The sequence below is a fragment of the Candidatus Saccharimonas aalborgensis genome, assembly GCF_000392435.1.
In the GTDB taxonomy this organism is placed as follows: domain Bacteria; phylum Patescibacteriota; class Saccharimonadia; order Saccharimonadales; family Saccharimonadaceae; genus Saccharimonas; species Saccharimonas aalborgensis.
In genome coordinates, this window is record NC_021219.1 from 288358 (window position 1) to 749730 (window position 461373).

The 461373-nt window shown below is 47.8% G+C and carries 458 protein-coding genes, 26 tRNA genes, 3 rRNA genes, 2 other RNA genes and 1 pseudogene (1 of these 490 only partly in view); 271 read left to right on the top strand and 219 right to left on the bottom strand.

The window, feature by feature from the left end:
- Window positions 1-1681, top strand: partial view of a DUF11 domain-containing protein gene (locus L336_RS01465; RefSeq protein WP_015641441.1) — the 3' portion only. The gene continues 182 nt to the left of window position 1, outside the view; the window shows 1681 of its 1863 coding nt (coding positions 183-1863); its start codon lies off the left edge, out of view; its stop codon occupies window positions 1679-1681.
- 66 nt (window positions 1682-1747) lie between these two features.
- Here the strand turns inward: L336_RS01465 and L336_RS01470 are convergent, their stop codons facing one another.
- Together L336_RS01470 and L336_RS01475 are read right to left on the bottom strand one after the other, a co-directional pair.
- Window positions 1748-3874 carry a sensor histidine kinase gene (locus L336_RS01470; RefSeq protein ID WP_015641442.1) on the bottom strand — a complete coding sequence of 709 codons (2127 nt, stop codon included), beginning with the start codon at window positions 3872-3874 and terminating at the stop codon, window positions 1748-1750.
- Between the two features lie 27 nt (window positions 3875-3901).
- Complete coding sequence (locus L336_RS01475; protein ID WP_128817264.1) at window positions 3902-4600, bottom strand: hypothetical protein; 699 nt, start codon at window positions 4598-4600, stop codon at window positions 3902-3904.
- Window positions 4601-4750: 150 nt separating this feature from the next.
- On the opposite strand from L336_RS01475, the gene L336_RS01480 reads away from it, so the two are divergent.
- Window positions 4751-5125 (top strand): response regulator transcription factor, encoded by a 375-nt coding sequence (locus L336_RS01480; protein ID WP_041191167.1) that lies wholly within the window; start codon window positions 4751-4753, stop codon window positions 5123-5125.
- On the opposite strand, the gene L336_RS01485 is transcribed toward L336_RS01480, so the two are convergent.
- The 3 genes from L336_RS01485 to L336_RS01495 form a co-directional block, all read right to left on the bottom strand.
- On the bottom strand, window positions 5122-5946 hold the full coding sequence (locus tag L336_RS01485; protein WP_015641445.1) for a bifunctional 5,10-methylenetetrahydrofolate dehydrogenase/5,10-methenyltetrahydrofolate cyclohydrolase: 825 nt from the start codon (window positions 5944-5946) through the stop codon (window positions 5122-5124). The two genes, L336_RS01480 and L336_RS01485, sit on opposite strands and share 4 nt — an antisense overlap.
- Entirely contained in the window at window positions 5947-7515 is a 1569-nt protein-coding gene (locus tag L336_RS01490; protein WP_015641446.1) for a hypothetical protein, read from the bottom strand.
- A 267-nt stretch (window positions 7516-7782) separates the two neighbouring features.
- Window positions 7783-7859: transfer RNA gene (locus tag L336_RS01495), tRNA-Lys, on the bottom strand.
- 288 nt (window positions 7860-8147) lie between these two features.
- Between L336_RS01495 and L336_RS01500 the strand changes: the two genes are divergently transcribed.
- Entirely contained in the window at window positions 8148-9506 is a 1359-nt protein-coding gene (locus L336_RS01500; RefSeq protein ID WP_015641447.1) for a hypothetical protein, read from the top strand.
- Window positions 9507-10049: 543 nt separating this feature from the next.
- On the opposite strand, the gene L336_RS01505 is transcribed toward L336_RS01500, so the two are convergent.
- The 3 genes from L336_RS01505 to L336_RS01515 are packed head-to-tail and all read right to left on the bottom strand — an operon-like array spanning window position 10050 to window position 12507.
- On the bottom strand, window positions 10050-10823 hold the full coding sequence (locus L336_RS01505; protein ID WP_015641448.1) for a hypothetical protein: 774 nt from the start codon (window positions 10821-10823) through the stop codon (window positions 10050-10052).
- Between the two features lie 17 nt (window positions 10824-10840).
- A complete protein-coding gene (locus tag L336_RS01510; protein ID WP_015641449.1) occupies window positions 10841-11494 on the bottom strand; it encodes a hypothetical protein in 654 nt (217 codons plus the stop codon).
- Between the two features lie 5 nt (window positions 11495-11499).
- Complete coding sequence (locus L336_RS01515) at window positions 11500-12507, bottom strand: hypothetical protein (RefSeq protein ID WP_041191169.1); 1008 nt, start codon at window positions 12505-12507, stop codon at window positions 11500-11502.
- Between the two features lie 945 nt (window positions 12508-13452).
- Between L336_RS01515 and L336_RS06030 the strand changes: the two are divergent.
- Window positions 13453-14256: pseudogene (locus L336_RS06030) on the top strand (recombinase family protein); the annotation flags it as partial.
- 732 nt (window positions 14257-14988) lie between these two features.
- Here the strand turns inward: L336_RS06030 and L336_RS01520 are convergent.
- Window positions 14989-15065 (bottom strand) — tRNA-Arg (locus tag L336_RS01520).
- Window positions 15066-15115: 50 nt separating this feature from the next.
- Between L336_RS01520 and murB the strand changes: the two genes are divergently transcribed.
- The 6 genes from murB (at window position 15116) to L336_RS05540 (ending at window position 18975) form a co-directional block, all read left to right on the top strand.
- Window positions 15116-16135 (top strand): UDP-N-acetylmuramate dehydrogenase, encoded by a 1020-nt coding sequence (murB, locus tag L336_RS01525; RefSeq protein ID WP_015641453.1) that lies wholly within the window; start codon window positions 15116-15118, stop codon window positions 16133-16135.
- 41 nt (window positions 16136-16176) lie between these two features.
- Complete coding sequence (locus L336_RS01530) at window positions 16177-16725, top strand: type II secretion system protein (RefSeq protein ID WP_160142755.1); 549 nt, start codon at window positions 16177-16179, stop codon at window positions 16723-16725.
- Window positions 16722-17102 (top strand): type IV pilus modification PilV family protein, encoded by a 381-nt coding sequence (locus L336_RS01535; RefSeq protein WP_015641455.1) that lies wholly within the window; start codon window positions 16722-16724, stop codon window positions 17100-17102. Before L336_RS01530 ends, L336_RS01535 begins: the two co-directional genes overlap by 4 nt.
- A complete protein-coding gene (locus L336_RS01540; RefSeq protein ID WP_015641456.1) occupies window positions 17080-17847 on the top strand; it encodes a PulJ/GspJ family protein in 768 nt (255 codons plus the stop codon). Before L336_RS01535 ends, L336_RS01540 begins: the two co-directional genes overlap by 23 nt.
- A gap of 78 nt (window positions 17848-17925) precedes the next feature.
- Entirely contained in the window at window positions 17926-18390 is a 465-nt protein-coding gene (locus L336_RS05535; RefSeq protein ID WP_015641457.1) for a prepilin-type N-terminal cleavage/methylation domain-containing protein, read from the top strand.
- Window positions 18391-18489: 99 nt separating this feature from the next.
- Window positions 18490-18975, top strand: a complete 486-nt coding sequence (locus tag L336_RS05540) for a type IV pilin protein (RefSeq protein WP_015641458.1) — start codon at window positions 18490-18492, stop codon at window positions 18973-18975.
- On the opposite strand, the gene L336_RS01555 is transcribed toward L336_RS05540, so the two are convergent.
- The 3 genes from L336_RS01555 to L336_RS01565 all read right to left on the bottom strand — a co-directional run bounded on the left by L336_RS01555 (window position 18962) and on the right by L336_RS01565 (window position 23369).
- Window positions 18962-20668: a GDSL-type esterase/lipase family protein gene (locus tag L336_RS01555; protein ID WP_015641459.1), complete on the bottom strand. Its 1707-nt coding sequence runs from the start codon at window positions 20666-20668 to the stop codon at window positions 18962-18964. The two genes, L336_RS05540 and L336_RS01555, sit on opposite strands and share 14 nt — an antisense overlap.
- Before the next feature lie 18 nt (window positions 20669-20686).
- Window positions 20687-21943, bottom strand: a complete 1257-nt coding sequence (locus tag L336_RS01560) for an SGNH/GDSL hydrolase family protein (protein ID WP_015641460.1) — start codon at window positions 21941-21943, stop codon at window positions 20687-20689.
- A 163-nt stretch (window positions 21944-22106) separates the two neighbouring features.
- Window positions 22107-23369, bottom strand: a complete 1263-nt coding sequence (locus L336_RS01565) for a serine hydroxymethyltransferase (protein WP_015641461.1) — start codon at window positions 23367-23369, stop codon at window positions 22107-22109.
- A gap of 107 nt (window positions 23370-23476) precedes the next feature.
- Here L336_RS01565 and L336_RS01570 point away from each other — a divergent pair, with 107 nt between their 5' ends.
- Entirely contained in the window at window positions 23477-25000 is a 1524-nt protein-coding gene (locus tag L336_RS01570) for a helix-turn-helix domain-containing protein (protein WP_015641462.1), read from the top strand.
- Between the two features lie 37 nt (window positions 25001-25037).
- On the opposite strand, the gene L336_RS01575 is transcribed toward L336_RS01570, so the two are convergent.
- Window positions 25038-25112, bottom strand: a tRNA-Gly gene (locus tag L336_RS01575).
- Between the two features lie 42 nt (window positions 25113-25154).
- Between L336_RS01575 and L336_RS01580 the strand changes: the two genes are divergently transcribed.
- The 4 genes from L336_RS01580 (at window position 25155) to L336_RS01595 (ending at window position 26054) form a co-directional block, all read left to right on the top strand.
- The gene (locus tag L336_RS01580) at window positions 25155-25595 is read left to right on the top strand and encodes a hypothetical protein (protein WP_041191177.1); all 441 of its coding nucleotides are present in this window, start codon (window positions 25155-25157) and stop codon (window positions 25593-25595) included.
- Between the two features lie 63 nt (window positions 25596-25658).
- Window positions 25659-25735, top strand: a tRNA-His gene (locus L336_RS01585).
- A gap of 150 nt (window positions 25736-25885) precedes the next feature.
- Window positions 25886-25962 (top strand) — tRNA-Arg (locus L336_RS01590).
- A gap of 15 nt (window positions 25963-25977) precedes the next feature.
- Window positions 25978-26054: transfer RNA gene (locus tag L336_RS01595), tRNA-Arg, on the top strand.
- A 95-nt stretch (window positions 26055-26149) separates the two neighbouring features.
- Here the strand turns inward: L336_RS01595 and L336_RS01600 are convergent.
- Both L336_RS01600 and L336_RS01605 read right to left on the bottom strand, forming a co-directional pair.
- On the bottom strand, window positions 26150-26500 hold the full coding sequence (locus L336_RS01600; RefSeq protein ID WP_015641464.1) for an HIT domain-containing protein: 351 nt from the start codon (window positions 26498-26500) through the stop codon (window positions 26150-26152).
- Window positions 26484-27533: a P1 family peptidase gene (locus tag L336_RS01605; RefSeq protein WP_015641465.1), complete on the bottom strand. Its 1050-nt coding sequence runs from the start codon at window positions 27531-27533 to the stop codon at window positions 26484-26486. Before L336_RS01605 ends, L336_RS01600 begins: the two co-directional genes overlap by 17 nt.
- 139 nt (window positions 27534-27672) lie before the next feature.
- Between L336_RS01605 and L336_RS01610 the strand changes: the two genes are divergently transcribed.
- On the top strand, window positions 27673-28266 hold the full coding sequence (locus L336_RS01610; RefSeq protein ID WP_041191179.1) for a hypothetical protein: 594 nt from the start codon (window positions 27673-27675) through the stop codon (window positions 28264-28266).
- A 6-nt stretch (window positions 28267-28272) separates the two neighbouring features.
- Here L336_RS01610 and ypfJ read toward each other — a convergent pair whose 3' ends face one another.
- The 4 genes from ypfJ to L336_RS01630 are packed head-to-tail and all read right to left on the bottom strand — an operon-like array spanning window position 28273 to window position 33810.
- The gene (gene ypfJ / locus L336_RS01615; protein ID WP_015641467.1) at window positions 28273-29115 is read right to left on the bottom strand and encodes a KPN_02809 family neutral zinc metallopeptidase; all 843 of its coding nucleotides are present in this window, start codon (window positions 29113-29115) and stop codon (window positions 28273-28275) included.
- Window positions 29116-29147: 32 nt separating this feature from the next.
- Window positions 29148-30989: a heavy metal translocating P-type ATPase gene (locus L336_RS01620; RefSeq protein ID WP_015641468.1), complete on the bottom strand. Its 1842-nt coding sequence runs from the start codon at window positions 30987-30989 to the stop codon at window positions 29148-29150.
- Complete coding sequence (locus tag L336_RS01625) at window positions 30986-33445, bottom strand: AAA family ATPase (RefSeq protein ID WP_015641469.1); 2460 nt, start codon at window positions 33443-33445, stop codon at window positions 30986-30988. Before L336_RS01625 ends, L336_RS01620 begins: the two co-directional genes overlap by 4 nt.
- Window positions 33433-33810: a hypothetical protein gene (locus L336_RS01630; RefSeq protein ID WP_128817266.1), complete on the bottom strand. Its 378-nt coding sequence runs from the start codon at window positions 33808-33810 to the stop codon at window positions 33433-33435. Before L336_RS01630 ends, L336_RS01625 begins: the two co-directional genes overlap by 13 nt.
- 51 nt (window positions 33811-33861) lie before the next feature.
- On the opposite strand from L336_RS01630, the gene L336_RS01635 reads away from it, so the two are divergent.
- From L336_RS01635 to opgC, 3 genes are read left to right on the top strand one after another with little or no spacing between them, the layout of a single operon-like run.
- Entirely contained in the window at window positions 33862-35139 is a 1278-nt protein-coding gene (locus L336_RS01635) for a Mur ligase family protein (RefSeq protein ID WP_015641471.1), read from the top strand.
- A complete protein-coding gene (locus L336_RS01640; RefSeq protein WP_015641472.1) occupies window positions 35136-35858 on the top strand; it encodes a type 1 glutamine amidotransferase in 723 nt (240 codons plus the stop codon). Before L336_RS01635 ends, L336_RS01640 begins: the two co-directional genes overlap by 4 nt.
- Before the next feature lie 59 nt (window positions 35859-35917).
- A complete protein-coding gene (gene opgC / locus L336_RS01645; RefSeq protein WP_015641473.1) occupies window positions 35918-37000 on the top strand; it encodes an OpgC domain-containing protein in 1083 nt (360 codons plus the stop codon).
- On the opposite strand, the gene L336_RS01650 is transcribed toward opgC, so the two are convergent.
- Complete coding sequence (locus L336_RS01650) at window positions 36997-38577, bottom strand: glycosyltransferase family 39 protein (RefSeq protein ID WP_015641474.1); 1581 nt, start codon at window positions 38575-38577, stop codon at window positions 36997-36999. The two genes, opgC and L336_RS01650, sit on opposite strands and share 4 nt — an antisense overlap.
- 85 nt (window positions 38578-38662) lie before the next feature.
- Between L336_RS01650 and L336_RS01655 the strand changes: the two genes are divergently transcribed.
- From L336_RS01655 to L336_RS01670, 4 genes are all read left to right on the top strand, one after another.
- Window positions 38663-38738: transfer RNA gene (locus L336_RS01655), tRNA-Pro, on the top strand.
- Window positions 38739-38794: 56 nt separating this feature from the next.
- Complete coding sequence (locus L336_RS01660) at window positions 38795-39382, top strand: hypothetical protein (protein WP_041191182.1); 588 nt, start codon at window positions 38795-38797, stop codon at window positions 39380-39382.
- 63 nt (window positions 39383-39445) lie between these two features.
- On the top strand, window positions 39446-41149 hold the full coding sequence (locus L336_RS05545) for a S8 family serine peptidase (RefSeq protein ID WP_015641476.1): 1704 nt from the start codon (window positions 39446-39448) through the stop codon (window positions 41147-41149).
- Between the two features lie 50 nt (window positions 41150-41199).
- A complete protein-coding gene (locus tag L336_RS01670; protein WP_015641477.1) occupies window positions 41200-41796 on the top strand; it encodes a sortase in 597 nt (198 codons plus the stop codon).
- Here L336_RS01670 and L336_RS05550 read toward each other — a convergent pair whose 3' ends face one another.
- The 4 genes from L336_RS05550 to tsaE all read right to left on the bottom strand — a co-directional run bounded on the left by L336_RS05550 (window position 41797) and on the right by tsaE (window position 44788).
- Window positions 41797-42282 carry an NUDIX domain-containing protein gene (locus L336_RS05550; RefSeq protein WP_015641478.1) on the bottom strand — a complete coding sequence of 162 codons (486 nt, stop codon included), beginning with the start codon at window positions 42280-42282 and terminating at the stop codon, window positions 41797-41799. It lies immediately after the preceding gene.
- 1 nt (window position 42283) lies between these two features.
- The gene (gene rny, locus L336_RS01680) at window positions 42284-43774 is read right to left on the bottom strand and encodes a ribonuclease Y (protein ID WP_015641479.1); all 1491 of its coding nucleotides are present in this window, start codon (window positions 43772-43774) and stop codon (window positions 42284-42286) included.
- Window positions 43775-43946: 172 nt separating this feature from the next.
- A complete protein-coding gene (gene tsaB / locus L336_RS01685) occupies window positions 43947-44336 on the bottom strand; it encodes a tRNA (adenosine(37)-N6)-threonylcarbamoyltransferase complex dimerization subunit type 1 TsaB (protein WP_015641480.1) in 390 nt (129 codons plus the stop codon).
- Entirely contained in the window at window positions 44333-44788 is a 456-nt protein-coding gene (gene tsaE / locus L336_RS01690; protein WP_015641481.1) for a tRNA (adenosine(37)-N6)-threonylcarbamoyltransferase complex ATPase subunit type 1 TsaE, read from the bottom strand. Before tsaE ends, tsaB begins: the two co-directional genes overlap by 4 nt.
- Window positions 44789-44856: 68 nt before the next feature.
- On the opposite strand from tsaE, the gene L336_RS01695 reads away from it, so the two are divergent.
- The 7 genes from L336_RS01695 to L336_RS01725 are packed head-to-tail and all read left to right on the top strand — an operon-like array spanning window position 44857 to window position 51054.
- Window positions 44857-46638 (top strand): GspE/PulE family protein, encoded by a 1782-nt coding sequence (locus L336_RS01695; protein ID WP_015641482.1) that lies wholly within the window; start codon window positions 44857-44859, stop codon window positions 46636-46638.
- 2 nt (window positions 46639-46640) lie between these two features.
- Window positions 46641-47870: a type II secretion system F family protein gene (locus L336_RS01700; RefSeq protein WP_015641483.1), complete on the top strand. Its 1230-nt coding sequence runs from the start codon at window positions 46641-46643 to the stop codon at window positions 47868-47870.
- A 54-nt stretch (window positions 47871-47924) separates the two neighbouring features.
- Window positions 47925-48983 (top strand): pilus assembly protein PilM, encoded by a 1059-nt coding sequence (pilM, locus tag L336_RS01705; RefSeq protein WP_015641484.1) that lies wholly within the window; start codon window positions 47925-47927, stop codon window positions 48981-48983.
- Window positions 48980-49549, top strand: a complete 570-nt coding sequence (locus L336_RS01710) for a PilN domain-containing protein (RefSeq protein WP_015641485.1) — start codon at window positions 48980-48982, stop codon at window positions 49547-49549. The genes pilM (L336_RS01705) and L336_RS01710 overlap by 4 nt, the downstream gene beginning before the upstream one ends.
- On the top strand, window positions 49550-50152 hold the full coding sequence (locus L336_RS01715; RefSeq protein WP_015641486.1) for a hypothetical protein: 603 nt from the start codon (window positions 49550-49552) through the stop codon (window positions 50150-50152). It abuts the gene before it with no gap.
- Window positions 50152-50445, top strand: coding sequence for a hypothetical protein (locus L336_RS01720; protein WP_015641487.1), 294 nt, complete (start codon window positions 50152-50154; stop codon window positions 50443-50445). Before L336_RS01715 ends, L336_RS01720 begins: the two co-directional genes overlap by 1 nt.
- Before the next feature lie 21 nt (window positions 50446-50466).
- Window positions 50467-51054: a PRC-barrel domain-containing protein gene (locus L336_RS01725; protein WP_041191185.1), complete on the top strand. Its 588-nt coding sequence runs from the start codon at window positions 50467-50469 to the stop codon at window positions 51052-51054.
- On the opposite strand, the gene L336_RS01730 is transcribed toward L336_RS01725, so the two are convergent.
- Window positions 51031-51678, bottom strand: a complete 648-nt coding sequence (locus tag L336_RS01730; protein WP_015641489.1) for a RecX family transcriptional regulator — start codon at window positions 51676-51678, stop codon at window positions 51031-51033. The genes L336_RS01725 and L336_RS01730 overlap by 24 nt on opposite strands.
- Window positions 51679-51716: 38 nt before the next feature.
- Window positions 51717-52754, bottom strand: coding sequence for a recombinase RecA (gene recA, locus L336_RS01735; protein WP_015641490.1), 1038 nt, complete (start codon window positions 52752-52754; stop codon window positions 51717-51719).
- Window positions 52755-52820: 66 nt separating this feature from the next.
- Here recA and L336_RS01740 point away from each other — a divergent pair, with 66 nt between their 5' ends.
- Window positions 52821-53228 (top strand): type II secretion system protein, encoded by a 408-nt coding sequence (locus L336_RS01740; protein ID WP_041191189.1) that lies wholly within the window; start codon window positions 52821-52823, stop codon window positions 53226-53228.
- A 20-nt stretch (window positions 53229-53248) separates the two neighbouring features.
- On the opposite strand, the gene L336_RS01745 is transcribed toward L336_RS01740, so the two are convergent.
- Window positions 53249-53998, bottom strand: coding sequence for a YdbT family protein (locus L336_RS01745; RefSeq protein ID WP_015641492.1), 750 nt, complete (start codon window positions 53996-53998; stop codon window positions 53249-53251).
- A gap of 20 nt (window positions 53999-54018) precedes the next feature.
- Window positions 54019-55029, bottom strand: a complete 1011-nt coding sequence (gene ruvB / locus L336_RS01750) for a Holliday junction branch migration DNA helicase RuvB (RefSeq protein ID WP_015641493.1) — start codon at window positions 55027-55029, stop codon at window positions 54019-54021.
- 40 nt (window positions 55030-55069) lie between these two features.
- Here ruvB and L336_RS01755 point away from each other — a divergent pair, with 40 nt between their 5' ends.
- Entirely contained in the window at window positions 55070-55549 is a 480-nt protein-coding gene (locus tag L336_RS01755; RefSeq protein ID WP_041191191.1) for a hypothetical protein, read from the top strand.
- Here L336_RS01755 and ruvA read toward each other — a convergent pair.
- The 6 genes from ruvA to L336_RS01785 all read right to left on the bottom strand — a co-directional run bounded on the left by ruvA (window position 55546) and on the right by L336_RS01785 (window position 63043).
- Window positions 55546-56121, bottom strand: a complete 576-nt coding sequence (gene ruvA, locus L336_RS01760) for a Holliday junction branch migration protein RuvA (RefSeq protein ID WP_015641495.1) — start codon at window positions 56119-56121, stop codon at window positions 55546-55548. The genes L336_RS01755 and ruvA overlap by 4 nt on opposite strands.
- A 13-nt stretch (window positions 56122-56134) precedes the next feature.
- Window positions 56135-58522 (bottom strand): transglycosylase domain-containing protein, encoded by a 2388-nt coding sequence (locus tag L336_RS01765; RefSeq protein ID WP_015641496.1) that lies wholly within the window; start codon window positions 58520-58522, stop codon window positions 56135-56137.
- A gap of 18 nt (window positions 58523-58540) precedes the next feature.
- Window positions 58541-59167 (bottom strand): crossover junction endodeoxyribonuclease RuvC, encoded by a 627-nt coding sequence (ruvC, locus tag L336_RS01770; RefSeq protein ID WP_015641497.1) that lies wholly within the window; start codon window positions 59165-59167, stop codon window positions 58541-58543.
- Window positions 59091-60716, bottom strand: coding sequence for a hypothetical protein (locus tag L336_RS01775; RefSeq protein WP_015641498.1), 1626 nt, complete (start codon window positions 60714-60716; stop codon window positions 59091-59093). The genes ruvC and L336_RS01775 overlap by 77 nt, the downstream gene beginning before the upstream one ends.
- A gap of 91 nt (window positions 60717-60807) precedes the next feature.
- On the bottom strand, window positions 60808-61539 hold the full coding sequence (locus L336_RS01780; RefSeq protein ID WP_041191558.1) for a YebC/PmpR family DNA-binding transcriptional regulator: 732 nt from the start codon (window positions 61537-61539) through the stop codon (window positions 60808-60810).
- A 58-nt stretch (window positions 61540-61597) separates the two neighbouring features.
- Complete coding sequence (locus L336_RS01785; RefSeq protein WP_015641500.1) at window positions 61598-63043, bottom strand: ComEC/Rec2 family competence protein; 1446 nt, start codon at window positions 63041-63043, stop codon at window positions 61598-61600.
- Between the two features lie 209 nt (window positions 63044-63252).
- Between L336_RS01785 and L336_RS01790 the strand changes: the two genes are divergently transcribed.
- A tRNA-Lys gene (locus L336_RS01790) sits at window positions 63253-63329 on the top strand.
- Window positions 63330-63364: 35 nt separating this feature from the next.
- On the opposite strand, the gene L336_RS01795 is transcribed toward L336_RS01790, so the two are convergent.
- From L336_RS01795 to L336_RS01840, 11 genes are all read right to left on the bottom strand, one after another.
- The gene (locus tag L336_RS01795; protein WP_015641501.1) at window positions 63365-63856 is read right to left on the bottom strand and encodes a hypothetical protein; all 492 of its coding nucleotides are present in this window, start codon (window positions 63854-63856) and stop codon (window positions 63365-63367) included.
- A 39-nt stretch (window positions 63857-63895) separates the two neighbouring features.
- On the bottom strand, window positions 63896-64801 hold the full coding sequence (gene rimK, locus L336_RS01800; RefSeq protein WP_015641502.1) for a 30S ribosomal protein S6--L-glutamate ligase: 906 nt from the start codon (window positions 64799-64801) through the stop codon (window positions 63896-63898).
- Window positions 64798-65229, bottom strand: coding sequence for an ATP-dependent zinc protease family protein (locus L336_RS01805; protein WP_015641503.1), 432 nt, complete (start codon window positions 65227-65229; stop codon window positions 64798-64800). The genes rimK and L336_RS01805 overlap by 4 nt, the downstream gene beginning before the upstream one ends.
- Window positions 65226-66209 (bottom strand): ATP-grasp domain-containing protein, encoded by a 984-nt coding sequence (locus L336_RS01810; protein WP_015641504.1) that lies wholly within the window; start codon window positions 66207-66209, stop codon window positions 65226-65228. The genes L336_RS01805 and L336_RS01810 overlap by 4 nt, the downstream gene beginning before the upstream one ends.
- Window positions 66210-66319: 110 nt before the next feature.
- Window positions 66320-67426, bottom strand: a complete 1107-nt coding sequence (gene dnaJ, locus L336_RS01815) for a molecular chaperone DnaJ (RefSeq protein ID WP_015641505.1) — start codon at window positions 67424-67426, stop codon at window positions 66320-66322.
- 47 nt (window positions 67427-67473) lie between these two features.
- Window positions 67474-69120 (bottom strand): FAD-binding oxidoreductase, encoded by a 1647-nt coding sequence (locus L336_RS01820; RefSeq protein WP_015641506.1) that lies wholly within the window; start codon window positions 69118-69120, stop codon window positions 67474-67476.
- A 48-nt stretch (window positions 69121-69168) separates the two neighbouring features.
- On the bottom strand, window positions 69169-70149 hold the full coding sequence (locus tag L336_RS01825) for a CNNM domain-containing protein (RefSeq protein WP_015641507.1): 981 nt from the start codon (window positions 70147-70149) through the stop codon (window positions 69169-69171).
- Between the two features lie 131 nt (window positions 70150-70280).
- The gene (gene dnaK / locus L336_RS01830) at window positions 70281-72176 is read right to left on the bottom strand and encodes a molecular chaperone DnaK (RefSeq protein ID WP_015641508.1); all 1896 of its coding nucleotides are present in this window, start codon (window positions 72174-72176) and stop codon (window positions 70281-70283) included.
- Between the two features lie 151 nt (window positions 72177-72327).
- On the bottom strand, window positions 72328-72783 hold the full coding sequence (locus L336_RS01835) for a nucleotide exchange factor GrpE (RefSeq protein WP_015641509.1): 456 nt from the start codon (window positions 72781-72783) through the stop codon (window positions 72328-72330).
- On the bottom strand, window positions 72764-73018 hold the full coding sequence (locus tag L336_RS05555; RefSeq protein WP_015641510.1) for a hypothetical protein: 255 nt from the start codon (window positions 73016-73018) through the stop codon (window positions 72764-72766). The genes L336_RS01835 and L336_RS05555 overlap by 20 nt, the downstream gene beginning before the upstream one ends.
- Before the next feature lie 4 nt (window positions 73019-73022).
- A complete protein-coding gene (locus tag L336_RS01840) occupies window positions 73023-73739 on the bottom strand; it encodes a hypothetical protein (protein WP_015641511.1) in 717 nt (238 codons plus the stop codon).
- Between the two features lie 119 nt (window positions 73740-73858).
- Here L336_RS01840 and L336_RS01845 point away from each other — a divergent pair, with 119 nt between their 5' ends.
- A complete protein-coding gene (locus L336_RS01845) occupies window positions 73859-74488 on the top strand; it encodes an adenylate kinase family protein (RefSeq protein WP_015641512.1) in 630 nt (209 codons plus the stop codon).
- Here L336_RS01845 and lepA read toward each other — a convergent pair.
- From lepA to L336_RS01870, 5 genes are read right to left on the bottom strand one after another with little or no spacing between them, the layout of a single operon-like run.
- Window positions 74485-76272: a translation elongation factor 4 gene (gene lepA / locus L336_RS01850; protein WP_015641513.1), complete on the bottom strand. Its 1788-nt coding sequence runs from the start codon at window positions 76270-76272 to the stop codon at window positions 74485-74487. The two genes, L336_RS01845 and lepA, sit on opposite strands and share 4 nt — an antisense overlap.
- The gene (gene murJ / locus L336_RS01855; RefSeq protein WP_015641514.1) at window positions 76269-77900 is read right to left on the bottom strand and encodes a murein biosynthesis integral membrane protein MurJ; all 1632 of its coding nucleotides are present in this window, start codon (window positions 77898-77900) and stop codon (window positions 76269-76271) included. The genes lepA and murJ overlap by 4 nt, the downstream gene beginning before the upstream one ends.
- Before the next feature lie 18 nt (window positions 77901-77918).
- Window positions 77919-79775: an ATP-dependent zinc metalloprotease FtsH gene (gene ftsH / locus L336_RS01860; RefSeq protein ID WP_015641515.1), complete on the bottom strand. Its 1857-nt coding sequence runs from the start codon at window positions 79773-79775 to the stop codon at window positions 77919-77921.
- 56 nt (window positions 79776-79831) lie between these two features.
- Entirely contained in the window at window positions 79832-80701 is an 870-nt protein-coding gene (gene tilS, locus L336_RS01865) for a tRNA lysidine(34) synthetase TilS (protein WP_015641516.1), read from the bottom strand.
- A gap of 8 nt (window positions 80702-80709) precedes the next feature.
- A complete protein-coding gene (locus L336_RS01870) occupies window positions 80710-81291 on the bottom strand; it encodes an MCP four helix bundle domain-containing protein (protein WP_015641517.1) in 582 nt (193 codons plus the stop codon).
- A 128-nt stretch (window positions 81292-81419) separates the two neighbouring features.
- On the opposite strand from L336_RS01870, the gene L336_RS01875 reads away from it, so the two are divergent.
- Window positions 81420-82097 (top strand): hypothetical protein, encoded by a 678-nt coding sequence (locus L336_RS01875; protein WP_237738788.1) that lies wholly within the window; start codon window positions 81420-81422, stop codon window positions 82095-82097.
- A gap of 52 nt (window positions 82098-82149) precedes the next feature.
- Here L336_RS01875 and L336_RS01880 read toward each other — a convergent pair whose 3' ends face one another.
- The 3 genes from L336_RS01880 to L336_RS01890 are packed head-to-tail and all read right to left on the bottom strand — an operon-like array spanning window position 82150 to window position 84901.
- Window positions 82150-83328 carry a hypothetical protein gene (locus L336_RS01880; protein ID WP_015641519.1) on the bottom strand — a complete coding sequence of 393 codons (1179 nt, stop codon included), beginning with the start codon at window positions 83326-83328 and terminating at the stop codon, window positions 82150-82152.
- 36 nt (window positions 83329-83364) lie between these two features.
- A complete protein-coding gene (locus L336_RS05560; RefSeq protein WP_015641520.1) occupies window positions 83365-84642 on the bottom strand; it encodes a DNA polymerase Y family protein in 1278 nt (425 codons plus the stop codon).
- Window positions 84635-84901, bottom strand: coding sequence for a hypothetical protein (locus L336_RS01890; RefSeq protein ID WP_015641521.1), 267 nt, complete (start codon window positions 84899-84901; stop codon window positions 84635-84637). The genes L336_RS05560 and L336_RS01890 overlap by 8 nt, the downstream gene beginning before the upstream one ends.
- A 237-nt stretch (window positions 84902-85138) precedes the next feature.
- Between L336_RS01890 and L336_RS01895 the strand changes: the two genes are divergently transcribed.
- Window positions 85139-86119, top strand: coding sequence for a YunG family protein (locus tag L336_RS01895; RefSeq protein ID WP_015641523.1), 981 nt, complete (start codon window positions 85139-85141; stop codon window positions 86117-86119).
- A gap of 56 nt (window positions 86120-86175) precedes the next feature.
- Here L336_RS01895 and L336_RS01900 read toward each other — a convergent pair whose 3' ends face one another.
- The 4 genes from L336_RS01900 to L336_RS01915 all read right to left on the bottom strand — a co-directional run bounded on the left by L336_RS01900 (window position 86176) and on the right by L336_RS01915 (window position 89089).
- Window positions 86176-87399: a tyrosine-type recombinase/integrase gene (locus L336_RS01900; RefSeq protein ID WP_015641524.1), complete on the bottom strand. Its 1224-nt coding sequence runs from the start codon at window positions 87397-87399 to the stop codon at window positions 86176-86178.
- Entirely contained in the window at window positions 87377-87679 is a 303-nt protein-coding gene (locus L336_RS06035; RefSeq protein WP_041191199.1) for a helix-turn-helix domain-containing protein, read from the bottom strand. The genes L336_RS01900 and L336_RS06035 overlap by 23 nt, the downstream gene beginning before the upstream one ends.
- Window positions 87680-87828: 149 nt before the next feature.
- On the bottom strand, window positions 87829-88170 hold the full coding sequence (locus L336_RS01910) for a hypothetical protein (RefSeq protein ID WP_015641525.1): 342 nt from the start codon (window positions 88168-88170) through the stop codon (window positions 87829-87831).
- A gap of 160 nt (window positions 88171-88330) precedes the next feature.
- Window positions 88331-89089 (bottom strand): hypothetical protein, encoded by a 759-nt coding sequence (locus L336_RS01915; protein ID WP_041191201.1) that lies wholly within the window; start codon window positions 89087-89089, stop codon window positions 88331-88333.
- A 365-nt stretch (window positions 89090-89454) separates the two neighbouring features.
- On the opposite strand from L336_RS01915, the gene L336_RS01920 reads away from it, so the two are divergent.
- The 4 genes from L336_RS01920 to L336_RS05890 all read left to right on the top strand — a co-directional run bounded on the left by L336_RS01920 (window position 89455) and on the right by L336_RS05890 (window position 90784).
- Window positions 89455-90063: a DUF4352 domain-containing protein gene (locus L336_RS01920; RefSeq protein ID WP_015641527.1), complete on the top strand. Its 609-nt coding sequence runs from the start codon at window positions 89455-89457 to the stop codon at window positions 90061-90063.
- Window positions 90063-90383 carry a hypothetical protein gene (locus L336_RS01925; RefSeq protein ID WP_015641528.1) on the top strand — a complete coding sequence of 107 codons (321 nt, stop codon included), beginning with the start codon at window positions 90063-90065 and terminating at the stop codon, window positions 90381-90383. Before L336_RS01920 ends, L336_RS01925 begins: the two co-directional genes overlap by 1 nt.
- A 150-nt stretch (window positions 90384-90533) precedes the next feature.
- Window positions 90534-90610: transfer RNA gene (locus L336_RS01930), tRNA-Met, on the top strand.
- Between the two features lie 69 nt (window positions 90611-90679).
- Window positions 90680-90784: transfer RNA gene (locus L336_RS05890), tRNA-OTHER, on the top strand.
- A gap of 58 nt (window positions 90785-90842) precedes the next feature.
- Here the strand turns inward: L336_RS05890 and L336_RS01935 are convergent.
- Entirely contained in the window at window positions 90843-91241 is a 399-nt protein-coding gene (locus tag L336_RS01935; protein WP_015641529.1) for a hypothetical protein, read from the bottom strand.
- An 84-nt stretch (window positions 91242-91325) separates the two neighbouring features.
- Window positions 91326-91469, bottom strand: a complete 144-nt coding sequence (locus L336_RS05895; protein ID WP_015641530.1) for a hypothetical protein — start codon at window positions 91467-91469, stop codon at window positions 91326-91328.
- 153 nt (window positions 91470-91622) lie between these two features.
- On the opposite strand from L336_RS05895, the gene L336_RS01940 reads away from it, so the two are divergent.
- The 3 genes from L336_RS01940 to L336_RS01950 are packed head-to-tail and all read left to right on the top strand — an operon-like array spanning window position 91623 to window position 94023.
- Entirely contained in the window at window positions 91623-92345 is a 723-nt protein-coding gene (locus L336_RS01940; RefSeq protein ID WP_015641531.1) for a hypothetical protein, read from the top strand.
- Window positions 92342-92632 (top strand): hypothetical protein, encoded by a 291-nt coding sequence (locus L336_RS01945; RefSeq protein WP_015641532.1) that lies wholly within the window; start codon window positions 92342-92344, stop codon window positions 92630-92632. Before L336_RS01940 ends, L336_RS01945 begins: the two co-directional genes overlap by 4 nt.
- 11 nt (window positions 92633-92643) lie before the next feature.
- Window positions 92644-94023 (top strand): dihydrolipoyl dehydrogenase family protein, encoded by a 1380-nt coding sequence (locus tag L336_RS01950; RefSeq protein WP_015641533.1) that lies wholly within the window; start codon window positions 92644-92646, stop codon window positions 94021-94023.
- Between the two features lie 253 nt (window positions 94024-94276).
- Here L336_RS01950 and L336_RS01955 read toward each other — a convergent pair.
- Both L336_RS01955 and L336_RS01960 read right to left on the bottom strand, forming a co-directional pair.
- A tRNA-Met gene (locus L336_RS01955) sits at window positions 94277-94354 on the bottom strand.
- A 28-nt stretch (window positions 94355-94382) separates the two neighbouring features.
- The gene (locus L336_RS01960; protein ID WP_015641534.1) at window positions 94383-94823 is read right to left on the bottom strand and encodes an FtsB family cell division protein; all 441 of its coding nucleotides are present in this window, start codon (window positions 94821-94823) and stop codon (window positions 94383-94385) included.
- Between the two features lie 61 nt (window positions 94824-94884).
- Between L336_RS01960 and L336_RS01965 the strand changes: the two genes are divergently transcribed.
- A tRNA-Ile gene (locus L336_RS01965) sits at window positions 94885-94960 on the top strand.
- Window positions 94961-95012: 52 nt separating this feature from the next.
- On the opposite strand, the gene L336_RS01970 is transcribed toward L336_RS01965, so the two are convergent.
- The 7 genes from L336_RS01970 to L336_RS02000 form a co-directional block, all read right to left on the bottom strand.
- Window positions 95013-95552, bottom strand: coding sequence for a hypothetical protein (locus L336_RS01970; RefSeq protein WP_015641535.1), 540 nt, complete (start codon window positions 95550-95552; stop codon window positions 95013-95015).
- A 45-nt stretch (window positions 95553-95597) separates the two neighbouring features.
- Window positions 95598-96095, bottom strand: coding sequence for a DNA-processing protein DprA (locus L336_RS01975; protein WP_015641536.1), 498 nt, complete (start codon window positions 96093-96095; stop codon window positions 95598-95600).
- Window positions 96096-96101: 6 nt separating this feature from the next.
- Window positions 96102-97205, bottom strand: coding sequence for an ABC transporter permease (locus tag L336_RS01980; protein ID WP_015641537.1), 1104 nt, complete (start codon window positions 97203-97205; stop codon window positions 96102-96104).
- A 1-nt stretch (window position 97206) separates the two neighbouring features.
- The gene (locus tag L336_RS01985) at window positions 97207-97962 is read right to left on the bottom strand and encodes an ABC transporter ATP-binding protein (RefSeq protein WP_015641538.1); all 756 of its coding nucleotides are present in this window, start codon (window positions 97960-97962) and stop codon (window positions 97207-97209) included.
- Between the two features lie 211 nt (window positions 97963-98173).
- Window positions 98174-98380, bottom strand: a complete 207-nt coding sequence (locus L336_RS01990) for a hypothetical protein (RefSeq protein WP_015641539.1) — start codon at window positions 98378-98380, stop codon at window positions 98174-98176.
- 93 nt (window positions 98381-98473) lie between these two features.
- A complete protein-coding gene (locus L336_RS01995; RefSeq protein ID WP_015641540.1) occupies window positions 98474-99100 on the bottom strand; it encodes a hypothetical protein in 627 nt (208 codons plus the stop codon).
- A 55-nt stretch (window positions 99101-99155) separates the two neighbouring features.
- On the bottom strand, window positions 99156-100376 hold the full coding sequence (locus L336_RS02000; protein ID WP_015641541.1) for an MFS transporter: 1221 nt from the start codon (window positions 100374-100376) through the stop codon (window positions 99156-99158).
- A 67-nt stretch (window positions 100377-100443) separates the two neighbouring features.
- Between L336_RS02000 and L336_RS02005 the strand changes: the two genes are divergently transcribed.
- Window positions 100444-101703, top strand: coding sequence for a UDP-N-acetylmuramate--L-alanine ligase (locus L336_RS02005; protein ID WP_015641542.1), 1260 nt, complete (start codon window positions 100444-100446; stop codon window positions 101701-101703).
- On the opposite strand, the gene L336_RS02010 is transcribed toward L336_RS02005, so the two are convergent.
- Genes L336_RS02010 through trmB form a run of 3 tightly spaced genes read right to left on the bottom strand, consistent with a single transcriptional unit; the run spans window position 101700 to window position 103775 of the window.
- A complete protein-coding gene (locus L336_RS02010; protein WP_015641543.1) occupies window positions 101700-102491 on the bottom strand; it encodes a hypothetical protein in 792 nt (263 codons plus the stop codon). The two genes, L336_RS02005 and L336_RS02010, sit on opposite strands and share 4 nt — an antisense overlap.
- A gap of 56 nt (window positions 102492-102547) precedes the next feature.
- Window positions 102548-103108: an NUDIX domain-containing protein gene (locus L336_RS02015; protein ID WP_015641544.1), complete on the bottom strand. Its 561-nt coding sequence runs from the start codon at window positions 103106-103108 to the stop codon at window positions 102548-102550.
- 4 nt (window positions 103109-103112) lie between these two features.
- The gene (gene trmB / locus L336_RS02020; RefSeq protein WP_015641545.1) at window positions 103113-103775 is read right to left on the bottom strand and encodes a tRNA (guanosine(46)-N7)-methyltransferase TrmB; all 663 of its coding nucleotides are present in this window, start codon (window positions 103773-103775) and stop codon (window positions 103113-103115) included.
- 42 nt (window positions 103776-103817) lie between these two features.
- Between trmB and L336_RS02025 the strand changes: the two genes are divergently transcribed.
- The gene (locus L336_RS02025) at window positions 103818-105503 is read left to right on the top strand and encodes a cation:proton antiporter (RefSeq protein WP_015641546.1); all 1686 of its coding nucleotides are present in this window, start codon (window positions 103818-103820) and stop codon (window positions 105501-105503) included.
- A 24-nt stretch (window positions 105504-105527) separates the two neighbouring features.
- Here the strand turns inward: L336_RS02025 and L336_RS02030 are convergent, their stop codons facing one another.
- The 4 genes from L336_RS02030 to L336_RS02045 are packed head-to-tail and all read right to left on the bottom strand — an operon-like array spanning window position 105528 to window position 107516.
- Window positions 105528-105917 carry a hypothetical protein gene (locus tag L336_RS02030; protein WP_015641547.1) on the bottom strand — a complete coding sequence of 130 codons (390 nt, stop codon included), beginning with the start codon at window positions 105915-105917 and terminating at the stop codon, window positions 105528-105530.
- Window positions 105918-106445, bottom strand: a complete 528-nt coding sequence (locus L336_RS02035; protein WP_015641548.1) for a hypothetical protein — start codon at window positions 106443-106445, stop codon at window positions 105918-105920.
- Between the two features lie 24 nt (window positions 106446-106469).
- Complete coding sequence (locus L336_RS02040; RefSeq protein WP_015641549.1) at window positions 106470-107264, bottom strand: HhH-GPD family protein; 795 nt, start codon at window positions 107262-107264, stop codon at window positions 106470-106472.
- Window positions 107265-107516, bottom strand: a complete 252-nt coding sequence (locus L336_RS02045; RefSeq protein WP_041191208.1) for a hypothetical protein — start codon at window positions 107514-107516, stop codon at window positions 107265-107267.
- A 23-nt stretch (window positions 107517-107539) separates the two neighbouring features.
- Between L336_RS02045 and L336_RS02050 the strand changes: the two genes are divergently transcribed.
- Window positions 107540-108148, top strand: a complete 609-nt coding sequence (locus L336_RS02050; RefSeq protein WP_015641551.1) for an MBL fold metallo-hydrolase — start codon at window positions 107540-107542, stop codon at window positions 108146-108148.
- Window positions 108135-108680 (top strand): NUDIX hydrolase, encoded by a 546-nt coding sequence (locus L336_RS05565; protein ID WP_015641552.1) that lies wholly within the window; start codon window positions 108135-108137, stop codon window positions 108678-108680. Before L336_RS02050 ends, L336_RS05565 begins: the two co-directional genes overlap by 14 nt.
- Before the next feature lie 153 nt (window positions 108681-108833).
- Here L336_RS05565 and L336_RS02060 read toward each other — a convergent pair whose 3' ends face one another.
- The 3 genes from L336_RS02060 to L336_RS05570 are packed head-to-tail and all read right to left on the bottom strand — an operon-like array spanning window position 108834 to window position 112610.
- A complete protein-coding gene (locus tag L336_RS02060; protein WP_015641553.1) occupies window positions 108834-109745 on the bottom strand; it encodes a DMT family transporter in 912 nt (303 codons plus the stop codon).
- Window positions 109746-109773: 28 nt separating this feature from the next.
- Complete coding sequence (aspS, locus tag L336_RS02065) at window positions 109774-111558, bottom strand: aspartate--tRNA ligase (protein ID WP_015641554.1); 1785 nt, start codon at window positions 111556-111558, stop codon at window positions 109774-109776.
- Between the two features lie 38 nt (window positions 111559-111596).
- Window positions 111597-112610, bottom strand: coding sequence for a CBS domain-containing protein (locus tag L336_RS05570; protein ID WP_015641555.1), 1014 nt, complete (start codon window positions 112608-112610; stop codon window positions 111597-111599).
- 89 nt (window positions 112611-112699) lie between these two features.
- On the opposite strand from L336_RS05570, the gene L336_RS05575 reads away from it, so the two are divergent.
- Window positions 112700-113446 carry a DsbA family protein gene (locus L336_RS05575; RefSeq protein ID WP_015641556.1) on the top strand — a complete coding sequence of 249 codons (747 nt, stop codon included), beginning with the start codon at window positions 112700-112702 and terminating at the stop codon, window positions 113444-113446.
- Window positions 113447-113787: 341 nt separating this feature from the next.
- On the opposite strand, the gene L336_RS02080 is transcribed toward L336_RS05575, so the two are convergent.
- Genes L336_RS02080 through L336_RS02090 form a run of 3 tightly spaced genes read right to left on the bottom strand, consistent with a single transcriptional unit; the run spans window position 113788 to window position 116480 of the window.
- Entirely contained in the window at window positions 113788-115470 is a 1683-nt protein-coding gene (locus L336_RS02080) for an MDR family MFS transporter (protein ID WP_015641557.1), read from the bottom strand.
- Window positions 115471-115475: 5 nt separating this feature from the next.
- The gene (locus L336_RS02085; RefSeq protein WP_015641558.1) at window positions 115476-115718 is read right to left on the bottom strand and encodes an AbrB/MazE/SpoVT family DNA-binding domain-containing protein; all 243 of its coding nucleotides are present in this window, start codon (window positions 115716-115718) and stop codon (window positions 115476-115478) included.
- Window positions 115719-115739: 21 nt separating this feature from the next.
- Window positions 115740-116480: a phosphatase PAP2 family protein gene (locus L336_RS02090; protein ID WP_015641559.1), complete on the bottom strand. Its 741-nt coding sequence runs from the start codon at window positions 116478-116480 to the stop codon at window positions 115740-115742.
- Between the two features lie 51 nt (window positions 116481-116531).
- On the opposite strand from L336_RS02090, the gene L336_RS02095 reads away from it, so the two are divergent.
- Window positions 116532-117566: a DUF475 domain-containing protein gene (locus tag L336_RS02095; protein ID WP_015641560.1), complete on the top strand. Its 1035-nt coding sequence runs from the start codon at window positions 116532-116534 to the stop codon at window positions 117564-117566.
- A 36-nt stretch (window positions 117567-117602) separates the two neighbouring features.
- On the opposite strand, the gene L336_RS02100 is transcribed toward L336_RS02095, so the two are convergent.
- The 7 genes from L336_RS02100 to L336_RS02130 form a co-directional block, all read right to left on the bottom strand.
- Window positions 117603-118586, bottom strand: coding sequence for a sensor histidine kinase (locus tag L336_RS02100; protein ID WP_015641561.1), 984 nt, complete (start codon window positions 118584-118586; stop codon window positions 117603-117605).
- The gene (locus L336_RS02105; RefSeq protein WP_041191210.1) at window positions 118583-119263 is read right to left on the bottom strand and encodes a response regulator transcription factor; all 681 of its coding nucleotides are present in this window, start codon (window positions 119261-119263) and stop codon (window positions 118583-118585) included. Before L336_RS02105 ends, L336_RS02100 begins: the two co-directional genes overlap by 4 nt.
- Before the next feature lie 8 nt (window positions 119264-119271).
- Window positions 119272-119541, bottom strand: a complete 270-nt coding sequence (locus L336_RS02110) for a MarR family transcriptional regulator (protein ID WP_015641563.1) — start codon at window positions 119539-119541, stop codon at window positions 119272-119274.
- A gap of 165 nt (window positions 119542-119706) precedes the next feature.
- Window positions 119707-120045: a peptidoglycan-binding domain-containing protein gene (locus L336_RS05900; RefSeq protein WP_160142757.1), complete on the bottom strand. Its 339-nt coding sequence runs from the start codon at window positions 120043-120045 to the stop codon at window positions 119707-119709.
- A 336-nt stretch (window positions 120046-120381) separates the two neighbouring features.
- Window positions 120382-121689: a hypothetical protein gene (locus L336_RS02120; protein ID WP_041191212.1), complete on the bottom strand. Its 1308-nt coding sequence runs from the start codon at window positions 121687-121689 to the stop codon at window positions 120382-120384.
- A 60-nt stretch (window positions 121690-121749) separates the two neighbouring features.
- A complete protein-coding gene (locus L336_RS02125; RefSeq protein ID WP_015641567.1) occupies window positions 121750-123321 on the bottom strand; it encodes a PspC domain-containing protein in 1572 nt (523 codons plus the stop codon).
- An 8-nt stretch (window positions 123322-123329) separates the two neighbouring features.
- Entirely contained in the window at window positions 123330-123662 is a 333-nt protein-coding gene (locus L336_RS02130; protein ID WP_015641568.1) for a PadR family transcriptional regulator, read from the bottom strand.
- A 139-nt stretch (window positions 123663-123801) separates the two neighbouring features.
- On the opposite strand from L336_RS02130, the gene L336_RS02135 reads away from it, so the two are divergent.
- Window positions 123802-124803: a MurR/RpiR family transcriptional regulator gene (locus L336_RS02135; RefSeq protein ID WP_015641569.1), complete on the top strand. Its 1002-nt coding sequence runs from the start codon at window positions 123802-123804 to the stop codon at window positions 124801-124803.
- Here L336_RS02135 and L336_RS05580 read toward each other — a convergent pair.
- Complete coding sequence (locus L336_RS05580) at window positions 124787-125563, bottom strand: TylF/MycF/NovP-related O-methyltransferase (protein ID WP_015641570.1); 777 nt, start codon at window positions 125561-125563, stop codon at window positions 124787-124789. The genes L336_RS02135 and L336_RS05580 overlap by 17 nt on opposite strands.
- A 43-nt stretch (window positions 125564-125606) precedes the next feature.
- On the opposite strand from L336_RS05580, the gene L336_RS02145 reads away from it, so the two are divergent.
- Genes L336_RS02145 through L336_RS02175 form a run of 7 tightly spaced genes read left to right on the top strand, consistent with a single transcriptional unit; the run spans window position 125607 to window position 131867 of the window.
- A complete protein-coding gene (locus tag L336_RS02145) occupies window positions 125607-126437 on the top strand; it encodes a membrane protein of unknown function (protein WP_015641571.1) in 831 nt (276 codons plus the stop codon).
- 7 nt (window positions 126438-126444) lie between these two features.
- Entirely contained in the window at window positions 126445-127341 is an 897-nt protein-coding gene (locus L336_RS02150) for a hypothetical protein (protein ID WP_128817274.1), read from the top strand.
- On the top strand, window positions 127331-127816 hold the full coding sequence (locus tag L336_RS02155; protein WP_015641573.1) for a F0F1 ATP synthase subunit delta: 486 nt from the start codon (window positions 127331-127333) through the stop codon (window positions 127814-127816). The genes L336_RS02150 and L336_RS02155 overlap by 11 nt, the downstream gene beginning before the upstream one ends.
- Window positions 127809-129308 carry a sodium-transporting two-sector ATPase gene (locus tag L336_RS02160; protein WP_237738790.1) on the top strand — a complete coding sequence of 500 codons (1500 nt, stop codon included), beginning with the start codon at window positions 127809-127811 and terminating at the stop codon, window positions 129306-129308. The genes L336_RS02155 and L336_RS02160 overlap by 8 nt, the downstream gene beginning before the upstream one ends.
- Window positions 129308-130168 (top strand): F0F1 ATP synthase subunit gamma, encoded by an 861-nt coding sequence (locus tag L336_RS02165; protein WP_015641575.1) that lies wholly within the window; start codon window positions 129308-129310, stop codon window positions 130166-130168. Before L336_RS02160 ends, L336_RS02165 begins: the two co-directional genes overlap by 1 nt.
- Complete coding sequence (locus L336_RS02170; RefSeq protein WP_015641576.1) at window positions 130168-131607, top strand: ATP synthase beta subunit C-terminal domain-containing protein; 1440 nt, start codon at window positions 130168-130170, stop codon at window positions 131605-131607. Before L336_RS02165 ends, L336_RS02170 begins: the two co-directional genes overlap by 1 nt.
- Window positions 131604-131867 carry an ATP synthase epsilon chain gene (locus L336_RS02175; RefSeq protein ID WP_015641577.1) on the top strand — a complete coding sequence of 88 codons (264 nt, stop codon included), beginning with the start codon at window positions 131604-131606 and terminating at the stop codon, window positions 131865-131867. Before L336_RS02170 ends, L336_RS02175 begins: the two co-directional genes overlap by 4 nt.
- A 1-nt stretch (window position 131868) precedes the next feature.
- Here the strand turns inward: L336_RS02175 and L336_RS02180 are convergent, their stop codons facing one another.
- Window positions 131869-132882, bottom strand: coding sequence for a hypothetical protein (locus tag L336_RS02180; protein ID WP_015641578.1), 1014 nt, complete (start codon window positions 132880-132882; stop codon window positions 131869-131871).
- A 111-nt stretch (window positions 132883-132993) separates the two neighbouring features.
- Between L336_RS02180 and L336_RS02185 the strand changes: the two genes are divergently transcribed.
- The 8 genes from L336_RS02185 to L336_RS02220 all read left to right on the top strand — a co-directional run bounded on the left by L336_RS02185 (window position 132994) and on the right by L336_RS02220 (window position 148663).
- Window positions 132994-133737: a hypothetical protein gene (locus L336_RS02185; RefSeq protein ID WP_015641579.1), complete on the top strand. Its 744-nt coding sequence runs from the start codon at window positions 132994-132996 to the stop codon at window positions 133735-133737.
- 84 nt (window positions 133738-133821) lie between these two features.
- A complete protein-coding gene (locus tag L336_RS02190; RefSeq protein ID WP_015641580.1) occupies window positions 133822-134991 on the top strand; it encodes a hypothetical protein in 1170 nt (389 codons plus the stop codon).
- Window positions 134992-135105: 114 nt separating this feature from the next.
- Window positions 135106-136206, top strand: a complete 1101-nt coding sequence (locus tag L336_RS02195; protein WP_015641581.1) for a hypothetical protein — start codon at window positions 135106-135108, stop codon at window positions 136204-136206.
- 4 nt (window positions 136207-136210) lie between these two features.
- Entirely contained in the window at window positions 136211-137209 is a 999-nt protein-coding gene (locus L336_RS02200; RefSeq protein ID WP_015641582.1) for a hypothetical protein, read from the top strand.
- Window positions 137210-137248: 39 nt separating this feature from the next.
- Complete coding sequence (locus L336_RS02205) at window positions 137249-138211, top strand: PKD domain-containing protein (protein ID WP_015641583.1); 963 nt, start codon at window positions 137249-137251, stop codon at window positions 138209-138211.
- Window positions 138212-138424: 213 nt separating this feature from the next.
- A complete protein-coding gene (locus L336_RS02210) occupies window positions 138425-142324 on the top strand; it encodes a beta strand repeat-containing protein (protein WP_015641584.1) in 3900 nt (1299 codons plus the stop codon).
- A 59-nt stretch (window positions 142325-142383) separates the two neighbouring features.
- The gene (locus L336_RS05905; protein ID WP_160142758.1) at window positions 142384-148026 is read left to right on the top strand and encodes a glycine-rich domain-containing protein; all 5643 of its coding nucleotides are present in this window, start codon (window positions 142384-142386) and stop codon (window positions 148024-148026) included.
- Between the two features lie 106 nt (window positions 148027-148132).
- The gene (locus L336_RS02220; RefSeq protein ID WP_128817276.1) at window positions 148133-148663 is read left to right on the top strand and encodes a hypothetical protein; all 531 of its coding nucleotides are present in this window, start codon (window positions 148133-148135) and stop codon (window positions 148661-148663) included.
- Between the two features lie 2 nt (window positions 148664-148665).
- On the opposite strand, the gene L336_RS02225 is transcribed toward L336_RS02220, so the two are convergent.
- The 13 genes from L336_RS02225 to L336_RS02285 form a co-directional block, all read right to left on the bottom strand.
- Complete coding sequence (locus L336_RS02225) at window positions 148666-149187, bottom strand: hypothetical protein (protein ID WP_015641587.1); 522 nt, start codon at window positions 149185-149187, stop codon at window positions 148666-148668.
- 5 nt (window positions 149188-149192) lie between these two features.
- A complete protein-coding gene (locus tag L336_RS02230) occupies window positions 149193-149756 on the bottom strand; it encodes a hypothetical protein (protein ID WP_015641588.1) in 564 nt (187 codons plus the stop codon).
- Between the two features lie 72 nt (window positions 149757-149828).
- Window positions 149829-151046 (bottom strand): S1C family serine protease, encoded by a 1218-nt coding sequence (locus tag L336_RS02235; protein ID WP_015641589.1) that lies wholly within the window; start codon window positions 151044-151046, stop codon window positions 149829-149831.
- Complete coding sequence (locus tag L336_RS02240) at window positions 151027-152163, bottom strand: DUF5305 family protein (RefSeq protein ID WP_015641590.1); 1137 nt, start codon at window positions 152161-152163, stop codon at window positions 151027-151029. The genes L336_RS02235 and L336_RS02240 overlap by 20 nt, the downstream gene beginning before the upstream one ends.
- Window positions 152164-152178: 15 nt before the next feature.
- Window positions 152179-153342, bottom strand: a complete 1164-nt coding sequence (locus tag L336_RS05600) for a signal peptidase I (protein WP_015641591.1) — start codon at window positions 153340-153342, stop codon at window positions 152179-152181.
- Complete coding sequence (locus tag L336_RS02250; protein WP_128817278.1) at window positions 153342-154154, bottom strand: hypothetical protein; 813 nt, start codon at window positions 154152-154154, stop codon at window positions 153342-153344. Before L336_RS02250 ends, L336_RS05600 begins: the two co-directional genes overlap by 1 nt.
- A 14-nt stretch (window positions 154155-154168) precedes the next feature.
- A complete protein-coding gene (locus L336_RS02255) occupies window positions 154169-154666 on the bottom strand; it encodes a hypothetical protein (protein ID WP_015641592.1) in 498 nt (165 codons plus the stop codon).
- A gap of 133 nt (window positions 154667-154799) precedes the next feature.
- Window positions 154800-155303 carry a hypothetical protein gene (locus tag L336_RS02260; RefSeq protein WP_015641593.1) on the bottom strand — a complete coding sequence of 168 codons (504 nt, stop codon included), beginning with the start codon at window positions 155301-155303 and terminating at the stop codon, window positions 154800-154802.
- Between the two features lie 107 nt (window positions 155304-155410).
- Window positions 155411-156214: a TspO/MBR family protein gene (locus L336_RS02265; RefSeq protein WP_015641594.1), complete on the bottom strand. Its 804-nt coding sequence runs from the start codon at window positions 156212-156214 to the stop codon at window positions 155411-155413.
- A 25-nt stretch (window positions 156215-156239) separates the two neighbouring features.
- Window positions 156240-156722: a glutathione peroxidase gene (locus L336_RS02270; protein WP_015641595.1), complete on the bottom strand. Its 483-nt coding sequence runs from the start codon at window positions 156720-156722 to the stop codon at window positions 156240-156242.
- Between the two features lies 1 nt (window position 156723).
- Complete coding sequence (locus tag L336_RS05605; RefSeq protein WP_015641596.1) at window positions 156724-157227, bottom strand: LemA family protein; 504 nt, start codon at window positions 157225-157227, stop codon at window positions 156724-156726.
- Complete coding sequence (locus L336_RS02280) at window positions 157221-158327, bottom strand: hypothetical protein (protein ID WP_015641597.1); 1107 nt, start codon at window positions 158325-158327, stop codon at window positions 157221-157223. The genes L336_RS05605 and L336_RS02280 overlap by 7 nt, the downstream gene beginning before the upstream one ends.
- On the bottom strand, window positions 158320-158982 hold the full coding sequence (locus L336_RS02285) for a hypothetical protein (RefSeq protein WP_041191220.1): 663 nt from the start codon (window positions 158980-158982) through the stop codon (window positions 158320-158322). Before L336_RS02285 ends, L336_RS02280 begins: the two co-directional genes overlap by 8 nt.
- Window positions 158983-159065: 83 nt before the next feature.
- Here L336_RS02285 and L336_RS02290 point away from each other — a divergent pair, with 83 nt between their 5' ends.
- Window positions 159066-159317, top strand: a complete 252-nt coding sequence (locus L336_RS02290; protein ID WP_015641599.1) for a G protein-coupled receptor family protein — start codon at window positions 159066-159068, stop codon at window positions 159315-159317.
- Window positions 159318-159395: 78 nt separating this feature from the next.
- Here L336_RS02290 and L336_RS02295 read toward each other — a convergent pair whose 3' ends face one another.
- Window positions 159396-159758 (bottom strand): hypothetical protein, encoded by a 363-nt coding sequence (locus tag L336_RS02295; RefSeq protein WP_015641600.1) that lies wholly within the window; start codon window positions 159756-159758, stop codon window positions 159396-159398.
- Window positions 159748-160530: a type II toxin-antitoxin system antitoxin SocA domain-containing protein gene (locus tag L336_RS02300; protein WP_128569608.1), complete on the bottom strand. Its 783-nt coding sequence runs from the start codon at window positions 160528-160530 to the stop codon at window positions 159748-159750. The genes L336_RS02295 and L336_RS02300 overlap by 11 nt, the downstream gene beginning before the upstream one ends.
- Before the next feature lie 218 nt (window positions 160531-160748).
- On the opposite strand from L336_RS02300, the gene L336_RS02305 reads away from it, so the two are divergent.
- Entirely contained in the window at window positions 160749-161036 is a 288-nt protein-coding gene (locus L336_RS02305; RefSeq protein ID WP_128817280.1) for a hypothetical protein, read from the top strand.
- A gap of 124 nt (window positions 161037-161160) precedes the next feature.
- Here the strand turns inward: L336_RS02305 and L336_RS02310 are convergent, their stop codons facing one another.
- The 5 genes from L336_RS02310 to L336_RS02330 are packed head-to-tail and all read right to left on the bottom strand — an operon-like array spanning window position 161161 to window position 165070.
- Window positions 161161-162351 carry an HNH endonuclease family protein gene (locus L336_RS02310; protein WP_015641603.1) on the bottom strand — a complete coding sequence of 397 codons (1191 nt, stop codon included), beginning with the start codon at window positions 162349-162351 and terminating at the stop codon, window positions 161161-161163.
- Entirely contained in the window at window positions 162348-163532 is a 1185-nt protein-coding gene (locus tag L336_RS02315) for an adenine-specific methyltransferase EcoRI family protein (RefSeq protein ID WP_015641604.1), read from the bottom strand. Before L336_RS02315 ends, L336_RS02310 begins: the two co-directional genes overlap by 4 nt.
- Window positions 163533-163580: 48 nt before the next feature.
- Window positions 163581-163850, bottom strand: a complete 270-nt coding sequence (locus L336_RS06040) for a DUF2188 domain-containing protein (RefSeq protein WP_015641605.1) — start codon at window positions 163848-163850, stop codon at window positions 163581-163583.
- On the bottom strand, window positions 163813-164493 hold the full coding sequence (locus tag L336_RS02325; RefSeq protein ID WP_015641606.1) for a hypothetical protein: 681 nt from the start codon (window positions 164491-164493) through the stop codon (window positions 163813-163815). Before L336_RS02325 ends, L336_RS06040 begins: the two co-directional genes overlap by 38 nt.
- Window positions 164459-165070 (bottom strand): GIY-YIG nuclease family protein, encoded by a 612-nt coding sequence (locus tag L336_RS02330; protein ID WP_015641607.1) that lies wholly within the window; start codon window positions 165068-165070, stop codon window positions 164459-164461. The genes L336_RS02325 and L336_RS02330 overlap by 35 nt, the downstream gene beginning before the upstream one ends.
- An 84-nt stretch (window positions 165071-165154) precedes the next feature.
- Between L336_RS02330 and L336_RS02335 the strand changes: the two genes are divergently transcribed.
- Entirely contained in the window at window positions 165155-165469 is a 315-nt protein-coding gene (locus L336_RS02335) for a YdeI/OmpD-associated family protein (protein WP_128569641.1), read from the top strand.
- A gap of 23 nt (window positions 165470-165492) precedes the next feature.
- Here the strand turns inward: L336_RS02335 and L336_RS02340 are convergent, their stop codons facing one another.
- From L336_RS02340 to L336_RS02410, 15 genes are all read right to left on the bottom strand, one after another.
- Complete coding sequence (locus tag L336_RS02340) at window positions 165493-166317, bottom strand: YitT family protein (RefSeq protein ID WP_408605452.1); 825 nt, start codon at window positions 166315-166317, stop codon at window positions 165493-165495.
- A gap of 98 nt (window positions 166318-166415) precedes the next feature.
- Entirely contained in the window at window positions 166416-166910 is a 495-nt protein-coding gene (locus L336_RS02345) for a hypothetical protein (RefSeq protein ID WP_015641609.1), read from the bottom strand.
- A 14-nt stretch (window positions 166911-166924) separates the two neighbouring features.
- Window positions 166925-167716: an ATP-grasp domain-containing protein gene (locus tag L336_RS02350; RefSeq protein ID WP_015641610.1), complete on the bottom strand. Its 792-nt coding sequence runs from the start codon at window positions 167714-167716 to the stop codon at window positions 166925-166927.
- Window positions 167717-167733: 17 nt separating this feature from the next.
- Window positions 167734-168039 (bottom strand): RNA recognition motif domain-containing protein, encoded by a 306-nt coding sequence (locus L336_RS02355; protein WP_015641611.1) that lies wholly within the window; start codon window positions 168037-168039, stop codon window positions 167734-167736.
- 176 nt (window positions 168040-168215) lie between these two features.
- Window positions 168216-168986 (bottom strand): heliorhodopsin HeR, encoded by a 771-nt coding sequence (gene heR, locus L336_RS02360; RefSeq protein WP_015641612.1) that lies wholly within the window; start codon window positions 168984-168986, stop codon window positions 168216-168218.
- Window positions 168987-169145: 159 nt separating this feature from the next.
- Complete coding sequence (locus L336_RS02365; protein WP_015641613.1) at window positions 169146-169772, bottom strand: AAA family ATPase; 627 nt, start codon at window positions 169770-169772, stop codon at window positions 169146-169148.
- Entirely contained in the window at window positions 169769-170383 is a 615-nt protein-coding gene (locus tag L336_RS02370; RefSeq protein WP_015641614.1) for an HAD family hydrolase, read from the bottom strand. The genes L336_RS02365 and L336_RS02370 overlap by 4 nt, the downstream gene beginning before the upstream one ends.
- Window positions 170367-170903: an adenine phosphoribosyltransferase gene (locus tag L336_RS02375; protein WP_015641615.1), complete on the bottom strand. Its 537-nt coding sequence runs from the start codon at window positions 170901-170903 to the stop codon at window positions 170367-170369. The genes L336_RS02370 and L336_RS02375 overlap by 17 nt, the downstream gene beginning before the upstream one ends.
- Window positions 170900-171523 carry a cyclase family protein gene (locus L336_RS02380; protein ID WP_041191229.1) on the bottom strand — a complete coding sequence of 208 codons (624 nt, stop codon included), beginning with the start codon at window positions 171521-171523 and terminating at the stop codon, window positions 170900-170902. The genes L336_RS02375 and L336_RS02380 overlap by 4 nt, the downstream gene beginning before the upstream one ends.
- Window positions 171520-172779 carry a hypothetical protein gene (locus L336_RS02385; protein ID WP_015641617.1) on the bottom strand — a complete coding sequence of 420 codons (1260 nt, stop codon included), beginning with the start codon at window positions 172777-172779 and terminating at the stop codon, window positions 171520-171522. Before L336_RS02385 ends, L336_RS02380 begins: the two co-directional genes overlap by 4 nt.
- Complete coding sequence (locus tag L336_RS05610) at window positions 172769-173437, bottom strand: phosphoribosylanthranilate isomerase (RefSeq protein WP_015641618.1); 669 nt, start codon at window positions 173435-173437, stop codon at window positions 172769-172771. Before L336_RS05610 ends, L336_RS02385 begins: the two co-directional genes overlap by 11 nt.
- Window positions 173428-174546 (bottom strand): GTP cyclohydrolase II, encoded by a 1119-nt coding sequence (locus L336_RS02395; RefSeq protein WP_015641619.1) that lies wholly within the window; start codon window positions 174544-174546, stop codon window positions 173428-173430. The genes L336_RS05610 and L336_RS02395 overlap by 10 nt, the downstream gene beginning before the upstream one ends.
- On the bottom strand, window positions 174543-175346 hold the full coding sequence (locus L336_RS02400; RefSeq protein ID WP_015641620.1) for an NUDIX hydrolase: 804 nt from the start codon (window positions 175344-175346) through the stop codon (window positions 174543-174545). Before L336_RS02400 ends, L336_RS02395 begins: the two co-directional genes overlap by 4 nt.
- A gap of 147 nt (window positions 175347-175493) precedes the next feature.
- Window positions 175494-176012 carry an AAA family ATPase gene (locus L336_RS02405; RefSeq protein WP_015641621.1) on the bottom strand — a complete coding sequence of 173 codons (519 nt, stop codon included), beginning with the start codon at window positions 176010-176012 and terminating at the stop codon, window positions 175494-175496.
- A gap of 27 nt (window positions 176013-176039) precedes the next feature.
- Window positions 176040-176474 carry a hypothetical protein gene (locus L336_RS02410; RefSeq protein ID WP_015641622.1) on the bottom strand — a complete coding sequence of 145 codons (435 nt, stop codon included), beginning with the start codon at window positions 176472-176474 and terminating at the stop codon, window positions 176040-176042.
- Window positions 176475-176687: 213 nt separating this feature from the next.
- Here L336_RS02410 and L336_RS02415 point away from each other — a divergent pair, with 213 nt between their 5' ends.
- The gene (locus L336_RS02415; RefSeq protein ID WP_041191231.1) at window positions 176688-177422 is read left to right on the top strand and encodes an endonuclease/exonuclease/phosphatase family protein; all 735 of its coding nucleotides are present in this window, start codon (window positions 176688-176690) and stop codon (window positions 177420-177422) included.
- Window positions 177423-177778: 356 nt separating this feature from the next.
- On the top strand, window positions 177779-178729 hold the full coding sequence (locus L336_RS02420; protein ID WP_015641624.1) for a DUF4238 domain-containing protein: 951 nt from the start codon (window positions 177779-177781) through the stop codon (window positions 178727-178729).
- Window positions 178730-178741: 12 nt separating this feature from the next.
- On the opposite strand, the gene L336_RS05820 is transcribed toward L336_RS02420, so the two are convergent.
- From L336_RS05820 to L336_RS02435, 4 genes are all read right to left on the bottom strand, one after another.
- Entirely contained in the window at window positions 178742-178933 is a 192-nt protein-coding gene (locus L336_RS05820) for a hypothetical protein (RefSeq protein ID WP_015641625.1), read from the bottom strand.
- Window positions 178934-178939: 6 nt separating this feature from the next.
- A complete protein-coding gene (locus L336_RS02425; protein WP_015641626.1) occupies window positions 178940-179794 on the bottom strand; it encodes an aldo/keto reductase in 855 nt (284 codons plus the stop codon).
- Between the two features lie 136 nt (window positions 179795-179930).
- Window positions 179931-182759, bottom strand: coding sequence for a DEAD/DEAH box helicase family protein (locus L336_RS02430; protein WP_015641627.1), 2829 nt, complete (start codon window positions 182757-182759; stop codon window positions 179931-179933).
- A complete protein-coding gene (locus tag L336_RS02435) occupies window positions 182740-184449 on the bottom strand; it encodes a site-specific DNA-methyltransferase (RefSeq protein ID WP_015641628.1) in 1710 nt (569 codons plus the stop codon). Before L336_RS02435 ends, L336_RS02430 begins: the two co-directional genes overlap by 20 nt.
- 129 nt (window positions 184450-184578) lie before the next feature.
- Between L336_RS02435 and L336_RS02440 the strand changes: the two genes are divergently transcribed.
- On the top strand, window positions 184579-184815 hold the full coding sequence (locus L336_RS02440; RefSeq protein ID WP_015641629.1) for a helix-turn-helix domain-containing protein: 237 nt from the start codon (window positions 184579-184581) through the stop codon (window positions 184813-184815).
- A gap of 7 nt (window positions 184816-184822) precedes the next feature.
- Here L336_RS02440 and L336_RS02445 read toward each other — a convergent pair whose 3' ends face one another.
- Window positions 184823-185011, bottom strand: a complete 189-nt coding sequence (locus L336_RS02445) for a helix-turn-helix domain-containing protein (protein ID WP_015641630.1) — start codon at window positions 185009-185011, stop codon at window positions 184823-184825.
- Window positions 185012-185071: 60 nt separating this feature from the next.
- Here L336_RS02445 and L336_RS02450 point away from each other — a divergent pair, with 60 nt between their 5' ends.
- The 6 genes from L336_RS02450 to L336_RS05620 all read left to right on the top strand — a co-directional run bounded on the left by L336_RS02450 (window position 185072) and on the right by L336_RS05620 (window position 192611).
- Window positions 185072-185821, top strand: a complete 750-nt coding sequence (locus L336_RS02450) for a hypothetical protein (protein WP_015641631.1) — start codon at window positions 185072-185074, stop codon at window positions 185819-185821.
- 36 nt (window positions 185822-185857) lie between these two features.
- Window positions 185858-186070 carry a hypothetical protein gene (locus L336_RS02455; protein ID WP_015641632.1) on the top strand — a complete coding sequence of 71 codons (213 nt, stop codon included), beginning with the start codon at window positions 185858-185860 and terminating at the stop codon, window positions 186068-186070.
- Between the two features lie 84 nt (window positions 186071-186154).
- On the top strand, window positions 186155-186454 hold the full coding sequence (locus tag L336_RS05615; protein ID WP_015641634.1) for a septation protein SpoVG family protein: 300 nt from the start codon (window positions 186155-186157) through the stop codon (window positions 186452-186454).
- Window positions 186420-187544 carry a hypothetical protein gene (locus tag L336_RS02460; protein ID WP_015641635.1) on the top strand — a complete coding sequence of 375 codons (1125 nt, stop codon included), beginning with the start codon at window positions 186420-186422 and terminating at the stop codon, window positions 187542-187544. Before L336_RS05615 ends, L336_RS02460 begins: the two co-directional genes overlap by 35 nt.
- A 69-nt stretch (window positions 187545-187613) precedes the next feature.
- Window positions 187614-189137 carry a recombinase family protein gene (locus L336_RS02465; RefSeq protein ID WP_015641636.1) on the top strand — a complete coding sequence of 508 codons (1524 nt, stop codon included), beginning with the start codon at window positions 187614-187616 and terminating at the stop codon, window positions 189135-189137.
- 213 nt (window positions 189138-189350) lie between these two features.
- Complete coding sequence (locus L336_RS05620; protein WP_015641637.1) at window positions 189351-192611, top strand: Ig-like domain-containing protein; 3261 nt, start codon at window positions 189351-189353, stop codon at window positions 192609-192611.
- Between the two features lie 78 nt (window positions 192612-192689).
- Here the strand turns inward: L336_RS05620 and L336_RS02475 are convergent, their stop codons facing one another.
- The 4 genes from L336_RS02475 to L336_RS02490 form a co-directional block, all read right to left on the bottom strand.
- Window positions 192690-193085 carry a hypothetical protein gene (locus L336_RS02475; protein WP_015641638.1) on the bottom strand — a complete coding sequence of 132 codons (396 nt, stop codon included), beginning with the start codon at window positions 193083-193085 and terminating at the stop codon, window positions 192690-192692.
- Between the two features lie 12 nt (window positions 193086-193097).
- Entirely contained in the window at window positions 193098-194498 is a 1401-nt protein-coding gene (locus L336_RS02480; RefSeq protein ID WP_015641639.1) for a ferredoxin reductase family protein, read from the bottom strand.
- A 24-nt stretch (window positions 194499-194522) separates the two neighbouring features.
- The gene (locus L336_RS05910; protein ID WP_160142760.1) at window positions 194523-194891 is read right to left on the bottom strand and encodes a DUF4352 domain-containing protein; all 369 of its coding nucleotides are present in this window, start codon (window positions 194889-194891) and stop codon (window positions 194523-194525) included.
- Window positions 194892-195128: 237 nt separating this feature from the next.
- Window positions 195129-196448, bottom strand: a complete 1320-nt coding sequence (locus tag L336_RS02490; protein ID WP_128817282.1) for a hypothetical protein — start codon at window positions 196446-196448, stop codon at window positions 195129-195131.
- 817 nt (window positions 196449-197265) lie between these two features.
- Between L336_RS02490 and L336_RS05625 the strand changes: the two genes are divergently transcribed.
- Together L336_RS05625 and L336_RS05915 are read left to right on the top strand one after the other, a co-directional pair.
- A complete protein-coding gene (locus tag L336_RS05625) occupies window positions 197266-199245 on the top strand; it encodes an Ig-like domain-containing protein (protein ID WP_015641643.1) in 1980 nt (659 codons plus the stop codon).
- Window positions 199246-199730: 485 nt separating this feature from the next.
- Window positions 199731-200165, top strand: a complete 435-nt coding sequence (locus tag L336_RS05915; protein ID WP_015641644.1) for a hypothetical protein — start codon at window positions 199731-199733, stop codon at window positions 200163-200165.
- A gap of 61 nt (window positions 200166-200226) precedes the next feature.
- Here L336_RS05915 and L336_RS02505 read toward each other — a convergent pair.
- From L336_RS02505 to L336_RS02520, 4 genes are all read right to left on the bottom strand, one after another.
- Window positions 200227-200301, bottom strand: a tRNA-Asn gene (locus L336_RS02505).
- Window positions 200302-200343: 42 nt separating this feature from the next.
- Window positions 200344-202056: a serine hydrolase gene (locus L336_RS02510; protein ID WP_041191238.1), complete on the bottom strand. Its 1713-nt coding sequence runs from the start codon at window positions 202054-202056 to the stop codon at window positions 200344-200346.
- 26 nt (window positions 202057-202082) lie between these two features.
- Window positions 202083-202466, bottom strand: a complete 384-nt coding sequence (locus L336_RS05630) for a LexA family protein (RefSeq protein WP_015641646.1) — start codon at window positions 202464-202466, stop codon at window positions 202083-202085.
- Window positions 202429-203751, bottom strand: a complete 1323-nt coding sequence (locus tag L336_RS02520) for an O-antigen ligase family protein (RefSeq protein WP_015641647.1) — start codon at window positions 203749-203751, stop codon at window positions 202429-202431. The genes L336_RS05630 and L336_RS02520 overlap by 38 nt, the downstream gene beginning before the upstream one ends.
- Window positions 203752-203791: 40 nt before the next feature.
- Here L336_RS02520 and L336_RS02525 point away from each other — a divergent pair, with 40 nt between their 5' ends.
- Window positions 203792-205228, top strand: a complete 1437-nt coding sequence (locus tag L336_RS02525) for a sugar transferase (protein WP_015641648.1) — start codon at window positions 203792-203794, stop codon at window positions 205226-205228.
- A 9-nt stretch (window positions 205229-205237) separates the two neighbouring features.
- Here L336_RS02525 and L336_RS02530 read toward each other — a convergent pair whose 3' ends face one another.
- Both L336_RS02530 and L336_RS02540 read right to left on the bottom strand, forming a co-directional pair.
- On the bottom strand, window positions 205238-205582 hold the full coding sequence (locus tag L336_RS02530) for a hypothetical protein (protein WP_015641649.1): 345 nt from the start codon (window positions 205580-205582) through the stop codon (window positions 205238-205240).
- Between the two features lie 335 nt (window positions 205583-205917).
- Window positions 205918-209322, bottom strand: a complete 3405-nt coding sequence (locus tag L336_RS02540) for a GDSL-type esterase/lipase family protein (protein WP_015641651.1) — start codon at window positions 209320-209322, stop codon at window positions 205918-205920.
- A 71-nt stretch (window positions 209323-209393) separates the two neighbouring features.
- On the opposite strand from L336_RS02540, the gene L336_RS02545 reads away from it, so the two are divergent.
- Together L336_RS02545 and L336_RS02550 are read left to right on the top strand one after the other, a co-directional pair.
- The gene (locus tag L336_RS02545) at window positions 209394-210518 is read left to right on the top strand and encodes a glycosyltransferase (protein WP_015641652.1); all 1125 of its coding nucleotides are present in this window, start codon (window positions 209394-209396) and stop codon (window positions 210516-210518) included.
- A 7-nt stretch (window positions 210519-210525) separates the two neighbouring features.
- On the top strand, window positions 210526-211077 hold the full coding sequence (locus L336_RS02550; RefSeq protein ID WP_015641653.1) for an NUDIX domain-containing protein: 552 nt from the start codon (window positions 210526-210528) through the stop codon (window positions 211075-211077).
- Here L336_RS02550 and glmS read toward each other — a convergent pair whose 3' ends face one another.
- Both glmS and L336_RS02560 read right to left on the bottom strand, forming a co-directional pair.
- On the bottom strand, window positions 211078-212904 hold the full coding sequence (gene glmS, locus L336_RS02555; protein ID WP_015641654.1) for a glutamine--fructose-6-phosphate transaminase (isomerizing): 1827 nt from the start codon (window positions 212902-212904) through the stop codon (window positions 211078-211080). It abuts the gene before it with no gap.
- Window positions 212905-213008: 104 nt separating this feature from the next.
- Window positions 213009-214040 (bottom strand): mannose-1-phosphate guanylyltransferase, encoded by a 1032-nt coding sequence (locus L336_RS02560; protein WP_015641655.1) that lies wholly within the window; start codon window positions 214038-214040, stop codon window positions 213009-213011.
- A 105-nt stretch (window positions 214041-214145) separates the two neighbouring features.
- Between L336_RS02560 and L336_RS05825 the strand changes: the two genes are divergently transcribed.
- The 3 genes from L336_RS05825 to L336_RS05635 all read left to right on the top strand — a co-directional run bounded on the left by L336_RS05825 (window position 214146) and on the right by L336_RS05635 (window position 216285).
- The gene (locus tag L336_RS05825) at window positions 214146-214400 is read left to right on the top strand and encodes a hypothetical protein (protein ID WP_015641656.1); all 255 of its coding nucleotides are present in this window, start codon (window positions 214146-214148) and stop codon (window positions 214398-214400) included.
- 89 nt (window positions 214401-214489) lie between these two features.
- Window positions 214490-215032, top strand: coding sequence for a hypothetical protein (locus L336_RS02565; RefSeq protein ID WP_015641657.1), 543 nt, complete (start codon window positions 214490-214492; stop codon window positions 215030-215032).
- Window positions 215029-216285, top strand: a complete 1257-nt coding sequence (locus L336_RS05635) for an FG-GAP repeat protein (RefSeq protein WP_015641658.1) — start codon at window positions 215029-215031, stop codon at window positions 216283-216285. The genes L336_RS02565 and L336_RS05635 overlap by 4 nt, the downstream gene beginning before the upstream one ends.
- 57 nt (window positions 216286-216342) lie before the next feature.
- On the opposite strand, the gene wecB is transcribed toward L336_RS05635, so the two are convergent.
- From wecB to L336_RS02600, 6 genes are all read right to left on the bottom strand, one after another.
- On the bottom strand, window positions 216343-217455 hold the full coding sequence (gene wecB, locus L336_RS02575) for a non-hydrolyzing UDP-N-acetylglucosamine 2-epimerase (RefSeq protein ID WP_015641659.1): 1113 nt from the start codon (window positions 217453-217455) through the stop codon (window positions 216343-216345).
- A 3-nt stretch (window positions 217456-217458) separates the two neighbouring features.
- Window positions 217459-219552: a methyltransferase domain-containing protein gene (locus tag L336_RS02580; RefSeq protein ID WP_015641660.1), complete on the bottom strand. Its 2094-nt coding sequence runs from the start codon at window positions 219550-219552 to the stop codon at window positions 217459-217461.
- Window positions 219536-219790, bottom strand: coding sequence for a hypothetical protein (locus L336_RS02585; RefSeq protein ID WP_128817284.1), 255 nt, complete (start codon window positions 219788-219790; stop codon window positions 219536-219538). Before L336_RS02585 ends, L336_RS02580 begins: the two co-directional genes overlap by 17 nt.
- Before the next feature lie 74 nt (window positions 219791-219864).
- Window positions 219865-221097, bottom strand: a complete 1233-nt coding sequence (locus L336_RS02590; protein ID WP_015641662.1) for a glycosyltransferase family protein — start codon at window positions 221095-221097, stop codon at window positions 219865-219867.
- Complete coding sequence (locus L336_RS05640; RefSeq protein ID WP_015641663.1) at window positions 221094-222308, bottom strand: ABC transporter ATP-binding protein; 1215 nt, start codon at window positions 222306-222308, stop codon at window positions 221094-221096. Before L336_RS05640 ends, L336_RS02590 begins: the two co-directional genes overlap by 4 nt.
- A gap of 1 nt (window position 222309) precedes the next feature.
- Window positions 222310-223137: an ABC transporter permease gene (locus tag L336_RS02600; protein ID WP_128569611.1), complete on the bottom strand. Its 828-nt coding sequence runs from the start codon at window positions 223135-223137 to the stop codon at window positions 222310-222312.
- A 41-nt stretch (window positions 223138-223178) separates the two neighbouring features.
- On the opposite strand from L336_RS02600, the gene L336_RS02605 reads away from it, so the two are divergent.
- The 5 genes from L336_RS02605 (at window position 223179) to L336_RS02625 (ending at window position 227647) form a co-directional block, all read left to right on the top strand.
- On the top strand, window positions 223179-224276 hold the full coding sequence (locus tag L336_RS02605) for a glycosyltransferase family 4 protein (RefSeq protein WP_015641665.1): 1098 nt from the start codon (window positions 223179-223181) through the stop codon (window positions 224274-224276).
- A gap of 81 nt (window positions 224277-224357) precedes the next feature.
- Window positions 224358-225422: an ATP-grasp domain-containing protein gene (locus L336_RS02610; protein WP_015641666.1), complete on the top strand. Its 1065-nt coding sequence runs from the start codon at window positions 224358-224360 to the stop codon at window positions 225420-225422.
- Window positions 225415-226281: a succinate--CoA ligase subunit alpha gene (locus tag L336_RS02615; protein ID WP_015641667.1), complete on the top strand. Its 867-nt coding sequence runs from the start codon at window positions 225415-225417 to the stop codon at window positions 226279-226281. Before L336_RS02610 ends, L336_RS02615 begins: the two co-directional genes overlap by 8 nt.
- 15 nt (window positions 226282-226296) lie before the next feature.
- Entirely contained in the window at window positions 226297-227247 is a 951-nt protein-coding gene (locus L336_RS02620; protein ID WP_015641668.1) for a glycosyltransferase family 2 protein, read from the top strand.
- Window positions 227248-227272: 25 nt separating this feature from the next.
- Entirely contained in the window at window positions 227273-227647 is a 375-nt protein-coding gene (locus L336_RS02625; protein ID WP_015641669.1) for a GtrA family protein, read from the top strand.
- 1 nt (window position 227648) lies between these two features.
- On the opposite strand, the gene L336_RS02630 is transcribed toward L336_RS02625, so the two are convergent.
- Window positions 227649-228050, bottom strand: coding sequence for an adenylyltransferase/cytidyltransferase family protein (locus tag L336_RS02630; protein WP_015641670.1), 402 nt, complete (start codon window positions 228048-228050; stop codon window positions 227649-227651).
- A 132-nt stretch (window positions 228051-228182) separates the two neighbouring features.
- Here L336_RS02630 and L336_RS02635 point away from each other — a divergent pair, with 132 nt between their 5' ends.
- Together L336_RS02635 and L336_RS02640 are read left to right on the top strand one after the other, a co-directional pair.
- On the top strand, window positions 228183-229529 hold the full coding sequence (locus L336_RS02635) for a UDP-N-acetyl glucosamine 2-epimerase (RefSeq protein WP_015641671.1): 1347 nt from the start codon (window positions 228183-228185) through the stop codon (window positions 229527-229529).
- 11 nt (window positions 229530-229540) lie between these two features.
- A complete protein-coding gene (locus tag L336_RS02640) occupies window positions 229541-230635 on the top strand; it encodes a glycosyltransferase family 4 protein (protein WP_015641672.1) in 1095 nt (364 codons plus the stop codon).
- Here the strand turns inward: L336_RS02640 and L336_RS02645 are convergent.
- From L336_RS02645 to rpmH, 4 genes are all read right to left on the bottom strand, one after another.
- Window positions 230632-231093: a Jag family protein gene (locus L336_RS02645; protein WP_015641673.1), complete on the bottom strand. Its 462-nt coding sequence runs from the start codon at window positions 231091-231093 to the stop codon at window positions 230632-230634. The two genes, L336_RS02640 and L336_RS02645, sit on opposite strands and share 4 nt — an antisense overlap.
- Before the next feature lies 1 nt (window position 231094).
- On the bottom strand, window positions 231095-232033 hold the full coding sequence (locus L336_RS02650; protein WP_015641674.1) for a YidC/Oxa1 family membrane protein insertase: 939 nt from the start codon (window positions 232031-232033) through the stop codon (window positions 231095-231097).
- Between the two features lie 32 nt (window positions 232034-232065).
- Window positions 232066-232425: a ribonuclease P protein component gene (rnpA, locus tag L336_RS02655; RefSeq protein ID WP_015641675.1), complete on the bottom strand. Its 360-nt coding sequence runs from the start codon at window positions 232423-232425 to the stop codon at window positions 232066-232068.
- 70 nt (window positions 232426-232495) lie between these two features.
- Window positions 232496-232633 (bottom strand): 50S ribosomal protein L34, encoded by a 138-nt coding sequence (gene rpmH, locus L336_RS02660; protein WP_041191248.1) that lies wholly within the window; start codon window positions 232631-232633, stop codon window positions 232496-232498.
- Window positions 232634-232885: 252 nt separating this feature from the next.
- On the opposite strand from rpmH, the gene dnaA reads away from it, so the two are divergent.
- The 3 genes from dnaA (at window position 232886) to recF (ending at window position 236684) form a co-directional block, all read left to right on the top strand.
- Complete coding sequence (gene dnaA / locus L336_RS02665) at window positions 232886-234244, top strand: chromosomal replication initiator protein DnaA (RefSeq protein WP_015641676.1); 1359 nt, start codon at window positions 232886-232888, stop codon at window positions 234242-234244.
- A 273-nt stretch (window positions 234245-234517) separates the two neighbouring features.
- Window positions 234518-235618: a DNA polymerase III subunit beta gene (gene dnaN, locus L336_RS02670; protein WP_015641677.1), complete on the top strand. Its 1101-nt coding sequence runs from the start codon at window positions 234518-234520 to the stop codon at window positions 235616-235618.
- Between the two features lie 4 nt (window positions 235619-235622).
- Window positions 235623-236684 carry a DNA replication/repair protein RecF gene (gene recF / locus L336_RS02675; protein ID WP_015641678.1) on the top strand — a complete coding sequence of 354 codons (1062 nt, stop codon included), beginning with the start codon at window positions 235623-235625 and terminating at the stop codon, window positions 236682-236684.
- Here recF and L336_RS02680 read toward each other — a convergent pair.
- The 11 genes from L336_RS02680 to L336_RS02730 all read right to left on the bottom strand — a co-directional run bounded on the left by L336_RS02680 (window position 236646) and on the right by L336_RS02730 (window position 253662).
- Window positions 236646-237278 (bottom strand): hypothetical protein, encoded by a 633-nt coding sequence (locus tag L336_RS02680; protein ID WP_015641679.1) that lies wholly within the window; start codon window positions 237276-237278, stop codon window positions 236646-236648. The two genes, recF and L336_RS02680, sit on opposite strands and share 39 nt — an antisense overlap.
- Window positions 237275-237916: a peptidase associated/transthyretin-like domain-containing protein gene (locus L336_RS02685; RefSeq protein WP_015641680.1), complete on the bottom strand. Its 642-nt coding sequence runs from the start codon at window positions 237914-237916 to the stop codon at window positions 237275-237277. The genes L336_RS02680 and L336_RS02685 overlap by 4 nt, the downstream gene beginning before the upstream one ends.
- 9 nt (window positions 237917-237925) lie before the next feature.
- Window positions 237926-239296 carry a phage tail tip lysozyme gene (locus tag L336_RS02690; protein ID WP_015641681.1) on the bottom strand — a complete coding sequence of 457 codons (1371 nt, stop codon included), beginning with the start codon at window positions 239294-239296 and terminating at the stop codon, window positions 237926-237928.
- Window positions 239271-239678, bottom strand: a complete 408-nt coding sequence (locus tag L336_RS02695) for a hypothetical protein (protein ID WP_015641682.1) — start codon at window positions 239676-239678, stop codon at window positions 239271-239273. The genes L336_RS02690 and L336_RS02695 overlap by 26 nt, the downstream gene beginning before the upstream one ends.
- Window positions 239679-242762, bottom strand: a complete 3084-nt coding sequence (locus tag L336_RS02700; protein ID WP_015641683.1) for a hypothetical protein — start codon at window positions 242760-242762, stop codon at window positions 239679-239681.
- Between the two features lie 26 nt (window positions 242763-242788).
- Window positions 242789-244624, bottom strand: a complete 1836-nt coding sequence (locus L336_RS02705) for a VirB4-like conjugal transfer ATPase, CD1110 family (protein ID WP_015641684.1) — start codon at window positions 244622-244624, stop codon at window positions 242789-242791.
- Window positions 244624-245496, bottom strand: coding sequence for a hypothetical protein (locus tag L336_RS05995; RefSeq protein ID WP_015641685.1), 873 nt, complete (start codon window positions 245494-245496; stop codon window positions 244624-244626). The genes L336_RS02705 and L336_RS05995 overlap by 1 nt, the downstream gene beginning before the upstream one ends.
- 29 nt (window positions 245497-245525) lie before the next feature.
- Window positions 245526-246563 (bottom strand): PrgI family protein, encoded by a 1038-nt coding sequence (locus L336_RS02715; RefSeq protein WP_015641686.1) that lies wholly within the window; start codon window positions 246561-246563, stop codon window positions 245526-245528.
- 8 nt (window positions 246564-246571) lie between these two features.
- Window positions 246572-249751, bottom strand: coding sequence for a membrane protein of unknown function (locus L336_RS02720; RefSeq protein ID WP_015641687.1), 3180 nt, complete (start codon window positions 249749-249751; stop codon window positions 246572-246574).
- A gap of 102 nt (window positions 249752-249853) precedes the next feature.
- A complete protein-coding gene (locus tag L336_RS02725) occupies window positions 249854-250735 on the bottom strand; it encodes a hypothetical protein (RefSeq protein ID WP_015641688.1) in 882 nt (293 codons plus the stop codon).
- 92 nt (window positions 250736-250827) lie between these two features.
- The gene (locus L336_RS02730; protein ID WP_128817290.1) at window positions 250828-253662 is read right to left on the bottom strand and encodes an oligosaccharide repeat unit polymerase; all 2835 of its coding nucleotides are present in this window, start codon (window positions 253660-253662) and stop codon (window positions 250828-250830) included.
- 161 nt (window positions 253663-253823) lie between these two features.
- Between L336_RS02730 and L336_RS02735 the strand changes: the two genes are divergently transcribed.
- The 6 genes from L336_RS02735 to L336_RS02760 all read left to right on the top strand — a co-directional run bounded on the left by L336_RS02735 (window position 253824) and on the right by L336_RS02760 (window position 256194).
- Window positions 253824-254177 (top strand): hypothetical protein, encoded by a 354-nt coding sequence (locus tag L336_RS02735; RefSeq protein ID WP_015641690.1) that lies wholly within the window; start codon window positions 253824-253826, stop codon window positions 254175-254177.
- Window positions 254174-254596: a pilin gene (locus L336_RS02740; RefSeq protein WP_015641691.1), complete on the top strand. Its 423-nt coding sequence runs from the start codon at window positions 254174-254176 to the stop codon at window positions 254594-254596. The genes L336_RS02735 and L336_RS02740 overlap by 4 nt, the downstream gene beginning before the upstream one ends.
- 2 nt (window positions 254597-254598) lie before the next feature.
- Entirely contained in the window at window positions 254599-254883 is a 285-nt protein-coding gene (locus L336_RS02745) for a hypothetical protein (RefSeq protein WP_015641692.1), read from the top strand.
- Between the two features lie 3 nt (window positions 254884-254886).
- The gene (locus L336_RS05645) at window positions 254887-255285 is read left to right on the top strand and encodes a pilin (RefSeq protein ID WP_015641693.1); all 399 of its coding nucleotides are present in this window, start codon (window positions 254887-254889) and stop codon (window positions 255283-255285) included.
- A 23-nt stretch (window positions 255286-255308) separates the two neighbouring features.
- Complete coding sequence (locus L336_RS02755; RefSeq protein ID WP_015641694.1) at window positions 255309-255686, top strand: pilin; 378 nt, start codon at window positions 255309-255311, stop codon at window positions 255684-255686.
- An 82-nt stretch (window positions 255687-255768) separates the two neighbouring features.
- Window positions 255769-256194, top strand: a complete 426-nt coding sequence (locus tag L336_RS02760; RefSeq protein WP_015641695.1) for a pilin — start codon at window positions 255769-255771, stop codon at window positions 256192-256194.
- A 140-nt stretch (window positions 256195-256334) separates the two neighbouring features.
- On the opposite strand, the gene L336_RS02765 is transcribed toward L336_RS02760, so the two are convergent.
- Window positions 256335-256811, bottom strand: coding sequence for an Hsp20/alpha crystallin family protein (locus tag L336_RS02765; protein WP_041191605.1), 477 nt, complete (start codon window positions 256809-256811; stop codon window positions 256335-256337).
- 231 nt (window positions 256812-257042) lie between these two features.
- Between L336_RS02765 and L336_RS02770 the strand changes: the two genes are divergently transcribed.
- The 3 genes from L336_RS02770 to L336_RS02780 all read left to right on the top strand — a co-directional run bounded on the left by L336_RS02770 (window position 257043) and on the right by L336_RS02780 (window position 258569).
- Window positions 257043-257600, top strand: coding sequence for a ComF family protein (locus L336_RS02770; protein ID WP_160142762.1), 558 nt, complete (start codon window positions 257043-257045; stop codon window positions 257598-257600).
- Between the two features lie 17 nt (window positions 257601-257617).
- Window positions 257618-257705: transfer RNA gene (locus L336_RS02775), tRNA-Ser, on the top strand.
- Window positions 257706-257969: 264 nt separating this feature from the next.
- Window positions 257970-258569 carry a hypothetical protein gene (locus tag L336_RS02780; RefSeq protein ID WP_015641698.1) on the top strand — a complete coding sequence of 200 codons (600 nt, stop codon included), beginning with the start codon at window positions 257970-257972 and terminating at the stop codon, window positions 258567-258569.
- Between the two features lie 50 nt (window positions 258570-258619).
- Here the strand turns inward: L336_RS02780 and L336_RS02785 are convergent, their stop codons facing one another.
- Window positions 258620-259003 (bottom strand): hypothetical protein, encoded by a 384-nt coding sequence (locus L336_RS02785; RefSeq protein ID WP_015641699.1) that lies wholly within the window; start codon window positions 259001-259003, stop codon window positions 258620-258622.
- 122 nt (window positions 259004-259125) lie between these two features.
- Here L336_RS02785 and L336_RS02790 point away from each other — a divergent pair.
- A tRNA-Arg gene (locus L336_RS02790) sits at window positions 259126-259202 on the top strand.
- 96 nt (window positions 259203-259298) lie between these two features.
- Window positions 259299-260024 (top strand): bestrophin-like domain, encoded by a 726-nt coding sequence (locus L336_RS02795; RefSeq protein ID WP_237738773.1) that lies wholly within the window; start codon window positions 259299-259301, stop codon window positions 260022-260024.
- Between the two features lie 43 nt (window positions 260025-260067).
- Here the strand turns inward: L336_RS02795 and L336_RS02800 are convergent.
- A tRNA-Ser gene (locus tag L336_RS02800) sits at window positions 260068-260160 on the bottom strand.
- 107 nt (window positions 260161-260267) lie between these two features.
- Here L336_RS02800 and L336_RS02805 point away from each other — a divergent pair.
- Window positions 260268-261626: a hypothetical protein gene (locus L336_RS02805; protein ID WP_015641701.1), complete on the top strand. Its 1359-nt coding sequence runs from the start codon at window positions 260268-260270 to the stop codon at window positions 261624-261626.
- 59 nt (window positions 261627-261685) lie between these two features.
- Window positions 261686-262108, top strand: a complete 423-nt coding sequence (locus L336_RS02810) for a pilin (protein ID WP_015641702.1) — start codon at window positions 261686-261688, stop codon at window positions 262106-262108.
- Between the two features lie 52 nt (window positions 262109-262160).
- Here L336_RS02810 and L336_RS02815 read toward each other — a convergent pair.
- Window positions 262161-262250, bottom strand: a tRNA-Ser gene (locus L336_RS02815).
- A gap of 43 nt (window positions 262251-262293) precedes the next feature.
- On the opposite strand from L336_RS02815, the gene L336_RS02820 reads away from it, so the two are divergent.
- The 3 genes from L336_RS02820 (at window position 262294) to L336_RS02830 (ending at window position 263566) form a co-directional block, all read left to right on the top strand.
- Window positions 262294-262692, top strand: a complete 399-nt coding sequence (locus tag L336_RS02820) for an HIT family protein (RefSeq protein WP_015641703.1) — start codon at window positions 262294-262296, stop codon at window positions 262690-262692.
- Window positions 262689-263144, top strand: coding sequence for a 23S rRNA (pseudouridine(1915)-N(3))-methyltransferase RlmH (locus L336_RS02825; RefSeq protein ID WP_015641704.1), 456 nt, complete (start codon window positions 262689-262691; stop codon window positions 263142-263144). The genes L336_RS02820 and L336_RS02825 overlap by 4 nt, the downstream gene beginning before the upstream one ends.
- 68 nt (window positions 263145-263212) lie before the next feature.
- Window positions 263213-263566, top strand: a complete 354-nt coding sequence (locus L336_RS02830; protein WP_015641705.1) for a hypothetical protein — start codon at window positions 263213-263215, stop codon at window positions 263564-263566.
- Here L336_RS02830 and L336_RS02835 read toward each other — a convergent pair.
- Complete coding sequence (locus L336_RS02835; RefSeq protein WP_128817292.1) at window positions 263553-266144, bottom strand: valine--tRNA ligase; 2592 nt, start codon at window positions 266142-266144, stop codon at window positions 263553-263555. The two genes, L336_RS02830 and L336_RS02835, sit on opposite strands and share 14 nt — an antisense overlap.
- A gap of 151 nt (window positions 266145-266295) precedes the next feature.
- Between L336_RS02835 and L336_RS02840 the strand changes: the two genes are divergently transcribed.
- Complete coding sequence (locus tag L336_RS02840; RefSeq protein WP_015641707.1) at window positions 266296-267285, top strand: lipid II:glycine glycyltransferase FemX; 990 nt, start codon at window positions 266296-266298, stop codon at window positions 267283-267285.
- A gap of 19 nt (window positions 267286-267304) precedes the next feature.
- Here the strand turns inward: L336_RS02840 and L336_RS02845 are convergent, their stop codons facing one another.
- The gene (locus L336_RS02845; protein ID WP_041191261.1) at window positions 267305-267886 is read right to left on the bottom strand and encodes an L-threonylcarbamoyladenylate synthase; all 582 of its coding nucleotides are present in this window, start codon (window positions 267884-267886) and stop codon (window positions 267305-267307) included.
- Between the two features lie 2 nt (window positions 267887-267888).
- The gene (tsaD, locus tag L336_RS02850) at window positions 267889-268983 is read right to left on the bottom strand and encodes a tRNA (adenosine(37)-N6)-threonylcarbamoyltransferase complex transferase subunit TsaD (RefSeq protein WP_041191262.1); all 1095 of its coding nucleotides are present in this window, start codon (window positions 268981-268983) and stop codon (window positions 267889-267891) included.
- Between the two features lie 52 nt (window positions 268984-269035).
- Here tsaD and L336_RS02855 point away from each other — a divergent pair, with 52 nt between their 5' ends.
- Window positions 269036-270328 carry a UDP-N-acetylmuramoyl-L-alanyl-D-glutamate--2,6-diaminopimelate ligase gene (locus tag L336_RS02855; RefSeq protein ID WP_015641710.1) on the top strand — a complete coding sequence of 431 codons (1293 nt, stop codon included), beginning with the start codon at window positions 269036-269038 and terminating at the stop codon, window positions 270326-270328.
- A gap of 16 nt (window positions 270329-270344) precedes the next feature.
- On the opposite strand, the gene L336_RS02860 is transcribed toward L336_RS02855, so the two are convergent.
- Together L336_RS02860 and L336_RS02865 are read right to left on the bottom strand one after the other, a co-directional pair.
- Window positions 270345-270620, bottom strand: coding sequence for a hypothetical protein (locus L336_RS02860; protein ID WP_015641711.1), 276 nt, complete (start codon window positions 270618-270620; stop codon window positions 270345-270347).
- Between the two features lie 53 nt (window positions 270621-270673).
- Window positions 270674-271720, bottom strand: a complete 1047-nt coding sequence (locus L336_RS02865) for a lipid II:glycine glycyltransferase FemX (protein WP_041191263.1) — start codon at window positions 271718-271720, stop codon at window positions 270674-270676.
- A gap of 106 nt (window positions 271721-271826) precedes the next feature.
- On the opposite strand from L336_RS02865, the gene L336_RS02870 reads away from it, so the two are divergent.
- On the top strand, window positions 271827-272309 hold the full coding sequence (locus L336_RS02870) for a hypothetical protein (RefSeq protein ID WP_015641713.1): 483 nt from the start codon (window positions 271827-271829) through the stop codon (window positions 272307-272309).
- 60 nt (window positions 272310-272369) lie between these two features.
- Here L336_RS02870 and L336_RS05650 read toward each other — a convergent pair whose 3' ends face one another.
- Window positions 272370-272840 carry a hypothetical protein gene (locus L336_RS05650; RefSeq protein WP_015641714.1) on the bottom strand — a complete coding sequence of 157 codons (471 nt, stop codon included), beginning with the start codon at window positions 272838-272840 and terminating at the stop codon, window positions 272370-272372.
- 91 nt (window positions 272841-272931) lie between these two features.
- On the opposite strand from L336_RS05650, the gene L336_RS02885 reads away from it, so the two are divergent.
- Window positions 272932-273981 (top strand): SIS domain-containing protein, encoded by a 1050-nt coding sequence (locus L336_RS02885; protein WP_015641716.1) that lies wholly within the window; start codon window positions 272932-272934, stop codon window positions 273979-273981.
- Here L336_RS02885 and L336_RS02890 read toward each other — a convergent pair.
- On the bottom strand, window positions 273978-275204 hold the full coding sequence (locus L336_RS02890) for an ABC transporter permease (RefSeq protein WP_015641717.1): 1227 nt from the start codon (window positions 275202-275204) through the stop codon (window positions 273978-273980). The genes L336_RS02885 and L336_RS02890 overlap by 4 nt on opposite strands.
- The gene (locus tag L336_RS02895) at window positions 275201-276064 is read right to left on the bottom strand and encodes an ABC transporter ATP-binding protein (RefSeq protein ID WP_015641718.1); all 864 of its coding nucleotides are present in this window, start codon (window positions 276062-276064) and stop codon (window positions 275201-275203) included. The genes L336_RS02890 and L336_RS02895 overlap by 4 nt, the downstream gene beginning before the upstream one ends.
- Window positions 276065-276319: 255 nt before the next feature.
- On the opposite strand from L336_RS02895, the gene L336_RS02900 reads away from it, so the two are divergent.
- Window positions 276320-276411 (top strand) — tRNA-Ser (locus L336_RS02900).
- Between the two features lie 120 nt (window positions 276412-276531).
- Here L336_RS02900 and L336_RS05655 read toward each other — a convergent pair.
- The 4 genes from L336_RS05655 to L336_RS02920 all read right to left on the bottom strand — a co-directional run bounded on the left by L336_RS05655 (window position 276532) and on the right by L336_RS02920 (window position 279991).
- A complete protein-coding gene (locus L336_RS05655; RefSeq protein WP_128817294.1) occupies window positions 276532-277182 on the bottom strand; it encodes a L,D-transpeptidase in 651 nt (216 codons plus the stop codon).
- Between the two features lie 144 nt (window positions 277183-277326).
- The gene (locus L336_RS02910; RefSeq protein ID WP_015641721.1) at window positions 277327-277926 is read right to left on the bottom strand and encodes a hypothetical protein; all 600 of its coding nucleotides are present in this window, start codon (window positions 277924-277926) and stop codon (window positions 277327-277329) included.
- A gap of 117 nt (window positions 277927-278043) precedes the next feature.
- A complete protein-coding gene (locus tag L336_RS02915) occupies window positions 278044-279252 on the bottom strand; it encodes an ABC transporter permease (protein ID WP_015641722.1) in 1209 nt (402 codons plus the stop codon).
- Window positions 279245-279991, bottom strand: a complete 747-nt coding sequence (locus L336_RS02920) for an ABC transporter ATP-binding protein (protein WP_015641723.1) — start codon at window positions 279989-279991, stop codon at window positions 279245-279247. The genes L336_RS02915 and L336_RS02920 overlap by 8 nt, the downstream gene beginning before the upstream one ends.
- 330 nt (window positions 279992-280321) lie before the next feature.
- Between L336_RS02920 and L336_RS02925 the strand changes: the two genes are divergently transcribed.
- The 4 genes from L336_RS02925 (at window position 280322) to L336_RS02935 (ending at window position 285441) form a co-directional block, all read left to right on the top strand.
- Complete coding sequence (locus L336_RS02925) at window positions 280322-282733, top strand: ribonucleoside-diphosphate reductase subunit alpha (protein WP_015641724.1); 2412 nt, start codon at window positions 280322-280324, stop codon at window positions 282731-282733.
- A gap of 65 nt (window positions 282734-282798) precedes the next feature.
- A complete protein-coding gene (locus tag L336_RS05920; RefSeq protein ID WP_015641725.1) occupies window positions 282799-282972 on the top strand; it encodes a hypothetical protein in 174 nt (57 codons plus the stop codon).
- 107 nt (window positions 282973-283079) lie between these two features.
- Window positions 283080-284126, top strand: a complete 1047-nt coding sequence (locus tag L336_RS02930) for a ribonucleotide-diphosphate reductase subunit beta (RefSeq protein ID WP_015641726.1) — start codon at window positions 283080-283082, stop codon at window positions 284124-284126.
- Between the two features lie 94 nt (window positions 284127-284220).
- Complete coding sequence (locus L336_RS02935) at window positions 284221-285441, top strand: Nramp family divalent metal transporter (protein WP_015641727.1); 1221 nt, start codon at window positions 284221-284223, stop codon at window positions 285439-285441.
- On the opposite strand, the gene L336_RS02940 is transcribed toward L336_RS02935, so the two are convergent.
- A complete protein-coding gene (locus tag L336_RS02940; protein WP_015641728.1) occupies window positions 285442-286158 on the bottom strand; it encodes a cytochrome c biogenesis CcdA family protein in 717 nt (238 codons plus the stop codon). It lies immediately after the preceding gene.
- Complete coding sequence (locus tag L336_RS05660) at window positions 286159-286626, bottom strand: thioredoxin family protein (protein ID WP_015641729.1); 468 nt, start codon at window positions 286624-286626, stop codon at window positions 286159-286161.
- A 174-nt stretch (window positions 286627-286800) separates the two neighbouring features.
- On the opposite strand from L336_RS05660, the gene L336_RS02950 reads away from it, so the two are divergent.
- The 3 genes from L336_RS02950 (at window position 286801) to argS (ending at window position 290418) form a co-directional block, all read left to right on the top strand.
- On the top strand, window positions 286801-288438 hold the full coding sequence (locus L336_RS02950) for a CTP synthase (RefSeq protein ID WP_015641730.1): 1638 nt from the start codon (window positions 286801-286803) through the stop codon (window positions 288436-288438).
- A gap of 115 nt (window positions 288439-288553) precedes the next feature.
- Complete coding sequence (locus L336_RS05925) at window positions 288554-288712, top strand: hypothetical protein (protein ID WP_015641731.1); 159 nt, start codon at window positions 288554-288556, stop codon at window positions 288710-288712.
- 26 nt (window positions 288713-288738) lie between these two features.
- A complete protein-coding gene (argS, locus tag L336_RS02955; protein WP_041191271.1) occupies window positions 288739-290418 on the top strand; it encodes an arginine--tRNA ligase in 1680 nt (559 codons plus the stop codon).
- Between the two features lie 6 nt (window positions 290419-290424).
- On the opposite strand, the gene L336_RS02960 is transcribed toward argS, so the two are convergent.
- The 3 genes from L336_RS02960 to L336_RS02970 are packed head-to-tail and all read right to left on the bottom strand — an operon-like array spanning window position 290425 to window position 293204.
- The gene (locus L336_RS02960) at window positions 290425-290706 is read right to left on the bottom strand and encodes a hypothetical protein (protein WP_015641733.1); all 282 of its coding nucleotides are present in this window, start codon (window positions 290704-290706) and stop codon (window positions 290425-290427) included.
- Window positions 290707-290761: 55 nt separating this feature from the next.
- Window positions 290762-291952: an argininosuccinate lyase gene (gene argH / locus L336_RS02965; protein WP_015641734.1), complete on the bottom strand. Its 1191-nt coding sequence runs from the start codon at window positions 291950-291952 to the stop codon at window positions 290762-290764.
- Window positions 291939-293204, bottom strand: coding sequence for an argininosuccinate synthase (locus L336_RS02970; protein ID WP_041191273.1), 1266 nt, complete (start codon window positions 293202-293204; stop codon window positions 291939-291941). The genes argH and L336_RS02970 overlap by 14 nt, the downstream gene beginning before the upstream one ends.
- 255 nt (window positions 293205-293459) lie before the next feature.
- Here L336_RS02970 and L336_RS02975 point away from each other — a divergent pair, with 255 nt between their 5' ends.
- Genes L336_RS02975 through arcA form a run of 3 tightly spaced genes read left to right on the top strand, consistent with a single transcriptional unit; the run spans window position 293460 to window position 296421 of the window.
- Window positions 293460-294026 carry a GNAT family N-acetyltransferase gene (locus L336_RS02975; RefSeq protein ID WP_015641737.1) on the top strand — a complete coding sequence of 189 codons (567 nt, stop codon included), beginning with the start codon at window positions 293460-293462 and terminating at the stop codon, window positions 294024-294026.
- On the top strand, window positions 294016-295125 hold the full coding sequence (locus L336_RS02980; RefSeq protein ID WP_015641738.1) for a M20 family metallopeptidase: 1110 nt from the start codon (window positions 294016-294018) through the stop codon (window positions 295123-295125). Before L336_RS02975 ends, L336_RS02980 begins: the two co-directional genes overlap by 11 nt.
- 51 nt (window positions 295126-295176) lie before the next feature.
- Entirely contained in the window at window positions 295177-296421 is a 1245-nt protein-coding gene (arcA, locus tag L336_RS02985; protein WP_015641739.1) for an arginine deiminase, read from the top strand.
- 8 nt (window positions 296422-296429) lie between these two features.
- Here the strand turns inward: arcA and L336_RS02990 are convergent, their stop codons facing one another.
- Window positions 296430-296729, bottom strand: a complete 300-nt coding sequence (locus tag L336_RS02990) for a hypothetical protein (RefSeq protein ID WP_015641740.1) — start codon at window positions 296727-296729, stop codon at window positions 296430-296432.
- 125 nt (window positions 296730-296854) lie between these two features.
- Here L336_RS02990 and L336_RS02995 point away from each other — a divergent pair, with 125 nt between their 5' ends.
- The 4 genes from L336_RS02995 (at window position 296855) to L336_RS03010 (ending at window position 299466) form a co-directional block, all read left to right on the top strand.
- Window positions 296855-297208, top strand: coding sequence for an MscL family protein (locus L336_RS02995; RefSeq protein WP_015641741.1), 354 nt, complete (start codon window positions 296855-296857; stop codon window positions 297206-297208).
- A gap of 49 nt (window positions 297209-297257) precedes the next feature.
- Complete coding sequence (locus L336_RS03000) at window positions 297258-298493, top strand: CapA family protein (protein WP_015641742.1); 1236 nt, start codon at window positions 297258-297260, stop codon at window positions 298491-298493.
- Between the two features lie 74 nt (window positions 298494-298567).
- Window positions 298568-299125: an oligoribonuclease gene (gene orn, locus L336_RS03005; RefSeq protein ID WP_015641743.1), complete on the top strand. Its 558-nt coding sequence runs from the start codon at window positions 298568-298570 to the stop codon at window positions 299123-299125.
- Window positions 299125-299466, top strand: a complete 342-nt coding sequence (locus L336_RS03010) for an MmcQ/YjbR family DNA-binding protein (RefSeq protein WP_015641744.1) — start codon at window positions 299125-299127, stop codon at window positions 299464-299466. Before orn ends, L336_RS03010 begins: the two co-directional genes overlap by 1 nt.
- Here the strand turns inward: L336_RS03010 and L336_RS03015 are convergent, their stop codons facing one another.
- Window positions 299467-300195, bottom strand: a complete 729-nt coding sequence (locus L336_RS03015) for a hypothetical protein (protein WP_015641745.1) — start codon at window positions 300193-300195, stop codon at window positions 299467-299469.
- Window positions 300196-300248: 53 nt separating this feature from the next.
- Here L336_RS03015 and dnaG point away from each other — a divergent pair, with 53 nt between their 5' ends.
- Together dnaG and rpoD are read left to right on the top strand one after the other, a co-directional pair.
- Complete coding sequence (gene dnaG, locus L336_RS03020; RefSeq protein ID WP_015641746.1) at window positions 300249-301994, top strand: DNA primase; 1746 nt, start codon at window positions 300249-300251, stop codon at window positions 301992-301994.
- Entirely contained in the window at window positions 301981-302964 is a 984-nt protein-coding gene (gene rpoD, locus L336_RS03025) for an RNA polymerase sigma factor RpoD (protein ID WP_015641747.1), read from the top strand. The genes dnaG and rpoD overlap by 14 nt, the downstream gene beginning before the upstream one ends.
- Before the next feature lie 6 nt (window positions 302965-302970).
- Here rpoD and L336_RS03030 read toward each other — a convergent pair whose 3' ends face one another.
- Window positions 302971-303540, bottom strand: coding sequence for an AAA family ATPase (locus L336_RS03030; protein ID WP_015641748.1), 570 nt, complete (start codon window positions 303538-303540; stop codon window positions 302971-302973).
- Between the two features lie 27 nt (window positions 303541-303567).
- Here L336_RS03030 and polA point away from each other — a divergent pair, with 27 nt between their 5' ends.
- On the top strand, window positions 303568-306102 hold the full coding sequence (gene polA, locus L336_RS03035) for a DNA polymerase I (protein WP_015641749.1): 2535 nt from the start codon (window positions 303568-303570) through the stop codon (window positions 306100-306102).
- Window positions 306103-306762, top strand: a complete 660-nt coding sequence (locus L336_RS05665) for a peptide deformylase (RefSeq protein ID WP_015641750.1) — start codon at window positions 306103-306105, stop codon at window positions 306760-306762.
- Here the strand turns inward: L336_RS05665 and L336_RS03045 are convergent.
- A complete protein-coding gene (locus L336_RS03045; protein ID WP_015641751.1) occupies window positions 306759-307091 on the bottom strand; it encodes a MazG nucleotide pyrophosphohydrolase domain-containing protein in 333 nt (110 codons plus the stop codon). The genes L336_RS05665 and L336_RS03045 overlap by 4 nt on opposite strands.
- A 21-nt stretch (window positions 307092-307112) precedes the next feature.
- On the opposite strand from L336_RS03045, the gene dut reads away from it, so the two are divergent.
- The 19 genes from dut to holA all read left to right on the top strand — a co-directional run bounded on the left by dut (window position 307113) and on the right by holA (window position 326443).
- Window positions 307113-307556 carry a dUTP diphosphatase gene (gene dut, locus L336_RS03050; RefSeq protein WP_015641752.1) on the top strand — a complete coding sequence of 148 codons (444 nt, stop codon included), beginning with the start codon at window positions 307113-307115 and terminating at the stop codon, window positions 307554-307556.
- The gene (locus L336_RS03055) at window positions 307553-307933 is read left to right on the top strand and encodes a pyridoxamine 5'-phosphate oxidase family protein (protein WP_015641753.1); all 381 of its coding nucleotides are present in this window, start codon (window positions 307553-307555) and stop codon (window positions 307931-307933) included. Before dut ends, L336_RS03055 begins: the two co-directional genes overlap by 4 nt.
- A 3-nt stretch (window positions 307934-307936) precedes the next feature.
- A complete protein-coding gene (locus tag L336_RS03060; RefSeq protein ID WP_015641754.1) occupies window positions 307937-308902 on the top strand; it encodes a hypothetical protein in 966 nt (321 codons plus the stop codon).
- Between the two features lie 98 nt (window positions 308903-309000).
- Window positions 309001-309771, top strand: a complete 771-nt coding sequence (locus tag L336_RS03065; protein ID WP_015641755.1) for a hypothetical protein — start codon at window positions 309001-309003, stop codon at window positions 309769-309771.
- A 40-nt stretch (window positions 309772-309811) separates the two neighbouring features.
- Complete coding sequence (locus L336_RS03070; RefSeq protein ID WP_015641756.1) at window positions 309812-310423, top strand: hypothetical protein; 612 nt, start codon at window positions 309812-309814, stop codon at window positions 310421-310423.
- A gap of 30 nt (window positions 310424-310453) precedes the next feature.
- Window positions 310454-311029 (top strand): HAD family hydrolase, encoded by a 576-nt coding sequence (locus L336_RS05670; RefSeq protein WP_015641757.1) that lies wholly within the window; start codon window positions 310454-310456, stop codon window positions 311027-311029.
- Window positions 311030-311095: 66 nt separating this feature from the next.
- Window positions 311096-311704 carry a hypothetical protein gene (locus tag L336_RS03080; protein ID WP_015641758.1) on the top strand — a complete coding sequence of 203 codons (609 nt, stop codon included), beginning with the start codon at window positions 311096-311098 and terminating at the stop codon, window positions 311702-311704.
- Between the two features lie 99 nt (window positions 311705-311803).
- Window positions 311804-312709, top strand: coding sequence for a hypothetical protein (locus L336_RS03085; protein WP_015641759.1), 906 nt, complete (start codon window positions 311804-311806; stop codon window positions 312707-312709).
- Entirely contained in the window at window positions 312675-313493 is an 819-nt protein-coding gene (locus tag L336_RS03090) for a hypothetical protein (RefSeq protein WP_015641760.1), read from the top strand. Before L336_RS03085 ends, L336_RS03090 begins: the two co-directional genes overlap by 35 nt.
- Window positions 313494-313520: 27 nt before the next feature.
- The gene (locus L336_RS03095) at window positions 313521-314906 is read left to right on the top strand and encodes a LamG domain-containing protein (protein ID WP_015641761.1); all 1386 of its coding nucleotides are present in this window, start codon (window positions 313521-313523) and stop codon (window positions 314904-314906) included.
- Window positions 314903-315787 (top strand): hypothetical protein, encoded by an 885-nt coding sequence (locus L336_RS03100; protein ID WP_015641762.1) that lies wholly within the window; start codon window positions 314903-314905, stop codon window positions 315785-315787. Before L336_RS03095 ends, L336_RS03100 begins: the two co-directional genes overlap by 4 nt.
- Window positions 315788-315894: 107 nt before the next feature.
- Window positions 315895-316404 (top strand): hypothetical protein, encoded by a 510-nt coding sequence (locus tag L336_RS03105; RefSeq protein ID WP_015641763.1) that lies wholly within the window; start codon window positions 315895-315897, stop codon window positions 316402-316404.
- A 47-nt stretch (window positions 316405-316451) separates the two neighbouring features.
- Window positions 316452-317789, top strand: coding sequence for a hypothetical protein (locus tag L336_RS03110; protein WP_015641764.1), 1338 nt, complete (start codon window positions 316452-316454; stop codon window positions 317787-317789).
- Window positions 317790-317806: 17 nt separating this feature from the next.
- Window positions 317807-318295 (top strand): hypothetical protein, encoded by a 489-nt coding sequence (locus tag L336_RS03115; RefSeq protein WP_015641765.1) that lies wholly within the window; start codon window positions 317807-317809, stop codon window positions 318293-318295.
- A gap of 176 nt (window positions 318296-318471) precedes the next feature.
- Window positions 318472-321222, top strand: coding sequence for an LVIVD repeat-containing protein (locus L336_RS05675; RefSeq protein WP_128817298.1), 2751 nt, complete (start codon window positions 318472-318474; stop codon window positions 321220-321222).
- Between the two features lie 39 nt (window positions 321223-321261).
- Entirely contained in the window at window positions 321262-323625 is a 2364-nt protein-coding gene (locus L336_RS03125; protein ID WP_041191283.1) for a hypothetical protein, read from the top strand.
- A gap of 52 nt (window positions 323626-323677) precedes the next feature.
- A complete protein-coding gene (locus L336_RS03130) occupies window positions 323678-324598 on the top strand; it encodes a hypothetical protein (protein ID WP_015641768.1) in 921 nt (306 codons plus the stop codon).
- Window positions 324599-324614: 16 nt separating this feature from the next.
- A complete protein-coding gene (gene mutM / locus L336_RS03135) occupies window positions 324615-325499 on the top strand; it encodes a bifunctional DNA-formamidopyrimidine glycosylase/DNA-(apurinic or apyrimidinic site) lyase (protein ID WP_041191285.1) in 885 nt (294 codons plus the stop codon).
- Complete coding sequence (holA, locus tag L336_RS03140) at window positions 325499-326443, top strand: DNA polymerase III subunit delta (protein ID WP_015641770.1); 945 nt, start codon at window positions 325499-325501, stop codon at window positions 326441-326443. Before mutM ends, holA begins: the two co-directional genes overlap by 1 nt.
- Window positions 326444-326472: 29 nt before the next feature.
- Here the strand turns inward: holA and rpsT are convergent, their stop codons facing one another.
- On the bottom strand, window positions 326473-326856 hold the full coding sequence (gene rpsT / locus L336_RS05680) for a 30S ribosomal protein S20 (RefSeq protein ID WP_015641771.1): 384 nt from the start codon (window positions 326854-326856) through the stop codon (window positions 326473-326475).
- 166 nt (window positions 326857-327022) lie between these two features.
- On the opposite strand from rpsT, the gene L336_RS03155 reads away from it, so the two are divergent.
- From L336_RS03155 to L336_RS03190, 8 genes are all read left to right on the top strand, one after another.
- The gene (locus L336_RS03155; protein ID WP_015641772.1) at window positions 327023-328798 is read left to right on the top strand and encodes a DHH family phosphoesterase; all 1776 of its coding nucleotides are present in this window, start codon (window positions 327023-327025) and stop codon (window positions 328796-328798) included.
- Window positions 328799-328819: 21 nt separating this feature from the next.
- On the top strand, window positions 328820-329488 hold the full coding sequence (gene truB / locus L336_RS03160) for a tRNA pseudouridine(55) synthase TruB (protein ID WP_015641773.1): 669 nt from the start codon (window positions 328820-328822) through the stop codon (window positions 329486-329488).
- A gap of 29 nt (window positions 329489-329517) precedes the next feature.
- Window positions 329518-329898 carry an ion transporter gene (locus L336_RS03165; RefSeq protein ID WP_015641774.1) on the top strand — a complete coding sequence of 127 codons (381 nt, stop codon included), beginning with the start codon at window positions 329518-329520 and terminating at the stop codon, window positions 329896-329898.
- A gap of 72 nt (window positions 329899-329970) precedes the next feature.
- The gene (locus L336_RS03170; RefSeq protein ID WP_015641775.1) at window positions 329971-330390 is read left to right on the top strand and encodes a hypothetical protein; all 420 of its coding nucleotides are present in this window, start codon (window positions 329971-329973) and stop codon (window positions 330388-330390) included.
- On the top strand, window positions 330288-331541 hold the full coding sequence (locus tag L336_RS03175; RefSeq protein WP_015641776.1) for a hypothetical protein: 1254 nt from the start codon (window positions 330288-330290) through the stop codon (window positions 331539-331541). Before L336_RS03170 ends, L336_RS03175 begins: the two co-directional genes overlap by 103 nt.
- 46 nt (window positions 331542-331587) lie before the next feature.
- Window positions 331588-331854 (top strand): 30S ribosomal protein S15, encoded by a 267-nt coding sequence (rpsO, locus tag L336_RS03180; RefSeq protein WP_015641777.1) that lies wholly within the window; start codon window positions 331588-331590, stop codon window positions 331852-331854.
- A 54-nt stretch (window positions 331855-331908) separates the two neighbouring features.
- A complete protein-coding gene (locus L336_RS03185) occupies window positions 331909-332517 on the top strand; it encodes a non-canonical purine NTP pyrophosphatase (RefSeq protein WP_160142765.1) in 609 nt (202 codons plus the stop codon).
- Between the two features lie 246 nt (window positions 332518-332763).
- Window positions 332764-333270: a hypothetical protein gene (locus tag L336_RS03190; protein ID WP_015641780.1), complete on the top strand. Its 507-nt coding sequence runs from the start codon at window positions 332764-332766 to the stop codon at window positions 333268-333270.
- A gap of 494 nt (window positions 333271-333764) precedes the next feature.
- Here L336_RS03190 and L336_RS03195 read toward each other — a convergent pair whose 3' ends face one another.
- Window positions 333765-334754, bottom strand: a complete 990-nt coding sequence (locus tag L336_RS03195; RefSeq protein ID WP_015641781.1) for an IS30 family transposase — start codon at window positions 334752-334754, stop codon at window positions 333765-333767.
- Window positions 334755-334844: 90 nt separating this feature from the next.
- Between L336_RS03195 and L336_RS03200 the strand changes: the two genes are divergently transcribed.
- The 4 genes from L336_RS03200 to L336_RS03215 all read left to right on the top strand — a co-directional run bounded on the left by L336_RS03200 (window position 334845) and on the right by L336_RS03215 (window position 340281).
- The gene (locus tag L336_RS03200) at window positions 334845-336416 is read left to right on the top strand and encodes a hypothetical protein (RefSeq protein ID WP_015641782.1); all 1572 of its coding nucleotides are present in this window, start codon (window positions 334845-334847) and stop codon (window positions 336414-336416) included.
- A gap of 254 nt (window positions 336417-336670) precedes the next feature.
- Window positions 336671-338794, top strand: coding sequence for a polyribonucleotide nucleotidyltransferase (pnp, locus tag L336_RS03205; RefSeq protein ID WP_015641783.1), 2124 nt, complete (start codon window positions 336671-336673; stop codon window positions 338792-338794).
- Between the two features lie 54 nt (window positions 338795-338848).
- A complete protein-coding gene (locus L336_RS03210; RefSeq protein WP_015641784.1) occupies window positions 338849-339637 on the top strand; it encodes a hypothetical protein in 789 nt (262 codons plus the stop codon).
- A gap of 62 nt (window positions 339638-339699) precedes the next feature.
- Entirely contained in the window at window positions 339700-340281 is a 582-nt protein-coding gene (locus tag L336_RS03215) for a uracil-DNA glycosylase (RefSeq protein WP_015641785.1), read from the top strand.
- A 20-nt stretch (window positions 340282-340301) separates the two neighbouring features.
- Here L336_RS03215 and L336_RS03220 read toward each other — a convergent pair whose 3' ends face one another.
- The gene (locus L336_RS03220; protein ID WP_015641786.1) at window positions 340302-341084 is read right to left on the bottom strand and encodes a hypothetical protein; all 783 of its coding nucleotides are present in this window, start codon (window positions 341082-341084) and stop codon (window positions 340302-340304) included.
- The gene (locus L336_RS03225) at window positions 341068-341532 is read right to left on the bottom strand and encodes a hypothetical protein (RefSeq protein ID WP_015641787.1); all 465 of its coding nucleotides are present in this window, start codon (window positions 341530-341532) and stop codon (window positions 341068-341070) included. Before L336_RS03225 ends, L336_RS03220 begins: the two co-directional genes overlap by 17 nt.
- Before the next feature lie 93 nt (window positions 341533-341625).
- Here L336_RS03225 and L336_RS03230 point away from each other — a divergent pair, with 93 nt between their 5' ends.
- From L336_RS03230 to L336_RS03245, 4 genes are all read left to right on the top strand, one after another.
- On the top strand, window positions 341626-342381 hold the full coding sequence (locus L336_RS03230; RefSeq protein ID WP_128817300.1) for a hypothetical protein: 756 nt from the start codon (window positions 341626-341628) through the stop codon (window positions 342379-342381).
- 137 nt (window positions 342382-342518) lie between these two features.
- Window positions 342519-344648, top strand: a complete 2130-nt coding sequence (locus tag L336_RS03235; protein ID WP_015641789.1) for a ribonuclease J — start codon at window positions 342519-342521, stop codon at window positions 344646-344648.
- Window positions 344649-344747: 99 nt separating this feature from the next.
- Window positions 344748-346979 (top strand): FtsK/SpoIIIE family DNA translocase, encoded by a 2232-nt coding sequence (locus tag L336_RS03240; protein WP_015641790.1) that lies wholly within the window; start codon window positions 344748-344750, stop codon window positions 346977-346979.
- A 101-nt stretch (window positions 346980-347080) separates the two neighbouring features.
- Window positions 347081-348691 (top strand): sialidase family protein, encoded by a 1611-nt coding sequence (locus L336_RS03245; protein ID WP_128817302.1) that lies wholly within the window; start codon window positions 347081-347083, stop codon window positions 348689-348691.
- 31 nt (window positions 348692-348722) lie between these two features.
- Here L336_RS03245 and L336_RS03250 read toward each other — a convergent pair whose 3' ends face one another.
- Entirely contained in the window at window positions 348723-349574 is an 852-nt protein-coding gene (locus L336_RS03250; protein ID WP_015641792.1) for a prephenate dehydratase, read from the bottom strand.
- Between the two features lie 121 nt (window positions 349575-349695).
- Here L336_RS03250 and rpsF point away from each other — a divergent pair, with 121 nt between their 5' ends.
- From rpsF to L336_RS03290, 9 genes are all read left to right on the top strand, one after another.
- Window positions 349696-350049, top strand: coding sequence for a 30S ribosomal protein S6 (rpsF, locus tag L336_RS05930; RefSeq protein ID WP_015641793.1), 354 nt, complete (start codon window positions 349696-349698; stop codon window positions 350047-350049).
- A 28-nt stretch (window positions 350050-350077) separates the two neighbouring features.
- The gene (locus L336_RS03260; RefSeq protein ID WP_041191294.1) at window positions 350078-350530 is read left to right on the top strand and encodes a single-stranded DNA-binding protein; all 453 of its coding nucleotides are present in this window, start codon (window positions 350078-350080) and stop codon (window positions 350528-350530) included.
- 12 nt (window positions 350531-350542) lie between these two features.
- Window positions 350543-350740, top strand: a complete 198-nt coding sequence (rpsR, locus tag L336_RS03265) for a 30S ribosomal protein S18 (protein ID WP_015641795.1) — start codon at window positions 350543-350545, stop codon at window positions 350738-350740.
- A gap of 6 nt (window positions 350741-350746) precedes the next feature.
- Window positions 350747-350914 carry a hypothetical protein gene (locus L336_RS05935; protein WP_015641796.1) on the top strand — a complete coding sequence of 56 codons (168 nt, stop codon included), beginning with the start codon at window positions 350747-350749 and terminating at the stop codon, window positions 350912-350914.
- Window positions 350914-352191, top strand: a complete 1278-nt coding sequence (locus tag L336_RS03270; RefSeq protein ID WP_015641797.1) for a diaminopimelate decarboxylase family protein — start codon at window positions 350914-350916, stop codon at window positions 352189-352191. The genes L336_RS05935 and L336_RS03270 overlap by 1 nt, the downstream gene beginning before the upstream one ends.
- The gene (gene efp / locus L336_RS03275) at window positions 352175-352735 is read left to right on the top strand and encodes an elongation factor P (RefSeq protein WP_015641798.1); all 561 of its coding nucleotides are present in this window, start codon (window positions 352175-352177) and stop codon (window positions 352733-352735) included. The genes L336_RS03270 and efp overlap by 17 nt, the downstream gene beginning before the upstream one ends.
- 3 nt (window positions 352736-352738) lie before the next feature.
- Window positions 352739-353467 (top strand): TlyA family RNA methyltransferase, encoded by a 729-nt coding sequence (locus L336_RS03280; protein WP_015641799.1) that lies wholly within the window; start codon window positions 352739-352741, stop codon window positions 353465-353467.
- A 205-nt stretch (window positions 353468-353672) separates the two neighbouring features.
- Window positions 353673-355187, top strand: coding sequence for a hypothetical protein (locus L336_RS03285; protein WP_128817304.1), 1515 nt, complete (start codon window positions 353673-353675; stop codon window positions 355185-355187).
- Between the two features lie 224 nt (window positions 355188-355411).
- The gene (locus L336_RS03290) at window positions 355412-356119 is read left to right on the top strand and encodes a sortase family protein (protein WP_128569620.1); all 708 of its coding nucleotides are present in this window, start codon (window positions 355412-355414) and stop codon (window positions 356117-356119) included.
- Between the two features lie 75 nt (window positions 356120-356194).
- Here the strand turns inward: L336_RS03290 and ychF are convergent, their stop codons facing one another.
- Entirely contained in the window at window positions 356195-357277 is a 1083-nt protein-coding gene (gene ychF / locus L336_RS03295; protein WP_015641802.1) for a redox-regulated ATPase YchF, read from the bottom strand.
- A 64-nt stretch (window positions 357278-357341) separates the two neighbouring features.
- On the opposite strand from ychF, the gene L336_RS03300 reads away from it, so the two are divergent.
- The 16 genes from L336_RS03300 (at window position 357342) to L336_RS03375 (ending at window position 372700) form a co-directional block, all read left to right on the top strand.
- A complete protein-coding gene (locus tag L336_RS03300) occupies window positions 357342-357815 on the top strand; it encodes a 2'-5' RNA ligase family protein (RefSeq protein ID WP_015641803.1) in 474 nt (157 codons plus the stop codon).
- Between the two features lie 273 nt (window positions 357816-358088).
- Window positions 358089-358568, top strand: a complete 480-nt coding sequence (locus tag L336_RS03305; RefSeq protein ID WP_015641804.1) for a hypothetical protein — start codon at window positions 358089-358091, stop codon at window positions 358566-358568.
- 7 nt (window positions 358569-358575) lie between these two features.
- Window positions 358576-361062: a hypothetical protein gene (locus L336_RS03310; protein WP_015641805.1), complete on the top strand. Its 2487-nt coding sequence runs from the start codon at window positions 358576-358578 to the stop codon at window positions 361060-361062.
- 60 nt (window positions 361063-361122) lie between these two features.
- On the top strand, window positions 361123-362175 hold the full coding sequence (gene pilM, locus L336_RS03315) for a type IV pilus assembly protein PilM (protein ID WP_015641806.1): 1053 nt from the start codon (window positions 361123-361125) through the stop codon (window positions 362173-362175).
- Complete coding sequence (locus L336_RS03320; RefSeq protein ID WP_015641807.1) at window positions 362172-362897, top strand: hypothetical protein; 726 nt, start codon at window positions 362172-362174, stop codon at window positions 362895-362897. Before pilM (L336_RS03315) ends, L336_RS03320 begins: the two co-directional genes overlap by 4 nt.
- Window positions 362897-363580 carry a hypothetical protein gene (locus L336_RS03325; RefSeq protein ID WP_015641808.1) on the top strand — a complete coding sequence of 228 codons (684 nt, stop codon included), beginning with the start codon at window positions 362897-362899 and terminating at the stop codon, window positions 363578-363580. The genes L336_RS03320 and L336_RS03325 overlap by 1 nt, the downstream gene beginning before the upstream one ends.
- Window positions 363580-363813 carry a hypothetical protein gene (locus tag L336_RS03330; protein ID WP_015641809.1) on the top strand — a complete coding sequence of 78 codons (234 nt, stop codon included), beginning with the start codon at window positions 363580-363582 and terminating at the stop codon, window positions 363811-363813. Before L336_RS03325 ends, L336_RS03330 begins: the two co-directional genes overlap by 1 nt.
- Before the next feature lie 11 nt (window positions 363814-363824).
- Complete coding sequence (locus tag L336_RS03335) at window positions 363825-365588, top strand: GspE/PulE family protein (RefSeq protein WP_015641810.1); 1764 nt, start codon at window positions 363825-363827, stop codon at window positions 365586-365588.
- Window positions 365589-365600: 12 nt separating this feature from the next.
- Window positions 365601-366671 (top strand): type IV pilus twitching motility protein PilT, encoded by a 1071-nt coding sequence (locus L336_RS03340; protein WP_015641811.1) that lies wholly within the window; start codon window positions 365601-365603, stop codon window positions 366669-366671.
- 6 nt (window positions 366672-366677) lie between these two features.
- A complete protein-coding gene (locus L336_RS03345) occupies window positions 366678-367883 on the top strand; it encodes a type II secretion system F family protein (RefSeq protein WP_015641812.1) in 1206 nt (401 codons plus the stop codon).
- A 79-nt stretch (window positions 367884-367962) separates the two neighbouring features.
- Complete coding sequence (locus L336_RS03350) at window positions 367963-368469, top strand: type II secretion system protein (protein ID WP_015641813.1); 507 nt, start codon at window positions 367963-367965, stop codon at window positions 368467-368469.
- A 73-nt stretch (window positions 368470-368542) separates the two neighbouring features.
- Window positions 368543-369415, top strand: a complete 873-nt coding sequence (locus L336_RS03355; protein ID WP_015641814.1) for a prepilin peptidase — start codon at window positions 368543-368545, stop codon at window positions 369413-369415.
- A 37-nt stretch (window positions 369416-369452) separates the two neighbouring features.
- On the top strand, window positions 369453-370172 hold the full coding sequence (locus tag L336_RS03360) for a pilus assembly FimT family protein (protein ID WP_015641815.1): 720 nt from the start codon (window positions 369453-369455) through the stop codon (window positions 370170-370172).
- Window positions 370172-370765 (top strand): PulJ/GspJ family protein, encoded by a 594-nt coding sequence (locus tag L336_RS03365; RefSeq protein ID WP_015641816.1) that lies wholly within the window; start codon window positions 370172-370174, stop codon window positions 370763-370765. The genes L336_RS03360 and L336_RS03365 overlap by 1 nt, the downstream gene beginning before the upstream one ends.
- The gene (locus tag L336_RS03370; RefSeq protein WP_015641817.1) at window positions 370755-371465 is read left to right on the top strand and encodes a PilW family protein; all 711 of its coding nucleotides are present in this window, start codon (window positions 370755-370757) and stop codon (window positions 371463-371465) included. The genes L336_RS03365 and L336_RS03370 overlap by 11 nt, the downstream gene beginning before the upstream one ends.
- An 8-nt stretch (window positions 371466-371473) precedes the next feature.
- Window positions 371474-372700, top strand: coding sequence for a hypothetical protein (locus L336_RS03375; RefSeq protein WP_041191302.1), 1227 nt, complete (start codon window positions 371474-371476; stop codon window positions 372698-372700).
- On the opposite strand, the gene xerA is transcribed toward L336_RS03375, so the two are convergent.
- Entirely contained in the window at window positions 372690-373619 is a 930-nt protein-coding gene (gene xerA, locus L336_RS03380) for a site-specific tyrosine recombinase/integron integrase (protein WP_041191303.1), read from the bottom strand. The genes L336_RS03375 and xerA overlap by 11 nt on opposite strands.
- Window positions 373620-373665: 46 nt before the next feature.
- Here xerA and L336_RS03385 point away from each other — a divergent pair, with 46 nt between their 5' ends.
- The 7 genes from L336_RS03385 (at window position 373666) to L336_RS03415 (ending at window position 377803) form a co-directional block, all read left to right on the top strand.
- Window positions 373666-374460 carry an undecaprenyl-diphosphate phosphatase gene (locus L336_RS03385; RefSeq protein ID WP_015641820.1) on the top strand — a complete coding sequence of 265 codons (795 nt, stop codon included), beginning with the start codon at window positions 373666-373668 and terminating at the stop codon, window positions 374458-374460.
- A 34-nt stretch (window positions 374461-374494) separates the two neighbouring features.
- The gene (locus L336_RS03390; RefSeq protein ID WP_041191643.1) at window positions 374495-375073 is read left to right on the top strand and encodes a nucleoside-diphosphate kinase; all 579 of its coding nucleotides are present in this window, start codon (window positions 374495-374497) and stop codon (window positions 375071-375073) included.
- Window positions 375074-375112: 39 nt separating this feature from the next.
- Window positions 375113-375189, top strand: a tRNA-Arg gene (locus tag L336_RS03395).
- Between the two features lie 10 nt (window positions 375190-375199).
- Entirely contained in the window at window positions 375200-375736 is a 537-nt protein-coding gene (locus L336_RS03400; protein ID WP_041191305.1) for a PH domain-containing protein, read from the top strand.
- Entirely contained in the window at window positions 375717-376766 is a 1050-nt protein-coding gene (locus L336_RS03405) for a SurA N-terminal domain-containing protein (protein ID WP_015641823.1), read from the top strand. Before L336_RS03400 ends, L336_RS03405 begins: the two co-directional genes overlap by 20 nt.
- Before the next feature lie 25 nt (window positions 376767-376791).
- Window positions 376792-377385: a superoxide dismutase gene (locus tag L336_RS03410; protein WP_015641824.1), complete on the top strand. Its 594-nt coding sequence runs from the start codon at window positions 376792-376794 to the stop codon at window positions 377383-377385.
- A gap of 1 nt (window position 377386) precedes the next feature.
- A complete protein-coding gene (locus L336_RS03415; RefSeq protein WP_041191307.1) occupies window positions 377387-377803 on the top strand; it encodes an NUDIX domain-containing protein in 417 nt (138 codons plus the stop codon).
- A 142-nt stretch (window positions 377804-377945) separates the two neighbouring features.
- On the opposite strand, the gene L336_RS03420 is transcribed toward L336_RS03415, so the two are convergent.
- Window positions 377946-378023: transfer RNA gene (locus L336_RS03420), tRNA-Asp, on the bottom strand.
- A gap of 109 nt (window positions 378024-378132) precedes the next feature.
- Here L336_RS03420 and L336_RS03425 point away from each other — a divergent pair.
- The 3 genes from L336_RS03425 (at window position 378133) to L336_RS03435 (ending at window position 380261) form a co-directional block, all read left to right on the top strand.
- A tRNA-Thr gene (locus L336_RS03425) sits at window positions 378133-378208 on the top strand.
- Window positions 378209-378216: 8 nt separating this feature from the next.
- Window positions 378217-378594, top strand: coding sequence for a hypothetical protein (locus L336_RS03430; protein WP_015641826.1), 378 nt, complete (start codon window positions 378217-378219; stop codon window positions 378592-378594).
- Window positions 378595-378596: 2 nt separating this feature from the next.
- Window positions 378597-380261 carry a glycosyltransferase gene (locus tag L336_RS03435; protein ID WP_015641827.1) on the top strand — a complete coding sequence of 555 codons (1665 nt, stop codon included), beginning with the start codon at window positions 378597-378599 and terminating at the stop codon, window positions 380259-380261.
- A 400-nt stretch (window positions 380262-380661) separates the two neighbouring features.
- Here L336_RS03435 and L336_RS03440 read toward each other — a convergent pair.
- Window positions 380662-380738: transfer RNA gene (locus L336_RS03440), tRNA-Val, on the bottom strand.
- A gap of 251 nt (window positions 380739-380989) precedes the next feature.
- Here L336_RS03440 and thrS point away from each other — a divergent pair.
- From thrS to L336_RS03465, 5 genes are read left to right on the top strand one after another with little or no spacing between them, the layout of a single operon-like run.
- Window positions 380990-382810 (top strand): threonine--tRNA ligase, encoded by a 1821-nt coding sequence (gene thrS / locus L336_RS03445; protein ID WP_015641828.1) that lies wholly within the window; start codon window positions 380990-380992, stop codon window positions 382808-382810.
- On the top strand, window positions 382811-383128 hold the full coding sequence (locus tag L336_RS03450) for an MGMT family protein (RefSeq protein WP_015641829.1): 318 nt from the start codon (window positions 382811-382813) through the stop codon (window positions 383126-383128).
- On the top strand, window positions 383125-384021 hold the full coding sequence (gene miaA, locus L336_RS03455) for a tRNA (adenosine(37)-N6)-dimethylallyltransferase MiaA (RefSeq protein ID WP_015641830.1): 897 nt from the start codon (window positions 383125-383127) through the stop codon (window positions 384019-384021). Before L336_RS03450 ends, miaA begins: the two co-directional genes overlap by 4 nt.
- Before the next feature lie 36 nt (window positions 384022-384057).
- Entirely contained in the window at window positions 384058-384651 is a 594-nt protein-coding gene (locus L336_RS03460) for a hypothetical protein (RefSeq protein ID WP_015641831.1), read from the top strand.
- 14 nt (window positions 384652-384665) lie between these two features.
- Window positions 384666-385301, top strand: a complete 636-nt coding sequence (locus tag L336_RS03465) for an MBL fold metallo-hydrolase (protein WP_015641832.1) — start codon at window positions 384666-384668, stop codon at window positions 385299-385301.
- 88 nt (window positions 385302-385389) lie between these two features.
- Here the strand turns inward: L336_RS03465 and rpmB are convergent, their stop codons facing one another.
- The gene (rpmB, locus tag L336_RS03470) at window positions 385390-385596 is read right to left on the bottom strand and encodes a 50S ribosomal protein L28 (protein WP_015641833.1); all 207 of its coding nucleotides are present in this window, start codon (window positions 385594-385596) and stop codon (window positions 385390-385392) included.
- A gap of 99 nt (window positions 385597-385695) precedes the next feature.
- Here rpmB and L336_RS03475 point away from each other — a divergent pair, with 99 nt between their 5' ends.
- The 3 genes from L336_RS03475 to rnpB all read left to right on the top strand — a co-directional run bounded on the left by L336_RS03475 (window position 385696) and on the right by rnpB (window position 386993).
- Window positions 385696-386328 carry a site-2 protease family protein gene (locus L336_RS03475; RefSeq protein WP_015641834.1) on the top strand — a complete coding sequence of 211 codons (633 nt, stop codon included), beginning with the start codon at window positions 385696-385698 and terminating at the stop codon, window positions 386326-386328.
- A 176-nt stretch (window positions 386329-386504) separates the two neighbouring features.
- A tRNA-Pro gene (locus L336_RS03480) sits at window positions 386505-386581 on the top strand.
- Between the two features lie 54 nt (window positions 386582-386635).
- An RNA gene (gene rnpB / locus L336_RS05380) (RNase P RNA component class A) lies at window positions 386636-386993 on the top strand.
- 50 nt (window positions 386994-387043) lie between these two features.
- On the opposite strand, the gene rplT is transcribed toward rnpB, so the two are convergent.
- The 4 genes from rplT to L336_RS03495 form a co-directional block, all read right to left on the bottom strand.
- Window positions 387044-387388, bottom strand: coding sequence for a 50S ribosomal protein L20 (gene rplT / locus L336_RS03485; protein WP_015641835.1), 345 nt, complete (start codon window positions 387386-387388; stop codon window positions 387044-387046).
- A gap of 4 nt (window positions 387389-387392) precedes the next feature.
- On the bottom strand, window positions 387393-387587 hold the full coding sequence (gene rpmI / locus L336_RS05690; protein WP_015641836.1) for a 50S ribosomal protein L35: 195 nt from the start codon (window positions 387585-387587) through the stop codon (window positions 387393-387395).
- Window positions 387587-388093, bottom strand: a complete 507-nt coding sequence (gene infC, locus L336_RS03490) for a translation initiation factor IF-3 (RefSeq protein WP_041191312.1) — start codon at window positions 388091-388093, stop codon at window positions 387587-387589. The genes rpmI and infC overlap by 1 nt, the downstream gene beginning before the upstream one ends.
- Window positions 388094-388177: 84 nt before the next feature.
- Window positions 388178-389665, bottom strand: a complete 1488-nt coding sequence (locus tag L336_RS03495; RefSeq protein ID WP_237738775.1) for a YifB family Mg chelatase-like AAA ATPase — start codon at window positions 389663-389665, stop codon at window positions 388178-388180.
- Window positions 389666-389758: 93 nt separating this feature from the next.
- Between L336_RS03495 and ssrA the strand changes: the two genes are divergently transcribed.
- The 4 genes from ssrA (at window position 389759) to L336_RS03510 (ending at window position 395060) form a co-directional block, all read left to right on the top strand.
- Window positions 389759-390142: a transfer-messenger RNA gene (gene ssrA / locus L336_RS05375) on the top strand.
- Window positions 390143-390995: 853 nt separating this feature from the next.
- On the top strand, window positions 390996-391751 hold the full coding sequence (locus L336_RS03500; protein WP_015641839.1) for a hypothetical protein: 756 nt from the start codon (window positions 390996-390998) through the stop codon (window positions 391749-391751).
- A 43-nt stretch (window positions 391752-391794) separates the two neighbouring features.
- The gene (locus tag L336_RS03505; protein ID WP_015641840.1) at window positions 391795-392232 is read left to right on the top strand and encodes a hypothetical protein; all 438 of its coding nucleotides are present in this window, start codon (window positions 391795-391797) and stop codon (window positions 392230-392232) included.
- Window positions 392232-395060, top strand: a complete 2829-nt coding sequence (locus L336_RS03510) for a type IV secretory system conjugative DNA transfer family protein (RefSeq protein ID WP_015641841.1) — start codon at window positions 392232-392234, stop codon at window positions 395058-395060. Before L336_RS03505 ends, L336_RS03510 begins: the two co-directional genes overlap by 1 nt.
- Before the next feature lie 29 nt (window positions 395061-395089).
- Here the strand turns inward: L336_RS03510 and L336_RS03515 are convergent, their stop codons facing one another.
- Window positions 395090-395659, bottom strand: coding sequence for a hypothetical protein (locus L336_RS03515; protein WP_015641842.1), 570 nt, complete (start codon window positions 395657-395659; stop codon window positions 395090-395092).
- A 34-nt stretch (window positions 395660-395693) separates the two neighbouring features.
- Complete coding sequence (locus L336_RS03520) at window positions 395694-397352, bottom strand: hypothetical protein (RefSeq protein WP_237738776.1); 1659 nt, start codon at window positions 397350-397352, stop codon at window positions 395694-395696.
- Window positions 397353-397512: 160 nt separating this feature from the next.
- On the opposite strand from L336_RS03520, the gene gyrB reads away from it, so the two are divergent.
- From gyrB to L336_RS03540, 4 genes are all read left to right on the top strand, one after another.
- Window positions 397513-399489 (top strand): DNA topoisomerase (ATP-hydrolyzing) subunit B, encoded by a 1977-nt coding sequence (gene gyrB / locus L336_RS03525; protein WP_015641844.1) that lies wholly within the window; start codon window positions 397513-397515, stop codon window positions 399487-399489.
- A 9-nt stretch (window positions 399490-399498) separates the two neighbouring features.
- The gene (gene gyrA, locus L336_RS03530; RefSeq protein ID WP_015641845.1) at window positions 399499-402030 is read left to right on the top strand and encodes a DNA gyrase subunit A; all 2532 of its coding nucleotides are present in this window, start codon (window positions 399499-399501) and stop codon (window positions 402028-402030) included.
- Window positions 402031-402036: 6 nt separating this feature from the next.
- Window positions 402037-402471, top strand: a complete 435-nt coding sequence (locus L336_RS03535; RefSeq protein ID WP_015641846.1) for a divergent PAP2 family protein — start codon at window positions 402037-402039, stop codon at window positions 402469-402471.
- 191 nt (window positions 402472-402662) lie between these two features.
- A 16S ribosomal RNA gene (locus L336_RS03540) occupies window positions 402663-404165 on the top strand.
- Window positions 404166-404379: 214 nt separating this feature from the next.
- On the opposite strand, the gene L336_RS03545 is transcribed toward L336_RS03540, so the two are convergent.
- Window positions 404380-404613 (bottom strand): hypothetical protein, encoded by a 234-nt coding sequence (locus L336_RS03545; protein WP_015641847.1) that lies wholly within the window; start codon window positions 404611-404613, stop codon window positions 404380-404382.
- A gap of 67 nt (window positions 404614-404680) precedes the next feature.
- On the opposite strand from L336_RS03545, the gene L336_RS03550 reads away from it, so the two are divergent.
- From L336_RS03550 to L336_RS03590, 8 genes are all read left to right on the top strand, one after another.
- A tRNA-Ala gene (locus L336_RS03550) sits at window positions 404681-404757 on the top strand.
- Window positions 404758-404887: 130 nt separating this feature from the next.
- Window positions 404888-404964: transfer RNA gene (locus L336_RS03555), tRNA-Ile, on the top strand.
- Window positions 404965-404995: 31 nt separating this feature from the next.
- A tRNA-Val gene (locus L336_RS03560) sits at window positions 404996-405072 on the top strand.
- Window positions 405073-405354: 282 nt separating this feature from the next.
- On the top strand, window positions 405355-405936 hold the full coding sequence (locus tag L336_RS03565; RefSeq protein ID WP_015641848.1) for a hypothetical protein: 582 nt from the start codon (window positions 405355-405357) through the stop codon (window positions 405934-405936).
- 394 nt (window positions 405937-406330) lie between these two features.
- Window positions 406331-409539 (top strand): 23S ribosomal RNA (locus tag L336_RS03575).
- 183 nt (window positions 409540-409722) lie between these two features.
- A 5S ribosomal RNA gene (gene rrf / locus L336_RS03580) occupies window positions 409723-409832 on the top strand.
- 420 nt (window positions 409833-410252) lie between these two features.
- Window positions 410253-410924, top strand: a complete 672-nt coding sequence (locus L336_RS03585; RefSeq protein ID WP_015641849.1) for a hypothetical protein — start codon at window positions 410253-410255, stop codon at window positions 410922-410924.
- Window positions 410925-411266: 342 nt separating this feature from the next.
- Entirely contained in the window at window positions 411267-411473 is a 207-nt protein-coding gene (locus L336_RS03590) for a con-10 family general stress protein (RefSeq protein ID WP_015641850.1), read from the top strand.
- A gap of 43 nt (window positions 411474-411516) precedes the next feature.
- Here L336_RS03590 and L336_RS03595 read toward each other — a convergent pair whose 3' ends face one another.
- Both L336_RS03595 and L336_RS03600 read right to left on the bottom strand, forming a co-directional pair.
- Window positions 411517-411990, bottom strand: coding sequence for a hypothetical protein (locus tag L336_RS03595; RefSeq protein ID WP_015641851.1), 474 nt, complete (start codon window positions 411988-411990; stop codon window positions 411517-411519).
- Entirely contained in the window at window positions 411947-412783 is an 837-nt protein-coding gene (locus L336_RS03600; RefSeq protein ID WP_015641852.1) for an ROK family protein, read from the bottom strand. Before L336_RS03600 ends, L336_RS03595 begins: the two co-directional genes overlap by 44 nt.
- An 81-nt stretch (window positions 412784-412864) precedes the next feature.
- Between L336_RS03600 and L336_RS03605 the strand changes: the two genes are divergently transcribed.
- The 3 genes from L336_RS03605 (at window position 412865) to infB (ending at window position 416377) form a co-directional block, all read left to right on the top strand.
- Window positions 412865-413326 (top strand): LPXTG cell wall anchor domain-containing protein, encoded by a 462-nt coding sequence (locus L336_RS03605; protein WP_015641853.1) that lies wholly within the window; start codon window positions 412865-412867, stop codon window positions 413324-413326.
- 151 nt (window positions 413327-413477) lie between these two features.
- Window positions 413478-414548: a 30S ribosomal protein S1 gene (locus L336_RS03610; RefSeq protein ID WP_128817308.1), complete on the top strand. Its 1071-nt coding sequence runs from the start codon at window positions 413478-413480 to the stop codon at window positions 414546-414548.
- Window positions 414549-414598: 50 nt separating this feature from the next.
- Window positions 414599-416377, top strand: coding sequence for a translation initiation factor IF-2 (gene infB, locus L336_RS03615; RefSeq protein WP_015641855.1), 1779 nt, complete (start codon window positions 414599-414601; stop codon window positions 416375-416377).
- Between the two features lie 34 nt (window positions 416378-416411).
- Here the strand turns inward: infB and L336_RS03620 are convergent, their stop codons facing one another.
- Both L336_RS03620 and L336_RS03625 read right to left on the bottom strand, forming a co-directional pair.
- Window positions 416412-416723 (bottom strand): hypothetical protein, encoded by a 312-nt coding sequence (locus L336_RS03620; protein WP_015641856.1) that lies wholly within the window; start codon window positions 416721-416723, stop codon window positions 416412-416414.
- Window positions 416724-416782: 59 nt separating this feature from the next.
- A complete protein-coding gene (locus L336_RS03625) occupies window positions 416783-417619 on the bottom strand; it encodes a hypothetical protein (protein WP_015641857.1) in 837 nt (278 codons plus the stop codon).
- Window positions 417620-417834: 215 nt separating this feature from the next.
- Here L336_RS03625 and L336_RS03635 point away from each other — a divergent pair, with 215 nt between their 5' ends.
- From L336_RS03635 to L336_RS03650, 4 genes are read left to right on the top strand one after another with little or no spacing between them, the layout of a single operon-like run.
- Window positions 417835-418146, top strand: coding sequence for a hypothetical protein (locus L336_RS03635; protein WP_015641858.1), 312 nt, complete (start codon window positions 417835-417837; stop codon window positions 418144-418146).
- 9 nt (window positions 418147-418155) lie between these two features.
- A complete protein-coding gene (locus L336_RS03640; RefSeq protein WP_015641859.1) occupies window positions 418156-422688 on the top strand; it encodes a hypothetical protein in 4533 nt (1510 codons plus the stop codon).
- A 41-nt stretch (window positions 422689-422729) separates the two neighbouring features.
- Window positions 422730-423047: a hypothetical protein gene (locus tag L336_RS03645; RefSeq protein WP_015641860.1), complete on the top strand. Its 318-nt coding sequence runs from the start codon at window positions 422730-422732 to the stop codon at window positions 423045-423047.
- Window positions 423048-423086: 39 nt separating this feature from the next.
- Window positions 423087-423536, top strand: coding sequence for a DUF5663 domain-containing protein (locus L336_RS03650; protein ID WP_015641861.1), 450 nt, complete (start codon window positions 423087-423089; stop codon window positions 423534-423536).
- Here L336_RS03650 and fmt read toward each other — a convergent pair.
- The 3 genes from fmt to priA are packed head-to-tail and all read right to left on the bottom strand — an operon-like array spanning window position 423533 to window position 426922.
- A complete protein-coding gene (gene fmt / locus L336_RS03655) occupies window positions 423533-424417 on the bottom strand; it encodes a methionyl-tRNA formyltransferase (RefSeq protein WP_015641862.1) in 885 nt (294 codons plus the stop codon). The genes L336_RS03650 and fmt overlap by 4 nt on opposite strands.
- Window positions 424380-424952 carry a peptide deformylase gene (gene def, locus L336_RS03660; RefSeq protein WP_015641863.1) on the bottom strand — a complete coding sequence of 191 codons (573 nt, stop codon included), beginning with the start codon at window positions 424950-424952 and terminating at the stop codon, window positions 424380-424382. The genes fmt and def overlap by 38 nt, the downstream gene beginning before the upstream one ends.
- A gap of 32 nt (window positions 424953-424984) precedes the next feature.
- Window positions 424985-426922 carry a replication restart helicase PriA gene (gene priA, locus L336_RS03665; RefSeq protein ID WP_015641864.1) on the bottom strand — a complete coding sequence of 646 codons (1938 nt, stop codon included), beginning with the start codon at window positions 426920-426922 and terminating at the stop codon, window positions 424985-424987.
- Window positions 426923-426973: 51 nt separating this feature from the next.
- Between priA and L336_RS03670 the strand changes: the two genes are divergently transcribed.
- The 3 genes from L336_RS03670 (at window position 426974) to L336_RS03680 (ending at window position 429722) form a co-directional block, all read left to right on the top strand.
- On the top strand, window positions 426974-427630 hold the full coding sequence (locus L336_RS03670) for a phosphoribosyltransferase (RefSeq protein ID WP_015641865.1): 657 nt from the start codon (window positions 426974-426976) through the stop codon (window positions 427628-427630).
- Between the two features lie 77 nt (window positions 427631-427707).
- Window positions 427708-428019 carry a winged helix-turn-helix domain-containing protein gene (locus L336_RS03675; protein ID WP_015641866.1) on the top strand — a complete coding sequence of 104 codons (312 nt, stop codon included), beginning with the start codon at window positions 427708-427710 and terminating at the stop codon, window positions 428017-428019.
- The gene (locus tag L336_RS03680; protein WP_015641867.1) at window positions 428019-429722 is read left to right on the top strand and encodes a single-stranded-DNA-specific exonuclease RecJ; all 1704 of its coding nucleotides are present in this window, start codon (window positions 428019-428021) and stop codon (window positions 429720-429722) included. Before L336_RS03675 ends, L336_RS03680 begins: the two co-directional genes overlap by 1 nt.
- A 13-nt stretch (window positions 429723-429735) precedes the next feature.
- Here L336_RS03680 and L336_RS03685 read toward each other — a convergent pair whose 3' ends face one another.
- Window positions 429736-430386, bottom strand: coding sequence for a hypothetical protein (locus L336_RS03685; RefSeq protein WP_015641868.1), 651 nt, complete (start codon window positions 430384-430386; stop codon window positions 429736-429738).
- A 108-nt stretch (window positions 430387-430494) separates the two neighbouring features.
- Here L336_RS03685 and L336_RS03690 point away from each other — a divergent pair, with 108 nt between their 5' ends.
- From L336_RS03690 to rplU, 15 genes are all read left to right on the top strand, one after another.
- Entirely contained in the window at window positions 430495-430710 is a 216-nt protein-coding gene (locus tag L336_RS03690) for a small ribosomal subunit protein bS21 (protein WP_015641869.1), read from the top strand.
- A gap of 6 nt (window positions 430711-430716) precedes the next feature.
- A complete protein-coding gene (locus L336_RS03695) occupies window positions 430717-431172 on the top strand; it encodes a GatB/YqeY domain-containing protein (RefSeq protein WP_015641870.1) in 456 nt (151 codons plus the stop codon).
- A 21-nt stretch (window positions 431173-431193) separates the two neighbouring features.
- Window positions 431194-431745, top strand: a complete 552-nt coding sequence (locus L336_RS03700) for an adenylate kinase family protein (RefSeq protein WP_015641871.1) — start codon at window positions 431194-431196, stop codon at window positions 431743-431745.
- Window positions 431733-432500: a type I methionyl aminopeptidase gene (gene map, locus L336_RS03705; protein ID WP_015641872.1), complete on the top strand. Its 768-nt coding sequence runs from the start codon at window positions 431733-431735 to the stop codon at window positions 432498-432500. The genes L336_RS03700 and map overlap by 13 nt, the downstream gene beginning before the upstream one ends.
- A 34-nt stretch (window positions 432501-432534) precedes the next feature.
- A complete protein-coding gene (ftsA, locus tag L336_RS03710; protein WP_015641873.1) occupies window positions 432535-433776 on the top strand; it encodes a cell division protein FtsA in 1242 nt (413 codons plus the stop codon).
- 81 nt (window positions 433777-433857) lie between these two features.
- The gene (gene ftsZ / locus L336_RS03715; protein ID WP_015641874.1) at window positions 433858-435060 is read left to right on the top strand and encodes a cell division protein FtsZ; all 1203 of its coding nucleotides are present in this window, start codon (window positions 433858-433860) and stop codon (window positions 435058-435060) included.
- Window positions 435061-435074: 14 nt separating this feature from the next.
- Window positions 435075-435530: a transcriptional regulator NrdR gene (gene nrdR / locus L336_RS03720; protein WP_015641875.1), complete on the top strand. Its 456-nt coding sequence runs from the start codon at window positions 435075-435077 to the stop codon at window positions 435528-435530.
- Window positions 435531-435532: 2 nt separating this feature from the next.
- Window positions 435533-435799 (top strand): hypothetical protein, encoded by a 267-nt coding sequence (locus tag L336_RS03725; protein WP_015641876.1) that lies wholly within the window; start codon window positions 435533-435535, stop codon window positions 435797-435799.
- Window positions 435783-436412, top strand: a complete 630-nt coding sequence (locus L336_RS03730) for a vitamin K epoxide reductase family protein (protein ID WP_015641877.1) — start codon at window positions 435783-435785, stop codon at window positions 436410-436412. The genes L336_RS03725 and L336_RS03730 overlap by 17 nt, the downstream gene beginning before the upstream one ends.
- A 74-nt stretch (window positions 436413-436486) precedes the next feature.
- Window positions 436487-436999: a DoxX family membrane protein gene (locus L336_RS03735; RefSeq protein WP_015641878.1), complete on the top strand. Its 513-nt coding sequence runs from the start codon at window positions 436487-436489 to the stop codon at window positions 436997-436999.
- 273 nt (window positions 437000-437272) lie between these two features.
- Complete coding sequence (ileS, locus tag L336_RS03740; protein WP_015641879.1) at window positions 437273-440137, top strand: isoleucine--tRNA ligase; 2865 nt, start codon at window positions 437273-437275, stop codon at window positions 440135-440137.
- A 6-nt stretch (window positions 440138-440143) separates the two neighbouring features.
- The gene (locus L336_RS03745) at window positions 440144-440413 is read left to right on the top strand and encodes a rhodanese-like domain-containing protein (RefSeq protein WP_015641880.1); all 270 of its coding nucleotides are present in this window, start codon (window positions 440144-440146) and stop codon (window positions 440411-440413) included.
- An 83-nt stretch (window positions 440414-440496) separates the two neighbouring features.
- Window positions 440497-440742, top strand: coding sequence for a hypothetical protein (locus L336_RS03750; RefSeq protein ID WP_041191325.1), 246 nt, complete (start codon window positions 440497-440499; stop codon window positions 440740-440742).
- 14 nt (window positions 440743-440756) lie between these two features.
- Entirely contained in the window at window positions 440757-441563 is an 807-nt protein-coding gene (locus tag L336_RS03755) for a sugar phosphate nucleotidyltransferase (protein ID WP_015641882.1), read from the top strand.
- A 59-nt stretch (window positions 441564-441622) separates the two neighbouring features.
- A complete protein-coding gene (gene rplU / locus L336_RS03760) occupies window positions 441623-441928 on the top strand; it encodes a 50S ribosomal protein L21 (RefSeq protein ID WP_015641883.1) in 306 nt (101 codons plus the stop codon).
- Window positions 441929-441961: 33 nt separating this feature from the next.
- On the opposite strand, the gene L336_RS03765 is transcribed toward rplU, so the two are convergent.
- Window positions 441962-443035: a mannosyltransferase family protein gene (locus tag L336_RS03765; RefSeq protein WP_160142766.1), complete on the bottom strand. Its 1074-nt coding sequence runs from the start codon at window positions 443033-443035 to the stop codon at window positions 441962-441964.
- 187 nt (window positions 443036-443222) lie between these two features.
- On the opposite strand from L336_RS03765, the gene L336_RS03770 reads away from it, so the two are divergent.
- A complete protein-coding gene (locus tag L336_RS03770; RefSeq protein ID WP_015641885.1) occupies window positions 443223-443984 on the top strand; it encodes a ParA family protein in 762 nt (253 codons plus the stop codon).
- Window positions 443974-444876, top strand: coding sequence for a ParB/RepB/Spo0J family partition protein (locus L336_RS03775; protein WP_015641886.1), 903 nt, complete (start codon window positions 443974-443976; stop codon window positions 444874-444876). Before L336_RS03770 ends, L336_RS03775 begins: the two co-directional genes overlap by 11 nt.
- Here L336_RS03775 and lepB read toward each other — a convergent pair.
- Window positions 444873-445490, bottom strand: a complete 618-nt coding sequence (lepB, locus tag L336_RS03780) for a signal peptidase I (RefSeq protein ID WP_015641887.1) — start codon at window positions 445488-445490, stop codon at window positions 444873-444875. The two genes, L336_RS03775 and lepB, sit on opposite strands and share 4 nt — an antisense overlap.
- Window positions 445491-445568: 78 nt before the next feature.
- Here lepB and L336_RS03785 point away from each other — a divergent pair, with 78 nt between their 5' ends.
- The gene (locus tag L336_RS03785) at window positions 445569-447227 is read left to right on the top strand and encodes an LCP family protein (protein ID WP_015641888.1); all 1659 of its coding nucleotides are present in this window, start codon (window positions 445569-445571) and stop codon (window positions 447225-447227) included.
- A 25-nt stretch (window positions 447228-447252) separates the two neighbouring features.
- Window positions 447253-448035: a hypothetical protein gene (locus L336_RS03790; RefSeq protein WP_015641889.1), complete on the top strand. Its 783-nt coding sequence runs from the start codon at window positions 447253-447255 to the stop codon at window positions 448033-448035.
- On the opposite strand, the gene L336_RS03795 is transcribed toward L336_RS03790, so the two are convergent.
- Complete coding sequence (locus L336_RS03795) at window positions 448036-448872, bottom strand: N5-glutamine methyltransferase family protein (RefSeq protein WP_237738777.1); 837 nt, start codon at window positions 448870-448872, stop codon at window positions 448036-448038.
- Between the two features lie 95 nt (window positions 448873-448967).
- Between L336_RS03795 and L336_RS03800 the strand changes: the two genes are divergently transcribed.
- The gene (locus L336_RS03800; protein ID WP_015641891.1) at window positions 448968-449516 is read left to right on the top strand and encodes a membrane protein of unknown function; all 549 of its coding nucleotides are present in this window, start codon (window positions 448968-448970) and stop codon (window positions 449514-449516) included.
- 54 nt (window positions 449517-449570) lie between these two features.
- Here L336_RS03800 and prfA read toward each other — a convergent pair whose 3' ends face one another.
- Entirely contained in the window at window positions 449571-450647 is a 1077-nt protein-coding gene (gene prfA / locus L336_RS03805; protein WP_015641892.1) for a peptide chain release factor 1, read from the bottom strand.
- 61 nt (window positions 450648-450708) lie between these two features.
- The gene (locus tag L336_RS03810) at window positions 450709-451029 is read right to left on the bottom strand and encodes a type B 50S ribosomal protein L31 (protein ID WP_041191326.1); all 321 of its coding nucleotides are present in this window, start codon (window positions 451027-451029) and stop codon (window positions 450709-450711) included.
- Window positions 451030-451136: 107 nt separating this feature from the next.
- On the opposite strand from L336_RS03810, the gene L336_RS03815 reads away from it, so the two are divergent.
- From L336_RS03815 to greA, 12 genes are all read left to right on the top strand, one after another.
- A complete protein-coding gene (locus L336_RS03815; protein WP_015641894.1) occupies window positions 451137-452816 on the top strand; it encodes a hypothetical protein in 1680 nt (559 codons plus the stop codon).
- Window positions 452813-453250 carry a hypothetical protein gene (locus L336_RS03820; protein ID WP_015641895.1) on the top strand — a complete coding sequence of 146 codons (438 nt, stop codon included), beginning with the start codon at window positions 452813-452815 and terminating at the stop codon, window positions 453248-453250. The genes L336_RS03815 and L336_RS03820 overlap by 4 nt, the downstream gene beginning before the upstream one ends.
- A gap of 115 nt (window positions 453251-453365) precedes the next feature.
- A complete protein-coding gene (rpsB, locus tag L336_RS03825; protein ID WP_015641897.1) occupies window positions 453366-454070 on the top strand; it encodes a 30S ribosomal protein S2 in 705 nt (234 codons plus the stop codon).
- A 1-nt stretch (window position 454071) separates the two neighbouring features.
- Entirely contained in the window at window positions 454072-454668 is a 597-nt protein-coding gene (gene tsf / locus L336_RS03830; protein ID WP_015641898.1) for an elongation factor Ts, read from the top strand.
- A gap of 75 nt (window positions 454669-454743) precedes the next feature.
- Window positions 454744-455448 carry a hypothetical protein gene (locus L336_RS03835; RefSeq protein WP_015641899.1) on the top strand — a complete coding sequence of 235 codons (705 nt, stop codon included), beginning with the start codon at window positions 454744-454746 and terminating at the stop codon, window positions 455446-455448.
- Window positions 455449-455489: 41 nt separating this feature from the next.
- Window positions 455490-456044, top strand: coding sequence for a ribosome recycling factor (gene frr, locus L336_RS03840; protein WP_015641900.1), 555 nt, complete (start codon window positions 455490-455492; stop codon window positions 456042-456044).
- A gap of 1 nt (window position 456045) precedes the next feature.
- On the top strand, window positions 456046-456732 hold the full coding sequence (uppS, locus tag L336_RS03845; protein ID WP_015641901.1) for a polyprenyl diphosphate synthase: 687 nt from the start codon (window positions 456046-456048) through the stop codon (window positions 456730-456732).
- Window positions 456733-456744: 12 nt separating this feature from the next.
- Window positions 456745-457908, top strand: coding sequence for a M50 family metallopeptidase (locus L336_RS03850; protein ID WP_015641902.1), 1164 nt, complete (start codon window positions 456745-456747; stop codon window positions 457906-457908).
- The gene (locus L336_RS03855; protein WP_015641903.1) at window positions 457905-458639 is read left to right on the top strand and encodes a CPBP family intramembrane glutamic endopeptidase; all 735 of its coding nucleotides are present in this window, start codon (window positions 457905-457907) and stop codon (window positions 458637-458639) included. The genes L336_RS03850 and L336_RS03855 overlap by 4 nt, the downstream gene beginning before the upstream one ends.
- A gap of 6 nt (window positions 458640-458645) precedes the next feature.
- Entirely contained in the window at window positions 458646-459386 is a 741-nt protein-coding gene (gene proB, locus L336_RS03860) for a glutamate 5-kinase (RefSeq protein WP_015641904.1), read from the top strand.
- Between the two features lie 9 nt (window positions 459387-459395).
- Window positions 459396-460637 carry an aminoacyl--tRNA ligase-related protein gene (locus tag L336_RS03865; protein WP_015641905.1) on the top strand — a complete coding sequence of 414 codons (1242 nt, stop codon included), beginning with the start codon at window positions 459396-459398 and terminating at the stop codon, window positions 460635-460637.
- 86 nt (window positions 460638-460723) lie between these two features.
- Window positions 460724-461179, top strand: a complete 456-nt coding sequence (greA, locus tag L336_RS03870) for a transcription elongation factor GreA (RefSeq protein WP_015641906.1) — start codon at window positions 460724-460726, stop codon at window positions 461177-461179.
- Window positions 461180-461373 lie beyond the last annotated feature (194 nt).

Consider the following 461373-nt stretch of genomic DNA (forward strand, 5'->3'; position numbering starts at 1 on the left):
TCTCGGTGATGAGCGTAATTTCACGAGTGTTCGCGAGGTCGGTTCGACTGGTGACTGGCAAGATGCCGTCACTGTCCAACCTGGCAAAGAGTATGAGGTTCGCGTCTATGTACACAATAATGCCGCAAGCAACCTCGGACTTGTCGCTAACGATGTAAAAGCAAAGGTAAACGTGCCAACAACGACCGGTAACTCAGTTCGTGTGATGGCATATGTAAACTCAAGTAACGCTACCCCTACAGAGGTATATGATCAGGCTGATTTCAACAGCACCCAGACATTTAACCTCGCCTACATTGCGGGCAGCGCCAAATATTACAACAACGTGTTTGGTAAGTACGGTGTCGGTAGCGGCGTCAGCTTGCCTGACAGTCTTGTCACCAGTACTGGTGCAACACTTGGTTACGACAAACTTGATGGACACATCCCTGGCTGTATGCAATACGCCGGCGTTGTTGTCTTTCATGTCAAACCACAGTTTGCCGGTACGCAAAACTTCACGATGAGCAAGCTCGTCAGCAAGCATGGTGCCAATACCTGGGTTGAGAACTATACTGCTCAGCCTGGCGAAACCGTTGATTATCTGCTCCAGTACCAAAACACTGGTACGCTGCAGCAAGACAATGTCACCTTTCGTGACACGTTGCCTGCACACATGACCTACGTTGCCGGTAGCACCATCTATGGTAATTCGCAGCACCCAAGTGGTACCCCCGCAAGTGACAATGTCACTGGCGCTGGTATCAATGTTGGTTCGTATGCCGCTGGTGCCAACGCATGGGCTATCTTTAGCGCCAAGGTTGATGCCGAAAGTGCGCTTGCCTGCGGCGTAAACTCACTGCACAACGTTGCTTCTGTCACCCCTCAGGGTGTTGGTGTGAAGTCTGACGGTGCAGATGTGACGGTAACACGTACTTGCGTGCAGCCAAAACCAATCGAAGTCTGTCGTTTGGCCGATAAGCAAATCGTCACTATCGACGAAAAAGATTTTGACAGTGCGAAGTACTCGAAGAATCTTGATGATTGTAAATCGCCCGTTACGATCAAGGTCTGTGACCTGACAACAAATCAGGTAGTAACAATCAACGAAAAAGACTTCAACTCTACCAAATATTCAAAGAATCTTGATGATTGTGCACCCATAAAGGTGTGTGAACTATCAAGCAGTACAGTAATCACCATTGCTGCGCATCAATTTGATAGCACAATGCATTCAAAGAATCTTGATGATTGTGTCAAGATGCAAGTATGCCGCCTCGATGACAAGCAAATTGTCACGATCAAAAAGAGTGAATTTGATAGCAAGAAGTATTCGGAGAACCTCGACAACTGTCGCGAAATCAAGGTATGTCGACTTGCCGATAAGCAAGTTGTGACTATCGTGAAGAGCCAGTTTGACAGCAAGAAGTATTCGATGAATCTCGATGATTGTAAAGAAACTCCAAAACCAGTCATGATCGACGTTTGCCGCTTAAGCGACAAAAAGATCGTATCGATTGATGAGAAAGACTTTACGACCAGCAAGTACTCGAAAACACTTGATGACTGCAAGGAAGTACCTCAGCCTCCGAAAGAGCTTCCACACACCGGTGTCGTTGATGGCATCGCTTCAGTAGTTGGCCTTGGCTCACTTGTAGCTGCAGGTGGATACTACCTAGCAAGCCGACGCGTACTGCGCTAACGTACCTGAGACTGACCGCTCCAAATCTGACGGCCGTTGCCTCAGAGTCTCCCATGACCACCCCTCTCAATTTGATGGGTGGTCTTTGGGTTGGCGACTCATTTCTGTAGGTGGTGCGCTACTCAGTTTCTTGATGGGTAGGCTAAATCCAAAGGTGCTTCCCTTACCGGGCAGAGACTCAAACACCAGTGCCCCCCCATGAGCGTCAACCACTTTCTTGGCGAGAAACAGTCCGATACCCGTGCCATCGGGGCGTTGCTTGCGGGCGTTTTCGGCCCGGAAAAACTTAGTAAACAGATGCTTTTGCTCGGATTTTGGTACTCCCATGCCACTATCTTTGACAGTGAGAACTGCTGCTCCAGCCTCAACTTTGAGCCGAATCGCAATCGTCGATCCCTCGGGAGAATAATAGATAGCATTGTCGATAAAGTTCATGATAACTTGCCGCATTTTTCCTTCATCGAGATACAGTATGGGAAAACGTGCGGGTTTGCGGTAGGCAATTACTATCGAATGTGAAGCAGCTATCTTTTTGATGCCGTCCACCTCCTGCTCAACGATCTTCGCGAGATTGCATTCCCTGCGCTCAACCATGAACTTACCCGTTTGTAGCCGCGACACATTGAGAAAGTCGCCGATAAGATGTACCATGCGCTCACTACTCACAAATGCCTCCATGAGTAGTTTTCGTTGGACTGGTGAAATCTCTCCCGCGTCCCCCTCCAATACCATACTGAGATATCCCTTTATGCTCGTCAGCGGCGTTCGTAATTGGTGACTTGCCATACTAACAAACTCATCCTTGGTCGCATCCATCTCGAGAAGCTTTTTGTTTGATGCGCGTAGCTCTTTTGTCGCATCGCTGACTTCAGTCTCAAGTGTACGAGCAAATGAACGAATTTCCTCGAGACGGAAAATATTTTGAACAGCGATGGATAATTCATCAGTTACCACTGCGAGCATGCGCATATCTTCACGCAAATAGCGGCTACTATTGAGCCTCTCTCCTAGAAGCAAACAACCGATATGTTGCGACGGGGTTTCGAGCTGCAATACCTGCCCCCCACCGCTGCCGAGATGACCGCGCTTGAGGTCCCTCAGCGCTGGCAATGTGCGGGGTGACTTACCGATCGCAATAGTATCGATACGCTCACTATCAAAGACAACCGCTAAATACTCAGGATGAAGCGCCGACTCAAGCGTCTGAAGGACGGCAGTTGTTAACGTAGTCAGGTCGGACTGTTCCACGCACAGCGCACTCACTCGATCGAGTATCGCCTGAGAGTCGTATCGATCTCGATAAAATATTCTGTCTGTCACACGATCAAAAAACCGACGCAATGGACCAAATAACAGAGAAATAAGGATAATCAATGCAACATTGGCAACAAGCTCAAAACCAGTGAGACGGATGGCAACGCCAACCACAGACGAAACACCCGCCGCAATCAAGTAATACAGTGCCGTAACAGTCAGAATAGCTACGATGTATGCGGCACTCCGTATGAGAGCTAGTCGTATACCAAGGAACCCCCTGCGAATAACTGTGTAAGCGAGGGTGACGGTCCAAATTGTCGTCGCAATCCAGGCCCATCGTGATGATTGCCAGGATGGTAAGAGATTAGCGAGTACTACGTTGCTCATCACTCCTACCACGACGCCAAGAAGTGAGCCACAAAAGATAATGAATGCTCTTTTTTTGGCACGCGATGTGCCGACCTCACGATAATGCGCATACAGGATAGTGAGTCCTGCAACAAGTTGGGCGCAAATCAAGGAGATGACGAGGTAGTAGAGAGGCTGGCGTTGAAAAACAATAGCTGGTTCAGTTGATACAATTTGCGATAAAACAAGCGGTGTCATACTCAGAACACTGAGGATAACCGATGAGCCAAGTAAAAGCCTTGTGAGGTGAGGATACTGGTGAGCTGCAATCGCACAGGCAAACCGGTATAACGCATACGACAGACAAATAGCTGCGACAAATGCGAGCCGCCCTAAGACAAGATTCACTTCCGATGGAAAGGCAGGTTGCGCGACACCAGCCGCCAGTGCCCACACGCCTATCGAAAGGAGAAAAACCGAAAGGTAGATATGTGTAGCCGTGAGGGGTCTGCTGACAAACACTACGACAGTCGCCGCAAAGGTCACGATAACACTCACGAGCATTATGCCCATCACCACTGCATCCATATCTTCTATACTAAGCGCTTATGCTTCTTAGCGCAATTGTGATAGAGGAATGAGGGAGTGAAATGAGGGAACTCGCTGAGCATAATATTCGATAACGAGTAGCCGAGCAACACGATCGGCGAGGCTGCCGACAAGGGTATCGTGCCGGTATTCTTGGTAGGCATTTGTGATATCCATATAGATCCCTACTTGATCACTATTAAATCCTTTGTATTTGAGAAGCACATCTTCGGGGTGCATACGCTCGATCCCCGAACCGAACAATTGTTTGTATCTCGGCCAAGCATGAAATTCAAGTCCTGCGACCATCGCCTCGATACCCCGCTCCTCAGCCAAACGATACACCTCTCTTAGCACACCGAGCGTCGCTACTTGTGATACTCCGCGCTCCTTTGCGAGTGAACCCAGCTCACCGAGAGTTCCTGGTGCGTGCGCAAACAAACGCTCCCTCGATGCCGGGTATAGATCGGCGAGAGGTGTGCGCAAATCAGCCGCTTCAACCCCTGGTTCCCAAAGTAATTTACCGACAGAAACAAGCCTGCCGCCATAGTGGGAATCATAGGTGCTGATATAGGTGGCAAGTCCTGCATCATGGATAGCGTCCACCTTTGGTAGACCATCGCTTCCTACCGTCTCAGGATCAATCTTGCCTACATCGAGATAGCGGCGCGTGGCTAGACGGCGGTTCTCCGCAATCTCCTCCTCGGTTGTCGCAATCTTTGTCATATAGCGTCCTCTCCCTACGAGCCGTTCTCTCGTAACTTCGAGAGCAAGTTCGACGGCAGCAGGTACACGGAGCGAATTGTGATGTCGAGTCGGGACAGTCAAGATGCTTGTGGTCTTTCTATTTATTGTTCACCCTATTATACTGTAGGTATGACAAAGATTGCCATTATCGAGGACGATCAAGTTATCAACCAGATGTACCGAATGAAGTTTGAGGCGGCAGGATTTGAAGTGTCAACTGCGGGCGACGGTGAAACTGGTGTTGCGCTCGTCAAAAAGGTGACACCTGATATCATTTTGCTTGATCTCCAAATGCCTCATATGAACGGCGCGGAGGCCCTCACAGCCATACGCGGTAATGCTGCTAGTAGCAAAACCCCGGTGATTATCCTCACCAACCTTGGCGAAGAAGAAGCTCCAAAAAACCTACGCTCACTGGGCATCCATAGCTATATCGTCAAGGCAGAGCTCACACCAAGTCAGGTTGTCGAGCGAGTCAAAGACGCGCTCGCTGCTTCTGCCTAATCCCCACGAGCTGCTACTTGTGCGAGGGCAACTCGGATCACATGATCAAACATGAGGACGATCGTGAGTGGACCAACGCCACCCTTTTCGGGAGTGATATCGATATCGGTCCGATTGCGTAGTTCGGGGTCTACATCGCCGACGATCACACCACTCTCGCTCGCCGTGCCTGCATCGATGATGATTGTGCCTGCCGATACCATATCAGTCGTCAGGATTCTAGGCACTCCTGTCGCCGCTACGACGACATTACTCCTGCGTAGTAGCTTTTTTTGATCAAGTGAATCTGAATTGATAACAGTAACATCATAGCCTCTGGACCGCCACAGCATGTCCAGTGGACGACCGACAAGCTTGCCATGTCCTATGAGTGCGATATGCTTATCTGACAATTCGATGTTGTAGCCAGCGAGCAACCAATCAATCGCCTCGGCTGTCGCACTGACAAACTCAGCCTTCGGGCCCAAGCCGTCGACATCTTTATGGGGATCAATTAGTGAGACAATCTCGTCTGTCTGTTCCGGTCGATCTATCGGTAGCTGCACCACAATGCCGTGTACCAGCGGATCGTTATTTGCGTCGCGAATTGCCTGTATCATTTCCTCTTGCGAGCACTCAACCACAGTCACTTCAATCAGAATATCAGCCGCATAGCGCATCTTCATTCGTACATAGGTGTTGATGACCTCCCCCGCCATCACACTTTTTATGATTACCAAACGAGGTATCACGCCATACGCTTGACGTAGCATCCTGACCTGTTTCGCTTGCCGCTCCTTAATATATCCGGCTAGCTCTATCCCGCTCAATTCTTTTGCCACTTACGTGATACGGTCCTTTCGATCGTCGATAAAGGCACCCCATTGACGAACAAGGCGAAGGACAGTCTTGAGCGGCAACTCTATCAACATATCAAGAATGATAGTGACAATATTTAGCTTCGAATATTTGTCACTCATCCATCGTCCCACCACCACAAATGGCAGATAGATGAGATCGCGTACAAATGTCATTCCGTTACTACTACTGCGGACCACTTCGAGTTCTCTGATGAGGCGACTAAGGCGAAAACCTAAGAAGCTTGCTGCTGAGATAAATACGAGGAAGATCGCGATATGAACAAGTGAGAATCCTAGCAGGAGCAACACCCACATAACTGCTCCAAAGATGACCAAGCTCGTCACTGCATATATCGCCGAGAATATAGGTCCATAGCCGCGATCGGCCAACTGCTTCTTCATGAGCACCACCCGCTCACCATAGAGCATGGTATCGGCGCGATCAATCAGCGCAGAAGTATTAGCAAAGCCAGGAAGCGTATGTGTCAGGCGCAGAGCAATCATGTAAAATGGCGGGAATAACAAGTTGATTAGGAGCGGCTGCCATCCGATCTTGCCATGAGCCCATATATCGTAAGGAACCTCGATGGCAATGCCGATGAGAAATTTGGTAATGATCAGGAAAATAACGGAGCGAATGATGGCACGGTTGATACGCTTACCGATGCGTGAATACTCAGTATTGACTTGTTTTTCGAAGGCATCCAAAAAAGCTTCTCGTCGAGGCAACAGCTCGGCAAAATCTGCCCTATCTTCGATCATGCGCCGAATGATGCGTAGCGGCGCACCCTGACGATCAACAATATGCAGCAGCGTATCAACTTGCGGAGATACCAAGAGGTTGTCAATTTGTTTGTTGTATGTCACATACTCCTCAAGGTGCTTAATACTCACTCCGTAGCGCATGAGTAACGTGGTACGAATAACGGCCGTGTCGGATTTGAGCAATGATTTGTGAATCGCAGCATAGAGAGCAGCACTGTAGTCCTCGGTTCGCATCCGACTGGTGATTGCCTCCTCGGGGATCAACATCATGAGATATGAATAGGCGAAGTCGATAAATGCTGTATCGCGGCGATGATCGTTAAGGATTGACTCAACTTGGACCGCAAGCGTATCCAGCACCCAACTTGTGGTTTTGTCGGAGGCAAGTGAGCGACGCTTTTGGAGCAACTCATACGCCTTATAATGTTCAACCGCGAGCCCAGATATTGTATCTAACTGTGAGCGGAGCAGACTGTCGTTTGGGATGTAGCCCGCGAGTGTCAGCTCGACAGCAAGCTCATTTCCGCTCGTTCGAATAAGCGCATCATCACGAGTCACAAACAGCTGTCGATAGAATCGCTTTATGGCGTTTTGGAGAAGTAGATGCTCCTCTGTGTTTTCGGCAGCGTTACGGAGTTGCTCATATGCTGCCGTCAGGGCCCCCCCAGCACCAACTATATTCACTTTTTGGGCATGGAGAAGCTCTCTGTTGTTCGCGGTTTCCCACTGTTTTGCGGCCAAGAGACTCGCAGCAAGCCGCTGACCAATATGATTCAAGGTTGTCATTACTAGTGGTTATCATACCATAATTTCGCCGCCAACTCTATAGAAAAACCACCCCATAGCGGGTGGATTTTCTATAGAGGGCCAGGAGAGACTTGGCCACGTTCCGCGGCCCCGAAACTTCACCTATGAAAGCATAGCTTTCAAGGGAAGGTTTCCTTGCGAACTGCCGACTGGCAGTTCTCACTCTCTCCACCCCACGGGTGTGGAGAATTCAAGCCGCCCAAACTCCAAGTAAATTCACCGACCACAGGGATCGGTGAATTTACTTGGAGGGCCAGGAGAGACTTGAACTCTCGACACCCTGCTTAAGAGGCAGGTGCTCTAACCAGCTGAGCTACTGGCCCATAATATTAATTATACCGAAATGTGCGATGAACGATATAGCAAGCGGAGCTTGCAAGAGGCAGGGTCACATTCTGCGACCCCCGAACTTCGCGATTGACAGCGTAGCTGTCATCGGAAGGTTCGTTTCCGAACTGCCACTGGCAGTTCTCACTCTAACCAGCTGAGCTACTGGCCCATACCTCGGAAAAGTATAGCAAACAGAGGCCAATTTGTAAATATTACCTCTCGCCTTGTATCCAAAGATGCTCAGGGTTATACTCTATACATAGCTAGTGAGGAGAGTAGCCATGTTAAAAAAACTTTTACTGTTCGTTGCAATTATTATTGGTTCGTTTGTTCAAAGCTCTCCTTCACAAGCCCTCTCGCTCATTAACGGTCAAACGCATTTCTACACTGTCCAGTTCCGTAGCGATAGCCGTGCGATTGTGTATGCAAAGTTCGTGTTCCAAAATAGTAGTATGACCGTCAGTCGCGATACCTACACATTCACCTTGCCTGACGGCATATCAGTAGAAAACCTCACTACAGACCAAATCCTTGTCAAGTCGAACCCGGTTGTTGTTCGTTGCATCAAGGAGCCGTGTCCCGAATCTCTTCCTGCGGATGACACATACAGTGACAATACGGACTTCCTGAGTTCATCATCCGCAAATTATTACGATTACTACTCCCCAAGTTACCGCTACACATCTGCCTACACTTACCAACCACTTAGCTACGATACGTCCGGTACAACCTATACACTAAAACTCGCTCATCCCATCAAACCCGGCAAACAGGGAGCAATTCTGGTCACATTCACAACCGATAGCTATGCCAAAAGCATGTTTGGCCGTTTCTCGTACACCTTCAAAACTCTCAAAACTGATGAGTTGATCGATAACGCTAATGTTGCGATCGTGTTTGACCAAGAGCTCTACTCCAGAGATGTTACCCAAAAACGGACGACAGATTCCTCAAGCACACCCACAATCAACAGCGGAGCCTCGACGTCCTCTACGGGTAAATCACTCGACTCTCTCATCGGTACGATTGGACGGGGCGGAGCCTACACTAGGGTACAGAGCAGACTGTTACCAGGTGACATTATGTCTGTTTCGGGGGTATACGCTACAACTCCATTTATGCTCTATTTCACTGAGATTATCGTCTGGTGTCTCGTGCTAATTGCCGTCATTGCTGCTGCATGGGTTGGTCGACAGATGTGGCATTTACGTCACCCCAAGTCTGTCAGTTCCGACCATACTCATGATACTCAGCATGCAGCAGTATCGGCTTCTTCACCGCAGCGACACCTCACAAGCCTGCATCTTTTGGCTGTTTCTGCAGCCAGCGCAGCAGGCTCCATCATTACCGTCATTATCATTATCGGTCTGGCATCACTCCACGGAAATAGTTGGTCGTGGAGCATAGGTGAGCAAATTGTCTTGACGCTGTATAGCCTATCTGCATTCTTTATGACAATGTTTGCATTCCCCTATAGCTACCTGTCGAGGATAAATAGACAGCAGCTATTTAGCTGGTTCATCATTCATTTTGTTGTTATCACGATACTCACACTCTGCGCCATGCTCATCCTAAGTGCGATCAATCAACATTCGGCGCCTATTCCTGCCATTGGCACAATCGACGATCGTGTTTACTAAAAAACTCCCTTGCTGAGGGAGCACCCGGAAGGATATCGCTGCGCTCCTTCGCTCAAAAGGGACACGTGCGAGCACGAGTTTCTTTTTTCGCTACGCCGAACCTTGACGGTTCTCGCATTCTTGCAGAATGCTACCAAGAGAATAGACCCATCGTTGATGAGTCTATTCTCTTGGTACACCACTGATAAGAAAGTTTACACACAACTCAAGCAAGAAGGTAGACGCTGGCGAGAGATATTAGACCCTATGTACAGAGAGTATAAATTACAGATACACAGTCGTGATTAGTATATTCCCAGCCTGAATGTACACCTAGTAATAGAAGTATAAGTAAGTGTCTAAGTTTTTAGATGTTTGTTTGTGTTTCTATTGTTTGTTGCATACGTGGGGTGGCGTAGGGGCAGCCAAGCCTAGCAGTGCAAGTCCTGTTTATGGGCTACTACTGTATGCCATAAGCATAACATAAGCAAAAAACTAAAACTCAATACTTCTACCCCTGTAAATCGGCGGATTCCTAGCGGTTTTGGGTATCTACGTGCATATTCATTTGACGGTGTTAGCTTTCAGTGCCGTAACAATACCCTGAGTTTCTATAGCCTGATTGAGATTGGTTATAACTGAGGTATTCTCCATCAATAATATGAGGTCATTTTTATCCTTACCCATCGTTTCATTCATCAACTTCGAGTATTCCCACAGCAGTGTACCGCCTAGGTTCCCTGAATTGGCATTTGAAAGAGGTAAACTTCCATATTTTCTAGACAGTTCACCTATTAGTCTATTAAGTTCAGTGTATGCTTTTTGCTCAAGTTCTGGGGGATTGCTGTTTTTTGCTATTGTTCGCAATACCTCACTAATAAACTCTCGGCTTTTGCGAGGCTCAACAGATGCGTCTTGAAGCTCTCGCATGAGCATTATAATGCAGAATCCCATGATCCGAACTACAAGGGTGTTCGCTTGAGCCTCTGTTAGATGGTGTTTTTCTTGTAAATCATTAACTATTCTTATTGTTACGCCTTGCAAAATTGTGCCATAAGCATCAGGATTTTTCGTTCTTGCTGTGGTTTTTGTCTGTTCTTTCGTGGGATTAGATTTACTATGCCTAGAGATAGTGCGTTGCTTGGTGCTACTGTGTCGCTCATTTTTTCGTGTCCACGATAAACCAAATCCACGCAGTATGATAACTAATGCACAAGCCTGAATAATGCTAACCATTAGACCACCGCCAATCTGTGAGCGTAGTGATGTTATGGCAACTAATAAGATTATGCCTACAATAATGAGGGGTATGTTCTTAGTTCTGTTCTTGGTCTTCATTTGCTTGCCTTCTCCTACTATGGGTTACAGTTTATTGATGATAGATTCTGGTAATACTGAGTCTGTAGCTGTGCAAGCCTCGCATCGTGAGCAGGCTTGTTTTCGTTAATCATACTCTGGACATAGCCGCTAAATGCTCCGCCGACACCGTTTCCAGCAGCGTAGTTGTTCCAAGCCTCTATCTGGTTATACCAAATAGCATTTTCTGCATTCACCTTTGAATTGTAGAGGCTTGTATATGATGACTTCATAGTCTCGTTACACGTTGGAGCAGTGACGGGGGTCGGGGCTATAGTCGTAGTTGTAGTTTGCTGTGGGGTTGTAGGAGTTTGCGTTGGCTGAGTCGTGGTAGTCTCGGTATTTTGTGTCGTTTTCTTTATTGGATTAGTGGCGACCGGTTCATTAGCTGTCTGCTCTGCTGGCGTTGTGTCTATCTGTTCGCTATCGCTAGACGTAAACGGCTTGCTATCAGTATCACCTGCAACATTGCCACTTTCGCTAGTCGTACTATGAGTTGATGTCTCGTTCTTGTTTGGCGTTGCCACCATTACCGCAACTGTCGCAGTACCTGCAATTATGCCAATAGCAGAAGCTACAATTACTAGCTGTATGACAAGGCTGCTCTCCTTGAAGAATGTAGTGAATCGTCCTAAATGGTGTGTGATTTTCATATTGTTTATCTGCTAACACGCACTAAACGTGTCTCACCATTATAAGTGACTTTTAAATCAATGTTCTTTTCGTCATTTCTAACATCTGCTTTAATCTCGCCCTGTCTGGTTATGCCTTTGTTTATATCACCGCCTAGGTCAGATTGACTGTATGGCTTATAGGCATAATTAAAAGGTGGAACATAGCGGTCGCTTAATAATGAATCATAATCGAAGTGTGTTTCATCCGTCTTAAGTTCTCTCCCGCTATCGGGTAGCAGAGAGATACTAATCTTTGAACTGTCCACATTACTATTAGCGGTCAATTCATAGTTGAGAGTTAATCGTTGATTATTTGCAATGTATTTATTAATAGAGGTGCGTGAATCGTTTCTCCACTCACAATACCGCCTAGTGGGGTGGTCTTTTTCCCACTTTTCTTCATCATGGAACACCCATTTGCCAGTAGCCTCATTGAAATAATCTTCTGGTTGATTGTTATCTTCTGGGTATTTAGAACAATCCTCACTTACGCCCAAGTCTCCGTATCTGCTGACCTTATCTTGTGGAACATTAATCTCTACAGTTTTAAACGAAGGTTCTTTTATAGATAGCGTAAAGTCTGAAAAATTAATTACATCACTAGTGCTATAAATCTTATCGTTTAGATGTTGCTGGTACTTGTTGTAGGTAAAGAATCCGCCAGATACTAGCAGGAGTAGCAGGACTGGTAATACAAGCCATTTAATGGACTTCTTGCCCTTAGACCTAACTACGTTTACTGCAAAAAACGTATAAGCAGATAGTAAGATAATTGAACCCATAATCAGAGACAAGCCAATAGTGCTAGATGGGTCAATGAAGAAAGATGGTATCAGAATACCTAATACAAGAATAGTTAATCCTATAACTACTAGGTGTACGGGTTTGATGCTTAGTTTTTTACTCATTTGTTTTGACTCCTTAAATAAAAAGCGACAACTCGCTAGGTTGTCTAGGCCAAACACAAAGAGCTGAGCTCCTGAGTCTTTCACGAGTTGCCGCATTTATAGCTCAACTACGTGTGAGAACTCACACCATTCTTTGTGTATAACCTAGACAATTACAATTGTACAACATACCCCTCAAAACGCAAAACAGGCGTTCTAAAATAAAAGATGACTATCTACCCATTTCAACAATAAAAACGTCTAATTCGATTCAGGCTCAGGGGTGTTTCTTGCAATGTTGGGTATTCTAGCAGGGTCTATTTACTAGCATGAAAACATTGACAATTCAATACTATTGTTGTCTATACTACAACATATTTTAGCATAAGCCTATTGACTTTTAGCCTCAAGTTTGATATAATACCAGCATAGTAAACGAAGCAATTTCGTAGACCACTCGGTCAAGTTCTATACTCACAATTAGCCCATCTAGGTGAATCACCTCGAATCGGGCATTTTTTATTTTCAGCGAGTTTGCGTCTCGTTTGTGGGATTTGCTATATCAAAATATCTAATAACAACCATAAAGCATGCCTCAATATGCAGGTGTCAATTTGGTGTGGTCGAAAGGAATAAGAATGACCAACCAACAACCAGAAGATGAGCGTATAACACTCACAGAGATGTTAGAGATTATCTTCACAACCATACGGGAATACGAAGGCGAAACTGGTATTTTCCGAAACCATAATAAGAAGCAGTAGCTCGCATGAATGGTGATATAGTGAGCCGTTATTTTGACGGTAATGTGCAGGATTTGAAGAAGTCCAAGCCTAGCCAAGAAGCACTGGAACAAGCTAGGTTTTTTCTCTCACTTTTTAAGCATCAAAAGTTGATTTTACAGGGGTGAAAGAGTACAATTAGAAGTGCTACAATATAATGACATTAGTTGAAGATACAGACGGCGGTTTCTGGTTTCCTGTCATTAGGATGTAGCACTAGGAGCCGCCGTTTGTGTATCTAAAACTAATTACAAGGAGTATTAAAATAATGAAAAACGACAATCAAAAAGTAAAGGCTATAGCACTCTGTCGAGTGTCTACGGTCAAGCAAGGTATTGAGGGGTCAAGCCTTGAAGCACAAGAAACACGAGTTTATGACGCAGCAGCGTATTTTAACGCTGAGATAGTGAAGTTATGGAGCATTAAACAGTCTAGTCGCAAGGGTAAAAACTACCAACGCAAAGACCTTGTAGAGATGCTAGCCTACGCCAGAGCCGACAAGAAAGTACAGTACATTATCGTGGACGAACCAGACCGCTTTATGCGTGATATTGAGATGTATTATCACTGGAAGGTAGAGTTTAGGGAAAAGGCTGGAGCAAAGCTGGTATACGCTAAGAAGCCTCATCTTGCTGACGATACGAGTTTAGTCGGTACGATGGAAGAAATGATTGATGTGTTTCGTGGTGAAGCAGCCAACCTAGAGCGTATTACTAAAACTACTAGCAACATGCAAGCTAGAGTTGCAGCTGGTTATTACCCTAGCAACCCCAAGACTGGCTACATGCGTTCAGAAACACCAGGTCTACATGTACCCAAAGAACCAGAATGGTCAATTTTACGTTCTGGATTCTTACAGGTACTTGAGGGCATACCGATTAAAGATGTAGTGGCTGGTATTAACGCAGCTGGATACAGGCAAAAGACAGGTAAGTTTTTAGATACGCATCGTTTTAAGATTATGCTCAATGACCCGTTCTATGCTGGCATAATTCAAATGTCTAGCTGGACGGTGAATCCTAACGGCTTACATAAGGCTATGATTACACCAGAACAGCACGAGCAGCTAAAGAACATCGTTAAGGGTGTAGTTTATACGCCTCACAAGCAATACAATCCAGAGTTCCCCTTGTCTAAGATAATGACCTGCAAAGAATGTCTAGAAGAAGGTGCTAAGAACCCTAAAATAGTGGGCTATGTGAATAATAACGGCAGAGGCAACTATTACCAGCGATACAGGTGTAGGACTTGCAAGAAGAACTACATACTACGCGATGACTTGCATGACGAGTTGGGCGATATACTAGCAGGCTTACGACTTGCAGAAGATAAGGTCAAAGACTTTTTAGCGGGTTTACGGCATGTCTGGGAGCAGGAGCAAGCTACATCATTCAACACAACTGAAGGTCTAAAAACTCGCCTATCCTCGTTAGAGAATGACAAGAAAACTGTAGTGTTAAAGCAAGCCCGTGGACAACTAGCAGATGACAGAGCTGATATAGCCATAGAAGCATTAGATGAAGATATTGCCACCATAAAACAGCAGATAGAATCTATAGCAACTGTTGAACAGGATTTTGTAGAGTTCGTAGAGTTTGCCCTTAATACAGTAGAGGGTTTTAGAGATAAGTTTTGGCAATTAGACCAAGAACATCAGGTCTGGTGTAAACAATTACTATTTCCTGATGGTTTTTCTGTTTCACGAACCAAAAAAGTTTACACTCCGAGCATTAGTGACTTCTACCTCTGTATAAATACAGAAAAGAGCCACGAAAATGACTCTTTTACTGCTGATTCTTCAATATGGTACACCCGGAAGGATTCGAACCTACGACCCTCTGTTCCGAAGACAGATGCTCTAATCCACTGAGCTACGGGTGCATACACTTGCTTTATTCTACCACAATTCTCTAGTGATATAATCAGACTGTATGGAAATCCACACCAACATTCCGCTCAAAAATTTTGTCACCATGAGACTGGGCGGCAATGCACGTTTTATGACCGACGTGCGGTCAATTGACGAGATTATTGCCATTATCGATAGGGCAGCCGCCCAAAATTTGCCATTTTACATTCTCGGTGGCGGGAGCAATACAATTGTGCATGATGAGGGCTTCGATGGCATCGTCATTCGAAACCGTATCATGGGTCAAGAAATACTCTCGGAGACACCATCTGAGGTCTCTATCAGGGTCGGTGCGGGCGAACAATGGGACGAGTTTGTCAAAAAAACCGTCGACATGCGCCTGACTGGTATTGAAGCTTTGTCGGGTATTCCCGGGACGGTTGGCGCCGCACCGGTGCAAAATATTGGGGCCTACGGCCAAGAGGTCGCCGAGACGATCGTGTCGCTTGATGCCTACGATACGCAATCAAAAACACTCGTCTCGCTCTCAAACGATGATTGCCGTTTTTCGTACCGCAACAGCATCTTTCGCGATACCGAAATGGTTCGCTACATCATCACATTTGTCACTTTCCGTCTCTATAAGAGCGCTCCGCAACCTCCCTTTTATGAGGCTGTTCAACGCTACCTTGATGAACACACCATCACTATCTATACTCCCCAGGTCATTAGAGACGCCGTGCTCGCCATTCGAACGGATAAATTACCTGATCCGAAGCTAAAACCAAATAACGGTTCATTTTTCAAAAATGCTATCATCGAAGACTGGCAGCTCACCGACTTGCGTGAAACGTACCCCGATATCCCTACCTATAATATGCCCGACGGTCGTTACAAGGTGCCGACGGGGTGGCTTATCGAACAGGCCGGCTTTAAAGGAAAATTACTCCACGGTATTCGCGTCCACGACAAAAACGCACTTGTTCTCATCAACGAATCCGCGACGAGTTTTGCGGACCTCGCCAGCGCACGCGACGAAATTGCCGGAAAAATTCGTGATACCTTTCGTATTCTTATCGAGCAAGAACCTCTCGAAATCTAGCCATGCTTGCGTTCACCGCTCAAACCACTTATGCTAGTCATATGGCAGAGCGCCGTGGCTTTACTATTGTGGAATTGGTGATCGTGATGGTTATCATGGCGATCTTATTGACCTTAACTATCAGCGGTGTTACAAGCGGTCAAGTCTCTGCACGTGATTCTGAGCGCAAGGCCGACGCCGAAAATATCGCCCGGGGCCTTGAGCGATATTACAACGAAGTTGCTAAACCCTCTGTTGGGCGTACGGGTCGATATCCTGATCGCGCGACAGCGGTCACCGATATTGTGGCAAATAATGCACTTCCTGATGTACCGAGTACCTCATTCGTTTTCTCTTTTAACCCCTCTGTCACTACCTTTCAAGTAGATCCAGACGCAACCGGTACAACGCCCGCAGAGGACACAGCCGATCTCAGTCGAATCGACACCATGACGACGATTAATTACATTACCTACGTCCCCATTACCTGGTCAACGGCAAACAGTCGCTGGGAAATCTGCGGTTCAGACGAAGAATGTACACGTTTCAATCTCTACTATAGAACCGAAAAAGATGGCGTGCTTCAAAAGATCGTGAGTAAACATCAATGACAAAAAAAAATACTGGGGGCTTTACTGCCATTGAGGCACTTATCACGCTCATGGTTGCTTCTGTATTTCTATTTGCGTTTTATCAACTATACTCAGTCGTTATCAACGATGCGGGAGCTTCTCGCAACCGAGCAAAGGCGAGCAATGCGGCCTATGAGCAGGTACGAAAAGCTGGTTATCAGACCTCTCGACCTTGTGTCGCCGTGGCATCATCAAATGTTAGCATCCCCTCCGACCTTTCACTCCCCGCACCAGCGACAATGACCTCGGCAATTGACTGTCCTTACGGAGCGAGTGGTGTATCGCGTATCACCGTCACAGTAACTTATGGAAGCCCCCAGGAGACAATTAAACATGTCGTATTCAAAAACAGCTAGCCAGCCTGGCTTCACGCTCGTTGAAATGCTCGTTGTTGCTCCGATTGTTATTTTGGTAGTAGGGGGAATTGTCGCACTCCTTATAGCTTTGGTTGGTGATGTATTGATAGCCCGTGAGCGAAACAGTATGGCTTACAATACCCAAGACGCACTCAACCTCATTGAGCAAGATGTTAGATTATCTTCAAATATTCAAGCAACCACCGGCACACTCCCTAGTCCACAAGGCTCCGATAGCAACGTAAGTGGCACGGCAGCGTTTCAGAGCAATTCCGCGCTGATACTTACCCTCTATGCAACAAATCTCAGCCCCACAGATCCAAATCGCCTTATTATAACCCTCAATACACCCTCGGCTTGCGGATCACCCAATGCAACTGCCAATACGCCCTTTACTTACACGGTAGTGTATTTTGTGTACAACAACTCTCTCTGGCGTCGTGTTATTGTGCCAGATTACAATACGAATAGTAGCAATACCATCTGCAACTCACCACCGTGGCAAAAAAACTCATGTCAGCCAGGCTATTCAGCCGCTCGATGTAGCGTAGCCGATTCTAAGATTACTGAAAATGTCAGCTCGATCACATTAAGCTACTACAACGGATCAAGCACTACCGCTAATAGCACCGCTACCTCTGGTACTACTACAGCAACTCGCGTTACAATCAACTCATCCAAGACAGTGGCGGGACAATCAATTAGTCATAGCGTTGTTATGCGGGCGCTACGTATTAATAATTAATGCTTGTGTTTATTTTTTTCTTGTAGTATCATACGTGGTATACAAGATAATTTATTACAAATTAGGGGGCAACTACCAATGACTCAAAACATCAACACTAAGAATCGTGGTTTCACCATCGTCGAGCTTTTGATCGTGATCGTGATTATTGCTATTTTAGCGGCTATTACGATTGTTGCTTACAACGGTATTCAGACTCGAGCAAAAGCTAGCGCCGTACAGGCAACTGTAAATACTGTCATCAAAAAGGCTGAATCAGCAAACGCTGTAGCAAATTCCTACCCACAAAATGCTGCGGGCTTCACAGCACAAAAAGACTCAGACATGACTGGATCTGGAGTAACTTTTGTGACTGCTGCTCCAACTTCCACTACAAATAGCCCAACATCTGTTGTTTATACACCGTGTACGGGTACTGCTGGTACTGGTGCCGTAATCACTTACTGGGACTATAACGCAAATGCAACTGCTACTAAATCAATAGGCCAGCCGACTGCAGCGGGTACTTGTGCAGCCGGTACTGCCTTTGCTCAGGTCTGGTAAAGACAATGTACATTTTGGAAGGACTCATCATTGAGTCCTTCCAACTCCTTTTTTAAAAGACAATGATTCAAGACTAGTACGAAAGGTTGCGGTTAATATATGATCATGAAAAAAAGCTCGGGGTTCACTATCGTCGAGCTTCTTATAGTAATAGTCGTGATTGCTATACTAGCTACAATTACTATAGTTGTCTATGGTAGCGTACAGAACCGAGCAAGATCATCTGCTGGACAATCCCAAGTAAACCATCTTGCAAAAAAGGTAGAATCATTTAACACCGTTAATAATACCTACCCGACCTACTGTCAACTTATCACGAATAGCTTATCGCCTACAGGAGCAGGCTCGGGAGTTGGCGTAGGTACCTGTGCTGCTGGTGGGTCCTCGGCTGGCCTTGAGTCAAAGATTGACACTCCTAATAGTATGAGTTCGACAGACGTCACCTCAACTACCGCAGCAAACGGTAGTGTTGTTACCTACAAGCGCTGTACAACCAATGGCGCAAAGGTTCGTTACTGGGACTATGCAGCTACTACGCCAGCACTTGTAGACAAGAATCTCGGTAATGTTACTACTTGTCCGTAGCAGATAGTCGTTTACCGACATATACGAGTACCGATAAGCCAAATAACAATATAAGAAGTCTCCAAATTCCTTCCCGACTCGTTGAGTCCGGCGTGATACCTATACGGCTGTCCCCGCCATCCCGGACACCAGCAACATGAGATATCGGTAGGTTTCTCGATATAACACCGCTAGCAGTTGTACTACTGTCTTGATCGCTCTCGATAGCCCATTCAGTCCCATGATATTGCTTCATTGGAACAACATTATTGCTCGGCTCGTCATTCCGTGGCAAGGTTGCAAAAACCGATAGATCACATGAGTCATCGATACTATTTCGGTTTACATCCCGACCGCTAGGTGTTGCAAACGCGCATGTATCCTGGGCGTCCAAGATACCATCGTCATCATAATCACCCTCGGGACCTTCGACAAATACCTCATGATACAGATTGTAAACTCTTCCACTGGTAAGCATTCCGTTGAGATGAATCGTATGCCAACCAGCAGCTAGTGAGGGAGATAGGTGGTCAATTTCAAGCCGATAATCTCCATTAGGTTGTTTTGTCATCCTGCCTAGCTCGTACGGCAGGGAGTGGATACTAACTACCGGCGCAGATACCGAGTCGGGGACAAGTTCATTGTATGTTTCAGCGGACAAGACAATGCTTCCTGGCTGATCTTGCTGCAAGCTGTCGTTTACTGTCTGACCACTGGCCGCCACGTGCGTAACACCCAAGCCCTGTCCTATTCGTCCGTACACAACATCTGGTAGGTCGGCGACGCCCGTTATATAATCACCTGCTCGTGGCACGCCCATATCTGGCCCACCTGGGCAAATAACTATCGTATTACACGAGGAGCTATAGAGTAGGTCACTGCCAAGTCCTGCAACCATCTGATCGTACATGAGTTGGTGCCCCTTCGCATTTGGATGGAGGATTTCCTGGAGGCGGTTTGTCAGCGCAGTTGTTGGGCTAACAAAAAACGGCGCAAGTTGTTGGCCCATTCGTTCTGACTCGTACTTGCTCAAAAAACTAAAGTCGGCGGTATTGTGTAATGTACCCAATATCTCACCATACTTCTTTATATTCTCATCTGCGTGTACTTTATCCTTCATATATTCGGTCATGATTCCTTTGATGATGATTGCATTCACTCCATTGACCGCAGTCCCATCTCCACATAACCTGCTTGCCCCTATCGCATTAGATACATCAATATAGGTGATGTTTGCATCATGCGCAGCACTCTTGATCACGGCATTCAAATACATGACGAACTGATTTATTGCGACTCGGTCATCACGCGTCATCGATCCAACAATGAGTTCACTCCCACAACTATCGGCTTGATCATCTATAAAGGTCGGATAGCCGATAGCGTATATCTTTGTACTTGGTGAAGCAGTTTGCAATTGACGATACATCGCCTTTAGACGCGGATAGAGGTTGGATATATCTTTTGCCGTTGCAGCTTTTCCCTCGACTGTTGCTAGATGGCAATCCGCCGTAGCAGTCACGGCTGATAACTGGATACTCTCTAGAATGCATGTCGTGAGTGCCGGAGCAAAACCCGCATCGTTTCCACCGATCGACACCGTTAGTACTGCAGGTTTAACACTATGAACAAAGTTAATCTGCTGAATCCTTCCTGGTGTATATGTGCTGTACGCCGACGCTTGAAGCTGCGTAGCATTTGCTATTCCCTCCAACCTAGGTTTTGGCTTTAATTACCATGCAGCGGCATTGGTGGATTGGCCCATATATTCTAGTAAGACGTCGTTTGATGGATCTTCGGACCAAACATCACGTATGACCGCCCCGGAACATGCAACTGACTGGCTATCTTGGGTATACACGAGTGACATTCCCGCAGCGAGCAGCATAGGATACGAATTTTTGCTGATATGACAGTTTTCTCTGGGGATATTTGCAGAATAATCACCAAATATATTTGTACCTTCGATGTAATTCCCATCATTGAGATCGCCCTCACCGCTTGAGAAAGAATCACCTAATGCAAGGTACTGTAGGACAGGCTGCGGTTGATAGAAAATCTGGTGCCAGACATGGTTGTCATAGTATATTAAAGCTGCTTTGTCCTGGGATAATAAGGGATGATCGTAAATCCTAATACCGCCAGACTGTGGTGAAGCCGGTTCAGAGAAACCATATACGTAGTCTCTTAGATCTCTATAGGGACACGGGGTTACCATTATACCAGGCGAATTTTCTGAAAAATTATAATCTTCTGCCGCCGCTACACATCCCGCATTAGCTTCAAGAACCCAAACAGCCTCAGTCCTACCAACAGCCCCCATCGTATATCCGTCGTTTGAGATAAAACCGTGCATATTTGGGCTTGGATCAGTATGACCAACTGTAAAATCCTTGTGCGCCAGGACAATGCTCGTATTTGTTTCAAGATCATAGCGAACTAATCTATCAGAGTCAAACAGTATCAACCAGCGACCATTGGGGGACACGCCATACCCATATGTCCCGATGATACTTCCATCCTTTTGCTTTAGAGTATCAACTATTCCCAATACCCTATAGGTACGCGTGCTACTTTCATACTCGAGTTGTGACGGGAAATCCATAAAACGATATATGTTATAGCCATAGAATGAGGGTGTCGTAATCGGTACTAATAAATCTTTTGATCTAGACTGGTGAATAATTGCGCTTGGCTTAAAGTTACTCACAGGAGTCAATATACCTTTTGATATATTATCGCCAATAGCGACGGCTATTCCCGACTCACCATATATTATTGGATAGGTACCGTAGGATCTCTCGAAATGAACGTATACATAGCCATTTCCATGATAGACACACATCTCGTGTGGATCACTCTCGGTAGGGTCTGGATACTGTTGATGTGGATCTGTTTCAATAGACCATATTGACTTGATGCACGGCTCTGGCTGCTGCTCGGTCATATACTCGTGAGAAATTTGTGGCGACGTGACCCAGTTTGTCATAACCCTGTTAGCACTTGCGGGAACTTACGAAACAAACAACGCGGCCACACTGACAGCAACCAGCAATAGACCAGAGCCCCGTCTTATTTGACTAGGTTTAGTAAAAACTCTCTTCATAACTACTGTTATTGTACGAAAAGAGCCCCCCAATACAAAGCGTAATCTAGTTGAACTGGACGAGGAACGCTTTTACTTCCTCACGCATATGCGCAAGTGCCGTTTCGTCGTCTCGACTTTCGACCGCTTGCTTCATCCACTCTGCGATCTGTGACATGTGGTTTTCCTTCAACCCTCTTGTTGTCATTGCGGGTGTACCAAGTCTGATACCGCTAGGACGAAATGGCGGCAGCGGGTCATCTGGTACGGCATTTTTATTGAGTGTTAGTCCGATCTTGTCGAGAGCTTCCTCGACAACGCCTCCATCGACACCAAAACTTTTATATACATCAGCCAAAATTAGGTGGTTACTCGTGCCGCCCGTGACCAATTTGAAGCCGCGCGCTTGAAGTTCACTTGCCAATACTACCGCGTTCTTAACGATTTGGGCCGCGTAGTCACGAAACTCTGGTCGAAGAGCCTCACCAAACGCGACTGCCTTGGCCGCAATTACGTGCATGAGAGGGCCGCCCTGAGTACCTGGAAACACCGCCCGATCAATCAATGTCGGAATATTTTCGATCGTTTTTTCGGGTGCACGCAGAGGATTGCCTACCACACCACGGCTCAAAATCATCCCGCCGCGCGGACCACGTAGTGTTTTGTGAGTAGTCGTTGTAATTACGTGAAAGCCATAGTCAAATGGGTTTTTTGCGACTCCTCCGACAATTAAGCCAGCAATGTGCGACATGTCCGCCACCATCAAGGCACCAACTTCAGCCCCAATCTCTGCAAACTTTGCATAATCTAGTTCTCTTGGATATGCGCTAAAACCCGCCATAATCAGTTTTGGCTTATGCTCACGCGCAAGACGGCGCAACTCATCATAATCAATTTCGCCAGTTTCTACATTTTTCATCTTATAGCGGACAAAATTGTACTGCTTGGCACTCCGAGTGACAGGAGCTCCGTGGGTCAGGTGTCCCCCATGGCTCAAATCCATAGCCAGAACGGTATCACCGGGCTCTAGCCACGCGAAATACACGGCTTCGTTTGCCTGCGCGCCGCTATGCGGTTGAACATTTGCGTGGTCAGCACCAAACAATTTTTTTGCCCTCTCGATAGCAAGCAATTCAACTTTGTCGGTATACTCCTGGCCACCATAGTAGCGCTTACCCGGATACCCTTCCGAGTATTTATTTGTGAACACGCTCCCCATTGCATGTAGGACGTCTTGGCTGACGTAATTTTCACTAGGTATAAGTTCGAGTCCGTCCTTTTGACGCTGTTCCTCTGCGGCAATAAGTGCGGCAACAATATCATCTTGCATTGGTTTATCTCCCTTTAGATTGATGTTATTTGAAGAGATTTGTTGCTATATCATGCCTATATTGTATCACTATTGTATATATATCATGTGTGATATATGCTGATGACATGGGTACCGCAAAATATCTCCGGAATATCGGTAAGCTTATCCAGGAAACTCGCCAAGCGAGAGGTTTGACACAAGCAGAATTGGCTACTGAGCTAGGGACCAGTCAAAGTGCCATCAACCGGATAGAAAAAGGTGGGCAAAATATCAGTCTTGAGATGATTGCACGGATTGGCGAAGTACTTTCAAGCGAAATTGTGCGCATCAATAATTCAGGGAAAACGAATTTTTATATTACGGGTGGCCACACACTAAAGGGTACGATAGAGGTAAAAACCAGCAAGAATGCTGCAGTGGCCCTCCTCTGTGCTACACTTCTCAATAAAGGTAAGACCACCCTACGTCGAGTTGCGCGCATCGAAGAAGTCAACCGTATCATTGAAGTCTTAGAGAGTATTGGAGTAAAGTGTCGTTGGCTCGAGAATAACGATCTTGAAGTTACACCGCCAAAACGACTCAAGCTCGAAAACATGGATGTAGAAGCGGCCAAAAGAACGCGTACTGTTATCATGTTTCTCGGCCCACTCCTTCATCAGTATTCGCACTTTAGTCTACCATTTGCTGGCGGGTGCAGCATTGGGACCAGGACTGTCGAGCCACACATGACCGGACTGGCACCATTCGGCCTCCATGTCGTCGCCACTTCTGATGCGTATCTCGCCACGACACATAAAAGGGAGGTGGGAAAAACGATCGTTCTCACCGAGCGTGGTGACACCGTAACGGAAAATGTCATTATGGCCGCAGCCCTCTACGATGGCGAGGTGACTATCCGGAATGCGAGTCCTAACTATATGGTGCAAGATGTATGCTTTTTCCTTCAGAAACTTGGTGTCAAAATCGATGGGATCGGTACTACTGTCTTAAAGATTCGTGGCCTAAAATCTATTAATAAAGCAGTTGAATACTACCCTTCCGAGGATCCGATCGAAGCGATGAGCTTCGTCGCTGCAGGTGTCGTCACAAACTCAGAAATAACTATCAAACGCGTCCCGATTGAGTTTATGGAACTTGAATTAGCAATGTTAGAGGGAATGGGGTTAAACTTCTCTACTACCGAAGAGTATCCCGCTCGAAATGGACACACACGACTTGTCGACGTATCACTCAAAAAATCAGTCTTACATGCTCCAAAAGATAAAATGCACTGCATGCCATTCCCGGGTATAAACATCGACAATCTTCCATTTCTTGGCTTATGCGCAACTGTGGCAGAGGGCCGAACACTTGTCCATGACTGGACATATGAAAACCGCGCTATTTACTTCACCGAGCTCAGTAAACTCAACGCAGTGATCGAGATGGTTGACCCCCACCGTGTCTACATCACTGGTCCCACCAAATGGAAACCTGCTGATATCACCGCTCCGGCTGCACTTCGTCCGAGCGTTGTCATATTACTCGCCATGCTTGCCGCCCCTGGAAAATCTGTGCTACGTGATGTATATAGCATAAACCGCGGCTATGAAGATATTGCAAACCGTCTGAATAAAATTGGTGCTGAAATCGAAACAATTTGGGAATAGGCACATAAAAACCGGACGACATGTCCGGTGCTTATCATGGTGCGAGTGGCGAGAATCGAACTCGCGTCTCGAGCTTGGAAGGCTTGCATACTAGCCACTGTACGACACTCGCAACAGTACTCAGTATACCAGTCGAATGTCGTATAATAAAGACATGGTACGGTTTGCATCATTTCTAGGATCAGACGATAGCTCTCATTTTCATAGCAATACCATGGCAGATACCTCTTCTGCCCAGGAATCTTTTGGAACTACTCGCAATCTTACTTTCAACGAAAGACAGGTGATCAACAAGAATCGTCAACACATTCGAAGCTATAGAGATGCGGGTATCCTGCATACATATCGCTCGGAAGCTCACGACAAAAAGGTTTCTGCCCAGGAGCAATCTGTTGAACAAACGGTGTCGAATGATCAATACAGCGAGCGACCACTCCCAAAACAGATGACCCCGCAGAGTAGCCGCATCGATATCGTCAGACCAACTCGCCAAGGATTTAATGCAACAAAACCACCCGCCGCTCCCGCAAAACTCCCCTATCAACGTCAGAGTTTCATTGAACCAACGTCTCGAAAATACAATCCCTTTGCCTAGAAACATAACAGATGACAAAACTGGGTTTCTTTGCTACAATAGCAACCGCTGCATATAGATATGGCGGATGTAGCTCAGTCGGTTAGAGCGCTGGATTGTGGCTCCGGAGGCCGTGGGTTCGACCCCCATCATTCGCCCCAAAGAAAGTATGTATCTCACGATATGTGCTTTCTTTTGTTATAATGACCCTATGCCCCGATAGCTCAGTTGGGGAGCCATCAGCAAAGATAGTGCAACTCTGCTCTATCCAACTGGTGATGATCAATCTTTGTCAGATTTTGAGCATTTTTGCCCCGGTAGCTCAGTTGGATAGAGCAGAGGACTTCTAAGCCTAAGGTCGCAGGTTCGACCCCTGCCCGGGGTACCACAAAAAATTGTCTATGCCCCGTTAGCTCAACTGGATAGAGCATTGGTTTCCGGTACCAAAGGTTGCAGGTTCGACTCCCGTGCGGGGTACCAAAAACTCTTTGGTTATTTTTTGAAATTTCCCCCACCGAGATTTTCTGGATTTGGAAAAGAGTATTTCTTTTCGGGTGAGCTGTTGGTTTGCGACACTAGCTGAGTTTTTCTCCACTACTGATATGAAAGTGTAAGTGTTTTGAGTCTTGGTATTTACCTAGATTTGTAAGTATTCTTGCTGCGCCTTGCTCTTGTTCAACTTTTGAGGCGATAGACTTCAGCACAGAAATTAATTCTTGCAGAATCACCTCGTCATGCTCTGAAAGTGTCGTAAATGAATCAATGTGTTTTTTCGGTACGACCACAATATGAACAGGCCAGAACGGTTTAGTGTGGTAAAAAGCGAGTACATTATCGCTTTCGTATTCTTTTGTTAGCTCAACATTACCCGCGATAGCGACATCACAGTAAAAATCGTTGCCTGTGTAGTTAGTTGCTGCCTTCATAATCTCTCACCGCTGGTATTACGCCCTTATACGCCTGCTCGAACTGTATGCTTTCTGCACTATACACCGCGTCATAAATACTCTCTTGCACGGCACGCGCTGCGGCGTGCCCAATGATATCGACTTGGGTATATAAACTGTCTTCCGTTTCTTGGAAGTATTGCAACTTGTCATTGAACGGATTTTTCAGCTCACCAGTACGAAATACAAAAACAGTGTCGCCGTCAGACGAAGTATGCACAGGATTTATCGCGCGAACTTGTCCATGCGAGGCAAGGTGCGCGACTTTTTCTAGATGCAATTTGCTGCCCAAATCAACGTTTATGCCAACAACAGATATTGTCGTGTTTGACCTGTCCTGCGTTACGAAATCTATCAACTCCTCATACGACTTAAACTTGGTGTTTTCATCTCTATTACCAGCAATAATTTCACCGTTAGGCGCAACTATGTTTCCTATTGCGTTCACAACTGACAGAGCAACGACAATTATGCCGTTACCCAAGTCTACACGAGCCGAGCCAACACCCGCTTTCATAGCACCAGTTTTAGTGCCGCCCTCAACCCAACGGAACTTGCCGACAGATGTACCCGTACCAGCTCCGACATTACCACTTGTAATCGGTTTATTCGTTGCGTTTTCGTAGGCTTCGCGTCCATAGACGGGATCGTATGGCGCAATTTGCATACCTTGGTCATACACTACCGCGCCAGTAATGGACGGATTAAAGATTCGGTTATCGCTACCAGAACGTGAGCCCTTTTGGTCGCGGCACAAACATTCCATAATCTCACTTGCCGACATAAGTCCTGTATAGCTACCACCAGCGATGAAGATACCATTTTCTCGGTAGCTCGTTTTATCTGCACGTATTGCTTCGGTATTGTACGCACCGACGCTTCCTCCACATGCTTTATACGCAACTTGGTAAGGTTTATCAAAAAGGATTACCGTACAACCCGTCAATTTGTCTAAGTGAGTAGCGTGTCCAACGCGAACACCGTTAAGAACAGTCAAAGTTTTGTTATCCATAACTAAATAATAACAGATATCCCCTCTACTTTGGACTGCGTACAGCGGCCCCGCCCTCGCTAGATGGCTCAGTATTTTGTACTAAAAGGTTCTAGCGGAGTTGTAAAACTCTACCATGATTTTGTGATACACTATGCTTATGGTTAGAAAAAAATCTCTTCATCCAAAGAAGCATGTCCAGACAACACCAACGCATTTTGTCTTGCGACGCAGCCTCTTGGTGTATGTCATATTGGTATTTGTACTGTTTTCGACACTTGCTATGAGCATTTATTTGATTGATCGTCTGGTTATTTCAAAACAACATACTGACCGCCTCAATCAAATCACTGCAATTTATGATAGTCTTGGCCTCGATAGCTCCTATCGAGCCGTCCGAAGCGACTTATTTGGCGATAAGCGTGTCTATAGCTGGGACAAGGGCAGGACATTCGCATCTACCATCGAATATGGACACAACGATACGCCGACAAATACGGCGAGTGATCTGAGAAAAAAGGTTGAAAATGCTGGCTTCACCTACATACAAACTGAGTATGAGGGTTCTATTAACCCCACCCAAGAATATAAAAATGCAAAAGGCAACTACCTACGCGTTAGCACGATGAGTGGTACCATTCACAATTCAATTGTCTACGGAGATGTTGACAGTAAAGCGCCGCTCATTCAGCATGCAAACGAAGCTCCTACCTACGTCACCATCAAAGTCAATCTTGACGACAATAACGAGTAGTCACACCTATTGTAGATTAGTACATTGCGAGGGTTGACCACTCGTATAGCCCTTTTTGAAGGCGTTGACGCGCTCTGTACTACTTCCGTGTGTCCACGTCTCGGGGTTGATTTGTACACCCTCCACTTTTTGAATATGGTCATCGCCAACTGCAGAAGCCGCGCTGATGGCCTGATCAATTTCTCCATTCTCAAAGATGCCATTTTTCGCTTGTGAATAGGCCCATATACCAGCATAACAATCGGCTTGTAATTCGACATCGATACTACCACTACGGGTCTTTGATGCCTTGGTGTTAAAGACGCCGAGTTGGCTTTGGACATTATGGCCAACCTCATGGGCGATCACATATGCCTGCGCCACGTCACCTGTATCGGCTCCAAACCGCGTGCGTAATTCATCAAAAAATGTCTCATCAAGATAGATTGTTTGATCTTGCGGACAAAAATGTGGCCCCATATCGGTTGTCGCTATTCCACACCCAGACTGAGTCGCCTGGCGAAACAGCACTAGTCTCGGTTTTTTGTAGGTCGAATTATTTTGGGAGAATAGCCCACTCCACACATCATTTGTCGAACCCAGCACCTTGCGCGTAAACACTTCGTAGCTATCGTTTCCTCTAAACTGCTCGGGTTGGGTTGTCTGCTTTGCTTGACCAGCTCTCATTGTTTGGACAGTGCCAATAGCAGATTCCACTGTCGACTGAGACACGTTAAGCCCCATATAGTTGAGACCAAGTGTGAGGAGTAGGGCGACGAGACCACCTCCACCGCCCAGCAACAAACCAGACGATACCCCCCTCCTATCCTCTACATCACCAGTGCTGACAATCTCATCCCATCGCGCCATAGTATAAATCTATCTCCTGCCTATTAGTAAGATTATACCATCACCTTGGTATTTAGTGAGCCGGCACGTGCCCGTAGTGCATACAAGATGACAATTATATCGACGACTTCCTGAAGAGATGCTCCGACGACAGCGGGTATCCTCCCAGTTGCCGCCAATAGCATCAAAAAGATGCTGAGGCCAATACCAATCAATACACTTCTCTTGGCAACTGATACGGTATGACGTGCAATTTTTATTGCGCTAACGAGACGCGATAATTGGTCGACCATGATGACGACATCGGCTGATTCACTCGCTGCAGTTGCCCCCCGTGCACCCATCGCGATACCGACATCACTCGCCGCTAGTACCGGTGCATCATTGACGCCATCTCCTGTCATCATAATTGGCCGAGGCTCAAAATCTCTTACAGCGGCAACCTTATCCTTGGGTAGACAATCCGCTCGTACATCGGTCATCCCCAGTTCAGCTGCAATAGCATACGCCGTTTCTGGGTGATCTCCCGTCAACATTACCACGTGCTTAACACCAAGCTGCCTTAATTGACGCAGCGTCTCGGCAGCATCCTGTCTCACTGTATCCTTATAGATAATCACTCCGAGGAGCTTATTGCTGCGAGCAACATAGGTCGCCGTACCTGGATATTCTGGTAATGAACATGCCGGCACGCCATGCTCTACTAGGAAGTTACGCCTACCAACCACAATCTTTTGATGACCAATGGTGCACAAAATCCCGCCGCCACTCACCTCTGAGATACCAGTTGCTGGTCTAATTTCGACCAAACGACGTGTTGCTTCAATTTGTATGGCACGCGCCGTGACGTGGCCAGACTGTTGTTCAGCACTTGCCGCGATCGCCAGCACCTCCTCTTTGTTTGTTGTTTTCTGCGGAATGATTTCTACCAACTCTAGCTCACCTTTTGTCAATGTACCGGTTTTGTCAAATGCCGCAGATCGAACTGTACTCAGCCGCTCAATACTGCTACCATTCTTCATAATTATTCCTTGTTTGGCGGCCCTGCTCATGCCACTAATGAAGGCAACCGGTGCCGCAAGGAGCAGTGGACAGGGTGTCGCAACTACCAAAACTTCTGCAAAACGGCGAGCATCTCCCGATAGCATCCAAGCAATCAAGGCAATCCCAATAGCGGCAAAGGTGAAGGGAACGGCATACCTATCGGCGAGCCGTACAAAAGGAGCCTTTGATTCGCTGGCCGCTTGCACTAGTGCTACGATCTGTGCATACTGACTATCGCTCGCACTCCGCTCGACCCTAATAGTGATGGGTGATTCGCCATTTACTGAACCGCTCAGCACGTTCTCTCCCTTTCCCATAGCAACAGGCTCACTTTCGCCAGTGATAGACGACTCATCAAGCATTGAGTTCCCCGATACAATAACTCCATCGACCGGTACAACCTCACCTGGACGCACTACAATCGTATCATTGGGTTGGACAGTCGTGACTGCGACATCACCGGTTGAACCATCAACCATTTGTTTGTGCGCGACCGTAGGCGCTCGAGTAATCAATGCCGATAGTTCACTTCGAGCTCTGGCGTTCGCAAAGGACTCAAGCGCCTCTCCGCCGACCATCATAATAACAATAACGATAGTTGCCCAATACTCACCGACTATAAGGGTACTCACGATCGCCATGACAGCAAGAATATCTACACCATAGCGACCTGCCATGATGTCTCTTATCATTCCCACGGCGAGAACGAGCGCTACCCCTAGGCTATACCATGTAATTGCCGCTTCACCAAGCGCAGCACGGCCAGCTAGATGAAGAAATCCGGCCGCAACAAGCACGCTAAGTGCGGCAATCAGAGCTGCCTGACGTCGGAATTCTGTAAGCAGCGTCATTCTTTCTCGCCTTGCGTTTCGGCTTGAGACTCTCCCCGCATCGCAATCACTTCGTTTTCTGACCGAAATACCTCTTCAACCTGACTGAGAGAGAGGCTAATGGTGCTCCCCGGTCCGACCAAACCACTCAACATTTGCTTGGCGACAGTACTCTCTACGGCCTTTTGAACAACTCGGCGCATCGGTCGGGCCCCAAGACGGGGATCGTATCCTTTTTCCACCAGAAATCGTTTTGCCTCATCACTCACTTCAACGCTTATTTTTTGTAAGGCAAGTGTTTTATTTACGTTTGCGAGGATGAGGTCAAATACTTGGAGCAACTCGTCTTTTGTGAACGGTCGAAATACGACGATCTCATCGAAACGGTTGAGAAACTCAGGCCGGAATTGTCGCGTATTTATTAGCTCATCGATAAGTTGTTCTTCAAACTGCTCAAGTTGATAGCCACGCCCAATATATTCCCTAATGCGCTCTGCTCCTGCGTTGCTAGTAGCAATGATGATGGCATCGCGGAAGCTCACCTCGCGATTCTTAATGTCACGGAGTATTCCTTCATCAAGTAGCTGTAGTAATGTCGTGAGTACTTCGGGCGCAGCTTTTTCGATCTCGTCAAGTAAAACGACGCTAAATGGTTGTTTCATGACTTCTGCGGTGAGACTGCTCGGATCATCGGCGCCGTCGGCGATCAGTCGGCTAACGTCTTCGGCTCTGACATATTCATTGAGATCAATTCGAATCATCCGCTCCTCGCCATTGAAATACACTGCCGCCAGGGCTTTGCTCAACTCAGTTTTACCAACTCCGGTTGGTCCCAAAAACAAGAATGTTCCGATGGGTCTATTTTGATTACGCACACCCGCTCTCGCCCGCCTCAGTGCATCACTTACTACAGAAACAGCACGTGATTGATTCACCATACGTTCATGGATGAGGGTCTCCATATGTAGCAATCGCTCTCGATCTTCCGTATCGCTTGCTACGCTTATCTTTACACCGATAGTTTTTTCGATGGCTTGCTGGACCGAGTTGATGGTTACGATACCTGATTCACTGTATGCTGCAGCGGATTCGAGTAGCTTGAGAGCGCGACCAGGCATGGCGAGATCGTGTACATAGCGCTCGCTCAGTCGATATGCCTCTTTCAATGCCTGGTACATATACGTGACATTACGCTGTATCTCCGTAAGTATTAGCTGCTCCTGCATAACGACAAGTGTTTCGTCCTCATCGGCAGGTTCAACGTTGATTCGATTGAGAGCATTGATAAGTGAGGGATTTCGCTGGCCTATCTTCAGGAATCGCTGCTCATCCATCGACAATATCACCCGCAGACGTCCTGCATCAAGGATCGGCAACAAGACATTTGTAAGATCAACCGATCCCATGCCCTCCTCAAAAAATAACTGTGCGTTATCGAGGCAGACAATAATGTTTTTTGCGTTATAAGCCTCACCAAGAACACGCATGATAAGGCTTTCCAGCTCGCCCCTCCCCGGAGCTGCAGCTATCAACGAAGCCGAATCAAGGATAAATACCTGCCTAAACTTGAGGGTATCTGGCAGTTTCGCCGACGCATCAAGCAGCCGCTCAGCAAAGGCATGAATGATCGTTGTTTTTCCTGCCCCGGCGACGCCGACAAGTGCTGCGTTTTGTCGACCCCCCGTGCCAAATGTTTCTATAAGCTGATCGATAGCCCGCGTATGAGAGTCGATGTCAACTGTCAATAGCCCGCTGCCGTTTCCTATTTGCTCACTGATATTCTGCCCAAACTTTGTAAGGAGTGGAATATAGCCAAACGTCCAGTCTCGCCCGATGCCGCCCGTTCGCCTTGCGCGTGAATGCTTCTGGACCAGTTTCCGCAAATGATCTTGCCAGCGTACGCCATCATCGAGATCCTCATCATCAAGATGAATCTGTGCAAGAATATCCTGGTACGCCGGGAACGATCTTATCAAGGCTACCGCAAGTACGCTGCCACTTAAATGATCAATGCTATTTTGTTTTCTTACTGACTCTGCTTGCTTCCAAAATTCAGCGGTATCCTTCTCTTCTTTTGAGGCAATCTGCTGAAGTAATCTTGGCGTCAGCCCAAGGCGTACCCCCATAAAGAGGCCGCTGTTGACTTGGCCCACCGCCGTCGCTATATCGAGAGGGGTGGGACGTTTTGGGAGACGACCCAAGATATCTGAGGAAAGCCAGGCTTCTACTCCCCCGTGGTGTGCTGAGGGAATATGACGGAGACCGTGAAGATACCACCAAACTAGCATGGCTGGCACGGCTACTAAACCAATGCACGTCCATCCTAGTGGAGTCGCGAGAAATAGAAGTAATACACCGAGGGCAAAGAGGATAGTTCCGATGACTATAATAACGATAATGGGCGCGCCTTCAAGCCGCACTCTAAGACGAGCTTCAGCGGCACGCGAGTGATAATAATCAAACGTCAGGTCTTCCATGGAATCCACCCTGCTAGTGTCATCACGAGCCCAACTGCTGGTAATAATGGGATGATCGACCATATCAACACTATTATCAACCCAGATAACGCCGCTATCAGAAGTGCAATTGCGCCAACGACAATCATGACGAGACGTACAATGGCACCAATGATACGTGACAGGAGGCGATCAAACCAAGCACGAATTTGTACGCCGAGCGGACCGCGTATTGAGCCTGCTGAAATCTGCCGGAACGGCGAGAATAAGGTGCGAACCAAAAGATCAATCGAAAAATAATCATAGGTGCTGGCAATTCGTTCTCGCAACAAAAGAAGCTGCTGCTTCCACCCAGCCCCATACCACCATGTGAGAAAGCTCACCATAAGCATATCCTCATTGTACCGTAATCTGGTAGCTTAGGCTATAATGAACCTATGTCTACTCCACTTGTCACCTTCCTGGGAAAAGGAGTCCAGCGACTTGCTCGCCTTCGGGGGGGTGGTTCAGCGCTACCTGGACTTTTCATGGAAAAGATTGATCCGACGTTCATTCGCCGAACCCTCGCCCAACTACCGATGGGTGTTGTGCTCGTGAGCGGCACAAACGGAAAAACGACAACGACAAAAATGGTGGTGGAGCTCCTCGAAAGTCAAGGTCTGCGCGTGTTTACCAACCGTACAGGCAGTAATTTCATGAGGGGCGTCGCAGCCGCTCTCCTGCCCGAAGTAGATCATCGAGGAAGATTATCCGCCGATATTGCCGTGCTAGAACTCGACGAAGCACACGCTGTTCGATTTGTTGACTCAATCGCACCAGAATACTGCCTGCTGTTGAATGTGATGCGAGACCAACTTGACCGTTTCGGCGAAATTGATAGCACCGCACAATTACTAAAGCAGATTGCTCAAAGAACGACTCACGGTATTGTGCTCAACCGTGATGATCCTCGTCTCGCTAGTGAGACGTTCAGAAAAGACCTTGTCGTCCCCATCACAACCTATGGGGTAAGCCCGTCGCTGTCACACCTTTTTCCTTCTGATGATGCATTACGCCAAGATTCTACTCATGCTGGTTCCCATCTCCAGTTAGATGATACCTGTCTCTTGAAAGTCGACAAGCAAATAGCGACAATTGCCTATGCGAAACAAGAGCGGACAGTCACACTCAAACTAAAAGGAATCTACAACGTCCTGAACTCAGTTGCCGCTATCGCGCTTGTACGGAGCGTAATGGGTATATCGCTGAATGAAAAAGCGATGTTAAGCTCGTTGGAGCACGTCCTGCCAGCGTTTGGACGTGGCGAAAGTGTCTTTGTAGACGGAACAGAGTGCGAGTTGGTACTCGTAAAGAACCCCGGAGGGTTTCGGCTAAGCCTTTCGTCATTTGATCCAAATGGCTACAAGACTATGATCGCCGTAAACGATAATTACGCGGACGGACGCGATATGAGCTGGCTATGGGACGTTGACTTTGATAGCCTCAGGCAGCATGGAGTCGCGATGGTCAGTGGTATCCGCGCCTACGACATGGCGCTTCGGCTCCAATACGATGAGGTAGAGCCGTCGCGGGTTGAACCAAATCTTGCGCTCGCGCTCGACGCATTTCTCGCAAATCACAAAACCTTACCAAAACGCATTTACTGCACCTATACAGCGATGCTCTCGCTCCGAAAAGAACTGGCAAAACATACTGCCGTGGAGAAGGTTCTATGAGTAAAGGCACGCTTGTAATCGTCCAACTTTACCCAAAAAACATGAACATATACGGGGACTGGGGAAACACACTTACCCTTAAGCGTCGAATTGAATGGCATGGCTACGATGCTAAACTTGTCGCCTATAACCCCGGTGACACATTTCCCGAAGAAGTTGACGTCATCGTTGGTGGTGGTGGGCAAGATAGCGGACAAGCTGCAATCGGCGATGATCTGAGATCAGTTGGGCCAGAGCTGATTCGGCTCGCAGATGATAACGTACCCATGCTTATGATATGCGGCCTCTACCAACTTTTTGGGCATTTTTTCAAAACGCGTGAAGGAGTGATCATCAAGGGCATAGGACTACTCGATATCGAGACGGTAGGTGGAGACGAACGAATGATTGGTAATATCATCACTTCGAGTGACGAGTTTGGCGACATCGTTGGGTATGAAAACCATAGCGGAAAAACCACACTAGGTCCTTTGGCTCAACCGCTCGGTACTGTTCGTAAAGGTGCTGGCAACAACGGACAGGATGCACTTGAAGGTGCGCGCTATAAGAATGTTATCGGTACGTATTTACACGGTTCGCTGCTGCCAAAGAACCCCGCTGTCGCTGATTGGCTCATCGAGCAAGCTGCCTGCCGCAGGTTTGGCTTGTTTTCTCCATCTGTCATTGATGACCGTTTTGCATCTGAGGCACGACGCATTGCAATCAACCGCCCACGATAGTGTTTGCTCCATTTTCAGCCAAATCTGTTTGGTTATAGCACCTTTGTTATAATGATGAGATGGCTAATTCAGTATCACAGAAGTCTGGGAGGTTAGTCGCACTCGACTACATGCGTGGCTACTTCGTCATCGTCATTATCCTCGATCACCTGTGGCGCTATCCAAGCGCGTTTTCATTGGTGACCGGCGAAGCATCGCTTTGGGTAACTGCTGCAGAAGGATTTGTTATTATCAGTGGATTTCTCATCGGGTATATTCGTGGGTTCAAGGGGTTGAAACTTTCATTCCTTACCGTTGCATTAAAGCTTATTTCAAGGGCTGCAGTTCTCTACCTCTCTATGATTGCTGCCAGTCTACTGTATATCTATATCGAGTGGTCCGACAAGGTACCGTCTATGCCCTACACCCCCATTGGCACTGAGACAAAACGGAACTGGAATATTGTCTTAGAACAGACAATCAATCTCTCCCACCCCCACACTTGGGTTCATTTCTTAGCACTGTATACAATATTTCTGCTTGCCTCAGTTATCATGGTCGGATTGCTGCGTCGTCGCATGCCATGGCTTGTTGGTGGACTAACGATTTTACTCTACATTTTTGGTCAGATAACAGAAATTGAGTGGTTAAAATGGCAAATTATATTCTTTGTACCAAGCATTGCTGGATTTTATTTTGAGTCAATAAAAAAGTGGTGGAAAACATTATTGAGCGAACAAAAACAAACGTGGAATATTTTACTCTATGTTGCGGGATGTTCTACACTCGTGACATCAATCGCTTTTATAAACTTTCATTCACTCCTGCCAACATCAATAAGCGAGCCGATAGCACAGCTCTTTGCCATTGAATCTTTTTCACCTGCTCGTGTTATCCTAGCATTACTTTGGTTTGTTATGTTCGCAATGCTGTTTTCGCGTTTTAGCGCAGCTATTCCTCGTTCGACACACGGCGTGCTAGCGTACATAGGCACCCATTCTCTCAGCGCCTACCTCGTTCACGGATTGATTATTTGTGCTATCAACTTCTTCCTGCCACCATCTAGTGGTATTCTCGCAAATACTCTCTATGGTATTATCGCGGTCGCTGCCGTCACCTTATTCATCCGACTTCCCGTCATGCGGTCGCTTCTGCCACGCTAAGGCTCAAGTTGTATCTTGGCGGCACGAAGTCCTGATTTGTCGTTAGGAAGAGCGGGTGCGTGTAACTCCTCGATCACTCTCCATTTACCGCTGACGGGTAGGTCGGGTTTTCCGTAGACGCTCCAGTCGCTTAGCCACCAGATAACACCTCCGTGTTCCTGGGCAAATGTTGCGACATTTTGGAGCTTGCGATAGTCGCTGGCACGCATCATGTCAAACGAGCCCCAAGGAACCTTGTCGACTTCTTGATAATACATAGGATGCTCCTCTGTTTGATAGTAGTGGGCTTCATAATATCGAAATCCAGAGACTACAACTGGTGCGCTACCCGCCTTTGATTGTGCCTCCTGAATAGTCCACCTCAGCTGTAGCAGATCGCCATTGTTCTTGTTATAATTTCCCGTCTGATACACACTGACAATGCCAAATATCATCGCACCCATGGTCAACACAGACACGATAACTGTTTGCTTCAACGCAATCTTGGATTGTAACAATACTCCTAGCGTTACGCCTATTAGCGCCGACCAGTAAAGAATTGCGACTAGTAGGTATCGTTCAACATATGAAGGACGTAGCGGTGGAAGTGAGAGTAAAAGAAGCATGATCGTTGGAACAAATGCCAAGGAGGCAATCAACCAAAAAAGTTGTTTTTGATACGGGCTAAGCACCCGGTAGGCTTTCGGTGTGAGCCAGCAGAGACCGGCTGCGATCAGGATGGCGACAGCAGCAAGAAGCGGCGTCATCTCCCACGTCTCACGGTAATACAACAGATTTGTATAAAGATTTACGGGGGACAGTAGCGTGATAGGCTTTATCCAAAAACCGCCGCCTTGTATCCCGAACATCTGATGAAGCATGGTGGGAAGCCATGGCAAAAAGAGCACGATTGCTAATGCATGCGCCCATAACCATTCTTTGGAGAAAAACCGCCGCACTCTGTCTTTATGCGACTCGCTCCGTATAATGTTACTGCGCCAGATCCAGTGGGCAATCCACGCAAGTGCCGTGTAATAGTGGGTCCACATGCCCAACGAAACGAGAACTCCGTAATACACCCACCGTTTCTTTGTCGGTTTTTTAAGTTGAAGAGCGAGCGCGTAGGTAGCAGAAGCAACAATTGCCATAACCATTCCGTACATGCGCGCTTCCTCGCTATAGCGAATCAACATCGGGGAAAGGCTGGCGACAACGATTGCAGAACCGGCAACCCATCGACTAAATCCCTGGCGTACAAGCAAATAGACAAACACAAGCGCAATACCAATGCACACGAGACTAAAACTCCTGAGTCCTATTTCGGACGTACCAAACACTGTGGTCCAGGCCTTGAGGAGCCAGTAGTAAAGGGGTGGATGCACATCTGTCGCTGTAAACTGCGCAACTTCACTGTAGCTGTATCGAATTAAATAGGCGCTAAACGCCTCATCAAACCATATTGACCAGCGCGTGATATTACCAAGCGCAAGTACCGAAAATCCCGCGAGAATACTTCCTAAAAGCCACCAGTCTCTCTTGGTAAATGATTCGCTATTTCGTGCTGTACGACGAGAAAGAAATGCTTTTAGTTGTTTCATAGTACGTATTCTAGTGATATTATCCGATATATTCAACTAACTCCTAGGAAATCCTCACTTTTTCCGCTATAATACCTGTACACATCGGGGTGTGGCGCAGTTGATAGCGCGCTCGGTTTGGGACCGAGAGGTCGAAGGTTTGAGTCCTTTCACCCCGACCACAAGTAGTTGAGTTCGTCCTTTGGACGTGCTTTTTTTATCTGCTATCATACATGCTATGGGGACAACCGAAAAACGACCCGTATATGCCAATGCGTTCGGCGCCTTTGGGTACGTATTTCTCGTATTTTCTTGGCTATGGTCGACGCTCATCGTTGGATATTCATCGCTATCGACACAAAATATCACCTGGCTCATCCCCAAGAATGCCGATCAGCCTATAGGTACCTCTGAGCCTTCGTCCCTGGTATCCGGCCCAGTCGCCATAACAATCGGTCTTGTCGTTACGATTTTTATCGTACTAACTACTCTCTATGTATTTATCGCTCTCCCAAAATCTATCGGGAAAAGAGGCTCGACGGTCACCCGCAAAGCTGCTTCGCTCATTGTTCCGATCGTAACCCACCATCAGCCACTGCCGGAAACGCGCCGTGTCTTTCTTACCTCACGCATTATCATGGTGCTCAAATCAATTGCGTGTCTCTTACCGGTAACCACGTTACTTGTATTTCCAAACACAACGACATTGTCTTATGAGGTCGTGCTCATATGCTCATTATTTTTTAGTCTTTTTACAGTAGCTCTCTTTACTGTCCAATACGCTCTCGCGCGCCTATTACATATTCCTCGTGAACTCTTATGGTAGAAGACTAGTAACCATACTGCATCTGCGCTACAATACGCAGTATAAACAGTAAAAATAAATACTATGAATAATAAACAATTTACTCGACAGCTCATAGGCCTTACGGCTGTTTCTGTTGCTATCATGAGTGGACTGGTTATTCATTTTCAACTGTTCCCGGGAATACAATCAAAATACCCCCTTGTCCCTACAAAACCGATCGACAAAAGCCAATCTATTGGTGGACAGCCAGAGAAAAGGGTAACGCAGCACATACCCCCCGCACCATCCGCAGCCGCACCAGAGACTACTCCCCAATCTCAATCAAAAACAATACTCCCGTCAGGTGATGTCTCACCTCGACAGACGGCGATTGCTGCTACCGTTACCCATGAATACACCTATCACGCGCTTGCGTCTCCGAATGACCCTTATTACCCATCATCGTGGGCATTGCAACATACGGGAGCAACTGGTGCTTGGGCAATTTCGACCGGCACGCCTATGGTTATTGCTATCATCGATACGGGATTTGCACTTTCTCATGAAGACCTCCAGACTCAGTGGTATCAAAATCAAGGTGAAAATGGCTTTACACAGTCTGGGGACCGTTGCTGGACCGGCGTCTCCCAGAATAAATCTACAAATTCCTGCGACGACGATGCGAATGGCTACATTGATGATTGGCGCGGCTGGAATTTCGTAAACAAAAGTAATTTGCCTCAAGCAGGTACCACTAATCCAACAGGCAGTGGTGTATCACATGGAACCGCAGTCGCCGGCATCGCTGGCGCCGCTACCAATAATGGTATCGGGGTAGCATCATACAACTGGAATGTAAAACTAATGCCCTTGCAGGCCCTTTCTGATAACGGCTCTGGGGTGACCAGCGATATTGCTGCAGCTATCTACTACGCAGTCGATAATGGTGCATCAGTCATCAATCTCAGTCTCGGCGGAAGCGCGGACGATCCCGCACTAAAAGCCGCAGTACTCTACGCCTACCAGCACAATGTCGTCATCGTTGCAGCTGCGGGTAACTGCGGAACTGGTACAGAATCCGGCTGTGACCCCTCAAAACCTGGACAGATGCTTTATCCCGCCCTTTATGACCATGTTATTAGTGTGGGAGCGACAGACGTCAACGATGCTCGGGCGAGTTTTAGCAGTTATGGTCCAGCTCTTGATGTTATAGCACCCGGATCCGGCAACATCACCTCAACGCTTATCGATACTTCGTCGTCCCCTATCAATATGACAAATGCCTATTCAGCTAGCCTCTACGGAACATCATTTGCATCGCCGATGGTAGCGAGCATTGTATCGCTTATAAAATCAATCCGCCCCAACGCAACAGTAGAGGATATTACCGCCCTTGTTGATGGTTCAGCGCAAAAAGTCAGCGGTATGTCGGGATCGATCTACACCCTCCAATACGGTCACGGCCTTATCAACGCAACAAGCGCCTCAACAATCGCGGCTAGCCTGAGTCCCACCGCGACTACAGTCAAACTTGGTCAAACAGGAAGTGTTCACTCAGAGCATAGTTTTAATACCGCCGATACCCTCGCTAGCTCCTGTACCGTCTCGCCTTTCAGCTACTGTACCGTGCGTATTCATAGTGTATCGCTTGGGTATGACCGCTACCTCCCCTATACCAAGACTGACTCAAGTGGAATAACGAGTTGGTCGTGGCCAGGTAATATTATATCGGCCTCCGAAGCCTGGGATGTATCTAGCCAGCAGGGCGGATCGTTTTCTCCCTACTATCCTCTCGTGGCAAAATAGCTTTTCTTGCTCATGCTTGTTATACTAAAAAAGATAACTTGGATTTTTGAATGTTAAAGATAAAGAAACGCCGCTCAATCGGTATACCCCGTATTGCCCTACTGGGCACGGCCCTTCTTCTGCTGAGTGGTGGTCTGTACCTCTTGCTACTTGTTGCTTCGCCCTCACTCGCACCACTTATCACGATGAAACCCATAGAGGTACGCTCTCTCCCCGCTCCCCAAGCGACCGACAATCGTGTCATCATCCCAAAAATTGGAGTAAATATTCCCTATGACAAGGGGGCGGCTTCTCTTGACCGAGGCGCAGAATGGCGTTACCCAGAGCGAGGGAATCCTGAAAAGGGTGGAAACTTCATTATCGCTGCTCATCGCTTTAGCATTCAACCTACACCTCAGGGAACGATCGAGAAATCACCTTTCTATCATATTGATAAGCTTGCCGTTGGGGACAAAATTGTTATCGACTATATCGGGACACGATACGGCTACGAAATTGAAAAAATATTTACTGTCAAACCAACGCAAGTCGAAATTGAAGCACCCTCAACCGACGCAAAGTTAACGCTCTATACCTGTGAGCTCGATGGTTCAGATGCGGGCAGGGTCGTGGTAGTCGCCAAGCCTCTCGGCAAAGTCGCTCTCTAGCTATTCTCTCGCGCCGGCACCAAACACCTGCTCCCTATAACCACGCTCACCGCGAGCCCAGGCGAGAGTGGTTTGTGAATAATGACGGTTACCTGCAACTATCATATCTGCCATCACTACATCAAACATCTCAATCTCTCGTTTATCTATCTTGGCACCTTCTAGTACTTCAGCTGCTACAGTTGCCTGAAACACAAACTGATAGGTGTGGGCATACTCACTTACTCGATCAACAACCATGACAAACTCAAGCTCATCTTCGCTCAGTTGTATGTTTACTTCCTCAAGGCATTCACGAACTGCTGCAGCCCGCGGAGTCTCCCGTGTATCAATAATTCCGCCAGGAAATGACCAATAGTCCTTGTAAGTTGCTTTCAAAACCAGCACTTTACCATCTACGGTGCGAAGGGCGACTGTCGCGCTCGAAACACGATGCTCCAGTGAGGTAAACCACTGTCTGGTTTCTTCGTCTGAGTAGGAATGCATATTACTTTGCAAACTCGATAGCGCGTGTCTCACGAATAACGTTTACCTTAATCGTGCCCGGATATTGCATAGTGCTTTCGATTTTTGTCGCAATGTCACGTGCCAATTTGATTGCGCTTAGGTCGTCAATACTTTCTGGCCTGACGATGACACGAACTTCCCGTCCTGCGCTAATTGCATACGCTTTATCAATCCCCTTAAATCCAGTGGCAATATTCTCAAGATCACGCATGCGCTCAGCAAAGTTTTCAGCACTGATATTTCGCGCACCTGGCCGCGCCGCGCTGATTGCGTCGCAAACACGCACCACAAGTGCTTCAGCAGTTGTGGCTTCGATATCGTCGTGATGGGCTTCGATGGCGTGAACAATCTCATCACTCATACCTGCCTTACGAGCTAACTCGGCGCCAATGTGATGGTGCTTGCCTTCAACCTTATGCGTCACAGCCTTGCCGATATCGTGAAGTAGTGTAGCAATCTTAGTTACGCGTACATTTGCGCCGATTTCGTCTGCAATTAAGCCAGCCATATGCGCCATTTCAGTGCTGTGCATTAGAACGTTTTGGCCATAGCTGGTACGGAACTTCAGTTCACCGAGAAGCTTGAGAAGATCTTTTGGTATTCCGGCAACACCTACTTCACGAGCAGCATCCTCGCCGGCACGAATAACTTCTTTTTCAATCTGTTTTTCGGCTTTTTCAAAGACTTCCTCGATGCGACCCGGATGGATACGACCATCTTTCATCAGCATTTCAAGGCCCATACGAGCAACTTGGCGACGAATCGGATCAAAGCTGGATAAGATTACCATGCCAGGCGTGTCATCGACCAAAAAGTCAACTCCAGTGGCGCGTTGCATAGCCTGAATATTCCGGCCTTCCTTGCCGATGATGCGCCCTTTCATCTCGTCATCAGTCAATTTCACGGCGGTGACAGTTCGCTCAGCAGTCACTTCACTCGCCATTCGTTCCATGGCAGAAAGTATCACTAGTTGAGCCTTTTCCTCGGCATCATCGGTGGCTTCCTTTTGTAGCTTTGCAACAAGTCCAAGCAAATCATCCTTTATATCTCGCTCCGTCATCTGGAGCAGCTTCTCCGCTGCATCTTTCTTTTTGAGCCCAGCGATCTTTTCAAGCTTCTCTTGCTGTTTTGTACGAATCTCACGAATCTCGGTCTTAAGAGATTCGACTTCATCCTCTTGTTTGCGTAATCTCTCGCTACGCTTGTCTAGCTCATCAAGTTTGTTGTCAAGTGAGCTCTCCCTATCAGCCAACCGCGACTCTACCTTCTGTATTTCACGTCGCCGTTCTTGCTCAATTTTAAGCGCCTCGTCTTTTGCCTGCAGAACAATCTCGCTGGCCTTGCGTTCGGCACGAGCAATCTCCTTCTCTGCTTTGTGTTTACTACTGGTTGCTTGGGATTTATCGTACACAAACTTACCGCCCACACCAGCAAGTACGCCTACGGCAGCCATGATGATTTCTATCACCATAATAGGTCCTTTCTTTCAGGCTAGCTTAGTACGGGTATCAATGTATAAAAACGTCAATGTCGAATCAAACTAGTCTGTAAATTCAAACGTTAAAAAATAATCAGTGAGCTATGGTAAAAACCTAGCTATTCTTTATTGTACCGCCTTGACTCCTGCTTCGGCAAGAATGAGTTTACTTTCGCGGTGAAGTGACGCGCGCTTCGCTGCCGTACTCTGGCAGAACGATACCATCATTTTCACCACTCGCCAATCTCTTTCGACAGGTAGCCTGCCAGGCATCGCCAGTCGCCCCCACAATGGGGATGTTCTTGCTATGCGCCAGTGTGTTGAGCACCGTCAAACCAATGCGTAGCCCAGTAAAACTACCTGGACCCCTATAGACGCCAATGCCTGTGATATCATCCCAGTCCTTTGAGTGTGTCCTGAGAGTTGACTGAAGGTAGCCAAGCATTTGCTTTGCTAATTCGTGTCCTGCATCCCAATAAGTGTCTGAGACAATCGTCTCACCCTCAAGCAGCAGAAGTTGACAGGTAAACCCAGCACTATTCCACAGCACTATCATGTCAATCTCTCGATGATATTCTCGCTATGTGGTCCGCTTGCTTTGATAATTACCTCACGCTCCTCACCCATGAGCGTATTAAGTGTTATTTGCAATCTATCAGAGGGAAGTACGTCACTAATAATTTCAGACCACTCAATGATCGTAATTGTTTGGGGGTCGTTAATTGAGTCTTGAAGCTCGCTTCTCATTACACCAGCATCACTGAGTCGATAAAAATCATAATGCGCAAGTAATCTGCCGGATTCCGTCACATACACTCGACTAATGGTATAAGAGGGGCTTTGAACCTCTTCCTCAATCCCAAGTGCATGCGCAAATCCTTTTGCGAAGGTAGTTTTACCAGCTCCAATGTCGCCTATCAACTCAATTACTTCACCACCACTGCAAAGCGCACCGATACGTGCTCCTAATTTTTCCATAGCCTCCGATGTGGGGATCTCGAGTTCCATATGTCGCTCAGTATACCATATTGACACTAGCGCATGGTGTCATTATCAGATACAATAACATAAGCGATATGCGTATTTCTGATGATACATTAGATAAGATATTGAGCGGCGATACGAAGGTAAGTGCCGAGCAACTTGCGCCCCTTAAAGAAGAGGCGATCCGTTCCGCGCGACCCCTTCAAGAGCTTGTGCTTGAGGCAAAGCTCGTCGATGAGCCAACTCTTACGCAATTATTCGCCGAGTATGCAGATATTCCGTACGTCGTTATCGATCCAAAAGAAATTAGTTCTGAGATACTGGCAAAGATACCTGAACGTATCGCTAGACAATACAATGCTGTCATATTCAAGATTGATCCCGATGGTCTCGTGCATCTGGCCATGGACGACCCCGATGACGTCCAAGCAATTAGCTTTATTCAAAAAGAGATCGGCGAAAACGTAAAGATATACGTCGCGTCTCACGATAATATCCTTCAGTGCCTCGAGAACTACCGCGGTGATGTCAATGAAGAATTGAACGAGGTTATCGATGTGCAGCGTGAAGATGATGGCTCAAGCCAGCAGGTCACTGAAGCTGAGGTGGCCGAGGATTCTCCTATCGCCCAGACGGTCAACCTCCTTCTCGAGTACGCTATCCGCTCGCAAGCATCCGACATTCATATCGAACCACGCGAGGAGTATGTCCAGATCCGCTACCGTATCGACGGAGTTCTCAAAGAAGTTAACCGTTTGCCGCGAAATGTTCTAGGTGCCCTCGTGAGCCGAATTAAGATTCTGTCAAACCTAAAAATCGATGAGCGACGCGTCCCCCAGGATGGCCGTTTCAAGATCAAGATCGCAGGTAAGCAATACGCCCTGCGTGTCAGCACCCTCCCTATCGCTGATGGCGAGAAGGTAGTGATGCGTATTCTCGACGAATCAAACCAAGCCGTGACATTGAAAGACCTTGGCTACTGGGGTCATTCCCTTGATGTCATCAACGAGGCGCTGACTGAACCAAATGGTATGGTACTCGTCACTGGTCCAACGGGAAGTGGTAAATCAACCAGTCTTTTTAGTATCCTCACCTACCTCAATAAACCTGATGTAAACATTTCGACTATTGAAGACCCGGTAGAATACAAGATCCCAGGAGTCAACCAGACTCAAACCAATCCAAAAGCCGGTATGACCTTTGCAAATGGACTACGTGCACTACTTCGCCAAGACCCCAATGTAATTATGGTGGGAGAGATTCGAGATGGCGAAACAGCCAATCTTGCGGTACAGGCGGCATTGACTGGTCACCTTGTATTTAGCACCCTTCATACCAACAATGCAGCCACCTGCTTGCCCCGTTTACTCGATATGGAGATCGAACCCTTTCTGATTGCCAGTACAGTTAAGGCAGTCGTGGGGCAACGTCTTGTACGCAAACTTTGTCTCTTTTGCCGACAACAGTACGTTCCAGAGAAACAAGAGGTTTCCCAATTTGTCGAACTATTTAACCTGCGGGATGATCAATCATTTTCACATATCAATGAGTTGGAGGAGCAAGCAATTGCTCAGGAGCTTGGTGGTGATACTCCAGCCGGAACTGCCAAGACAACTATCACAGCGCTCTGGCGCGCCAATCCAAAGGGATGCGATGAGTGTGACCACACTGGTTATAAAGGCCGTATCGGTATCTATGAGGTACTTGGCAACACTATCCCGATTCAAAAAATGATCGTCAACAACGCCACAAGTGCGCAGATTCAGGATCAGGCCATACTTGAAGGGATGACCACGATGCAGACCGATGGTCTCATCAAGGCGATCAGGGGCTGCACCACACTTCAAGAAGTACTGAGAGTGACGAAGGAATAATCATGTCACGCTATCAGTATGTTGCCGTTAATCAACAGGGGGAAACTTCCTCGGGGTCGTTTGAGGCAGCTGATCGCTCAGCCGCCCTGGCAATTTTAGCAAAGCAGCAACTTCACCCCATTAGTCTCAAGCAATCTGATACCAAGGAAGCATCATTTGGGTTTGGTAATTTCTTTGGTAAAAACAAGGTCAAGAGTGATGATCTGGTAATTTTTACTCGTCAGTTAAGCGCCATGGTAAGCGCAGGTGTACCACTGCTTCGCGCCATCGCGTCGCTCAATCAACATACGGCAAGTAAACCACTGAGAAAAGTCACGGGTGGCATTATAAAAGATGTCGAAGGTGGCGCGCAGCTTGCCGATGCCCTGGCAAAATATCCAAACACTTTTAGTGATGTCTACGTCAATATGGTCAGAGCAGGGGAGTCGGCGGGTATTCTCGACGATATTCTCAAGCGACTTGCGATGCAACAAGAAAAAAATGCCTCTATTCGAAAGAAGATCAAGAGTGCTATGACCTACCCTATGGTTCTGGTGTTTATCACGATAGGGGCCTTCTTTGGCTTAATGCTTTTTGTTATTCCACAGATCGGTAAAATTCTCAAAGACCTAGGAGGTCCGGATGCTAAGCTACCCGAGCTTACCCAGTTAATGCTCGGCATTAGTGACTTTATCATAAACTATTGGTATATCGTGTTCCCTGCCCTTATCGGTGGCATCATATTTTTGATCAGATTTATCAAGACGCCAAAGGGTCGGACCATGTTCCACCGTTTTATCCTCAAGGTTCCACTAGTAAATCCAATTATTCGCAAAGTCGCTATCGCCCGCTTCACCCGAACCTTCTCTGCTCTCATGGGGGCTGGAGTAGCGGTACTAGAAGCAATTACCGTTACCTCGCATGCTGTTGGCAATGTCGTTTACGAAAAAGCCTTGCTTGACGCTGCAGAGGAGGTAAAAAATGGCAGGCAACTTTCGGCTGTTATAGAAAAAAACGAGCTATTCCCTCCGATTGTTGCTCAGATGCTCTCTGTCGGTGAGGAAACTGGACAAACCGACACTGTCCTCGTGAAAGTTGCGGACTTTTACGAAGAAGAGGTCGATGTTGCGATTGATGGTATCAGCGCCATTATTGAGCCGGTGATGATTGTTGTTATGGGTTCTATGGTAGGGCTAATTGCTGCAAGCGTTATGGGCCCCATCGCAAGTCTTTCTCAAAATATCAAGGGTTAATTAGATACCGCTCATGCTATACTGGTAGGAGAGTTACCAAAGTAGTGGGCTACGATGACAAAATTACTGCATAAAGATAAGCCAATCATTGGTCTTGACATTAGTCAGACTGGTATAAAAGTGATGTCGATTGATCCCAAAAAGTGGCTTGTGTTGGGGTACGGATCACTCGACCTTGATCCAGCGCGTGTACAGACTTCTTTCGAAAATCCCGATGATACCTATTTATCCGAAAACATTACAAATCTTCTGAAAGAAAATATCATTGGCCAGCTGGAGTCAAATCACGCCGTAGTTGGCCTGCCGACCGGGAGAACATATTCACGTACCTTTACTCTTCCTGCTAATCAAGAAAAAGCCCTTGCCAGCGCTGTTGAAGTTGAAGTCGAGCAGTACATTTCAATTCCTATTGGCTCACTCTATGTTGACTATGAGGTAATCGAACGCACAAAGGATATTATTACTGTCGTGATGGCCGCTGTTCCTCGCACCCTTGTCGATAGCTGCCTCCGTGCCGCACAACAAGCCGGTCTTGAGCCACTCCTGGTCGAACCAAGCATCAATGCTGTTGCACGCGTTATTGAGGCGACCGAAGAAGGTCATCTATCCACCTTGATCGTCGATATTGGCCCCGCGAGTACTGATATCGCGGTCTTGGACGGTGGCGCCATCCGTGTTACTGGCGGTATCGGTATCGGTGGAAATACCTTTACTCTCGATATCGCAAAGAAACTTGATGTTGCTCTCGAGAATGCACATCAACTCAAGGTCCTCAATGGATTGAATGCGGGACCCCGGCAAGCAAAAATAACTGCTGCTCTTAAACCAAATCTCAACCGCATTGCGATCGAAATTCGCCGTGTTGTCCGTTATTACAACGAACGTATCAACGACAATCGAAAAATCGAACAGGTTTTAATTGTGGGCGGCGGGAGCAACGTACCGGGAATCGGCGAGTATTTCACTAACGAGCTCGTCATGCCCGCTCGCGTTGCTAGTCCCTGGCAGAAACTTGACTTTGCTAGCCTCCAGCAACCAAACAAGCAGTTCAGGCCACGTTATATATCGGTGGCAGGTCTTGCCAGTGTAAACAAGGAAAGTATTTGGCGATGATAAACCTTCTTCCTCCACTTTATCACCGTCAACTCATTGCTTCACGCGCCAATACCCTGCTCGCTCGATATGTTGTGCTATCACTGCTTCTCATCATCGTTATGATTGCCGAGATGACTGCAGTTTACCTGTTTTTATCAAGCTCGAAGGCACAGAGTGAGGCCGCTATCAGCGAAAATGATCAAAAAACAGCGAAATATAGCGAAGTGCAAAAACAAGCTGAACAATTTAGAACTGATCTTGTGACGGCAAAGACTATTCTTGACAAGCAGGTACCCTACACAAAGATTTTCCGCACGGTAGCTGATCTAATGCCAGACGGTGTTATCCTCAATCACCTAACCATCGATCCGTCAACCTTTGGCACACCCACGAACCTTGATATTCGGGCTCGTACCTACCAAGCAGCGATTGCCTTCCACACGACCCTCAACAATTCAAACGTACTATCAAATGTTAGTTTTCAGACGGTCTCATTTGATGCGCAAGATAAGACTGGGTACCCCTACTCTTCTACACTCAGTGTTACCTTCAAAAAAGAAGCGCTGACTGAAGGAGTCGAGTAGATGATTAAGCGTTTGTCAGCAACCCAATTACGTGCAACACTGATCGCCGTGCTTGTACTGCTGGCTGGTGCAGGTATTGGTATATTTATGTTTGGATATGGACTACTCGGCACGGTCGCACAAGAGAGTAGCGACGCAAATCAAAAAGTAAACGAGACCAGCAAAAATCTCGAGAACATCATACAAGTACAGCGCGACCTATCAACCAATAAGGTTGCAATACAGCGCGCTTCACTCATCGCCGCCGAGAGCCACAACTATAATTATCAAAACCAGATCATCCAAGATCTTAGTACCTATGCTAGCAAGTCAGGCGTCATCATATCAGACTTCAACTTTATGAGCGGAAAAACGACGAGCGGTGGTACTATTCAGGGAAGTGCAGTAGGCTCAAGCGGGGGGTCACTTAAGTCGATCATGGTAGCAGTCACTATTAAGAGTCCAGTGGAGTACAACAAGCTACTTGACTTTATCTATCTTATCGAAAAAAGCCTCACAAAGATGCGTATATCGACCATTAGTCTTTCTCGCTCGACAGATGGAAACTCTCCTCCCGGAAGCGTGTCGTGTGATGTCTTTAATATTGAGGTGTACGTACGCTGATGAAAAACTCTCTTTCTTTTACTGGACTCGCTAGTACGATTACTCGGCTTCTTCATCGTTTTCACGTCATACTTTTTGCACTTGTCTCGATAGGTAGCTTAGCAGCGGCAACGCTTTTTCTCAACGAGCTCATCTCAAGGCCCACTACGAACTCCGATAATACAGCAGCGGGGAAATTTGACGATGCAACGATCAAGCGCATTTTGCTCTACCGCACCGCCGAAGAACAGGTGTCACAGGCATCAATTCCACTTAACAAAGGAAAACGGAATCCTATTGTTGAAACACCATGATTACAAAGGATGATAACTGAAATGATTCTTCTCGGCTCCACACTCCTCAACGCTCCCGTAATGAGTATCCAGACGGGTGGCGAACTGGCCCGTACATCAACTGCAATTATTGATCCAAGCAATCTTAGTGTCATAGCGTATGCGGTAACGGGGCCTCTTGTCCATCACTCAAATCAGCTGATCAGAGTTGCAGACGTAAGAGAGTTGAGCAGCATCGGGTTGATCATTGACTCCAGTGATGAGTTTGTGATTCCGGAAGACATCATTAAACTGCAAAGTATCTATGAACTTCACTTTGATATTCTGGGGATGCCCGTCATCGATCAAAAGAAAAAGAAACTGGGCAAAGTAATCGACTATACGGTCGAAACCGGTGGGTTTGTTGTCCAGCAGCTGACGGTTAAACGGCCACTCCTTCGTAGCCTCAATGATACAGAACTACTCATCCATCGTTCTCAGATTGTTGAGATTAACAATCATGAGATTGTTGTCCACTCGGAAGTGTCGGTTCCGGAGCCAAAACGACACGAAGTTTCCGGTAGTTATGTCAATCCGTTTCGTGGTAGTGCGAAACCAGCTCCAGAATCAGTCAACCAATCCAATCGCTAAACGTATATCATCATAGCGGAACCCCTGTCTTAGCAGATATTGTGCTAGTTTTTGATCGTCAGCGTACCGAGAGCGTTTTTTTGCAATGAGCTTTTGTAACTCCGTAGCATCATCACGAAGGTTCTCTGCTATCATCCGCTCAACAATGTCTGGTTCTACCCCCTTTGACCTTAGTTCTACTTTAAGTTTGCGTAGGGAAGTACCTTTCCCTACGTTCCTATTCTCGAACCACCAACGCGCAAATTGTTCATCATCAAGGTAACGCTTATGTTGTAGTTTTTTCAACACCCTTGGCACGAGGGCAGGGGAGTAGCCGAGACGCTCCCTCAATTCTCCGCTTCTACTTTTGTATCTCGTAGCGATCGTTTTACGACGTAGGTAATCACGGACTTCGCGCACACTGTGCGGTCGCATCAGGCAATATTCTAATGCCCGAGCATAGAGCTTGCCAAATTGACTCTCGATCTCGAGTTCAGCTACTTCGTCATTCTCTAGCTCCCTGCCAACTCTGACATTCAGATCGGTGATCTGCGAGACATCCAAACTAAACCGATACTTGCCGTCAATACTTACATTGACTCGATCAGGATTTCTCACCTGAGACGAAAGGCTTGTTACTTTCAATTTCCCTTTTCTCCCGCTATTTCAACGCAAGGAAACCACTATTCTTGCTCGCTCGAAACCTTTTCACGTACTTTCTTCTCGATTTCAGCAAGTACAGCAGGATTTTCTTTGAGGTATTTTTTTGTTTGTTCCCGCCCCTGGCCAATCTTTGCGTCGGCATAATCGAACCACGCTCCGGATTTGCCAACAATACCGTGCTGGACACCCAGATCTAATACATCGCCAGTTTTTGAGATACCCTCGTTATACATGATGTCAAACTCTGCAACACGAAATGGCGGTGCAATCTTGTTCTTGACGATCTTTACTTTAGTACGATTACCAATGATCTCTTCGCCCTCTTTGATCTGACCGGTTCGACGAATGTCAGCTCGAACCGACGCATAAAACTTGAGTGCATTACCACCTGTCGTCGTCTCTGGGTTACCAAACATAACGCCGATTTTCATGCGAATTTGGTTGATAAAGATAACCGTCGCCTTTGACTTATTGATGATGCCTGTTAGCTTTCGAAGCGCCTGACTCATGAGCCGCGCCTGGAGGCCCATATGACTGTCGCCCATATCGCCGTCAATCTCAGCCTGCGGCACAAGAGCTGCGACGGAATCAACGACAATGAGATCAACGGCGTTTGAGCGCACGAGCGTCTCGACGATCTCGAGCGCCTGCTCACCGTTATCGGGCTGGCTGACGAGTAGGTTATCGGTGTCCACTCCAAGCTTCTTTGCATAGGAGGGATCGAGTGCATGCTCGGCATCAATAAATGCCGCAGTGCCGCCTTGTTTTTGAATTTCAGCGATAGCGTGCAGCGTCAGCGTGGTCTTGCCCGAGCTTTCAGGACCATATACCTCAATAATACGGCCCTTTGGATAGCCGCCGCCAAGAGCAATGTCAAGGCTGAGACTACCGCTCGACAATAGTTCAACGTCAACTTTCTTTGCCTCACCCAATTTCATAATTGACCCATCACCAAATTGCTTAGTGATCTGATCCATCGCGAGACCAAGCGCCTTTAACTTACCCTCGTTGGCAACTGGTTTTTCGGCCAATGTTTTACTGTCAGACTGTTTTGCCATAAAACTCCCTCTTTTTACTCTCCTAATTATACCTCAGCAACCAAAGAGTTTGCTATAATGAAGTCAATGAAATCGATCAGACAAACCAGAGGGTTTACCGTCATTGAGCTGATAGTCGCTATCGTGCTCATTGGTATTGCTGGCTGGCTTTTTTATAGTGAGCGATTGAATGCCGATGCTATTCAACGCGACTCTGCCCGTAAAATTGCCATCAATGCAATGTACTATAATCTTGAGGAAGTCTACTACGCAAAAAATAACTACTACCCTACCTCCATTGACAGTAAGGTTCTGCGGGCTATGGATCCAGGGCTATTCACTGACCCCACCGGAACTTCAGTCGGCGAACTGGGCGCTAATTATACGTACGATGGGGCCAATTGCACGCCCGATGGCAAGTGTTCAGGATACACGCTACGATCAATCATGGAGCGCGAGGCAGATTACGTCAAAAAGAATCGCGCAACCAAATAATAAAATTCTCCTTGCCGTCTCTATTTTCCGACCGGTCGACCGTTTTTGAAAGCTTCTACAGCATCTTTTAGGCTTGATGCGGCCTCTTTTGGAGCATGTACGTAGCTAAATATGTAGGGTACTTCGTCGTCCTTTGTGCCTACCTGCACGACACCATAGTTGAATATCTCTTGTATAATTCCCGTCTGACGATAGCTTACTTCTACGACATCACCTAGTCCCACCGATTTAACATTACTTGAGAAAAGCGATAGTTGCGTTTTTTCTATGATACTTTCGTTGGTCAAGAAAAAAAGATTGTTGACGTATACCCAGTAAAGAATGTAAAGTCCCGTTGCTATACCGACACAGAGTAGTACGCCGATAAGCAGTATAATGTTGTAATCAATGCTAGTAGGTAAGCGCATGCTGCTCGATACCTGAGGATAAAGAATTGCCCCTGCAACAACCAGCGAAATAAAGATGACTGACATGATAACTGGGGCAAGCATTCCTATCATATTCCGCCGAACCGAGAGAATAACGAATTCGTGTTCACTTAGATCAAGCTGCGGGTACCGCCTGACTGACTTATCGTGCTTCTCCTGTAACTCTGGTGAAATCTCCTGCTTAAGCGGTTCAAGAGGTCGAGTAAGGTGAACAATGGTTGGCGGCACGACAGGTTGGCTTGTAACGTCCGTCTCCTCATCTGCTACTGGATGAGCGTAGAGAGGCTGACCGTCGGCATCATAGGCAACTGGCTTATCATAGTTCACCGGCTCGTCATTCATGAGCTTATTATACTATATGGTCACGTATTTTTTACTTGTTTGCCAAGGTGCCGATAGGCGCGCTGCGTAACCCTTCTCCCCCTTGGAGTTCGTTCGATAAAACCAATTTTTAGTAAGTACGGTTCATAGAAATCCTCAATTGTCGTGGGCTCGTCGCCCGTAAGCGCCGCGATAGTGCTAAGGCCGACGGGGTTATCGCCATAGGCATCAATGATGGTTGAGATCATGTGGCGATCGGCTGGATCAAGCCCTTGTTCGTCAATCTCTAATAGCTCGAGTGCTTGGGTGGTCATAGAAAGGTCGATTATTCCATCACCATTCACGTCGGCATAGTCGCGGACACGTTTGAGCAAACGGTTGGCAATTCGCGGTGTGAGGCGTGCACGAGTACTTAATAGTACTGCTGCTTCCTCCTCGATCTTGCTACCAAGGATACCCGCAGAGCGTCTGAGGATCTCAGTAATTTCCTGGTGATTATAGAACTCAAGCCGATAGAGATGCCCGAAGCGGTCACGAAGTGGTGCGGCAAGCGCTCCCGTCCTTGTAGTGGCGCCGATGACGGTAAATCGAGGTAAATCGAGCCGAATACTTCGAGCGGCCGGGCCTTTTCCAATAACAATATCGAGTTTGAAATCCTCCATCGCCGCATAGAGAACTTCCTCAACGGTACGACTAAGGCGGTGAATCTCATCAATAAACAAAATATCTCCATCCTGTAAATTAGTGAGAATGCTCGCGAGGTCACCAGCCCGTTCAATAGCCGGCCCAGAACTTATGCGTATCGTTGCTCCCATCTCGTTAGCAATCACTGTTGCCATCGTTGTTTTCCCAAGACCCGGAGGGCCATAGAGCAAAATATGGTCGATAGGCTCACCGCGCTTTTTTGCTGCCGCGATACTGAGTTTGAGATTCTTTTTTAGCCGCTCTTGACCGATATATTCAGAAAACCGCTGCGGGCGCAGTGTCACTTCGATTTGCTGATCATCGTCATTATCACTTAGAGTTGTCTCTACAATTCGCTCAATAGCCATGTATCTATAGTAACAGGTCTCGTGAAGGCTTTGTGGTATTATGGGAGTCGATATGGTCAATATATACGACCCGGCTCCGATCTATGACTCCCTGACACCGGGAATTACTGAGTGGAATGATGCTCGACCCGAGATTGCTCAGGCATTGGGGTTGTCACCAAAAAAATATTCAGATAAATATGCAATCAACCAAGTTATGCTTGCGCTGGCGGAACAGGAGATCCCATACCGAGACTGGAGAGAAATAGGACAGCATGTCATCGACATGATTCGGCGATATCCGTTTCTCATGAACAGTTACTATCGTGTTGGCGATACCCTACTACCATCAGGGATAGCTTTTGATAATCTGGTGGGCAATCATCACATCGACGACTTTCCTGCTTTATTTGGCCTTGGTGAATACGAAGGCCACGGGTTACGCGGCGCGATCAATGGACGACAAACTCGTGATCCACGTAAGTCTTACCGCGGATTTTGCAGATCAGTTGGTCTCCCAAAGCCCTGGCCCGATAACTAGTGACCCTTGAGAGCCTCCCTCACGCGCTCGCTCGTGGGCAGTGTAGTATCGATCCCTTCAAGTGCCCGAGTCGCATCACTCAATGTGTAGCCGAGTGCGATGAGCGCCTCTAGTGCTTCATCACTCGTAGGCAATTCAGTCTGTACTCCACCGCGTTTTGCGTACACAATTGGCATCCCGACTTTATCTGATAAGTCGACCACCACGCGTTCTGCGGTTTTTTTGCCGACACCACTTGCGCCTGATATATAGGAGCTATCCGCGTTAGCAATTGCATTGCGCACGTGTTCGGCCTCACCAAGACTAAGAATTGCTAATGCGGCTTTTGGCCCGACTCCCTGCACAGTGATCAACATCTCAAACAACTTTTTTGCCGTCAGGCTACTAAATCCAAAGAGTTCTTCGGCCTGCTCACGAATATGGTGGTAGGTATAGAGCTTTGCTCGTTGATTGAGCGTAAAGGCGTCAAAATCAGCTAGCGTCACCGTTACTTCATACCCCACTCCCCCGACATCAACAATCAGAGCATTCCCAAACTTCTCAGCGACAGTTCCCTCGACATGTGCAATCATACGATCAATTATGTCACACTTTGTTGCAGTTTGCTGTATCGCTGGTATATCTTGTTCCGTCAAGTTGGGATTGATATATCGTGACAACCTGTCCAATTGATGTGTCGCAGGCCTGTATTTTATTAGCGCCGGGTTCCTGATGACAGTTTGCAGTGTCGGTCGAGTATTGGTAGGTCGTATAGGTCGCTGCGTCAATCGATACGATGGTGCCATTTGATAAATCACAGACCTGCATCTTTGGCGCTATGCAGTTTGTCGTATCTTTAGACTGTTTGGTCGTATCAAGTGCCGTCTCATTAATACTAATCACTTTCCCACTGCTAAGTTCGCAGACACTGATCATGGTTGGTTCAACATTACACGTCTCAGTCGGAAGGGCGCCTGACATAAAGTATTCCGTATAGGTATTTGGACCAGACTTTTCGGCTAAGCCACCATTCTTTGTACAAACCGACTTCTGGACGATACTCCTCGGCATGGTAAATGCTTTGTCGGGGATGGTTGCCAGGAGTTTTTTCATGGTATTTCTCCAAATCGGTCCCGCCATGTCTGACCCGCCGCTACGCATCACCGAGTTATCGTTGTTGCCCACCCACACGCCGACAACGTAGTCTTCTGTATAGCCAATCGTCCAGGCATCACGATTATCGTTCGTGGTTCCCGTCTTGACCGCAACGGTACGACCTGGCACTGTGAGGCTTGACCCAAATATAGGTGCACGAGCCGAATTGTCAGAGAGGATGCTCGATATCAAGTACGCACCTTCCTTGCTGATCGCCTGACGTACCACTGCGGGGCTAGACTCTACCTTACCACCAAACTTATCGTTTATTTCTTTGATGAGAGTTAGCTTACTGTATTGCTTACCACCATTAGCAAACGCTGCATAGGCATTTGCCATTTGCGCGAGAGGCACCTCAGCCGAACCAAGCGCAAGAGAAAGACCATAGTTTTTATCCTTGCTGACTGCTGAGACACCTAAGTTATTTGCTGCAACAATCGATTTGTCAATTGAATATTTTTGCATCACCTCAACACTTGGAATGTTGAGCGACTGGCTAATTGCTCTGCGTACCGAAATATCACCACGCTCTTTTTTGTCAGCATCGAGTGGTGTATAGTCACCACCAAATGTCGTCTTTACATCGTGAAGAATTGTCGCCGGAGTGATAACGCCATCAGCAAGTGCATACGCATAATAGATTGACTTAAATGTCGATGCGGGTTGACGTGCAGTCGTCACCATATTGACCTTACCCCACTGGGGATTATTGTAGTCTGCGCTCCCGATCAGTGCACGAACTTCTCCCGTTTTTGGATCAATGACAATACCACTTGCATTGCTTCCTCCCATAGCAGTGATGTGACCCATCCCCGCGTTGAGACTTTCCTGTAGTGTCTGCTGGGTTGATAGATCAAGGGTTGTTTTTACCTGGTAGCCTGAGCGCATTACCTTTTCGTAGCCGTATTTTTCACTTAATTCAGCGATGACCATTTCTGCAAAATGCGGTGCTACTGAGTTGACTTGGCTCGCACCCGCCCCATACTTGAGCTCCTCGGCCAGAGCGGCAGACTTTTGCTCCTCGGTGATATAACCGTTCGTTACCATACGACTTAATACAGTCGTTTGTTGACGTTTTGCATACTGCGCGTTCCCGCTGATGGGCGAATACGCACTTGGCGCAGGCAGTAGGCCTATAAGCATCGCGCTTTCGGCAAGATCGAGGTCATTAGGCGACTTGTTGAAATAAACTCGAGCAGCTTCCTCGATACCAAACGCATTCTCACCGAAATACACTGAGTTAAGATACATGTCAAGGATTTGATCCTTGGTATAGGTCTGCTCAATGGCAATTGACATGGTCAACTCTTGATATTTACGAAATATACTTCGCTCATCACTGAGGAGAGTATTTTTTGCGAGCTGTTGGGTGATCGTGGACCCGCCACCAACTCCGGTAAACAAGGCCCGAACTGTACTGAGCAAATTGAAGCCGCCGTGTTTATAGAAATCCTTGTCTTCACTCGCTATCAGGGCATGTTTAACGTTATCTGATATTTGTGATAACGGTACCAAGGCACGATGCTCGGCTCGGCCGACACTATAAAACGTCTTACCGTTGATATCAGTGAGAACGATACCGGTGTTGTTTCGGTTCATGAGCCGTTCCTGGTCGGCGATATCATGAGCATACATAACGTACGTAATGATCGGCGTCGCGATCAAAAAAATAAGTAGCGGGGAGAGCAAGACTAAGGTTTTCTTGCGCCAGCTTAAGTTACGAAACCAGACAAAGCGACCCTTATGGTGCGCTCCTGACCGCTTAGGACGAGATGCTCTCTTCATAGTTGAAAGGTTGGCATACCGACCCATCCGCGCTGGTGGTTTTTTTGTTTGCATACTTCCATTATACGCGGTTTATAGTCGATTCATAACCGCACACATGAGGGCTGCGGCGAGAGCATCTGCGCAGTCGTCAGGCTTTGGCGCCTCAACAAGATTGAGGTGCAGACGCACCATTTCCTGCATTTGCTTTTTTGTTGCGCGGCCATACCCCGTTATGGTCTGTTTTATCTGGAGAGGGGTGTACTCCTCGATACTTAGGCCTGCCTGTTGTCCAGCCAACATGGCGACACCACGTGCATGTGAGACGCTCATCGCTGTCGTCACATTTTGATTAAAAAACAGTTTCTCTATCGCCATTAGTTGCGGTTTAGTCTCTTCAATAATTCCTTGTAGGCTCGTATATATTTCCTCGAGCCGCTCAGCGAGCGGAGTATGCGGAGGAGTTGTGATAGCCCCGGCGGTAACAAGCACGGTCTTTCCTGCGGTAACTTCGATAACTCCAAAGCCCATGATTCCTGTACCAGGGTCGATACCAATTATTCTCATAGTGAGGCTATCCTTGTCTTTATTAGTTACAGCGAAATGACGGTTGCCGTTACTCTCGTACTCAGTATAGCGCGTATCACCGTCGATGACGAAGGGTGAGTCGGACGCGCTGTACCGCACTGCCAATTTCCTGACGCCATTCCCACAGTCCATACCCAAGTGCAATGGTAGCAATACCAGCAATCGTAACCCACGTTGTCCATGCTGTGGAAATAGCCTGAATCGGCTGTACAGCAAAGGGTACCACGGGCATCTCTGTGACCTTTATTTTTCGGCATCGGTTTGTTTCAGGATTTCTTTCCCACCCTTCGTCACATGCTTGAAGTATGTCGTCGGTACTTGCAATCTTCTTACACCGGCCAGTTTCTGGATTACGGAACTGATCATCTGCGCAAGGTTTCAGCGCACTTGAAACCGTTGCGACAATCGACCGACAACGTCCCGTCTCCTCACTACGATACTGACCGTCTCTACAGGGGGAAGGGACAGTCGCCTGGATGAGATTGCGACATCGGTTTGTCTCTGTACTGCGATACTGGTTGTCGCTACACGGTACAAGTCCGGTATCGGGTGCCGGAACATCGATCGTGACTTCCGGCGGTAGTTGGTTATTTCTCTGGGTTGGCGATGGCATCATCGCCTTCCACATGTGGTCACTTGAGTCGATTCCCCACGAGAGACCATTGTATTTCGCGAGAGTCATATCGGGATACTGGATTACGTCATACTGCACGGTACCAAAATAATCCTCAATCCACACGTACTTCCCTGTTGCAACAAGCGAAAGTGGGTGCAGATCATCACGTAGATGTACCGTAAGAAAGTCGTGAGCATTGAGAATCAACTCATCGTCAGGAGTCATGACTGACTGTTGCCAGTTGAAGGCATTTGTGAGCGACGCCATGTCGCCATAGCTGCCAACGCGAAGCCGATACTGATTGAGGTTGAGGGGTTTATCAGAGGTGTTTTCAACTTTTATATAGTCGCCGCATCGTAGGTCTATATCGGAAGCGACGCCCGGAGCGCAATCGACTGGGTTGGGATGTATCTCTGTAATGCTAAGCCCGCCCGCATCGCGTGGTGGCCGGTAGAGAACTGTTCCCTCAACAACAAGCGCCGATGTTTTCTTCACAAAATCAGTCGCAAAATCGCCCGTTTGCTTCAATGTTACATTGCCTCGCTGCTTGTGTTGCGCCCACAGGTAGTTGTCTTTTGGATTACTATTCCCCGCCATGGGCGGAATGTTTATTGACTGGGTGATGGTTTGCTGTCTCGATACGACAAGTGTTGAGATGTTTCCTGGCGTCGCCGTTTGGGATGTCGTAAAGGGAACTGCTCCTCTGATGAGTGTCGTATCGTACGCAAACGTAATGTAATGTCGTGACAGTAGCCAACCAGATGGCAAGCTGATTTCCCTCTGTCCTCCCACGGAGTCAATCGTCGTTATCGTGACCGCCCCCATATCGACCGCAACGCTTGACTGGTTAAACAACTCTGCGACCTCAAGTCGATCGCCCGTCGAAAAAGCGGTTAGTATCACATCTGGTGTTGACGTTACAGCTAGTGGTGGTGTTTGGGTTACAACGCTCGGAACAGTAATCGAGGCCGTATCTATACTGGCCTCCGCAAATGTAACACCAGGTAACATCACTACTGCACAAAGTATCACCAGCAACATGCGTGGTATATTCTTTCTCCCCACAATACCCCTCCAACAACTAATTCTCACTTAGGTATAGCGGAGAGGTATCGCACCATGCAACCATGAGCACGATAAAAATGTATATTTTACATCAACTCTCGTCGTCAATATCTACTTGGATATCGGCATTGGTATGAACGTTAACAACATCATCCAGCTCTTCGAGAGCGTCCAACACTTTCAGTAATTTACGTGCGATATCCGGGTCGACAATAGGCACGGTGGCATTTGGCACATACTGCAGTTCTGCATCAAGCACTGGCAAACCACTCTGAGCTATCGTTGCTCTACTATGTGCCAAGTCTTTCATGTCAGTATAGACAAGTATTTCGTCGTCTTCCTCAACGGCATCCTCTGCACCCGCGTCGAGCACCGTCATGAGGGCCGACTCATCGCTCGCCCCAACCCGAATTACGCCTTTTCGGGTAAACTGAAACGCAACACTGCCCGCATCAGCCATAGTGCCACCATTCTTTGTTATTGCTGTTCTGACTTCGGGGTAAGTACGGTTTTTGTTATCAGTTGCCGTTTCCACAATAATACCGACGCCACCAGGACCATAGCCCTCATAAGTGACCTCTTCAAGCGCCGCTGCGCTCTTGTCGGCAACACGATCTATCGCACGTTGGATATTGCTCATTGGCATATTGGCTGCCTTTGCCTTTTCGATAGCAAGTGCGAGCGCCGCATTCATCGTCGGGTCAACACCCGCGCGAGCAGCAATGGCAATTTGGTTACCAATACGCGTAAAAATAGCGCCGCGTTTCGCATCATTTGCTCCTTTATCGCGTTTGATTTTTGACCATTTGCTGTGACCGGACATCGCACCTCTCCACACTTTTTTAGTAGCTGATTTACCTACTATAACAGATGTAGCGCTTCTATTCTACTACTGATGCCTTGCGTAATTGATAACCGGTACGTCTCTGCATATACCAACATCCCACAGCGATAACCGTATACCACACACCGACCAGCCACCACGATATGACTCCACTTACCTGTGCCCACGGCAATGCTGCAAAGTAATGTATAAACCAAATCATCGTGTCGAGAAGGGCCTGAGCAGGATAGCCGACGAAACTTCCTATACCAGGGACCCATGCCCCAATACCCGCAACAGCCGTCAGTAGCATGGCAAGTGGCACAAACGGCAAAATAAGCAGATTCGAGAGAGGCGCAACGACAGAGAACTGCCCAAACAGTACACCGATAATCGGTGCGGTCATTAGCTGGGCAGCGACCGATTCGCCGACAATTTGCCGGATTGTTCCTGGTCGTTTGGTACCAAAAAAATATGCCTGCAACAGTGGCGCAACAAGCATTACGCCGCCAAAGGCAGCAAAACTCAACTCCCAGCCGATATTCCCCCACGCATAGCTAGGGTCGATCATCACCGTAATTGCCGCCGCGATCACGAGCAGCGTGAAAGGATGAAATGTCCTCCCCACATACCACGCCCAGAGAGCAAGTAGGGATACAATGCCAGCGCGCATCATACTCGGGCTTAATCCGGCAATCCCCGCGAACCCTAGTACTAGTGCAACACCCGTCATCCCAGCAAGATATTTTGATATTTTCTCAAACAGCCTTCTGCCAAGACGCACCAATATCGTGAGATTATACCCGCTCGCAACCACAATATGTGTCAAGCCAGCAATCTTTAGCGCCTCTGCCAAATCACTAGGCAAGCTATTCTTTTGTCCAAGTAGATACCCACTTCCCAGACTGGCCGCAGGCTCGGAAATCGTCTCGCGAATATTGGTTGCAACCGTATCTCGAACGACGAGAAATGGATCGCCTCCACTACGCCGCGACACGGTATCGAGGCGTGCATCATTTAGTGATGCTGCGAAACTACCAAATCCAGGTGTTAATTTGCCATCGACTGTTATCAAGTCACCTCGCTGAAGTGTAACGTTACCCTTTGTTGTTACCCACACATGCCCTACCAGGGCTGTATTGCCAGTCCCAAGCTCACTCAAGTGAATATTCGTCTGACCAAAATGGTTCAGCTCAACATCTTCGGCAATCACTCCACTGACTTTGATATGCTGCCCAAAGAGCGCAGTATAGGTTTCGACAACTGCTCGATCGACACTCCCCCGCCATAAACCGATCATAGCTCCGGCACCAAAGGCGATGATCACAAAGTAGCGTCGATGCTTCCACATACAAAGAGCCAACACCCCCATACCAGCCACATACCAATACCAATCTGATGCATGAGGCCACCAAAACGCAGTGGTAGCACCAACAACCATCCCCACACACGCTGCCGTGAGATGCCAAGTCGGATGGACTGTATCGCGTAGCCGTTGAAACATACCAGTATACTATCACACCACATTGGTTCGGGAGATGGCGCTGCCACTATCATTTGCTATGGCTAGCCTATACTAGTTGACAATCGCCTCTGTAAAATGGTATATTCTTGAAGACCACGAGACCCGTAGCTCAGCCCGATTGAGCAGTCGAGTACCTGCCTTTTGAAAGCAGTCCGGGCCGCGCGCACCTTCCGTACCCCCATATATATGGGCCCATAGCTCAGCCGGTTAGAGCACCTGCCTTTTAAGCAGGGTGTCGTGAGTTCAAGCCTCACTGGGCCCTCCATAGTAAAACGACCTACGTATTTGTAGGTCGTTTTACTATTTGCCTTTAGTATTCTCGCCTCGCCCGTGATTTACTTTGTGAGAGAGTAGGATGTCGACAATGGCAAGTACCAGACACACTGTGATAATAATTTTTTCATAGGAAATTAACTGCGTTATATACTGCTTGCTTGATTCATCGAGGACCACTGCGTTAGCAAATGCACCATACGTCAGCATAACTGCCAGGAGCGCAAATATACTACTTCCAACCACACGACGATGATGAGCGTGAACTCTCGGTGAGCGTGACATAACAAGAACTGCGGGTAATAACGTTAATACAATTGCCACGATACTCTCCAGCGGCGGACGAATAATAATGACTCCCGCACCCGCAACAAGTGGCGTCAAGCTGTCGGTCCATAGTTTTGCCAACACTGCACCGGCGGCGAGTGTTACAGCAGCAACACCGAATCGCCGACGAAATAGATATGCGGTCATAAATATAAAGAGAAAGTAGAGAACTAGGACGATGATGAAGCTCATGCCATCAGTATAGCACTAGCATAACCCTGAAGGCTGCCCTTACGCTCCTACTTTGTCTTTTTTGGGACGGCGTTTGGCATTTTGCTCGATATATTCGAGGATACGCTCAGCGACATTGCGGCCAGTAATCTGTTCTGGAGTTTTGATACTAGCACTTGAGTTGACCTCAAGAACGAGCGGACCACGCTCACTTCGCATCATATCGACGCCACAGACCGCCAGTCCCATTGACTTTGCTGCTTTCACCGCCGTTTTTCGCTCTTCGTCAGTTAACTTTACTGCCTTGCCGACACCGCCTTGATGTGTGTTGCTCCTGAAATCATCGTCAAGACTCTGGCGTTTAATGCTTGCAACGACACGCCCGCCAACCACAAGAGCACGGATATCAGTTCCGGCTGATTCTTTGACAAACTCCTGCACCAAAAAGTTTACACCCTCGACATAAAAGGCCTGCATTACGGCTTTGGCAGCTTTTTGCGTTTCAGCCAGTACCACACCATTGCCATGCGTGCCGCGAGCCACCTTGATAATCAGTGGCGCACCGCCCGCAAGCTCAACGACATCTTCAAAATTAGAGGTATCACGCGCAAAAACTGTCTTTGGAATACCAACCCCCGCCCTTGCCATAACCTGATAGGCGCGCAGTTTGTCGCGCGATCGATTGATTGCGATCGAACTCGCCGTCGTGAACGATCCTTGATTTTCAAACTGACGCAAAATTGCCGTACCGTATTTTGTGACGCTTTGGGCAATTCTCGGTATCACTGCATCATAATGATCCAGTGTCTTTCCTTCGTAACGAATAACTGGGTGGTCTTTTTCGATCGACACATAGCATTGGCTATAGGAAATAATATCGACGTCATGCCCTCGCTTCCGAGCCTCTTCAAAGAGACGCTGTGTCGAGTAGTTGGTTGGTTCATTGGACAAAATAGCAATTTTCATAAGTTTCGCTCCTCTTCGTCATCGGGCAATCCCTTGCCAATACGCACATCCACAGTATACTCTCCTTCACGCAAAAAACGTCGTCCTATCAGCACCGGATACCGTAGCTTACTTCGATCAGCAAGTGTCAACCGACAGCGACGCGTTTCACCGTTGATAGTCATCTGAGGAAAGATGACGTAGCGCAGTTGTACCCCATTGGCATTCTTTACTTCGGTCGTATCAAACTCTTGAGTGTGATGTAGTTCGCCAGTGTATCCTTTAACACTAGGGTGAAAAAGGATAAATTCCAATTCACCGTTACGGAGTTCTACCTTACTGCAGTCAATCGAGGAGCTATAGGCACCGGTGTCGACCTTTGCCGGAATGTCGTGGAGACCATAGTCAGCAAAGTCGACTCGTTCCGCTCTTCCCAATACTTTCGTCATTGTTTTCTCCTCTCTCTTTTAGCGATATCGACTAAAAACGCTGCGAGAGTTTCCTGGTAATAGATCGCCTCCTCGCCCCGCGCTCGGTCAAGTGTACCCGGCAGAGCATTGACTTCAAATAATACCCATCCGTTCTCTGTCAGCCCGAAATCTGCCGAATAAAAACGCTCAGAACCCAACGATGATAGCCGTGCATCAATTTGGCGGCTGAGCTGGACTAAGGCTTCCGGTATGTTAGATCGGTCAATCAGACACGTCTCGCCACCATAGCCAATATTTGATTTGTACTCTCCGTCGGGCGGAGTTCGAACCGTTGCGATGACAGGCTCACCGTTTTTGAGCACCACGCGAAAATCATGTCTACCTGTGGCAATGCCAGGAATGCCGCGTTCTGTTTCAACATATTGCTGAACCTGCCAAGGAAAATCTTTCCCATATTTCGTCACACTAAACTCATTTTTTGGCCCTACATACACGCCAGTTCCTGAGTTGCCGTAGAGTGTCTTAACGACAATGTGCGTACCAGGTATATCATCGAATGCTTCTTTCGACTCAGCGACTGTGTAGACAAGCCGTGATTTTGGATGGAAGTCTTCGAGTACCTGGTATGCTGCGTGTTTATCACTGCAGAGTTGACGAAATGCGAGTGTATTTACCTGGAGCAAACGATCGCCTTCGGGCACATCAAAAAAATCTTTGACATACAGCATATCAACCTTGATACGACCACGTTTCTCAAAACGATACCCACTACCATCATGCACCTGTACCCAGTGTTTCGTAAAAACACCATTTCCTTTATACGTCGACTGACCCATCAAAATCGCGACATAGCCGCCCAGCTCATTTATGCGGTCAATCAGTTCATGATATGCCTGTTTGTAATGAGCTGCCTTAAATACAAAAGTTTCGATATCGCGATGCTCACGAAAAAGCCCGATAACAGGTTGGTTATTCTGGCTCGCTGGTACTTGTTTCATATCGCAATAGTTTCCTGATAGCAATTTACCAAATTATAGCATTTTTTCATCTATAAGTCAATATTTGTATCTCTGTTTTTATTGGCTTTAGTGGCAATCATACCAATGGCTCAACTAAACAAGCCTCGTTTGGCCGCTCCATCAAATTGCTCGAGCAACTCACGCTGTTTTTTGCTTAACTTGGTTGGAGTGTCCACTACGATACTGACAATGTGTGCGCCGCGTGATTCACTCCGTAGGTGTGGCACGCCGTGTCCCGAGAGTTTAAAGTCTGTCCCGCTCTGTGTCCCAGCGGGTATTTTCATGGTGACCGTCCCGTCCACGGTCTCAATATCAATTTCACAGCCAAGTGTTGCCTGTACAAAACTAATGTGCTCTTCGCTCAAGATGAGGTTACCTTCACGCGTGAACTTCTTGTGAGCTTTGACTCGAATATGCACATACAGATCGCCCTTACTACCACCGCCAATTGCCTCACCATGACCTTTCAGACGAATGGTAGCCCCATCGTCAATTCCCGCTGGTATTTTTACGGTGATCATTTGTTCACGTCGCTCAGTGCCGGTACCACGACAGCGCGTGCAGGCTTTCTCCGGTACCTTGCCTTTACCTTTACAATCATTACAGGTAACCGCCTGCTGGATAGCACCGAACATGGTGTTGACAACGCGAATCTGTTGTCCAGCGCCCTTACATGTCTCGCAATTTTTCACACTATAGCCGGGTTCGACCGTGGATCCCTTACAATGAGTACATTCGTCGTCAAGAACAAGGTTTATTTTTTCTTCTTTACCAAACACTGCCTCCTCAAAGGAAAGTGTTAGCCTAGTCTCCACATCTCGCCCGCGCGATGGACCATACGTTTGTTGCGGACCGCCCCCGAAGAACTGACTAAAGATATCACCAAATGCACCGTTACCTCCAAAATCAAAGTGAACATCCTGACCGTTGAAATTGAATCCCTCAAACGGATTACCGCCGTTCCCACCGCCACCCGCGCCACCAACGCCAGCGTGACCAAACTGATCGTAGCGTTGGCGTTTTTGTTTATCTTTGAGCACCTCGTAGGCTTCATTGATTTCTTTGAACTTCGCCTCGTCACCACCCTCTTTGTCTGGGTGGTGCTTTACGGCAGCCTTACGGAAGGCTTTCTTGATCTCATCATCACTAGCGCTTTTGTCGACGCCAAGAACTTCATAATAATCACGTTTTGTCATACTGTATGTAGTATACGAAATTAGCACTCAGTATGCAAGAGTGCTAATTAGAAATGTTCACGGATATGTTTAAAACTATATTCCCACGTAGCATCTGTCTTCTTGTGAGGATTGAATATGTTTTGGGGATCAAACAACTCTTTGACCTCTCGCATATACCGAAGTACAGTCGGTGTATACATCTGCTCCAGCCATGGACCACGTACCAAACCGTCGTTATGCTCACCACTTACACTCCCACCGTAACTAATTACGAGAGTATTCACTTCCTTCATCGCTGGCTCGAACTTCGCTCGCTCCGCAGGATCTTCGATTTTCATGAGGGGAATTACGTGGAAATTACCATCGCCTAAGTGTCCGGCAATGGTTGCAAGGAGATTGTACTTCTTTATGATCCCGCGCAGCTGAGGCAGAAATTCACTCAGTCGAGCTGGCGGCACGACGAGATCATCAATGAAGGGTGCTGTATGTTTTTCCTTTACCTTGCTACGAAGCAGGTTAAAGCTCTCACGACGCATGAGCCAAAACTTACGACTCGCTGCTTCGGTATCATCCTCCTCCATATAGCTAAACTTGAAGCGTGAGAGATCTTTTTTTGCGGTATGGATTTTTTGTTTTACTTCGTCAACACTATCCCCAGTAAACTCGATGAGTAGTATCATCTTTGGCACACCGCGTAGCAGTGCGAGTCCATCTGGGATAAGCTGCAAACACATAATTACCCAGGTGATGAAACCAAGTCGCTTGATAAACGCAAAAATAAACTTAAAACTAAGCCACAACGTGTTGTCGTCGAAGCATTCAAACGTAGCAGGCTTGTGAGCCAGTACGGCGGGAATAAGCTCACCTAGATTGTCAATATCTCGCATATAACAAACCAGTGTACCGGCATGGGTTGGCTTTGGCACTAATTTAATGGTCGCCTCAGTCATAATGCCCAGCGTTCCCTGCGCCCCCACAAACAGCTTTGTCATATCAAATATGCCGGTGTCTCTATTCCATACATTCCAGAGGTGATAGCCCGTGGCATCTTTTGTCACTTTTGGAGCTGCTGCCTGTATCTCATCGTAGTGCTGATCAAGCAACTCAAACGTCCTCTGATATAAGTGCGCTTCGTAGTCACCCTGATTCATTTTTGCGTTTAGCTCATCTCGGTTAAGGGGACGCATCGTGTACTCATTACCGTCACCGAGCACTACTTTCATTTCTGATACATAGCGATCGGTCTTACCAAACTGAAGCGACTTCTCGCCACCTGAGTTGTTGTTTACTATTCCACCCATGCCTGCCAACTCGCGACTAGCCGGGTAACTTGGCAAAATACTTCCATATTTGAGCGTCTCTACTTCAAAATCTTTATACATCATACCCGGCTCAACACGTGCCGACTCGGCTGAAACATCGTAGACGTTTACCATATATTTGCTGGTATCGATGATAATAGAGTCATTGATAGCGGCGCCCGACATGTCAGTACCGCGAGACCTTGCAGTGACACTCAAACTGAGATCATCTGCTTTGTACTGGGCAACAAAAGAAACAACTGATTTTATATCGCCCGCATGCTTTGGGAAAACAATTACTTCTGGTCGTAGCTCAAATAAGCTGGCATCATGACTATAAAACTCTCTGGCCTGATCGCTGGCATCAACATCACCCTCAATAATACTCGAAAGCTCACCCTTTAGGTCCATATCTGTATGGTACTGGTTTACGCCTAAAAGCACAAGTGAATTGGGGTACTATTGTCGCTCCAGCATGCGATCAGTCTCATCGGCAATCTCATGACCAATAATCTCCTCGATCAGGTCTTCGATAGTAACGATACCGATAATGTGATCGTCTTTTTCAACTGGTATCAGATGTGACCGCACTGAAAAGAAGTGCCGCAATAGCGTATCGAGCGCTGTTCGGCTACCGACCATTTTTGTCTTGTGTAAACGAAACGCGTGAACCGGTAGCGGATTCTCATCAAAATCAACGTCTACCATGTCTTTCATAAGGAGTACGCCAAAACAATGTGTTCGCTCGCGATCAAAAATAGGGATACGGCTATAGCCGTGCGCTTTGATATCGTCAACAGTATCAGCATCAAGGATTGCATCGTAGCGAAGCCAATACACGTCCTTGATTGGTCTCATAATGTCTTTAATTTGCTTCTCGCTCATGAGCAGGGCACTCTTGATAATCTCTACCTCATCGTCGTCGAGCTCACTTGCCCCATCGTCAGCGTGCTCACCGATCAGAAGCCCAAGCTCATCCCTCGAATGAAGGTGAAGTTGTTCGTGACCCACCAATTTGTCCAAGAGCATCTGCAAAGGTTTTGAGACCGGGTACGTAAGCCAAATCGTAAACCACAAGAAGGGTGACAGAAACGAACAAAACTTGAGTGCGCGTTTCACGAAAATAGCTTGCGGCACAACCTCGCCAAAGATGACGATGAGAAGTGTGCTGACTATACCGGCAATCAATCCCCCTGTATGATGCTCGAGGATAAGAGCGCTCGTAGAAACAACGGCAACGTTAGCAAGCAAAATAGCAGATAAGGAAAGATGGCTGTTTTTCCTGAGCGGGTATACCCTCGCTGCGTCGACATTACCGAGCCGTCGTTTTCGACCCAAGTCAGTCCGCGAAAGCGACATAAGCGCAATATTGAGTCCCGAGTAAATGCCCGAGAGACCAACAAGGAGTAATACCTCAAGAACGATGATGAACGTGTCCATTTGTATAGTAATGAATTATACCATACATTGCCAATCAGCTCTATTCTTTTCCCATAGGCTCGCTTCATTATCTCTATACAAACGTGAGGTGTTGCATGCAACACCTCACCCGACTATCTTTCACACAACAACTACTTTTCGTCGACAACTTCGCCTTCGACTGGCTCTTCCTTGTTCGACTTCTTACTATCCGAAGATGTAGCCTCGTCCTCGTTTTTATCCTCAGCAGCTTGCTGATACATTTTGGCACCGATCGGCATGATAGCATCGTTCAAGGCTTTTGTTGCAGCCTCTAGTTCATCTTTATCGGTTGCTTCCTTGTGCTTTTCAGCCTCTGCGACAGCTTCCTCGATGGCTTTTTTGTCATCATCGGAAATCTTGTCTTTGAACTCATCGGGCATTTTCTTCGCTTGGTAAATAGCGTTTTCAAGCTGATTTTTTGCGTCGATTGTCTCACGCTTTTTCTTATCTTCGTCAGCGTGCAATTCTGCCTCTTTTTGCGCCTTCTCGATATCTTCTTTGCTCATGTTACCGGAGTTTTGAATGGTGATGGACTGCTCTTTACCCGTGCCCTTGTCCTTTGCGGTGACATTAAGGATACCGTTGGCATCAATGTTGAAGGTAACTTCAATCTGTGGCATCCCGCGAGGTGCAGGTGCAATTCCATCGAGGATGAATCGTCCGAGACTCTTGTTGTCCTGAGCAAACTCCCGCTCACCCTGCAACACATGGATTTCTACCTGTGGCTGATTGTCGCTGGCTGTCGAGAATACCTCGCTCTTACTCGTTGGAACTGTGGTATTTCGTTCGATCAACTTTGTTGACACCCCGCCCATGGTTTCAATACCGAGGCTAAGCGGTGTCACGTCGAGGAGTAGTACGTCCTTGACATCTCCGGCAAGAACTCCACCCTGAATAGCAGCTCCAATAGCGACCACTTCATCAGGATTAACACCCTGCATTGGGTCTTTACCAAATAGTTTTTTGACCCTCTCCACGACAGCGGGCATGCGAGTCATACCACCTACCATCACCACTTCATTAATATCACCCTTTGATAATTTGGCGTCTTTGAGAGCTTTTTCAACTGGCCCATCAAGCCGATCAAGCAGTGAAGCCACAAGCTCTTCGAGCTTAGCACGGCTCAGCTTGAGCTCAAAGTGCTTTGGACCGTCAGCATCTGCCGTGATGAATGGGATATTGACTTCGTACTCTGTGACAGTCGAGAGCTCTTTCTTGGCCTTCTCAGCCTCATCCTTGAGACGCTGCATTGCAGCGTTATCTTTGCGTAGATCAATGCCGTCAGTCTTTTTAAATTCGTCGAGGAAGTAATTGACGATCGTGTTGTCGAAATCTTCACCCCCGAGGTGAGTATCACCGTTGGTTGACTTTACTTCAAATACACCGTCACCGAGCTCGAGAATTGATACATCGAACGTACCGCCGCCGAGATCGAAGACGACAATCTTTTCTTCTTTACCTTTTTCGAGACCATAGGCGAGTGCCGCTGCAGTTGGCTCGTTGATGATGCGCTTAACCTCAAGTCCGGCAATCTTGCCCGCGTCTTTCGTCGCCTGACGCTGTGAGTCGTCAAAATAAGCAGGAACGGTAATAACAGCCTCGGTGACTTTCTCGCCCAAAAATGCCTCGGCGTCTGCTTTAATCTTGCTAAGGATCATCGCCGAAACTTCTTCAGGAGTATACTCCTTGCCTGCCATTTTCACGCCAACACCACTTTGATGCTTCACAATCTCAAACGGCATGATATCAATGTCTTTTTGTACCTCCTTGTCGCTGAACTTGCGGCCAATCAGACGCTTGATACCGTAGATTGTATTCTTAGCATTCGTTACACGTTGACGTTGCGCGACTTGCCCTACAAGACGCTCACCAGATTTATTAACTGCCACAACACTTGGTGTCGTACGATTACCTTCGGCGTTCGCAATAACCTCTGGTTTGCCAGCTACTAGGTAAGCAAACGCGCTGTTAGTTGTTCCAAGATCAATCCCTATAATTTTTCCCATTTCGTGTTTTCCTCCTTTGTTACATAGCTTGTTCTGGTAACTTAGCACTCCTCGCAGGATAGTGCTAATTTATATCTCAATCATAGTAAGTTAGCACTCTCATGTCAAGAGTGCTAACATTGTGTTATTAACATCATTTTAGCTAAAGCTATCACTGACGCGTGACTTTTACCATGGCGGGTCGGATGACACTATCTGCCAGCATATACCCAGCCTGAAGTTCAGCCGCGATAACTTCGTTCTCACCCTCTGCTTCATCAAACTGCACTGCTTGATGAAAATGAGGGTTGAACTGCACACCGGGCGCAGCGTCTATGCGGGTAACACCCAGCTCCGCGAGAGTTGCACTGAGCTGCTTTGCCAGACCAACTACTCCCTGAACCCACTGGTTTTCAGAAAGCTCGCCTGGTGCATGCGAAATTGCCCGTTCAATCGTGTCAATAATGGGAAGGAGCTTGAGAACCATTTTCTCTTCCCCTCGCTCCATCATCTGCTGCTTCTCCATTTCGGCGCGTTTACGATAATTTTCAAAATCAGCGCGGGTACGCTGCAAGTCTCTCGTTAACTCAAGCAAATGATCTATCTCGTCAGTTTGCTTTTTTTTCATTAGTTATCTCCTTTGCTTTGGCCAGTGTGTCGTGTTTGTGCTTGCCTTGTTGTGTACGATGCGCATAAAAATAATACGTCAACGAGCCACTCACGCCAAATATCCCAAACATGATGCAAAAAATAACAAACGAGCGAACGTCACCACCGGTGATATCGACGGAATACTTCAGTAGTAAACCGCCCGAAACAATAGCTACCACAAAACTCACAAGATAAAAATGATAACGACTCATTTTTTTATAATACCTCCTCCAGCATTGCACCAGTTCGCTTCACGAGCTGCATGGTACGTGCATAGTTTTGCCTAGTCGGGCCAATAACACCGATATAGCTACGATCGCTATAGGGGGATCGAAACTTACTAATAATCAATGTCGCGCCGCTTGTCTTACCAATTGGGTTCTCGCTCCCGATGAAAACATTTAGTGGCTGGTTGGGTGAAGCCTCTCGAAGCCAGGGCTCGATATTATCGAGCAAGCTTGCGATCTTCTGCACATGTCCCCCAACCAAAAACTCCGGCTGACTGAAGAGATTACTGATACCGTTCATGTACAGCTCACTACCTATCGTTGCAAATCCTAAGTTCCCCGTAAGTTCCACTAGACTATCAACTGCACTGCGAATAGCCCTGTCGCTATGAGCAATCTGAGCGGTGACGTGGGCCTCAATCGCTCGTGTACTACGATCAATTCCGCTAGGCAACTCTGACATCTGTGCATCAGTGATGCTGTTAACATAAAGACGATAGCCCCTATCGGTCGGGATACGTCCCGCACTAGTATGCGGCGCCGTGATGAGCCCGAGATCTTCAAGCCGTGCCATTTCAGATCGAATAGTTGCGCTGCTGACTCCAAAGAGTTTCGCCAGCGTCACACTACCTACCGGCACCGCTATCTCAGCATACTGCTCAATAATCGCCCCAAGTATCGCTTTTTGTCGTTCAGTGAGACTCATTACAAACAGTATAGCAAGATCTAGCACTCGAAGTCAATGAGTGCCAATAAACTTGATGGCGATTTTAAACTCAAGGAGTTATTGTTATTAGTCTGTATATACGCTATACTAAATCACCTATGCAACAGGTTTCAGAAGCGGACCTCACCACCATCAAGGCGTGGCTCGGTGCAGGTTCTATTAATATATTTGGACGGCAATACGCCGGTAAAGATACGCAGTGTGAAAAACTTGCAGAGATTTTTGGCGGAGTGGTGCTAGGTGGAGGTGACATTCTCCGGCATGGCCAAACGCCACAGCACGTTCTCGATGCTATCAACTCAGGCGCGCTTTCTCCTACCGAGGAGTACAAAGCGATTGTCACACCATACCTTTCTCGGGATGAATTCGCCGGAAAACCACTCTTTCTGAGCAGCGTTGGACGCATGCAGGGCGAAGAGGAAGCTATTCTGGCTGCCACCGCACAAAGCGGACATGAGATTAAGGCAGTTATTTTCCTCGATATTGATGAGTCAACCACCTGGAAACGTTTTCATGAGGCAAAAATTCACGGTACACGCGAAGATCGCACTGATGATGATGAGGAGGGTCTCAGGAAACGACTTGACCTCTATGAGAAGTTTACTATTCCTGTCATCAATAGGTATCGCGACTTAGGTCTGCTGATTCATATCGATGGCACTCCTAGTATTGAGCAAGTCGATGCCGCCATCCTACGAGCACTCTTCGAGCGCGCCACAAACTCTTAGTCGCGTTTTAGCATCACCATAAAGGCCTCGCTTGGTATATCAACCTTCCCAAAGCGCTTCATACGTTTTTTGCCTCGTGCCTGTTTGGCGAGTAGCTTCTTTTTTCGACTTACATCACCGCCATAGAGGTATCCGGTCACGTCTTTGCGATACGCCCCCAGTGTTTCGCGTGCAATGAAGCGAGCGCCGATAGCTGCTTGCAGTGCAACTTCAAAGCTTTGACGAGGCACAACATCTTTTAGTTTTGCTACTATTTCCCTGCCAAGGGTCTGAGCCTCGCTGCGGTGTGCCATCACTGACAATGAGTCGACTATTTCTCCTGCAATGTAGAAATCAACGCGCACCAAGTCCTCTACGCGATAATTGGCAAGTTCATAATTAAAACTGCCATAGCCACTAGTAACGCTTTTGAGCTGATCATAAAAATCAGTCAGGAGGTTTGCTAGTGGTGCCTCAAAACTAACAAGCGCTCTTTCGTCGATATAGCTCAGATTTGTTTGTCTACCACGTTTTGTCACTATTAGCTGGATGACCGTTCCTACAAACTCCTGTGGGACGACAATCTCTCCCTTTATCCACGGCTCACGAATTTCACGAATCTTTGCAGGGTCTGGCAGACTACTAGCGCTCTTTATGTCAAGTTCTTCACCACTTGTCAGTGTTACCTGATAGTCGGTACTCGGATTTGTTACGACAAGATCCAGATCATATTCTCGCTCAAGACGCTCGCGGATGATATCCATATGAAGCAAGCCCAGAAACCCGATACGCACACCGTAGCCGAGAACCGGTGAATTCTCCGGCTCGAACTGAAGGGCACTATCACTCAGACTCAATTTCTCAATCGCGTCTTTGAGATCCTGATAGTCCTCGTTACTCACCGGGAAGAAGCCAGCGTAGACAAACGGTTTAACGTGTTTATATCCCGGCAGTGCAATAACTGTTTCGGGGAACTCTCGTTTTTCGATGACGATCGTATCCCCTACCCGTGCATCACGCGTTGTTTTGAGGTTAGTCACGATATAGCCGATTTGACCTGTAGAGAGCGTGCTATCTGCAACCATCGTCGGACTCAAGTGACCAACCTCCAGTGCTATGCCCTGCGCAGATGTACCAAGCATACTGATCTTATCGTTTTTTTGTATCTCGCCGTCAACAACGCGTACGTATAAAATAACCCCTCTATAGTCATCGTAGTAACTATCAAAAATCAGCGCGCGAGTCCCAGTATCTACCGACCCTATCGGTGGTGGCACACGATCTATTACCGCCCGCAACACTTGATCAACATTTTCACCGGTTTTGGCACTGATCTTGATAATATCTGATTCGTTGCAACCCAGCAGGTTTATCACCTCCTTGGAAACTCGTGTCACGTCGGCCGCCGGCAAATCGACTTTATTGAGAACTGGTATAATAACCAGTTCTTGTTCGAGCGCAAGATAAACGTTTGCGAGCGTTTGCGCTTGTATTCCCTGACTTGCATCGACAACCAAAATTGCACCTTCACACGCCTGTAAACTCCGTGACACCTCGTAGCTAAAGTCGACGTGCCCTGGCGTATCGATCAGATTGAGATCATGCCCCTCCCACTTCATCCTAACGGGAGCAAGCTTGATCGTAATCCCTTTTTCGCGCTCGAGTTCCATACTATCGAGCAGCTGGCTCTTCATTTCGCGTTTGGTTACGGTGCTGGTAAGCTCCATCATGCGATCAGCAAGTGTGGACTTTCCATGGTCAATATGCGCAATGATACAGAAATTACGAATGCTATCAGTATTCATTTCCTGCGTACCGAACCAAAGAAAATCTGTTGTAAACGCCGTACTACTGGATCGGCTTCAACCAAATGAAACCATTTGCTTACCCATATATATATGCTAAAACTGACAAAAGCAATTATCATAAACTTTGGGAAGGTTGAGATAAAGTTTTGATCGTTATTGCGAAGTGGTAAGAGCGTGACGGTAAGGTAGGTTATAAGTGACATACTACCCGTCGCAATAGACATCTTACCCACCGCACCCACAAATGCACGCGTAAAAAACCCGGGCATGCGCCGCCCAATGATACAAAATAAAATAACAACCTCAATAAGTGCCATAAGCGACTGTGCATATGCGAGACCATATACACCCCACCCAAATACTTGCGTAAATACGACGGCTAAGATAATGTTGAGACCAATCGAAAAAATTGACACGTAAAGTGGCGTCTTGGTGTCTTGCTGTGCATAAAACGCCCTAGCGGCAATGTGGTAAATTGTCCGAAACAAAATCGCCACAACGAGAACACCAAGCAAGCCTGATATCAGCGGAAAACCACCATTTTTGATAAAGTTGACGACGTACCCTCGAGCAAAAAAGGTGATTGCGGCAGTCGGCAGTGCTAACCATATGATGACACGCAGAATAGATCGCAGCTCTGACATAAAGAGGTCATTTCTGCCTTGGTTGAGACGTTCAGCCATTTTTGGAAACGCCGCGTTACTAATGGCAACACCAATGAGATTGACCGGCATAAGCGATAGTGCCGATGCCTGTTGATACGCACGGATCGTTCCGTCAGCCATATGTGATGCAAGATTAGTCTCGACAAAGCCGTTGACATAATCAATCCCTTGGTCAAGCGATCGTGCTGGCAACAGTCTCAGTACCTGACGAAACCCTTTGTTTTTCCAGCTGATCTTAAAGTGATAATCAAATCCAACCCCTAATAGACCAATGGCACTTACGACAAGCTGCATAATAGCTCCGAGTACAACTCCGAGCGCAACCCCCATGATTCCCCCCTCAAACACTTGATAGCCAAAGATGGTAATGCCATTCGTAAAGAACAGCGCACCGATAATAATTCCTATATTGTAAATAGTGGGTGCAAGCGCATAAAACATATAGCGTCCCACTGCTTGCTGCATGCTGGCAATCACCGTTGCAATCGCAAATAGGAAGGGGTTGACCGCGATCACGCGCATCATACTGACCGCCAGCGCATGGCCCGACTCATCGAGTCCTGGACTGATAATGTACACCAGCTGACTGGCAAATATCATAATGAGAATACTCGCTACAAGAGTAATGAGGGCCATGAAGTTGATCATCGAGGAGCTCAACTCCCACGCAGATTTTTTGTTACCTGTATCAAGCCGCTGGTTAAACACTGGTATAAATGAAACGCCGAGCGCTCCGGAAACAAGGATGAAAAACATGAAGTCAGGAATAGTAAATGCAACAGTATAGGCGTCGATTCCTACGCGGTAACTATCGAGGTACAGCCCATTCAATAAACGATCACGGTAGAGACCAAGGAGTGACGAGAGGAGTGTTGAGCTTGCAAGCAAAATTGCAGCCCACTTTACAGACATTTTGCGATTGGCAAGATTGACCATTGAGCGCATTCGGTTTTGTGCCATAGGCCATCTTTCAAACTCCTAGTGGAGTTTTGCCTCCGCAGGCAACGTAGCATCTGCCATCAATTTGGTTGCCTCGTCTTCTTCCAATGTTTCAGATTCAATCAGCGCGTCTTTTAGTTTTTCAAGGATATCGCGATTAGTGCGAAGCACCGCCTCGGCACGGTGGCTTGCCTCCTTGATAAGTATTTCCACTTCACGATCGATTTGCTGGGCTGTCGCATCGCTATACGGACGTTCGTGAGTAATCTTATCAAACACCATGCCACCGGCGTCTTCATGAAAAACCTGGTCACGCAGTGTGGTCCCCATCCCTTGCTCGATCACCATGTCACGCGCAATCTCAGTCGCTTTGCGAAGATCGCTCCCCGCTCCGGTCGTCACACCATCAGCTCCATAAATAAGCTTTTCGGCAACCCGACCGCCCATAGCACGAGCGAGGATATCCTTAAACTCATACACATTCGTATAGCTCTTGTCTTCTGGGGGTAGAAACCACGTCACTCCTCCGGTTCCACCACGCGGAATGATCGTCACTTTGTGGACAGGGTCGCTATCCGGAAGCACATGCCCGACAATTGCATGACCGGCTTCATGATACGCGGTCATCTCTTTTTCTTGCTCGTTCATCACCTTTGCCTTGCGTTCAGGACCGATAGCAACCTTTTCAAACGCTTCAGTGAGGTCTTTGTTGCTAACACGTTTGGCATTGCGTCGTGCCGCAATAATCGCTGCCTCGTTGGCGATGTTTGCCAAGTCCGCGCCCGAAGAACCCGCCGTCTTTGCTGCAAGTTTATCGAGGTTTACCGTATCGTCAGCGGGCTTATTTTTGAAATGCACCTTCAAGATAGCCTCGCGGTCTTTTCGCTCCGGCAAACTAATGGTTGTGCGGCGGTCAAAGCGACCAGGACGGAGAAGTGCCGGGTCGAGAACATCAGCACGGTTAGTGGCCGCCAAAACGATGACGTTCGTTCCTGTCTCAAACCCATCCATTTCGACGAGGATTTGATTGAGTGTTTGCTCACGCTCATCGTGACCACCGCCCATGCCACTACCGCGTTTTCGTCCTACTGCATCAATTTCATCAATAAAGATGATCGAAGGAGCGTTCTTTTTGGCTTTTTGGAACAGATCGCGCACCCTGCTCGCACCAACACCGACAAACATTTCCACAAACTCACTTCCTGAGATACTAAAGAACGGTACATTCGCCTCACCCGCTACTGCACGCGCTAGCATTGTTTTTCCCGTTCCAGGGTTGCCTATCAGCAAAACTCCTTTTGGAATCTTGGCACCGAGACTCTCGTATTTCTTTGGGTGCTTCAAAAAATCAACCACTTCTTCCAAATCTTGCTTGGCATTGTCATTTCCAGCGATATCACTGAAGACAACTCGTTCTTTATCGAGACCGTATAGTTTTGCCTTACTCTTTCCAAAGCCCATGGCTTGGTTATTTTGGCCCTGTGCTTGACGCATCATGAACATAAAGAAGGCTGCAATCAAGATAATCGGCACGACAAGTGTCGCAATATTCCAAAGTGTATTACCAGTCTCAGATGCAGGTGAATCACTGAGCGTCGTCTTGGTAGTATCGACTTTATTCTCCTTGATGAGCGTGCTGATACCACCAGTGAGATAGGATTTTTCGGTTGGCTTATCTTGCCCCTTCAGGGTGATTTGTAGTTCATTGCCCGAACCTTGGATTTTTGTAACATCACCATTATTTGCACGCCGAATCACGTCAGATATATCAACATCTTTCATGCCGGTGTGTGGCGAAGTGATGGCCCAGACGGTCAATACGCCAAGGATCATGAGAGACCAAAAAAGTCCCAGCCGGACCAAATTACTTACTTTACCTGTAGGGGGTTTTGCCATGAATTAACTCATCCTTTTTACTGTCTGATTAAACTTATGTGAGTATCTCTGGTCAATTATACTACCCGGACTTCAAAATATCGAGTCTTGCACACAATTTCCACCCCCTTTGCTACTTGGTGACATGATCCCGACCTGGCTGTCTTTACAAACAGAAGCGCGGCCTCAGCCTGCGGTCGTGTCGGTCTATAGCCGCTTAATCGCTCAACTACCGTTGCTATCAGCTCTCCTGCCGTAGCATTATCAAGTTGAATCATAAAATGACGTGACGTGAGATCAGTTGTATGATAGCGCCTTTCCTCACTTTCAACGTCTTTCTTCAACTGAATCTGCTTTGCTCGCAAGCCCATCAGCGCAACTTTGTCCAGTTTTTTCCCCTGTGCCGCAAGCATACGACGAAGGCGATTTCTCTGGTAAATACTACTAGCGTTGGTTGAGTCCTCTACCCACTCTAATCGATGCTTGAGCGCATAGCGGTACAGCTGCGACTTTGAGAGTTCGATAAAAGGCCGCAAGATAGTAGGGCGATTCAATACTGCCAACCCCCTCCAGCCAGTGCCGCGCCATAGATTTAGTGCGATAGTCTCTATCGCATCATCTTGGTGGTGTGCCGTAACAATCGTTGCTTGATGGGTAGCGGCTTGTTGCAGTAGAAAATCATAGCGGGCATTCCTCGCCTCCTCCTCGCTCGCGTTCGGACCGAGCGAAAGCTGAGTCGATACATACGGCAAGTGATATTGCTTAGCGAGCTCGCTTACAAAACGTTCATCGGCTGCGCTGTCTGAACGTATTCCATGATCGACATGCGCAACAATCAGCGTTTCCGTCTGTCGCGCTACCATCATATGAAGCAGGCAAACGCTATCTATACCACCGCTGATTGCCAACAAAAGCGGGGAAGTGATTGGCACGGCTGCAATCGCCATACATCCCCCTAGTAGGTATCGACTCTGAGTTCGAGGAGATCAATCAGATCGCTAAGCCGAGTCGCGTAAAAGTAGCGTGCGACATCTTTGCTTTCAACCGTATAACTATTGTCACTTCCTGCCTCTTTTAGACGCTTATTGTAATCTTTAAGCGCGGGTACGAAGTGGCGTTCTTTATTTTTATAGAAATCAAAGGCCAACTTTGCATCCCGATCCTTCCACACAGTTAGTTTCTCTAACTCGGTAGTTTTGTCTTCAAGCTTCTGGATTGCTTTGTCAACTTTTGACTGATTGTCGCTATAGACTAGTTCATCGGTAGCGATAGTATTGATATCTTTTGCTATATCTAGTGCTTTCTGATACTCAGCTTTCGATGGGCGGCTATTGAGCAACGCATAACTCACACCACCCGCAATCGCCAGCAACAGTACTAAACTGCCAGCAACGATACTGATAATGAGCTTTCTCCGTGAATAGCCCTTTTGTGGCTGTTCCCCTTTGGTTGTATTTACTTGTGGCAATACATCTTTACTTGCCGCTTGTTTCTTTTTAGCTGTCGGACGAGTTGACTTCACCGCACTATCATCCATGGTAACTCCTTTTGCTTAGCATGATCATGTCGCTTCGCGCATCAGTATAGCAGAGTTAGGCATCCTTTTGCATACATATAGCAGCAAGTGCTACAATACAACCAGAAGTTCTAATGGAGGTTATTATCATGAGTGAATCGACGAAACCACAGGGGCATATTACGCTCACCTATTTAGGTGCGGTCGTGTCTGTGCTATTGGCGCTCGCAGCATCAAGTAGTGTTATCGCAAGTCTCATGCTCATGTGGTCAAACACGGGAATGGGGATGTACATGGCAGCACTAGGTTCATCATTGCTTATGGGAACCGACGTATTCACGGGCACCATTTCAAGTGCCGTTGCAGCCGGCGTCTTTGCATTCCTGGCTTTCTGGCTGTACAAAAAGACAACCAAAGACATTGCCTCGCAACCCGAGTACGTTCACCGAGCACCCTACGCATTTGTGACTAATACCTTTGTTGGTACCCTTGCGCTGATCGTTATCCTACTTGCGAGCAGCCTCGTATCTATCTTGATCTCTTCGCTGATGCTGATTGGTACGAGTGCCGACATTGGTCAGATGTACCTGCAAAGATTTTTGCCACAGCTCATTGGACTTGGATTTGTTGGGTTTATTGGTTATTGCGCTTACAATATCTACCGCGGCAAAAACATGAGCAAGCTCATGACGCTGGTTCTCATGGGTGTTGCCGGTGCGCTACTTGTCGCGACACTCATCACCGTTCCTATCAAGGCACATACTGGCTCAAGCAACTCTTCGTCGAGTAGCCGCAGCAGCAACTACAGTAGCCTTTACGACTACTAGTTGTTGGGAGACTCTCAAACCAATACGCCGCTATAACAAGTGCGGCGTATTGTTATAGTTGCTTAATCGCACGTTCAACGCTATCCCAGTAGCGAATTGTCGCCCTTGTACCGTCACTCCGTACCCACGCACGGCGTTTTGTGAAAGGATCATCTCCGTGTAGTTGATTATACGCTGTCTCAGTCAGACCAACTGTTACACCAGGCTTAAATATCATGCTCCGACCCGAGTGTGCCGGCGCTGCCATGCCAAGTTGGCGGAGAAACGTATCGGATGTCCAACGATCGCCACCTTTTGCTGGGAAAAGTGCTGTCGCATGCGAGACGGCATATTCATACTGACCCTCCCCTTCATGAAGTCCATACGAGAATGGCCCTCCATGATAGTCCTCATGTGACGGATCGTACGCAAGTATATCGAATTCAATACCCTCTGCTGGTGTCACGCCACGCACATACAAGATACTCTCCTGCGAGTTTGTGACAGCAAATTCGGCAATCTGCCGAGGACGGGTGGGAAGCGCCTGGAGAAATACCGGCTCTGTCTCACCGTCATATGCACACTCTACGATATGAGCAACCGACGCATCAAACGGTGCCGCGCCCACCACTTGCTCATAGTACCCCATAAGTTCCTGGACCGGCGGATCGTTCTCGCCTGTATACGAAGCAGGGCGATTGATCTCTCCTTCATCAACGACATAGAACTCTTGCTCATCCACTCTCCCGATATAGAATCGATCCTCCCGCCCATTATCCGGCACCAGGAAATAATTTGCACCTTTTGCTGCCTGCCAATACGACAAACTAGCATCTCGCAGTACTTCGGTATCAAAACCGTGTGATGATTTACCGGTCAATAGCCGATGCCAAGTCGCCACGTGTCCGTAGTGTGCACCAGCCATCCTGGCAATCCTACGAAGTGTCCAATAGGTGCGGTCTGGGTCGTCGATTCCCTTTTGGACCGCCTCGATTTCCTCGCTATGCATTCCCTCGCTATCATACGACATGCCAAGTCCTGAATAATACAGCTCACCGGGATGTTCAGACCAAGCAAAGAATCGATCCCCACATGAAACGGCATCCTCATACGTATCGAAGATACGGGGGACACGAAACCCCAGTGCCGCCATAGCTTGACCAATTTCCTGCTTGGGGCGCATGGGATGACGGCCGAGATGCTCAATAATAGAGGGAACGCCAGGAGTAGACTCTGCGGGATATTGAATCATTGTTTTACATATTATAAATTATAATGGTTATTTTGTCTATAGATAACGCGTACTCCCAAAGGGTATCTTTTGTTTGACATAGATACCCGTCCCCAGGGTATCGGCACTGTGAATCGTACGCTCACCCCATCGATTGTTGACTTCATCGATCGCCCACGTTACCTGCTGTTCACGCACAAATTGATCGCCAAATAATACCAACTGACGATCTGCGCCATCATGAAGATGATAACAATGGACGCCGATTTCACGTATATCACCATTCGGCACGTGCTCAAAGAGTCGGCGTGCTATCTCCCAAATCGCTTGATTGGTATAAAAGGGCAGGGGAGCGAGGTATGTTTCATGCCAATAATTCCCCCGTCTTCCCCAGCGGCCATTTGTGGCTTCTCCTGGTGTGCTGGCCGCGTAGAGTCGCGCATACACCCCTACTCCCCGCGCGCTTTTTCCCTGTGAGCGTAGCTTTGTTCCCACCGATTCGACGAGATGATGAAGTCTCTGGAGTACATCCGAGCGAGGCAGCTCTCGTCGTTCGATGACATACTGACGGCCGCAACTCTTCATATCGTACTGGACGTCGTCTACTTCCCAACCCCTCAACCGTTGATACCACCAATCGCCGACAACGCTCTTAAAGGCAAGCCTGAGCGTTGCCCTATCGGCGTCGAGCATCTGGAGTGGCGTATAGATACCAACTGCGTTGAGACGATGTTCGTTGCGTGAGGCGATGCCCGTCAGGTCTTGAAGCGAGAGGTCTAGTAGGGTGGCCCTTAGATTTTCGTGAGTGATGATATCAAGCCCATCAGGTTTATGCAGACTAGCGGCTGTCTTTGCGAGGAATCGATTTGGGGCAATCCCGATATTACAGCGCATCGCTCTGCCTATTTCTTCACGTAATCGACGTTTAATCTCCTGCCCCACTTCTACCAAATTCCGCTCCCGTATCGAGGCAGGGGATTGGGCAAAATCAATCACACCCTCATCGATACTCTTCATCGTGAAGTGAGGGCTATAGTCGCTCATGATCGCCATTAGTTTGTGATAGACATAGCGATACTTCGGCGGATCACTTTCGATACCTACGAGTGTCGGGCACAGTTTTCTTGCATCGCGTAGCTTCATACCAAGTTTTACCCCCATCGCTTTTGCTTCGTAACTCGCGGTCACGATCGATGTCTGGTCGGTTGCTCGATTGACAATCCCCACCGGCCTACCGCGTAACTGTGGTCGAGCTTGTTGCTCAACAGTCGCAAAACAACTATTGAGATCGATATGCATCACAAGTGGACGCGCCGTATTACAGTCATTATTCATAGTGATCCGCCTCCCTTGTCAGCATCCAGGTGAGTCGCTCAGCGTCAAACTCTAGTCGGTAGTCACTCCCCCCGTCAGTCACTTCAAAAACATGAATCAAGCGCCTTCCCTTCATAACTGGGTGGCGAAGTCCGAGCTCGGTGACCGCGATCTCCTTGCCGTTTGAACGGCGTATCCGCCTTGGAACACACAAGTCCAGACCATCAGCAAATGTCGCTATCACCTGAACGCGTTCATTGAGATAAAGTTCATCATTCATTTCACTAACTCCTCTTAGTTGCACATAAGAGAAACGATCTACTGAAATGTGTTGCCCGTTTTCCCCGCCCGTTTCTAGCGACGTATCCGAAGACAACTGATGATCCAGTGGTGAGGGACGCTTACCAAAGAGGCAGTGAGTATCACCCGGAGATACTCACTATTATATACCATACTGTCGCCGCTATTAATGCTATACTTGAATACACAGCTAACGGGCGGGAGATGAGAGGAACGAATGCGAACTCGTGCCGAACGACTTACCACAGCCATAGAAGGCAGTTGGTCGCTAGAAACTACTAGTACCCCTGATACATGGTATGATGATGTCCCTACCAGGGGACAGTGCGTTCCCACATCGCTCGTGATCCAAGACTACCTTGGTGGCGACATCGAGCGCCTCAGAACACTTTATGCGGGAGCTTCCGAAACCCACTACCGCAATCGTATTGATGGCAACGTACTAGACTTAACGCGCAGCCAATACCCCCCAGAGCAGTCATTTGAACAAGCGCCGGTTGATGGTGATACCAGAGAATACGTTTTTGCGAACCCAGCAACTCGTGCCCGGTACCAACTACTGACGACGCGGGTTCAACGCCTGATGTACCTCCAGAGTATGGCAGAACACCCCGAAGATTCGGCTAAGCCGGTCGCTCTATTTGACCTAGACGGTGTCATCCTCGACTTTGATGCCCGTGTTGAGGCAGAGCTAAAGCGACATGGCATTACCGTACCACCACGCTCAGACTTCTATATGACTAAGCGCCTTACCGACCCTGAGCATATTGCTCTCGTAAGAGACCTTCAGCACTCGAAAGGCTTTTTTGAATCACTGGAACCCATACCGGGTGCTATAGAAGCCTGGCACTTCGTGAGATCACTCGGTTTTCATGCTCGTATCTGTTCTGCGCCCATCTCTGGCAATCCGTGGAGTATTCGCGAAAAGCTAGTGACAGTTGAACGATACCTCGGCCCGCGTGCTGCCGATGAAGCATATATCGGCAAACGAAAATCGGAGTGTTCGGGAGTAATGCTTTTTGATGATCGCCCTACGATAGCCGATGCCGCAAACGCCGATTGGCTTCATGCGCACTACACACAGGACTACAACCAGCATGTTGAAACACCTCTCCGAGTTCGTGATTGGACCGAACTCGACAAAGTAGCCGAATTTCTCGGTTGCGCCTTGAAACGCTCGCGCAGTGTTCATCTCTAGAAATTAGCACTCTCCTCTGCTATAATTGGCTGCACTCGGCACTGTAGCTCAGTCGGTTAGAGCGTAGGACTCATAAGCCTGAGGTCTTTGATTGGAACCCGACCCACTGTCGCACTGTTAATTTTGATATATTCCGCCAAGATTTTGTCGCCTGACGGCTTAATTTGACGGCTAGAAGCACTTTTTTCACTGATTTGAAGCTCATATTTTTGTAATGCTTCTGACGTGTCGTTAATGTCGGCATGTTGATAAATCTGTAGGGTTGTTGAGATATGCGAATGACCCAAAATTGCCTGAACATCTCTGGGCGCAACGCACAGATTCTTGAGGTTTGTAGCTGCGGTGTGCCTTAAATGGTGGAGCGTAATAATCGGCAGACCCGCTTCTTTACTTATGCGCTTGAAAGACCTTCGTAAATTATTAGGGTCAACTGGAAGTCCGTTTGATGTCTTAAATATAAGGTCGGGCAGCGGTCCCGCAGTTGTGGACTTAAGATTGTTAAGCACAGCTAGAGTTGCGTCAAGTATAGGAAGATTGCGTTTTGAAGCACGTGTCTTTAACTCCACATAGCTATACGTGTGATTCGAGTAGTCTACTTGCCTCCTTACACGAATAATCTTGTTGGTGAAATCTATGTCAGACCATGATAAGCCTAACGCCTCACCCCTACGAAGCCCATAAAAGCCCATTAGAAAGTAAATTGGATAATACTGATGGTCAGAAGCAGCGCGTAAAAAGGCAGTTAACTCATCTACGCTCCATGGCTCGGCTTCTTTTGGTTTATACATCGGTATGGTAACAAGCCGTGCCACATTGCGCGATATACGCTCCTCCTTCGCAGCCCTCTGCAATACTGCGGAAAGAATACAGCGCATTTTCTGTACAGTGCGGTGCGATTGACCCGTCCTTAGCTGGTTGTCGATAAATGTCTGGACATCTGCCACACTCAACTTCGTGAGATACTTATTGCCAAGCCCTGGCTTTAGATAAATACGAACGAGCGACTCATAACCAGCTAAAGTACTCCTACGAATCGAAGGTTGCACTACTAAAAGCCAATAATCCATATATGCACCAAGCCTTTCCTCCCTCGGATTTGCCTTGAGACCGCTATCATTCTTGTTGCGCATCTCCACTAAAATCGCCTCGGCATCTTTGCGTGTTGTGGCATAGCGTCTTATTCGCCTAATCCCTAGAGGCGTGTTTACGTAGCAAGCAGCTTCATACCGACCTTCTTTACGCTTGTAGACCGTTCCTTCACCCCGACGTCGTCTGCTCATATTGCTTCCTTTTGCTCTGTTTTATAAAGTCCGTTAAGTCCTCGTATGCGATTAATCGTCTGCTGGCAATTGTTAGGGTTCTTAGTTCGTTGTGTCTCATCAGTTTGTAAATCATCCATCTACTCACCCTCAAGTACTCCGCAGCTTCTTCGACTGTGTACAAAGCTGGATGGTTCGGTTGCTCAGTTGCGCTACCCATGTCTAATCCTTTTCTGGCTTCTCGCCCAGCAGGCTGTTTACTGTTCAGTTTCAATAGGGTGGCTAGGTTACTGGACAACATTCAGCTTTAATTATATAATATTTTTCAATTAATCGAAACCCTTTTGTTCCCTGAGTCCTGTCTTTACCCGTATTAAACAGACTCTCACCATAGAGGTAATCTTTACTTTTAGAGATTATCTTTATATATAAGGGTTTTCTTTTTAAGGGTTACATGAACCCCATATCATCTGATTTTCGTGTAGGCTGTGTGTTCGAAGTAGAGTCATCCTCATCACTTAAACCTGTAGCTGATTTAACCGCTTCAATACATGCCTGACGTATCTCCTCCCATAGTGGAAACTGCATGTTGAACTCCACTGTGTACCTATACTTGCCGCGTCCCGCTCGACCGAGCAGAGGTGGATATACTGCCCAGTCTTGTTCACCGTTTGGCGGGAACACCATAAAGCCATTGATGTATATACCTATGTCAGGTATCAGCACCTTAACTCGATACCCAGCACCGACGGGCTTGTGAACTTCCGCTTCAACCTCAAATTCATTTTCCATTTTTTCTTACATTCCGTTTTATGTGAGCGCTGCCTTGGTGGACGGTATTATATTGACCTTAGCAGCGCTGTTTCGAACCGTCGTGTGCCTAGAATAAGGAAAACAAGGGACGCATTGAACAGATGTACTAGAACAATACTAGATGTAAGGAGAGGCGATACTACTTGATACTATTTTCCTGTATCGTGGCGAGCTGTTTGAGTGTCAGTTGGGGTCGATTTTTGAGCGTGAAGGTCTTGGCTGTTATATCAGCAAAGGGGCTTAGTACGTTGCCTGAATGAAACGGGCTGTCATTACGGTAAATCTGGGTCAATTGTTTTCGTTCCGAGAAAGCGTCTGGCTTATTAAGCCATCGTCGTAAATCGTCAAATGTCGTAGGTTCATTAAAGTGTCGCTTAGCGTATATTAGCTCGATAATGTCTAGTGTTGAGCCTGTCGATAAGGTTTTGAGCGTATATGTTTTACCCTTGGCGCGGACAATCGGCGTTTGATTGACTATCTCTAAAGTCGCTGGTATTCCGTCGCCCTTGTAGTTAATGCCATGCTCCTCGCAAAACCCGATAAACTTGTCATAGTCCACGTCATCAATAAACCGTATGTAATCGTATTCTCGATGAGCTTGATCGGTCTTGTCCCATTTATCGCCCCATGCACCGCGTCCCAGATTTTCCATAGCCTCAAGCTGTTGGTCGCGGAAGTAGTTTGGCTTCGAGCCACTTTTTATAGCACCTACTTGTTTTAATGCCATGAGGGCTTTATCTTCTGCGGCAACATTTGCCAGATTCTCGTCAGTGTTCAGGCTATCGTCCCAGTCAAAAATCCAGCGGTGTTCATTGTGTTCAAAATCCATACCAGAATGAATATCCCTGTATAGCTTTGTCGCAACAACATCTAACCAAAAACGAGCATTTTCATTCATCTTACGACTATTATCGTACATCTTACTTATATTCGGTAGCTTAACCGTCATCGTGGCGTGTTGAGAGGCGTTTTAAGAGGTTTTATCGGGCGAAACGGGTATTGGGGTCACTTTGACTGTTTAGTTGATTCTAGGGGTATGTTTTTCGAGAAAATAACCTTATAATTGACCCCAGATAGCTTCGCTATTCCGATCTAGAGCCACCGCAAGGAAGGTATGGTCATCAAAACTACGTCAATGTTAATCCGATCATCGGTAACTATTGACGTAGTCGCAACTCGAAAGGGTTGTGGGGCGAAAGCTCAGCCGGTGGTCGGTTTTAGTTTCCATCGGTTTTAACACGCAAAAGGAGCGTAGAGAACCCAATGAGAAACAAGAAAACTATCGAGCAACGAACGGGACAAGAGTTAAGTGTAAAAAGACAGAAGCGTCAGCATCGACCGATGGGTATCGGCGGTGCGCTATTTTTGATTTTAGTAATTTTCTGTGGGATCGGAATAATTAGTGCCATGATTGCAAATTCGCCTGCACAGAAAAACTCGAAAGCCGTCAAGCAATCGTCGAAGATTGGTCAGGTATCGAGTGATGCTGGTTTTAACTTCGTAGTGAATTCTTTTAAGTGTGGCGAAAAACAAATAGGTTTCGACAATGGCGTATTACATTACTCTACAGATGCACAGGGTCAGTTCTGTCGCCTCAACATTACCGTAACTAATGCTGGCAATAACTCAAACAGTATTCGCCCGTATAACCAATACATCTTCAACGACAAGGGACAGCGCTACGATTATGACCCTGCTGGAACAGGTCGTGCAGCACAGTACGAACTCGGCGACCCGTTTAGCGATGACATTAACCCTGGCAATAGTATTACGGGCGACATCGTCTTTGATGTGCCTGTGAATGTAACGCCTATTACAGCCGAACTACACGGTGATAAGGATAGTTCAGGCATACGAGTAAATCTACAGTAGTGTCTCGAAATCCCCAAAGCCACATTAGTGCAACTGACATCGACAAAGGTGCGCAAGATATTAAGATGTTTCTTTGGGAGAAGTACGATCCCAATGACGACCTTATATACCCGATAATTGCCGACTGGGACGACCTGCTGGCGCGGACAATCGACAAGGCGAGCTACAGCTCACTTTCCCGCGATGAAGTCCTCAGTATTCTGTTTGGACTGATTCATCGCAATCGGGTTGTTGAAGGTCTGTGGTGGTCGATGTTTGAGCGTGGTGTAATACAAAAGCTGCTACATCAATTACAGACTCTAGATACTGATAGATACTGAAATACTCGGTTTTTGCTCCGTTTAAAGGTACTGATATCGTTCAGGTTTATTCGAGTAAATACGAGTAGTATATTAAGTCCTCATAGCTGACGACAATAGCACAGGCTACAGTAGCCAACAGGGACAAATCATGCTATATTAGCTTAGCATGGCAGCGTAGCTCAGTTGGTTAGAGCGCGAGACTCATAAGCTCGAGGTCACAGGATCATTCCCTGTCGCTGCTACCATTTTGATTTTAGTGAATAGATTGACGGCTTAAAAAGACGGCTATAGCGCCAATCATAAGCCGTCTATAGCGCACTTGTGCAAGCCTGTACGTCTGGGCAAAGTCTCCAATATTAGCGTCAATTGCAAGCCTCATAAGCCTAAGGTCACTAGTTCGATCCTAGTCAGTGCTACCACAGAAAAACGACCACACTCAGGTGGTCGTTTTTCTGTGGTAGGGCGGTAGGTCCTAGTTTAGCTACTTACTGGCTTACTTATAGTAAAGAGTTTTGCAATACCCCAGGCGATCAATGCATAGACGACCATTGCTACCAAACTTGCGCTATCAAGCGCATGCGACCCGTCAGCAGGGGTCAGGAATATACCCGTGAAGGGTGCTGAGAACACTCCAGAGAGTGCATACACAAATCCGACGAAACTTGATGATTGGCTCGCGCCAAGCAAAAAGAAGAGCACTCTGAGTGCCAAAAGTACAATGATAAATCCGGCGATATACCACATGACACGAGACATAACCACCGAGCTACTGGTTGTGGTTGAAGTTGCAACTGTTTGACGTTGGACAGAGGTGGCACCATCACGCACATTTGTCTCTCGAACTTCGGTTGTTTGTTGCTGATCATCTTGTAACATACTGTTCTCTCCGTTTACACGTTTCTTGTTTCAGTATGCGAGATACGACAGGATAGCCGGTATGATAATTTTCACGATTTCGCTTTATTCCAAAACGATGTCGGCTAGTCGCTCGTCATGATGCGACTCCACAAATGTCCGCAGCTCCTCGCTGCTCCGCTGACGGCTCCAAGTGGCAAGGCCAAAGACGTCGCCTGTGCCGACAGATTCTTGATCGATTGTGTTCATGGTGTTTGTTGCGCCTTTTTGTTATGTGTTGTCTTATAGGTTTAATATAGCACAAAATTAACAAAAAAGCAATAGCATTTTGCTGATTTTTTGACCTCATTGACACGCTTATGGTATAAATGGTCTTGAGAGGAATCTTATTTATACACAAACATGGATACTTACACTTCATTCGCCATCATAGCGCTCGCGGCGTTGATTCACGCAAGTTTCCAACTAAGCGTTAGTATGCTTACACTACTAGGTGGTCACAGTCTCAGTCGCAACGTATCACGGCGGCGTCTCCTGCATCTCAGTAGTAGCTTTGTCGTGGGTACTCTGGTCATGACAACGTTACTGCTAATTATGGCAAGCTATGTCTCGGGTACCTTCGCAAGACACGGCATGTCACCTTTTGCCTGGTCAATCGTGTCTGGACTAATGATGGGGCTTGGCGTCGCAGTATGGCTATTTTATTATCGACCCGGGCAAGGCACTGCGCTTTGGATTCCAAGAGGAATGTCGCGTTTTTTGTCCGATCGTACAAAAACAACGACTTCGGGAACAGAAGCATTTAGTCTGGGGCTGGTGAGTGGTATTTCTGAGCTCGTCTTTATAGCGGCGTCCCTCGTAGGAGCAGCGTTCGCTATCATTACACTCCCTAGCTCGTTCCAGCTACTGGGCGTTGCGCTGTATGTTCTCATCAGTATTGCTCCCCTTGTGACAGTCTACTCATTGATTAGCAGTGGCACTCAGATAAGCCGTATTCAGCGCTGGCGCGAATCAAATAAACAGTTTTTGCAATATGCCGCCGGAAGTGGACTACTCATACTAGGGTTCTTTACCTTCGTCAACGAAGCGATCGCGGCGAGCGTCATCCTGCGGGGAGGGTTATGATGGTAGTAGTGACGGATGTTATAAAACAGTACCATCGCCGCCGCTCTTCGCAACCGTATGACCCAGAGAAACTAGCTGCAAGTATTTATGCTACCTGCCTCAGCCTCCATACGCCCGCGAGACAGGCCGAGCTAACTGCCAAACAGGTAAGTGACAACGTCTCGCTATGGCTTCAGGACAAGGCAGAAGTGACCAGCGAAGACCTTCGCCAGCGGGCGGCAAGCGCATTAAACGCACTGCATCCTGAAGCAGCATATTTATATCGACACCATAACGTTATCATGTAGAGGAGAGCACCGTGCCACGAAAATCACAGTTTGACTACGATCTCATTGTCATCGGCAGCGGCGCAGCGGGAAGCGCTGCAGCAACCATTGCCTCACGCGAGGGGAAACGGGTCGCAATCATCGAGGCCGATACGCTCGGTGGTGACTCGCCCAACTGGAGTGACGTCCCCATAAAAGCGCTGCTCCATGCTGCACAGCTCTATGATGAAGCCCGCCATGGAGCCCGCTTTGGTCTGCGATCTGCTACGCTCGGATACAATTACCCGTCACTTCGCGCCTGGAAAGAGCTCGCAGTAAAACGCACAGGCGCTAGTGGCAATCGAAAATTTTATGAATCTCAAGGCATTGACGTTTATCTCGGTGTAGCTCGTTTCCTTACCCCCAATGAGGTGTCAGTTAATCGCAAACATCTTTCGTCTGCGCATTTTTTGATTGCCACCGGTTCGCAGTGGACTCTGCCGGATATACAAGGCCTCCCCGAGGCGGGCTACCTAACACCACGAACCATTCTGGAATCACTTCGCCCGCCCAAAAGCCTCTATATCGTTGGCGCCGGTACAGTTGGTGTAGAAATCGCTCAGTTGATGGCGACATTTGGTACAAAAGTCTACTTAGCAGAGGTTGCAAGCCGAATCCTACCAGATGAAGACGAAGAGGTAGGGGAGTTGATGTCGCGCTTACTAGAAGAACAAAAAGGTGTTACTTCCCTCACCCACACTCGCACTCTTTCCGTGGTAAAAGACGGTCTTGGAAAGCGGGTCGTGTACTCGCGTGGTGGCATCGAAAAATCAGTTCGTGTCGATGAAGTTCTCGTGGCAGTCGGTCGTACTCCAGTCGTCGATATAGGTCTCGAGAATGCACACGTCGAATATACCGCCAAAGGTATAGAGGTGAATGAGTTCTTGCAGACGACAGCCAAACATATTTACGCAGCGGGCGACGTGCTCGGGTATAACCGTCCGACACACAGCGCACTTCTCGAAAGTCGTGTCGTAGCACACAACGTTGTGTTAAAAAACAAGATTTCCCCTGACTATACTGCAACTCCCCGACTCACTTTTTCCTATCCAGGTGTTGCATCTGTCGGTCTTACCGAGGATGACTGTCTGAGACGAGATCTCCGAATCGAAAAAACAATCGCTCCACTCACTATCGTCGCCCGGAGCAATACTAGTGACTTTCGTGATGGGTTCGTCAAAGTTATCACTGACAAGCGCGGAGTGGTGCTTGGCGGAACTGTGGTTGCGCCGCACGCAGCAGAGATCATCCACGAGCTCACGCTGGCCGTCAAATATGAATTAACTGCTCACCAAGTTGCCGATACCCCGCACGCATTCTTGAGTTGGAGCGAAGCAGTGCGAGTCGCCTGCGGAAAGTTAGCAAAAAACTAACTTTATCATACCAATACGTATTCTCATAAGGAAAACTCGTTAACAAACGAGTTTTTCCCTGGTTGCGGGGGCAGGATTATCGGCTAAAGCCTCTTCCGCTTGCTTATTCTGGCAGAATCAAGCTCTTCTATAATTGCACTGCGCTACACGAAGCAGCGACTACGCACGCTTTGCGTGCTGTCACAGAACCAAATCCCGTCGCCGCAAGGCCTAAAGAAAAATACCCTACCCATGAGGGGTACGGCATTTTTCTTGGTTGCGGGGGCAGGATTTGAACCTGCGACCTGTTGGTTATGAGCCAACCGAGCTGACCGGGCTGCTCCACCCCGCGGCACATTCATCATCCTAACAGATGTAGCCTAGTTTTGCAAGCGAGCAGCTGAGCCGCCGAACAGGAATAGCATCCATTGCTCAAAATTTGTGAGTGTGCGAGTAGTAGCTGTTGGTGATTTCTCGGTAATGTTTGTTGCCTTCGCGGCAGCACTGTTGGGCGGCAATAGTAGTACCTTTTCTCCGGGCGCAGCCAAGCCTAGCCGTTCGCGAGCAGCTAGCTCCTTGTATTCATCACTTGCGTAGTAGTTTTTTTGGAGCTGCATAGTATCGACTTCAAGCTGGGTCAATGCAAGTTTGCGCTCACGGGCATCAACTTCTTTCTGCAGGGCATAGTTACGTTGCATCGTCGTAATAGAACCCCACACCCAACCCGACACAACAATTGCCCCAATCAGTATCACAACGGTATTGAGCGTCGTATAACGCTTCAATCGATATATAACCTTTCTGAGTGTTTGGTCTGTCATCTTACTGTTCGTATTATATCCTAGCGGCGAGCAAGTGCGCTATAATGGACAGTATAGCCTCGGGGGTGTAGCTCAGGGGTTAGAGCAGCGGGCTCATAACCTGTTGGTCGATGGTTCGATCCCATCCACCCCCACCAATCAAAAAACACCATGCTTTTTGGCTGGTGTTTTTTGAGAGAAACATTATGGCTATTTTTGACGAACATCTGCACGTTGTGCCGAGATCTCATCTTTGCCTGTTTTTTGCTGAAGTGCCAGAAGTGTATGAAAGTTATTGCGCTGAGGCTTTTTATCTGGCCCATTGAACTGCCGTTTCATTGCAATGCGCGTCGGCGCCGATTCTGCACGAAGATCACGGGCTGTCAGTGTACCATTGGCAACAAGATAGTGTAAACCAGCTGCACGCGCAATATGCTCATCGGCTAATTGCGTGTGTACTAAGGCATTTTCAGCCGTCTGTGCTGGATACGGCGCCTTCCCTCCCCTGAGCCTTCCATCACGCATATGTGCTTGCGAAAGATGAGATAACGCCCTATCAAGATGATAGGCTCGCTCAGCATGAGTCACAAATTCCTCACTTGGCACTGTGTCAATAAAACCCAGTGCTACTCCTTGTATTCCGAGACATTCTCGAGTTTCTGCGGAAAGAGCAAGCTCTCCCCCGTACGGTATACGAAGCGAGTCAGGAGTTGCGGTAGTATTCTTTTTGTCTGTGCGTAAACGATTCACATAGAGAAATATAGCATAAACTTTATTATATGTCAATATATGTTTCTAATATTCAAATACTCGGACCGATATCCCTTTTTGTCGAGCGCGTTCGATCGAATAGGTAGTGCCCCTACTCTGCCCTAGCCGAAACGCGACGAGTTCATCGGCGCAGGAGACGATACGTCGATTTCGCGCATGAAAGGCTCTTGCATCTATCGTCTCGATATCCCCTGAGTAGAAGAGTGTGTCCAGAGTGTTGCTTGCGAGGCTATGCAACTGCCGTATGGTCTCCTCGGCATCATCGCTTTTACATTTTCCCTCAAGCGCTCGCCGACGTAATTCGTCGCTGTATTTTTCAACAGAGCCAGGGAGAAATAGCTTTACACGGCTAATATCAATTCCTGCTTCCAGAGCCATCCGTACTGCATAGGTGTCAGTGCCAGTACCACCCCCCGATACGATACCATACCCATCGGCTACCTTCTGAGTCACATAACGCTTGATATCACGACGCATCTCTGGCGTTACATAGCGAGAACCGACAACGGCCAGCCACTTCATTTCGTCTTATTCCCAGGTGAAAAATTTGATCGCGATGATGTAAGCGATAAACATCCACGCGGCAATGAGACCGATCTCGGGCAAGAGACTTATTAGGCTTGCATTCTCGGTCATAATACGACGGAAGCCATCGATAACCGGTGTAAGCGGTACGTAGCTCGATACACCCTGAAGCCATTCGGGATACATGAAACGGGGGAAGAAGCTGCCCGAGAGAAACATCATCGGAAATGAAATGAGGTTAGCAAGCGGTGCCGCTTGGTCTTCATTTTTTGCAAGCGAGCCAATAAGCAAGCCAAAGCCGACTGTCATCGCGCCCGATAACAGTGCAAATAGCCAGAAACTCATCCAGTCACCGCGCATATTGAACTTAAATACGAGAAGTCCCATGATAATGACGGTTGCTAAGCTAAGCATGGCAATCAAGATAAAGTGAATCGCGTTAGCAAGAATCAATTGTCCGGAGGTAAAGGGTGCGGCAAAGAGTCGTTTATATGAACCTCGCTGCTTTTGCTGAGGCATAGCATTTGCCAGGCCAAAAATACCCATACTCATCAGGCTAAAGCCAAGCAAGCCCGAAAAAGTATAGTCAAAATTGTTGAGGCCGGCCGTGTCTGTTGCCTTTTCGCTCACCTTAAGCGCGGCATCTGGCCTGCCAAGTTTGCGGTTTATCTCATCAAGGATTTGCTGCATCACCGCACTAACTGTCTTGCCTGATTGGTCAGAACCTTTTTGATAGTAGACGTTCATGGTGCCCGAGGGAACGCGAGCTTCATTTATCGCCCCGAAGCTCTCGGGGAGCTCAACGATACTATCAATTTCTCCACGACTCATTTTTTGCTTGGCGCTTTCGATGGTTGTTATATCTTTGTTTACTTTAAACGCACTGTTCTCGCCTACTGATGTTGTAAACTCCTTTGAGAAACTATTGTTCGCATGGTCGAGAATCGCAATGCGAAAACTAACAGAGTCATTGTTAAAAATCACACCAAATATAAACAGAAATATGAGTGGGAAAAGAAAGGTGAAGAAGAGTGAGACTTTATCACGCATAAACCGCTTCTGAAATGCAACAAAGAGACCAAAGACAGCTTGCATATATCGTTTCATGTTATTCCCGTATATCCTTTCCAGTGAGATCGATAAAGACGTCTTCGAGATTTGCCTGCTGGACAATCTGTTCCTTCTTAAAACCACGTCCCAGAAGTTTCTTAATCAAACCCTTTGGGGTATCTATCGTTATGATGTTACCCTCATCCATAATGGCAATACGATCACACAGAAGCTCTGCCTCATCCATATAGTGCGTCGTTAGTACCACGGTAATACCCCTACCCTTAATTGATTCGACCAGCTCCCAGAGATTTCGCCTTGCTTGCGGATCGAGGCCAGTCGTTGGCTCGTCAAGAAAGAGAACTTTTGGTTCATTCACAAGTGCAGCTGCGATACTAAACCGCTGCTTTTGACCACCTGAGAGATTCTCGACGTACTCCTTTGCCTTATCGGTGAGCTGTACATCAGCAAGCAAAGCATCAACATCGGTGGTGACCCCATAGAGGCCACAAAACATCTTGAGTTGTTCTCGTAATGTCAGTTTGTCAAAGAAACTTGTCGACTGTAGCTGGATGCCTATGATTTCCTTAACCTCGTCAGGATGTGCCGACACATCGATGTCGGCGACCGTTATGTTGCCACTATCAATTTCTCTCAATGCTTCGATCATCTCGAGAGTAGTTGTCTTACCGGCACCGTTCGGGCCAAGTATGCCAAATATCTCTCCTTTTTTGACGTCAAAACTGATGGCGTTGACGACTGTCTTGTCCCCATACCGCTTGGTTAAGTTGTTCACTGAAATAATATGATTCATTTTCTCAGTATAGCAGTAAGAGACACAAAAATACCTCGGTAGCGCATCCGACACGGAGAGCAACCGAGGTATTTTGGCACCTGTTTGTTTGTAACTCTAGTATATGGTGTTCATATAAAAAGCGCAAGCAATTTTATCCATGGATCTTTTCCACAGCAAACCCCCGATCATCGATAGACCGGGGGCAAGTTATTCTTTTCTAGGATTGAGACTATTTCTTCTTTGAAACAGTCAAGAAACCATTGCGTGGGTTCTCTTTAACAACGCGATCTGCGGGCAGATCAACTGGAGTACCTTTTGCATTTTTCTCTACCTTCGCAAAGAAGTAGATGGTTTGTGGTTTACCACCGCGAAGAGTAACTTCCGTCTTGTGCAGGTAGTATGTTACGCCCTTTGAATTCGTGTGCTTGTAAGCCATGTAGTTATACCTCCTATTAGCGTCTTACTCTAGTAGCTTAGCGCGTCTCGCCAACAGTGTCAACACTTTTCACCCCTATTAGGGATGGATCGTTTATGCTTCCCTGTACCGTCTCTTGAGGAGAAGTCGTAGAAATATGATACCAGCTAATCTGAGTACAATCACAATCAAGAGAGTAACTGCAAGCACTAGTGACCAACCGCCAAAATCGGGCGACCAAAGGGGAGACGAAAAATTGTACTTATACAGTGTAGGATTTGGCAACGATACTTCTGGCAAGCCTGAGCTTGCAGGATGTTTGGCAAGTTCATTCATAAAACACTGCATATAGGCCGATGAATACCCGTGAAACTGCGGATGGCACACCGCCTCTGCCTCAGCGTTGATCGTAGCACTTGCCGATGAAGCACGGGAGGCGGCATCGATGGCGGCTTTTGAGTCACGAGAGTACTGTTCTTGCAGATAAAAATCACCCGTATCAGCGTTCATATGAGACGCTGCATATCGCTGTAAATCGTAAATCCGTGCTCTTATCTCGTTTGGATCACCAGTCCTGTCGGCAGCGAATACTGCCTCTCGCCGTTGAATCATGCCGACATTATTGAGTCTCAAGAATGACGCGACAAGGAATACAAATAAAAAGAGTGCGATGGCTAACTGCCATGTTTTTATCATCTGTAGCTGTTTGACAGTCTTTCTGACTTGACGTGTATCAGACATGTAATTTTCCCACCTTGCACAGTATGCTCTCAGTATACCATGCGTCTAGACGATCTTACCGTGCAGAGCGCCACACGAACAGCATGATGAGTTCGTAGACGGCAGCAACTACAAACATACACTCCATACCGTGGCGATCACCAAGCCCAGACACAAATAGGGCAAACAACGTACTACCTAGTGCTGCGCCGAAATTGAGCATCATTTCGATATACATCAAGTAGGTGATGCGAAAGCCCGAGTCATCGGCCACGTCAAAGACTGCCCTAGTAAACGGCATTGCGTAGGCGCTCGTCGCAATCTCATTTGCAATATTCACCCCCATGACCGCTGAAGGAGAGGCTGTAAAGGGACGGAAGAGATGGATCATACTATTTGCGATGGTGCCCGCTGTGAGCAATATGCCACCTTTATGCCTATCGACAATCTGACCGAATGTCCAAGAGGCAACCAGTGAGATGAGAACGCCAAGAGAAGCAAGACTACCAAGCGTCGCATAAATCCCCTCCCCCATTCCCGAAAATATTACTGTGGTCGTAAACAACAGCCACACTGTACCGCTAACGACAAAGTCAAAGCCGACCACAGTTTCTGCTATAAGTGTTGGCAGGGCGAGACGCCACGGGAAACCCGATAGTCGAAGCGTGGTGCGTGTTCGGGTCGGTTCAACTGATCGAAAGAGTGGAAAAGCAGCCAAGATAAACAGTACGCAAGCAACAATAATCGTAGCCTGAGGAGAATAAAGACTAGCAATAGTTCCACCAACCACTGGACTAATAATCTTGGCTGTTTTCTCCATGATCTGCATCGTACCGATTTCTTTGCCGGCGTGCTCGCTATGTTTTACCTTGCTGAAATCGATGGTATAGCAGAGATCATAAAGTGTTGCCGCCATCTGCTGGAAAAACCCAAACAATACGATGGCGACAATTGCTTGCTGAGATGGCAAGACGGCGACAAGAGCAAAAGCAATCAGCGAAGGGATGCGTAATATATTCGCCAACAGAATACCATGCTTTGGTCCGAAATAAGCAGCATATTTGGCTGCAATAACTGCGAATGGAACCTTAAAGGCATACCATGCGGCATAAAACCACGCAATAAACTGAATGGAGTAACCTAACTTATAGAGGTAGACGGCAGCAAAGAGATTGACGATGTTGACAGCAAAGACCATGATGAGTCGCGACGTATACAGTTCTGCAATCTCATCAAATGAAACGCTGCGCCAATAGTGACGCGGCCTAAAGAAACGATGGATAAAACGCTGTAACATATGGTCTGTTTATTTGATCAATGGTTGTCGTCAGTATATCACAATCAGCTCATGCTATACTACCTGCATGAACATCTACTTTTCGGGCATCGGCGGCGTTGGGCTAGGACCGCTCGCAGAAATCGCTCGCGATGCTGGACATGGAGTATTCGGCTCGGACACGACCGAAAGTCTTACGACTGACGAATTGCTGCGTCAAAATATCCCATTTAGTACTGACCAATCTGGCGATTTCCTCACGCGGTGTCACGAACAAAAAAAGATTGACTGGTTTGTCTATACGGCAGCGCTCGCTGATGACCACCCTGAGCTCATCATGGCCCGAAAGCTAGGTATCCCAATGAGCAAACGTGATGAGCTACTGACACAAATCATAAAGGAAAAAAATCTCAAACTTATTGCAGTCGCGGGAACACACGGAAAAACGTCGACTACCGCATTGATGGTGTGGGTTTTGAACCAGCTAGGTGTCCCTATCAGCTATTCTGCCGGGAGCACGATTAGTTTTGGTCCAAGCGGGTTTTTTGATCCAGCGAGTTCCTATTTTGTCTACGAATGTGACGAGTATGATCGAAACTTTTTGCACTTTCGCCCCTTCCTTACCCTGCTTACCTCTGTCGATTTCGATCATCCAGATACCTATCCCACCCAACGCGACTATGTAGATGCCTTCTCGACATTTCTCGCTCAGTCGAATCAAGCTATCATGTGGCGGCGCGACACAGTTATCAATATTGTCCCGACTAAACGCTCCTGGATACTTGATGACCGCGAAATTATTCCTTTTCAGGTGGCTGGCGAACACAACCGTGCAAACTCAACGCTCGTAGCGAAGGCCTGTGAGTTTTTGGGGCTAGGGGACGCTGAACAGGTCAAAAGTGCTATAGAATCCTTCCCCGGCGCTTCCAGGCGATTTGAGAAACTGGCAGATAATCTCTATAGCGATTACGGCCACCACCCCGTCGAAGTTGCAGCGACACTCCAGCTTGCGAGAGAGCTTAACGATCACGTAGTGCTTGTCTATCAGCCGCATCAGAATACTCGCCAACATCAAGTGAGAAGCGGCTATACCACTTGTATGCAGTTGGCAGAAACAATTTTCTGGCTCCCCACCTACCAATCGAGAGAAAATATGCTTCTCCCCATTCTCACTCCCGAGCAGCTCACTGGGCGGCTCGTCAACCGAGGTGCTGTCCATTATGCTTCGCTTGATGAAACGTTATGGGGTCATATACAGCAGGCACGACAATTAAACAAACTCGTTCTTTGCATGGGAGCGGGCACTATCGATCACTGGGTGAGAGAGATGCTCGCTAGCTCTCCTTAAGTCGCCTGCTCAGTGAACTCCTCAAAAAAGAAATCATCACCAAAAAACGCTCTTGTCACTATCTGTTCAACAGCCGGCGCTAGTGGAATCTGTGACATGGCAAGTGGTTCGATCCATTGTAAGTTGCTGGTTGCAACAATGGCGTCAGTTTCGATACGGATAACGTGTAAAAGTATTTTTGATTCTACTATCTGTCTCTTTCCACCGTTAATCTTGATTAATTCACCTTCGACCATGTGACCTCCGGGAGGTTCATCGCGATGTTCGTCAGTTTCTGCAAGTACCGTCACATAGCAATCACCAACATGTCGCAAAACATGCGGGTCAAATCTAAAAGAATCATAACAAATACGACGCGCCGCTAACTCAATAGAATAGTCATCCGCTAAGATGTCTCCCGACGGCAACTCCCACCGATTGATACCTGGCTGTATATCACGTTTGCGAACAAGAAGCTTCCCGTAGCCATCTTGTATAATAAACGCCGCCTTGGTGATAGCCCTTGCAGATAATTCAGGATGATTTTGACTTGCTCGGAAAATATAGCCACATCCTTTTTGAGTCAAATAGTACGTATTTCTGTTTTTTCTTATAAAATCGTTTTCGACGAGAACTTTCAGATGATACGTAAAGAGATTGGTAGCAACTTTTTGAGGTTTCATATCTATAAAGTGAGCTGATTCGTGCGTCGATAAGTACGTAACAATATAGTGTTGAATAGGGTGTTTTGGAGAGACTAACTTACTCATAGATTGACTCAAAATTATTTCATTACTAATTTTTATCATACGTAAACACACTCATTTTGAAAAGCATTTGATAGAAATATACGGAATAACTGCTCCTAGCGAGCTATTTTTTCGGTACTAAAGTGCCCCGCCGGTACTGGTTCCCATGCGGTCAAAAACTCATCGAAGGCCTTTAGGTGGGTCGTGCGAATATTTGAAAAAACTTGTGAGTCAGAGAGCTGTTCAATCTCGCTACGAGATAGCCAGCGAATGTCTTGTGATTCATCTGCGGCCAACGGAAGTGTTGGCTCCGAATGTGTCGTAAAAAGATATACCGTATCGGTGTGCCAATGATCTGGAGTATTTGCGTTCATATGTGTATCTAGGAAAAACGGTTGCGGATGAATGGTGATGTCATCGATCCCTTCCTGATGTATTCTTAGCGGTGGCTGGAGGACATACAGATCCTTAATATCATAGCCAGCTTCCTCTGCAATCTCATGAATAACTGCATCCCATGGTGATTCATCCAGCTCAACATGACCACCGACACAAATGAGTGTGGCAAGTTTTTTGTGCATATGCAGGAGAGCCTTTGGCTCCTTGCCATCGACTCGAATGATATGTGCGGCGACTGTCATGTCATGCTGACCAGGATTGGTATGTATATGGGCCATATAGCTATTGTACCTCACCGTGTACCAACCTAGCGGAGAGATAGTGCACCTTTCTTCCCTCTCCCAGCCAGCGCTGCTCGTAGGTTGTCATAGTATAAGCATCGTCGTCGGACAATGAAGCATGAAGATCATTAGTTTCAGTAACAATACGCCAACCATTGTCAACGAGCTGCTGCTTACTCCATTCGAAAAACTCTTGATTGTCATGCTTAAGATGGAGTAGGCCCGTCGGGATGAGAAGCCGTTGGTAGCATTTCAGAAATGTGGCGTGCGTAAGTCGACGCCCCTCACTACGTTTTTTTGGAAATGGATCAGGGAAGGTTATCCATAACTCCCTCACGCTGTGTGCATTCAGTAGGTCGCCGATTTGATCAGCTCTCGCACGAATGAAACTGACGTTTGGGATGTTATTTTCGAGTGCATAGTACGCGCCTTTTTGAAGTCGATCACCCTTGACATCAATTGCAATTACTCTTGCCCTAGGATGGCGACGAGCAATTTGCGCACTAAACAGTCCGGTACCTGCACCCACCTCAATAACATCTGCTGGTGCTTTTTTCCATTCAGCGACCTCATAGCAGTTGCGTGCATTGCAAAATTTTGCAAAGCGATATTTCTTTCGCTTACGGGTTATAATGTAGTTCCTCGGATCAACTCTCTCGGTCATATGCATCCATTATAACTTTTCTCTCTGTTATAATAAGCATAAGTGGACTCAACCATTTTTACCCAACTCAGCTACGTGATTGCTATCGTTGTGATAGTATCTGTTATCATGCGCTGGCTGAGACAGCCGTTGATTATGGGATACATCATCACCGGTGTCATAGTCGGGCCGAGTTTCCTTCATATCGTAAGAAACCAAAATGCTTTTGACTCGTTTAGTTCTATTGGCATTACGCTCCTGCTCTTTATTATTGGGCTCGGTCTCAACACTAGTGTCATCAGAAGCGTTGGTCGTGTCTCATTCATCACGAGCATGTCAATCCTGCCAATCCTTGGCCTAACGGTGTATGGTATCTCAAGCTGGCTGGGCTTTACGCCAGCTAGCAGCGCGGTGCTTGCTGTGGCTCTGTTCTTTAGCAGTACCATCATCGTCCTAAAGATCCTCTCGGATAAAAAAGAGATGTCTCGGTTGTACGGACAAATTACCCTTGGGATCCTCTTGATTGAAGATGTTGTCGCAACTATTGCAGTGGTATTGCTCACGATGATTGCAAATCCAAGTGAGATGACGCTTTCTAGTATTGGTATAATCTTGCTAAAAGCAGTTGGTCTCGGCGTGGGCCTCACCGTTGCTGGTGCTTTTGTCATGCCGCGCCTTAGTAAGTTTTTTGCAAAGACGCAGGAACTTCTGTTCCTTTTTGCTATTGGCTGGGGCCTTATCGTCGCAACGGCCTTCGATCTTGCGGGCTTTTCGCACGAAGTTGGCGCACTCTTTGCGGGTGTATCGATCGCTGGCGTCCCCTATGCAATCGAAATGGCGGCAAAGTTAAAACCACTCCGAGATTTCTTTATCGTGATATTTTTTGTCACCCTTGGTGAATCGTTCACCCTCGAGAGTATCATGAAAAACCTCGTCGTCGCCCACTTGCTCGCTCTCGTCGTGGTAGTAGGAAAACCACTTCTTGTGCTGACTATTCTTGGCATACAACGCTACACAAAACTGACAAGCTTCAAAGCAGCCGTCCACCTTTCACAGGTAAGTGAGTTCTCGATTATTTTTGTTACACTTGCTGCCACAAAAAATGTTGTTGATAAAGACTTTGTCTCTCTTATCACATTGGTCGCATTTATTACGATCGGCATCTCATCATACCTCACCAAGCATGCAGATGGTCTGTACAGATTACTCGAAAGACCCCTGAGACACTTCGAGCGAGCGAGCGTTAGCGAGCCGCGGAAACGTCAAGTACTCTATCCTGTTATTCTTGTGGGGTACCATAAAGGTGGACATGAATTTCTCAAGACATTTCGCGACATGCGTCAACGATATTTGGTCGTCGACTATGACCCAGAAATAATCGACAGTTTAGAGGAACAAGGCATCCGGCATGCCTATGGAGATGCGACGGACGAAGAGTTTTTGGATGATATTAATGCCGACCATGCACAACTCATTGTAAGCACCATGACCGACCTCATGACGAATCGGGCGTTGTTGCTCTATATCAGGAGACATAACCAAAAGACAAGCTTTATCTGCCACGCGAACAACTACACAGAAGCTGCTGAGCTCTACGAACATGGAGCAAGCTACGTCAGTCTTCCCCACTACATTGGCTCAGAACGTGTCAGCAGCTTTATTAAACGACATGGACTCGACCACAATGCGCTTGCCAGCTACCGTGATAAGCACTTGATTACGATTGGCCGTCAAGCTATTGGATCGTAATAAACGGTAGGTCTACTAATTCATTTAATTCGTAGTAGTAGTAACGCTCTGCGGCAACACCAGCAATTGTAATGTGTCCTCACTCAGTACAGTTGGGTCGAAGCTATTTACACCAGTTACTTTTTTTGCTCGTTCTGCGTAGAGCTGCCTAAACGTATCGTACGCTGCAGCGTCAAACGGACCATTGGCCGGATAGCTGGTACTTACTTCTTCTTTTGTCACCTGCTTTTGGATATCCCTATAGCGCGGCTGGCTCAAGTCTAACTGCGCTGCACCGCTGGTGTTATAAAGGTCCATGGCGATGATCACCATGACAAGTGACAGGGCTATAACGCTACAGATGAGTCCCAAAAAGCGATACCGCTGAAGAGACGTCATTGCCCTCAATTCGAAGCTTGTCGAGTCGTTTCTCATTTAGCGCTCCCTAGGTGAATTACGTGTGGCAAATAGCTCAAACTGATCACTATATTGTTTTATGTAAGCATTTAGCTTTTGAATAGAATTCCTTAGCTGTGTCCGCAAGTCTTTTGCCCTAACAACCGTATCGTAAAACATAACAGGTTGATCCTGGCAGTTTGTCTGGATCGCGCTGGTGACTGTCTGTTCATACACCTTGTAGGCCTCGACAAACACGGCACGCTCGGCATTGTAGTCTACAGTGGTCTTAGCGAGATCAAGTCCGTCCAGCTTATTAAGCGCAATCCGACTGTTAAGAGGTGCCATCAACCGCGCCGCAATAACATCGTATTGTTGTGCCAAGTTGATGCGCAACAGGGCATCGTTTGAGTGAAGCCTGGTCAGTGTTGACTGTACTTCTTGGCAATTAGCACGAATAGCACTCACCTGGTCGTCATTTAACAAAAGACCGGTACCCTCAGCTCTCACGCATGGACTAACGACGATCGCACAGACAAGGGCCGAAATGATAAGTTTTTTATACATCTCTTTTATTATCTATGAGCGCAGTTATTTGGTCAATTCAATATTACCAGCAGAATCGTATTGGATCAGCCCGTCTTTTAGTAGGCCATCGAGCGCGATTTGAAATCGTTTATCGGCATGGAGTATTATGGCAAGGCTCTCTTTTGATTGGCTGTCTTTTGTAAGCTGATGAATTATTTGCCCGCGTACCTGCCGGACGCTGCCCGCTAGGGCGTTTTGTTTTTTGTAGTGAATACTCTTGTCAAGCCGCGCCGAGCGTTGCTGTTTTAGTTCGGCGCCATAGTCCATGAGCGCCCAAAACCACTCACGTGGGTGTTCCCCGTCCATTGTCTGCTCAACCATCGCGGTGAGCTCCGTATCAGATACGTACTGCTGATCGAAAAAGAAGTGATTGAAATAGACAGTGCGAATATTTGTCTCAATGTAGGCGGTAGGTATTTGATAAACGTAGTTCATAATTGCCCCAGCAGTACCGGCACCGACACCTGGCAAGGCAAGCAGTTCTTTCATCGAAGCGGGCTGACCATGATGCATCACTACCCGCGATGCCTCGTGAAGATATTTTGCACGACGATTATAGCCAAGACCTTGCCAGACTCGCAGTACATCAGCAAGCGGGGCAGACGCGAGATCGGCGATGGTCGGAAACCTATCCATGAACTCATTGTACTTACCGAGTACCCTCGACACCTGGGTCTGTTGCAACATTAATTCACTTACAAGCACGTGGTAAAATGTGGGCTCATCACGCCAAGGCATATCTCGATATAGCTCACGGCCTTTTGCCCACACTAGCTCTCGAAATAACCCTACATCCATTTAGCTCTTTTGTTTTGCTACCCAGTGCATAATGATGATTCCAGCTACCCAATACGGTACCAAAAACAAGATCGTGTCGAGAAGTGAGCGGTTTGGCACCAGCAGCATGTAGGTGAGATACAGATACGCCACATAGGGTACGTACATCAGCCAGCCCTTCCAGTGCACCGGAATATAGCTGCCGCGCAGCGGGCGGAACCATGCATGTGTTGTGTTTGATGAACGTTTTTTCGATGTTTTTCGTGCTACCATGCTCTGCATTATATAATAGCTGTATGGAAATTACGAAATACGCCCATGCCTGTTTTGTCGCAATCAAAGATGGTCAATCGGTGGTTGTCGACCCGGGTGAGCTATCTAGCAACTTTACTGTTCCTAAAAACCCTGTCGCCGTGGTTGTCACGCATATTCATGGTGACCACTGGAGTGCTGATCACCTTACCCAGATGCCAAATGTACCGGTATTTGCTCCTGACGATGCGGCCAATCGGCTACGCGAACTCAACCTTAACGTGATAGTTGTTGCGCCAGGGGAAACAAAACAAGTAGGTAATTTCAAACTCACTTTCACTGGCGGCCAGCATGCGCTCATTCACCCTGACACACCTATGTGTCGCAACGTCGGCGTGCTGATAAATGACGGTGAAGTGTACTACCCTGGTGACTCATTTGCGTCGGCTGGTATGCCAATAGAAACACTTGCCGTTCCCATAGCAGCACCATGGATGAAAACTGCAGAAGCCATGGATTATCTTACACAAGTTCGACCGAAACGCGCCTTCCCCACACATGATGCCGTGCTGAGCGAAGCTGGTAAACAATTCGCCGACAACTGGATGAAGCAGGCTGCCGAAAAATCCGGAACAATATATGAACGAATTTAGTTTTCCTATTATCCTTTCGCAAGACCAGCACGAAATGGGACTTGCCGAAACAAACGATGGGCCGATTCACTTTACGCGGCTCGCCGCTCGCGCTGTTCTCACGAATGACAAAGGCCAAGTGGCCGTGATGCACTTCACCAAAACCGGATCGTATAAACTACCGGGCGGTGGAATTGATGAAGGCGAAGAGATCATCGCTGCACTTGAGCGCGAAGTACTAGAAGAAACCGGTTATACGATAACTGACATTCGGCCGCTCGGCACGGTAGACGAAAACCGGTATTTTTGCGGTATGCACCAAGTGTCGTATTGCTTTACGGCACGGGTGGTCGACTTTGTGGGCACGCAGCTCACCGAAAAAGAAGCGAGTGAAGGCATGAACCTACGCTGGGCCAGCTCAATCGACGAGGCCATAGCCTGGATACAGAGTGGTAATACTGTCGACGAAGATGGCAGCGCCAGCGGCCTTGCCATGATGAAAACACGCGATATCGCAATACTCAATGCCGCCCGTACCCAGCAATCTACTTAGAACAATATACTACCTAATGCATGGGTCGTCCCAGCTATTTTCAGTTTTTACTAACCAATACTCATTGTCGTAGCGTTGTGAACTTTCAACAAAATATACTTGTAACCTCCGCAAACGTTTCGGTGTCTTCGCCAGATAATAATAGTCAGCAGTTTATTCAGGTGAGGGACAAACTACGGTCTTACGTGACTCAAGATATGTCATAGTAATGGTAGCGATGAGAATGATTATCGTGCCCACAAACTGCTGCGGCGTAAGCCACTCCCGGTAAAATAAATAGCCGAATATAAGCCCAAAAACCAACTCCATATCGAGGATAATACTTGCAGTCGTCGCCTTGACATGCTCAAATCCGTAATTACTAAGTAGGCTCATCCCAACACTCAATACCCCTGCCCCCAGAAGCAATACCCATAGCATCGGTGAAATGGAGTTGCTTGGTAGGACACTATGAGTTATCAAAACCGCCATAATATAATTACCCATTACGCCATAGGCTGTCGTGGCAAATGCAAGTTCATGGTTATTTAGCTCGCCCGTCTGCAATTTACGGAAAACGAATGTCAAAGAAAATAATGCTCCAGACGCGAGCGAAAGCAGTTCGCCATACCCAAATGAGAGACTCACTCCTGATCGTGATGCGACCAATAGTGCGCCGACAAATGCAAGAAAGATAAGACTGAACTTACGCGTTGTCATCGTTTCGCGTAGTATTAACCACCCGAATAGCGCCGTGGTTGGAATGACTTGCATTACCGCTACTGATGCAATCGACGCATACTGAGTGGAAAGTGCATACAATCCTGCCGCAACAACAAAACCGAGTAACCCGCGTACTGCCACAAGAATATGCTCGCGTCGACTAACTTGAAATAAATATGCAAAGCGAATCTTTCGATGAAAAACAACTACCATCAACACAAGCGCAATACTAAACCGGATATACCACTGTTCAAATAGTCCAATGCTGTCACTAAAGAAACGTGCCATTACTGCCGTGATACCGTAGATCGCTGTCAATACGATCAATGCCAATATGCCCCTTCTTACCCTATTCGTCTGCACGGCCAAGATTATCTGGTTTTGTCACGAGCTACAAACCGAGTTCTTTGAGCTGCACTGAGTCAACGGCCGAGGGGCTATTCATCATGACATCGACGCCACTCCCATTCTTTGGAAATGCGACAACTTCACGGATATTATCTTCACCAATCAATACCATGAAGATACGATCAAGGCCGAAGGCACAGCCAGCGTGTGGCGGTGCACCAAATTTGAATGCGTTTAACATCGCGCCAAACTTTTCTTCCACATATTCGGGTGAGAAATCAAGCAGGCCGAAAACTTTGTACAGCACGTCTGGGTTGTGGTTACGCACGCCACCGCTACAAATCTCGTAGCCGTTCATCACCATGTCGTACTGGTCGGCCACAATGTCGAGCTTGTTTTCGGTGTGTTCGAGTGCGTCCATGCCGCCCTTTGGCATACTAAATGGATTGTGGCCAAAGTCCATTTTGCCCGTTTTGGCATCGAGTTCGTAGAACGGAAAATCAACTATCCAGGCAAGTGCTACGATGCTCGGGTCTTTCAGGTTGAAATGGGCCGCAAATTCACTGCGCAGTTTACCGAGCACGGTATTCACCACGCTTCGTTTGTCGGCGCCGAAGAAAATTGCATCGCCGTCTTCAACGTCCATTTTCTCGACGATTGCGTTAAGCTCATCCTGGTTCATGTGCTTCACAATTGGCGAAAATGCAGTAATTGCTTTGCCATATTTGCGACACACGGCACCTTCTGCGGTCCCATCACTCCCAAAGCGAACGTATGCTAGGCCGCCAGCGCCCTCGCCCTTGGCAGTTTCCGTGAAGCTATCGATCTGCGAGCGACTAAGGCTCGCGCCGTTTTTGACACAAATCGCTTTGACACACTCGGCACTACGGAACACACCAAATTCGGTGTTGACAAATACGTCAGTCAACTCGACTAATTTCATGTCGAAACGCAGGTCTGGCTTGTCACTACCATAGGTTTCCATGGCTTCCGCATACGGAATACGCGGCACATCATCACCGAACTTGAGTGACAATCCGGCGAAGTCTGTGACAAGCGTTTTGATGAGTGGCTCGACGGTACTGCGCACTTCTTCGCCGTCTTCGACAAAACTCATCTCAAGATCAAGCTGGTAAAAGTCGCCATACAGCCTGTCGGCCCGCGGGTCTTCATCGCGGAAACACGTAGCGATTTGATAGTAGCGCGGTACACCGCCAACCATCAGTAGCTGCTTGAACTGCTGTGGCGCCTGAGGCAAAGCATAGAACTTGCCTTCGTGCACACGACTTGGTACCAAAAAGTCGCGCGCGCCTTCGGGGCTGCTGTTGGCAAGAATTGGCGTGGTAACTTCAGTAAAATCACGTGCTTCCATGTAGTCACGAATGACTTTGTAGTAGCGAGCGCGTTTTTTTAGGTTCTCCTGCATTTTCGGACGACGTAGGTCAAGGTAACGGTATTTAAGTCGTAAGTCTTCGCCAGCCTGGGCTTCAGCGAATGGCTGAATGGGTAAGGCTTGAGAACGATTCAATATAGTAAGTGTCGCGACGTATAACTCAACCTCGCCAGTCGGGATTTTTTCGTTCTTTAGTTCAGCCGTGCGTTCTTTCAACTCACCTTGGGCTTTGATGACAAACTCATCTCGTAACTCCTCGGCGACAGCAAAAGCATCTGTATTCTCAGGATTGATGACTAATTGTAAGATGCCGCTATGATCACGAACGTCGACAAAAATTAGTCCACCGTGGTCGCGACGGGCATGTACCCAACCGGAGACTGAGAGAGTTTTACCAATACAGTGCGGGGCTTCTTGGACGAGTGTTCGTTGCATATCCTTGGTATTCTACCACTGTTAGCGTATTTCGTCCACTACACGTTCGTGGCGTGAGGTGGGTTATTGTTTGAACCCGCGCTACGTTCGGCGACCACCCGCAAGTCATCATGCCGATCAAATTCGTCGACAATTTTGCGACCGATCAATGCTTCAATCACATCTTCGAGCGTCAGTATACCAGCAGTTTCGCGGTAGCCATTCACGACGATGAAAAGATGTCTACGTGTTTTTATAAACGCAGCGAGAGCATGCTTGAGAGTCTGATCCTGGTTGATATAAAATACGTGGTTATCCATAAGCTGCGAGGCCTTCTTTGAGTCCTTGCTATGGAGTGTTAGTAGATCTTGTATATGGAGAACGCCGATGACATGATCGATATCCACATCGGTAACAGGGAACCGACTATGTCCGGTCTTGTGAAGTTCGCTCAGCACGAGCGGTCCAATGATTTCACTCCCCTTTATGCTCTCAATCACTCCGCGCGGCGTCATCACTTCCTCCACCTTTTTGTCTTCAAAGTGGAGACTTGTCACAATCAATTTCTTTTCATCTTCGCTCAGTATACCTACTGACGAAGTCACCAGATGCTCTATTTCCTCACGCGAGCTTGGAACACCTGGTGGGGTATCATCAGTGACCGATCGTATCATGCGTCCGACATTTGGATTATGCTCTACGAAGCGTAAGAATCGCGGTTCAAGCTGCTCATAGAGACGATTCGCGATATCGTGTACCTGATCGATACGACTAATGCGTCCGTAGCTTAGTGCAATGAATGTGCCAAATAGCACACCGAATAACAGGTCGAATGCCATTGTCCCGATAACAACGACAAGAACAAGTGTAACCGCCTCCATTACTCGCTTGAGCGCTACTACGTCCTCAAGTAATACCTCTCTGTGGAGCTCCTCGCCGGCACTTGTATTGCCTGCAGCTTTTCGCCGCTGAAGTTCATATGAAGAAAGCATGCTGCGCCGAGGTAATGCCGCCGCTACTAAAATGAGGAAGGCGGTTACAATCAACAATATGATGATAAAAAACGTCTGCATAATTAGTATTGTATCGTACTGAGGCTTGCTTCGCTACGAGACTCAGCGCTATACTAAGAAAGATAAGAGCATAAGGAGTTTTTCTGATTATGACGACAAAAAGCTGGATCATATTTTCTGTTCTGTGCATAGCAATCTTGGGGGGACTTATCTGGGTATCACGAGGCGACCGTATCGATGTCACTGATATCGATCCGACGGTAGTCCAAATTGCATCAAACAAAAATGGTCAAATCGCCGACCATACCTATGGAAATATGAATAGCAAAGTGGTGCTGATTGAGTATGGCGACTACCAGTGTCCGGGCTGCGGGTCAGCTGCACCTGTCATAAAAAAAGTCGTTGATAAATATAAAGACAAGATTGGATTTGTATTCCGGAACTTCCCCCTGTACGAAAAACACCCTAATGCCTTTGCTGCGTCAGCCACTGCCGAGGCGGCAGGACTCCAGGGAAAATATTGGGAAATGCACGAAAAGCTCTATGCAAACCAAGACGCTTGGAGTCAGCTTTCGGGGGTAGATCGTACTAATTATTTCGCATCCCTTGCTGATCAGATCGGCCTCAAAGGCAGTGATCTTACATCGCGTCTTGACGATGCTTCGATCAAGAAGAAGATCGACTTCGATACAGCACTTGGCAAAAAAGCGGGGATTACTGGCACCCCCTCGTTTTATCTCAATGGAAAAGAAGTTGGCAATCAGGATGTCAAAGATGGTAAGCTGATCCCTTCTGATAATGACACCACGACACCTCCGGTTTGGAGCGATGAAACCGCCTTTGAGACGCTCGTACTCAACCCCGTTCTCCAGCAAAATGGTGTCTCACTCCCGTAATTAACTGTACAAAAACAAAAAAACACCCCGGTGCCTTGGGGTGTTTTTTATTTGTTAGCGTACACGCTATTTATTGTGCGATATACAGCTGCCACTTGGCAGGCACCACATCCACCGCGATCTTTTTGCCCCGACTGGGTGCAAATTCGATTGCTATTGGCATGTGTTTTTTACTCCTTGTACTCTACCGTACAAATCTCGTCACCTCGTTTAACGAAAGCACATTCGACCTTTACAATTACTGTTATTTGTTTCAGGTGCTTTTTTGAGGTGCTTGACCATCGTAACAACCTGCCTGCTCGGAGGCAAGCATGGCCGTTTTCAAAAAACCACCCACCTCTTTAGTCTGCTGGTGTAGCTTTTACATCGCCACGTAGCTGGCGCTCACGGACAAAGGAAACGAGGATGAGACCAAGTGCCATAAGTGCAGCGCTAACCATAAAGATTCGGTGGAGAGATGAGGTAAATGCATCGATAATGGTTCGACTGAAATCATCTTGTTGTTCAATAAATTGCTGTGAAGCTTTTGCACGAACCTCGGGCATCGGAATTTTTTGGAATCCCTGTTCTGCGCCATCACGAATTGTTTGCTTCTGTGTATTGAGCTGGAGGAGTGTATCAGCGGTGATGTCGTCCTGCAAAAACGTTGATGCGGCAGGCGATTTTTTGAGTGTCTGTATATAGGCCAGGTCATCCGGATGACCTACTGCTGATATGATACCGGCCGTCAAAATGCCGCTCATAAACGCCGTACCGACTGTCGAGCCGAGCCCACGAAACAACTGGACACTCGAGGTCGCGGCACCTAAATCTTTTTGTTCAAATTCATTTTGGACAGCAAGATTTAATATCGGCATGGCCATACCCATACCAATCCCAATAAACACCATACTCACTGCCTCGTGCCAATAGGGACTGTCGGGCTGAAGCGTTACAAGCGATAGAATACTAAGCGTTGCGATAACAAAACCAGCTACAATGAAAGCTTTGTAACGACCAGTACGTGAAACTATTTGGCCGATAGCGATTGACGCCACCATTAGACCCCCCACCATAGGGAGCAGCATAAGTCCTGATTGCGATGGAGTGGCAGCAAAAACCTGTTGATTAAACTGGGTCAAATATAGTATGGCTCCAAGGAACGCCGCTCCAAATAGTAGAATGACGCTGCTCATCAGGGCGTAGGTACGATTCTTGAAAAATCGCAGCGGTAATATTGGTTCTTTTGCTCGCCGCTCAGTGGCAATAAATAGAGCTGCGAAGACGACAGCGGTTAACCAGAGTACCGTTTTTACGACCCCTACAGTTAGTATGTCATTGATAATATTTGCAAATACCATCTCTGTGTTATCGACCGCTAGAACGATTGATGCTAGGGCGACCGATATGAAAGCTGCGCCAAGATAATCGGGACGATGCCTACTGCCAGAGCGAATCGTCGGCAGGTGAGTGGCAATCATATAGAGCGCAACGATACCTACTGGTACGTTTATCCAAAAAGTCCAACGCCAGTCCGTTACTGCGCCGAAGATGTGCTGACCGTCAGTCAGCCAACCACCAAGAAGCGGCCCAATTACACTACTCATACCAAAGACTGCACCGATCATACCCTGCCACTTGCCTCTTTCTCGCGGCTTAAACAAGTCTCCGATAATGGTAAAGGCATTGGCGGTGATGATGCCACCACCAATTCCCTGCAAGGCACGCCAGGCAATCAACCATCCCATAGAGGGAGAGAAGCCAGCAAGCAGCGAGCCCACCGTAAACACTGAGGCGCCTATCAAAAGCATAATACGACGCCCGTACATATCAGATAACTTACCAGCGATCGGCACGGTCATAGTGGTCGTCAACATATAGGCGGTAACTACAAACCCAAGGCTCGAGAAACTATCAAACTCTTTAACAATTGCACCAAGTGCTGTTGCAACGATCGTCTGATCAAGTGCTACAAGCAACAGTGAGCTCATAACAGCGATCATGACGATTATTTTATCCCGGGTTGTGAAATGCTGCATCGACATACTGACTACTTTTTGACTCCTCGTTTTGCTTTGAATTCTGTGAACTGTTCACCCATCTCAATGACATATTGTTGTGCTTGCTGCTCGGTGACAAATGCAACCGACTTCTTTTCTTCGAGGTAGAGCGCGATCAACTTATCGCCCGGCACAATTGCCATGCTCTCTCGAACATCAGAAGGAATAACGACCTGTCCTTTGGGACCAACGGTAACTACGCCTGCAAGATGGATACGTTTGTGATATGACATGTATTATATGTTATACAAGTATTACTTACGAATCAAGGGTTTCTGGTATTGCTCAAGCCGTCGCGAGAACGCACGGCCGACCGACGAATAGAACAAAAGACTTAGTAGTGTTACCCAGCCAAGCGCCACGAGCCACCCAGCGATGATATCGGTAGGATAATGAACACCGAGATATAGCCGTGAGTAACTCACAAAAAGGCTATAGATGCCCATCACACTAACTGCCCACCATCGCCACCGCGAGTCCCACAGTGCTACGCAGACTGCAAGTGAGAGTGCGACGGCAACTGTTGCATGAGCACTCGGAAACGAATGGCCTGTTTCATGGACAAGCTGCATCCAGAGGTCAGGCCGGTCACGCATGAAGATGCTCTTGAATACAATATCGAGTACCAGCGCACCACTGACATTAAACAATATGATGCATGCCCGCCTATACTCATTTTTGTAGACAAATAATCCTGCAGTTACGAGAGCCAGGACACAGACAATGAGTGGCGCACCAATGTCGGTCAATATCGGCATGCCGACGTCTAAGAAGTGGTTCGCGCCGCTATGAATACTCGTCAGCACCTGCCGGTCCCACACCAGCGTCTCTTTCTCCTGAACCTCACGTGCTACCTTAGCAAAAAGTACTGCTGCTGCTACAAAAAGGGAGAGTAAGATAACAAACCATGATGAAAAACGAAATTGGATGTCATGCTGCTTGATATACTGGACTATCGTACGCTTCTTTGGATGTTGTCTTGCTGCTTGCTTCATCTTTTTTAGTATATCGCGCAACTAGTTGGTTTGCTATACTAGGACTACCCTATGCATCGATCACACCCTTTAAGAATATTCGCTTTTTCGGCTATCGCCTCACTTGCATTGGCATGGTTCGTCGGAGCGCGCCTTGGGTCTGAAGCACTGTGGCTTTTTGCTATTCTCGTCATCCTCGAGGTTACCTTCAGCTTCGATAACGCTGTCATTAACAGCAAAATACTTGAGCGGATGTCGCCCTATTGGCAACAACTTTTTTTGACGGTTGGTATCTTTTTTGCCGTATTTATCGTGCGATTTGTCCTTCCTATCATCATTGTGATGCTCTCGGCAGGACTCAGCTTTATGAGCGTCTACGACTTAGCGATCAATCATCCCGAAGAATACGCTCATACGCTTCACCAAGCAGCCCCAATGATCAACGCTTTCGGTGGAACATTTCTGATGATGATTGGAGTAAATTATTTCCTTGACCGAAAAAAAGATGTGCACTGGCTGGGCCGAATCGAACAGTGGCTATCGCGCTTTGGGCAGTACGAGACATTCAAGGTTCTCATCATGCTCAGTACGGCTCTTGGTCTCTATTACACGGTAGACCAGCGCTACCAAACAACGGTTCTGGTTGCGTCTATTGTCGGCACGATGTTACATATCGCCCTTGATCTTTTTGGACGCTATTTCTCACATAAACAATCAGGCACGACCAAGCTAGTGGGTATGGCGGCCTTTGCTTCGTTCGTATACCTCAATGTTCTCGATGCTTCATTTTCGCTGGACGGAGTTATCGGTGCTTTTGCTATTACAAATGATGTGCTCTTGATCATGGCTGGATTAGGCGCGGGAGCTCTGTGGGTGCGTTCTCTCACAATCTACTTAGTGCGTGCTAAAGCTCTCGGCAAGTACCAATACCTCGAACATGGGGCACACTGGGCTATTCTGGCACTTGGTATCATAATGTTCGTCAAACTTTATCATATCGAACCCCCCGAATGGTTGACAGGCTCAATCGGACTTATCTTTATCGGAACTGCTGTATTCTCAAGCATCATGGAGCGAAGACGAGAAAGCACTTCTTGCTTGGCATAACTAGTAAAAACTAGAAACAATATGTCAATCGTATAGCTATGCCTTGAGAAGTGCCAGGGTGACATGAAAGGCAGATCCCTTGCCTACCTCACTTGTCACCGATAGCTTGCCACCATGAGCTTGAACTAATTTCTTTGCAATTGATAACCCCAACCCATATCCAGTTGTTTGACTTCGAGACTCATCAGCCCGATAAAATCGTGTAAACAGGTGGCGCTGTGTCTCGGCGCTCATGCCCATCCCCTCATCCCGTACCGTGATTGTAAGATTTCTACCACGCTGCGTGCTGGTGAGCCACACAGTTGAGGCGTTGGGGCTGTACTTTATGGCATTATCAAGAAAGATAGTCAGTAATTGCACCAATGCTTGGTGATTGCCCCGAACTATTACTTGCGGTATCTCATTAATAATAGCGATACCTTTCTCAAGCGCTTGGTTAACAACAGTCGTTACAGCATCGTCTACCGCCCGAACAAGCTCAACGTGATGTCTGTATTGATCAGCATCTTCTTCCTTCAGTAAGCCAAGCATTGAGTTTGTAAGGTGCTGAAGTCGCACCACGTCCTCGATATTTTCAGCTATCACTTTTTTTGCTTCCTTGAGCGTAAGTTTGGGATTTCTGAGAGCAACTTCATTTGCTGTTGCTAGCGCTGTCAGCGGTGTACGAAGCTCATGGCTGGCATCGCTGACAAAGCGTAGCTGCGCCTCCATATTGTCTTCAATCGGCCTGAGAGAACGTTCGGCAAGCAAGTAACTCAGCAGCCCGCCGATAATGAACGTTATCACATTGATGCTCAGTAGTTGCGCACTGAGTGATTGACGAGCACTTGCAGTTCGCTCGTCAAAAAACGCTTCTATATCTCCATCTCTTTCGGGCAGAGGAGCCGCTGAGCGCGGACGACGATCAAACTCATGAAGTGACGTCGTATAAAAAACAATACTAAAGCCGACACTCATCACCATAATGATGGTCAGATAGGTCGCAGCAAGGCGCACTACATCTTTTTTTAAGTGCTTCATCTCGGGTCCTTAATGATGTATCCAAAGCCCCTTACCGTATGGATGAGAGCGGGTGATGGGAGAAATGGTCGATCAATCTTCGCGCGTAAGTAGTTGATAAATACTTCTACATTGTTGGGGAGTATGGTGGAATCAAAGTCCCACACATGTGTCATGATTGATTGTTTACTGACAATTCGGTTTTTGTTTCTCATCAGGTACTCGAGAATTGCGAACTCTTTTGCCGACAGACTAAGTGGTTGTTTTGTCCGAGACACCGTACGATTAACGCTATCGAGAAGGAGATCATCTACCTCGAGAATATTGGCAATTGCCTCCTGTGGACGGCGTAGCAGGGCCCGGATGCGAGCGGTGAGAACATCAAACGAAAACGGCTTGGCAAGATAATCATCGGCACCACTATCGAGACCCTTGACGATATCCCTGCCTTGGTCCTTAGCGGTGAGCATAATAATTGGTGTTTTACAGCCGTCGCTTCGTAACTTTTGCGTCACTTCATAACCATTCATTTCAGGCATCATGACATCGAGGATGATAACGTCGTAGTCATCGGCGCGGGCGGCATTGTAGCCATCCTCGCCGTCAAAGGCGAGGTCAACCGCGTAACCATCTTGTTCAAGCCCCTGCTTGATGGCTCTGGCGATACGCATTTCGTCGTCGACGACAAGAATCTTCATAGACTCTATTATACCGCCCGTACCATAGACTGCATCTCCGGCCATAGATAATGAACGAGTCGAGTTCCTCTCACGCTTGTCTTTACCCACCAGCTACCATAGGAGTTCTGGATAGTAATGAGTCCTTTTCGTTTGAGATGAGACAGGAGAAGCGCGACCCGTTGACGACTCATGCGAAGGGACTGCGCCAACCCCATTACGTCATCTTCGCCATTTTCGCTGATTTGTTGCAGTATGATTGCTTCGTCGTTTGAGAGAGTTATCGTGCTCTTTTTCATGAGGCTTCTCCTTTTTTATTACTCTGTCATTATAGTAATGAAAAGCTTAGAAAGACCTTAACACTCTCTTTGATAAGAGTTACCCTTCACATACCAACGTCTTGTATAGGCGAAATGAAGTTTGAAGGAAATGCTGGCACATACTGACAGGGAATAGGAATAGCTTTAATACGTACTATACGGCCAAGGACCATAGTATGAGTCAGATGGTTTACAGCCGCTAGCTAAGGCTGCAATATAGCCAGAATGGTATATACTTGATGTGTCGTTAACCTTGCTTGAAGCATAGAAACACATGATACTCCACGTTTCTCTTCCTACTATTCCGTCAACCTTCTTGGCACAACCAACTGATCGCTGAATATCCTCAATCTTCTTTTTCGTAATGGGCCCAAAGCTACCGTCATTTGAGATAAAATTAATGGACATTTGCTGAGGTACTCCATTGTTGTATCCACTACAAGCCCAACCTCCTCCCCAGTTTTTAGTAATTGCATTTGCCATATATTGGAGATTTTTTACACATTGCCCCGAGCGGATATAACCATAGCCATACACTCCATATATACACTGTGTGGCAGCAGAAGCCTGTCCGTTAGGTAAAACTATTTGGAATAGAGTTGACACTATAAATGCGAAACCCACGAATGATATGGCTGATCTTTTTATTAAACTCATTTGAACACCTTCCATAGGTTATATTGTACTATTCGATATTTATCTTAGCATTAATAACTCATGGACACAAATTATGAATACAAAAGTCGTCCAAGTAAGCTGCAAGCAGTGAATTGCTTAACCAATATATTTTAGTGCTGATAGGTAGAACAGGTTACAAAACTAGGGTGAATGTGACCGTGCGTACTCGCGCTGTCTCAGTACCGTCAGGTACTCAAGCGCTTCTGAAGGCATATCGGGGCGGCGCTCACGATCAGGGTATCCTGGACCCAATGTAAAGAGAATGCCTCGTCTTGCCATCTGGTCAACAACTGTACCGAAGGGTGCTTCGCGAAAACCCTCAAAGCCAGTCTTGTCGGTATAGGCAACCCGCCATGGATTAATGTGGTGGATCTCCTGTCCATTGACTTCATCAAGTGTCCCAAGCGAAACCGCTGATGCAAATTGTTTTACTGCCCATGAGCCCTTGAGTTTCATAGAGTAGGTACCGTCAGGTTTCATAGCAACCGTACCGTCGAGAAAATTGTATCCCAACTGCTTGAGACCTATGTTCATATCTCCGGCATGCCCACCCGCATTGACTATGGCGCTGCCGGCAATGAGGATGCCACTGGCTGTCGCAAAAATGCCCGCACCTAAAAGAGCTGACTTGGCTGCCTCCTCGGGCGATTTCGGTCGATCGAGTGCCACACGAGTGGCAGCAGAGAGGGCGGTCGCGCCGAGACGAATTGCTTTTTTGTGTTTTTCGATAAACTCCTCAGTAGGAGTCCGTCTCAAAAATTCGGGTACAAGCTCCTCATTACGGTTATAAAATGTCACCGCGTCGTCGTAGAGCTGAAGGTTGTGAAACAATACACCGCGCACCCCATCAGGATGCAGTACAGGCGAGTGCGGGTCGCGTAACATAAACCGAATATCATACAGCGACGGCTCGGAACCCACTGCTTTCACAGCCGCCTTATTGCCCGATGGCTCCTCATAGAGGTAGCGTGGCTGTCGTCCCCTTAAGATGCGTTCAACTTCCTCAGTGGTATAGTGCTGCTGCGGCAGATACTTCCCCTCAACTAGTTGTCGAGCAAGCGCACCGACAGCTACTGCGTCATCGAGCGCCATCTCTGGCACACCCGGATCAATACCATACACAGTCTCGGGAAGTGGATGACGAGCAAATTCCTCGGGATGACCCTGCAACCACTCGATAAGATCATGTAATTCTATCGCAGGACGCAAATCAGCATCAGTACAGGAGTGATGGTCGAGGTGAAGCATGGCCCAACGCGACGTATCGGTAAATGGTGCCCCCATTACCTCAAGTGCTAACCGTGTCCACCTGCCCGGAATAACAGAATCATGAGTGCGAAAGCGGTGGTCAAGGATGGTCGTCTTGAGAAGTGGTGTGCCCAACTCGACAGCACCTTGGGTAACGGGATGTTTGGCAACAGTCCATAAACGTTCGGTCGTTTTTGTCATACCATCCTTCCGCACTAATGCCTATGTTATAACTATTATTCCACAGTGAGGTGCTTTTTGCTATGATGGCTGATTATTCGTGATCATCACTTCGAGGCATGGTGTCGCCACACTACCGAGCGGCTTTGTATTTATAGAGGTTTCCTTCGCCGATACGCCGCTTACCTTGGTTTTTGCACCAACGCTTGAGCAAACATCAGGTGCGGTTATGTCAAGCGACCGAACAATGCCAAACTCAAGAGATGATGACTCAGACAGAGATGCTTTTAGCGACCCGATGCTTGCTGCAGTAGCATCTACTCTTGCACCCCTTCCGATCATGAGCGTGATTGTATCTACTTGTGTCTCACTCGACATGACGACATCTCCTTCTATGACATTCACCACAAGAGCGTTCGTCGCTGGTATGTAAACATTTCCCCTTACAACCGTCAATGTGTCGACCGGCGGACCATAGATATCCACCGTAGCCAGAGACACCGCTGAGCAAAAGAGGGGCGTCTTAACACAGGATGTTGTTGCTGCGCTCACGCGTATTGTGTCACCATCAAGTGTTACGGTTGGAATATTTTTGTAGAGTCCCGGACTATAGGTAATAACAGCTTTGGGTACGCCTAACGAGACGTGGTACAAGACAACTGGTCCGTCAGCTTCAATCTTTAACTGCTTCTTGCCAGAGAGTGCCTTCATATCGGTAGTTGGTATGACAGTCCTTTGGTCGTATAGACCTCTCTCTTGTCGATAGGTCACGTAGCCCATGCCCGCTCCAACACCAAAACAAAGGAGCCCAAGTGTTACTACTGTTACAAGCGTACCGATCAGTCGTTTATTGTGTTTTGCGGTCAAAAGCATATAGGCAATCACCCAACAGAAGAAGACAAACAGTAGTCCAGCCGCAGCGATTAATCCACCATATAGCCAATAGATTCCATCGAGACGAGCATCTGTATCGATGAGAACATGCCAAATAACCATGACGACACTCATTGCTGCTATCACGCCTACGGCCACAGCAGCAATACCCGATATAATACGCAGAGCAGTGAGCAGGGAACTGGCCATCTCACTTCGAGGCAACCTATTGTCACTCTCATCTTGAATCGATGCGAGGGTGACTGGCCTACCCGCCATCTGAAGGCGATTGGCTGCCGTCCGCGAAATAGGAATCACCACCCAAGCAGCGATGTAGGCAAGAATCATCATGCCAGCACTCATGACAGTCGCCAGGATGAATGCCAGTCGGATCCAGACGACGTCAACACCAAAATAGGCTGCGAGGCCAGCGCAAACCCCTGCTACCATTGCATTTGATGGGTCGCGCATCAGCCGCTTCTCACTTGATACGGGAGCCATGGGTGCGATGTCAGGAGTATTCTCACTATCAGTGAAATCGTTTGGGTCGCCAAGCTGCGCCTTGACTGCGTCAATGTCTTTAGTGCCAATGACCTTCTCGCCACTGATATCACGATCAGTCAGCAGCTCTACGATGCGAGCCTCAATCTCACGCATTGCATCAGCATCAGCACCAAGAGATTTTTTGATGGCGCCGAGATACACCTCAAGGTCTTTTTTTGCCTCCACCTCAACGTTGTAGGGAAATGAGGCGAGGGAAATACGAGTAATTTCTTTCATATCGTTCCTTATAATTTCTTTAATGTTGTGTGGAGCAGCTCAATATCCGTTTGCATGACGCAAGTGACATCGCGTCCGTAGTTGCTCACTCTGTAATATTTTCGCGGTGGCCCCTGTTCGCTTTCTTGCCACTCGTGAACTAGCAATCCATCTCGCTGAAGTCGGTTGAGAAGCGGATAAATTGTTCCTTCTACTACGACAAGCTCAGCCGCCTGAAGTTCTTTGATAATATCGCTCGTATACTTGGGTCGATGCGAACAAACTACCAGCACACAGTAGGCAAGAAAACCTTTGCGCAATTGGGTTGCGAGTGACTCGGCATATTCTTCGGCAGATTTCATTTTATACCTGTAGTCTGTGTGACTATTATGTTTTATATAGTTCTATGTTATACAAGGTACCTTGACATGTCAAGTCTATTAGACCCCCTTTTGTCATTTGCTATACTAGAGCTATATACGTTAACGTCAGGAAAGCCTTATGGACACGCAACCCCTCCCCTCGCCCTCTATTGATTCACCAGGTGTATCACCGCCTCTTGGTTCCACGATCTCTCTTCTTGACAGTTTCGATATCGATCATTTACCAGATCTCGATACCGTCGTAATGGGTGCACTTGAATTATTTGAACAACAACCACTCCCTACTCTTAACCTATCGCACTATCACCACCCATTGGTCGTTGGATCAGGTAATGCTGAAGCAACTGGCCGCATTATCTTTGACAAGAGCCAGGCAGTATTTGCTAGTGAAAGCAATTACCTTGAGGCGCTTAGAACAATGCCCGAGATTGATAGTGTTGTTGTACTATCAGCATCTGGTAGCAAACATGCACCTGCTATCGTTGACGCAGCAAGAGCCGCTCATAAGCCAGTGACGCTCATTACCAACACCCCCAACTCACCCGCACACGCCAGCCTCGACCTTAGCCAAGCTGAGCACGAGTACGTTTTCCCAAAAAATCGCGAACCCTACACCTACAACACATCAACTTACATGGGCATGATCCTGGGAAATACGCATGAAGATCCTGCGGTGATCCGCCGATTTATCAATGAGCGTATCGCCACAATCGAATTTCCAGATTTTGGTAGCTATGACAAATACTACTTAATTGTTCCGCCGCAATTCCATGGCATCAAACGGATGCTCGAAATAAAGTTTATCGAGTTGTTTGGCAGAAATATCGCTCGAGATATCGAAACGAGCGAGTATGTGATCCATGCGACAACAGTTGCACCAGCCCGAGAACTATTCATTTCCTTTGGTGAAACAAACTCAACGTGGGGAGATCCACAAAATCGACTCACCATTCCCCTGCCTGACGGTGCAGGCTACGGTGCAATGATGGCAGTTGGCTACTACATTGTTGCCCAGATCCAAAAGGCCCACCCTCAATATTTCAAGGATAATATCGTCGAGTATACAAAGAAGGTTTCGGAACTATTTGGCAGAGAGATTACTGCTATTGTCGATAAATAATCGCAAGGCTGCTTTGCACACGCATCACTGCCCGTTGTCCTACAAGCCACTCATCGACTGCCCGCGCAGCACCGGGAAGTGCCTCATTTGCATAATCATCGACGATAATCACTGCGCCGGAAACCAGTCGAGGTGTGATGAGCATGAGCGACTCGCGGATTGACCCATAGTAATCGCCGTCTAAAAAAGCAAATCCAACTGTCTGCGGAATGTGAGATTGGTCCAGATCATGAAACCAACCTTTGTGTATGCGCGGCATCACTAGACCGGCTTTTTTGAATTGTGCGAAAAACTCTTTTTTGTGTGCTAGAAGCTCGCCAGTAACAAAGTGCTCACCGACGCTGCTCTGATCCCACCTCCCCTTCGGTGGTAACCCCTCAAACGAATCATAGACATGAAACTCTCGCTTGTCCTCATAACAATCAAGAAGACGGCGAATAAATAATGAGGTGGTACCTTGATAGCAACCAAACTCGACCACGGCACCTGTTTTGCCGCCAGAAATATAGTATTCAAGCTCGCGTAGTATGACCTGTAACTCACCAGCAGTAATCTGGTCAGAGATGAGTGGATACTTCCGTATAAGTTCCGCTGTTTTCACGCCGCGCGCCACTGATTCATCAACAGAATAATAGCGATCAGAATGATAACAGCAATAATAACGACGAGTGCCTCCAGTACGGTAAAGCCTCCGCGGGCTGACGATCGACGACCTATCATGTTCTCTGGTATTGTAGCACGAAACAGTGGTAAAGCTCATGCTTTTTCGGTATACTTGGGAGTAGAGAGGGAAAAAGTAGCCAGTGACCACCAGTAACGTACCGCGCCTCCGTGTTTTTGGTATGCTCGCCATCCTATTTGGAGTGGTTTTTCTGGCTGTGCCCCAAGTGTTTGCGCTTACCCCTATTTCACAGGGCTATTCAGCGAGTGAGCAAATCCCCATCGGCTCGATTGTTAGTCTCAAGAAAGATACGACTGATGAAGTAATCCCAACGACAACCCAGACTTCTGACACAATGATTGGTGTCGTTATCAACGCCGATAACTCTCTACTCACCCTTAGTAATGGTGCGAAAGCCCAAGTGCAAATCGCAACCAGTGGGGTTGTACCGGTCATCGTATCTGATATCAACGGTGATATCAATCAAGGAGACCAAGTCACCGGCTCACCAATAAAGGGTGTCGGTATGAAGGTCAGCACCAATGCAAAAGTTGTCGGCATTGCGCAGGGCGCTCCTGTTTATGATTCAACGAAACATGAATATACTGACGAGCAAGGCAAAAAACAATCGATGCGTCTCGGCCAAGTCCCGATGCTTGTCAGCGTTGGGTTTTATACCAAATCACCAGACAAGACGATTATTCCCCAGACGTTGCAAAATATCGCTAACTCAATTGCCGGGAGAAGTGTTAATTCCTTACCAATCATCATCAGTGCAATCATCTTCATTGTGACACTTATCATCGTGGTAAGTATTATCTTCTCGATGATTCGGAGTTCGATTATTAGTATCGGACGCAACCCTATGTCGCAGTCAGCTGTCTGGCGGGATGTCATCCAGCTATCGGGCTTGGTGCTTGTTATCCTGGGGGTTGCGGTGGTGGCAATTTACATAATACTGACGAGGATGTAGGGTGGGATTGGATACGATACTTCAGCCATTTCTGATCGCCAACGTCTTTATCATCGGAGTCGTTGTTGCCCTCGCTGTGAGCAATGCGTGGGCGCATTTTCGTCCGCAAAATAGCCGAGAAAAAAAACATGTGAACACTATGCTTCTCCCCGCCGACACGCGCGCTCGTATTCTCAATGAAGCCGAGGAGGCGTACCATCGAATCGTCACAAAAACTGCTGTCCAGCTCGAGGAAAACCTGGCTTCGACGACGAAATCACTCGGTGAACACTTAAACAAGCTAGGATCAACACTCGTCAGCGATGAACTAAAACGCTACCAAACTGAGCTCGACGAGCTGCGTTCACGTACTCAAGGTGCTATCGGAAAAGCCGAAACTGAAATCAACCAGCACCAAATGGATGTAAAGGCAAAGCTACTCGAGCGCCAAAATGAGATTGACAGCAAACTTGCCGAAGATGAACAAACGCTACGAGCTGCGCTAATGGAGCGTCAACACCAGCTTGAAACAGAGTTCATAGAACGTCAAAACGAATACGCCACAAGGCATGCTGAACTGGAGGCAAAGCTGACTGAACACCAGACGCAGCTCGAAGCGATCCTCAAAGAGCGCGAAGAAACGCTTGCCGAGCACCAATCACGTCTTGACCAAGAAATCACGGACCGCCAAGAACAATACCAACGTCGGCAAGCTGATCTAGATGCTAGACTCGAGCAGGACATGGAAAAAAAGCGTCAGTTCTTGACCTCGCAGCTTGACACAAAGCTCTCAGATAGCGTGACAACCTTTCTTGTCGAGACACTAGGTCAACATGTCGACCTAGGAGCCCAAGCTACCTACCTAACAACTCTCCTAGAGGAGCATAAGGCTGAGCTTATCAAGGGAGTGAACGATGAATTGTAAGTTACCGACATCAGTCAGCTCGCCGAGCGACGTCGCAAGTCTCATTCTGGAAGTTCGTGACTACGCAACTTGGTACCGTCAATACGCGGTGGCAAGTAAAGTAAAAGTTGACTACCGCACAACCCAACCCGAGCTAACCCCTACGGCAAGCGCTGTCATTCGAGATTGGGCAAAAGATGAGCCGTTATCACCACAACGCCTCGACCAGTTGATTGAAGAGCTAGAGACAATCGCTGCCGAGGCACCGGTCATTACCCTTACCCTCGCCGCTCCTGCACCTGCTGAAATTAAAAAAGCACTGGTGGGCTGGTGTCGTACCAATCTGAACGCATCAATGCTAGTAACGTTTCATTTTAATTCCACCCTACTCGGTGGCATGGTAGTTCGCTATGGCAGCCGCATCTACGATTGGTCGTTTCGTCGGTCTATCATGGAACATCGCCACCGTTTGCCGGAGATTATCAGCAATGTTTGACAATACCACTTTTCAAGCCCTCGTTGAAGCAGGTAATCTCACTGGCGAAGTCGTTGCTATCAACCGATTTATCGTTGAAGTAAAAGGACTCGAAGGAGTCAGGATTGGTGCTCAGGTGTTGTTTGATGATGGTCAGCGCGGTATGGTCCGCGAGGCCTACGGTGACCGCGTCATCCTCTATAACATTGACAGTGAGTTGCTGATGCTGGGTGCATTAGCCGTTGTCGAGCATGACATGCTCGAAGTGCCGGTGGGTCCGGAGCTAGTCGGGCGCGTTATCACTCCCATGGGACTTCCCCTCGATAATCTAGGGCCTATTACCACCGCGCAGCACTCTGGTATCTTCAATCTTGCACCAGGCATTATGGACCGCAAAATGCTTGATGAACAGCTCGCCAGTGGTGTCACAGCGGTAGACAGCTTCTTTCCTATTGTCCTTGGCCAGCGTATCGCAATCTTGGGAGATAGTAAGTCTGGTAAATCGACTTTTTTGAGTCAGTTGACAGCAAACCAACAAGGCACCGACCGAATCGTAGTATACGTGCTGGTCGGCAAACGAAAAGTTGATATCGAACGACTCCTGCGCGACCTGCGAGAGTCCGGTGCTATGGAGCATACGATCGTCGTACTCGCCAATATTTTTGACTCTCTAACGCAAAGTTACCTTGCACCCTACGCCGCCTGTGCAATGGCAGAATACCTCTGGTATGGAGGGCAAGACGTCATTATTATCTACGACGACCTCTCTGGTCATGCAGAGGCGTACCGTCAACTTTCACTCTTGCAAGAAGTTGATCCGGGACGCGACTCGTATCCGGGAGATATCTTTTATACTCATTCTAGCTTGCTCGAACGCGCCGGCAAGCTGCTGACAAACGGCAAGACCCTCACTTCATTACCTGTAGTGCTGACCCCAAACGATGATATTACCGCCTACCTGAGCACTAACATTATGTCGATTACTGATGGACAGATCATCTTTGACTTAGGATATTTTCGCAAAGGTATCCGACCCGCTGTCAATGCCGGGTTGTCAGTGTCCCGTGTCGGTGGACAGGCTCAGACAAAGCGTCAAAAGCAACTTTCCACCGCACTTTTCAAAGCACTTGCTCGCTATCATCAGGCCGACGAGTTCTCACACTTTTCAAGTCAGCTAAGTAAGGAGACAAAGGTCGATCTCACCCGTGGGAAGCACCTTTATGCTGCCTTACAGCAACCGCCCGAACAACTCTTTTCACTCCTCGAACAACAACTGATGCTTGAGACTATCATGCTGCCTGAAGACGACCGATCGATTGATATCGCTAAGCTCAAGGAAGCAGTAAAAGGAAAGGTGCTTCCTGGCGAGGAGAGCTACACTCCCACCGAAGAGGAGCTCCTCGAACAGTTTGGCGCACATGTAGTAAGCGAACAACCAGCTCCAGCCGTCGAAGAACCGCCCGTTACACCTGACAAAAAACCTGCTAAAGCTCCTAAAAAGGAGAAACGCTGATGCGCCGAGCTAATGTCGTCGAAAAGGATATGGCAGGAATTGGCACCCTCAAAGATCTTACAAATGTGTTTGAAAGCCTCGCCAGCACACAGGTAGCAAAAGTAAAAAATAAGGCGCAGCTAAGTCAACAGTTCTTTAATCTCCTTTGGAAACGCTACACTGCCATTCGGGTTGATCCCAAAAAACGCATTACAAGTCGCAGTGATAGCGACAATGGGCGCAAAGTCCTCATCCTCATTAGTGCTGAGGCCGGACTGTCGGGTGATCTTGATATGCGTATGATCGAAACAATGCAACAGGAATATGACCGCGGCTCAACCGATATCATCGTGCTTGGCAGCCATGGTGCCAACCAACTGACGCAGCGTGGTATCCCGTATGTGCGCTTTTTCCAAGTACCTGAAAGTGATAGTTACATCAATGTCAGCCCAATTATTGAAGCGATTCGTCCCTACCACGAGATTGCCGTGTATTACGAGGAATACCTTTCGCTTGGCCAGCAGGAGGTACGACGTATCGACTTGATCAGTCACATGAAAGATATGAGCGAGGATGCAGAGGAAGGCATTATGACTGATCTCGATACAATCTTTGAGCCTTCGCTTGATGAGATTGCCGATCAGATGGAATCAACGATGATGAGTCTAGCGCTATCTCAAACGATCCTCCAATCTGGCCTTGCGCAAGCAGCCAGCCGATTTAACGCTATGACCGTTGCCGAGGATCGTGCCAGTGAGTTGCTCGGTGAATACAAGCTCGAATACCATCGTGCAAAGCGCTCCGAAAGTGACCGCCGCCTACGCGAAGTACTCGTCAGTATCAAAAAGAAGCGCCGCGAAGCACAAGGGGGACGCCGATAATGGAAGTAGCCGACATCACTCACGAGTATGTAGGAACAATCTCTACGTTGCGCGGACTGACGATTGAAGTCAAGCTCGTCGGCTCATCACGCCCCGAAGTCAAGGAGCTGTTGTCGGTTGAAGCTCATCCGGAAGTATTTGTTGAGGTCAATTTCTTTCGCGGTAATAAAGCCATCTGCCTCAATCTCAATAACGACCCAGTAGTACGCTGTGGCCAAAAGCTCTACCGAACGCACAGCAAAGTAACGGTACCTGTCGGTGCAGCAACACTAGGGCGTGTCTTTAATGCTCTGGGAGAACCACTCGATAAAGCAGCTTCCATCGCCGAAAATCGTCGTCCTATATCGATTCCGACTGGCACAAAGAGTTACCGCAGTAGCGCCAAGCTTGAACTACTAGAAACCGGCCTCAAGGTAATTGATTTTTTGACGCCCTTTGTCAAGGGACGAAAGATTGGCGTCATCGGTGGTGCTGGCGTTGGTAAGACGGTGCTCACCATGGAGATGATCCATAACGTCACGCAAACAAAAAAAACAGCCGAAGGCCAGGACGAATCCAGTAAATCACTTTCTATCTACTGCGGTGTCGGTGAACGTATTCGTGAGGGAAATGAACTCTACGAAACACTAAAGGATACCGATGTGCTCAAGAACACTGTCATGTTCTTTGGTCAGATGGACGCAACCCCCGCCATTCGTAGTATGGTAGGGCCGGCCGCCGCAACAGCCGCTGAATATTTCCGTGATGAAGAAGGCAAAGATATTTTGTTTTTCGTCGATAATATCTATCGACATGTGCAGGCGATGACTGAGCTCAGCACTAACCTCGGTCTTATTCCGAGTGAAGGTGGCTATAGTCCAATGGTGTTTAGTGACCTACGTCGACTCCAGGACCGCCTCAGTTCCACAGAACAAGGTACAATCACCAGTGTGCAGGCAATCTATGTGCCAGCCGATGACCTGTCGGACCCGGCGGTACAGGCAATCAGCCAACAGCTCGACTCGGTGCTCGTGCTAGATCGCTCGATTGCCGAGCAGGGTATTCGACCTGCCGTCAATCTCCTCAAGACGACGAGCTCACTCCTCACTCCGAGTATCGTCGGTGAACGCCACTACCGACTTGCCGAAAGAGTCCAAGCCATTATGCAAAAATACGACAGTCTCAAAAACATTATTGCGATTGTCGGTGAAAACGAACTGAGTCCAGCCGACCGCGCTGACTATCAAAATGCAAAGAAACTCATTCAATTTTTTAGCCAGAACTTTGCCGTAGCTGAAAAGTTCTCGGGACACCCGGGCGAATACTATACCTTAGAGGAAACCCTTTCTGGCATCGAGGCTATCTTGGCGAGTGGAGTAGATACCCCAGGCAGCAACGCTCCCACAGCCGCACCCCAGACGCCTCAAACTGAACCGGCCGCCAAGCAGGAAGGTTCATGAGCAAGTCCACTCCTCAGGCGCCACTTGCGGTCATCGCCAGAGCACCATTTCATATTTACTACGAAGGCTCTGCCTTTAGCGTGAGTGCAAAAAACCGCGTTGGTCCCTTTGATATATTGCCCGGACACGCCGATTTTTTTAGCATACTTGTCCCCTGTACGATCACCATTGATACGGGCACCGAGCAGCTTTCATTTGAGATCTATAGCGGCATGCTGACAGTTCGAAGCGACCAAGTCCTCCTGTTCGTCAACATGTAGGCTACTGTGTCACGACGTAATCAAAGGCAAACCCGCCCGGAGGCAAGGCTTCTGCCGTGCTAATCGAAAAACCGTTTGAGGTACGGTTGATATAAAACCCATTGACCGCACGACCAACTGGGCTCACTACAACGTGAGGGGTGGTGGCATATTTAGTTTGAAAGCTAAGATTCACCAGCGTTCCCCCGCCTGCATTTATCCCGGTGTTGATCGCAATAGTACCAGAGGTGTCATTGCCGCTAATCGAGACTGTCCCGTTACTGCCCGCCCCTGCCCCTGCACTCACCGACGGTGCTGCTCCGGTGGTTATCAAGTGTCCAGCAACGGTCAGCGTATTGACCTGAAAGTTGCGCACCGATAGCGCCCCACCGATAGCCAAACTGCCGACCACATTTACGTTATTGTTGACCGTTACCAACTGGTCGACAGTCAACTGGCCCTGAATCCGGGTTGTGCCGGCAACAGCGAGCTCCTTTTGTAATTTGAGTGAGATCATGGTGCCGTCACCATTGACGCTCAGCTGTGAGGCAGCTACCGTACCGGCCTGAATCTTCGATAGGTTGGCCGCCGATGCCGTCAGCGTATTGTTTAAGTTGAGCTGCCCTGACATACTGACATCACCCGCCACAGCAACCTTGCCATTGAACTTGGTATTTGGTCCGATCGTCAGGATGGTCTCTGCACCACCACTTGGATTACGATCGACACCAAGTTTATTCAGCGCGTCCAGATTTACCGTGACGTTTTGCTGTGCCGCAGATACTGCATCAGCTTGACCTTTCATCAGAAAGGCGATAACGACCGCATTCAAGATCAAGATAACCGCCACGACAGTGAGGCCGATGAAGGTTGCTTTGTGACTTGGCCGATACATACTCCGACGCGGCGCAGGATCGGTACTAACCGCAGGTGCAGCCGATACCTGTGTATCGACGGTTGCATCAAGAGAGGAAGTCTGAACGGTCAAAACTTCGGGGCGCGGCGCGCTCGTTCCCTCTTTTTGGTCTTCGGTCATCAGGAGTCCCCTAGTATCATTATCTCTGTTTTTCCACCATTATCTATCCACCAGTATAGCCTTTTCAGGAGTAACTTGCAAAATACTCATGCTTCAGAAACAATAGACACTATGGTAGGACGAATTAACGGCTACGGAGTGTTGGGGCTAGTTGTTGGCTGTGTGCTTCTTTGTTCTAACTATGTCTCCGCTGAGACACTACAGTCGAACAATTATCGCTTCGATGAATCAACACTCGGAGCAGGCGGACTCAACCAGTCGACCTCAAATAGCTACGCCGGCTCGGGTGCCTACGGTGATATTGGTGTAGGAGAGTCTGCATCCAACAATTATCAGATACGAGTCGGAACACCGACGACTCCTGATCCTACCCTTACTATCGAACTACTCTCGACAAATGCTAACTTTGGCGTTCTCTCGCCTACCAGTGCTGCAACAGCGACAGCGTCATTTTCGGTGATTAACTACACAAGCTATGGTTACGCGGTACAGCTGACTGGCAGTGCGCCGACAAATGGCGCTCACTCGATAAGCGCGATGGGTACCACGACTGTTTCACAGCCTGGCATTGAGCAGTTTGGTGTCAATCTTGTTGCCAATACCTCTCCCGTATCTTTCGGTGCAAACCCAGATAATGGCCAGTTCGGCTACGGTCAAGTTGGTACGGGAGCCGGTGATACCACGTACTCTACCCCTAATCAATTTCACTACGCCAGTGGTGATATCATCGCCAGTGCCCCCAAAAGTTCTGGCAAAACTATCTATACCCTGAGCTACTTACTGAACGTTGCTGGTATTACGCCAGGTGGCCAGTACGCCAGCAACCAGACAATTATCGTCACCGGAACCTACTAAAAGTCCTAAAAAGTTGTTGACATGCTATCTTGCTCATGCTATTATCTCTTGTAGAAACCACCATAAAACAAAAAAATCACCACAATGAAAAAACAACTCACCACCACACTACCACGCGCCTTAGGCGTGTTTATGCTTGTCGCGGCTTTTGTCGTACAAGCAGCTTTCCTACCAACTAACTCTGCCTACGCTTCGCAGATTACGACGCGTACACTCACATTACTTGCTGGGGATAACAACACCCTCGGCATCAACGGTGGTTCTTTGCCTGGTCGCCTTGTACGCCATAAGTTCACCTTTACGCTACCTACTGCGGCGAGCATCGGTGCGGTCCAATTCCAATACTGTACCACCGCCGCTGACGTTGGTGCAGCCACGTGCGTCCCTCCTACAGGACTCGACACGACGACCGGTACTCTCGACGGAGCGACCGTCGGACTGACCGGACTCACTGTCGTACATGATTCGGCAAACGTCTTTCACGTTACCCGTGCACCAGGGGCGACGCAGGCCCTCGCGGCAAACACTGCTGTCACCATTCAGCTCAATAACATCACTAACCCTACTGACATCAACAAAACCTTCTTTGTGCGTATTGCTAGCTTTGGCACCTTCGACGCAACTGGCGCGTCAACCGACAAGGGAACTGTGGCCGCCAGTACGACAAATGCCATCGATCTATCTGGAGTTATGCCCGAATCACTCGTCTTTTGTACGGGCAAGACAATTGGTCTCACCGCCGGTGTGCCGGATTGTACCACGGCCGATCTCAACGCAATTACCTTTAACCAGCTCTTTTCTCCTGTCGATACTGCCTCTGCAACATCACAGATGGCAGCCAGTACAAACGCAGGTTCTGGGTACAGTATTACTGTCAATGGCCCGACTCTAACCAGCGGTAGCAACACTATCCTCCCTATGAATGTGGCTGCTACTAGTACGCACGGAGTCAGCCAATTTGGTCTCAACCTACGTGCCAACACGACAACAACCCCTGGTCTTCCATTTGGAACCGATGTCGCTCCAGTGTCCAATACAACCAACTACCGAGCAAAACCACTTGCGGGCTACGATACTGCAGAAACCTTCAAATACATTGATGGCGACCCGGTTGCCGACAGTTCCGACGGCGGCACCCTTGGTGCCACCGATGCCCAAATTTACACCGTCAGTTACATCGCGAACGTGCCAGGTAGCCAGCCCGCCGGAACCTACTCTACTACCCTTACCTATATTTGTACTCCGACCTACTAGTCCACCACGTGGCAGCTAGCCCATACCGCGCTACGGTGATTTGCGCGGTATTGCTAGTTATCCACACGCCGTTAGTGTTGACCACTTGTTTACGCTTATGATACAGTATTTCATATGAGAAGTGTGAGGGGAAAACTTTATCTTTTGTGTGCACTCTTGGTGTTCGCAAGTATTGCTTCTGTCTACCGGGCGCCGACTGCTAATGCCGCTCAGATTACCGTCCGCAGTCTTCAGCTTATAGGGGTAGGTACTACCGGTGGATCACTTGCTGGTGGCACTGTTAACCACAAGTTTGCATTCACCATCCCCGGTGGTAACACTGTTGGTTCAATTAAGTTTGAATATTGTACGGTTGCGCAAGTCACAGCCTGTGTCATGCCCACCGGCCTCGTTACCACAGGAGCAACCTACGGTGGTGAAACAGGTGTGACTGGGTTTTCACTAGTGAATACCACCAACGGTGCCCCGTATATTACCCGTACTGCTGCTGCCGTGGGAACGAACGTCGCCGCTACGTATACCCTCAATAGTGTTGTCAACCCTACCGCTGTTAATACAACGTTTTTTGTCCGTATTTCTACCTACACCTCAACCAATGCAACCGGTTCACCGCTCGATACTGGTAGTGTTGCGGCCAGCACAGCAAACCCCATCGTTCTCCAGGGCGTGATGCCTGAGAGTCTTGTCTTTTGCACGGGTGCGACCGTCACTGTCGACTGTGTCACTGTTACCAACCCCACGATCAATTTCAACCAGCTCTTTAGCCCAACTGATACCGCTACCGCCACGTCGCAAATGGCGGCCAGCACAAATGCCACCACTGGCTACTCGATCACTGTCAACGGTCCAACCCTCACCTCTGGGTCAAACACGATACCTGGTATGACTACAGCTGCTGGAATAACAAGAGGAAAAAGTGAGTTTGGTATGAACCTTAAACTCAACACTACCGCAACTTCAACAGTAGCCGTTGGTGCTGAGGTTACTCCTACTCCTGATGGGACAGATCTGCGTGGCCAGGCACAGACTGGCTACAACACCGTTGATCAGTTCAAATTTGTCACCGGGGAAACGGTTGCAGCGAGTAACAACGGTGGCGCCGGTCCAACAAATGCCCAGCTATACACCGTTTCATACATTGTCGATGTCGCTGGTAACCAGCTATCGGGCACTTATACCACCACATTAACCTATATTTGTACCGCTACTTACTAAGCTTATGAAACGATTTCTTGCCATCACACTCACCGTCATCTGCCTCGTCGTTGCCACAGCGTTCTTTGTATTGCCACGCACCGCAAACGCCGCTCCCAATGATGGTGGTCAGGCGCTGGAAATCGCACCGCCAGTTCTTAATCTCACGGCAAATCCAGGTGATGTCATCAATGCACAGATTGCCATCAGGGACGTCTCGCCACTTCCACTGATTGTTTCGAGCCAGGTAAACGATTTTATAGCTGATCCGAATAGTGAGAACGGAAATCCGAAAACACTTGTCGATACTACTGAAAAAAGTCCTTACTCGATTATCGACTGGGTGTCACCGCTTCCCCAAATGACACTAAAGTCAAAGCAAATCGAAAACCTCCCCATCAAGATAACGGTACCAAAAAACGCAGCTCCTGGAGGCTACTACGGTACGATCCGATTTACCGTCAGCCCACCAGATATGAAAGAAACTGGAGTATCGCTAAGTGCGAGTTTAGGGGCGCTCATCATGATCCGCGTCAACGGCGATGCAAATGAGAAACTGTCGCTCCAAGAGTTTTATGTTAGTAAGACTGGTGAAAAAGGCTCAATATTTGACTCTGTCCCTCTACAATTTACTGAGCGAATCAAAAATGAGGGGAATGTCTTTGAGCAACCACGAGGCAATATCATCATCAAGGATATGTTCGGAAATATCACTGCAAATGTCAATGTCAATCTTGAGAATCGAAATGTGCTCCCCAACTCAACCAGACGCTTTGAGCAGCCATTTGATGAGTCTGCCCTCGGGAACCGATTTATGTTCGGTTACTATACTGCAGAGTTAACTCTTAGCTACGGAAAGAACCAGACCCTCACCTCACGATTGTCATTTTGGATCATCCCGTGGAAACTCATCCTTGGTATACTCATCCTACTCGCTGTACTTATCTTTGTAGGACGTATCATGATCAAACGATACAATGAACGCCTACTCGGCAAGTCACGTAGCCGCTCTCGACGACGCTAAGCACTAGCGGTATGTATGAAATGATGCTACAGTATAGCTATGCCTGCATGGGTAAAGATTAGTGAACATAAACACACCGGTAAACTACGCTCCCACGAACACACCTCGTACGTGTTCTTAGGTATGTTGCTTTTTGTGGTAGGCTTTGCTCTCACTTCGTTTACGAGTTATGCCTACGTGGGACGCGGACCAGGCGCTGGTTCGGTTGGTATGAGTGGTGTCGTCGCGGGCAAACCGCCGACATCGGCCGCACACATTACCTCGCCTACCGACGGACAGCATTTTAGTACGACACCGATCACCGTCAAGGGTACTTGTCCGACCGATAGTCTGGTAGAGATTTTCAAAAATGACATTTTCGCTGGTTCAACTCCCTGTACTACTGACGGCAGCTTTAGTCTGGAGTCAGACCTCTTGATCGGTGCAAATGTTGTGTATGCAAAGGTCTATGATGCTCTCAACCAAGCGGGGCCTGATTCAAATAAAATTACCGTCTGGTACGATGTACTCGGTATACAAGGTGGAATATTGACCTCACTCAACTTTGGCGGTAACCAGCTACTCATCAATACTGATGCAATTTTTCGAGGAACATTTCCCAATCAGGAAATGACAATGCCCATCGATATTATCGGAGGACGCGCACCATATGCAGTAAATATCCAGTGGGGAGATGGTACGAATAAGGTTGTTTCTCGCACCGACAATCAAACATTTCGGGTTGGTCACGTATACGAAAAGGCTGGTACCTATCAGCTTTCACTTCAGGCCACCGATGCCGACGGCCGTGTCGCATTTTTGACGGTCGCTTCAATCGTAAACGGTCAGCCTCCTGTCGCCGAAACCACGACACCCTCAAAATCTGTGACAGATAACCTGTTATTATTGTGGCCGCTGTACGCCGCTACCTTTGCTGTTGTCATCAGTTTTTGGATCGGTGAATGGCGAGAAAAAAGGATGCTCGCCAAGCACCATTTGCTGATTCTTGATCAAAACGTCTAGCGTGATAAATGCCTCTTGCATTTATTAGCATAAGCGTGTATCATAGGGTTGTAAAACCTATGTGTGAGACAAAAACGGCTTTACAGCACTAAAACAAAATAACAGCGTTTTCTAATAAAAAACCACCCAGCACCTTCAAGGTACCTCTTTTGCTTTGATGGCGTATTCTCACTAGGCTACAAAAACAAAAGTCCACCAGGTCAAAAAACAAACATGCCAGTAACTATCTTTCGTGCGTTAAGCCGATCACTATTGGGCGCCCTTTTTGTGGGCGTGTTTGTCGTATCTGGAATTATAGGAGTGGCACCTCAGACAGCGCATGCCGCAACCGGTATTAACCAACAAATGAACTTTCAAGGCCGACTGCTCAACGCTCAGGGTGCAGTAGTCCCTGACGGCTACTACAATATCCAGTTCAAGATCTACCAGGATGGTACCGGTACCACCGCAGGAAACCCTGGTGGAACCCTCAAGTGGACAGAGGATTGGCTCAACACCGCTGGAAACGGTGTCCAGGTCAAAAATGGCTTTATGTCAGTACAGCTTGGAACAATCAACCCCTTTGGTAGTCAAGTCGACTGGAACCAAGACACGCTGTGGCTGAGCGTGAATATCGGCACTACCAACACTACCTGTACGCCATTTAGCTCCTGTGGTGGCGATGGAGAAATGGTACCAATGAAGCGTCTTGCATCTGTTGCCTACGCGATGAATGCCGGCTCGCTCGGCGGCCTAACAGCGAGCGGATTTATCCAAAATACCACAGTACCTCAATCGGCTAATATCGCTGTGCAAAGCGCAAGTGCAAGCAGTGTAGGTGCAATGGTACAAGGTGCATCATCTCAATCCGTAGACCTCTTTCGGCTCCAAGATAGTAACGGTAACGTCAATGCCGCCTTCAATAACAACGGTGATCAGCTCACGCTCGGCAGAATTAGTACTACCGGCACCGTCACGCAAGGAAAACTAGTATTTAATGATGGGACGCTTGATGGCTATGGGCTCACAATTCAGTCTGGCACGCAGACGGGCAACTATACCCTGACCCTCCCGAGTCTGGCTGGTAATGCAACGGTATGTACGAGTAATTCAACTGCCACCTCTGCCTGTACAAACTTTATCCAAAACCAGACGACGCTACAGGCCGCCTCAAACTTTCACATCTCTGGCACTGGTCAGGCCGATACCGCTATCATCACACCAGCTATTCGACCAACAAGTGACTCCACCACAGCCCTTAAAGTACAAAATGCTGCTGGTACCACAGACATCATGACAATAGACTCGACAAATAACCGTGTCGGTATAGCCTTAGCAAATGGCGAAACCGCATCATATGACCTCAGTTTCGGCGGTGGAACTGATCGGATCATCGGAGTCAATACAAACACAAGTACAGGGGTAGGACGCTCCCTAACGTTACAAGGTGGTGGTGGTAACGGCACTAATCAAGCCGGTGGTGCGGTTAACATTATCGGTGGTGCACCAACAGGTTCAGGGGTGCGAGGTGCGGTTAACCTCCAAACAACCGTCAATGGTGATGTCAATATAGGAAATGCCGGGAGCGCTGCTAACACCGTCACACTGACTGCCGGTGCAACCAATGGTATTAAGCTTGTTTCGGACAAGATAATGGTTGGTAATGCCACCACCACAACCACTATCCAAAAAACTACACAAACCACTGCCGGCCAAGCTGGGCAGCAGCTCACCATCCAGGGTGCTACCAGCGGTACAACTGGAGTGGGTGGTGCAGTGCTCATCCAGGGTGGTAATAGCGCAACTGGTACGACTGGCGGCAACCTCACTCTGGCCGGTGGAACCGGTACCACATCAAACGGTCTTGTTATACTCAATACGTCAGCCTTCCAGACGATCGCCAATGATGCCAACTGTTTCCCAAGTGGCACTGAATCAACCTCATCATCTGGGTGTACTGTCGCTCAGACATCCGTCAACAACTATGCTTCTGTCATCGTCGGGTTTACCCAAGATGGACAAACAGCAACCCTCCCAGATCCAAGTATTGCAACTGCTGGACGCGTCGTTTACGTGACTGCATCAAATCTCACAAAGGACTTTACACTGAGTGTCAATGGTGGTGGCCAAGGCAATCAGATTGCAATGCGTAAGAATACAACCGCAACGATGATCTGGAATGGCGCTGATTGGACGGCTGCGGGTGCATCGAGCTCGACTACCCTCCAGGCTGCCTACGACAACACACTCCAGAGCGCCGGTGGCGCCGAACTCGTCGTCAGTAAAACCAGTGCGACCAATGGTCTGACCATTCGTGATAGCTCTACCAACCCTGTGAATGGTACGCTCCTCAGCGTCCAGACAAAAAGCGCGGCAGGCTTGCTCCAGGTCAACAGCAATGTCACTGAATATGCCAGCAATGCCGGTGCAGAGACTGCCGGTGCCAGTGCCACAACCTTCCCGGCCAGCACTTGGAGTAGCACCGGTACTGCCACGGTCACCCGCCAAAATGTCGCCGGTAACTATATCGCCACTGGTCAAGGTTCTGTATCGATTGCCGCAACCGCCGCTAACAGTGGTGCCAAAAACCAACTCATCAATAGCGGTGGTAGTGCCGCCGCCTTGACAGCCAACACTACCTACAACGTCAGCTTCACTACTCGTCTCACCAGCGGTTCAAGTACGTTTACTGACCTCAATGTGCAATATTCGGCTGATGGCAATACCACCCTCCTCACTGCTTGTGGTGCCACCTCAGCTGTCAACACAAGTATCTGGACCAAGGTCAACTGTACCTTCACGACGCCCGCTAGTGGTATCACCAGCGGCAACGCGATCCTCATTCGCCAAACTGCCAGTGCCACCCGCACCTTCTACGTCGACAACCTCAGTGTCACGATTGCTGCCGATTACAACTTTGCCACCGACGGCAGTGTGACTGATGCTGGCAACTACGCGACAAACTGGCCGACTGCCGGACAAGGTACAGTTGCGAGCTCACGTATTATCACTGACGGTAACGACGCCAGCGACAGCGCCCAAGCCAACGTGACGGCCGGTGCAGCCAACGCCGGTATCCGTAATAAACTATCGTCAAATCCGCTCAGTTCAACGCTTTACCGCGTCACCGTCTATGGCAAGCTCATCTCTGGTGCTGCGTTTAACGACTTCAAGATACGCTATAGTTATCTTGGCAGCACCTCAACCACCGCTGGCGACTACGTGGACTGTGTCGACTATAACGCGCAGACGCTGGTTACGACCGGCTGGACGAAAGTAACGTGTTACATCCAAACTGATGCCAATGCCGCGACCAACCCTTACGTCTACTTCGTCGAAGCGACTTCGGGCGTACGAACCTTCGCCGTTGACTCGTTTAGCATGACACTGGCGAGCATCACCACACCAAATGTTCAGGTCGGTGGCGGTATTAACGGTGGCCCAACCACACTCTTCACACTCGACAAAGGGGCAAGCGCACCAATCGCCAGCAACAACGATGCGCTGCTCGGCAGCATGTACTACGACACCACGCTTGGAAAGCTGCAGTGCTACGAGGCTGATGGTTGGGGTGCCTGTGGTTCCAGCCCAGACAACATTGTCACTATCTCTCCAGAGTACACAAATGCGGTGCTCCACGGAACTGGTATCGGGACAATGACCAGCGACATCTGTTCAAGCACCCTCCAAATCAACGACGGGGTCAGTGGACGGCCCAGCGTCTGTGGGACAAATGAAACGTACAACTTCTACAAATGGACTAGTCCTCAGGCCACAACTCAAACCTATAGTATCTATGTGACCTACCAGTTACCGAGTACCTTCAAGAGCTTCAACTCAGGTCAAGCCTCACTCATGGCTCGTACCGATAACGGAAGCAGTGGCGGCTCATCAAGCGTTCAGTACCAAATATATCGAAATAACGGCAGCGGTCTTTTACCCTGTGGTTCAGCAGTCAGCGTTTCAAGTGGCACACAAACTTCATGGCTGACCGGTACGGCAACCGGTGCCGCCGACCCATCGACCTGTGGCTTTGCGCCTGGCAACAGTATCGTCTTCAAGATCGACATGACAACCAGTAAAAACGCGAACGCCTACGTTGGTAACCTCAACTTTGCCTTTAGCAACAAGTAGCTACCTCTTCACGGTTATGGTACAATAACAGAGAAGCCACCCCGGTGGATAGTGAGGGTATGAAGAGAAAAAATCAATCAAGTCAGCGTAAACACGACATCGGCCGACTACGGCACGGGCGTATTGAGAGTTGTTTGTCATTGGTAAAGCGTTTCACAAAAGTAACGGCAAGCGGGAAACGCTATATTGTCATACCTGCGCCCACCAAGAAGGGCTTGCTGCGGTTTGGTCTTATTATCGTCATTGTTACCGCCATCACTGCTATTGGTTATCAGTTGTATCGTTATTATGGACCGCATAACTACCAACTCAGTTCAGCTGGAAAGTTGCTTACGCCCCCTAGCGATGTGCTTGCAAAAAGCCTCTTATTCGATGCGAAGCAACAGATCTATAGTTTCATAAACGGGAGAGCAAGCACACCAGAATCAAAACAAAGTGGTGCGGGCCTTGTCGCCGCGACTATACCTGTCGATGCCGCGAAGGGTATGGTGGTCACCGACCCCAACTACAAAGTTGACCTCACTATTACTCCCCAATTTGCGGTCGCAAATGGCCAACAAGATCAAAACCGCGTCGTATACCCATTTCGCGACCACAGCGGCTGGCTAGTATATACCGCTGAGGGGACAGGCATCAAAGAAGACATCGTGCTCTCAAAGGCACCCGGCAACGAGGCGTCATTTACTTATTTGCTGAAACTACCTGACGGCACTGAAGCACGGCAAGAGTCAGATGGTAGTATTGGTGTCTATGGTAACGAGCTCTTCATCAACAACATCTCTGCAGGTTCCGATGCAGACGCCGCTCTCCTCAAGAAAGCCCGCGAAAATGCCAAAAAATCCCTATTACTTTTTGTCATACCAAGCCCAATTGTCAAAGAGTACGGCAAGCAAACTTCGCAGGTTGAGGCGTCGTTTCACCTCGAGAAAAATCGTCTCACCGTCACCGCCAAGGAACTCACCAAAGCTACCTACCCGCTGACCATCGACCCAAGCATCTACGTGGTCACCGCCCAGCAGTTCATGAATGGTAACAACGAGACCAACATCAATTTCGACGTCGCTAACAAACTTATTAAGAAGGGCCGTACCACTGGCGCGCGATTTGACACGTGGAACAGCGCGACCAAATTACCTCAGGGAAACTGGGCTGGCGGTACGGCAGTTGCTGGTGGCTACCTCTACTCGGTCGGTGGCCTTTCACTCAACGGCCAGATCTACACCGCGCAGGGTGCAAGTACATTTACTGTCCCGGCTGGCATTACAAGCCTCTCTGTCAAGGTATGGGGGGGTGGTGGAGGTGGTGGTGCCGGCGGTTCAGCCGCCGCCGGAGGCACCGGTGGAGGAGGTGGCTATGTATCGGGAAGTGTAGCGGTCACACCGGGCGAAACTCTCACTGTATATGTCGGTGGTGGAGGCGCAACTGGTACTCGCAACACTGCTGGTGGTGGAGGTGGAGGTGGTGGCTACTCCAGTATTTACCGAGGCGCAACCCCACTGGCAATCGCTGCTGGTGGTGGAGGTGGAGGTGGTGGCCGTAACTCAGCTGGTAATACAGGTGGCGCTGGTGGCGCTGGTGGCGGCACGAATGGTATCGCTGGCACAACATCTGGTGCTGGTGGAGGTGGTGGCGGTGGTACTCAGTCTGCTGGTGGCGCCGGTGGTACTGGCGGTACGAACGCAGGTTCAGCTGGTAGCTCACTCACTGGTGGTCTTGGTGGTGACGGACGCACCAGTGGTACAACCGACGGAAGTGGCGCAAGTGGTGGTCTTGCAAGTGGCGGTAACGGTGGCGGCGTCATAGCTACCAGTCGTGCCGGTGGTGGTGGTGGTGGCGCTGGGTACTTTGGTGGTGGTGGTGGATCGAGCTCATCAAGCGGCTCTGGTGCTGGGGGTGGTGGTAGCGGCTCAAGTTTTGTTTCAGGTAGCCTCACAACCACAGCTGGTGGCGGCCAAAATCCTGGTAATAACACCGATACTGACCGCTCCGGTGCGGGCCAAGGAGGTAACGCGGGTGCAACGGGCGGCACGGGCACTGGCGGTAGCAATGGTATCATCATCATCAACTACGGAGCAGGCGGCACAACCACAAGCACCACGCTCAACTGGATTCACCTTTCAACTACCGACGGTTCACTCGAAAGCCCAAACCCCGGCAACGGAGCCTGTAGCGGCTGGTGCACCGACAGTGCCTACAATCTCCCTGAAGCACGGAGCAACTACTCGCTAGTCGCCTACAATGGCTTCCTGTACGTCATCGGCGGACTCAACGGCAGCGGTGTTCCTCAAACAACAATCTATGTCGCAAAGCTCGGTGCCAATGGTGAGCCCCAGCTTTGGAACCCAACATGGAACCCGACAACTGACCCAACCAAGACAACCTGGAGCTACTGGTATACCAACAACGTGAGCTTATCAAGTGCCCGCTCCGACATCACTGCCGCCGCGTACAATAACCGTTTGTATGTCATGGGCGGCAGAGCTGCCAGCAATACTATCGTTAGTACCGTCGAAGTCGCTGACCTCACGCCAACTGGGCAAATCGGCAGCTGGAGTGCTCAGACGTCACTTCCCTATAACGCATATGGTCATGGCGCGACCGTATACAACGACCGTCTCTACATCATCGGTGGTAGCAGTACCGTCGGAGGCGGGCCCCGCACCGATGTGTATTACAACAAGATTAACACAAACGGTACCATAAATAGTTGGCAGCAGACATCGAGTTTCGCGACTGGACGCTTTTCTGGTGGCGGCAACTTCGTAACAGTCTGGGGAGCATTTATGTATATATCGGGTGGTTGTAGTGCAGTCAATGCCAGTGGATACTGTTCAACTGTGCAAAGTAATACACAGGTCGCAAGTATCAACACCGATGGAAGTCTCGACGTATGGAATACAGTTGGCACGGTGTCGAATCAGCGGTTTGGTCATGGGCTTTTCGCATGGCGTGACAATATCTACGAGGTTGGTGGCTGTTCTGCCCAAAATACCAGTACGGGTGCATGTACCGTTACCCTGGAGACGATCGTCTATGGATCGATCAATCGTGACGGCGATGCCTCAACCGTTGGGCAATCATCCAACCCCGGTAGCGGCACCTGCACCGGTGGTACGCCAACAAACTGTAGTACACCAGCAGCCTCAATCGGTAGCCTACTCAATGCCTCGATTGTGTCAAACGGCTATCTCTACATATTTGGCGGCTGTACCGACACAGCATGCAACCCGAGTGGTGTCACCAATGGCGTTGCCTATGCCGCCATTAGTTCAACTGGGCAAATGTCAAAACCAGCTACCTGTCCAAATGGTGCCTTCCAAAACAATATATGGTGTATCCAATCGACCAATACCCTGCCCGTCTCCGTGGCTGCAGCGAGTCCGGTCATATTCAACAACCGCATATACCTGATTGGCGGGCTCAGCGGCAACAACAACACGAACACTATCATGCGTGCCAACCTTGGTACTGACGGAAGCGTTGGGGCATGGACACAGCAGTCGATGAGTGGTGCTGGCGCAACCTCAGTTTCCTATCAATATGCCTATACTCGTGCCAATCCAGCCGACGCAACCAACAACCCCGGGCACCTGTTTATATTTGGCGGCTGCACCAACAGCAACAACGCTGGCTGCACTGCCTACTCGCAAAATGTTTATCGCTGCAACATACAGGCGGCCGGGGCAATTGCAAGTTGCAGTACCACGAACCAGCTACAAATCGGCACCATCCCCGGCGACACGCAAACCGGCCTCGCCATCATGAGTGGTACCGTCTACGCCAATTACGTATACCTCATTGGAGGTGTTTCACCGAACATTCAGGACCTCAAAAGTGTTCGCTATGCCAAAATCGACAATAATAACAATGTTGTCACAGCTGGAGCGAGCGGCTGGACACAGTCCCCCAACGAAATGGCCGTTGGACGACGACGTTCGGCAGCTTTCGGGTACAACGGCTACATCTATGTGATCGGTGGTTACGAAGCAGCAACCGGAACACTTCCTGACATTGAGTTTATTAAGATGAATGTTAGTGACGGCAGTCTGGGCGACGGCGGTACCGAGACCTTCAATGTCTCGGCCGTGCAGATTAACCAGCGCTGGGGACTAAGCGCGCCGGTATCAAATTCCTATGCGTACGTTATCGGTGGCTGTACAAACGGTGCCAGTCCGGGCGGCTGTACCAGCACGACAAATGTCGTCCAAACATTCCAAGTCTACAACAATGACAGCGGCGCGCCGGCTGGCTATAGCACCAGCGCCAACCAGTATACTGCTCAGGCAAACCGCATCGGCGCCTCAGCCGCCATTCACAATGGCTATCTCTATGTCGCCGGAGGCTGTACTAGCGCAACCGACTGTACCGCGACTACAACCGACGTCTCGTACGCACCAATCGACGCCAATGGTGCTGTTGGCACATGGACCAGCACTGCTAGTCTACCCGCGGCACGGACTTGGGGCAAGTTGCGGGCTGCGGGCGGTACGCTCTACTACATCGGCGGACAGTCAAATACCGCCACCGACCGTCGCACCGAGGTCTATTATGCAACACCAAGCGGCGGCGCAATTTCGTCGTGGAATACCGCGTCCAATGCGCTACCAGCCGGTCGAACAAAGTTTGGCGCAACTGTCTGGAACAACCGCCTCTATGTTGTTGGCGGCGAAGGTACTGGTACTGGCTGTACGGCGAGTAACGTGTGCAACACCGTCTATGTCAGCCCCCAGCTAAATAGCGGCGGCAACATAGGCACCGCGTGGTCAACTGGCAGCACCTCGTTCACCGTGGCACGAAGCGGTGCCACAGCCATTGCGTACGCAAACAACCTCTATCTTTTCGGTGGTTATGACGGGGCGAACTATCTGAGTGATAGTCAATATTCGCAGATCAATGCAAGCACGGGCAATGCAGGCTCATGGAATTTCTCTAGCAGTATGCCAGGACCGCTCGCTGATGGAGACGGCTTCGCCGCCAACGGCTACATCTATGTGCTCGGTGGTAGGAGTAGTGCGACGACGTGCGACCCCGCGACAATCGTTGCTCCCATCAGTGCTAACACGACCATCGCGAGTGGCAACAACCCGACTGGTATAGGCGAGTGGTATGAAACAAATCAGCGATATACTGGAGCGCGCTACGGTGCGGCTGCCGTGTATACTGACGGAAAAGCCTACGTTCTCGGTGGTGGCTGTGGCAGCACGCTCACCTACGCAAGCCCCGTCACACAACAGACACCCCTCCTATCACAGCCGCAGGTTGCCAAATATTCCATCATGATTGACACCGACTCCGATGTCTTCCCAAATGCGTGGCTACTAAACGGTCTCGACAACTCCATCGGCGCTCGCTGGCAACTCAAATACCGCAGCATGGCCAATCAACAAGCCGCCAGCCTATGCGCAACCATGAGTACATGGGGCCAAGACACCAACTTCGGCGACGTCACACTTGGAACACCCGGTGCGTATATTGTGAAAGATGGTAGCGGCACCGACATCAAATGTGGACGCTACTTCTTCTTCAATGTAACGGTCGATAGCTCACAATCCTTTGGCTATCCCGACGACGTGAGTCGCGGTCCAACGATCACCGACTTGACCCTCCAATTTACCGCCGATCCCGGCAAACGATTGATGCACGGCCGCACCTTTACTGGCGGCCTCCAGATGCCCGATGACACGCCATATTATACCAATTAGGAAAAACCCTACTACGATGAATCCCCGTCCACATTCATACAAACCTTCTGCCACTCAGCACCGTGTGGTTGCTTTTAGTCCCCCGAAGCGTCCACCGTGGTATAGAGTGCGCATAGCAAAATTACTGCACCAACCACGACTTATCATTGGTGCCCTGCTTCTTCTTGGCATTGTCTTTATTATTAGCTGGTCTCAGAAAAAAAACGATCTTATTCAGCCTCACACCGAGACCACAGCGTCAACAAAAAAATCAAAAGATGAGGTTCCAAAGTTCATAACGGTACTACCAGGAGGTAAATCAATTGCCGACCTTGGCGGCTGGACACGCGTTAGTCCCGATTCTGCTGACCCAGTATTCGCCTACGTTGACAACCTGGATGGATCGCAGATTATTGTTAGTCAGCAACCACTTCCCGACACATTTCAATCTGATCCCGAGGGACATATCGCTGAACTTGCAAAAAGTTACAATGCTTCAGACAAGATCAGCACTACAACCACGACAATCTATATTGGTGACTCAATAAAAGGACCGCAGTCGGTCATATGTACCAAATCAAAACTACTCATTCTCATCAAATCATCCGTCAAGCATTCGAACGATAGCTGGATTCGTTACATTAATTCACTCAGCTAGTATTACTGAACCACTAGCTCACCACGCATATACCCGCTCTTGCCGTTCTCGGCGCACGTTATGTCGATTGGCCACTTTCCCTTTGTTCTATTTGACTCAACTGACCAACTCCAGCTCACCACGCCATACTCATCTGCCATCTTTGGCACCAGGCCACTATCACGGCTTTTTTCACTATTGTCATACGTAACGATGATACTACAAGCAGCCTTTGGTTTGGTACGAATAGTAATTGAGGCATTTGACCCGGCTGAAAGTGGCGACGTCAATACGCTAATCGAAACACCAACCGGAGCGTTATCAGCAACTTTTGGCGGCGCTACTTCACGAGTCGGTGCTGGTTGGACCTTCGACACTTTCACTTCCGCGTGCTGCCCCGTCCACCACACATACCAGAGAGCTGCCGCGAGAGCGAGCAACAAGACAAGGAGCAGTGCAATTGTGGCTATCACAGCCGAGCGGCGGCGATGCTGTCGCCGGCGACCACGTGCTGTTGCCGGCGTGTGCTTCAATTCTTTGAGCATGAGTGTTATTTATTTTTATCGTTGTACTCTTTGATGGTCTGCGAAACTTTACCATCGGCCTTGAGATTTTCAAAGAACAACACCTGGGTACGCTCAATCATCATCTCATCGTCTGGGCCGTGAAGCTCACCGCCCAACTTTATTAGTTCAACCCCATTGCTATCACTGGTCTGCGGATTCTTTGCATCGCTCGTAGTTGACTTTGTTTGGAGATAAAAAACGCTCGTCAGTCGATAATACTCGTTGTTCGCTCGTTGCAACTTGCCAAAGTACACCTGTCCATTGCTAAGAAAAACAGCTTGATACTTATCTCCCTTTATAACATTACCGATAGTCGCTTGGTATACCATCCATCCGAGACAAGCCGCGATCAGTAGCGCGATGAGTCCACCGACAATCATCATAGTTCGACGCGAAAAGCGACGAAGCGGTTCCTGCCGCCGAAATGATACAGTCGAAGTGTGGGGTACTTCGCCGTGAGGCGGCTCTGCGACGGGTTCGGGTTCAGTGGACCGCAGTTGCTGTTGCGGTACGCCCGGACGAGTTGGGCGACTCGAAAATCTATCCATTATATTTCTCCCTTGTTATTCTTATGGTTATCATATCACAAGGCTCGTACCTCTGTCCAGAACACCAATCACCTAGTGATAAGGATCGAGGGTAGCTTGCACTTTTTGTTCTTTGCCGTCTCGTATAATGCTAAGTTCAACCACGTCACCGACTGCCCGCCTCCCGACGAGAGAGGTGAGGCTATGTGTCTCATCAATCGATATGCCGTCAACTTTCGTGATAACATCTTTTTCTTTTAGGCCGGCCTTTTCAGCTGGACTACCGCCGATGATCGCCGACCCGCCGTGACTCGACAGTAAATAAGCACCGCGTTTTACCGACAATGTATAGGTCGACGCCACTTCATCAGTCAACGCAACATATCGCACGCCGAGATACGGCCGTTCAAACTTACCTGTTTTTATGACACTGGCTATCAGCCCCTTTACGTCGTCGATAGGGATAGCAAATCCAATATTTTCTGCTGAGCCGCTCGCTACTGCCGTGTTGATACCGATTACTTCACTATTCATGTTAACGAGCGGACCACCCGAATTACCAGAGTTAATTGCTGCGTCAGTTTGCAACAAATTTTGAAGCAATTCGCTCTGCGATCCACCTTCATTTCCGGCCTCAATACTCCGACCGTACCCAGACAAAATACCCGCCGTGACCGTATTTTGGAACTGGCCCAGTGCGTTACCTATCGCCACTACTTTGTCACCCACCTGCAGACTCGACGAACTACCAAGTGTGGCAGGATGGAGTGATTTTCCTTTTGTGTTGTTGATCTTTAGGATGGCAATATCGAGTGAATCGTCTGAACCTGTTCTTCCCACCACTGTGACATCATCGAGAACACTCCCATCTGATAGTGTAATCGACACCTTGGTGGCATCAGCGTCAACCACATGACGGTTTGTCACAACATACCCATTATCGCTGACGATGATCCCCGTCCCTGCACTTTGCTGTGAATAGGCAATATCACGGCCAAAAAAATCATTCTGTGTTGCGCGGCTTGTCACGTTGATTGAGACCACGCTCTCGCCGACAGTCTTTGCAAGCGCACTGATATGTTGACCTTCTTCGACGGTGACTTGTCTGGTAAGCTGGCTGCTCGTGGCTGGTACAAATAAACGCGTCGCCACAATCCCGCCACCAAACCCGCAGAGCGTACTGACACCAATGATGACAATTGTATAGAGCAGTGGAAACCTGTGAGGATGACGATGACGTCTGGGACCAGCGGTTGATTGTGAAGAAAGTGGAGAGTTGTCCATCACATTATCACCTACGCTTAGTGTCATGTTTTTTTGTATGCGTTTCTTCAATCGGCTCTTCATCTATGCTGGTCGGTATGTCATCAAGGAGGACTTTTCCGAGGGTATAGACATAGACAATGTCATCGCGGACAATCAAGAATCTTGTTGCTTCATTTCCTGCTGGCGTCGCAACGATCGGTACTTTTAGTTCCTCCTCTAGATTGAGCATATCGTCGAAAGTCTGAACTGGTACCATGGTCTTACCTGCAATTGCAGCAGGCTGGCTCGCGCGGATGATGATACCATCGTGGTACCGATAGATTTTTTCGAGCTCTCGCTGGTAGGCTGATTTAAATATCTGTCTGCGCATGCCATACACTATCGCCATGAGACCAAACGCCGTTAGAATGCCCATGATAATTCGCTCATAATTTTTTGTCATATCTTGCCCTGACTTCATCGCCTGTGTGACAACTTGTTTCTTGTCTTCTTTTTCAAACTTGGTCGCAAATCGATAAATTGGCTGGTCCAGTGGCATCGTGACCGTCGCGACTCTGATGTCGTCGAACCGTGTTCCATCAATCGAACCAGAAACGTGAACTGTAAAGGCAATTGTAACTTCCGAAGTAGCCGGCAGGGAAAGTGCTTGCTTCATTTGATTGACCATTTTTCGATAGTCTGCAAATGGTATCGATACCGAAGGGTCAAATGTAAGGTCAGAAGTTGTCACCACAGACGTGACTGGCTTAATAAGCGAGTACTCTTTTGACCAGACGGTCGATATGTCCTTGCTGTCAGCTCCAAACATATACTGATAACGAACCGTTGCCGTCGCACCATACAGTGTCGTCAATTCTACCGGCCGAGCGCTATGATACTTATAGTGAAGTGTTGCCTTTACCTCGTCAGTCAGGTCTGCGACATAGGCGGTGTTATTTGCAGCTGGTCCCTTATCATAAAAACTACTATTAAAATAGCTGACTCCCGTATCTACTGCCTGATTTACGGTGTAGTCGTAGCCGGTAGGGCTCACGGGAGTTGCGTCACTAGTATGCCCTAGGTCATAAAACAGCAACGCCGCACAAACAAGTAGCAACATCCCCAATAATACAAATCCAAATGACCGCTGAGAATGTTCTGGATTTGCTATATCAAGTGCCATGCCGTCCCTTTCTTTTTACTTTGCAAATTCCTTGAGCCAGACACTTGGGTATCCGACATAAGGTACCTGAGCACGTACAATGCCGACGATCTGATCTGCCTGCACCGGCATGTCGGGGCTCGGGCTATTGTCGCCTTGCGTCAGAAAAACGCGTTTCCCTGATCCATCCGACGTGAAGTCGATCGCAATCACGCGGTGGGTCGTTGAGTGGCCCGTTGCTTCATATTGTACGATATCTCCTACCTGGACGTCCATCGGATTCGCCTTTTGCACAATCACAACTGCTCCTCTCTCATAAACTGGTTTCATGCTATTACTCATGATTACTTGGGGCCGATAACTAAACGCTCCCGTCATGAAACTAATAAGCGCAATCATTACTATGACGAAAGCAATGTTTTGAGTGTCACGCGCCCGTTGATGATGCCGGGTCGGCTCGGCTATATCATGTCGGTTTCGATCAATGGCGATATACACGCCAACCGCCAGTGCCGTCCAGGCAATACCCGTCATATACCAATCATACTTAGGGATGATAGGGGGCACAAACATCACGGCAATAACTCCCAGTCGATACGTAAGCTGCGAACCAAGTCCCGCCGTAAACGCGAGATACGTCAAAAGGACGCTGCTCGCAAATGCAGGTACGAGGCTAGACACGGTTATTTTTGTGAAATCCGCGATTGAGGCTGCATTATCAAACTGGGAAAAGCTGATTTGTTGAACGGAAAATAACGTGCCAATGATAACACCAAGCCACACAACGTTGCGTCTCCCCCCTAATAGCATAATTCCGTGTCGTACATACTCTAAGGCGGCAGCCGTAACACCAAATGTGGCAAGATTTATCACAACCGTCTGCCAGTTAACTGCTACTGCATTATTTACATAGGTGACCGCTAAACCAGACAAGAAGTAGAGAACAAACCAAACCGATAATACCGAGCTAATGATGAGGCTTTTCTCTGCCTTATGGCGCACTCGATCATGTTGTCCGCGGGTCACTTGACGAGTAATGAGTGCTGTGGCCGTAACCAATATCGGCTGCAACACACTGAGCGAAATCGATGCGCTAATTATTCCGACGCGCTCGAGTATAACCGGAAGCAAAATAGCGATCAGCGCCAATAGGCACAAATACCATACTACAACCTTGATGGTCCGAGCCTTCCGAAACATTAGGCTTTACCCTTCACCGCTGCTCCGGTCGTTGTCCATGTTGTCATTGTAGAAGTGACTGAGGTCGAAAATGAGTATTGTGACCCGTTAGCGATTGGTATGGCCGCCCCAGTATACGTCAGTACCGTTGATGTGCAGGTGTACGTTACTCCAGCCGGCACAGTCGATGTGCAAGTCTTTGTCGTTGGAATTGTGACCCGCCAACCACTGATCGGCTGACCCGAATTATTCGTGATTACTACCGACAGTGGAAACGCACCACCGCTTTTTGGCGACGCGGTGGCGGCCACAGTAAGCCCAGGAATTGCCACATACGCAGTTGAGTACGTCGCAGAGATATTAACGTTTTGGGGCGTGTAGTATGCGACAGTACTTGTAAATCTAATCGAGTTAGAGGTGTTATTTATGGTGCTTGATGCACCGGCAGCGATAGTGACTGTGCGAGTAATCGTTACGACATGAGTCGTATTATTGATAGTACACGCCACGGTAGTCGGACAAGTGATCGCTGTAGTATCGTTTGGCACAGTAAATTGTACTTGCCAAGCAGTGATTGAGGTCACACCATTATTTTTTATGACAAAGGGGTTAAGCTTGTAGGTATATACGCCGGCTGCAAACGTTGCTGTCTTGGTATAGGTAACGGTTGTATAATTATTTGAAATGTAAGCGACACTCGATACAGCGGTATCAACCGAAAGCTGTTGGCTGAACAAAGCATAGGTTGTGCTCACTACCAATAGAGGCATCGCGAGGAGGAGCCCCATTTGCCGAATTGCCGCTCTGTATTTTTCTCGACGTCGCTTCCCCACCGCTACTGATTCCGTTAATTTTGAACGTAATTAAAGGTAATCGTCGCTGCTTTGTTGGCGCCGCTCGGGTTTGTCGAAGCACTAGCAGCCCATGTCACACTGATGGTAGCGGTTGTGGAAGCGTTGGGAGCCAAGGTATCGTTGACCGCTACACCACTGATTGCATACGTCAGGTAGGTTGGCGCGCCGCTGTTGATGGCGGTCAGGTTGGTGATAGTGCTCAACTTTGCGTTGATGTTGCCCTTGTTTTTGATGACGACTTGGTATGACGACGTTGCGCCAGGGTACGCTAGGTCGACATTAAACGTCGCTGAGGTAGCCGTAAATGATGGTGTACTGGCATGATCGGTGGCACCGACCTGTCCGGTGGGCGTGATACTGATGATTTCTACTGCCCAGTTACCAGTAGCAGTACCGGTACCATTGACAGTGAGTGTTGTCGCAAACGATGCGTACGCGATCGACGCCGCCGAGACGAGCACGATTGCGAGTGATATAATTTTGTTTCTCAACGAGATGTTTCCTTTTGTATATTGTGTCCTATACCTATCTAGAATTATACTCCTCTCCTCTCCTTGAGACAACAAACAAACCGTGTCCTCTCATCAGTCGAGAGGACACGGGAAACGTAGCTATACGTTGTTTTTAGGTGTTCTGAGCAAAGCCGTAGGTGATTGTTGCGTTCTTTGTCACGGTCGTTACATTAGTAGTCGCGGTGCCAAGCCAGGTGACGGTAACTGTAGCAGTCACCGTGCTACCGGGGGTCAATGGATCATCAACCGCTGGACCGGTAACGGTAAACTTAACATCGGCAGGATCTGCTGCATTTGTTGCGACCAAATCAGGAATGGAGCTCACCTTTGCGTTGATATTGCCCTTGTTTTTCATGACGACATCATACGTAGCCGTCGCGCCAGGGTAGGCCAAGTCAACGTTGAAAGTAGCTGATGTTGCATTAAATGAAGGGGCAACGTTATTGTGATCACTTTCGCCTGTACCCGAGGTCTTTGTAATACTTATGATCTCGACGCTCCAGTTACCAGATGCGTTTCCCGTACCATTGATCGTAAGGTTTTGTGAAAATGCTGCATACGCCACGGACGCAACGGCGACGAGGACGAGTGCGGCAGCGACAATTTTGTTTCTCATACAGAATGGTTCCTTTTATGTTTAGTTGTGTATACTAGTAGCATACATTATCTTTGCATAACCAACAAGTGACCAGCGTGATACCCGTCGCGATACAGCTAGTTTCCTTAGCTGCGGCGTTCCCGAACGAGCTGGAGACACAAGGTAATCAGCACGGGCAGGACGATACTCAGCGTAATGATTGTTCCGGGGTATCTCCCGTTGAAGCCATCAGGTGATACGTGCTTGAGTAGTATGCCGCCAAACGCCCATACAAATACAGTGAGGTACGCCGCATCGCGATTTCGTAGTGCCGTGATGATGCCGATTGTCGCTGCAACCAAAAGCATCGCAACCATCCACGTACTTGCTTTGATACCAAATCCATTCCAATTGACGCTCACGAGAAATGTAGTTATATTTGCAACAGTAGCGACGGTTATCCACCCAAAATAGACACTGAAGGGGAGTTTTGTCTGTACGTATTCGACACCACTAACCCGTTGACTCCTTAGCAGGTCAGCAATCTTGATAAGAGTGGCTAGCAACGCAATCATCAATAACACACTGAGCCACAGTACCTTATACTGCCACGCAAGTATCCACATACCGTTAAGAGCGAGGTTGATGGTGAGTAGTTTTGTCACATCGGTGAGCGCATCGATGGTCAGTGTCGACTTTTTTGACCGACCGATACCAAAGACATACAGGATAAATCCAGCAACGAGCAGGTATATCACTCCCCAGATTGCAAACGTCACTCCTGCTGGCGCAAACAAATTAGGGAAACTGTCAGAAACCTGTGCGGTATTCACTCCGCCGAGCACCGTAGTGCTACCCGCTAGACCATTGAGTACCATCGTAACAGCAAATGTTGCCGCCAGTCCCCAGCTCCATTTTTTCTCAACACGTTTTTTCTTGTTCCAGATCATATAAACTCCTTATGGCTATAGAATATCACAGTGCGAGAAGTGTTTCGATATCACCGACAAGTGACGCCGGTGATGTTGTCGGCGCAAAGCGTCGTATTTTCTCGCCGTCGCGGGCCACCAAAAACTTGGTGAAATTCCACTTTATTTCTTTGCCAAGTGTTGCGTTACTGTGATCTTTTAGGTAGCGAAACACCGGGTGAGTGTGGGGACCATTCACCATAATTTTTTCACTAAGCAAGAATGTTACCCCAAAATCTCGTTTACACACTGACACGAGCGTGTCATTTGTCTCGGGCTCTTGAGAGGCAAATTGATCACACGGAAAACCGATCACTACTAATCCCTGGTCCTTGTATCGTTGGTAAAGCGCTTCAAGTTCCTCAAATTGCGGTGCGAGACCACACTTTGTCGCCGTATTCACAAGCAATAGTACCTTGCTCCTAAAACCAGCGAGTAATGTTGTCGCACCAACAGTATCTCGAAACGTTAGAGAATAGATGTCGCTCACGTTACTCGCTCACCTCAACCTCAAAGTAGTCTTGAGGTAAAAATCCAAAAGCCTTAGCAACTAGCATATGCGGAAATATACTAAGCAAGTGATTATATTCAGAGACAGCAGCATTATAGAGTAACCGTTCGCCTTGAATGCCGTCTTCTATATTGACAAGCTCGTCGATAATTTTTTGAAAGTTCTGCTGCGCCCTCATAGCTGGATATGCTTCAATACATTGCACAATATTTTTTTGCAAAGCAGACTCCGCCTTGCCGGTTTCTTGTACATCACCGTTTCTCGCTGCTGCGATACTTTGTTGAACATTCAGCTCAAAATCACTCGACGCTTGAGTAGCAGAGATAAGACGCGGTACTACCGCATGTCGCTTTGCTAGGACCGTCATTATGTTTGCCCATAATTCTCCGACGATAACGTAGCGTTTACGTAGTTGGTTATATACTACAATTATTGCAATCACTTCCAGCACCGTAAAGGCAATAAACAAGTAGACAACTACCATAATTTCCTCGCGACCATAGTGTCTCGCACCTTCAGCCAGCGCGCTACCAACGTGTACATAATTGCTATCCATACTGGGCCCAGTAGCGCACCGACAGATGCCTTATCACCCAAAAATACGAGAGCGAGGAGCAACATCGCAACGATATATATCGCTGCACCGGCACCGAGGCTCCGCCGAACGGTAAACAAGTGCGGCACAGCCTGAAGTGCAGCTTCCAAGGGTATATTGTAATGACTGAAGCTTGGTACCGAATCTGCAAATAGTTTTCGGGCGCGCTTCACGACGATAGAACGGCACATTTCAATACTCTCTAAGAGAAGCTGTGTATCACTTGCGGAGTGCAAAGAGTGTATGTCTGTCATTACATACATTCTGCCGTTACTTACAAATACATCGCTCTGTGACATTCGTTTTACAAAATGCTGAGCAACATCGCTGGTGAAAAATTTTGCTGCTTTCGACAACTCAAGGTCTGCATATATATCTAGCACCTGATCACTTGCCCTATCTAGTACAACTCGTTTGTGTCTTGGTAGTAGTAGTTTTCTCCCGATATGCCGTTCGATACTATAGGCATGTGAATCAACAAAAAAGTTTGGGAGTGTTGAATCGACCTTTACCTCGATATATAGTGTACTTCCCAAAATATTCACCCTTGCCTCTGTCTGGTCATTAAACAATATGGCATACTGGCTTTGTGAATACAAACGAAGCGCTTCTTCAAGTTGCGATGCACGATGTGTCTTACGCAAACCTACAACAAAATAAACTACGCTTCTGTATACCAGGTGCAATACGATCCAGACAAGCGTAAACTCTAACAAGAAGGATGCTATGACTTCTAGTACATTATGCGTACCAAGTAGCATAGTGTGCTGATAAAAAGCACTCCCCGGAAATAGCCAGAACGTTCCATTTTGTATCTCGTAACGTATGACATCAAACGACCACTGTTCGGGAAAGCCAGCAAATGGAATATATGCCATTGCAAACGAAATCGCGACGGCAAAAATAGCCGTGAGTGTTCCTAGCAGTCTCAACTTTCTCCTATGGCGAATAATCCCCCCGAATATCGCTTCATGGTCAATATTATTCATCTTTGATCCTTAATGAGTCGATTATTCGCTTCACAACTTCATCTTCACGTGACTCGACCTGTGAGTAAATGGTTAGCTCATATTGAGCAGTGTTCGTTGCAATCATCACAATCGTTTCTCTTCTGCTGAACATCTCCCCGATATACCGCCGTTCATCCTTTAGGGTCGAGGTATACCTAAGTTGTATAGCCTGGTACTTACCGACAGACACATCTCTCTTTTCCTTTGTAGTGAGTGTGTAGTCCGTATTCTTGTGCAATCTATCCTGCAAATCTTCTTTCTCTGCAAAATACTCCGCTGGCTGTTTACTATACGAACGTATGCTAGTCTCAGAAAGAGATATCATAGGATCGGGTTGCGTTGCCTTTGGATTAAGCGTGCTATTCCGAAGCGTCCGCGGCAGACTCATCGTAGTAGATACCATACCCTCTCCGTAATCTTTCCTGCTGGCTACAACGTAGCCATTAGGATATTCAAACGTTAGTCGCCCATCGCTACTTGTAAACGTACGAAAATCTGGCTGATTGATATATGAATCTATACCGTTCACCACACCCTGTACAAAAAGACTTAGGCCAACTGCAATACTGGCTGCTACCACGACAAGTACACTCATTGAGAGAATGTTCAGCCTGAAGTGGTGTGTTTTATTCATTGGGTATCATTATACCAAGTCAAACGGAGTATGCCCATTGTGCTTGTGTCACATGACAATTCACTCATGCTATACTACGGGCTATGGATATCCCCGCAAACCTACAAGAGAAACTTACGACAAACATATCAGATACTGTCAATGACCAACTCTCAAAGATATTTATGCAGTACTTCTTGCCCACTATTATTTTCATGTGCGTTATCATCGTACTGTATGTCATGCGGGCCATCCACCGCTACCGAGTTGACAAAGCCATCTTCGAAATTCGTGACACCCTCCGTGCCCAGCGCAGCACTCAACAGGTCGTACGCCCAGACACCAATCAAAAGTAAATGTAACCCTTCGCATTTACGACGTAGAGGGCGTGCCAAATGGAGTTTTTGTGGTAGACAATCGTAGTTTGTTGATTTTTATAAATACGCCCGGTATCTGCCTGGGTCCTCGCGGGATTTCTCATTTTTGGCGTAGAGCTCAACAAAGGTTACCATTGCACTGGTCTTAACCAGTACGAATACAGCTCTTGCCTTATCTGACATGCCTAGTGACAGTACGTCCAATCGCATCTTGACGACTTCAACAGACTCATTAACCACCAGTTTTGTGGCTCGTTTGTTGTTGAAAAACTTTTGCTGGAAGATTTCCTGCTGATCAGAGTCAGTGTATACATCGGCTATGAGCAGCATTGCTGCATCTACGTCATCGGGAAGCGAACGCCACTTCTTACTTAGTCGCTTGAGGTCTTTTTTGAACTCAGGAGACAGCTCAAAGTTCATCCTCTGGCTCCGTCACGGCGGTCAAGTCGCTGCGATAAAAGACGAAGCGATAGTTTATTTTTTCACCCTGTTTTGCAACTCGCCACGGCGTATCATAGTGTGAGAGCTCACTCAATTCTGCAGCGGACTTATCACTTAAGCGTGCTAATGTCTCATTTATGTGCTGTAGTTCGCTAGCGCTAAGTTCTTTCAGTTCCACGCTTATTAATGGTAAGTACTTCTTTTGCGTGTTCTTGAAGTATTCCGTCTCTGCAACTTCGAGCTCTTGGTTCGCCTTCATGCCTTCTACTACACTCACAAAATCCCGCGTCGGGGTTGGACCAAAGTGGTTACGCACGTAGGTTAGGCCTGTTACCGACTGACCTGTCTTTTCGTAGTAGTCAAAATCAATAAAGTACAGCAACTTATATAAAACGGTTTCGCCAACATTCGGTTTAGCACCTACTTTTTCGAGTACATATAGCAGCACTTCGCGGAGCTTTTCCGGGCTCGTTTTTGGATCGATGTCACGCGGGATAATCTCTTCCTTGGCTTGCCCGAAATCGTACGGTGCGACAGACTCATGCACCATACTCACTTCGCCTGATATAAGATCGGCCGGTGAGACCTGGTAATATTCAGCAAGTCTGTTAATTTCATCAAGGTTCGCCGGACGACGTTCTGCCTCCAGGCTTGCATAGGTAGCACGAGCAATACCAATTGCCTCTGCGACATCGGCTTGGCTCACGCCTTTTTCTCCTCTTAATCTCTTGAGAGTATCTGTAAAGCTCATAATCTTGCCCACCAATTATGGTTTGTGATTCTATAAGAGTAACACAACTCTACATTATTAGTCAATATATCTTCTCCCAAAATGAGCACTATGTTATAATACCTTCGGTTACTGGTTCCTGTAAAGTGGGGCGGGAGCTACAAAAAAACCATAAGGTCGGTGTGGCACGTCGCTCGCGCCACAGAATATTTTTGAGAGCGAGAAGGGGCTATGAGGAAATGACAGCACAACAACTATACGATGATGTACTGAGTTACGTCGGTAGCGATAATTTTATCAACTGGTATGTCGGGATTACGGGTGATGTTGAAAAACGCCTTTTTGGCGAGCATAACGTTCATCGAACTCAACATAAGTGGATTCATGGACAAGCTATGAGCGCTGAAACAGCTCGGGCGGTTGAGGCAGCACTGATTGAGCTAGGTTTCGACGGTGGCGGTGGCGGCGGTGACCATACCGCCATTCACGTCTACGCGTTTCGCCAAGATCTAGGTACTGTACGCTAAAGGGTCAATGGAAAAGTGGCTGGCTTATAGAGGCTAGAAGGGTTCACTGCTTGCAAAAACCCGTAAGGCGCTAGAAAGGTCACACCCTCCAGCAAAATGAGGCAAGTAGCCTCGTTTTGTTTTGCTAGCGATTTCCCTTTGCGCGGTTGTGCGCTACACAAAGCATCTCACAATTTTCCAGCGACGTTGAGCCACCCTTGCTCCATGCGCTTACGTGATCAGCATCCATTTCGTTATACCCCCAGAGTTTCGCTTGATTTGCGTCGTGTCCGATCGCACAGTACGAGCAGTTGCTAGTATCTTTCTCGTGTGCCGTATTTGTTTGACGCTCATAGACTACCCGTTTGTCGCGATCGTCAAACACCCTCACGTCAAGTAATTTTGTATCTGACTCTCCACCGAGAATATACTCAAAAACGCCGCTGCGACGTTTGACAAACTCATCTCCATAGAGTCGTCGCACTGTCTCATGCACCCGGGCCGGCTCATACTGCGTTGTATGATACATCTCGTACAACCTACCCCATTCAAGTCCGCGCATCTCTCGCTCGACATCAATAAAGACACCGTCGATCCAGTTGATAACCTTCGTGAAGTACGCTTTTAATTCATCAATGCTTGTGTCATAACGATGCTGGCTCATGTAGCGATCCACATCTTCGCGACTCACCCACTGCAAAGCCCGTTCGAGATATTCTTGGCGACGTATATCGCCTGCGATGTACGAACTCCACTTTTGGACATTGCTATTGTTTGGGTTGCTGAACTCTTCGCGCGCCAGTGTTACAAATGGTCCGCTATACACGGCATTCAAAATCTCTTGCTCATTGAGCGCCACGCCTGCGATGTTGATGGTCTTGAACCAGTCTTTTATTTCCGATTCCTCACCCTCGCAGATATACACAAGCAGTGGCGTTTCCATGATACGACGCTGCATGTCTGCCGCTAGACCGCTAAAATATTGTTGATTTCCGTTGGTATCTTTTGCGGCAAAGAGTCCGCGTACAAACCTTCCTATCGTCGTGATACGCTGCTGGCCATCAAGTACTTCATAGTCGTCATCACCGACTTTGCTAAAGTACAATAGGCCGATCGGATAGCCCTTGAGTAGACTATCGATCACCGCGACGTCCTTCCTGCCGTCACCATAGATGTATCGGCGTTGATACTCCGGCTGGATCGTCAGTCGGCCGTCGAGTCCAAAGAGTCCTTTTTCGTCAAGCTCATTGTACTCAAAACCTTCGACGATATCAGCAACAGTGATGCCTTGCCCAGCATCGGCTTCATCTCGCCTTACCCATAGTGTTGTTTTCATACAGCCGCCTTTCTGTGTCGGATTAAGATGCGTTGATAGGGAACGATAGCTTTGCCATCGGTGTCGACGTAGACGGGGTTAATCCAGCCCTGTCGTATCGCTCCTTTGTTACCTTGCTTATAGTAAAGATCGACAAATTCTTTTGTTACACCCCTCCAACCTTTTGGCAGGATATTTGACTGAGGATGACCCACGATCTCAAATTGCTCCGGCGAGTATTTGTCGAGGAAACTGATGGGTACTCCCATAACGCCATTGTAATCACTGGGAATTGCATCGCTAAACGGCACTTCAATGGCATCGTAATTGTCGTATTTATCATAAGCATCTCTACCCTGCATTTTTTTGTTGTGTTTCAAATTTTCGGCCATCGTCATGAGTTGCAATGGTTGGTGACGACGTGCGTGGTCAATGTTTGTGAACCAATTTACATTGCGAAACTTCACGAGTCCCGTCTGTTCATCAAACACTCCTGAGGCAAAATCACGAACATTTTCAGAAGGTACCGAAAAATATGCGTTTCCCGCATTAAAACCGTTGCCGAGCCAAATCTTATCTTCCTTGATTAGGGGAAATATTTCTTTATACGTAATAGCGTTCATGCTACCAATAATCACAAATTTCTTTTTGTATTCGACGAGCTGCCCTACGTACTCGCGAAACAAACTAAACGGCGGATTTGTCACCACGATATCCGACTGCTCGAGTAGCTCTACACACTCAACACTGCGAAAATCACCGTCGCCCTCGAGCGGGGTCCACTCGTTATGCTTATTTGCTTTGAGTTGCTGAGCCACGTCCTCGAGATTGAATTGCCCATCGTCATCATAGTCACCCACATCGCTAATGACAAACTTGTTTGCCGTTACCTTTGGCCTGCCTTTTGCTGGAGTGACGGTGACATCATCGCCAAACAGTCCGAGTTGTGTATTTGCAACGGGGCTTGGCTTGTAGCTCGTCGTGATTAGCTTTTTCAATCCCAGTCGCTTGAAGTTGAGCACAAAGTATTTGAAAAAGTTGCTCTCAAATGGGTCATCGCAGTTACAATAGACTACTTTGTCACGAAACGTATCGGGATTATACATAAGATACGCCCCGATTTCCTTTTGGATGTCGGGATACTGCGTATAAAACTCATCATTTTTGGCCTTTTTGGCGCTAGTGAGGTTTGAGTTCGCCATAAACTGTAATTATTATAGCAACAGTGTTTGTTTTTGGTGAGACCTTAGTTAATAAGCAAATTGTTCGGATATGTGACCGTCGTTACCGAGCACATAAACGCTTGAGCGCTGGTTTTTAGCAATTGTTTTAGCCCTTGCTATTGCTTCGCGTTTGGTGTTATATACGCCAGTTGCTTTTTGAGCATGAAGTCGCCTAACACGCCACCCGTCATGACTTTTAGCCACAAAATGTGCATTCATACCCGCGCGTGCTGCATCGACATATTCCTGTACCTGCGGATTATTCGTTGTGGATACCTGTGGAACTATTGGTAACATAATCTAATATCTCGTTTCTTATCTGTTGTTCAGTATATTGAATACCGCATAAAAACTCAAGTAACATCTGCCTATTAACAAATTTATGATATTTGAACTCCATTGTGCCACCTTCACGAAACTCCACATACTTGCTGCTAATAACTCTAACTTTAATATCTTCGTGACATTGCACAATTTCGTAGGCAGTTTGGCGAGAACTAGAGTGAGTACGATAAAAGTGGCTAATATCGTATTTACGCTGACGGTTAAGAAACACTCCGAACGCAACAATCAAACTCTCGGGTAACACAAGATGTAATTCGATCTTTTTTTGCTGCTTGATCGCTTTTTCGATTTTTATTTCGGCACCTCTCGTTGTTGGTAGTGTTCCGTCTAGGATTATCGCGCGAGTGGACGTAAGGTATGTCGCGACATACTCACTTTTTCCTGATGCAGCGCCGCCCGCAAGTAGAATGACTTTTCTTTCAGAGCGACGTTTAACGGCTTCATCATACATTTTGTCCGCCATTTTTGCGGAAGCTTGATGAAACTGATCCGAATGCGCTGGGTCATATCCCTCAATATCCTTTTTTATTTCATCGGCTGCGATAACATACGCCACGGATTTACTCACTCTCGTCCATGCGTCGACGACGCTCATCAAGAGTTTCCCCCTCGTATGACCAATGCGCAGTGCCCGATACAACATTGCGGTAGCCAAGCACTTCCTGTGCGGCGGCAGAAAGACTCGTTGGGCGACCGTTGAACTCAATACTTTCTGAACCTGTGCGGCCGATCACGCGCGCGGTAATCGTATTATCGCGGCTGAAATGCAACTCAGCGCCAAGGGGAATATTTACCATGTCAAAATTAAATCGACCGCGCCGCTCACGGGCTTCGTCGAGAGCACGTTGGTCTTCGGGTGAATCAACGATGTCGTGACCAGGCGTAATGTCTTCGATCTGTGCAAGCTTGAGGGCCGCTACCACGCGTTCTGGGTCGATCGCAAAAAACTCGCGTTTCGGATTGACACGATTGTCACCAAACGCATCATGCAACTGCCGCTCCACAAATGTCGCATTAGCAACGGTACATGCATAATGAGGGGTGAATGGCATCGGTACACTCGTCGATGCGCTCAGCTCGCGGATTCGCTGCTCAAGATTAGTGCTTGTCTTGCCGATCTTTACATACCCCGGCATTGCTTCATTTGTTAATACATAGATAATATCGCTCATATGTTTTCAGTATACTGCGCTACGAACACATTTGATATCATTGCGTCACCAAACAGATTCGGCAATCACTGCTACAATATCTCTATGATGCAAACTCGCGTTTCTAGCGGAACAGTTCACCAACTTACTCCCGATATACAAAAGGTGCTGTTAAGCAATACCCGTGCGCTCGCAGCATGGCAAGACATCACCCCACTCGCGCGCAATGAATTCATCTGCTGGATTACCGATGCTAAAAAGCCCGAAACTCGTGCTAAGCGCATCCGTGTAGCAATCGATAAACTCTCACGCGGCGAGCGCCGACCATGCTGCTGGATTGGCTGTACTCACCGTACCGACAAGCCGATGAGCCCTACCCAAAAATGGGCTCTCGATAAGACACGTTCGCCAAAGAAGTAAGAACTTTATTAACACACGGCTAGCTATGTCTTGCTCTCAAAATTTTGCCCCATAACCTCATGTACATCGCTGATAACTACAAAAGCGCGTGGGTCACAAGTGGCAACCACTGCTTTTAGTTTTTGTTCTTCGATGCGAGTAATCACCGACAAAATCACGCCATTTGATACAATTCCATCAACGCTACGACCGTTGACATACGTTACTTTTCTACCGAGTTCTTGTCGTATAGCCTCACCGATTTCCAAGTATTTATTGCTCACTATCCAGACCGACTTTGACTGGTCGAGTCCCTCTGCCGTGATATCCATGGCTTTGTAGGCAACGGCATATGCGACCAATGAGTACATAGCTCTATCCCAACCGAACACAAATCCTGCGACTCCAAGAATAAGCAAATTCATAGCCATTATCAGTTCACCTACGGAAAATGGAGATTTTTTCTCCGCCAATATTGCGACGATTTCTGTGCCATCCAGCGTGCCCCCATAACGAATAACGACGCCCGACCCTATCCCGATAGCTAACCCGCCAAAGATAGCCGCAAGTATGGGTTCAGTTGTTGCGGCTGAACTACTATGAAATAGGCCGGTCATAAGTGACATAAATAGTAAACCCACACTCGACGAGATAGCAAATATGCTGCCTAACTTTTTATAGCCTAAATATATGAAAGGTGCGTTTAGACAGAGTAGGAAAAAGCCGATGGGCAGCCCAGTAACATGTGTAGCAATAATTGAAATGCCGACAACCCCACCATCAGTCAGGTGATTTGGTATCAAGAACGCCTGCAATCCCAGAGTAGCAACAGCTGCGCCCGATGCGATACTGGCGCTACGTCTTACTATCTTGCCTATATCTCGATGTGCAATTACTGCTTCTCTTTTTTTGGCTTTTTGATTTCTTTTCTTCCTTTATCTTTTGCCATGATTTCTCCTTTGGTTAGTTAATACGGACATTCTTTGGTCACACTAGACATTTCCAGCCGCTGGTCTCCGTAGACGACGGCATGGGTTGTCCAGTACGGTTTGCTTTCGGGTATCTCGGTGGAGCTACCTGGCCTTGGGGGACGCAAGCGACCGATCCACATATCGGTAAGATCATAACTCCCATCCTGATTCCAGATAAGCTGTATCGACAGGTAATGAGTTGTCTCTGGCTTGGCGTTTTTGACTAAACGTGTAAAGATATCGTCTTTGAAAAGACGTCCGTAGAAAACAGTACTTTCATCTGTCGTTGCGATGACAGTACTATACCCTATCGACCTTTGCATATTATATTCCATGGCAGTATCCGTGCTGGGTGGTGCTAGGTATGCAAGCATTTCCTTTGCCAAAAAATAGAGGTGGGGTTGATATGCGATTTGCTTGCCTGCTTCTGAGCCTATCAGCTCAACGTATACTTCTCTGCCACTAGCAGTCTGCCCTATGAGATGCTTCATGGTTATCCCCTTTCTTACGTCCGTACATGAGAAGCGGCTGGCGAGCCAGCTGCCGTAGAAGTTTCAGCACGCCTATCATCCAACATCGCCCGCAAAAATAGATGCGCAACATCCACCACCGGCCCGCTGGTTGGCGCATGAAACCATTTCATCCCCGGAGAGCTATTTACTTCCAGAATACGTGCTTTTCCGTCCGGCCCGACGATGAAATCAATTGCAGCAAACCGCAAACCAAACACTTTCGCGATCTCGATAGATAAAGAGACTAACGTACGATCCCACTTGCTATGAGAGTACGATATCCTTTTCAGAGGGCGGTCCTCTGCGACAGACTGACCATACTGGCTCTCATGAACTCCGATAATCTCACCGTTCAGAAGCAAATAGCGTAGTTCTCTACCGGGTGCATATTCTTCTAGTATATATTTTCCGATGTCAAAGGTATCCAGCTGTTTGGATGACTCTACGATATGCACGTCACGTGAATTGCTGCCTTTGATAGGCTTAACGACAATTTTTTTGTGCGTTGCTAAGAAAGTTTGGGCACCTGTCCGGTCTGTCGGAACAAGGTGAGACATAGTTGGAAAACCCCTGCGCGCCAGCACGAGCCTCGCAGCGTTTTTGTTGCCAACCATACTACTGCTCAACTGTGAATTCATAGAACTAATCGAGTAATTGATGTACCGTTCACTGCCGTCGACTTGGATAGCAAATATTGAGCCGTCTTCAAGCCACTCTGGATGCAGGCTCATCTTTTCAGCTGCCCTAAACAATAGCTCAGCAGAGCAAAGCTTCTTACTATTCATATATGTCTTTCTATTAGTTAGCGACGACCAAAGCCACCACGATAGTTTCCGCCACCCTGTGGACGTGGGCGATCTTCGCGCGGCTTCGCGACATTCACCACAATGGTACGCTCTTCAAAGTCTTTGCCGTCGAGTGTTTCGATCGCTTTTTGCGCGTCGGCATCGTTTTCCATTTCGACGAATCCAAACCCGCGCGAGCGGCCAGTTTCTCGATCAGTAGCGACTTCCGCACTCACCACGGTGCCAAACTGCGCGAACAGCGCGTTTAAGCTGTCGTTGGTGGTATTGAAAGACAATTTGCCTACATATAATTTTGTTGCCATGAGTACATGAACCTTTCTATCAGCTAATATTGTGCGAGATAGGGTCTAGTGCAGTAGCCGAGAATAAAATGAGTTTGGTGCCACACTTGTACGCTTGGTTAAGGAGTAGAATAACTTGCTATCACTAGTATATCAGACAATCGAAAAATATGCTATGTCAACAACTTGCTAGACTATTAGTTCGGGATTAGCGTGTTGGCAAAGATCTGAATCGCCAGTGCTGCTTTGGCAGTGAAGCTTAGTACGATATACGCACGCTCACCGCGCAAATAGTCTTTCCACTTTCCGAGTGCTCGGTACTGCTTGTACTGAACCAGTGCGAATGAATTAAACAGAAGGAATATCGACACAATAATACCGTAGACAAATGCTGGCGGTGTGGCGTCAGACGGCGAGTTGGGCGATAGTACCGAAATAAGCACGATAAGCCACGGCACGATTCCTGCAATACAACCAAATATAAAGGGCAGCCATTCACGTGAGCCTGGACGCGTATACTTTTCTTGCAGCCAGCCGAACAAGATCATCGATACATTTACCCCAGCTATGCCGAGAAGCGCGCCATAATCACTAATCCCCGTAATCTGCGCGATAAGCAAAATCATCAGTGTCGAGCTGATCGAATATTCGACCCAACGAAACACGTTGATCGTGTTACCAAGACCTTTGATATAGCGCTGGAAAAACACTTTCGACGCGACCAGCACGTGGAAAAGCGCCGACAATCCTAGGAACAGCGCCACGGCGTAACCTACCCGCACATTAAACAACGTGATTGGGTCTGTAAACACCGACCCCGGGGGTCCCGCTAAGTACGTCGCTGTCACAGGCAACGAAAATGAGTTTGAATAATACAGCACAAACAGCGCCAGCGCCAGATGAAACGCCGCTGCCGCAATATTTAGTTTTCGAAGTGACTGTTTTGATGCATGTGAGATGTTCGTCATGATCTAATAATAGCATAAACTATTTGTTGCACCGACTATGCAACCATGGCTGGAGCGCGGCGAACATACGCCTTGCATATGCTTTTCGCGATACAATTGGCTACCCGTATTCTATTGCTCCAGACTTAGAGTATAGATTCTGTAATATCATAGTATGCGTTAGCACATATCGCGAAATTTAGCGTATTGTCTAAACGTAAAATCTGCCTTGCAATGGCCGGTGTCTACAGATAGCACATTAAGTCCCCTTAGCGCCAATATGTCCGCAGCTTTGCCGAGTTTGCGTTGATAGTGCGAGAGAAAGAATGGCGAATTAAATCCCCAAAACTCTTCACCCACAACACCGGAACGCTGGCGTTCACGTATGCGCTGTCCAATTATCGCATCAGCGGCAAACACATGAACAATAATGTCAGGCACCACACCGTTCTTTGTTTCATCGTTTAGCCACTGATCGACGATCGTATGAGTAGCTGTGTAGGGTTCGCCAATACATTGACGCATAGCACCGTGAGACAATAACGTAATAAGCAGCGAATTTGTGGTGATAAGGTTACCTTTGATAGAGGCTTGCGCTTGTTGCTCAGCGCGCTCTAGCGACAAGTAGAACGCTTCGCGATCGTTAATAAATGGCGCGTCGATGACTCTGCCCGTATTTGCTTGCTTAAAGGCAAGTGCCTCAACCGCAGTGCTTGATTCTACAGTATAATCGCCATACTTTTCGTAGATAGCCCGAACAAGCGTCGACTTGCCAGAGGCATCACAACCCATCACAAGAGTCTTCACCGTCCCTCGTCCACGCCATCTAGCAAGTGATTGATTTGTGCAACTACTGCACCGGGGTTACCAGTATATAAAATTGCCCGTACGCCCGCTTTCAATGCGTTATCAATATCCATTTCCTGGTTGTCACCTATATGAACAATCTCATTTGGTTTTACGCCCCACTCCCTAGCGATCGCGCCAAAGACATCGGCGGTTTTCCCTCCAGTCGAAAAATCGTCAACGCAGGAATATATTTTATTAAAGTACTGCTTGTTCAGCCCAAGCTCGTAATCTATGAACCGGTTCGTCGTTGTCGAAAGTAGCACAACCGGCAGTGAAAGGCCTGCAATATATTCAATAAGCAGTTTCTCTACGCGAGGCTGCGGCACTATATGCGTTATGATATCGGCTGTTGAAAATCCTAGCTCGGCCCCCCAATATGCGTCATCGTAGTAGCGTAGGTCGTACTTGCCCATCGCTTTGAACATATCTCCCAGCGATCGTTTTGCTACCGCAACATCAACATTGTGCCTTTTCGCATATAGTTTTGGTAGCTCTTCCAACCAAAATGTATCCGAAAACGTTGCGTCAGATACCACGCCCTGCAAGTCAAAGCTAATCAACCGTATCATACTTTTTTCTTATCCTTACCAGTGACAGTATGTCGTAGCCTGCAAGCTCTTCGCGACCGCCAAGATATTCGAGCTCAGTGACATATGCGAGGCCAGCCACAACACCACCACTCTTTTCGATAAGTGAAATAGCCGCCTTACTCGCTCCGCTACCCGCCATAATGTCATATACCACCACTATCCGCTCCTTTGGCAACACTGCATCGGCCTTAATCACATATTCGCCCGTACCATATTCCTTGACAAATTCTTGGCTGTAAACCTCGCCAGGTACCAGATTGGGCTTTCGAATAAGGACCATCGGGACCTGTAGCTCGTGGGCTAATATGGCACCCAAAGTGAAACCCTTTGATTCAATAGCGGCGATTGCATCAATTTTCTTATCACGCAAAAACTCTTTTATTTCTTGGATGGCAGTATTCCTGGCATGAACGTCTTTCAGCAAATAGCTAAAATCCCAGAATAGCACCCCTTCCTTTGGAAAATCTGGGTAACATCTCACCAAGGACCTGTAGTTCATAACGTTGCTCCCTCCAGCAAAATAGCGCGTGCTGGTGCACCATCAATGCCCGTCACCTTAATCGGCAAACACACTAACGTATAGTGGCCAGCCGGAGCGTCAGCCAGCCGCAGGTTATCGAGCGAAATGATGTCCCGTTCCATATATATTCGATGAATCACATTTGCACCATCGCGTTCGAAGCTCTGATAATCAAACCCTATTAGTGTGATACCTAGATCACGTAAATAACATGCTGCCGCCTCACTCAAAGCAACATGGTTTGGATTGTACGACTTCATAGTGTCGTAAGAATTCTTTGTTTTAAGTAGAATGCGCTTACTGGTAATGTCATGTTTCTTAAGATCTGATATTTCAATGTAATCGCTCACGCCTGTGACATCAACTACCTGGCATTCGCCCATTAAGATGTCGAGGGGTATTTCATCAGACTTCCACTTATCAGTGAACAAGTAATACGGTGCATCAACATGAGTGCCGGCATGCGAACCAAAGTCAAGCCACGTGAAGTTAACGGGAGCCTCTGGTTGTCGAGCAACTGGTATGAGCTTTGGCTGCTGATCCTCGACCCACACTACGGTTTGCTCATTTAAATCCATTGAGATATCAATTAACTTCATACCTTCTCCTTTTCTAATAGTGTCGCTATCCGCTCTTCCCAAGACGCTCGATTCGACTCGAGACGTTCTATAATATCGGCAACAATACCACTGCGATACTGTTTGTAGAGCGGTAATAGTTGTCTAGTAAGCGGGATTATTTTACTATCAATCAGTGCAAATCCATTCCAATAGTCTAAGTGATTTGCTACTGGCATGGGAGACCAAGCGGGTGCATGTAGCTCGAACATTTGATCAAGCAGGTCCCACGTCTCTGTTTGCCCACCACTGGCATACTCTAACTTCTTCATAAGATACCGCGCAATATCATGATTGCTCACATAGTCGCGTACCTGTACTTCATGTAATGCGGATTGCAACATTGTTAAAGCGTTTGACTGCTGAATCGCTACGGACAGCCTTTCATAAAATGGCGCGGTGCTCTGGCGGTGCATCCTCACATCGCGTATACGTACCCTTCTAAAGTTATGTTTTGTCACGAAGTAGTAGTAGCCGATTATATCTATGCGGTTTTCATAGGGATACGCGCCCGCTGCGTAGCACTCTAGCTCAGTTCGTTTATCGTAGAGCGCAAAAGCAATCTTCTCATACTTATCAGAGTTATCTACAAATATACAATAGGCCGAAACGCTATACTGCGGCGTCGCGGTAAACAGCCTGGTCATCGTATTAAACGTTCGCAGTACTGTTCCGGAGTTAATATATTCGTCAAACAGTAAAAACGGTTCACAGAATACTGATGCAAGCTGAGTACCTGAAACAATTGTGCGCAGAGCCTGCACGGCAACATCATTATAGATTGCATGGTCAGCAATGCTGTCATATACCGACGGATTTTCTGGCGAACTTAGAACGACATTTTGCAATATTGGTTTTGCGCATTCTGCTTTTAACGCTTCGCGCCGTGTCATGTTACCGCTTTTATATATAACAGTTTCGTCGAGTTCTTCTGGTGACAGATACGCGTAAAACCACTCCAGCAGGCTAAACTCAGTATCGCGCGGAATCTTAATCTGGTGAATTGTAACACCACTCTTTTCAAACTCCTGCAAACGACGCAGTATGTAAATGAGTGGTGCGGTGCCACTTTCAATGACGATTACTCTTTTGTGGCCACTTTCAATGATTTTTTTGAGCACCCGCCTTGCGAGCACTATGGCTTCACTATCATTCATGTAGTGGAACCGGCGTCTGAACGCAGGGTGCGTGAAACCGCGCAGAGTATCAATTGGCTGGTCATAAGGATTACTGCTCATCAAACGCCTTTGATATTCTTATAAACTCTGCGATTTTAGACAGATCTTTACGGTCTTTTCTTAAATATGAATCACTGTAGCAGCTCACTCCTGTTGAAACATCGGTTCCATACGGCTTTGTCAGTACCATTGCAGCCTCGACATTGTCTGGGCGCAGACCGCCGGCAATAAACACAGGCTTACTTGTGCGTTTTATAAGCTCCGCACACGCCCGCCAGTCGTTCTCACCGCCAGTACCTCCTGTATACCCCGCCACGCGCGAGTCAAGTAGGAAGAAATCGCAATAGGGCTCGTAGATTGTGAGTTTGCGCGTCGCTTCTGGGTCACTTGTAACAATTGTCTTTATGATCTTACGTTCTGTGCCCTTACGTACCGCTGCCATTTCATTCTCATCAATATCTTCCGACACTTGAATGCCACTCGACTGTATGTAGTTGGCCAAGCTTAAAATATCATCTGCTTCCGTAAGGTGTGTCACCAAAAAACTATCGACACCCTCCGGGAACTTTTTGATGATTTGGCGGACATGTTGGGCATAGGGCTCTACTTCAACGGGCAATACCCTCCCGCCCATGACAAAACCAATCGCGTCTGCGCCAAGCCCAACTGCACTCAAGGCGTCGACTTCGTTGCTGATGCCACAAATCTTTACTTGCATGTCTCATTTTCCTTCCCTGAAATTACTCGCGCTATTTCTTCTCGCACACGCCTGTAGTCTTCCGCAAATGTCATAAGCTCACCATTGATGTCTAGGTGATGAAACTCCATGCCACGCTCATGCGCCTCAACCGCACCAGCAACGTTTACCGCTCCGATGCTTTTAACCCTAGTAACGTCATATCCGAATCGTTCCATTTGCGCAATCTTAAGCGGGTTGTTAGTGAGCATGATGACACTTTTATTAACTGCTAAGTAGTCAAGAATAACTGGTGTAATTTTATAGCCTACACCATCGTTTTCGCCCCGCGGGTCACCGTTAATGCCGATCGTCGTAAACCCTCCGTACATACTTGTACGATAGGTTTGTTCAGACGTATATTCACCTCGGTGACGCATAGAGGCGCGCTCCGCAAGGTCAATCACAAACTCACCTTCCGTATACCCGCTTCCCATACCGTTCTGAGAATCAACATGTAGCATTACAAACCCAACCCGACCCGGCTGTTGGCAAGTGTGCTTACCGTCACGAACCACAAACTGATCCTGCACCCAACGCTCAAACTCATCACCCGCTACTGTATCTGGTGGTGTAACCGTGTTAAACGAGGCCGCTAATTCACGAACATTCTGCCATTGATGATGACAGTTGCACCGCTGTGAGCCGAACAGGAAAGAAGGAGTACATGCCGATTCAGCGCGGAGTACAAATTGATCGTCGTACACGTTACCAACAATCCCAGCGTTTGCATATTCCATACCGACGCCAGGCATATACACACACGATCCTACATGGCGAGTGATATTCGGGATTTCTTTCGATGTCAACGAAAATAGTGTCGCGCCCTTATTGGCAATGATCAACGCCTTTGTCGGAATATGTAATGCGACATCATATATATTCATCAAGTCACCCTCAGCAAGCTGTTGATTTAGTGCGGTGACAAACGTGCCAATAACCGACTCAAATAGCTGGCGGTCTGTAATTCGGTATACCGTATCACCGCCTTCAGTAGGAGCCGTATCCAACACCCGTGCATACACAGCATCGTACCGCTGTATGCGCTCTATCGCTTTTTGCAAGCCATTGGTTAGTGGGGTCGCTGTCATGATAGTTTCTCCTCTCTTCTGTGATATGTATATAGTTCCGATGGTCTATGTCCGCCCGTACGCACCGTGTTACCTGTTTTTTGAACTTTCTTGGCAATCGTCCGGCGAAATGCGGGTGTCCAGACTTCACGACCCAGGATTGCTTCATAGACCTGCTGAAGCTCTCCAAGCGTAAACTGCTGCGGCATCATGTTAAATACAATGTCAGAAGACACGGTTTTTTGGCGCAACAATTGCAGCCCAAACAAAATCATCTGGCAATGGTCAAAGGCAACGCCATTATTTTGAACAATCTCATAACCATACAGCGACGATGTAGGATGTAGCTTCAGTTGCTTGGCTGAAAATGCCACGGTCATCGTACCATCTGTTAAGCTAACATGGATACTATTCTTGCGTTGCTTCACAGCAAGCTTCATCCACAATGCACCGTCACTCAGTGACTCGTTGCCCATCGTTTTGTCAACAAGCGACATAAACACCGTGCTAATTACTCTACCTCGCGGGTCGCGGTCAACGCTGCTAAATGTATGTATCTGTTCGCTATAAATATTGTGAAGACCCGTTTCTCGCTCCAACACCCTGTCTGTCGCGTCACGCAGTGTTTCGTTATTGCGCACAAAACCACCCGGCAGACTCCAGCTACCTGCAAATGGGGCCTTGTCCCTTTTGACCAACAGGATACTGATGTCCTTTGTCGGTGATCGACGTAGTTCTGTAGACGGCGTCGTGGCAACTGAAAACAACAGCGTGTCAACGGCAACCAATATTGTTTGTTCTTTGACTGACTTACTTATCATTATCATCTTTCTCCACTTATTAACATTCTATTACTAAGTGCACGGAATGTCAATATTTATTTTTCGCAGTACTTTCAGCCCCACTATTGTGCTATTGCTAATCGTTCATCGTATGGTCGACATAGCCAACGAGCAATGTGATAATCCTCAATCTGTAAAAGATTTAACTTCTTGTAACATCACGTTGACAATATGTTCAATGCTCATGTCTTTGCTGAGCACCTTTTCGCCCGGCACACCCAAATAATCTTTTTCGTTCCACCACTCGCGCATTTCTTTTTCTCCAAATTCGTGGGCATTTGGTTTAGTGGCGTGCCTACATAGCGTCTCCTCAAATGGTATATCAAAGTAATAGACGTACACTTCGTCAAACCTATTTGCTAGGCGGCGAAGCATTGGACCATACTTTTTTGTAGCAAGTATGCCTTCGAGTATCACAGTACGCCGTTGCTGACGGCCAAACTCCACCACCAGTTCTATTAACTCAATCACCGAGCGTTTCTCTAGCATATCGCGCTCTCGCAGCATGTCACGTCGCAGCACATCTTGCTGGACGAGCAGGGTATTGTCACTTAGACTGTCACCAATTCTGCTACGCAGTTCTTTGGCAACGGTCGTTTTCCCGCTACCCGAATTTCCGCGAATGATGATGAGTGTTGAGGACATATCGATATTCTCTAAAATGATATGCCTTTAGCCATCAATCTTATGTATATCGCCGTTCAGTACGATCGGTTCGAGTCCCAAAATCTCATCAAGCAGCGGAGACTCATCCGGTATGCCATTGAGAATATAAATGGGTTTATGTAGGAAAAAGGCAACCGACATTTCCATCAGCACATTTGGGCCTATGTAGTTACTACTGCCATGCTTTTCGTAATTCATGACGAGAATTGCATCACTTTTTGCTATTTCTTCGAAGTGCTCGCGTATCAGCACTGCCTTACCATGGTAACCTTGGGGTGACGCCTGCCAATCAGTGGTCGCTTCGTCGTTTTCTCTGCCCTCTGCTCGCATTGTTGCGGCTGTTTTTGGTAGTACGACCGTAAACCCCATCGCCTCCAGCTTGGGGCAAAACGCAATTACTTCGTTATAGAAACTCGCACTCGCACATAAAGCCAAGATCATAAATCTATCATACCAAGAATTGGGAAAAGTCCCACCAGCATATAGACGATAACTGTTTATCAAATCCAAAATGGGATATAGAATATAGGGTTAATCCCTATTAGGTGTTATTAATTGCTTCTTTGCTTGGCCCACAACGATAGAGAAAGCTATAACTGAGGTAAAAGAAGATTGCAGCTCAGTCAGCAAGCAGGTTAATGCTAAAATACTTGTATGAAGATAATGTCACTCAATATGTGGCAGGGACGTCTAGAGCGTGTTCTGCTAAAACATCTAGAAAATTCGGGCGTAGACTTTGCCTGTATGCAGGAAGCAGTTGACTACGATGGACAGTCGTTAGGACTAATCACTTCCTACCAAAAAGTAGGAAAGAGCCTGGGCTTACATGAGCAATTTTTCTCGAAACTAATTTCAAGCAAATTAGGCGATAAAGAACTGGCATTTGGAAACGCAATTTATTCCAATATCCCTTTTATGCAGACGAGCACGGTATTTACTAGGGGTGAGTATAAAAACGATTTTAATTTTGACGAGGACGATTACAACATTCGCGCCTTCCAACATGTTCAGGTAGTAATAGGCGGCAAAAAGCTGAATATCTTAAATCACCATGGGCACCATATTGACTCACATAAGCTGGGCGACGAAGAAACGATGCGTCAGGTTAAGCAGTTATGCGATTACATAAAAGGCCTTGACGGTTCGGTGATACTCTGTGGCGACTTCAACCTTGCGCCCGAAAGCGAATCAATAAAACTTATTGATTCGTGTCTAGATAATCTTTCAGTGAAGCATTCGCTCAAAACTACTCGCTCAAAACTAACATACAAAAATGAGGTGTGCGACTATATTTTTGCTAGTAGTGATATCAAAGTAAACAGCTTTATGATGGATGAAACGATCATTTCTGATCACAATGCGTTAATACTTGACTTTGATTTGGTGTAAACGGTTTCAATTCTAGTCTGGGGTATGAAAAAGTCAGAATCTTATTACAGTTCTCACTTTGTCTTTTACGGCTTGGCTCGCACTGGCAAACGAACTGCGAACGGCAAGTATGGGCTATGCCGACAGCGAAGTTCGTAATATAAAAGGCTTGTTGCTAGGCGTGGCATAGCCCCCCTATGCCTTGACCCTGATATTTTCGGAAGCCCGTAAACGCACTACCTACCTAAATTATCGTGGCTAACAAAAAATCGTATGTTTTCCGTTTAGCCCAACAATTCAGCAAGTCTAACAGTGGTCAGGTTGTTAGGAAAGATTGTTGGCTTCAACCTGTGTTGATACGGCTGTAAAATAGCAATATGACAAAGCAGATAACAAAGAAACAACACTTCGCACCACGCTTTTACTTCAAGCGGTTTGCGGTTGATAATATGTTACAGACTTTAGATATTCAAAAAGGCAAACTCATAAAACCACGACCTTATAGCGGTGTCTGTTATGCCGACTTTTACTACGCCGTTGAAACTGGAAAAGAAGACGAAACAAGCCAAGTGTTTGAGCAGTTTTTCGGCGAGATTGAAGATAAGTTTGCCAAAGAATACGACAACATCATTGACGCAATATGGAATTATAGACCACTGACAGACCAACAGTTAGATACTCTTGCGTGGTTTATGGCGTCCTTGTGGATTAGAAGCCCGCATATGCGAAACCAAGTGAATAAGACTATGGCTGACGGTATGAAACAAATGACTACAATGATGGCTTCGCACCCGAACTTTACCGAAGGTGCTAAAAAGGCTATGGAAGAAGAAGGACATCAAGTAACCGATGAACAAATTGAAGACGCCAGAAAAACATTTGTAAGTGGCGAATACGAACTGACTTTTGATAATAACGTCAACCACCTAAACCTGATTGCCCACTGCGAAGAGTTTTACAGATGGTTTCTTATAAAAAACTGGCGGTTCTATCTAGCCAAAGGCTCAAAAAAGTTCGTAACTACGGACACGCCAGTGATTGAAGTTTTCAATAACACTGGTAAGACAATGGTTGAAAAAATGTACAGCAACCACATCGCCCAAAGACGACACTACCTTGCCCTGACACCTGAAATACTTATTGAACTTATAGACCCTCTAAAGTCTGGTAAAAAGCAGAAACGCCACGCTATAACAAATGATGAAATGATAATTCAGAGTAACTTACTACTTGTGCGTTGGTCTAAAGACTACGCATATGCCAACAACAAAGAGTATCTGGAAGACTTATTGCCCTTCTATACAGGCGTACCGACAGAAGTGATATAAGGTTGGAAAAGGTTACTTATTGGCGTTATGTCGCTTGGAAATACGTAGATACACAAACAATAACGGCACGAACACAACTATCGCCACGACAGTAGTTACAAGCAGGTTAGTACCTTCTGGGTCATTGGGATTGGCAAGCCATAGGACTAGTCTTGAAGTGGCAAAAGACACTATCACAAGTATGAGCAAGGTAACGTATTTCATAATTGGCTACTTTATCTCTCGTGCATACAGTGCTTTTACAAACTCTGGGTCATCGTGATTGACGAACAGACCCTTGTTTTCGTCCAGCCCAGCAATAGCGGTCATATCTTCGTCTGACAACTCAAAGTCAAACACATTGAAGTTTTCAACTATACGCTCTTTATGCGTTGATTTTGGTATGGCTACCACACCACGCTGTATATTCCAACGTAACACAACCTGCCCGACAGACTTGCCGTGTGCCTTTGCGATACGAGCCAGCGTTTCGTTAGTGAATAAGTCTTGCCTGCCTTCCGCAAAAGGTGCCCAGCCTTCGTGAATAATGCCATATTCGTCCAAAATCTTACGTGCTTCTGCTTGCTGATTGAAGGGGTGTGTTTCAATCTGATTGACCATTGGCTTGATTTTATTGTTCAGCACAAAATCAACCACCTTCACACTAGTAAAGTTAGACACGCCGATGGCTTTTACTTTACCTGCCTCATACAATTCTTCCATCGCTCGCCACGCACCGAATACGTCATTATATGGTTGGTGTATCAGATATAAATCAACGTATTCTACGCCAAGTTTATCTAGTGAACGTTGAAAAGCCTCTTTTGTCTTTTCGTAGGTAGCGTCAGCGAGCCACAATTTAGTTGTCAGAAAAATATCTTCTCGTGGCACACCACTACGCTTGATACCACGACCAACGGCTTCTTCATTTTGATACGACTGTGCGGTGTCTATAAGGCGATACCCAGCCTGTAATGCGTCATAGACGCTCTGTTCGGCTTCTTCGTTAGTCATCTGAAAAACACCAAAGCCAAGAGCGGGCATTTGGACACCGTTATATAGGGTAACTGTCGGAACTTTTGTCATTACGTCCTTTTCTATAAATACTTTATATCTCTATTATACGCCCCGCCGATAGGGGGGTAGTCGCCCTTTGTTTCGCCGTTTGACACTCCGCTATATGAAATGCCGATTTTTTGGGGGTCATTTTGCCAAGCGTTTTTTAGGCAAGCAACTTACTCTCAAAATCTAGGGCAAACTCGCTTTCAGGGCGTGGGTCAGTGTTATAGAACTTTATACCGATTGGCTTTATTTCTTTGTAGCCGTGCTTACTCATTTCAGCCAGATAGTCTTTGTATGCCTGCTTATCGTTTTCGTTGGTATCAAACACAACTTCACTGTCATCGTTTAGGCTTATCAAGGCTTCTTCTTTCCAAGCGTCTTGTTCAAGTATATGTCCGCCCTTTGGCTCAATAATGACTTGATAATACAACTGTTGATTGACCACATCGTTGATAATAAGCATATAGTCTGGGCTAAACCTGCGACCATCTTTTAGGCTATATAGCCAGTAGTCTAGTTCGTTACGAATAAGGTATATTTCCGAACCTTTGTATTTGGTGTGTAAGTCTTCAATCTGGCTCGCAAGATATTTCACAAAGCGTTTTTCTTCGCTCGTACCGTAGTTTTCGCTATACGCATACCAGTCAGCACCTTCTACGTTGAACTGTAAGTCAGGATTGTCGTGGTCGCTTTGGGCTTTGGCTCGCTCGTCAGTGCTAATAAACACCTTCTCGCCAGTAGCAGGGTCAATGGACGGAAATGACATAAGGTATATGTTCTTTTCCCTACCGAACACCTGCGATAACGACACTGGGCGAAACTTGTTACTGCCTGCTTCTCTTGGCATAAAAATGTCTATACGTCTACGAACTTCTGGCAATATCGCACCAACAAGCAATTGTAGTTTTTCCTGTGCGTTCAGTAAGCCAATGTCTTTGCCGTCTTCGTAAGTGTAGGTAATCTCGTATTTAGGCAGATACTTCTCAATCAGCTCATCAACCGTCTTCAAGTCAGGTATATGCTGAACCAAGTTGTTGTAGCGGAAAAAGTTTGCTTCGGCTGAAACTAACGCTTTGCGAATAATAGGCTCAGCAAAAAACTCATCGGTAATGCGAATAACTTTTGTTTTCTGGCTCGCAATTTGTTGGTTTTGCTCGTAGTCAGACAAGCCCCTTGCTCGCAGATTATACAAGCCTGCCTTTATAGTGCGGTTGAAAGTAGTGTCTATTTCATCATCGGTTGTTTTGGTTCGCTTGACTGTATGATTGACCAGCACAAAGCCTTTCTTGTAGGTTTCGCTTTCAAGAAACTTCTGTTTGAGCGTAATGGTCTTTCGCTCAACACCTTCGTTTATAATGCCTTCGCCAAGCAAATCACGCTGTAAGTTTTCTAGAAACATACCAGTCTTTACAAAGTGATACACAAAGGTTTCTAGCACACGCCCACGCTCAAAAGGTGCGTTATCAAACTTTCGGCGGTCTTTATCAAACTCTAAATTGCGTTGCGTAAAGTCCAGTGCGAGCCTACCGTCATCGGCGTCAGGTTTATACGAGCGTGGCAGTTCATACGGAAAATACCTAGCCCCACGACCAATCAACTGAATATCTTGTAGCGACACCTTTTTGGCTTCGCTAATATCAAAGTGGATTATGTCGTAAAGGCTCAATACGTCCCAGCCTTCGTTCAAGGCATTGACGCTAAATATGGCACGAATAGTATTACGTGGGCTGTCCAGTAACGGCAACAGTTCGGCTTTTTCTTTCTTCTGGCTGTTGTATATCAGCGTATTATCGTGGGCAAAACTGGCTCGTATTTCACTGACGAACTTGTTCAAACCTTCCCAGTCGCCTTGCGAAACCATACCGTTTTTAGGCTCACGAAGCCAATCAAACATATCCTTCAATATCTCGTGTTCGTGATTGTGATTTTCTTTGCCAAGTTCCTGTAAGCGTTTCAAGTCATCTGGTCGTAGACTAGAAACTACCGTATCAAAGAACGCACGGTCTTCTTCGCTCTGGGCAATCTTTACGGACTTTACCAGCACAATCGGTTTCATATCTACGCCCATTTCACGCTCGGCTAAAAGTCTACGGTATTCACTCAAAGCAACAGCGTTTATTATCAGCAGACGCTTTTGGTCTTCGGTATGAACTTCCTTGTTGTATAGGAACTTCACATCTTTGCTATACCCATCACGGTTGAATTGTAAAAAGTCGTAACGATGAACAAGTTTATCTTTATACTTTTCGTGTATGGCTTGATTGGCTAAATCAACCGTTGCCGTGTATTCAAGTAACAGGTTTTCTTCACGAGCCTTGACCGCCGATAATACGGCAGTTTCCCAGTTTCGCACTTCTTCAACATCAGCCTTCTTTTTGCTTCGTGTATCTACGTTCAGCCTGTGTGCCTCATCAGCAATAACAACTACATTATTATCTACAAAGTCTTGGGCTGTCAGTCCGTTTTCACGGTCTTCAAGCAGACGGTTATAAAGTAGCGAGGTGCTGAAAAACATAAAGTTGATAGCGTTGCGGTCAGCGTCCGCTATGCTTTTTGTTTCTTTTACGGCTACGTTACGCCCATTTACACGAACGCCTTTTGGATTGAACAAATACTTCTCAAACTTATAGTCGGTAAAGTTTTTTAGTGCTTGGTCTTTGATTTGTATTTGATGAACTAGAAACAAGAAGTTGCGGTAGCCTTGTGCGTAAAGATAAAGCACCACAGACGCCATTACAAGCGTTTTTCCTGTGCCAGTCGCCATATTGAACAACAAGTGTTTGGCGTTGGCTCTGTCGGTTTCGTATAGCCAAATAAAGTGCTTCAAGGCTACTACTTGGTATTCACGCAGGGTCTTGCTCAAATTGTCGGTAACGTATTCGGGAATAGTGTAATCGGCTTGCCACGCTATATAGGCAGGGTCGTTTTCTATCTGGTTGAACAGAAAGTCATTGAGCGTAGCATTTATTTTAGTTTTCGTTTTCGCCATAGAACTTGTCCGTTAGTGCCTTTTCGTCTGCTGACACTGTATGCCGTGTGTCGTTCATATCGGCGTAGTTTAGGTATAGTTGGTTTTCGTCCAGTATGTCGGCAAGTGCCTGCTTGCGACCATCTAAATCTTTGTTTCGGAAGTTTTCGTCTTTCTCAAACTCGGCACGGTCAAACCAAAACTTCAAGAAGGCGTTGTTACGCATATCAACATACAAGTCTTCCAGTTCCTTTATGCTCGTGGCTTCCATAATGGCGTCAAGGTATTCTTGGTTGTATTTCTTCAACTCAAAATACACAAACGAAGTGTCGCCGTAATACTTCTTTATGGCGTTCTCTAAACGCTTGAAAGTAACATTGTTTACGTAGTTCATTTGCTCAATCAAGATAAACTTACGGCTACCCCCATCTTCGGCATTTTGAGCCATTACAGCCTGTGCGGTAGTGCCTGAACCACCAAAGAAGTCCAGCACGATGTCATTAGGCTCTGTGCTGATTTGTATGCTGTCTTTTACTAACGCTACTGCCTTCGGGTAACTAAAAGCCTTTTCGCCAAGCAAGTCTTTCAGACTTCCTGTGCCAGACGCACCAGAGTATTCAGGCTTGAACCAAACCGTTTTAGGCTTTTCGCCTTTCATACGGTCTTTGGTAAATAGTCTATATTCGCTATCAACCTTTCGTGCTTCTATCTCTGTTTGCCACTTTTCTTCAACCATAGCCTTACCCCAACGCCATCGTCTTTCAACACCGTTGGTGTCAATAGGCAGTATCTCTACGTAGCCATCAGATGACGGCTTACTTGTTGTAATGTCCTGCGTGTCTGGGTTGTAGAAAATAGGGTAAAACATCGTGGGTCGGTCTTCACGCAAAGAACCATCGCCACTACGCTGTAAGGCACGTCTTTTGTATCTACCTAGTTCGTCTTCAAGTTGGAAGCGGTCTGAATTATCAAGTACCAACTCTTTTATCTCTGCCTTTTCAGCATTTTTGGCATACACAATCTTATTTTCGTGTGCCTGTGAAAAGAACTTGTTGAAACGTCCGCCAAGATTGTTTACTACCGCCAAAACACCAATTCTATTCTCAAAGCCAAAAATCTCATCAGCCAAAACGCCCAGATAAAATAGTTCGTAGTGGTCAATGTCTATAAAAATCATACCGTCTTCGGTAAGTAGTTCTTTGGCAACTTCCAGCCTGTTACGCATAAAAGTAAGCCACGAACTGTGATTGAAGTTATTGTTGTAGGCAAACGTATTGGCGTCTGTGCGTGTGTTGTAAGGCGGGTCAATGTAAATGAACTTCACTTTGCCAGCCAACTTCTCACGCAGAGTATAGAGTGCCAAAAGGTTATTGCCCTTGATAAGCAGGTTTTGCGTCAGGTTGCCGTCATCGTCAAAGAACGAAACATCGCTACTCGCAGTTAGCGGTCTTTCGCCGTCCTTATCAACATAGCGGAAGTCAGTCAGCACCTTTGGTTCTTCAAGCGTGTCTATATCTTTGGTGTCTAACTCTTGATGTAAAAAGCGTTCATCACGCCCCACATCTTCTTTACTCATACCTGCTTCCAGCACGGTGTCCTTGAACGGAAAAGACAATACAACGTCATTATCGTTCTTTATGAAACTGCCCCTGCTAGTGCTGTATAAGCCAATTTTATTCGGTAATTCGGTATATCTGCCTTTTTGTGCCATTTGTCGCTACTTCCTTATATGTGCTAACACTTCGTTAGCAAACCATCTGTTATCAAATATAACAAATTATCACTTGTTTTGCTAACTCTCTGTTAGTAGTGTTTGACATCTTTGACAGCGAAAATAACTATGATGGCATACGCTAATAAAGCATTTGACGCCTTCACTGTAAAACTTGGTCGTAAGATACAGGAACTTCGTGAAGCCAAAGGTTACTCGCAAGAAAAACTTGCGTATTTGTCCGATTTGGACAGAGTTTCAATTGGCTATATTGAGCAGGGTCGTAGAAGCCCAAAACTCTCTACCTTGTTCGTATTGGCAAAGCAGTTAGATGTTAGCGTTGCGGACTTCTTTACTGGTTTATAGTTGTTGGTTAGTTTGATTTTTCAATAAACTTTATTAAGTCGGCTTTTTTGTATCGCATAGCCTTGCGTGTTCCAAGACGGAACGCCTTCAATGTACCGTTTCTGTCCCAATTACGAAGCGTTGGCTGACTGACTTGTAGAAACTTGCTCGCTTGGGCAAGCGTCAGGTATTCAGGTTCGTCATTTTTAGCGTTCATACTACCAATATCATATAATAAGTACCAAATACTTGGAAGTATTGGGAAAGACGTAGCGAAATGGCAGATGACAAAAGTAGTAAAGAAGTTTCACTAAACCTAGATGACCCGAAATATAGTAAGGGGCTGTCTGTTGGCGAGTGGCAAAAACTTTCCAAGCAAGACCCAACTACGCTGACCCCTTCACAACAAAAATCACTTACGCAAGCAAACGATAGTTTTAGAGAAGCCACAAAGGGGCTATCTGCTCAACTGGCTAATATGACCAAAGGTATTTCAATACCTGGCATACGCTCGCTTATACCCGATATTCCAAAGGCGTCAGTCTTGTCTATGTCAGACTTCTCACTACCGCCAATTGAAACATACCAGCCTAACTTTGATGAGATAGACTTTACGCCCGATACAACAATGGTTGATAACCAAATCAAACAGACCGCTTTATTAGAACGCCTGCTTGAAGTCCAAAGCCAACAGCAACAAAATAGCGATTTGATGAAACTGATTGAGCCTCGCTATGACCGCAAGAAACGAGTTATTACGTTTGCCAATACCCAAGTACGACTAACTGCCGACAGCGACAATGAAATTATATGTAAGAAGTTATTCTGGGACGGACGCCCCGTAAGACGCCCTGTTGAAAAAGGCGACATTATGGAACTGCTAGGTACTACCGACAAGAAGGCTTTCTATAACAAAGTCGCTTCACTGAACAAAACCGTTGAAAAAGCGACAGGTGTTGAAAAGTTATTTGATTTTGTTGATAAAAAACTCTGGTTCAATACCAAATACGTAGAATTACCTCTGTAAGACGTCTGCGGACACCTACTTTCACATACTGGAAGTATGGACAACCAAATAGAGCCAAAGCCAAATACAGCCGTTATTGACGAGCCTGAATTGGTATTAGACGAAGACGAGCAATTTCAACTCGCCAAGTTTCTTGACGCTCTTTTGGAAGCCGATATGACCAACAAAAGTAACGAAAGGAAGCAAAGTAGTGAAAGCGTTTTATCACACAATAGCAGTAGCAACTTTTCATTTGAGCCGATGGGCTAACAGCCTAGCCTACGGTCTTGCCGTTGCCTGTAAGTGGGCAACAAACAAAGACATTGAAAAAGATTTAGAAAGGCAACGCAAGCGATGGTCGTAAGCGAAGTCAATGTAACACCAGTCAAGCCAAACAACGGCTTGATAGCCATAGCCAGTGTAGTTTTAGACGATAGTATCTACCTAAACTCTATTGCCGTTTATACCAAACTGGACGGCTCGTATCGCCTACTATACCCGACTAAACAAGTGGGCAATAAGTCAGTTGGCTATCACTACCCAATCAACCGACTAACTAGCAGGCTCATAGAAGACGCCGTATTCAAGAAATGTAGCGAACTGTTTGAAGGAAGTAGCAATGATAGACACGGTAAAAATACTCCTGACTTATAGCAGTCAGCCGAAATGGGTAACGGAAGCCAAACTATTCACTAACGTAGACGCCACCAAAGGTGTCTTCGTGGCATACAACAACCCAAGTAGCACCTATAAGAAACTAGGCATTTACCAACCACGCCTTACCTACACCGAAAGACCAAGAGGTAGACATATCAAGTCGTATCAACTAGCGATTGAGTTTTCTGCCCCAAAACTACTATTCAGCAACAACTTCACGGAACTAGCGGACACTGACTTTGACGCTGTTATTGCCAAACTGTCGGAAGTGCTACGCACGACTTATGGCGTATGGGCATTTCCACACCTATTGGCTAACGCCCAAGTGGGCAAAATAGACTACTCAAAGAACATCGTGTTTGATGACCGCACACCAGTTTCAACTATCACTGAAATACTGCGTAAAGCCGACATATCACGCCGTTACGATGTTCAGCACACCAACTTCAGGAATGGCGGACACGTTTACCACATACACACTAACGCTCTTGATATTGCCTTCTATGACAAAGTTGCCGACTTACGTCAAAACAAAGTCAGCGAAAAACGCAGTTACGAAAAAGGCGGTTATACGCAATTGAGCCTACTAGACGAATTGGAAAAGCAAAAGACTGTCAGCGTTGCTCGTTTTGAGATACGACTAAATGGCGTTGCTAAACTACGCAAAGAACTAAAAGTTATTGGCGTTGATAGCACTGACATTACCTTTCGCACACTATTCAAGACCGACATATCACGCAAGGTGCTACTACGGCACTGGAAGAACATATTTGATGAACTGCCCAAAGCACCGTTTGCCGTGCTAGACAGTGCCGAGCAAAATCTTATTTCATACAAGCAGTCATACCCATACGCAAAGCCAGCCGAAACAGCCTTTGCCGTAATGCTCGCTATGATACGCAAAGACCACGATGACGAACGCTATGTCCGTAATGTCATAGAAGAATTGTTTGGCAAGCACACATACTACCGATACAAACGTAACGGACGCTCGCCACCGACCAAGACCCAGCTCAAAACTTTACTACATATAGAAGCCACGCTGACAGAAATGAAACCTGTGAGTATTGACGACTATACGCTGTAAATTATAAAGTATTATTAGCAAATATCATCAAATAGCACTATAATTCAACTATGATAAGGAAAAGCCACTATGAAAAACGAAGTAACCGACTACGAAGGCGTCAAAGCCTTCAACATTGCTCGTGTATCAGACCCACGACAGACTGACGCCCTACCAGCACAAAAACTACGCCTAGACGCTTACAGCAACAGGCTCAAACTAAATAGCGAATACTACGCTTTTGACGAAACCGCCTATAAGGAAGACCGCCAAAAGTTTCGTGAGATTGTTGATAATATCAAAAAATACCCGAACTTCTGTATCGTGGTATTTGATAAGATTGACCGCTTTACAAGGGACGCTTCTAGCGACATCGTTCAAACAATGAAAGGCTTGGTCAAAGAAGGCAAGATTGAACTACACTTTCCATCTGACAACCTGATTTACCACAAAAACTCGCCTGCCAGCGACAAAACACGGCTTGGTATGGGTATGGTCTTCGGCGAATACTACTCATCGGCTATTAGCGACAACGTAAAACGCCGTCAGGAACAGAAGGTAGCCATTGGCGAGTTTCCTGGCAAAGCACCAGTCGGTTACAAGAATATCAACATCACGGACGCCAACGGCAACATTATCAGCAAAGATATTGTGCCTGACCCTGTTCGTAGCAAGTATATTGTCAAAGCCTACGAAATGCGTCTTGATGGTAAATCGTTCCGCACCATCGCCAAACAACTCAAAGAGGACGGCTTACGAGCCAACACAAAAGGACAAGGTATTGTTTCCCAAAGTCAGATACAGACTATGCTTATGAACCCCTTCTATTACGGCGTAATGCGGTATAACGGCAAAGAATACCCACATAAGTATCAACCAATCATTGAAAAGCGATTGTTTGATAAGGTTCAGTTTCTCAACGAAGACCGTAACAATAACAGCCACAAGACCCTGACACGCCAAGTCTTTACGTTTAGTGGCATTGTTCGTTGTGCTACCTGCGGTTGCTCATACTCATCTTACGAAAAGAAAGGGCGTGTTTATATGCGTTGCTCAAAAGCAAGACGAGATACGATTGACTGTAACCAACCGCCAGTACCAGAAGCCGAACTTTTACCGCAGGTTGATGACTTGCTGAAACAATTGTCTATTAGCGAAAGTATCGTCAATCAGGTGTTGGACGTCTTGAAGGGCGAACACGACAATATACAGTTGTATTACCGTAACGCTATCAAAGAAACCAAAGACAAGGTTGACGTTATAGACAAGCGACTAGAAACGCTATACGAAGACCGCCTGGACGGACGTATTACTACGCCTGACTATGACAAATACGTAACTAGGTACAAAGCAGAAAAGGAAGAATTAGAATATAGGCTCGTTGAATATACCAACAACGATAAAAGTTTCATTTTGACCGCTTCACATCTGTTAGAACTAGCCCAAAACGCTCGTAGTATCTTCCAAAGTTCGCAACCTGCCCAAAAGAACAAAATCTTGAAGGCTCTACTTGCGAACTGCCAAATCAACGAAAAAAGGCTTCAACTCAATCTGTTGAAACCTTTCTCGGTACTTGTTGACAGCACTCTTTCACAAAATTGGCTCCCGCTATAGGTCTCGAACACTGCATCAGGGGTAAACGCTACAAATGGGACACGAAAACTGGTACTGTCCGATGAAGAAAAACGACGGCTTGTTCAGTACCTTTCGTTACTTATTGAGATGGATTTAGTAATTAAGAGAGGATTTTCTATGAATTTCAAATAACCCTTTCTGTGTACCTTGCGTAAGGGGTATAGTTATTGTGGGAGATGTTTATTAAAGGACATGGTAGACTCACAGAAACAGAATAGCCGACTGAACACCGCTATCAGTAATGCCGGTCGACGCTACAACACTGAAGTTAACCTACAGATCCATAATATCTTAGGCAGTCTCTATGCCTTAAATCGTGATTCTCGGTATATTACCGACCTACTGAAGTTAGCTTATAAATTAAAGCATCAAGTCGCATACCGTATCGCCGACCACAAAGATAAGAATGCAGAAATAGTCAAGCTTAAAAGAGACATAGATAATCTAGTGGCAAGTCTAATAGCTATTAAGAACAAAAATAAAAATCAAAACATACGTTGGAAAAGCATTCTAACAAAACTCGATGATACGGCCAGTGCTATGTATGAGCTATATAGATTCCTTAAAGATCTTCAAGATGAAGAGCGAAAAGGAGATCCATATGCAAAAACTACGGTAGAAACCGGAAATACTTGGTCAGCGTATCAAGCGTTAAATGACATTAAAGAGTTCTTAAGCGACAAAAGAACGAGGTTATTCAATACACCACGCATGATTCTACGTGGCGATGCCGGTATTGGAAAAACACATTTATTATGCGACTATGCCAAGTCACGCATAGATACAGGCAAACCCACATTAATATTCCTGGCACACGAACTATCCGCATCTACTAGTACCGATCCAATAGAGTGTATGGCTTCGTTGCTGCAGTGCAGGACTAAGAAAGCTTTTCTGGATGACTTACAAAAATTGACAACAAAATCTATGGATAGAGTCTGCATAATAATTGATGCTGTCAATGAGGCAGATCAAATGGACTGGTCGGCACTTAAACAACTATTTTCTATAAGTAATCTCTCTGTCGTCGTCAGTGTACGCAATGGATATGAGAGTGTTATCAAGAATACCAATCAATACACAACAATTGAGCACTACGGATTTGCTGATATGGAGTGGGAGGCTATAGATACCTTCTTCAAGCATCACAAGATGAAACTTCCAGAGATACCAATTGTAGATCCAGAGTTCAGAAATCCTCTATTCTTATCTATATTCTGTGAATCCTATGCTGGTAAAAAAGATAAAACGCCGAGGGGTCATGGGGCTACCCATGTTTTTGAGATATATGTGGAAACTCAATCGAAAAAGATTTTGGAAGAGATTGGGCTAGATAAATTACCTAAAGACTATCTGTGGAAGAATGTCATCAAGAAGATGGGCATCCTTATGGGCAACAGCGGCAACCCTCATGTCACAAAAACGGAACTATTAAGCATTATTCGTAATGATACAAAACTGATATCACACGACGATAAGCTTATTCCGCTGATGGAGCACCATGGACTAGTTATGAAGTATCCAAAATATAATAAAAATTATAAGCGAAACGGCTATTACTATGGATTCACCTACAACCGGTTTAGTGACCACCTAATAGTACGTTCTATACTCACAGAGAATAAAATTGATACAAGAGAAAAGGCCGAGAGATTCTTCAAAGACGGTAAATTTCTAGACAATAACCTTTTTAATGTTGGCCTGCTTGAAGCATTGTCTATCCAGCTACCCGAAAGGTGCAATAAAACAGAGTTGGTATGGGCGGTACCAAAGAAATACCGTGACAGCAGCAGTGTAAAAACAGCCTTTCTGGGTGGAGTTAAATGGCGTGATGTAGATTCAATTGACAAGAAGACTGGGGGTCTAAAATTCATAGACGAAACGCAGGTCATAAAATACATGAACGATTTTTTCACACACTCACGATATGACTTTAATAATGTTATGGATTGCATATTGGACGTATGCGCTATACCATCACACCCACTCAACGCCCTACGATTACATAAAATACTAAGCAAGCATACCCTCCCTCATAGAGACGCGTGGTTACAAGAGTTTTTGCTGCATAGATCATACGAAGATGGAAACGCAATAAACAGATTACAGTCTTGGAGTCTTAGTAGTCTAGTAAGTCATGCTAGTGTCGAATCTACTGAGCTAGCCAGCAACGGCGCAAGTCGGACAGAGTCTGGCTACATCATCGATACCACCTCACCCGTGGTGACAATTACCGCACCTGCTGCCATCACGCTCGCAAACCAGTCCTCCTACCCGCTTGCTGGTTCCTGCACAAATGGTGATGGGGATGTGTCGGTCGTGATAAATGGCATCACTCACACCACTGCCTGTAGCGGCGGTAGCTGGTTGCTGACGCTTGACATGTCCTCGCTTCCAGATGCTTCTCCGGCTCTCACGGTGACAGCCAGCCAAACAGATGCAGCGGGCAATACGGGCAACGCCGGACCTCAAACAGCCCTCAAAGATACTGTTGCGCCAACTGCCAGCATAACTCCACTCCTCAGCAACTCGGGCTCACCAGCCCTCTCTGGCGCTGTCTCAGACCCATCAGCGACGGTTACCGTAACTGTCAATGGTACGACATACACCGCTACCAACAACGGCGACGGCACCTGGAGTCTGCCAGCTGGTACGATAGCACCAGCACTTGCCGACGGGCCCTATGACATCGTCATAACGGCAACTGACGGCGTGGGCAATACGGGTACCGACAGCACAGCCGACGAGCTAACGATAGACAAAACTGCTCCAACCGGTTCGCTTGCTCCGGTGGCTCCGGGTATTACCAACAGCCCAGCCCTCTCTGGCACCGTTTCAGATCCTTCGGCGATTGTCACCGTGACTGTCGATGGCACGACATACACCGCTACCAACAACGGCGACGGCACCTGGAGTCTGCCAGCTGGCACGATAGCACCGGCACTGAACCCTGGCACGTACGATGTGGTTGTTTCATTCACAGACACCGCCGGTAACACGTCAACCGACCCGACAACCAATGAGCTGGTTATCCAGCGTAGCGATGCCGACCTCCCAACGGTGAATCCACTCAGCGCCTCAGGCGGCCAGCCGATTATTACCGGAACCTATGACGCCGAAAACAGCCAAAGCCTGTCAGTCACCGTCAATGGTGTTGCGTACGTGCTCGGGGTTGCAACACAGCTTACGGTCAGCGGCAATACCTGGAGGCTCGATCTTAGTTCGCTGAGCCCAGCACTTCCTGCTGGCGCTTATGACGTGAAGGTAGCAGTTACGACACGAGGAGGAGCGGTGCTTGGCGATAGTACAGCAGCAGAGCTAGTACTGAGTGCGCCAGCAAACCCCCTAGCCAGTACTGGATTATCCATCATTGTGCCGACAGTCTTCGGACTGGCACTCATTGTCACGAGCATGGTGCTTATATATCGCGCGAAACAACACAATAAGTTCTAGTAGGGCCTCATCAATCTTTCCTCCCTTTATGTTGTCGTGTAGCTCTGTAGTGCATCGTAGCACTGAATGGAAAATTGCCTATTTCTCAGTGACGTTGACTGTAACGGTTTGTTCACCGCGACCATATTTACTGTCGCAAGTAAGATGAAAAGTGTACGGCCTTACATCATTCAGGCGTCCAGTACTAGCACTTCCCGTCGAAGTTTTCTCGCCGCTCCAGTCTCCATCCGCCTTACAACTTTGTGCCGCTCCAACAACAGACCAATTAAGTACACTATACTGTCCAACCACCTGCTGTTGTGGTTCGACGGACAATGTGATGACAGGAGGAGTACCTTGTGCTCCCGATGTTACAACAACCGAGCTATCATTAACATTGTTAATCTTTGAGAAAAACACCCCCTTCACCAAGATAAGACCCGTAACAGCCATTGTTACAATTATCACAACACCGACAGTTCTCTTTATCCACATATATCCTCCATATTACATTGAAAATTCTTCGCTATGTATACTAGTACGGGGAACGCCCCTGTCTTGAAGTTGCACTTTCAGCGCTCGCATCATGCTAGGAGGACCGCATAAGTACACGTCTCGTCCCACAATGGTTCCTGAAACTCTCTCTATATAATCAAGGTCAAGTAATGACCCTTGTTCATCCCCGATAAAGGGCACAACACAAAGGACATCTCTTCTGAGGGCCACCTCACTCGCAAGGAGCTCCCAGTCAATTATTTCGCTCCTGGTCTTAACTGAATAGAACAAATATACCCTGTACCCGACCGAAGGCAAATCTTTGATCATCGAAATGAACGGAGTGATTCCTATACCTCCGGCGATCCACACCTGATCCCTGTTGTCATAGTTGGCATAGTTGAATTTTCCGTACGCACCCTCAACTTCTGCGATTGTGCCGGGCTGTACCTGCAAGAGCCTACTTGTGTAATCGCCTAAGGACTTAATTGACAATTGCAAATCCGAGTCTACCTGTGAGGATGATGATATTGAAAAAGGGTGCCACTCCCGGCCAACACCTGCGGTATGCAGGAATCTGATAAAAACAAACTGACCTGACATATAGTTAAATGCACGACCATTTGGGGTAAGATAGAATCTAACAACACCCGACCCAAGGTCTGATACTCTGTCGACCACAAAATGATATTTCCTGATCAAGATCTGACCCATAAGGGTTCGGTAAATAAATGCAATACAACCGACAACAACCGCGCCGAGCAGATACCATTTTAATAACGTATCATCAGAGGTGTCACTCTGGATAAAGAAAATATGCAGTGCGATCATCAAAAAAACAAGACCGAGGAACTTATGTGAGATGAGCCAGATTCTGTAGGGAAGCTTTATGAAAATCGTAACAAGCAATAAGCCAACCATCAACCAGAGCGCCAATATACCCATGAAAATCGCCCATTTGTCGAGAACAACCCCGTGTAATACATGTGAGGTATCGAAAAGTGCCGACCATGGAGTAAGACCGCCAGGCAAGAGAAATAGTGCAGCGTCTCTCACGCTACTTTCTGAGCGCATGAGTGCTAGCCCCAGCGGGTGTAGCAGCGTAAAAATTAGAGAAAAGCTACCTACGATATGATGCGTAATATACACATGATTCAGACCATCAAAAAGCCACTCGAGTATTCTCATACGGGTCATCAAGACAAGGCTAAGTGAGTAGAGAACGGTTCCCACGATGCCCGAGATCAGGCCTATGTTTTCCATTGTCTGTCCTGGCGTTCCCCACAAATTTCCTGTTTGAATACGCCACCACAAGAAGACGGGGATCAGAGTCAGGACAGCAATCATGGCCCAGCCTATCAGGGAACCAAGCCTAAAGCTGATCGTTACTTGCTTGCGGGTACTATTGTGCATATTCGTCAGGAAGCATTTCTTATATTAATGGAGGACATCAATAACTAATGGCACCGACTTATCCCAGCCGGTATCGACGTAAAGGAGGGATGTCGCGACCGTAGACGGCACAACAAACGTTATCTGTCCGTTCAGAGTCTCTTCTGGGTCAATTTCTTGAGCGGGGATGGGCGTTGTCGCATAACTAGATATATGAAGCGCACTGTAGGTACCCTCCTCGCTGCGTACATATAGATGATTTACCGGGATGAAGTGTTGACGTTTTTTTGTTTTATTTTTGATAGTTATGTCCATGGCCAGTATTTTTTGTGAACTATCGATTGGAAATACTTGATCAGTTTCATGCATTGCAACGTTACGCACCTGGGCCTGGACTGAGCCGTTATCTGCCATCTGTAAAGATGTGGTCGAACTGGGGTATATAGTTACCGGCTGGTAGGGCGTTCCATGGACTATAATTCGAACAATAAACACAGTGTTGAGCACCACTAGCGTTGTTATGCCTAAAACAAATGCTGCGAAAAGCAAGCTATGTTGATGACGAAATCTTTCAAATCTTTCGTTTGCTGTCGGTTTACGAAACCTGAATATTCTTTTTACTATGCCCTTGGTCATCTTTTCCTCCCATCACTATGGTTTTGATGCATCGTAGTACCCAACCCTATAGCCTATCAGCGCACTCGATGTTGTGTTATTGATCGTATCAGACTTGTGCGAGAAGGTAGAGTTGGATCGTTTATCCTTGTAGCCAGGTATACTTGCAGAGCCTTTGAGGATAGAGTTGATGCTGTGATTGCAGGTTGCGCCAGCGTTCTCAAGTGTGGATGATGATCCTGACATAATACCGCCTTTGTGAACAGGTGAGTAGCTTGTTATGTTTATGACCCAATCATTATTCCATGCCCAACAGTTACCCACTGAAGCGTGCGCTGCGAGGTCACTCTTCCCGTAACAGGGTGTCTTACCAGCACAGTACACTGGTGCGGGGTTGACGGTCAGGCTGACCGATTTCGTACCCGTACCGCCACTGTTTGCGCAGGATAGCGTGTACGTATAAGTACCGGTCGTCTTACTTCCCGTACTTTGTGACCCGCTGGATGCTTTTGAACCCGTCCAGCCACCTGTGCCTCCGGCTGTGCAACTCGTAGGGCTGTTTGTCACACTCCACGAGAGAGTGGCTGCCGATCCCGAAAGGATGGTAGCTGGGCTTATAGACAGGCTCACCACTGGAGGACTGACGACGGGCGCATTTGCCGAAACAGTTATGTTAGTAGTCGCAGTTTCCGAACCAGCACCGTTGCTGCACGTCAGTGAATAGCTAAATATGCCAACACTTGACAGCGTTCCCGTACTTTGTGACCCGCTGGATGCTTTTGAACCCGTCCAGCCACCTGTGCCTCCGGCTGTGCAACTCGTAGGGCTGTTTGTCACACTCCACGAGAGAGTGGCTGCACTACCAACCTTTATACTATTAGGTGTAATCGTAAGCGAAACTTTTGGCCTTGTTGCCGTATTGCCTGAACCAGTATTTTGCGTTGGCGCAGGAGTCTGTGGCTCTGGGTTTACTACTGGCACCACATCTCCCACGGCTATACTGACAACCGCAAAGCTTGTCGCCCTCCCAGTAGAGCAGGTTAATGTGAATAAGTATATTTTCGGCTTATCGAGGCTAGTAGAGGTCTCATTGCCTTGTACCGATTTGTCGCCAGACCAATCATCGCTCGCCGAGCATCGTGCCGAATTGTCCGAGACGCTCCAGGTGAGGGTTACCTTTTCACCAATGGCTACTGCCTGCTTGTCAGATGTCAGTGTTATCGACGGCATAACGGGTACCGTCTCGGGGTTTATTGCATCTGGTGTCATTTGCCCGCTAGTTAACCCGTCAAGGCTGTATGTTGATCGGAAGCTTTGGTTACTCACTAATATGCTGACCACTATAATTGCAATCATACTAAGGATCGTCACTATCGACGTAAGAGCAACAATAATTTGCGTTAACCGGACCCCCTTGGGCAGTTGATTAATTGGGAAACTCAGCACGATTGTTTTTAGCACAACATCTAAGCCTAATCTTTTATTCCTTGAATTGTTATATTTTAGCACAAGTACAATGTCTTCTCATAATTGGGCGCACCTGGTAGCCTACAGTCTTAGGCATTTGCCTACCTAGTACGCGAAATCGAACTCATTAGCAGAGCTACAAAATGTTTGACAGTTTCGGGTAATGTAACCCTATCGGTACAGATCCATGTCAAAGGAGGATGATATGGATATGTACAAACTTAACCAAGTACCGAACGAAACCAAGATCAAAATGTGCTTACACCGTGTTCTCTATGGCGGCAAGAATATATTGTCCAGAATGCCGTAGATGCCTTGTCTGCTGCTATGAAGACCGCAATCGTTGCAAACGGTGGCCTGGGCAGCATAATGTCGACACACATAAATGCTTTGAGTTCGGGCAGACGAGCGAACAAGAGAGGATGTTTGGCTGTATGAGAACCCCAATCTGCAGAATGTATCACCACATCACACCAGAAACGGCCACAGACTACGTGAGTGAATTTTGTGTCAGATTTTCCACACCAGAATTATTCGAATCACTCCATAAATATTTAGATAGAACACTAATTTTTGTACTAAGAGGTTGACAGTACCCGCAGTTTCGCTATTGACATAATAATTATGTTTTGGTATCATTCGGGTTACACAGAGATATTTGTGCGGTGAGCATAGAGAAAAGAAAAATAAAAAACGGAGAAATAAAATGAAACTGTATCGTCCTGGTTTATCAAGGCTAATTGTGAGCCGCCTGGCTTTGTTTGGTGTTGTCATCGCTTTTGCGGTAAGCGTGATGAATATGAGCAGCTTCTTAGTAAAAGCAAGCCCTGTAGCTTTCTCGTTCGGTACCGGTGGCGATCACGGTAATCATCCAGATTCTCAGGGGGTTTTTGAGGCAGCTGGCCAGTCTGGGATTAGCTTCTTTCAGACAAATGGGGATATGAGTTATCTTGATAGCCCAACCAATAACATAAGCACTGCGACAACCGAGTGGTGCTCTATGGTCAATAGCAAGCTGGGCTCCATACCGTTCCTTGCCCTCAATGGTAACCATGAAGAGCCAGGACATGCCGGAGTTGACGGCGATAATATCGATAACATCATCAGTGGCGGATGCCTTCCAAAGCCGGCATCAATGAATGTCGTGGAATCACCTCTTACAACAGGGAGTGCTGGAACTACACCCACAAATTACGGACGTGAGTACTACTATGATTATCCGTCTGTAAATCCGATCGCTCGATTTATCGCCGTCTCGGCTGATATTGATACATATGTTGGTGGCAACTATGACTATAGCGTAGGCAGTGCTCACTACAACTGGGTGCAGGCTCGCATACAAGAAGCAAAAGCGTCGGGGATGTGGGTAATCGTCATAAATCACACGCCGATCATGAATACCGGTGGTTCGCATGGTGGTACCGACTACTCTACCGTTACTCCTCTCTTTAATCTAGCTATCGATGAGAAGGTCGATCTGTTTCTGTCCGGCCATGAGCACAACTATGAGCGCAGTAAACAAATAGGAGGTGCTAGCTGTAACTACACATTCAATACCTATAGCGCAAACTGTATCGCTGATGCAAATGCAAACACCTATACGGCTGGAAATGGTACGATTGCAGTGATCACGGGCTCAACAGGAGGAAACTACAATACCGGTGATGGCCTTATGATAGCGATCAATGCAAGTGACCCGGATTATCAATATTTCGCCACTACTATGGGACGGGGTTCTGCGGATGAGACACGTGGTTTTTCTAAGTTCGATGTCACCGAAACAAGCATTACGGGTCACTTTGTGGCAGGCGTTGGCCAAACCGGAGGCTTTACAGATACCTTCACCATCACTCGTAACGATACCACTGCACCAACCGTTAGCCTGGATACGCCGACGACGGGTACGGTAAGTGGAATGGTTAACATGGCAGCAACAGCAAGCGATGCAGTTGGTGTCACAAAAGTCGAGTTTTACCAGGGTGCAACAAAGCTCGGTGAAGATCTGTCGTCACCATACGCCTACGGCTGGGATACTACATCGGTCGCAAATGGTAATTACAGTCTAACTGCAAAAGCATTCGATGCCGCTGGGAACATTAGTACAAGTAGCGCAGTCAGTGTGACAGTAAGCAATGGCGGTGGAGGGGGTGCTACGACATCGAGCTTTACTGTGGCGGGAGCTAATAATTCTTCGGTAACCTTTACTGTGGCGGGCCCGTGTAACAATATTACGTCTCACGAGGTCGCCGATGCCTCCAAGGCACCAACAGGTCAGACCTTGCTTGCGAGCGCCGACTTCTCGATGTCATGTGCATACGCCGGTGATGCAACAACTGTTGTTATAAATCTTGGTGCAACTTACGATACATCTCATCTTCGAGTTCATAAACTCGCTGGGTCAACCTTGACCGATATCACATCGCACGCTACTTTCGGAACCGATGGTAACTACACTACCGTGACCTATACTGTGACGGATGGTGGGTTCGGTGATGAAGACACCCTTGCGAATGCTATCGTTGTAGATCCTGTGTATGTCACCGTTGCTGGTGCATCAACAACTGGCCCCGGAGTGCTTGCGGACACCGGTACCAATAGCGTACTGCTGACGATAGTCGGAGTTGTCGTGGCTGTTCTCGGACTAATCGGAGCCATAACCTCTAGGGTTAAACGCGTTACTCTATAGAGTGTTCTCGGAGTTATACTGATGTTACCTATGCTACAAACAACTTTGTTGTACCCGTAGACGACTGAGGGTTGCCTTACTCCGACTAACATGGCAGACATCCATTCTAGTGATGGGAGGTGCGCCGATAACAAAGTTTTTCTGATGCTGCATGAACATAGTAGCTTAATGCTCTGCAGCATCAGACTTTAGGTATAAGATATAATCTAGGCCAAGACATTGAAGAGGAGGCCTATATTAACAAAAGGATAGGTTCTGCTTCGCAAAAGCCTAGAAAAAATCGCCCAAGAGAGCGATAATTCTGGAAAAATCCGTATTTGGTGGCTCCGTATTCCAATTGATATGGCGATTGATACCAACGTATTCTTTAGGGTAACCGCCGAACGGTTGAAAAGCTCCGGAAATGACGGGCCGAACGTGCCGTAAATTGATGCTGTTCCCCAACTGAATTGTGCGCCCTGCGCTTTCGCCCAATCCCACAACTTATGAACAACCTCACTCTGCGCTTCGCTTACAAAGATATAGACTCTCACTCATCGAGCCTTGAGCGCATTAACAGCGAGCTTAAAGAGCTACTGGTAATGCGGACAAGGGGTCTAATCGATGACAATGAATATCTAGAGCAAAAAACGTTGCTCTTGGAAGAGTTAGAGTCTGGCAAATCGAAACTAGAGAGATTGAAGTCAAACCCGAGCAAGGGTGCAAAAGAGACAATCTCACTACTTAACTTCATCCGTAAGGCACAAGATAAATTCAATGGCGGTCAGATATCAGAGCGTAGAGAACTGATAACAATGTTCGGTCAGAAACTCGATTTATTGTATAAAGAGCTAACTTTCACCCCTGTTAATTGGTTAATCCCGATCAAAGAAAACTATTCTAACGCTAGAACGTCAATTTCTTGCGTTAGAACCGCATAATTCTAAAGATTTACAGATTGAAAATAAACAAAAAGTCTCCGAAGAGACTTTAAAATTCACTTGGCTCCGGCAGCTGGGCTCGAACCAGCGACCTAATCGTTAACAGCGACCCGCTCTACCACTGAGCTATGCCGGAATACAAGTGCTATTGTATAGCATCTCTCTATCTCTGTAAATATCACTGTACGTGCAAAGCGTCGAGCTGTCGGGCAAGTTCCGCGATATTTGCCCACGACGAACCATCTGTCATGATCGCTAGTACATACGTGCCGCTCGGACTATACACGATAGCAGCATCATGGAGTAAGCCGTCCATAAATCCGACTTTGTCGGCAACCGCGCCATTCACTCCCGAGGGAATCCCGCGCCGATACACATTCGCTTTCATCGCGCCAATCAGGCGTTGTTGATTGATCGTCGAATAGTTTTGGCCAGTGGCAATCATACCCAGCATTAGCGAGAGGTCGTTTGCAGTCGTAAACGGACCGCCGGACTTCATAAAGGTCGAATTGCTGAGACCGACCGCATGAATATCGTTTGTAATCGTCGATAGACCAAGGGTTTTTAGAAACGCTTCTGCACACGCATTGTCGCTGAGACTAATCATCTTGTTGAAACAATCGGCATTGGTGGCCCAATCACGCTTACCTTCATCAATCTGCTTGAGCAACGTATAGGCGGCAAAAAGTTTGTAGGTGCTCGCCGTTACAAATTGCTTGTTGCCATTGTAATCGGCCCGCCGACCCTTGCCCCCCAGTTCGATCATCGAAATACCGTACACTCCTGAGTGATCGTGAGCATAATTTGCCATCAAGGCCGACATACCGGTGTCACTCGGACTATAGGTGCGTGTATATTGCTCGCTGGGCGGGATAGCTTTTACCCGCGCAGTTGCTTGCTCCCCCGTACCCGAAACGACACCCTGGATAGTAGCAATCGTGGCTGGTGTGTCAAGCGCTTGGCCGCTGGCGCCATTGACACGCGATATCTCGGTGAAATCTCTTGTGGTAATACGCGAGACACCAGCTTGGACTGCAACTTTTGACGCCACGTTCTTTTGTAACCAATCTCCTGCTCTATCGCCGTTTACTACTGCTACCAGGTTGCCGTCTTTTTGCGAGAAATCGAGCCACGAAAATAGCTCCTGCGCCCCAATGCTAATGGAGCTACCCCCTACTAGCATGCTTATTCCAGCACCGATCCGCGTATTGAGTTCATCGGCGGCCCGCTGCGCGAGGGTATCTGTAATCACCGGTGCGGTTTCTTTCATCGCCACCCTGACTGATGATGGTGTTGTCAGCACGGGCTTGAGTTTTTTGATCGTTGAGAGTACTTCATCTTGCTCGCATTGACCGCCGGTCTTTGACGGCACAAGCTCGAGTCGAGCGCCATTTGCCTTGAGGGTAGCGTCGACAGGATTTGTTTGACACTCCGGCATGATATGAGCGTTTATGTAGTCATCATAATTATCACCGACAGTCGCATCGGGAACGACCGTCGACTTCTTTGCTGCCCACCACAGCGACGTCGGGACGAGTCGTAAGTACCACGGATAATCAAGCTGGCTAATGCGGTCGGTGTTATCTACCTTGATATCCAACTCAGACAAAGTAGGCGATACGACTGATGCTTCACGGTTTCCCATATAAATGCTGACGTGATGTTTGCTGTAGGCATCATTGAGCGTTGCTATCGCGTCGCTCTTTTTTTGACCGCCAAGATTCACGCCATCTATCGTTACAAAAGGAAGCAGCCTATCTGAGGGATAGAGAAACTGCATCACCAACAGAGCGATGACGAGACCTGCCCCTCCGATAAGTGCGATGCGCTTCCACGAATATTGCTTTAGTCGCATCCAGAAACGCACTACTACTGCGCGAACACGTTGCATAACTTTCATTATATACTGCTTTTGTTTTAAGCGAGTTTATCCTCGGGAATATCATACCCAAGAATCTTGAGTGACTCGAGTAGCGTAGCGATCTCTTTTGCAGACTGCTCGTTGCCCTGACCGCGTAATGCTTCGATTTTCGTGCGTATTTCCTGCTCAGCGGTCTTTGGATGATTTTGTGCAACATGAGTACCGATACTACTAACGACTTCAAGTGTACGAGCACTGCTATCTTTTTTTATTAACCAACCACGTGCGATAAGTCCATCAATATGCGTTGCCACAGTGCTCACTGATTTGTAGTCGAGCGCTCGCATAATTTCTCGATAGCTCGGACCATACCCGTTACCTTTTATGAATCCGTCGATAAAACTAAGCAGTTCGCGTTGCTTTTTTGTTGGTCGTTCCATGTGTTTCTCCTTTTGCTAGTACCACCGCTGCCATACCCCACCAAATGATCGATACCGTATCGTCTACCCATACGGGCAACAATAATCCAACCACGCTCAGTCCGATGCCGCTGCCAAAAAGAGTGAGCGCCAGCCAGTCTGCCCTCCGTGCCCATAGACGCCGCAGTGTAACAATCATTATGGAGATAAAGAGACCAAGTCCCAGCCAACCGACTTCGTGAGCGACGAATAAATAGTGGTTTTCGATAATCAATGGCTCACCGCCCATCAACGATGCCGATCCCGTGCTGCCTACTCCGCTACCAAGTGGTTGCGCTAGCATGCGATTAAGTCCATCACCCAGCGAGGCAGCATGCGCGGTATTTGAATCAACTGCGGCACCCGTTGTTGGGCTGTCATGCAAAATCACTGTCCTAAAAAATGAGCTGTCTTTCAATAGTAGACTCCCTACGACTAAGAGTGCGGTGACTACTGCTAGAACAGACCATTTTTTGGCATCAAGATGTTTGCCATAGCGAGCGCCCACCACTGTGAGTATCCCCACCGCAGCACCGATCCAGGCACTTCTCGAGTAACTTACCCAGAGCGCTATGATGCTACCAACTGCCAAAAATGCATGCAGCCACCGCATACGTTGATCACGCACCGTCCGACCATATTTCATACCGAATGCGACCACCCCCACAAGTACAATCAAGGCATAGGCACCGAGCGGGTTGGGGCCCCTCAGGGTACTATTGAAGCGCACGAAATCAGGATTTTTATCGACCGTTATATATGGCTCGATCGTGGCCGAGCTATAGCCAAGATACTTGAGGGCATCGTGCGGTAATACGAGTTGGAGGCAAGTAAACCCTAGTACGACCAAGGCACCTGCTATGCCAATGGTTATAAACTGCTGCTTATACCGCGGATAGAGTGTGAGAAAGACATAGACAAGGCAAAAATAAAGGAGATATCTGAGATCGATGGAGAGTCCTGCCACAAGCGACTGCCAGGTGACTGGTTTCAGTAAGGCAACACCACCATGAAGTACAGCAAATGCCAGCATGAGCCGTATCAAGTTGTCCTTTAGCAGTGTCCGCCACTGGCCTCGCTGTGTCACCGCGACAGCGAGTAGCACGAGAGCAATTATCATCAGTAGTTCTTTCCACGCCTTGATACCAAGTGCCAATGACGGCCAATGACTGCCGACAGCTACAATAAGTGGCGCATGCAAAACGATGAGTCCAAAAATAATCAGGAGGAGCCAAGACGGTAGATATTCGAGCAGCACGCGCTTCATTATCCTATTGTACCGAAAAATGGTATACTATCGCTACATTATGCCATCAAAAAACACCAAATTGTATAGCCTCATCCTCATCGCTGCCGATCTCGCTGTCCTGGCGATCGTTTTCTTCATTGCGTATTATGTTCGCACACAGATAGATCATCGCGACTTGCTCCATACCGTTTATTGGCGTGATTACGTTGTGGGATTCGCTTGTATTGCACCGATTTGGGTACTTACCTACGCCTCGATGGGCCTCTATAGCGCCAATATCTACAATCGCCGACTCGTTGAATGGGGTAGGGTGCTGCTTGGCACATTGATGGGAATCCTTCTCGTTATCGGATGGGAATACGCAACACGCATGTACATATTTCCTGCGCGTCTCGTGGCTCTCTATGTCTTTGTCGGCTCGGTACTCTCTGTCATCGTGATTCGCGAGCTATTGCGCATCATTCGTAGCCTCCTCTATCGCTACGGCAAGGGAATTAGCCGAGTGCTCATCGTCGGCAACTCCAGCGCAACAAAAGATATTGCCGAAGCATTGTCTTCTACCCAGAAGTCCGGCTATCGAATTGTTGCACTAGCTGGTCCGAAACACTGTGTTCCCGTCGGCCTCGATATCAAGCATTTCTCATCTACCGATAGCGCGCTCAAGCAAATCCACACCCTCGGCATTACGACAATCATCCAGACCGACCTTTACGATAGTGAGGAACGCAATCAACGCATCCTTGGTGCTGCCCAGATCAACCACATTCAGTACAATTTCATTCCGGGTGAGGCTGAGTTTTATACCGGTAAAAATACGGTTGATGTCTTTCTCGGCTATCCCATGATCACAGTGAGCCAAACGCCACTTGTAGGATGGGGCGCCATCGCAAAGCGCATCTTTGATCTCCTCGCTTCACTAGTTATGTTGATAATTATCCTGCCTATCCTCGCGGTGCTGTCGCTCTTACAGATACTATTCAACCCCGGCCCGGTATTCTATATCAGCAAGCGTCTTAGCCAATTTAGTAAACCTATTTTGCTACTCAAGTTTCGCACCATGCGACCCGAGTACGGCAAAAAGGATGCAAGTCTCGAGTTCGAAGATATGGGACGACACGACCTCGCCGAGGAATATCGAAAAAATCGCAAAGTGAAGGACGATCCGCGCGTCACTCCATTTGGACGGTTCCTTCGTAGTACCTCGCTCGATGAGCTACCTCAGATATTTAATGTCATCCGAGGTGATCTTAGCCTCGTCGGGCCTCGCCCTATCTTGCCACAGGAGGTGAAGTTTAGTTCGAGCCGCGCCGCGCTCCTCCATAGTGTCAAAAGTGGCGTTACGGGTCTGTGGCAAGTCAGCGGGCGGAGCGAACTAAGCTTCGATGAGCGCATCGAGCTTGAACTTTACTACGCCCAGAACTGGAGCTTCTGGCTCGATCTCCGTATCCTGTTCAAGACTATCGGTGTGGTGCTACGCAAAACCGGAGCACGATAGGTAATAGAGCTAGCCAAAAAACCAAGCGTTTACGTATGATAGGAGCCCGATTCCCATACACACCAGCAGGCAAAATATATATAGGACTCTTTTTGTCACATGTTTTGCCATCAGTGCAAAATATATCATAGCGATTCCAAATACGATACTAGTTAGTAATATCGACTGAAACCAGGCATGAAGCGTCTTTTCATCGCTTTCAATACGACCGACTTTTAACTCGGCGACAATCATCACAATGCTCAACAAAACAACTGGTACATATCCAAATTTCAAGAGAGCTGGTTTTAACCGATTGCTATTATTATTTCTACCCACACCCCACTCCTCCTGGAATATCTTTCCATTTTCCATTAGTACTAGTTGTCTTGTTAGCTATATAGCTTAGGCTTCTCGTTTGTTAAAAAGTAATACGAATGCTCATAGAGATGAGAGTATAGATGAACAGTCCTAGCGCTACAAGTAAACTTATTGTTGTCAGTACGATTGCTCTTTTCTTTACCAATAGGAAAATACTGGTAATACCGCTTACAAATAGTACCACAAGGGTAAAGTTGTTTAAATGGCTCTGATCGACCCCAGATCGTGCACCCATATAATCGTTGACAAAAAATACAACTATTGAAACTAATAGGCTTATCATTGCTATAGCATTAACTTGTGTTATCGATGAAGCTTTATTTTTTTCCTTACCCACACCCCACTCCTCCTGGAATATCTTTCCATTTTAGTAATTGTAGCTGTCTGGTGGACTGAGTGGCAAGTTTTATTTGGGTGATAGTATCGGGTTTGTAAGTAATACAGATGCTGGAGCTAGGGTTGTCTTTGGTATGTTTTTTAGCGGAGATATAGGGGATAGGAATGTTCATACTATCTTGTACTATAGCAAGTTTACTAACTACGGGGCTATAGCCAACATCTTTACTCGTAGCTAATAGGTTCCATGCTTGGATGGGCTGGATGGCTTTGTCCGGCGTATTAGCTGGGGTGCCGGTAGGAGAATAGTCAGTGATACCCAGTTGGGCTTCAGCGGCGTAGAAGTTGCGGAAAAGGTAGATGCGGGTGGGGTCTTCACCCTTCAAGGCATCGCCGTTACGCGCCTGATAGAGTAGCTGGGCATTATCGGGCTGACCGTCGTGATCGGCGTCAGCAGTGGCGGGTTCAGAGCGGCAGTGGTTGGCGCTGCCCGTCAGACTTTGGGCAGTGAGCGTAAGGGTACGGACTTCACCCGGCAGGACTTTGCTGAGTGAAGTAGGTTTGTACTCTACGCAGCCGTAGTCGCCAGCACGAAGATAGATACTAGGGATGATGGGACTAGCTGATGCAGTAGTGGCCACCGGATCATAGTTACTGATGGTGAAATTAGCATACGGTGCAGTATCTGGGATGCTCTTAGGAGCAGCGAGACTGTACGTCCTGCCACTACTCGCACCAACGATAGCCCAACCGTCACCATCAGGATCATTGTCACCGCTCACACCAGTAAGTGTAGTGGCGTTGACTCTACGTTCGAGATAGAGATAGTTGTCTTTTTCGGGAGCACCAGCGTAGATTCGTGCAGGATCGCCGAGACGGACGCGGTACGGAGCTTCAGGCACGTTTACCTCTGGGTCACAAGCGTCGTCTATGCCATCGTGGTCGGCATCGATATTGAGCGGTGTGATATAGGCACACTTATCTACAGAGTCGTCGATACCATCCTCGTCGATGTCATTCGGGTTGGGTCCACGCACCTCGACAGTTTGGTACAATTCGAGCGGCTTACCATCTGCTCCAATACCCCTCATGACGAGCGTGTGGTAGCCGGCCGGGACTGATGATGGGATGGTGATTTGAGCTGATGCGGTGCCATCGGACGCAGCAGTAACCTGCCCAAGTGAAGTCGGGTCAGAGTAGAGGGTGATATCGACTTTTGTTTCAGATGCAAATTTGTATTTTCCTGAATTTACGTTTAGAGTTTCTGTCATTTTGACTAATGTACCGTTCGTGAGTGTATAGTAATGGATTTCTGTATCATCCGGAGGCACTCCCTCAGTAAAGTACGGCGGCACGACAGCGTCAGCAGCAGTGATGGAGCTATCTGGGCAAATTTTCACCGATGCATCACTACACGTCTGGTAGTCGAGGAGACTCTGTCCGCCCACTGCATCCCAGACTGCATTTGCTATATCGACATGTCCGAAATGATTTGGGTGAAAGCCTTCTTGCTGTTCATTGCCATTTGCGCCAAAAATATTAGTTATTGCGGTTACATGTTGAGAGTCCACGTCGCAAAGTCGGTGGTTGCCAAACGCATTTTCTATATTAATATATTTTACTCCGGCTTTTTTGGCAGCTTGTTCGATGATGTTATTCATGTAGATGATAGAGTTGTTGATGAATTCACGTTCAGAAGAGTCAAGGTTGAAGGTATTTGTGCATTTTGCATAAGGGTTACCGTTGATAAAGATTGGGTAGCCCAACACATATACCTTGGCTTTGTTAACAGAAGCTGCACTCAGCTCAGAGTAAAGGCTACTCAGGTTTTCAAATTGTCCAATGAGTTCGTTCTTCATCTTTTCGCGCCATTGCGTAGTTGCGTAATCACAGGTTTCTATCTTTCTTACACATATATTTATTTTTCCTCCGAAATCCACATCATTTCCACCCATAGTCAGCGTGATCACCTTTGGCTGATACTTCTTCACAAATTCAATTTGTTTTTGCCTACCAGGTATAAATTCATTGAGGGCTTGTGCTTTGAGCGCTCCATAGTCATAGCCTTTGAGCCTACCACCCTGCCCTATATAGTCATCTACTCCCTGTTCTTTGACATCCCAGGCCGTCGCACCAGAGCAAGCGATCGACTGCCATTTTGTAGGAAGCGTGTTGTAGGGACTACCTAGCTCCATACCCGTTGCAAGCATATAGGGGTACGACCTCGTGCTTATATGACACTTTTCAACCGGCCGATTTAGTATTAGATCGCCTCCTACAACGCTATAGCCGTTGTCATCAGTGTGGTTTCGGTAGTATTTTAGATTACCATTTGGCTGTAGCTCTGTATCTCCCTCGCCGCTACTATACGAATCACCGAGCGCCAGATAATCAAGGCGGTCGTCGACATGTCCTGGAGCGTAGAGAGTGACCGTACGCTGCACTGAAGCCCCGCCGTGATAGCCAAATTGCAGTTCACTACCCGTTTCATCAAAATGGAAGTCATCAGTCCGAGGATACCAGGCATCAGGACCTTGAATGAGGCCATAATCCGATTGCGAATAGAGTTTGTACGGACAGGTGTCGTAGCCGTTCATCGGCCCTTGCGGTTCGGTCGGACCCAAACAACTATCGGTGATATGCCAAAACTTCAAGTCCGTAGAACCGCCCGCGACCACCGTACTCCCATCATCACTGACACCCAATGCAGCAACTGGATAACCACTATATATGGAGGAATAGGGCGAAGCACCAAAGACTCTGTTTTCTTTTGTCTCCATGTCGTAGCGGATAAGTTTGCCTGGAACACCATACGAATCACCGGCATTATAGACGACATAGCGGCCATTACGGGAAATGCCGTAGCGCGTGATCCCCTGTTGTACCCCAGCTGCGGGGAAATCTCGCTCAGCAAGATTGAGCGAGTAGATACGATGTGTATCCCATGATGGATGTGAATCGAGATGTGCCAGGATATTGTAGACGATATACAATTCACTGTTGATATCCATAACCACACGTGTCGTACCTGGTATGAGACTCATGTGGCCGTAAAATTGAAGTGCAACAAACGTCCCGCTCGTCGGTGTCGCTATGTAGTAACGCCCCGAGGAAATGCTATGAGCAATCTGTACACCATCACCCGCTGTCACGCAGGCCTCTATCTGCTTTAGTTCATCAGTATCGTATTCTTTATAGTCAATTGTCGTATCATTACAATCAACGACACGCTCTTGCTGGCTAGCGGGGCGCTCGACAGCTGAAGCGACGGTGAATTTGCCTTGGGCCCAATCTATTTCCGCAGCATATACCGACATCGAGAACACTGCCACAAGCAAAAATACAGCCATCACTCCCGCAAATGCTTTTAGTCTCCCAGTAGGTATCTGTCTGAACATCACTATGCACCTATACTACCCCTCGTGTTTATCTCATACAAGTATGCGGTCATAGAAGGTATACTGGATATATGAAGCAACCTCCAAAAATCGCTATCGTCTGCGAGTTTCTCAGTGTCATGGGAGGCGCCGAAAATGTCGTGCTCGCTATGCACAAGCTTTTTCCCGACGCACCGATCTACACCGCACTGTATGATGCGTCGCGAGTACCGGCCTTTCAAGACGCAGATGTGCGAACGACGTGGCTACAAAAATTACCGCGATTTCTACGAAAGGCCTATCGCCTCTTTCCGACGCTCGCAGCAAATGCCTTTCGCCGTCTCGACCTCAGCGACTACGATATCATTCTGACCAGCTCCTATCTCAATGCAAATCAGGTTCAAAAAGCTCGTCCCGATCAAAAAATTATTTCCTATTGCCACACACCTGCCCGCTACTACTGGAGTCACTACGAATTGTATAGAAAGAACCCCGCCTACGGACCGCTCAGCCCCTTCATCAAGCTCCTTATGCCGCTCATGGTTCCTCGTCAGCGCCGACGAGATTACGAAGCCGCGCAGCGCGTTGATGTATTTATCGCCAATTCAACCGAGACACAGCGCCGCATCAAAAAATATTACGGCCGACCTTCAACTGTCATTTACCCGCCAGTCGAGACTAAGCGTTTTAGTCCCGCGCGCACCCGTGGTGATTACTATGTAACCATGGGTCGCCAGCTGCCAAACAAGCGCTTTGATCTCGCCGTGAGCGCTTGTACTACATTAGGTGTTCCGCTCAAAGTTTACGGTAATGGCCCAATGCACGACGAGCTCGTCGCATTAGCGGGACCAACTGTATCGTTTTACACTGATCGCTTTGGTGATGCCTCAGATGCTGCACTCGAAGAAGCGATCAATCATGCAAAGGGATTTATTTTCCCCTCTGATGAGGACTTTGGTATCGTCACTGTCGAAGCGCTTGCGGCAGGTGCGCCCGTCATCGGCTATCGTAATGGCGGGACACTCGATATCGTCACCGACGGCGAAACAGGTGTGTTGTTTGATAACCAGACCGTAGAGGACGTCGTCAGCGCCATCAAACGCGCCGACACTATTCACTGGTTCCCAAGCAAACTAAGCCGCACAGCGACACGGTTTGACGCAGGACTCTTCGCGACAAAACTGCGCAAAATTGTACTCGATAACTATAAAGGATAAGGAGTCTATGAACGAAATACCATCGAAAACACCGACAAGCTCGCGAGTTGTGTACCAAAACCCCTGGATCACCATCCACGAAGACCAAACTATTACACCAGATGGTCAGACCGGCATCTATGGCTATATGCGGTCGCGCGACTCGGTGATGGTGACGGTACTTGACGAAGACAACCGTGTATTTCTACTAAGAGCCTTTCGCTACCCATCGAACTCTTGGGGGTGGGAGCTACCGGGCGGGGGTGGTGATGGTGAGCAGTTACTTGATGCATCAAAGCGCGAGCTCGAGGAAGAAACAGGTATTCGTGCCGACTCATGGGAGTTGCTCGGAACCGATTATGTCTGCAACGGCCTGATGACCGAACGTATGGCAACCTACCTTGCTCGCGGTCACCGAACTGACGGCGAACGTGAGATATCTGATGAAACCTTTGCCGGCGAGCGTTTTTTTACCCTAGACGAAGTTGACGAATTGATTTTGAATGGAGGAATTAACGATTGTCAGACAATGACTGGTCTCCATCATCTTAAGGTCTGGCTCAAACACCAGACGGCATAACTACTCAACCGTAACACTTTTGGCAAGATTTCGCGGCTGGTCGACATCATTTCCCTTGGCAACTGCCATATAGTAGGCCAGGAGTTGCGAGACAACATTGAATACAAGGGGAGTGAGGAGTGTCAACTTGGTTGACAGCCTAATGACAGTTTCAGCCGCCACCCGCCGATCAGTGTCAGTGATAGCAATCACATGCGCGCCGCGCGCATTCATCTCGATCAGGTTGCTCTGCGTCTTTTCGTAGAGCCAGTTATCCTGGAGATAACACACTTCAAAGAACCGGTCATCGATCAGCGCGATCGGACCGTGCTTCAGTTCGCCCGCGGCATACCCCTCGGCATGAATATAACTGACTTCCTTGAGCTTGAGTGCACCCTCAAGAGCGATGGGGAAGAGTGCATCACGACCAACATAGAGGGCATGTTCATAGCTAGCATACTTTTTTGCCACTTTTTTTACGTCACCAACTGACTTCTCTATCACTTTCTCAATTTCACTTGGTAGCTGGTCAAGCTCCGTGATGTACTGACTCAACTCTTTAGGATTCACCCCCTTTGCCGAAGCCATCATCAGCGCGAATATGACGATCGCTGCCACCTGTGAGGTAAAGGCCTTGGTACTGGCAACACTTATCTCTGCGCCGACATGCACATAGACGCCGCCATCGACTTCGCGCGCGATGGTACTCCCGACAACATTGACGACACCGAGGCATTTTACTCCGCGTCGCTTCAATTCTTGTAGACAGGCGAGTGTGTCAGCAGTCTCACCACTTTGACTGACGATCAGCGCAATCGTATTATCTGGAACCGTAAACGATCGATAGCGAAGTTCGCTAGCGATATAGGAGTTTATCGTCACACCGTCCAAAAACTGCTCGGCGATATACCCCGCCATCAAACCAGCGTAGTAGGCGGTTCCACAGCCTATCACCATGACATTTTTTACCGCACGCAGCTCTTCATTTGTCATATTGATGCCGCCTAGTTTCGCGGTCATCGTATCAGTATGAACCCGTCCGCTTAGCGTTGAACGGAGGCTCTCTGGCTGTTCATAGATTTCTTTGAGTAGGAAATGCTTATAGCCTTTCTTTTGGATTGCCTCAAGGTCAAGCTCGAGCGTTTCGATCTGTGACTCGACGGCATGTGCCTCGCTATCATACAGTTGTACACCGTCACGGGTGCACAGTCCGATCTCGCCATCATGGAGATAAATTACTCTGTCAGTATGCCCAAGTAGTGCGCTAGCATCACTCGCCACAAACACCTCGCCCTCACCGACACCCACAATGAGCGGGCTGCCTTTGCGGGCAACGACTAGTTCGTCTGGATTTTTATCACTCACTACACCAATACCATACGCCCCTACTACTAGCTGGAGCGCTCCGCTCACCGCCTCAAGTAAATCATGGTTTTTTTGATACAGGGAGTCAATGAGCGCCGTCAGCACTTCGCTGTCAGTATCACTCTTGAAGTCATAGCCACGTTTTGACAATGTGTTCTTCAATTCCAAATAGTTCTCGATAATCCCATTATGAACCAGATAGAGGTCTCCGGCATTATGCGGGTGGGCATTTCGCTTGCTCGGTGCACCGTGAGTTGCCCAGCGAGTATGACCGATACCGACACTATCCCTTGTCCTGTGTTCACGTACTTTTGCCTCAAGCTCGACAACTTTACCCTTTGCTCTCAGGAGCGTTGGCTTACCGGTCACATCAAGCGTCACAATTCCCGCGCTGTCATACCCACGATACTCGAGCCGTTTGAGTCCATTAAGGAGTAGCTGCTGAACTGGCTTTTTGCCGATATATCCTACGATTCCGCACATGTCATTTGTCCTTTCACGGGTAGTGAGTGTACCGTCTTATGCTTTACGTATGATAGCGCAAAATTAATAGAATTACTATAAATGTAGGAATTACAACAAATTGATCAACTAGTCTGTATCTGTTTAGCTACATCACCAACGCTGCGTGACTGGCTTTTGTCCACCACGACAATCCCCTCATCGGTCACCACGGCTGCAACATTATTAAGCCCGATCACTGCCACGGGGATGGACGTCATATTGGCGATATAGCTGTTATTCACATTGAAAACCCGAGCCATCCCTCGGATAGTATTTTCATCCGCATCATGTGCCGAAACTGCATAGAGGTCCTGGTAATTCCCTATGTCGATCCAGTCAAAGGTGCAGGCGACAACATGTGCGCCTTTCATTTTTTCGGAGAGCACATGGTCCAAGATTGCGCCCTCTTGGTGTGTATATACCTCCTCGATTTCCCCTTCATCCGCCTCTACGATCGCTTGATACTCAGCATAACTCTCGGGACTCTCGCGTTTTATTTCACCCATGATGTACTGCACCGTCGACACAAAGTAGCCAGCGTTCCATAGATATTGTCCCGACTCAAACCAGCCATTAGCCGTTTCTTGGTCGGGCTGATATTTCCAGGATTCGATCGCGTAGACATTGCTGCCATGCTGGTTTCCGCCTTTTTTGATATATCCGAGTTGATTTGATGGATAAGTGGGGATGATACCAAATTGGACTAGTTTTGCACCGCCTTGTACCGCAGCCTCCGCTTCCTTGACGGTACGTTCAAACGTCTCTGTATCACGGATAAGATGGTCGGACCAAAGGATAAATACTGGTTCGTCATCAGAGTAGCCATCCCGCAACAGTCGACGAATTCCTAGATAGAGCGCATTCGCCACACCTTTTCGCGCTGGCTCTACCACGATATTATCTGCGATTTCGGGCAGTTGGCGCTTTGTTTCTTCGGCAATTGGTGCACTCGTCACAACATAGGTGGCCTGCGAAAACTCTCTGACGCGTTCATACGTTTTTCGGAGCAGCGACTTCCCTGTTGCATCGATGGACAGAAATTGCTTTGGTTTATCAGGGGTACTGAGCGGCCAAAGACGCGTCCCTGATCCGCCGGCGATAATAATAGTGATCATATATCTATTATAGTAGACGATGTAGAAGTTGCCCCCTATTTATTACTCCTATTTCGACATATACTAGTAGGATAATACAATCTATCTGGGTGGTAGGAGGCAACAATGAAAAGTCATGAACAACTACTCGCTCAAGCAAGTGATCCGACCCGGGACCATGACTGTCCCTATTTGGAGCACCTACGCTCCCTAACAGAACGAACCCAGGGAATGGGCTCGAGAGGCATAGAATTATATCGATTAACCAGCCTCGTTTCACATCTGGAGACCCTGCACCAAGGTGGCAACTGTCCCCCTACCCACATCGATAAATATCCGACAAGCGAGTGGGAAGACTGGCTCGAGCGCAGCGCCGTCTAGATAGCAGGGAATTTCATCGCCCACCCTATGCATTTGGAGTGTTTCGTGTTACTATAAACATAGGCAATATTTAAAATAAATACCCCTGTATGAGAATTCAAAATCGCAATCAAACACGACCCATCCTTGTCTTTTCAGCCATCGTTGGCATTGTGCTTTTTACATTGCTCGGTGCGTCGTACTATTTTAAGAAATGGCCATTCTCTCCTGCCTCGAGTAGTACTTCCCAGACTAATTCCACTATCAACTACACCAAGCCAACAGAGCAGCAGATGACAGCAGGCACACAGGCAAAAGAACAAGCCGCCGCAAACAGCAGCCAGCAGAATACAGACAAAAAGGATACTCCTCTGGGGGTTACCCTCACAACCGTCCAGCCCGGCACGGTTGTCTATATTAGAGCAATGATCGACAAAGTAACTACCTCTGCAACCTGCCACCTCGCAATGGTAGGCCCAGGTCAAAAGACCTACTCTGCCGAAGCCCCTACACAAGCGCTTGCTGGTACGTCGACCTGCCGAGGATTTAACATTCCAATGACCTCGTTGGCACCAGGGATATGGAAGATTACTGTCTCAGTGACAGACGACGGGACGCTCAGCGGTTCTGCGACCACGGAGAAAGAATTATGATGAAAAAAGGTCTCTACCTAAGTGCTTTTTTGCTTATAGTGTGCGTCTTTGCTCACGCTCCTTCTGTCAATGCAGCGACGTTTGACCCAGGGAGAATCATCGATGACGCCGTGTTTACCAACTACACATCGATGAACGTTGCGAATATTCAGTCTTTCCTGAATAGCAAAGTCCCGTCATGCGACACAAATGGTACGCAACCAGCAAGCGACTTCGGAAGACCAGACCTTACTCACGCTCAATACGCAGCGCTCAAAGGCTGGCAGGCGCCGCCATATACCTGTCTACGTGATTATACCGAAAATGGTAAATCTGCCGCTCAAGTAATCTATGATGTCTCGCAACAATACCACATCAACCCCCAGGTATTCATTGTATTGTTGCAAAAAGAAACTGGCCTCGTCACTGATACATGGCCGCTTGCATGGCAGTACCGAACCGCTACTGGCTATGGCTGCCCCGATAGTACACCAGGGGTGTGTGACTCTACTTATAATGGATACACTAACCAGGTGAGTTGGGCGGGGAGATTATTTCGTTCGGTCGTCGATCAAAGCCCTTCCTGGTATTCACCGTATGTAATGGGGCCCAACTACGTTCAGTGGAGTCCAAATGCATCGTGTGGTGGAACAATCGTCAACGTGCAAAACTGGTCTACTGCCGCTCTATATGACTATACTCCTTACCAACCAAACGCAGCCGCCCTTGCTGCTGGCTATGGAAAGGGTGACTCTTGCAGCGCTTATGGCAATAGGAATTTCTTCCTCTACTTCACTGAGTGGTTCGGTGACACAACCCTTCCAGACCGCCCTCTCATCACTAACTACAATAGCAACCTCTGTACCTACCTAAAAGCAACTCGAGAGCCGCACATATCATACTGTACGCCAGTTCAATCTGGCGACTTCAACGGTGATGGCTATGCTGATCTTGCGGTTACATCAACCTACCCCGATGGACAATCATTCAATCTTTGGCTGTTTCCCGGTTCGGCAACAGGCTTAGGTGATCCAGTATTCCAGCAACATTTTAGTAGTTCTCAGTACTGGATGATAAACAACTTGAAGATCACAGCTACAAATATCAATGGCGACGCCTATACCGACCTTACTATGTTTGCTGCTAATGCCTACGACGGTATTACGGTAGTACAAATCAATGGGGACGCTAGTGGACTGAAGTCAGCTCCCGTGATGAACACCGTGAGAAACCTCCAGCCAAATCTTGGGTGGAGGTGGTCGAATATCCGTTAATTACTTTTTGTTATATCCCAAAAAACGACCGGTATAAGTAGAATCATGTCGTACTTGCTAGCTTCTTCTTAGTATACCGGCAATACGCTTACAGCAGTGACCGTCACCATAGGGGTTCACTGCTTTTGCCATTCTGTCATATAATCCCTCGGTATTATCGAGAAGCCTCTTGGCATAATAGAGTATTTTTGCGGTATCGGTGCCTACCAGACATGCCGTTCCCGCCTCTACTCCCTCTGGTCGCTCAGTAACCTCTCTCAATACAAGTACCGGTTTACCAAGCGAGGGAGCCTCCTCCTGGATACCACCCGAATCGGTCAAGACGATATAGCTCCTATTCATCATCCACACAAGCTCAGGGTAGTCAAACGGCTCAAAGAGATGGATATTCTCAACACCCTTTAGCTTTGTATTTACGACTGACCGGACATTTGGATTAAGGTGCACGGGAAATATGATTTCGACGTCAGTCCGGGCGGCGAGCTGCTTAATCACACTGCAGATATTTTCCATTCCCTCACCAAAGTTCTCACGACGGTGAGCAGTTACGAGTATTATTTTTTTATTTATAAAATCAATATCCTTAAATCTATCTTCAATAGACTTGTCGCTCTCGACACGCTCGGTAGCAGCAATGATTGCATCGGTCACCGTGTTTCCTACTTTGAAAATATTATCTTCTGGGACTCTCTCGTAGAGTAATGCCTGCTGCGCATTAGTAGTAGGAGCAAAATGATATTTTGCGAGCTTTGAGATAAGTAGCCTGTTGGCTTCCTCGGGAAAAGGAGCATATATGTCACCGGTGCGCAAACCTGCTTCAACGTGAGCGATATCAATTTGATGATAGAAGCCCCCGAGCGCTCCAACCAATGCAGTCGTAGTATCACCCTGAACGATTATCACATTGGGCATAAAGTCATTGATGACATGATCGACTTTTGCCAGTATTGACCCTGTGACATCAAACAGGTTCTGTCCCGATTTCATAACGTTTAATTCATAATCAGGTGTGATATTAAAAAACTCCAATACTTGATCAAGCATCTCTCTGTGTTGGCCTGTCGAGCATACTTTAACTTCAAACTCGGGTGATTTTTTCATTTCGATAACAAGTGGGGCTAGTTTTATAGCTTCAGGACGTGTGCCAAATATAATCAGAACTTTTTTCATAGACTACCTCGCTTTCTTATAGTGGCGCATGATCAACTTATCTATTGATTTTGCTCTCGCAACCCACGTATTATTATTTGCCTGTGTGTATAGTGTATTCCGCATCTCGGTGCTTTTACGAAGTTTTATTGCCTTTTGAACATTTTCGATAAACTTTTCACCACTCCGAGATAGTAAGACACCCTCATAGCCTTGACACTCCCTTAAATCCTTTGTGCACACCGTCGGTAACCCCATCGCCATGTACTCAAAAAGTTTAACGGGTGAGGTTGATTTGGCTATTTCGCCTTCTACAAATGGGATAATCGCGGCATCGAAAAAGGAAGAATAATTGGGTAATTCGGCATACTGTTTTGGACCCAAATAATGAACGTTGTCGCGAATTGTAAGATATTGTAACCCACCATTATAGTCAACACCTATAAATACAAATTCTACTTCTGATAACTCGAGGGTCATTTTATTTATGAGAGCGTAGTCTAGCCATGGAGCCACCGCACCATAGTATCCAACAATACTCTTACCCGAATCAACTATCTCCTTTAAATCATTAGGGACAGGAGCCTTTCCCGACTTTGTATGGTCAAAATGTGTAGAATCAACTGCATTTTCGTTAAGCAGAAGCTTGTCTGTAGGAAACCTCTCTTCTAGCTGTCCGTAAAGCTTTTTTGCAGAGGCAAGAAGGAAGGACGGATGTAGTTCCTCTAGTCTATCAAATACCTCGCGCTGGAGCGTAAGATCGCCACTAATGGTCTCGTCGAGTTCATCAATGTACTCATATATCAAATTGAATCCCTTATTAACTATACTTTGCAACTTAGCAAACGACTTTGGATAGCCTGCTGGAAAGAGATAAAAGAGATTGACCTTATCTCGTACTGGCGAGAGGGCATCGATACACCAGTCACCGCCAACAAGTATTAGCTCGGGTGAAATGATTCTGTAACCCTCTAGCTCTGGATCCTGATAGATGACTAGGTAACCCAATTTCGAAAGATTCTCTGCAAGGTGGTGGGGCCGCTGCCTCATAATGTTATCCCATGGCATACCACAGTAAACAATGACTGCCTTATGTTCAGTGGCCTTCATTCTTAGAGTCTTAGCAAATCTCACTATCTCTAGCCGATCTTTCAGTTTGCCTACATATTGCGGCGTGTGCTTCACGGCACGGACGGATCGATAAAGACTTTTGGCAACATAGCGTTGAGGGCTCCCCTTTGGCATCACTTTTCCGACAGTATTAGCTAGTTTGTTTGCCACCCGTTGTCGTTTCGAGTTCGTTATCCGCCATAACTCATCGAGCTGCTCTTTTTGAGTACTGTTCTCGCGCTGCAGTCTCTCAATTTCCCCGTCTTGAGCAATTTTTTTCGTGATTACTGATTCAATAGCCCCCTGAAGCTCATGGAGGTAGTTCATTGAATAACTAGCGACTCCTTGTACGGCCTGCTCGGCGCTTGGGATCTCTTCGGTTTGTCTTGCGAAGATAACTAGTATTTGACTTCCAGCCCAGTACGTTGGCTGTCTCCTTGATACGTCGACTGCGGCAATATGAACAACTCTCCACTCGTCACTACGATGGTTAAAGAAGTCATCTGTAAAGAAACTGGCGAAGTGTTCTGGGATTCTTTTGTCTACAGGCTCCCGATACGGCACCTGTACAACAAAATATTTTGAAGCGTACTGTGATATTTTCGCAAATGTTGCCCATGGATCCTCGAAATGCTCAAAAATGTTTGAGGCATATATCACATCAAACTGTTTAGAATATTTCTCTGTAATTAAATCGACCGCATCAAATTTAATTTTTGGATATTTTTTTGCAGCTGACTTGATAGCGTTATCTGAAAAATCAATACCATAGATCTTGCTATTAGGGAGAAAAGAGCGAACCACCTCAGTACCGTCACCCTCCGCACACCCCCAGTCACATACTGATAGATTGCCGTTATTGACATGATCTACGAACCACTTGGGCAGGAGTTCCCGTGTGATATCTGCGAAAAAGATACTCTGCTTATCACCCTGCTCATCGTCCCAGTTTCCAGTGAAACGTTTATCCCAATACTTCTCGCTGTTAACGCTATTTTGATCGATCATGTGCGTTACCTCCAATTGTTGCCTCAAGTTCTTGTATTCTCTTTTCAAGCTCCTGTAGTCGTAGTTTATTGTCAGCAAGTGCGACTCCAACTGACCTGATTACTTTATCGACATGGTATTCTGTCACATTACTTTTACGTTCAAGCAGTTTATTATACCTCTCAATATCACCATAATACTGGGATATGAAAGAATGAATATCGTCTGTTCCCGCTAATCTTGCGACTACGTACTTCATGCCTTTTTTGACACGTCGCGGAGTTATTTTCGAAATAGACCGGAGAGAGCTCCTCGCAATTTTTTTTATCTCACTCATCTCCTTCTATTATCACCCATCTCTATCGCCATAGCAAGTAGGTGATGGATTGAATAGTACTCTTTTCCAGAAGGATCGAAGCGCTCCATTCGTTGAGGTCCGTCGGGAAATGCACGATATTCATCGTGTAATATATCAACGAGTTGCTGATGTTGCTTATCTCTATCAACAGACACATGATAATCTGCTGGCTCCTCGGAGAATGCTGCATACTCAGAGACGACAGTCTTACAACCGGCCGCATTGGCTTTCGTTAGTGGCCCCGAAGATTCACCACACGACGGAAATCGGAGTGACATAAAAAGCGATGTTTCGGCTATCATTCTATCCATATCACCATTAGATACATACCCATACAGTATTATGGCATTACTTGATGACTTATCTTTGACGTAAGCAGCAATATCATAGTCTGGATTACTTTTCCCAACAATACGTAGCTCTACTTTTTTCTTACCGCTACTATTAAGGCCTTGGTAAAACTCATCAAACGCATCTATTATTTCTGTGATTTGTTTTGAGGGGTTCATCCAACCAAATACACCCACCGAGAACTTACTCTTTTTTGTAGTCGAGATTGCCCCGCGAGAAATCATTTCAGGTGCATGACTAATTACCATATACTGCGGCTCATTCTTCCGACGTGATATGTAAGTAGCGCTTCTCTCACTACAGTATTTTGCAAGCGCATACTGTGAATGGAAAGCGATGATATCGCTCTGTTCATACACATGTGTAGCAGCGAGTGTTGAGTAGGGGAATATATTATCTGATCTACCTTCCCTATTCTGTTTCACGATCCATTCCACATCAGACCCAAAATCATACGCAGCAAAATATTTTAGGTCGTCCGGTATATAGCCATACTGGCGCAATGTACACATCGCCTCGATATTCATCCACATGGCAGGCTCATGAACTACACTCACTGCAAGTCCGTTGTTTGCGAGGTGATGATGTAGTGACCTATGGATGTAGCGATGATACTCGTTATTGGCCAGGAAATAGATTGTTATGTCATCTGCCGTGCGTTTCACCTGCCGATAGTCGATCACTTGATATCCTCGATACTCATTCACCCCTTGATCGAATAAGTCACTATCAATTACTAGTATTATCGAGGTCTTGGAGGGGCTTTTCTCCAGAAGATTCAGGACAAGATCAATATAATGTGCCGTACCCGTCTGAAGCGGCTCAATGGGAGTATAAAAATAAATACTGCCCATCATTCAAGCACGCGTGAGTTGTTTTCAGTAGAGACAGATATTATTCCTTCATTGATTACCGAATAACCCATCACGCCTTTCCGCGTGGATATGAACTGCGTACAATCAATCCAACAATCGAGATAGCTATCCCTTGCCGGTGAATACAGACTTATGTCAAAAAGGTATTCTCCGTCATTCAAAATGTTAGGAAAAGTGATCGTAACTATCGATTTGTTCCGCTTACGGCCCAATTCTGTTGTTGACATATGTTCTTTTCCGCCAAAAAGTTTTTGTCCATTGCTGTTTTTTACCGCATAACCAAGTATGATATCTTCTTCTATGATTTTCTCGGTGGTGACAATAGTAGCAGTTACCTCGATATATGACTTACTCTCGCCCTGATCGTTCAAAACTCTTGAGCTCACTTTATCGAGATAGGCAGTTCTATCCCCCCACCTCGATAGAGCGATCTCGCTATGCAACAGGGGGTTAAAAAGGTCGGTATAAGCTCTCGTAACTGTCTCAACATCTCCACTTTCAACTATTTTTCCCTCTTCGATAAGAATCGCTCTATCACAGTACTCACTTACCGACGCCATATCATGCGTAACAAGTATAACTGTCTTACCTGTATTCTTTAGTGTCTTAAAGTAAGTAAAACACTTCTTTTGAAAGTCAGCATCACCCACGGCCAACACTTCGTCTACTACTAAGATATCCGCCTGTGCCATTGTTGCGCAGGCGAAGGCGAGTCGAACTTGCATGCCGCTACTGTAATTCTTTAGTTTCTGCTCCATGAAGTTTCCGAGCTCAGCAAATTCTACTATCTTTTGATAATTCTCATCTATTTCGTGCCGCGAGAAACCGAGAATCGCACCGTTAAGGTAAACGTTTTCTCTCCCGCTAAGTTCGGGATTAAACCCAACCCCTAACTCAATAAATGAGACTAGCTTACCGTCTATATTGACCGATCCCTTTGTTGGCTGGTAGATACCAGATATTATTTTCAGCAGTGTGCTCTTACCACTTCCGTTTCTCCCGACGATTCCGAAAAATTCACCCTTCTTGACCGTGAAATCAACTCCAAGCAAGACACGATATATGTTATTCCCGCGTCGTTTCTTTATATTTGTGGTTACTACTCTCTTGAGAGAGTTCGTATCTTCTACTGGGAGGACAAACTCTTTTGTCACCCCTCTTACTGTTATAGCGGCCTCGACACGTGCACTCATGTTATACGTTCTCCGCAAAAAAAGCTGACTTCTTTATATAATAACGATACCCTAACACCAGTGTAGCAACAGAAACGAGAGCGGGTACTATCGTTAAGAGTAGAGGGTAGGATGTATTAAATGCAGTAATCACATGGTCATGTGGCACTAAAGCGTATCGTGCCCCTTGAATTGACTGGGTAACCGGACTTGCTAACATTATCGTAGCGATACTCGCCGGTACATACTGATATAACGGGTAAAGAATGGGGGTGAAATAAAATGCTGCTTGCATAATTACATCCCAGATATGATTAATATCTCTATACTTCACATATATTGCACTGAGAAAAAAACCAATTCCCATGGCAAATGCCGCCATCTCAAGCATAAATAGGAAAAAAGTTGGAAGATACCAAGTGAGTGGCACGCCAAGAAATATCATAAAGACAGCCACAATTGATAAATTAATGATCACGTTGATCATTGCCGAAAGAGTTGATGATACAATAATGACCGTTTTGGGGAAATTAACCTTGCGAATCAAGTCTCCTTTTGCGACCACGGCACCTATACTACTGCTTGTAATCTCTGCAAACATATTCCACAGTATGATGCCGAGAAGTAAGTAAAGACCATAATATGGTATATCTCCCTTTACTCGCATAAAGTTTACGAGAATGATATACAGGATACAAAACATTGCAAGTGGTTTGAGAACGCTCCACAAATAACCAAGTACTGATCCTTGATATCGAAGCTTGAAGTCGGTTTTCACAAACTCCTTGAGAATTATCATGGAGTAGTTTGCCTTCTTCATTTTTGCTCTATCGTCTTTTATTTTTACCACACTCCCATAATACCATTGATCTCTAGTGATATAATCAGCCTATGAGAAATAAGGATCGTCTTCGGCTGCGCATATGTGACTCGTCGCCCTACGATAACCAACGTTCCGGTGTGGGTAATTACTCACATTTACTAAGGCAAGCCTTCGAGGGTTCAAGTAAGGTAGTCCTCTCGCCACCCCGTATTTTCATATCAAAGAAAATATCGGGCTACTTGTACCGACTAATGGAAAAGCTGTACAGTCATGGATTTCCCGTTCCCTATGATATTCTCCTTCCACAGGCTGACCTTACCCTTTTTACAAACTTCTCGACATGGCCAACCCTACGCACCAACTCTGTGATGACCGTTGTACACGACCTTACCTACATCAACTACCCAGAGGTTGTCGAGAGAAAGAATCTTGCTCACTTGAGGAGAGTTGTTCCTCGCAGCATCACTAGAGCGGACACTATCATCACGGTCTCAGAATCAATGAAAAAAGAGATATGTAATGTGTTCGCGATACGTGATGACAAGGTAATAGTGACGAGGATTCCACCTTCACCGGAATTTTCTATAAAATCTAATAAGGACGTTCATAGTATTTATCGCATTCCAGCCGGGAAATATTTTCTCTTTGTTAGCAACTTAGAACCTAGAAAGAACCTTAAGGTGCTTATCAAAGCGTATCGTTTACTCCCCGTCTCTATCCGAAACACATACTCACTTGTTATTGCGGGTGGCAAGGGATGGAAATTTGAAGAAACACAAGCGCTGATCGACGAGCCGCTTGACGTGGGTACGGTTTGTCAGGTAGGATTTGTTGATCAATCCGATCTTCCAGCTCTTTTTCAGAAAGCGTCGCTATTCGTTATGCCATCATTATATGAGGGATTTGGCATGCCCATCGTTGAAGCTCTTGCAAGCGGCTGCAAGGTTGTTGCATCCGATATACCTGTTTTTCACGAATCGGGCGGAGGAGCTATCCACTATGCTAATCCACACGATGAAAGCGACTTTGCGTCTAAAATTATTCACGCCATCAAAACACCCCTTGACAATAACGCGGTACGCAAGCATTTGGCCACACTCACTTGGGATAGTAATGTTGAAACTATCCTTGATGGATATAGAGCAACCGAAGATCTCAAGAATTAACCCATAGTCAATGATTCAAGATGATTAATCTGTACTCATAGTGGCACATGAAAGAAATTTTATTTTATACTAATAGAATAAATGTTGTTACTAGAGTATGAGGCTAAGGAGATTATCAATAGAGAAGGGGTTGCCACTCCCTCGTCCTACAGAATCTTCTCTCATGACACATCTCCTACTACTGTTTCTTTTCCTTGTGTCATAAAATCACAGGTTCCTACTGGCGGCAGAGGAGAAGCCGGTGGAATATGGGTTGCTGAGAGTAAAAAACAGCTTCTCGGCATAACTCAGGCATTATTTTCGCTCTCTATAGGGGGTTACACACCTTCAAGCCTTTTGATCGAGGAACAGTTAGAGATTGAGCGAGAATTATACCTTTCACTGTCGCTCAATCGCTTAACAGCCTCAATTGAACTAGTTGCGCACGCTCATGGTGGCGTCGAAATCGAATCACGAGATGATTTTTTTACCGCTCAGCTGGACGAACGCGAGTTCAGTAAGGTTGGTGAATCCCTGGCGGAGATATACTCTCTAGAGAATAAAGCTTTTTTGCTCTCCGAACTTGTGGCGATTCTTTATCAAGTATTTTGTAAACAGGACGCCATTCTTCTTGAGATAAACCCTCTTGTTCTTACTTCATCTGGTGACCTTGTGACGGCAGATTGTAAAATGATCGTTGATGACGATGCCGCGTTTCGTCACCCCGATTGGTCGTTTGAGGAAATGAGCAAACCAAGCAACTATGTGGTATTAAACGAATATGGTACCGTCGCAACAATGGCAAATGGAGCAGGTCTTGCAATGGCGACTGTTGACACGGTTCAGGCCTCAGGGTTGGTGCCAGCAAATTTTTTGGATATTGGCGGTGCCGCAACTATTGAAAGTATTGCTAATTGCTTTGAAAAAATTGTGGAACTACCAAAGATTTCAGCGATCGTTATCAATATTTTCGGCGGAATCGTCCGCTGCGACGATGTGGCAAGAGCTATCATTGCGGCTCGGCAGCAAATACCATCTTTACCAAAGCTGTATATTCGACTCGCGGGTACAAATGCCAATGAAGCCGAATTAATTCTTGGCGAGAGCGGAATTACCTTGTATAAAACCATCGAAGAAGCTATTAAGGAGCTATCTCAAAATGGATAAATCAGTCTTTTTAGGAAAACGAGTAGTGGTACAGGGGATAACCGGCAGGCAGGGCAGATTTCATACTCAACGAATGCTTGAGTATGGAAGTTCGATTATCGCCGGTACTTCTCTATCAAAAGCTGGTACACGTGTGTGCGGCATACCGGTCTTTGCGTCGCTTGACGATATCAAGCAGCAGTTCTCGATTTCGATCGATATCTCTGTTATATTTGTGCCCGCACCCACAGCAAAAGCCGCCGTTATGGAGGCAATTAGAGCACAGGTCCCACTTATCGTCTGTATTACCGAACATATTCCTGTTCACGATATGTTGTATATACGGCAACAACTTGCCCATTCACAGTCGGTACTGATCGGCCCCAATAGTCCCGGGGTTCTGATGCCGGATAAGCAACTACTTGGTATTATCCCTGGTAGTTTTTCTACCGTGGGGACGACCGCAGTCGTAAGTCGAAGCGGTACCTTGACATATGAGGTGATGAGCCTGCTTACAGGGGCTGGTTTTGGCCAAAAATATATTATTGGCATCGGTGGTGACATGATTCAGGGCAGCTCTTTCGTGGACTGTCTCGAGCTATTTGAACATGATGATGGTGTTGAACGAATACTACTCATCGGTGAGGTCGGTGGAACTGCCGAGATAGCCGCGGCTGATTATATTGCGTCATCAATGAGTAAACCAGTGTATGCCTATATAGCGGGGCAATGCGCTCCCCCGGGCGTACAACTTGGCCACGCTGGAGCCATCCTGGGTACTAATGCGCTCGAGAGCGCTCAGGCAAAGACCACGTACCTGGGCCGCTCAGGTGCGGTCACTGCCTCTAATCTTTCCCAGCTTATATCGATGATGAAATAGCGTATACTAACATATATGAAGAAGTTGATTACAATACTTGTGCCTGCCTACAACGAGGAAGAGGTGTTACCCCTCCTCATGAAGCGGCTCGATAGCTTGACTGGCCAGTTGCCCAACTATAGTTGGGAGTTGTTATTCATCAACGACGGTAGTAAAGACAAGACCGACGAAATGCTGCGCTCCTATGCAGAAAGTGATAGCCGCATCTCGTACGTTAATTTTTCACGAAACTTTGGCAAAGAAGCCGCGCTAATCGCTGGCTTTGACTACGCAAAAGGTGATGCTGTCGTCAATATCGATGCCGATCTACAAGACCCGCCGGAGCTTATTCCAGAGATGATTCGCTATTGGGAAGAAGGCTACGATGACGTCTACGCAAAACGTCGCAGTCGCGCCGGTGAGACGTGGTTCAAGAAATTCTCGAGCCGCACCTACTACCGCATTCTCCAATCATCAACGCTGGTGCCACTCCAGGTTGATACGGGCGATTTCCGGCTCCTTAGTAAACGAGCCGTAGAGGCGATGAAGCAGTTTAGAGAGAGTGAGCGCTACACAAAAGGGATGTTTAGTTGGATTGGTTTTAAGAAAAAAGAACTCTTATATGATCGTGATCCTCGGGCAGCGGGAATGGCAAAGCAAAATTATCGCAAGTTAATCAATCTCGCCATCGATGGCATCACCAGCCTCACCACTGCGCCGCTGCGCATCTCGACATATGTCGGTGCTTTCACCTCATTTGTGGCGTTTGTGTATATTGTTTACCTACTTGTTCGTCCGTTGTTTGGAGTCCCGACCGTGCCAGGCTACGCCTCAACTTTGGCAGTGATATTGTTTCTCGGCGGTATTCAACTCCTCAGTCTCGGCATCATCGGCGAATATGTAGGACGAATATTTAACGAAACGAAGCGCCGCCCGCTGTATTTCGTCGAGACCTATCACGAAGGAGCGCATCATACTAAAAAATAAGCGCCAAGTTGGTCGCTTCGGCCTGGTGGGAATTATCAACACCGCGCTTGATATCGGCATCTTGTTTGTGTTGAAGTCACTCGGTGTACCGGTTAGCTATGCAAACGTTGTCTCAACTTCTGTTGCCTTTTGCTTCAGCTTTTTTGCAAACAAACTCTATACGTTTAACGGTCGCGAGGGCAATGTTGTACGCCAGATGACATTGTTTATTGTCGTAACCCTATTTGGACTGTGGGTGCTACAAACCATTGTTATACAACTGACGCTTCCGCTTTGGGGCACACTCTTTAGCAACGGTCAACTCGCACTCCTTGCAGCCAAATTAGCTGCTACCATTGTGTCGCTTTCATGGAATTACACCCTCTACGAAAAACTAGTGTTTGCAAAGAAAGAACCTTAGGTTACTGCTTCAAAGAGGTGCCAACCCCATAGGCAATGTCTATTCCGTAGCGTAAGCAGACTGTAGCCTCGGGGTTAAACTTATCGGAATCTCTGTCACCACCCTGAGCAAAGATAAGCTGGTCGTCTTTATACTTCTCGTCAGTAGCTATGCTCTGCATCGTTTCGACTACTGGTGGGTCGTTGTCAATGGCTAGTATCACTTCATCAACAGCGCGCAGCGCCTTCATGATTCGATAGCGCTCATTTTCATTGAGTACGATCTTCCCCTTTTTTATGAGTTGCTGCTTGTCATTATTTACAATAACAATCAGCCGATCACCGAGTGCCTTAGCACCTTCAATGAGATCGAGATGTCCACCGTGAAGCGGGCTGAAGTAACCACTAATAATAACTGTCTTCATATCATCAGTGTATCACAGCTCGCCCCGACAACCAGTTAGGTATTTGTTGTAAATTGGGTTCTAGCGTTTCGCCGTAAACACTCTTATAATAGGATGAGAAATTCTGGAGGAACTAATGCACTGTAGGTATCTATGTCCGATCTTATAAACAAAAAGTTGATCGATAAAGTCGCCAAGGCAACCTTTGTTCATATTGTCACGATTGGCACTAAGCCCGATATCATCAAACAAGCCCCTCTCTACCATGAACTCATCAAGCGCGGCGAAACCGTGCTTCTATTTCACACCGGCCAACATTACGATTACCGTTATAGTGGTGGTGTTGAGGAAGAGTTTGGCCTTGATGTCGATGTACGACTAAGTATCGATGGCAGCCTCGCTCAAAAAACAGCACAAATGATTGATCAATTTGGCACTATTTTAACCTATTTGCTCGAACAGAAAAAAATACCTATTCCGTATGTTCATGGTGACACATCAACCGCTTCGGCAATTGCCTATTCTGCAATGCTTCACGGGGTTGCATGCGTTCACGTCGAGGCGGGTATCCGTACTCTCACCCCGCGCGAAGCGATCTATCATTATTTTTACAAAGAATTTAAAGAGAATCGATTTGACTGGAACGAGTATTACCTCACGATGCAGGATATCGATACCTATAGCCGCGGTAGTATGGAGCCCTACCCCGAGCAAGTCAATACCCGCATGATCGAGCCAGCTTCGGGATTTTATGCGACACCTGTAGAAATTACAAAGGAGTTTTTGCTTTCAGAAGGATTTGAGGAATCAAAGATAAGTGTTGTAGGAAACACAATAGCAGACCCCACACTTAAGGCGCTTCGAGAAGCTGAGAGCTCAGATATTTTTAGCCATTACCCACTCCTTGAGGCGGGTAACTTCGTCATGGTGTCGATTCATCGGCGCGAAACATTGAATGACAGGATGCGTTTTGTTGCAATTATGGACGCGCTTGAACTACTCGTGAAAGATGGTATCAGGGTACTTTTTCTGTCGCTTAATGGTACAGAGCAGGCACTAGACCGATATAAACTCCGTACCAAAGTAATGAGCCTCGTAAAGAAATACCCCGAGTTGTTTATTTACTCTGAGGCATGGGCATACCACAAGGATGTTATTGCCGCCATGCGCCGCAGCGCGGTGGTAGCTTCTGATTCTGGCGGCTTTCAGGAAGAGGCAAATATTGTTGGGGTACCCTGCGTCACACTACGATATGGCTCCGATAGGGGTGAGTCGTTTATCGCAGGCGCAAATGTCCCCGCTCCTCCATTTGATAGTGCCTTTATCGTCAGTATCATAAAGGGGGCCATGAATAATCAAGATATGATCTCAGTCGGTAATATTTATGGTGAGAATGTTTCAAAAAAGATCGTCGATGGTGTATTGTCTCATCTTGATCCAGAAACTGGATTTTATATGCGCGAAGAACGCCGACTTGGGTTTACCTCATTTACTCAATAGCGAGAAAAGATATGCATATTGTTATCGAAGCACGCAATATAAACAGTTCGACCGGGCGCTATATTGAGCGCCTTGTGACGTATTTGCAAAAGATCGATACTACCAATACCTATTCAATCCTTGTCCCAACCAAGGATAAAGACTTCTGGAAACCCACAGCAAAAAACTTTAGTGTCAGGACGATTGATTTTGATAATTATTCGTTCGGTGAGCAACTTGGCTTCAAGCGATACCTTAAGAAACTAAAGCCGGATCTTGTACATTTTACTATGCCGCAACAGCCGATCTTTTATCGCGGCAAGTCGGTTACAACATTTCATGATCTCACCCTCCTCAAAACCTGGAACACTGATAAAAACTGGCTTGTGTATCACATAAAGCAGTTGGTGGGGAGGTTTGCCTTCTATTATACAGCTCACAATACAACCAGGATTATTGTTCCCTCTCAGTACACAAAAAGGGATTTATTATCTTTTAGCGGTATTACACCCAGCAAAATAACTGTTACGTATGAGGCGGCGGATGTTAGCCCGACTCGTCCGCGCGTTTACAAGACTCCTTTTAGTGAGTTCCTTTTGTACGTCGGTCAGCAAGCCGACTACAAGAATATTCGCCGTCTCGCCGAAGCACATCAACGACTCCTCCTAGACCACCCAACACTTGGGCTAATTTTAGCAGGTCGACTAAAAGATGATGCGAAGGCAAACCAGGCGTTCTTCAAAAAGCAAGGTTATAAAAATATTCATTTCACTGACTATATCTCTGACGAGGAGCGTGATTGGCTATATGCTCACTGCGCAGCTTATTGCTTCCCTAGTCTCATGGAAGGGTTTGGGCTTCCTGGTCTAGAAGCAATGACCTACGGGGCACCAGTTGTCGCGAGTAACGCGACCTGTATACCAGAGATACTCGGTGATGCCGCGCTATATTTTGATCCAAATAATACCGATGATATGGCTCAAACGATTGGACGCGTATTGGACGATCCAACCCTCAGAAAAGAGTTAATTGATCGTGGCCATAAACAAATAAAGAAGTATTCCTGGAAGCGAATGGCACAACAAACCCATGATGTCTACACTAGGGCAATCAACTCAAAGGGTTAGGAACTTTTTTGGGCGATAATAACGTGCCGATCACGCCCCTCGCCCTCTGAAAATGTCCGTATGTCTTCGTACTCGGCAGCGACTCGATGGACAATTCGACGATCGGCTGCGTTTATGCGTGCGATATGCGAGCTGCCGGTTGCTCTCACTTCTTCTATCCAACCACGTGCTTTTTCGGCAATCTTTTCTTCACGCTGTTTTTTGTAATCCGCTACATCTACGTTGACTCGCACAAGCTCGGCATTTTTGTTGCGCAGGGCCGTAGACACCATATACTGCAGGCTTCTCAGTGTCTCGGCATTCCTGCCGATAAGAATACTGTTGATATCAGATGATTCGATATATAGCTCGATGATATCGTCTTCGGCTTTCGCTGTAACGGCAATATTCTCACCAAAGAAAGAGATGATATCCTGCAGAAATTTTTGTGCAAACTCGACTGATTGTTCTTGGTCCATCCTACTTCTCCTTCTTCCTGCGTGTATCATTGGCTTTTATTCGCGTAATGTGTGCCTCTTCTGTCTTTCTAGGTGGGGATGACTTAGGTATTTTTTTCGAGGCCTTTATAGGATTCTCATCGGCAATTATTTCAAGCTCCTCCGTGTCTTTACTGAGGAGATAGTGCTGTTGGGCTACGGCCACAAGGTTTGAAACTGTGTAATAGAGCGCGAGAGCACCCGGCAAACTAATCATAATAAGGAACATCATTGCAGGCATAAACTTCGCCATGCCACTCATCATGGCAGCATTCATGTCCGTTTGATTTGTGCTTTTTCCCTCCGCCGCTTCGGCGACGATATCACGAAACTTTTTCTTTACGGTTGACTGCGGCATCGTCTGCTTTGTAAGGATGTATTGGGTCGCCGCAGAGATAAAGGCAAGGAGGAGAAGGATGTAGTCTACACCGTGGTTTCCGAACGTTGTTTTTGTAAGGTCAATTACTCCCAGCATGGTGTTATTGAAACTAGCGGGAGTGTCAATAATCGCCTTTACAGAAGGAATTTGTTGAACGAATGGATAGGTGTAGTGGGCAAGCTGGTTGATATGGAGAGTAAAGACCTGGATAACTTGATAAAGTCCAATAAATATTGGTAGCTGGATGATAAGAATAAGGATTGAGCGAAAAGGACTAATTCCATAACGCTTATAGAGATCCATCATCTGGCTCGCTTCTTGCTGTTTATCACCGGCTGCGCGCGCTTTTATCTTTGCTAGTTCCGGTTGAAGCTTGTGCATCGTGCGACTTTGATGAAGCTGGCTTCTCACGAGCGGATACATTAGTGTACGAATCAATATCGTGAATAGAATAATCGCAACACCAAAATCCCCTCCCGGTACAATGCTATATAAAAGCACGAGAGCATTTAGGATAGGTTTTACAATGACATCCTCAAACATAATCACTCCACTGGTTACTGCATTCTAGTATATCACTGGTCGACGGGTTTATACACACCCGTTTGTCGAAATGCGGTTTGGATAACTTCCGCAAGCTCCTGATGAGAAGCGGTGAGTGTCTCACCTGATATCACAATAACCGCGATATCATGTATTGACTGGAGGTGGGGTAGCTCGGCTCTGAGTATTTCATATATCCGTCGCCGTATTCGATTGCGGCCAACGGCGCTTTTATGAACTTTTTTGCTGACAACAACAGCAAACCGCGAATTGGCTCGGTGTGGGTTGTGTATATATTTGACCGTCAAAAGCCGAGAACGATAGGTGTCGGCTTTTTTATACACAAATTTTAGTGATCCGTGTCCATGAAACCGGTAGCTATTTTCTATCATGCTAGTATCAGTATAACAGCAAAAAACCGCCTCGTTGGTGTGGGCGGTTTGTTATTTCACCTGTCGTGTACTAGATAGCGACCTTGGCGCGACCTTTGAGACGGCGTCGTTTTAGGACAGCTCGTCCTGCTTTTGACGCAATGCGGGCTCGAAAGCCGTGAGTTTTAGCACGATGGCGTGTGTGTGGTTGATGGGTTCGTTTTGGCATCTTGTATGACAGTATACCCCCTTGGGTATATTTATTCAAGATGTAGTTGAAATAATAGCAATATTATTTGTTTGTTTGTTAATTTTCCACATCATTTCGTTATTTATCCACAGTATTATAGATTAGGTGGTTAATTGTGGAAAAATATGTATTATTTTCTCTGCTACTTTCAATGTCACTGAGTGGTTGTGGAAAACTTTTATATACCGTATAGTAGAGTTGTTGTTGTATGAAGAAAGTTGAGTGAGGGAGATGTACCATTCGTTGTGGCAAAGTGTCTTGGGTGAGATAGAGTTGACTGTTTCTCACGCAAACTTTACGACGTGGTTTAAGAACACCGAGTTGCTCGAATGTTCTAGTGATCGAGTCGTCGTTGGTGTCCCAAATGTTTTTGCTATCCGTCAATTTGAAGTGAAATTTAATGATCAAATTGTCTCTATATTGAAAAAAAATGGTGTTGAGCCATTGCGCGTTTCTTACGTAGTTAAGACTGTGAAAAAAAGTATTATTAGTAGAGAGACGACGGCAAATAATAGTGAGTTAGACCATCGAGTTGATGATCTTCTCGATAAAAAACACCTGCCCTCTCAGCAAACCACTAGTTTAAACCCTCGATATACGTTTGATAGTTTTATTGTTGGCTCGAGTAATGATTTGGCATATACCGCCTGTCAAGCTGTCGCCGCAAACCCCGGCACTAAATATAATCCTCTTTTTATCTATGGGGGGGTTGGTCTCGGAAAAACTCACCTTCTCCAGGCGGTAGGAAATGAAATAGTAAAAAATAAGTCATCAACACGTGTTGTCTATATTAGTTCGGAAACTTTTGTTAAGGAGTTTTTGGAAAGTATTCGCTTCAAAAAAGCAGGTTTTTCAGATAAGTATCGTAATGTTGATGTTCTCATCGTTGATGACATGCAGTTTATTGCCGGAAAAGAAAAGACCCAGGAGGAATTTTTTCATACATTCAATGCGCTTCATCAGTCAAACAAGCAGATCATTATCGGAAGCGACAAACCTCCTCGTAGCATCCCAACATTAACCGAACGCCTTCGTAGTCGGTTTGAGTGGGGCATGGCAATCGATATTCAGATGCCTGATTTTGAGACACGCTGCGCAATCGTCGAGACCAAGGCATCTGCCGCGGGGATTGTCCTTGAGCGTGAAACAATCGAGTATCTTGCAAAAAATATTAAGACAAACATCAGAGAGCTTGAAGGTGCTCTCAATCAACTGTTAGCATATGCCGAAATGCGCGGCGTTTCACCAGACATTACCACTGCAGAGGGGCTGATCGGAAATGTGCGACACTCTCGTCCACAACATGTCACCGCAAAACAGATAATTGATAAAACGGCGCGACATTTTCAGATCGACAGCAAAGAGATTTGCGGCGAAAAGCGTGACAAACATATCGTCGTGCCACGACAGATCGCGATGTATCTCCTAAGGAGTGAGCTCCATCTCAGTTTCCCGCGGATTGCAAATGAACTGGGGAGAAAAGATCATACGACCGCAATCCATTCTGTCGAAAAGATTGAGCGTTCAATCAAACTTGATTTCTTAATTCGTGAACAGGTAGCGGAGATTAGGGATAAACTATATGTATAACTTTTGTGTACAATCTGTGAATTGCTTGTGGACCTGTCCTGGTGAGGTTGGGGGATATACTTCCCCAACTAGCGGACCAGTTGTTCGTTTCACGGAAGGTTGGTGGGGAAAATTGAAGCATTATACTAAAACTCTCTACTCTTTTTCCGATGGTGTGTCCACGCTCCATCCACACAAGATATCTCTTTGGATTGGTGACTTTCTCAGCTTTTCCACAGCTACTACTATTAAAGTCACCGTGGTTAGATTTATAAAAAGAAAGGAATAATAGTAATGGAACTGTCTGTCACTCAGGAAAATCTTACGAAGGCTCTTTCTGCAGCCAGTCGAGTTGCGACAAGTCGAGCGGGGCTTCCCATCCTTGGTAATATTTTATTTCGCACGGAAGGCACTCGGCTACTTATTGCGGCAACAAATCTTGAGATTGCAACAGTTGTCTATATTGGAGCAAAAGTGGTAAAGCAAGGCTCACTCACTGTTCCAGCACGTATTGTATCGGAATTTGTAGCAAGCTTGCCTAAAGGAACTATCTCAATCAGTGTCAAGAAAAATCGGATGTCAATCAGTGCCGGTACCTTCAATTCAGTGATAAACGGTATTGATGCGGAAGAATTTCCAGAATTACCATCGATTTCCGTAAAAAACACTGTCAAATATTCCATCAATACTAATGATTTCAAGCAGGCAGTAACACAAACAATCATCACAAGCAGCAGCGATACCACACGCCCCGTACTAACAGGAGTCTATTGGCATTCGGTTGATGGGTCGCTGTATCTGGCAGCAACCGACGGCTATAGACTTGCTGAAAAAAAGCTTCTCAAGACAACTAGCCAGATATCCGCTATTATCCCCTCCTCAAGTCTTCAAGAAGTGCTTCGTGCTATCCATGAGTCGACCGAGGAAATAGAAGTACTCATCGATAACTCACAGGTACTCTTTCGCGTCGGTGACACCGAGATTACAAGTCGACTTATCGATGGAAACTACCCCGACTATCGGCAGCTCATACCTTCCTCATCGGAAACAGGGATAACACTTGAGACGAGCGAATTTATGAGACTCGTCAAAATAGCTGGTCTATTCGCTCGTGAATCCGGCGGAAGCATTACTGTCCAGGCCGAGGAACAAAACCAGCAACTTACCATCCAGTCCATCGCCTCTGAATATGGCGAGAACACCTCCTCCGCCAAAGCAGTTATCACGAATGACGGGCAAATTACCCTTAATTCTCGATATATTATCGATGCCCTATCTGTTATCGATGAACCGTCTATCACTTTCCGGTTTAGTGGCCGTCTCGCACCTTGTGTGATTAGTTCTTCAGAAAAAAGCTCCGACTATATCCACATCATTATGCCGCTAAAGAGTTAAATATATGATCTCTCATGTTCGAATTAAACACATTCGCAACCACAGAGATTCCCACTATAATTTTTCTCCCATAACTGTGTTGTATGGAAATAATGGGGTGGGTAAAACAGCAGCCCTCGAAGCAATCCACATAGCCCTTATGGGTACAAGCTTCAAGGGAGTCGATAAAGATATCGTACAGCATAAAAAAGAGTGGTATAAAATTGATCTCGTAAGCGACAACCCACAAATAACAAGAGCGGTCCGGTATATAAACCAAAAAAAAATATTCACAATCGATTCAAAAATATCAGCCCGACTTGGGGTGAAACAGAAGTTTCCGGTCGTATTATTTACTCCAGATGACCTAAGACTTATTAGTGGATCGCCAGCGCGACGGCGGCACTATATAGACCAGTTGATATGCCAAACTGAACCCCACTACACTAGCATCCTCCGGCGCTACGATCGAGCACTTATGCAGCGAAATAAGCTTCTAAAGGGAGATCGACCGACTCGTGATGCGCTATTTCCATGGAATATCATTCTTAGCGATACAGGTTCTCAGATCATTAACTTGAGAAATAAATATCTGGCAATTCTTGATGCATCACTTGAAGAACGCTACAACGAAGTGGCAGGGTCAGCGAATAGTGTTAAGGTTTTGTATACTCATGGCCCAACACAGACAACAGAATTACTTAGTGCGATCGAAAAATCTTTTGATGTAGATGTTCGTTACCATACCACCACAGTAGGGCCACATCGTCACGACTTCACTATTCGCCTCAATCATCACGATGCAGATACGACTGCGTCGCGCGGAGAAATACGAACACTTATTTTGTCACTAAAATCGACCGAAGCAGGTATGATCGAAAAGTTGAAGAATGTCTCGCCAATAATTCTACTCGATGATGTATATGGAGAACTTGATAATGAGAGGCAACAGATGTTGCTCGTTTTATTTCGCAACAAACAACTTGTTATTACGTCGACACACCCACTTCAAACAGTACCCGCACAGACCACACAAATCGAGATAGCCCTATCTCAGACCGATAGTATTGACGGCGATCAAAATTGAGCGCGGAACCCCCGGCGTATTATCGAGAGTGAGCACGACCTGGGGTGAGCCGATAACTTTCCAAACCCCATTCATTTTTTGTGCAACAGCACGATAATAGCTTGATGGGTTTTGTCGATCCATTCCCTTTGGTGTTAGCACTACCCCAGCCCACTCACCTTTTTGGTATAGGGTAACACTATCAATCTCATAACCTGCCATGGCAGCGGAATACTGTTTAGTAAGGAGAGAGGTAATAGCCGGCTGCTCAGCAGTAGCGAGACCTCCAAGGTGTTGAGCAGAATACGACGGGTCAACAGCGACAGTTTCATCCTTTGAAACAGAAAAGCCTATTTTATCTTGTGCTATATCCTTTCCCTTGGGTATCAGATAATACTGACCTTCTTTTAGTCGTACACTCCCTGCTGACGATAGCTGTGCGATAACACTGGGCTTGTCGCTGTACTCAATATCTTCATAAACATCAATACCCGAGACGGTGGACGCAAAAGTAAAAGATATCGTATGGTAACGCAATAACTCACGAACACCCAGGGCGACCCCAATAACTAAGACAATACTAATAATACTTGCGATGATTCTTTTTTGCGTCATGGCGTAAAAGGATTTCTTTCATTATTTATTACAATTTTGTAATCAACAGGGTTGTACCCCCAGTTCGATATCTGATTTATGGCTGCGTTTCGATAGACGGCCGGCGCTGAGATAGTAAGAATGATCGAACTCCCCGATTGATCAGAAGGATCATTCTTGTACCCGATAGTATATAACATTGTGTTATAGGGGAGGTTATCGACAATTGGGTTTTTACTACGAAACGTATCACCCTCATGATTTATTTTATTACCTATTACGCCCTCGACTATCAAATACTCTCCTGTGTTTGTTTGATACCACTTCTTGGCGTCGTCGCTCTTTGGTTCAAGCATCGCTGTGATAACCTGTTCGTCACTACTCTTGCCTTCTTTTACCTCATAGAGTTGTACTGATTGAGAGAACCCATCTTTTGTCACGGTAACACGGTGAGTGCCTGGGGTCAGATAAAGGGTTTTATCAGATGTCTTTAAACCATCCACCATCACTGTTGAATCTTTTGGTGCAACATACACACCAATAGCCTGTTTGCCCGCCCTAGTAATAAGAGGAACTAAGAAGATGATACACACCCCAAGCAATAGCACTACACTGGTGGCGATTATAGTACGAACCGTTAAAAATCGTTGAGTTTCCATACCATCCTCCTACTTTTTCCTATACCAGGTGAAACCATCTTTTGTCAAACTTTCGCGACCCGCCATTGGTGCCCTTTCACAGAGTGAGGCAGAAGCAATTTTACTGTCGAACCCACTTATAGTCCCGACGTAAATAAATGTATGACCACTTGAAATTGCAACATCACCCGGCTTTAGCGTGGCGGTATCGATAGACGAAGCGGTTCCGAGGTTTTGCCAGTGGGCGTCGAGCCAATTCTTTTGAGTATCGGTTGGACCAGCACCATCAGACAACTTCCCATTATAGTTATAACTTGTGTCCCAACCGCTATCGATAACGAGCCTTGTTACAAACGCCCCGCAATCAACAGCTACTCCATCAACCACATCTCCCCTCTTGGCACAAAAATCCACCGTTGCTCCAATATACATACCTATTTTTTGTGCCTTGTCAGCAGCAGTGGCATACTCTGGTTTGCGAGTGGTGTAGGGGGGTGTGTGATATTGGGGCCAAGCGTACGCGAGCGTTGCGGCAGAGAGATCACCGGGGGTAATAGGTGAGTCAGGAGAGCAGGTACCGGTTGACTGAGTAGTTGTACCTCCGGTTGTCGTACTTGCTCCTGCCGATGGAGTAGTTCCTTTGAGTTCGTCATATATTTTTTGACCATTATCGGCACGCTTTTGAGCATGAGCTGGACTTTGGTCCAATGGTCGTTCAAAGCTATAAAGCCAAACATCAGAGGCTGCCTTTATACTTGACGCCGCCTTGATAGAGTCCCACTCACTTGCGCCACTAACGCCATACCCAGAACGAACCGTTCGTGTCGTGCTTTCTTGGTAGAGAAAATCGAGCTCAACGGCAAGAATCTTATCATTGTCCTCAACTGATATACCTTCGGGAACATACCCATTTGCTTTGGAGGTTGCTCCACCGTACTGTTTATTAAAATACTTTGCCATAATGTCGGGGTATTTGGAGGTAAGTGCGTCGACAATCGCGGTTCTGCGCGGCCCCGTCCACTGAACGATCCCATAACCGCCCTTAGTAAAATCATTTATGTAAGTACCCTCTTGGCGAAATGGGCTAAAACCACTCTCTTGTTGAATATTTCCCAAAATACCGGCAGCCTGTTGGTCACTTAGGCCCTTTGAAATAAAGTAATTCCACATTTTTGCTACGTTACCACTACCGGAAACTTGGCTACCAGAGCTTGAGCTGCTACATGACGTGTTACCACCCTTTTGATAGATAAAAATGTTGTTTGTTGAGTAATCTGCCTCACTTAACGCCGAGACAGGTACACCAGAGACGGTGATAAGCAAACTAAGGAATAGTGTTCGAAGCCAAACACCGGCGCGAAACAACACAGAGGTTTTAGTAGGGACTCTTTGGTAGTGCATCGAGCACCTCCTGTGGTATTTTTTTCCGTTGCTCAGAGGATAATTTAAACGGATTGTATGAAGTAAACCCTCTTTCGTTTGGCTGTTTATCCTCTAGGAGACGATATATCTCGTAGGGTTCATCGGGTTGACTAGATTTGTAGGTGACGATATACCATCCGTTTTGAAATGGTTCGACAGACACAACCCTCCAATCCTCAAAACGCTCAGAAATAAAGGGCCTGAGTCCCTGCACAAACTCCGCGTCAGTATAGGGGGGGAGCTTACCTAAAATACTCTCACGATCTACAGCCGACTTTGAGGAAAAATATACTCCTACTAACACTGAAATTACAAGAATACACACCAAACCAGTCGCAATAATAACTACTCGTCGATTCATCTAGGTGCCTCTCCTAAAATCACTCAGTAGCGACGTTATATTTGTTGTTTTTACCGATGTCCAGCCGAGCGTGTTTGGATCAACCCACCCCTTGTAAGTTTGTCCCCAGTTATTCTCAACAAACGAAGCATCGCGCACATGGCCGTCATTGAGAACCTTGTTATTGCCAAGGTAGATGACGACATGTCCGCAACTACTTTTTGTGTAGAGGAGTATAGCGCCCTTTGGAGGGTTTCGATCAGTGTGCTGCTTGTCGGGGTTTTGATTCCAAAGATCTATCGCACATGCGTAACCGTAGCGGGTTGCTGTTCCATGCCAGATATAGGATGTAACTCGCGCACATTGGCCAGCTCCCTCTAGGGTATCTCCCACAGCCTGTTCACTCGCCATTGCGTTATAATAGACGTTGTCAAAACCGACCACTTGGCCATTATCGGTGAATTTTCCAGTACCAGCACCAATTGCAGTTGACGTGGACTGGCTCGTTGCCGCACTCGTAGTATCGGTTGCAAGCGGCTTAATGCCCGTCTCCATGCCGTCGACGACTGATTGGTCAATCAAATATAACCTGAACATTTTCACCATTGTCGTGGCATTTTTTTGCTCATCATAGCATTCGGCAGGAAGTCGCTTCTCATCAGGCACAACTGTGCTGATTGCTTTTTCGTTTGCACCATCAATACATGTCTTCTTGAATGTATCAAACGCCGAACCAGCAACGGGATTACCGTCATTGTCGACATAGTTATTGTCTTTCATAAAGGTCGCTACAGACTCTGGCGAGGTGTTTTCTAGCATATTTACGTCATTGAAACCATAGATGACATTACAATAGGGGTCAGTAGCGAGACCCTTTTCTTTTACATCAGGATCATCGCATTCATCCATTAACTTCTCCCTATCTGATATGTCTGCCATAGCGGTATCAAGTTGAACGCCGCCAGACCATGAAAAGAGCGACGTTGGCAAGTGACCGATAAGCTGTGGGTACTTAATAATATTGAACTTCGAAAAGAAATTACTGAGCGAGCTTGCGACTACACTTCCCGTAGAATAGGGGTTGTTAAAATCAAAGGTACCAGCAGCGGTGTTTTGATCTACAGAGTACTGAGCGATGTATGACTCGTTATAGCCGGCAAATGCAAGGTAACTTTTTCTGCTGAGTGGAGTGAGGGCCCGTGAAAGTGCGATACCGCCCGCAGCGGCACCCGCACCCATGGCGAGAGTATCAAAGGCAGCAACACCATTTTCCTCACCGGTAATGACGGTGCCCGTGGCCAAGTGAGCAATATACGGAACGAAATATCGCTCGATGATGTAGCCAATGAGGAAAGATCCGACAAGTGAGGCGGCAAACTTGACAAGTTGCTTGCCCGCGTCTTTCAAGGTAGATTTGATGGCATCTTTGGCTAATTTTTCTGTAATTCTTTTGACGACCTGCTCGACGATCTTATTTATGAGTACCTTTGCACTCCCTCTTGCGGCAGCCATTGCGCCTTCTACTGCGACATTGCCCGTTCCTAGCGTTGTGATAGCAAGTATTACCTGGATAATAACCGATAAAAGAGCGGTCATGAATTGAAAGGCACCAGTAGTGGCAACATTACACATATCATTAAAACCGAGACTCTTCCCCGTTCCAGGCATTGTAAATGATAACTTATTCATGAAAAGAAGATACGCTACGAGAGCTGATAAAATGGCACCACCCGTAATGCCTGTTTGGATAGGCGTGTTAGTTGGCTTATCATACGCGCTCCAACTATACGCAGTCGAATCCCCGAAATTATCTCCGTTTGCATCTGGTCTCTGCAGGATTTCCATCGGTATAGACACATCACTCGTTGCCGCATCCCCCGCCATTACCATTTCGCCAGACGAAATAATTTGCGTTGCCCAACGCATTGCTACAGCGATACCCGCAAATTTAGCGAGATCAACAATAATCTTTGCATATTGATGCCCTTGGCACATCTCAGTAACAATTGCCGCAGGATTTAATGCACCGTTAATACCCTCCCATACCTTTGATCCAAGCTTTTTTTCGTAGGGTGCATGGTTCATTATCTCTCCCATATCGCTTGGAGTACCTGCTGGATGACCATTTTCCAGGTCAGTCTTTAGGGTCTGTTTTTCTTCTTCTACGGCATCACTAAAGTCACCCCCATTTTGCCCCTGAGTGAGATCCTCGCCACCAGTTTCGGCTTCAGCTAGATTTTTTGATACTTCTTTGGCGCGAGTTTTTGGATCATCATCTTCACTTGTGGTTGTCCACTTCGGGTCACGTATAAGGCGCTTATCCTTGAAAAATGTGCTCGCAACCTTGTCTCGCCAGACGGCGGCCCGCGATGGATATACCCCCCGCATAGTTTCTCTAAAGGTAGTATCGTTTGCAAGCTTGGTGCGAAAGTCTTTAGCACTAATTCGCTCCTGGACAAACTTACCATCATCCTTCATAGTCGATAACCATTTCACACCAGAGTAACGCCCATCTTTATCTGGATTTACATAGTTACCATCCTTATCAATGAGTGAATAGCCAGCCTCATTTAATTTCCTTGCTTGATCTTCACTCATAGAGCTATAGCGGCAAAACATCTTAATTCCCTGACTACACTTACCAGCCGTTGCGGTGTCGGTACCGCCAAAGATTCGGGATAGTAATAAGCCATGAGAACGTGGCTCCTGTACCGAAGACATCGTGTCTACTTTGTCTTTTATGATCTGAACCGCATGCATAAGTCCCACGGGGCCGAGTGAAAAGAAGCCGCCTACACCCACAGCGCCAGCGAGAACGCCGAGAGGACCTTTCTTTTTGAGGAAATCAAAAACCTTTGCTTTTGTTGAGCCACCACCAGGCTTTGTGGGCTTGGTGACGTTATTGAGATAGTTGGCACTTGGGTTTTGCTCAGCAGCTCGGGCAATGTCAGTAGGATTATCTGCATTTGCAATAGCAGAGGAATTACTCTCTGACTTCGTTGGTTCACCGTTAGATAATTGCTCTTTCTCTTTTAGGCTGCGAGCAGCAGGGCTAAAGTCATAGGCTTTATCAATTTCATCTTCACGTTTTAGGGATGACGGCATAGTATTAGTATATCCCCTTTATACAACTATTGATTCCCTATCGCGGTTTGTTGTTGCAAAAGTGCACCAGGATTTGTAGTAATGAGTTTCTGCTCGGTCTGACTGGCAATAATCTGTATATGGACATGGTTTTGACCCGCAAAGAAGAGACCTTGACCTACTGGGAAGTTTGAGAGTCGTTTGCGTTCTTCATCTGTTAATTTAAATACATCAGATAGCACATCGACAGCGCTGGTCGACTGTTTGAGGAGGAGCTGGAGAGAAGAGTTGGCGACAATCGCACGCCCCATTTTGCTTCCCATGAAGTCTTCGACATCCTGGGTGATTGTAGTGAGACCAAGATAGTATTTGCGAGCACGCTTGGCGAGGCTAAAGAGGAAATTGGCTGAGTCGTCATATTTCATAAGCTGCCAGGCTTCATCGACGATGAGCATACGCTTTTTTTGGATCGTGCGGGTGATGTTCCAGATATGGCTCAGTACGATATACATTGCGACCGGTCGCAACTCGTCCTCGAGATCACGAATATTGAACACAACCATACTGTTATTGATATCAATATTTGATTGCTGAGAGAATATACCAGCAAATGTTCCGCTGGTGTATTTGCGTAGGCGCTGAGCGAGCTGAGGTCCGGTGCCCCCCATATGAAGGAGTGTATCGTAGAGATCACCGATCGTTGGCGGGGTAGAGTTATGGGTTAGTGGGTCACTGGTGATACCGGCGCGTGCATAGGTATCGATTAACCCCTGATCCAAGTCAGCTTCTTCGGCAGGAGTAAGCATGCCGATCGCCTGTCCGTTCACCACCGAGCCACCAAGCATGAGCCTGAAGAGGCCGTGTAGTGTGACGAGGTTCGCTCGGAGGGCGTCATCTGCCTCGTCGGTATCAATTACTTTTGGCAGGTCAAACGGATTGACGCGCGTATCGCTATTGAGGCTAAGTCGTATATAACTGCCGCCAACGGCATCACATAACTTTTGGTACTCGTTTTCAGGGTCGATAATGAGAATGTCCGCCCCCATCATCATAGTGCGTATTGCCTCGAGTTTGACGGTAAATGACTTACCTGCTCCAGACTTTGCGAAGACGACCATATTGGCATTTTCGAGCGAGTAGCGGTCAAAGATGACGAGGCCATTATTGTGCATATTTACCCCGTAAAGGACGCCTTTTTCTTGTGTCAGATCGGCACTTGTAAATGGAAAACTGGTTGATATCGCGCCCGTATTCATATTGCGGCGAATTTGTAGTTGGTCGGACATTTGAGGAATGGTGCTATTGAGGCCCTGTTCTTGTTGGCTACCAGCTACCTTACTGTAGACTAGTTGTTGACCAAATAACGTTTCGATATTGTGCTGGATAAACCCGAGTTCTTCGAGGCTGTCGGCATAGAGTGTGACATACAGTCCAAAGCGGAAAAAGCGTTCAGCGCCAACCTGTAGCTGATCGCGCAATTCTTCGGCATCATTTAGTGCCGCCTCGCGCCCAGGGTCGCGCGTAAGTCCCTTTTCGGCGTTGATAGACATATCGGCTTCGAGCTGCGTTACTTTCTTGCGAAGATTATTGAGGACTACCTGTGTATCAACCGGGTAAATAAACATACTTATATCGATTACTTGGTCGATATTTATGAGCGAACTGAGCCAGCCCGTGTATAGTTCGCGGGGGTATCCGTAGACATACATCGTTCGACCATACTTCGTTCCGACACGGAAATAACCTGAGTGAATCTCGAGACTACTTGGGGCGATGAGGTCTCGAAGTGTGGTCATACCCTTGAGAAAGGCTTGTTCGACCTCTACCTGCTCTCGCTCGCGTTGTTGAGCAGCAATATCAATAGGATCAAGCTTCTTTGCCACTAGATGATCCCCCCTGTTTGGGTCGGTGTGGGGAGTGTGCCGCCCTTACGGACATACGTTGCAGTAACGTTAGTAAAGTCGCCGAGCGGCTCACGCACGGCAGTATCGGGGTTATATACGTTATAATACAACTCACCTAATTCTTTGGTTTTGAGTTGAACTGCGGTTATCCCCACTTGCATGAGGCCATTGATAACCGCATCGACGCGATTTTTTATCTCATCCTTTGCTTTTTCGTAGGTTGCTTTGTCGATTTTTACTACAGAACTTGATTGATTGGCCGAGGGGATAATTTTTCCAAAGAACCCCTTGCCCTTTTCGACAACGTTGCTGAGATCTCCAGCGGGTGAGAACGGGACAATTACAAAAAAGCTTTTATCCATAATATTTGCCTCTTGTGCTAGCACATCGATAAATTGGACATAATCGTCCATGAGGACATTGAGGAGCATATTTTCCTGAGTGCGGCGAATTCCCTCTAGCTTATCGAGGTAGGGACCAATGTCGACGCGCTGTGAACGGATAAATATTTGGATGGGAAAATACAGTGCATTGAGAAAGTTCTGATAACTAAACTCAACCCCCTCTCGTTCGCGCGAGCTCATGAGATCAAAATTAATCGACTTACAGGCGATAACTGCCCGGAAACTTCCGTCGGCCATGATGATCATATTTTCACGAATCTCAGATAGTAGCAGACTATTCTGGGTGCTGACCGGACGTTTTGGCTGCTGGCCAGGGGTTTTTTGATTTGACTGCGGAAGCTGTGGAGCAACTGGGGGCTGAAATTGTTGCTGAGAAGCATCAACAACACCAATATTCGGTGCTGCTTGCTGGGGTTGAACTGGACTTTGTTGGTTGTTTGGTGGCACTCCCACTCCCTTTATGCCAAGCTATCTATCTAGTGCAGCGAGATGACAACTTCTTGTTCGTCGTCACGCTTTTTCTTGCGACGTTCAGCCTCGTGAGCAATCGTCTCGATAGATAAATCGGTGTTATTTGCAAGATTAATTATATCAGGATCGACCCCGTTTCCGCTAGTGGTTGGAGTAGTATTTGTTTCGGGATTTACTATAGGAACTTGCGGCTGAACTGGTACCTGAGGCGGTACGGTTGGAGGCGGAGGTGACTGGGCGACGAGGGGCTGGATAACACTTTGATGAATATTAGAGGGATAAGGACTTGCCTGGTGGAGAGCCGCCAGATCACTCGCCGTTACGGCTGCTGCCTGCGCAGGAGCAATTGTCAATGAGGCGTATGGGTCAGCGACGGGTGGGGTCGGGGGTGACACCTGTGTTTGCACAGAAGGTGTTACTTGTGTGGCTACATTTGAAGGCACAGTTTGAGGCGCGCGCATATGTTCGACAACTTCTTGACGACGACGAGCGTCGGACTGAGAGATCATAGTATCAATCGACTGCGCGATACCTCCTTGAGTATCCATGATATCGACAGTTTGCTGCGCCTCAAGAAACACATCGCTCACCATATTGCTGCCACTACCAGGTGTTGCCGCATGACGAATGGCCCACCCCTCAGTATCAGCAATATTCGCGAGGTACGAGAGCCGACGTTCTGCTTCTGTCTGCGATAGGTCCTTGGTGCGCTGGACCTCAACAACCTTTGGTGCAGTAATCTCTACGAGTGATTCTATACCATCGGGTATCCAGAGGCGTCTGCGCGGCTTGAGATAGTACGACAACAGTGCTGCCATGTATATCTCCATCGGCTGGTCTTTGCGCAGTGGCAAAGCAAGTGCACCAAAAAAGACGATGATCGGTAGCGGAATAATCGCCAGAGGGACAAATAATTGCGCGAGTCCCCAGGCGAGGGTAATACTTATAGCAACAATGATGAGGTAGATAAATTGGCGAAAACTAAAGGGACCAATGAGTTTATCGTCTGCTTCAACATCTTGAGCTACTTTATAGACGGCCATACAAACTCCTACGGTGTGCCACCACTACCTGGCGTATTTCTATCAGCTAAACCGTCTCTAATCTGGTCAGCATGAGCTCTAATCTGTTCTGATTCGTAATCACTCAAGAATCTTCCACCTACTTTACCGACAGAACCGTCTTTTGTGACTGACTGCTGTCCGGCAACATGGCGGGCCTTACCATCAGCACCAACGTTAACTAAATCTCCTATATCAGAGTAGCCACCTGATCCGCTTGAGCTACTTGTTGCTGACGACGTTGCACTTGAGGGGACTGCAGGAGCAGGATTTGCAGGAGCAACTTTAGCACCGAGACTGGCATGGGGGATATTGAGTACGCCCGGGGTACCTACTGCAGCTCCGCCGGCTGCACCACTCGCTGGGGGTGCGCTAGGGCCAGGACTTGCGCCGCCTCCTGATGGAGGTGGGGGTGGTGCTTGATTTGGCATCGGCATTTGGCCAGCACCACTCCCAGAAGTCCCCGTAGCAGCCGCTGCCGCTCCGGCAGGGGTACTTGGGCCGTTCGTCCCTGCTACACCGCGCAGAACATTTCTTTTATTCTCATTAAGATTTTGCCAAACATTGGGATTGTCCATCATACCCTGTGCTCGTGCTGCATCCAATCCCCCCGAGCTAACAGCAGCTTTAAGCTGGACTTCACTCTGACCCGCAAGCTCAGCATCCGTAAGTCCGGAGTAGGTACCCGCAGCACCGTCAAAACTCGACAGCGTGCCCGACGAGTAGCTCCATGAGTTCACGGCGGCATCACGACTCTTTACACCAGCCGCACTAAGGTCAGACATCAACTTTTGGACCGTTGTACTGCCTTTATCAAAGCCCTTTTTACCTTCAGCGTTCACAATGCCCTTATGGAGATTATCCATTCCCTTCGCACCGCCCGCCAACAATATTGACTGGGCAGCCCTCGCACGTACGGTGTCTCCTTCGGCAATAGCTTTTTCATATACTTTTTGGGCCTCGTCTAGTTTTTGCTCTTCTTTCCATCCTTTTTGCATCCGTATCGCCTCATCGGCAACTTCCTTTTTCTCCATCTCGGCCGCCACACCGGCACCATGGGCTGAGAGTTTGCCACCATAATTCTTGCCAGTGAGTCTGTTGATACCCTTATAATATTTCGCACCCAGACCGTTCCCATGCCCACCGAGCGTCTGAGCTCGTTTGAGTTGTTGGTTACGCTGACGCTGCTGGCTCATAGCGCCAAGCATAGAGGTGTCGTTCCATTTCTTGCCAATGCGGCTATTTGCCTTGGAGCTGGCTTTGCTGAGCATAGCACCTACTGATCCGGCGGCTGCCAGTGCATTTTTGAGGAGAGGCAGGACAATGAGAAGCGGAATGGCAGAGACACCGAGCGCTCCAACTCCCAGCGCTGTTTTCGTGGCAGTCGCGTTTGCATCAGTCCCACTAACACCGTTTGCGGCAGCAGATAGTATCGTTGAGGCTAATTTGCTCGCGCCAAACACTAACGCTACGATAGGAAATAGCAGGAGAAGTGTAGAAAATAACTTGTACCATTTTTTGAACAAATTCTCAGTATTCGGCAGTAGGTATGCGACAAATGCGAGCGGCGAGATGACGATGAGTAGTATGATAAGCGCTTGCCGACCAATGAGTATCAATACGGTCAAAGCAAGGGCGAGGAGTGCCGCGAGTACGACTGGGGTAGATACAGACAGGAGTAATGCGATTGCCGCAACTCCAAGACCAGTCATCCCCAGGATACCGCCGATCGTGTCGAGCCACTTATTCGATGAGGACGCTGCCGCTGCGGCTCCCGGGTCGGTTACGGTGACCGACAGTAGACTACTGAGGCTATATCCCAGCATATTACTGATATCGACAGCCAACTGGCATACATAATACGAGACGTTGACAAGGATTGCCGCCACGATGAGCTTAGGAAGCATCTTCTTTATACCATAGTTTGTTATACCAATGCTCGATATCTGTGAGAATATGATAATCAAAAAGGCAAGGACGAACGCTGCGTTTGCATAGTTGCGGAATTGCTGCCATGCAGTAAAGGTACCCCCGTTTTGGTCAGTTACCTCCTTGTTGACTACGAGTGCCATACTAATGTAATTTTGTGCACCATCATTGACGGTTGCCATGAAATTCATTATGGGGCAGACGAGCCAGCCAATACTCTTGATGACACAAGTGGGTTTTGAGCCATTTGTGCTCCCGGCAGCATTTGGGTCTGATGCGTATTTTTGTCCATACTTACATGCGGTGTTCTCTGCGGCTTTTGTTGCGGGTGGATAAGTGGTATCACAAAAAGCAGGGTCAGATTTATTTTTTAGTCCGTCTTCACACGCGGTCCTTTCTGCCTGAGATAACTTATACTTACTCGCACAGGTTTGAGCGGCGGTCGGGTCATTCTGGACGTAGGTAAGGTAATTGTTAGCATATTTGTCGGCGAGATTTGAAAGCGATTCACAGTTTTGCTGACCGCCCCCTTCGTTATCTATTTCACTTGAGTTTGATCCTGATATTGGAGCAAGAACAGGGATCTGCTTTCCTCTACCCAATTCAGTTCTATAGAATTTTTCAATTAGCTGGGTATTGTCATCACTTGGAGCGTGGATGATATAGCCAGTATCGCCCTTTTCCATTGTAGCTGGGTCGTATGTAGCCTCATTGGTCACCTTACAGGCAGTTTTAAATGACTTAATGAAATAGTTATACTTAACATACCCCTCTGGCGTAAATGGATTGGCGCCCACCTTTTGTTTAATGGTGTTAAAGAAATCGCGCTCATGCCCCTGTATTATCCAGTCACCATCGCCAGTTCTGCAGTCACTATTGTTCTCGCGTTTTACCCCGATATCGCAAATAAATTCTTTTCCAGATGTCCAGCCGAGAAATCCAAGTGCTTCTCTCATCTTTGATCCATCATTGCAGTTTCTCTCCCCACCCGGGTCAATGAATGTTCCGATTTGCGTGTCTTTTGATCTAAAAAAAACAAAATCATTAACACTCGAATCAGCCTTACCGCTCGCATAAGCAAGACACGAATAGACGTAACTGGCATATGCCCAGGCTTTACCCTTATCGTCTATAGAGCTGCTTGTGTATGAAAGTGCAAAAAGTGAGGGGGCGGTGAGTATAGGAGTAAATAGGGTTATAATAACCCCTCCCAGTACAGTAAACAATCCAAATCGTTTCATAGTGCCTATGATTATTTAATCATGTCTAGTATAAAAATACTATTGAATCAAAAGTCCCCTTGATTAAGAGGACTTTTGACATGTATGACGATAAGAACCTAACTAACTGGGGGTATTGGGAAGTTTTTTAAATCCACTATTACCTTCGGGGGTTGTAGAATATAGCGTCCACTCAAATCCCTCTCCTCCACCGACTTTAGGAAATGATGTACCAATGACTTGCCATTGACTAACTGTGGTATCACCCTTGGCATTCAGGGTCTTCCGCCACTCATTAGCCGTATTATTAAAACTAGATGATTCCTCTCCCCATGCTGTGCTGTACAAATACTCATCACTGCCACTACGGTCTTTGATATTACCACTGAAGTCTAACATTGCTTGCTTGGCGCGCAAGTATTCTTGAGAATCACAGGAAGAGTATACGATAGCGAGCATTCTTATTGCATCAAGTCGGTTCTCGGGGCGAACCGTGCCGTCGGGATTAGTGAGGATATGCCACGCTGTTGCCTCTTTATTGACCTTTTGAACAATAATCGATTGCGCATCGGAGCTACTTGAAGGGTTACCATAATTCGCAAACGGTACAAATTTTTCACTAGTTAGTCTCATTAATTTAATTTGTTGCTCCGCATAGGGGCCATAAACACGAAACAGAAACTCGCCATAACGTTCTCGTTGCGGTCCTTTCAGATTCTCAAATGGTGAGATATCGTCGCTAGCATGGATATCTTTAATGAACTTCTGATCCTCTGCTGAGAGCGCTTTGTAGGCTTCGCTGTCAATTATTGTTTTTGGATTGAGCTTATCAACTGTCTGAGTAGTTTTCTCGGGGGTGCTCGCACCAGGCGTCTGTGAGGCGCTGGCGGTTGGGCGGTTGTCAGCCGAAACGGTTTCTGGACCACACGCAGTTGTGCCGAGGGCGACAGTGGTCGCAAGAGCGAAGCCAGCGCCGAGTCGTTCAAAAGTAGATCGTTTTACCATGATAATGAGTTTCTCCTTATTGAAATTATCACGAATGTATACATTATACACCAAAGGTATGAAAATGTCAATATACCATAAGCATCGGTGTGCTAAATGACGATACCGGCATCGCGCAGTGCTTTTGCCATGACCTCGCGAGACGACTCTGGTGTGTCGCGACCAACCGTCGGACTGGTGAGGATATCGCGCGTACCATTGAGCATACCCGCAAAGTTCTTGTCGAACTTGTCGTCGAAGGTAGAGACAACTTTTTGGTAGCGCGGATCACTGGTACCACCATACATCCCCTCGAAGAGCTCAAACATTGCGCTGCGGTGCCGGGCAAACTCGGCTTGGTCGGCGGGGTCAGCACTCCGCTTGAGTGAGCCAAGCTTGTACAAGATATCAAGTGCTTCAAAGTTGGCACCTGCCAAGTTATCGGTCTTGATACGGCCCTCAAAGATCTGGCGCATCGCGTGCATATTTGTACTATCAATACCATTGAAGTTACCTTTGACAATTTCGTTGAAAGTAACGTCATTGATAAATGGTGCAAGGCGTTGGATGCCCGAACCGATCGCCTCACTCTTGACCGAGAGTCGATGGGCGTAGTTGACACCCTTGCGGTAGACAACATTGCCGGAGCTATCAAGTTTGACACTGCCGTCGGGGTTGGTGTCGACAACCTTTGACCCAGTTTCGTTGAGGATGGCCATCTTTTGAGCGTACGAGCCCTCTTTGAATTGGGTAACGATCGCCGCCTCTTTGACATATTCGTCACCAGCATCAAATTCGTGAACGTTGCCACTGTCGTCGACGGCCCGAATAACTGTCCCCTTACCCTTTGCCGCAAGTGATTGGTATTGGCCGCTTTCGAGTTTAAAGTGTTTCATCAATTCACCAGCCGCAGCGGCTTGCTTGCCCCACTCACTGCGTCCTTCAGAAATTGCACCAGCCAGGACATTGTCTTTGTGACCAATTCCGGTCGCATACTCATTGAGTGACCTGCCGTCAATAGCGCGGACCTGACCGCTAAAGATTGGCTTACCGTCAGCATCGCGGCGAATCACGCCGTGCTCGTCGCGCTGGTGGACTTGGCCATTGCTGAGTAGTTCGTCATTGATTTGGTTCTTGAGTCGGTGTTCGGCCTGAGATTTTCGGATAGCGGTGAGAGAGATTCCCTCGGCTGTCTCAAAGGCAGTGGCTGCGAGTTGCTGCATCGCAGGGGTGGCAATAGGTGCGTGGCCCACGCGCAGCTCATCGTAGGCCGCTTCAATTTGTTCGCCGGCAAGTTTGGCCCGATCGCCCGCCAAGCGGACACTCAGTTCCTTTTCAAGCTCTGATGCGTCTGTTTTTATCTTGACGTGCCAGTTTTCGTCCAAACTATGCTGGATACGCTGTTTATCCCGTTCAGTTTGGCGAGTGGCGGTATCAATGCGTCGACCTTCCATCGAGTCGTTAAAGAGGTTGTCATAGGTAGATTCGTTTACTTTTTTCCATGCTTCACGACGACGACGGTTATAGTTGACGTTACGTGTGGTACGATTTGCCCAGTTGTTACGACCCTTGCCGGCGAGTACGCGGGCTTTTTCTTGCTCGGCCCGCTCCTTTGCCCAGTTGCGAGTACGATCCATAATGCCAGCTTTTGGATTATTGACCATACCGGCAATGCGCCCAAGGAGTGATCCGCTAAACTTAATGAGCATTGGTGTAATAGCAACCGGTGCTATCTGAACGGCCATACCGAGGATAATGAGGTTAAATGAGTCGGCGTTTTGTATGATGGCCATGCCGGCAAGTTGTGAGCCACCAAATATGACGGCAAATATCGGGAACATCAGGAGCATTGTAGTGAGTAGCTCGCGCCATTTTGTGAAGTATTTTTCGGTATTTGGGAGGATGTAGGCGACAAATGCTAGCGGTGAGACGATGATGAGAACAGTGATGAGTGCCTGTCGAGCTGCCATTACCAGGAGTGCGACGAGAACAGCCATCAATATCCCAACCAGGATCGGTATCAAGAGGTAGAGGGCGCCAGGGAGTGAACCGCCGAGGACGACAAACTTAGCGTAGAGTCCCAAGGCAGTGACCGCTGTTCCTCCTGAGAGGACAGCACTTGCAACACTTGACCAGCTGAGTGCAGTGATGTTGCCATAGTTTTCGGTAGTGCTCATGGCGTTGAAAATACCAAGGAACATATCGTGAATCGCATAGCCAAGATAATTTGAAACGTCTACTGCCAGTGCGCAGATCCAGTATGAGATGTTTACGAGAACGGCGGTGATAATGAGGCGAGGCAACATTTTTTTGATACCGTAGTTGCTGATACCGACATTTGATATCTGAGAGTAAATAACAACCAGAAATGCGACGACGAAGAGAGCGTTGGCGATATCTCGTACGATTACCCACATCCTGTAGAGAGAGTTAGTAGTCGAGGTTTGGACTGGGCGGACGGTGAGAAATGACGACAACGCGTTATAGAGGTGGTCCATGCCGCTTGCTAAGAAATTGACGATCGGACAGATAAACCAACCCAGGCCATTAGTGACTGATCCACTACAGGTGCTGGGGGTGGGAGAACTGGTGTTGTTTGTAATGCCGTTGACGATAGCAACGGCGACAGGTGGTGAAGGATTGCTATACTGGCCAGAATTGAAATCATACACAATGTACTGTGCGCTCGTTGCCTTGGTGGGATCTTGAGCTGTGTCAATGATAATCGCCTCACGTTTGTTGGTTTGAGGATTTTGGAATTCAAAGACGTGCGTTCCGACCGGTAATTGGCGGCTATCACCAGCTTGAATATCGGCAGTTTGGGTGAAACTGCCGTTATTGTAGGTGATGGTGTTTCCGTTACGGACCGCATCGGCGGCGCTAACAGGGGCACTAAGCAAGAGATTGCAGGAAAAAACAGCCACAAGGAGACTTGTGACAATCAACACTAAATTCCGCAGGTGTATTCTACCGTGCGGGAGGATGGTGCGCAGTTCCCACATAACCGTATTTATACTACCATTTTTAGGATAAAAAGTCAATGCTTTTGGGGAGATAGCAGTTTGTTTTTTTGAGAGAGATGTGTACACTGAAATCCAGAGGATAAATTATGCGGCGATATATAGCGTTTACTGGTTTCGGTCTAGCCCTTATGGCTCTCGTGCTGTTTTCGACTGAAAATGCTTCAGCGGCTGCACAGTGTTCCATTTTGCCTCAGTCTGTCTGTGACGGTGGAGTGATGGGCCTGATAAAGTTCGCATTGCAGATTTTGACGGCAGGTGTCGGTATTGTGGCGGTGGGCACGGTTATTTTTGCTGGTATTCTCTACACCAGTGCTGGAGATAATGCAAACCAAGTGAGCCAGGCAAAAACGCTGATCACCAACGTCATTATCGGGGTGATTTCTTATGGTCTGATGGCCCTCATTCTCAACTTCTTAATTCCCGGAGGAGTATTCGGATGATACGTTCTATCTATCTCGCGCTGAGCCTTATCGTTGTCTCTATCACAACATCATTTATGATTGCATCAACTCCCGTAAGTGCTGCCTGCAGCCCCGATACATTGCTTGGGGTCCCAGCGTGGTACCGAAACCTACAAAATGGTGATTGTAGTATCAAGTTCCCCGGAAACGCCGACGGTGATATGTCGCGCTTTATCTGGATGATAGTGCTCAATATCCTCCAGGCGGCACTCGTCGTTGTGGCGTATATTGCGATATTCTTCATCATAAAGGGCGGCTTCATGTATATTACTAGCGCAGGCTCAACCGATGGTATGGCAAGCGCAAAAAAAACAATCACCAATGCAATCATTGGTTTGATCATCTGTATTGCTGCCGCGTCAATCGTTAATGCAATCGCGGGGCTCATAAAGGGATAACTATGAATACACTATTTGCAGCGGTCTTTAATTCTACCAGTGAAATTGGCTTCAAGGGTCCAACCAAGTCGATAGACGTCAAAAACGATATCCTCTACCCTGTCTATTTTTGGGCAGGCATTGTCGCAGTTATCGTCATTATTATTGCTGGTTTCTTCTACGTCACTTCTCAAGGAGAGGCGCAAAATGTTGTGCGAGCAAAAAATGCTATCCTCAGTGCAATTATTGGCCTTGCTATCATTATGGGTGCGTTTGTCATCACTAAGTTTGTCGTAGGAGGACTTTAGGAGATGATGAGGACTCTTCGACGTATAGTCACTGGGGTGGCAATGATTGCAGGAATACTCATCGTTGTACCGACAGCGGGGGCTCTCGATCTCTCACCCATATGTTCAGACCCAAATATTCCCGCGGAACAAAAGGCTGGCTGTAGTGTAGTGGGTGAAAACAAGCTCGGTCAAAACGGTAATGCATCTCTCGTTATGAATGGGATCAGAACTGCTTTGATAGCATTGGGCTCGATCGCTGTCCTTATGATCGTTATCGGGGGCTTTAAGTATGTCACGTCACAAGGCGATCCGAATCATATCAAGGCAGCAAAAGACACTATTCTCTACTCTGTGATTGGGTTGATCGTGGCGATTCTTTCGTTTGCAGTTGTTCAGGCAGTAGCAAGTAGGTTTAGTTAATAGTAATAAGGAGTTACAAAAAAATGAAGAAAGTCGTTCAAGCTACCAGCATCATCGCTCTAGTAGTGGGAATAGGTTTAGTTGTTGGATCGACAACGTTTGCCGCTGACTGTACATCCGCCGCGACGTGTATCGGGACGGGTGCAAACACGGCGGGCGGTAGTGGACAGAATGGTGATCTTGGTGGACTCATCAAGACAGTTGTTAATACCCTGTTGTATGTACTTGGTGCTGCCGCAGTCCTTATGATTGTCATTGGTGGTATTCGCTATGTTACCTCGCAGGGCGATCCAGCGCACATTAAATCGGCAAAAGACACCATTCTCTACTCTGTTATTGGGTTGATTGTTGCCATTCTCGCCTACGCGCTTGTCAATTTTGTCGTGACAAATGTGAAATAGTATTTAACACGCTATTAACATTTGCCTGCAAGTTTGTTATATATAGAAGCAAGAGTATATTCCAATAATGAAAGGATATTTCATGAAGTTATCTATCAAACAGCATCTCCTAGGGCTCTTAGCAGTACCCGCCCTTGTGTTGAGTGTGAGCTCGGCTCCGGTATTCGCAGCCAATAATATCTCACTGAGCCAAGGTGCTGGCTCTGCAAAGGGTGATGACCAAACATCCTGTCTCTTTGGAACAGAGGCGGGCTGTAGTGGTCAGACCCCGCTCTTCAAAACGATTACCAACGTTCTCCTGTTTATCATTGGTGCTGTATCGGTGATTATGCTGATCATTGGCGGTATTCGTTACACTGTCTCTCAGGGTGATAGCACAGCAATCCAAAATGCCAAAAATACGATCTTGTATGCGATCGTCGGTATCGTTGTCGCCATACTTGCCTTTGCCCTTGTCAACTTTGTCATTAGTAACTTCGCATCGGCCAACAACAGTACGACCCCATAATATAAAGGCTATAAATAGTCGCTTAATGCAATACGCCACCCCCTACCGGAGCGGCGTATTGCATTGCAGGCACGTATGCTCTTGGAGGGCTAACAAAAAACGACCTATAATATCTCGGTCGTTTTTTGTTAGCAAGATGATTACTGAATAGTAATTTTCTTCGCCTGCTCTTGTTTCACCTTTGAAAACGTGATGCTCAGAACACCATCTTTAAGTATGGCAGCGACTTCATCCTCCTTTACGGCCACGGGAAGGGCCAATGTTCGGCTAAATTCGCCCCAATAGCATTCCTGAATGTGCCAGTTGGTTGCGTGACTATCGTCACCGCTACTCAACGTACCACTAATAGTTAAAATCCCGTCGCTGATACTGACATCCAGATCTTCCTTGTTGACGCCAGCTGTTCTTGCCTTGACGATGAGCTGTTCCTCGGTCTCGTATACATCAACTGCTAACTGGCCAGGAAAATCATCCTCGGCTTCTCCCCAGGCAGTATCGTCACCTGAAGATTGAATTGGTGATACAGATGTCTGATCATCTGAAACGCTGTCGTCATTTAAAAATGCAGCAGCTAGTTCGTCCTCGATCAATAGATCGTCGTTTTGCTTACGTGCCATGATATCCTCCACTTTTCTCGCTGGCTTGTTGACAAATAGTCGAGATTTATTATAACTAATCAGCACGGTATAATCAATAAGTACACCGATGAAAACGTAAAAAATACAATGCTCGATATCGTTGGAAATGTTTTAGCACCACACTACTGTTGCTCTTGCGGAGAGATTGGCACTGTTTTTTGTGATTATTGTAAATACGACATCATTTGTGACCCATTTGAGCGATGTATCATGTGTCTCGGGCCCGTCGAGGATCGCGGAGCCCACTGCTCACGCTGCGCTGCACCGTATGTGCGTGCCTGGTGTGTTGCTGAACGTGCGGGAGCAGTTAAGGTCCTTATCGATGCATTCAAGTTTGATGGCTTGAGGGGTGCTGCAAAACCACTCGGTGAGTTTATTTCCAGTGCTCTCCCTGACCTGCCTGACAACCTTGTGATTGCCAGTGTTCCCACTGTATCTACCCACATTCGTCAACGCGGTTATGATCATGCTGCCCTCATAGCACGAGAAGTGGCACGGCAGCGTGGCGTAAAATACCAGGCTCTCTTGAAACGGCGAACCACGACAGTTCAGCAAGGGGCACGCAGGAAAGAGCGACTAAAACAAGCGGAGGGGGCGTTTGAGGCTGTTCGCCGTATTGATGGTGGCACAGTTCTTATCATTGACGACATCTTTACAACTGGCGCAACGCTACACTACGCGGCAACAACACTTTTGGCTGCTGGTGCCAGAGAGGTATGGGTGGCGGTGGCTGCTCGTCAACCACTCGACGACCCCGTTTCTCTCTGATATAGTAAGCATACTATGGAGAGGTGACCGAGTGGTTGATGGTAACGGTCTTGAAAACCGTCGTGGGGCAACTCACCGCGAGTTCGAATCTCGCCCTCTCCGCCAGAGAAAAGACACCCGAACGGGTGTTTTTTCTCTGGCGGAATAGGCGCTTAGATTTGAACTCGCGGGCGCGGCGTTAGCCGCGCAAACCGCGATTTCGTGAAGCGACGCGCAGCAAAACTTGCTTGCTTGTTTTGCAAGCGAGCGGAAATAGGGATCATAAGTGACCGCTATCTCGCCCTCTCCGCCAAGCAAAGTGACCCCAACGGGGTCTTTTTGTTTGGCGTGGTGATGCGCGAAGAATTTCACTCATGCTATACTGTGCACATGGATAGCGATCAGCGTCAGCAAGTTCAAGAACTGCCTAGCGAGGAAGTGCCAGAAGAGGTGCAGCCCATGTCCAGTGATGCCCCTGCTGAGGACGCACAACCGCTCTCACAATCCCCTGAGGCAGGTGACGAGGACGAGGAGACGCTTCTGAGATGGGAGTCACCCGAATATGTTCAACATGAACGCCCGGTAGTGTGGTATATCATCATGACTGTCGTTGTTGCCGCACTGATGGCGGTTGCTATTTTTTGGATGAACTCAATCTCATTTGCACTGCTTATACCGGTCATGGTGGTGGCACTTCTTGTGTATGTTAGGCGACCGCCAGCCGTCGTACATTATACGCTAAGCCGTAAGGGGCTTCATGTTGATGATCGATTGTTGCCTTACGACACATTCAAATCCTTTGGTGTTATTGTTCAAGGCGGCCATAACAGCATCATATTAACACCTCGGAAGCGATTCCAACTGGCACAAGTCCTGTATTTTCCTGAGGACGTTGGTGAACCACTCGTTGATATGCTTGCTGCTCGTCTGCCAATGAAGGAAGTAAAACCAGACCTCTACGACAGAATTACCTCTAAACTTCGTATTTAAAGCAGCCCCCTAAGGAGGGGGCTGAGATAGGATCTACCCTGTAAGTTCTCTTACGAGCCGTAGATGGTAGAGTAGTTTCCGTTGGTACGATACATGCGTGCTCCAGCGATTTGGGCATACATATCGTATGGCTGTAGGTTATCAACGTTAAAGGACGCGATTGGACCACAAGAGATGGCTGCCCGTATACCGGGCCATACCTCATCTGCTCTTCTTAATCGCACTTCAACACAATAGCCGTCGGTCTTTATATCCTGCACCTCGCCATAAACGCGGTGTCCAGGAATATCAAGTCGGAAGCCTATCCACGCCCTCCCCCAGGTTGTGTACTTCCACTGGTAGTCGACAGCGTGGGCCACATTAAATGGCATGCCGCTGAGTGAAACCATAACAGCAGCACAGATCGCCACTAGCACTCTTTTTATACTAGTCATATCACCTCCTTATTATTGTGATATCTCTACTATATGTCGTTTGTTCTACAACAGCAAGGATACTTTTAAGTATATGATATCTTGTACTGACCTCTTAAATATGCTACTATATGCGAACGTATGCACCCGTAGCTCAGCTGGATAGAGCGTTGGCTTGCGGAGCCAAAGGTCGCACGTTCGAATCGTACCGGGTGTACCATAGAAAAATCCCATGGCTTCATGGGGTTTTTCTATGGGTGCTGGCAGATTGCGAGGCGAATTGCAGGCTACTAGCATAAGTGATATCATCAAAGTGATGAAAAATCTATTCTTGGTGCGAATTCGCTTATCTACCTATTTTATCTTTATTTTTATCTCGATGACCGTTGTGTCGCTATTTTTACCGAAAGCAAAGTTTGATTCGGCAGCTCTCACCCTATTCTCCGTTAACTCGTTTTTGTATGGGTTTTATATCGCGCCAATCCTTAGTGCTCAGAAAACTCGTATTGAGGAAATGCATAAGATAGTTCGCGCCGAAGCCAACGCGGTTTTTGCACTTATGATTGCCGTAAAGCGTTTGCCAGATGGAGCGAGAGAACGGCTCGGTGTACTAGTAAGAGAGTATTTATCGTTGTGTATAAGACAACGAAAAGCTGCTGAGGGTGAGGAAAAATATGAAGAAATCATTAGCTATTGCATAGCCTATGGGGGTGAATCTCCCGAAGCGGTAGCTGATATCCTAGATAAGGTAGTCGCAAATCAAAAAAACCGTACGGATTTTTCCATGCAGATTGCGAATAAGGTATATTCCAATGAATGGATGGTGATGTTGGTACTATTTGGCGTTACTCTCTCGTTTATATTGCTGCTTGATACGGGCGAAAACGTCATTTTCCGTGTTCTTGCTGCCCTTGTGTCGACCGGACTTACGATGCTAGTTGTTATTCTTGTGAAGATGTCCACCCTCACCCACAAAAAGGCGAAGCAGATTTGGGACCCGTACAAACGATTACTTGAGACAAACTTTTATCGTATTGACTAAGCACACATCATAAAAAAATGACCCAACGTAGGTCATTTTTTTATGGCGGAGGAGGGGAGATTCGAACTCCCGCTGCAGGTCTCCCCACACTAACGATTTAGCAAACCGTCCCCTTCAGCCACTTGGGTACTCCTCCGTATCGACCATGCTACTGTCGTAGACGATCGCTTCAGATTGTTAATTGAACCATAGTAGTATACCATACCAACACCTTAGCGTATAGAGACATGCTATAGTTGGCTAGTGAGGCTATCTCTCTTTAAACGAGTTTTTGTATGGAACCCAATCGTCACTGGCGGGGTGGTGTTTGTTCTCTATCTCATTCCCTGCCTATTTGCTCTCGATCCCGACGCGGGATGGCATATACGTTCAGGTGGTGACATCTTGTCGCATGGTATCCCTGCGCACGACCTCTATTCTTATACGGCGACGGATTTTCCCTGGATACATCACGAATGGCTCGCAGATGTCATTAACTATCTAATATACCAACTTGGTGGTTTCGTGCTGCTTTCTGTCGTGTATGCGAGCGCATGGACGGCTGCAACACTTGTATTCCTGAGGAATTGGCGATATGGTGCCCTAGCTGTCATAGCTACACTGGCCGTTCTGCCTTACGTTGGAGTACGCGCAACGACATGGACAGTGGGATTCATGGCGCTTTTATCTTGGTTAATTGATAGCTCTCATCGGTGGCGGATTGCAGCCATCCTCGCCCTCTTTCTAGTGTGGGCAAATATCCATGGCGGCTTTGTCCTAGGGCTTGTCTATCTGTTATGGATTACTATTTGGCGTCGGTCGGCGTTACTTGGGATTGCATTTGTCGGAGCAGTTGCTCTGACGGGTGTTACTCCCTATGGCTATCGGATCTATGAGGAAGTATTTCGCACCCTCCTAGATACTTCCTTGCATCACCGAATCGACGAGTGGCGTTCATTTGCATTCGAGCCCTCCATCGTGCCCTACTTGGGCATATGGGCAAGCACTATTGTATTACGGGGGCGAAAGTGGCGGACGATTCCGTGGTTTGATGGCCTACTCCTCGTAAGCGCCGTTCTCAGTGTGCGGAATGTCCCGCTCTTTGTACTGATGTCCCTGACTTCTACGCAGCGCTCCTTTAGCACACTTGCTGCTACCCTGCCAAAGAAGATAACCCTTGTCCATCAATGGTTATTGCCGCTCACGCTTAGTATAGGCGGGATGGTGTTGGGAGCATGTCTACTGTACGACTATCAATTTCTGGCTCATCCAGAAAAGACCCAGTACCCTGAGGGGGTTGTCGAGAAGCTTCGTCAGCAACCCTGCGAAGGTCGAATCTTTAATTCTTACAATGTTGGGGGATATCTAATCTGGAAACTACCAGATACAGAGGTGTATATTGATGGCAGGATGCCAAGTTGGGAGCTTGGTGGCCGGAAATATATGGACGACTACTATCGTATTCTCCGAGATGACACGTTTCGGCGACAACAGTTTGAGCACTATGGAGTCCGCTGCGTTATTTGGGAGGGATCGGACGCGTTTGCACGCAAACTTCAATCAGAGGGTTGGCAGACAACTCGCGATGAGAGTACACTAGTGCTATTACGCAGGCCAGCGTAATCACTCGACAAAATACACTTTTTTTGCTATAATACGACACAAATGAGGAGATCCAACAGATGAAAAGACAATCCCTGACAAACTATGCTGCGGTCTTAAGTGCTACTGTTGTTGTGGCTGCGCTCAATGTTGCACAGGCGTACGCTGTCGGTTCTGTCACTCAAGGGGTGGACGCGGCACACGGTGACCAGCAGCCATCAAATCTTTTTGGAAATGCCGGAGTCTTTTCGACAATCAGCAACGTCCTTCTCTTTATTGTCGGTGCGGTTGCCGTCATTATGATTATCATCGGCGGCTTGCGCTATGTCGTATCTGGAGGCGATGCTTCCCAGGTACAAGCGGCAAAAAATACGATTCTTTATGCGCTTATCGGTGTCATTGTGGCTATTCTCGCCTATGCGGCGGTCAATTTCGTCGTGGCGAGTTTCGTTCCAAATGCCGCAACGAACGGACAGAGCGTTACCGGTACTTCTGCCCGATAATCAGACCATTCTCAATAAAATAGCAAAGACGTAAAAGCCTTTGCTATTTTATTGGCGGAGAGGGGGGGATTCGAACCCCCGATACGTTTGCGCGCATACACGATTTCGAGTCGTGCGCCTTCAACCACTCGGCCACCTCTCCATGGTACTCTCATTTTAACAGAGGCGGGGTGTATAATGAAATCATGGAAGACTCAATCTTTACAAAAATTATTAAAGGGGAGATCCCTTGCCACAAGATATACGAGGATGAATACACCTTCGCCTTCCTCGATATACACCCGATTCAGCCGGGCCAAGTACTTGTGGTACCAAAGACACAAATCGCTACTGTGTGGGATATGCCCCCAGATGAATACCATCATTTTATGGATACGGTACTGCGTATCGGCAAGCGGCTGTGCGAGGTATATCCAGATAAAGCCAAAGTTGGTCTCATGATCGAGGGGCTAGAGGTAGATCATGTTCATGCCAAGCTGTTTGCTTTTTCGACGGGTGAAGAATATCGTCGCTTGCCGGATATAGCTGAACAGCCCGATCAGAGCGCATTGGCGCGCGAAGCGGAAAAGATCCGGATTACATGATCACCCTCGTTACTGTCGGCAAGAAGCATGATGCCTTACTCGTTGATGCCATACAACGATATCAGCAGCGTCTGAGAGCTCCCTGGAATGTTAAGTGGGAGGTTTTGCCACACAGTTCAATGAACGCGCTAAAAGCCGTTCAGGAAGAGTCTAGGCGCATACTAAAACGTATACAGCCGTCTGATTATGTCATCTTGCTCGACGAAAACGGCTTACCAGTTGATTCCCCCGCTATGTCGCGAGTGCTTAAACAACAACTTGCGAGCTCTCGTCACGTGAGCATCGTGATAGGCGGTGCCTACGGAGTGTCCAGCGCCCTAAAGGAACGTGCCAATAGTAGTTGGTCACTTTCACCGCTTGTATTTCCCCACCAACTGGTACGGCTTATCATCATCGAACAGCTCTACCGTGCTCAATCAATTGCAAATCACACCCCCTATCACCACGATTAGTATCATAGTATTGACAAAACATAAAGTTTATGCTAAATTTTATGGAGTAGTCTAAATGAAAACAAAAAATGAATACGACAAAAAGAATCATTACTTCCCTGACCGCGCTTCTCAGTGCACTGTTATCTCTTGGCCTCGTATTTCACGATAGCCAGGCAGAGCATGCCTTTGCTGTGGCAGTCAGCCGGCCACTCCTTTCGGCATATCATGAATCTGAAACCACAAAACCGCTTGATGAGATTAAACCGCTTCATGTTCATAGTGACTACAACCCCTTGTTGAGCACACTTGCCAACAGCTTTAATTATCAGCAACCAAGTCTCATGCCCCGTCGGAATAGTCATCACAAGGAGCTATTGCGCATGTTTGAGGTAGGCAGCAGACACGCGTTTGATAACGCCAATCTCCCTATAATTGACTAGAATCAGAACTATCTTCTGAGATAACCTGGAGTTCGCGGGCGAGCCGTTCGACGAGGGAATGCTTGGCTTGTAGCTGTTCGCGTGATTGCTCCACGAGCTCGGGGGGAGCTTTTGTAATATATTGATCGTTCGCTAATCGTTTTTCGAGCGCTTCACTTTCGGCACGTGCTTCTGCTAATCGTTTTTCGAGATTGGTCTGATGTTCGTATAGTATCTCAGGGGAAATGTCGAGCCAAGCATCACGACCACTACTAGCGAGACGTAGACCCCGGGCCTGATCGACATGTTCAACAGTTTCCAGTTTGGCAAGGTGTTGGATGAGGCCAGCGTTGTCGGCCACAAGAGAGTCATCCATATAAAGCAGGCTATAGCGCTCATTACCTGGTAGTTCTGAAGTGACATAGCGTGTTTCTGCCACCAGTCGTTTGAGACGCCCAAATTCGGCTGCTTCAAGCTCGTTGCAGTCCTTTTGCTCTGGCCATGCGGCACCAGCGAGGACATCACTATGCCAGTTGAGACTTTGCCAGATGGTTTCGGTGACGAAGGGAGCAAACGGGTGCGCTAGACGTAAGCTAGTGTCCAGCACCCAGGCGAGCATTGAGGTGTGCTTCTCAATCTTGCTGACCTCTATATACCAGTCAGCGACATCATCCCAGATCACGTGGTAGAGAGTTTCGGCGGCCTCTGCGAAGCGGTAATCATCAAGCTGTTGTTCAACCGTGCTGATTGCTTGGTTAAGTCGATGGATGATCCAATGATCAGCCATCGAATGTAGATCTGGGTGGGGAGTGGGCTGCGAATCCCCTACTTGACCCTCAATGAATCGTGCAATGTTCCACAATTTGTTACAGAAATTGCGTCCGGCAATTACCTTACCCCGACTGAATGCTTGATTTTGAGCGGCGCTACGGCTAGAGACGATCCCCATGCGCAGTGCGTCAGACCCATATTCACTGATTGTTTCCATGGGGTTGATAACATTTCCCTTACTTTTGCTCATCTTGATGCCCTTTTCATCAAGAACAAGGCCGTGCAGGTAGACATGGCGAAATGGAACCTGTCCAGTTCGGTAGAGGCCGAGCATGAGCATACGGGCGACCCAGGCAAAGAGGATATCACCTGCTGTTTCCATGACTGCATTTGGAAAATAGCGAGCGAGCGGTCCATTAGTCAGATAATCAGTGGTAATAAACGGCCACTGGCCACTGCTAAACCAGGTATCGAGCGTGTCCTCCTCGCGCACATATGTCGTGCCATCTACATCAATATGCGTTTCGTCAACACGACGATCGAACAGCCAGGTCTCTGGATCGGTTGTTGAGTGAAACATGGGAATTGGGATGCCCCAAGGGATCTGACGGCTAATATTCCAGTCACGAAGTTCCTTGAGATAATTGATAACCACTTGAGCTTTGTTGTGTGGGGTAAAGGATATATCACCCTTCTCGATAGCCGTAATGGCGTTTTTGGCAAGCTCTTGCATCTTTACAAACCACTGTTCCTTGACTAAGGGTTCTATGATGCTGCCGCACTTATAACAATGTCCCACGGCATGTTCGATTTCTTGTTCGCCCCGCAGTGCTTCCTCAATCGAGAGCGCCGACAATACTTTTTTGCGAGCTTCTTCGGCTGTGAGCCCAGCGTACTGAGGCGGCACGTTTATCATAGTGCCGTCGTAGTTGATGACCTGGATGCGCTCGAGCTGATGACGCTCGGCGATAGCGAAATCATTTGGATCATGAGCTGGTGTAATCTTTACCGCTCCGGTACCAAAAGACCTATCGACGTAGTCGTCGGCAATAATGGGGATTTCTCTACCAATGAGTGGAAGTTGCACTTTTGTACCGATCAGATCCTTGTAGCGCTCATCATCGGGGTGAACGGCGATAGCGGTGTCACCAAGCATTGTCTCGGGGCGGGTTGTTGCGACGATAATCTCCCCTACCTTGTCGAGTGTTGGGTAGGCAATGCTCCACAACTTCCCTTTCTCGTTTTTATGAACTACCTCGATGTCGGCAAAGCTTGTCTGATGCTTGACACAGAAGTTTACCATTCGTTCGCTGCGGTAGATCAACTGATCTTGCCACATCTTTTCAAAGCTATCATAGACACTATCTATTACTTTTTTGTCGAGGGTAAAGACAAGCGTATTCCAATCGACGCCGGCGCCGAGAGCCCGGAGTTGGAGTTCCATGTTGCCGCGCTGTTCGTCGACAAAGTTCCACACCTGACTATACAGTTGTTCGCGCGTGTAATCAAAGCGCGTTTTCCCCTGTTTCTCAAGCTCTTTCTCGTACACAACCCAGGTTTCAAAGCCAGCATGGTCGGCACCGGGGATATACAGAGCATCATCACCTCTCATGCGGCGGTAGCGAATCAGGATATCTTGCAGAGCGCTGCCAAGTGCATGTCCAACATGCAAGTTGCCATTGGCGTTCGGTGGCGGCATGATGATGCTGTAGGGTGTCCCCTGCCCCTTTGCCTTAAATACTCCCGACGACTCCCAGAGGGCATAAATGGTCGGCTCGTAATCATTGGGAGTGTAGGTTTTTGCGAGATTCATGGATGGTCTGGTCATTCTTTCATTGTTTTCACGCGAAAAAAAACATTAGCAAACTCACCAGAACTTTTCACGTGAAAAGTCCAGCGTGTTATCTCTACCTCTGTTATCTCCGCGTGTTTGTGTTCACACCTAAGTATAGCACAAACAATGTATAATAGTTACAGTCATGATTGGTGCAACACCGTGCGAGAGTAGAGTAGACTGGGACGAGTTTGTTTCGGTGACGAATGGTCACCCTTTGCAACTGTGGGGTTGGGGAGACGTAAAGACGGCACATCATTGGACGGCACATCGTATACTTGTTAACGATGGTTCAGAGGTTATCGGTGGTGCCCAGCTCCTAGTAAGAAAACTACCTGGGGCATTTCGTCGCTTTGTCTACATTCCGCGTGGGCCAGTTAGCCGCACGGGAAGGGAAGTAGATACGCTCAATGCCCTTGCCTCATACGTACGGCACCATTTGCCCGGAACAGTCCTCAGTGTCGAACCCAATACACGTGTGTTTCCTGATATAAAGGGATGGCGACATTCAAATCGAACGATTTTGATACCGAATACGCTTGTCCTCGACCTGACACGCACCGAGAGTGAGCTTCAGGCTGATATGACAAAAAAGACCAGGCAGTACATCCGCAAATCTCAGCGCGCGGAACTTGATTTTCGTCAAATTACTACTGATGAAGAGCTTAACGAATGTCTACATATTTACCATGAAACGGCTGGACGTGCTGAGTTTGCTCTCCATAGCGACGCGTATTATCGTGACGTCCATAGAAATCTTGGTGATGCATCTGTCATCATGGCAGCCTTTTATGAAGACAAGCCGGTTGCTTTTTTGTGGCTTGCAGTGAGCCAAGAGGTGGCATTCGAGCTATACGGAGGTATGAATGAGGAAGGACAGCGACGAAGGGCAAATTATGCACTCAAGTGGCAGACGATCTTACTCTGTAAACAGCGTGGGGCTAAGCAGTATGACATGAATGGGCTTTTAAACGATGGAGTTAGTACCTTCAAGAAGGGGTTTGCCAGTCAGGAGACGATGCTTGCGGGAACCTACGACTATCCGTTATCGCCGCTCTATACAATTTGGAACCGAGCACTACCGATAGCAAAAAAACTTGTTCGCACTACTGGAAAGGTGTTGAGAAGACCCTAAAACGGCAGAGGCTGTGTCGTTACAAAATGGGAACGGCGCCCTGTCGGTAAACGATAATCTCGCCGGCACTGTCGAATCCGATAATTGTTGACGGAGGTCGGTCGCCAAGAGGACCGATATCGACATAAAAGTCTATTTTCTCACCGAAATAGTCGATTGCTTGGTCGATACTTTGTGAGGTAGGCGCATTTGGTGTGTTTGCGCTCGTTGTCATAAGTGGGCCGGTCGTAAGTAAAAGCTTCTGAAGATCAGAGTGTGCGGGAATACGTGCCGCCATGTGTTCTTGCCCGTCGCTAAGATATCTCGGAAGGGAAGCGGCGCTCATTTCCACGCTTACGGCATTTGGCCAGAAGCGAGCTGCTTTTAAAACTTCTGCTCGAGGAAACCCTAGTGCGATGAGCTGATCTGTGGTTGCGGCTATAGTGGTACCTGGTTGCCGAGCGCGTGACTTGAGATGGTAAAGGCGAGTGATTGCCAGTTGGTTGTTGGCAATACCTACCAACCCATACACAGTATCTGTTGGCATAACGCCGATAGCGCCGTTTTTTAATAGATCGATAAGACGAGGATCACTCAGTGCTGAGATCCGCAGTGCTGGCATGGTTAGTCCGCCATTACCCATGAAGTACGGGTCATTGATAGTGAAGGAATTACCTCAAGTGACAAGGGGTCTGCGGGAGGTACAGCGGTGGCATGAAAATAGCCTAAGGTAGCGATCATCGCTGCGTTGTCGGTACAGAGGGCAAGAGGAGCGTACTCGATCTCGATCGAAAGCTGCTCTCGCAGGCGATCGCGCAGAGGCTGACAGGCCGCAACGCCACCGGCAATGACGACTGAATTGGGCAGATACTGCTCATAGGCCGCCACCGTCTTGTCGACCAAACACCGAACTGCCACTTTTTGGAAACTGGCTGCGATATTTTGTCGCTGAAGGTCGTTTAACAGCCCTGGGAGCTCGTGGGAGGGAAAAGTGTGATCTTTGCCTACTTCACGCTGAGTTGCCCTCAGAACGGCTGTCTTGAGGCCAGAGAAGGAAAAATCATAGGTGCCTTGAGTCCGAGGAGTGGGAAACTGATAGGTTGATGAATCACCAAGCAGTGCCGCCTTGTCGACCGATACTCCTCCGGGGTAGGGAAGACCGATCATCTTTGCCACCTTGTCAAATGCTTCTCCGACTGCATCATCCATGGTTTGTCCTAGTAGTTCGTATGTTCCATGACCATGAAATAAAACCAGTTGCGTATGACCACCAGATACGATGAGCGCTAATAGAGGAAAAGAAGGCTGGCGAGTGGGAAGCGAGAGCTGCGGTGTCATGGTTGGTGATTGCTCGGTAATGAAGTTGGCATAGACGTGCGCCTCCACGTGGTGAATCGGATACAGCGGCTTGTTATGGATAATGGCAAGTGTGCGAGCCGCCAACGTACCAACCAAAAGAGATCCAACTAAACCAGGTGCGTAGGTGACAGCGATCGCATCGATATCATCCCAGCTACAGTTGGCATCTGTCAAAGCCTTGTCGATGACGGGGTTGATTGCCTCGATATGACTGCGAGCCGCAATTTCCGGTACAACCCCTCCGTAATGGGCATGAATATCGATCTGTGATTGGACGACATTGGATAGCAGATGAAATCCATCCTCTACAACGGCGGCAGCGGTTTCGTCACAACTACTCTCGATTCCTAGGATTCTCACTAGAGATGAGTATAACATCTTTTTCTGTCTCACGGGGTGGTAAAATAGAGGTATGAAGCAGACGGCAGTCAAACTTGTGAGGCGTGTTGTATCCAAGAGGGCGATTAGCCGACTTGAAGATACATATCGAAAGAACCGCGCTCGGCTGCTTGGTATGCGTTATGGTCATCCGGCCAAGCACCTCCGAGTAATTGCCGTGACGGGAACGAACGGAAAGACCACAACAGTCAATTATCTCAACGAAATTCTCAAGGAAGCCGGTTACACCACTGCTATGTTTAGTACGTCGACGATTGAAGTAGCGGGTGTATTAACACCAAATGACCTCAATGCCACCGTGGCTTCAACAGGGCGAATGCAGCAGTTTTTTCGCGACGCAAAGCGTTCTCAGGTAAACTTTGTGGTCATGGAGTTCCCTAGCCACGCCATTCATCAGCACAAACTCTACGGGGTACCGGTCGATATGGCGATCATGACTAATCTCACCCAAGATCACCTTGACTACCACGGCACAATGGAGGCGTACGCTGAGGTAAAGGGAAGGTTATTTGCGATGGAACCGCAATACGTCGTGCTCAACCGCGATGATACGTGGTTTGAGTATTTCAACCAGTTTCCGGCAGCAAGCCAAAAGATCACCTACGGCAAGCATGAAGAGGCTGAGGCCCACATTGACTCAGTCACCCTCTACCGCAAAGGTACTGAAGCCGTTGTCACTGTCGATCACCAGACAAAATTGGAACTTGCTACCAATTTGCCTGGCGAATTCAATGCCTACAACATGACGGCCGCCGCCGCTGCTGCCTATTTGCTTGGAGTGGAACTTGACGATATCGTCGAGGGAATTGCCAATCTCGAGACTGTGCCGGGGCGCTTTGAGCGAGTTGCCGAGGGACTGCCCTATGATGTCATTGTTGACTATGCGCACACACCTGATGGGCTGGAAAAACTACTTACAGCAGCGAAAGCTATCACCAAAAACCGCGTGATCCTCGTATTTGGTGCCTGTGGTGACCGCGACAAGAGTAAACGCCCTCTGATGGGTGAGATTGCCGCTAGACTGGCCGATCGCATCATCCTAACTGATGAGGAGAGTTACAACGAAGACCCTGCTCAGATAAGAGCGATGATTTACGACGGTATCGAAAGAACAAAGGGTGGCGCGATGAAGACCACCGAGATAGATGATCGGCGCGAAGCAATTTCCAAAGCACTGGGGGTCGCCACCAAGGGCGATACCATCCTTATCACTGGTATGGGACACGAAGTCTACCGCATCATAGGTGGTAAACGAGTACCGTGGAATGATGCGGCAGTAGTACGGGAATTACTTGGCAAGAAGTAAGTAGGAGCTGAGTATGTTATCCACGAGGCGTGCGCCAGTGATCAGCAGCAATATCCTCAGTTATTGTGGTGGCCTCGCCATTTCTGCGCTTACCAAAGCCGGCGACCTTGACCACTTCGGCACCAACTTTACCTTCTGGGCCGCCTAGATCACTTGCGAGCATTTCACGCAACGCGTCAATTTCATCAGGGTTACCTGCTGCCAGTTCAGCTAATTGTCGGGCGGCTGCGAGATCTGCTTCGGTGAAAGCACTTGTTTTGTTTGTGTCTGTGGTGGGGATTTCTTTATTCATGACATGATGATAGCATAAACATTACGATATGTCAATAAGGTGAAGCAATATAGTTAAAACCACTGGCGTCGTTTGAGCCGGTAACTCAAACTTACGGTGGCGCGCTGACCAATTTTTTGCCAACGACGATAGGCTGATTGATTCACCACGAGGTCATAACAACCGATATAATCCGTCACTTTTTTGTTGAAGCTCGTCTTGAACCTTCCGATGCCATAAAAGGGATGAGTCGTGTCTTGTATGTCGCTGCTATGCGGTGCGCCGCAGAGGTCGTACTCACTAACGCCTTTTGCTTTCATCCACTTGATAATCTCCCACTGCAACAAATGGCTGGCGCCGTAGACAGTGCGTTCGCGGACCGAGGCGCCATCTTTATAGAGACCCCTTTTGCCGAGGTACATGCAGTAGGCAGCTGCCACGAGCCTAGACTCGTGGTAGGCAAAGAAAAGCTGCCCGTGATCGGCATCTGCTAGACGTTTCCAAAAAGCGGAATAGTACTGATAGCTCTTGAGGGAGCTCTCGAAGCGACCTGAGGCGGTGCTGCTAAGGAGGGTGAACATTTCGCGCATGGTTTGTTCAGTCAGAGAAACTGGTGCCACAGTCACGCCATCGCGCTCGGCACGGTGAATGGCATGCCTGCCTTTTTGATTGAGTGAGGCCATTATTTCGTCCTCGGAGCCAGAAATATCAAGTAGTACCGTCGAAACATTAGGCTGGATGGCTGCGGTGTGAACCAGGCCTAAGGTGCTGAGGCGCTCATGGAGTGGCTTGCTCTCGAGGAGCTCGGGCTCAATTTTTACAGCAAAAACAGATTGGGTACGTGCCAGTTGACGGAGGGAATCGAGTAACGATGTCAATTCAGTTTCATTCACGACGCCGGGGCCCTTGGGAATATACCAGTAGTTTCCGAGTAGCGGGACGCGTTTTTGGAGTACCGTGACGGCAAGGCCTTTCACTATGAGATAGCGGGGGAGCCATCCGTTGAGACGCTTGGTTTCAGCCAATTCTCTTAGTTGAAATACGTTTCCACCATCGGGGTTGTTAGAGAGGAGCGAGTCCCATCGCTCGATTTCTTCAGTAGTGGCGAAGCGTGCATCCATATCATTAGTATAGCAGCCGATGAGGAGCACATTGACAAAATAGCATAAGTGTGATAGCATACCTATATCAGATATCACTAACACAAACAAAAAAGGAATTACGATAATGAACGAATATAACAAACCAGATCAGGGCGCGCTGCCGCGAGGCGGTACGATGCTGCTCGAGAAAGCGGATCCAGTACCTGAGACGGAAACAAAAGGTGAAGGCGTCCCACCGGTGCCACCACGTGAAACGATGGTGGACGGAGCAGATGACAATGATGCTGCATTTGAGCGTGTGCTTGGTGAGACCGGTATGACACCAGAGGAAAAAGCAGGGTTTGGAAGTGGCGTCTTAGACGCATTTGCCGCCGAGGAGGCAGCTAAAGATTTAGGTGATACTGGGGATGCGGTGCCTGAAGGCGAGCTGTCTGGAAAAGAAGGTCATCCGGGAGCTGATATCGTTGACCTCGCTGAGTACCGACAACGACGAGCAGCGGAAACAGCACCTGTTCTTGGTAGTGATGCAAGTGTAACGGATATAGCGGATGCACCAAGCATGCGTGGTGACGCTCCAGAGGATCATGAACCAACACCAGCAGCCTAGAAGGGCGCGTGACAAACAAAAACGGGGATAGTCCCCGTTTTTTGGTGAGGTGCTTATTTACTACTGTGGATGCGAGAGAAAATCGATTTCTTTGATGATATCGAGTAACGCTTGAGCACGACGTGCCTCATCGACAATCGCTTTGGCTGCTTCGTGCGCTGGGGCGATAAGCGTTTTGTCGTCGGTTGAACGGATAAGTAAGAGGTAGGTATCGAACTTCTCCTCTGGGGCCAGGGTGAGTTTGTCGACAAGTGGCCGTAGCTCGGTGATTGCCTCTTGCTTGACGCTATCGAGGTTATCAGATGAAGTGGGCATGGTGAGCGGCGTAGTAGGATCGGTGGCTGGCGGGACGGGTGGTTCCACTGACGCAGTCGGATCATCGGCAGCAGGAGCAGCTGGCATTGGAGGTAGCGGTGGGATCACTGTTTGTTGTGCGGCGGCCTCGTCGGCCTCGCCGCTCACACCTGCTAACACTTTAGCAAGTTCCTGGTCGTCACTAATTGATTGCTGCAGTTGCGGTTTAATATCCATACCCACCTCTGATAGTTAGATTATTCTTATGCTTACTTACTACATACTGTATCATAGAAGGAGAATAACTCGCAAGACGAATGGTGGGAAAATGCTTGACGACGTAAATGTTTTGAAACAACGCGATGCGAAAGGGCTGCTTGAGGATGCGGCTGCACTGTGTCAACAGGTCTCGTACCAAGCTGTTATTGAAGATAGTGAGCACGATGGCCGACATATCACACATGTCGTGGTGGCAGGTATCGATGTACCTGCGCTGGCGGGTGATTTGGTAAAGACGATGTTGGGGGATCAGCTCACTGTTCCGTATGAGGTAGTGAGAGAGCATACGTTGCCAGCATCGGTGAGTTCAACGACGCTTGTTGTTGTTTGTAGCTATAAAAACGACAGCGACCAGGCGCGTGCGTGTTTGGAACAAGCGTTGGCGCATCATCAGCGTCCGCAAGTGGCCTTGATTGCAGCAGAAAAAGAGCTTCTAGAGAGGGCGGCGACTCACCACGTTGCGCGCGTCGCACTATCACCTGAAGGAAGGGCGCAACTGAATGTGATTGTCATCGCTCGGTCGCTCCTGCGCATCTTGGTTCAGTTTGGTGTTGTGCCCGTTAGTACCTATGATGCACTTGAGCGAACAAAAGCGTTTTTGGCGCACGAAAGTGAACAGTGGAGCAAGGAGACAGTGATTCAACATAATTACGCTAAACAACTTGCCCTACTGGCTGTCGGTAAAACACTGGTATTCTACGCTCCCGAGACGTTTGGTTTTGTGGCGCACGCCTGGAAGAATGCTTGGAACAAAACTGCCAAAAATATCGCATTTTGGAACACGTTTCCGGAAGCGGCCTATGGTGAGCTACTGGGATGGACATCTCACCCCATTGAGAAACCATTTGCCATTTTTGATCTGAGAAGTTCACTCGAGAGCACTCGGGCGACAAGAGGATTTGATGCGACCGACAAACTATTGAGCGGTCGCCGTCCCAAATCGACATCAGTCTACTTGCCAGGGGAGACACTTATGGAGCAAGTGGTGGCGGGCTATGTACTCGCTCAGTTTGTGAGCATATACGTTGCTATCCTCAACAATGCTAACCCATCGGACGATACGCTGATCGAGCGCTACCAAAAAGAGACTCAGGTTTAGTGATATTGACGGAGTGACTCAATGGTGTCTTTTCGGGCAGCTCGTAGGGCAGGGTAGAGGCCAAATATAATGCCTACCCCCGTCGACATCGTGAATGCCGCCAGAGCAGTTGACCAGGTGATAGCGGGAGCAAAAAATAGAAAATTACAAATAATGAACGCTGCGACGTAGCCGAGCAGATAGCCAAAGAACCCGCCAAGCAGACTGATCATGAGCGATTCGATCAAGAACTGAGTGATAATCGTGTGATTGCTGGCGCCAACTGCCTTACGGATACCGATTTCACGAGTTCGTTCGGCGACCCCCACAAGCATAATATTCATAATCCCAATGCCGCCAACGAGAAGTGAGATGGCGGCGATAGCGGTCATTACCTGTATGAGGGCGCGGAATAATTGGCTCGTTGGCGTGCCAATGTCTTTGCCTGATATAAGCGTGAAATCTTCCTCGCCCTGATGATTGTTGCGCAGCGTTTCACGAATAGCCGCGCTGAGAGCTGTAAGGTTCTGCGGTGAGTCGGCCTGGACGTTTATCTGTTGAATTTGTGGTCTGCCCTGGTGAAGTTGTTTACCGCTCGTCAGACTAATGAGGGCGGCATGATTGAAGTCGACGTTGTTGTAATTGATCGGATTTGGAATTGTATTGAGAACGCCGCTGACCATGAAACGCTGCCCCCGCAAGGTAAATGTCTGGCCGATGGGGCGTTCGGTGCCAAATAGGTCGATAGCGAGTTGGTGTCCCAGGACAGCGGTCGGAATAGCCGTGTCGGAGTCGATAAACTGTCCTTCCCGCACCGATAGTTTGCTCACCGTAGTAAAGTTAGTTGTTGTGGCAACAACAACAGTATTGCTTACCGACGTTTTTCCCGCCGTGAGTGTTCCTTCAATTGTCATAAGAGGGACAACGGCAGCAGCGTGAGGAAGCTGTGAAAGTGTTGCTACATCCTCCTCAGTGAGGGTGCTTGTACCAAAGGCAGTTTGCGCGACAGGGTTGGCATAGGAGTTGATACCTCTGAGTGTTGGTGCGCCAGGACGGATAAGGGTGAGGTTACCACCGAGTGCCTCTACTTGCCGATCAATGACGCGACTGGCGCCGCCGCCGAGTGCCAAAATAGTAACGACGCTGGCGACACCGATGGCAATACCAAGGGTAGTGAGGATGCTACGACCCCTGTTTCGTCTGAGTGAACGATAGGCGTTTTCGATATGATCAGTGAGCATCATGATGCTTTTACCTTCTTTTTTGTCGCTGACTTGCGTGGCTTTCTTTTGCGTGTAGCCTTTTTGGGTGGGTCATCTTGCGTCGGTTCTGCTGGGACTATCTGCTCTTCACGAGCTTTGCGGTTTAGGGGAATAGAGACCGATTCCTCATCGGCGAGTTGTACTTTGATCTTGATATCACTGGCAATTTTGCCATCCAACATCTTGATTACTCGGCTTGCATAGCTTGTGAGCGAGGGGTTGTGGGTCACCATGATAATTGTGTTTCCGCGCTTATGAAGGTCAGAGAGTTCTTCCATGATGACATGACTACTGCGGCTATCGAGATTGCCTGTTGGCTCGTCCGCCAAGATAATCGAAGGCTGGTTGACCAATGCCCGTGCAATAGCAACGCGCTGCATTTGGCCACCAGAGAGTTGCCAGGGCATGTAGTATTCGCGTTCACCAAGGTGAAAAGTTTTTAAGATTGCACTAGCAGCTTCGAGACGTTTTGTCCGTCCGATACCTTTATAAGTGAGGGGTAAGGCAACGTTTTCGAGTACCGAGAGGCGGTTGATGAGATTGAAGCTTTGAAAGACAATTCCTATCTGCTGAGAACGGATGCGGGCGTGTTGTTTGCTCGAGAGGCTATCGACTGGCTTGCCGTCGAGCAGATAGTCACCCGCATCGGCACGGTCGAGCAGTCCGATAACGTTGAGAAGTGTTGTTTTACCACATCCGCTGGGTCCCATAATGGCGATAAACTCACCTCTGTCGATTCGCAGATTGACGGTATCGAGTGCATTATGCTCAGCGTCGCCAATCCCATAACGCTTTGTTAGCGCCCTGAGTTCTATGACCGGCGTGGTGGAATTTTTTGGCATCTGGAGCTTAGTATACGGGCGGGCAAAAAGAGAATGCAAGCGGAATGGCGAGGTTAAAAATACAACTGCTATACTGGGATGGTATGGAGAGGTGACCGAGTGGTTGAAGGTGAGAGCTGCCAGTCGGCAGCTCGCAAGATGATGTCACAGATGGGCTATGCACATCTGCCTGACTCATGGGGTCGCGGAACGTGACCACGCCTGGAGGACGTGCCCTGATGGCGTGCGGACTCAGATGGTACAATCGATATATACGGAGAGGTGACCGAGTGGTTGAAGGTGCACGCCTGGAAAGTGTGTGTGCGGGGCAACCCGCACCGTGAGTTCGAATCTCATCCTCTCCGCCAAGACTATAGCGATGGACTAAGCAGCAGTCGTTATAAAATAAATGATCTTAAGATATGACAGTGCCCCGTTCCCTCTCGCGAGGAAACGGGGCTACCATCATCAGCGTGTTGCGCCGGTCGTCAGTAGACGACGACGCGCGTACCGATCGGCGACGAGTCGAACACCCGCTTGGCGCCTGTCATGTCGCGCAGGTTCACGCAGCCGTGGCTGCCTCCAGACGGACTGCTCCAACCCCACTCGGCGAACTCGTCGCTGAAGTGGATGGCGTAGCCGCCGATGAAGAACAATGAGAAGGGCATGCGCGCGCCATATTTGTAACTGTAAGCCGCGGGGTTTCGGTAGTAGACCCGGAAGACACCCCGCGGGGTGTTCATGCCGGGGCGACCGAAGCGCGCGTCGAGCGTGCCGGTGACTTGACCGTTCACGACGACGAACAGCTTGTTGGCACCGGTGCTCGCGCAGAGCGCGATGCCCTTGATCTGGCAACGCGGGTCGATGCCGCTGATCGCGGGGTAGGCCGGCGCGGCCGGCTTGACGACCTTCTTCTTCGTCTTCTTCTTGGCTTTCTTTTTCGCCTTCTTGACCTTCTTCTTGGCGGTCGTCTTGGTCGCCACCACGCTGTGGTAGGCGGTGGTGACACCGGACGAGACCGGCGCGGCTGTGGCCGAGCTGGCGCCGACGAAGCCACCGAGCAAGCTGACGACGAGCGAGAGGATGGCGATGAAGGCGAGACGGATACCGAACTTGTTTTTGCTGATGATGGGGTGCATCCCCACCACCTCCTTTTCTTTGGAGTCGGGGACTGACTGTGCTACTTTAACATGTTATAGATAGTTTGTCTATATAAGAAGCCGAACTCTATAAAAAGCGAATGGCCCACCCCGTGAGGGATGGGCCATTGCCTGGATGGGGTACTAGCGGCGCGTGAGGGTTGCGCCCTCGGGCAGTGCTTCGAACTGGGCGTATTCGGGTCGCGGCGTGTTGTCGCCACCAGCCCAGTACTGCCCCTCGCCACGCTTGGCGATCTGGGCCGAGCAGTGACGTGCAATGCCGTCCGTGAGCTTGTCGAGGAATTCGACCATGACCTTGCGGTCGTTGGCCTGACTCAGCCCGCTGCCGGCACCGGGGAAGCCGCGGTGAACCACGGCGTGCCCGAAGCGGAACTGCCCGCTGCCGAGTCGCCAGGGCTCCTCGGCGAAGACGGTCTCCATGGACACGCCGGGGTTCAACTGCATCCAGTCCAGTTTGGCCGCGGCGTTGACCAGGCGACGACGCGGTCCATCACCGAGGTGGAACTCCAGTAACACGTCGTCGAGGTAGGGCCGGCCGTGCTCGCGTACGGGGCTACAGACCAGGCCGCTGTAGGTGGCGCCAGGTTGTTCCTCGCCCTGCTCGATGAGCCAGGCGAGGTACCAGTGCACGTTGAACATGGCTCGCCTGACGGCCTGATCAAACACGTCGATGTCGCAATCGAAGGGAAGGGCGTCGACGTGCAGACGGAAGCTGTCGGTCATGATTTCCTCACAGGATCGAGCTCTGAACCCCCATGGTTCCAAGCAATATGCTAATTATAGCATAAAAACTATAAAACAACAATACCCTAAGGAGTACAAAGCAAAACAGCCCGCTCGTTATTGACGGGCAAAAATCTCTTTGAGGCTGAGTTTGCGGCTGTATTCGAGTGCGCCAAAGCGGAAAATACGAACGGCAATGCTCATTACAATAAAGGTGGTGATGCTCAGAATGACGATAGACAGCCCAATTTCCCATCCCTGGAGATTGCCCAGAGCATTTCGGAGGAGGAGGGGAATAGGAGCGGTGAAAGGAAATAGTGTGAGAAATACAACGAACGAGCTGGTAGGAGCGGATACAAACAACGAAGCGGCGTAGAGGGGCCCAAAGATGAGCATCATGACAATGCCAAAGAACCCGCCTGCTTCTTTGGCTGTTGGCACAGCGGCGCCAATGGCGACAAGGAGTCCAGTAAACAGCAAGAAGCTAAGGATGAAGAACAGCGCTCCGAGCAAGATGCGGGTTGGGTCAACTGGCAGGGCAGTGAGGTCGATTGAAGGGAGTGAGAGTTTTTCGCGGAAGCCAAAATAGCCGATGAGCGCGGGGACGACAATAACGACCGCCTGGATTACTGCCAGTATGACAAGCGAAATGATCTTTCCAATGATGAGCGTGCGAGCCTCAATGGTGGTGAGAATCATCTCGATAACGCGATTTTCTTTTTCTTCGGTGGTGCTTGTCAGCATTTGGTTGCCAAAGAATGCGATAAGGAGATAAAACAGCACAAGAAAGACTCCTGGCAAGATCATCTGCTTCACTGCATCGTAGGGGGCACCATTACGGTAGATAATAGTGTTGTATGTCGTTGTATCTTGCACAACGGATTTGACTTCTGGTGAGACAGTGGCATTTGCTGACATGCTGAGCAAGTTCTTGGCAACCCCCTCGTAGCGCCCGTTATCAAAGAGGCTGACGTCTTTTCCATAGACTTCAACGGGAGTCTTATCGATGTTCTCGGGGTAGTAGAAATAGGCATCTGTCTTGCCAGCCTTGACATCCTCGATGCCTTGGTTTTTGTCAGTTACCTGCTTGATATTGAGGCCACTCGCAATAGTAGGATTGATAAGTTTCGAACGGTCGGTCATCTCAATAGTGAAAGACTGCTTCTCGAGTTGTTTGGTGGCATCGTCCGTCGTCTTGTTTGAAAAAAAGATGATACCAAACAGTGCTACAAGCATAATGGGGAACCCAAGCGCCATAATCCAAAATGATTTTTTCTTGAGCGTGCGGAGTATTTCAAATTTGATGACAGTCGTAAGATTATGCATTGTCTTGCTCCTCTTCTTCGTTCTCATCGCCGTATACTTGGACAAAGATATCGTCGAGTGACTTGCCGCCAAACTTCTTCTTTACTTCTGCGACCGTACCGTAGGCGTGAGCCTTACCGTCTTTGAGGAGAATGATTCGGTCGCAGAGTCGCTCGACTTCCTCCATCTGGTGCGTCACCATAATGACGGTGGCCCCTTTTTGCTGGTGCTCCTCTATAATGTTCATGAGCAAACGGCGGTTGACTGGGTCGAAGCCTTTTGTCGGCTCATCGAGAATGAGCAGTTCGGGGTTGTCCATAATCGTAATGCCAAGTTGGATCTTTTGTTGCTGTCCGCCTGATAACTTATCGAGACGGGTTGCTGCTTTGTCGGAGAGCTTGACTCTCTCGAGGAATTTTAACGCTTCGTCTCGTGCCTCCTCGCGTGTCATGCCTTTGAGCTGGCCAAAATATACCATGACATCAAGGACCTTCTCCTTTTTGTAGAGCCCGCGCTCCTCTGGTAAATAGCCAAGCTTGATTCCGCCACTCACACTGTAGGGTGCGCCATCAACAAGTAATTTGCCGGATGTTGGCGGGTAGATACCGAGAAGGGCGCGGATGGTGGTTGTCTTGCCGCAGCCGTTACTGCCGAGCAACCCAAATGTTTCACCCCTCTTTACTTCAAAGGACAGGTCGTTGATGATCTTTGTTTTGCCAAATTGCATCGCAAAACCAGAGATTGAGATGATAGATTCCATACAGCAAAGTGTAACACAAGGACTCGGTGAGGTGAGATCAAATGAGCAAGCGACACTATATATAGCGTAGTAAATACTACAATGTACACTACAAGGTGTTGTGTAAGGCATTGTGAAAAAAACATAGACAAAATGCTTGAAATCGGCACATGTAGTGGGTATAGTCTTACGCAGACACTACATATGTAGTAGTTCAGCAAAATAGACACAAAGGCAAGGATATCGTAAAGCTAGCTCACCACACTAGTGGGCGGTTTTCTTGCTTGTATGCACTGGGGGGTGTTGTGTCGAGAAGAAGGTACAAACTATAACAAAAAGGAATAGAGGGTAATGAACGGAATTCATGTGGTAAAACGCGATGGCACCCGCGAACCATTTGACGCCAACAAGATCAATCTCGCGCTTGTGAAAGCAAGCGAGGGTTTGCCAGATCAGATTCAAAAAGTTGTGCAGGTAGCGACTGAACTGCAACTTACACTCTTTGATGGAATCACTAGTGAAGAGTTAGATGAAGCAGTTATTCATACGGCACTTCAGAATGTCAAAGATGATCCTGATTTTGATACTATCGCTGCACGGCTGCTGCTCAAGAATGTCTACAAGAACATCCTGGGCGACTATAAAGACGACGCCGAGCTCAAAAAATTACACGAGAAGGCTTTTCCTCAGTACTTGAAGACAGCGGTCAAGGAGGGACTTCTCGATAAGCGAATGGTTGACCCAGCTTTGTTTGATGTTAAGAAACTTGCGGCTGCACTTGACCCGCAACGTGATGCACTGAGCAAATATCTTGGGGTTATTACCAATAAGAATCGCTATGCACTTCGTAAACAAAATGGCGAGCCGGTAGAAACCCCGCAATTTACGCATATGCGAATTGCCATGGGATTAAGTTTCAACGAAAAGGACCCTACCGCTGCGGCACTTGATTTTTATAGGCATATGAGTAATCTCGATTATTTGCCTGGTGGAAGTACGCGAGTCAACGCCGGAGGTTCATTTCCGCAACTATCGAACTGCTTTGTGATTGATGTCGACGATGACATGGAGGCAATTGCTAAATCGATTCGCGACACGATGTGGATTGCCAAGGGTACTGGCGGTATTGGTATCAGCATGAACAAACTACGTGCCGCGGGCAGTCCTGTCAAAACGACAAATACGGTGAGTACGGGACCATTGCCGTTTATGAAGATGATCGATACTGCTCTGTTTGCCGTTAGTCGCAAGGGCAAGAAGGCTGGTGCAGCGGCTATTTATATGGAGAACTGGCATGTCAACTTTCCTGGATTTATGGAGCTCCGTCAAAATAGCGGTGACCCCTATTTCCGAACTCGGTTTGCCAATATCGCCGTTTACATCAGTGACGAGTTTATGCGCCGTGTGCAAAAAGAGCAGGATTGGTATATGTTTGATCCCGCCGAGACGCCTGATCTGAGCGAGCTCTACGGAGACGCATTTGCAAAGCGATACAACGAGTATGTCAAACTCGCAAAGGCTGGAAAACTGCGAGAGTTTAAGACCGTGCCTGCACGCCAACAGTGGCGACAGATTTTGACGAGTCTTCAGGCGAGCAGCCACCCCTGGATCACCTGGAAAGATACCATCAATGTGCGCGCGCTCAACAACAACCGCAGCACCATCCATAGTAGTAATCTGTGTACCGAGATTACCTTGCCAAATGACGAAAAGAATATTTCTGTCTGCAATCTCGTGAGTATAAATCTGAGCGCCTTTCTAGATGTTGATAAAAAAGTCTGGGACTGGAAGCGGCTTGAGGCGGCAACACGTAGCGCCATTCGACAGCTTGATAATTTATGTGATATTACCGACACGCCAATTCCCGAGGCGATCAACAGCATTCAGACGACGCGTGCTCTCGGGCTTGGCATCATGGGCTTCACTGATGTCATCGAAAAATTGGGTTATAGCTATGAGAGTGAAGAGGCCTATGATACGATGGATCAACTCGCCGAATATATTAGCTACTATGCGATTGATGAATCAGCTGAACTTGCCAAAACGCGAGGGAGCTATCCTGATTTTAAGGGTAGTGGATGGAGCAAGGGTCAATTGCCGATCGACACTGTCGATGCGCTGGCCAAAGACCGTAGTGTCGCCGTAGATGTCACTCGCAAAACTCGTCTCGACTGGGAAGCGCTACGCAAAAAAACGACAAAAGGCATGCGTAATGCAACACTTATGGCGATTGCTCCGACAGCAAATATCGCCCACGTGGCAGGTACAACACCCGGTATTGACCCACAGTTTGGACAAATATTTAGCCGCAGCACCCTCAATGGCAAGTTTCTCGAGGTTAATACCAATCTTGTGCGAGATCTGAAGGCACTAGGTATCTGGAATGAAGTAAAGGACCAACTTCTCATCGAGCAAGGTGATCTGACGAATATCGATACAGTGCCGCAACACCTGAAAGACGTCTACAAGACATGCTTCCAGCTCAGCCCATTCGCGTTTGTCGAAGTAGCAGCGCGAGCCCAGAAATGGGTCGACCAGGCAATCAGCCGCAATATGTATCTCGAAAGCCGCAGCATCGACGACATGGAGAAGGTCTATATGGGTGCGTGGAAGCGTGGTCTCAAAACTACCTACTATTTGCACATGAAACCGCGCCATCAGGCCGAGCTCAGTACCGTAAAGGTCAACAAAGCTGACGCAATTGTCGATAGTAGCGGCGCGCGAAAGAGCGGATTTGGATTTGCAAAGAAGCAGGCGGCATGAGATGAAGCAGCACTTGAATTAATCCACTAACACCACATCAACAGAATAATAGGAGGGGATACCAAATGAACGCATCAACTATCATCAACGACAATATGTCACTCGAGGAAAAACTTCAAGCTATCAGTGATGCTATGGAGGCTGCGCAGGCCTCGGTAAACGAGCAGGCAGCCCGCTCGGGGCAAACGGCCGCACCAATTGATCCAGCGACGTTTACGATTTGCGACGGCTGCGAATAACCAGTGACTGCCAGGTGTAGCGCGCTCAGTTGAGAGTTAGCTTGTTTCGTGTCATACTATATATAGATATATTAGTGAGCAGGATAAAAGATAAGGAGGAAACAAGGATGGGTAAAATCTTAGGCTCCGGCATCCAAGACGGACTATTACTGAAACCAATCAACTATCAATGGGCGATGGACCTCTATGATCAGGCAGTTGCGAACACGTGGTTTCCTAACGAGATTCAACTGGCGCAGGATTTAGCTGACTGGGAAAAAATGACCGATGAAGAGCGTCATGCAGTGACATTTTTGATGAGCTACTTCAACCCCAACGAGCTGTTGGTCAATAAGGCGTTGGCATTTGGTGTCTATCCCTACGTCAATGCAGCGGAGTGCCACCTCTATCTTGCCAAGCAAATGTGGGAAGAGGCGAATCACTGCATGGCGTTTGAGTACGTGCTCGACACGTTTCCGATCGATCGCGAAGCCGCCTATAGTGCCCATGTTGATGAGAAGGTCATGGCAGTCAAGGAAGAGTTTGAGACGAAGTACATCAAACGGATGACCGAAGACACGATGGATATCACGACAACTGAGGGCAAAAAAGATTTCATCCGTAACCTTATCGCCTACAATATCATTCTCGAGGGCATTTGGTTCTACTCGGGATTCATGGTGGCACTTAGTTTCCGCCAACGAAATCTGCTCCGAAACTTCGGTAGCTTGATCGACTGGATTGTCCGCGACGAAAGTTTGCACCTAAAGTTTGGCATCAACCTTATTCTAACCGTCATCGAAGAGAACGAGGATTTGCAGGACCCAGCGTTTGCCGAAGAGATCAAACAGATGATTCTCGACGGCGTGACAATGGAGGAGGAGTACAATAAAGCACTGCTGCCAAACGGTATCCTCGGCCTTAATGCCGACTATATCAACCAGTATGTTAAATACTTGACTGACCGGCGTCTCGAGGAACTTGGCTTCGAACCTCATTATAATGTCTCAAATCCTGCCAAGTGGATGGCGACCGCTAACGATACCTATGAACTGGTCAATTTCTTTGAGAGTACCAATACCAGTTATGAAGTCAATGCTGGTAATGCTGAGGCGAAACTAAAGGAATCGACTGACGGTACAGAGCAAGAGCCCGACGAAAACGACGATAAGTAGAGAGCGGGCATATCGGGTAATTTACGCTTAGGGGGAGTTCTTGTGAGCACCAGCACTGGCGCCGCTATCGCTTACGCAGTCTCGTGTAGATCGTATGATGCATAAAGAGAGTAGTAAACAGGTAGTCTTGTTATTGGGTCCGGCTTTTGTTGCTGCGGTTGCTTATGTTGACCCGGGTAATTTCGCGGCTAATTTTGGGGCGGGTGCAAAGTACGGATTTCTACTGTTGTGGGTACTGGTGTTAGCTAATAGTATGGCAGCGCTAGCACAATATACAAGCGCCAAAGTAGGACTTGTGACCGGTAAGTCTCTCCCCGAACTCGTGGCCGAGCGAATGTCACGGTGGGGCCGGCGGTTGTATTGGGCGCAGGCGGAGCTCGTAGCAGTTGCGACCGATATCGCTGAGGTTGTGGGTGGTGCGGTAGCACTGAATCTGTTGTTCGGATTACAACTACCCATAGGCGGGCTGATTATAGGCATTGTCTCGATGGCGTTGCTGGGGGTGTATAGTCATCATGGTCAGAAATATTTTGAGCGGTTGATTGTCGGGCTATTATTGATCATTCCACTTGGGTTTTTTGTCGGGTTAGTACAGCACCCACCTAATCTGTCCGGTGTGCTCAGCGGGCTGACGCCGCGCTTTGGTGGTCAGGAGACACTACTGCTCGCAACGGCGATGATAGGAGCAACGATTATGCCGCACGTCGTCTACCTGCATTCCGCCTTAGCAAGAGATCGTCACGGAAAAGTAAAGTTGTCCGAATTACAACAGTATTTAAAAGTAACAAAGATAGACGTCGGACTCGCCATGCTCATTGCGGGAACGGTGAATATTGCCATGCTATTACTCGCCGCGGCAGTACTTGGGGGCGCTACGGTAGAGGGCTTTGGTGATATCTTTGAGGGGCTGAGTAGTACGCTTGGACCGTTGGTGGCGGTGCTCTTTGCTGTCGGGCTCCTGGTATCAGGATTGGCGAGTACCGCTGTGGGGAGCCAAGCGGGCAGTGTCATCATGAAGGACCTTGTGCACGTACCAATACCCCTGTGGATACGCCGGCTTATTACGATGATTCCCGCTCTTTTTTTGCTGATACTCGGCATCGACCCATTATTGTTGCTGGTGATATCGCAAGTCGCACTTAGTTTTGGTGTGCCATTTGCACTCATTCCACTCTCGATAATATCGTCAAATCGTAACATTATGGGTGCACATACGAACTCGCGTGTCGTTTCGGTGCTCCTCTATACCATCACTGCTTCTGTGGCGATACTCAATATGGCTTTGATCTGGCTTATGCTTGTGCCAGGCTCATAATTATTGAGCGATCAGTGACTCAAGGTTAACTTGCCAGTCAAATAGTCCGCTCGACACAAGCAGCCCCTGGAGTTTTTTGTCTAAGCCTAGCACCACTGCAATACCGATGAGTAACAAAAGCGCCCCAAGGATACGGCGGAATTTGCCGTGCGTGTCGAGCGACCAACCTAGTTTGTGTACAAAGGTAGAGCCACCCACCGCGACTGCAAAGAGAGTAAGTGTGAGTCCGAGTGTGTAGACGAACAAGAGTGATAATCCCTGCAGCGGATTGGCAGGCAACAGCACTGCAACGATGAGTGCGTACGTGGGGCTACAGACATTGAATAAGGGACCGAGACTAGCACCGAGTAAGATGTCTCTAAGTGCACCCTGTTTTGTTGACGCATTGCCGACAGCTTGTTGTGCGACTAACCCGAAGCGACTTGTGAGTACAAATTTCTCCCAAAGGCTCGGCCATAACAGAGAGGCGCCAAATAGCGCAACAATCCCGCCACCCACGATTTGCCAGATTTGCTGAGGAACATCGATAAGCAAAGTGGTTGATTTGAGTAATACGCTAAACGCGATAACGGAGAGTGCCAGGCCAAGGAGTACGCGACTACTGCGTCTGTTGCCTCCTTGTGCGTGAGTACCGAGCATCATTGGGATGAGTGGAAGTACGCAGGGTGAAAGGGCCGAGAAAACGCCAGCGAGCAGTGAAGCAAGGGCGAGCAGCATTTAGGTATTACTCAGCACGGCCTGGAGCGACTTCTCTTTTCCGTAGGCAGTCCATAGACTGACTTTTTCGCCGCCGCTGGTTATTTTGACAAACGTCGTCTGAAGCGTGACACCGTAGCGTTGCTTCAGATCAGTTGCTGTATCGTAGTCAACCTTGAGTATCTGCGTACTTTCAGGAATAGTCGCCGAAGTGAGTACCGTATCAAATGCGCGACACTCAGGACACCACGGAGCGTAAAAGAACAAAATCGTCTCACTAAAAGAAGTGTCATTTGCTGCCGCAGCGCTATAGGTGGTGTAGCGTCCCTGTGTAGACGAAGCAGGAGACGACGGGGTTGTATTAACATTACTTGGTGCATTAACTGATTGTTGAGATGGAGCGGTGGAGGGACGCATAAATAGATAAAGTAAGCCGCTAGCCAAGATGACAAACGTCACCGTTGCTCCTATAACAAAAGGTTTTCTCATACCCGTAGCATATCATAGTAGTAGTTGATTTTCAGTGTCCCTGGCTTCATGCTATGAGACAAATGGGCAAAATAGCCGTATTTTTGTGAACGCCTACTACCCGCAGCGTAAAATACACAACAATCTACGCTACCTGTAGCGTAGTGACCGTATTGCATGCTATAATGAAGTCCCATGGAGGCGAAAATAGACATGGGAAAAACAAAATATATTTTTGTGACAGGCGGTGTCCTGTCGGGGGTAGGAAAAGGAATTACCGCGGCGAGCATTGGCGCAGTATTGCAAGCCAAAGGTAAGTCACTTTCAATTCAGAAATGCGACCCGTATCTTAATGTGGATGCGGGTCTTCTGAATCCAGCAGAACATGGTGAATGTTTCGTGACAAAAGATGGTGCTGAGACCGATCTCGACCTCGGACACTATGAACGATTTCTTGATATTGAAGTGACACAGCAGAGTGCGACATTGTCGGGAAGGCTCCTCAAAGAGCTGATTGATGACGAACGTGCGGGCAAGTTTGAGGGTAAAACTGTTCAGCTTGTACCACACCTGACACGAGCTATTCAGCGTAAGATTGAGTTGGCATCTGAGGGTTCTGATGTCCATATTGTTGAGTTGGGGGGAACGGTAGGTGACTACGAGGGCCTGAGTTTTGTCGAGGCGTTTCGTGAGTTTGGTCGCCGTGTTGGCCGTGAGAATGCACTTTTTGTCCACGTGGTATATGTGCCATATATTGGTACTAGCAAGGAGTTTAAGAGCAAGCCTGCTCAAAACGCCCTCAGTGATCTGAGAGGGTTTGGTATTGTTCCCGATATTATCATTGTGCGGACCGACAGTCCCGCGCCCGAGTCAATCAAGCGTAAGATTGCTATGTTTGGTGGTGTGCCGGACGATGCAGTACTGATGATGCCAAACGTCGATAGTGTTTTTAAGATTCCTGAGCGTATTGCCGAAAGTACCTTACTACCGATTCTTAATCACTTTGTTGGTGACGAAGTGGCTCCCGATATGCGGCGCTGGCAGGGGTTAGTCTCAATGCAAGAAAGTGACAAGAGTGAGGTAGTGCGAATTGGGCTTGTGGCAAAGTATCTCGACAATGAGGACACGTACTTGTCGGTACTTGAAGCGCTAAAGAGTGCAGCTTGGCATGAAGGTGTTGTGTTGGAAACAACATGGATCAATGCCGAAACGGCAACTGATGAAGATTTCGCGACTGTCGATGGGCTATTAGTGCCTGGCGGCTTTGGCGTGCGAGGGGTAGAGGGGAAGGTTGCGGCAGCGCGTTACGCCCTCGAACATGACGTTCCCTACCTTGGTATCTGCCTCGGGCTGCAGACACTTGTTATCGCAGCGGCACGACGCGGTGGCCTGGGCCACGCAAATAGCGATGAGTTCGAGAAGAGTGGCCAGAACGTTGTCTATATTATGGAAGACCAGGTAGGTAAGGAGTCAACAGGGGGAACATTACGACTTGGCGATTATCCCGCCCAGCTTGTGCCGGATAGTTTGGCAGCTCGACTCTATGATGGCACCACTATCGTTGAGCGCCATCGTCATCGCTACGAAGTCAACCAAGCGTTTCTCGAACAGATAGAAAAAGGTGGGATTGTTGTAAGTGGCACATCACCAGATGGTCGCCTGGTTGAGTTTGTGGAGGCACCCGGTAAACGATACATCATTGCTACTCAGGCTCACCCCGAATTTCGGTCTCGACCGATGCGGCCGCATCCGCTCTTTGGCGGGTTGATCCACGCGGCGCGGCCTCGATCTCCCCACCTCCCCACTCCAGACAACCGGCCCGCCGCTAACTAAATCAGCCTTCGCTCTTGGCGGGCCTTGGCCCATAAGGGCCAACTGTCTGTCGGGTGAGGTAGGGAGACTCTTTTACGTGATTGACGGCTAGCGTTGTCCATGCTTAGATAGCCATATGAACGACAAAAATGAAACACCTATGCAGCAAGAGATCGACGATACGCTTGATTTTGATGATACCGATGCGCTTCGTTATGTCCTCAAAAATACCAAGGGTATTGCGCCCGTGTCGGTCTATCGTGAGGCTGACTATCTTGCAGAAGATGACGAGTAGTCGCTACCTCTGATATAATGAGAGATATGGATACTATTCGCGAAGCGGTCAATTCAGTTATTGAATCGTTGTATAATAAACAACTTGTTGCTCATATTGAGCGACCCGACTACCACTATGGTGATTTCGCGACAAACGTGGCGCTACAGATCGCACCTGGTCTGGGTCGTCCGCCCCGCGAAGTTGCGCAGGAACTTGCGGAAGCGCTTCAGGCTCATCCTCTATTCAATGAAGTATCGATCGCTGGTCCAGGATTTATCAATATGCGACTGACGGATAAGGCATTGGCCGCTCTGGTGACGACTGTGCCCCAGGCGCAGTTGGATGGTAGACATTACGTTGTGGAATACAGCTGTCCGAATGCCTTTAAGGAGCTTCACACGGGGCATCTCTACCAAACAGTGCTCGGTGATATGTTGTGTCGACTGCTCGAAGCGAGTGGAGCACGGGTAACGCGGACGAGCTTCGGCGGCGACGTCGGATTGCATGTGGCGAGATGCCTATGGGGAATCGTCGATACCATTGGCGGTGAATATCCTGAGAAATTGGATGATGTCGACAAAACACCGTTTGGTCGAGCGCGGTGGATTAGCGACTGTTATGTCCGCGGTGCCGCCGCTTATGAAAGCTCCGAGCAAACAAAGCAAGCTATCGATACTCTCAATAAAACGATCTACGAATTTCACGCGAGCGATGATCACCAGTCTGCACTTGCGCAGATCTATTGGGAGACACGTCAGTGGAGTTTTGACTATTTCGAGGCGTTTTATAAAGAGATACAGGTGGATACGATGCGCTATTACCCAGAGAGTAGCACAGCACCAACTGGTCTCGAAGTTGTCCGTGAGCAGCTCGCGAAGGGAACGGTGGTTGAGTCAGAAGGAGCGGTCGTTTTCAGAGGAGATGAGACGCAGCATCTCCATACGCGGGTGTTTATTACCAGCAAAGGTCTGCCGACCTACGAGACAAAAGATATCGGTGTGATTTGGCTCGAGCGACAAGAATATCAGTTTGACCATCGTGTGTTGATCACCGGTAACGACCAAAAAGAATATATGCGTGTGGTATTTGCGGCGGCGGAGATATTTGATCCAAGCTTGTCGGGTACGATGACGCATATTACGAACGGCACGGTGCGATTTGGGGATGGTAAAAAAATGAGTTCGCGCCTAGGAAACGTTGCTCGGGCGATTGACGTGGTAAATATCGTACGCGATAAAGTGAAGGAGCTCGTGTCCGATCCTTCGCTGACCGACGCCGTTGCCCTTGGGGCCATCAAATATGTATTTGCCAAATACCGTGTGGGAGGCGACATTGCTTTTGATATTGACGAGACGGTGAGCTTAGCGGGTAATAGCGGGCCATATATCCAATATGCTCACGCTCGTGCGTGCAGCATTTTGCAAAAAGCGAATCAAAAAGGTGCACCAATTCACACGGGCTCTTTTGATAGTACTGAGCGGGTTCTCCTGTATAAACTTGGTGAGTATACAGCTGTAGTCGAAAAAGCAACGACAGAGTTCGCTCCTCATGGGATTTGTAGCTACCTCTATGAACTTGCTCAAGCATTCAACCGGTTTTACGAGCAATCACGCATCATCGGTGATGAGCGCGAGGCAGTACGCCTCAGTCTCGTCGAAACCTACCGGGATGTGTTGGCCTCAGGACTCGCAATTCTCGGTATCGAAGCAGTCGAAAAAATGTAAGGTAGTTTATGAGCGTGGAGAAACGGTCGCGCCACCCTGCTTATCAACGGACACGCTAATCTCAGGAGTATTCAAACATGCCAAAAGTATGGCACGCATTCCATAATGCGTTACCATCGTGCCTTCCGGAAATTCGGTTCTCTCTCTATCTTCGAAACGGAGGGTGAAGGGGCGACCTAACGGGAAAGATGAAAATGGCGTATTAAGCGACCTGCCTTCTGCCACCACAATTTCTAGCATATGAAACGAGCCTTCTTCCACCTGATGCTTGGGTAACTCGTGAGTCATCTCACCTCCTTTTTGGCTAGTGTACCGATGAGTGGGGGTCGGTGTCAAGCGTAAGCTATTGCAGGGTACGTTTGACTTCGACGTAGGCATCACGAAATGCCATGCCCTCCGCGACACGTTTGTTGATCTTTGCAACGGTATAGAGCTCATCGGTCATAGCAGCGTCGAGATGTTTTGTGTTGAGCATGAGATTGCGAACACACAGTGTGAGAACCTCAAGCGTTTGCTGGGCTGATTGGCAGGCTTCGATGGTGATGGCTTTGGTAAGCTGGAGATCACGGTGATAGCCGCTGCCAACCCCGGCAGTAATTGCGTGTAGTTTTGTGATATGACCTGAGTAGGAGTGGGCGGTTGCGCGCATAATTTCAAAGACATCGTAATTTCTTTTGTGAGGCATAATCGACGAACCAGTCGTCATACTCTTTGGGAGTGAGAAGAAATTAAACTCTTGTGATGTAAATAACAGCATGTCCTCGGCAAACTTCCCCGCAAAGACCATGAAGGGGACAAAGGCCTGTATGGTGATGAGTTCAAATACTCCGCGTGACAGACCGCAGTAGAGAGGGTTATCTTGCACTTTTGCAAAGGAAAGCTCTTTTGTTGTCATCTCACGGTCTAGAGGAAGTTCGATACCGAAGCCGGCTGCCGATCCGAGCGGGTTTTGGTCGATGAGGGCAAGCGTGTTTGTGAGATAGGGCAGGGTGTCGGCAAATGCATCACGGTACGAACCGAGCCACAATGCCACAGTCGTAGGCATGGCTTTTTGGGTGTGCGTATAGCCGGGCATCGCTTGCGATCCAGCCGCTGCGATCGCTTGATCGTAGGCATCGCATAGCGTGGTAACTTCAGCGCTGATCGCCGAGAGCTGATCCTTGAGGTACAGCCGCATCATCACGAGCGCCTGATCGTTGCGGCTGCGGCCAGTGTGAACTTTTTTGCCGATCGGGCCTAGTTTGGCGGTGAGGTATTTCTCTATAGCAGTATGACCATCTTCGTCCTCTGATGTAACTACAAAAGTACCTTTCTGCCACTTATCGTAGAGAGCGTCGAGAGTATCAGCAATTTGCTTATATTCATCCCGAGAAAGGATACTGATACTCGAGAGCATGTGGGCATGTGCTTTTGTGGCGGTGATATCGTAGCCAAGAAGTGTTTGATCGCAGCTACGGTCATTTCCCACCGTGTAGTGTTCGACAAGTGGGTGGAGCTCATCGTCATCAATTTGCCAAAGTTTAGTTGTCGTCATAGGTAAATACTCCGTATGCAGTTTTCTGGGCAAGCGTGTAAATCTCAATGAAGCCTGCTGATGCATTTTGATTGAATGCTTCGCTGGTGTCAAATGTGGCAAGACTATGGTCGAATAACGAATGAGGTGAGGTGAGACTAACAACGTTGGCATGTCCCTTGTGGAGTTCTACAGTAACCTCCCCCGTCACTTTCTTATTGTGATCGTCTATGTACGCTGAGATGTGATGAAGCGTAGGTTCGTGCCACTGAGCGGCGTACACCATGTAGGCCCATTTGGTATCCATGAGACCTTTCAATTCGTTCTCGACTCTCGTTGAGACGAGTTGCTCAAGTTTTTTGTGCGCGGTGATAAGGATGGTCGCGGCGGGATTTTCGTAGACCCCTCGGACCTTGAGTCCCACCAAACGATCTTCGATAAGGGTGACTACTCCGACACCGTGTGTCGCGCCGATCGTGTTGCAGGTTTCGATGATGCCAGTAAGAGACTGAGGTTTGCCATCAATCGAGACAGGGACGCCGTTTTTGAAGCCAATGACGATACGAGTGGCGTCTTGAGGTGTCTTGTCGAGGGGATTACACCAACTCAAAATGGCGTGAGTTTTTGGGATGAGACTAGGATGCTCGATCTCTCCTCCTTCGCTGGTGATGCCCCACATATTTTCGTCCTTCGAGTAAGGCGAATCAAGGGTTTGAACGACAGGAATATCGTGGGCGATGGCGTAGGCGATTTCAGCCTCGCGCCCCATGCTCCACTCACGAACAGGTGCAATGATTTTGAGCGAAGGATCGAGCGTAGTGATATAAGATTCAAACCGCACCTGGTCGTTACCTTTGCCAGTCGCACCGTGTGCAATAACGTGACAGTTATTTTCTTTGGCAAATTTGACCGCTAACTCAGAAATGATAATTCTCCCAAGCGGTGTACTCAGCGCATAACCTCCCTGATAGTCGGCGTTTGCCTTGATGGCGTGCGAGAGGAATTTTTCGGCGAATTCTTTTTTTGCATCGTAGGTAATGGTTTTTTTTGCGCCAAGTTTTTTTGCTTTTGCCTCGATTGCTGTGAGGTCGTCGGCCGTTTGTCCGATATCAATGGTGAGCGTAATAATCTCGCAGTGATACGTTTCTTGTATCCATTTCAGCATAACTGATGTATCGAGACCCCCCGAATAGAGCAGCAGGCAGCGTGAAAACGTGTTTGGGTGAGCTTCGTGGCTGGCAACTTTTTTGTAGTTTGTCACTTCTTTGTTCATGGTAGGTCCCTTCTTGTGATAATAAATACGCCCTCTTGGTGCGAGGGCGCGATTTTGGTTCAGATGATATATACGAAACATGCCCTCTTTAATGGCGAAGGCGACGACGGAAATCAGCAAATTGGTGATAACTCATGGGCTTAGTATACAGTGTGTCGTGAAAAAAATACAAGTACTCTTTACATAGCTGGACTGAGGCACTACAATGGATCGACAACACTGAAGCAGTCAGATAACAACCAAAGAGGTGAGTGTATGTCGGCAGGAGCGGTGATAGAGCAATACAAACGGTGGGGAAATAGCGTCGAGCTACGCGTCTTTGACCATTTGCCGTATCAACGCCGCCTTGAAATCGCGCGAGCTCTCGCAGTTGCAACGACGAGCAGCGCTGAGCAACCACTTCAAATGCTGCCGATTACACCCGAGGAGGTGTACGCGAAATACGCGGGCGTGGTCGCGCTTGTTGACGGGCAATTTGGCGGCTATGTGGGAGCCATGCAGCCGCTTAAACATGGAGTAAGGACCATGTCTGAGGTAGGCTCACTATGGGTACCGGGCGAATTTCGTCGACATGGTATCGGTACGTCGCTGACCAAATCAGTTAGTCGCCTGATACAGTTGGACGGCATTACGCCGTACGCCTTCTGTAATCCTTCGAGTAAGGGTATTTTTGATGCGAGCGGTTACCAGGAGCGTACGCTCCGTGATGTTCCCGAGGAGGCAGGATCGCTCTGTGCCCGCTGTCCAAAGCTGGGAGCGAGAGTGCTTGGTGTAGAATGTTGCGATACTGTTATGGTGTATGAGGAACAGCATGACAAATAATGTGCTCGAACACACCAAGGAACTCGTCCGTATTGCTTCCGTTTCCGGGAATGAGACAGAGATATTGGATTTTATCCATCGTTGGGCGACAGAAGCGGGGCTCTCAGATATCCATGCTACCAATAGGTTTGTGTGTGGTGTCGTACGCGCTAAAAAGCCAGCGAGGCGTGCATTGATTCTTTGCGGTCACATTGATACCGTTGCGTCGGGTGAGGTCAGCGAGTGGTCGCATATTCCTTGGGAGCCTGTCGAAGCCGATGGTCGGCTCTCTGGCCTGGGTGTCGGTGATATGAAGGCCGGTGTGGCGATTCAGATGGCCTGTATGGAATCTGCAGCCGCACATCCACACGAGTATGATCTATGGATAGCCGCAGTTGCTGCCGAGGAAGTTGATGGCGCAGGTGCGGCTGCGTTCACTGATTACTTTGAGTCAAAGACAGACTATCAAGAGGTAAATTGTATTATCGCCGAGCCGACAAACGCTAGTCGTGTCGAGGTTGGTCACCGAGGTAATCGTTTTGTAACCTTTAGTTTCTCGGGAGAGGCTGGCCATGCGTCCCAAGAGCAGCAGTATGCTATTTCGTCTCTGCCGCCGCTCGTTGCGATGCTAAACGATCTTGAAGTGATTCGTGAGCATCTGCGCCGCAAGTATCGCAGTGAAGTAATGGGTGTACCGTCATTTACCCCTACCCGCGTAGGGTCGGGCAAGAATAGCTCGCTCAATAAAACAAGCGACCTGTCGACACTTTCAGTCGATATCCGTACCACGCCCGAGATGGACGAAGATTTTGAGCGATGGATCGATAACCTAGCGGCTACCTATTCATGCACCTGGCGATATGACGCAAGCTTTGTACCTTCTGCATCTTGTTCGCGTTCGGCACCCATCCTTGCCTGCGCAAAACAGGTGACGGGTATTGCTGCGTCGAGTATTAGCAGCGGTGCAACCGACCAAGCCTATTTCCAGCAGAAAGGTATCGACACGATTATTTATGGTCCGGGAGAGTTTGAACGTGCTCACACCTGTAACGAATCAATAAGCATCCAAGCGATAAAGGAGGTGTACCGGCAGTATACAGCTATCATGCAAGCGTATTAGACCCATCAGTCATTGTGTAAAGCAACTCAACTAACCCCAGAAGGATAGATAATGAACACACTTGAGAAACCAATTCACAATAATTCAGAGATCGGTACACTCCGCTCGGTGCTGCTGCATCGTCCTGGAGGAGAACTAGAAAATCTCACCCCTGATACCATGGCCGAATTGCTGTTTGACGACGTGCCGTATTTGAGAGAAGCTCGGCGAGAGCACGATGCGTTTGCTAACGTTTTGCGGACCCGAGGTGCAGAAGTACTGTATCTCGACCAGCTCGCCATAGAGGCGCTCGCTGATAATGAGGTTCGCAAGGCCTTTACTGGCGAGATGATAGAAGGCTCAGGAATCGAGGGTCTCAGAACACGTGCCCGCGTAGCGAGCCATTTGGCCGATATGACGACTCACGATATGGTGTGGAAAGTCATGCAAGGTATCCGTAAGGATGAATTGCCAGGTGGCGACGATGAATTCCAGCTGGTTCGCCTTGCTACTGATAGGACACTACCATTTCACTTGGCTCCTATGCCAAACCTCTATTTTACTCGTGATCCAGCCGCTGCGATTGGAGATGGGCTGACGATCAATCACATGCGCTTTCCGGCGCGCCAGCGTGAATCACTCTTTATGAGATATATTGTTTCTCATCATCCTCGTTTCGCAAAGAGCGGCGTTAAAGTTTGGTATGATCGCGAGCAACCCTATGCTGTCGAAGGAGGCGATGAACTTGTGCTCAGTGACCGCGTCATGGCAATTGGTATGAGCCAACGCACCTCACCCCAAGCAGTTGAAATGATCGCAAGGGAGCTATTTGACCGATCAACGTTTGATACTGTGATAGGAGTCGAGATCCCTGACTCACGCGCTTTTATGCATCTCGACACTGTCTTTACAATGGTCGGGCCCAATTCGTTCTCGATCCACCCCGAAGTACGTGCTGGCAGTAATGCGATGAAACTCTATGTCATGAAAAAACGCGGCGAACACGGAGACATGGCTATCAGTGAGGAAAGTGATCTGACAAAAGTCCTTTGCGACACACTGGGACTTGATGGTGTTCAGCTGATCGAGTGCGGTGCGGGCGATCCCATCGCTGCCGCTCGTGAGCAGTGGAACGATGGGTCAAACACACTGGCGATTGCTCCAAATGTAGTTGTCACGTATGACCGAAATACCGTTACCAACCGCGCTCTTAGAGAGTCGGGTATCGAAGTTATCGAAGTACCAAGTGGCGAGTTGTCGCGTGGCCGAGGTGGTCCTCGCTGCATGAGTATGCCACTTGTACGCGATGATGTATAGGTATGGCATTACGAGAGGGTGAGTGGAACGGGACATTCCTGCCGGGCAGCCTCGATGTATTCAGCGCGGTGAGTGGCATAATGCTCATAGCCGCGCCAGAGGGCTGCTTGGAGTGCTTGTCGAGCGAGTAGTAGATTTCGTTCGGCTTCTAAGGGTGACGTGGTTGCAGTGGGCTCTTTGGTCAAAAATGCTAGGAGGTCTTCGTTTGCCATCACTCTTTTTTCCCACACTCGCACATCGGCACGTAGTGCCAACATATCGCTGGTAAGTGAAGTGTTTTGGTTGGCTAAAGGGAAGCGTTCTGTCATAGAGATACCTAGATATATTATATAATTATAAATTAAAATGAAATTGATGTCAAAGGGTATATCGACGTCTTGTCTGTCTGACGGGTCTATACTATACTGCTTTTATACATAACAGAGGAGGCGTCATGCCAGCAAAGAGTGTTGCAAATGCAAAAGGTCATAGTGCAGGATTTATGAACTTCATCAGGGAGCAGGGGGTTGTTGGGTTGGCAGTCGGTCTGGCGATTGGTACTGCCGCAGGCGATACGGTCAAACAACTTGTCGGTGCCTTTATCGACCCGCTTGTTCAGCTGATCGTTGGTTCGCAGGCAGGCCTGAAGGCGGCCGAGTTTACGCTCAAGGTAGGTGATCGTGAGGGTGTCTTTGCATGGGGTGCTTTCGTGAGCTCGCTCATCACGCTCCTCGCAGTTGCATTCGTCGTCTACGCCATTGTTCATTTGATGAAACTCGATAAACTCGATAAATCAAAAGACAAGTAGACCCAATCTCGTTAGTTCATCCTAGTGCTGTTGTATAATCAAAAGCATCATGGGATTGCAGGTACGTCAACAGTCGCGCAAACTGGCAGGGATAGCTCTATCCACACTTGTTGGATTGGTTGTCCTTGCTGTACTTTGGTTATGGCTAAGTGCTTCATGGCCCCAACGTTCGACACAGCTATCGTCGAGTCATGATATCCCATCACCTCAGGCAGCCACACCGGTCGGCTTTAGTAATAGGACACTGCACATGGGTGATGTGTTTTGGGGTCGATACATCAATGATTGGTCAATGAAATCACCTCAAAAATATGCCTATCCGTTTTCGCGGCTGAACGAATTCCACCGCGAACAGTATGATGCATGGGTAGGCAATCTGGAGTGTCCCTCTGTCGATGGGGTTCACATGACCTCGGCACAGATGGAGGCGACTCTGACATTCAATTGTGATCCTGCCTACCTTCCCGAAGCCGCAAAATGGTTTACGATGTTTTCGAACGCCAATAATCATAGCGATAATCAAGGGGCACAGGCTGGTCTTGATGCGACGCGTGCCAATCTCGAAAAAAACCACTTACAATACTTCGGACACTTCAACCCAGAGAAGCTCGAAGATGTCTGTGAAGTTATTGCGATGCCGGTAAAAGTTACGATGAGTGACGGTTCGGTTCAGAGTGGCGCCCTACCGATGGCGTACTGTGGGTTTCACGGTGTTTTTCGCATACCATCTCAAGAGTCCTTGAGCCAAATGGAGCGCTACAGCCAGTATATGCCGGTCATCGCGTATCCTCACTCAGGCCAAGAGTACAAGCCTGGTCCTGACGAAATAAAAACTACCCTCTATCGAAGCATGATTGATCATGGCGCTGATGCGGTCATCGGCGATCATCCGCACTGGGTTCAATCCACAGAAGTCTATAAAGGGCATCTCATCGTCTATTCGATGGGTAATTTCCTGTTTGATCAACAAGATACTAGAGAGGTAACACGCTCTGCGGCCATCGAGATGAATCTCGCGATGACCCCAGGAGCAGATGTGAGCCAGTTGCAGCAGTGGCTAGCGATAGGCAAGACATGCAACTCCTTTCACGACGATTGTTTAGCACAAATCAAAGCGAAAGGACTCAAAAAACTTGCGATTACCTATGATTTTTCGGTTGTCGGGTCCGATGGGAGCGGCAAGATTGTTAAGCCTGCAGATGCGACACTCCAACGGAGTATTCTCCAACGGCTCAACTGGTCAGCGACGGTGCGCGATCTTAAGGTCCCGTACAAAGCACATTAGCCCGCAATAAGAAGACACAAGACTCGATCAGTATGTGATATGCTTCGATAAGAGACGCTGTTATACTTATACTCATGACAAAACCTGCCTTTAAACCGAAACGCATTCTCTGGGTGGATATGGAGATGACTGGACTGGATCCGGTGAATGATTATCCGCTCGAAATTGCGGCGATAGTGACTGATTGGGATTTCAAAGAGATTGCCACCTACGAGGGTGCAGCGCACTGGTGTAGTAAGCACGTACAGGCGCGCTTCGAAAAAAATAAGCAATTTTGGTACGAAGAAGCACCCTTGTCACGCGAGCAGCTGATGGCGCAAAACAAGGCGACCACAAAAACGAAGGCGGCTGTGGAGAGAGAACTCCTGGCGTTTATTGACGAGCATTGCGGTGATGGACCGGTACTGCTTGCTGGCAATTCGATCCACCAGGACCGGAAGTTTATCGATCAGTGGTGGCCAAAACTGGGCAAACGACTACATTATCGTATGCTTGATGTCAGCGCTTGGAAAGTTGTGATGGAAGGGAAGTACAGTAAGAAATTTGCCAAACCCGAAGCTCATCGGGCTCTTGAGGATATACGCGGAAGTATAGAGGAGCTTACCTACTACCTGACGAAGGTAAAGGGCTGATGGATCACAAAACGATCGAGGCATATTTGCTTAGTTTGCCTGGTGCGTGGCTTGATTACCCATTTGGCGAAGGTGTGGCGGTGTATAAGGTAGGTCATAACGATGTGCCTCGTCAGGATGAAAAGATGTTTGCACTTATTTCGGAGGGCACGAAACCGCTACGAATAAGTCTGAAATGTGATCCGCAACTGGCAGTCCATTTACGGGAAAAATATGAAACGGTCTTGCCGGGCTATCATCTCAATAAGAAGCACTGGAATACGATCATCTGCTCGGGTCAACTCAGCGATGATGAAATACGAGATCTTGCGTACCTCAGTTATCAGTTGGTAACAAAGTAGTTATTTGGACGCCGAGAAATCGGAAAATTGTTTGCTGGCAACGTCGATTGAGGGGATAGAGCTCTCGTGAAAGGTTTTGATGGATTGACTGTTGGGGCTGATCGAGGTAAGTTTTTGGACCATACTTTTGAGGATAGCCAGTTGGTAAGCCATCTCACCGGCATAGGTGCGATCAAGCGTGCCAGTGAGGTAGGCATCGTTGAATTTGCCCGAAAGTGACGTTTGGTAAGCTTTTTCGGTGGTTGACTGGACAAGCGGTACGCTCTTTATACCCTGGGCTTTTTTGAGGTCATTGAGGCTACTCATCATACTAGTGAGTGTGGTGGAGAGAGTCGCGTTGACACTGACCAGTTCGTTTTGCTTGAGATGCTTCTGCTGTTCTGCAGTGACAGATTGTAGAGTTGCGATGCGGGCCTGGATGAGTTTTGTTTGTGACGAGACGTCGGGTCGGCCGCTCCCCGTCATTACTACCATGAGGAAAACACCGAGAGCGATGACGCCGGCAATCATGCCGAATACGGCGAAGCGGTTGATGGTTTTTTGCGGCATCGGTGGCGCAATTTGATTAAGATAATCGACCGAGAATTGATTACCGGCGGCCGACGTCGTATCGGCGACGGCTTGGTATTGCTGCGCTGACGGAGGAGTTGCGGCCGGTCCAGAAAGAGGGGGCAGCCCACTCGGCTGAGGAGGGGGAAGTTGTTGGGGGCCGGGAGTCTGCGGATTCATGTCCCCATTTAAGCACAAACAATTACAGAGGTAAAGGATGCTATAATGAGCATATGGATGCCAAAGAGGAGGTGCGGTCGAGAATCGCAATTGAGGACATCATCGGTGAGTATGTTCATCTCAAGCGGGCCGGGCGTAACTATAAGGGGCTTAGTCCGTTTAGCAGCGAAAAAACACCGAGTTTTTTTGTGAGCCCCGAAAAAAACATCTGGCATGATTTTAGCAGCAATAAAGGTGGTGATGTCTTTGCATTCGTCATGGAAGTGGAGGGCATGGATTTCCGTCAGGCGCTTGAGCACTTGGCGCGTAAAGCGGGTGTTGATTTGTCACTCTACGATTCATCAACAAGCCGTCAACTGAGCGAGCGCAAAAAGCGTCTCACCGAGGCAAACCGTCTGGCGGCCCAGTATTATCAGCATAGTTTGCTCCGTAACTCACACGCACTCACCTATGTCACCGACGCGCGACAGCTTAGTCGTCAGACCGTCCAGGATTTTCAAATCGGCTACGCTCCCGATAGTGGCACGGCTCTCACGAGCTATCTGACAAAAAAGGGATTTACAAAAAAAGAGCTCAGTGACGCAGGACTTACAAATCGCTACGGCGGTGATCTTTTCCGCGGCCGAATGATGGTGCCATTGATGGATAGTACCGGGCAAGTAGTTGGGTTTACTGGTAGGATCATTATTCCCGATGACACTGCTCCCAAATATTTAAATACACCGCAAACACTGCTCTACGACAAGAGCCGACATGTCTTTGGGCTCAGTCAGGCAAAAGAAGCGATACGCACCAAGGGACACGTGGTTGTAGTGGAAGGTAACCTCGATGTCGTCAGTAGCCATCAGGCGGGCGTAAGACAGGTGGTGGCGACGGCTGGAACGGCGATGACCGAACATCATCTGAGGGCTCTCAAGCGACTAACACCCGACGTACGTGTAGCCTACGATAGCGATAAAGCGGGAATTGCCGCAACCGAGCGGGCGATCGCGCTTGCGGCGAATCTCGAAATAGATCTCACGGTGATTAGCCTACCGGGGGGAGACAAAGACCCCGATGAGTTAGTGCGACGTGATGCTGGTGCCTGGCGACGGGTGATCGAGGAGCAGCAACCAGCTGTCGAGTGGGTGATTGATCAGTACAAAGCACGTGTAGATATCGGCACAGCAGCGGGTAAGCGCTCGTTTACCACGGCGGCACTCGCAGTGGTGCGAACCTTAACTGATGCAGTGGAACGACAGCATTACGAGCAACTCATTGCTGAAGTTACCCATTCTTCCGTGGAGGCGATACATGAAAAACTGCAATCTGTCAGCGAGACTCCGTCAGCGCGTCGGGCTATTAAGGCTGAGATCAAGGAGTTGGTCTACGATGTGCATGCGTATGAGGATGACCTGCTGGCAGTTGCGTGCATCGACGCGCCAAGTCAGGAACTTTTTGCGCATTTTGATATCCGATTACTCCACACCGATGAGCGACAGCAAGTAGCGAACTTTTTTGCTCGGCACTACGGCAAAAGTCTGACTGATACGCCGAAAGAGTTGCAAAACATCGACACGTATGTCAAAATACTTCTATTACGGGCCGACGCGCGTTATGCTGAGTGGGATACCAATGACCGCTACTTTGAAACAGCACGCTTGATCCGCCAAATTGAACAAGAACACAAGAAACAAACCCATGAACAACTCACCGCACAGCTTCGTAGTGCCGAAGATACTGGCGATGAGGTAATGGCAAACAAGTTGCGAGTAGCACTCAATGACTTGATAAAGGAGATAGCGCGTGGCAAACGATGATGACCAAGTAATAGACCAGCCCGAGGAAGAGCTAGTACAGCCGGATTTCGAAGAACCGGCTCTTGATGAACTACTCGATGAAGAAGAGGACACACCCGAGGACGTCCTAAATTCCGGTCAGTATTTTGACGATATATCTGACGACTCAGTACGACTCCACCTACGTGAAATTGGAAAAATTCCGCTCCTCAATGCCCAAGAAGAGCTGGAACTTGCGCAGCGTGTTGTCGCAGGTGACAAGAAGGCAAAAGATAAGATGGCTGAGGCAAATATGCGTCTCGTTGTCTCTATTGCGAAGCGCTATAGTGGGCGAGGTCTTGATTTCCTCGACCTTATCCAAGAAGGCCATACCGGGTTACTGCGCGCTGTTGAAAAATTTGATCCTGATAAGGGTTTTAAGTTTAGTACCTACGCGACGTGGTGGATCCGGCAAGCGATTACTCGTGCTATTGCTGATCAGGCGCGGACGATTCGTATCCCTGTGCACATGGTAGAGACAATCAACAAGCTCCTCCGTACGCAGCGGCGGATGACTCAGGAATTAAACCGTGAGCCAACCATTGACGAGCTTGCCAAAGAGCTTGAGATGGAGCCAGAAAAAGTTGAGTATGTCATCAAAATCAAACAAGACATCTCGAGCCTTGATGCCGGTGTTGGCCGCGATGGTGAAGACGAAGATTCGGTGCTTGGTGATTTCATTGAGGACGAAGACAGTACGACTCCCGAAGAATCAGCCTCGAACCAATTACTTAAAGAGCAGGTTCAAGGTGTTCTCTCGACACTTAGTGAACGTGAACAAAAGATTATCAAGATGCGATTTGGCCTCGAGAATGGCAAAAGTCATACACTTGAGGAAGTAGGCCAGGAGTTCGCCGTCACGCGCGAGCGAATCCGACAAATTGAAGCGAAGGCCCTAGCGAAACTCCGTAAGCACAAGGATGCAAAGAAGCTCTACGAGTATCTCCAGTAGAGGCTGTTAGAACTCGACCGCCTGCATGATAGCATCGAGTTCGTCGTGTAATTTGTCGAGGTCACCGTCGTTGTGAATGAAGTAATCGGCAATGGCGATTGGTCCACCTTTTTCGAGGTTCTCGATTTCGGCCCAATCTCGCTCAGTTGCCTCCTCGCCGGTAAGTGGTCGAATAGGACGTGTCGTTAAGCGGTGGTGTCGAGTATGTTTTGGGGCAACAATAGCCACCACAACAAGTTCACCGGGGAACTCATGCTTCATTGCTTTGTACTCTGTCCAGCTGTAAATGCCATCAGCAACAATGTGATGCTGGCCCGCGTCCATGAGGTCGTGAATTTGCTTAATGATACGCTTTACAACGAAGTCTTTTCCTTCGCGCTCACGAATTCCTTCGCGGAATTGTTTCTCGTTCGCCTCTGTCCATTCGATGCCGGCGTCTTTCATGGCTCCAAGCACCACGCCACCAAAATAGACCTTCGGGTAGCCTTTTTCGCAGACATATTCGACTGCTTCTGATTTGCCGCTGCCAGTAAGGCCGACAAACGCCAGTATCTTTCCTTGTTCTCGTTCACTCATATCACTAGTGTAGCGTATAATGAGTCTATGACGAAGCGGCTGGTGATTATCGATGGCAAGAGTGTGTTTTATCGTGGCTACTATGCGATGCCAAACCTCTCGACTGCCGACGGCACGCCGACGGGTGGTGTGTATGGTTTTGCGGCGCTGGCGCTCGAGCTATTTAAGAAGCTCAAACCCGACTATGTATGCGTCGCTTGGGATAAGCCTAAGACCAATATCCGCAAACGGCTTGAGATTTACCCTGAGTACAAGGCGGGGCGCAAGCCAGCACCGGCGGATTTTTATGCGCAGATTCCGATCTTGCATGAGCTATTGCAAGCCTTTGGTTGGCCGCTGTATGAGCTCGACGACTATGAAGCAGACGATATCATGGCGACGCTGGCAAAAAAAGCCAGCGACAAAGGCATAGAGACCTGTCTCATCACCAGTGATCTGGATGCCCTGCAGGCAATCAATCCGCTGGTTCATGTCTATGCGCTCAAAAAAGGTCTGACCAATATTGATCTCTTCAAGCCCGAAAGTTTCACCGAGAAATATGGCATCCGTGTCGATCAGTTCCTCGACCTCAAGGCGCTCAAGGGCGATAGCAGTGATAATATTCCTGGCGCGCCCGGCATCGGCGAAAAAACGGCCATCCAACTCCTCCAGCAGTTCGATACAATCGATAATCTCTACGAAAACCTCTGGCAAGTCAAAGATAGTCTGCGGCGCAAGCTCGAAGATGGTCGTGAGCTAGTCGAAATGAGCAAAAAAGTTGCCGAGCTGTGGTTTGATGCGCCTGTCGAGCTTAACCTGGACGATATGAATGCTCATGACCTCGACACCGCGGCATTAAAAGAATTACTCACGCATCTTGAGTTTCGTAGTTTGCTACGCAACCTGCCTGAACACATGCGTGATACACCCGCAGCAAAAGCGGGGATGACCGAGCTAGCACAAGTTGAATCTGCAGAGGAACTTTCCCCAAGCCATGCACGTGCCGTACTGATGATGGCGCGCGAGCTCATTGTATGGCCCGATGGGGATGAAGTGTGGTTGAGCCACGAGCGAGGTAGGGCCGCTCGCTTGCCTCGGCTCGAAGCTGCAGAGATACTCGAGCAGGTGGCGATGGTGGGGCACGATAGCAAGCTATTTCTCAAACAGTTACTGGGCGATGGTGTGACAGTATTGCCGGAGATTCACCACGATACTGCGCAGGGATCGTTCTTGCTCAACCCGCTCCGCAAGAGTCGCGAGCTGGCCGATCTTGTGGGCATGGAAGCAATCGACGACCCAAAGTTGGCTATTAGTGCGATTTGGGCACTCTACGATGAGCAGGGTCAGGCACTTGATGCACTACCCGAATTGGCACATGTGGCGCGGACGATGGATTTTCCGCTGATACCCGTACTTGCACGCATGGAGCACCGAGGGATACGACTTGACACAGCAAAACTCGCTGAAATGAACACAACTCTTACGACTGATATCACGGTAATCGAAGCAAAAATGTATGAGATAGCAGGAGGTGAGTTCAATATCGCTAGTCCAGCGCAACTCGCAGAAGTGCTGTATACAAAATTGGGCCTGTCAACTTTTGGTATAAAGAAAGGCAAGACAGGGTATAGTACGGGTCAGAAAGAACTCGATAAGCTACGAGGCCAACATCCAATCATTGAGTTAATTGAGCAGTTCCGTGAGCTCACTAAGTTGCAAAATACCTACGTGCAGACGTTGCCACAGCAGGTAGATGAATGCGGTCGTATTCATACAACGTTTAATCAAGACGTAGCCGCAACGGGCCGACTGTCGAGCACTGACCCGAATCTGCAAAACATCCCAATCCGCACCGAGCGGGGCCGCCAGATCAGAGACGCATTTGTGCCCGAGAAGGGAAATGTATTTGTGAGCGCCGACTATTCGCAGTTTGAACTACGGCTTGCGGCAGTGTTGTCGGGCGACGAAAAGATGATCAATGATTTCAATGCCGGCACCGACATTCATGCTAAGACGGCGAGCGAAGTATATCATGTCCCACTCGACAACGTTACAAAAGACCAGCGTCGTGCAGCGAAAGTAGTCAACTTTGGCGTGCTCTATGGTATGAGTCAGCACGGTCTGGCTGCGGCTGCGGGTATGACATACGTCGATGCCCAAAAGTTTATCGACGAGTATTTCCGGGTGCGGCCAAACATCCGTAAATACATTGACGACACGATCAAAAAAGCGCACGATGATGGATTTGTGGAGACGCTGTTTGGGCGGCGGCGCTGGACACCTGATGTCAAGTCGAGTAATTTTGTTGTTCGTTCTGCCGCTGAGCGAGCTGCAGCAAATATGCCGATACAGGGTACCGAGGCTGATCTTATGAAGATGGCAATGCTTGAGGTTGACAAAAGGCTTCAGGGTCAAGGCGAGCAACTCTTGCAGATTCACGACAGTATCCTCATAGAGTGTCCCAAAGAAAACGCCGAACGAATCTCAGAAATGCTCGTCGAGACCATGGAACATATCTATCCCAAACTCGGCGTGCGGCTGCAAGTCGACGTACATACTGGTAATAATTGGGGAGAGGTGTAGATGAGAGACCGTGAACCAATCGAAAAAATTAGTGTTCCAAGACTAGATCTCATTGATCCCGTCGAGCATGCCGGATTTCTCAACTCTAGATCAGCAGAAGTGGCTGAGGAGGAAGTTAGTTCAAAGGAAATCCAATGGATTATCGACGAAATGCTTCGGATGGCCGCAGGAAAGGGAAAAGACGGCGAAGATACGCGCCAAATGGTGGGACTTGCTGCACCACAAGTGGGTCAGAGTAAACGAATTATCACTATCGACGTAACTGCGACAGGAGCGAACCAAGAGCAACATCTTTTGCCCATTATTAATCCCCGTATATCTATGCATGGTGAAAAGCAGGTTGATGGTCGTGAAGGCTGTTGGTCATGCGCAAATTATTGTGCAAATGTACCGCGGTTTGATCACATCGAGCTAGAAGGCTGGGACCGTAATGGTGCGCCGATTCAACTTACTCTCGATGGGTTTGTGGCACGTATCGCACAACACGAAGTAGATCATCTCGACGGGATTCGTTGTATTGATCGTGTTCCGGAGGACCAACCATGGAGGCTACACCGCGTACTGCCGAGCGAGTTCGAACGCTATAGGAAAGAGTGGCCACACTGGCAGGCCACATTCCCACGCGAAGAGTGGGATGTGTTTCGAGGGGGCAAACGCTAATTTGTCCAAGTGCGGGTGCTGTTGATCGCCTCTTTGTCGCGAAAGGCCTGCTCGATATCGACGCCGAGACGGTTTGCGATACTGAGGAGGAGTGAGAAGACATCTGAAACTTCATGGGCGGCGTTATCATCATGCTGTTTGTTTGCATCCATTCGCATGATGTCATCGTCCTTGCGGATACATTTTGCTAATTCGCCAACTTCTTCGACGAGTAACATAAACGAATGGAGGATGGTCTCGTCGCTAAATCCTCTTTCATGCTCCATCTGCTCAACATAGCGCTGAAAGTCGGCAAGTGTAGGATGCTCGGGGAGTGTAAGTGTGTTCATGGCTCTAGTATAATGGATAAAATGATGAAGATCAGTATCAAAAGGTTGCGCGGCGATGCTCCGTACCCTGCGTATCAAACTGAGCATGCGGCAGGTATGGATATCGTGGCCTGCCTCGATAAGCCGGTAGAAATCGTGCCGCATGAGCGGAGCATTATCCCCACAGGATTTGCTATCGCACTTCCACCAGGGTACGAGGCACAGATTCGTGCACGCAGCGGATTGGCAGCAAAACATGGTATTATGCCAGCAAATGGTGTCGGGACAATTGATGCCGATTATCGTGGTGAGGTAGGGGTGATCTTGCTCAACACCAGCAACACATCGTTTGTTATTGAGCCTGGGATGCGTATCGCACAAATGGTCATCACGCGCTATGAAACAGTAGAATGGAATGAAGTTACTGAGCTCGATACGACGACACGTGGCGCAGGGGGGTTTGGTAGTACGGGGACAAAAAAATGACAAGTGACGGCCCCCTCGTAAAAGTAAAGTCCCTGCTCAAAGAAGCGAAACATATGTGTATCGCCGTAGTCACTGACGACGGTTCTCCGTGGGTAGTTCCAGTAGTGATTCGGCACCATCGAGGCGCGAAACTGTCGTGGGTATCAAGTGTGCGGACTGTTCATTCGCGGGCGATAGAGCGGGAACCGCGCATTGCCATTACTATTTTTCTCACACAGCATGATGAGTGGAAGGAAGTTGGGTTTTATGCGACAGCAATCGCAAAAAAAGGCATACCTATGCCCGGAGGCTATGCAACCTACACGGCGACCATCGAGCGAGCCTGGTATAATGGGCAAGAGCACAAAAAAACCGAAATAGCTATTGAGAATTTATAACAAATGACCCCTCGTTTCTCACGACACTGGTATCGTTTCCGACCTCACCTGAGGCATCGGCATCATCATTATGGCGAATATAAGCGTCGTGACTCGGCGCAAGACACGGTGCACTTACGTATCCCCAAGCAAGTTAATTTCGTTTGTAACAGTACGGACTTTTTTGACTGTGCCGAGGAGGAAGTGGCCTCGCGTCTGCAGCGACGTCCGGAGCTACATGATCTTGACCGCGACATTGACCGACTCAAAAAAAGATTTGAACGTACTAAGCAACCGCACGATGGCCTCGTGGCGCTCTTGTCACAGGTACCGCGAGCAGTTTTGGCGCAACTACAGATGGATCAGTTCCCGCATGGCTATCGAAACAAGCGCGAACGACTTTATGAGTTGATTGATTTCAATGACACAATGGTAAATACAATCCTTGTACTGACCGATACGCTGCGCGATCAGTTTTCGGCACGAACTAAGCAAGCAGCCGATCGTATCTGCAAACGAGTTGGTGCGCCATGTTTTACCAACGAGCAATGGACGGCGATCATCCGTGGACTGACTCGAGAAGTAGCGGTCTATCAGGCGGCCGTCGACAACGGATTTTCGGCCTGGATGACCGATCGCTCTCAAGATGCACTTGGTATCGATATGCAAGTCCAGGACCCAGAAACCAAACGCTATCTCAATATCGATGTAAAAACCCCCAGCTCATTTCGTCACCGTATGGAACAGTTGGTCCATGAGGGACGGCTAACTGAGCGGCAACTCCTAGAGGGTGACCGGCAGAACTATATTGTTGAGCTAAACGGCCATGGTACGCAGCGGGTGGCAATCGTCGTGTTGTGCATCTTGCCAGATAAGTTTGGTGAGCTTGCCGAGTGGCGATTTATTGATTCAACGAAGATGAGAGACATGCTTGTACATCTCCTAAGAGAGCATGGATTGACCGATAATCGCTATGGGAGAATGTTTTAAAAAAGGTAAATTGTACTTGCATAAGCCTAAGCACAGGCGTATTACTATGAATAGGCTTTTGATCGTATAACATACAAAGTCTAACAAAAAGGGTATATATGGGAACACGAGAGGGTGAGCTACGTAGCAGTAGCTCGTGGAACCCAGCCGCAGAATTAGCAAGACGTATGGTCGATGAACCATATGAAGCGGCGCTTTCTGGCGTGTCAGAGACCGCGGCGCTTGACCCGCGCGACATTAGTTCTCCCTTGCTTCGCCAATATGACGAGATAAAGATGTTGTGGATGGGACATCCCAACCGAGAGCGTCGGCTAAGGGGTGAGCATCCCTGGATCAAGCGAGAGGTAGCTGACAATTATGCCGAGTATCGTATCCCTATTTTTTCAGGTTTTTCCTACGAAGAGGGAGAGGATCCACTGCTACTCCAAGTCAGTGCCGATACCCACCGCCAAGATGGACAGCCGCTCCGCTTTTTGGTTGCTGAGCACAACCTACAAACCGGACGGTCGTTTGATCAACGGGTGTTGAGTTCATCGGTGGACGCAGCTCGCCGATTATGGATTCAGTTGGCACCGGCAAACTATACCAATTGGTCGCCTGGCAAGCATCCCGCGCTCTTTGCTCCAAGATCAGAGCAGATTCGTATCGAAACAAGACTCAATGAACTGTACCATGCGGTTGGCTCACTCCATCTTCGTGAAGGCACTGGGGGCAGGATCATAGAGTTTCATGATATCGAGGCCCTCGAGGCGATGATTATCGCATCATTTCAGCGAGCTCACGAGAGGTGCAAAACTCAGACAGCACGGCAATTGGGGAATCGAGGGGTCAGTTACGAATTCGCGATGCCTGAAACGATTGCCGCCTAGAGATAAAATAATTGACTTTTGTAGAGGATAGTGGTATCATATGAAAAGAATGTACAGAGGAAGTGGACCAAAAATATTCCCGATTATCGTTGTGGTCATTGTGATCGCATTATTGATTGCGGCACTTGTTACTGTTGGAAGGATGCTCTTTGCGGGTAACTCTACGACTCAGGTGCCCCAAGTTACGAGCTCTATACGAAATGAGGTGCTGGACACCGGTACAACTAGGGGTGTTCGCTATACCGTACGTGGACCAATTGTAGCCGACGAAAAGTTCCGCTCGTATCAGATTACTGTGACGCCATCGAGCCGCGTTTACGTAGAGTATGTGGGCTATCTTGAGAGGGAAGTGCGGCGAGAAACCTTTGCCAACAATATGCAAGCATACGAACAATTTGTCTATGCACTCGATAAAGCGGACATCAGTGTAGCTCGAGATGTAACAGGCGGAGATGACATGAGGGGCGTATGCGCTACCAATGGGTATCTCTACGTCTTTGAGACACTTGCTGGTAATACTGCCTCCAAAACACTTTGGACATCAACCTGCGGTGGATCACCTGGTTCGATGGGGGCCCCAGTTGCTCGCGTGCATGCACTATTTCGAAATCAAATACCTGATTTTACGCCCATTTTTGATAAGACACAGTAAGCACCCTTTATTTCGGGGTATACTAGAGAGATGATACGAGGTATTATCTTTGATTGTTTCGGTGTTCTCTATGAGGGGAGCATTTCTATGTTGCGCCGGATTTGTCCGCCCGAGAAACTTGACGAACTCAATGACCTCAACAAACAGACGGACTATGGCTACATTACGACAGATGAGTATATCGAGGGATTAGCAAGATTACTCGGAAAGTCGAGTGATGAAGTTGCTTCACTTGTCTCTCATTCGCACGTTCGCAACCAACCGCTTATCGACGAAGTACAACGCCTTAAAGGTGAGGGGTATGTGCTCGCGATGCTGAGTAATGTAGGTAATGATAGTATTGAAAGGCTTTTTCCTGCCGATCAGCTTAGTGAGCTATTCGATGTTGTTGTCCTTAGTTACAAAGAATATATGGTGAAGCCGCATCCCGCCATCTTTACAACGACTGCTGAACGGATGGGCCTCTCCCCAGGGCAATGTGTTATGATAGACGACTTGGCCACAAACTGTGAGGGTGCAGAGGTGGCGGGGATGATCTCGATCCAGCACACGAGTAACGACACTACTCGAGAATTGTTGCGTAAAATACTACACCACAGTGATTGACAAAAGCATAAACAATATGCGATAATTCCCATCAGTAATACTAACGTATAGGAAACAAATACCACCATGAAACAATCAATCAAATCAGCTCTCGCGATCAGCGCTGGTATGGTAGCTGTTGTTGGGGCAGTGCTCACACCAGTAGGCGTTGGCGCGGTCAGCAGCACATCAAACACCACAGTAACGGCGCAGATTCAACCAGTCATCACTATATCATCGGGCCCAACGGTCAATATCTCGATTACGCCAAACGGTACGGGTCTGGCATCGAGCAACAGCGACACGGTGCTCGTGAGCACCAACCGTAGCACTGGCTACACGCTCAATCTCAAGGATGCTGACGCAACCACGTCACTTGGTGCCTCTATCACCGCTCACACTGGTACAGTCGCCTCGCCAACAGCACTGACCACAAACAATACCTGGGGATTTAGGGTAGACGATGCTACCGCTTATACTGGATTTACGGCGGGTCCTACCACTGCCGAGACAAACGTCGCCGCACTCACAAGTACGAAGTGGGCAGGTATCACGGCTGCTGGAGCCAACATAAAGACGACTTCTTCGCCTGGTGCAAACAACTCAACTACTGTGTGGTACGCGGCAAAAGTAGACACCACTATCGCTGACGGAAACTACTCAGATGTTGTCACCTATACGGCAACAACCAACTAGTATATTTGAGTGATCGCAATAATAAACCGCTCCGGCTTCTGGGGCGGTTTTCGTACCAGAGAGTTGTCCGCTTGTGCTTATCGAGGTATACTAGCTAACATGAGAATTACGGTATTAGCACGATGCGCACTTGTCGTGGCAGGAACATTTTTGGTAGCGAGTGCACCCCAGGCAGTCCATGCGGCGGATCAGGTAGAGAGTATCACCCTGTCTCCAACCAGTAAGAAGTATACGTTTGATCCCGGATCAACAAAGGAAGATTCGTTTACTATCCTCAACGATGGTGAAGTGGCATACGACTTCTTAGTCTACGCAGAGCCATACTCACTTGATCCCGTAACAAGCCAACCTATCTATCAGGGGAGTAAGGCAGCAAACGCCGATGCCAATACGTGGGTGTCCTTCGCGCAGACTAGGTGGCACATTGATCCACATCAGTCCGTACGGGTGCCGTATACAATTCGCGTCAAAGACACCGCTTCGCCCGGTGGACACTACGGGGTGATATTTGCAGAGACGCAGCCGCAATCGTCCGATACTCAGGGTGTGTCGCTTGGACGAAAGAAGCGCGTAGGGATGATCATCTATAGTACGGTTACAGGTGATCTAAAACCGGCGGGTGCAGTTAAGCAGATTCAGATCGACGGGTATCAGTCTCAGACGCCGCTTGAAGCATCGGTCCATATCGAGAACACAGGTAATACGGATTTTTTCCCCACCGTTAGCTACCGAGTGGAAGATGTCTTCGGCAATACAAAATACCAAACGACAAGCTCGGACCATATCGTGCTGCCCGGTATCACTCGGACGATTCCTATGAGTTGGGATCAGGCATCGTGGTTGGGGTTCTATAAAGTCACGGTCAGTACAACGGTGTTGGGCAATACCACAACCCAGTCTTCGTACGTATTTGTCGCACCGCAGTGGTTTATTCTCCTTGTGGTAGTCTTGATAGCAACGGGTGTCGTTTATGCGATACGTAGTCACCAGACACGCCGTCGTTAGGCGCGTTGCCGTTGCTGCAGTGGTCACCATGACCCTAGTTTTGGGGGCCGCCCCTAGCTATGCTCTCACGTCAAATAGTGGCACAACCATCAATGTTGGTATTTGTGGTACCTCTGGAAGCACGCAATTGGCTATTAGTTCTCCAGTGGCAAATTCGACTGTGTCCTCGGTCCCTGTGACGATACAAGGAGTGGTCAACCGGATATCGCAAATTTCTGTCTACCGTGATGGTCAGTATGATGGCGTCATACCGCTTAACACTGGTGCAACTACGTTTAGTTACATTGCGACTATGACGGCCGGTAGTCACGTGTTTCGATTTGAGGGTGTCGATATTTGTCAGCAGACAACACCTGTTGCTGAGATAACGATTACCTATGATCAAGCTGTTATTATCACGCACCCATCAACTCCCGGGACAGCATCGAACCCTGGTACTACGACACCAGTGACTGGGCCGGGTATCACTGAGTTTTTAGAAGGCCTTCCGCCGATAAAAATTATTTCCGATGGGTTCTATAAGCTGCTGGTGTGGTTGGATTTTGCATCACCGACCTCCTTTAGCTCTGTACCACGGATGGCCCAGCGCTTTACAGGAATGACTGTTGGACTCGCACTACTATTTTTGGCGCGCCCGCTCCTCGATGGTTATCGCTATGTTCGTTACGTAAAACTTGGTTGGCGCGCCCGTCCATTGCCGCTAGTCCTCCGTAGCCATCCCCTGGTTCTCCTGCGTATCTCCGGACTTATCATTATCACTATCGTCATTCTATTTCTCGCATAAGTTTGTCTCTGATATACTGAGAAAAGCATGAGGGTATCTGTGAGGAACGTAGGTGTGCTGCTACTTGCCATTATGATAGGCGGTAGTTTTGTTAGCACAGTGAGAGCTGATCGATATAGCTCGTCTCATTATGTGATTGATGCCAGTGTCGTCGGCAATAGTTTCGGTGGTTCACAGAGCTCCACAAGTTACAAACTAACGAGTAGCGGCGGTGAGAGTATTGTCGGCAATGGACAGGGTGGCAGTTATAAGGTAGGAATGGGATACGTGGCGCAGTTAGATAAGAGTTTGACCCTGAGCTTGCAGCCAAGTGGTTTGAAGGCGTATTACCCACTCGAAGAAAATAGCGGTACGTTCACCAGAGATAGCAGTATAAACACTAGTAATGCCGATCTTCAAACCGGAACAACGTGGACGACGGGAAAGATAGGAAATGCGGTAAACACCAATGCTAGCTCGTATGTGCAGGTACCCGATAGTACTAACCTCACGTTTAGTCAGAACATGACAGTCTCGCTCTGGGCAAATCAGGCATCAGCATCAACGGACAAGGCACTAATTGCTCATTGGAATCAAGCAGTGAGTAGTTCATGGGCGCTGCAGACCGGAACAAGTGCAAGTGTTCTGCGCGTTTTTATCGCGAACAGCCAGGGCGATACGGGCGGAAACTGTGTCGATACAGACGGAGCCTGGTCGGCTGGTTCATGGCATCATGTTGCGCTTGTCTATGATGGTACGCAAAGTACCGCGCTCGACCGAGCAAAGGTATACATTGATGGTGTTGTCCGCCCAATGTCTGTCTGCTTAGGAACGATACCAAGTTCACTGCAAGACAGCTCATCGTATCTAACGATTGGCGCAATGCGCGGCCTTGGTAGGTATTTTAATGGTTCGCTTGATGAGGTGAAAATGTTTAATCGATCGCTCTCGGCCGATGAGGTCAAAGCTGAGTATGATGCGCAGGCGGCGGGCGTCTCGAGTGGTGTCACTTTGGGCACAATTACACCGGGCGTATCAAACAATGTGCTTGCTGACGCAGTGGTCGAAACTGATGCTAGCAGCTATACGCTTGCGATTAACCAAAACAATGATCTGACGAGTGGTTCCTATACAATCCCTGCTATTTCCAGTGGTACGATTGCTTCACCGGTTGCCTGGAACGAGGGGACAACTAAGGGTCTCGGATTTAGTCTTACGGCGACGAATGCTACTGCTATACCGGGATCATGGGGCAGTGGTGCAAATTATGCAGCGTTTCCCGGTACCGCCACCACTTTTTATACACGTACCGGCATGCCGACCGCAAAAGATTATGTTACTCTCAAAATTCGAGCAGATGTATCGACGACGCAGGTGAGTACAATCACGCCGTATAGCAATATCGTGACAGTGACAGGTACAATCACTCCATGAAATGTCGATTAGTTTTGGCGAGCGTCGTCGGTGTGTTGATCGGAGTCAGTGGGGGTACTCATTCGGTGCAGGCTGTATCGCTTAAGGTCACGCCGCTTGAGTATCGAACAACACTCCGCACGGGCGAGAAGAAAAAAGGATTTGTCGATATCGCCAACCCCGATACGGTCGCAGTAACGGTCACATTCACTGTCCAGGCATTTCGGCAAACTGATAATAATGGATCATTGCAGTTTTATGACGACCCGCATATCGCAAAAGGCATTCAGCTTGACCTTGATAGTGTTAGGTTGGGACCTCGAGAAGTAATCCATCTGGCATTTTTGCTGGATGGATCAGTATTGCCAGCGGGTGACACTTATGCAGCGATCTTTGCGGCATCGACACCGTCATCGAACGGAATGGCGCAGGCAGCGCGAGTTGGGACGTTGCTTTCAATTCAAAACGGCACACCCGCAGGTCACGAGGCAAAGGTTTCAGCACTTGCTGCCTCCTTCTTCCAGGTTGGCTCGGAACTTACTGCCACTATCGATGTTATGAATCAAGCCGATCCGGCAAAGTATACTGGGTATTATCCAAAGATAGTCGTTGGCTCTGTTCCTTACGGACAAAAAACAGTCGAGGGTCCGCTCGTTTTTGCTGGCAGAACTCGCACGATTGATTATCGCCAGCCAGGGAACTATTTTGGATTTTTGTTGATTGAAGCCTCGGCTGAAGGCGGTAGTAAGTCACAGGTGGTGTTTGCGATAACTGGCTACTGGCGTTGGCTCATGCCGATTATCGCTGTTGCATTGATTGTGATAGCGCTCTATGTATATAACCAACGAAAAAAACACCGGTATCGTACTCACAAAAAAGTGACCAAAATCCCTGTTAAATAGTTGTCATAAGCAGTATACTATACTATAGCCGTATTAAACGGAGATAGTAATTGAGGTTCACTAAAAGACAAATTCAAGCGGTGTTATTCTTCGCAATACCAGTAATCATGGCATTCCTGGTCAATTTTGCGTTCCCGGCCTCTGTTCACGCCCTCACCACCATCCCCTACAAGCTAAACTTCCAAGGCCGCCTGACCGATGCTTCTGGTAACCCTATGGCTGCTGGTACCTACAACATGAAATTCCGTATCTATGATGCCAGTAGTGGGGGAACCCTAAAGTGGAGTGAGCAACGTGCCAATAGCGCTAGTACTGGTGTTACTGTCACCACTGGCGGTCTGTTCAGTGTCCAGCTCGGTGATGTATCGAGTCTGCCTGCTAATATCTTTAGTACCACCGACACTGCTACCCTGTACTTTGAGATAGAGCTCCCAACCCCCGCTACAGCTACCTGTACTGGTGCATCTTGTGAATCCTACACTGAAGGACCTATGACCCCCAGAAACAAACTAGCCTCCAGCGCCTACAGCTTCAACTCCGACCTACTGGATGGGTTGGATTCGAGTGCTTTTGCGCAGGTAGGGGCAACACCAGCTTTACCGGTACACTTGGCGTAAATCTGTCGAGTAGCACGGCATTTACTGTTGGCGCAAGTGGTACCAATGTGCTGACGGCCGACACCACGAATGCGCTGGTCAAGATAGGTACTGCAGATAGCACTAGTCAGGTGCTGGTGCTCGACACCAACACTGCAGATCCTGGAGCGGGCGCGACGTCGACCAACGGTGCGATGTACTACAATTCCACATCGGGCAAGTTTCGCTGCTACCAGGGTGCATGGACGGATTGTATTACTGCTGCTGGCGGCGCGACGCTGCAGACGGCCTACACCGCCTCGACTGGTGGCACAACACCGGAGATCAAGGCTGATGCCACACGGGCCGGGTTCGATATTCAAGATGCCGATACCACCATTGCTGGTACGTTATTTGCCGTGCGGGGGAGTAATGCCGGTGGGCTCGGTACAGCGCTCTTTGATGTTAGCAGCACTGGTGCAGCGCAATTTACTGTGCCATCGGCGTCGGCAACGGCTTTCACGCTACAAACTGCCGCCAGCACAAAGCTATTTGTCGCTGATAGTACAAGCGCGCGGATATACATAGGCGGGTCAGCGGTGACAACCAATCCAATTACCCTTGTACTCAGCAACGCCTCGTCGGCATCCGACCCGACTGGGGTTGCTGGTTCGATGTACTATAGCACCGCGAAAGATGCCTTTCGCTGCTATGAAGCTGGCATATGGCGTAATTGTATCGGCAATACTGACTCTACATCGGGTTATCGCTATGCCAATGACCTGCTGGGGTCATTTACGACAACGGGTGATGTTTTCGCCAGCTCGACTGGCACCGGTGCTGCCACAGCGACGAGTAACGCAACCATTGCCACAAACCGCCCTGGTACATTTCGTTCGACGACTGGTACGACGACGACCGGACGAGCGGCATTCGGCTCGACAACAAATGCATTAGCATTAGGTGGGGGGCTCACACTGTACGAAACAGCCGTCAACGTCACGACACTTTCTGGTGCGACGAATCGCTATAGCATGGTAGTCGGCTTCTATGATTCGACCACGGCTAACCAAGTCGATGCTGTCAGTTTTGTCTATGATGAAGGTGGTGTATCGACTGGTTCGACGGCGAGCGCAAACTGGCAAGTCGTCACGTCTTCGAACAGCACTCGGACGTGGACCACCACCACCACGGCAGTCGGTGCAGGTACATGGGTTAAACTTGGCATCATTGTCAATGCAGCTGGTACCAGTGTCGGGTTCTATATCAATGGCACACTAGTGGCGACTCATACGGCCAATATCCCGACCGGTACTGCTCGAGCGCTTGGTTTTGGTTCACAAATACTCAAATCGGTCGGTACGACGGCTCGGACAGTCGACATCGACTACTTGCAAGCCGAGATGGAATTCACGACGCCGCGGTAATCGGGTATACTAATAATATGAAAGTAGACATGACATCAATGGGTGGTAGGGCGCGCAACGATGAAGATCGTGCAATTTCTACGTTACGCAGGCGGCCTGTTCTACGACGAGACATGCTTAGGATGACACGATTCTCGGTATTTGGTGCGGTGATCTTTATTAGTGTCCTAATTTTTGCTGTATCGTTATATGTCCTCAATGGTCGTGATACATTGATTGATCCCTCGAAATATCAAGTGGTCTACCTTATAAACGGACAGGCATATTTTGGTAAGTTACAGAATGTTCACGGTGAGTACTTGGTTATCAATAGCCCGTATACCGCACAAACAGCTCCGCAGCAGGCCAGTGACAAAGAGGCGGAGCAAGCTACGACACTTTTGCGTGTACGTGATCAGGTGTACGGCCCAGAAGACGCCATGTCCATAAAGTCGAGTCAGGTTGTGTTTTGGCAAAATCTTCGCGATGATAGCAAAGTGACACAGGCGCTCAAGAGTAAACAGTAGTACGTTCATACCATCTTTGGTAGTTATACCCAGTATTTGAATACTGCATCGTTTGACGTTTCAAACCACAAGCACTATAGTATACCATGAGCCATACTCTCATTTCCTTTGAGTGGTGTGGAGAAAATAAATAATAAACGGGAAGAAAAATAATAAACACGACTAAAAAATCGTTGTTGTTATTGTTCGCGCTACCATTTATCTCCGGATTTGTAGCGCTGTTTTGCGTATCTAATAATATTCACGCCCTCACCACCATCCCCTACAAGCTAAACTTCCAAGGCCGCCTGACCGATGCTTCTGGTAACCCTATGGCTGCTGGTACCTACAACATGAAATTCCGTATCTATGATGCCAGTAGTGGGGGAACCCTAAAGTGGAGTGAGCAACGTGCCAATAGCGCTAGTACTGGTGTTACTGTCACCACTGGCGGTCTGTTCAGTGTCCAGCTCGGTGATGTATCGAGTCTGCCTGCTAATATCTTTAGTACCACCGACACTGCTACCCTGTACTTTGAGATAGAGCTCCCAACCCCCGCTACAGCTACCTGTACTGGTGCATCTTGTGAATCCTACACTGAAGGACCTATGACCCCCAGAAACAAACTAGCCTCCAGCGCCTACAGCTTCAACTCCGACCTACTGGATGGGTTGGATTCGAGTGCTTTTGCGCAGGTAGGGGCAAGTAACACCTGGACGTCTACCAACTTAATCAAGGTTGATAGCGCAACAGCTTTTCAGGTTCAAAATGCAGCTGGCTCAACGACGGTTATGAGGGTTGACACGACTGCAAATCGGCTCATGGTTGGCACGCTTGGCACAAGTACTGGCCAACTCTATGTCAGCGGCAGACTACCAACTGCTTCACTTGGTTCAGTGGCCGTGGGTACGGCGACCCGATCAGTCGCTGTGCAAGGCCGTTATGCTTATACTACAAACTCGACGTCTGGTGCCCTTAAAGTCTTTGATGTAAGTAACCCAGCAAGCCCAGTCAGTGTTGGCACCATCTCGAGTACTAACGCCTATTTCGTGGCGGTGCAAGGTCGCTACGCCTACGTGACAAGTGCAGTTGGTAACACATTAAGCATATATGACGTTAGTAACCCAGCAAGCCCAACGAGTATGGGGTCAGCATCAGTCGCTGGCGCATATTCGGTGTATGTGCAAGGTCGCTACGCCTACGTCGGTAGTAACAGCGGCACATTTACCATTGTCGATGTCGGTAATCCGTCCGCACCAATCGTTGCAGGTTCGCTTAGTATCGGTGCAGGCGCATTGCAGTCAGTCTATATTCAGGGTGTGTATGCCTATATTGTTGATAATACTAACTCAACACTAAACATTGTGAATATTAGTAACCCCGCCAGCCTGAGCGTAATAGGCTCACTAGTAATCGGGACGAATATAAAAGCAGTTTCGGTTCAGGGTCGCTATGCCTATATTATTGACAATGGCGGTAGCGCACTCAATGTGATTGACGTGAAGAATCCTGCTTCGCCAACCAGCGTCGGCTCAGTTGCGACTGGGTCTTCACCCCAGTCTCTCAGTGTGCAAGGCCGCTACGTATACGTCACAAACGGAACCGGTAACACTCTCGGTATTTATGATGTATCGACGCCGACCGCTCCTGCTAGTGTTGGAACTGTTGGTACCGGTAACTTGCCAATCGCCGTGAGCGTTGTTGGTCGCTACGCCTACGTCATTAATTACACGTCCAATACACTCACAACCTATGACGTCGGTGGTGCCTACGTTCAGCAACTCGAGGCCGGAGGGGCAGAGCTCGGTACGTTGTCTGTCAATGGCAACACGCAGTTGGTGGGTGACGCAATCATTAATGGCGGGCTGAGTGTTGGGTCGGCAGCGCAGATAAGCGGCGCACTGACAGTTGGGCAAAGTGTGCAGTTTAATGGTGACTTCGGTGTAGGTGGGCGAGTGAATTTGCAGAATGTGATCAATTCGACGACGGCCGTGCAGATCAACAATGCCGCTGGAGTAAATTTATTTACGGCTGACACGACTAACTTTACGGTGCAGATAGGACTACTCGGAACCGATAGTAATGCCGCACTCTTCGTACTCGATTCATACAATCAAGCAACTGACCCAACTGGTTTCAACGGGGCCATGTACTACAACACTAGCCTTAACAAGTTTCGCTGCTACCAGAATGGAGCATGGGCAGACTGTATTGGGAGTGGCTCGGGCGCTAGCCTCAGCGCCAATAATACGTGGACAGGAACCAATCTTTTCAAGACGACTAGCGCAAGTGCTCTCCAAATTCAAAATGCGAGCAGTGCCACTCTTCTGACGGCCGATACAAGCGCAAATCAAGTGGTGATTGGCAGTACGAGCGACGGTATCACACTTGGCGCGAGCGGACTCCTCTATGTAGGTACTGGTCGACCGAGCGCTCAAATTACACTTTCGGCAGAGTACCCAGGAGCAACGTTCACTGGCGACGGAACTAGCAATAACGGCTCACTTAGCAGCGATTTTTGTTCTGGCTCCTCACGACTCAATATCAACACGGGCGTCTGTGCCGCCACAGAGACACATAATTACTATGCTTGGACAACCACCCAAGCGAGTGCACAGGACTACGATGTGTATGCTCGCTACCAGCTACCCAGCGATTACGACACGGGCAGCCTGACAAATCTTAAGATCTGGGGCTGGGGGACATCAACCACGACCGATCAAGTGACAGTGGCAATGTATGTCGACAGTAGTGGTACGGCGTGCAGTACCAGCGGCAATGCAGTGTCAAGTAATGCAACTTGGGTACAAGTGACAGTTGCATCGCCGCTCGGTGCATGTACGCCGGTTGCGGGTGATATGGTGACATTTAAGGTGCGTGTGGTTGCTGGACAGAATAACTATGCACGTGCGGGAGAAATAAATTTTAGTTATAAGAGGAAATCCTAGATTATGGTGGCACGTGGATTAAAATTTGGAGTCCTATTAATGACTGTTACACTGATTTTTTCACTAGTGGTCTCTCGATTTGCGGGTGCGGCTATAAGTTATCGGGCAGCTGGTCTTGGCAATAATGCGGGCGGTGCTACCACACTAAATGTCAGCAAACCTAGCGGTGCGCAAGATGGTGATATTTTGATAGCAGTTATCTCGGTTCGTGGTGGAACAAGTACAACAATCACACCTCCGGCAGGTTGGACGCTAATTAATAGTAATGATAGTACAACGATTTTAAAAAGCTCAGTTTTTTGGAAACAGTCTTCAGCATCTGACGATAGTATATATACGTTTAGTTTTAATTCGTCACAGAAAGCATCAGGGGTCATATCGGGTTATAGTGGTGTGGATACGGTGTCGTCACCAGTAAATGCACAAAACAGTCAGGTGAATGCCTCATCAACCTCTATGACGGCTCCAGATGTTACGACTACAGTTACTAATACGATGGTTATTGCCGCTTACAGTACGGCAACGGGCACCACTATGACTGCCGGAAGTAGTATGTCGTTGCGTGGCCAAGACGCGAGTACTGGCGGATCTGCGGCGACGCGTACAACATCTGGCTTGCAAGATATCATCCAGCCCACCACCGGCTCTACGGGTACAAAAACCATGACCACTGGCACGGCAGCAGTAAATATTGGTCATACGATTGCGCTTAAGCCAGCGGCGAGCGTGTCTCAGGTGGGCTATAGGTTTTTTGACAACACAGATAGTACTTCTGTTACAACTGCCATAGCTGCGAAGGATACTGCGGCCTCAGTGAGCTCGGGAGTACCATTTCGCTTAAGGATAAACTTGGGCGTATCATCGTCCGAAGGCTCGGCACTAGCGGGTCTGACGTACAAGTTACAATACGCGCTGCGGGGCGCCGATAATTCCTGTGATACATCATTTACCAGTGAGAGTTATGCTGACGTCTTGACGTCTGCAACGCCAGTAAGGTTCTACAACAATGTGACACCATCTAACGGTGCAGCCTATTTGACTAATGCCAGCGACCCGACACGCTCTGGTGTCACGGCGGTTGGTCAAACCTATAACGAAGATAATCCCATATCAGTCACAACATCAACTCCAGCTGGTCAAGACATGTTGTGGGATATAGCGCTGATGACTAGTGGCGTTAGCGCAGGTGAGCACTATTGTTTACGTGTTGTGAAAGAGAGTACGGGCGCTACTTTGAACGGAGGCTATAGTGTTATACCAGAGGTAGCCATAGTCGCCGCAACGGTCACACAAGCTAACTATCGTTGGTATAGTAATGCTGACTCTACAACGCCGGGGAGCGTTCTTGCTGCACAAGACACTGCTGCTTATAGTGTTGCGGCAGGTACACCTATTCGGCTTCGTCAGCGTTTGGCGGTAGATACAGCCAGCCTGGGGATAAACCAAGATTTTAAGTTACAGTACGCTGAACGTTCAGGTATCTGTGATACCTCGTTTAGCGGGGAGATGTTTTATGATGTGAATAATCCCGGAGGAGAAAACCAGTCTGTCACAGCGAATTCTACCATAGTTTCTGAGAATACATCGTACGGGACGTTTAGCTGGACATCACCACAAAATGCTGCCGGAGAAGACAGCACATATGCGCAGTTAGCAGGGGCAACTACTGGTTCGTACTATTTACAGTCTTCGCAGCATGGATTCAATATTCGGCCTGACGCTACTATTTCTGGTATTGAGCTGAAAGTTAGGGTGTACTATGAAGGCTATGACGCGTCGGATTCGAATGTTAGATTGGCAAAAGCTGGTATTCCGGTGGGGACAAATCACGCGACAAGTGCTTCATTTAGCTACATGAGCCCAGCTTATTATACATATGGCTCACCGACTGATTTATGGGGCACAACTTGGACTCCCAGTGAGATAAATGATACAAATTTTGGCGGTATGTTTTCTGGGTGGACGAGTGATTCTGTTCCGGTAGGAACGCTGTATGTCGATAACATGCAAATAGTTGTCTACTACACCGTTCCCGACATAATTAAGTTTTATGATAACGTAACACCCACAAATGCGGCTTCGATATCTTCTATCGGTAGTGATCCTACAAACGGTGTAAGAGGTACTATCTATCAAAGCTATCAAGAGGTAAATCTATTTTCAGCTAGTACGGTTGTAGCTGCCGGTAGCGACGGCTTATGGGATTTCGCGCTGGCAACTGATTCGTCAGTAGCCGGTAAAACTTATTGCCTCAGAATGGTCAAAAGTGATGGAGGGTTGCTCGATACCTACACGAATATTCCCGAAATCAGTTTTGCATCAGCAGGCGGGCCAACGCTAGACCAAAAAACGCGCGGTGGCCAAGCTGTGGTCGACGGGGTGAAATCACCATATAGCTTCTAAACGTAGTAGGGCACTACCTATGCTCAGCTACTAAGCGTATAATGAAAATACTATGGTACGAGTGATTGATGCGACAGGTTTTGCTCGCGATACGCTGGCCGTTCGCGAAGAAAAGATCGATGTTGAAACCCAATTTGGGCGGATGATTCTGCATATTTTCAACCCATCAGTTTTTACGCAGCAACGCTATGGCGCACCTGATGTGCTGGTTCCGTATTCACAGGGATGGGCAGAGGACGAAGCGATGGTGAGGGCGGCTAGTAGTGCGCTTGCCGATGGCGGGAACTTTTTGGTTGCGGGTGTCACATATCCCGACCACCGTATTGCAATGTCGGTACGCGACGAGCCTGCCTATCGCCGCGAAGCCTTCATGACCGCGCTTGAAGCGATACTGCAAGAAAAAGGTAGCGATTGGATAACAGTGCTGCACGGGTACTCCCGGGGCAATGAAGCGATCATCGATGCTGCTCTGGCAACCCCTGAGTCTGTACAGGGCTTGTCGTTTGCAGGGCCGGCCTGGCTAACGCCGGGCGAGCGGCCGCATACTATGATGAGCAAAGGTGTGCGCGAAGGTTTATATAGTTTGCGCAAAGAAGATATTCCGGGCAAGATCGGCCTTGCACAGGCAGCGCTTGGACTCGGCTACTCACTTGTCACACGGCCGCTGGCACTGCGAAACGATGTCGCCGCTATTACCGGTACAGACCCAGCGCTAGTGGCATCTAAACTACAAAGAGTTACTGACCAAGGTATTCCACTGAGTGTAATGATTGGTTCCGAAGATAATATTTGTCCCGAAGAGGGTATTATGACGGTGGTGAATGCGATTAAAGTACCAGATACTATGCCACCGATTGATGTAAAGCGGACCAATGTGACGCATTTTGGTTACTACTCTCACGCATGGTCACTAGCAGCGATTGTGGGGCAGATTGAGTTACTCGCAAGCTATACGCGGAATGGTCAGCCCTAGAAAGTGCAATACTTCCGTGCCTGAATTGCCAGAGGTTGAAACCGTCCGTCGTGGCCTAGAAGGGCTTATTGTCGGTCTTAAGATTACTCGTGTGCGCTGCATCGACTCGCCAAAGAGCTTTCCCAATAATCCCGCAGATGTCAGAGAGTTTCTTTATGGTGCACGGGTCGTGGCAATCCGCCGCCGTGCGAAAGTACTGCTGATTGAGCTAGATAATGACTATACACTAGTGATACACCTCAAAATGACTGGACAATTAGTATATCGCGGTGAGCAAGTTTTTGGTGCAGGGCATCCAAACGATTCACTTGTTGGCGAGCTTCCAGATCGGAGTACGCGTGTCGACATTACGTTTGATGACGGTTCACACCTCTACTTCAATGATCAGCGTAAATTTGGTTGGATGAAATTGCACCCTACCTTGGAGGTGCCGAATATTGATTTTATGCAGCGGGTTGGGCCGGAACCACTCGAAGAAGCGTTTACGAGCAACGAGTTTATTCCACGTGTCCGCCGTCGCAGCAACACGACAATCAAAGCTGCTATCCTCGACCAGACGGTGCTAGCAGGAGTTGGCAATATCTACGCCGATGAGTCACTGTGGGGCGCAAAAATCCATCCAGCCACGCGAGTACGTGAGCTAACCGATGAGCAATTGGCGCTGCTACTCCATGAGATCAAGTACGTTATGAATCTTAGTATCGAAAAAGGTGGCAGCACCGATCGCAACTATGTGAACGCTGAGGGTAAGCGGGGAAGTTATATTGATTTTGCTCGTGTGTTTCGCCGCGAAGGACAGTCGTGTCCACGATGTGATACGATCATTAAGAAAACGAGAGTCGCTGGGCGGGGCACTCACGTATGTCCTCAGTGTCAGCAAGAGCATGGAGATATAGCATAATGATCACACTGATCGTCGGCAAGAATTCCTATCGGTCACAAGAATTGGTGCAAAAAATCATCAATTCTTCCTCAGAAATGCCCGAATATATCGATGTTTCTGCACTCGAGATCGGAACTTTGGCGGATGCCGTAAAGGGCACAAGCTTATTTTCGAACGCACGGTTGATCATTATGAATGGCTTGTCGGAGCGAAAAGAGATGTGGGAAAAGCTTTCCGAATGGGTTGACGACATTTCCGCCGATACCACACTTGTCTTGATTGAACCCGCTGTCGATCGACGTACCAAGGCGTATAAAGCGATTGCAGCAGCAGCCACTGTCATGACGGCGGAGCCACTGACAGACCGTGATCGAATCTCTGCCGAACAATGGCTTCAAACGACAGCTCAGTCGTATGGATTGTCGTTGTCAGCTTCCCAGACCAAGGATATGGTGTCCCGCGCCCTGGGAGTAGGTGAACGCCCTGGACAGTACACCATTGATCAGCAGCAACTTGTGACGGTGCTCGCAACGCTGAAAGATTCACCTGAAGTAACAGATGAGTTGATAGCAGCAGTGATGCCGCGTCCGGTAGGTGACTCGGTCTTTAGCCTACTTGAACTTTCCATCAATGGTAATCAAAGCGCGAGGAAGGCCCTGCTGGAGGACCTGCGTCTCAACGATGATCCATACCGAGTTTTCTCACTTCTCCTCAGTCAGTGGGCGCAGCTCGTTACTGTTGCTCTCGCCGGCACTAAGCGTGATGATTTGGCACAGGAAGCGAACATTCACCCTTTCGTGATAAAAAAGATGCAGGCGCTGTCCAGACATATCACGCGCGAGCAATTACACACTATCACTGCGCTTTGTGCTGAGCTTGATAGTCGAATGAAACTATCGCAAGTTACGCCGTGGGATGCCGTCGAGAGACTACTGTTGGCAGTAGAGTTACGCAGCGACTAGCGTTGGCAATTGCGGGGAGACGTAAGCTGCTATTTTTTTGTAGCAGTTTTCTTGGCGGCAGGTTTCTTGGGGGAAGCTTTTGTTGTCGCAGTCTTCGTAGCTACAGTTTTTTTCGCGGGAGCAGCTTTTTTTGCGGCTGCCGTAGGAGATTTCTTTTTTGCAGCGAGTGTTACGCCAGCAGACTTTGCTGTTTTGCTGAGTGCGGCCTTGCGGCGAGCAGCGGTTGCTTTTTTGAGAAGGCCTTTTTTGACGGCCGTATCGATTTCGCTATGAGCGGCAGAAAGAGAGGCGCTCGAAGGAGCGTTGGTAAACGCTTTTACGGCACCCTTTATATCACGCTTGAGGGTAACATTGCGCTCACGACGTTTTACCGTTTGACGCATACGTTTGATGGCTGATTTAATGATTGGCATATGATAATTCCTCTATCTTAATTTGGCTGCTAATTCAATCAAGGGATAATTATAGCTCACTAACCCCTGTTTGTAAAGGGTATGAAATGATTGACGGGAATAAACTACTTATGGTATAGTGAGGCTGAACTTCTGAAAAAAATAGAAATAGTAGGAATACCAACAGATGGCAGACACCGGCATTAAGCAGCAAATTGTCGACAAAATAAAAGACAGTAGCAATATTTTAGTGACAGTCAATAGCAACCCATCGGTTGATGAGCTTAGTGCAGCACTTGGTATTACGTTACTGATAAACAAGCTAAACAAACACGCCACTGCGGTGTTTAGCGGTGCTATCCCGCCAGCCATCTCGTTTCTTGATCCGGAAAAAACGTTTGAGAGTACTGTCGATAGTTTGCGAGACTTTATCATTGCGCTCGACAAAGAAAAAGCCGACCATTTACGCTACAAAGTCGAGGGTGATGTCGTAAAGATATTTATCACGCCGTACCGAACAACTATCAGCAAAGATGATCTCGATTTCAGCCAGGGTGACTATAACGTCGAATTCGTGTTAGCGGTGGGAGTAAAGAACGAAGAAGACCTCGACAAAGCACTTTCTGCGCATGGTCGCATCCTTCACGATGCCACAGTAGCGGTCATTGCTTTAGATGACAGCGATCAGAAACTAGGAGGTCTTAATTGGATCAACCGTGATGCGAGCAGTTTCTCTGAGATGCTTGCTGAACTTAGCGGGTCTCTTGGTGGCGACAAAAAACTCATTGATGAGCAAATTGCCACGGCATTTTTGACCGGAATCGTTGCGGCGACAGATCGCTTCAGCAATAACAAGACTACATCAAAGGTGATGACAGAGGCCGCGCAGTTGATGGCGGCAGGTGCGAATCAACAGCTCATTGCCACGAAACTCGAGGAAGCTCACGAGATAGCGGTCGAGGCACCTGATTCGTCTTCAGTCGAAGATAACCAGAAGAAAGGTGATAAAGACGGCTCTTCAAAGGAGGCTCCGCCACAAACAGAAAAACCGGCAGATGGCTCGCTCTCAATATCGCATGAGATGCAGGGAGATATTCAAGAGGTAACTGATCAAGCAGTAGCCAAAGAGCAGGAAAGTGCAGCAAATAAGGCAGAGGCTGAACTTGCAAAACAGACACAAGAAGTCCAGCAGACTCAGCAGCAACAAGCTGCCGAGGAGGCGGAGCAAAAGCTTGCCGAAGAGCTCGCACAAACTGTGCCAGCCGCGGCACCTGTGCCTGTCGTCAACGCCGAAAGTCTAGCTGCATCTACCGCGCCAGTTGAGCCGCAACCGCTCAGAGGTGCAGTCAGCACTGATCAATGGCGTTCTCCTTCAAAGGAGCTTGCCGAACCGCTTATGGGCGGTACCTTAAATGCGACGACCGAACAAGCCGCCATCGATAAGCAACGTGAGCTTGATGACGACCGTAATCGAACAATTCTAAGTCACAACTCAAGTACCTACGCAACCGCACCACCAATGTTCCAAGCACCACTCAATGCAGTCGCTCAGGAGGCGGCGTTGCCATCGGAACCTGCAACGGCCGACATCTTCTCGACAGGTGGACTTACTTCGCATGCTTCTATGATTGAGCCGCCCGCACCTGAAGCATCGGCGCCAACGCTGGCTGAGATTGATGCTCAGAATCGCGCCGATCACGAAGATGCTGTCAACGCCGTTAATTTTGCGCTAGGCACGGAGATGGCGACGGCACCCGCACCGGCTCTGCCTTCACCTTCGTTACCACCCTTACCGCCGATGCCGGACTTTTCGACGCTACCACCCTTACCGCCGACACCGAGTGTTAATTTCGGTGCAACGGTTCCTGATCAGCTTGGTGCCGTCTTACCACCAGTTGATCCAGCGATCTCACCGGCACCCGCTCAGGCCGATCCCGCCCAATTCAAAATCCCTGGACGGTAGCAGTAGCGTACAATACATAGTGTGGAAAACGATACGATACTGATCGATAAACCAGCCGGCATGACCAGTTTTGGTGTCGTTGCCCGAATTCGAAGAGTTCTTAGTAAGCGTGCAGGCAAAAAGGTGAAAGTGGGTCATACAGGCACACTCGATCCATTTGCAACGGGGTTGATGATCTTGGTGACCGGCAAAGAGTGTCGTAACGCCATGCACTATACCAAGCTCGACAAAGTGTACGAAGCAACATTTGTATTGGGACAGGTTAGCACGACGGGTGATCCAGAGGGTGAAATAACTCTCTCTGAGCAAGAAGTGACTGCTGCGCCCCCACGAGCAACAGTTCAAGAGGTGTTAGAGCAATTCACTGGTGAGATCCGTCAGCGGCCGCCGATCTTTAGTGCTGTCAAAATTGGTGGTCAGCGTGCCTACAAACTAGCACGTGGCGGCAAAGAAGTCGAGATGCCGGAGCGCACCGTGACTATCTATTCGCTTGATATACTCGATTATCACTACCCAGAGTTAAAGATACGTACCCACGTTAGTAGCGGCACATACATTCGTAGCCTGGCTGTCGACATCGGCGAGGCGCTTGGTACTGGCGCGTATTGCCAGCGGCTTCGGCGTAGTAGTATTGCCAAGTGGAATGTCGCGGACGCACAGACGCTGGCCGATTTCGGCATCGACGACTAGCATAAGAAGTTTGCTATACTACATCCATAATGACCGTCTCACAAAAGCGCAAATTACGGCGATTTTTGTTCATAAAAGAAATGATAATGACCGTACTTGTAGTCGGTAGCTTCGTCTTTTTGGCGCTCGAACATTTTGAACAACTTACGGACTCGCAGCTTGCTAGGGTAGAAGTGTACGAAATAACGGTCGCCTTCATCTTTCTGGCGGAGTTTTTGTTTGAGTGGTACTATGCCCGCGACCGCCGGAGATACCTCCGGACACACTGGTTTTATCTCATCGCGGCTGTACCGGTGCCAACGGCCACGTTTGAGTTGCTCAAGGGTATTCGCCTTCTGAGACTTCTCAAGTTGCTCAAAATCTTTGCTGCCTATCGCTACGAGCACAACACCCGTTTGTTCTCCAGATGAGAGAAGGCTGAAAATTGACTTATTGCCGCAAGTATGATAATATATAGGTATACACGATAGAAAAATAAAAAAATGAAGAATACTCGCTCAGTACCAGGTGAAAAGCCGACCTCAGATGAAGTTGACGCCTCAATTGCTGCGCTAGAATCTTTGCTTGATCGCGCCTTCTGTAGCGAGGATGAGCTGCGGATGATGTCACATGATCAACGAATTGCAGCTAGCGATGCGAGATTGTATGTCGTTGGTCTCTTTGATAAGGTTAATCGACTCGACCTAGAAGGTAATTGCAATACAAACGACAAGTCTGCTAGTGACGAGACGGAGGATGATGAGTTTTATGCCATAGTACCCTCACCGCGACCTTCAATCGATAGACCTCGACAGATTGCATGGGCATTGCAGCGCGGTATCTTGATGAACTTACACGTGCTAACCAACACAAAGCGGTGTGGGATTTTGATAATCAGCGCAAGCAGGTGGTTGAGGAGCTAGCCCAGTCACTGCGCGCGTCAATACCAAACCGAGATACGGCTCACGATTTCTTAGGCGCCCTTGAGGAACTGTCCCAAAACCATACATTCCGCGATACGAGCGGTCGGATACTGTCAGCAAATTTTGGGTATCTTGATCAGTTATTGGACGAAAAAGGCAAGGAAAAGTATTGGCAAATCGTGATGCAGCCCGAAGTATTCAAGACGGTCGGTAACGTATTTGAAAATGCAAACTGGACGAGGGACTGGAGGAGTGAGGAAAATGGATTTATCTTTCTCCATAACTTTTTAGCGAGGCTTGGTATCAAAGAAGTAGATGAGGTCGTGCGGACGGTCAATGAAGACTCGACAGATCTCATGCTTTGTCTCTCTGGCCTTGAGCAAGAACGACCCGGTGCGATCCAGGTACTGCATTCATTTTATGGCATTCGAAACTTTGGTCGGTGGGGCAAAGAGTTCTTAACTGAGCAGTATGATTGTCATGGGGACACCACGAAGCCCTACGGCCTCCTTATTACTGCACTTGATGACCGGGGCGATGACGGAAAAGAAGCATTTCGAAAAGATGGTGGCAGGGGAAAGACTCATTCACTTGATAAGCATTTCGTAAGGGCGATAGAAGTAGCATCGGCACCAGAGTTGGTGCAGAGGCTTAATTTGCTCAAAGATATGTATGGGCATGAGCACCAGATTGATTTCTGTGTTTTGACAGGTCATGGTGCATCTGAGTCAATCTGTCTCAGCGCAATTGGCGACAAACTTGGTTCACTGGCAGTAGGCCAGGATTTTTCGCGTCTTTACAGATGGTTTTCGCCCGATGCGACGATTGTTTTGCAGTCTTGTTCGACTGGTGCTCAGGGCGGCCTTGCTCAGACTATCTCACGTCAATCAGGTTTGCGTGTGATTGCGCCGCCTGTCTCTGCGGGCTGCACGATGTATTATCGTTACGAGGGTGATAGGGTGATTGCAGAACCAGATTATCGTATTGCGGTAAATGAAACGAATGAGCTAGGAAGTTTTGACTATGTACAACCGGCTATGTATATAGCTGGAGAGTTAGTCGACCCAACATCAGGAGAATATACATCCTATTTTAAGGGGCTTGCAGAGCATCGAGCGGAGTCTCCCGATCGCAAAGGAAATGTTTGGTGACGAGGCTGTTTGACACTAGAGTATCTATCTGTTACAATCATCAGTCATGATATCAAAGGACGATAAAGCAAAAGCGATAGCTTTGACTCAGGTCAACAAAAGCGACGTCGGTAGCCCACAGGCACAGATTTCGATTTTGACGGCTCGTATCAAAGAGGTGACTGAGCATCTAAAGGTCAACAAGCACGACAATATGGCGCGCCGCGGACTGATTCAGATGGTGGGGAGGCGTAAAAGGCTCCTCAAATACCTTGAAAGTACGGACTTTGAGGCCTACAAGGCAACGCTTGACAAACTAGGGCTTCGCAAATAAGCCCGCAACCGCTCCCTTCCGCTACATGAGGGGAGTTTTTGTTATACTATGCCTATGACTAGAGTAGATACGATAAAGAGTGTTGTCTTTGCAACTGGCAATCACGGAAAAGCAAAGACGCTCGAGCGCTACCTAAAACATCACAATATAATGGTGCGAGTCGTTCCCAGATCACTCGATATCATAGAACCGCAAGCCGATACAGCCGAGGAAATTGCCCTCATGAAGGGTCGGCAGGCGTACCAGCAGGTGCATGGTCCGGTACTTGTCGATGACAGTTCGTTTCATATCGATGCCCTCGGTGGATTTCCCGGTCCCTACATCAAATACATGCTGACCACCATCGGTATCGACGGCATTATGGCGTTTATGGAGGGTCAGACAAATAGGAAGGCACATTTCCTGAGTTGCCTCGTCTATATTGACGAGAAGGGCAACGAGCATATATTTACCGATGAGCCATTTCGTGGCAGCATAGCTGAGCGGGCCGATACGTATGTACATCCGGAAGAATGGAGTCCATTGTGGCGGATATTTATCCCCGAGGGTCTGGACAAAACTCTCTCGCAGCTTAGTGCCAGCGAACGCATGCTCACTTCTGTGAAGCGTGAAGAAAATGATGCGTACGCGAAGTTCTGTGGTTGGCTGAAAAGCTCACAATAAGCGACTGCCATCAGGGGTTTGTCGGACAGCAAAAGAAGCTATTGCAAAATGTCTCATATCTTGGTATAATAACCAAAAGAATCATGAATTCACTAGATCAAACAGGTGGGAATTCAGAACAACTTGACGGTATCACCAACCTTTCTCGCCGCGGCGACGAAGTGATCGAGTATATATTTACGTAGTACGATACGTTTTACCTAGGTTGTATTCCATAATTGCTAATAAATAATAAGGGCCGTCAATTTGCCACTCATTGGCACCACAACACCAGGGCATGTCGATAATGGGACCTTTATCGCTGACAGAAGTGTCAGGATATACAACAGCACTAATGGCACTGGCACAATGGGGAAAGTATTGTTCTTCAATCTCGGCAACAATGATCTAACAACAGCTGAGGCAGTCTGGGCACTTAAATCGATCATGAACCGACGAAGCACCTTAGGTTTACCTAATCTGCTATTTTACACTATGATTGGACCATTCTCGCATACAACTTCAAATAGTTATCCAAACTGTCAGATATATGACCACATTGATCACTACGCCATTCATGACGCGCTTTTTAACTATGACCTTGGCATGCCAACACCAAGCTTTCAAGCTGCCGCCACGTGCGCAACTGATCCAGACTACCAGGTTAATCCACGAACAGCGTGGGTTTCAAGTACTGCCTACGTTAATCCAGTAACCCTTCAGCGTGTTGGCTTCTTCCAGCGTGACTATGGATGGATTGGAATGATTCCGTAGGTAGCAGTGGAACATCAGGTATGGGGTGGTACGCAAACCCCAGTACTACGACCCAAATAAGTACCGGTTCTATCAAGAACAATTCGCCTTTCATGAAATATCAAACATTCTGGCAGAGATTCGTTCGGTAAAGCTTTTCGTGCTATGACAACATGCACTCCTCTTCTACGGGGAGTGCATTGTATAAAGAATGCGTGATTTTGTAGATACATCTATAGTGGGTCAGTGGTATATTTTTCTATCCCTACAAAGCAGCTCCTTGCTGACTGAACCTCATCGAGACGAGCGAGAATATGTTGTTAAAACACTCAGCAGAAAAGCTCTAAGGATTCACAGATTATTCCATCCAGCAATTAACTAACCCACTAATTATTTAAAAATAATTTTTTGTAAACATGGATCACCACTATCCGGGTAGGTAGTAGCTTAGTTGACAAAATTACTCTGGCATGATACTATACACATATAACAGGTATCCTAAATTCACCCCCCAATCAGGACACTCCCTCTAGAATTAATCCTTTCTCTTTTGCAACTTGTAATGAACTTTTGTAGCCGAGGATCTTCCTCGGCTTGTTGTTGATGCGCGTGAGCGCCATGTCAACATCCGTTTGTGTCACTGTAGCAAAGTCGGTGCCCTTCGGGAAGTAGCGACGCAGCATCTTGTTGGTGTTCTCGACACTGCCTTTTTGCCAAGAGGAATAGGGGTCAGTAAAGAAGACGGGCGCGCCCGTCTTCTTAGTGACGAGTGCGTGGCGCCTGTTCTCGATGCCGTTATCAGTCGTCATACTGCGAACCCCCAGCCCACTCGCGAGTCGCGAGATGGTGTGTGCGTACGGCTCTGGCTTCAGGTTAGGTACGAGCTTCGCTCGTACCAGTCGTGAAGACCGTTCGGTAAGGACAGCGAGTGCAGAGACGCTCCCTGGGTGCTTGCTGCTCACGACGCTGTCGTATTCACAGTGACCGGTCTCGGCTCGGTCTAGAGCGACCAGCGGTCGCTCTGTGACGGAAGTGCGGTCGGGAATCATGACGTGACCCGCCCTGAGTTGTCTGCGTGGTTTCTTGCGGTAACGCTTCGAGTACAGCAACGGGCAGTACTGTTGTCCCCAGGCACTGCGCAACCATTCATAGATGGCCGTCTTGCTGGCATAGATACCAAGCGCTGAGTTGGCTCTGAGATAGCCGGCTATCTCGTCTGGATTCCAGTGCTCAGAGAGTTTCAGGACGATGAACGAGCGAAGCTCGTCATTGTCTTGAATCTTCTTGCCTTGGTAGCGAGCATACTTACGCCGTACATAGGCTTTGTGTTTGGCGTGGGTAGCGACGTATCTCCCATCCTTGAGGCTATTGCGTTGCAGCTCGGTCGCAATGGTATTGGGACTGCGCCCCAATGCACGGGCGATGGCCCGTGCAGAATAGCCTTTGGTATGGAGGATGTCTATCTCGCTCCGCTCGGCATCCGTTACCTTTGATGCTTTCTTCATGGTGTGTATTGTCTAGCATCGGGTGTCCTGATTCAAAACGGAATGGAGGTATACACTTGCTAAAATCAAAAAGTTATCAAAGGAAAAACCATGGCGGAACGACTCAAGTCAGCATCACCCGAAGCACCTAATGGTGGTGGATTTGATCCTACTTTTACTGCTGAGTTGCGGGTGGGGCTAGACAGAGTAGTCGATGACTCAAGTGCTACGCTTGCTGCTGCAGGTGAAGCGTTAATCCAATCGGGTCGGCTTGGACATGTACCCCCAGATCTTGCGCTACCTAGTCCGCGCATCGAAGTTGCCACTGCAAGGCAGAGTGTTGCGTCGGCTTTTGAGAACAGTCCCGATACTATGCCAGTGACGCAAGATCCATCTTCACAAGTCGAGAGATCGAACAGTTTCGCCTCGCTTCAAGAACAGGCGATACCGGCTGGACAAGCAGGTAGACGCATTTACGCTGAGGGTCCCGACGGTACACCACTTACAGGTGTTCAATGGGACGCTCTGAATCAAGAGGCTCTTTCTAACCGGGCCGGCCCCAGTGCTGCTGAGCTGCACGAAGCGCACATTGCAGAGCGAGCGCAGGCGTATGCGGCAGACCAGGCATTGCTAAAGTCGCTGCCGCCAGAGTTTGTGAGTTCTGGTCTAGAGAAATATGGACGAGAAGGCTTTTTGGCCGTTCTAAAGGGAAAACAAGAGCCAAGTGCGGTTGCGATGAGCCGAACCGCTGATGGCGAAGCTACCTTTACTCATGCCACTACTGGTGAAGTGCTTAGTGTAGGTGAGGTACAGGATCGTATTGATCATGCCGAAGCACGACGCATTGGGCACAGTGCTGCCAGTGTTGCCGAAGCGGCCACCACGCAGCTCCCATTCGCTGAAGAGCTTATCGATACTGACAATGGTTTAGTATATGTGGAGAAGGGCCATCTTGGTGACGGCTTGGATATGGTAATAGAGATTAGGCCTGATGGTACGCTTGGTGACGTCGATGTTGTTGTGACCGAAGAAGCTCCCAATGGATCAAGTGAGACGCACGAAGTTGATGTTGTGACGCCAGAGTCAGATAACCCCGATGTTTTGATTGATGGTGAGCCGGCTACGCCAAAGGAGGCTGCGACAGTTGAAGCAGTAATTGACCATGTCGGTGAAGTGGTTCATGAACAGCAGAGCAGAGGTAATATAAGTAACCCCCAGGAAGTTCAGCGAGAAACGCTACCACAAGAAATGCAAGAAGTTGCCCAGGAAGTAGCACCAGAGGAAAGCCCAGCAGTTGAGCAACAAACTGCACCCGAAGAGGCTGCACCGGTGGCAAATGGGGATGGCGAGGCAGTGCAGCCATCTAGGGCACAAGAACGCGCGCCGTTTAGTCTTGAGGTAGCAAACAATAATGCAGTATCGTTTGTGAGCAACTATGCGCGTAACCCTAAAGTCCGTGAGTTGCTTGCTGCTTCAGGCGTGGACCTAGAGGATTTCCTTGCTCGGGGAGCTAGCGGTGAACTACGGATGACATCCGACAAGCTAGCGCACATGAAATCTTTCTTTGCTCAGAATAGCCCAAGGTCGCAAATTTGGAATGAACGACCCGGTAACGCTTCAGAACTGCAACGTGCTGCAGCTAGGGCGCGTCAGCAACTACTCTCGATTATCGATGGCATCTAGGGAGTTACACACGGCGGGTGTTAAGTCGATCTCACAAGAGTGAATGGCCTTGGAGAGCTGGTAGTGTTATGTCGGCGTGAATGTATGAGGAGCGAGGGTATTTAGCAATCAGAAGCCTGGCATTGTGGTACAATAAACGTAAGTCGCTCGTACTCTGGTAAGTGCTGGATAGAAGCCTTTTAAAGAAAAGTTTCTACCCGTTACTTACCCCACAAGACAAAGGTGAGTGATCTAATAAAAGGAGGCTCAGATCTATGAGTATTATCAACCCTAATGGCAAGGATATTATTGCCGTTTCTACCGATTTTTGCGGCAAGAAACTGACGCTCGAAGTCAACCGCGTCGGCTTTCGCACCACCGCCAGTGTGCTCGTTACCTACGGTGACACTGTGGTGCTCGGTACGGCGATGGTGGGTACTAAGCCTGTTGTGCTCGACTATTTCCCCCTGAGCATCGACTACGAAGAAAAAATGTATGCAGCCGGCAAAATTAGCGGTAGCCGTTTCATCAAGCGCGAAGGCCGTCCGAGCGATGAAGCGATCTTGATCGGTCGACTCATTGATCGTCCTATCCGACCACTCTTTCCAAAGGGCTATCGCCAAGAAGTCCAGGTGGTCAGCAGTGTGCTCAGCATGGACCCGAATTTCCGTCCCGACATGGTAGCAATGATCGCGGCGAGTGCTGCGTTGATGCTGACCGGTACACCATTTGACGGTCCCGTGGCTGGTCTGCGCGTTGGTCGTGTGGCTGGTGAGTTTAAGGCGTTTCTCACTCCCGAGGAGCGTGCGGCGAGCGACCTTGATCTGGTAGTCGCTGGTATCGAGTCGGGTATCACTATGGTAGAAGCGGGTGCAAATGAAGTTGCCGAAGACGTCATCATCGATGCGATGCGTTGGGCATTTGAAGCATTTCAACCGGCGATAGCATTGCAGCATGAGCTTGCCAAGAAAGTTGCGCCAGTTGCGCAGGAATACGATCTTGTGCTTCCAGACGAAACAATTCAAAAGGAAGTCGATCAATGGGTAGAAGGGAAGCTCGGTGCTGCGCTCCGCAAAGCATACCCCGAGCGCAATGAGCTAATCAATGAGCTTCGCTGGAGTTTCCATGAGGCGATGACTGAGAAAGTTGGTGATGACTATAGTGATGCAAAGGATGAGTACGATGAAGCATTTACCATGGCCGTTCACAAAGATGTTCGTGATGGCATTGTAAAGGACGGGGTGCGTCCAGATGGCCGTAAACTTGACGAGATTCGTCCGCTTAGCAGTGAGGTTGGCCTGTTGCCACGTGCGCACGGCTCAAGCTTATTTACTCGAGGGGTGACGCAGGGACTCAATATTGTGACTCTGGCGCCTCTGAGCTTTGCGCAAATTGTCGATACAATGGAGGTGACTGACGGTGAGCGACGCTACATGCATCATTACAATGCTCCCGGCTATACAGTTGGTGAAGTGCGCCGTCTCGGTAGCCCTGGGCGACGTGAGATTGGACATGGATACCTCGCTGAACGGGCACTTATACCAGTGCTCCCTACCGAAGAAGAGTTCCCGTATGCGATTCGTAGTGTTACGGAGATCATGAGCCAAAATGGCTCAACGAGTATGGCGGCAACCTGTAGTTCCTGCCTTGCGCTTATGGACGCAGGCGTACCGATCAAGCGACCAGTGAGTGGTATCGCCATGGGTCTGATGGTAGATGGTGACACCCACTATGTATTATCTGATATTGCCGACGCCGAAGATTTTGCGGGTGATATGGATTTCAAGGTGACCGGTACTGAGCAAGGCATCACCGCCGTACAAATGGACATGAAGGTTCATGGTTTGCCTGTTGAGGTGCTTGCTGATGCGATTCGCAAGGCTGGTCCAGGTCGTCAACACATCTTAGAACACATGAAGAGTACTCTCGCTGGGCCACGTCAAGCGCTCAGCCCGTATGCACCGAGGATCGAGAAGATCAAGATCAATCCCGACAAAATTGGCGCGGTGATTGGTAAAGGTGGTGAAGTTATCAACAAGATTACCTCTGAGACAGGCGCCATGATCGACATCAAAGATGATGGATTGATCACAGTAGCCAGTAGTGACACGGCGAGTATCGAGAAGGCCCTCGAATGGATTCGAGGCTTGACCGAAGAGCCTGAAGTAGGCAAGATTTATACCGGTAAAGTTGTCACTATCAAGGACTTCGGTGCATTTGTAAACATCATGCCTGGAACGGACGGCATGCTTCATATCTCTCAACTTTCAGATAAGCGAGTCGAGAAGGTAACAGATATTCTCAAGGAAGGGCAGATAGTCAACGTTTTACTCTCTGGTATTGACGAAAAGGGTCGTCTTAGCCTAACCATGAAGGGTGTAAGCCAAGACCAACTCTAGCGGAACACGCTAGAGTTTGGTATGATGAAGAAAACATAAGGAGAACTACTTGTAATGGACCCAAATCAGAATCAACCCAATCAACCGGTGCCGACCCCAGTTGAACCAGTCGCGCCTGTCCCCGCGTCAGCCCCTATGCAACAGCCTGCACCGATGCCGTTTTCTCCACCGGTAGGAGCTCCTATGGTACCAGCCGCACCACAGAAATCGAAAAAAGGTTTGATCATCGGCCTTGTTTCAGGCTTTGTCGGGCTACTTCTCATCGCTGGTATAGGTGTGGCAGTTTGGATGATGAACTACTATGTGTCGAAGGATGATTACCAAAAGGCAGCCGATTCTTTCAATAAGATTGTTGATCTTGACTCAAGCGTCGGTTCACTCAGTACCACAACATCAAGCTCGCCAGAGACACTTGACTCAAAGTTTAACGAGTTGAGCACACAGGTAAAAGGCATGGGCGATCTGAGGGCAATCCAAAAGGATGATAAACTCAATAAACTCTACAAGACCTTTAAGGATGAAACTGATAGGGTAGTGGTATTTGGTCATGCTGTTGCAGAGTTTATACGAGCAGCCGACGATTGTAAGAATGTCGAAACAAAGGAAGATGTTCCTGCTTGTGTGACTAAACTGCGCGCCGTCAAAGACAAAGGTTCGCAAACAGTCACAGATTACGCTGAAGCACTTTCCAAGTACCTCGAAGATGCGATGAACGGCAAGCTTAACTCATCGGCCTATTATGACGCGACAACCAAATTCACAAACGATAGCAAGTCGCTCAAGAACGGCTATACTGATAGCGGTAACGCACTCAAAGACGCTATCAACGCAAAGTTGAAATAGACTCTTTGAGACCTTAGTTTCAGACTAATCGCTCCTGTACAATAGTAGAGGAGCGATTTTTTATGACTAAACAAACCGAGATGGCTGTACTACAAGAGATGATAGTTGCAAATGAGGTGTGTCCTGAGCTGAGGAGATCGGCGACCCAGTTAGTTATGGGCGCTGGCAGTCTCGATGCCAAAATCGTATTTATTGGAGAGGCACCGGGCAAAAATGAGGACGAGCAAGGGGTGCCGTTTGTGGGTGTAGCAGGTAAGTTCTTAAATGAAATGCTTACTCTGGCTGGGATGAATCGTGACGAAGTGTACATCACAAACATAGTCAAGTATAGGCCACCCAACAATCGTGACCCTCTGCCCAATGAGAAACAAGCCTTCTGGCCTTATCTCATACGCCAGCTTCAAATTATTGATCCTCTCCTCGTCGTGACGCTTGGTAGGCATAGTATGGAGTATTTTCTGCCTGGTAAGAGTATCGGTCAGATTCATGGTCAACCCAAACGAATACAATTTGGTGACAAGAAAATAGTTATCGTACCTCTTTACCATCCAGCTGCAGCCTTGTACAACGGCGGTATGAGACAGCTTCTCATGGATGATTTTGTCAGTTTACCGACCATTCTTGACGCTGCCACTCGTCAATAACGGTGACAAAGAGGCAACTGTTAATTCTGTGTGTCTGAAGTGTCTTTTAGAGCGGTTTTGAGAACGGTACGAGCTGCCTCAACCGTTTGTTTCATGGTCTCATTGTTGGCTTTGATAGCAGCATCACGGGTAGTGGCCAACGCTTTGATTTGAGGACCAAGTTTTGCATCTTCCTGCTTGGCGGCGCTAAAGGTTTCACGAGCTTGCTTGAGCGATGCCCGGAACGTCTCAGCAGTAGTTTGGGGGTTCGTAGCACAACTGGCTTTTGCGGTCGCAACAGCTGTTTTTACAGAGTTTGTAAACGTAGCAACTCGAGTGTCTACTGCACTGCGGTGAGCAGCAATAAGAGCATCGACTGCTGTACGGTACTGTGTGCGAGCTTTGTCATTTGCCATCTGTCGAGTCTCGATAGCATTTTTAATCGTTTTTACGTAGGTTGCAACCGCAGCCTTTTGTCCGGGAGTTTTTGCAAGTGACTCTAGCTTTGAGAAGTTTTCATCTCGCTTTGTTTCCCACGTTTTACGATCGGCCATGAGTTTCGCATCTACCGAGCTTCGGTTGGAAGAGCGTTCTTTGTCTGCTGTATCACGCGTTGACGATAGTTTGCCTGAGCGGCTGGAGATTTCACCAGATGTTTTGGTTGTGATGTCGCTCAGTGAGCGGCAAAAACTGCTCTGCCCGCCTGTCGTTGTCGGTTGTTGGTTGTCTGGTTGTGCTTCTATAGCGAAAGACAGCGTAGGAACAAGTGCTATCGCGAAGCTGAGACCGACAAGAGAAGTGGTATGTTTAAAACTTTGTTTCATCGTAGGCTCCTGAAATATTGTCGACTTCCTTACTGATTGTTTCAACTTCCTTGGTATCTTGGGCCGTCTGTTCTGACGCATCGGTGATATCGCGATTAGACTCATCGATAAGCTGTGAGTTAATTGCATCTTCTGGAGCGAGTGTGGTGGAAGTAGGCGCCTGGGTGGTTTTTTGTTGTGTGGCCACTGGCTTTTGGGTGTTCGACATGTACAGGTAGGCAACCACCAGCGCAGCTATAACGACGACAGCGAGGGTGATTAGTACAACTAAGCGCTTCTTTGATGAGGAACGCACGACAGGTAACGTTTGAGGAGATGAGGGTGATGTAGCCTCCAGTTCCTCGCCCAGAGGTGATTCGGGCGCTGTTATTGGTGATCGTTCTGACGGCAAGCTCGGTGGTGGGGTCTGCTCAGCCTCGGTTGGGGGGTTGGGAGCATTTGTATCCATGTGGTCAGTATAGCAAAATCTGCTTAAATCTGCTTAAGACTATCAATATACTTATGGTTTGGAACGAAAACGTCGCTTGCTACAATGGCCAGTATGTCTAGTTACGAGGCGAAAAAGCCAATCATTGATACTATCCTGGCGAATCATCGTACCGAAAACCTTGATAGGATCGTCGACGCACTTTCTGATTCTGACGGATCGATACTGGCGCTTGAAGCTGCTGGCGAAACGAAGGCAGAACGCGCTTGCATTGAGCGAGCACTCAATGCTTTTGTGGCGGGTAACCCCTGTCAAGAGGACATGGAGTTTCTGATAGAGATAGGCGACGGCCTATTCGATCGAGTTGCGACGCGTTTTGAGGGTACAGGAAAAAAGCTTTACCTTGTTGATGCCTCCTGCGAGGACAGGGTGTTTCGCTATATTCATCGCTCCGATCAACAGTTTGATTCGCTTGAAACCCTAATAAATAGGGACGCGGATATTGATCTCCTGAGGCATGTGATGCGATGCCTGGTGGTAGTGGATGCGAGAGCAGTTGCACTGAGAGACCGCCTAGTGGCGCGCCAGGTGCGACAAATTATGCAGATATATCCTGGTGAAAAGATAACGCTCTTTCAGGGTGCACTTCATAGCCGAGTGAGCCATGAACTTGCGCGGACCGCCAGTGTCTCACGGCTATTTGTACCGTCATTAGCGGAGGAGACAACGTATCATCCTCAAGTAAAGATGAGCTATGAAGGTTACGACCATGCATTGCGACAGCAACTTTTTCTCGGTAGTATAGCTGATGATGTGATTGACGAGTCATTACTTCAATTTATGCTCCTCTACGAACAGATACGGCCGTAATGGTTGCATTTCGTAAAAAATTGTGCTATACTGCAGGATAATTGTCAGAGGGGTAGCTCGTCTTATCGTCGATACCAACCTCTCACACCTCATTTTGAAATTATTTTATACACAATAACAAGGAGAACAAATAATTTATGGGTCAACGACGACTCTCAAAACCGCAGGCAGACGATGCCAGCAAGCGGCCAATGGTTGCTAAACAGAAATCAAATAATACAGTGCTCAACGCCACAACCACCCGCAAGGGCGAGGTGTTTCGGGCCCAACGACGTACCAGTGACAATGTCAATATGCAGGCGAGCCAGCATATGATCAATGTACCGGTCAACAAATCTATTTATAACGGCTATGGCGGCAAGCAATTTAGCCTTGTCGACCAGCCAAAACGGCCGCGGGCGCCCCGCCCAACCCTCAAGATCATCCCAATCGGTGGTGTTGGCGAGATGGGTATCGGCAAAAACATGACGGCCATTGAGTTCGACAATGATATCATCATTATCGACATGGGCTTTCTGTTTCCGGGTGCTGATTATCCGGGAATCAACTATATTACCCCAGATATCACGTGGCTTGAGGAGAACAAACATCGTATTCGTGGCCACGTGTTCACTCATGGACACCTCGATCACATCGGGGCGTTCCGCCACTTGGTGCCAAAGATTCCAGCGCCAGTGTATGCCAGCAAGTTTACCCTTGGTATGCTACAGCGTACGATGGAGGAAACGGATGGGGCGTATACGCCTGATTATCGTGAGCTCAACCCAGAAGCGCACGATATCGTACAAATCTGTGATTCATTTAGTATCGAACTAGTTCGCGTCAATCACTCGATTCCAGATGCGACTGCTGTGGTGGTGCGTACGCCTGTCGGAAACATTTTATCGAGTGGCGACTGGCGCATCGAGGAAAACCCGGTTGACGGAAAGAAGTTTGATCTACCTCGGCTGAGCGAAATCCAACAAAAAGAAGGCTTTTTGGTTTTTCTGAATGAATCAACCAACTGTGAGAGTGATGGCACACATACCCACGGTGAATTTGATATCCAACACAGCATGGGTGAGGTGATGGAGAAATGGCCCAATAGCCGCGTCATTATTTCGAGTTTCTCAAGTCAGTTACATCGTATGCAAATGATTCTGGAAGAAGCGCAGCGCCATGGTCGCAAAGTCGCTTTTGCTGGCTATAGCATGATCCAAAACCTCGAAGTTGCCCTGCGCACTGGCGCAATCAAGGTCCCCAAAGATACTGTCGTAAAGATGGAAGATATCATCAAGCTTCCTGATGGCAAAGTTACCATTGTTTGTACCGGAAGCCAAGGAGAGTTTAGTGCCGTCCTCAATCGCATGGCGACGGGTGCACACAAGTATATCAAGATAAAAAATAGCGACGTAGTGGTCTTTAGTTCAAACCCCATTCCGGGTAACGAAAAATACGTTGTTCGAACGGTTGACGGGCTGATGCGTGAGGGGGGAGAGATCATCCAAAACGGCAAAACACATCTCACCGGAGTTGGCCCGCTTCACCTCAGTGGTCATGGCTACTATGACGACCATGTTCGCGTTATCCAGGTCGTCAATCCGACGTACTATATTCCAAATCATGGTGAGTTCCATATGCTTGTCCACAATGCCCATCTTGCCGAAAAAGAATGCGGTATACCGAGAGAAAATATCTTTGTGTGTGACGCAGGTGACGTGGTTGAGTTCGATCACGAGGGCGCGCGCAAAATCGGTCGCGTACCGGTCGGCGGCGTTATGTATGATGATGCGGGAGAAGTCGTCAGCGAGGTGGTGCTGAAGGATCGTATCCACATGAGCCAAGAGGGCATGTTTGTAGTGGTACTAACAGTACAGCGTGGTACCGGTCGGTTACTCACCAGCCCCGATATCATCAGTCGTGGATTTATCTATCTGCGTGATAGCGAGGAATTGATGGGGATGATACGAGCCTATCTCAAGCAAAAGGCGGCGCGTGCTTTTGCTGGCAGATACGATCTCGATGTTATCAAAAAAGAGATTAAGGATGAAGTGACACACATCCTCTACGATCAGACACGTCGTACTCCGATCGTGATCCCCGTCGTCAATGAAATTGGCGTAGTGAGTAAAAACCAACCACAGCCCCAAGTAAACAGCGGCCAACGGCCAGTGCAAGCTTCTCGTGCACCATTGCTACGCCCCGCTCGACGTCCGTTTCCGCCCAAGCAACACCCTGATTCAGAGGTGACCGAGCCACACATTCGGGTCGGTGGACACAGCTACTAGATAATCACACCAGACAGACTAGCTTGCATTTTGTAGTAATTTATGCTACAATGTAACTATACTCATCAGATAGCAAACAGAGTACAATAGATACCAGTTATGGCAAAAAAATCGACGCGAAATAGGGGAAAAAAGAAACAACCAGATACTCCGCAACATACGTTGCCAACGGGGTTCTGGTCGCAAGTTGTCGCTGTCTTTTTGATCGCGTTTTCACTACTCCTTATCGTTTCATGGTTTGGCGCCGGCGGGCCGGTATTTAACTGGATACTGGATGCTTCGCTGCGGGTGATTGGCTACGCCACTTATGTATTGCCGTTTGTCGCTACCTATGTCGCCATACAGGTGTTCCGTGTCGAGGAAAGCCGTGTCCCCAGTGTTCTCAAGTTTGCGTCGTTGCTCCTGGTTGCCTGGTTTGCGGGATTATTTGGGCTGCTACGCAAAGACGGCGGTCCATCTACAGGCGGCACCGTTGGTGATGGACTTAACTCAGCGATGTCGTCACTCGTCAACGCACCGGTGGCAGCGTTTATCTATGTACTACTTATACTAGTTACCAGTCTCTTTATGCTGCGGGTATCTCCCGGAACTCTCATCAGGGGTATCTGGCGGCTGATTCGTGGCGACAAAACTGAAGACCAGGCAAATGGCGATATCATGCGTAAAGCAGCTGGGGATGACACAAAGTCTGGCTCAATGGCTGATTTCAAGCTCAACGCCGGTGTGCCGATGCTTACCCCCGCCGAACAAAAGAAATTATCCAGCCTCAAAAATAGTGTAAAACCTGACAAAGAGGCCGAAGAAAAAGCTGCCATGCTGGCGGTGAGTGACCCCAACTGGAAGTTTCCAGGTGTGGAATTGCTCGAGAAGAAACAGAGCCCGGCCGATGCCGGAGATATCCAGCAAAATGCACATATTATTCAGGATACACTGCGCGAGTTTAGCATTGATGTCGAGATGGAGGGTGCCAACATCGGGCCAAAGGTGACACAGTATACGCTTAAACCACCTGCGGGTATCAAGCTGAGTCGTATTACCGCGCTTGAGACAAATATCGCCCTCAACCTTGCGGCGAGTAGTTTGCGCATCGAGGCGCCGATTCCTGGCCAAAAAGCTGTCGGTATCGAAGTTCCAAATCGCAAAGCTGCCGATGTGCGACTGAGGGGAATCCTCGAGAGTAGTGATTGGAAGCGTGCGGACGAACCGCTGTCATTCGCGATTGGCAAAGATATATCGGGTGCACCGATGGTGGGTGAACTCAATAAAATGCCACATTTGCTGATTGCCGGTCAAACAGGAAGTGGTAAATCTGTTATGATCAACACGCTGCTCTGCAGTCTGCTGTATCGGAGCAGCCCGAGTGATATGAAGCTGATTTTGGTTGACCCAAAGCAAGTTGAAATGGCTCCCTATGCCGATATTCCGCATCTCCTGACGCCAGTGATTGTGGAGCCGGAAAAAACGATTAGCGCGCTGAAGTGGGCGACAAACGAGATGGAGCGTCGCTACACACTTCTTGCTGAGGAAAAAGTGCGAGATATCGCGAGTTATAACGAAAAAGTCAAAAACAAGCACGTCAGTATTGCTGACGAGGACGGCAATATGCAGGAAGTCGACAGAGGTACGATGCCGTACATCGTTATTGTTATTGACGAGTTAGCCGATCTGATGATGGTTGCAGCTCGGGATGTTGAGGCATTGATCGTACGAATCGCGCAAAAAGCTCGTGCCGTCGGTATCCACTTGGTTTTGGCGACACAACGCCCAAGCGTCGACGTTATCACTGGTCTTATCAAGGCCAATATTCCGGCACGGATTGCATTTACGGTAGCCTCTCAGGTAGATTCTCGCACCATTCTCGACCAGATTGGCGCCGAGAAACTTCTGGGCCAGGGAGACATGCTGATGAAGACAGCAACCATGCCAAAGCCAAAGCGTGTTCAGGGTGCATGGGTGATGGATAGTGAAGTGCACAAAATAACTGATCACCTGCGGATGCAGAGCGCCCCACAGTATAACGATGAGATTATCAGTCAACCGGTCCATCTTAATGGTAAAGGCGGTGTGGTCATGGACTTCGACCATGAGGGCGGTGATGATATGTTCAGAGATGCGGTACAGGTTGTTATTCAGAGTCGCAAAGCCAGCACGAGTCTGCTGCAGCGTAAACTACGCGTCGGCTACGCGAGGGCTGCTCGCATTATCGAGGAAATGGAAGAACAGGGAATCATCGGCCCAGCCGACGGTGCGCGACCACGAGAGGTACTTATTAGCAGCATGGCTGATCTAGACAATGATCCCATGGATCCATCACACGACTACGAATCGTAGTGAATTAGTTGTTATCCGATAACACTAATGGTAGAATATACCTAGTTTGGTGCGAGCAAACAAGAACAAATAGATTGTTGATAATGGAGGGTAGTTTTGAAATGATACGTGTGGCTAATCCATTTGTTGGTATGTTTATACACACCAAGCGTGTAGGTCAACTCATGTTGTTGTGTGTTAGCATTGCTCTTTGTAGCGGCACAGTAGCGTTTGCTACGCCTGATTACTATGTACTACGACAAGCGACGGTTGCGGGTGGCATTAGTAGTACCTGGGATGGGGTCGCATCAAGCGGTGATGGCACAAAGCTAGCTGTGATTATGTATGACGGCTATATCCACACCTCAACTGACAGCGGTGCGACGTGGACTCAACAAGGAAGTTCAGGATCACGTAGCTGGCGCACTATTAGCTCAAGTACTGATGGTGCGAAGCTTGCCGCCGCCGCGTATGGTGGCTATATCTACACATCAACAGATAGTGGTGTGACTTGGGTAGAACAGACCGCTGCTGGTATGAGAAGTTGGCGCACTCTTGCATCGAGTGCTGACGGCACAAAGCTTATCGCTGCTGACTACGGTGGCTATATCTACACTTCAACTGACAGCGGCGCGACGTGGACGGAACATACCGATGCCGGTTCTCAGGTATGGTGGTCCGTTGCTTCAAATGCGGACGGCACGGTTCTTGGTGCAGCGGCGATTAATGACTATGTTTATATCTCTACTGATGCTGGTGCTACCTGGACGCAGCAAACAGACAATGGTCTTAATATGTGGTCATCACTTGCGATGAGTGCTGACGGTAATACAATTACCGCATCGGTCTACCAGGGAGGTATTTTTACCAGTTCAGATCGAGCTGCAACGTGGGTGAATCGCTCCAGCACTACTGGACCAAAAAACTGGTGGTATGTCACAGTGAACAGTGACGGCACCAAGCAAATAGCACTCGATACTGGTGGCTATATGTATACCTCAAATGACAGCGGTGCAACCTGGACTCAGCAAACTGCAAACGACATGCGATACTGGAACGCGGCCGCAATGACGAGTGACGGGAGTAAGGTTATACTCTCTGAGGAGATAGGGAATATTTATCTTGCGGCTACGCAGGGGTCTATTACTACAAATTTTGATATTGGCATGCTACCATCTTCGGGTAATGTCCAGAGTACAATCGCCAATACGAAGCTCTCAGTTACTTCGTCAACTTGCTACACTATTGATAGTGGTTCAGTAACCCCCGTGGGGACATTGGGACTTGTGGTGCCAGATGCAGGGGTCTCTCTACTAGGTGGGGTTGCCTTCTCTATAAATTGTATGGTGCCTGGTGGCGTTGCGCCGTTCACGATCACCATGGGTAGTTATATACAAGATGAGTCATCACTTCATATTTATAAAAAAAATCCAGTCGATAACAATCTTGTCGATATTACGAGTAGCGTAATCGTAAAGAATGCTGTTATCAATGGAAAGCCAGTAACAACAGTTGAATACTCTCTCATGGACGGTGGTGCTTTCGATCAAGATGGAGTAAAGAATGGTATTATCGTCGATCCGATATACTTTGGGGTAGCAAGTACGCTTGCTGCTACTGGTGGGAATACTCAGCGTATTCTGATGATTGGCTGCTCTATGGTGTTGCTCGGTGTTATCCTACCCGCAACCATCTTTTTGTACAGAGGAAGAAGAATCCACGCTGCGAAGTAAACAGGATGATGTTATGAAGCTGGCCGAGAGCTTATTCACCTGGATGTGTTGCGTCCATAAATAGCATATGGGATCTGTTATCTGCAACATATTCACCAAGCAGTGTTACCTGATGATCGCTTTTTTCGATCTGTTTTATCACGTGGTAAAGTTGCTCACCGGCTGCATCAACATCGATGAAGAACTTATAGTTCCATGGTTTACCAACAATGGGTTGTGACTGGAGTTTAGCGAGATTGATTCCGGCATCGGCAAACACCTGTAATACCTCGACAAGAGCACCGGGCTTATGACTGGTAGTAATCACCAGTGAGGATTTTGAGGCGTTTGCCTGGGCAGGTGTGGGCTCAAGGACGAGAAAACGCGTACTGTTGTCTTTGTGGTTTTGGATAGACCGTGCAATGATAGGGAGAGAGTGTAGCCTCGCTGCTTGAGCACCAGCGATCGCTGCCATGTGCCGACCCTTTTCTGTTTTGATGAACTCGACCGCTCCTGCGGTATCAAAAAAATCGATCAACTCCGCGTTTGGCAGGTGTTTGGAAAGCCATTTGCGGCATTGTGCGAGAGCAACCGGGTGTGAGTAGACCTCAGTAATATCAGCTAGGGTAGCACCAGGGTTTACTACCAACATTTGATCGATGGCGAGCTTAACCTCGCCAATAATGGGCGCTTCACACTCCTCGATAAGCTGATAGACTTCATTGATACTCCCAAAGATAGTGTTTTCGACTGCAGTGACGAGTGCGTCTGCCTCATCCGAGCCAAAGGCTTCGAAGGCATCGCGAAAACTAGTACAGGGGATGATTGTCACGCTATCGCCGTACCACTGCTTAGCTACTTGCTCGTGGAAAGACCCGGCTTGGCCTTGGATTGCAACGTTCATAAGCTCTTATTGTACATCAGGTCTAGTGTATGTCGCGAAAATGAGGTATAATAGCACTGTTATTAACCTAGAGTTGTGTGAAACAGCACAACTATCCATACGGATTCCAAAGGAGGTTCCTATGAAGGAATATGAACTTACTGTTCTTATTCATCCTGATCTCGAGGTAGATCTCGAGGCGCCACTCGCAAAAGTGCGCAAACTCATCAAAGATAATGGCGGATCGGTCACCAGTGAGGATAACTGGGGAAAAAAGCGCCTGGCATATCGTATAAAAGGCCAGGATTTTGCCGTCTATGTCGCGATGGATGTATCATTGCCTGCAGAAGCACCGCTTAAGATCTCAAATGTTCTCAATATTACTGATGAAGTGCTCCGCTATTTGTTAGTAAAAGTTGATGTAAAGGGCCGTGCCCTGCTAGCTGAAGCAAAAGCTCGCGCTGGTAGCGACGATCAAGAGAACAACGAAGAATAATTTAAAAAAATAGGTGGAGGAGGGCCATATGGCAAAGGGGTTCAACAAAGTAATCTTGATGGGCAATCTGACGCGCGATGTCGAAATGCGTACGACCACGAGCGGGCAAACTGTTGCTAACTTTAGTTTGGCAGTAAGCCGTAGCTGGAAAGACCAAAACGGTCAAACCCAAGAGCAGACAAGTTTCATCAACTGTGTTGCATGGGGCAAAGCTGGTGAAATCATCGCACAGTACGTCAAAAAGGGCGACCCGCTGCTTGTCAGTGGCCGACTCGATCAGCGCAGTTATGAAGACAAAGACGGTAATAAGCGTCAGGCTGTAGAGGTGAATGTCGAAGACTTTAACTTCATTGGTGGTGGCAATCGCGGAGATGATATGTCATCCGCTACGCCCGCCAAAAGCTCATCAAGCAAATCGAAGGACGTGGTTATTGAAGATATCGATGACAAACCAATTGATCTAAGCGAAATACCATTTTAAGGAGAATGTAGAGTGAAACGATTTAAGAAAGATGCACCGGTGTACTTTGACTATCGAGATGTCAAAACACTGATGCGCTATATCAATGTCTATGGTCAGATTGAACCAATCAGCAAGACTGGTCTTAGCGCAAAGCAGCAACGTCAGTTGGCGGTTGCTATCAAACGAGCGCGCCATCTTGCATTGATGCCATTTGTTGCACAAGGATAACGACTCATGAAACCTGAGCGTCAAACGGTACCAACCTTTACGCTCGACGAGATTGCCGAGCGGCTTCAAGATGCGCTTGGTGTAGCAGCGGCCGTTACGGCTATCGATGCACTTCAGCGCTACGCGCTCGGGAGGGATGAACGTCCCATAACAGTTGATGATGAGGACAACTAATGGAGTATACACTGCCGGTTCTTGACGATCAGTTAAAAGTGATCATTGCTGAATACCCGACACCCTTTCATCTCTACGATGAGCGAGGGATTCGTGATCGTGCGCGACTGTTGCAACGAACGATGAATGAGGCGGGGGTACCGAGGTTCCAAAATTATTTTGCGGTCAAGGCACTGCCAAATCCTGAGATCCTTAAGCTACTCGTTCAGGAGGGAATGGGAGCGGATTGCAGCAGTCTCGCGGAACTGGCGATCGCCGAAATGTGCGGGCTGTCGGGTGAACAAATCATGTTTTCAAGCAATGATACAGCGCTCGATGAATTTCGGTATGCCTCGAGCCTTGGAGCGATTATAAATTTTGACGATCTATCGATGGTGCAGCCCTACATTAATTCATTTGGTGCGCCAGAGGTCGGTTGTTGTCGCTTCAATCCCGGTGATATCGAATTTGGGGGTGTGAACGTCGATATTATTGGCAATCCGCGAGAAGCAAAGTATGGTATGCCACTTGATGATATGATTGCTGCGTACAAGCAGCTCAAAGAAGCGGGAGTGACTCGATTTGGTATTCACACCATGCTACTGAGTAATGAGCTCGATTGGCGTAATCATGAAGAAATTGCCGACGCACTCTTTGGAGCGGCAACCGCTATAGCACACGAAGTTGGTATCAATTTTGAGTTTATCAACCTTGGCGGCGGAATTGGCGTACCGTACCGACCTACCGAGCATGAGTTTGATCTCCGCGGGTTTGCTATTGCCCTCAAAAAACTCTATGATGCACATGATCTGGAGCGCATTGGTAGTCCGCGTATTGTTATGGAGAATGGTCGTTACATTACGGCCGATAGCGGTTATCTCGTTACGACAGTTGCCAATATCAAACGGACACATAAAGTATATGTCGGGCTGGACGCAAGTATGAGTGATCTCATGCGGCCCGCACTCTATGGAGCCTACCATCATATGAGCGTGCTCGGTAAACAGCATGACACCGATCTTGAGGAAGTTGATGTGACGGGAAGCTTATGTGAAAACAACGATAAGTTTGCGATTGATCGGATGTTACCTCATCTCGAAGTCGGGGATGTGCTTGTCATCCACACCACAGGCGCACACGGGCATGCTATGGGATTTCAGTACAATGGCAAACTGCGTCACGCAGAGTTATTGTTTGATCCTGGGGGAGGCGTGCGAATGATACGTCGAGCAGAAACGCTCGAAGATTATTTTGCAACACTTACTCAGAAAGGAAATTATCATGTACCAACCAACTGATCTCAAAAAAGGCACCGTCTGCCAGATTGATGGCAAGCCATATCGAGTCGTCGAGTATGCGCAAAAAGTCATGGGCCGCGGCGGCAGTATCGTCAATGTCAAGCTGAAGAACTTGATTGATGGCAGTGTCATCCCAAAAACCTTCAAGGGTCAAGATAAAATCGAGACAGCCGAAGTGCACAACAAAGCTGTCCAGTATCTCTATAATGACGGCGAAACCTTCTTCTTTATGGATCCGGAGAGCTTCGAGCAATTCGAGTTATCGAGTGACGTTGTCGATGAAGCGAAGAGTTATCTCAAAGAAGGTGATGAACTCAGTCTCCAGTTTTTTGGTGATCGCGTGATCACTGTTGAGTTGCCAAAAAACCTCTATCTCGAAGTGACGTATACAGAAGACGTGGTGAAGGGCGACACTACCTCGAGTGTTCTCAAGGATGCAACGGTGGAAACGGGGCTTGTCGTCAAAGTGCCGTCATTTATCAAAGTAGGCGATATTATTTCGGTAGATACAGCAACTGGCGAGTATCGTGAACGCAAGAAGTAGGATGTGAAGCAGCGCCTTGATCAATTAATGACAGTCCGTGGACTTGTACCAACGCGCTCTCAAGCAGAGAGCTGGATTCGTCTCGGGCGGGTAAAGGTGAACGGTGCCGTCGTTACGAAGCCGGGGTCATTTGTTGATGAGGCTGCTTTTGTCTCGCTGGATGCTCCCGAACAGTATGTCAGTCGTGCTGGGTTGAAACTAGCCAGTGTGGCAAATGCGCTTGGCATTCGGTTTGCCGACAAAGTAGTGCTCGATGTGGGGAGTAGCACCGGTGGATTTACGGATTACGCGCTGCAACACGGAGCGCGGAAAGTCTATGCGGTCGATGTCGGCACCGATCAGTTGCACCCAAGTTTGCGGGGCAATCCACACATCGAACTACACGAAAAAACTGATATACGGAATTTTCAGCCCAAAGAGTGTCCTGATATCGTCGTCATGGATGTATCATTTATCAGTGTGCGAGAACTGTTGCCCTACATTGTGACGATTATCGGTGCACATACCCAGGTAGTAGTTATGGTGAAACCGCAGTTTGAGGCAGCACGAACCCAAATCGGCAGTAGTGGTGTGATCAAAAATGATAAGGTGCGACGGGAGATTTTGCTCGGCTTTGAGTCATGGATACGGTCATATTTTGTCGTACGAAAAAAGTCCGATAGTGAGGTGAGGGGGAGTCGTGGTAATAGGGAACGATTTTATTTACTAGCGCGCACAAAAACTTTACAATAATACTAGATTATGATATTATTCGTAAGACAATACTCTCGAGGTGGAAATCGATGAGTAGCGTTGTAGTACCACCGATCGGGTTGTAGCAATCAAATGCTCCCCGCCGGGGCGCATTAACAATCCGATCATCTCATAAAGAACAACAGAAGGAAGTGATGATTAGGTGACTCTCGCCACATCATGGCGGCGTCGGCTCGGTGCCCTTGTGGCATCTGTGCCGCTTGTCGCCGCGCTCGGTATGTCCTTCGGGGCTGCCGAGGCGCAGGCACACACCGGTGATCTCACCGGTGTGGCGGTCTGCCAGGCGGACGGGAGCTACAAGGCTCCCGTCAAACTGACGACCGCCAACGTTCCCGCTGGCAACAGCGGGTCGACCATGTGGAAGCTGGGTACCCCCAGCTTCCAGGGCACGCCGACCAGCGCCGCTGGTATGGACCGCGGTCCCGTGGCGTCCGTGGGCAACACCACGGTCACCTTGGGGACGCTGACGTTCCCAGGCACCACCACGGGTTCACCGTGGGTGTATGCCTACACGAGCTGGACTCCGGACGGCTTCGCGCGCGGTTCGGATAACCAGATCACCGGCATGGACGGAACCTGCATCCCCGACAACCCCGGTCCCCGCACCGTCATCGGTACGGTCCAGAAGGGGACGGCCAGCTGCACGACCCACGAGGTCGAGCAGTTCCGGGTGGACACGGTCATCCCGCAGGTCTGGAGTGCCACCGCCAAGGCCTACATCGACGACCCCGACAAGAGCCACTGGACCACGGTCCGGGTCGACTTGCCGTCGCGTCCGATGACGGCCGACGAGGTCAAGGCCTGTCCGGTTCCCGACGTCAAGCAATGCGTCACCACCGTCGGTTTCCCGACCGACGCGGTGGTGTACGCCGACGTTCACACCGCGGCTGACAGCCCGGTGGACAACGTCATCACGTCGGGCCCGTTCACCGTCAACACGCAGATCTCGGTCAGCGTGCCGACCACGAACTACAAGTTCACCGTCATCCGGATCGTCGCCAAGGACGGCACGGTGCTCAAGACCCAGCAGGTCACCAGCACCACCGCCTGCAACACGGTGATCCCCGACAACCCCGGTCCCCGCACCGTCATCGGTACGGTCCAGAAGGGGACGGCCAGCTGCACGACCCACGAGGTCGAGCAGTTCCGGGTGGACACGGTCATCCCGCAGGTCTGGAGTGCCACCGCCAAGGCCTACATCGACGACCCCGACAAGAGCCACTGGACCACGGTCCGGGTCGACTTGCCGTCGCGTCCGATGACGGCCGACGAGGTCAAGGCGTGTCCGGTGGACGTTCCCCCGAACCCGGGTCCCAAGACGGTCGTCGGGAACTGGCAGAAGATCGAGGGCTCCGGTGACTGCGTCACCACCTACTCGGTCTGGGAGCAGCAGGGCACCTGGTCGGTTCCGCAGATCTGGTCGAACGGCGCGTACGTCAACGACCCGAACACCGCCCACTGGACCTTGGTGAAGGTCGACAAGCGTTCGCGCCCGATGACGGTTGCGGAGCTCAAGGCCTGTCCCACCAGCTCCGACAGCGACCGTGGCATCGACGCCACGCCGGGCCTCGAGGGAGCTGCCCACAACTGGGTGGCGATCCTGACTCCATCTGGCATCGTTCTCCTGGTCGGTCTGCTGGCCATCTGGACGACGCTGGTGCTCCGGCGTCGGCGCCAACCCATGGAGGAGGAGATCTAGCCTTCTCCACACCGTGAGATGAACGGTATACCCAGGGGGTCTCTCTGGAGTGATGCACGTTGTTCGTGTGTCCTCCAGGGAGGCCCCCTTCTCACTATCTGAAATTATTTACATTCATAGAATAATATGGTATTATATATTTCAAGTTCTATTCATAGGGCTGGTCTATTGGCACTGCCGGTACGATGACAACTCGACGTATGAAAGGAGGTGTGGATTCGTCCATGCCACGCTACACAAAGCGCTACTGGGTATTGGCAATAATACTGTCGCTTCTGGTTTCGCTAGGAGTGGGGGTTTACTCCTACCTCCGGCAATCTGACGACGTGCCGCCACCGGTACGCGTCTCAGTACCCACCGCCTCGGTCAAGACGACACTTCGGTCAGAAGCTACGCTGCCTGTTGTCGCCCGATCAGTGCCGAAGCGGGTGATGATTCCGGCAATCGGCGTCGATGTCGAGATCGACGAAGCTGTGCCGTGCCCGCTCAATGACGCCGGTATGGTCGAACCGGATTTTCGGTTCCCGATGAAGGCCTGCTACTACACGGCCCTCAACAAGCCGTACCAGCTACCCGGTACCACTACTACCGACTTGTCGGTCATCGTGGGTCACACCTGGCGCAAGGGAGACGCTGCCTTCAACCCCATGTATGACTGGCAGGCTGCAAACCCGCATGTCATGGTCGAGCTTGGTGATGAGCTGCTGCTCAAAACCCAGGCATCGGGTGAGCATGTCTTGGTCTACCAGGCGGTGCAGATCGACGAGGTCGACAAGTACGGTCCGGACCATCTGGGCCAGTCGACCAAGGTATGGGGGACGAAGCCAATTCCGAATTGGCTGGTGACGCTTGCTTGCTTGCAGCCGTCAAACAGCCTCGAACACTCCACCAAGGTCATTGCCATCGGCTGGAAGCTTGTCGGTGCGCGCTAGCCGTCCATCACTACGTCGAGGATCCCCCTGAAACTGACGCATACCAGCGGCAGGAGTAGGGGGTTTTCTCATATCTCATTTAGTGACATTAAACCGAAATTCAACAATATCGTTTGGTTGCATGACGTAGTCGCGGCCCTCAGTACGAACTTTTCCGGCTGCTTTGGCAGCTACTTCGCTGCCTGCCGCGATGAGATCATAATAATCAACTACTTGTGCTGCGATGAAGCCGCGCTCAAAGTCGCTATGGATCACACCCGCTGCCTGCGGCGCTGTCCAGCCTTGATGGATAGTCCAGGCCCGTACTTCTTTTTGGCCTGCGGTCAGATAACTCTGAAGTCCGAGTACATCGTAGGCAGCATGAATCATCTGCACGAGTCCCATCTCAGGTACATCATAACTCGCGAGGAGTTCAGCCGCATCGCTGGGACTGAGGCCTTTGAGTTCGTCCTCCAGTTTTGCACAAATAAGCAGCGCAGGGCTATCTCCGGCCAGATGGCGAAGACCATTTTTCGCATCGTCATTAACGAGCATTTCCTCATTAACATTAAATACATAGATAACGGGTTTTGCGGTGAGGAGATGAAGGTCGTTAATGTATTCATGAATAATGTTTTTACTCACTGAGAGCGGGATACCAGCCTCAAAATTACGCTTGATACCTTCGAGATAGTCCAAGGCGTCACGCACCTTTGGGTCAGCCTTTGCTTCTTTCTGAAGACGACCTATACGCGTCTCGATGGTTTGCAGATCTGCGAGAATAAGCTCGGTGTTGATTGTTTCAATATCACGGCTTGGGTGCACTCCATTGTCGACATGGATGATGTCGTTGTTTTCAAATGCCCTGACAATATGGATAATGGCATCACACTGGCGGATATTCGCCAAAAATTTATTGCCCAACCCTTCGCCCCTACTGGCTCCGGCAACCAGCCCGGCGATATCAACAAAGGTAACGCTCGCCGGAATAATCTTTTCTGAATTATACATTTTTGCCAATACGTCTAGGCGATCGTCTGGCACAGGTACTGCGCCTGTATTTGGCTCGATAGTGGCAAACGGATAATTGGCGGCCAAAATGTCGTTGTTGGTAAGTGCGTTGAAAAGTGTCGACTTGCCGACATTGGGAAGGCCGACGATTCCGATAGATAAAGACATAAACCGACTATATCACTAACAGGGGTGGTTTGTCGATATCACCAGCTGCATGTAGTATGAGAACATGCAATATTCACAGAAGTATAGTCTTGTTGGGTTCCTTGAACATCAACCTAAAGGTTTCGAGTATAATATGTCTGACTGGCCGCTGCATATGACGTTTGCCGATGTTTTTGCTATAGACCGAAATAGCACAGATATAGACGAAAAGATGGAAAACGTCTTGCGTAGCCAACACGCAGTACTCGTCAAGCCGAAGCATCAAGCAAAACTAGGTGACACCACTGTAATATTAGTTGAGAAAACAGACGAGCTCGTCGAGCTTCACACCATGGTAGTTGATTTGCTCGAGCAAAATGGTGCCATTTTTAATACACCAGCATTTACGAGGGAGGGGTTTCTGCCACATTGTACAATTCAAAAATCGGGTATGCTGCAAAAGGATGTGGTAATTGATGAATTAGCGCTTGTCGACATGTTCCCGAACAGTGATTGGCGGCAAAGGAAGATACTCGCGACGTTTAAGCTGGGTGGATAGATACTGTGTGCGGGTAGAGAGGGTATCTCGCTATCTCGGACTTCTGCGAGAGCTAGAGACTAACTCGTTGATGTATTTATCAGAGCAACCGCGCATACCGCGGTCTGTCGGTGGCATGTCTAATTTTAGCTCGAAAGGCAATAGGGTTAAAATTTTTGTTTGCCTATTGATAAACCCATGATCCTATTTTATCAGACTATCAACTTATTGATGAGTGATTGACCGAGACAAACAAGCTGCTATAATCATAAGCAATGTAAGAGGGTAGTAGGAATGAAAACGACACAACCTGGGTTTGCAAAAAGTACGGTGGTGCTCCTTACCAGTGTGATAGCGCTACTTGGGTTGTTCGGACTCTCCGCTGTGATGGGGTATAGTTATATTGGTTTCAAAACTCCTCAGCAAAAACCTAGTTTTGGCGGGACTGTTTGTACAAAAGCTGATATTGATGGTTATATAGCTTTGCAAAAGAAAGCCCAGGACGTCGTTGCCCAAAAAGCGATGCTATCGACGATCGAAACAAAGAAGGACTATAAAACTGATGCCACCTGTGTCTTTATGGCCGTACAGACAGCTATTCGTATCAACGACCTTGCAAAAGCCAAGGAATTATATACTACACTCAAATCACTCAACGACAATGGTCAATACGTGAACGGCTCTGTGCCCGATCTCGCAGGCAATGAACAAACAGCCAATCTCATTAAACTCTTGGAAAATCCTTCAACAAAACGACCAGTGGGTGAGGGTTAAATAGCTCATGAGAGTATTGCCGCGAGTTTATGTTATCGGCTTTGGTATCACGCTGTTTCTTGCAAGTTTACTAAATAGTTCAACCGCTTATGCCTACACCGTGGGCGATCTGCCGCTTAATCGATCTTGGTACAACAACGCCGAGTATAGCGCATGGTATAAGTGTAATTATGAGAGCGGTACGCAATTTGGCACTCGCGGAGCGATTTGGTTTACCAATTCATGGGGCTGGTATTATAGCATGGGGGTAACTGTTGACGACGGCACCAACTCTGTTGCAGTCAATATCAACGGTTCTGCCTATGGATGCCGTGATGGCGCAGATGGTCAGCATATCTATGCAACGGACGTCGCGCCATCAGGTACAGAGGGGTGGCGACTGACATTGTTGAGCTCGACCACGCTGGACAGAGGAAGTTTGCCAAGTCCAGCGCAGCGAAACTACTCTGATGAAGGAGGCTCTATCGGTGCTACCCTAGACGTGTCTGGGTTGGCAACCAATAACGCGAGTGCAGATGACAGTCAAACGATCATCATCGACATTTATCGCTGTTTTTATGCTAATGGCACGACAGGTACATGCTATACCGATCCCGTGCCTGTGACAGTTACGAGACGCAAGAAACCAAACCCTTGGACATCGACATCAACCACGCAGGTGAAAGTAACAAGTCCCGTTGGCGCTGTTGTCGGTCCAACTCAAAATGTTACTGCCTATCCCGGTGATAGGCTAGATTGGTATCATTCAGTAACGGTGAGTAATTTTGCGGCGGGTTCGGGTGCGATTGAAATTAGTACATCTCAGCATCGTAGAAATGGTTGGTTCCAAGATCAGGTAGGCCCTACGCTGACGTTTTCAGGAAACAGTACGCAAGATGTAGCTGACGTCTATGGGCAGTATACGGTGCAGGCAAGCGATGTGGGCAAAGTGCTGTGCGAAACAATGGTAAGGAATCCTTCAAGCTATGTCTCTGGGGCTGTCGATAATCCCCCGGCCTGTGCAACGATACGCTCAAACTATAGTCTGTATCCACAATCGATGCTCAATAATCAAGCATTGAGCACGTTATTTACGGGACAGTCATTGTCGCCCTCGAACCCCGCGCAGATATTGGAGCAAGTGATTAACATCGGTCCTGCTTCAGATGTGGATAACCAGTACGCAGTATATGATTTTAAAATACCAAGCGGCAGTGTTGGCAATGTGGCGTCGTTTTTTCAGACGACGGGAACTCCAGGTGCCAATGTCGGCGGGGTATTTGGTAGCAGTAATGGTCAACCAGCATTTACTATTGCTAATTACGCGTCTGGATCAGGATGTAGCTGGTTAGCAAGTCAGCCAGCATACAGTGGTAAAATAGTTTGTATAGGCACTACGACATCTGGGACGGTTAAGTTCCCGGCGGGGGTCACATCACTCACATCATCTGCAAGCGGCATAACTGCTGACACAACTTCTATAAAAGCCGATGATTATGCAATTGGCGATACGGTTTGTCGCATTGTAGCCGTGAGTGGTTATGACTATCTCCATACGTCATCTAGTGATCATCGCATTTCCTACCCTGGCTGTGTCACAATCGGCAAACGGCCTCTTGTCCAAGTGTGGGGGGGCGATATACGTGTTGGCGCAGGTGCTCTGTCTACGAGCGGCTATGCCAGTAGTAATTCCTCCATCATTGCGCAGCCTCGAGTGACTGATGACGGTACCTATGGTAGTTGGGGGGAGTATGGTCTCCTGGTACCACTCAACGGACAGATTGACTCTGCTTCTGCCGCGACCACTTCAGGCAAAACGGGTGCCGCAATTTCGCAATCCGCTTCAAGTAGAAATGTACTTAGTTTTGCAAATACTACTATACCCTATGGACGCTGGGGGGCAACTGGTGCATTTCCGGGCATTGTCAACTCCCCCGTACTCCTTGGAACGGCTGGGGCTGCGGGGCCGGCAATAAACGTTGATACGTTACCAAGCGGTATAACAAATGCAGGTGCCTCAAACCTCACTCTGCAGGGGACACTGAGCTCGCCGCGAACGGTGGTTATTCGTACCACAGGAACAGTGACGATATCGGGTAATCTCGTCCTTGGTGCCTACCCAGCCTCAGGTGCGAACGTTGCGCAGATTGTGGTGATTGCGCAGAATATCATTATTCAACCGAGTGTTACAAAAGTCGATGCTTGGTTGATAGCCCAGCCCTCGTCTGCTACGACAGGGGGCACGATTAGCACCTGTGATGTGGCCCAAAACCCCTACTATCTCGGACTTTCGGCAAGTGTTTGTAACACACAACTACAGGTGAATGGTCCAGTAATGGCGAGGGAGCTTCAACTTCGACGAACCTATGGTGCAGAAAAAAACACTGGTGGCGTCAACTACCCGGCAGAAATCCTGAACTTTCGTCCTGATGCGTTTTTGTGGGAACTAAACTATGGTGAATCTCAAGGTGATTTGACGACGGTGAGTACGCGTGAGCTGCCACCACGCTATTAGAATAGAAGCACAAAATAGACTTGCGTAATCTGAAGACGCTTATGTATAATAGTCACTAGTATGAATCTAAAGAAGGGGATGGGCGATTTCTTTGCACTCGACATCGGCACTAACGCCGTTCGGGTGGTGCAGTTATCGGCTAGCGGCGCCAATAACTGGATGCTTGTTGCTCATGGCTACGCACCCATTGATAGTAAGATTACTTCGAGTGATTCCCCCGAGGCTCGGCGGCGACTTGGCGAAGTGATTATCACAGCGCTAGGACAAAGTGGCATAAAGACAAAAAACGTGGTGATCGGACTACCTTCGAATAAGACGTTTACGACGGTTATCGATGTACCATCGGTAGCCGAGTCAGAACTAAAAGCAACGATGAAATATCAAATTGATCAGTATATTCCTATGTCAGTCGATGATGCAAAGGTTGACTGGGCTCTGCTTGGACCATCATTACACGCTCAAAATCAGCAGGAAGTGTTGATCACGAGTACCGCAAAGGTTTATAGCGAAGAACGGCTAGAGATGATTGAAGCCCTTGGGCTCAATGTTATCGCTGCCGAGCCAGATCCTATCGCGATGGTGCGTGCTCTCGTACCAGAAGGCACGGCGAGTACGGCGATGATGCTGATTGATATCGGTGAGCAGTCGACCGACCTAGCAATTACCTACGGTGATACGCCGCGACTCGTGCGCACGGTCCCCACGGGGCTTGGATCATTGGTGAAGTCGGCTGTCCAAAACCTCAATGTCCAGGACGACCAAGCTCGTCAGTTTATCCTGAAATTTGGGCTTGCACCAGATAGGCTTGAAGGTCAAGTGCTCCACGCTATCGAAAACGTGCTTGATAGTTTCGCAGCCGAAATGACAAAATCCGTTAAGTTCTTTCAGACGAGGTATCCCAACATCGCTATAAGTGGCATTTTGCTCTCAGGATTTGGTGCAGTCATACCACGGTTTAATGAGTACGTCGCGACAAAGGTTGGTATCCAGACGGCACTTGCCAATCCATGGCAAAACATTCGTATGTCACAGAATGACCAGCAGCAGCTTGCTGCGATTGCCTCTGAGTTTACGACAGTGGTAGGTCTCGCGAAGAGGAAGAACTTGTCATGATCGAAGTCAACTTGATTCCTGATGTAAAGCAAGAATTCATACGTGCTCAGCGTACACGCAATACGGTGATCTCTTTCTCTATTATGGCAAGTATCGCGGCGGGTGTGGCAATTGTCATTTTCGCGCTGTTACTTGGTGGTCAGGGTGTTCGTGAAATTTTGGCAGACAATAGCATTAAGGATGACTATGCAACACTCAAAAAAAATGAGAATCTCAGTAATTTAGTGACAATCCAAAACCAGTTGGCTCAAGTGTCAACACTAAACAATGACAAAGGTATCAATTCGCGCCTATTTGACATTTTAGGTGGTATCAACCCGAAAGACCCAAATCACGTTCGGATTTCTACTGTTTCGTTGAATCCTACTGACAATTCACTGTCGATCGAGGGCTCGGCGGCAAATAGCTTTACTGCGACCGACGCGTTCAAAAAAACAATACTGAATACCAAGGTTGTCTATACCGACAGAGATGGTAAGGAGCAAACGATCAATCTCACCGATAGTGTTACGCTCAATAATGCTAGTTATGGAACCGATACGACTGGGGCAAAGGTATTACAGTTCAAGCTCTCCTTTGTTTATCCCAAGGAGCTCTTTGCCAACACCTCTACAAATGTTCGAATCGTTTCGCCCACGAAGGTAACCGACGTTACCGACTCTAGAACACGAGTTCCCGACGATTTGTTCTCGTCGTCACCAAAGACAGGAGACACAAAGTAATGGCTCAGAAAGATGTCAGTGCCAACAAACGTCAGCAAATAGCCAAATCAAGTCGCATGATGTTCATCTGGGTGGCAGGTGCCTCTGTCTTGGTCGGGTTTGCGGCAGTAATTTGTTGGTTTTTGATTCAGCAAATTATGTTTAAGGAAAAGGTAATCACTGAAAAAAATAAAACTGTCTCAACCTTACAGCAGAACATCAAGGCGGTGCCCAAGCTGTCGGACAATATTCGGGTGCTTGAAACCAATGTTGCTCTGAATTCGGCGAAGGCAAATTCAAACGAAAAGGCACTCCAGGTGATTTTGGACGCATTACCCGCCGACGAGAATACCTTGGCACTTGGGGCATCACTACAGACAAAGTTAATTGGTAGTGGTGGTAATCTTACGATTGATTCACTTGATGCCACACCTGCAGTAGGCGCAAACGGTACGGCAAATAGCAGTACTACTTCCGATGGGGTACAAAGGATGGCTTTCTCATTTACAGTGTCTTCATCTGACCCAAATGCCATCAAAGACCTTTTGAAACGTCTCGAGCGCTCGGTACGCATCATGGATATCGATACATTGAGGATCGAACAGTCTGAGACTCGTATGACAATGGTAGTTCAGGCACACGCCTATTACTTACCGGAAAAGAAGATCGAGCTGAAAAAAATACCTGTGGGAGCGCGTAAATAATGAAGAAAACAGATATAGCTATGATCGTTCTCATCGCCGGTCTTGCAGTGCTCACCGCTTTTCTCGTTGCGAGCAACATTCCTTTTTTGCAGGTTTCCGAAAAAGGGGTACAGGTGGATACAATCGAGAGTATATCTGATAGAGTTGAGCCACCTGATCAAAACGTATTTAACAGTAACGCCATCAATCCCACGGTCGAAACGTTTATCGGTGACAAGACGCTACCGCAATAGGGATTGCTGACATGGCGTTAATGACAAATGACATACAAGAAAAACTCGTAAAGCTTCTCACCGAAGAAGGCTTGGTGAGTACTGATGTGATACAAAGTGCGACTACTGAGGCAGCCGGGTCGGGTAAAACACTGCTTACGGTTCTTACTGAGCAAGATGCAATTGATGACGAACTGCTGACTCATGCGATTGCGCAAGTTTCGGGGGTCCCCTATGTCAATCTCAGCAATAGCGTGATTGACCAGGGTATTCTGTCACTTTTGCCATCTGATATCGCTGAGCGCTTTATGGCGGTACCGCTCGCAGAGGTTCAAAACCGACTTGCAGTTGCAATGATTGATGCAAATAACGTGCAGGCAGTCGACTATCTCGCTAATCGCATCCAACGACCCTTAAAGGTATTTATGGCGTCGGAGGCGGGTGTGAGACACGTGCTTGATCAATACAAGACCGACTTATCAAGTGTTGATGTGGCTGCTGAGGTATCTCAAAAAGAAGCAGCTCAAGAAGAAACCAAGGACATTAAGACGATTGTTCAGGATTCTCCTATCAGCCGTGCACTCAGTACAATTTTGGAATACGCGGTAAAGTCTAGGGCAAGTGACATCCATATCGAACCATTTGAAAAAGCTCTCAAGATTCGCTGCCGCGTTGACGGTGTGCTTAGGGAAGTGATGCAGCTGCCAAAAAGTATCGAACCCGCTCTCATTAGTCGTATCAAGATTCTTTCTAACCTTAAAATTGACGAGCATCGCACACCACAGGACGGTCAGTTTGCCGTAAAAGTAGGTAACAAAGAAGTTGATCTCCGTATCGCCATCAGCCCAGTGGTGTGGGGGGAACAGGTGGTAATTCGATTGCTTGATAAATCAGGTAATAGCTTTGACCTCGAAGAGATGGGATATGCCGGCCGCGCCTTACGTACTATTCAAAAAGGCGTCAAAAAACCGAACGGGATGCTCCTCACCTCTGGACCTACAGGCTCAGGAAAGTCAACTAGCCTCTATGCTCTCATCAAGGAAATAAAGGACGAGACTATCAACATTGTGACACTTGAGGATCCGGTAGAATACAAAATGGATGGTGTCAATCAGATTCAGGTTAACGCAGAGGTAGGGCTAACTTTCGCATCGGGGCTGCGCTCGATTTTGCGTCAAGATCCAAACGTGGTGATGGTAGGTGAGATTCGTGATGGCGAGACTGCAAACTTGGCTGTGCAAGCAGCACTCACTGGACATCTCGTATTTAGTACGTTGCACACTAATTCTGCGGCCGGAGTGCTACCGCGCCTTCTGGATATGGGTATTGAGCCATTTTTAATCGCGAGTACCGTCAACACGATTATCGGACAGCGTCTTGTTCGCCGTGTGGCCCCTCAACGTGATGCCTATTGGTCGAGTCCACTTGAAACAAAAAGTATTCTCGACACCGTCGGTCACTTGTTACCAAAGACCAAAGAGGAAGTGGCACGGGTTTCTGCCGATCTCGGCTATAAGGACTTGCCACTTGCAGGTCAAACCGCTTATACTTTAGTAAAGGGACGTGACACTCCCTCGACACCCCGCGGTTATACGGGGCGGGCTGGACTGTACGAAGTGATGGATATTACAGAGGAAATACAAGACCTCATTGTCGCACGCTCGACAAGTGCCGACATTCAACGTAAAGCAGTCGAGCAGGGCATGATTACAATGCGTCAAGATGGTTACCTGAAGGCGCTAACAGGGGTCACGACACTAGAGGAAGTCAATCGTGTCGCGGCAGATACAGCATAAAAGGGAGAAGGCATGAATAATCCAGAACTACGCATCGAAGTATTACTAGAAGAAGTTGTTCGCAAGCGCGCTTCAGACCTTCATATTCAGGTGGGGTTACCACCAATGCTTCGTGTTGATGGTGCGTTGATACCAATTGTCGGCTTCAATCCTCTTGATGAGCAGCAAGTTGAGTCACTTGTGTTTGCCATCTTGGACCAGGATCAGCAACAAATTCTTCTTAAAGACAAGGAGTTTGACTTCAGCTTTGCTTTCGGGACGTTAGGGCGGTTTCGCGTTAACGCCTTTCACGAACGTGGTAACCTGGCTGCTGCGCTACGTCTCATCCCAAATGAGATCAAGTCTGTTACTGAACTGGGTATGCCGCAAGTAGTGCTCTCATTTGCTGACTATCCGCGCGGTCTTGTACTTGTAACAGGACCAACTGGGTCTGGAAAATCAACCACGCTTGCTGCTCTTGTAGACAAAATCAACAGTGAACGCGCTCACCACATTATCACAATTGAAGATCCAATTGAATTTACTCACAAGTCAAAGAAATCTGTTATTGTTCAGCGAGAAGTACATTACGATACCTACTCGTTCTCTGCAGCGCTGCGTAGCTCACTTCGTCAAGATCCTGATGTTGTGTTGATTGGTGAGATGCGCGATCTCGAAACGATTTCTGCGGCAATTACGATTGCCGAAACCGGTCACTTAGTCTTTGCGACACTCCACACTAACTCGGCCTCGCAGTCCATCGACCGTATGATCGATGTGTTTCCCCCTCACCAGCAACCACAGATTCGCGCACAGCTTGCTAATATTCTGATGGCAATCTGTAGTCAGCGCCTTGTACCTGCTATTGGTGGGGGAAGGGTAGTTGCAGCTGAAATTCTTATTGCAAATCCTGCGGTGCGCAATGTTATCCGTGAAGGCAAGAGCCATCAGCTTGATGCCATTATCCAGACTGGTGCAGATCAGGGAATGCAGACCATGGATCGTACGCTTGTGAATCTGGTTCAGAGTGGAACGGTGACGTATGACAATGCTCGTGAGTTTGCCGTTGACCTGACAGAGTTTGAGCGATTGATGAGAGGATGATAACACGTGAAGAAATTTAATTACGAAGCACGTGACAAGAACTCCGACAAAATTATTAAGTCGATTGTTCAGGCTGATTCGGAAACCTCGGCGGCGAAAGCATTGGTTGAGCAGGGGTATACGCCCCTTACCATCAAGGAAGTAGACGAAAATGGTGGATTGATCGGCCGTCTGACCGGAAGGATTAAGACGAAAGATAAGATCGTATTTACTCGACAGCTTGCCACTCTGATCGGAGCTGGTTTGCCACTCGCACAAAGCATTCGGACAGTGCTTGATCAAACGCAGAATAAAAAACTCCAGGGAGTAATCCAAGAAGTCATCGCCGACGTCGAGGGTGGTAAGCAGTTATCGGAAGCATTTGGAAAGCACCCCGAAGTCTTCGATAAGATTTTTTTGGCACTTGTGGCGGCCGGTGAAGTATCGGGAACACTCGATGAGGCACTCAAACGTGTTGCAGCACAGCAAGAAAAAGATGCAGCTATGATGAGTAAAATAAAGGGTGCAATGACGTATCCTATCATTGTAATGGTTGTTATACTGGCGGTGATGTTGTTTATGCTATTTACCGTGGTTCCACAGGTTGAAAAGCTCTATCATGATATGAAAAAGTCACTTCCTATGCTGACCGAAATCATGATAAACAGTGCAAACTTCATGATTCACTTCTGGTGGCTTGTACTTGTCGTTATGTTTATTGGCATTTATTTCTTGAGACAGTATATGCATACCGAAAACGGTATCAGGACATTCGATACCCTCAAACTCAATGCCCCGTTGTTTAAGGGAATGTTTCGTAAACTTTATATGGCACGCTTCACCCGTACAGGACAGACGCTACTGTCGACCGGTGTGGCAATGCTCGACATGCTACGCATTAGTTCGGAGAGTGTAAACAATGTGGTTGTCAGCAAGAGTATTGATCGAGCGGCCGAGAAAGTAAAGGGGGGTAAGGCACTTTCAGCTGCTATTCAGTCGGAGGAGTACATCCTACCAATGGTTCCGCAGATGATCAAGATTGGCGAACAGTCAGGCAAAATTGATGAGATGATGGGCAAGACGGCCCAAGTGTTTGAGGATGAGCTTGACGAAGAGATCAAGGCGATCTCGACAGCGATCGAACCGATCCTTATGGTGGTTCTTGCTATCGTAGCTGGTGGAATGGTAGGAGCAATCCTCTTCCCAATCTATAGCCTCGTAAATGGCGTCTAAGTACTAGACAAATAACACCGAGCACGCTATGATAGGCCTTAAGCATAAGTATTGTTCATAAGAAAGGTGGAACGAAACTATGAGCATTCAGCAAAAACAACGGGGGTTTACAATCATCGAGGTGGTGCTCGTGCTCGCTATTGCGGCACTTATCTTCCTGATGGTGTTCATCGCCTTGCCTGCTTTGCAGCGTAATCAACGCGATACCGCACGCAAGACGGTTCTCGGAAAGGTAAGCTCGGCCGTGACTACCTACCAGTCAAATAAGCGGGGAGCCCAGCCAACCAAGGGTGTTGATCTACAGGGCTATGTCGATGGTCGCACCGGGACTACGAGTGATAAAGGTGCCGCAGGAAGCTTCACTGCTTCAGCAAATGACACGGTCATTGATAACGATTACATCGTAACTGTTAAGGCGTATGCTTCTGGTGATACAGTAGGAAATGCCGACACAAACGTTGTTCAAGTTGTCACGGGTGCAACCTGCAACTCTACTGGCGATGCAGTAGCATCGGGTACAACACGCAATGCCGCGATTCTTATCAAGCTCGAAAACGGTAGCGCAATTGTCTGCCAAGCAGTCTAGGCATCTGTATATAGTCTGAGCATTCGAACCGCGTCTCTTCCAGTGACGCGGTCTTTGCTATACTATCTGGAGTATGGATTATATTTTTGGAACGTTGATTGTTAGTATCGGGGGACTCATGCTTGGTAGCTTCGCAGGTGCTCAGGTGTGGCGCTTACGGGCGCGACAGCTTGACGAGGACAGACAGGCCGGGGAAACTATTGATAAACAAGAACTTAGCCGCTTGAAACCTCTCATATCAGTTTCTCTTACGTCAGATCGCTCAGTCTGCTTATACTGCCATCATCAGCTGCGTTGGTATGATATGATCCCTCTGCTCAGCTGGGCTGGTACAGGCGGCAGATGCCGTTACTGTCGGCAATCTATAGGCTCCCTGGAACCTCTTATAGAGCTTGGGCTAAGCGCTGCATTTGTTATCTCATATCTTTACTGGCCCACACCTCTTACATCAGGGGTAGCATGGGGAGCATTTGTCGTCTGGCTACTTTCTCTCACAAGTCTTGCGATTTTGGTTACATATGACATTCGTTGGCAGCTTCTGCCAGATATCGTTAGCTACTGCTATATGTTACTGGGAATTATATTTATTGTCCTTGGCTTTCATGGGGGGTGGGGTTCAATTGTTGAAGTAGTAGGGGCTGTGGCGGTACTCGGCGGTCTCTATGGCATACTTTACATGCTTTCGGGTGGGAGATGGATTGGCTTCGGTGACGTTAAGTTAGGAGTCGGACTGGGACTTTTTCTGTCAAATTGGCGACAGGCGTTACTAGCGCTCTTTCTCGCTAACCTCATAGGTTGCATCGTTGTTATACCGGGTCTTATCAGTCGAAAGCTAACCAGTACCTCGCATATACCGTTTGGACCATTTCTTGTCGCAGGGATGATGCTGGCATTCTTCTGGGGCGAGTGGCTCATCTCGCGACTTTTGTCGCTTCAATTGTTCTAGGTGTCTTGTTGCTGCTTATGCTATAATCATCTCAAGTATGATTGGGAATAAATCGGCTGGATTCACTGTTATTGAAACCATTCTTTATCTTGCCGTTACCGGTCTTCTTGCGGTTGGAGTGCTTGCAGGAGCGACAACGGCTATCAACCAGCAGCGCTACAAAGATGCCACGAACTCTTTTGTCGATTATCTCCAGTCGGGATATGACCAGACCATCAACGTTCAGAATGACCGGCCAGTAGAAAAAACCTGTGACAGTGCTTCTCAGATTACTGACTCTCCAAATCCTGCAGCAGAGGTGAGAGGAGCGACAGAGTGTTTCGTGATCGGCCAACTGATATCGACTGACGATGGACGGGCTTTTACCATGACAGTAGTATATGGTTCCCAAGATGGTTCGAAAAAGACGAATGATGCAGACGCCTTGACATCATCAAACCTTTTTTTGGGTACAACCTCTAGTACATATACACTTGAGTGGGATACGAGGATTGTCCAACCGGGCACTGCAACACCAATTCTTCCGACAAGTATTTTAATTGCTCGCTCGCCTTCGAGCGGCGTGGTGCGAACCTACATCGGTGCCAAAGCGTTAACATTGTCAGCACTCATTACCACAGGCGCGGTATCAGCTGATACTCTCTTTTGTGTTGATCCCTCGGGGTGGACGGGAGCAACTCGTGATGGCGCTGTGGTGCGTCCTGACACGACAAACAGCAGCGGGGTGAAGCTTGCTGGTCCAGGAGGCGGTTGCTGATGCGTTTTAGTAAGGGCGATACGATTATCGAAGTGATGTTTTCATTCGTCGTCTTTAGTATGGTTATCGTAGGCGCCTTTATTTTGATGAATCAAGGTATCGCCTCGGCGCAGCGTTCCCTCGAAATTACCCTGGTTCGCGAGCAGATAGACGCGCAGATTGATATGGCTCGGTATGTCCAGAAATACGAGAGGACCACCTGGGAGAGCCTGATTAAACCAGCTCCTACGGGCAAACTGGTGTCGTCAGTTTCCGAGTTTGGCACAGATCTCAGCTGTCCCACTTCTGCATCTCTATCAGATACGTTCTTTTTTGGGCGTACTTCGGATGCAAAGACGGTCACTCTCTATAGTGTTGGCGCTGCGTCTTATGGGCTCGCTCCTACCTATAGCCTTGTTGACTACCTTGCGACAACCCCCAAATCATACGGGATATGGCTCATGATTGTGCCTGCGGAGACCAAGTCAGGGGGTCCTGCTGACTCGGCTACCAACAAAGCGTATGATCTCCATGTTCGATCGTGTTGGAACAGCGTTGGATCAAGTCAACCAATGACCATCGGAACTGTTACGAGGTTTTATGATGTCAAATAGAGCTTGTAGTAAAGGATTTACTCTAATCGAACTTATGATCTCGATGACTTTTTTGTCAATTTTATTGATTGCGATTACCGTTGCGACCCTTCAAATCATGCACCAGTATTCCAAGGGAATGACGGTAAAGTCAATCAATCAAATAGGCCGAAATCTTGCTGATAGTATACGACGCGATGCGCGGTCACTGAGCACCGTGGGTGGTGGTAAGTATGTCGCACCAAATACTATCGGAGCAGGGGGGTTGGGACGTCTTTGCCTCGGCTCGGCGAGCTATATCTGGAATACCGATTCAGCTCTTAGAGACGGTACGGGAGTGAAATATACAGGGGTACCGAGCCCTCGGATGATTGCGATGGCACGAGTAAACGACCAGGGCGGACAGTACTGCCTGCCTGTTAGTGGTAACTATCGCATGGATGTACCTGCAACCCTTGCTACCGAAATGCTGAGTAATTCTCTCGATACGACGACAGCGACAACGGGTACCTTCACTGAGCTTGCACTCTATGAAATGACGCTGACGCCGATGGTGACTAATAATCCAGGGGTACTTTACACGCTGCAATTCACTCTTGGTACAAACCAATCCGGTACTATCGATACTGTTGACCAATCATGCCTCAACCAATCTAACACAACCTCAAATTATGATTTTTGCGCAGTAAATAAGTTTCAAATCGTCTTACGTATGGGATAATGATAAGTATGAGCACCATTCGAGAACAGCAACGGGGAGCAGTATCACTTTTTATCGTTATATTTGCAGCGCTACTAATCATGGTACTAACGATAGGATTTATCCGTATGATGATACAGGAGCAAAAACAAGCACTCAACGACGATCTTTCTCAAAGCGCATACGACTCTGCCGTCACTGGTGTCGAAGATGCCAAACGAGTCTTGCGGGCATGCCAGCAAGACTCTACCTCTGTAGCGTGTACTGCTCTCGATGCGCACAAGTGCAGCACTATCACAGATGCTCAAGTCGTCAGTGGCAGTGGCGAGACGACCATTAAGACAAACGGCTCGAGCGATACTAGTCTCAACCAAGCCTATACGTGTGTCAAGATATTTCGACAAACCGACGATAATATAGGGGATCTGACTGCGGGCACAAGTAAAGTTATTCGCATGAAAGCGACAGCCCCGTTTTCTTATTTCACCGTTGAGTGGATGCTAAAGGGCAAGCCAGGCGGTGAGGATTCATCTGATCTTACAGCTCCTACCTCGAGCGTCCCTGTTATATCGTTACCGCCACGCTCAGGTTGGTCATCAAACTCGCCATCACTCTTGCGTGTCCAAGCTCTTCTGCCCCCAAATGCCAGTTCGGTGGATAGGGCGGCGATGGACGGAGCAATGCCAGATCCAGCAAATCCAGGTAATAGTATCTATATCGCGTCAACAACATTCCTGAGGCCATCAAATGTAAGCGCCTCTCAGAATGCGCTCGGTACGACTGCTTCGATAGGCTCTCAACCACGTGCACCAGCTGATCTCAACGCTCATGTCGAATCGCTGAGTCCGATTGCGGTATCGTGCTCGAAAGCTGGCTATCTTGGCGGTGCATACGCCTGTAAAGCTGCATTTAAAGTATCATATACGGTCCCCGCGGGCTCGACAGTTGCTTTTCTGCGATTAAGTAGTATCTATCGAGATACCTCATATCGAGTAGCCCTTTATACATCAGAGCTTGATCAAACGCTCGTACAGTTTGATGGTGTCCAGCCTCTTGTTGACTCAACAGGTCGGGCAAATAATGTCTATCGGCGGGTTGAGAGTCGTATTGAACCAGGGGTTGCTGGTACAGGAGCACTTCCGTATCCTGAAAATGCGGTCGATGTAACCGGCAGTTTTTGCAAAGATTTTTATATTACTAATACAGTGGGGAGCACGGGAGTGCCTGCCTGCTCCACCATTCCCGTCATTCCGTAGTAGAGTTCTCGCTATGGTATTGATCGTATACCTGCTTGAGGTGGGTATCTGTCACATGGGTATACACCTGGGTAGTACTAATGTTGCTGTGGCCTAGCATGGATTGTACACTACGGATATCTGCCCCGTTCATCAGCAGGTCTGTTGCGAAACTATGACGCATAGTGTGAGGGCTGACGTGTTTTGTGATACCGGCAAGTTTTGCGTATTTACTGACGAGGCGCTCAATACTTCGAGGAGTCAGTCGTCTGTACATTCCAGATCGATCGGCGCCGCAGTTACGACTATAGTTTAAAAATAGGGGAGGCAGTGAGTCGGTTCGTGTAGACAAATAGGCCTCAACATGCGCAGCTGCCTCTCGACTCACAAAGACTGGTCTATCTTTTTGGCCTTTACCGCGCACCATAAATTCTCTGCGTTTGGTATTGATATGGTCCCTGTCAAGAGCGGTGAGTTCGGATATTCGTAGCCCACTTGAAAAGAGTAGTTCGATTATCGCACGGTCGCGCAGGTGCTGCTCTTTGCCGGTTGATGGGATAGATTCGATGAGGCGTTGAAGCTCCTCGAAATGGAGAAATGTGACTTGCTTGCGGTGTACCTTTGGGAGTTCAATTTTATCAGGGCTCAGCGAGGCAATGTTCCTTTTAGAAAGGTAGGATAGAAATCCTCGGAGCGCAATCAAATGATAACTCTGTGTGATGAGTGCGAGGTCCTCTCCAGAAATATCTGAAGTATAGCGATTAAGCCATAACCGATATTTTCTCATCAGCTCCGATGAGATATCTGCCACTAATATATCTCCGGCAAATTCAATAAAGCGTTCGAGATAACGGCGGTAGTTTTCGGCAGTTTTTGCTGAGCGACCACGTTCTACTTCCATGTGTTCAATAAAATCAATGATGAGCTCAGACATGTACATATACCTAGCATAGCGCATTATTAAGCGAAAGCGTATAATAACCCCTATGGATATATTGCAGACGGTGGTAATGGGGTTGGTGCAGGGTGCAACTGAGTTTATCCCAGTAAGTAGCTCTGGCCATCTTGTCATTGCGCAGCACTTCATGAAAATTGCTCCCGATCATCTGTTCCTCGAGTATATTAATATAGGTACCTTGCTCGCACTTATCACCTACTATAGGAGAGAGTGGAGACAGTTAGTAAAGGATATATTTGAACAAAAAAAGTATTCACTAGCAGTCAACATAGTGCTCACATCTTTGCCTGCAGGACTTATAGGATTTTTTTTGGCGGATTTTATAGATGGTTCATCCTTTTTCGTAAGCGTATATGTTGTGCTTGTCACACTGCCAACAATCGGTGTTGTCATGATTATCCTAGAGAGATTGCCCCGCGCTCGCTCGGTAATGCGTATGGAGGAGCTATCCTGGCATAGCGCGCTGACCATTGGTTTTGCTCAAGTGCTAGCGCTTATACCCGGAGTATCGCGTTCAGGATCAACTATTATCGCGGGTCGCCTTGTAGGGTTGACGAGTTCAGAAGCAGCGAGGTATAGTTTCATGGCTTCATTGCCCATAATGCTTGCAGTGAGCGTAAAACTCTTTCTAAAATCATCCGATAGACTCTATTTTATTGATCATATGCCAGCCATTGTGATTAGCAACGTTGTTGCCTTTGTAGCAGGGGTTTCAGCGATCAGTTTTTTGATGCGGTATTTGTCCGGCCATAGCTTAGCCCTTTTTGGGTGGTATCGTATTATCCTTTCGATTGCCGTTCTTAGCATGCTTTTGATACTATAAGTGAAGAACTAGGAAAAAAAGGAGAATGGTATTGATGGAGCGTACACTTGTTGTGATGAAACCAGATGCTGTACAGCGCGGCATAGTTGGTGAAATTATAAGCCGATTTGAAAAAGTTGGTTTGAAGATTATAGGTTCAAAAATGTTTATCCCAAGCCGGGAACTCATGGATACTCATTATCCGGGCGATCGTATGGAGTTTGTTGAAGGATTAGGCAAGAGGACACTAGAGAGCTACAAAGAGATGGGCCTTGACCCGGTTACACAATTTGGACATGATGATCCTATAAAGATTGGTGCCGAAGTACGTCGCTGGCTTACGGAGTTTATGCGTTCTGGCCCTGTTTTTGCTTTTGTACTTGAAGGTCCTCATGCTATCGAAGTTGTCCGAAAGATTGTGGGTGCAACGCTCCCACAAAAAGCATTGCCAGGCACGATTAGGGGTGACTACTCGTTTGATTCCTCCTATTTGGCAAACAGCAATGCGCGACCAGTGAAGAACCTTATCCATGCATCAGGGAATATCGATGAAGCAACCTTTGAGGTCGGTCTGTGGTTTGATGATGATGAATTATTTGATTATGATACGATTCATCAAGCGCACATGAAGTAATGGTGTTACGGTTCGTTACTGAGGTATAATGGTAGCTATGCCTCGGTAGCTCAATTGGATAGAGCAGTTCCGTCCTAAGGAAAAGGTTGTAGGTTCAACTCCTGCCCGGGGTACCAAAGGATGAATATGAAGCAAGTACAAACGTCAGAAGTTGCATTTGAAGGCCAACGTGAGGGTGAAAAGCTGCTCTTTGTTTTTCGTCGTCATATCATCGCTATGAGGAAGGGATTTTATGGGCTTCTGATACCGTTTGCCTTAACGTCGATTCCTCCGCTTATTTGGTCCGCAAACCTTGAGTTATTTATCTTGCCGCTCGTCGGGCTAGGGATCGGATTGATCATCTTTTTTTACCACTTTATTATGTGGTATTTTACTGTTTATATTGTTTCTAATGAGCGTATACGGCAGGTGACACAACGCGGCCTGTTTGGAAAGGATGTCGTAGAGCTGCGTCTATCAAAAATTCAAAACATTAGCTATAATGTACCTGGATTCACGGGCGAAATATTTAAATTTGGCACCATCGTCATTCAAACCTTTGTTGGCGATCTCGTTATCCATAATGTTGAGCACCCGGGAAAAATATATAATAAGCTGCAAGATGCTGTAAATCATGCAATCGAGGTAGTTCCTCAAGGAGAACATGAAGAAACTGACACTTAAGTCGGTGCTAAAAGGCCGAAAGAAATCAGAAGAGTCGCCATCTCGTATTACCAACGAGACAGTAGCAGAACACCGCGAAAAGATTCTTGCGGGGGGTAGGAGGTTTAAATATCCTATACAATATGCTCGGCACAAACTTGTCATCAATGCACTGATGATAGTAGTTGCATCAGTGGTTGTTCTTGCGTTGTTGGGGTGGTGGCAACTCTATTTCGTGCAAAACTCGAGCACATTTCTGTATAGAGTAACGCGTATCATACCGGTACCGGTTGCTTCTGTCGATGGCGAGTCGGTGCCTTTTGGTGATTATTTAGTAAAATATCGTGGTTCTGAGTACTACATGAGTAAGTATAGTGAGGAGAAGCTTGATAGTGCCGATGGTAAGAAACAGCTCGATCATTTTAAGCGCGTGGCACTCAACTCTGCGATTGCTGATGCGTATGCTCAGAAATTAGCGCGCATCAATAACGTCACTATAAATGATAAAGACGTTGATGCAGTTATCGATTTGCAGCGTAACACCGCCAATGGTCGCATTACAGAGGAAACGTTTTATGCCTCCTCAAGAATGCTCTATGATTGGTCACCTGACGATTATCGTTCACAACTCAGCCGCAGTATTTTACGATCGAGGGTGGCATTTGCGATCGACAAGACTGCGGTAGAGCGTGAGACAAAAGCGGCAACACTCCTCGGTGAAAATAATAATGATTTTCGTCTGGTAGCTAGCCTTATGGGCGGTGAGGGAAATGCAAAGGTGCAGGCTGGAGTATCGGGGCCAGTTGATATTACGGGAACATTCGGTGGGCTACAGGTTTCTGAGGTTGCTAAGGTGCCAAAGGGGACAGTTTCGAGTGTTCTGCTTACAAGCACTGATGGTGGCTACTATTACGTTCGAGTGCTCGATAAAAATGAAAAACAAATTAACTTTGAATATCTTCATATCCCACTGGCCGAGTTTGCTAATCAATTAGCACGTCTCAAAGCGGATGGCAAGATTCACGAGTATATAGCTGTTCCAAAAGAATAATAGTACCGCAAAGGAGTTATCTAGAATGCACATTTTACCGGATTTGCCGTATGATTACGCGGCGCTCGAACCTGTAATAAGCGAGGAGATCATGCGTTTGCACCATCTCAAACATCATCAGACATACGTCGATAAGCTAAATGCGGCGCTTGAACAAGCAACGGAGTTTAAGGATACTCCATTGGTTGAACTTTTGTCAGATATAGAGAAATTACCTTCGTCAATAAAAACCGCTATTCGAAACCATGGTGGTGGTCACTATAACCATAGTCTTTTCTGGAAGTGTATGCGGCCTGGAGATGGGGGCCAACCTGGGGGCGAATTGGCAGAAGCGATTACAGCAAAGTGGGGGAGTTATCACGCGTTTGTCCAAGAGTTTTCTAGTGCAGCAACTGGATTATTCGGTAGCGGATGGGTGTGGTTGACACGCGATCTTGAGATAATCCCATTGCCAAATCAAGACACTCCCATGATGCTAGGTAAGGGTGAACCGATCCTGGGACTCGATGTGTGGGAGCACGCCTACTATCTCGATTATAAGAATAAACGCGACGAATACATTAACAGTTGGTGGAAGTTAGTAAACTGGGAGTTTGTTGAGGAACGTTACAGGAGATAATATGGAAACAAAGGTGCTAATTGTCGCAGTCGTGGAAAATGATGGTAGTATTCTGATGCGCAAAAAACCAGACGGTTCGCCACCATACAAAGAAACCTGGTACATATTCGGTGCTACGGCGACGCCCGATACATCGGTTGATGAAGCGGTGAAGCGTGAGGTAAAAGCAAAGTCAGGCGTCGATGTAGTATTAAAGAATAAGCTCTCGTGGGACACGGAGATCAAAAATGATCTTGACGGTGTAAGAAAGTTCTTTATCTACCTCGATGTGCTTTGCGAATACGTCGGTGGTGATCTAGTGGCTGGAGCGGACGTTGAGAAGCTCGAGTGGGTGGATAAAAGTGAACTTGCTCATTATGATATTGTCCCGCCATCACGCGTGTTGTTTGAGAAATTAGGCTACATACGTAACGTTTAGTCGAACGTTGCTTTACTTTTTCGCTCGAAAGGGACACGTGCGAGCAGGAGTTTTCTTTCTCAATTCACTGAATCGCCAGCTCAAATCATACGGAACATGCCAAAATAAAAGATCCACCCGCGGTGGGGTGAATATATTATTTTGGCGCGCCCGACCGGATTCGAACCGGCGATCTCCTCCGTGACAGGGAGGCGTACTAGGCCAACTATACCACGGGCGCATATCGCAGTGCTCCCAGTATTCTAGCAGTAGAAAGAGTTTTTTTCAACAGGGATAGACGATTCCTTCACCGGGCCCAGGGTGGTATAATGAAACATGTTTAGGTGTATGCCGCTGTAGCTCAGTTGGTAGAGCGGCGCTTTCGTAAAGCGTAGGTCACCGGTTCAACCCCGGTCAGCGGCTCCAAGGAACGTATGAGTAGAGAAGACATTAAACTATCTATAAAACGCGTCATGACGGATCGTCCGTTTTTGCTGCTTTTAGCTGCAGTGATTGTGTCTGGTGTGGTATATACGGCAATAACTGGTTTTTCACTACAAGTTCGTGATGCACAAGTCTATTCAAGAGTGAGCGCATTTGGCGAGCAACATTTTTATAAAGACCACTGGCAATATCTGGCAGGGTTTGCACTTTTTGGAGCTGCAGTGACAACTATTCATACCATGTTAATGATTAAACTTCACAATCTTGAGCGTCGACAAACAGCGTTGCTTCTTGGATATGCAACGATAGTCATTTTTGTGATATCGCTCGGCTATGCTCTCTCAATAATGCGCTTGGCGTTCCGATAGCCATGATTGATCTTGAACTGCCTCTTAATAAGCGCACAAAACTGTATCGATTTTTTGAGATACTGCCTGGTTTTTTGAGCTATGGTATGATAATACTTCTTTTTGTTCTAGCAATGGTAAGTCCTCTTGCTGCCGCTGTCTATTTACTTTTACTTATTATTACTATGTTCGTGAAAGCAGGCGGTATTGCGTTTCGTTCAATCATGGGTCATCGCAGACTAGTGCGCGCACAGCGTATCAATTGGCACGCTAGGCTCGCTGAGCTTGAAGATCCGGCCAAGAGCTACCACACTGTCATGGACGTGTCATCAAGTGGTTTTGAGTATGATACGCACAAGGAAAACCTTCGTTTTATGGCTGCAGACCCAAATATGTTCCCAAAGCCGTCCACGTTATATCAGATGGTTATCATTGCCGCTTATAATGAGGCTTATGATGTGCTCCAGCCAACCATCGAGTCAGTACGACATACGCACTACAACAATCAGCAGACTATCCTTGTGCTCGCCTATGAGGAGCGTGGGGGGGTAGGAATTGCCGAAACAGCTAAGCGGCTTCGCGATGAGTATAGCGGCGTCTTTCTCTCTTTCGAGACGATCATGCATCCAGACGGTCTCTCTGACGAAATACCGTCAGGAAAAGGGCCTAATATTACCTTTGCCGGGCACAGAATGAAGGAATGGTGTAAAAAGAGACGGATTGATTACTCAAACGTCATTATTACGACGCTTGATGCTGACAACCGTCCACATCCCTCCTACTTTGATTATGTGGCGTATGAGCATATCGTTCATGAGGATCGAAAGCGATTGTCGTATCAACCCATCTCACTATACTTCGGTAATATATGGGATGCTCCTGCGCCAATGAGGGTCATTGCGACCGGTAACTCATTCTGGACGATCATCAGTGCCATGAGACCGCATACACTGCGGAATTTCGCTGCCCACTCACAGCCAATGGACGCACTGGTAGAGATGAATTTTTGGAGCAAGCGCAGCATCGTTGAGGATGGGCACCAGTATTGGCGGAGTTACTTTTACTACGGGGGAAATTATAGCGTCGTCCCCATCCATGTCCCCATTTATCAGGATGCAGTGATGTCCGATACGTACCGAAAAACGTTGGTGGCGCAGTTTAAACAACTACGACGCTGGGGATATGGTGCCTCAGATATACCGTATGTTGCGACAAGACTCTTTACCAAAAAGCGAAACGTTCCGTTTTTCGAGGGACTTGCGCGTTTCTTGCGACTAGTAGATAGCCATGTCACCCTTGCGGGGATGGCAATACTTGTGACGTTTGGGGGGTGGGTACCACTTCTCGTCAATTCAGAAGCATCGCGAAACTATGCTGCGCATATGCTGCCAGACGTTGTGAGCCAGATACAGAGAGTTGCAATGATCGGACTCTTCATTACCATTATATTGACGTTACGCATGCTTCCCCCGAGGCCTAGTCACCACAAGCGGCGGCGAATGGTATGGATCATACTACAGTGGATACTTATTCCAGTAACATCGATCGGCTACGGTTCGCTCGCAGCGTATAACGCTCAAACACATCTGATGACGGGGAAATATCTTGATACCTTCGATGTCACTGAGAAGGCCACACTGGCCTCGCGCGCGCGCGCCAAAGAGCAACGGTCTTCGGCAAAAAAATAATTGATCACTTTTGAGGGATCAGATATCGCACAACAAAGAAAGCTCCCGTAGAGGGAGCTAGCTATTAATCAGTCACTAGCAAAAGACCAAGCAGGAGACTAACTAAAGGGAACGGTTTTTAACCGATTTCCGAATGTCTGTCCAGGTTACATCGTACTCAAAAGAAAGATCGAATAGTGTAAGTGCAGAGGGTTTGAGGTTCTTTTTTGTTTGGGGAGCATCTTTACTCATGTAGACATTTTAGCATAAGCGTTCTTGTTTGTCAATAGACCAATAACTTGCCCAATATATCACAGAATGAATAATTACTATCGATTATCACCACTTTGGCTAGTGGAAAACTCCCGGAAAAATGAGGATAAAAAGAAACACCGCTTCAGTGGTTGAAGTGGTGTTTCTCTGGTGGGCGATAGAGGATTCGAACCTCTCACCTCGTCTACGTCAAAGACGCGCTCTAGCCAAATGAGCTAATCACCCAAGATGATACTATAATAACAAACAGAGGCGGCCGTTGCAATTATACTGTGTTTTTTGTAAGATAAGAGATAAGCAATGAAGCAGACTAACCACCTGCAGAGCACGTGGAAGCGATCGCTGGGCACACGAAAAAGCCTAGGGGTAAGAGTAACGCCAAGGTGGAACCTCCGCTTAGTAAGCGGACCGAGGCACGCGGACACGATGTGAAACATCGGCAAAACGCGTGTTTTTAATTATTATGGAGGTTATATATGAACCAAGAACAGCTCAATGCGATGCGTCATAGCCTTGCACACATAACCGCTCAGGCGGTTCAACGCCTGTGGCCAGAAGCGAGGTTTGGTGTTGGTCCCGTGGTAGAGAATGGCTTCTACTACGATATCGATGTACCGGGGGTTAAGATATCCGAAGACGATTTTGCCAAAATCGAAGCCGAAATGCGCAAGGTAATTGAGGAGAATTTTTCTTTCGAGCGTAGCGAAAAACAAGTTGACGAAGCGATCCACTGGGCCGAAAATGCAAAGCAGGTGTACAAGGTAGAGCTACTTAACGACCTTAAGCGTGCCGGCACAACAGTTGCCAAGGATCTAGATGCTTCCGAGATGGGCACGATCGCTGAGGGTGACGCCGCGGTAGAAAACGTTTCATTCTACACTGATGGTGATTTCACTGATCTTTGTCGTGGTCCGCATGCCGAAAGTACTGGCAAAGTTGGCGTCTTCAAGCTTATGCGTGTGGCGGGTGCCTACTGGCGCGGTAAAGAGACAAACCCCCAGATGCAACGGCTTTATGGAGTGGCTTTCGCTAGCCAACAAGAACTCGATACTCATCTTAAAATGCTCGAAGAAGCAAAAGCTCGTGATCACCGTAAACTAGGCAAAGAGCTCGATCTCTTTACGTTTTCTGAGCTAGTCGGACCCGGTTTGCCACTCTGGACTCCACGCGGCACAATTCTACGCAATAAACTGGATGCATTTGTGCAGACTCTGAGGGATGAAGTTGGCTTCGAGCAGGTTGCTATTCCTCACATAACCAAGAAAGACTTATATGAACGAAGCGGACACTGGGCAAAATTTTCTGACGAGTTATTCAAATCTCAATCACGTGAAGGCCATGAATTCGCCCTCAAGCCCATGAATTGTCCGCACCACACACAGATTTACGCCTCTCAACCGCGCAGCTACCGTGACCTGCCAATCCGTTATCGTGAAACGACCACTTGTTATCGTGATGAGCAGAGTGGCGAGTTAAACGGTCTAAGTCGTGTGCGAGCATTTAACCAAGACGACGCGCATATTTTCTGTCGTGCTTCGCAGGTCGAGCATGAAGCGCTGGCTATTTGGGATATAATTGACAAATTTTATGGTGGGCTTGGATTTGGTGAGCTAAAAGTTCGTTTTTCGACCCATGATCCCGACAATATGGCCGCTTATCTAGGTGAAGAAGCAAAGTGGCAGGAGGTGGAGTCTCAGCTGCTCAATGTTGTAAAGCATCGAGTCGGCGATGCCTTCATGCCAGGCATTGGTGAGGCTGCCTTCTATGGGCCAAAAATTGACTTCATGGCCAAGGACGCACTTGGTCGCACGTGGCAGGTCGCAACAATCCAGCTTGATTTTAACCAGCCGGAAAACTTTGATTTAACCTGCACTGATGAGCAAGGTAACCCTGAGCGTATTGTTATGGTGCATTGTGCTATTATGGGGTCGCTCGAGCGCTTTCTTAGCATCTATATTGAACACTCGGCGGGCTGGTTCCCATTTTGGGCAGCTCCTGAGCAAATACGTATTCTTACTATTAACGACACGGTGAAAGACTATGTTGATGAAATAACATCGATTCTATCAGAGATAGTTTTGATGCAACCACTTAAATACAACGAAGTACGATTTACAACAGATGACCGAAACGAATCGCTGGGTAAGAAGATTCGCGCTGCGACGGAGATGAAAATTCCCGTACAACTTATTGTCGGGCCAAAGGACAAGGAAGCTCGACAAGTGAGTCTTCGTACACGTAGCGGAGAAGAAAAAGTGAACCTCGACGCGTTGGCTGATTACCTAAGAGGCCTATAGATGGTTAATAACGGGAACCTCCAACAGGCAGTTTACAAGCTGATGTCCATACTGCCAGCTGAAAAAGTGACAACATACGGTGACTTGGCCGTAATGGCGGGGAGCCCCGGGGCGGCGCGAATTGTCGGAGGGATCGCGCATAGTGGTCCAGAAGAGTTACCTTGGCATCGGTTAGTAAATGTGCAGGGAGGGTTGGCTATAGGCTACCCAGGAGGGCAGGATGCACAGCGACAGTTGTTAGCCCATGATGGTATCGATTGCGACAATCAGTATCGGGTTTGTGATTTTGCTACTCGTCGCTGGAGGCCAAAATTGTGACTAGGAAAGATTCTACAAAAACCGATCTACCTCTTATTGTTATCGTGGGTCCAACGGCTAGCGGCAAGACCGCACTTGCGGTGCGCCTGGCAAAGGAATTTGCGGGTGAAATTATCTCTGCCGATTCACGTGCAGTCTATAAGGGGCTTGATATCGGCACTGCCAAGCCGACACACGAGGAGCAGGCTACTGTACCACATTGGGGTATCGATCTGGTCGAGCCCGGTCAGCGGTTTACAGCGGCAGACTTCAAAGAGTATGCCTTGCAGAAAATCACACAGATTCGTGCACGTGGCAAAATACCCTTTCTGGTTGGCGGTACCGGACTCTATGTCGATAGTGTAGTTTATGACTATAGTTTTTGTGGTGAGTCAAATGATATGCAGAGCCGAGCTGAGCTTGAAAGGTCTACCCTAGAAGAACTTTATATATATTGCCATAAACACAACATTAGTTTACCGGAAAATTACAAGAATAAACGACATGTCATCAATGCAATTTTGCGAGATGGCCGTGCTTTACAGAGAAGTGTGACTAAATCTGACAATACAAGAATTGTGGGTATAACAACGGAAAAAGATATTTTGAGAGAGAGAATTAGCCATCGCGCCGATAGCATTTTCCGGGATGAGACTTATCTGGAGGCAAAAATAGCGGCAGGGAGGTATGGCTGGGACAACGAAGCCATGACGGGTAACGTTTACCCGCTACTCAAGCAATATTTCAATAATGAGTTGACGCTAGATGAGGCGAAAGAACGATTTACTGCACTCGATTGGCACCTTGCCAAACGACAGCTCACATGGTTTCGACGCAATCAAGAAATAGTATGGTTGTCACTCGATAACGCGTATACGTATATTGCTCAGCTACTCGTCCCCAAGAACAAATAGTGATATCATGGAAACAGAAAACAATAGGGGAGATGAATGATTGACGCATTATTTGGTTCAAAGACGAGAGTGAAGTTACTTCACCTTTTTCTAAATAATCCAGGCAAAGCGTTTTATGTCCGCGAGATTACACGTCTTATTGATGAGCAGATAAATTCTGTTCGTCGTGAGCTTTCAAATATGCTCGAAGTTGGGATAATCGGGAGCTCTAGTACAGACAACCGTCTTTATTATGAGGTAAACCAACGCTATGAGCACTACCTACCGTTTAGAAGCATGTTTGCGGATCAAAAGGCACCCCCCGTGTTAGAAAGTAAATCTGACTCTGCTCTACCCTGGCTAAAGTATCTTCGGGAAATAAAGGGTGTGCGTCTCGCGGTGATAGCCGGTGTTCTTGTTAGCGGATCAGCAAGCAACATTGATCTTTTGCTTGTAGGGGATGCATCTGAGAAAAAAGTTACGGCGCTTGTTAGTATAATTGAAGAATCTGTCGGACGTGAGCTAAGCTATACAGTAATGAAATACGACGAGTTTTATTACAGACTTAGCGTTCACGACAGATTTATTACGACAATATTGGCAAATAAGCATTCGGTATTACTTGATTCCGACAACATACTGAACGCATAAAGAAGGAGATACGCATGTTCGAGATCGAATACAAGGGCGCTAATACAGTGGTTATATCAACGAAGAAGACAACACTTGTTGTTGATCCTCGACTTTCAGTTGTCGGCCTCAAAGACATAAAGATAAAAGATGAGGTCCAGCTTGTTACTGAGCCACGCTTCAAGGTTGAGAACCGAGAGGCTCGTATAATTATCGACGGCCCTGGCGAATACGAAGTCGGCGATTTCGCGATACGTGGTGCGACGGCACAACGGCATATTGATAGCGACGATAGTATAAAGCAAGGTACTATCTATAGGATAGAATGTGGGGATGTGAGGCTTGGTATTTTTGGAAACATTTCTGCAAAACTTAGCGACGAACAACTGGAGACGATCGGTGTTGTCGATATCCTGATCTTACCAATAGGTGGTAGTGGATACACTCTTGATCCTACGGACGCTATAACGCTTATAAGGAACATTGAGCCAAAAGTGGTAATTCCTGTTCACTATGCTGATTCTGGGCTACAGTATGAGGTACCACAAGAGACGCTCGACACGTTTACAAAGGAAATTGGGGCTCCGTGTGAAGAAGTACCACGCTATAAACTAAAAGGTGCTATAAGTATTCCTTCATCTCTGACTGTTGTCGCTATTAGCCGCACATAACAACTGGGGGTTCCCTCGCAGGAGGGAACCCATTAAACTTTATCGCTAGAGTCTTATTATGCGTATGTGTTTTGCGAAAAACTAGCAGCTACTTGCCTCCAACAGCAAGAAGGCCTTTTTTCTTTAAGATACGAATTGCTTGAGTTGATAAAGTCATCGTTACTTTCTTGCCATCAACAGTAAAAGTCTTCTTTTGCAAATTCGGTTTAAATGCGCGCTTTGTACGCCGAAGCGAGAAGCTTACATTGTGGCCGAATTGTTTACCTTTGCCGGTGAGTTCACATCGTGACGCCATTTTGGTTACTTCTCCACTTGACCTATTATTATAATCCGTCTTATTCTACTCTGTTAAGAGGTTTTAGTCAATAGTTCCGCATGCTATACTTAAATAACTATGGATATTGGATATATATTTGTTGTTATTGTCGTTATCCTTGTTTCGATGACCTTGCATGAGGCAATGCATGGTATGGTGGCGTATTGGTTGGGAGATCATACGGCTAAACTGCAGGGCCGGTTGTCGTTTAATCCGCTTGTCCACATTGATCCTTTTTTGACTCTCTTTCTTCCGGTTATACTTGCGCTGACCGGTTTGCCTATTTTTGGTGGGGCGAAGCCAGTTCCTTTCAATCCGTATGCACTTAAGTTCAAAGAGTGGGGCTCAGCTCTAGTCGCAATAGCCGGACCTCTGACAAACTTACTCTTAGCTTTTGTGTCGTACGGGTTATTTGCAGTGGTTCATAGCTCTGGAGATTCTTTTGTCTCATCTGTTTTTGCTACTAGTGCTATTGTTAACCTTGGTTTTTTTGCATTCAATATCCTACCTTTTCCTCCACTTGATGGATCACGTGTTGCATATGCGCTTGCTCCTGATTTCGTACGTCGAGCTATGGAACGTGTGGAGCAGTATGGACTATTCCTGGTCTTTGCTATTGTTCTTATTGCGTCTCCAATTCTGTCTGATGTCATCATGTTCATCAGCCATTTTTTCCTAAACGCATTTTCCAAGGTATTTGTCGGGATTTAGAGATAGGAGTATAATAGTGATGTCCCAGGAACCATCAAGGCGTGTATGATTTTCCTAACATCATAGATATGGGATTTCAACATTTATCACTCTCGAGGGAGTGGTGTGAGAAAACCCACCTTGCATATATGCGGGGAATATCTAGCGCCAACGATGCTGGGACTTTTATGACTTAACGGGATGTGGCGCAGCCTGGTAGCGCGCACGGCTGGGGGCCGTGAGGTCGCAAGTTCAAGTCTTGTCATCCCGACCAGGAATCAAATAATAAATTGGCAAAAATAATAAAGAAACACTATACTAGTCAGTAGCAGTTGATTAGGCAATCGCTCGCCCTCATGGGCTAGAGGAAAGTCCGGGCAGCATAGGATACAACAGTCGCTAACGGCGACCGGGGGTGACCCTAGGGAAAGTGCCACAGAAACGATACCGCCATCTCAAACAACAACTTGTTGCGACTGATGGTAAGGGTGAAAGGAGTGGGGTAAAAGCCCACAGTCGACCGCGGTGACGCGGAAGAGAGGTAAACCCTGTTGGCTGCAAGGTGGCTGGTACACATAGGGCTATCCGTCCGTGCCAACCGATATCCGCTTGATCCGCCTGGCAACAGACGTGGCTAGATAGATGATTGTCCTCGACAGAACCCGGCTTACAAATCAACTGCATATAAAAATCTCCGCATAACGCGGAGATTTTTATAGATACCACAGAAAATGTGTTATTTTGAGACACTTTTCACGAGCGAAGAAAACGCTTTCGGATCATTCACTGCCAATTCGGCGAGTACCTTACGGTCTAGTTCGACTCCAGAGGCTCGCAGACTGGAAATGAGTTTACCGTATGTTGTGCCGTTTTCCCTTGCGGCGGCATTGATACGAGTAATCCATAAACTACGAATAGTTCGCTTTTTGTTGCGACGATCTCGGTAAGCGTACTGGAGCGCACGGATAACTGCTTGTTTGGCTAGGCGAAAGCTTCGAGTACGATTATGCTGCATGCCTTTTGCGGCAGCTAGGGTACTTTTGTGACGTGCGCGTGCTGTTACACTACGTTTTACTCTCATGAAATCACACTCCTAGAACTCGTTTAATGTTTTTTGCCATACTACCCGATACCGTAGCAGAGGTATTAATTGTACGCTTACGCGACTTACTCTTCTTGGAGAGCATATGATTGCCGAACGCGCGTCGGCGGGTAAGTTTGCCGGTACTGGTTAGCTTGATTCGCTTAGCAGTGCCCTTATGGGTCTTTAACTTTGGCATTATTTACTCCTTATTACGATGCTCAGGTTTCTACCTGCCATCAATGGTTTCTGTTCAAGTACAGCTTCATTTTCTAGTAGCTTGACCATGCGATCGATGAGTTCGTATCCCAGCTCACGGTGCGCCATTTCACGTCCTCGAAAAAAAATAAGAATTTTGACCTTGTGACCATCCGCGAGGAACTCGCGTATCTTGCGTAGCTTTATCTCGAGATCATTGGCTCCAATCTTGAGGCCAAATCTCATCTGCTTCAGCTCGCTTGCCTTATTGCTGCGTCGATTTCTTTGTTGTTCTTTCAGTCTTTGATACTGAAACTTACCCCAATCCACGACTTTCACGACGGGTGGTTCCGCATTTGGTGATATTTCGACCAGGTCGACCCCAGCCTCTTCGGCTAATCGTAGTGCTTCTGTGCGACTCATGACGCCCAGTTGCTCGCCGTTTGTTCCGATGACTCGTAACTCGGTTGCCCTAATCGCGTCGTTGATACGAATTGAAGTACTGATTGCCTATCTCCTTTTTTTCGAGTGCTTAATACTATATAAAAAAGCTATAACTCTGAGCTAGTGTAACAGATTGAGTTATTTCAATCAAGCGCTTTGTCGATATTGTAAGGCTTCGGCAATATGGGGAATTGATACAGAACTACTACCCTCTAGGTCAGCAATTGTACGAGCAACTCTCAGTATCTTGAAATAGCCGCGAGCAGTTAGCCCCAATCGGTTTGCTGCAGTATCCAGAAATAGTTTTTCACTCTGCTTGAGTGGGACGTATCGTCTAATGTCACTAGTTGATAAGGAACTGTTGTTTTTATGACTACTGCCATATCTTTTAATCTGCACATTTCTTGCAGAAATGATCGAAGATTGTGCTTCAGAATGTTGTTTACTTGACAACTCATCGGATAAGAGAAGCTTTTCTGTTGGTATTCGAGAAATGGGAATAATCATATCTATTCTGTCCAAGAGCGGTCCGGATAGGCGCTTTCTATAGGCTAAAACTTGAGCTTGGGAGCAGGTACACTCGCGCGTCTGATCTCCGTAGAAGCCACAGGGGCATGGGTTCATTGTCGCAACTAGCATAAAATTTGCAGGGAAGGTTGCTTTAGCATTTGCCCTCGAGATTGAGATAACACGATCCTCAAGTGGTTGGCGGAGAGCTTCGAGGACGACGCGGCTATATTCGGGAATCTCATCGAGAAAAAGCACTCCTAGATGGGCTAGACTCACCTCGCCAGGCTTTATCTGACTACCGCCTCCAGTGATGGCCACCATGCTTGAACTATGGTGAGGGGAGCGAAAGGGACGTTCCGTGATGATATCTCCCTCTGTTAGACCAGCGAGTGCGTGCAGTTTCGTAACCAATAACTGTTCATCAACATCAAGCGTCGGCAGAAGGTTTGCTAATGCCTTTGCGAGCATCGTTTTACCGGCGCCGGGTAGCCCTGTAAACAAGATATTATGATGGCCTGCAGCGGCGACAATAAGGGCGCGCTTGGCCTGCTCTTGCCCGTAGATATCATCCAAGAGTGGGGTCGAGGGCTCAGTGACACGACGATGTACTTGGTGACGGTATTGTTGTAGAATCTTCTCACCCTTCAGATGGAGGTATATATCCTTGAGAGATGAAATGCCGATTACTTCGATCGAAGAGAGAAGCTGTGCCTGAGGAGCATTTTCGACAGGCAAATATATTCTTTTTGCTCCAACACGCTTAGCGGTCTCTGCAACAGTAATGGCGCATAGTATAGGACGAATCGAGCCATCAAGTGCTAGCTCCCCTGCAAAGACATTGTTCTCGAGCTCTTTTTGTCGTATTTGACCACTTGAAGCGAGTATAGCGAGTGCGATGGGAAGATCGTAGTGTGTTCCGTACTTGGGCAGCTCTGCTGGTGCAAGGTTCACCGTGATGCGTCGTGAAGGGTACTCCAAGAGAGAGTTTGCGATTGCACTTTTGACACGTTCTTTTGCTTCCTCGATAGCCTTGTTAGCTAAGCCAACAATCTGTAGACTGGGGAGGCCTTTTGTGATGTCACTTTCAACTTCAATGATGTGGCCCTCAAATCCGACTGGCGCCACAGATAACACCTTACAAACATTTCCCATATGAATGTAGTAAACCACAGGTGGCGCCTATCTGTAAACTATGTTAAAATTGTATCAGAAACACATGGGGCTGACTAAGCTTTCGACGTGAGGACTTTAACAGGCTATTTCGGCATACCGACCTCTGACGTAATCAGAATCAATAATTGCAAACAATTTCTTTGCAAGGCTGTTTGCGCCCCTCAAGGCACAACCAGTACTCGCTTAACAACATGTTAAGCCACGCATTGCTTGATATCTACTGAAGCTAATGTCGTGTTATATATCGTAGAATCGGTAGAAGCTGCTTTTACGACAGTTTCTATTTAAACTCTTCGTAAATCACCGTGTTTGCATCTGCGTCGTACTTTAAGCAAATAATGTGATTAAACAAAGTTGAGTATGACTATGTATGTAGATGAATAGCAAGTTACCTTGCGGACCCGGGGGCAGTGCCCGGCAGCTCCACCAACGAAATATACCGACTAATTAGTCGGTATATTTCGTTTGAACTGTAAAAAACAAGCACCTGCGAGTAGTGCTTGTTTTATTCGTGGAGTTTTTGCAAAATTTGTTTGTTTTTGGCTTCTGTATAATTTTTTTACTCAGAAGCTACCCCTATAATATGACGTCAAACCGCTCATGTCAATGTTTTTCTTGCAAAATAATGAGTAAAAAATACTACAATTATAATCACTTTTTTCTATAAAAATGTGTTGAGTCCGGTTGGCGCTATATGGAGGGTGTGCATTGCGGCTAATGGTAGGTCTGCTAATCAGCTTAAGGGCACTATTGTGACGAGACGGGCGGTCGCTCCGCGAATAGTGACTAGACGCATAAAATTTACGCCGTGATGATGAACTGCACGATTACGTACAGCCCGTGCTTTTGTATAGAGCTTTCTCCATCGTGACCATCACGCAAAGAAAATCACGGAGCCACAAAATTGCAGTGTTTGAAGGCTTTGAGCTAGCTAACGAGTACACTGTGATGAATTATCTGAAGGTTATTCAAATGCGATTCGATACAATCATTTGCTATGCTCGATGCCAAAATTGATAGACGGGTAATGATCAAAAGAGGGGTGTAATGTAAAAACAATTAATATAAAATATAGATATTATTACAACACAAGATTTATTCGATTTATAAATATCATAAGGTGTAAAAGAGAGAATATCTGAAAAAAAATAAAAAATTACAACGACTATTAACATATAAATATTGACTTAATTTACTGTTTATGCTAATTTAAAGTCACGGTTTAAAAAACAAAAACCTACAACCTTAACAATTAAAGAACCTCTTGTTATCCGGGCGATAAATGAAGTTGACGGAAAAGCAGGTAACGGCACGCAGCCATCGCGGTGATAAAACAGAGATGCTCTATCTCGCAGTTGAGCTGTTCTTATGGCGTTACCTATGCTCCGCCAATACGGTAGGTCCTCTATCTACTGGCGTTGTAGCGCGCGAAAAAAGTACTATCGCGCTTGGTCAATCCTTGGTACGCTGCTTTGAGCGTAATAGGGAAGCTACCAAGCGTGATGTGGAAACTGTCGCAAGGACCTATGCTCCACATAGTGGAGCGGTCAGTAGCCACGAGCGGTTAGTGCGGGCGACCCTAATAGTTGTTTATAAAGGTGATTCGCTTATTTTACGCACACCGCTCACGGCTCCAAACAACCTTACTCAGATAATAGTGTATGATAAATACATGCTAGCAAAAATTATTGCTACAGTAACACTATTGTCGCTTGTTATTCTCTCTGCTCTGTTTCAAGTTACATCGCCATCTAGCGTTCATCCGCTAGTAATATTGGTGGTGTTTATTTTGATATATTTGGTTGCGCTCGGAGCGCTGACATTTTTCTTACACAGCATACAGTCCATTATCACATCCATAGGCTATTCTGGAACAAGGGTCAGTCTACGACGCTCTTATTATTTCGCTTCGGTGCTCGCACTCGCTCCTGTCATTCTTCTAGCGATGTGGTCGATAGGTAAACGAGATATCTACGGCATACTACTCGTGGCTTTATTTGAAGCGGTCGCTTGTTTCTATCTTGCAAAACACCGCTAAAGCCATACTCTTTTTATATTGTCTATGGTATAATTTAACAGATATGGAACCAAAGCAAGCAGCGCCAACTGGTGGGTATGAGCGACCCCTTGTATCTCAAGAGGCCGCAGGGAGCCAACCTGTTTATGATGCCGAGCTGGGCTCACATGGCATGGTTGAACAGAGGGGTGAACGAAATCATGAAGGATTACCGTTATCTCCCGAAGCCCCGTCAGTGCCAGTACAAGCCATACCTTCTTTGCCGATTCCGCTGCCGGTAGTAGATGACACAGTACAGACGACAAATCTGACGGCGAATGACGACAGTGGCTTGGTCGCTGCAGATGATGACTTGATTGAGAAAGAATGGGTAGAAAAAGCCAAAAAGATACTCCTTCAAACGAAGGATGATCCCTATAAACGCGAGCAAGAAGTTAGTAAGCTCCAGATCGAATATATACGCAAGCGCTATGGGCGTACAATTAGCGATGCAGGACAGTAATGGGTAGTTCGTTGAATGTTTTTATAACGATGTTTGTTGTTGCAAGTTTTATTATTGCAATCTCGGCAATAGCGTTTTTGATGTATCGTAAAACTCTTCGAGAGGCAAAAAACTATGAACGGGGACTAAAGATGGTGCCAATTATGATCCATTTGCCCCCCGCAAGTGACGATATCGAGGTAAATAGTCGGGATAAACGCGATGTTACAGAGGAAGCGCTTTCCCAGGCGAATGTTATGTACAACATAATCTCCAGTACGGCTACTAAGGGGTTTAAGAGTAAGATTTACGGCCAGCGTCACTTATCATTCGAAATAGTCGCTCGCAACGGATTAGTCTACTACTATGCCGTGGTGCCTGTCGTATTGATTGACGCGGTAAAGCAGTCAGTGGCGGCCGCCTATCCGTCGTCTCGACTCGAAGAAGTTTCGGAGCACACGGTCTTTAGCCAAGTTGGAAAATTGAGCGGCACGATTGGCGGAGAGTTCACGCTTAAAAAACATTTTTCGCATCCAATAGCAACTTACACTGAGTCCAAGCGTGATGCTTCTCGTGCCCTTCTAAATGCTCTCTCTGCTGCGACGCGTGAAGATGGAATTGGTGTACAAATTCTGATCCGTCCTGCTCGCGAGAACTGGACATCAAGCTCGCGCAGGGCTGTAGAAAAGATAAAAAAGGATCGAGCAACTGGAAAAACGGCTCACGGTGGTTTTTTTACTCTTAGAGATATGACTGAAGCATTATGGCGTCCACCTAACCCTGCCGAAAACCACCCTACAGAGCATACGGTGAATACGCAACTTACTGCACTTGAGCAACAAGAGATTGATGCAATCGAGGAAAAAACGCGATATCCTGGCTTTGAGACGTTAGTGAGAGTGGTAGTCTCATCAAATACCGCAGCGCACGCGCAGGTACTCCTGAAAAATGTCGTATCGGCCTTTTCGCTGTTTGATTCACCAAACAATAATGGGTTCTCGTTTTCGATTTCCAAAAATATTGATGAACTTGTGTCCGCGTATGTATTTCGTTTTTTCCCCCAAACCCTATCAAGCAATATTCTGAACAGCATTGAGCTGGCCTCAGTTTTTCATTTGCCAGACCAAGATAGTATCCCTACATCCCAGGTGCAGCGGCAGATGAGCAAGCAGGTTGATGGTCCCACGCAGGTCATGGAAGAGGGGTTGTTACTGGGCTATAACGAATTCCGTGGGGTCAAAAAACCGATTAGGTTGGGCGATAAAGACAGGCGCAGGCACATACACATAATTGGTCAGACAGGTGTCGGTAAATCTGTATTACTAGAGAACCTTGCGTATCAGGACATGATGGATGGACGAGGATTCGCATTTATTGATCCTCATGGTGACTCTGTCGAGGCGCTTCTTAGCAAGGTGCCGAAAGAGCGCGTAGAAGACGTCATCTACTTTAACCCGAGCGACATGGCGAATCCGACGGGGCTTAATATGTTTGAATTTGATCACCCAGATCAAAAAGATTTCTTAGTCCAAGAGGCGATCGCTATGCTCTATGGTTTGTACGACCCGGGACACACCGGTATCGTGGGACCACGTCTCGAGCATATTTTTCGTAACTGTGCGCTACTCCTTATGAGTGATCCAGCGGGTGGTACGTTTATTGACATTCCAAAGCTTCTTGTGGACGAGGAGTTCATGAAGAGTAAATTAAAATATGTTACTGACCAGCAAGTTCTCGACTTTTGGACAAAAGAATTTCCGGCATCGCAACGTTCGAGTGAGGCGGGTGAGGTAATAAGTTGGGTAGTATCGAAGTTTGGGCCGTTTATTAGTAATGATGCAATGCGGAATATAATTGGTCAGACAAAGAGTGGATTTAATATTGCCGAGGTGATGAACAATAAAAAAATTCTTCTCGTTAACCTATCTAAAGGGAAAATGGGTGATCTTAACTCTAAGCTGCTGGGTATTATATTCGTAATGAAGTTTCAGGCGGCTGCGATGGCTCGTGCAAATATGGCAGAAGAGGAAAGGAAAGACTTTACACTTTTCGTCGATGAGTTCCAGAACTTTGCGACCGATAGTTTCGGGACTATTTTGTCGGAAGCTCGAAAATATAGGTTGAGCTTGGTGCTTGGTAACCAGTTTATGACACAGCTAAAAGAAGATTTAAGAGAAGCTATTATTGGAAATGTCGGGACAACAGTGACTGGTCGTATTGGTATCACTGATGCGGAAATTATGGTAAAGCGCTATGCGGCCGCATTTGACGCGGAGGATCTCACTAAACTTCCAAATCACGAATCGGTGGTTGTGGCACAGATACAGGGTGTTCCGTCTGCTCCCTTTAGCATGAGCTGGATACCGGCGATGGGGCAGGCAAATCAGCAGCTAAGTGATGCACTGAAGCGACTTTCGGCGGCAAAATACGGACGCCCAAGAGCTAAAGTTGAGCAGGAGATATTTACCAGGTTAACCGTGAAGAAATCTCTTTCACCACAAACTCCCGGAGGTTTACCTACAATGTCGGGTGCCCCCGGAGTTGCCGGTATTCCCGCAGCAACATCGGCTTCGTCCGGATCCTCATTTCTTGATGAGTGGCTGGCAAAGCGGAAACAACTTTCGACTGCACCGGCTTCACAGACTGCTGCGCAGGCAGCTTCTATCGCGAATCCCGTTACAAATACTATCGACACCACCAGCAACGGGCAGGTATTGACCGCTTCACCATCTATACAACAAGCAAGCCAGCCGGTCATTCCCGCTACTGGCGTAGTAGAATCCGATAAGCTGACGCTCCGAGGTGGAGATGAAGTGGCGTCTAATGAGGTATCAGTAAAGATTCGTTAGAAAGGCGTTGCAATGAGCGCAAGCGAGCGCTAGCGTCTTCCTGTCACCATTGTCTTTAAGAAGTCAAATACAAGACCAACAATCCACCCAAGCAGGAAGAACATCATCGTTTCACTACCGGAAAGAGGATAGCCATTCATTCTGCCTACAAGATAAAACCCCAGAGTGAATAAGAATGCAAAGAAGGCACCAGAAGCGACTGCGTTTGGACGCGCGACAGTTGATCCAAGTGTCTCGCTGATCTTTTCTACTGTAGGGTTATGAATAACTTTGCTAAACGTGCGGCTTGAGTTTGACATGTGTGTCCTAACATCGTCCATGGTAGACTCAAAGCTAGCTTCACGCTCTTTCTTTGAAATAGCACCGGGACGTCGTTCTACGCGAGACACTTCCTCTTTGGGTTCCTTCTCGTGAGCACTACTTGAGGCACTTTCGAGCGCTTCTTTGCGAGCGGTTTCTTGATTGCCTTCATGACCTTTCTCGGCGGATAAACGTTCTCTTTCGTGAGCTAATCTCTCGTGATGAGCTGTTTCCTCGAGTTGTGGGGCTTCATGCTTAGTTGCTTCGTATTGTTCTGGATTCTTTTCAATTTTATTCATACACCACCTCTAGATTTGTTTAAAGATATATTTATTAGATAGTACCTGAGTTTAGCTCGCGACGAATGAGACGAACCTCTTTTTTCATCTGGCGTGAACGTGCATAGAAATAGGATACAACTGCCAGTATAGATCCGGCAAAGAGCATATTCTCCGCGGGACCAGTGTGTGGGAGCTGAGATACTGTTTGCTCGATAATTTTTTTCTGAACAGGACAGTCAACCGAGATATCAACTGAGTTGCCAAAGGTATTTGTTATCTTACAATCGTACGATGTTTTGTCGCTGACACCTTCTCCCATCGCGGGGATGGTATTAAACACTTGGACGGTGAACATGCGAGTCTGTTTTTCTCCAGGCTTTAGGGTAATGGTCGGCCACGTCAAAACTTTATTTGACAAAGTACCACTGCCGTTATCGATGACGCTTGAATATTCGAGGACATCACTAAGTTCTTCGCGAATTGATACAGATGTGGGAGCGAGTCCCTTGTTTTCTATATTGAGGCTATACACGACTCTATCAGATGGTTTTGCGACGACACTTGTCGCGTCTTTACCCTGGGTAGTGTTTTGGGCAGTCTTTGTTTCTACCAGTGAGGCTTTGCATTTTTGATCCTTAATCCAGAGAGTTGCATCTCCCGGACATGGTTGACACTCTGGGTCACTTTTTAGCAATGACGGGTTTTGTGGACACTTTTCGGGGGCAGCAATGTGAAATGTCTTCGTACAATCATCTCCCCGCATCTCACCCAGAGAGGTTTGTACTACTAACTCAATCGTATAGTCGCCCTCTACTCCCTTTGAATCGAAGACGTATTGATTGGTGTCTGAAGTAGAAGATGCAGGATGGGTTTCCACTACTATACCGTTTCTCTTAATGACGTAGGTATATTTGGCGATAGTTGCACCATGATCAACATAGGCTTTCCCATCGAGCTGATAAAGGTTATTTGCGAGGGGAGTAACCGAAAGACGCTCACATCGTGCCACGGGCTCATACTTACATCTCGCATCATCGGCGGTGATGGTGGTTTTACCCGGTATAGTACACATCTTTGGTGGGGGTGTGCAGTTTGGATAGGTACCTACCGTTCCGGCGGGACATTGTGGAGGTGGGGGAACTGTTTTTGTTACTAGGTTTCCACATACTTTCATTAGGCCGAACCAGCCTAACTTTGCCGAATATCCTACGTATATATAATAGTTTGATCCTGATGGAGCACTATTCCAAAGGGTCAAGGGCCGATTATAGTAGGTACGCATTGCCCCAGACGATGTCTTAATAGTGTATGTCCGTTCTCCCTGGGCGTAGCTAAAGTGGCTAGTTAGTCCCCAGCTGATAAGGCCATCACGTTTTGAATTAAGATATTGCAATTTTGCCGCCGCCATCTCCTGGCGGGTAATACCTAGCGTATTATAGAGGTCGCGTATATTGTTGGTATTCGCATCGTAGTGATTTAGATAGTCCTGTAGACTAGTGACGCCGCCATAAATGAAGTTTGATGGGCTGGATGCATTTGCTGATTCGGGAGGTGAAAATACCGCAAATGACTGTACAACGAGTGCGAGTACAGTAAAAATAAGCCCTATGCGTCGGGTCGTTTCTTCTTTTCGTAGCCTTTTTGCGTAAAACCCAAGCTGACCGACGAGAGCCGGGCTAAATGCGATGTTTGATATTAGTTTTCTAAACATGGCGTCACCTGTTGTATGTTTATATTTAGGAATCATATACTTCTTTCGTGTGTATTTTAGCATAAGAAATATGTTCAAGACAATACCTTGAATGAACAATTTTTTTTATGGTATAATGGAGCTATTGTAAAACAGCTGAATTGACCGAAGTGAGGGGAGAATGGCTAAACAAAAAGATGACGGCTCTTATGATGGCTCACAGATTCAAGTTTTAGAGGGGCTTGAGCCAGTCAGAAAACGCCCGGGGATGTATATTGGGAGTACCGGATATGACGGTGTCCACCACCTTATTAAAGAAATCGCAGATAACTCAGTTGATGAAGCTATCGCGGGTTATGCAACACGGGTCGATGTGAAAATCCTTAATGACGGTGGTATCACAATAACAGATGATGGACGTGGTATACCGGTGGACAAGCATCCCAAAACGGGTGTTAGTACGCTGGAGACGGTGCTAACAGTCCTCCATGCGGGTGGTAAGTTTGGCGGTGGCGGCTATAAAGTATCATCTGGCCTTCATGGAGTAGGCTCGAGCGTTGTTAACGCGCTCTCGTCTCGACTCTGTGCTGAAGTGGTAAAAGACGGTGAACTCTATCAGATCACTTTTGAACGCGGCAAGGCGCTAGAGCCGCTCAGGAAACTTGGAAAAACCGATAGACCACAGGGAACATCGATTACTTTTTACCCAGATCCCGAAATATTCAAAGAAACGATAGCTTTTGACTACAAGTGGGTTGTAAGCTATCTCCGACATCAAGCATATCTAACCAAGGGCGTCTATACATCAGTCCATGACGAGCGTACAAATGAGAAGCAGGCGTTTTATTTCGAAGGTGGTATCAAAAGCTATGTAAAAAATCTTAACATTGGTAAAGAAGTGTTGGGCGATAGTGTCTTCTATGTCGAACGCCAAGTAGAGGACTCGATGATTGAGGTTGCTGTCCAATACAATGACAGCTTTGTCGAGATTATACGGCCGTTTGCGAACAACGTCTTGACACCAGATGGGGGCACTCATTTGATTGGTTTTCGTGCTGCACTTACGAGAGTAATAAATGATTATGCTCGAAAATCGGGTCTACTAAAAGAAAAGGAAGAAAACCTGTCTGGAGATGATATCCGTGAAGGTTTAACGGCCGTAATTTTAGTCAAACTACCTGATCCTCAGTTTGAGGGACAAACCAAGAACAAACTTGGAAATCCCGAAGTTCGCCGTTATGTTGAGCAGGTAATGAACGAATACTTCGCGTATTATCTCGAAGAGAACCCTGAGGTTGCAAAGAAAATAGTTGGGAAAGCACTTTTAGCCGCCCGTGCCCGTAAGGCCGCCCGTGCTGCTCGCGATAACGTATTGCGCAAGGGTGCACTTGATGGTATGGGGCTTCCAGGAAAGCTATGGGATTGCTCGAGTAAAAGTCCTGCAGAGAGCGAGATTTATATCGTAGAGGGTAACTCAGCTGCGGGCTCAGCCAAAGAGGGGCGTGACAATCGTACTCAGGCAATACTTCCTCTGAGAGGAAAGGTGCTGAATACTGAACGCGCGCGACTCGATAAGATGTTCGCCAATAAAGAGATCGTGGCCATGATTCAAGCGTTTGGTGTTGGGATTGGTGATAGCTTTGATATTAATGGACTTCGCTACCACAAAATTATTATTATGACCGACGCTGATGTTGACGGTAGCCACATTTCAACCCTGTTACTAACATTTTTCTTCCGCTACATGAAAGAGATCGTCGAAGGTGGGTATGTCTACCTGGCAAAGCCGCCACTCTTTAGCATTAACAAGGGTCAAAAAAAGCAATATGTATATGATGAACCGCAGCTTGATGAAGCGCTTGAAGCAACAATTGCTGACAGAAAGATGCGTGGTATCGCGATTGACGAAAACGAAGATCGTATGAAGCAAGCCGGTGTCACTGTGTCACGCTTTAAGGGACTCGGTGAAATGGACGCCGAACAGCTGTGGGATACAACAATGAATCCTGAAAATCGCGTGCTTATAAAAGTAAATGTCGAAGATGCCGAGCGTGCCGATGCGATTTTCACAAAACTTATGGGTGATGATGTATCGCTTCGCAAAAACTTTATTCAGTCAGAAGCGAAAAATGCAAAGCTCGAAGAGCTAGATATTTAGAGGTGAAATATGGAAGACGACATGACGACAAATGTACCAACAAGTGACGATGATATGAGCCTTGATACTCCTGCTGAAGTGGCAGGCATCGAGCATCGAACTATTGAAAAGGTAATGGAGGACAGCTTCTTCCGTTACTCGATGAGCGTGATTATTGACCGCGCACTGCCAGATGTGCGTGATGGATTAAAGCCAGTTCATCGCCGCATTCTTTATTCTATGAATGTCAATAACAACCGATCGACCGCAAAGTTCGTGAAAAGTGCGCTTATCGTCGGTGATGTTATGGGAAAATACCATCCGCATGGCGATAGCGCCATCTATAACGCGATGGTCCGCCTTGCACAACCATGGTCACTTCGCTACCCACTCATTCAGGGACAGGGAAACTTTGGTTCAATGGATGGCGACGAACCAGCAGCGATGCGTTATACAGAAGCGCGTATGGCGAAGCTTGCCGATGAGATACTCGTAGACATTGATAAAGAGACGATCGATTTTCGCGACAACTACGATGGCTCACGCCAGGAGCCAGTTGTGCTGCCCGCGAAAGTTCCGAACCTACTGCTAAATGGCCAGATTGGTATTGCCGTGGGCATGGCGACAAATATCCCTTCGCACAACCTTAGTGAGCTTGTTGATGCCACGGTTGAGCTGATCGATAATGATCAAGCTACAACAGATGATCTGCTAAAACATGTTAAAGGCCCTGATTTCCCAACTGGAGCGACAATTTATGGTGGCGCGCCTATGCGCCAAGCGTACCAGACGGGGCGAGGCAGTGTGATGATGCGCGCTGTGGCAGATATTGTCGAGACGAAAAAAGGTAGGCACCGGATAGTGGTTACAGAGGTTCCTTATGGTGTCAACAAAGCTTCTCTCATCGAAAAGATTGCTGAGCTAGTCAAAGATAAAAAGTTAAATGGAATTAGCGACCTTCGAGATGAAAGTGCTCGCGGTGCAGTGCGGGTTGTTATTGAGCTCAAGAAAGACGCTTACCCTAAGAAGTTACTCAATCAGCTTTACAAGCTAACGCCGCTCCAGACGAGTTTTAACTTCAACATGCTTGCGTTGATCGATGGCGTACAGCCTCGCATCTTAGGCCTTAAAGAAATGCTCGAAGAGTTTGTAAAGCATCGACAGCATGTCGTGCGCCGGCGCACCGAATATGAGCTTCGTAAGGCACGTGAGCGTGCACACATTCTGGAAGGTTACAAGATAGCGCTTGACCACATAGATGAAGTGATCAAGACAATCCGTGCTAGTAAAACTCAGGATGAGGCTGAAAAGGCCTTGATCGCCAAGTTTGAGCTAACTGAAATACAAGCTAAGGCAATACTTGCAATGCAACTCCGCCGACTCACGGGACTTGAACGAGAAGCAATTGAGAATGAACTGACAGAACTATTAACCATGATTAAGCGCTTCGAAGAAATCTTGGCTGACGAGAAAGAAATTCTCGCGATCATAAAATCAGAACTGCTTGAAATGAAAGATAAGTACGGTGATGAACGTCGTAGTAAAATTATCAACCATGAGCTTGGTAAGTTTAGTGACGAGGAATTAATCCCCGAAGAGGAAGCAGTTGTGCTTTTGACAACAGAAAACTACATTAAGCGTACACTACTCACAGAGTATCGTCGTCAGCATAGGGGCGGTAAGGGCAAGCGCGGTATGACAACAAAGGAAGAAGATGTCATTGCCCAACTCGTATCGGCAAGCACGCATGATTGGTTGTTGTTCTTCACGAACAAAGGGCGAGTATTCCGTCTTAAGGCGTATGAAGTTCCAGCAGCAAGTTTGGCGGCAAAAGGTGTAGCAGCGGTAAACTTACTCCAGCTTCAGCCGGAAGAGAAAATCACTTCAATTATCAATCATGCCAAAGATGCTCCAGATGACGGCTATCTCTTTATGGCGACGACAAAAGGTACTGTTAAGAAAACACCGCTTAAAGACTACGCAAATATTCGCACTAACGGACTTATCACTATCAAACTGGATGATGGGGATGAACTGCGATGGATCAAACAAACATCGGGTGAGAATGATGTTGTGATATCCACATCAGCCGGGCAGGCAGTGAGGTTTAACGAGTCCGAGTGTCGACCAATGGGACGTGCCGCAAGAGGTGTACGAGGTGTCAGGCTTAGGCCAAATGACATAGTTGTAGGTATGGATGTGGTCACCGTTAGTGAACAAACGCTGCTCGTCATCAGTCAAAACGGGTACGGAAAGATTACAAAAGTGGCAAACTTTCCGAGCCATAAGCGGGGAGGGGTGGGAATAAAAGCCGCTGTTGTAACAAATAAAACGGGACCTATTATCACTGTTCAAACACTAGAAGCAGGAGCGAATGAAGCACTACTCATTAGTCAGGGTGGACAGACGATCCGTGTTTTGTTAAGTGATATCCCGACACTTGGTCGAACTACACAGGGAGTGCGTATAATGCGCTTGTCCGAAGGGGATGCTGTTTCTTCAATCGGCATTATGCAAGAAACCGAACTGTCTCTCGATGGAGATCAAGAGGAGAAGGGATAAGCCTATATGGAACAAGTCATCTCACCATATATACTCGCCATCATCGCTGCATGGGTGCTGGCACATATCATAAAATACGGCATCGCCTGGCTTAAGGGGAAGCAGCTCGATCTAACCCACCAGCTCTTTATCTCAGGTGGTATGCCGAGTTCACATGCTGCTACTTCAGTTGCGGTTTGGACTGTTGTCCTGCTGAAGGAAGGGTACCGCTCGGCGATTTTTGGATTAGCTACGCTGGTGGTACTAATCGTATGCTATGACGCTGTAAAGGTACGGCGTTCAGTTGGTGAACAGGGGAATGCAATCCAAGAGATCATCAAGAAAACAAATATCAAGGTAAACGTACCTCGTTCAGCTCAAGGTCATACCCCGCTTGAAGTAATCGCAGGGTCTTTGTTGGGCTGCGTTATTGGGGTGCTCGTGTTTGTCTTTACAAAATAAGATATAAAACACTCTTGACGCGATATGCTATCTGCGATATGATGGTTTGAGTCTGGTCGTGGGTAAGCGATAAACAACTAATGGAGTTGAACAGATGCGAGAGTTATTTAACAATTTGGTTGTGCAATAATCATCGTCAGTCTATTTTGAGTAGACGCTTCTTTTTTATCTGAGATAAAGCAGAAGCATCTTTTATGGAGAGTTTGATCCTGGCTCAGGATGAACGCTGGCGGCGTGCCTAACACATGCAAGTCGAACGGTAACAGGTTCTCACTATGCTTTTGAAGTTTTCGAAGGTTTAGTGAGAATGCTGACGAGTGGCGGACGGCTGAGTAACGCGTGGGAACGTGCCCCAAAGTGAGGGATAAGCACCGGAAACGGTGTCTAATACCGCATATGATCTTCGGATTAAAGCAGCAATGCGCTTTGGGAGCGGCCTGCGTCGGATTAGGTTGTTGGTGAGGTAATGGCTCACCAAGCCGACGATCCGTAGCTGGTCTGAGAGGATGACCAGCCAGACTGGAACTGAGACACGGTCCAGACTCCTACGGGAGGCAGCAGTGAGGAATCTTCCACAATGGGGGCAACCCTGATGGAGCAACGCCGCGTGCAGGATGAAGGCCTTCGGGTCGTAAACTGCTTTTATAAGTGAGGAATATGACGGTAACTTATGAATAAGGATCGGCTAACTACGTGCCAGCAGCCGCGGTCATACGTAGGATCCGAGCGTTATCCGGAGTGACTGGGCGTAAAGAGTTGCGTAGGTGGTTTGTTAAGTAGGTAGTGAAATCTGGCGGCTCAACCGTACAGGCTATTACCTAAACTGGCAAACTCGAGAATGGTAGAGGTCACTGGAATTTCTAGTGTAGGAGTGAAATCCGTAGATATTAGAAGGAACACCAATGGCGTAGGCAGGTGACTGGACCATTTCTGACACTGAGGCACGAAAGCGTGGGGAGCGAACCGGATTAGATACCCGGGTAGTCCACGCTGTAAACGATGGATACTGGCTGTTTGGGGTATCGACCCCCCAAGTAGCGAAGCTAACGCGTTAAGTATCCCGCCTGTGGAGTACGGTCGCAAGACTAAAACATAAAGGAATTGACGGGGACCCGCACAAGCGGTGGATCGTGTTCTTTAATTCGATGATAAACGGAGAACCTTACCAGGGCTTGACATCCAGGGAAGCACTGCGAAAGCAGCGTGTGCCTTTTGGAACCCTGTGACAGGTGTTGCATGGCCGTCGTCAGCTCGTGTCGTGAGATGTTTGGTTAAGTCCATCAACGAGCGCAACCCTTGTGAATAGTTGTATTTTTCTATTCAAACTGCCCCGGCAACGGGGAGGAAGGAGGGGATGATGTCAGGTCAGTATTACCCTTACGTCCTGGGCTAGAAACACGATACAATGGCTAGTACAATGCGCAGCAAAGCCGCGAGGTGGAGCAAATCGCATCAAAGCTAGTCCCAGTTCGGATTGGAGGCTGAAACTCGCCTCCATGAAGTCGGAATCGCTAGTAATCGCAAATCAGCAAGTTGCGGTGAATACGTTCCCGGGTCTTGTACACACCGCCCGTCAAACCATGAAAGTGACCAACACCCGAAGTCCGATTCGTCGGCCTAAGGTGGGGGGCATGATTGGGGTTAAGTCGTAACAAGGTATCCGTACCGGAAGGTGCGGATGGATTACCTCCTTTCTAGGGAGAAATATGCCTGGCTATCTTGAGAAATCATGGCCAGAGCTAGGTCGGTCTCGTTAATATGCAGAGCTTACATATTAATTTACCCTCGCACGTATGTGCAGGGCGAGACGAAAGTTCATTTTGTTAGACAAAACGATAGATGTTGCACAACCAAATTGTTAAATTAAAAAATCCCCCATAATAGGGGATTTTTTTGTGGATAGGTTTCCTATCTGTGAAAGAGACCACCAATGAGCATATTGAGAATAAGTGTGTGAAGGTTCAACATCGTTAAGAGTCCAATCCCACAACCTATAAGCCCCCAAAGTTTATACCGTTCATAGCTACTAACGCCGCTCCCCAAGTTGTCTGCAATCTGTCGATACCAAACTGTTAGTGCTGCGCCTGCCAACAAAATAAGAAACCCTATGCCGAACCATGTCCAACTAAATTCGTATGTCATATATCATAGTATACCACTTGTCATTTTAGGTAGTGTACTGTACTATGGACAGAGTTCGTTTCCAAATGGGGGCATAGCTCAGTTGGCTAGAGCACCTGCTTTGCAAGCAGGGGGTCCAGGGTTCGAGTCCCTGTGCCTCCACCAAGATAAGCGATGAATGATAAAATTGATCGTTTATCTTGGTTCCCTGGAATGAGGAACCACGCACCTAATATATGGGGTGAACCAGGCTTCGGTCTGGATCACTCCACCAGATTGTTTAACACTGACCTATGGGCGATTAGCTCAGCTGGTTAGAGCGCGTCACTGATAATGACGAGGTCGGAGGTTCAAGTCCCTCATCGCCCACCAGTTAGTGTTAATCAGTCATGTACTACGGGACGGGCGCTTAGCTCAGTTGGCTAGAGCATCTCGTTTACACCGAGAGGGTCGGGGGTTCGAGCCCCTCAGCGCCCACCAAAAGAAATACCCTATCCGAAAGGATGGGGTATTTCTTTTGGTGAGAGTCCTGAAAGGACTTTGAATACCCGAAGGGGGTTCGGTGGAGCGAGAAAGGAAACTCGTGCTTGCACGTGTCCCTTTCGAGCGGAAGAGCGAATAATGTGAGCGACCCTTGTGTTGGTTTTTAGTTCCAGGGGTCGCGGAACGTGACCGAGCCCCTCAGCGCCCACCAATCGGCAGTCTAATGTTTAAGTGAATAAGGAGCTAGCCTGAATACGAAGCTTGAGGTATCATTCTTTCATGGATACTTTCTATGTAGTTGCCGAGATGACGTATAAGGGTAATGATTTGGGAGTATCTGTCGATACAAACGCGTCAGATGGTAAGCAATCAAAAGCTTTTGTAATGATAGCCCTTGGCTTCCTGCTCAGGGTAGGATTAACCTTATCAGGAAAATATCAGAAAGAATATCTGAGGTTCATGGAGGGGGGAGTACAAGGGGTTCATGATGCCATGGACTATTTTGAGTACCAGTATTGTGCTGTACATAAAATCGATAGGGTAGGGGTTCTAGATGGACGTATAGCCAGGCCAGACCGAGAGATTAGTTTCTATATGCACGCAATTGAAGGAGGTTCGCACACCACAAAGTATCGCCAAGAAGGGTTCAGGGTTTTTGATAGACGCGTAGAACTAGACGCGCTTCTAGGGGCGTTATTGTTGGCGGATTATGTTTTTGCTCGACACTCCGAACAACCGTTATTTGCAGAGGATTATGACATCGCAATTAAATATCTAGCGTCCAATGTGGTACATAATCGATACAAAATGTCTGTCACCGAAGAGTTAAAACTGATCGACGAGATTGCATATGAGTTCTAGTCTGCATGTTTTTAGCTATTATCCAGGTATTTTTACAAAAATCCCTTGCAATTCTCGCAAAAAGCGAGTACAATAGACCCTTAGTAAGCGAATGTTCATATGAACCTCTGGCGATTTTGGTACAAAACAATCCGAAACGCGAGAGGATTTTTTATCGCGAAAATCACAACGATATTGCCCTGGACACGGTAGTTGACGGGTGGTACGATAGGCTGAGTTACGAAACCACCAACACCTTAAACGCAGACAAAATTACATCAAGCATAAGCACGATGTATAGAAATGTGCGCTTAAGATATGGGAGCACGAATCTTAACAATTTGATGATGTAAGAAATGAAAGATTGACGGTAATGATGTGGTTGTGAACAACAATTACTAGTTAAGTCAATGCATAAAAAGGTACTCAAGGGCACTGTAGTGGATGCCTAGACGTATATTACCGATGAAGGACGTGGAAGACTGCGATAAGCTTCGGGTAGCTGTCAACAAGCTATAATCCGGAGATCTCCGAATAGGGAAACCTAGCATGAGTAATGTCATGTTGCCCCTAACTGAATACATAGGTTAGTGGAGCGGGAACCAACTGAACTGAAACATCTTAGTAGGTTGAGGAAGAGAAAGTAAATAACGATTCTCGGAGTAGTGGCGAGCGAAACGGGATGAGCCCAAACCTTACAAGTTTTTGTCTGTTTACAGATAGATACGGCTGATAGGCCAATGCTTATAAGGGGTTGTGACATCACACAAGACCAAGTCAGAGGATTTAACCTTGGTTGAATAATCTGACTTGTGACCGAGCACTATCATGACTCGGGTAAGGTAAAAAATCAGCGTAGTTAGCAGAACAAGCTGGAAGGCTTGGCCAAAGGACGTGATAGCCGCGTATGCGAAAACGACGCTGACCTTATATGTGTGGTATCGAGTAGGGCGGGGCACGAGAAACCCTGTCTGAATCCGGGAGGACCACCTCCCAAGGCTAAACATAATATACGATCGATAGTGAACTAGTACAGCGATGGAAAGGTGAAAAGAACCCCGGGAGGGGAGTGAAATAGATCCTGAAACTCAGTGCCTACAAGGAGTCGGAGCCGGCTTGTCCGGTGACGGCGTGCTTTTTGTAGAACGATCCAGCGAGTTACTTTTTGTAGCAAGGTTAAGCCATTTGGCGGAGCCACAGTGAAAGCGAGCCTGAATAGGGCGATTTAGTTACAAGGAGTAGACCCGAAACCGGGTGACCTAACCATGAGCAGGCTGAAGCTACCGTAACAGGTAGTGGAGGGCCGAACCGTAGTCCGCAGCAAAGGGCCCGGATGACTTGTGGTTAGAGGTGAAATGCCAATCGAACTCGGAGATAGCTGGTTCTCCTCGAAACAGTTTTAGGACTGGCGTTGCGTAGTAGCACGTGGGGGTAGAGCTCTGTAAAGGACTGAGGGGAGCAATCCTACTCACCCTTAACAAACTACGAATACCATGTGTGTAAGCGCGGCAGTTAGAACGGCGGAGCTAAGTTCGTCGCTCAAAAGGGAAACAGCCCAGACCATCAGCTAAGGTCCCTAAATTTACGTTAAGTGGGAAACAAGGTGAGATTTCTTAAACAGCTAGGATGTTGGCTTAGAAGCAGCCATTCATTTAAAGAGTGCGTAACAGCTCACTAGTCAAGAGATCTTGCGTGGAAAATGTAACGGGGCTAAACGTAATACCGAAGCTATGGATTTGTAGCAATACAAGTGGTAGAGGAGCGTTCCTATCTGCAGTGAAGCAGTGCTGTGAAGCATTGTGGAGCGTTAGGAAGTGAGAATGCTGGAATGAGTAACCATAAGATAGGTGAGAATCCTGTCGGCCGTAAGAGCAAGGTTTCCTGAGCCATGGTAATCATCTCAGGGTTAGTCGGGCCTAAGCCGAGGCGCATAGCGTAGGCGATGGACATCAGGTTAATATTCCTGAACCGGCGTAGTTTGCACACTGTTCACGGTGAGATATTCGAAGCGGATTCATGGTATGTATCCGTCCAACCTAGGGGGAACCCGATGGGAGTGAAAGTTATCCTTTGGATGACAATTTTGGAAAAGGCGCTGGCTAGAAAAGCAGATGTGCGCGTGACTATGTCCGCCCGTACCGCAAACCAACACAGGTGCTCGAGTCGAGTAGACTCAGGCTTACGAGAGAACCTTCGCTAAGGAACTCGGCAATACAGCGACCGTAACTTCGGGATAAGGTCTGCCCCCACTTCGGTGGATATGTGCCGCGTACACCTCACGCGAAAGTATTTGAAAAACAAGGTTAAATCGTGTAAGTGTAATGACTTACACATGAGTACGCGCTGTATCTTTGGATATAAGCGTCGAAAAATCCTTTTTTATGAACCAATATTTTTTACTGAGATAGAGCAATAATGATTTTTAAAGATCGGCTTGTTCTTTTGTACGCGAACTTCACACATCTAACGATGTGGGGGCCGCAGCAAAAGAGCCCACGGAACTGTTTATCAAAAACACAGGTCTCTGCTAACACGAAAGTGGATGTATAGGGGCTGACTCCTGCCCAGTGCTGGAAGGTTAAGGGGAGCGCTTTACGGTGCGAACTGAAGCCCCAGTGAACGGCGGCGGTAACTATAACCGTCCTAAGGTAGCGAAATTCCTTGTCAGGTAAGTTCTGACCCGCACGAATGGAGTAATCATGTGGGCACTGTCTCAGCGAAGGACTCGGTGAAAGTGCATTGGCGGTAAAGATGCCGTCTGTCCATACCAGGACGAGAAGACCCCATGGAGCTTTACTACAGTTTTACATTGATCCGGGTTACACCATGTGTAGCATAGTTGGGAGGCTTTGAAGCAGATACGCCAGTATTTGTGGAGCCGCAACGTGAAATACCAACCTTGTTGTGATCTTGATCTCACGTTGGCCGTTATCCGGTCAGCGGACCGTGTATGATGGGTAGTTTAACTGGGGCGGTTGCCTCCTAAAGAGTAGCGGAGGCGTTCAAAGGTTGGCTAACTTCGGATGGAAATCGAAGTGATAGTGTATGCGCACAAGCCAGCTTGACTGTGAGGAGTACATTCCAATCAGAGACGAAAGTCGGAGCAAGTGACCCGCTGTATAGAACTTTGTTCATTGAATGTGGGATCGACAGCGCACACGGATAAAAGTTACCCTGGGGATAACAGGCTTATAGCGCCCAATAGTTCACATAGACGGCGCTGTTTGGCACCTCGATGTCGGCTCATCACATCCTGGAGGGGGAGCACCTTCCAAGGGTTCGGCTGTTCGCCGATTAAAGTGGTACGCGAGCTGGGTTCAGAACGTCGTGAGACAGTTCGGTTTATATCCGGTATGGACGTCAGGAAATTTGAGAGGATCTACCCCTAGTACGAGAGGACCGGGGCGGACGCACCTCTGGTGTACGGATTGTGGCCACCTGCTGCATTGTCCGGTAGCTACGTGCGGACTAGATAAGCGCTGAAAGCATATTAAGCGCGAAACTAACCTCAAGATTAGATTTCCCTATGAGGACACAGAGAGACTATCTGTTTGATAGGTGCAAGGTGGAAGTATGGCAACATATGGAGCCGAAGCATACTAATAGTCCCATTGCCTTTTTATGTTCTTATTTAGTGAAAATTATCGCTTGCGATAGTGACGCTAAATAAGATAGACTTAACTAGTAATTGGTGTTCATACACCAACGTTCAATCTTTCACAAGTTACCGTGTCTATGTCATTGACATCGAAATAAGGCTTTTCCCAGGTTGCCCTGCGCTGGAACCTCAGAGGAGCAAAGCCTTATTTCGGTGCCCATGGCGATGAGGAAATACCTGTTCTCATTCCGAACACAGAAGTCAAGCTCATCAGCGGCGATTATACTGCCACAAGTGGGAAACTAGCACGGTGCCGAATTTTCAAGAAGACCTCCGAAAGGAGGTTTTTTTGTAAATTCGCTTCTTTTGGTATTTCTGCTTTTGCGCAGGATAAACCCGACGGCGGATAAAACAAGGAGATGAGCGAAAAGAAAACTTGTTTTCTTTTCCGAGACGACGCAGTTTTACATCTTTGCAAAGCAAAGGTATTATACTGCCACAAGTGGGAAACTAGCACGGCGCCGAATTATGCATAAAGCCACCCGAAAGGGTGGTTTTTGCGTGGGCCTACTAGAATGCCTGATACCGTCAGAGTGCTAGCATGAAAGACTGTTTCTAAGAGGCTACCGAGGTGGCGGGATGTTGCAATGGTGTGGTAGGTCAGCAAGGGAGCATTGACTTTATGAGACGTTTATGATAAGATTGAAGTGTAATTTAACTAGGAAATAAATATTCAAATATGTCAACTAACGTAGAGCATCTTCATACTACGCGCTCGTTGTCTTTGAAGCTTGCCGAGGAGCTTCCTCCGTTTGAGGTGGGAGATTTATCGGGGTTTCAGAATCGTGCTACATGGGGGACGCTTGAACGTGCTCTTGCTGATCAAGATTGTGAGCAACTTGTTTTGGCTATAGAGGAGTTTAAGAGGCGCTTGACGGGAGAAGAAAATTCAGTAAAGTGCATGGAGCTCGCAGTGATAATAGCGATGAGTGAAATGTATGAGCAACGAGTCCAGCGCTTGGATCCTAGCCTGAAATTAATGACTAGCACGGCTGGGGCAATCAACACACTTCGTACCCAAATACTTGATCCAGTCCCTGGCTCTAAAGACGAATCGTATGACTTTGAGCTGCAAGTACTAGAAGAGCTGTTAAACCACGGTATATCTGCATATATGGCATCGCCTCGAGAAGAACAGAGCCAGTATTCTGCCTACAATCATGATTTATATATCTTATCGGGCACAAAAAAGGTTCCTATTTCCGTAAAAATTGGCGGCAAAAGCACTTCTAAATATGCCGGTGGTGTACGATGTATCAGTAAAAAACGGGTAGCTAGCGACGCAGGAGTGTGGGCTCATTTGCTTAAGCAAATCCCAGAACTCGCGAGTTTCGGTGCCATTGCTAGGTAGACTCGCTATTACCTAGACAAATACCCCGACAATCGACGGGGTATTACTTGATGGTGGATTCTCGGATCTCGCAGGAAGCGAGAATCCATGTTGTGGTGAACTCGTAGTTTTTTGATCAGAGTTCAAACAGGTGCCTATATATAATATCGCACAGCAAGCATAAGTGCAACAGTTATTTCACCATAAAAATAATATCTGTAACCATTGACATTTTGTATCGTTTGTGCTAATATAGATACATACACATCTCAGATGTGAGGTAAAGCGAGGGTTTTGGCGCTCCTAATCAGGGGTCGCCGGAGCCCTTATTAATTTGCCCGTTGGGGCAGGGAGAAGCTTGAAATGGCTGGAACAAAAGCTGGCGGCCTGAAGGCTGCACAAAAGAACCTTGCAAAAGACCCTAATTTTTATGCAAAAATTGGTCGCAAGGGTGGTCAGAATGGCCACACTGGTGGTTTTGCTGCAAACCCACAACTCGCTCGTATCGCGGGCGCAAAAGGTGGACGCATTTCACGTCGCACAAAAAAGACAGTAGCAACTGAAAAGTAAGCCACTGGACAAATAGGAGTCGAAATAGACTAAAAAACGTTCGTTAGCGCGAACGTTTTTTAGTGCTATATCGCCTTAGGGCACAGGTTCGCGCTTCATTGACGCGCCATTCATGCTGACAGGCGGCGCAGCGGTAGTGATTTGACGCAGCCTGTAGCCCGGTTGAGTTGCAGTGAGGACAGAGAGAACGACTATGTAGCCAGTCTCTATAGGTATCAAGTGACTCCTCGATGTCGGAATCATCGATGATGATTTGGTACATATCGGCGAGCTCTCGGGCTTTGTCCCAGGCGGCTCGTTCCATCTCAAGTAATTGTGTATCAGTCTGGTACCCTTGATGTCCTAGTATCGCATGGCCTACTTCGTGCAAGAGATACGCGTCACACTTGCGACGCGAGGGGTCGTAGGTGACGGTATGCGTGGAATAATCCCAGCCAAAAGTCGTTCCCTTGGTGAAATTAAGGGGATTATCTTTACTGGCTTTGAGCTGCTCTATCAGCCAGGAAGTCTTTGCCATAATAGTAACATCCGTAAATTACTGCCTGTTCTGGGTGTTGAGCCTGGACAAACTTGGGGCAGGGGATATGAGGCGGCAGGTGCTCGCGTAATATATCGACCAGCATATCGCCGTAGCGATCAAAATAGGTTCCGACGCTTCCGCCAATAATAACGATGTCCGGCTGAATAATGGGGATAACAGCGAGGAAACCACGGCTAATGCGATCGGAGATCTGATGCCAGGTGCGTTTGCTGGTGATATCTCTTGCATATTTTTTGTAGGTCTTGACAATGGCATGGCCGGAGGCAAATGATTCCCACTGCCGGACCTTACCATCATATTCAATCAATGCGTGACCAGCTTCGCTGTTGCGCAGGCCTGGATCGATACGTCCATTAGTAATAACACCGGTTCCGATACCTGTACTGATGGTGACATAGAGCGAGCAGGTAGGAATCGGGTGTAGGCTCCGTGTCTCGGCTAGTCCTGCGAGCTTGGCATCATTTTCAATCAATAGCGGTACATCTGGAAGGATATCGTGGAGCATTTTGGCAATGGGTACATCTATCCAGCCGCTTCCAATATTGGGGCACCATACTGCAACCCCGTCTTTCACGACGCCAGGTAGTGCCAGTATAATCGCATCGACTTTTTTTTGTCCGTATTGTTCACGCACAACATTCTTTAAAGTAGTTGCATATTCCTTTGGGTCTGCTGGTGTGGGGTATTTGATCGACTCTCCCATTTTGCCATCACTACCAAATGACGCCACAAGAGTTTTTGTCCCACCCGTATCAATTGTTATCAACATATTTCCAGTGTAGCATAAAAAATAAATTGCCTTTTACTCTCAAAGAGGATATAATAATGAGCAATAACTTGAGAGGTGCATATGACACGGTTACGACAGCAGGGTTCGGTTCTCGGATATGTGCTGGTGGGGGCGACATTAGTAGCATTATTAGTAGCGGGTATTTATTTTATCCGTCGAAATACCTCCGCGGCGGTAGTTGCGCAAAATACTAACCAAACAGCTTCGAGCGATCAATCTACCTCGACGGGTCAGGCATCTACAAACAGCGATAACCAAACAAATCAGACAACAGGCAATACCCAGAAGAGGGAGGAACAAAAAGCTCAGGATCAGAATGCCGCAGCTGCTGCTGAGAACAAAACGAATTCACCCGCTACCGATTCATCACAGACCACAAGTGGGACGTCATCATACTCGAGCACAGGTGGTTCATCCTTGCCTCATACCGGCCCCGCGGAGGATATGTTTGCTGGCATTCTGGGTGCTGGGTTGTTAGCGGGTTCTGTGACGGCCTATCGACGTTCACGTGCCATACTCTAGACTGAGAGCGCTCACTAGTGTACAATAAGAGATGAGTCTTGGGCGAGCATTTTTTTGCGAGCACTAAGAAAATAATAGCAACTATAAGAGAGGAGTTTTGGTGAGTTCGTGCTCTTTTTATAGAGTGACGGATTTCATTGATAACTTATTTATGGCAACAAAAGCCACTATCACAATGGATGACCTGCTTGCGGGTGACAGCGTTAAACAACTTACTGCAGGTGAGGTAGTAATCGGACATGTTCTTACGGTCCGAAAACATGAAGTATTGATTGATCTTGGAGCACAGGGTGTCGGTTATGTGCCCCGCCGTGAAGTTGGATTTAGCCGTCAGTTGAATATCGGCGACGAAGTGACTGCCAGTGTGGTAGATGCGGAGTTGGACAACGGTTACAGCTTACTGAGTCTGAGGAAAGCTGCAAAGGATCGTGGCTGGGAAGAAGTTCAGGCAAAGATGGATGAGGGAGAGATCATCGAAGTAGCCCCTTACGATGCAAATCGCGGCGGTATGCTTGTCGAATACGAGGGCGTACGTGGTTTCTTGCCAGTATCGCAGCTTTCTGCTGAGCATTACCCACGCGTAGGAAGTGCCGACAAAGATGAGATCTTAGCTCGCCTTAATGCACTCGTTGGTCAATCTTTGAAAGTAAGGATTTTGGACTGCGATCGAAAAGTAAACAAACTCATTTTTAGCGAGAAAGAAGCGATTAAAGATGGGTTAGCAGCTCGATTTGAGAAGTTAAAGATTGGCGATACGGTTAATGGCGTGGTGACGGGTGTTGTAGATTTCGGAGCATTTGTGAATGTCGATGGCATTGAGGGGCTCGTGCATATTTCTGAGATCAGCTGGGAGCGTGTCAATAATCCAAGTGATTATGTGAAAGTTGGTCAGACAATCGAAGCTAAGATCATCTCAATCGATAAAGAACGACTTAGCTTGAGCATGAAGCAGCTCACAAAGGACCCATGGCTTGATGAGGTTGAAAAATTCAAGAAGGGCGAAAAAGTAGAAGGAACGGTCACGCGCATTACACCATTCGGCGCATTTGTGCAAATCAGTCCAGCAGTTGAAGCACTTGTCCATATCTCTGAACTAGGGAGTGGCAGTGATGTCGACCCAGAAAAAGTCTTTACGCTCAATGAACGCAAAGAGTTTGTTATTCTTGATGTCGATAAGGAAAATCGCAAGATTTCACTGAGTCTCGCCGGTAAAAAGAAATAAGCTTACGCATATATAAAATAGTTTCTTTGATAGAGACGGAAAGGAGAGCCATGAGCCAGCCAGAGAAGAAAACGCTCATTATCGCTGATTCAATCACGGTAGGTGAGCTGGCCGAAACGCTTAATCTTCCCGTGACACAACTTGTCGGAGAACTGTTTAAAAACGGTATTGTGGCGACAATCAACCAGCGCATTGATTTTGAGACCGCTACTATTATCGTGGGTGAGCTCGGTCTTGATGTGGAGCTGCAACGTAAACAGGTTGATACGACAGCAGTACAACGGCTTCATACTCCGTCGGAACGAGCTGTCGATCGACCACCAATCGTCGCAGTAATGGGCCACGTCGACCATGGAAAAACCTCATTGCTTGACGCGATTCTCAGCACTAAGACTGTCGCTGGTGAGGCTGGCGGGATAACGCAGCATATATCTGCGTATCAGACTGTGCGAAATAACCGACCTATTACCTTACTTGATACTCCAGGCCATGAAGCGTTTGCTGCACTTCGTCAGCATGGCGCAACACTTACAGATGTGGTGGTGATTGTAGTTGCGGCCGATGATGGAGTAAAACCACAAACAATCGAGGCAATTCGATTTGCAAGAACTGCTAACGCAAAAATTGTTGTGGCGATAAACAAAATCGACAAAGAAGCTGCAAATGTCGATATGGTCAAGGCGCAGCTAGCAAGCGAACACCAACTTAACCCCGAAGAATGGGGCGGTGATACGGTGATGGTGCCAGTAAGTGCAAAAACGCGCGAGGGGCTGGATAAGCTTCTTGATATGGTACTGTTGGTCGCGGATATGGAAGAACTACGAGCCGATGTTGATGTGCCGGCGGAAGGTCTTGTCATTGAAGCCCACATGGAAACAGGTCGCGGATCAGTAGTGGGTCTCTTGGTTGAACAGGGTATGCTGAAACCTGGACATTTCCTCGTTGCAGGAATCTCTTATGGAAAAGTCAGGACTCTGCTTGATTTTGCAGGGAAACCACTGAAGTCAGCGGGTCCATCGACGCCCGTGACAGTCACCGGGTTCAAAGTGTTACCACAATTTGGTGATGTGTTCACCACTGTAAAAAACGAACGTGAAGCGAGGCTGCTCGTCGAGAGAGCGCGCCAAGAGGCCGAAAAGTTTGCCGCCAGTACAAACGTAACTGGTGCTGATCTCCTAAAACTTATGACACAAAAGCACGACACCCAAGAGCTGAATGTTATCGTGAAAGCTGACGTGCAGGGTTCGCTGACGTCAGTAATGGATAGCCTACGTATGGTAGACACGGGTGGTGAAGTGAATCTAAGAATTATCGGTAGTGGGGTGGGTAATATCACCGAGAACGATGTTCGACTTGCGGGTAGTTCAAGTGCTATTATCTACGGATTTAATATCGAGTTGCCGCCTGCAGTGAAGCGACTTGCCGCAAGAGATAAAGTAGAGGTGAGACTCTATAAGGTGATCTATGAGCTCCTTGATGATGCGCGAAACACTATAGAAAGACTACTTGTGCCTGAAGTTGTTGAGACAGAAGTTGGTACGATGACACTGAAGGGTATATTTAGGACCGTAAGAGACGAAGTGATATGTGGCGGTGAAGTAACACATGGTAAAGTGACTACCGGCTTGCTTGTCCGCGCAAAGCATGCAGGTGATCAGCTCGCCGAAGTCGAAGTAGTGAGTGTGCAGCGACAGCAACAAGAAGCCAAAGAGGTGTTTGAGGGTGAAATGTGCGGGTTGAGTCTCAAGACTCACAAAAAACTCTCACTTGAGATCGGTGATACACTTGAGTTCTTTACCCGCGAACTCGTAAAACGTACCCTCAAATAGGGTACGTTTCTACGGAAAGACTTAGAGGGCTTCTCTATTGTATGTTGTCTGCATTGGCGGCTATTTCACCCATAAGAATATCATATTCATCCTGAGCGATCTCTTGGAGATCAGAGACGTTTGCAACAAGCCAGTCTTGTACGGCCTGCGTGTTTCCAGACTCCTGGACATCTACTAATTCTTTTAGCTGATTATCATCGAGAATATTGGTTACTTCTGTGCCAATGCGTTCTTGAAGTGTGCTATTGAATTGCTCGATCAGGGTATCCGCATTCGCGTCGGCAAGCTGAATACCGATGAGCGCCAGAGATTCGCGGGTAATAAGGGGGGGTTGTTGCTGGTTCATATTATTTTTTATCTACCTTCTGTTCTTATTGGGCTACTACTGTCGTTTTATTATACTTGTTAGAAACGATTTTGTTCACGGTGAGTGTCACGGGTGGTAACAAATGCTTCCTTTGCGGCGGTCGTTGAGGCACGTAACTCATGATAGCGGGCTTGACCGCGGGCCATTGCTACTCGACCAAGGATACGCGCGCGTCTAGCCGCCGCTTTTGATTTTTCATGGGTATCGCCTGCAAATGACTCAACACTCTTTCGTGCGGAACGTGCGCTTTCAATAACATTTCGTTTCATAGTCATCCATTTCGCATGTCGACCCCATCTTCGTGTCTCAGCCTCATTTGCGCGTTTTTCTAAGCGTTTACGAAAGTTTGCCATCGCCTCTTTAGAGGCACCCGCAACATCAGAAACGTACTCAGCACCCTTATTGATCTTGTTGCCAACTTTTTCGCTGCCATCGGCCACCCACTGACCGGCACGGTCAAGTAAGTTGCCAGTTTTTTTAGTAGCATCGGTTACGTTCTCCTTTGCAGAGTTGAGTGCTTCATAAACAACGTCCCTAGAAAAGCCAACATTACTTTTGATATCATTTTTGACAGATTCCACGCCTCTCGTACCCACTTTTCCCGCACCCTCAACAGCAATAACGGTCAATCCGAGCACTCCTCGGCCGATATTACCTAGTATTGCTTTACCGCGCTCAAGTCGTTCACGACCCGCAAGTAGCTTACTGTCAACAAATGAGGCGACTCGCTCAGATGCTTGTGCGGCGTTAAGGCCAAAGTCACGGATACGATCTCCGGTGCTGGTTGTGGGAGCTTCGTGTCGGCCAGTGTATTCTTCATCGGCTGGCTTGCTCTCTTCGGGAGCGGCGTGTCGAGGCTGGTAGGTTTCTTTCATGAGGGATTTCCTTTTTTGATTTTTATATGTTTATATTATCATTATAAGCATAAATAGTATAAAAAGTCAATACAATTAACACAATAAAAATGACAAATAGCAACTCATCACGGGAGAGAAATAGTATTGCGCTTGTGGTAAACCCTGTGTTACCATAACCAAGTAAGTAATATACATCAAAATATAGAGAAAAAATGACAAGAGGATAGGTCGCCATGCAACAAGATCCGATGAATGATTTTATCAATGATATGCTTGATAAGAAGCAGCTCCCGGGGCTTGAGGAAGAGGGGGTCCGAGAGACCGTCATTGATGATATTCGGACACGACTCTTGAACCAGATTGACAGAGCAATCCTTGAGGCGATGCCAGAAGATAAAATGGATGCACTTAACTCCCTGCTCGATAGCGGTGCGTCAGATGAAGAAGTCCAACGACTTGTTGGTGAGTCCGGGGTTGACATTCAGAAAGTGACACTGCAAACAATGTTGCGTTTTCGTGATCTCTATTTAGGAGAGGAAGCGTAGTAGAGAAGTATGTCTGAGCGACAGGCGCGGCACGATACGTATACTGCTGAAGCGCAAGCAGAGCGTGCGAAGTATCTGACAATGACTAATAAAGAGATTGCTGGTGAAGTGAGCGATCTTATTAATGGGCAACTTCACGTGGCAAGTAACGATCGTGTCCAGTATGCGGCTGGGACAACAGCCGCGCACGAGGGAAGGGCAGGAGAAAGAGTTGGCGGGCGGTTTGTGAGTCAGTCGCAACTCGAAGACATCGCTGCGTTCGCAGATCAAATCCGCGATGGCTTAGCGGATCGTAATGAGCCGGGTACCGTCGTAGATGACCATACCGGCGACGATGTAGACCAAGATGCCTACATGCAACGGCATGATGCGCACACGCATGAAGATGAGGCTCCCGCAGAGGGACCAGATATGCCAGATGATGAGACATCGGATGAGCCGACGACTGATATTTCGCCGTCCACAGAGCCAGAGATGCCTATCGCACGCGAGGACGCAGCCGATGAGCCAAAAGCGCCTTCTGAACTAAAGCTCTCTTTTGTGGATCAGTCAGTGGATGCAGAAGACGCAGCTCGTTATGCAGCAGAAGCCCGCTTGACAGAAGAATTAAATGCTCCTGGCGGCAAAATCAAGAGGTTTTTGAGGAATGCCTGGAAGGGAAGTCTTGCACGTGAATTCTATATCTTAAAGTATAAGAAACATGCACTTGAGCGCATCAGTGAGGGGCAGGATATCAACCTACTGAACGACGGGTACACTAGTGACCAGCGTGTCGATGCGCAGATGGCACTTGTTGATCGATTTAGTTCAGAATATGATGAATCGGTCCATACTACGGCAGGTGAACAACGAAAAGAACTCGCTCCAGATACTGAGTTTGCCGTAGCCACAAAAGATCTTATTCGCAGATATGTATCTGGTGAAATCACAGATGCAACTGCACTTCGTGAGGAGCGTGGTCGCTTGCTCGAACGGTTTGGCGGACAACAAAACGGTCCTCTCATTGGGGAAGGCAAAGTTCGTGTCGATAATCTACTCGCGATAGCGGAAGCTGTCAAAGGTATGGTAGCGCATGGTGAGAGCATCGAACAAGTACTTGAAGGCATGAAGATTTACTCTGGTGAAGCACGAGAGAGTGCGCGTTACAAAGTGGACTATGGCAAAATTGACTCAGTCATGGAAAAGATGCAGCAGTCAAAGATCGGATCGCTCGTTGGACCCGAAACAGTCGGTATTGCCGCTGCGCTTGCTCTCACTATTAGTAGGGTGGGTCGTGGAACGGTCCTGAAAGCGACCGGCGTAACACTCATTCCAGGAGTGATGGGGGGAACACTCGGTGCGCTCAGGGAAAATAAACGCGTCAAAGAAGAGCGAACGCAGCATACGCGTGAGGTAACTCAAGGGAGAGATTTCGTTAACGGCAAGCGTCGTGCTGAGATGCAAGAAACAATGTATGAGACGGTTAGCGCGCAGCAAACGACCGATGAGCTAAATCGGCTGATGGAGGGTGGCCTCGATACTCCCGAAAAAGTCAGGGCTATGTATGAAGCACTTGCTGGCGTGCAGGCGCGGGTTGACATATCTGATGCGAAAGGGAGTGAGCTATTCTCTTACTCACAGGGGCAGAGATCGGTTGAGATGGGGCTACTCGATATTGCTCGTGGGCGTGCCAAGAAAGCACTCGAAGGTCATTTGGCTGATCTTGATCCTGCATATCGTTCTTCACTCGGAATGACCGATAGTGATACCGTAAATCAGGCATTGCAACGCTGCGTGAGCGCGGTAGAGTCGATCCAGCAAGATATGAGCGCAAAAGATAAGGCATTTCAACGCCTTAAGGCTCGTCGAGTTGCTACGGCGGCTGCCCAGGGCGTTATTGTTAGCTCATTGTTTAGCGTTGGCGTACAAGAAGGAGTTGCATTTGCTAACCCCTCATATGATGGTCTCATTGAGCATATGGTGCATGGGGGTGCACCATCTCCTGATGGAACGCAGACAGTACTTGAAGGGTGGTTTCATGGTCAAACTGGAGCTGGGACAAGCGCGAATGTTATCGCGCCAAGTAGTACCTATAATCAACTAAACCTCGGTACGCACAGTGGTGCACTTGAGCTGCCATCGAACTATACAATGTCAACTAATCCAAATGGTTCGCTCTTTATTACTGACCCGACAGGAGCAAAAATAGCAGACAATCTCACGACCAATCCCAACGGTACGTTCACCACTGCTTCCCTAGCTGACTTGCAGCACGCAAATATTAGCGTTGTGGATACTACAAGTACCGTCAATACGCCCCATAGCGTTACGCAGCAAGTGACAGCAAAGCAATTTTTGGTAAATCATCCAGGTGTCGGGACACCGGCCGGACGAGATTTTTGGTATGACAACAATACTCCGGCACCAAAGTTTGACAAAAATGAACTTGGTCTTCACTGGGGTGGAGCAAATAGTACGGGCGTAACAACTAACGGTACTGTCCAAATGAGTGTCGCCACAATGACAGGAAACGGATCTTTCCATGGTCTCGAACACACAAACTGGGCGACTGAGGCTGACCAGGGGCATCTCAAACTAGCAGTTTCATTGTCGAGGGATACACAGGCCATGCCGATTATCTTGGATGTTCATGCGCACGATGGGGTAATCGACATCCCAACCGACCCAAGCGTCATGCCACCGGGAATCTTTACGATCGAGAATGGCCATGCAGTCTTTCATGGTGCCTATGCTGAGGTGGTGCAGACAAATGGTATGAGCCAAAACGGAGAGCTTCACATCCGTCCACTCGCAACGATTACTGGGCATAACACGCTACATTCAATGGCAGATACAGTCACGACACACGAAAAGCAAGTAGTACCGCATTATAAGCTGACTCCCCCTGTTCATGAGGGTATCGATCGTGTCGTTGAGCCCATCGTGATGCCACCACTGGTACTTCGCCGGCCGCTTGAAGCGCTTGTTAAGCGCCGCAACGGAGATCCAGGCCCGTATGGCTATGGTGGTGGGGCCAGCGGAGAATATGGACACCGCCAACTCTCTCTAGAGGCTATTGAGCAGATGCGGTCCGAGCGTTCACCAAGTTTACTTACCGACTCTTCCGCCGATCTAAATCCAAAACATGAACTTGATTGGTATAGATCAGAGCTGGAGAGGAGGCGGGGAGCGGATGGGTTGAGAAAGATAGTTGATTTTGTAAAGAATACGCCGGAACTGGCAACTCTTTCACCAGAGACAAAATCGATAGTCGTTTTACCCGTTGGAGCAGCATTTGAGTCAGAGAATATCTATAAAGTGCTCTCTCTTTATGCTCAGCAAGATCCCCCTTCACTTGAGAAAACGACATTCCTTCTCAATGTAAACTGGCTCGATGTAGCAAAGGGTGATCCAAAGCAGGCTCAAGCAATCGCTAAAACACTTGCTGAGATTGAACGTGCTCGTCTTAACTTTCCTCAGCTTAAGCTGGCTGTTATTCAAAACGAATACAATAAGGATACAGTTGAAGCGACCGGTGGCGTAATCGGTTATGTTGCCGCAGATATGGTTGATACTGCACTTATGGCATTACAGGTGGCCATGGAAGATGGTAGAATGAACGGCGATCATGAGGTCGGCATACAACGTAACGACGTTGACACGCTGGGCATATCTCGACACTACTTGAGTAGATATCAAGAGGCACTTGACCAGAATCCACAATCAGACGTGTTTAGGGGTATGACAAGATTTGATGCGAGGTCTGCCGAACGTTATCCAGGATGGGGAATTGTCAATGACCTTAATTTGATATTAACGACACAACACTATTCCCATGGAGGAGCAAATACCGATGGACCGAATTTTTATGTACGTGCTTCAGCGATGGCTGCAATAGGTGGACTTGGTGATGTATCACGTTGGAGTGGCGCGGGCTCTGACGATAGTAATGTGGGGATACGGGTTACCCACGCAAGAGGTGGAACTGGCGGTGTGGGCTATAGTGGTGTGAGCGGTTCAACCGGTGCTTTAGTAACATCTAGTGGTGGAGACAGAAGAGTAGGTAAGTATGTTGCTGGCGCAAATATCGATGTAAACGCTGATCGCTTAATACCACTCTATCTGGGTGGGGCATGGTGGGGTTCGGCGTGGCGTTCTGATGATGAAGGAGCATATCACAAGGGACCGGGAGGTTACGCAGCGAGAGATGCGAATAAGATGAATATCAAAAAAGAGAGATTTGACGGGTCTAAAGATACTGAAGCATTTCAGCGATTACAAACCGCTATTACCTATGAGGTTGGACGTTTGGACGAAACGACACGTCAACGACTGCTTGCGCGTTTCTTTCGCAATGCTCCTGCAGGATCGTATATCATCAAGCCTTTGCCGTCGGGTGGTGTAACGTTTGAATTTACAAAAGTAGGGCGCGAGTTTGTTAGTCAGCAGATGAAATATGATTCACAAGGTCGTCGACGCAGCTATGGGGAGCGTAAGACCCACGGTCTCTATGGACGGACACCACTGAATAAGGAACCTGCGCTTGTTGCGCCAATTCGATAGGTGTATCATAAGGATAAGAAGTATAAAAGGGAAGGTTAGTGATGAATAGAGATGAGCTACTTGCGCTACGCGAACAAATAGTCGATACAACGAGACAACTAGCTTTAGACGGTAATGCGTCTGCTGAGGATAAAATAGATATACTTATCGGACTAATCCATTCAGGCGATAGTTCACCAGAATTATTCCATCGAGCATACGAGACCGCATCGTCACTAGAGTCTGATGACAAGAAGATGGATGCGATGCTCGATCTGCTTTATGAAGTCGATGCACGTATTTCAGCTAGTGACACCGAAAATGCTTCTCAAGGTCAAACCGCCGAAGCGGCCGAATCGGGCGATCAACCTTCTGCATAACAAGTGTGCTATACTGATTTTTAAGGAGTAATTGGCAATATGTTTCAATTGGATGATAAGTTTTTGCAAGATGTGGGTCTCGGGAGCCTCCCCGAGGATCAGAAAAAGGCTTTTCTTGATCACTTTCGTGAACAGCTTGAACTTCGCGTTGGAACGAGGCTGAGTGAGGGTCTGAGCGACGCTCAGCTAGCAGAGTTTGAATCATTTATTGATCGCGACGAAGCAAGGGTGAATGAGTGGATCGCTGGTCATGTACCCAACTATCAGGAAGATGCCGTCTTCAAACAATTACAAGCTGGCGCGCCTGCAAATATCCCCCCACTTGTTGTGCTTGCAGAGTATGCCTCACTTCGTTGGCTGGGGTTGAATCGGCCAGACTATAAGCAGGTCGTCGCCTCAACAATGGAAGAGCTCAAAGCTGAGATTATCGCTAATCGCGATGCAATCCTCGGTATTGATCAACCTGGATCGCAGCAGATTGCGGCCTAGCGCAAGTAGCCATTGATAAAACCCTTAGCATCCATGGTACGTCCGGTTGGAGCGATGAGTTCGTCTATCGAGAGGTAAGCACCGTTTTTGCATTGAATGTCGAGTGGAGTTCTTTTGCTCATCACGGCGTGTGCTTTTGTGACAATAATCTGGTGACCGGCGATCGTCATTCGTGTGCGCGGGAACCCAAGATGTGCACGAATGCGCGCTTCTGCATCACCAGGAGTTATTTTTTTGGGGTCGAGCAACGATTCCTTTTTCGATAAAAGAGGACAATATGTTGCCTCACTCTCGTTCTGTGGAGTGGGTTGTAATGAGCCATCAACTATCGACGGAAGAGTGTGTGCTAGTAGATTTGCGCCCATGAGTCCGAGTGTGTTGTATAGTTCAGGTTTTGACTCCGTTTGGTCCAGAGCGTAGGGAGCCTGTGTGTATATAGGGCCGGCGTCCATCTTGGCAACAAGCTTCATGATGCTAACGCCGGTATGGCTATCGCGATGCTCGATGGCGGCCTCGATAGGGGAAGGTCCTCGGTATTTTGGTAATAATGAGGGGTGAATATTGATAATGCCCGGAGAAAAAAGATCAAGGATTGATTGCGGGATAATTTTTCCGTAACTGGCAAGCACTCCAACAGGTGATGAAAGTGAGCCAATATACTGAGTTATATCGCTGAGGTTACTCGGTTGCAAAACTAATACACCGTGTTCCTCGGCGTAGGATTTCACGGCGGGTTGAGTAAGGGCTCTGTCACGTCCACGTTTTGTATCGGGTTTTGTGACAACTGCCACAACAGGGAATCCTGCTTCAATAAGAGTCTTGAGGCTGTAGAGACTGAAGTCCTCAGTCCCAAAGAACACTACGGGCGACATCTTTTTCATAGTTGAGTGGTTTTAGCTCGCCTTTCGAGTCGAGTCGATAAAAGGCATCCTTGTTGTCCTTAATATGGTCGACAAATAAGATACCGTTGGTATGATCAATCTCATGTTGGAGAACTCGTGCCAAGAAGCCTTCGGCTTTGAAGCGGACCTCGTGACCCTCGAGATTGAGTGCTTTGATACGAACTTTTGAATGACGAGGTACTTTGCCATAGTAGCCGTTTACACTAAGGCAGCCTTCTTCGGCGAGTGTGATTTCTCCTTCGAGCTTGACGATCTCGGGGTTGATAAGCGGTATGAACTCACGCACGCTTTTGTCATCGAAATCACTTCGTACGATCACGACACGTTCGAGCTGATCAACCTGAACTGCAGCGAGCGCTGCACTGATCTCGTGGGGACGTGAGTCCTCCCAGTCGAGACTAGCATCGGTCATATCGCGGACTAACTTTTTTATATCGTCAGTTACAACATGGATGCGTCGAGATTTTTGGCGCAGGTGAGGATTTGGTAGTGTAATAATGGCATCTTTTTTCACTTATCACAGTATAACAGATGATAGTAAGTATTTTACAGTAGCGTGTAGGGGTCAAGATCGACTTGCCAATGCGAGGGCGGCACGATAGAAACAATTTCAAGTAGTGTTGAACGTTTTTTTGACTGAACCAATAGTTGCCACCGGTAGGAATTATATTGTCGTTCATAAAACGCGGGAGTTGGTCCGAGGACGGCAACGTGTGGAAACGAGTTTTTGACTGTATTGGCTAACTGTTGCGAGTTACGGATGGCCGCTCTCTCAGTTTTGTAGATACAGGTAAGCTTTAATAGATAGGTAAACGGTGGGAATCCTCGGCCACGCCGTTCGGAGAGAGTCGTCTGATAAAATTCTTGGTAGTTTTGGGTGATACCCAGCTTGATGGCGGGATGATCGGGTTGATAACTTTGCAAAATCACTGATGTCTTATGCGCTGATCGACCAACTCTTCCTATCACCTGACTGATCAACTGAAAGGTCCGCTCGCTCGCTATGTAGTCAGGGAGACTGAGCCCGGCATCGGCTTGAATAACTCCTACCGTCCTAAGGTGAGGTAGATCAAGGCCTTTTGCCACTACTTGCGTGCCAATGATAATATCGATTTTCCCATCGTAAAGCTCCTGATAGCGCTTTTCGAGGGTTGTGGCAAGTTGGGTGTCACCGTCGAATCTTGCAATAACTTTTTCTGGAAAAAGTTTTGCAATTTCTGATTCAATTAGCTTTGTGCCAATCCCTTTATGAATAATTTCGGCGCCATGACAACTCGGACATGCAGTAGGCACTCTATTATTTTTGCCGCACACATGACATTGCAATCGATGCAGATCGGCGTGGAGAGTGAGGGGGGTACCACAGACGGGACAGAGGGCTGACCAGCCGCAGTGTTCACAGAGGGTGATTGCAGCACTCCCTCTTCGGTTGTGAAAAAGCAAGACTTGATGACCGGCGGCAAGCGTTTCGGTAAGGTTTTGAATGAGAGAGTCTGAGAAGAGACGATGGCGACGAAAAAGGGCTTTATTGGTCATATCTACAACTTCTATGTTTGGTTCAAGAGTTTTTTTAACAGCACGCTCTCGCATGGTGAGCACGGGTTGATGTGCCATCGATGCGAGGTAATATTCACTTACCAGTGGTGTTGCAGTCCCCTGGATCACGTGTGCCTCGTGAGCACGTGCTAGCACACTTGCAACACGAAGTGCAGAATAACGGGGAGCTTGATCTTGCTTGTATGATGGCTCGTGAGCTTCGTCGACGATGACAGCGCCTATTGATTTAATAGGGAGGAATAGCGCCGATCGCGGTCCGATAACAATGACCGGGCTAAGACTATCCAAGACCTGTTGCCATACACGATGCCGCTCTGCTTCTGTCTGTTGAGAGTGAGAAACAATAATAGAGGGGAAATGCTGTTGAAACTCTGCGAGCAGTTGTGAAGTAAGCGCGATTTCTGGGACAAGGACGATAACTGATTTGCCTCTCAATAGGATGTGTTTGGCGTGCTCAATATAAACTGCAGTTTTTCCGCTGCCAGTAACACCGTGCAAGATTGCCGTACCAACTTCTATTGAGTTCAGAGTATCTACAGCCAGGGACTGCGTTTCATTGAGTAAAAAATGTGTTCGATCTCGTGAGAAACTAAGGTCGCGGGAAGCTGAGATGCGCCTTTTTTTTGTGATACCCCGAGGCAAGACCATTTGTAAGACGGTTGCGAGATGAGTCGCATAGTAGCTACTCATCCAGCATGCGGTATCAATGAGTTGCTTTGGAATCGGTGGCAAGGGTAGTACTGAAGAAATTACTTTTGTCTCATAGTTTGGTCGAGAGACATTACGAATAATAATTCCTGTTAAGATTTGCTTGCCGACGCTAACACTCACCAACTGGCCGATAGATAAGATTTGGTCATGGTGATAGGTAAAGCACGCTTGCTTGGCGCGAATAATGCGCACAGGGGCTACCTCGTAATAGTACATGAAGCCTATTATACCTTGCCGTGATATCCGACGAACTGGTATGCTAAGCATATGTATTTTGAGACACGAGCGCAGGCTGGGCAACTAATCGCCGCTCGGCTAATAGAAAAATATCGCTACGAAAACTGCGTTGTTCTTGCACTGAGTGATGGTGGGGTATTGGTGGGTGAACAAATAGCATCTCAACTCCACTGTGTTTTGACCATGCTTGTCACAGAGAATATTGATGTGCCTGGTGAGTCAACGAGCTTTGGCGCGGTGTCAGAAGGAGGAAACTTTACCTATAATGGGATGTTTTCGCAGGGTGAGATAGATGAATATACAAGTGAATTTCATGGATATCTTGATGAGCAAAAGCGCCTTGCATTCAATCGGATTAACCGGCTCATTGGTGAGGGAGGAATGATCGACGAAGACTTACTTCGCAACCGAACTATTATTCTGGTGGCCGATGGATTTGCAGATGGCTCGATCATCAGTGTCGCAATCGATTATCTTAAACCCATACGTGTTCAGCGACTTGTCATTGCTGCCGCCGTAGCGACGGTTGCCGCTGTTGACGTGCTTCACGTCGCTGCAGACGAGCTCCATATCCTCGATGTGAAGGAGAACTTTTTGGGAATAAACCACTACTTTGAGGATAATGAGATACCGTCGCACGAGGAGACGGTAGCAAAAATTAACCAAATCGTTCTCAATTGGCGCTAAAAGGGTTGCAAAGACATTCACAGAAATGTAGAATAAAAAGCAACAGTATTTATAGGGAAGTGAGCTGAAAGGGTTCGATGCTAGACGTTTTCATTACATCAAGGGTACGCCGAAAGATAGTGGTGGTATACGCAAAGTACCCTGATTTCCATACTCACGTCCGCGGGCTTGCAAAGCTGATCAAGGAAGATCCGGGTAATATCCAGCGTGAGCTGAAACGTCTCGAAAAAGTCGGTTTTTTGACTGGCGAGAAGCAAGGTAATACCAAAATATACTCGACAAATAAACAGTTTCCGATTTTCAAGGAGCTTCAGAGCATCGTTATAAAGTCACAGCAACAAACGAGTGCTGGTCGACCGAAGCGCACCTCAACTGATATCCAGCCATAATGTCATTATTTGAAGAGATTCTGCGAGCTCGCGGGTTGCAAGATGCAACGCGCGAGTCTTTTTTGCATCCCGACTATGGGAAGAGACACGACCCGTTTCTGTTGCCGGATATGGCAAAAGCGGTCGATCGTCTCGTGGCGGCGCGCGAAAAACAGGAGCGTATTACGATCTATGGTGATTATGATATTGATGGTTTGACGGCAACAACTCTCCTCGTCGATGCGCTAGGTCAGTTTGGTTTTCGGTTTGTGGAGACGTTTATTCCCAATCGTTTTGTTGAGGGTTACGGTATGACGGTCGACGCGGTGGAGCGTATCGCGGCGAGCGGCGCTCAACTCATACTGACTGTAGACTGCGGCAGTTTGAGCGAAAAAGAAATCGTGCGCGCGAACGAGCTTGGCGTCGATGTTATCGTAACAGATCACCATAATGTGGCTTTGACACAGCCTCCAGCTATAGCAGTTGTTAATCCGAAGCGGTTGCTCCAGGATAATCCTCGTCGCTACCACGGTATGATGCTGACAAGACAAATGAAAACAAAACCACTTTACCCATTTCTCGATCTTCCGGGGGTAGGTGTGGCGTTTAAGCTTATCCAGGCGCTGCAAACACGTCTCGATGGCCTGCCATATGGTCAGGAAAAGTGGCTTCTTGATCTGGTTGCACTTGGTACGATCTGTGATGTCGTGACGCTCGTTGACGAGAATCGTTTGCACGTATTTTGGGGACTCAAAGTGCTTGCAAAGACGCGGCGGCCTGGTCTCAAGGCGCTTATGGCAGTAAGTGGGGTTGAGCCAAGTAAGGTAGACGCTCGAAGTCTTGGGTTTATGCTCGGACCGCGTCTCAATGCTGCTGGTCGTCTGGAAACAGCCCGCCATGCGCAGGAGATGTTACTGGCAACAAATGGTCTCGAGGCGCTTGAAAAGGCTGAACTACTCGATGCCTTAAATAAACAGCGCAGGGCGGAACAGGATGAAATCCATAAGCTGGCCACTAAACAGGCTGAAACGTACAAGGGTGATCCGGTGCTTGTAGTCAGTCACCCCGACTGGAACCATGGCATTGTGGGCATTGTCGCGGCGAAATTACTTGAAAAATACAAAAAACCCACCTTCGTCCTGCAGGAAATGGGCGGTGAGTCAAAAGGTTCTGCGAGAAGTTATGGTGGTTTCTCAGCAGCAGATGCAATTCGTGCAGCGGATCGTTTGATCACAAAAGGCGGAGGACATAAGCTAGCTGCCGGTGTAACGTTGCCAACAAAAAATATCGAGGCGTTTCGGAAGCATCTCAATGACTATTTTCGCTCTTTGCAGTTACCACCTCAGCCTCCCTTGTTATTACTGAGTGAGGATGTGGTAACGGCAGACTTCGCGCAACTAAACGAAGGCCTGCTACATGAGATTAGTCAGTTAGAACCGTTTGGCAATGGTAACCCTGAGCCGATAGTAAAAATTGATGCGGTCCAGGTTGTTTCGATACGTCGCATGGGGAATGACGGCCAGCACCTCAAATTGTCACTACAAGATTATCTAGGAGGAGGGCTAGATGTTGTCGCTTTTTCGGCTGATGAGTCATGGTTTGTTGAACCCGGCGAGGTAGTATCGGTGTGGATACAACCACTACTGAATGAATGGCGAGGTGTAAAACGAGTTGAAGGAAGACTTGTCAGGCTAGAAATGGGAAAAGATAGCGGAGAAGAGTAGAGAGATCGGATGATTATTGCGAAGGTCGAGGATCGCGGACCGAAAAACCGTTGAGAGGGTCGGAAATTTCATCGTCTGAGGTGTCATCGGTTGTGTCAAAGGGGACAATGCCGTCGTAATCTCTTGTATCTGCAGTTCTGCGCCGATCTCTTTGGTAGGCTGCATGTCCGCTACGTATCTCGTCGGCTACCAGCTGTGGGTAACTCAGATCGTCTAACCCATGTTCCTCACGGTAGTCTTCCCAAGGATTATTGAATTCATCGGGGTGATCAGCAATATACGCTGCTTCTATAGCCGCCTTACGTTCGGCAGCAAGCTCTGCCTGCTGCTCGGCTGCCAGCGCAGCGATTTCAGCCAAACGTCTTTCTTCGGCTGCTGCACTTTTTGCAGCTAGTATCTCCTGTATGCTTGGTACTCGAACATAGCGCACACCTGGAGCGAGGGGACGAGGACGGGGGACGGGTCTTTCTTGTTGAGACACCATATCTGTAGCTGGTAGTTTTGGTTCAAACCCCACCTTGCTGGCATCTGCTTGAGCTAGGCTCTCTGTTTTTATAGGGGCACCGGCAATGCGTGCCATAGCAGCTGCGGTTCTTTTTGGGTCTGCAACTTCTTGAAGGCGATGAATTGTGCTTGTGTCAAGATGTTCACGAATGCTACTCATGGTATTAATTATAGCATAAGTATTAAATAAAGTCAACCACTGTATCACCAAAAAGACGAGCGTTAGATCGTTGCATAGAGACAACTAATCTGTTACAATGTGAGCGATATGGTACAAGTTACACGTAAAGATGAACGAGAGGCGAACGAAAACATTATTCGTCGCTTCAACCGCAAGGTGTTGCAGAGCGGCGTACTCGCTGAAGCAAAAGCAGCCATGCGTTTTAGTAAACCACTCAGCAAGACTGAGCGTCGCGCAAAGGCGATTATTCGTAAAGAGCGCAAAGCCGATAAGCTAGCAAAGATGCGACTAGGAATCCGCTAGCAGCGTATGGCCCTCAAAGACCGCATCGCCGATGAAATGAAAGCCGCCTTACTTGGCGGCAATCGTTTTGAGGGCGAGACGCTGCGAAATCTCAGGGCGGCGATCCTCAATGAAGAGGTGGCGCAAAATAAACGAGATGTCGGGCTAAGCGATCAAGAAATTGAAAAAGTAATCGTTCGCGAAGTAAAAAAGCGTAACGAGAGTGCTAAGCTTTATCGCGACAATAACCGACCTGAGCTAGCGGAACCCGAGGAAAACGAAGCGGCAGTGCTTGCGAAGTTTTTGCCGGAACAGATGAGCGAAGCCGATATACGCGCGCTTGTCGAATCAAAAGTTACCGAGCTTGGTGTGAATGATCCATCTGCCATGGGTCAGGTAATAGGGGCGGTAAAACAAACGGCAGGGAATACTGCCGACGGTGCATTGATTGCAGCAATTGTCAAAGAGACATTAGCAAAGTAGAAATACGAAGGGAGATACGGAATGATTCTTTTGTTTGGTCCAACTGGTGCGGGGAAAAGTATGCAAGGTCAGATGCTTGCCGTCCGTCAGGGATGGAAATGGCTGAGTACCGGTGAAATGCTGCGCGCAAGTGATGATCCAAAAGTAATTGCCGTCTTGAAATCTGGTGAACTTGTCAGTGATGAGCTAACCTATGACGTGTTCGATAAGGCTGTTCAGGATGCGAAGGCTAAGCATTTCAAGAATATCATCGTCGATGGCTTCCCACGCACTAAAGAGCAGGCTGCGTGGTTAGCAAAGTATCTCGAGAAAAATAATGAGTCCATCGATTTGGTAGTTGTGCTTGAAGTTCCAGAAGCAGAAATTATGAAACGTCTTGAATTACGTGGTCGCATGGAAGATACGCCAGAGACAATCGCTAGGCGTATGACAATTTATCGTCAAAAAATGTATCCGGTACTCGGTATCTTTGCGGAGGAGGGCATCAGGATCCTCCACCTCAACGGCACCGGAACTGCAGGCGAAGTCCATGATCGTATCTACGCCGAGGTAAGTGAGGTATGCCAGAATTAGTCACCGGCCAAAAAACGCCGGTACAAATCGAGGCAATGCGTCAAGGTGGTCGTATTTTAGCTCGTATTTTTGCTGATCTTAGGGATTATGTTCACGCAGGTCTATCGGAAAAAGAGATCGATGCGTTTGTATCGCAGAAAATTGCTGACTATGGTGCGAGCGCAACATACCTTACTGAAGATGTAAACTTTCCAGGAGTGATCTGTATCAGTGTAAATGAAGAGATTGTGCATGGTATCCCGACCAATTATGTGCTGCAAAAGGGTGATATTGTGAGTTTTGATCTTGTCATAACCTATAAAGAAATGGAGACCGATAGCGCCTTTACGATGATGGTTGATGAGCAGCCGACGGGGGCAGCCAAGCACCTGCTTGCCGCAACAGAGCGTAGCCTCTATGCGGGAATCGATGCGATTAAAGGACCGGTCTATACTGGCGATATTTCTGCTGCCATTGAGGCAGTATTGCGGGCGTCAAAATTGGGAATTATCCGTGAGTTGGTGGGTCATGGTGTCGGGCTCTCGATGCACATGCCACCCGATATACCAAATTATGGCCGAAAAGGTACGGGGGTACTACTGAAACCTGGCGATACCATCGCGATTGAGCCGATGGCAACACTTGGGGGTGAAGCGATTGCGCAACTTGATGATGGGTGGACATATGTGACGCGCGACGGGAGTCTTGCGGCTCATTTCGAGCACACTGTTCTGATTACTGAAAACGGTGCAGAAATCTTAACGTTAGCAGTATAAGGTATCCGTAAGCGCTATGCTATAATAGCGGTATATGCAAGAACAAAATCGATATGCAGTCGGTATTGATGTCGGAACAACGATGATTCGTTGCGTGGTGGGACACGTCGATCCGGCGACCGGAACCCCTACGATCGTGGGAGTCGGACAAGCGCCAAACACAGGAATGAGAAAAGGAACAGTAGTAAATCTCGCCGGTCCAGCACATGCGATCGATGAGGCGCTTGGTGAGGCCGAACGAATGAGTGGTTACGAGGTAAACGATGCCACGATGAGTATTAATGGCTCGCACATACTTAGTACGAAAGCCGACGGTATGATTGCTGTCGGGATGGCAGATCATGAAATCAATAGTGAAGATTTACGACGCATCGAAGAAGTAGCTACAACAGGCAAGGTGCCCGCTAACCGCGAAATCCTAGAGGTTGTGCCGCATAGTTACATACTCGACGGCCAGACGGGCATAAAAGACCCTCTCGGTATGTCGGGTACTCGCCTAGAGATAGATGCAAATGTTATTTCGGCACTGAGTCCGTATGTTTCTAGTTTGCAAAAAGCAGCCGAAATGGCGACCGTCCACCCCAATGCCCTTGTCGTATCAGTGCTGGCGGCTGCCAAAGCATCGCTTGGTGAGCAACAGATTGAAAGCGGCGTGGCGGTTGTTGATATCGGCGGAGCCACGACCGGTGTAGCCGTATTTGAAGAGGGTGATCTACAATACGTTGGCATTATACCGATAGGTGGTGCCAATATTACTAATGATTTGGCGATTGGGCTCAAAGCTGATCCCGAGCTCGCTGAAAAAGTAAAAGTGACCCATGCGGTCGCTGTATCAAGAAAAGAAAACGAAGGTGTAAGTGTAAAACACGGCGGCGAAGTGATGTCGTTTTCGACCCAGGATATTGATGAGATTGTCGAAGCACGACTTGAAGAACTATTTGAGGCTGTCCAAAAGGAGTTGAAAAAGGCTGGTAGGGCGGGACAGTTGCCGAGCGGTGTTGTGCTAACTGGTGGAGGTGCCAAACTAAAAGGAATTGCGGAGTACGCAAAAGAACAATTAGGGTTAGCGGTGCGTGTCGGTAAACCCGGCGGGTTCGGAGGAGTGGCTGACCAAATAGAAGAGCCGCAGTTTGCGACAGCAGTTGGCTTGATGTTAGTGGATGTTGACGATGCGAATGTTCGGCAACCCACTACCGGTAAGCGCATAAATGGTGCCAAGGCAGTAAAGCAGGCATCAGGCATCCTCTCGAAACTGCTCAGTCGTTTTAAGGCGTAGTGACTGGCTTTTATCTGAACAATAATGGTATACTAGAACAAGATAGTTATTCGATCATGATCAAGGGGAGACGAGTAAATCATGCCTGAAGTAAAACCGAGTGAGATTCAGACTTTTGCGAGCATCAAGGTAGTTGGTGTGGGAGGAGCAGGAGGGTCTGCAGTAAATAGGATGAAAGACGCCGGATTGGTAGGCGTTCAATTTATTGCAATGAATACCGACGCTCAGGCACTTCATAATTCAAAAGCCGATGTAAAGATACATCTTGGACATAACACAACGAATGGTCTTGGTGCGGGTGCCGATCCTACTGTTGGTGAGGCGGCAGCACGAGAATCAGTGACAGAGATTCGTGATGCGCTCGAAGGGGCAGATATGGTGTTTGTCACCATAGGAGCAGGCGGTGGAACTGGTTCGGGTGCTGGTCATGTAGTAGCGGAAATTGCTCGAGAGCTAGGCATTTTGACAGTAGGAGTGGCAACAAAACCCTTTAGTTTTGAGGGAGAGAAACGACGGACAAATGCAGAGTGGGCAATTGCCCAACTTGGCAAACAAGTTGATACGCTGATAACCATTCCGAATGATCGTTTACTGCAAACGATTGATCGACGGACTCCTTTGCTCGAGACGTTTAAAATTGCAGATGACGTATTACGTCAGGGCGTTCAGGGTATCTCGGAATTGATCACAGAACACGGACTTATCAACCTTGACTTTGCTGACGTCAAGGCGATCATGAGTAACGCCGGTAGTGCACTCATGGGAATCGGACGAGCAAGCGGTGATGACCGTGCCGCACAGGCCGCTCAGCAGGCCATTGAAAGTCCGCTCATTGAAGTATCGATCGATGGTGCTAAGGGAGTACTCTTTAACGTCACCGGTGGCTATGACATGAGTATGAGTGAGATCCAGGAAGCTGCTGAGATTATCACGAGCGCCGTTAGCCCCGACGCGAATATCATCTTTGGTGCGACACTCAAGCCAGAGCTGGAGGATGAGCTTATTATTACGGTGATTGCAACAGGGTTTGATAGCGCCTACTATCATCAGCAAGCAACACCTTCGTTAGCTGGGTCATCTTTGTCTCAGGATGCAGCTCAGGATAATACTGTCGACGAAGCGGTAGGAAACATTGACATGAACTTGAACCACACGGATGCCGCCGAGCATTTTGCGAGCGATACCGATCACAATATATGGAATCAACCTCAAGAACAAGATGAGGATGATACACCAGCATTTTTGCGTCGACGAAAAAAACGTAAAGAAACAAAAGAATCGTAAGGGTACTCATACATATGGCATTGAATTTTAAGATTGGTGACAGCCGGGTCTTAGAATCGCGTGAATCCGCTGATGGAATTACTATTCGTCGACGTCGCGAAACAATGGATGGGAAGCACCGATTTACTACCTACGAGAGAATAGAACATCCAAATCTAGCTGTCATCAAAAAAGATGGTTCACGCGAATTATTTGATCGAGACAAATTGACAGGCGCCGTTACAAAGTCGGTTGGCAAGTTCCTGAAAGGACAAGAGGAAATTGCGGCGATTATTGATACTGTAGAGGAATCACTGTATGAGATGGGTGAGAGCGAAGTAACATCAAGGCAAATTGGTGAGCTGGTTCTCGATGAACTGGCTGAACGCAACGAAGTTGCCTACGTGCGATTTGCCAGTGTATTTCACAAGTTCAAAACGTTGAATGACTTCGTAAAGATACTTGAACAGCGCAAAAAAGACAGGAATTGATAATGAGAGTTGTGGTGGTTACAAAGCCAGAAACTGATTATGCACGGTCTGTCGAGATATTCTTGAATGATTTTAAGCGCCAGACGGGAAAAGAGGTTGAGATACTTGACCCCGATAGTTTAGCGGGTGGGACCTTTTGCCAATCCTACGACATCGTTGAATATCCGACAATTATCGCACTAAGTAATGATGGACAGGTCCAAAATAGCTGGCGAGGAACAGCGCTTCCAACGATTAGCGAGGTGAGTTACTATGTTTCACAAGATTAAAGATTATTTTACGCATGAAGACAAAAAACTTCGTGACGATCGATGGATTTTCCTTAGTATGCTGGTGGGTGCGATCGGTAGTCTCATTGCTGCATTTGTGTTGTCGGTAGAAGCAGTTGAACTTGCCAAAAATAGCCATGCGGTCCTCAGCTGCAACTTCAATGCGGTGCTTAACTGCGGAGCTGTCGGTGTTCATCCTTCTGCACACCTGTTTGGATTTCCCAACAGCTTTCTGGGATTGATTGCCGAACCAGTGGTGATCACGGTTGCGGTGGCAGGTCTCGCTGGTGTGAAATTTCCTCGACTCTTTATGTTTGTCGCGCAGATTTGCTATAGCTTAGGGCTGATATTTGCCCTCTGGCTGTTTGCGACGAGCTATTTTGTGATCGGAGCACTGTGTCCTTGGTGTCTGCTCGTGACAGCTACGACGCTATTTGTGTGGTTTGCTATCACTCGTTACAATATACGCGAGAATAACCTGTATCTTTCCCCGAGCGTATCGAAATGGGCTCACCGCTGGGTTGAAAAAAGTTATGATAAAGCGCTTCTCTTTACGCTTGTGTCTCTATTGGTAGGCGCAATCGTCGTTAAGTACGGAAATGCACTTTTTTAAGCAAAAGCTTTGTTTTTTACAACATATAGCGTACAGTGGAGGTATATCCATTTGCTTTAAGGAGGGCAAGTAATATGGCAAAAGCTAAAAAAACGGTAAATTATGAGAAGGCGTGGTATGCACTTGCGGCTGCCCGAGTCATGGTGGGATTTGTCTTTTTGTGGGCATTTCTCGACAAGACAATGGGACTTGGCTTTGCGACAAAGCATGGACAGGCATGGCTTGACGGTGTTTCGCCAACGATGGGTTTTCTGAAATTTGGTGTCAATGCGAAAGGACCATTTGTAGACTTTTTTCATAGTTTAGCGGGCAATGTTTTCGTTGACTGGTTGTTTATGCTTGGGTTACTAGGTATCGGCATGGCATTGATTCTTGGGATTGGCCTACGCGTTGCTGCAGTTGCGGGCACAACACTTCTCGTTATGATGTGGGCTGCCGAGTTACCGCTGGCGAATAACCCTGTTGTCGACGAACATCTCGTCTATGCAACGATGCTATGGGTGTTTGCCTTTGGTCCACGCAAATGGAGTTTGATTGACACGTGGCTTCAAACACCAGCTGCAAAGAACAATCCTTGGCTTTGGTAATAAGCCGAGAATATCCGTCACTAAAACATGGTCGAAAAACGGCCATGTTTTTATTTTGCGCCTGCTATTGTATACTAGTGGCAAGACGTTTGAGTGGTTATCAGCCGCGAGTCGCCAGAAGAACAGAGTTTTCCTAGTAGAACTGGCCGGTATCGACACGACAGATCGAACCAATAAAGCGCTAAAAAGAATCTCTTTTTGGAAACTGGATGGTACCTCCCGCAAGGGATCCAGTGACTAAAAAGGGATTTTTAATTTTAAGGAGATCTAGTCATGAAATTCAAATCTGGCACACGTCGAAGGGCACTAGAATACGAACGTGATTGGGTGGCGCGGTGGAAACAGGACAAAACGTTTGAAAAATCGATCGAGAACCGTCCAAAGGATAATAGCTATGTGTTTTATGATGGGCCGCCGTTTATTACCGGTGTTCCTCATACCGGTACGTTACTAGTTTCTGTCATTAAAGACGCGGTTCCACGCTATCAAACCATGAAGGGCAAGCGCGTTGAGCGCGTCTGGGGCTGGGATACTCATGGATTGCCGGCCGAACGGTACACAGAAAAGAAGCTCGGTATCAATTCTCGCGAAGAAGTGATTCAATACGGGATCGAGAAATATATCCTAGCGTGTCGTACGAACATGGTTCAGACTGGTAGTGAATGGGAAGACACAGTCGACCGTATCGGTCGTTGGGTGGATTTCAAGGGCGGGTATGCAACCATGGACAAGGATTACATGGAATCTGTCTGGTGGGCCTTCAAAGAGTTGTATGAAAAAGGCAAAATTTACGAAGGCGAAAAAGTGCTCATGTACTGCACGCTCGACGCCACACCACTCAGTAAAGCTGAGGTCACAATGGACGCCGGTGCCTACCAAGATGTAACAGACCCGAGCGTATATGTGAAATTTCAGCTAGAAGACGGTAGTACTCTGCTCGCATGGACAACAACTCCATGGACGCTTCCAGCTAACACTGCACTTGCTGTTAACGAAAAACTGATCTACGTTGAAGTATCTGTCGGTGATGATAAATTCATTCTGGCAAAGGAACTTCTGACGAAGGTCCTACAGAACGAGAAGCATCAACCCCTAGAATATAAAGTGATACGCGAGATGAAGGGGAAAGAACTTGTCGGTAAATCATACAAGCCACTACTTGGCATTGATCGCGGTGAAGGCGCACACAAAGTATGGTCTGCTGACTATGTCAGTCACGAAGATGGCACCGGCATCGTGCATATCGCGCCGGCATATGGCGAGGAAGACTTCGCGCTAGCGCGCGAGAAAAAGATTCCCGTCGTTCATACAATCGATGAAAATGGTGACTTTACCGAAGGAGACTGGAAAGGCCAGAACGTTTGGGAAGTTAACAAACAGATCGCAAAGGACTTGAAAGAGCGTGGCGTTGTCTGGACGATTGATTACATCCGTCACAGCTACCCGCATTGTCATCGTTGCGGCACGAAACTCATGTATCGAGCCCACCCAAGTTGGTTTATGGACATCGACGGACAACGTGAGAAGATGCTCGAGAAAAACAGTAAGATAAACTGGTTTCCAGCTCACGTAAAGTATGGTCGCTTTGCAAAAAATATTGAACAAGCTCCAGACTGGAATATTTCTCGTGACAGGTTTTGGGCTACGGCTATGCCGGTATGGAAAGGTGTCGATAAAGACGGCAAAGAGCACGTCAAAGTAGTCGGTAGCTATGCCGAGCTCAAGGAATTGTCCGGCGTAGAACTCGATGACTATCACCGGCCATGGGTTGATGACGTTACGTTTGAGTTAGATGGTGTGTCGTACGCTCGGGTCGACAAGGTTATGGACAGCTGGTTCGAAGCAGGAAGTATGCCGTTCGCACAGTTTCACTATCCGTTTGAGAACAAAGAAAAATTTGAGGCGAACTTCCCTGGGGACTTCATAGTTGAATATATAGCACAAACGCGGGCCTGGTTCTACTACATGCATGCTCTGAACGTTGCTCTCTTTGGTGAGAACTCATTTAAAAACGTTATCGTAACTGGTACGTTGGCCGGAAACGATGGTCGCAAGATGAGCAAAAGTTATGGGAATTATACCGATACAAATGAGTTGATGGACAAGTTTTCGGCTGACTCATTACGTTACCTATTGTTATCGAGCCCACTCCTCAGTGGGGAAGATTTTGCACTCCAAGACAAAGAAGTGGGTGACGTGGCGCGCAAACTCAGCATGATATGGAATATGTATGACTTCTTCACTATGTACGCAGAAGTAGATGGCTGGGAGTTCGAGGGTGAGATCAGTGATCCGCTCGAATCGCTTAAAAATCCACTCGATATATGGATTGTGAGCCGCTTGCATCAGCTCGTGGCGGAAGTAGAGAAGCATATGGATGGTTACAATTTGCCCGATGCCATGAGTCCGATCTTACCGTTTATCGACGATGCGAGTAACTGGTATGTGCGCCGCTCACGACGACGTTTTTGGAAGACCGAAGACGATGGTGACAAAAACGATGCCTATCGGACGCTGCATTATGTGCTCGTGCGCCTGGCGTATGTACTCGCACCGTTTACACCCTTCTTAGCCGAGGAGCTGTATCACAATTTGACGGGTGATGATGAATCAATTCATCTCAAAGATTGGCTGCCGGCTGGTCGTGTCGACGATGCAGTGATGAATGACATGGATGTGACGCGTGACTACGTCAACCAAGGGCTAAGTTCGCGTGCTAAAGCAGGTATCAAAGTACGTCAGCCGCTCCAAAGCATAACGGTGCCAGGTCGTCGTGACTATGTCGAGTTTGAGAGTATTCTGCAAGAAGAACTTAATGTCAAAGAAGTGAAAATCGGCAAGGAACTATTGCTCGACGAGACGATCACGCCAGAACTGAAGCGTGAAGGTCTGATGCGTGAAGTCGTGCGCCACGTGCAAGCTGCTCGTAAAGACGCTGGTCTCAATGTTGATGATAGGATACGGCTATCATTTGCAACAAGTGACGATGAGCTTAGTAGAGCGATTTATGAATTTCGAGACGCTATCGCTGAGGAAGTGCTCCAAATTGAGCCATCGAGTAGTTCGGGACAGTATGCCCACACAAGTAATGTAAAAATTGATGGGTGTGATCTGGAAATCACACTAGAAAAAGCATAGGAGAGTATGGAGCCTATCATTATCGATACACGAGAGCCGTTTGAATACGCGGCTAGTCATGTCGAAGGATCGATCAATATCTCGCCGAGCGAGTTTATGCAAGGCGGGGTGCCAGAAAAGCTGCGCGATGTACCAAAAGATAAGCAGATCATTTTGTACTGTCGTAGTGGCCAGCGGAGCAACACGTGCAGCATGATATTACGGCAGTATGGATTTACAAACCTTGTAAATGGTGTCAATGAGGGGCGGGTAAGAGCACTTCTGAAGCAGTCCTAAAGAGCTAGCGATGTGTTAGCTCTTGACTTTATATAGCTTTTATGCTTATAATGGGTATAGGCAATTCTAATAAACACCGTTATATGTTAAAAATCCACCACTCACACAATCCATTCTTCTCACCATCTGCTGCAACGCCAAGCTTGAGGTTGTCACCGGTTGAGCCCGATACGGATGAGCTTATACAAGATATTGAACACGAGCATGAAAATAATGAGGCATGGCAGCTCGAGAGAGATCTGGATGCCAGTGATCTTGATACGTTTTGGAGCGGCGTTGAGCAGGACCTCAAAAAAGATCCCACATGGTTTGATTTTACTCAAGATTAGCGCATACTAAAGGTATGGTTACAAAAGCAATTATCCCCGTTGCGGGATGGGGCACGCGTCGTTTGCCTATCACAAAGTCAATCGAAAAATGCATGCTGCCTGTCGGTAATCGGCCGGTAGTCGATTTTATCGTGCAGGATTGTATAGAGGCTGGCATTACCGACATCTATTTTGTAGTGAGTGAGCATAGTGAACAGGTAAGGGACTACTATCGTTCAAATATCGATCTTAACGACTATCTAAAAAGAACTGGCAAGACCGATTTGCTTGACATGGTGCGACCTCCCAGAGTAAGTCTGCACTATGTGGTTCAGTCGAGCTATGGGAAGTATGGGACGGCGATTCCTCCGAGCCTTGTATTTCGTGAGCTCGCCGAAGGAGAATCGGTCGTTATTGTGGGCGGTGATGATTTCATCTATAACCCCGGAGGAACATCTGCTGTAAAACGGCTTATCGACGCGGCAGAGGGGGTCGACGGGGCGCTCTATGGTGCCAGGGTTGAGGGCGATATTAGCCGCTACGGCGTGCTGGCACTGGACGGAACACTCTGTAAGGGTATAGTTGAGAAGCCGACACCTGGTAGCGAACCAAGTAGGCTGATAAACATCAGTCAGTACGTATTGTCATATGAAGCAATGAGGATAATTTATGACTATGCAAAAACCGAGCAATCCGGCGAATACTACATCACTGACGTCGTGAACGAATATATCGTCAATGGGGGCAAATTGCGAGCTGTTGAGATCGAGGGCACCTATTTGGATTGCGGAACAGTTGAGGGTTGGCTGGCGGCGAACCGTATTGTTATGGGTGACTCTTGAAAAACAATCCCGTATCTGTTACAATCATTATCTGAGTTAGTAATCAAAAAGGAAATTACATGAAAGCAGTCGTGAAGATCGCTGGCAAGCAGTATATTGTCAGCGAAAAAGAGACCCTCATGGTGGACCTCCTCCCTGAAGGCACAAAAGAGCTCGATCTCGACGCACTTCTCGTGATTGATGGCGACAAAACAACTATTGGCACGCCGCTCATCAAGGGAGTGAAAGTAAAAGCGAAGGTCGTTGAGCCAAAAGTTGGCGGCGAGAAACTCCGCATTATCCGCTACAAGAGCAAAAAACGCGTGAATACCCAGACGGGACACCGTCAAAAGTATACCAAGATTGAGATACTCTCAATAAAATAAGAAATAGCGGCCTCCGAAAAGGAGGTCGTTTTTTTATCCTACCCATGCACCGATATAGAAAAAGACAATGTTGGTGACAAGCAACAGAAATGAAGAAGCACCGATACCAACAAGTAATGGCCTAGAGATACGGTGGCGAAAAAGTGCAAGACCGAGAAATAGCGGGAAAATAGAGAGAATGTAGCGATTGATGCTCATCATTGAGCCAGCGCTTAGAGTGAGAACAAACGGTGCAAGGCAATATAACAGCCAGCGCCAGCCAAGTGTTTTGTAGGTTGCTATACAGAGAAAGCTATAGACGGCAAGGTACCAGACGTCGCGAATATCTGAATGAAGGAACATGTTTGAAATGTAGTTGGATGAAAACTTGCCCCAGATGGTTTGGGCATGAATGAAAGCGAGGGCATCGCCGCGCGTGATGAATTGAAATACCATAAAGGCGAGCATTCCGAGTGGTGCCATAATGAGCGGAATGAGTTTGCGGTATTCAATAGGTTGACGCAAGACAATACGCCGACGTCGGACACTGATAAGCTCAAGGAAAAAGAAAATAACAAGACAGATACCCTGGACGCGGGTTGCGGTTGCCAGTGCCGCGAGAAGTCCCGCGAGAGCGTAGCGATGTTGCCTATACGAAAGCAGGCTCCCTGCAATGAGCAGCATGAATAAACTCTCAGTATAGCCAGTTGCAAGGAAAAATGATGTAGGGAAAAGCACTAACCCCATAAGCATAAACTTGGGGGCGGCACTATCACGAATGCGGGCATGTCGAAGCTCGGCAATTGCCCAGTAGTACAACACAACGACTAGCGTGAGAGCACTCATCCAGTCAATAATGAGGAGAGACCAATCAATTGGTATGCCACTTATAACGCTAAGACCGTGCGTGATCATTGGATAAAAGGGAAAAAAGGCAATACGTGCTCGCGCAGGACTTGTGGGTGTGCTGGCGTCGTAGCCAGACGTAGCGATATTGTAGTAATGTTCGCTGTCATAGTACAAGATATTGTTGAGCGGTGGGGAAAATGCGGCCAGTCGGTAGTCATGAGTGGGGTAACGGCGGAGATAGTCACCCCTTGACCATGTGCCAAGTACTGTTACTGCCACTAAAAAACAGGCCATGGTAACAATAAGCACGACCCAAGGATGACTTGACCAGAGTAAAGACAGCCTTTGTTTTGCGCTACGCATTGAGTATTACTATACCGTGGTGATTTGCTGGTGACAATGCGCTTATTTTTGACCAGGCATCATGGTATAATTGTACTAGCGAAAGAGAGGGAAAACGCACAGCGTGGTAACGGTGATTTCGGTGACGAATCAAAAAGGTGGGGTTGGTAAAACAACAACTGCTATCAATACGGCGTATTATCTTGCAAAAATGGGCAAGTCGACGCTCTTGATTGACTTTGACCCGCAGGGAAATGCAACCAGCGGTCTTGGTATTGATAAGCAATCGCTGACGGGGACAATGAACGACGTCATCTTGGAGACAAAGAAGTTAGTCGATGTCATTGTACCCACTGAGCAGGCACGGTTATTTTTGGCACCCTCTACCCCCGAGTTAGCAAATGCAGAAGTTGAATTGGCGCAGGCCAATCGTCGCTTTAGCCGGCTAAAAAATGCTATTGAAAACGGTCCTGCCTATGATTTCATTATCATTGATAGCCCTCCCAGCCTTAGTTTGTTGACGGTTAATGGGTTGATCGCCGCACGCTATGTACTTTTACCGGTACAGGCTGAATTTTATGCACTCGAGGGACTAAGCCAGCTGCTTGAGACGATGAAACTTGTGCGTAAAAGTATGAACCCAACGCTCGACCTACTAGGTGTATTGCCAACAATGGTAGATAGTCGAACGTCATTGTCAACACAGGTACTTGCCGAGATCACGAAACATTTTCCGGGGAAAGTCTTCAAAACTGTTATTCCGCGCAACGTGCGACTCGCTGAAGCCCCAAGTCATGGAGTTGCGATCGGGTCCTATGATCGATTTAGTAAAGGAGCTCGCGCCTACAAAGCAGTGACAAAGGAGGTGATTGAACGTGTCAGCTAAAAAAACGGGGTTAGGGAGAAGTTTTAACTCTCTCATCCCCACGGAATTTTTTGATGAGTCGTTTGATCCTACCGCCGATCAAGATGACAGAGTCAGTGATCTTCGCTACATACGGCTCGAGGAAATTACGCCCGATCCTGATCAGCCAAGGCGAACATTTGATGAATTGTCACTGAGTGAACTCACTACCTCAATTCGTGATTACGGCGTACTGCAGCCGATCGTCGTAAGGCCCCATCAGGGCAACTATATGATTGTTGCCGGAGAGCGACGATTTCGAGCAGCAAAACTAGCTGGTCTTACTAAGATACCGGCGTTGGTCCGGACACTCTCCAACCAACACAAATTGGAGCTTTCGCTGATTGAAAATCTACAGCGCAGTGATCTTAATCCGCTCGAGACCGCGACAGCTTACTTGAAATTGCGCGATCAATTTAATTTGACGTTAGACCAAATCGGAGAGCGTGTGGGAGGCAAGTCGGTGAGTACGATTAGCAATACGCTTCGATTGTTGCGGCTTCCTGCAATGGTACGTGAAGCGCTCGCCGATGGACGTTTGAGCGAAGGCAGGGCAAGACCTCTTGTCAACCTCGATGAAGCCACAATCGAAAGTATTTTGCCGCGGATGATCGCCGAAGACTGGAGTGCCCGTATGACTGAGCAATATATCTCTCGGCTAAAAAGCCACAATAGGGTGACTTCCGGGCCAGCAGCTTCAGGAGCTGAAACAGTAGCATCACTTGATGCTGCGGCCTCTCGGTTGCAGAAGCGATTTAAGGTGCCGGTGAAGATAAAAGCGACGCCAAGGGGAGCGGGTTCAATAACCATAGCGTTCAAAAATCATAATGAGTTTAAGCGCCTTACTGAATTATTGGATAGCTCTAGTCACTAGTAAAACGTAATAGAAGTCAGAGGCCAAATTCGTGCCGAAACTGGCCCGATGACATCAAAGAGAGGAATTGTTCCTAGCCCACTACGTGAATCGTAAGAATAATTACCTTGGCGATGATCACCACAGACAAATAGCGTCCCATCCGGTACAGTCATATCGACCTCACCACTCGTGGGGGATCCCGGTCCCTTTGTTGCATCATCGGGGCGAAAGCCGTCAGTGTGAGCGGCATTATAGACAGTAACCACACCATCCTTAACGGTAACGCGCTCTCCTGCAAAAGCGATGACGCGCTTTACAATATACTCGTCTGGCTCACCCGCGACATAACGAGGATTTTTGAACACAATAATTTGTCCTCGCTCTGGTGTGTAGGGCTGGTTCTTTAGCTGGGCCATCGTAACAGGGATGCGATTGACAATCAACCTGTCGCCTGTATACATCGTTGATTCCATGCTTGGTCCTAAGACGCTGAAACTTCGGAAGACAAAGGCATTGATAAGAATAGTACCAATGGCAACGAGAAGGATAAATATACCAAATTGAAATGCATCTTTGATTCGGGGGTGTCGTGTAAGATAATTGGCTTCCATCAACTCCTTACTATACAACATAGGGGGGTAAATATAACCTCAAAACATAGACAGTTTTATTTCTTTTTACCTCTCAATCCGCTATAGTAGAGGGAGTTTATGGTCAAAAAACCTTCTGTTGACGGCTTTATTCCACGACGCTCGCCTGGGGCAATAGGCGAGTATCATCAGGGGTATACCCCAGTTTTGCCAGCGCCGGTCAGCGAAGCATCTGGTCTGAAGCGGGCGGAGACTAAGAGTGCGCCAGTATTGGCTGCGAGCGGTCAAGCATTGAGTCGCGCGGACGTCGATGAGTCACTTAGGCAAATTGACGAGTCGTCAGTAGTAGAGATTGCAGAAAAAAGGCATAAGCGTTTCCGACGACGAACCGCTAAGCGGCCCGTGTCTTCTCGACGCAAACTCGTGAAGTGGCTAGTGATTGCTGTTATCACCACGATGGTGGTGTTTGCCGGCTGGTTTGGTGTCAAAGTGCTCCTCGCAGGTCATGCAGTATTTAAAGGAGATTTTTTCGGTATATTGCAACAGAGAGAACTAAAACAGGATGCTAATGGACGTAGTAATGTATTGATTGTCGGTACGTCTGAAGATGATCCGGGGCATCAAGGCGCAACTCTGACAGATTCAATCATGATTCTCAGCATTGATCAAAAAAATAAGAACGCTTATATGATCAGTATCCCTAGGGACATGGAGGTACGATATGGACGTTCGTGCGTCGGAACGGGTAACAATGCGGGTAAAATAAACGCATTCTTTGCTTGTTCAAATGATGATTTCAGTTCAGATTCCGCCGAGACCGAGCGTCAGAACGAGGCGCGTAAGTTCTTTGGCGATATCGTCGGGCTGGATATTCAGTACAGTGTACATGTCAACTACAGTGTGATGCGTGATCTTGTGGGAGCGCTGGGTGGTATTACTGTGACCATTGAGAGCCGCGATCCACGTGGGCAGATGGATGCAAACTTCGACTGGAAATGTAGAGGTGGTAACGCCTATGCGAGCTTGGCAACGATGAAGAAAAATTGCCCGCCCAACGGCCATTTTATTGATTATCCAAATGGGCCGGTGACGCTCGATGCTGAACACGCTCTGTATCTTGCACAGGCACGTGGTGATGTCGAAAACTATGGTTTTGAGATGTCAAACTTTGATCGTGAGAAAAATCAGCAAAAAATTATTGTTGCAATCAAAGAGAAGGCCATGAGCAGCGGCACTCTGACTGACATTGGAAAAGTCATGGGTATTATCGACGCAATTGGAAAAAATTTGCGTACCAACTTTGACACTAGCGAGATCAGGACCTTGACCTCACTTGCAAAAGACATTCCGTCATCAAGCGTCCAAAGTATTAGCCTCATCGACAATCAATTGGTTGATCCTTCCGGCCAGCCGAGAGCGGGCTTATATAATTTCTCAAAAATACAAGCGTTTCTCAAGAAAAGGTTGAGCACCGATCCACTACTTGCCGAAGGCGCGCAAGTGACGGTTCTTAACGGGTCAGGAGTGACAGGTGCCGCTCAGAAACAAGTCGATACTCTAGCAGACATAGGGATAGACGCGACGGCAGGGAATGCGCCGTCGGGAGAGTATTCGGCAAACATCATTTATCAACTAACCGATAAAAAGCCCGCAACTGCCAAAAAATTAACTGAGCTCTACGGAGTAACACCAGTCACAACCGCGCCTCCAGTGACGGTCAGTGAAGGCGTGGACTTTGTCATCATTTTGGCACCTCCCACTAAGTCAGCTACTCCGTAGATTCGTGATATAATAAGCTTCACATATGGATTTGCTCAAGTCACATAAGCGTCGTTCGCGGATAAGTGAAGTCCTCTATATTACTCTCAATATTGGCCTGGCGCTGTCACTGTTTGTCGTGGTTCTTTCCGTCCAATCAACTTGGCTAGCATATCTTTTGGTGCTACTAAGCAAATGGCGTGCTCTTGCTGTGCGTCCGAGATTTTGGTTTGCCAATCTTGTCGCCAATCTCGTCGACATTATTGTCGGGTTAGCGGTTGTGACGCTTATGTACGCTGCATCGGGTATCGTACCGCTCCAGGCTGCGTTGGCAGTTATCTACAGCGTGTGGCTACTTTTTATTAAGCCTCGCTCGAGTAAATTATACGTTGCAATCCAGGCAGCAGCAGCCGTCTTTTTTGGAGTCACGGCTCTTTCGCTCGTTGCCTATGCCCCACACTCGACCATATTTGTCGCTGGTATGTGGCTGATAGGCTATTCGTCGGCACGTCACGTACTGGGTAGTTATGAAGAGAACATGACGGTGCTCTATAGTCTTATTGCCGGGCTCATGTTTGCCGAACTGGGATGGCTAGGATATCACTGGCTATTTGCTTATACGCTTCCTGGATTTGGACAAATAAAATTATCCCAACTTGCTATCCTGACGACTCTCTACTGTTTTGTTGCAGAACGTGCCTATGCAAGTTACCATCGACACGGCGTCGTCAAAACACGCGACATCCTGATGCCCACGCTGCTCGCACTCAGTATCACGATAGTTTTGGTGATATTTTATAACGATGTAAGTGCTATAAAGTCAGTATAGTCACTGTGCACGCCGAAAGGCGAGACAAAATCCATCGGTTTTAAGATGGTCAAGGTTCCGTGAAACTGCGCGAGCGATGATCTGAGGGTGTTGGCGCGGATCAGCTTCGAGAATAAGGATCGATCCCACCTGTGTTACTCTGGGAAGTTGATCAAATAGTTCGTATATCAGCGCCAACCCACCTTCATCGGCGAAGAGAGCTTCTGGTGGTTCTGCATCAGTTTCGGGAGAGCACTGCCAGGAGTGATCAACATAAGGGAGATTGGCAATTACGTACCGGTAGTTCATTGAATCAACTGAGTGAAGCAGGTCGGAACGTATGCACGTAACGTTTGCAGCGAGGAGGCGAGCGTTTTCTTCGGCAATGCGTAAGGCATGATGACTATTGTCACTGAGTGTCACCTCAAGATGCGGGTATTCAAGACAGGCAGTAATACCCAGGCAGCCACTCCCGGTGCCAATATCGATGAGCTTGGCAGGGTTGGTAGTGACGTATTCTCCTAATAACTGAATGATTGTCTCGGATTCGGGTCGCGGAATTAATGTCGCGGGTGTTACTTTAAACAGTCTTCCGTAAAACTCCTTATGGCCAATAATGTAGGCAATCGGTGTGCGATCGAGCCGAAGGTCAAGGCGTGCATTGGCGATATTGAGTTCTCTCAAAGAGAGGAAGTTATGCGCATGGGCGTGCAAAAAAGTTCGGGATTTTCGGAGGGTATGCGAAAGAATGATCTCGGCATCGAGCAGGGCACTCGTGATACCAATATCAGCAAGTTGCTCAGCAGCATCCCGAAGCCAGTGGTTGATGGTAGTGTGTTTATCGAGAACAAAGGTCATAACACCTTGATTGTAGCACGAATCACTAGACACTATGGCGCTCATGTATTACACTCTTAGTAGTTAATTGATCATCAATAAAGGAGATTACGTCTATGTCACAAGATCAACCGCATCATCAAGGAGACCACGCTCCAGCTCAACCGCCGGTGGTAGAGCAACCACCAATGCAACAACCAGTAAATCCTTATTTTGCTCAGTCTCAAGGAGCTCCCGTGCAGTATATTGTTGCAAGTCAGTCACTCAAAGGTATTGGCGGCTGGCTTCTCTTTTGGGTAATTATCCTTGGCTTAGCGGGAGTGGGCTATATTACGCTATTCTTTGCTGCACTTACGAATCTTGATTCGCCAAGTGCTATAGTGATGGCGATTTTTGCGCCATTCTTGGCAATAACTGCTCTTGGAGCTGTGGTCTCTATCTCAATGCAAAAGAAGCTTGGTAAACTCGCAGCTATGGCTTATATCGGTGTGGCGGTGCTCTATAGTGTTATCAATGCGATTGTTTCGTTTGCTGCCGGCACAGGTGGTAGCAGCTCGAACATCGCTACTCTCATGGGTAGCATTGTTGGCACAATCGTCTTTGGCGGATTGATGATCCTCTACTTTATTCAGTCGAGGCGCGTCAAAGAAACACTCGTCAACTAAGAGACGCGGAAAGTACGAATAAAAACGGGCTATGGTCACGGAGTAGTCCGTTTTTTAACCCTTACTATTAGCTTGTGCAGCTAACAACTCACGTTCGTATGCTTGCAGATGCTCAATGAGATCATCGATGTCGCCATTCATGGCGCCAGTGATATTGCTCCGGCTGTAGCCGATTCGATGGTCAGTGATGCGATCTTGGGGGAAGTTGTAGGTACGAATCTTTTCACTTCGGTCGCCCGTACCGACGAGGCTACGGCGCTCAGCAGTCAATTTTGCCTGTTCCTCATCTATTTTAATTTGGAGGAGGCGACTACGGAGAACACTCATGGCCTTTTCTTTATTTTTGATTTGTGATTTCTCATCTTGGTTGGTAACTACCATACCAGTAGGTAAGTGCGTGATGCGCACGGCGCTGTCGGTAGTATTGACGCTTTGGCCGCCGTGGCCGCCACTTCTAAACACATCGATTCGGAGATCGTTGGGGCCAATCTCAACATCAGCTTCCTCTGCCTCGGGGAGGACGGCAACGGTGACCGTGCTGGTATGGATACGGCCCTGACTTTCTGTGACTGGTACGCGCTGAACACGGTGGACACCACCCTCGAACTTGAGCTTTGCATAGGGGGCATCACCCTTAATCATGATAATCACTTCTTTATAACCGCCGGACTCGTTAGCACTCTCGCTCATGAGCTCGGTTTTGTAGCCATGGGTTTCACACCAACGCAGGTACATCCGGTAGAGTTCTGCAGCAAACAGGCCTGCCTCGTCACCACCGGCACCAGCGCGAATCTCAACGATGATATTTTTTTCATCGTTTGGGTCTTTTGGGGTCAGCATGATAAATAAGTCGTTTTCAATGACTTCGAGATTGTGCTCGATCTCTACCACTTCAGATTTTGCTAAGTCGGCTAATTCGTCCGATCCTTGAGAGAGCTCCTTTGCCTCGAGAAGATTTCTTGTGAGATGCTCGCGCTCACTTGCTTTTGCGATGATAGCATCAAGTTCGCTAAACCGTTTGTTTTTGGCAGTATACTCTGGATCGGCATAGGCATTTGGTTGCGCCAGAAAATTAGCAAGAGACTGTTTCTCAGCTTTTAGGTCGGCCAAATTGAGGTTGATAGTGGGCATGTCTTACCTCATTATACAAAAAGAGATTGTGTCGGAGCACAATCTCCCTAGTATTATATTGTTATTTTTCGGTTTTTTGGGCTTTGCGAGCGTTTTGCTTCTTGGCTTTGGCGGCCATTTGATGACGCAATTCCTCGGCAGCCTTTCGGCGAGCTTCAAATCGGTCGACGCGGCCTTCGGTATCGATAATCTTTTCCTCACCAGTAAAGAATGGGTGAGAGGCAGACGATACGTGGACTTTTATAAGAGGATACTCGTTGCCATCTTCCCATTTGATCGTCTCAGAACTCTGAGCAGTCGAACGGGTGAGAAAGCTAAAGCCTGCTTGTTCGTCGCTAAATACGACCAGGCGATAATCTTGTGGGTGAATACTGCTTTTCATATCCGTACCATCGTAGCAGAAAAGTCTCTCCGTGTCAAAGGGTGCGCCTCTGTACCAAAGCATAACAAGTATGCTATGATGTGGAGGAAGAGAAAGTAAACATAAACATGCCGGTAGAGCAGGAGATTGGAACACACGAAGCAGCGACGCAGATGGATGCGATTGTTGCTGGCGTGCGCGAACACCATGATCTGAATGAGACAGTGCAATTTGATGATAGTGACCCTTTGGGTGAAGAAAACGTCCAGTCTTTGACACACCACCTGGAAATGATGCTCGAGGCGGTAGAAGATTTTGGTTCGTACCGAGATGGTGATTATGTCGATGAGGAGTTTGTGCAATATGTCATACAGGGCGGATACTCGATTGAAGCAGCATCCGGGCTTATCGATGCGATCCGGAGGTGCGAAGTTGCCTTCTCTGAGGAAAATCAAGGCGAAGCAACACAGCTTCTGCGCGTTGTCGAGGCAATCCCTTCCGAGTTACTACAGGAGATATACACAGCTGATCCTGACAACAAGGCAAACCCTATAACTGCATTACTGAATAGTATTCCGCTGGATGGCAGTCATGCAGCGCAGCTTTTGCGTATTCTCGACAAGTGTCAGGATGAAGATATGTCAACGGTTGACGCATTGACGTACCCTGAGTATATGAGGCTATTTGCTGCGATGGAGTCAAATGAGCGCGATTTTGAGCTGGCGCGCATTCCGTCTCATCCCGAGAGTACTTCATATGAAGCAATCGCTGATTTCAATCAGAGGGTTGTTAATCGTGTCTATTGGTTGATGGGTGAGCAACTTGGCCTTCCTATGCATATCGTTGACGCTTATATTGCAAATGCGCGTTTCCGCCATACTCACCTCATGCCTAACGGGTCGGAGTTACTAACGGCGTTTGAGGGTGACCGGATAGCCGATGATATCTATGGCATCGCGGCATGTGTCGAAGCGGTAGGTATCGATGACTTTAAGCGACTCGATGAGGCGTTTACTCTGGAAACTCCTGAGATCTATCGCCCAGAAGATTTACGCATCATGCGCGGCATACTCGATGGCGATGAAATGATACTCGAGGAACTGAGAAGGGGCGATCTGACGGTCGTATTCTTCGATGCAAGGGGTGACACAAAGAGCGTTATCGTTGACTCAGTAAGAGCATACCGTAAAACTTCGGGGAGAGTTCTATTTTTTGAGATGTCCGGGGCTGAAACAGTAAAAGCGCGTAAGAAACAACTCGTAGAAAGAGGCCTTCACCCAAGTACCGTGGTATTTGACAGTCATGGCTCGCCGGGCTCAATAGAGGGTAATCGTGGAAAAAGTCGGTATCGAATCGTAAGTGAGCGGCGGGCAATGCGAACAAGGCGTGATGTTTTTGTGGGAGATATAGTGGATCAATTATTGAGTGATGGGTTTATGCAACCAGGTCGAGGTATTGATGACTCCAGTGGGGCGTCTGGAGCAGTTGAGATATTCTTTAGTGCATGCAGTACTGATCAAGAGGTCGATAGAGGTGTGGGTAGCACTCGCGCTAGGAGTGTCGCACAAGCTGCAATAGATGCTACGATTGGTAACCAAAATAGGGTGCTCGTCTATGGAAGCCGTGCACCAATGCATCTTCTATGGGGCAATGGCAGGATACGTTATATTGATGACGATCACCATAATGGTACTGGTGAGGATAGGTCAGTAATGACGCGGTATACCTTCGATCCAGATCGTTTCGCGGATGAAGGAATAGTATTTGAATATATTGATGGAGTAGTACATGACAGGAGAGCAGCATGAGTGAGATCCCTGGTGATGTGAAGCCCATTATCGGCGTAATCGAAAGACCGATCGATTACCGCGAGGAGTATGAGCTTCTCGCTCAACTATTAGCGCAAGTTCTCTATGAGTATCGGCAAGGACGTCCAAGTGATGGCTTCGATACGTTAATGCGTGAGGATGGAGGTCGTCTCCAGGTTGTTTCCCCGAGTCAACAAAAGCTTCGCATCAATGTGATGGAGAATGATCAAGAAACAGGAGAAGAAATCACTGAGACAATGCACGCGGATATGATGGGGAACGAGACAGTGGTCAGTCACGGTGTTTCATCAGATAAGGATGGCGTGCTGAGCGATCTCGCGCCACTTCGCTATGATGCCTATGGATGCGAGGTACTGACTGACATGATCGAGTATCTCTTTGTCATCCAGGCAGCGAGACGCCGATCGCCATAAGGGGTAGACAAAAGAAATCATATCTGATACCCTGAGAGGGTATATTAGTTTAACGAAACAACTCTGCACGGATATCCTGAGTATAGGTGTGTAGAGTGAAGGGAGTAAGGATATCATGGCCGTAGAGGTTGATATCAAGGCTTTGCTCGAAGCCGGTGTTCATTTCGGACACAAAACGAGTCGTTGGCACCCAAAGATGGCGCCATACATCCATAGCAAACGGCAAGACAGTCATATCATTGACCTGACAAAGACCGTCGATGCGCTTGAAAAAGCGCTGCCATTCATCACAAAAGTTGTCGCGAGTGGTAAGCCAGTCCTCTTTGTAGGGACAAAAAAACAAGCAAAGGAAGCAGTAAAAGCAGCCGCCGAATCATGTGGTCAACCATACGTTACTGAACGTTGGGTTGGCGGCATGCTGACCAATGTCACGACGACAAACGCCCAGATAAAGAAACTACGTGATCTCGAACGCCGGATGCTAAATGGTGATCTCGAAAAGCGCTACAACAAACTTGAGGTTCAGCGATATCAAGAAGAGATTGATTCTCTGAATGTGAAGTATAGCGGCATCAAAGAGCTTAGTGGAAAACCCGGCGCAGTCATCGTGATAGATACACTTGTTGATGCGAATGCAATTCGTGAAGCAAATAACCTGCATATTCCTGTTGTTGGCGTGGTTGATACCAATGCTGATCCGAGTGCTGTATCGTATGCCATTCCTGGTAACGATGATGCGATAAAAGGCACACAACTATTGCTTGATTATTTTGTCGCGGCAGTACGAGAGGCTGGTGTTGCCAAGAAAGAGGCAGCATAGTATGTCTGTAACGATTGAGGATATCAAAAAGCTCAAAGAGCTGACAGGAGTTGGTCTCACTGATGCCAAGCAAGCGCTTGTTGAGGCGGATGGCAATTTCGACAAAGCGCTGGAGGCGATGCGCAAAAAAGGTCTCACAAAAGCTGAGAAAAAAGGTGATCGTGAGACGCGAGAAGGCTTGATTGAGAGCTATGTTCATTCTGGACGAATCGGCGTTATCGTAGAGGTGAATTGTGAAACCGACTTTGTGGCTCGGCTTCCCGAGTTCAAAGAGTTCGCTCACCAGATTGCTATGCAAATTGCTGCTATGAATCCGACGTATGCCACAATGGAAGATATCCCTGGTGACGTGCTTGAGGCCAAGAAGCATGAATTACTTGAGAGCGAGAGTCTCAAAAGCAAACCCGAGGCCATGCGTGAGCAAATTGTCGATGGGCAGCTCAAAAAACATTTTGCAGAGCAAGTTCTCAGTGAGCAGACATTTGTGCTCGATGACACCAAGACAGTTGGCGAGCGAGTAAAAGAGCAAATCGCTTTGTCAGGTGAAAACATCCGCATTAGTCAGTTCAAACGTATCGAACTCGGCGTAACTGAATAGTAGCATTGCTAGTCTACTCACACGTGTCCATCCCTCGCGCCGAGTTTGATTGGTGCGGTATTATAAACTATATCTATGTACGAACGCTACCAACCTCACTTCGAAAACGAGTCTCACAAAGATTTTGAGTACGATGAATCTGGTAATGAGGTTGATCTGAGGCAAGAGGCCGAAGTCTTTTCTGACCACGAGAGAATTGATAACGGTCGTGATAGTGATATCAAAACACAACTAGCAAAGCTCCGTGAGAGCTTAAGCGAGGATAGCGACGGAATTATTCACCTTGTAATCCCGGCGTATACCTATGACTTTAGTGAAAATCCTTTTGTGGGATTAGGGACGCATCGTACCAAAACCTATGAAATATCGCGCTATATCGACGTAGTGTTTTTGCACCGCTTTATGTATCAAGACATTATTGTCTGTGGTTTACAGTCAAGACAGTTTGTGGATGAGGGCAGTAGGGCATCTTTTGTCAAAAAAATGCGTGAGACGGGTGGAATACCGATCGACACTCGCGAACATCGGTCGTTTGATATCCTGGGCATGGAGTTTTGTCCCTATGTTGAGTACCATTCCACAGACGCTTTTTTCAAACTGTATCACACCGTTATGCCACGCGTTGCGGATCGACCACACTATCCGCTCGATGTTTGGTTGATTTTTGATGCAAACGCCTACCAGGAAGTGGAGGGCGCAAGTGACTTTCGGCGGGCGTTTCGTCTGAAAAGTGGTTACGATCGTCGCGCTAGTTTACTCGGCATAGCGCAGATCAACTAAGCATTTGCTATAATAAGTGAAGTATAACTTGAGAGGAAGCAATGTTTGATACAGATATCTATGAGCTAAAGATGGAAGGTGCTTTCGAGCATTTTACAGATGAATTAAGCAAGATCCGTACCGGTCGAGCTCATCCTGGTATGCTCGACGGCATAAAGGTAATGGCCTATGGTGTCGAAGTGCCCCTCAACCAAGTAGCAAATGTTACCGCCCCCGAGGCGCAATTGTTGCAGATTACGCCATTTGATCCTGCAAATCTCCAACATATTGCGACCGCGATCAGGAACGATCAAGGTCTAGGGCTCAATCCGAGTGATGATGGTCGTGTCGTACGCGTCCCCGTACCAGCACTGACCGAGGAGCGCCGCAAGCTGCTCGTCAAGCAAGCGGGTGAAAAAAGCGAAGAGGCGAGAATTGGTCTGCGTACGATTCGTCAGGATGGCATCAAGGATGCTCGCCAAAAAAAGGATGCCAAGGAGCTTTCCGAGGACGACCTGAAGCGTGTTGAGAAAGAGTTTGACAGATTGATGAGTGTTTATCAGCAAAAAATTGACGAGGCATGCAAAACGAAGGAAAAGGAAATCCTTACAATCTAATATGCCGAGCTCCCTTCCTACTCATATAGGCTATATCGTTGATGGTAATCGACGCTGGGCCAAGCAACGCGGCCTTTCTGCCTCGGAGGGTCACGCTGCTGGCTATGAGGTTGTAAAAACTATTATTATCGACACCATCAAACGAGGTGTCCCGTATGTGAGCGCGTATATATTTAGTACCGAAAACTGGCAACGAAGCCCCATCGAGGTTAACTTCTTAATGAAGCTTATTGTGCGAGTGCTGACCGATGATCTACATATCTTTATCGAAAATAATATTCGACTTAGGATAGCGGGATCAAAAAAACGGCTGACGAAGGGGGTCTTGCGAGCTATTGAGGAGGCTGAACAACAAACGAAGCATTTGACTGGCGGGCAAGCCATCATCTGTCTCAATTACGGTGGACATCAGGAACTTGCTGATGCATTTGAAGCGATGCGAGACCACGTCGGCGACCAAGTCATTACACCGGACGTCATCGAGAAATTTCTGTATACACCAGACGTACCGGCATGTGATTTAATAGTTCGAACAAGCGGTGAACAGCGGCTCAGTGGCTATATGTTATGGCGCTCGACTTATAGTGAGCTGTTATTTCTCAAAAAGCACTGGCCGGACATGACAACAAAAGACGTTAGCAGTATACTAAAGGAATACGAACGCCGCGAACGACGGCATGGATCATAGGAGGGGATTGATATGGAGACAGTGATCGGTATTATCGTGGGCCTGCTTATTATTACGTTTTTGGTAGTGGTTCATGAGTTAGGACATGCGTTGGTAGCGCGCCGAAATGGTGTCATCGTCGAAGAGTTTGGGATTGGTTTTCCCCCAAAGATCTGGGGACGTAAGGTTAAGAAAAGTCCGCTTGGCAACAATGTGCTGTTTAGTATAAATCTCTTGCCACTCGGTGGATTTGTTAAACTCCAAGGCGAACACGATAGTGACAAGAAAAAAGGTGATTATGGTGCCGCCTCTTTTTGGCAAAAGACCAATATACTGCTTGCGGGTGTTGCAATGAACTGGGCGGTTGCCGTCGTTCTGTTTACTATCCTGGCTGCGATCGGTATCCCAAAAATTATCCCCAATCAGTTTAGCATTCCGGCCGATACAACGGTACTAAACCAACCTGTTGAGATTGTATCTGTCGGTAAAGAATCTCCCGCTGAGAAGGCGGGGTTACGTTCAGGCGACAAGATTTTGCGATTTGCTGATGCGCCGCTTGAGCAAAAGAGCGCGCTTGCCACCCTTGCCGAACAGCATAAGGGCGAGAAAGTTTCAGTCGTGTATTCTCGTGGAGGCACCGAATACACCACCAGTGCAACACTACGCGCAGACAATGCAGACAAAAAAGGCTACCTCGGTGTCACCTCGGCGCAGCAGGAGCTCGTTCGTTCGACCTGGTCTGCGCCAGTAGTTGGGGTTGGCTTAACGGCCCAGTTAAGCTGGGTGACACTGCAAGGTGTAGGTGATCTGTTAGTAAAGGCCGTAACAAACATAGCTCTACAACTTAGCCCAGACGAAAAAACACGTCAGGACGCGAGCCAGACACTTTCATCAATCGGTGATGGGGTTGCCGGCCCGGTCGGTATTTATGGGGTGATATTTCCTGCGGCGGAGAAAGCAGGCTTCGTCCATCTTGTGCTACTGAGTGCGATTATATCGTTGACACTTGCGGTTATGAACATATTACCGATTCCTGCGCTTGACGGTGGTAGATGGTTTGTCACGTGGCTCTATCGTCTGCGCAAAAAAGTTTTGACCCAAGAGATCGAGGAAAAGATCCACGGTATCGGGTTTATGGTGCTGATGGCACTTGTTGTTCTGGTGACAATTGCTGATATTGGGAAACTTCGTGGGTGAGTGACAAAAAAAGACAAAAGATTCCCAGTATTGTTGTCTGGATTGCATGGTGTCTATGGATAATTGCCAGTCTTGTCATGGGGGCATTTTTGACGTCAGAGCTATTCCACATGCTGATGCGAGCGGGGTGGATCTCTGGTCTCCATACACCAAGCTACGTATTGTTTGAGTACCTTGTGGCATACGCGTTGTCGATGCTCATAGCAGTCGGAATACCTCTTTACGGATGGCGTATGGCTATCTCAAAGCAAGAGTTTGGCATTGCACGCTCACTTCGATGGACAGATCTTGGTTGGGGACTCATCGGGATGGTGGCGTATGTCGCATTGGCGCAACTAGCTCTCAATATCATTGTGGCGCTAGTGCCAACATTTAACGTGACTGAGGCACAAGATGTCGGCTTTACGGTCGTGTTTGGGTGGGAACGAATGCTAGCGTTCACTGTCTTGGTTATTGTTGCACCAGTAGTAGAAGAGCTGCTATTTCGCGGCTTTTTATATGGTCGCCTCAGAAAGTTGCATGCACCCGTATGGCTCTCGGTACTATTCGTTAGCGCGGTATTTGGGTTTGTTCATGGCCAATGGAATCTTGCCGTTGATGTTTTTATCCTGGGAGTTGTGGCTGCTCTTCTGCGTGAAAAAACCGGTACTATATGGCCGGGTGTTGTCATCCATATGATGAAAAACGCTGTTGCGTTTTATCTTGTATTTGTAATGATGATGGGTCGCTAACCACTAATGGCGCCAATCTTGGTAGTAAAAGTCGGTACAAGCACTTTATTGTCTCGACATGAAGCGCCGATGGGTACCTTTGAGGTGATTGCAAATAGCATAATCTCACTAAGGGAACGGTATAGAATTGTCTTGGTCACTTCGGGAGCAATCGGTTTTGGCGTCGTGCAGGCTGGTATTGGTATGCGCCCAACAGAGATAGCAAAGCTCCAGGCACTTTCGATGATGGGGCAGGTGGGCTTACTGAGGAGATGGCGTGAGGCATTTGACCCTCTGGCAATAGGCCAAGTGCTGGTGACGCGTGCTGACCTTGAGCGTCAGGCGTCGTCAGATAGCTTTCGTCAGAGTGTAGGGCAACTATGGGAGTATGGAGCCATACCAATTCTCAATGAAAATGATGCGGTGAGTAATGACGAAATCAGCTTTGGCGACAACGATCAGTTGGCGGCCGAGGTTGCAGTTGCGATTGGTGCGCAGCATCTCATATTGCTGACAGACCAGGACGGTATTCGAAGCGATTTTGGCACCATGAGCGAGCAGCGTATCCCGGAGATTTCGGTAGAAGACGTAGGCAAACATCTTACGACTGCGGGCTCACCAGTGGGAAAAGGTGGTGCATTGAGCAAGGTCCAGGCGGCGCGTATTGCACTTGAGGTCGGTATAGAGGTAGTGATCGCTCACGCAGCCTCTCCGAATTCAATCCAGGATGCCCTCGCTGGCAAAATTGGCACGAAGCTAGTACAATGAAAGCCACATATGAGATTGTCGCATAATTTTACTCGGACTCTTAAGGACGTGCCCGCAGATGAGGTGTCGCGAAATGCTCAATTACTCATTCGCGCCGGCTATGTGTATAAGGTAATGGCGGGCGTCTATGCCTACACACCGCTTGGTATTAAAGTACTCGAGAATATCAAGCAAGTTGTACGTGAGGAGATGAATGCTATCGGTAGCCAAGAGATCATCATGAGCAGCCTGCAGCGAAAAGAGACCTGGGAAGTAACCGACCGATGGGATGACAAAAAGGTTGATGTGTGGTTTAAGTCAGCGCTTCAGGATGGTACAGAAGTAGGGTTTGGCTGGTCACACGAAGAAGCAATCCTCGAGATGATGCGTCAGTACATCAAGAGCTACAAAGACCTACCCGTGTCGGTGTATCAGATACAGACCAAGTTACGAAACGAATTGCGTGCCAAGAGCGGTATTATGCGCGGACGGGAATTTATCATGAAGGACATGTACTCTCTCCATGCCACTGAAGCGGACTGTGATGCGTACTACGAGCGTGCTATTGCGGCATATAAGCGGGTCTATGAGCGGCTAGGGATAGGCGAGGACACCTTTATTACCTTTGCAAGTGGTGGTGCATTTACAACGTTTAGCCATGAGTTTCAGACGATTTGTGAAGCGGGCGAGGACACCCTCTTCGTGAATGAAAGTCATACCGTGGCGGTCAACGAGGAGGTGCTGGATGATGCCACGAGGGAGCTAGGAATTGATAAGGAATCTCTTGTGCCAGTGGTGAGCGCCGAATCAGGCAATATTTTCAAATTTGGCACCGAAAAAGCCGAAAAGATGAAACTATACTTTACCGGCGAAGACGGTGAACAGCATCCTGTCTACCTGGCTTCATACGGTATTGGCATCACACGCGCGATGGGTGTAATTGTTGAGAAGTTTGCAGACGATAAAGGGATTGTTTGGCCAACGTCGGTCGCTCCCGCACTTGTCTATCTTGTGCAGATCGGCCAGCAGCAGTCACTGCGGCATGCCAATAGTCTTTATGATGAGCTGATGTCCCAGGGTATAGAGGTAATGTATGATGATCGCGATGAACGTCCAGGTGCTAAATTTGCCGATAGCGAATTGATGGGTATCCCGTATCGTGTTACCGTCAGTGATCGACTAATATCCGATGAAAAATACGAATTTACCTCGAGAAAAACCGGTGAAACCGAACTATTGACGCGTGACGAATTACTTGCTAGACTTAGGTAATTCGAGATCGTCTTACGGAGGGGTAACAACGCTAATCAAGAGGATTAGGTCCTTCCACGGGGCTCGAAATTAGAGGTATTACAAGTATGAAAAAAGCATATCAGATTACAGAAGCTGGCCGCAAAGAACTCGAGGCAGAACTCGCTGAACTTAAGAGTCGTCGTGGTGATATTGCGGCGAAGATTGCCGAAGCGCGTGACTACGGTGATTTAAGTGAAAATGCAGAGTATGATAGCGCGCGTGAAGAGCAAGGTCTTGTCGAAACGCGTGTTGCGGAGATCGAAGATATTCTCATGAACGCCGAAGAGATCAAGTCCCGGAAGTCCAGCAAGATTCAGTTGGGGAGCACCGTTGAGCTCAAGACGGGGGCAAAAAAGTTTAGCTATACCCTGGTCGGTCCTGTTGAAGCAGATCCGCTGAGCGGCAAAATTAGCAACGAGTCGCCCATCGGTGTTGCATTGCTTGGTAAGGTCGTTGGCGACAAGGCCACCATCACTACACCAAAGGGTGATACTACCTACACCATCGTCTCGATAGCATAAGCGATGTCCTTTCAGTATACAATATTCCACATATAGTGGGATATTGTTTATTTTACATACAAAAAACACTAGCGCTAGCGTAATAAGGTTGGTACTATGAAGGTAAGTTCGCTTTTTGGGAGGCGGCTCAGCAAAATTACAAACGAGGGTAGACAAAGCTGTGGGCGTGAGGGCAAGCATCTTGTCAATCTTTT

Excerpts from the sequence above, each read along its gene's own strand:
- L336_RS03310 (WP_015641805.1), top strand. The coding sequence starts at position 358,576 with ATGAGAGTATTGCCGCGAGTTTATGTTATCGGCTTTGGTATCACGCTG.
- L336_RS02835 (WP_128817292.1), bottom strand. The coding sequence starts at position 266,144 with ATGACCAGACCATCCATGAATCTCGCAAAAACCTACACTCCCAATGAT.
- L336_RS03520 (WP_237738776.1), bottom strand. The coding sequence starts at position 397,352 with ATGTTTAGAAAACTAATATCAAACATCGCATTTAGCCCGGCTCTCGTC.
- L336_RS03475 (WP_015641834.1), top strand. The coding sequence starts at position 385,696 with ATGGATATTGGATATATATTTGTTGTTATTGTCGTTATCCTTGTTTCG.
- L336_RS02510 (WP_041191238.1), bottom strand. The coding sequence starts at position 202,056 with ATGCAACGTGTTCGCGCAGTAGTAGTGCGTTTCTGGATGCGACTAAAG.
- L336_RS03250 (WP_015641792.1), bottom strand. The coding sequence starts at position 349,574 with ATGAACGTTGCAATCCAAGGCCAAGCCGGGTCTTTCCACGAGCAAGTA.
- L336_RS02130 (WP_015641568.1), bottom strand. The coding sequence starts at position 123,662 with ATGAAATCTGCCGAAGAATATGCCGAGTCACTCGCAACCCAATTGCGC.
- L336_RS03090 (WP_015641760.1), top strand. The coding sequence starts at position 312,675 with ATGCGATACGTAGTCACCAGACACGCCGTCGTTAGGCGCGTTGCCGTT.
- L336_RS02435 (WP_015641628.1), bottom strand. The coding sequence starts at position 184,449 with ATGGCACAAAAAGGCAGATATACCGAATTACCGAATAAAATTGGCTTA.
- L336_RS02475 (WP_015641638.1), bottom strand. The coding sequence starts at position 193,085 with ATGTGGATAAAGAGAACTGTCGGTGTTGTGATAATTGTAACAATGGCT.
- L336_RS03375 (WP_041191302.1), top strand. The coding sequence starts at position 371,474 with ATGAGCACCATTCGAGAACAGCAACGGGGAGCAGTATCACTTTTTATC.
- L336_RS02040 (WP_015641549.1), bottom strand. The coding sequence starts at position 107,264 with ATGGATGTAGGGTTATTTCGAGAGCTAGTGTGGGCAAAAGGCCGTGAG.
- L336_RS05605 (WP_015641596.1), bottom strand. The coding sequence starts at position 157,227 with ATGGTAGTTGTCTACTTGTTTATTGCCTTTACGGTGCTGGAAGTGATT.
- L336_RS03125 (WP_041191283.1), top strand. The coding sequence starts at position 321,262 with ATGACTGTTACACTGATTTTTTCACTAGTGGTCTCTCGATTTGCGGGT.
- L336_RS01980 (WP_015641537.1), bottom strand. The coding sequence starts at position 97,205 with ATGAAACGATATATGCAAGCTGTCTTTGGTCTCTTTGTTGCATTTCAG.
- L336_RS01875 (WP_237738788.1), top strand. The coding sequence starts at position 81,420 with ATGAGTGAATCGACGAAACCACAGGGGCATATTACGCTCACCTATTTA.
- L336_RS03635 (WP_015641858.1), top strand. The coding sequence starts at position 417,835 with ATGCAACAAGATCCGATGAATGATTTTATCAATGATATGCTTGATAAG.
- L336_RS03065 (WP_015641755.1), top strand. The coding sequence starts at position 309,001 with ATGGGAACACGAGAGGGTGAGCTACGTAGCAGTAGCTCGTGGAACCCA.
- L336_RS03640 (WP_015641859.1), top strand. The coding sequence starts at position 418,156 with ATGTCTGAGCGACAGGCGCGGCACGATACGTATACTGCTGAAGCGCAA.
- L336_RS01500 (WP_015641447.1), top strand. The coding sequence starts at position 8,148 with ATGTTAAAAAAACTTTTACTGTTCGTTGCAATTATTATTGGTTCGTTT.
- L336_RS01640 (WP_015641472.1), top strand. The coding sequence starts at position 35,136 with ATGAGTAAAGGCACGCTTGTAATCGTCCAACTTTACCCAAAAAACATG.
- ruvC (WP_015641497.1), bottom strand. The coding sequence starts at position 59,167 with ATGGACTGTGGGAATGGCGTCAGGAAATTGGCAGTGCGGTACAGCGCG.
- L336_RS02100 (WP_015641561.1), bottom strand. The coding sequence starts at position 118,586 with ATGAAGCACTTAAAAAAAGATGTAGTGCGCCTTGCTGCGACCTATCTG.
- L336_RS02545 (WP_015641652.1), top strand. The coding sequence starts at position 209,394 with ATGAAGCAACCTCCAAAAATCGCTATCGTCTGCGAGTTTCTCAGTGTC.
- L336_RS02460 (WP_015641635.1), top strand. The coding sequence starts at position 186,420 with ATGATAGACACGGTAAAAATACTCCTGACTTATAGCAGTCAGCCGAAA.
- L336_RS03225 (WP_015641787.1), bottom strand. The coding sequence starts at position 341,532 with ATGGATACAAATGCTCCCAACCCCCCAACCGAGGCTGAGCAGACCCCA.
- L336_RS01715 (WP_015641486.1), top strand. The coding sequence starts at position 49,550 with ATGATTAAGCGTTTGTCAGCAACCCAATTACGTGCAACACTGATCGCC.
- L336_RS02890 (WP_015641717.1), bottom strand. The coding sequence starts at position 275,204 with ATGATGCTCACTGATCATATCGAAAACGCCTATCGTTCACTCAGACGA.
- L336_RS05905 (WP_160142758.1), top strand. The coding sequence starts at position 142,384 with ATGAAGAGAAAAAATCAATCAAGTCAGCGTAAACACGACATCGGCCGA.
- L336_RS03115 (WP_015641765.1), top strand. The coding sequence starts at position 317,807 with ATGAAAGTAGACATGACATCAATGGGTGGTAGGGCGCGCAACGATGAA.
- L336_RS03100 (WP_015641762.1), top strand. The coding sequence starts at position 314,903 with ATGAAATGTCGATTAGTTTTGGCGAGCGTCGTCGGTGTGTTGATCGGA.
- L336_RS02565 (WP_015641657.1), top strand. The coding sequence starts at position 214,490 with ATGAGAATTCAAAATCGCAATCAAACACGACCCATCCTTGTCTTTTCA.
- L336_RS03335 (WP_015641810.1), top strand. The coding sequence starts at position 363,825 with ATGGCGTTAATGACAAATGACATACAAGAAAAACTCGTAAAGCTTCTC.
- L336_RS03290 (WP_128569620.1), top strand. The coding sequence starts at position 355,412 with ATGCCACGCTACACAAAGCGCTACTGGGTATTGGCAATAATACTGTCG.
- L336_RS02185 (WP_015641579.1), top strand. The coding sequence starts at position 132,994 with ATGGTAGGACGAATTAACGGCTACGGAGTGTTGGGGCTAGTTGTTGGC.
- L336_RS02490 (WP_128817282.1), bottom strand. The coding sequence starts at position 196,448 with ATGATTGCAATTATAGTGGTCAGCATATTAGTGAGTAACCAAAGCTTC.
- rpmB (WP_015641833.1), bottom strand. The coding sequence starts at position 385,596 with ATGGCGTCACGATGTGAACTCACCGGCAAAGGTAAACAATTCGGCCAC.
- L336_RS01755 (WP_041191191.1), top strand. The coding sequence starts at position 55,070 with ATGGGAGTCGATATGGTCAATATATACGACCCGGCTCCGATCTATGAC.
- L336_RS03605 (WP_015641853.1), top strand. The coding sequence starts at position 412,865 with ATGACACGGTTACGACAGCAGGGTTCGGTTCTCGGATATGTGCTGGTG.
- L336_RS03085 (WP_015641759.1), top strand. The coding sequence starts at position 311,804 with ATGAGAATTACGGTATTAGCACGATGCGCACTTGTCGTGGCAGGAACA.
- L336_RS03230 (WP_128817300.1), top strand. The coding sequence starts at position 341,626 with ATGTCTAGTTACGAGGCGAAAAAGCCAATCATTGATACTATCCTGGCG.
- L336_RS02585 (WP_128817284.1), bottom strand. The coding sequence starts at position 219,790 with ATGAAGTACGTAGTCGCAAGATTAGCGGGAACAGACGATATTCATTCT.
- L336_RS03510 (WP_015641841.1), top strand. The coding sequence starts at position 392,232 with ATGGGTAGTTCGTTGAATGTTTTTATAACGATGTTTGTTGTTGCAAGT.
- L336_RS02180 (WP_015641578.1), bottom strand. The coding sequence starts at position 132,882 with ATGACCGAAGACCAAAAAGAGGGAACGAGCGCGCCGCGCCCCGAAGTT.
- L336_RS05565 (WP_015641552.1), top strand. The coding sequence starts at position 108,135 with ATGAACGAATTTAGTTTTCCTATTATCCTTTCGCAAGACCAGCACGAA.
- L336_RS03215 (WP_015641785.1), top strand. The coding sequence starts at position 339,700 with ATGACTAAACAAACCGAGATGGCTGTACTACAAGAGATGATAGTTGCA.
- L336_RS02745 (WP_015641692.1), top strand. The coding sequence starts at position 254,599 with ATGAATACACTATTTGCAGCGGTCTTTAATTCTACCAGTGAAATTGGC.
- L336_RS02605 (WP_015641665.1), top strand. The coding sequence starts at position 223,179 with ATGAGAAATAAGGATCGTCTTCGGCTGCGCATATGTGACTCGTCGCCC.
- L336_RS02400 (WP_015641620.1), bottom strand. The coding sequence starts at position 175,346 with ATGATAAGTAAGTCAGTCAAAGAACAAACAATATTGGTTGCCGTTGAC.
- L336_RS01795 (WP_015641501.1), bottom strand. The coding sequence starts at position 63,856 with ATGAGCTTCATCATCGTCCTAGTTCTCTACTTTCTCTTTATATTTATG.
- L336_RS02920 (WP_015641723.1), bottom strand. The coding sequence starts at position 279,991 with ATGGAATCTATCATCTCAATCTCTGGTTTTGCGATGCAATTTGGCAAA.
- L336_RS02465 (WP_015641636.1), top strand. The coding sequence starts at position 187,614 with ATGAAAAACGAAGTAACCGACTACGAAGGCGTCAAAGCCTTCAACATT.
- L336_RS02050 (WP_015641551.1), top strand. The coding sequence starts at position 107,540 with ATGGAAATTACGAAATACGCCCATGCCTGTTTTGTCGCAATCAAAGAT.
- L336_RS02950 (WP_015641730.1), top strand. The coding sequence starts at position 286,801 with ATGGAGGCGAAAATAGACATGGGAAAAACAAAATATATTTTTGTGACA.
- L336_RS03625 (WP_015641857.1), bottom strand. The coding sequence starts at position 417,619 with ATGAAAGAAACCTACCAGCCTCGACACGCCGCTCCCGAAGAGAGCAAG.
- L336_RS02230 (WP_015641588.1), bottom strand. The coding sequence starts at position 149,756 with ATGGATAGATTTTCGAGTCGCCCAACTCGTCCGGGCGTACCGCAACAG.
- L336_RS01725 (WP_041191185.1), top strand. The coding sequence starts at position 50,467 with ATGATTCTTCTCGGCTCCACACTCCTCAACGCTCCCGTAATGAGTATC.
- L336_RS02165 (WP_015641575.1), top strand. The coding sequence starts at position 129,308 with ATGCGCCGAGCTAATGTCGTCGAAAAGGATATGGCAGGAATTGGCACC.
- rpmI (WP_015641836.1), bottom strand. The coding sequence starts at position 387,587 with ATGCCAAAGTTAAAGACCCATAAGGGCACTGCTAAGCGAATCAAGCTA.
- ftsA (WP_015641873.1), top strand. The coding sequence starts at position 432,535 with ATGCAAGAACAAAATCGATATGCAGTCGGTATTGATGTCGGAACAACG.
- L336_RS02915 (WP_015641722.1), bottom strand. The coding sequence starts at position 279,252 with ATGCATAATCTTACGACTGTCATCAAATTTGAAATACTCCGCACGCTC.
- L336_RS02045 (WP_041191208.1), bottom strand. The coding sequence starts at position 107,516 with ATGGTAGCACGAAAAACATCGAAAAAACGTTCATCAAACACAACACAT.
- L336_RS05670 (WP_015641757.1), top strand. The coding sequence starts at position 310,454 with ATGATACGAGGTATTATCTTTGATTGTTTCGGTGTTCTCTATGAGGGG.
- L336_RS03415 (WP_041191307.1), top strand. The coding sequence starts at position 377,387 with ATGGAAACAAAGGTGCTAATTGTCGCAGTCGTGGAAAATGATGGTAGT.
- L336_RS01580 (WP_041191177.1), top strand. The coding sequence starts at position 25,155 with ATGGTACGGTTTGCATCATTTCTAGGATCAGACGATAGCTCTCATTTT.
- L336_RS03815 (WP_015641894.1), top strand. The coding sequence starts at position 451,137 with ATGCCGGTAGAGCAGGAGATTGGAACACACGAAGCAGCGACGCAGATG.
- dnaK (WP_015641508.1), bottom strand. The coding sequence starts at position 72,176 with ATGGGAAAAATTATAGGGATTGATCTTGGAACAACTAACAGCGCGTTT.
- L336_RS01480 (WP_041191167.1), top strand. The coding sequence starts at position 4,751 with ATGACAAAGATTGCCATTATCGAGGACGATCAAGTTATCAACCAGATG.
- L336_RS03355 (WP_015641814.1), top strand. The coding sequence starts at position 368,543 with ATGGATTATATTTTTGGAACGTTGATTGTTAGTATCGGGGGACTCATG.
- L336_RS02405 (WP_015641621.1), bottom strand. The coding sequence starts at position 176,012 with ATGTCCTCAACACTCATCATCATTCGCGGAAATTCGGGTAGCGGGAAA.
- L336_RS03620 (WP_015641856.1), bottom strand. The coding sequence starts at position 416,723 with ATGAACCAGCAACAACCCCCCCTTATTACCCGCGAATCTCTGGCGCTC.
- L336_RS01570 (WP_015641462.1), top strand. The coding sequence starts at position 23,477 with ATGGGTACCGCAAAATATCTCCGGAATATCGGTAAGCTTATCCAGGAA.
- L336_RS03735 (WP_015641878.1), top strand. The coding sequence starts at position 436,487 with ATGGCAAAAGCTAAAAAAACGGTAAATTATGAGAAGGCGTGGTATGCA.
- L336_RS01995 (WP_015641540.1), bottom strand. The coding sequence starts at position 99,100 with ATGTCTGATACACGTCAAGTCAGAAAGACTGTCAAACAGCTACAGATG.
- ypfJ (WP_015641467.1), bottom strand. The coding sequence starts at position 29,115 with ATGGCGCGATGGGATGAGATTGTCAGCACTGGTGATGTAGAGGATAGG.
- L336_RS03170 (WP_015641775.1), top strand. The coding sequence starts at position 329,971 with ATGAAGAATACTCGCTCAGTACCAGGTGAAAAGCCGACCTCAGATGAA.
- L336_RS05580 (WP_015641570.1), bottom strand. The coding sequence starts at position 125,563 with ATGAGCTTTACCACTGTTTCGTGCTACAATACCAGAGAACATGATAGG.
- L336_RS03745 (WP_015641880.1), top strand. The coding sequence starts at position 440,144 with ATGGAGCCTATCATTATCGATACACGAGAGCCGTTTGAATACGCGGCT.
- L336_RS03360 (WP_015641815.1), top strand. The coding sequence starts at position 369,453 with ATGATTGGGAATAAATCGGCTGGATTCACTGTTATTGAAACCATTCTT.
- L336_RS03165 (WP_015641774.1), top strand. The coding sequence starts at position 329,518 with ATGACCGTCTCACAAAAGCGCAAATTACGGCGATTTTTGTTCATAAAA.
- ftsZ (WP_015641874.1), top strand. The coding sequence starts at position 433,858 with ATGCCTGAAGTAAAACCGAGTGAGATTCAGACTTTTGCGAGCATCAAG.
- L336_RS05665 (WP_015641750.1), top strand. The coding sequence starts at position 306,103 with ATGAGAGACCGTGAACCAATCGAAAAAATTAGTGTTCCAAGACTAGAT.
- L336_RS03435 (WP_015641827.1), top strand. The coding sequence starts at position 378,597 with ATGATTGATCTTGAACTGCCTCTTAATAAGCGCACAAAACTGTATCGA.
- L336_RS03785 (WP_015641888.1), top strand. The coding sequence starts at position 445,569 with ATGGTCAAAAAACCTTCTGTTGACGGCTTTATTCCACGACGCTCGCCT.
- L336_RS02720 (WP_015641687.1), bottom strand. The coding sequence starts at position 249,751 with ATGAAACGATTTGGATTGTTTACTGTACTGGGAGGGGTTATTATAACC.
- rny (WP_015641479.1), bottom strand. The coding sequence starts at position 43,774 with ATGGTGATAGAAATCATCATGGCTGCCGTAGGCGTACTTGCTGGTGTG.
- L336_RS01650 (WP_015641474.1), bottom strand. The coding sequence starts at position 38,577 with ATGAAACAACTAAAAGCATTTCTTTCTCGTCGTACAGCACGAAATAGC.
- L336_RS02870 (WP_015641713.1), top strand. The coding sequence starts at position 271,827 with ATGAACGAATATAACAAACCAGATCAGGGCGCGCTGCCGCGAGGCGGT.
- L336_RS02765 (WP_041191605.1), bottom strand. The coding sequence starts at position 256,811 with ATGGCACGTAAGCAAAACGACGATCTATTGATCGAGGACGAACTAGCT.
- heR (WP_015641612.1), bottom strand. The coding sequence starts at position 168,986 with ATGACGAACATCTCACATGCATCAAAACAGTCACTTCGAAAACTAAAT.
- L336_RS02840 (WP_015641707.1), top strand. The coding sequence starts at position 266,296 with ATGATTGGTGCAACACCGTGCGAGAGTAGAGTAGACTGGGACGAGTTT.
- L336_RS02755 (WP_015641694.1), top strand. The coding sequence starts at position 255,309 with ATGAAGAAAGTCGTTCAAGCTACCAGCATCATCGCTCTAGTAGTGGGA.
- lepA (WP_015641513.1), bottom strand. The coding sequence starts at position 76,272 with ATGAATACTGATAGCATTCGTAATTTCTGTATCATTGCGCATATTGAC.
- rpsF (WP_015641793.1), top strand. The coding sequence starts at position 349,696 with ATGAAGGAATATGAACTTACTGTTCTTATTCATCCTGATCTCGAGGTA.
- L336_RS03465 (WP_015641832.1), top strand. The coding sequence starts at position 384,666 with ATGTTCGAGATCGAATACAAGGGCGCTAATACAGTGGTTATATCAACG.
- L336_RS02300 (WP_128569608.1), bottom strand. The coding sequence starts at position 160,530 with ATGAGCTTTACAGATACTCTCAAGAGATTAAGAGGAGAAAAAGGCGTG.
- L336_RS02640 (WP_015641672.1), top strand. The coding sequence starts at position 229,541 with ATGCATATTGTTATCGAAGCACGCAATATAAACAGTTCGACCGGGCGC.
- L336_RS03750 (WP_041191325.1), top strand. The coding sequence starts at position 440,497 with ATGTTAAAAATCCACCACTCACACAATCCATTCTTCTCACCATCTGCT.
- L336_RS02810 (WP_015641702.1), top strand. The coding sequence starts at position 261,686 with ATGAAAAGACAATCCCTGACAAACTATGCTGCGGTCTTAAGTGCTACT.
- tsaE (WP_015641481.1), bottom strand. The coding sequence starts at position 44,788 with ATGGAACTCGAGATCCCCACATCGGAGGCTATGGAAAAATTAGGAGCA.
- L336_RS02530 (WP_015641649.1), bottom strand. The coding sequence starts at position 205,582 with ATGGAAAATGGAAAGATATTCCAGGAGGAGTGGGGTGTGGGTAGAAAT.
- L336_RS01810 (WP_015641504.1), bottom strand. The coding sequence starts at position 66,209 with ATGAAACAAGTACCAGCGAGCCAGAATAACCAACCTGTTATCGGGCTT.
- L336_RS03450 (WP_015641829.1), top strand. The coding sequence starts at position 382,811 with ATGGTTAATAACGGGAACCTCCAACAGGCAGTTTACAAGCTGATGTCC.
- L336_RS02895 (WP_015641718.1), bottom strand. The coding sequence starts at position 276,064 with ATGCCAAAAAATTCCACCACGCCGGTCATAGAACTCAGGGCGCTAACA.
- L336_RS02260 (WP_015641593.1), bottom strand. The coding sequence starts at position 155,303 with ATGAGAAACAAAATTGTCGCTGCCGCACTCGTCCTCGTCGCCGTTGCG.
- frr (WP_015641900.1), top strand. The coding sequence starts at position 455,490 with ATGTTTGATACAGATATCTATGAGCTAAAGATGGAAGGTGCTTTCGAG.
- L336_RS01840 (WP_015641511.1), bottom strand. The coding sequence starts at position 73,739 with ATGAGTCTCACTGAACGACAAAAAGCGATACTTGGGGCGATTATTGAG.
- L336_RS02620 (WP_015641668.1), top strand. The coding sequence starts at position 226,297 with ATGAAGAAGTTGATTACAATACTTGTGCCTGCCTACAACGAGGAAGAG.
- L336_RS05560 (WP_015641520.1), bottom strand. The coding sequence starts at position 84,642 with ATGAATAATGACTGTAATACGGCGCGTCCACTTGTGATGCATATCGAT.
- L336_RS03595 (WP_015641851.1), bottom strand. The coding sequence starts at position 411,990 with ATGGCAAAGACTTCCTGGCTGATAGAGCAGCTCAAAGCCAGTAAAGAT.
- L336_RS02635 (WP_015641671.1), top strand. The coding sequence starts at position 228,183 with ATGTCCGATCTTATAAACAAAAAGTTGATCGATAAAGTCGCCAAGGCA.
- L336_RS02830 (WP_015641705.1), top strand. The coding sequence starts at position 263,213 with ATGAATACGACAAAAAGAATCATTACTTCCCTGACCGCGCTTCTCAGT.
- L336_RS02125 (WP_015641567.1), bottom strand. The coding sequence starts at position 123,321 with ATGAAAGAAATTACTCGTATTTCCCTCGCCTCATTTCCCTACAACGTT.
- L336_RS03060 (WP_015641754.1), top strand. The coding sequence starts at position 307,937 with ATGACCCCTCGTTTCTCACGACACTGGTATCGTTTCCGACCTCACCTG.
- ruvB (WP_015641493.1), bottom strand. The coding sequence starts at position 55,029 with ATGGCTATTGAGCGAATTGTAGAGACAACTCTAAGTGATAATGACGAT.
- L336_RS02105 (WP_041191210.1), bottom strand. The coding sequence starts at position 119,263 with ATGAAGATTCTTGTCGTCGACGACGAAATGCGTATCGCCAGAGCCATC.
- L336_RS02820 (WP_015641703.1), top strand. The coding sequence starts at position 262,294 with ATGGAAGACTCAATCTTTACAAAAATTATTAAAGGGGAGATCCCTTGC.
- L336_RS02325 (WP_015641606.1), bottom strand. The coding sequence starts at position 164,493 with ATGAGCGTCGTCGACGCATGGACGAGAGTGAGTAAATCCGTGGCGTAT.
- L336_RS03590 (WP_015641850.1), top strand. The coding sequence starts at position 411,267 with ATGGCTGGAACAAAAGCTGGCGGCCTGAAGGCTGCACAAAAGAACCTT.
- L336_RS02480 (WP_015641639.1), bottom strand. The coding sequence starts at position 194,498 with ATGCACAATAGTACCCGCAAGCAAGTAACGATCAGCTTTAGGCTTGGT.
- infB (WP_015641855.1), top strand. The coding sequence starts at position 414,599 with ATGAGCCAGCCAGAGAAGAAAACGCTCATTATCGCTGATTCAATCACG.
- L336_RS02310 (WP_015641603.1), bottom strand. The coding sequence starts at position 162,351 with ATGAAAACAACACTATGGGTAAGGCGAGATGAAGCCGATGCTGGGCAA.
- L336_RS03610 (WP_128817308.1), top strand. The coding sequence starts at position 413,478 with ATGGCAACAAAAGCCACTATCACAATGGATGACCTGCTTGCGGGTGAC.
- L336_RS02035 (WP_015641548.1), bottom strand. The coding sequence starts at position 106,445 with ATGTATAAAAAACTTATCATTTCGGCCCTTGTCTGTGCGATCGTCGTT.
- L336_RS03810 (WP_041191326.1), bottom strand. The coding sequence starts at position 451,029 with ATGAAAAGCAGTATTCACCCACAAGATTATCGCCTGGTCGTATTTAGC.
- L336_RS02715 (WP_015641686.1), bottom strand. The coding sequence starts at position 246,563 with ATGGCCGTCTATAAAGTAGCTCAAGATGTTGAAGCAGACGATAAACTC.
- L336_RS06035 (WP_041191199.1), bottom strand. The coding sequence starts at position 87,679 with ATGTTGTCCAGTAACCTAGCCACCCTATTGAAACTGAACAGTAAACAG.
- L336_RS02725 (WP_015641688.1), bottom strand. The coding sequence starts at position 250,735 with ATGGTAAAACGATCTACTTTTGAACGACTCGGCGCTGGCTTCGCTCTT.
- L336_RS03175 (WP_015641776.1), top strand. The coding sequence starts at position 330,288 with ATGGGCATTGCAGCGCGGTATCTTGATGAACTTACACGTGCTAACCAA.
- L336_RS02135 (WP_015641569.1), top strand. The coding sequence starts at position 123,802 with ATGGACACGCAACCCCTCCCCTCGCCCTCTATTGATTCACCAGGTGTA.
- L336_RS01945 (WP_015641532.1), top strand. The coding sequence starts at position 92,342 with ATGATGGTAGTAGTGACGGATGTTATAAAACAGTACCATCGCCGCCGC.
- L336_RS03055 (WP_015641753.1), top strand. The coding sequence starts at position 307,553 with ATGACAAGTGACGGCCCCCTCGTAAAAGTAAAGTCCCTGCTCAAAGAA.
- rpsO (WP_015641777.1), top strand. The coding sequence starts at position 331,588 with ATGATATCAAAGGACGATAAAGCAAAAGCGATAGCTTTGACTCAGGTC.
- L336_RS01560 (WP_015641460.1), bottom strand. The coding sequence starts at position 21,943 with ATGACAAACTGGGTCACGTCGCCACAAATTTCTCACGAGTATATGACC.
- L336_RS03200 (WP_015641782.1), top strand. The coding sequence starts at position 334,845 with ATGGCGGAACGACTCAAGTCAGCATCACCCGAAGCACCTAATGGTGGT.
- L336_RS02095 (WP_015641560.1), top strand. The coding sequence starts at position 116,532 with ATGCATCGATCACACCCTTTAAGAATATTCGCTTTTTCGGCTATCGCC.
- pilM (WP_015641806.1), top strand. The coding sequence starts at position 361,123 with ATGAATCTAAAGAAGGGGATGGGCGATTTCTTTGCACTCGACATCGGC.
- L336_RS02205 (WP_015641583.1), top strand. The coding sequence starts at position 137,249 with ATGCCTGCATGGGTAAAGATTAGTGAACATAAACACACCGGTAAACTA.
- L336_RS03430 (WP_015641826.1), top strand. The coding sequence starts at position 378,217 with ATGAGTAGAGAAGACATTAAACTATCTATAAAACGCGTCATGACGGAT.
- orn (WP_015641743.1), top strand. The coding sequence starts at position 298,568 with ATGACAAAACCTGCCTTTAAACCGAAACGCATTCTCTGGGTGGATATG.
- L336_RS03155 (WP_015641772.1), top strand. The coding sequence starts at position 327,023 with ATGGCAGACACCGGCATTAAGCAGCAAATTGTCGACAAAATAAAAGAC.
- L336_RS02650 (WP_015641674.1), bottom strand. The coding sequence starts at position 232,033 with ATGTTTGAGGATGTCATTGTAAAACCTATCCTAAATGCTCTCGTGCTT.
- L336_RS03330 (WP_015641809.1), top strand. The coding sequence starts at position 363,580 with ATGAAGAAAACAGATATAGCTATGATCGTTCTCATCGCCGGTCTTGCA.
- L336_RS02210 (WP_015641584.1), top strand. The coding sequence starts at position 138,425 with ATGCCAGTAACTATCTTTCGTGCGTTAAGCCGATCACTATTGGGCGCC.
- L336_RS01620 (WP_015641468.1), bottom strand. The coding sequence starts at position 30,989 with ATGACGCTGCTTACAGAATTCCGACGTCAGGCAGCTCTGATTGCCGCA.
- L336_RS02910 (WP_015641721.1), bottom strand. The coding sequence starts at position 277,926 with ATGACCGACAGCTTCCGTCTGCACGTCGACGCCCTTCCCTTCGATTGC.
- L336_RS05910 (WP_160142760.1), bottom strand. The coding sequence starts at position 194,891 with ATGGCAGATAACGGCTCAGTCCAGGCCCAGGTGCGTAACGTTGCAATG.
- L336_RS01745 (WP_015641492.1), bottom strand. The coding sequence starts at position 53,998 with ATGAATGACGAGCCGGTGAACTATGATAAGCCAGTTGCCTATGATGCC.
- L336_RS01805 (WP_015641503.1), bottom strand. The coding sequence starts at position 65,229 with ATGACGAAAGTATTGGGAAGAGCGGAACGAGTCGACTTTGCTGACTAT.
- uppS (WP_015641901.1), top strand. The coding sequence starts at position 456,046 with ATGCCGAGCTCCCTTCCTACTCATATAGGCTATATCGTTGATGGTAAT.
- L336_RS01785 (WP_015641500.1), bottom strand. The coding sequence starts at position 63,043 with ATGTTTCAACGGCTACGCGATACAGTCCATCCGACTTGGCATCTCACG.
- L336_RS05655 (WP_128817294.1), bottom strand. The coding sequence starts at position 277,182 with ATGCACCCCATCATCAGCAAAAACAAGTTCGGTATCCGTCTCGCCTTC.
- L336_RS02085 (WP_015641558.1), bottom strand. The coding sequence starts at position 115,718 with ATGTCATATCACAAACGTATCCATCTTGCAGGCGTAGTTACCGTTGGT.
- L336_RS02015 (WP_015641544.1), bottom strand. The coding sequence starts at position 103,108 with ATGGCCCATATACATACCAATCCTGGTCAGCATGACATGACAGTCGCC.
- L336_RS05895 (WP_015641530.1), bottom strand. The coding sequence starts at position 91,469 with ATGAACACAATCGATCAAGAATCTGTCGGCACAGGCGACGTCTTTGGC.
- L336_RS03535 (WP_015641846.1), top strand. The coding sequence starts at position 402,037 with ATGGAACAAGTCATCTCACCATATATACTCGCCATCATCGCTGCATGG.
- dnaA (WP_015641676.1), top strand. The coding sequence starts at position 232,886 with ATGTACCATTCGTTGTGGCAAAGTGTCTTGGGTGAGATAGAGTTGACT.
- L336_RS03320 (WP_015641807.1), top strand. The coding sequence starts at position 362,172 with ATGATCGAAGTCAACTTGATTCCTGATGTAAAGCAAGAATTCATACGT.
- L336_RS05925 (WP_015641731.1), top strand. The coding sequence starts at position 288,554 with ATGAACGACAAAAATGAAACACCTATGCAGCAAGAGATCGACGATACG.
- L336_RS02825 (WP_015641704.1), top strand. The coding sequence starts at position 262,689 with ATGATCACCCTCGTTACTGTCGGCAAGAAGCATGATGCCTTACTCGTT.
- L336_RS05555 (WP_015641510.1), bottom strand. The coding sequence starts at position 73,018 with ATGAGTCGTTATCATTTTTATCTTGTGAGTTTTGTGGTAGCTATTGTT.
- holA (WP_015641770.1), top strand. The coding sequence starts at position 325,499 with ATGATCACACTGATCGTCGGCAAGAATTCCTATCGGTCACAAGAATTG.
- L336_RS02780 (WP_015641698.1), top strand. The coding sequence starts at position 257,970 with ATGGATAGCGATCAGCGTCAGCAAGTTCAAGAACTGCCTAGCGAGGAA.
- L336_RS03260 (WP_041191294.1), top strand. The coding sequence starts at position 350,078 with ATGGCAAAGGGGTTCAACAAAGTAATCTTGATGGGCAATCTGACGCGC.
- proB (WP_015641904.1), top strand. The coding sequence starts at position 458,646 with ATGGCGCCAATCTTGGTAGTAAAAGTCGGTACAAGCACTTTATTGTCT.
- L336_RS02425 (WP_015641626.1), bottom strand. The coding sequence starts at position 179,794 with ATGACAAAAGTTCCGACAGTTACCCTATATAACGGTGTCCAAATGCCC.
- L336_RS01475 (WP_128817264.1), bottom strand. The coding sequence starts at position 4,600 with ATGACAAAGATTGCGACAACCGAGGAGGAGATTGCGGAGAACCGCCGT.
- L336_RS03410 (WP_015641824.1), top strand. The coding sequence starts at position 376,792 with ATGCACATTTTACCGGATTTGCCGTATGATTACGCGGCGCTCGAACCT.
- L336_RS01630 (WP_128817266.1), bottom strand. The coding sequence starts at position 33,810 with ATGGTGAGCTTTCTCACATGGTGGTATGGGGCTGGGTGGAAGCAGCAG.
- L336_RS03105 (WP_015641763.1), top strand. The coding sequence starts at position 315,895 with ATGGCATTCCTGGTCAATTTTGCGTTCCCGGCCTCTGTTCACGCCCTC.
- L336_RS02845 (WP_041191261.1), bottom strand. The coding sequence starts at position 267,886 with ATGCCAGCACTGCGGATCTCAGCACTGAGTGATCCTCGTCTTATCGAT.
- L336_RS01530 (WP_160142755.1), top strand. The coding sequence starts at position 16,177 with ATGGCAGAGCGCCGTGGCTTTACTATTGTGGAATTGGTGATCGTGATG.
- L336_RS02385 (WP_015641617.1), bottom strand. The coding sequence starts at position 172,779 with ATGAGCAGTAATCCTTATGACCAGCCAATTGATACTCTGCGCGGTTTC.
- rplT (WP_015641835.1), bottom strand. The coding sequence starts at position 387,388 with ATGAGAGTAAAACGTAGTGTAACAGCACGCGCACGTCACAAAAGTACC.
- gyrB (WP_015641844.1), top strand. The coding sequence starts at position 397,513 with ATGGCTAAACAAAAAGATGACGGCTCTTATGATGGCTCACAGATTCAA.
- L336_RS05615 (WP_015641634.1), top strand. The coding sequence starts at position 186,155 with ATGGTCGTAAGCGAAGTCAATGTAACACCAGTCAAGCCAAACAACGGC.
- L336_RS02440 (WP_015641629.1), top strand. The coding sequence starts at position 184,579 with ATGATGGCATACGCTAATAAAGCATTTGACGCCTTCACTGTAAAACTT.
- L336_RS01845 (WP_015641512.1), top strand. The coding sequence starts at position 73,859 with ATGCAACAGGTTTCAGAAGCGGACCTCACCACCATCAAGGCGTGGCTC.
- L336_RS03685 (WP_015641868.1), bottom strand. The coding sequence starts at position 430,386 with ATGAGTAGCATTCGTGAACATCTTGACACAAGCACAATTCATCGCCTT.
- L336_RS01505 (WP_015641448.1), bottom strand. The coding sequence starts at position 10,823 with ATGAAGACCAAGAACAGAACTAAGAACATACCCCTCATTATTGTAGGC.
- L336_RS05610 (WP_015641618.1), bottom strand. The coding sequence starts at position 173,437 with ATGCAAGTAAAGATTTGTGGCATCAGCAACGAAGTCGACGCCTTGAGT.
- arcA (WP_015641739.1), top strand. The coding sequence starts at position 295,177 with ATGAACACACTTGAGAAACCAATTCACAATAATTCAGAGATCGGTACA.
- L336_RS02740 (WP_015641691.1), top strand. The coding sequence starts at position 254,174 with ATGATACGTTCTATCTATCTCGCGCTGAGCCTTATCGTTGTCTCTATC.
- L336_RS01670 (WP_015641477.1), top strand. The coding sequence starts at position 41,200 with ATGTTAAAGATAAAGAAACGCCGCTCAATCGGTATACCCCGTATTGCC.
- L336_RS01910 (WP_015641525.1), bottom strand. The coding sequence starts at position 88,170 with ATGGAAAATGAATTTGAGGTTGAAGCGGAAGTTCACAAGCCCGTCGGT.
- L336_RS02580 (WP_015641660.1), bottom strand. The coding sequence starts at position 219,552 with ATGATCGATCAAAATAGCGTTAACAGCGAGAAGTATTGGGATAAACGT.
- L336_RS03460 (WP_015641831.1), top strand. The coding sequence starts at position 384,058 with ATGATTGACGCATTATTTGGTTCAAAGACGAGAGTGAAGTTACTTCAC.
- L336_RS03305 (WP_015641804.1), top strand. The coding sequence starts at position 358,089 with ATGAAAACGACACAACCTGGGTTTGCAAAAAGTACGGTGGTGCTCCTT.
- L336_RS02410 (WP_015641622.1), bottom strand. The coding sequence starts at position 176,474 with ATGATCTTGGCTTTATGTGCGAGTGCGAGTTTCTATAACGAAGTAATT.
- L336_RS03690 (WP_015641869.1), top strand. The coding sequence starts at position 430,495 with ATGGTACAAGTTACACGTAAAGATGAACGAGAGGCGAACGAAAACATT.
- L336_RS05545 (WP_015641476.1), top strand. The coding sequence starts at position 39,446 with ATGAATAATAAACAATTTACTCGACAGCTCATAGGCCTTACGGCTGTT.
- L336_RS03270 (WP_015641797.1), top strand. The coding sequence starts at position 350,914 with ATGGAGTATACACTGCCGGTTCTTGACGATCAGTTAAAAGTGATCATT.
- dut (WP_015641752.1), top strand. The coding sequence starts at position 307,113 with ATGATGAAGATCAGTATCAAAAGGTTGCGCGGCGATGCTCCGTACCCT.
- L336_RS05640 (WP_015641663.1), bottom strand. The coding sequence starts at position 222,308 with ATGAGTGCACGTGTCGAGGCCGCTATAACAGTAAGAGGGGTGACAAAA.
- prfA (WP_015641892.1), bottom strand. The coding sequence starts at position 450,647 with ATGCCCACTATCAACCTCAATTTGGCCGACCTAAAAGCTGAGAAACAG.
- L336_RS02295 (WP_015641600.1), bottom strand. The coding sequence starts at position 159,758 with ATGAACTTTGAGCTGTCTCCTGAGTTCAAAAAAGACCTCAAGCGACTA.
- L336_RS03800 (WP_015641891.1), top strand. The coding sequence starts at position 448,968 with ATGTCACAAGATCAACCGCATCATCAAGGAGACCACGCTCCAGCTCAA.
- L336_RS03820 (WP_015641895.1), top strand. The coding sequence starts at position 452,813 with ATGAGTGAGATCCCTGGTGATGTGAAGCCCATTATCGGCGTAATCGAA.
- L336_RS02930 (WP_015641726.1), top strand. The coding sequence starts at position 283,080 with ATGGGTAAAATCTTAGGCTCCGGCATCCAAGACGGACTATTACTGAAA.
- L336_RS03385 (WP_015641820.1), top strand. The coding sequence starts at position 373,666 with ATGGATATATTGCAGACGGTGGTAATGGGGTTGGTGCAGGGTGCAACT.
- L336_RS05900 (WP_160142757.1), bottom strand. The coding sequence starts at position 120,045 with ATGGCAAATGCAATTACTAAAAACTGGGGAGGAGGTTGGGCTTGTAGT.
- L336_RS02290 (WP_015641599.1), top strand. The coding sequence starts at position 159,066 with ATGGATATCCCCGCAAACCTACAAGAGAAACTTACGACAAACATATCA.
- L336_RS03195 (WP_015641781.1), bottom strand. The coding sequence starts at position 334,754 with ATGAAGAAAGCATCAAAGGTAACGGATGCCGAGCGGAGCGAGATAGAC.
- recA (WP_015641490.1), bottom strand. The coding sequence starts at position 52,754 with ATGGCAAAACAGTCTGACAGTAAAACATTGGCCGAAAAACCAGTTGCC.
- L336_RS02560 (WP_015641655.1), bottom strand. The coding sequence starts at position 214,040 with ATGATCACTATTATTATCGCCGGCGGATCAGGGACGCGTCTTTGGCCG.
- L336_RS02005 (WP_015641542.1), top strand. The coding sequence starts at position 100,444 with ATGAACATCTACTTTTCGGGCATCGGCGGCGTTGGGCTAGGACCGCTC.
- pilM (WP_015641484.1), top strand. The coding sequence starts at position 47,925 with ATGACAAAATTACTGCATAAAGATAAGCCAATCATTGGTCTTGACATT.
- L336_RS02430 (WP_015641627.1), bottom strand. The coding sequence starts at position 182,759 with ATGGCGAAAACGAAAACTAAAATAAATGCTACGCTCAATGACTTTCTG.
- L336_RS02785 (WP_015641699.1), bottom strand. The coding sequence starts at position 259,003 with ATGACTAGTATAAAAAGAGTGCTAGTGGCGATCTGTGCTGCTGTTATG.
- L336_RS05570 (WP_015641555.1), bottom strand. The coding sequence starts at position 112,610 with ATGCAGACGTTTTTTATCATCATATTGTTGATTGTAACCGCCTTCCTC.
- L336_RS01490 (WP_015641446.1), bottom strand. The coding sequence starts at position 7,515 with ATGACAACCTTGAATCATATTGGTCAGCGGCTTGCTGCGAGTCTCTTG.
- ileS (WP_015641879.1), top strand. The coding sequence starts at position 437,273 with ATGAAATTCAAATCTGGCACACGTCGAAGGGCACTAGAATACGAACGT.
- rimK (WP_015641502.1), bottom strand. The coding sequence starts at position 64,801 with ATGAAAATTGCTATTTTGTCCAATGAACCAACCAACTACTCGACACAG.
- nrdR (WP_015641875.1), top strand. The coding sequence starts at position 435,075 with ATGGCATTGAATTTTAAGATTGGTGACAGCCGGGTCTTAGAATCGCGT.
- L336_RS02175 (WP_015641577.1), top strand. The coding sequence starts at position 131,604 with ATGAGCAAGTCCACTCCTCAGGCGCCACTTGCGGTCATCGCCAGAGCA.
- L336_RS01920 (WP_015641527.1), top strand. The coding sequence starts at position 89,455 with ATGAGAAACAAGAAAACTATCGAGCAACGAACGGGACAAGAGTTAAGT.
- L336_RS01510 (WP_015641449.1), bottom strand. The coding sequence starts at position 11,494 with ATGAAAATCACACACCATTTAGGACGATTCACTACATTCTTCAAGGAG.
- pnp (WP_015641783.1), top strand. The coding sequence starts at position 336,671 with ATGAGTATTATCAACCCTAATGGCAAGGATATTATTGCCGTTTCTACC.
- L336_RS02265 (WP_015641594.1), bottom strand. The coding sequence starts at position 156,214 with ATGATCTGGAACAAGAAAAAACGTGTTGAGAAAAAATGGAGCTGGGGA.
- L336_RS02240 (WP_015641590.1), bottom strand. The coding sequence starts at position 152,163 with ATGGCACTTGATATAGCAAATCCAGAACATTCTCAGCGGTCATTTGGA.
- L336_RS03565 (WP_015641848.1), top strand. The coding sequence starts at position 405,355 with ATGGATACTTTCTATGTAGTTGCCGAGATGACGTATAAGGGTAATGAT.
- L336_RS03835 (WP_015641899.1), top strand. The coding sequence starts at position 454,744 with ATGTACGAACGCTACCAACCTCACTTCGAAAACGAGTCTCACAAAGAT.
- L336_RS02770 (WP_160142762.1), top strand. The coding sequence starts at position 257,043 with ATGTGTCTCGGGCCCGTCGAGGATCGCGGAGCCCACTGCTCACGCTGC.
- L336_RS03185 (WP_160142765.1), top strand. The coding sequence starts at position 331,909 with ATGACTAGAGTAGATACGATAAAGAGTGTTGTCTTTGCAACTGGCAAT.
- dnaG (WP_015641746.1), top strand. The coding sequence starts at position 300,249 with ATGGATGCCAAAGAGGAGGTGCGGTCGAGAATCGCAATTGAGGACATC.
- L336_RS01565 (WP_015641461.1), bottom strand. The coding sequence starts at position 23,369 with ATGCAAGATGATATTGTTGCCGCACTTATTGCCGCAGAGGAACAGCGT.
- L336_RS03245 (WP_128817302.1), top strand. The coding sequence starts at position 347,081 with ATGATACGTGTGGCTAATCCATTTGTTGGTATGTTTATACACACCAAG.
- L336_RS05645 (WP_015641693.1), top strand. The coding sequence starts at position 254,887 with ATGATGAGGACTCTTCGACGTATAGTCACTGGGGTGGCAATGATTGCA.
- L336_RS02370 (WP_015641614.1), bottom strand. The coding sequence starts at position 170,383 with ATGATACGGTTGATTAGCTTTGACTTGCAGGGCGTGGTATCTGACGCA.
- L336_RS02970 (WP_041191273.1), bottom strand. The coding sequence starts at position 293,204 with ATGAACAAAGAAGTGACAAACTACAAAAAAGTTGCCAGCCACGAAGCT.
- L336_RS01960 (WP_015641534.1), bottom strand. The coding sequence starts at position 94,823 with ATGACAGACCAAACACTCAGAAAGGTTATATATCGATTGAAGCGTTAT.
- thrS (WP_015641828.1), top strand. The coding sequence starts at position 380,990 with ATGAACCAAGAACAGCTCAATGCGATGCGTCATAGCCTTGCACACATA.
- lepB (WP_015641887.1), bottom strand. The coding sequence starts at position 445,490 with ATGTTGTATAGTAAGGAGTTGATGGAAGCCAATTATCTTACACGACAC.
- L336_RS02520 (WP_015641647.1), bottom strand. The coding sequence starts at position 203,751 with ATGAAGCGCGTGCTGCTCGAATATCTACCGTCTTGGCTCCTCCTGATT.
- L336_RS03645 (WP_015641860.1), top strand. The coding sequence starts at position 422,730 with ATGAATAGAGATGAGCTACTTGCGCTACGCGAACAAATAGTCGATACA.
- L336_RS01890 (WP_015641521.1), bottom strand. The coding sequence starts at position 84,901 with ATGAATGATGAACTTTATCTCAATGAACGCGTTCAGGTGATAGCGACA.
- L336_RS02590 (WP_015641662.1), bottom strand. The coding sequence starts at position 221,097 with ATGATGGGCAGTATTTATTTTTATACTCCCATTGAGCCGCTTCAGACG.
- L336_RS03350 (WP_015641813.1), top strand. The coding sequence starts at position 367,963 with ATGAGCATTCAGCAAAAACAACGGGGGTTTACAATCATCGAGGTGGTG.
- trmB (WP_015641545.1), bottom strand. The coding sequence starts at position 103,775 with ATGACCGAGAGAGTTGATCCGAGGAACTACATTATAACCCGTAAGCGA.
- L336_RS03390 (WP_041191643.1), top strand. The coding sequence starts at position 374,495 with ATGGAGCGTACACTTGTTGTGATGAAACCAGATGCTGTACAGCGCGGC.
- L336_RS02415 (WP_041191231.1), top strand. The coding sequence starts at position 176,688 with ATGAAGATAATGTCACTCAATATGTGGCAGGGACGTCTAGAGCGTGTT.
- recF (WP_015641678.1), top strand. The coding sequence starts at position 235,623 with ATGATCTCTCATGTTCGAATTAAACACATTCGCAACCACAGAGATTCC.
- L336_RS02700 (WP_015641683.1), bottom strand. The coding sequence starts at position 242,762 with ATGCCGTCATCCCTAAAACGTGAAGATGAAATTGATAAAGCCTATGAC.
- L336_RS01710 (WP_015641485.1), top strand. The coding sequence starts at position 48,980 with ATGATAAACCTTCTTCCTCCACTTTATCACCGTCAACTCATTGCTTCA.
- L336_RS02990 (WP_015641740.1), bottom strand. The coding sequence starts at position 296,729 with ATGACAGAACGCTTCCCTTTAGCCAACCAAAACACTTCACTTACCAGC.
- L336_RS03700 (WP_015641871.1), top strand. The coding sequence starts at position 431,194 with ATGATTCTTTTGTTTGGTCCAACTGGTGCGGGGAAAAGTATGCAAGGT.
- L336_RS03400 (WP_041191305.1), top strand. The coding sequence starts at position 375,200 with ATGAAGCAAGTACAAACGTCAGAAGTTGCATTTGAAGGCCAACGTGAG.
- L336_RS01985 (WP_015641538.1), bottom strand. The coding sequence starts at position 97,962 with ATGAATCATATTATTTCAGTGAACAACTTAACCAAGCGGTATGGGGAC.
- L336_RS02375 (WP_015641615.1), bottom strand. The coding sequence starts at position 170,903 with ATGAACTACAGGTCCTTGGTGAGATGTTACCCAGATTTTCCAAAGGAA.
- L336_RS03695 (WP_015641870.1), top strand. The coding sequence starts at position 430,717 with ATGGCCCTCAAAGACCGCATCGCCGATGAAATGAAAGCCGCCTTACTT.
- L336_RS02155 (WP_015641573.1), top strand. The coding sequence starts at position 127,331 with ATGAATTGTAAGTTACCGACATCAGTCAGCTCGCCGAGCGACGTCGCA.
- L336_RS01895 (WP_015641523.1), top strand. The coding sequence starts at position 85,139 with ATGCGAACTCGTGCCGAACGACTTACCACAGCCATAGAAGGCAGTTGG.
- L336_RS03130 (WP_015641768.1), top strand. The coding sequence starts at position 323,678 with ATGGTACGAGTGATTGATGCGACAGGTTTTGCTCGCGATACGCTGGCC.
- L336_RS03070 (WP_015641756.1), top strand. The coding sequence starts at position 309,812 with ATGAAAAGAATGTACAGAGGAAGTGGACCAAAAATATTCCCGATTATC.
- rplU (WP_015641883.1), top strand. The coding sequence starts at position 441,623 with ATGAAAGCAGTCGTGAAGATCGCTGGCAAGCAGTATATTGTCAGCGAA.
- L336_RS02940 (WP_015641728.1), bottom strand. The coding sequence starts at position 286,158 with ATGCTGCTCGCCCTTGCTTCACTGCTCGCTGGCGTTTTCTCGGCCCTT.
- efp (WP_015641798.1), top strand. The coding sequence starts at position 352,175 with ATGTACCAACCAACTGATCTCAAAAAAGGCACCGTCTGCCAGATTGAT.
- polA (WP_015641749.1), top strand. The coding sequence starts at position 303,568 with ATGACGAAGCGGCTGGTGATTATCGATGGCAAGAGTGTGTTTTATCGT.
- L336_RS02680 (WP_015641679.1), bottom strand. The coding sequence starts at position 237,278 with ATGACGCAAAAAAGAATCATCGCAAGTATTATTAGTATTGTCTTAGTT.
- L336_RS02690 (WP_015641681.1), bottom strand. The coding sequence starts at position 239,296 with ATGCACTACCAAAGAGTCCCTACTAAAACCTCTGTGTTGTTTCGCGCC.
- L336_RS02450 (WP_015641631.1), top strand. The coding sequence starts at position 185,072 with ATGGCAGATGACAAAAGTAGTAAAGAAGTTTCACTAAACCTAGATGAC.
- L336_RS03730 (WP_015641877.1), top strand. The coding sequence starts at position 435,783 with ATGTTTCACAAGATTAAAGATTATTTTACGCATGAAGACAAAAAACTT.
- L336_RS02000 (WP_015641541.1), bottom strand. The coding sequence starts at position 100,376 with ATGTTACAGCGTTTTATCCATCGTTTCTTTAGGCCGCGTCACTATTGG.
- L336_RS03365 (WP_015641816.1), top strand. The coding sequence starts at position 370,172 with ATGCGTTTTAGTAAGGGCGATACGATTATCGAAGTGATGTTTTCATTC.
- L336_RS05935 (WP_015641796.1), top strand. The coding sequence starts at position 350,747 with ATGAAACCTGAGCGTCAAACGGTACCAACCTTTACGCTCGACGAGATT.
- L336_RS02925 (WP_015641724.1), top strand. The coding sequence starts at position 280,322 with ATGAACGGAATTCATGTGGTAAAACGCGATGGCACCCGCGAACCATTT.
- L336_RS03790 (WP_015641889.1), top strand. The coding sequence starts at position 447,253 with ATGGATTTGCTCAAGTCACATAAGCGTCGTTCGCGGATAAGTGAAGTC.
- L336_RS01780 (WP_041191558.1), bottom strand. The coding sequence starts at position 61,539 with ATGTCCGGTCACAGCAAATGGTCAAAAATCAAACGCGATAAAGGAGCA.
- L336_RS03505 (WP_015641840.1), top strand. The coding sequence starts at position 391,795 with ATGGAACCAAAGCAAGCAGCGCCAACTGGTGGGTATGAGCGACCCCTT.
- L336_RS03030 (WP_015641748.1), bottom strand. The coding sequence starts at position 303,540 with ATGAGTGAACGAGAACAAGGAAAGATACTGGCGTTTGTCGGCCTTACT.
- L336_RS01610 (WP_041191179.1), top strand. The coding sequence starts at position 27,673 with ATGGTTAGAAAAAAATCTCTTCATCCAAAGAAGCATGTCCAGACAACA.
- L336_RS01935 (WP_015641529.1), bottom strand. The coding sequence starts at position 91,241 with ATGTTACAAGATGATCAGCAACAAACAACCGAAGTTCGAGAGACAAAT.
- L336_RS02960 (WP_015641733.1), bottom strand. The coding sequence starts at position 290,706 with ATGACTCACGAGTTACCCAAGCATCAGGTGGAAGAAGGCTCGTTTCAT.
- L336_RS02030 (WP_015641547.1), bottom strand. The coding sequence starts at position 105,917 with ATGAGAAACGACTCGACAAGCTTCGAATTGAGGGCAATGACGTCTCTT.
- L336_RS01990 (WP_015641539.1), bottom strand. The coding sequence starts at position 98,380 with ATGGCTTACAAGCACACGAATTCAAAGGGCGTAACATACTACCTGCAC.
- tsaB (WP_015641480.1), bottom strand. The coding sequence starts at position 44,336 with ATGATAGTGCTGTGGAATAGTGCTGGGTTTACCTGTCAACTTCTGCTG.
- L336_RS01740 (WP_041191189.1), top strand. The coding sequence starts at position 52,821 with ATGAAATCGATCAGACAAACCAGAGGGTTTACCGTCATTGAGCTGATA.
- L336_RS05820 (WP_015641625.1), bottom strand. The coding sequence starts at position 178,933 with ATGAAATACGTTACCTTGCTCATACTTGTGATAGTGTCTTTTGCCACT.
- L336_RS03405 (WP_015641823.1), top strand. The coding sequence starts at position 375,717 with ATGAAGAAACTGACACTTAAGTCGGTGCTAAAAGGCCGAAAGAAATCA.
- L336_RS02285 (WP_041191220.1), bottom strand. The coding sequence starts at position 158,982 with ATGAATAAAACACACCACTTCAGGCTGAACATTCTCTCAATGAGTGTA.
- L336_RS02525 (WP_015641648.1), top strand. The coding sequence starts at position 203,792 with ATGCCATCAAAAAACACCAAATTGTATAGCCTCATCCTCATCGCTGCC.
- L336_RS02380 (WP_041191229.1), bottom strand. The coding sequence starts at position 171,523 with ATGAAGTTAATTGATATCTCAATGGATTTAAATGAGCAAACCGTAGTG.
- L336_RS01535 (WP_015641455.1), top strand. The coding sequence starts at position 16,722 with ATGACAAAAAAAAATACTGGGGGCTTTACTGCCATTGAGGCACTTATC.
- L336_RS02855 (WP_015641710.1), top strand. The coding sequence starts at position 269,036 with ATGAAGCAGACGGCAGTCAAACTTGTGAGGCGTGTTGTATCCAAGAGG.
- L336_RS02795 (WP_237738773.1), top strand. The coding sequence starts at position 259,299 with ATGAAAAATCTATTCTTGGTGCGAATTCGCTTATCTACCTATTTTATC.
- ftsH (WP_015641515.1), bottom strand. The coding sequence starts at position 79,775 with ATGGCAAAACCCCCTACAGGTAAAGTAAGTAATTTGGTCCGGCTGGGA.
- L336_RS01880 (WP_015641519.1), bottom strand. The coding sequence starts at position 83,328 with ATGATTCAATATCCCGCAGAGTCTACTCCTGGCGTTCCCTCTATTATT.
- L336_RS02350 (WP_015641610.1), bottom strand. The coding sequence starts at position 167,716 with ATGAATAGTAAGAAGCTTTGCTCTGCTGAGCTATTGTTTAGGGCAGCT.
- L336_RS01870 (WP_015641517.1), bottom strand. The coding sequence starts at position 81,291 with ATGGATGATAGTGCGGTGAAGTCAACTCGTCCGACAGCTAAAAAGAAA.
- L336_RS05650 (WP_015641714.1), bottom strand. The coding sequence starts at position 272,840 with ATGGATATTAAACCGCAACTGCAGCAATCAATTAGTGACGACCAGGAA.
- L336_RS02395 (WP_015641619.1), bottom strand. The coding sequence starts at position 174,546 with ATGACAGCGACCCCACTAACCAATGGCTTGCAAAAAGCGATAGAGCGC.
- L336_RS02110 (WP_015641563.1), bottom strand. The coding sequence starts at position 119,541 with ATGAAAAAGAGCACGATAACTCTCTCAAACGACGAAGCAATCATACTG.
- greA (WP_015641906.1), top strand. The coding sequence starts at position 460,724 with ATGAAAAAAGCATATCAGATTACAGAAGCTGGCCGCAAAGAACTCGAG.
- gyrA (WP_015641845.1), top strand. The coding sequence starts at position 399,499 with ATGGAAGACGACATGACGACAAATGTACCAACAAGTGACGATGATATG.
- L336_RS03015 (WP_015641745.1), bottom strand. The coding sequence starts at position 300,195 with ATGAATCCGCAGACTCCCGGCCCCCAACAACTTCCCCCTCCTCAGCCG.
- L336_RS03095 (WP_015641761.1), top strand. The coding sequence starts at position 313,521 with ATGAGGGTATCTGTGAGGAACGTAGGTGTGCTGCTACTTGCCATTATG.
- L336_RS01600 (WP_015641464.1), bottom strand. The coding sequence starts at position 26,500 with ATGAAGGCAGCAACTAACTACACAGGCAACGATTTTTACTGTGATGTC.
- L336_RS02760 (WP_015641695.1), top strand. The coding sequence starts at position 255,769 with ATGAAGTTATCTATCAAACAGCATCTCCTAGGGCTCTTAGCAGTACCC.
- L336_RS02235 (WP_015641589.1), bottom strand. The coding sequence starts at position 151,046 with ATGACACTAAGCGTAGGTGATAATGTGATGGACAACTCTCCACTTTCT.
- L336_RS02305 (WP_128817280.1), top strand. The coding sequence starts at position 160,749 with ATGACAGCACAACAACTATACGATGATGTACTGAGTTACGTCGGTAGC.
- L336_RS02010 (WP_015641543.1), bottom strand. The coding sequence starts at position 102,491 with ATGATAAAAATTAGTAATGAAATAATTTTGAGTCAATCTATGAGTAAG.
- L336_RS03080 (WP_015641758.1), top strand. The coding sequence starts at position 311,096 with ATGAAACAATCAATCAAATCAGCTCTCGCGATCAGCGCTGGTATGGTA.
- L336_RS01820 (WP_015641506.1), bottom strand. The coding sequence starts at position 69,120 with ATGGACCTAAAGGGTGAGCTTTCGAGTATTATTGAGGGTGATGTTGAT.
- L336_RS02355 (WP_015641611.1), bottom strand. The coding sequence starts at position 168,039 with ATGGCAACAAAATTATATGTAGGCAAATTGTCTTTCAATACCACCAAC.
- L336_RS05600 (WP_015641591.1), bottom strand. The coding sequence starts at position 153,342 with ATGTTTCGGAAGGCTCGGACCATCAAGGTTGTAGTATGGTATTTGTGC.
- L336_RS02980 (WP_015641738.1), top strand. The coding sequence starts at position 294,016 with ATGACAAATAATGTGCTCGAACACACCAAGGAACTCGTCCGTATTGCT.
- L336_RS06040 (WP_015641605.1), bottom strand. The coding sequence starts at position 163,850 with ATGTTACCAATAGTTCCACAGGTATCCACAACGAATAATCCGCAGGTA.
- ychF (WP_015641802.1), bottom strand. The coding sequence starts at position 357,277 with ATGTCTTTATCTATCGGAATCGTCGGCCTTCCCAATGTCGGCAAGTCG.
- rpsT (WP_015641771.1), bottom strand. The coding sequence starts at position 326,856 with ATGCCAATCATTAAATCAGCCATCAAACGTATGCGTCAAACGGTAAAA.
- priA (WP_015641864.1), bottom strand. The coding sequence starts at position 426,922 with ATGTACTATTACGAGGTAGCCCCTGTGCGCATTATTCGCGCCAAGCAA.
- L336_RS01940 (WP_015641531.1), top strand. The coding sequence starts at position 91,623 with ATGGATACTTACACTTCATTCGCCATCATAGCGCTCGCGGCGTTGATT.
- L336_RS02685 (WP_015641680.1), bottom strand. The coding sequence starts at position 237,916 with ATGGAAACTCAACGATTTTTAACGGTTCGTACTATAATCGCCACCAGT.
- L336_RS03650 (WP_015641861.1), top strand. The coding sequence starts at position 423,087 with ATGTTTCAATTGGATGATAAGTTTTTGCAAGATGTGGGTCTCGGGAGC.
- dnaJ (WP_015641505.1), bottom strand. The coding sequence starts at position 67,426 with ATGACAAAACGTGATTATTATGAAGTTCTTGGCGTCGACAAAAGCGCT.
- L336_RS05625 (WP_015641643.1), top strand. The coding sequence starts at position 197,266 with ATGAAACTGTATCGTCCTGGTTTATCAAGGCTAATTGTGAGCCGCCTG.
- L336_RS03675 (WP_015641866.1), top strand. The coding sequence starts at position 427,708 with ATGCTAGACGTTTTCATTACATCAAGGGTACGCCGAAAGATAGTGGTG.
- L336_RS02160 (WP_237738790.1), top strand. The coding sequence starts at position 127,809 with ATGTTTGACAATACCACTTTTCAAGCCCTCGTTGAAGCAGGTAATCTC.
- L336_RS03210 (WP_015641784.1), top strand. The coding sequence starts at position 338,849 with ATGGACCCAAATCAGAATCAACCCAATCAACCGGTGCCGACCCCAGTT.
- L336_RS03325 (WP_015641808.1), top strand. The coding sequence starts at position 362,897 with ATGGCTCAGAAAGATGTCAGTGCCAACAAACGTCAGCAAATAGCCAAA.
- L336_RS02860 (WP_015641711.1), bottom strand. The coding sequence starts at position 270,620 with ATGAATAAAGAAATCCCCACCACAGACACAAACAAAACAAGTGCTTTC.
- L336_RS03795 (WP_237738777.1), bottom strand. The coding sequence starts at position 448,872 with ATGACCTTTGTTCTCGATAAACACACTACCATCAACCACTGGCTTCGG.
- L336_RS03220 (WP_015641786.1), bottom strand. The coding sequence starts at position 341,084 with ATGAAACAAAGTTTTAAACATACCACTTCTCTTGTCGGTCTCAGCTTC.
- L336_RS02630 (WP_015641670.1), bottom strand. The coding sequence starts at position 228,050 with ATGAAGACAGTTATTATTAGTGGTTACTTCAGCCCGCTTCACGGTGGA.
- xerA (WP_041191303.1), bottom strand. The coding sequence starts at position 373,619 with ATGTACATGTCTGAGCTCATCATTGATTTTATTGAACACATGGAAGTA.
- L336_RS05535 (WP_015641457.1), top strand. The coding sequence starts at position 17,926 with ATGACTCAAAACATCAACACTAAGAATCGTGGTTTCACCATCGTCGAG.
- L336_RS01900 (WP_015641524.1), bottom strand. The coding sequence starts at position 87,399 with ATGAGCAGACGACGTCGGGGTGAAGGAACGGTCTACAAGCGTAAAGAA.
- L336_RS02420 (WP_015641624.1), top strand. The coding sequence starts at position 177,779 with ATGACAAAGCAGATAACAAAGAAACAACACTTCGCACCACGCTTTTAC.
- L336_RS03240 (WP_015641790.1), top strand. The coding sequence starts at position 344,748 with ATGGCAAAAAAATCGACGCGAAATAGGGGAAAAAAGAAACAACCAGAT.
- L336_RS03850 (WP_015641902.1), top strand. The coding sequence starts at position 456,745 with ATGGAGACAGTGATCGGTATTATCGTGGGCCTGCTTATTATTACGTTT.
- L336_RS01605 (WP_015641465.1), bottom strand. The coding sequence starts at position 27,533 with ATGGATAACAAAACTTTGACTGTTCTTAACGGTGTTCGCGTTGGACAC.
- L336_RS02345 (WP_015641609.1), bottom strand. The coding sequence starts at position 166,910 with ATGAAGCATCTCATAGGGCAGACTGCTAGTGGCAGAGAAGTATACGTT.
- L336_RS01540 (WP_015641456.1), top strand. The coding sequence starts at position 17,080 with ATGTCGTATTCAAAAACAGCTAGCCAGCCTGGCTTCACGCTCGTTGAA.
- L336_RS03515 (WP_015641842.1), bottom strand. The coding sequence starts at position 395,659 with ATGAATAAAATTGAAAAGAATCCAGAACAATACGAAGCAACTAAGCAT.
- L336_RS05630 (WP_015641646.1), bottom strand. The coding sequence starts at position 202,466 with ATGGAACGACCAACAAAAAAGCAACGCGAACTGCTTAGTTTTATCGAC.
- L336_RS02190 (WP_015641580.1), top strand. The coding sequence starts at position 133,822 with ATGAAAAAACAACTCACCACCACACTACCACGCGCCTTAGGCGTGTTT.
- L336_RS03865 (WP_015641905.1), top strand. The coding sequence starts at position 459,396 with ATGAGATTGTCGCATAATTTTACTCGGACTCTTAAGGACGTGCCCGCA.
- L336_RS02170 (WP_015641576.1), top strand. The coding sequence starts at position 130,168 with ATGGAAGTAGCCGACATCACTCACGAGTATGTAGGAACAATCTCTACG.
- L336_RS03370 (WP_015641817.1), top strand. The coding sequence starts at position 370,755 with ATGTCAAATAGAGCTTGTAGTAAAGGATTTACTCTAATCGAACTTATG.
- L336_RS02225 (WP_015641587.1), bottom strand. The coding sequence starts at position 149,187 with ATGCTCAAAGAATTGAAGCACACGCCGGCAACAGCACGTGGTCGCCGG.
- L336_RS01700 (WP_015641483.1), top strand. The coding sequence starts at position 46,641 with ATGTCACGCTATCAGTATGTTGCCGTTAATCAACAGGGGGAAACTTCC.
- L336_RS02090 (WP_015641559.1), bottom strand. The coding sequence starts at position 116,480 with ATGAAGCAAGCAGCAAGACAACATCCAAAGAAGCGTACGATAGTCCAG.
- tsf (WP_015641898.1), top strand. The coding sequence starts at position 454,072 with ATGTCTGTAACGATTGAGGATATCAAAAAGCTCAAAGAGCTGACAGGA.
- L336_RS03000 (WP_015641742.1), top strand. The coding sequence starts at position 297,258 with ATGGGATTGCAGGTACGTCAACAGTCGCGCAAACTGGCAGGGATAGCT.
- L336_RS02315 (WP_015641604.1), bottom strand. The coding sequence starts at position 163,532 with ATGGCGAACTCAAACCTCACTAGCGCCAAAAAGGCCAAAAATGATGAG.
- L336_RS01975 (WP_015641536.1), bottom strand. The coding sequence starts at position 96,095 with ATGAAGTGGCTGGCCGTTGTCGGTTCTCGCTATGTAACGCCAGAGATG.
- L336_RS02615 (WP_015641667.1), top strand. The coding sequence starts at position 225,415 with ATGGATAAATCAGTCTTTTTAGGAAAACGAGTAGTGGTACAGGGGATA.
- rpsB (WP_015641897.1), top strand. The coding sequence starts at position 453,366 with ATGGCCGTAGAGGTTGATATCAAGGCTTTGCTCGAAGCCGGTGTTCAT.
- tilS (WP_015641516.1), bottom strand. The coding sequence starts at position 80,701 with ATGGCGATTGCAGCCGTGCCAATCACTTCCCCGCTTTTGTTGGCAATC.
- ruvA (WP_015641495.1), bottom strand. The coding sequence starts at position 56,121 with ATGATTGCACATGTCGAGGGAACTGTCGCTGAGAAGTTTGGGAATGCT.
- L336_RS02695 (WP_015641682.1), bottom strand. The coding sequence starts at position 239,678 with ATGAATCGACGAGTAGTTATTATTGCGACTGGTTTGGTGTGTATTCTT.
- L336_RS03010 (WP_015641744.1), top strand. The coding sequence starts at position 299,125 with ATGGATCACAAAACGATCGAGGCATATTTGCTTAGTTTGCCTGGTGCG.
- L336_RS02645 (WP_015641673.1), bottom strand. The coding sequence starts at position 231,093 with ATGGACCAAGAACAATCAGTCGAGTTTGCACAAAAATTTCTGCAGGAT.
- L336_RS05635 (WP_015641658.1), top strand. The coding sequence starts at position 215,029 with ATGATGAAAAAAGGTCTCTACCTAAGTGCTTTTTTGCTTATAGTGTGC.
- L336_RS03585 (WP_015641849.1), top strand. The coding sequence starts at position 410,253 with ATGTCAACTAACGTAGAGCATCTTCATACTACGCGCTCGTTGTCTTTG.
- L336_RS05575 (WP_015641556.1), top strand. The coding sequence starts at position 112,700 with ATGACGACAAAAAGCTGGATCATATTTTCTGTTCTGTGCATAGCAATC.
- L336_RS03600 (WP_015641852.1), bottom strand. The coding sequence starts at position 412,783 with ATGTTGATAACAATTGATACGGGTGGGACAAAAACTCTTGTGGCGTCA.
- rnpA (WP_015641675.1), bottom strand. The coding sequence starts at position 232,425 with ATGATAGAAAATAGCTACCGGTTTCATGGACACGGATCACTAAAATTT.
- argS (WP_041191271.1), top strand. The coding sequence starts at position 288,739 with ATGGATACTATTCGCGAAGCGGTCAATTCAGTTATTGAATCGTTGTAT.
- L336_RS01635 (WP_015641471.1), top strand. The coding sequence starts at position 33,862 with ATGTCTACTCCACTTGTCACCTTCCTGGGAAAAGGAGTCCAGCGACTT.
- L336_RS03670 (WP_015641865.1), top strand. The coding sequence starts at position 426,974 with ATGTATTTTGAGACACGAGCGCAGGCTGGGCAACTAATCGCCGCTCGG.
- L336_RS01695 (WP_015641482.1), top strand. The coding sequence starts at position 44,857 with ATGCGTATTTCTGATGATACATTAGATAAGATATTGAGCGGCGATACG.
- L336_RS02540 (WP_015641651.1), bottom strand. The coding sequence starts at position 209,322 with ATGTTCAGACAGATACCTACTGGGAGACTAAAAGCATTTGCGGGAGTG.
- L336_RS03340 (WP_015641811.1), top strand. The coding sequence starts at position 365,601 with ATGAATAATCCAGAACTACGCATCGAAGTATTACTAGAAGAAGTTGTT.
- L336_RS02080 (WP_015641557.1), bottom strand. The coding sequence starts at position 115,470 with ATGTCGATGCAGCATTTCACAACCCGGGATAAAATAATCGTCATGATC.
- glmS (WP_015641654.1), bottom strand. The coding sequence starts at position 212,904 with ATGTGCGGAATCGTAGGATATATCGGCAAAAAGCCAGTTCAGCAGCTA.
- L336_RS05620 (WP_015641637.1), top strand. The coding sequence starts at position 189,351 with ATGGTAGACTCACAGAAACAGAATAGCCGACTGAACACCGCTATCAGT.
- murB (WP_015641453.1), top strand. The coding sequence starts at position 15,116 with ATGGAAATCCACACCAACATTCCGCTCAAAAATTTTGTCACCATGAGA.
- L336_RS02975 (WP_015641737.1), top strand. The coding sequence starts at position 293,460 with ATGTCGGCAGGAGCGGTGATAGAGCAATACAAACGGTGGGGAAATAGC.
- L336_RS01835 (WP_015641509.1), bottom strand. The coding sequence starts at position 72,783 with ATGAAAAAAAAGCAAACTGACGAGATAGATCATTTGCTTGAGTTAACG.
- L336_RS05540 (WP_015641458.1), top strand. The coding sequence starts at position 18,490 with ATGATCATGAAAAAAAGCTCGGGGTTCACTATCGTCGAGCTTCTTATA.
- L336_RS02200 (WP_015641582.1), top strand. The coding sequence starts at position 136,211 with ATGAAACGATTTCTTGCCATCACACTCACCGTCATCTGCCTCGTCGTT.
- L336_RS05920 (WP_015641725.1), top strand. The coding sequence starts at position 282,799 with ATGAACGCATCAACTATCATCAACGACAATATGTCACTCGAGGAAAAA.
- L336_RS02885 (WP_015641716.1), top strand. The coding sequence starts at position 272,932 with ATGCTTGACGACGTAAATGTTTTGAAACAACGCGATGCGAAAGGGCTG.
- L336_RS03755 (WP_015641882.1), top strand. The coding sequence starts at position 440,757 with ATGGTTACAAAAGCAATTATCCCCGTTGCGGGATGGGGCACGCGTCGT.
- wecB (WP_015641659.1), bottom strand. The coding sequence starts at position 217,455 with ATGAAAAAAGTTCTGATTATATTTGGCACACGTCCTGAAGCTATAAAA.
- L336_RS03545 (WP_015641847.1), bottom strand. The coding sequence starts at position 404,613 with ATGACATACGAATTTAGTTGGACATGGTTCGGCATAGGGTTTCTTATT.
- L336_RS02280 (WP_015641597.1), bottom strand. The coding sequence starts at position 158,327 with ATGAATAATATTGACCATGAAGCGATATTCGGGGGGATTATTCGCCAT.
- L336_RS01625 (WP_015641469.1), bottom strand. The coding sequence starts at position 33,445 with ATGGAAGACCTGACGTTTGATTATTATCACTCGCGTGCCGCTGAAGCT.
- L336_RS05550 (WP_015641478.1), bottom strand. The coding sequence starts at position 42,282 with ATGCATTCCTACTCAGACGAAGAAACCAGACAGTGGTTTACCTCACTG.
- L336_RS02610 (WP_015641666.1), top strand. The coding sequence starts at position 224,358 with ATGTTGTTACTAGAGTATGAGGCTAAGGAGATTATCAATAGAGAAGGG.
- L336_RS01765 (WP_015641496.1), bottom strand. The coding sequence starts at position 58,522 with ATGCAAACAAAAAAACCACCAGCGCGGATGGGTCGGTATGCCAACCTT.
- L336_RS03300 (WP_015641803.1), top strand. The coding sequence starts at position 357,342 with ATGCAATATTCACAGAAGTATAGTCTTGTTGGGTTCCTTGAACATCAA.
- L336_RS05660 (WP_015641729.1), bottom strand. The coding sequence starts at position 286,626 with ATGAGAAAACCTTTTGTTATAGGAGCAACGGTGACGTTTGTCATCTTG.
- L336_RS02735 (WP_015641690.1), top strand. The coding sequence starts at position 253,824 with ATGCGGCGATATATAGCGTTTACTGGTTTCGGTCTAGCCCTTATGGCT.
- L336_RS03235 (WP_015641789.1), top strand. The coding sequence starts at position 342,519 with ATGGGTCAACGACGACTCTCAAAACCGCAGGCAGACGATGCCAGCAAG.
- L336_RS05915 (WP_015641644.1), top strand. The coding sequence starts at position 199,731 with ATGAACAACCTCACTCTGCGCTTCGCTTACAAAGATATAGACTCTCAC.
- L336_RS02455 (WP_015641632.1), top strand. The coding sequence starts at position 185,858 with ATGGACAACCAAATAGAGCCAAAGCCAAATACAGCCGTTATTGACGAG.
- L336_RS01470 (WP_015641442.1), bottom strand. The coding sequence starts at position 3,874 with ATGGATGCAGTGGTGATGGGCATAATGCTCGTGAGTGTTATCGTGACC.
- dnaN (WP_015641677.1), top strand. The coding sequence starts at position 234,518 with ATGGAACTGTCTGTCACTCAGGAAAATCTTACGAAGGCTCTTTCTGCA.
- L336_RS02195 (WP_015641581.1), top strand. The coding sequence starts at position 135,106 with ATGAGAAGTGTGAGGGGAAAACTTTATCTTTTGTGTGCACTCTTGGTG.
- fmt (WP_015641862.1), bottom strand. The coding sequence starts at position 424,417 with ATGAAAAAGATGTCGCCCGTAGTGTTCTTTGGGACTGAGGACTTCAGT.
- rpmH (WP_041191248.1), bottom strand. The coding sequence starts at position 232,633 with ATGCCAAAACGAACCCATCAACCACACACACGCCATCGTGCTAAAACT.
- L336_RS02335 (WP_128569641.1), top strand. The coding sequence starts at position 165,155 with ATGATGCAAACTCGCGTTTCTAGCGGAACAGTTCACCAACTTACTCCC.
- map (WP_015641872.1), top strand. The coding sequence starts at position 431,733 with ATGCCAGAATTAGTCACCGGCCAAAAAACGCCGGTACAAATCGAGGCA.
- L336_RS03680 (WP_015641867.1), top strand. The coding sequence starts at position 428,019 with ATGTCATTATTTGAAGAGATTCTGCGAGCTCGCGGGTTGCAAGATGCA.
- L336_RS02445 (WP_015641630.1), bottom strand. The coding sequence starts at position 185,011 with ATGAACGCTAAAAATGACGAACCTGAATACCTGACGCTTGCCCAAGCG.
- L336_RS05825 (WP_015641656.1), top strand. The coding sequence starts at position 214,146 with ATGAAAAGTCATGAACAACTACTCGCTCAAGCAAGTGATCCGACCCGG.
- L336_RS01720 (WP_015641487.1), top strand. The coding sequence starts at position 50,152 with ATGAAAAACTCTCTTTCTTTTACTGGACTCGCTAGTACGATTACTCGG.
- aspS (WP_015641554.1), bottom strand. The coding sequence starts at position 111,558 with ATGCAACGAACACTCGTCCAAGAAGCCCCGCACTGTATTGGTAAAACT.
- L336_RS01660 (WP_041191182.1), top strand. The coding sequence starts at position 38,795 with ATGGGGACAACCGAAAAACGACCCGTATATGCCAATGCGTTCGGCGCC.
- argH (WP_015641734.1), bottom strand. The coding sequence starts at position 291,952 with ATGACGACAACTAAACTTTGGCAAATTGATGACGATGAGCTCCACCCA.
- murJ (WP_015641514.1), bottom strand. The coding sequence starts at position 77,900 with ATGGCACAAAACCGAATGCGCTCAATGGTCAATCTTGCCAATCGCAAA.
- L336_RS02330 (WP_015641607.1), bottom strand. The coding sequence starts at position 165,070 with ATGAGCGATATTATCTATGTATTAACAAATGAAGCAATGCCGGGGTAT.
- L336_RS03045 (WP_015641751.1), bottom strand. The coding sequence starts at position 307,091 with ATGAACACACTTACACTCCCCGAGCATCCTACACTTGCCGACTTTCAG.
- L336_RS02995 (WP_015641741.1), top strand. The coding sequence starts at position 296,855 with ATGCCAGCAAAGAGTGTTGCAAATGCAAAAGGTCATAGTGCAGGATTT.
- L336_RS02550 (WP_015641653.1), top strand. The coding sequence starts at position 210,526 with ATGAACGAAATACCATCGAAAACACCGACAAGCTCGCGAGTTGTGTAC.
- L336_RS01915 (WP_041191201.1), bottom strand. The coding sequence starts at position 89,089 with ATGAATGAAAATGCTCGTTTTTGGTTAGATGTTGTTGCGACAAAGCTA.
- L336_RS02865 (WP_041191263.1), bottom strand. The coding sequence starts at position 271,720 with ATGGATGCACGCTTCGCCACTACTGAAGAAATCGAGCGATGGGACTCG.
- L336_RS03500 (WP_015641839.1), top strand. The coding sequence starts at position 390,996 with ATGAAGTTGACGGAAAAGCAGGTAACGGCACGCAGCCATCGCGGTGAT.
- opgC (WP_015641473.1), top strand. The coding sequence starts at position 35,918 with ATGGCTAATTCAGTATCACAGAAGTCTGGGAGGTTAGTCGCACTCGAC.
- L336_RS03725 (WP_015641876.1), top strand. The coding sequence starts at position 435,533 with ATGAGAGTTGTGGTGGTTACAAAGCCAGAAACTGATTATGCACGGTCT.
- L336_RS02120 (WP_041191212.1), bottom strand. The coding sequence starts at position 121,689 with ATGACAAAAACGACCGAACGTTTATGGACTGTTGCCAAACATCCCGTT.
- L336_RS02935 (WP_015641727.1), top strand. The coding sequence starts at position 284,221 with ATGATGCATAAAGAGAGTAGTAAACAGGTAGTCTTGTTATTGGGTCCG.
- L336_RS01825 (WP_015641507.1), bottom strand. The coding sequence starts at position 70,149 with ATGGACACGTTCATCATCGTTCTTGAGGTATTACTCCTTGTTGGTCTC.